Source organism: Streptomyces sp. NPDC088116 (assembly GCF_044741745.1).
Classification (GTDB): domain Bacteria; phylum Actinomycetota; class Actinomycetes; order Streptomycetales; family Streptomycetaceae; genus Streptomyces.
The window spans coordinates 205,125-613,675 of record NZ_JBIUTF010000007.1 but is presented as its reverse complement, the minus strand read 5'-3'; the positions used below and the strand labels follow the sequence as shown (position 1 = coordinate 613,675).

319 protein-coding genes, 4 tRNA genes, 10 pseudogenes and 1 riboswitch are annotated in these 408,551 nt (G+C 69.6%); of the genes and pseudogenes, 155 read left to right on the top strand and 178 right to left on the bottom strand.

Features of this window, described 5'->3' with window-relative positions; genetic code table 11:
- Positions 1-544 precede the first annotated feature (544 nt).
- Positions 545-1,552 carry a stage II sporulation protein M gene (locus tag ACIOJD_RS28860; protein ID WP_401918810.1) on the bottom strand — a complete coding sequence of 336 codons (1,008 nt, stop codon included), beginning with the start codon at positions 1,550-1,552 and terminating at the stop codon, positions 545-547.
- 118 nt (positions 1,553-1,670) lie between these two features.
- Between ACIOJD_RS28860 and ACIOJD_RS28855 the strand changes: the two genes are divergently transcribed.
- Positions 1,671-2,618 (top strand): RDD family protein, encoded by a 948-nt coding sequence (locus ACIOJD_RS28855; protein WP_401918808.1) that lies wholly within the window; start codon positions 1,671-1,673, stop codon positions 2,616-2,618.
- Between the two features lie 4 nt (positions 2,619-2,622).
- Here ACIOJD_RS28855 and ACIOJD_RS28850 read toward each other — a convergent pair whose 3' ends face one another.
- The 9 genes from ACIOJD_RS28850 to ACIOJD_RS28810 all read right to left on the bottom strand — a co-directional run bounded on the left by ACIOJD_RS28850 (position 2,623) and on the right by ACIOJD_RS28810 (position 13,092).
- A complete protein-coding gene (locus tag ACIOJD_RS28850) occupies positions 2,623-3,237 on the bottom strand; it encodes a hypothetical protein (protein ID WP_401918806.1) in 615 nt (204 codons plus the stop codon).
- A 127-nt stretch (positions 3,238-3,364) separates the two neighbouring features.
- Positions 3,365-4,822, bottom strand: coding sequence for an adenosylhomocysteinase (ahcY, locus tag ACIOJD_RS28845; RefSeq protein WP_401918804.1), 1,458 nt, complete (start codon positions 4,820-4,822; stop codon positions 3,365-3,367).
- Positions 4,823-5,123: 301 nt separating this feature from the next.
- On the bottom strand, positions 5,124-6,101 hold the full coding sequence (locus tag ACIOJD_RS28840) for a cation diffusion facilitator family transporter (RefSeq protein ID WP_401918802.1): 978 nt from the start codon (positions 6,099-6,101) through the stop codon (positions 5,124-5,126).
- An 88-nt stretch (positions 6,102-6,189) separates the two neighbouring features.
- Entirely contained in the window at positions 6,190-7,353 is a 1,164-nt protein-coding gene (gene manA / locus ACIOJD_RS28835; protein ID WP_401918800.1) for a mannose-6-phosphate isomerase, class I, read from the bottom strand.
- Between the two features lie 112 nt (positions 7,354-7,465).
- Positions 7,466-8,605, bottom strand: a complete 1,140-nt coding sequence (locus ACIOJD_RS28830; protein WP_401918798.1) for an SIS domain-containing protein — start codon at positions 8,603-8,605, stop codon at positions 7,466-7,468.
- 82 nt (positions 8,606-8,687) lie between these two features.
- Entirely contained in the window at positions 8,688-8,870 is a 183-nt protein-coding gene (locus ACIOJD_RS28825; protein ID WP_401918796.1) for a Trm112 family protein, read from the bottom strand.
- Positions 8,871-9,388: 518 nt separating this feature from the next.
- Positions 9,389-10,747 (bottom strand): phosphomannomutase/phosphoglucomutase, encoded by a 1,359-nt coding sequence (locus tag ACIOJD_RS28820; protein WP_401918794.1) that lies wholly within the window; start codon positions 10,745-10,747, stop codon positions 9,389-9,391.
- Positions 10,748-10,877: 130 nt separating this feature from the next.
- On the bottom strand, positions 10,878-12,494 hold the full coding sequence (locus tag ACIOJD_RS28815) for an L-lactate permease (protein WP_401918792.1): 1,617 nt from the start codon (positions 12,492-12,494) through the stop codon (positions 10,878-10,880).
- 172 nt (positions 12,495-12,666) lie between these two features.
- Positions 12,667-13,092: a DUF3499 domain-containing protein gene (locus ACIOJD_RS28810; protein WP_401918790.1), complete on the bottom strand. Its 426-nt coding sequence runs from the start codon at positions 13,090-13,092 to the stop codon at positions 12,667-12,669.
- 274 nt (positions 13,093-13,366) lie between these two features.
- On the opposite strand from ACIOJD_RS28810, the gene ACIOJD_RS28805 reads away from it, so the two are divergent.
- On the top strand, positions 13,367-13,795 hold the full coding sequence (locus ACIOJD_RS28805; RefSeq protein ID WP_401918896.1) for a metallopeptidase family protein: 429 nt from the start codon (positions 13,367-13,369) through the stop codon (positions 13,793-13,795).
- A gap of 126 nt (positions 13,796-13,921) precedes the next feature.
- On the opposite strand, the gene ACIOJD_RS28800 is transcribed toward ACIOJD_RS28805, so the two are convergent.
- The 3 genes from ACIOJD_RS28800 to ACIOJD_RS28790 form a co-directional block, all read right to left on the bottom strand.
- Complete coding sequence (locus tag ACIOJD_RS28800) at positions 13,922-15,466, bottom strand: DUF5719 family protein (protein ID WP_401918788.1); 1,545 nt, start codon at positions 15,464-15,466, stop codon at positions 13,922-13,924.
- Positions 15,463-19,401 (bottom strand): glycosyltransferase, encoded by a 3,939-nt coding sequence (locus ACIOJD_RS28795; RefSeq protein WP_401918786.1) that lies wholly within the window; start codon positions 19,399-19,401, stop codon positions 15,463-15,465. Before ACIOJD_RS28795 ends, ACIOJD_RS28800 begins: the two co-directional genes overlap by 4 nt.
- Positions 19,402-19,712: 311 nt before the next feature.
- Positions 19,713-19,976 (bottom strand): WhiB family transcriptional regulator, encoded by a 264-nt coding sequence (locus ACIOJD_RS28790; RefSeq protein WP_014046372.1) that lies wholly within the window; start codon positions 19,974-19,976, stop codon positions 19,713-19,715.
- A 794-nt stretch (positions 19,977-20,770) separates the two neighbouring features.
- Between ACIOJD_RS28790 and ACIOJD_RS28785 the strand changes: the two genes are divergently transcribed.
- Genes ACIOJD_RS28785 through ACIOJD_RS28775 form a run of 3 tightly spaced genes read left to right on the top strand, consistent with a single transcriptional unit; the run spans position 20,771 to position 23,548 of the window.
- Entirely contained in the window at positions 20,771-21,271 is a 501-nt protein-coding gene (locus ACIOJD_RS28785; protein WP_401918784.1) for a cysteine dioxygenase, read from the top strand.
- Positions 21,272-21,284: 13 nt separating this feature from the next.
- Positions 21,285-22,241, top strand: a complete 957-nt coding sequence (gene cofD, locus ACIOJD_RS28780; RefSeq protein WP_401918782.1) for a 2-phospho-L-lactate transferase — start codon at positions 21,285-21,287, stop codon at positions 22,239-22,241.
- Positions 22,238-23,548 (top strand): coenzyme F420-0:L-glutamate ligase, encoded by a 1,311-nt coding sequence (locus ACIOJD_RS28775; protein WP_401918780.1) that lies wholly within the window; start codon positions 22,238-22,240, stop codon positions 23,546-23,548. Before cofD ends, ACIOJD_RS28775 begins: the two co-directional genes overlap by 4 nt.
- 134 nt (positions 23,549-23,682) lie before the next feature.
- On the opposite strand, the gene ACIOJD_RS28770 is transcribed toward ACIOJD_RS28775, so the two are convergent.
- Positions 23,683-24,669, bottom strand: coding sequence for a DNA-3-methyladenine glycosylase family protein (locus tag ACIOJD_RS28770; protein ID WP_401918778.1), 987 nt, complete (start codon positions 24,667-24,669; stop codon positions 23,683-23,685).
- A gap of 126 nt (positions 24,670-24,795) precedes the next feature.
- On the bottom strand, positions 24,796-25,368 hold the full coding sequence (locus ACIOJD_RS28765; RefSeq protein WP_401918776.1) for a serine hydrolase: 573 nt from the start codon (positions 25,366-25,368) through the stop codon (positions 24,796-24,798).
- A gap of 7 nt (positions 25,369-25,375) precedes the next feature.
- On the opposite strand from ACIOJD_RS28765, the pseudogene ACIOJD_RS28760 reads away from it, so the two are divergent.
- Positions 25,376-25,723, top strand: a pseudogene (locus ACIOJD_RS28760) (ATP-binding protein); the annotation flags it as partial.
- Positions 25,724-25,752: 29 nt separating this feature from the next.
- Here ACIOJD_RS28760 and ACIOJD_RS28755 read toward each other — a convergent pair.
- On the bottom strand, positions 25,753-26,877 hold the full coding sequence (locus ACIOJD_RS28755) for a sugar phosphate nucleotidyltransferase (RefSeq protein ID WP_401918774.1): 1,125 nt from the start codon (positions 26,875-26,877) through the stop codon (positions 25,753-25,755).
- A gap of 129 nt (positions 26,878-27,006) precedes the next feature.
- Positions 27,007-28,398 (bottom strand): peptidoglycan recognition protein, encoded by a 1,392-nt coding sequence (locus tag ACIOJD_RS28750; protein WP_401918773.1) that lies wholly within the window; start codon positions 28,396-28,398, stop codon positions 27,007-27,009.
- 126 nt (positions 28,399-28,524) lie between these two features.
- Here ACIOJD_RS28750 and ACIOJD_RS28745 point away from each other — a divergent pair, with 126 nt between their 5' ends.
- From ACIOJD_RS28745 to ACIOJD_RS28730, 4 genes are all read left to right on the top strand, one after another.
- Complete coding sequence (locus tag ACIOJD_RS28745) at positions 28,525-29,283, top strand: TIGR03089 family protein (RefSeq protein WP_401918771.1); 759 nt, start codon at positions 28,525-28,527, stop codon at positions 29,281-29,283.
- Between the two features lie 363 nt (positions 29,284-29,646).
- Positions 29,647-30,948, top strand: a complete 1,302-nt coding sequence (locus ACIOJD_RS28740; RefSeq protein WP_401918770.1) for an LCP family protein — start codon at positions 29,647-29,649, stop codon at positions 30,946-30,948.
- A 221-nt stretch (positions 30,949-31,169) separates the two neighbouring features.
- Complete coding sequence (locus ACIOJD_RS28735) at positions 31,170-32,993, top strand: LCP family protein (protein ID WP_401918769.1); 1,824 nt, start codon at positions 31,170-31,172, stop codon at positions 32,991-32,993.
- A 57-nt stretch (positions 32,994-33,050) separates the two neighbouring features.
- A complete protein-coding gene (locus ACIOJD_RS28730; protein WP_401918767.1) occupies positions 33,051-34,862 on the top strand; it encodes an LCP family protein in 1,812 nt (603 codons plus the stop codon).
- Between the two features lie 72 nt (positions 34,863-34,934).
- Here the strand turns inward: ACIOJD_RS28730 and ACIOJD_RS28725 are convergent, their stop codons facing one another.
- Positions 34,935-35,990 carry a glycosyltransferase family 2 protein gene (locus tag ACIOJD_RS28725; protein WP_401918766.1) on the bottom strand — a complete coding sequence of 352 codons (1,056 nt, stop codon included), beginning with the start codon at positions 35,988-35,990 and terminating at the stop codon, positions 34,935-34,937.
- 160 nt (positions 35,991-36,150) lie between these two features.
- On the opposite strand from ACIOJD_RS28725, the gene ACIOJD_RS28720 reads away from it, so the two are divergent.
- From ACIOJD_RS28720 to ACIOJD_RS28710, 3 genes are all read left to right on the top strand, one after another.
- On the top strand, positions 36,151-37,731 hold the full coding sequence (locus ACIOJD_RS28720; protein WP_401918765.1) for an LCP family protein: 1,581 nt from the start codon (positions 36,151-36,153) through the stop codon (positions 37,729-37,731).
- A gap of 150 nt (positions 37,732-37,881) precedes the next feature.
- Positions 37,882-38,961: a DUF1259 domain-containing protein gene (locus ACIOJD_RS28715; protein WP_401918763.1), complete on the top strand. Its 1,080-nt coding sequence runs from the start codon at positions 37,882-37,884 to the stop codon at positions 38,959-38,961.
- A 213-nt stretch (positions 38,962-39,174) separates the two neighbouring features.
- The gene (locus tag ACIOJD_RS28710) at positions 39,175-40,440 is read left to right on the top strand and encodes an LCP family protein (protein WP_401918761.1); all 1,266 of its coding nucleotides are present in this window, start codon (positions 39,175-39,177) and stop codon (positions 40,438-40,440) included.
- A 169-nt stretch (positions 40,441-40,609) separates the two neighbouring features.
- Here ACIOJD_RS28710 and ACIOJD_RS28705 read toward each other — a convergent pair whose 3' ends face one another.
- Positions 40,610-41,782, bottom strand: coding sequence for an acyl-CoA dehydrogenase (locus tag ACIOJD_RS28705; protein ID WP_401918759.1), 1,173 nt, complete (start codon positions 41,780-41,782; stop codon positions 40,610-40,612).
- Positions 41,783-42,023: 241 nt separating this feature from the next.
- Here ACIOJD_RS28705 and ACIOJD_RS28700 point away from each other — a divergent pair, with 241 nt between their 5' ends.
- Positions 42,024-43,370, top strand: coding sequence for a UDP-glucose dehydrogenase family protein (locus ACIOJD_RS28700; protein WP_401918757.1), 1,347 nt, complete (start codon positions 42,024-42,026; stop codon positions 43,368-43,370).
- A gap of 366 nt (positions 43,371-43,736) precedes the next feature.
- On the opposite strand, the gene ACIOJD_RS28695 is transcribed toward ACIOJD_RS28700, so the two are convergent.
- Positions 43,737-44,249 (bottom strand): CGNR zinc finger domain-containing protein, encoded by a 513-nt coding sequence (locus ACIOJD_RS28695; protein WP_401918755.1) that lies wholly within the window; start codon positions 44,247-44,249, stop codon positions 43,737-43,739.
- Positions 44,250-44,333: 84 nt separating this feature from the next.
- On the opposite strand from ACIOJD_RS28695, the gene ACIOJD_RS28690 reads away from it, so the two are divergent.
- The gene (locus ACIOJD_RS28690) at positions 44,334-44,696 is read left to right on the top strand and encodes a VOC family protein (protein ID WP_401918753.1); all 363 of its coding nucleotides are present in this window, start codon (positions 44,334-44,336) and stop codon (positions 44,694-44,696) included.
- 139 nt (positions 44,697-44,835) lie between these two features.
- Here ACIOJD_RS28690 and ACIOJD_RS28685 read toward each other — a convergent pair whose 3' ends face one another.
- The 3 genes from ACIOJD_RS28685 to ACIOJD_RS28675 are packed head-to-tail and all read right to left on the bottom strand — an operon-like array spanning position 44,836 to position 47,674.
- A complete protein-coding gene (locus tag ACIOJD_RS28685) occupies positions 44,836-46,017 on the bottom strand; it encodes a dipeptidase (RefSeq protein ID WP_401918752.1) in 1,182 nt (393 codons plus the stop codon).
- Positions 46,014-46,538 (bottom strand): 5-(carboxyamino)imidazole ribonucleotide mutase, encoded by a 525-nt coding sequence (gene purE, locus ACIOJD_RS28680; RefSeq protein ID WP_401918750.1) that lies wholly within the window; start codon positions 46,536-46,538, stop codon positions 46,014-46,016. The genes ACIOJD_RS28685 and purE overlap by 4 nt, the downstream gene beginning before the upstream one ends.
- Complete coding sequence (locus tag ACIOJD_RS28675) at positions 46,535-47,674, bottom strand: 5-(carboxyamino)imidazole ribonucleotide synthase (RefSeq protein ID WP_401918749.1); 1,140 nt, start codon at positions 47,672-47,674, stop codon at positions 46,535-46,537. The genes purE and ACIOJD_RS28675 overlap by 4 nt, the downstream gene beginning before the upstream one ends.
- A gap of 191 nt (positions 47,675-47,865) precedes the next feature.
- On the opposite strand from ACIOJD_RS28675, the gene ACIOJD_RS28670 reads away from it, so the two are divergent.
- On the top strand, positions 47,866-48,384 hold the full coding sequence (locus tag ACIOJD_RS28670; protein WP_401918894.1) for a GtrA family protein: 519 nt from the start codon (positions 47,866-47,868) through the stop codon (positions 48,382-48,384).
- Positions 48,385-48,409: 25 nt separating this feature from the next.
- Here the strand turns inward: ACIOJD_RS28670 and ACIOJD_RS28665 are convergent, their stop codons facing one another.
- Positions 48,410-49,675, bottom strand: a complete 1,266-nt coding sequence (locus tag ACIOJD_RS28665; RefSeq protein WP_401918747.1) for an ATP-binding protein — start codon at positions 49,673-49,675, stop codon at positions 48,410-48,412.
- A gap of 239 nt (positions 49,676-49,914) precedes the next feature.
- The gene (locus ACIOJD_RS28660) at positions 49,915-50,592 is read right to left on the bottom strand and encodes a response regulator transcription factor (protein ID WP_401918746.1); all 678 of its coding nucleotides are present in this window, start codon (positions 50,590-50,592) and stop codon (positions 49,915-49,917) included.
- Between the two features lie 367 nt (positions 50,593-50,959).
- Here ACIOJD_RS28660 and ACIOJD_RS28655 point away from each other — a divergent pair, with 367 nt between their 5' ends.
- Positions 50,960-52,483: a peptide MFS transporter gene (locus tag ACIOJD_RS28655; RefSeq protein ID WP_401918745.1), complete on the top strand. Its 1,524-nt coding sequence runs from the start codon at positions 50,960-50,962 to the stop codon at positions 52,481-52,483.
- Positions 52,484-52,665: 182 nt separating this feature from the next.
- On the opposite strand, the gene ACIOJD_RS28650 is transcribed toward ACIOJD_RS28655, so the two are convergent.
- Complete coding sequence (locus tag ACIOJD_RS28650; RefSeq protein ID WP_401918743.1) at positions 52,666-53,154, bottom strand: ATP-binding protein; 489 nt, start codon at positions 53,152-53,154, stop codon at positions 52,666-52,668.
- A gap of 181 nt (positions 53,155-53,335) precedes the next feature.
- Positions 53,336-53,704 carry an STAS domain-containing protein gene (locus ACIOJD_RS28645; protein WP_401918741.1) on the bottom strand — a complete coding sequence of 123 codons (369 nt, stop codon included), beginning with the start codon at positions 53,702-53,704 and terminating at the stop codon, positions 53,336-53,338.
- A gap of 306 nt (positions 53,705-54,010) precedes the next feature.
- Here ACIOJD_RS28645 and ACIOJD_RS28640 point away from each other — a divergent pair, with 306 nt between their 5' ends.
- The 3 genes from ACIOJD_RS28640 (at position 54,011) to ACIOJD_RS28630 (ending at position 58,633) form a co-directional block, all read left to right on the top strand.
- Complete coding sequence (locus ACIOJD_RS28640; protein ID WP_401888273.1) at positions 54,011-54,916, top strand: RNA polymerase sigma factor SigF; 906 nt, start codon at positions 54,011-54,013, stop codon at positions 54,914-54,916.
- Between the two features lie 191 nt (positions 54,917-55,107).
- On the top strand, positions 55,108-56,328 hold the full coding sequence (locus ACIOJD_RS28635; protein ID WP_401918893.1) for a DegT/DnrJ/EryC1/StrS family aminotransferase: 1,221 nt from the start codon (positions 55,108-55,110) through the stop codon (positions 56,326-56,328).
- The gene (locus ACIOJD_RS28630; RefSeq protein WP_401918739.1) at positions 56,321-58,633 is read left to right on the top strand and encodes a lipopolysaccharide biosynthesis protein; all 2,313 of its coding nucleotides are present in this window, start codon (positions 56,321-56,323) and stop codon (positions 58,631-58,633) included. Before ACIOJD_RS28635 ends, ACIOJD_RS28630 begins: the two co-directional genes overlap by 8 nt.
- Here the strand turns inward: ACIOJD_RS28630 and ACIOJD_RS28625 are convergent.
- From ACIOJD_RS28625 to ACIOJD_RS28600, 6 genes are all read right to left on the bottom strand, one after another.
- Positions 58,608-59,645 (bottom strand): glycoside hydrolase family 26 protein, encoded by a 1,038-nt coding sequence (locus ACIOJD_RS28625; RefSeq protein WP_401918891.1) that lies wholly within the window; start codon positions 59,643-59,645, stop codon positions 58,608-58,610. The genes ACIOJD_RS28630 and ACIOJD_RS28625 overlap by 26 nt on opposite strands.
- A gap of 167 nt (positions 59,646-59,812) precedes the next feature.
- A complete protein-coding gene (locus ACIOJD_RS28620; protein WP_401918737.1) occupies positions 59,813-60,304 on the bottom strand; it encodes a hypothetical protein in 492 nt (163 codons plus the stop codon).
- A gap of 20 nt (positions 60,305-60,324) precedes the next feature.
- A complete protein-coding gene (locus ACIOJD_RS28615; RefSeq protein ID WP_401918735.1) occupies positions 60,325-62,340 on the bottom strand; it encodes a hypothetical protein in 2,016 nt (671 codons plus the stop codon).
- 170 nt (positions 62,341-62,510) lie between these two features.
- The gene (locus ACIOJD_RS28610) at positions 62,511-63,356 is read right to left on the bottom strand and encodes a polysaccharide deacetylase family protein (protein WP_401918889.1); all 846 of its coding nucleotides are present in this window, start codon (positions 63,354-63,356) and stop codon (positions 62,511-62,513) included.
- A 56-nt stretch (positions 63,357-63,412) separates the two neighbouring features.
- Positions 63,413-64,774 (bottom strand): glycosyltransferase, encoded by a 1,362-nt coding sequence (locus ACIOJD_RS28605; protein WP_401918733.1) that lies wholly within the window; start codon positions 64,772-64,774, stop codon positions 63,413-63,415.
- Between the two features lie 158 nt (positions 64,775-64,932).
- A complete protein-coding gene (locus ACIOJD_RS28600) occupies positions 64,933-66,015 on the bottom strand; it encodes a GNAT family N-acetyltransferase (RefSeq protein ID WP_401918887.1) in 1,083 nt (360 codons plus the stop codon).
- 362 nt (positions 66,016-66,377) lie between these two features.
- Between ACIOJD_RS28600 and ACIOJD_RS28595 the strand changes: the two genes are divergently transcribed.
- The gene (locus ACIOJD_RS28595; RefSeq protein WP_401918886.1) at positions 66,378-67,805 is read left to right on the top strand and encodes a cytochrome P450; all 1,428 of its coding nucleotides are present in this window, start codon (positions 66,378-66,380) and stop codon (positions 67,803-67,805) included.
- A gap of 171 nt (positions 67,806-67,976) precedes the next feature.
- On the opposite strand, the gene ACIOJD_RS28590 is transcribed toward ACIOJD_RS28595, so the two are convergent.
- Positions 67,977-68,324, bottom strand: a complete 348-nt coding sequence (locus ACIOJD_RS28590) for a DUF6415 family natural product biosynthesis protein (RefSeq protein ID WP_401918732.1) — start codon at positions 68,322-68,324, stop codon at positions 67,977-67,979.
- 168 nt (positions 68,325-68,492) lie between these two features.
- On the opposite strand from ACIOJD_RS28590, the gene ACIOJD_RS28585 reads away from it, so the two are divergent.
- Complete coding sequence (locus ACIOJD_RS28585; RefSeq protein ID WP_401918730.1) at positions 68,493-69,926, top strand: hypothetical protein; 1,434 nt, start codon at positions 68,493-68,495, stop codon at positions 69,924-69,926.
- A 39-nt stretch (positions 69,927-69,965) separates the two neighbouring features.
- Here ACIOJD_RS28585 and hutI read toward each other — a convergent pair whose 3' ends face one another.
- The 4 genes from hutI to hutU form a co-directional block, all read right to left on the bottom strand.
- Positions 69,966-71,180 carry an imidazolonepropionase gene (gene hutI / locus ACIOJD_RS28580; protein ID WP_401918728.1) on the bottom strand — a complete coding sequence of 405 codons (1,215 nt, stop codon included), beginning with the start codon at positions 71,178-71,180 and terminating at the stop codon, positions 69,966-69,968.
- A gap of 77 nt (positions 71,181-71,257) precedes the next feature.
- A complete protein-coding gene (locus ACIOJD_RS28575; RefSeq protein WP_401918884.1) occupies positions 71,258-72,664 on the bottom strand; it encodes a formimidoylglutamate deiminase in 1,407 nt (468 codons plus the stop codon).
- A 182-nt stretch (positions 72,665-72,846) separates the two neighbouring features.
- On the bottom strand, positions 72,847-74,103 hold the full coding sequence (locus tag ACIOJD_RS28570; RefSeq protein ID WP_401918726.1) for an allantoate amidohydrolase: 1,257 nt from the start codon (positions 74,101-74,103) through the stop codon (positions 72,847-72,849).
- A gap of 239 nt (positions 74,104-74,342) precedes the next feature.
- The gene (gene hutU / locus ACIOJD_RS28565; RefSeq protein WP_401918724.1) at positions 74,343-76,001 is read right to left on the bottom strand and encodes a urocanate hydratase; all 1,659 of its coding nucleotides are present in this window, start codon (positions 75,999-76,001) and stop codon (positions 74,343-74,345) included.
- Between the two features lie 147 nt (positions 76,002-76,148).
- Between hutU and ACIOJD_RS28560 the strand changes: the two genes are divergently transcribed.
- The 6 genes and pseudogenes from ACIOJD_RS28560 to ACIOJD_RS28535 all read left to right on the top strand — a co-directional run bounded on the left by ACIOJD_RS28560 (position 76,149) and on the right by ACIOJD_RS28535 (position 80,567).
- The gene (locus ACIOJD_RS28560) at positions 76,149-77,600 is read left to right on the top strand and encodes a diaminopimelate decarboxylase (RefSeq protein ID WP_401918722.1); all 1,452 of its coding nucleotides are present in this window, start codon (positions 76,149-76,151) and stop codon (positions 77,598-77,600) included.
- Between the two features lie 302 nt (positions 77,601-77,902).
- A pseudogene (locus tag ACIOJD_RS28555) lies at positions 77,903-78,094 on the top strand (hypothetical protein); the annotation flags it as partial.
- A gap of 264 nt (positions 78,095-78,358) precedes the next feature.
- Positions 78,359-78,538: pseudogene (locus tag ACIOJD_RS28550) on the top strand (hypothetical protein); the annotation flags it as partial.
- A 212-nt stretch (positions 78,539-78,750) separates the two neighbouring features.
- Positions 78,751-79,494 (top strand): transcriptional regulator, encoded by a 744-nt coding sequence (locus tag ACIOJD_RS28545; protein WP_401918883.1) that lies wholly within the window; start codon positions 78,751-78,753, stop codon positions 79,492-79,494.
- An 83-nt stretch (positions 79,495-79,577) separates the two neighbouring features.
- Positions 79,578-79,970, top strand: coding sequence for a roadblock/LC7 domain-containing protein (locus ACIOJD_RS28540; RefSeq protein ID WP_401918721.1), 393 nt, complete (start codon positions 79,578-79,580; stop codon positions 79,968-79,970).
- 222 nt (positions 79,971-80,192) lie between these two features.
- Complete coding sequence (locus ACIOJD_RS28535) at positions 80,193-80,567, top strand: hypothetical protein (protein ID WP_401918720.1); 375 nt, start codon at positions 80,193-80,195, stop codon at positions 80,565-80,567.
- Between the two features lie 108 nt (positions 80,568-80,675).
- Here ACIOJD_RS28535 and ACIOJD_RS28530 read toward each other — a convergent pair whose 3' ends face one another.
- The 3 genes from ACIOJD_RS28530 to ACIOJD_RS28520 all read right to left on the bottom strand — a co-directional run bounded on the left by ACIOJD_RS28530 (position 80,676) and on the right by ACIOJD_RS28520 (position 84,450).
- Positions 80,676-81,242, bottom strand: a complete 567-nt coding sequence (locus tag ACIOJD_RS28530; protein WP_401918718.1) for a hypothetical protein — start codon at positions 81,240-81,242, stop codon at positions 80,676-80,678.
- A gap of 648 nt (positions 81,243-81,890) precedes the next feature.
- Positions 81,891-82,727: a MurR/RpiR family transcriptional regulator gene (locus tag ACIOJD_RS28525; protein ID WP_401918716.1), complete on the bottom strand. Its 837-nt coding sequence runs from the start codon at positions 82,725-82,727 to the stop codon at positions 81,891-81,893.
- Between the two features lie 73 nt (positions 82,728-82,800).
- Entirely contained in the window at positions 82,801-84,450 is a 1,650-nt protein-coding gene (locus ACIOJD_RS28520; protein ID WP_401918882.1) for an aromatic amino acid ammonia-lyase, read from the bottom strand.
- Between the two features lie 186 nt (positions 84,451-84,636).
- Between ACIOJD_RS28520 and ACIOJD_RS28515 the strand changes: the two genes are divergently transcribed.
- The 4 genes from ACIOJD_RS28515 to ACIOJD_RS28500 all read left to right on the top strand — a co-directional run bounded on the left by ACIOJD_RS28515 (position 84,637) and on the right by ACIOJD_RS28500 (position 88,247).
- Positions 84,637-85,887 (top strand): ABC transporter ATP-binding protein, encoded by a 1,251-nt coding sequence (locus ACIOJD_RS28515; RefSeq protein ID WP_401918881.1) that lies wholly within the window; start codon positions 84,637-84,639, stop codon positions 85,885-85,887.
- On the top strand, positions 85,884-86,543 hold the full coding sequence (locus ACIOJD_RS28510; protein ID WP_401918714.1) for an ABC transporter permease: 660 nt from the start codon (positions 85,884-85,886) through the stop codon (positions 86,541-86,543). Before ACIOJD_RS28515 ends, ACIOJD_RS28510 begins: the two co-directional genes overlap by 4 nt.
- Before the next feature lie 6 nt (positions 86,544-86,549).
- Positions 86,550-87,215, top strand: a complete 666-nt coding sequence (locus tag ACIOJD_RS28505) for an ABC transporter permease (RefSeq protein ID WP_401918713.1) — start codon at positions 86,550-86,552, stop codon at positions 87,213-87,215.
- Between the two features lie 96 nt (positions 87,216-87,311).
- On the top strand, positions 87,312-88,247 hold the full coding sequence (locus tag ACIOJD_RS28500; protein ID WP_401918880.1) for an ABC transporter substrate-binding protein: 936 nt from the start codon (positions 87,312-87,314) through the stop codon (positions 88,245-88,247).
- A 251-nt stretch (positions 88,248-88,498) separates the two neighbouring features.
- On the opposite strand, the gene ACIOJD_RS28495 is transcribed toward ACIOJD_RS28500, so the two are convergent.
- Positions 88,499-89,374 carry an NAD(P)-dependent oxidoreductase gene (locus tag ACIOJD_RS28495; protein WP_401918711.1) on the bottom strand — a complete coding sequence of 292 codons (876 nt, stop codon included), beginning with the start codon at positions 89,372-89,374 and terminating at the stop codon, positions 88,499-88,501.
- Positions 89,375-89,495: 121 nt separating this feature from the next.
- Here ACIOJD_RS28495 and ACIOJD_RS28490 point away from each other — a divergent pair, with 121 nt between their 5' ends.
- Together ACIOJD_RS28490 and ACIOJD_RS28485 are read left to right on the top strand one after the other, a co-directional pair.
- Positions 89,496-89,873, top strand: coding sequence for a winged helix-turn-helix transcriptional regulator (locus ACIOJD_RS28490; RefSeq protein WP_401918878.1), 378 nt, complete (start codon positions 89,496-89,498; stop codon positions 89,871-89,873).
- Positions 89,798-90,328 carry a hypothetical protein gene (locus ACIOJD_RS28485; RefSeq protein WP_401918709.1) on the top strand — a complete coding sequence of 177 codons (531 nt, stop codon included), beginning with the start codon at positions 89,798-89,800 and terminating at the stop codon, positions 90,326-90,328. The genes ACIOJD_RS28490 and ACIOJD_RS28485 overlap by 76 nt, the downstream gene beginning before the upstream one ends.
- A 4-nt stretch (positions 90,329-90,332) precedes the next feature.
- Here the strand turns inward: ACIOJD_RS28485 and ACIOJD_RS28480 are convergent, their stop codons facing one another.
- A complete protein-coding gene (locus ACIOJD_RS28480) occupies positions 90,333-91,583 on the bottom strand; it encodes a 4-hydroxybenzoate 3-monooxygenase (protein ID WP_401918707.1) in 1,251 nt (416 codons plus the stop codon).
- Between the two features lie 235 nt (positions 91,584-91,818).
- On the opposite strand from ACIOJD_RS28480, the gene ACIOJD_RS28475 reads away from it, so the two are divergent.
- Entirely contained in the window at positions 91,819-92,235 is a 417-nt protein-coding gene (locus tag ACIOJD_RS28475; protein WP_401918706.1) for a hypothetical protein, read from the top strand.
- A gap of 355 nt (positions 92,236-92,590) precedes the next feature.
- Here the strand turns inward: ACIOJD_RS28475 and ACIOJD_RS28470 are convergent, their stop codons facing one another.
- Positions 92,591-93,985, bottom strand: coding sequence for a cystathionine beta-synthase (locus ACIOJD_RS28470; protein WP_401918704.1), 1,395 nt, complete (start codon positions 93,983-93,985; stop codon positions 92,591-92,593).
- A gap of 226 nt (positions 93,986-94,211) precedes the next feature.
- Between ACIOJD_RS28470 and ACIOJD_RS28465 the strand changes: the two genes are divergently transcribed.
- The 3 genes from ACIOJD_RS28465 (at position 94,212) to ACIOJD_RS28455 (ending at position 97,961) form a co-directional block, all read left to right on the top strand.
- Positions 94,212-95,291: an SGNH/GDSL hydrolase family protein gene (locus ACIOJD_RS28465; protein WP_401918877.1), complete on the top strand. Its 1,080-nt coding sequence runs from the start codon at positions 94,212-94,214 to the stop codon at positions 95,289-95,291.
- Positions 95,292-95,427: 136 nt separating this feature from the next.
- Positions 95,428-96,648, top strand: coding sequence for an acetyl-CoA C-acetyltransferase (locus tag ACIOJD_RS28460; protein ID WP_401918702.1), 1,221 nt, complete (start codon positions 95,428-95,430; stop codon positions 96,646-96,648).
- Between the two features lie 389 nt (positions 96,649-97,037).
- Positions 97,038-97,961 (top strand): hypothetical protein, encoded by a 924-nt coding sequence (locus tag ACIOJD_RS28455; protein WP_401918875.1) that lies wholly within the window; start codon positions 97,038-97,040, stop codon positions 97,959-97,961.
- Positions 97,962-98,037: 76 nt separating this feature from the next.
- On the opposite strand, the gene ACIOJD_RS28450 is transcribed toward ACIOJD_RS28455, so the two are convergent.
- Positions 98,038-98,358: a hypothetical protein gene (locus tag ACIOJD_RS28450; RefSeq protein WP_401888198.1), complete on the bottom strand. Its 321-nt coding sequence runs from the start codon at positions 98,356-98,358 to the stop codon at positions 98,038-98,040.
- Positions 98,359-98,460: 102 nt separating this feature from the next.
- Here ACIOJD_RS28450 and ACIOJD_RS28445 point away from each other — a divergent pair, with 102 nt between their 5' ends.
- The gene (locus ACIOJD_RS28445) at positions 98,461-98,691 is read left to right on the top strand and encodes a DUF4287 domain-containing protein (protein ID WP_401918700.1); all 231 of its coding nucleotides are present in this window, start codon (positions 98,461-98,463) and stop codon (positions 98,689-98,691) included.
- Positions 98,692-98,890: 199 nt separating this feature from the next.
- On the opposite strand, the gene ACIOJD_RS28440 is transcribed toward ACIOJD_RS28445, so the two are convergent.
- Both ACIOJD_RS28440 and ACIOJD_RS28435 read right to left on the bottom strand, forming a co-directional pair.
- Positions 98,891-99,769 (bottom strand): Bax inhibitor-1/YccA family protein, encoded by an 879-nt coding sequence (locus ACIOJD_RS28440; RefSeq protein ID WP_401918698.1) that lies wholly within the window; start codon positions 99,767-99,769, stop codon positions 98,891-98,893.
- Positions 99,770-100,045: 276 nt separating this feature from the next.
- Positions 100,046-100,128: transfer RNA gene (locus ACIOJD_RS28435), tRNA-Leu, on the bottom strand.
- Between the two features lie 445 nt (positions 100,129-100,573).
- Between ACIOJD_RS28435 and ACIOJD_RS28430 the strand changes: the two genes are divergently transcribed.
- Both ACIOJD_RS28430 and ACIOJD_RS28425 read left to right on the top strand, forming a co-directional pair.
- Complete coding sequence (locus ACIOJD_RS28430; RefSeq protein ID WP_401888191.1) at positions 100,574-101,344, top strand: ABC transporter ATP-binding protein; 771 nt, start codon at positions 100,574-100,576, stop codon at positions 101,342-101,344.
- A gap of 319 nt (positions 101,345-101,663) precedes the next feature.
- On the top strand, positions 101,664-104,207 hold the full coding sequence (locus ACIOJD_RS28425) for an ABC transporter permease (RefSeq protein WP_401918696.1): 2,544 nt from the start codon (positions 101,664-101,666) through the stop codon (positions 104,205-104,207).
- Positions 104,208-104,313: 106 nt separating this feature from the next.
- On the opposite strand, the gene ACIOJD_RS28420 is transcribed toward ACIOJD_RS28425, so the two are convergent.
- From ACIOJD_RS28420 to ACIOJD_RS28390, 7 genes are all read right to left on the bottom strand, one after another.
- Positions 104,314-105,639 (bottom strand): class I SAM-dependent methyltransferase, encoded by a 1,326-nt coding sequence (locus ACIOJD_RS28420; protein ID WP_401918694.1) that lies wholly within the window; start codon positions 105,637-105,639, stop codon positions 104,314-104,316.
- Positions 105,640-106,013: 374 nt separating this feature from the next.
- Positions 106,014-107,402, bottom strand: a complete 1,389-nt coding sequence (locus tag ACIOJD_RS28415) for an NAD(P)/FAD-dependent oxidoreductase (protein WP_401918692.1) — start codon at positions 107,400-107,402, stop codon at positions 106,014-106,016.
- Between the two features lie 529 nt (positions 107,403-107,931).
- A complete protein-coding gene (locus ACIOJD_RS28410; RefSeq protein ID WP_401918690.1) occupies positions 107,932-108,924 on the bottom strand; it encodes a hypothetical protein in 993 nt (330 codons plus the stop codon).
- Positions 108,925-108,987: 63 nt separating this feature from the next.
- Positions 108,988-110,238: a hypothetical protein gene (locus tag ACIOJD_RS28405; protein ID WP_401918874.1), complete on the bottom strand. Its 1,251-nt coding sequence runs from the start codon at positions 110,236-110,238 to the stop codon at positions 108,988-108,990.
- A 43-nt stretch (positions 110,239-110,281) separates the two neighbouring features.
- Positions 110,282-110,599: a chaplin family protein gene (locus tag ACIOJD_RS28400; RefSeq protein WP_401918688.1), complete on the bottom strand. Its 318-nt coding sequence runs from the start codon at positions 110,597-110,599 to the stop codon at positions 110,282-110,284.
- Positions 110,600-110,758: 159 nt separating this feature from the next.
- Positions 110,759-111,010: a hypothetical protein gene (locus tag ACIOJD_RS28395; RefSeq protein WP_401918686.1), complete on the bottom strand. Its 252-nt coding sequence runs from the start codon at positions 111,008-111,010 to the stop codon at positions 110,759-110,761.
- A complete protein-coding gene (locus ACIOJD_RS28390; protein WP_401918684.1) occupies positions 111,000-111,191 on the bottom strand; it encodes a hypothetical protein in 192 nt (63 codons plus the stop codon). Before ACIOJD_RS28390 ends, ACIOJD_RS28395 begins: the two co-directional genes overlap by 11 nt.
- A gap of 180 nt (positions 111,192-111,371) precedes the next feature.
- Between ACIOJD_RS28390 and ACIOJD_RS28385 the strand changes: the two genes are divergently transcribed.
- The 4 genes from ACIOJD_RS28385 to ACIOJD_RS28370 all read left to right on the top strand — a co-directional run bounded on the left by ACIOJD_RS28385 (position 111,372) and on the right by ACIOJD_RS28370 (position 114,336).
- On the top strand, positions 111,372-112,205 hold the full coding sequence (locus ACIOJD_RS28385; RefSeq protein ID WP_401918682.1) for a helix-turn-helix domain-containing protein: 834 nt from the start codon (positions 111,372-111,374) through the stop codon (positions 112,203-112,205).
- Complete coding sequence (locus ACIOJD_RS28380) at positions 112,202-112,426, top strand: DUF397 domain-containing protein (protein ID WP_401918680.1); 225 nt, start codon at positions 112,202-112,204, stop codon at positions 112,424-112,426. The genes ACIOJD_RS28385 and ACIOJD_RS28380 overlap by 4 nt, the downstream gene beginning before the upstream one ends.
- Before the next feature lie 155 nt (positions 112,427-112,581).
- Positions 112,582-112,932, top strand: coding sequence for a DUF4333 domain-containing protein (locus ACIOJD_RS28375; RefSeq protein ID WP_401918678.1), 351 nt, complete (start codon positions 112,582-112,584; stop codon positions 112,930-112,932).
- A gap of 558 nt (positions 112,933-113,490) precedes the next feature.
- Positions 113,491-114,336, top strand: a complete 846-nt coding sequence (locus ACIOJD_RS28370) for a hypothetical protein (RefSeq protein WP_401918676.1) — start codon at positions 113,491-113,493, stop codon at positions 114,334-114,336.
- A gap of 178 nt (positions 114,337-114,514) precedes the next feature.
- Here ACIOJD_RS28370 and ACIOJD_RS28365 read toward each other — a convergent pair whose 3' ends face one another.
- Complete coding sequence (locus ACIOJD_RS28365) at positions 114,515-116,101, bottom strand: BCCT family transporter (protein WP_401918675.1); 1,587 nt, start codon at positions 116,099-116,101, stop codon at positions 114,515-114,517.
- Positions 116,102-116,674: 573 nt separating this feature from the next.
- On the opposite strand from ACIOJD_RS28365, the gene ACIOJD_RS28360 reads away from it, so the two are divergent.
- The 4 genes and pseudogenes from ACIOJD_RS28360 to ACIOJD_RS28345 form a co-directional block, all read left to right on the top strand.
- The gene (locus ACIOJD_RS28360; protein WP_401918673.1) at positions 116,675-117,091 is read left to right on the top strand and encodes a hypothetical protein; all 417 of its coding nucleotides are present in this window, start codon (positions 116,675-116,677) and stop codon (positions 117,089-117,091) included.
- Positions 117,084-118,943: a caspase domain-containing protein gene (locus ACIOJD_RS28355; RefSeq protein WP_401918671.1), complete on the top strand. Its 1,860-nt coding sequence runs from the start codon at positions 117,084-117,086 to the stop codon at positions 118,941-118,943. The genes ACIOJD_RS28360 and ACIOJD_RS28355 overlap by 8 nt, the downstream gene beginning before the upstream one ends.
- A gap of 139 nt (positions 118,944-119,082) precedes the next feature.
- Positions 119,083-119,403 (top strand): divalent-cation tolerance protein CutA, encoded by a 321-nt coding sequence (cutA, locus tag ACIOJD_RS28350; protein WP_401918670.1) that lies wholly within the window; start codon positions 119,083-119,085, stop codon positions 119,401-119,403.
- Between the two features lie 14 nt (positions 119,404-119,417).
- Positions 119,418-119,885, top strand: a pseudogene (locus ACIOJD_RS28345) (radical SAM protein); the annotation flags it as partial.
- A gap of 66 nt (positions 119,886-119,951) precedes the next feature.
- On the opposite strand, the gene ACIOJD_RS28340 reads toward ACIOJD_RS28345, so the two are convergent.
- From ACIOJD_RS28340 to ACIOJD_RS28300, 9 genes are all read right to left on the bottom strand, one after another.
- Positions 119,952-120,923: an exopolyphosphatase gene (locus tag ACIOJD_RS28340; protein ID WP_401918668.1), complete on the bottom strand. Its 972-nt coding sequence runs from the start codon at positions 120,921-120,923 to the stop codon at positions 119,952-119,954.
- Entirely contained in the window at positions 120,920-121,489 is a 570-nt protein-coding gene (locus ACIOJD_RS28335) for a DUF501 domain-containing protein (RefSeq protein WP_401918666.1), read from the bottom strand. Before ACIOJD_RS28335 ends, ACIOJD_RS28340 begins: the two co-directional genes overlap by 4 nt.
- 114 nt (positions 121,490-121,603) lie before the next feature.
- Complete coding sequence (locus ACIOJD_RS28330; RefSeq protein ID WP_401918664.1) at positions 121,604-122,077, bottom strand: septum formation initiator family protein; 474 nt, start codon at positions 122,075-122,077, stop codon at positions 121,604-121,606.
- 134 nt (positions 122,078-122,211) lie between these two features.
- On the bottom strand, positions 122,212-123,495 hold the full coding sequence (gene eno / locus ACIOJD_RS28325) for a phosphopyruvate hydratase (protein WP_401888146.1): 1,284 nt from the start codon (positions 123,493-123,495) through the stop codon (positions 122,212-122,214).
- A gap of 397 nt (positions 123,496-123,892) precedes the next feature.
- The gene (locus ACIOJD_RS28320) at positions 123,893-124,618 is read right to left on the bottom strand and encodes a transglycosylase family protein (protein WP_401918662.1); all 726 of its coding nucleotides are present in this window, start codon (positions 124,616-124,618) and stop codon (positions 123,893-123,895) included.
- Between the two features lie 3 nt (positions 124,619-124,621).
- Positions 124,622-124,819, bottom strand: a riboswitch (cyclic di-AMP (ydaO/yuaA leader).
- A gap of 372 nt (positions 124,820-125,191) precedes the next feature.
- Positions 125,192-125,977 (bottom strand): transglycosylase family protein, encoded by a 786-nt coding sequence (locus ACIOJD_RS28315; RefSeq protein ID WP_401918660.1) that lies wholly within the window; start codon positions 125,975-125,977, stop codon positions 125,192-125,194.
- Between the two features lie 185 nt (positions 125,978-126,162).
- A complete protein-coding gene (locus tag ACIOJD_RS28310) occupies positions 126,163-127,461 on the bottom strand; it encodes a cytochrome P450 (protein WP_401918658.1) in 1,299 nt (432 codons plus the stop codon).
- Between the two features lie 72 nt (positions 127,462-127,533).
- The gene (locus ACIOJD_RS28305) at positions 127,534-128,526 is read right to left on the bottom strand and encodes a nucleoside triphosphate pyrophosphohydrolase (RefSeq protein ID WP_401918656.1); all 993 of its coding nucleotides are present in this window, start codon (positions 128,524-128,526) and stop codon (positions 127,534-127,536) included.
- A gap of 94 nt (positions 128,527-128,620) precedes the next feature.
- Positions 128,621-129,277, bottom strand: a complete 657-nt coding sequence (locus ACIOJD_RS28300) for a SurA N-terminal domain-containing protein (protein ID WP_401918654.1) — start codon at positions 129,275-129,277, stop codon at positions 128,621-128,623.
- Positions 129,278-129,618: 341 nt separating this feature from the next.
- Here ACIOJD_RS28300 and ACIOJD_RS28295 point away from each other — a divergent pair, with 341 nt between their 5' ends.
- The gene (locus tag ACIOJD_RS28295; protein WP_401918652.1) at positions 129,619-130,773 is read left to right on the top strand and encodes an acyltransferase family protein; all 1,155 of its coding nucleotides are present in this window, start codon (positions 129,619-129,621) and stop codon (positions 130,771-130,773) included.
- On the opposite strand, the gene ACIOJD_RS28290 is transcribed toward ACIOJD_RS28295, so the two are convergent.
- From ACIOJD_RS28290 to ACIOJD_RS28260, 7 genes are all read right to left on the bottom strand, one after another.
- Positions 130,747-131,202 carry a GtrA family protein gene (locus ACIOJD_RS28290; RefSeq protein ID WP_401918650.1) on the bottom strand — a complete coding sequence of 152 codons (456 nt, stop codon included), beginning with the start codon at positions 131,200-131,202 and terminating at the stop codon, positions 130,747-130,749. The genes ACIOJD_RS28295 and ACIOJD_RS28290 overlap by 27 nt on opposite strands.
- 138 nt (positions 131,203-131,340) lie before the next feature.
- Complete coding sequence (locus tag ACIOJD_RS28285; RefSeq protein WP_401918648.1) at positions 131,341-132,897, bottom strand: protein kinase; 1,557 nt, start codon at positions 132,895-132,897, stop codon at positions 131,341-131,343.
- A complete protein-coding gene (locus ACIOJD_RS28280; protein ID WP_401918647.1) occupies positions 132,894-133,574 on the bottom strand; it encodes a hypothetical protein in 681 nt (226 codons plus the stop codon). Before ACIOJD_RS28280 ends, ACIOJD_RS28285 begins: the two co-directional genes overlap by 4 nt.
- A gap of 200 nt (positions 133,575-133,774) precedes the next feature.
- Positions 133,775-134,560, bottom strand: coding sequence for an HNH endonuclease family protein (locus ACIOJD_RS28275; RefSeq protein WP_401918646.1), 786 nt, complete (start codon positions 134,558-134,560; stop codon positions 133,775-133,777).
- A gap of 91 nt (positions 134,561-134,651) precedes the next feature.
- Positions 134,652-138,200: a transcription-repair coupling factor gene (gene mfd, locus ACIOJD_RS28270; protein ID WP_401918645.1), complete on the bottom strand. Its 3,549-nt coding sequence runs from the start codon at positions 138,198-138,200 to the stop codon at positions 134,652-134,654.
- 348 nt (positions 138,201-138,548) lie between these two features.
- A complete protein-coding gene (locus ACIOJD_RS28265; RefSeq protein ID WP_401918643.1) occupies positions 138,549-141,125 on the bottom strand; it encodes an ABC transporter permease in 2,577 nt (858 codons plus the stop codon).
- Complete coding sequence (locus ACIOJD_RS28260) at positions 141,122-141,910, bottom strand: ABC transporter ATP-binding protein (protein WP_401918641.1); 789 nt, start codon at positions 141,908-141,910, stop codon at positions 141,122-141,124. Before ACIOJD_RS28260 ends, ACIOJD_RS28265 begins: the two co-directional genes overlap by 4 nt.
- A 428-nt stretch (positions 141,911-142,338) precedes the next feature.
- Between ACIOJD_RS28260 and ACIOJD_RS28255 the strand changes: the two genes are divergently transcribed.
- Positions 142,339-144,195 (top strand): MFS transporter, encoded by a 1,857-nt coding sequence (locus ACIOJD_RS28255; protein WP_401918639.1) that lies wholly within the window; start codon positions 142,339-142,341, stop codon positions 144,193-144,195.
- Between the two features lie 416 nt (positions 144,196-144,611).
- Here ACIOJD_RS28255 and ACIOJD_RS28250 read toward each other — a convergent pair whose 3' ends face one another.
- The 3 genes from ACIOJD_RS28250 to ACIOJD_RS28240 form a co-directional block, all read right to left on the bottom strand.
- Positions 144,612-145,502 (bottom strand): cellulose-binding protein, encoded by an 891-nt coding sequence (locus ACIOJD_RS28250; protein ID WP_401918637.1) that lies wholly within the window; start codon positions 145,500-145,502, stop codon positions 144,612-144,614.
- A 256-nt stretch (positions 145,503-145,758) separates the two neighbouring features.
- Positions 145,759-148,410, bottom strand: a complete 2,652-nt coding sequence (locus ACIOJD_RS28245) for an SUKH-4 family immunity protein (RefSeq protein ID WP_401918636.1) — start codon at positions 148,408-148,410, stop codon at positions 145,759-145,761.
- Positions 148,411-148,415: 5 nt separating this feature from the next.
- On the bottom strand, positions 148,416-149,393 hold the full coding sequence (locus tag ACIOJD_RS28240; protein ID WP_401918634.1) for an SMI1/KNR4 family protein: 978 nt from the start codon (positions 149,391-149,393) through the stop codon (positions 148,416-148,418).
- Between the two features lie 605 nt (positions 149,394-149,998).
- On the opposite strand from ACIOJD_RS28240, the gene ACIOJD_RS28235 reads away from it, so the two are divergent.
- Positions 149,999-150,499 carry a YwqJ-related putative deaminase gene (locus ACIOJD_RS28235; RefSeq protein ID WP_401918632.1) on the top strand — a complete coding sequence of 167 codons (501 nt, stop codon included), beginning with the start codon at positions 149,999-150,001 and terminating at the stop codon, positions 150,497-150,499.
- Positions 150,500-150,501: 2 nt separating this feature from the next.
- Positions 150,502-150,990, top strand: a complete 489-nt coding sequence (locus tag ACIOJD_RS28230) for an SUKH-3 domain-containing protein (protein WP_401918630.1) — start codon at positions 150,502-150,504, stop codon at positions 150,988-150,990.
- Between the two features lie 79 nt (positions 150,991-151,069).
- Here ACIOJD_RS28230 and ACIOJD_RS28225 read toward each other — a convergent pair whose 3' ends face one another.
- Positions 151,070-152,413, bottom strand: coding sequence for a sensor histidine kinase (locus ACIOJD_RS28225; protein WP_401918628.1), 1,344 nt, complete (start codon positions 152,411-152,413; stop codon positions 151,070-151,072).
- A 156-nt stretch (positions 152,414-152,569) separates the two neighbouring features.
- Here ACIOJD_RS28225 and ACIOJD_RS28220 point away from each other — a divergent pair, with 156 nt between their 5' ends.
- From ACIOJD_RS28220 to ACIOJD_RS28190, 7 genes are all read left to right on the top strand, one after another.
- The gene (locus ACIOJD_RS28220; protein ID WP_401918626.1) at positions 152,570-153,442 is read left to right on the top strand and encodes a hypothetical protein; all 873 of its coding nucleotides are present in this window, start codon (positions 152,570-152,572) and stop codon (positions 153,440-153,442) included.
- Between the two features lie 11 nt (positions 153,443-153,453).
- Positions 153,454-153,524, top strand: a tRNA-Gln gene (locus ACIOJD_RS28215).
- 108 nt (positions 153,525-153,632) lie between these two features.
- On the top strand, positions 153,633-155,090 hold the full coding sequence (gene glmU / locus ACIOJD_RS28210; RefSeq protein ID WP_401918624.1) for a bifunctional UDP-N-acetylglucosamine diphosphorylase/glucosamine-1-phosphate N-acetyltransferase GlmU: 1,458 nt from the start codon (positions 153,633-153,635) through the stop codon (positions 155,088-155,090).
- A 110-nt stretch (positions 155,091-155,200) separates the two neighbouring features.
- Positions 155,201-156,178: a ribose-phosphate diphosphokinase gene (locus ACIOJD_RS28205; protein ID WP_401918622.1), complete on the top strand. Its 978-nt coding sequence runs from the start codon at positions 155,201-155,203 to the stop codon at positions 156,176-156,178.
- A gap of 346 nt (positions 156,179-156,524) precedes the next feature.
- Positions 156,525-157,112 (top strand): 50S ribosomal protein L25/general stress protein Ctc, encoded by a 588-nt coding sequence (locus ACIOJD_RS28200; protein WP_401918620.1) that lies wholly within the window; start codon positions 156,525-156,527, stop codon positions 157,110-157,112.
- 136 nt (positions 157,113-157,248) lie between these two features.
- Complete coding sequence (gene pth, locus ACIOJD_RS28195; RefSeq protein WP_401918619.1) at positions 157,249-157,845, top strand: aminoacyl-tRNA hydrolase; 597 nt, start codon at positions 157,249-157,251, stop codon at positions 157,843-157,845.
- A gap of 64 nt (positions 157,846-157,909) precedes the next feature.
- Positions 157,910-158,404 carry a hypothetical protein gene (locus ACIOJD_RS28190; RefSeq protein ID WP_401918617.1) on the top strand — a complete coding sequence of 165 codons (495 nt, stop codon included), beginning with the start codon at positions 157,910-157,912 and terminating at the stop codon, positions 158,402-158,404.
- 189 nt (positions 158,405-158,593) lie between these two features.
- Here ACIOJD_RS28190 and ppc read toward each other — a convergent pair whose 3' ends face one another.
- The gene (gene ppc / locus ACIOJD_RS28185; RefSeq protein ID WP_401918616.1) at positions 158,594-161,323 is read right to left on the bottom strand and encodes a phosphoenolpyruvate carboxylase; all 2,730 of its coding nucleotides are present in this window, start codon (positions 161,321-161,323) and stop codon (positions 158,594-158,596) included.
- Positions 161,324-161,562: 239 nt separating this feature from the next.
- Here ppc and ACIOJD_RS28180 point away from each other — a divergent pair, with 239 nt between their 5' ends.
- From ACIOJD_RS28180 to ACIOJD_RS28170, 3 genes and pseudogenes are all read left to right on the top strand, one after another.
- On the top strand, positions 161,563-162,555 hold the full coding sequence (locus ACIOJD_RS28180) for an acyl-CoA desaturase (protein ID WP_401918614.1): 993 nt from the start codon (positions 161,563-161,565) through the stop codon (positions 162,553-162,555).
- Entirely contained in the window at positions 162,555-163,250 is a 696-nt protein-coding gene (locus ACIOJD_RS28175; protein WP_401918872.1) for a TetR/AcrR family transcriptional regulator, read from the top strand. Before ACIOJD_RS28180 ends, ACIOJD_RS28175 begins: the two co-directional genes overlap by 1 nt.
- Before the next feature lie 73 nt (positions 163,251-163,323).
- Positions 163,324-163,563: pseudogene (locus tag ACIOJD_RS28170) on the top strand (Uma2 family endonuclease); the annotation flags it as partial.
- 45 nt (positions 163,564-163,608) lie between these two features.
- On the opposite strand, the gene ACIOJD_RS28165 reads toward ACIOJD_RS28170, so the two are convergent.
- Positions 163,609-164,442, bottom strand: coding sequence for a trans-aconitate 2-methyltransferase (locus ACIOJD_RS28165; RefSeq protein WP_401918612.1), 834 nt, complete (start codon positions 164,440-164,442; stop codon positions 163,609-163,611).
- A gap of 129 nt (positions 164,443-164,571) precedes the next feature.
- On the opposite strand from ACIOJD_RS28165, the gene tamR reads away from it, so the two are divergent.
- Entirely contained in the window at positions 164,572-165,072 is a 501-nt protein-coding gene (tamR, locus tag ACIOJD_RS28160; RefSeq protein ID WP_401918610.1) for a MarR family transcriptional regulator TamR, read from the top strand.
- Positions 165,073-165,101: 29 nt separating this feature from the next.
- Here tamR and ACIOJD_RS28155 read toward each other — a convergent pair whose 3' ends face one another.
- The 4 genes from ACIOJD_RS28155 to galT form a co-directional block, all read right to left on the bottom strand.
- Entirely contained in the window at positions 165,102-165,926 is an 825-nt protein-coding gene (locus ACIOJD_RS28155) for a LuxR C-terminal-related transcriptional regulator (RefSeq protein ID WP_401918608.1), read from the bottom strand.
- Between the two features lie 406 nt (positions 165,927-166,332).
- Positions 166,333-167,565 carry a galactokinase gene (gene galK / locus ACIOJD_RS28150; RefSeq protein WP_401918606.1) on the bottom strand — a complete coding sequence of 411 codons (1,233 nt, stop codon included), beginning with the start codon at positions 167,563-167,565 and terminating at the stop codon, positions 166,333-166,335.
- Between the two features lie 12 nt (positions 167,566-167,577).
- Positions 167,578-168,531 (bottom strand): UDP-glucose 4-epimerase GalE, encoded by a 954-nt coding sequence (galE, locus tag ACIOJD_RS28145; protein ID WP_401918605.1) that lies wholly within the window; start codon positions 168,529-168,531, stop codon positions 167,578-167,580.
- Positions 168,528-169,571 (bottom strand): galactose-1-phosphate uridylyltransferase, encoded by a 1,044-nt coding sequence (galT, locus tag ACIOJD_RS28140; protein ID WP_401918603.1) that lies wholly within the window; start codon positions 169,569-169,571, stop codon positions 168,528-168,530. Before galT ends, galE begins: the two co-directional genes overlap by 4 nt.
- A gap of 250 nt (positions 169,572-169,821) precedes the next feature.
- Here galT and ACIOJD_RS28135 point away from each other — a divergent pair, with 250 nt between their 5' ends.
- The gene (locus tag ACIOJD_RS28135; protein ID WP_401918601.1) at positions 169,822-171,492 is read left to right on the top strand and encodes a sodium:solute symporter family protein; all 1,671 of its coding nucleotides are present in this window, start codon (positions 169,822-169,824) and stop codon (positions 171,490-171,492) included.
- 25 nt (positions 171,493-171,517) lie between these two features.
- On the top strand, positions 171,518-171,817 hold the full coding sequence (locus tag ACIOJD_RS28130) for a hypothetical protein (protein ID WP_401918599.1): 300 nt from the start codon (positions 171,518-171,520) through the stop codon (positions 171,815-171,817).
- A 22-nt stretch (positions 171,818-171,839) separates the two neighbouring features.
- On the opposite strand, the gene ACIOJD_RS28125 is transcribed toward ACIOJD_RS28130, so the two are convergent.
- The 12 genes from ACIOJD_RS28125 to rsmI form a co-directional block, all read right to left on the bottom strand.
- Positions 171,840-172,583, bottom strand: coding sequence for a LuxR C-terminal-related transcriptional regulator (locus tag ACIOJD_RS28125; RefSeq protein WP_401918597.1), 744 nt, complete (start codon positions 172,581-172,583; stop codon positions 171,840-171,842).
- Positions 172,584-172,868: 285 nt separating this feature from the next.
- The gene (locus ACIOJD_RS28120) at positions 172,869-174,707 is read right to left on the bottom strand and encodes a PQQ-binding-like beta-propeller repeat protein (RefSeq protein ID WP_401918595.1); all 1,839 of its coding nucleotides are present in this window, start codon (positions 174,705-174,707) and stop codon (positions 172,869-172,871) included.
- 240 nt (positions 174,708-174,947) lie between these two features.
- Positions 174,948-176,732: a PQQ-binding-like beta-propeller repeat protein gene (locus ACIOJD_RS28115; protein ID WP_401918593.1), complete on the bottom strand. Its 1,785-nt coding sequence runs from the start codon at positions 176,730-176,732 to the stop codon at positions 174,948-174,950.
- 114 nt (positions 176,733-176,846) lie between these two features.
- Positions 176,847-178,601, bottom strand: coding sequence for a PQQ-binding-like beta-propeller repeat protein (locus ACIOJD_RS28110; RefSeq protein ID WP_401918591.1), 1,755 nt, complete (start codon positions 178,599-178,601; stop codon positions 176,847-176,849).
- 247 nt (positions 178,602-178,848) lie between these two features.
- The gene (locus tag ACIOJD_RS28105; protein ID WP_401918589.1) at positions 178,849-180,660 is read right to left on the bottom strand and encodes an ABC-F family ATP-binding cassette domain-containing protein; all 1,812 of its coding nucleotides are present in this window, start codon (positions 180,658-180,660) and stop codon (positions 178,849-178,851) included.
- A 193-nt stretch (positions 180,661-180,853) separates the two neighbouring features.
- The gene (locus ACIOJD_RS28100) at positions 180,854-181,219 is read right to left on the bottom strand and encodes a hypothetical protein (protein WP_401918587.1); all 366 of its coding nucleotides are present in this window, start codon (positions 181,217-181,219) and stop codon (positions 180,854-180,856) included.
- Between the two features lie 190 nt (positions 181,220-181,409).
- Positions 181,410-182,363, bottom strand: a complete 954-nt coding sequence (locus tag ACIOJD_RS28095) for a 4-(cytidine 5'-diphospho)-2-C-methyl-D-erythritol kinase (protein ID WP_401918585.1) — start codon at positions 182,361-182,363, stop codon at positions 181,410-181,412.
- Positions 182,360-183,202, bottom strand: coding sequence for a 16S rRNA (adenine(1518)-N(6)/adenine(1519)-N(6))-dimethyltransferase RsmA (gene rsmA / locus ACIOJD_RS28090; protein WP_401918871.1), 843 nt, complete (start codon positions 183,200-183,202; stop codon positions 182,360-182,362). The genes ACIOJD_RS28095 and rsmA overlap by 4 nt, the downstream gene beginning before the upstream one ends.
- A 77-nt stretch (positions 183,203-183,279) precedes the next feature.
- The gene (locus tag ACIOJD_RS28085) at positions 183,280-184,668 is read right to left on the bottom strand and encodes a ubiquitin-like domain-containing protein (protein WP_401918583.1); all 1,389 of its coding nucleotides are present in this window, start codon (positions 184,666-184,668) and stop codon (positions 183,280-183,282) included.
- 158 nt (positions 184,669-184,826) lie between these two features.
- Positions 184,827-185,696: a TatD family hydrolase gene (locus ACIOJD_RS28080; RefSeq protein WP_401918582.1), complete on the bottom strand. Its 870-nt coding sequence runs from the start codon at positions 185,694-185,696 to the stop codon at positions 184,827-184,829.
- Between the two features lie 100 nt (positions 185,697-185,796).
- On the bottom strand, positions 185,797-186,273 hold the full coding sequence (locus tag ACIOJD_RS28075; protein WP_401918580.1) for a hypothetical protein: 477 nt from the start codon (positions 186,271-186,273) through the stop codon (positions 185,797-185,799).
- Between the two features lie 129 nt (positions 186,274-186,402).
- Entirely contained in the window at positions 186,403-187,293 is an 891-nt protein-coding gene (gene rsmI, locus ACIOJD_RS28070) for a 16S rRNA (cytidine(1402)-2'-O)-methyltransferase (protein ID WP_401918578.1), read from the bottom strand.
- Positions 187,294-187,457: 164 nt separating this feature from the next.
- Between rsmI and ACIOJD_RS28065 the strand changes: the two genes are divergently transcribed.
- Both ACIOJD_RS28065 and ACIOJD_RS28060 read left to right on the top strand, forming a co-directional pair.
- A complete protein-coding gene (locus ACIOJD_RS28065; protein ID WP_401918576.1) occupies positions 187,458-189,179 on the top strand; it encodes a dolichyl-phosphate-mannose--protein mannosyltransferase in 1,722 nt (573 codons plus the stop codon).
- A 190-nt stretch (positions 189,180-189,369) separates the two neighbouring features.
- Positions 189,370-191,025 (top strand): penicillin-binding transpeptidase domain-containing protein, encoded by a 1,656-nt coding sequence (locus ACIOJD_RS28060; protein ID WP_401918574.1) that lies wholly within the window; start codon positions 189,370-189,372, stop codon positions 191,023-191,025.
- Positions 191,026-191,098: 73 nt separating this feature from the next.
- On the opposite strand, the gene ACIOJD_RS28055 is transcribed toward ACIOJD_RS28060, so the two are convergent.
- The 4 genes from ACIOJD_RS28055 to ACIOJD_RS28040 form a co-directional block, all read right to left on the bottom strand.
- On the bottom strand, positions 191,099-192,259 hold the full coding sequence (locus ACIOJD_RS28055) for a serine hydrolase domain-containing protein (RefSeq protein ID WP_401918869.1): 1,161 nt from the start codon (positions 192,257-192,259) through the stop codon (positions 191,099-191,101).
- A gap of 86 nt (positions 192,260-192,345) precedes the next feature.
- Positions 192,346-193,131, bottom strand: a complete 786-nt coding sequence (locus ACIOJD_RS28050; RefSeq protein ID WP_401918573.1) for an energy-coupling factor ABC transporter ATP-binding protein — start codon at positions 193,129-193,131, stop codon at positions 192,346-192,348.
- Positions 193,128-193,889 carry a cobalt ECF transporter T component CbiQ gene (cbiQ, locus tag ACIOJD_RS28045; protein ID WP_401918571.1) on the bottom strand — a complete coding sequence of 254 codons (762 nt, stop codon included), beginning with the start codon at positions 193,887-193,889 and terminating at the stop codon, positions 193,128-193,130. Before cbiQ ends, ACIOJD_RS28050 begins: the two co-directional genes overlap by 4 nt.
- A gap of 2 nt (positions 193,890-193,891) precedes the next feature.
- Positions 193,892-194,941, bottom strand: coding sequence for an energy-coupling factor ABC transporter permease (locus ACIOJD_RS28040; protein WP_401918569.1), 1,050 nt, complete (start codon positions 194,939-194,941; stop codon positions 193,892-193,894).
- Between the two features lie 226 nt (positions 194,942-195,167).
- Between ACIOJD_RS28040 and ACIOJD_RS28035 the strand changes: the two genes are divergently transcribed.
- Positions 195,168-195,584, top strand: coding sequence for an SsgA family sporulation/cell division regulator (locus ACIOJD_RS28035; RefSeq protein WP_401918567.1), 417 nt, complete (start codon positions 195,168-195,170; stop codon positions 195,582-195,584).
- A gap of 147 nt (positions 195,585-195,731) precedes the next feature.
- On the opposite strand, the gene ACIOJD_RS28030 is transcribed toward ACIOJD_RS28035, so the two are convergent.
- Positions 195,732-197,966, bottom strand: coding sequence for an MMPL family transporter (locus tag ACIOJD_RS28030; protein ID WP_401918566.1), 2,235 nt, complete (start codon positions 197,964-197,966; stop codon positions 195,732-195,734).
- A gap of 137 nt (positions 197,967-198,103) precedes the next feature.
- The gene (locus ACIOJD_RS28025) at positions 198,104-198,676 is read right to left on the bottom strand and encodes a TetR/AcrR family transcriptional regulator (protein WP_401918565.1); all 573 of its coding nucleotides are present in this window, start codon (positions 198,674-198,676) and stop codon (positions 198,104-198,106) included.
- Positions 198,677-199,109: 433 nt separating this feature from the next.
- On the opposite strand from ACIOJD_RS28025, the gene ACIOJD_RS28020 reads away from it, so the two are divergent.
- Positions 199,110-202,613 (top strand): S41 family peptidase, encoded by a 3,504-nt coding sequence (locus ACIOJD_RS28020; protein WP_401918563.1) that lies wholly within the window; start codon positions 199,110-199,112, stop codon positions 202,611-202,613.
- 147 nt (positions 202,614-202,760) lie between these two features.
- Here ACIOJD_RS28020 and ACIOJD_RS28015 read toward each other — a convergent pair whose 3' ends face one another.
- The 4 genes from ACIOJD_RS28015 to ACIOJD_RS28000 form a co-directional block, all read right to left on the bottom strand.
- Positions 202,761-203,018 carry a hypothetical protein gene (locus ACIOJD_RS28015; RefSeq protein ID WP_401918561.1) on the bottom strand — a complete coding sequence of 86 codons (258 nt, stop codon included), beginning with the start codon at positions 203,016-203,018 and terminating at the stop codon, positions 202,761-202,763.
- Positions 203,019-203,111: 93 nt separating this feature from the next.
- Entirely contained in the window at positions 203,112-203,993 is an 882-nt protein-coding gene (locus ACIOJD_RS28010) for an SDR family oxidoreductase (protein WP_401918867.1), read from the bottom strand.
- 65 nt (positions 203,994-204,058) lie between these two features.
- Positions 204,059-204,976 (bottom strand): alpha/beta fold hydrolase, encoded by a 918-nt coding sequence (locus tag ACIOJD_RS28005; protein ID WP_401918560.1) that lies wholly within the window; start codon positions 204,974-204,976, stop codon positions 204,059-204,061.
- The gene (locus ACIOJD_RS28000; protein ID WP_401918558.1) at positions 204,973-206,550 is read right to left on the bottom strand and encodes a flavin-containing monooxygenase; all 1,578 of its coding nucleotides are present in this window, start codon (positions 206,548-206,550) and stop codon (positions 204,973-204,975) included. The genes ACIOJD_RS28005 and ACIOJD_RS28000 overlap by 4 nt, the downstream gene beginning before the upstream one ends.
- A 118-nt stretch (positions 206,551-206,668) precedes the next feature.
- On the opposite strand from ACIOJD_RS28000, the gene ACIOJD_RS27995 reads away from it, so the two are divergent.
- On the top strand, positions 206,669-207,334 hold the full coding sequence (locus tag ACIOJD_RS27995) for a MerR family transcriptional regulator (RefSeq protein ID WP_401918556.1): 666 nt from the start codon (positions 206,669-206,671) through the stop codon (positions 207,332-207,334).
- A gap of 52 nt (positions 207,335-207,386) precedes the next feature.
- Here ACIOJD_RS27995 and ACIOJD_RS27990 read toward each other — a convergent pair whose 3' ends face one another.
- From ACIOJD_RS27990 to ACIOJD_RS27980, 3 genes are all read right to left on the bottom strand, one after another.
- Positions 207,387-208,184, bottom strand: a complete 798-nt coding sequence (locus ACIOJD_RS27990) for an exodeoxyribonuclease III (protein ID WP_401918555.1) — start codon at positions 208,182-208,184, stop codon at positions 207,387-207,389.
- A gap of 120 nt (positions 208,185-208,304) precedes the next feature.
- On the bottom strand, positions 208,305-208,712 hold the full coding sequence (locus tag ACIOJD_RS27985) for a rodlin (protein WP_401918554.1): 408 nt from the start codon (positions 208,710-208,712) through the stop codon (positions 208,305-208,307).
- Positions 208,713-208,879: 167 nt separating this feature from the next.
- Positions 208,880-209,290, bottom strand: coding sequence for a rodlin (locus tag ACIOJD_RS27980; protein WP_401918552.1), 411 nt, complete (start codon positions 209,288-209,290; stop codon positions 208,880-208,882).
- A 241-nt stretch (positions 209,291-209,531) separates the two neighbouring features.
- On the opposite strand from ACIOJD_RS27980, the gene ACIOJD_RS27975 reads away from it, so the two are divergent.
- The 3 genes from ACIOJD_RS27975 (at position 209,532) to ACIOJD_RS27965 (ending at position 211,632) form a co-directional block, all read left to right on the top strand.
- Positions 209,532-209,942 (top strand): rodlin, encoded by a 411-nt coding sequence (locus ACIOJD_RS27975; RefSeq protein WP_401918866.1) that lies wholly within the window; start codon positions 209,532-209,534, stop codon positions 209,940-209,942.
- A 334-nt stretch (positions 209,943-210,276) separates the two neighbouring features.
- The gene (locus tag ACIOJD_RS27970; protein ID WP_401918550.1) at positions 210,277-210,510 is read left to right on the top strand and encodes a chaplin; all 234 of its coding nucleotides are present in this window, start codon (positions 210,277-210,279) and stop codon (positions 210,508-210,510) included.
- Between the two features lie 150 nt (positions 210,511-210,660).
- Positions 210,661-211,632 (top strand): chaplin, encoded by a 972-nt coding sequence (locus ACIOJD_RS27965; RefSeq protein WP_401918548.1) that lies wholly within the window; start codon positions 210,661-210,663, stop codon positions 211,630-211,632.
- A gap of 68 nt (positions 211,633-211,700) precedes the next feature.
- On the opposite strand, the gene ACIOJD_RS27960 is transcribed toward ACIOJD_RS27965, so the two are convergent.
- Positions 211,701-213,053, bottom strand: a complete 1,353-nt coding sequence (locus tag ACIOJD_RS27960) for an FAD-dependent oxidoreductase (RefSeq protein ID WP_401918547.1) — start codon at positions 213,051-213,053, stop codon at positions 211,701-211,703.
- A 95-nt stretch (positions 213,054-213,148) separates the two neighbouring features.
- Positions 213,149-214,537: an ATP-grasp domain-containing protein gene (locus tag ACIOJD_RS27955; protein ID WP_401918545.1), complete on the bottom strand. Its 1,389-nt coding sequence runs from the start codon at positions 214,535-214,537 to the stop codon at positions 213,149-213,151.
- Positions 214,538-214,698: 161 nt separating this feature from the next.
- Here ACIOJD_RS27955 and ACIOJD_RS27950 point away from each other — a divergent pair, with 161 nt between their 5' ends.
- Positions 214,699-215,907 carry a glycoside hydrolase family 26 protein gene (locus ACIOJD_RS27950; protein WP_401918543.1) on the top strand — a complete coding sequence of 403 codons (1,209 nt, stop codon included), beginning with the start codon at positions 214,699-214,701 and terminating at the stop codon, positions 215,905-215,907.
- 24 nt (positions 215,908-215,931) lie between these two features.
- Here the strand turns inward: ACIOJD_RS27950 and ACIOJD_RS27945 are convergent, their stop codons facing one another.
- The 8 genes from ACIOJD_RS27945 to ACIOJD_RS27910 all read right to left on the bottom strand — a co-directional run bounded on the left by ACIOJD_RS27945 (position 215,932) and on the right by ACIOJD_RS27910 (position 226,237).
- Positions 215,932-217,173 carry a GNAT family N-acetyltransferase gene (locus ACIOJD_RS27945; RefSeq protein WP_401918541.1) on the bottom strand — a complete coding sequence of 414 codons (1,242 nt, stop codon included), beginning with the start codon at positions 217,171-217,173 and terminating at the stop codon, positions 215,932-215,934.
- Entirely contained in the window at positions 217,173-217,874 is a 702-nt protein-coding gene (locus ACIOJD_RS27940; RefSeq protein WP_401918539.1) for a lipopolysaccharide biosynthesis protein, read from the bottom strand. Before ACIOJD_RS27940 ends, ACIOJD_RS27945 begins: the two co-directional genes overlap by 1 nt.
- Positions 217,871-219,052, bottom strand: a complete 1,182-nt coding sequence (locus ACIOJD_RS27935; RefSeq protein WP_401918537.1) for a glycosyltransferase — start codon at positions 219,050-219,052, stop codon at positions 217,871-217,873. Before ACIOJD_RS27935 ends, ACIOJD_RS27940 begins: the two co-directional genes overlap by 4 nt.
- Positions 219,049-219,855, bottom strand: a complete 807-nt coding sequence (locus tag ACIOJD_RS27930) for a polysaccharide deacetylase family protein (RefSeq protein WP_401918864.1) — start codon at positions 219,853-219,855, stop codon at positions 219,049-219,051. Before ACIOJD_RS27930 ends, ACIOJD_RS27935 begins: the two co-directional genes overlap by 4 nt.
- Position 219,856: 1 nt before the next feature.
- On the bottom strand, positions 219,857-221,776 hold the full coding sequence (gene murJ / locus ACIOJD_RS27925) for a murein biosynthesis integral membrane protein MurJ (RefSeq protein WP_401918863.1): 1,920 nt from the start codon (positions 221,774-221,776) through the stop codon (positions 219,857-219,859).
- Positions 221,777-221,817: 41 nt separating this feature from the next.
- Positions 221,818-223,311, bottom strand: coding sequence for an O-antigen ligase family protein (locus ACIOJD_RS27920; RefSeq protein WP_401918536.1), 1,494 nt, complete (start codon positions 223,309-223,311; stop codon positions 221,818-221,820).
- Positions 223,311-224,891 carry a sugar transferase gene (locus ACIOJD_RS27915; protein WP_401918534.1) on the bottom strand — a complete coding sequence of 527 codons (1,581 nt, stop codon included), beginning with the start codon at positions 224,889-224,891 and terminating at the stop codon, positions 223,311-223,313. Before ACIOJD_RS27915 ends, ACIOJD_RS27920 begins: the two co-directional genes overlap by 1 nt.
- 119 nt (positions 224,892-225,010) lie before the next feature.
- Entirely contained in the window at positions 225,011-226,237 is a 1,227-nt protein-coding gene (locus ACIOJD_RS27910; RefSeq protein ID WP_401918532.1) for a glycosyltransferase, read from the bottom strand.
- Positions 226,238-226,639: 402 nt separating this feature from the next.
- On the opposite strand from ACIOJD_RS27910, the gene ACIOJD_RS27905 reads away from it, so the two are divergent.
- Both ACIOJD_RS27905 and ACIOJD_RS27900 read left to right on the top strand, forming a co-directional pair.
- Complete coding sequence (locus ACIOJD_RS27905) at positions 226,640-226,879, top strand: chaplin (protein ID WP_401918530.1); 240 nt, start codon at positions 226,640-226,642, stop codon at positions 226,877-226,879.
- A gap of 351 nt (positions 226,880-227,230) precedes the next feature.
- Complete coding sequence (locus ACIOJD_RS27900) at positions 227,231-227,617, top strand: hypothetical protein (RefSeq protein WP_401918528.1); 387 nt, start codon at positions 227,231-227,233, stop codon at positions 227,615-227,617.
- Between the two features lie 120 nt (positions 227,618-227,737).
- Here the strand turns inward: ACIOJD_RS27900 and ACIOJD_RS27895 are convergent, their stop codons facing one another.
- Together ACIOJD_RS27895 and ACIOJD_RS27890 are read right to left on the bottom strand one after the other, a co-directional pair.
- Positions 227,738-228,373, bottom strand: coding sequence for a vitamin K epoxide reductase family protein (locus ACIOJD_RS27895; protein ID WP_401918526.1), 636 nt, complete (start codon positions 228,371-228,373; stop codon positions 227,738-227,740).
- Between the two features lie 31 nt (positions 228,374-228,404).
- Positions 228,405-228,911, bottom strand: coding sequence for a DUF5949 family protein (locus ACIOJD_RS27890; protein WP_401918524.1), 507 nt, complete (start codon positions 228,909-228,911; stop codon positions 228,405-228,407).
- A gap of 246 nt (positions 228,912-229,157) precedes the next feature.
- Between ACIOJD_RS27890 and ACIOJD_RS27885 the strand changes: the two genes are divergently transcribed.
- From ACIOJD_RS27885 to ACIOJD_RS27865, 5 genes are all read left to right on the top strand, one after another.
- Complete coding sequence (locus ACIOJD_RS27885; RefSeq protein WP_401918522.1) at positions 229,158-230,447, top strand: cytochrome P450; 1,290 nt, start codon at positions 229,158-229,160, stop codon at positions 230,445-230,447.
- A gap of 280 nt (positions 230,448-230,727) precedes the next feature.
- On the top strand, positions 230,728-231,171 hold the full coding sequence (locus ACIOJD_RS27880; protein ID WP_401918520.1) for a hypothetical protein: 444 nt from the start codon (positions 230,728-230,730) through the stop codon (positions 231,169-231,171).
- A gap of 23 nt (positions 231,172-231,194) precedes the next feature.
- Positions 231,195-233,474, top strand: a complete 2,280-nt coding sequence (locus ACIOJD_RS27875) for a DUF6571 family protein (protein ID WP_401918518.1) — start codon at positions 231,195-231,197, stop codon at positions 233,472-233,474.
- Positions 233,475-233,476: 2 nt separating this feature from the next.
- Positions 233,477-234,091 carry a hypothetical protein gene (locus tag ACIOJD_RS27870; protein WP_401918516.1) on the top strand — a complete coding sequence of 205 codons (615 nt, stop codon included), beginning with the start codon at positions 233,477-233,479 and terminating at the stop codon, positions 234,089-234,091.
- Between the two features lie 21 nt (positions 234,092-234,112).
- Entirely contained in the window at positions 234,113-234,685 is a 573-nt protein-coding gene (locus tag ACIOJD_RS27865) for a hypothetical protein (protein WP_401918515.1), read from the top strand.
- A gap of 46 nt (positions 234,686-234,731) precedes the next feature.
- Here the strand turns inward: ACIOJD_RS27865 and ACIOJD_RS27860 are convergent, their stop codons facing one another.
- Complete coding sequence (locus ACIOJD_RS27860) at positions 234,732-237,137, bottom strand: polyprenyl synthetase family protein (protein WP_401918513.1); 2,406 nt, start codon at positions 237,135-237,137, stop codon at positions 234,732-234,734.
- A gap of 170 nt (positions 237,138-237,307) precedes the next feature.
- Here ACIOJD_RS27860 and ACIOJD_RS27855 point away from each other — a divergent pair, with 170 nt between their 5' ends.
- Positions 237,308-237,919 (top strand): ATP-binding cassette domain-containing protein, encoded by a 612-nt coding sequence (locus ACIOJD_RS27855; protein ID WP_401918511.1) that lies wholly within the window; start codon positions 237,308-237,310, stop codon positions 237,917-237,919.
- Entirely contained in the window at positions 237,916-238,740 is an 825-nt protein-coding gene (locus tag ACIOJD_RS27850) for an ABC transporter permease (RefSeq protein ID WP_401918509.1), read from the top strand. Before ACIOJD_RS27855 ends, ACIOJD_RS27850 begins: the two co-directional genes overlap by 4 nt.
- A gap of 58 nt (positions 238,741-238,798) precedes the next feature.
- On the opposite strand, the gene ACIOJD_RS27845 is transcribed toward ACIOJD_RS27850, so the two are convergent.
- From ACIOJD_RS27845 to galU, 7 genes are all read right to left on the bottom strand, one after another.
- Positions 238,799-238,872: transfer RNA gene (locus ACIOJD_RS27845), tRNA-Ala, on the bottom strand.
- A gap of 93 nt (positions 238,873-238,965) precedes the next feature.
- Positions 238,966-240,093 (bottom strand): gephyrin-like molybdotransferase receptor GlpR, encoded by a 1,128-nt coding sequence (gene glpR, locus ACIOJD_RS27840; RefSeq protein WP_401918508.1) that lies wholly within the window; start codon positions 240,091-240,093, stop codon positions 238,966-238,968.
- A gap of 142 nt (positions 240,094-240,235) precedes the next feature.
- Positions 240,236-240,859: a GNAT family N-acetyltransferase gene (locus ACIOJD_RS27835; RefSeq protein WP_401918506.1), complete on the bottom strand. Its 624-nt coding sequence runs from the start codon at positions 240,857-240,859 to the stop codon at positions 240,236-240,238.
- Positions 240,856-241,377 (bottom strand): molybdenum cofactor biosynthesis protein B, encoded by a 522-nt coding sequence (locus ACIOJD_RS27830; protein WP_401918862.1) that lies wholly within the window; start codon positions 241,375-241,377, stop codon positions 240,856-240,858. The genes ACIOJD_RS27835 and ACIOJD_RS27830 overlap by 4 nt, the downstream gene beginning before the upstream one ends.
- A gap of 155 nt (positions 241,378-241,532) precedes the next feature.
- Positions 241,533-242,093: a cyclic pyranopterin monophosphate synthase MoaC gene (moaC, locus tag ACIOJD_RS27825; protein ID WP_401918504.1), complete on the bottom strand. Its 561-nt coding sequence runs from the start codon at positions 242,091-242,093 to the stop codon at positions 241,533-241,535.
- 71 nt (positions 242,094-242,164) lie between these two features.
- The gene (glp, locus tag ACIOJD_RS27820; protein WP_401918502.1) at positions 242,165-243,505 is read right to left on the bottom strand and encodes a gephyrin-like molybdotransferase Glp; all 1,341 of its coding nucleotides are present in this window, start codon (positions 243,503-243,505) and stop codon (positions 242,165-242,167) included.
- 3 nt (positions 243,506-243,508) lie between these two features.
- Positions 243,509-244,411, bottom strand: coding sequence for a UTP--glucose-1-phosphate uridylyltransferase GalU (gene galU, locus ACIOJD_RS27815; protein WP_401918500.1), 903 nt, complete (start codon positions 244,409-244,411; stop codon positions 243,509-243,511).
- Between the two features lie 94 nt (positions 244,412-244,505).
- On the opposite strand from galU, the gene ACIOJD_RS27810 reads away from it, so the two are divergent.
- Complete coding sequence (locus tag ACIOJD_RS27810) at positions 244,506-245,114, top strand: 5-formyltetrahydrofolate cyclo-ligase (RefSeq protein WP_401918498.1); 609 nt, start codon at positions 244,506-244,508, stop codon at positions 245,112-245,114.
- A 97-nt stretch (positions 245,115-245,211) separates the two neighbouring features.
- On the opposite strand, the gene ACIOJD_RS27805 is transcribed toward ACIOJD_RS27810, so the two are convergent.
- Entirely contained in the window at positions 245,212-248,076 is a 2,865-nt protein-coding gene (locus tag ACIOJD_RS27805; protein ID WP_401918497.1) for a penicillin acylase family protein, read from the bottom strand.
- Positions 248,077-248,391: 315 nt separating this feature from the next.
- Here ACIOJD_RS27805 and ACIOJD_RS27800 point away from each other — a divergent pair, with 315 nt between their 5' ends.
- The 6 genes from ACIOJD_RS27800 to mscL all read left to right on the top strand — a co-directional run bounded on the left by ACIOJD_RS27800 (position 248,392) and on the right by mscL (position 255,051).
- The gene (locus tag ACIOJD_RS27800; RefSeq protein ID WP_401918495.1) at positions 248,392-250,113 is read left to right on the top strand and encodes a potassium/proton antiporter; all 1,722 of its coding nucleotides are present in this window, start codon (positions 248,392-248,394) and stop codon (positions 250,111-250,113) included.
- Between the two features lie 410 nt (positions 250,114-250,523).
- On the top strand, positions 250,524-251,954 hold the full coding sequence (locus ACIOJD_RS27795; RefSeq protein ID WP_401918493.1) for an MFS transporter: 1,431 nt from the start codon (positions 250,524-250,526) through the stop codon (positions 251,952-251,954).
- 66 nt (positions 251,955-252,020) lie between these two features.
- On the top strand, positions 252,021-252,404 hold the full coding sequence (locus ACIOJD_RS27790) for an FmdB family zinc ribbon protein (RefSeq protein ID WP_401918491.1): 384 nt from the start codon (positions 252,021-252,023) through the stop codon (positions 252,402-252,404).
- A 113-nt stretch (positions 252,405-252,517) separates the two neighbouring features.
- Positions 252,518-253,351 carry an S-methyl-5'-thioadenosine phosphorylase gene (locus ACIOJD_RS27785; protein WP_401918489.1) on the top strand — a complete coding sequence of 278 codons (834 nt, stop codon included), beginning with the start codon at positions 252,518-252,520 and terminating at the stop codon, positions 253,349-253,351.
- 431 nt (positions 253,352-253,782) lie between these two features.
- Positions 253,783-254,325, top strand: a complete 543-nt coding sequence (locus ACIOJD_RS27780; RefSeq protein ID WP_401918487.1) for an RcpC/CpaB family pilus assembly protein — start codon at positions 253,783-253,785, stop codon at positions 254,323-254,325.
- Positions 254,326-254,553: 228 nt separating this feature from the next.
- The gene (gene mscL, locus ACIOJD_RS27775) at positions 254,554-255,051 is read left to right on the top strand and encodes a large conductance mechanosensitive channel protein MscL (RefSeq protein ID WP_401918485.1); all 498 of its coding nucleotides are present in this window, start codon (positions 254,554-254,556) and stop codon (positions 255,049-255,051) included.
- Between the two features lie 52 nt (positions 255,052-255,103).
- On the opposite strand, the gene ACIOJD_RS27770 is transcribed toward mscL, so the two are convergent.
- The gene (locus tag ACIOJD_RS27770; RefSeq protein WP_401918483.1) at positions 255,104-255,346 is read right to left on the bottom strand and encodes a hypothetical protein; all 243 of its coding nucleotides are present in this window, start codon (positions 255,344-255,346) and stop codon (positions 255,104-255,106) included.
- A gap of 176 nt (positions 255,347-255,522) precedes the next feature.
- Here ACIOJD_RS27770 and ACIOJD_RS27765 point away from each other — a divergent pair, with 176 nt between their 5' ends.
- From ACIOJD_RS27765 to ACIOJD_RS27755, 3 genes are all read left to right on the top strand, one after another.
- On the top strand, positions 255,523-256,749 hold the full coding sequence (locus ACIOJD_RS27765; RefSeq protein WP_401918481.1) for a low temperature requirement protein A: 1,227 nt from the start codon (positions 255,523-255,525) through the stop codon (positions 256,747-256,749).
- Positions 256,736-257,776: a P1 family peptidase gene (locus tag ACIOJD_RS27760; protein ID WP_401918480.1), complete on the top strand. Its 1,041-nt coding sequence runs from the start codon at positions 256,736-256,738 to the stop codon at positions 257,774-257,776. Before ACIOJD_RS27765 ends, ACIOJD_RS27760 begins: the two co-directional genes overlap by 14 nt.
- Before the next feature lie 138 nt (positions 257,777-257,914).
- The gene (locus ACIOJD_RS27755; RefSeq protein WP_401918478.1) at positions 257,915-258,748 is read left to right on the top strand and encodes a DUF6227 family protein; all 834 of its coding nucleotides are present in this window, start codon (positions 257,915-257,917) and stop codon (positions 258,746-258,748) included.
- 284 nt (positions 258,749-259,032) lie between these two features.
- Here the strand turns inward: ACIOJD_RS27755 and ACIOJD_RS27750 are convergent, their stop codons facing one another.
- The 5 genes from ACIOJD_RS27750 to ACIOJD_RS27730 form a co-directional block, all read right to left on the bottom strand.
- Positions 259,033-261,138, bottom strand: coding sequence for a fructose-specific PTS transporter subunit EIIC (locus tag ACIOJD_RS27750; RefSeq protein WP_401918476.1), 2,106 nt, complete (start codon positions 261,136-261,138; stop codon positions 259,033-259,035).
- A 97-nt stretch (positions 261,139-261,235) separates the two neighbouring features.
- Positions 261,236-262,183, bottom strand: a complete 948-nt coding sequence (gene pfkB / locus ACIOJD_RS27745) for a 1-phosphofructokinase (protein ID WP_401918474.1) — start codon at positions 262,181-262,183, stop codon at positions 261,236-261,238.
- An 11-nt stretch (positions 262,184-262,194) separates the two neighbouring features.
- On the bottom strand, positions 262,195-262,956 hold the full coding sequence (locus ACIOJD_RS27740) for a DeoR/GlpR family DNA-binding transcription regulator (RefSeq protein WP_401918472.1): 762 nt from the start codon (positions 262,954-262,956) through the stop codon (positions 262,195-262,197).
- Between the two features lie 345 nt (positions 262,957-263,301).
- Positions 263,302-264,747 (bottom strand): S1 family peptidase, encoded by a 1,446-nt coding sequence (locus ACIOJD_RS27735; protein WP_401918471.1) that lies wholly within the window; start codon positions 264,745-264,747, stop codon positions 263,302-263,304.
- 89 nt (positions 264,748-264,836) lie between these two features.
- Complete coding sequence (locus ACIOJD_RS27730) at positions 264,837-266,378, bottom strand: MFS transporter (protein ID WP_401918860.1); 1,542 nt, start codon at positions 266,376-266,378, stop codon at positions 264,837-264,839.
- A gap of 312 nt (positions 266,379-266,690) precedes the next feature.
- On the opposite strand from ACIOJD_RS27730, the gene ACIOJD_RS27725 reads away from it, so the two are divergent.
- Positions 266,691-267,686: a helix-turn-helix transcriptional regulator gene (locus ACIOJD_RS27725; RefSeq protein ID WP_401918469.1), complete on the top strand. Its 996-nt coding sequence runs from the start codon at positions 266,691-266,693 to the stop codon at positions 267,684-267,686.
- A gap of 141 nt (positions 267,687-267,827) precedes the next feature.
- Here the strand turns inward: ACIOJD_RS27725 and ACIOJD_RS27720 are convergent, their stop codons facing one another.
- The gene (locus ACIOJD_RS27720) at positions 267,828-268,832 is read right to left on the bottom strand and encodes an RNA polymerase sigma factor RpoD/SigA (protein ID WP_401918467.1); all 1,005 of its coding nucleotides are present in this window, start codon (positions 268,830-268,832) and stop codon (positions 267,828-267,830) included.
- A 152-nt stretch (positions 268,833-268,984) separates the two neighbouring features.
- Here ACIOJD_RS27720 and ACIOJD_RS27715 point away from each other — a divergent pair, with 152 nt between their 5' ends.
- Complete coding sequence (locus ACIOJD_RS27715; RefSeq protein ID WP_401918465.1) at positions 268,985-269,506, top strand: GNAT family N-acetyltransferase; 522 nt, start codon at positions 268,985-268,987, stop codon at positions 269,504-269,506.
- 70 nt (positions 269,507-269,576) lie between these two features.
- On the opposite strand, the gene ACIOJD_RS27710 is transcribed toward ACIOJD_RS27715, so the two are convergent.
- Positions 269,577-270,359, bottom strand: coding sequence for a dioxygenase (locus ACIOJD_RS27710; RefSeq protein ID WP_401918463.1), 783 nt, complete (start codon positions 270,357-270,359; stop codon positions 269,577-269,579).
- Between the two features lie 127 nt (positions 270,360-270,486).
- Here ACIOJD_RS27710 and ACIOJD_RS27705 point away from each other — a divergent pair, with 127 nt between their 5' ends.
- Positions 270,487-271,020, top strand: coding sequence for a MarR family winged helix-turn-helix transcriptional regulator (locus tag ACIOJD_RS27705; RefSeq protein WP_401918859.1), 534 nt, complete (start codon positions 270,487-270,489; stop codon positions 271,018-271,020).
- A gap of 112 nt (positions 271,021-271,132) precedes the next feature.
- On the opposite strand, the gene ACIOJD_RS27700 is transcribed toward ACIOJD_RS27705, so the two are convergent.
- Both ACIOJD_RS27700 and ACIOJD_RS27695 read right to left on the bottom strand, forming a co-directional pair.
- A complete protein-coding gene (locus tag ACIOJD_RS27700; RefSeq protein WP_401918461.1) occupies positions 271,133-272,668 on the bottom strand; it encodes an MFS transporter in 1,536 nt (511 codons plus the stop codon).
- A 220-nt stretch (positions 272,669-272,888) separates the two neighbouring features.
- Positions 272,889-273,581 (bottom strand): TetR/AcrR family transcriptional regulator, encoded by a 693-nt coding sequence (locus ACIOJD_RS27695; protein ID WP_401918857.1) that lies wholly within the window; start codon positions 273,579-273,581, stop codon positions 272,889-272,891.
- A gap of 259 nt (positions 273,582-273,840) precedes the next feature.
- Between ACIOJD_RS27695 and ACIOJD_RS27690 the strand changes: the two genes are divergently transcribed.
- Entirely contained in the window at positions 273,841-275,244 is a 1,404-nt protein-coding gene (locus ACIOJD_RS27690) for a M6 family metalloprotease domain-containing protein (RefSeq protein ID WP_401918459.1), read from the top strand.
- A gap of 85 nt (positions 275,245-275,329) precedes the next feature.
- Here the strand turns inward: ACIOJD_RS27690 and ACIOJD_RS27685 are convergent, their stop codons facing one another.
- Positions 275,330-277,042 carry a class I adenylate-forming enzyme family protein gene (locus ACIOJD_RS27685; RefSeq protein ID WP_401918457.1) on the bottom strand — a complete coding sequence of 571 codons (1,713 nt, stop codon included), beginning with the start codon at positions 277,040-277,042 and terminating at the stop codon, positions 275,330-275,332.
- A gap of 259 nt (positions 277,043-277,301) precedes the next feature.
- On the opposite strand from ACIOJD_RS27685, the gene ACIOJD_RS27680 reads away from it, so the two are divergent.
- The 3 genes from ACIOJD_RS27680 (at position 277,302) to ACIOJD_RS27670 (ending at position 281,695) form a co-directional block, all read left to right on the top strand.
- Complete coding sequence (locus tag ACIOJD_RS27680) at positions 277,302-279,632, top strand: MMPL family transporter (RefSeq protein WP_401918455.1); 2,331 nt, start codon at positions 277,302-277,304, stop codon at positions 279,630-279,632.
- A gap of 168 nt (positions 279,633-279,800) precedes the next feature.
- Positions 279,801-281,033 (top strand): sensor histidine kinase, encoded by a 1,233-nt coding sequence (locus ACIOJD_RS27675; protein ID WP_401918453.1) that lies wholly within the window; start codon positions 279,801-279,803, stop codon positions 281,031-281,033.
- Positions 281,030-281,695 (top strand): response regulator, encoded by a 666-nt coding sequence (locus tag ACIOJD_RS27670; protein ID WP_401918451.1) that lies wholly within the window; start codon positions 281,030-281,032, stop codon positions 281,693-281,695. The genes ACIOJD_RS27675 and ACIOJD_RS27670 overlap by 4 nt, the downstream gene beginning before the upstream one ends.
- Before the next feature lie 31 nt (positions 281,696-281,726).
- Here ACIOJD_RS27670 and ACIOJD_RS27665 read toward each other — a convergent pair whose 3' ends face one another.
- A complete protein-coding gene (locus tag ACIOJD_RS27665) occupies positions 281,727-282,305 on the bottom strand; it encodes a DinB family protein (protein ID WP_401918449.1) in 579 nt (192 codons plus the stop codon).
- Between the two features lie 119 nt (positions 282,306-282,424).
- Here ACIOJD_RS27665 and ACIOJD_RS27660 point away from each other — a divergent pair, with 119 nt between their 5' ends.
- Both ACIOJD_RS27660 and ACIOJD_RS27655 read left to right on the top strand, forming a co-directional pair.
- Positions 282,425-283,489: a helix-turn-helix transcriptional regulator gene (locus ACIOJD_RS27660; protein WP_401918448.1), complete on the top strand. Its 1,065-nt coding sequence runs from the start codon at positions 282,425-282,427 to the stop codon at positions 283,487-283,489.
- Between the two features lie 71 nt (positions 283,490-283,560).
- A complete protein-coding gene (locus ACIOJD_RS27655; RefSeq protein ID WP_401918446.1) occupies positions 283,561-284,520 on the top strand; it encodes an alpha/beta hydrolase family protein in 960 nt (319 codons plus the stop codon).
- A 37-nt stretch (positions 284,521-284,557) separates the two neighbouring features.
- Here the strand turns inward: ACIOJD_RS27655 and ACIOJD_RS27650 are convergent, their stop codons facing one another.
- The gene (locus ACIOJD_RS27650; RefSeq protein ID WP_401918444.1) at positions 284,558-285,010 is read right to left on the bottom strand and encodes an Lrp/AsnC family transcriptional regulator; all 453 of its coding nucleotides are present in this window, start codon (positions 285,008-285,010) and stop codon (positions 284,558-284,560) included.
- Between the two features lie 114 nt (positions 285,011-285,124).
- Here ACIOJD_RS27650 and ACIOJD_RS27645 point away from each other — a divergent pair, with 114 nt between their 5' ends.
- From ACIOJD_RS27645 to ACIOJD_RS27630, 4 genes are all read left to right on the top strand, one after another.
- Entirely contained in the window at positions 285,125-286,033 is a 909-nt protein-coding gene (locus ACIOJD_RS27645) for a 2-dehydropantoate 2-reductase (RefSeq protein WP_401918442.1), read from the top strand.
- A complete protein-coding gene (locus tag ACIOJD_RS27640) occupies positions 286,030-287,229 on the top strand; it encodes a pyridoxal phosphate-dependent aminotransferase (protein WP_401918441.1) in 1,200 nt (399 codons plus the stop codon). The genes ACIOJD_RS27645 and ACIOJD_RS27640 overlap by 4 nt, the downstream gene beginning before the upstream one ends.
- A gap of 159 nt (positions 287,230-287,388) precedes the next feature.
- Positions 287,389-287,730 (top strand): AMP-binding protein, encoded by a 342-nt coding sequence (locus tag ACIOJD_RS27635; protein WP_401918439.1) that lies wholly within the window; start codon positions 287,389-287,391, stop codon positions 287,728-287,730.
- A 45-nt stretch (positions 287,731-287,775) separates the two neighbouring features.
- On the top strand, positions 287,776-288,879 hold the full coding sequence (locus tag ACIOJD_RS27630; RefSeq protein ID WP_401918855.1) for a class I adenylate-forming enzyme family protein: 1,104 nt from the start codon (positions 287,776-287,778) through the stop codon (positions 288,877-288,879).
- 89 nt (positions 288,880-288,968) lie between these two features.
- On the opposite strand, the gene ACIOJD_RS27625 is transcribed toward ACIOJD_RS27630, so the two are convergent.
- The 3 genes from ACIOJD_RS27625 to ACIOJD_RS27615 all read right to left on the bottom strand — a co-directional run bounded on the left by ACIOJD_RS27625 (position 288,969) and on the right by ACIOJD_RS27615 (position 291,957).
- A complete protein-coding gene (locus tag ACIOJD_RS27625; protein WP_401918437.1) occupies positions 288,969-290,552 on the bottom strand; it encodes a flavin-containing monooxygenase in 1,584 nt (527 codons plus the stop codon).
- Positions 290,549-291,019, bottom strand: coding sequence for a cupin domain-containing protein (locus ACIOJD_RS27620; protein ID WP_401918436.1), 471 nt, complete (start codon positions 291,017-291,019; stop codon positions 290,549-290,551). Before ACIOJD_RS27620 ends, ACIOJD_RS27625 begins: the two co-directional genes overlap by 4 nt.
- Before the next feature lie 170 nt (positions 291,020-291,189).
- Positions 291,190-291,957: an IclR family transcriptional regulator gene (locus ACIOJD_RS27615; RefSeq protein WP_401918434.1), complete on the bottom strand. Its 768-nt coding sequence runs from the start codon at positions 291,955-291,957 to the stop codon at positions 291,190-291,192.
- A gap of 100 nt (positions 291,958-292,057) precedes the next feature.
- Between ACIOJD_RS27615 and ACIOJD_RS27610 the strand changes: the two genes are divergently transcribed.
- From ACIOJD_RS27610 to dmpG, 7 genes are read left to right on the top strand one after another with little or no spacing between them, the layout of a single operon-like run.
- Entirely contained in the window at positions 292,058-292,858 is an 801-nt protein-coding gene (locus ACIOJD_RS27610; RefSeq protein ID WP_401918432.1) for an SDR family oxidoreductase, read from the top strand.
- Positions 292,858-293,361 (top strand): cupin domain-containing protein, encoded by a 504-nt coding sequence (locus ACIOJD_RS27605; RefSeq protein ID WP_401918431.1) that lies wholly within the window; start codon positions 292,858-292,860, stop codon positions 293,359-293,361. The genes ACIOJD_RS27610 and ACIOJD_RS27605 overlap by 1 nt, the downstream gene beginning before the upstream one ends.
- The gene (locus tag ACIOJD_RS27600; RefSeq protein ID WP_401918429.1) at positions 293,358-294,236 is read left to right on the top strand and encodes an alpha/beta fold hydrolase; all 879 of its coding nucleotides are present in this window, start codon (positions 293,358-293,360) and stop codon (positions 294,234-294,236) included. Before ACIOJD_RS27605 ends, ACIOJD_RS27600 begins: the two co-directional genes overlap by 4 nt.
- Positions 294,233-295,168 carry a 2,3-dihydroxyphenylpropionate 1,2-dioxygenase gene (locus ACIOJD_RS27595; protein WP_401918428.1) on the top strand — a complete coding sequence of 312 codons (936 nt, stop codon included), beginning with the start codon at positions 294,233-294,235 and terminating at the stop codon, positions 295,166-295,168. The genes ACIOJD_RS27600 and ACIOJD_RS27595 overlap by 4 nt, the downstream gene beginning before the upstream one ends.
- A 1-nt stretch (position 295,169) precedes the next feature.
- Entirely contained in the window at positions 295,170-295,985 is an 816-nt protein-coding gene (locus ACIOJD_RS27590) for a 2-keto-4-pentenoate hydratase (protein WP_401918426.1), read from the top strand.
- 59 nt (positions 295,986-296,044) lie between these two features.
- A complete protein-coding gene (locus tag ACIOJD_RS27585) occupies positions 296,045-296,929 on the top strand; it encodes an acetaldehyde dehydrogenase (acetylating) (RefSeq protein ID WP_401918853.1) in 885 nt (294 codons plus the stop codon).
- The gene (gene dmpG / locus ACIOJD_RS27580) at positions 296,926-297,960 is read left to right on the top strand and encodes a 4-hydroxy-2-oxovalerate aldolase (protein WP_401918425.1); all 1,035 of its coding nucleotides are present in this window, start codon (positions 296,926-296,928) and stop codon (positions 297,958-297,960) included. The genes ACIOJD_RS27585 and dmpG overlap by 4 nt, the downstream gene beginning before the upstream one ends.
- 1,461 nt (positions 297,961-299,421) lie before the next feature.
- Here the strand turns inward: dmpG and ACIOJD_RS27575 are convergent.
- The gene (locus ACIOJD_RS27575; protein WP_401918423.1) at positions 299,422-299,955 is read right to left on the bottom strand and encodes a VUT family protein; all 534 of its coding nucleotides are present in this window, start codon (positions 299,953-299,955) and stop codon (positions 299,422-299,424) included.
- 712 nt (positions 299,956-300,667) lie between these two features.
- On the opposite strand from ACIOJD_RS27575, the gene ACIOJD_RS27570 reads away from it, so the two are divergent.
- The 9 genes from ACIOJD_RS27570 (at position 300,668) to dpdD (ending at position 319,749) form a co-directional block, all read left to right on the top strand.
- Positions 300,668-300,832 carry a hypothetical protein gene (locus tag ACIOJD_RS27570; RefSeq protein WP_401918421.1) on the top strand — a complete coding sequence of 55 codons (165 nt, stop codon included), beginning with the start codon at positions 300,668-300,670 and terminating at the stop codon, positions 300,830-300,832.
- Positions 300,833-302,169: 1,337 nt separating this feature from the next.
- Positions 302,170-305,451 carry a protein DpdE gene (gene dpdE, locus ACIOJD_RS27565; RefSeq protein ID WP_401918419.1) on the top strand — a complete coding sequence of 1,094 codons (3,282 nt, stop codon included), beginning with the start codon at positions 302,170-302,172 and terminating at the stop codon, positions 305,449-305,451.
- Positions 305,444-308,047, top strand: a complete 2,604-nt coding sequence (gene dpdF, locus ACIOJD_RS27560) for a protein DpdF (RefSeq protein WP_401918417.1) — start codon at positions 305,444-305,446, stop codon at positions 308,045-308,047. The genes dpdE and dpdF overlap by 8 nt, the downstream gene beginning before the upstream one ends.
- A complete protein-coding gene (dpdG, locus tag ACIOJD_RS27555) occupies positions 308,047-308,958 on the top strand; it encodes a protein DpdG (RefSeq protein ID WP_401918415.1) in 912 nt (303 codons plus the stop codon). The genes dpdF and dpdG overlap by 1 nt, the downstream gene beginning before the upstream one ends.
- A complete protein-coding gene (dpdH, locus tag ACIOJD_RS27550) occupies positions 308,951-312,022 on the top strand; it encodes a protein DpdH (protein WP_401918413.1) in 3,072 nt (1,023 codons plus the stop codon). Before dpdG ends, dpdH begins: the two co-directional genes overlap by 8 nt.
- A 5-nt stretch (positions 312,023-312,027) precedes the next feature.
- Positions 312,028-312,708, top strand: coding sequence for a hypothetical protein (locus tag ACIOJD_RS27545; protein WP_401918411.1), 681 nt, complete (start codon positions 312,028-312,030; stop codon positions 312,706-312,708).
- On the top strand, positions 312,705-317,204 hold the full coding sequence (gene dpdJ / locus ACIOJD_RS27540; RefSeq protein WP_401918409.1) for a protein DpdJ: 4,500 nt from the start codon (positions 312,705-312,707) through the stop codon (positions 317,202-317,204). Before ACIOJD_RS27545 ends, dpdJ begins: the two co-directional genes overlap by 4 nt.
- A complete protein-coding gene (gene dpdK / locus ACIOJD_RS27535) occupies positions 317,201-317,722 on the top strand; it encodes a phospholipase D-like domain-containing protein DpdK (RefSeq protein WP_401918407.1) in 522 nt (173 codons plus the stop codon). The genes dpdJ and dpdK overlap by 4 nt, the downstream gene beginning before the upstream one ends.
- Positions 317,719-319,749, top strand: a complete 2,031-nt coding sequence (gene dpdD / locus ACIOJD_RS27530; RefSeq protein WP_401918405.1) for a protein DpdD — start codon at positions 317,719-317,721, stop codon at positions 319,747-319,749. Before dpdK ends, dpdD begins: the two co-directional genes overlap by 4 nt.
- A 60-nt stretch (positions 319,750-319,809) precedes the next feature.
- Here the strand turns inward: dpdD and dbpB (ACIOJD_RS27525) are convergent, their stop codons facing one another.
- Genes dbpB (ACIOJD_RS27525) through ACIOJD_RS27510 form a run of 4 tightly spaced genes read right to left on the bottom strand, consistent with a single transcriptional unit; the run spans position 319,810 to position 324,132 of the window.
- A complete protein-coding gene (gene dbpB / locus ACIOJD_RS27525) occupies positions 319,810-320,904 on the bottom strand; it encodes a DGQHR domain-containing protein DpdB (protein WP_401918403.1) in 1,095 nt (364 codons plus the stop codon).
- Between the two features lie 47 nt (positions 320,905-320,951).
- Positions 320,952-322,175, bottom strand: a complete 1,224-nt coding sequence (gene dpdA / locus ACIOJD_RS27520; RefSeq protein ID WP_401918401.1) for a tRNA-guanine transglycosylase DpdA — start codon at positions 322,173-322,175, stop codon at positions 320,952-320,954.
- Positions 322,172-323,314 carry a DGQHR domain-containing protein DpdB gene (dbpB, locus tag ACIOJD_RS27515; protein ID WP_401918399.1) on the bottom strand — a complete coding sequence of 381 codons (1,143 nt, stop codon included), beginning with the start codon at positions 323,312-323,314 and terminating at the stop codon, positions 322,172-322,174. Before dbpB (ACIOJD_RS27515) ends, dpdA begins: the two co-directional genes overlap by 4 nt.
- Positions 323,311-324,132 carry a hypothetical protein gene (locus ACIOJD_RS27510; RefSeq protein ID WP_401918397.1) on the bottom strand — a complete coding sequence of 274 codons (822 nt, stop codon included), beginning with the start codon at positions 324,130-324,132 and terminating at the stop codon, positions 323,311-323,313. Before ACIOJD_RS27510 ends, dbpB (ACIOJD_RS27515) begins: the two co-directional genes overlap by 4 nt.
- Before the next feature lie 202 nt (positions 324,133-324,334).
- Between ACIOJD_RS27510 and queC the strand changes: the two genes are divergently transcribed.
- The 5 genes and pseudogenes from queC to ACIOJD_RS27485 form a co-directional block, all read left to right on the top strand.
- Positions 324,335-325,030, top strand: coding sequence for a 7-cyano-7-deazaguanine synthase QueC (gene queC, locus ACIOJD_RS27505; protein WP_401918395.1), 696 nt, complete (start codon positions 324,335-324,337; stop codon positions 325,028-325,030).
- Between the two features lie 2 nt (positions 325,031-325,032).
- Positions 325,033-325,668 (top strand): 7-carboxy-7-deazaguanine synthase, encoded by a 636-nt coding sequence (gene queE, locus ACIOJD_RS27500; protein WP_401918393.1) that lies wholly within the window; start codon positions 325,033-325,035, stop codon positions 325,666-325,668.
- Entirely contained in the window at positions 325,669-326,025 is a 357-nt protein-coding gene (gene queD, locus ACIOJD_RS27495; protein ID WP_401918391.1) for a 6-carboxytetrahydropterin synthase QueD, read from the top strand.
- Positions 326,026-326,027: 2 nt separating this feature from the next.
- The gene (locus ACIOJD_RS27490; RefSeq protein ID WP_401918389.1) at positions 326,028-326,795 is read left to right on the top strand and encodes a GTP cyclohydrolase I FolE2; all 768 of its coding nucleotides are present in this window, start codon (positions 326,028-326,030) and stop codon (positions 326,793-326,795) included.
- A gap of 233 nt (positions 326,796-327,028) precedes the next feature.
- Positions 327,029-327,341, top strand: a pseudogene (locus ACIOJD_RS27485) (IS5/IS1182 family transposase); the annotation flags it as partial.
- Between the two features lie 439 nt (positions 327,342-327,780).
- Here ACIOJD_RS27485 and ACIOJD_RS27480 read toward each other — a convergent pair.
- The 6 genes and pseudogenes from ACIOJD_RS27480 to ACIOJD_RS27455 all read right to left on the bottom strand — a co-directional run bounded on the left by ACIOJD_RS27480 (position 327,781) and on the right by ACIOJD_RS27455 (position 331,842).
- Positions 327,781-328,632, bottom strand: coding sequence for an oxidoreductase (locus ACIOJD_RS27480; RefSeq protein ID WP_401918387.1), 852 nt, complete (start codon positions 328,630-328,632; stop codon positions 327,781-327,783).
- Between the two features lie 31 nt (positions 328,633-328,663).
- Positions 328,664-328,849, bottom strand: coding sequence for a hypothetical protein (locus ACIOJD_RS27475; RefSeq protein WP_401918851.1), 186 nt, complete (start codon positions 328,847-328,849; stop codon positions 328,664-328,666).
- 101 nt (positions 328,850-328,950) lie between these two features.
- Positions 328,951-329,004 (bottom strand): annotated as a pseudogene (locus tag ACIOJD_RS27470) (hypothetical protein); the annotation flags it as partial.
- A 104-nt stretch (positions 329,005-329,108) separates the two neighbouring features.
- Positions 329,109-329,276, bottom strand: a pseudogene (locus ACIOJD_RS27465) (aldo/keto reductase); the annotation flags it as partial.
- A 142-nt stretch (positions 329,277-329,418) separates the two neighbouring features.
- Positions 329,419-330,867 (bottom strand): aldehyde dehydrogenase, encoded by a 1,449-nt coding sequence (locus tag ACIOJD_RS27460; RefSeq protein ID WP_401918385.1) that lies wholly within the window; start codon positions 330,865-330,867, stop codon positions 329,419-329,421.
- Between the two features lie 69 nt (positions 330,868-330,936).
- Positions 330,937-331,842, bottom strand: coding sequence for an SDR family NAD(P)-dependent oxidoreductase (locus ACIOJD_RS27455; protein WP_401918383.1), 906 nt, complete (start codon positions 331,840-331,842; stop codon positions 330,937-330,939).
- A gap of 153 nt (positions 331,843-331,995) precedes the next feature.
- On the opposite strand from ACIOJD_RS27455, the gene ACIOJD_RS27450 reads away from it, so the two are divergent.
- The 3 genes from ACIOJD_RS27450 (at position 331,996) to ACIOJD_RS27440 (ending at position 337,586) form a co-directional block, all read left to right on the top strand.
- Complete coding sequence (locus ACIOJD_RS27450; protein ID WP_401918382.1) at positions 331,996-332,535, top strand: TetR/AcrR family transcriptional regulator; 540 nt, start codon at positions 331,996-331,998, stop codon at positions 332,533-332,535.
- Between the two features lie 718 nt (positions 332,536-333,253).
- Positions 333,254-333,326 (top strand) — tRNA-Arg (locus ACIOJD_RS27445).
- 279 nt (positions 333,327-333,605) lie between these two features.
- Positions 333,606-337,586 (top strand): CHAT domain-containing protein, encoded by a 3,981-nt coding sequence (locus ACIOJD_RS27440; RefSeq protein WP_401918380.1) that lies wholly within the window; start codon positions 333,606-333,608, stop codon positions 337,584-337,586.
- Between the two features lie 1,213 nt (positions 337,587-338,799).
- Here the strand turns inward: ACIOJD_RS27440 and xerC are convergent.
- Positions 338,800-340,310: pseudogene (gene xerC / locus ACIOJD_RS27435) on the bottom strand (tyrosine recombinase XerC).
- On the bottom strand, positions 340,307-340,993 hold the full coding sequence (locus ACIOJD_RS27430) for a transcriptional regulator (protein ID WP_401918379.1): 687 nt from the start codon (positions 340,991-340,993) through the stop codon (positions 340,307-340,309). Before ACIOJD_RS27430 ends, xerC begins: the two are co-directional and overlap by 4 nt.
- A gap of 94 nt (positions 340,994-341,087) precedes the next feature.
- Between ACIOJD_RS27430 and ACIOJD_RS27425 the strand changes: the two genes are divergently transcribed.
- The 5 genes from ACIOJD_RS27425 (at position 341,088) to ACIOJD_RS27405 (ending at position 346,171) form a co-directional block, all read left to right on the top strand.
- Positions 341,088-341,318 carry a hypothetical protein gene (locus ACIOJD_RS27425; protein ID WP_401918377.1) on the top strand — a complete coding sequence of 77 codons (231 nt, stop codon included), beginning with the start codon at positions 341,088-341,090 and terminating at the stop codon, positions 341,316-341,318.
- A gap of 234 nt (positions 341,319-341,552) precedes the next feature.
- Positions 341,553-342,773, top strand: coding sequence for a DUF3631 domain-containing protein (locus ACIOJD_RS27420; RefSeq protein WP_401918375.1), 1,221 nt, complete (start codon positions 341,553-341,555; stop codon positions 342,771-342,773).
- A gap of 200 nt (positions 342,774-342,973) precedes the next feature.
- Positions 342,974-343,795, top strand: a complete 822-nt coding sequence (locus ACIOJD_RS27415) for a DUF2637 domain-containing protein (RefSeq protein ID WP_401918373.1) — start codon at positions 342,974-342,976, stop codon at positions 343,793-343,795.
- Between the two features lie 34 nt (positions 343,796-343,829).
- Complete coding sequence (gene mobC / locus ACIOJD_RS27410; protein WP_401918371.1) at positions 343,830-344,477, top strand: plasmid mobilization relaxosome protein MobC; 648 nt, start codon at positions 343,830-343,832, stop codon at positions 344,475-344,477.
- Positions 344,474-346,171 carry a relaxase/mobilization nuclease domain-containing protein gene (locus ACIOJD_RS27405; RefSeq protein WP_401918369.1) on the top strand — a complete coding sequence of 566 codons (1,698 nt, stop codon included), beginning with the start codon at positions 344,474-344,476 and terminating at the stop codon, positions 346,169-346,171. Before mobC ends, ACIOJD_RS27405 begins: the two co-directional genes overlap by 4 nt.
- A gap of 108 nt (positions 346,172-346,279) precedes the next feature.
- Here the strand turns inward: ACIOJD_RS27405 and ACIOJD_RS27400 are convergent, their stop codons facing one another.
- The gene (locus ACIOJD_RS27400) at positions 346,280-347,809 is read right to left on the bottom strand and encodes an amino acid permease (protein WP_401918368.1); all 1,530 of its coding nucleotides are present in this window, start codon (positions 347,807-347,809) and stop codon (positions 346,280-346,282) included.
- A 60-nt stretch (positions 347,810-347,869) separates the two neighbouring features.
- Positions 347,870-348,799, bottom strand: coding sequence for a hypothetical protein (locus ACIOJD_RS27395; protein ID WP_401918367.1), 930 nt, complete (start codon positions 348,797-348,799; stop codon positions 347,870-347,872).
- Positions 348,800-349,263: 464 nt separating this feature from the next.
- On the opposite strand from ACIOJD_RS27395, the gene aspS reads away from it, so the two are divergent.
- Entirely contained in the window at positions 349,264-350,574 is a 1,311-nt protein-coding gene (gene aspS, locus ACIOJD_RS27390; RefSeq protein WP_401918366.1) for an aspartate--tRNA(Asn) ligase, read from the top strand.
- Positions 350,575-350,632: 58 nt separating this feature from the next.
- Here aspS and ACIOJD_RS27385 read toward each other — a convergent pair whose 3' ends face one another.
- The 7 genes from ACIOJD_RS27385 to ACIOJD_RS27355 all read right to left on the bottom strand — a co-directional run bounded on the left by ACIOJD_RS27385 (position 350,633) and on the right by ACIOJD_RS27355 (position 355,825).
- Entirely contained in the window at positions 350,633-351,403 is a 771-nt protein-coding gene (locus ACIOJD_RS27385) for a hypothetical protein (protein WP_401918365.1), read from the bottom strand.
- Positions 351,400-352,344 (bottom strand): radical SAM protein, encoded by a 945-nt coding sequence (locus ACIOJD_RS27380; RefSeq protein WP_401918363.1) that lies wholly within the window; start codon positions 352,342-352,344, stop codon positions 351,400-351,402. The genes ACIOJD_RS27385 and ACIOJD_RS27380 overlap by 4 nt, the downstream gene beginning before the upstream one ends.
- On the bottom strand, positions 352,341-353,642 hold the full coding sequence (locus ACIOJD_RS27375) for a radical SAM protein (protein ID WP_401918361.1): 1,302 nt from the start codon (positions 353,640-353,642) through the stop codon (positions 352,341-352,343). Before ACIOJD_RS27375 ends, ACIOJD_RS27380 begins: the two co-directional genes overlap by 4 nt.
- A 5-nt stretch (positions 353,643-353,647) precedes the next feature.
- The gene (locus tag ACIOJD_RS27370; protein WP_401918359.1) at positions 353,648-354,007 is read right to left on the bottom strand and encodes a hypothetical protein; all 360 of its coding nucleotides are present in this window, start codon (positions 354,005-354,007) and stop codon (positions 353,648-353,650) included.
- Positions 354,008-354,210: 203 nt separating this feature from the next.
- A complete protein-coding gene (locus ACIOJD_RS27365; RefSeq protein WP_401918357.1) occupies positions 354,211-354,504 on the bottom strand; it encodes a hypothetical protein in 294 nt (97 codons plus the stop codon).
- A gap of 245 nt (positions 354,505-354,749) precedes the next feature.
- Complete coding sequence (locus ACIOJD_RS27360) at positions 354,750-355,142, bottom strand: hypothetical protein (RefSeq protein ID WP_401918355.1); 393 nt, start codon at positions 355,140-355,142, stop codon at positions 354,750-354,752.
- Positions 355,143-355,222: 80 nt separating this feature from the next.
- Positions 355,223-355,825 (bottom strand): hypothetical protein, encoded by a 603-nt coding sequence (locus ACIOJD_RS27355; RefSeq protein ID WP_401918353.1) that lies wholly within the window; start codon positions 355,823-355,825, stop codon positions 355,223-355,225.
- A 137-nt stretch (positions 355,826-355,962) separates the two neighbouring features.
- Between ACIOJD_RS27355 and ACIOJD_RS27350 the strand changes: the two genes are divergently transcribed.
- Positions 355,963-357,927, top strand: a complete 1,965-nt coding sequence (locus ACIOJD_RS27350; RefSeq protein WP_401918351.1) for an NACHT domain-containing protein — start codon at positions 355,963-355,965, stop codon at positions 357,925-357,927.
- On the top strand, positions 357,878-358,456 hold the full coding sequence (locus tag ACIOJD_RS27345) for a hypothetical protein (protein WP_401918349.1): 579 nt from the start codon (positions 357,878-357,880) through the stop codon (positions 358,454-358,456). Before ACIOJD_RS27350 ends, ACIOJD_RS27345 begins: the two co-directional genes overlap by 50 nt.
- Before the next feature lie 284 nt (positions 358,457-358,740).
- Here the strand turns inward: ACIOJD_RS27345 and ACIOJD_RS27340 are convergent, their stop codons facing one another.
- From ACIOJD_RS27340 to ACIOJD_RS27330, 3 genes and pseudogenes are all read right to left on the bottom strand, one after another.
- Positions 358,741-359,610 carry a hypothetical protein gene (locus ACIOJD_RS27340; RefSeq protein ID WP_401918347.1) on the bottom strand — a complete coding sequence of 290 codons (870 nt, stop codon included), beginning with the start codon at positions 359,608-359,610 and terminating at the stop codon, positions 358,741-358,743.
- The gene (locus ACIOJD_RS27335; protein WP_401918343.1) at positions 359,607-364,838 is read right to left on the bottom strand and encodes a caspase family protein; all 5,232 of its coding nucleotides are present in this window, start codon (positions 364,836-364,838) and stop codon (positions 359,607-359,609) included. Before ACIOJD_RS27335 ends, ACIOJD_RS27340 begins: the two co-directional genes overlap by 4 nt.
- A gap of 189 nt (positions 364,839-365,027) precedes the next feature.
- Positions 365,028-365,276: pseudogene (locus tag ACIOJD_RS27330) on the bottom strand (LacI family transcriptional regulator); the annotation flags it as partial.
- A 170-nt stretch (positions 365,277-365,446) separates the two neighbouring features.
- Here ACIOJD_RS27330 and ACIOJD_RS27325 point away from each other — a divergent pair.
- The 3 genes from ACIOJD_RS27325 to ACIOJD_RS27315 are packed head-to-tail and all read left to right on the top strand — an operon-like array spanning position 365,447 to position 372,343.
- Positions 365,447-370,099, top strand: a complete 4,653-nt coding sequence (locus ACIOJD_RS27325; protein WP_401918341.1) for an AAA domain-containing protein — start codon at positions 365,447-365,449, stop codon at positions 370,097-370,099.
- The gene (locus ACIOJD_RS27320; RefSeq protein ID WP_401918339.1) at positions 370,096-370,935 is read left to right on the top strand and encodes a hypothetical protein; all 840 of its coding nucleotides are present in this window, start codon (positions 370,096-370,098) and stop codon (positions 370,933-370,935) included. The genes ACIOJD_RS27325 and ACIOJD_RS27320 overlap by 4 nt, the downstream gene beginning before the upstream one ends.
- A gap of 58 nt (positions 370,936-370,993) precedes the next feature.
- Complete coding sequence (locus ACIOJD_RS27315) at positions 370,994-372,343, top strand: hypothetical protein (protein ID WP_401918337.1); 1,350 nt, start codon at positions 370,994-370,996, stop codon at positions 372,341-372,343.
- A gap of 1,078 nt (positions 372,344-373,421) precedes the next feature.
- On the opposite strand, the gene ACIOJD_RS27310 is transcribed toward ACIOJD_RS27315, so the two are convergent.
- Complete coding sequence (locus ACIOJD_RS27310; protein ID WP_401918335.1) at positions 373,422-374,123, bottom strand: hypothetical protein; 702 nt, start codon at positions 374,121-374,123, stop codon at positions 373,422-373,424.
- A 1,091-nt stretch (positions 374,124-375,214) separates the two neighbouring features.
- Here ACIOJD_RS27310 and ACIOJD_RS27305 point away from each other — a divergent pair.
- Entirely contained in the window at positions 375,215-376,231 is a 1,017-nt protein-coding gene (locus tag ACIOJD_RS27305; protein ID WP_401918333.1) for a glycoside hydrolase family 11 protein, read from the top strand.
- A 33-nt stretch (positions 376,232-376,264) separates the two neighbouring features.
- A complete protein-coding gene (locus ACIOJD_RS27300) occupies positions 376,265-377,272 on the top strand; it encodes a polysaccharide deacetylase family protein (protein ID WP_401918331.1) in 1,008 nt (335 codons plus the stop codon).
- Between the two features lie 78 nt (positions 377,273-377,350).
- On the opposite strand, the gene ACIOJD_RS27295 is transcribed toward ACIOJD_RS27300, so the two are convergent.
- The 3 genes from ACIOJD_RS27295 to ACIOJD_RS27285 form a co-directional block, all read right to left on the bottom strand.
- Positions 377,351-378,172 carry an adhesin gene (locus ACIOJD_RS27295; protein ID WP_401918330.1) on the bottom strand — a complete coding sequence of 274 codons (822 nt, stop codon included), beginning with the start codon at positions 378,170-378,172 and terminating at the stop codon, positions 377,351-377,353.
- A gap of 386 nt (positions 378,173-378,558) precedes the next feature.
- Complete coding sequence (locus tag ACIOJD_RS27290; protein ID WP_401918328.1) at positions 378,559-380,412, bottom strand: MFS transporter; 1,854 nt, start codon at positions 380,410-380,412, stop codon at positions 378,559-378,561.
- Between the two features lie 231 nt (positions 380,413-380,643).
- Positions 380,644-382,659 (bottom strand): D-alanyl-D-alanine carboxypeptidase, encoded by a 2,016-nt coding sequence (locus ACIOJD_RS27285; protein ID WP_401918326.1) that lies wholly within the window; start codon positions 382,657-382,659, stop codon positions 380,644-380,646.
- A 749-nt stretch (positions 382,660-383,408) separates the two neighbouring features.
- On the opposite strand from ACIOJD_RS27285, the gene ACIOJD_RS27280 reads away from it, so the two are divergent.
- The gene (locus ACIOJD_RS27280) at positions 383,409-384,152 is read left to right on the top strand and encodes a GPP34 family phosphoprotein (protein WP_401884548.1); all 744 of its coding nucleotides are present in this window, start codon (positions 383,409-383,411) and stop codon (positions 384,150-384,152) included.
- Between the two features lie 597 nt (positions 384,153-384,749).
- The gene (locus tag ACIOJD_RS27275) at positions 384,750-385,607 is read left to right on the top strand and encodes a helix-turn-helix domain-containing protein (protein ID WP_401918325.1); all 858 of its coding nucleotides are present in this window, start codon (positions 384,750-384,752) and stop codon (positions 385,605-385,607) included.
- A gap of 126 nt (positions 385,608-385,733) precedes the next feature.
- On the opposite strand, the gene ACIOJD_RS27270 is transcribed toward ACIOJD_RS27275, so the two are convergent.
- Positions 385,734-386,489, bottom strand: a complete 756-nt coding sequence (locus tag ACIOJD_RS27270; protein ID WP_401918323.1) for a hypothetical protein — start codon at positions 386,487-386,489, stop codon at positions 385,734-385,736.
- Between the two features lie 634 nt (positions 386,490-387,123).
- Between ACIOJD_RS27270 and ACIOJD_RS27265 the strand changes: the two genes are divergently transcribed.
- The gene (locus ACIOJD_RS27265) at positions 387,124-387,333 is read left to right on the top strand and encodes a DUF397 domain-containing protein (protein ID WP_401918321.1); all 210 of its coding nucleotides are present in this window, start codon (positions 387,124-387,126) and stop codon (positions 387,331-387,333) included.
- 510 nt (positions 387,334-387,843) lie between these two features.
- Complete coding sequence (locus ACIOJD_RS27260; RefSeq protein WP_401918319.1) at positions 387,844-389,463, top strand: sodium:solute symporter family protein; 1,620 nt, start codon at positions 387,844-387,846, stop codon at positions 389,461-389,463.
- Positions 389,464-389,630: 167 nt separating this feature from the next.
- Here the strand turns inward: ACIOJD_RS27260 and ACIOJD_RS27255 are convergent, their stop codons facing one another.
- The 3 genes from ACIOJD_RS27255 to ACIOJD_RS27245 form a co-directional block, all read right to left on the bottom strand.
- Positions 389,631-390,746, bottom strand: a complete 1,116-nt coding sequence (locus ACIOJD_RS27255; RefSeq protein WP_401918317.1) for an ADP-ribosylglycohydrolase family protein — start codon at positions 390,744-390,746, stop codon at positions 389,631-389,633.
- Between the two features lie 578 nt (positions 390,747-391,324).
- Complete coding sequence (locus tag ACIOJD_RS27250) at positions 391,325-394,867, bottom strand: tetratricopeptide repeat protein (RefSeq protein WP_401918315.1); 3,543 nt, start codon at positions 394,865-394,867, stop codon at positions 391,325-391,327.
- Positions 394,868-395,342: 475 nt separating this feature from the next.
- Positions 395,343-397,946, bottom strand: a complete 2,604-nt coding sequence (locus ACIOJD_RS27245; protein WP_401918313.1) for a bifunctional FO biosynthesis protein CofGH — start codon at positions 397,944-397,946, stop codon at positions 395,343-395,345.
- A 453-nt stretch (positions 397,947-398,399) separates the two neighbouring features.
- Here ACIOJD_RS27245 and ACIOJD_RS27240 point away from each other — a divergent pair, with 453 nt between their 5' ends.
- Both ACIOJD_RS27240 and ACIOJD_RS27235 read left to right on the top strand, forming a co-directional pair.
- On the top strand, positions 398,400-399,323 hold the full coding sequence (locus ACIOJD_RS27240) for an FkbM family methyltransferase (RefSeq protein WP_401918311.1): 924 nt from the start codon (positions 398,400-398,402) through the stop codon (positions 399,321-399,323).
- Positions 399,324-399,784: 461 nt separating this feature from the next.
- Complete coding sequence (locus ACIOJD_RS27235; RefSeq protein ID WP_401918309.1) at positions 399,785-400,363, top strand: Scr1 family TA system antitoxin-like transcriptional regulator; 579 nt, start codon at positions 399,785-399,787, stop codon at positions 400,361-400,363.
- Positions 400,364-400,503: 140 nt separating this feature from the next.
- Here the strand turns inward: ACIOJD_RS27235 and ACIOJD_RS27230 are convergent, their stop codons facing one another.
- The gene (locus ACIOJD_RS27230) at positions 400,504-401,331 is read right to left on the bottom strand and encodes an LLM class F420-dependent oxidoreductase (protein ID WP_401918307.1); all 828 of its coding nucleotides are present in this window, start codon (positions 401,329-401,331) and stop codon (positions 400,504-400,506) included.
- 296 nt (positions 401,332-401,627) lie between these two features.
- Between ACIOJD_RS27230 and ACIOJD_RS27225 the strand changes: the two genes are divergently transcribed.
- From ACIOJD_RS27225 to ACIOJD_RS27210, 4 genes are all read left to right on the top strand, one after another.
- Entirely contained in the window at positions 401,628-403,124 is a 1,497-nt protein-coding gene (locus ACIOJD_RS27225) for a CehA/McbA family metallohydrolase (protein WP_401918850.1), read from the top strand.
- 486 nt (positions 403,125-403,610) lie between these two features.
- On the top strand, positions 403,611-404,336 hold the full coding sequence (locus tag ACIOJD_RS27220; RefSeq protein WP_401918305.1) for a dienelactone hydrolase family protein: 726 nt from the start codon (positions 403,611-403,613) through the stop codon (positions 404,334-404,336).
- Positions 404,315-404,458: a hypothetical protein gene (locus ACIOJD_RS27215; protein WP_401918304.1), complete on the top strand. Its 144-nt coding sequence runs from the start codon at positions 404,315-404,317 to the stop codon at positions 404,456-404,458. Before ACIOJD_RS27220 ends, ACIOJD_RS27215 begins: the two co-directional genes overlap by 22 nt.
- Positions 404,459-404,677, top strand: a complete 219-nt coding sequence (locus ACIOJD_RS27210; RefSeq protein ID WP_401918303.1) for a hypothetical protein — start codon at positions 404,459-404,461, stop codon at positions 404,675-404,677.
- Positions 404,678-404,746: 69 nt separating this feature from the next.
- Here the strand turns inward: ACIOJD_RS27210 and ACIOJD_RS27205 are convergent, their stop codons facing one another.
- The gene (locus tag ACIOJD_RS27205) at positions 404,747-404,950 is read right to left on the bottom strand and encodes a hypothetical protein (RefSeq protein ID WP_401918301.1); all 204 of its coding nucleotides are present in this window, start codon (positions 404,948-404,950) and stop codon (positions 404,747-404,749) included.
- 277 nt (positions 404,951-405,227) lie between these two features.
- Here ACIOJD_RS27205 and ACIOJD_RS27200 point away from each other — a divergent pair, with 277 nt between their 5' ends.
- Positions 405,228-408,284, top strand: coding sequence for an AfsR/SARP family transcriptional regulator (locus tag ACIOJD_RS27200; protein WP_401918299.1), 3,057 nt, complete (start codon positions 405,228-405,230; stop codon positions 408,282-408,284).
- Positions 408,285-408,551: the final 267 nt, after the last annotated feature.

Genomic DNA, 408,551 nt, shown 5'->3' with positions numbered 1-408,551 from the left:
TGGCGTTGACTTTTGGCACGCTGTTGAGTTCTCAAGGAACGGACGCTTCCTTTGTACTCACCCTCTCGGGCTTTCCTCCGGGCGCTTCCCTTCGGTCTTTCATTTTATTCTGTCTTGCGGTCTTGCGTTTCCGACTCTATCAGACTCTTTCGTGTCCGATTCCCCGTCGGAGCGGGGCTTGCTTTCCAGTTCTTCGCTTTCGCGTTTCCCTTTCCAGCGGTTCCGACTCTACCAGATTCACTCGGCGCTACTGTCTGCCTCAAGAATTCTGGCGGCCTTTGGATTAGCCTTTTGCCTTTCGGCTGACCCGACTTTATCAGAGGCAAACCGAAGTCGATTGCATCGACCTGTCGATCTGAATGTCGAATCGAAGGGCTCCACGGAAATGCGATTTCCGTCGGGAGCCACAGTAGATATTAACCACCGCGCTCGAAGTTTGTCCAGCTTCGAGGCAACCGTTCAAATCTACCTCCCCGCTCAGGCCGTGTCAACGGTCTTTGTGGGGCGAAGAGGAGACTAACAGGTCAGAGACACGATGCGCACATCAGGCGGCGATGGGGAGTTCGGCGCTCCGGTCCGCGGCTTCCACGTCTCCGTTCTCGCCCGCGCGGGCTGCTCGACCGCCAAGGATGTAGACGTAGGCGAGGAAGATCAGTTCAGCGGCGATACCGATGGCTATGCGGGCCCATGTGGGCAGGCCGGACGGGGTCACGAAGCCCTCGATCAGGCCCGATACGAAGAGGACCAGGGCCAGGCCGACGGCCATGCCCAGTGCGGCACGGCCCTGTTGGGCCATGGCTGTGCGACGGCTGTACGGCCCCGGGTCGATCAGTGTCCAGCCGAGGCGGAGTCCCGTACCGGCCGCGACGAAGACCGCTGTCAGCTCGAGCAGACCGTGCGGGAGGACCAGGCCGAGGAAGGTGTCCAGGCGGCCGGCCGAGGACATCAGCCCTATGCCGACTCCGAGGTTGAGGACATTGACGAAGAGGATCCAGATCACCGGGAGGCAGAGGAAGGCTCCGAGGACAAGGCACATGGCGGCGGCCTGAGCGTTGTTCGTCCAGACCTGGGCCGCGAAGGACGCTGCCGGGTGGCTTGAGTAGTACGTCTCGTACTCGCCACCCGGCCTGGTCATCCGGCGCAGCTCGTCAGGGGCGGCGATCGCGGACTGGACCTCGGGGTGGGCTCCTATCCACCAGCCGATGACGGCGGCGAGAAGAACGGAGAGAAGCGCGGTCGGGATCCACCAGCGCCGGGAGCGGTAGACGGCCGCGGGAAAACCGGCGGTCAGGAAGCGTGCGGCATCACGCCAGGTGGCGCGGCGGGCGCCGGTGACCGTGGCGCGGGCTCGGGCTACCAGCTGGGTGAGGCGGGTGGTGAGCATGGGGTCGGGCGCGCTGGACTGGATCAGGGAGAGATGGGTGGCCGTGCGTTGGTAGAGGGCGACGAGTTCGTCGGCCTCGGCACCGCTGAGGCGGCGACCGCGGCGCAGGAGATGGTCCAGTCGCTCCCACTCGGCGCGGTGGGCTGTCACGAAGACATCGAGATCCATGGTCGGCTGCTGCTCCAGGACTGAGTGCGTACGGTCCGTACTACTGCGGCGCGTTGCGGGCCAGCTTGGCAGACTGAGGATTCCAGGGGCAGGGAAGGGCGGCGAAGGGTGGGCACCGGTGAATGAGCTTGTGACGGGCGATGCGGTTGTACTGGGGCTGCGCCCGGCGAAGCTGCCCAGCCGGGCGTTGGCTCTCGCCATTGACCTCGTGGTGGCCTGGACCGCCTATCTCCTGGTGTCGGTCCTGATTTTCGTGGCGGCGGGTTCGCTGGACGACGCGGCGGTCGCGGCGGTGAGCGTCGCCACCTTCCTGCTGGTGCCGGTGGGCGGTCCGATCGCGGTGGAGACTCTCAGCCACGGACGCTCGCTGGGGAAGCTGGCCTGTGGGCTGCGGGTCGTACGGGACGACGGCGGGCCCATACGGTTCCGGCACGCGCTGGTGCGCGGGGCGGTCGGGGTCGTGGAGATCCTCATGTCGTTCGGGGTCATCGGCTGTATCGCGTCGCTGGTGTCGGCGCGGGGGCGGCGGATCGGGGATGTCTTCGCGGGGACCCTGGTCGTACGGGAGAGGGCCCCGGCGGCGCGCATGGCGATGGTTCCGCCGCCTCCCCCATGGCTCGTTGGGCGGTTCGCGGAGCTGGACCTGTCCGCCGTGCCGGACGATTTGTGGCTTGCCATACGTCAGTACTTGACCCGCATGCGGCAGCTCGACGCCGGGGTCGGCCAGGCGATGGCGGAGCGGCTCGCGGGCGATCTGGCGGAGCGTACGGGGACGCCGGCGCCTCAAGGGGTGCCCGCCGGTGCGTATTTGGCGGCCGTGGTCAACGAGCGGCAGGCGCGGGACGCACGGCGGGCCTTCGGCTCCTCCGCCGCCTCCCCCGTCACCGGCTCTGAGGCCTCAGCTCTTCCCGGCTCGGTTCCCTCTGCTCCTGCGCCCTCTGCCGACGCCGTGCCCCCGCCCGCCGCCTTCCCCGCGACTCCTGTGGCCCCAACTGCAGCCACGCCCGCGCCGGATGCCGGGCCTGCCGGAACACCGCCGACGACGGGTTTCGCCCCACCTGCCTAGGACGTCAGGACAGCGCCGAGGGCGGGGTTTCGAGGTCTTCGAGTTCGAGGCCGGGGGCTGAGAGCACCACGTCGCCGGCCAGGTGAACCGTGTGCTGTTCGCCGGTGTCCAGGGCGCTGACCTGGTACTCGTCCACGATCAGGGGCCCGTTGTCAGTGGCATGCGCTTCACTGTTCATCAGGGCCCAGGACTGATCGAGAGTACGGGGGGCGAGGACCGGATCCGTGAAGGCCACGAGGCGGACACGGGTCGCGGGAGATCCGGGGGTGAGGCGCAGGAGTCGGGCGGTCGCGACGAGAAACGCGGGGGAGGTTCCGGTGAAGGCGTGGGCGCGGACGTTGCCTTCGGTGGCATGGGTGCCGCTCGGGTCGGTACGGACCCAGGTGACGCCGTCGATGGCGGCGCCGCGGATCTGCCAGCTGGCGGCGTGGAGTTGAAGACGGATGGGGCGGCCGAGTTCGTCGAGGGCCAGATCGACGGAGCCGGCGTGGTCGCCGGAGGGAGTGGTGATCTGCGAGACATAGCGCCAGCCGGAGGGGCCGGGCGCGCAGTGGAAGTGTTCGTCACCGAGAGGGGTGTGATCGTGCGGATCGTGGAGCGAATAACGGCCGCGGGGCATGGGGTCTTCCGGGTCCTTCGAGTCCTCGGCGACTGACACACGGGACAGGCCCCCGACACGGGGGTGCGGGGGCCTGTCCGTACAACCGGTATGTGTTCCTGCGGGCCCGTGTGTGGGCCCGGTGGGATCAGTAGCGGTAGTGGTCGGGCTTGTACGGGCCCGCGACATCGACACCGATGTACGAGGCCTGCTCCGGGCGGAGCGTCGTGAGCTTCACACCGAGCGCGTCGAGGTGGAGGCGGGCGACCTTCTCGTCCAGGTGCTTGGGGAGCACGTAGACGTCGGTCGGGTAGTCCTCCGGCTTGGTGAAGAGCTCGATCTGGGCCAGGGTCTGGTCCGCGAACGAGTTGGACATCACGAAGGACGGGTGGCCGGTCGCGTTGCCCAGGTTCAGCAGGCGGCCCTCGGAGAGGACGATGAGCGTCTTCCCGTCGGGGAACGTCCAGGTGTGGACCTGCGGCTTGACCTCGTCCTTGACGATGCCGTCGATCTTCGCCAGGCCGGCCATGTCGATCTCGTTGTCGAAGTGGCCGATGTTGCCGACGATCGCCTGGTGCTTCATCTTGGCCATGTCCGCGGCCATGATGATGTCCTTGTTGCCCGTCGTGGTGACGAAGATGTCGGCGATGCCGACGACGTCGTCGAGCGTGGAGACCTGGTAGCCGTCCATCGCCGCCTGGAGCGCGCAGATCGGGTCGATCTCGGTGATGATCACGCGGGCGCCCTGGCCGCGCAGGGACTCCGCACAGCCCTTGCCGACGTCGCCGTAGCCGAAGACGACCGCGACCTTGCCGCCGATGAGGACGTCGGTGGCGCGGTTGATGCCGTCGATCAGGGAGTGGCGGCAGCCGTACTTGTTGTCGAACTTGGACTTGGTGACCGCGTCATTGACGTTGATCGCCGGGAAGAGGAGGAGGCCGTCGCGCTGCATCTCGTACAGGCGGTGGACACCGGTGGTGGTCTCTTCGGTGACACCGCGGATCTCGGACGCCAGGCGGGTCCACTTCTGCGGGTTCTCGGAGAGGGTGCGGTTCAGGAGCTGGAGGATGTAGCTGTACTCCTCGCTGTCCGCGGTGGCCGGGTCGGGGGCCGCGCCGGCCTTCTCGAACTCGACGCCCTTGTGGACCAGGAGGGTGGCGTCACCACCGTCGTCCAGGATCATGTTCGGGCCGCCGGTGGGCGTGTTCGGCCATGTCAGGGCCTGCTCCGTGCACCACCAGTACTCCTCCAGCGTCTCGCCCTTCCAGGCGAAGACCGGGATGCCCTGGGGGCTGTCCGGGGTGCCCTTGGGGCCTACGGCTACGGCGGCGGCCGCGTGGTCCTGGGTGGAGAAGATGTTGCAGGACGCCCAGCGGACGTCGGCGCCGAGGGCGGTCAGGGTCTCGATGAGGACCGCGGTCTGCACCGTCATGTGCAGCGAGCCGGTGACACGGGCGCCGGCCAGCGGCTGCGCGTCGGCGTATTCCTTGCGGATCGACATCAGGCCGGGCATCTCGTGCTCGGCGAGGGTGATCTCCTTGCGGCCGAACTCGGCGAGCGAGAGGTCGGCGACCTTGAAGTCCTGTCGGTTGGCGACAGTCGTCATAACGAGCTGCTCCTCGTGAATCGGGTCGAGGGTGGGTACGTCGGCTGGCTCTGCGGCGGCGGGCATACGAATGCCCGGGCACTCGCGGCGCAGTCCGTCGGTGGCCCTCTCTCCCTCGGCCGGTCCGCGCGAGCGTCCCGCCCGACCGCCATCAGCAGCGACGTCTGGCTCTGGTCACGAATCTACACCGATCGATGCGGCGGCAGACAAGTCGTTCCGGGAACGGATTGCGGGAAGCGGAGGTTCGAGCCGTCTCCGCTTCCCGTCTCCGTTGCGTTCTCCGGTCAGTTCTCCGGGCTTCTCAGTGGGCGGGGTCGGGAGTCGGACCGGCGGGGTTCGTGGCGGGGTTCGTGCCCGCCACGGCTGCCGACTCGCTGTAGATGTCCGGCTCCAGGTAGATCACCCGGGCGATCGGGACCGCCTCGCGGATCCGGGCCTCGGCTGCGTTGATCGCGTGGGCGACCTCGGTGGCGGTGTCGTCGTGCTCGACCGCGATCTTCGCGGCGACCAGCAGCTCCTCGGGGCCGAGGTGGAGCGTACGCATGTGGATGATGCCGGTCACCACATCGCCGTCGACGAGCGCGGCCTTGATCTTCTCGACGTCTTCCGTGCCCGCGGCCTCGCCGAGGAGCAGGGACTTCGTCTCGGCCGCCAGGACCACCGCGATCACGATGAGGAGGATGCCGATGCAGAGCGTGCCGATGCCGTCCCAGATGCCGTTGCCGGTGCCCAGGGCGAGGCCCACGCCGGCGAGGGCGAGGACGAGACCGACCAGCGCTCCGAGGTCCTCCAGGAGGACGACGGGGAGTTCGGGGGCCTTGGCCCGGCGGATGAAGTCCTTCCAGGACAGCGAGCCGCGTGTGGCGTTGGACTCCTTGATGGCCGTACGGAAGGAGATGGACTCCGCGATGATCGCGAAGACGAGCACACCGACCGGCCAGTACCAGGCCTCGATCTCGTGCGGGTGCTTGATCTTCTCGTAACCCTCGTAGACGGCGAACATGCCACCGACCGAGAACAGCACGATGGAGACGAGGAAGGCGTAGATATAGCGTTCACGGCCGTAGCCGAAGGGGTGTTGCGGGGTGGCCTCGCGCTGTGCCTTCTTGCCGCCGAGCAGGAGCAGCCCCTGGTTGCCCGAGTCGGCGAGGGAGTGCACGCTCTCCGCGAGCATCGACGACGAACCACTGAAGAGGAACGCCACGAACTTGGCTACTGCGATCGCGAGATTGGCGCCGAGCGCCGCCACGATCGCCTTGGTTCCGCCTGACGCGCTCATGGGTGCGTGAAGTCCCTTCCTTGGTGCTTGCGGCCCTGGCGCCGCGGTACGGCGGGACATTGTTGCAGCTGGCCGTGCGGCCGGTTGATCAGGCCACCACTGTCGCGCGGAAAACGGTTCCGGTACCGGACAGTTCGGTCTTCTCGCCCGCCGGGACGAACACCGAGCCGCCGGGAGCGAGGCCGAGTCCGTTCGCCTGGGGCGAGCCGTCCGTGCAGAGCAGGATCTGAGGCGTGGCGGCCGTGAGGTCGCGCGGTGCGGCGCCCGGTGCGAGGGCGTAGCGGGACAGCCTGAACTCGTCGATGGGGGTGTCGTACAGCTCCTCGCCCGACGGGGACGCCTCGGGGCGCAGGATTCCCGGTTCGGTCGCTTCGAACCGCACGATCCGGAGAAGTTCCGGGACGTCCACGTGTTTGGGGGTGAGACCGCAGCGCAGGACGTTGTCCGAGTTGGCCATGATCTCGACGCCGAGGCCGTTGAGATACGCGTGCGGAACGCCGGCGCCGAGGAAGAGCGCCTCGCCGGGCTGGAGTTGTACGTAGTTGAGCAGCATCGCGGCGATGACGCCCGGGTCGCCGGGGTAGTGGTGGGCGATCGACACGTACGGCGTGTAGTCGCCGCCGAGCCGGTTCGCGGCCGCCGCCGCCTCGGTGACGGTGGCCGCCATGTCGACCGGATCCGCGCCGAGGACCGCCGTCAGGACCTCGCGCAGCGCGGCCTCTTCCGGGTGGGCGTGGAGGAGATCGACGTACGGCTTGAGGGAGTCGACCTCCAGCCGCGCGAGCAGCTCGGCGGCCTCGTCCGGGGCGCGGAAGCCGCACAGTCCGTCGAAGGGGGTGAGCGCGCAGATCAGTTCGGGCTTGTGGTTCGCGTCTTTGTAGTTGCGGTGGGCGGCGTCGATCGGGACACCCCGGCGTTCCTCGTCCGCGTAACCCTCCCGCGCCTGGGCCAGGTTGGGGTGGACCTGGAGGGAGAGCGGCGAACCGGCGGCGAGGAGCTTCAGGAGGAACGGCAGGCGGGGGCCGAACTTCCGGACCGTGTCCGCGCCGAGTTCCGTCTCGGGGCCGGCGTCGATGACGGAGGAGAGCGCCTGCTCTCCCGCGCCCCGGTCGAGGCGGGACGGCGCCCCCGGATGGGCGCCCAACCACATTTCGGCCTGGGGCTCGCCAGTGGGTTCGGTGCCGAGAAGCTCCGGGATGGCTGTCGTGGAGCCCCAGGCGTAGGGGCGCACAGTGTTGGAAAGGCGGTCCATGGCGTGAGATTCCTCGTACGGGGTGACGTGACGGCGGCGTGCTGTGGCGGCGCGGGTGTTGTTGGCGTGGAGGTGTTGTGCGGGTGGAGATGTTGTGGGGGTGGCGGCGCGCTTATTCGGCGGCGTTCCCTGCGAGGGCCAGGTAGACCGTGGCGAAGTCGGTGACGGCGATCAGCTCGGCGAGAGCCTCCAGCTCGCTGCCGTCCTCCGGCTCCAGCTCGCTGATGGCCGTGTCGTGGCCGCCCGCGAGCTCGCGGGCGGCGGGGGCCGCGGTGAGGCCGCCGACCGGGCGGTCCCGGAGCAGGACGACGCGCGCCCTCAGCGCCTGGCTCTCCTCGACCCGGTCACGGAAGAAGTCCTCGGAGCCGGTGCCGCCCGCGAAGTCGCCGGCGAGCAGCGCGCCATGCGCCGGGAGGGCCTCGGGGAGCTCGGCGGCGAGGGCGGGGCGGCCGGTCAGCTCGGCCAGTACGGCGGCGAACCGGCGCCCGGCCGGGGCCGCGGCCGTACCCTCCGTCCAGATCAGCGGGAGGCTGTCCGCGATCTCGGCGGCGAGGGTCTTGGCCGGGTTGCTGTACGTCGCGATGGCCGGGCCGCAGCGTTCGGCGGTGCTGTCCAGCCGGTCGGCGACCAGCTGAAGCGTCTCGGTCGGCGCGGTGAGCAGGCCGACGCGGTCGAGGAGAGCGAGCAGCGGCACGAGCAGCGCCCACAGCGCGCCGGGGCCCGCCACCTGGGTCCGCTCCTCCTCGTACTGCTCGCTGGGCGTCATCGCCATCGGGACGATCAGACCGTGCGTACCGTCGACCGCCTCGCTCAGCGGCGACCGGGCGGGGGCGACGGCGACGACCGTGCAGCCACGTCGGTACGCCTGCTCGGCGAGGAGCGCGAGGCCCGGTTCGCTGCCCTCGGTCGTGGCGATCAGCAGCAGGTCCACGGGGCCGACCCAGCCGGGCAGCGCCCAGCGCAGCGCGCCCGCGGCGGGCGCGACGCCGGTCGGGCGGAGCCGGGTGACGGGTGCGGCTGCCCCGGCCAGGGCGCCGATCAGGTCGGCGACACCGGTCGCGGCGGCGCCGGAGCCCGCGATCAGTACGGCGCGGGGCCGTCCCTCCGGAGCGAGCCCGTCGATACCGGCCTCCGCGGTGTGCCGCAGGGCCGTACGCACCCGGGCCCCTGCCTCGGCGGCGCCGCGCAGCAGACCGAGGTGGTCGGCGCGGGCCAGCGCGTCGGGAGCGTCGAGCAGCGACTCGTCGAGCATGGGGACGGACCTCCGATCGCCAGCGCTGTGACGGCGCTGCGGTGGCGCTTGAGCGGGGCTTGAGCGGGGCCTGCGCGAGGGCTTACGCGGGGCGGCGGGCCTCGTCGACGAGGAGTACGGGGATGTCGTCCCGTACCGGGTAGGCCAGGCCGCAGTCCTCGCCGGTGCAGATCAGCTCGGGGGTGTCGGCGGCCGTACGGTCGCTGAGCGGCGCGCGGCAGGCCGGGCAGGCGAGGATCTCCAGGAGGCCGGCTTCGAGCGGCATGTGGATGGTGTCCCTTCGAACGGACGGATCGGGCCACGTCAGGGTACCGCCGGTCGCCGCCCGACGTAGCGCCGTCCGGCGGGGGCGGGTGCGGGTGCGTTGTGGTGCCGGTGCGTGGTTCGGTGCGGGTTGTTGCCGGGTGCCGCTCCGGGGTCATGTCCTGCACTGCATGATGTACGGCGCGTGCGGGTCTCGTAGTCGGCTGATGGCCGGTGTGCGCCACACATCACGCTCTACGTTCCGGACACGACCCCTGCGCGCCCCCCTTCGCCGCCCGTCACCAACTGCCCCTCCGGCGCCGGGGCGGCAGACAAGCGACCGGCGGGAGAGGGTCGGGGGTGCAGGAGGTGCGTGTCCGGACACTGAAGCGTGATGTGTGGCGCAAGCCGGCCCGGACCCGAACAACAAACCCGCACGCGCCGTACATCATGCCGTCCGGACATGTACCTCCGGAGGCCCCGGGCCCCGCACCCACCACACACCGCACCCGCACCCGCACCCCGCCGGACGGCGACGCGCTATCCCCGGATCAGCGACAGCGCCTCGTCCCTGATCCTTCTCATCGTCTCCTCGTCCCGCGCCTCCACATTCAGCCGCAGCAGCGGCTCCGTGTTGGACGGCCGGAGGTTGAACCACCAGTCCGCCGCCGTCACCGTCAGCCCGTCGAGCTCGTCGAGCGTGATGCCGTCGCGGGTCGCGAAGGTCTCGCGGACCAGGGCCGTACGGGCCCTCTGGTCGTCGACGGTGGAGTTGATCTCGCCGGAGCCCGCGTAGCGGTCGTACGAGGCGACCAGCTCGGACAGGGGGCCGTCCTGGCCGCCGAGGGCCGCCAGGACGTGGAGCGCGGCCAGCATGCCCGTGTCCGCGTTCCAGAAATCGCGGAAGTAGTAGTGCGCGGAGTGCTCGCCGCCGAAGATCGCTCCCGTACGGGCCATTTCCTGCTTGATGAAGGAGTGGCCGACCCGGGTGCGCACCGGGGTGCCGCCGTGTTCCTTGACGACCTCGGGGACCGACCAGGACGTGATCAGGTTGTGGATGACCGTGCCGCCCGGGTGCTTGGCGAGTTCGCGCGCCGCGACCAGCGCGGTGATCGCGGACGGGGAGACGCCTTCGCCCCGCTCGTCGACGACGAAACAGCGGTCGGCGTCGCCGTCGAAGGCGAGGCCCAGGTCGGCGCCCTCGGCCAGGACGCGGGCCCGGAGGTCGACGGTGTTCTTCGGGTCGAGCGGGTTGGCCTCGTGGTTCGGGAACGTACCGTCCAGCTCGAAGTACATCGGCACGACGTCCAGCGGCAGGTCGGCGAGCACCGTCGGGACCGTGTGCCCGCCCATGCCGTTGCCCGCGTCCACGACGACCTTCAGCGGGCGGATCGCTGACACGTCGACCAGGGACAGAAGATGCGCGGCGTAGTCGTTCAACGTGTCACGCTGCGCGAGCGTTCCCGGCTTGGTCACCGAGAGGGGCGCGCCCTCCTCCAGCCAGCCCTCGACGAGCGCGCGGATCTCGGCGAGGCCGGTGTCCCGGCCCACCGGAGCCGCGCCCGCCCGGCACATCTTGATGCCGTTGTACCGGGCGGGGTTGTGCGAGGCGGTGAACATCGCGCCGGGTACGTTCATGTTCCCCGACGCGTAGTACAGCTGGTCGGTGGAGCACAGCCCGATGATCGTGGCGTTCGCGCCGCGTGAGACCGCGCCCCGGGCGAAGGTGGACGCCAGGCCGGGCGAGGAGGGCCGCATGTCGTGGCCGACGACGATCGCGTCGGCGCCGGTGACCTCGACGAAGGCGGCGCCGAACAGCTCCGCGAGCCGGTCGTCCAGCTGATCGGGGTACACCCCGCGCACGTCGTACGCCTTCACGATCTGTGACACGTCAGCCACGGACAATCCTCCTGAAGTTCCTGTCACGGCGGTTCGTTGGGGGTGATCGCGGTACGGCCGGGGACGGGCCCCGGGCGGACCGCGATCACTTCAAACTACCCGTACGGGTATCAGCTCACCGTTACGGACGTCAGGGGAGCATCCAGCCCAGCACCACCGTGCTCTGCCCCACCACGATCAGGCACATCACCAGCAACAGCCCCAGGCTCCACGGCAGTACCTTGCGCAGCAGGTCCCCCTCCTTGCCCGCCAGCCCGACCGCCGCGCACGCGATCGTCAGGTTCTGCGGCGAGATCATCTTGCCCAGCACTCCTCCGGAGCTGTTCGCCGCGGCCAGCAGTTCCGGCGAGAGGCCGGATTCGCCGGCGGCCGTCACCTGGAGCGCGCCGAAGAGGGCGTTGGCCGAGGTGTCCGAGCCCGAGACCGCGACGCCGAACCACCCGAGGATCGGCGAGAGGAAGGCGAGTCCCGCGCCCGCCGCCGCGACGAAGTGGCCGATGGTGGCCGCCTGTCCGGACAGGTTCATCACGTACGCGAGCGCCAGCACCGAGGTGACGGTGAGGATCGCGTACCGCAGTTCGTACACGGTCGCCGCCCACTCCCGGGCCGCGTCACCCGCGCGTACGCCGAGCACCGCGGCGGTGACCAGGCCCGCGAGCAGGACAAGGGTGCCGCCGGTCGCGACGAGTGGCAGGGAGAAGACGTTGGCGCCGACCGGATTGCCTTCCGCGTCGGCGGCGTTGAGGAACGGCCAGTCGAAGACGCGGGTCGCCTTCGCCAGCAGTTCCTTGACCGGCGGGATCTGGGCGAGCGAGAAGATGGCCACGATCAGGACGTACGGGGCGTAGGCGCGCAGCACTTCGGGCCGCGGGTCGTCCTGGTCCAGGTCCTCGCTCCGTACGCCGGTGAGCACCGCCGCGCGCACCGGCTCCTCGGCGGGCCTGCGGGCCGAGGGGACCGCGACGAGCGCGGCCGCTCCCGCCAGCGCGGCGCCGATGTCGGCGAGTTGGGCGGAGAGGTAGTTGGCGGCGGCGAACTGCGCGGCCGCGAAGGCGACTCCGCACGCGAGCGCGGGCACCCAGGTCTCGCGCAGCCCGCGCCGCCCGTCCACGAGCCCGACCAGGACCAGCGGTACGACGAGTGCGAGCAGCGGCGTCTGCCGGCCGACGACGGAGGCGACCGTGTCCAGCGGCAGCCCGGTCACCTGGGCGAGTGTCACGACCGGCGTACCCATCGCGCCGAAGGCCACCGGCGCGGTGTTGGCGACGAGGGATACGACGGCGGCCTTGACCGGGTCGAAGCCGAGCGCCACGAGCATCACGGAGCAGATCGCGACCGGCGCCCCGAAACCGGCGAGCGCCTCGAGCAGCGCGCCGAAGCAGAAGGCGATGACGAGCGCCTGGATACGGGGATCGTCGGAGAGGCGTCCGAAGGAGCGGCGCAGGATGTCGAAGTGGTGGGTACGGACCGTCATCCGGTACACCCAGAGGGCGTTGACGACGATCCACATGATGGGGAAGAGCCCGAAGAGCACGCCCTGCGCACCTGCCGAGAGGGTCTGTCCCAGAGGCATGCCGAAGGTGAGCCAGCCGACCAGCACCGCGACGGCGAGGCCGGTGAGCCCCGCGCGGTGGGCCTTCATCCGGACGGCACCGAGCAGGATCAGCACGGCGGCCAGCGGCAGCGTGGCGACGAGGGCGGAGAGAGCGAGCGAGTCGGCGACAGGTTCCAGTTGCTGTACGAACACGACAGACCTCCGGATTCCGCGATACGGAAACTGATCTCTCACGAGTGGAGGAATCGTCGTGTCCGCGCCAAGCAGAGGTCAATGCGTCACGCAGGATCCGTACCGGAAAACCTGGGGGAGACCATTCGCGGCGCGGAGGCCGGCCGGAAGGCGCGGCCGGTCGAGCGCCGGGTCAGTTGTCGGGGGAGCGCAGCACCCGCAGGTGTCCGCGGCGCCCGACCTCCACCGGATCCGCCCCTCGCGCGCCCTTGCCGCCGCCTTCGACCGCGCGCTCCTGGGGGCGGGCGGCTTCCCGTACGGCGTTGGCCAGGGCCTCCAGATCATCACCGCTCGGGCGTGCCGGGGCCGAACCGTCCGTCAGGCGGACGACCTCCCAGCCGCGTGGAGCGGTCAGCCGCTCACTGTGCGGGGCACACAGGTCGTAGCAGTGAGGCTCGGCGTAGGTGGCGAGCGGGCCGAGGACCGCGGTCGAGTCGGCATAGACGTACGTCAGTGTCGCGACAGCAGGGCGGCCGCACGCGGTGCGCGAACAGCGACGTACAGGGCTCACGATGTTGGACGGTACCGCACTCTTGAGCGGGCCGCGACGACTCACCACCAGCTCACTCCCCCGTGTCGCGGCGTGACGCCGGGCCCGGCATGGCTGGAAGCAACTGGCCTGACCTGCACGGCAGGAGAAGTGACGAGTCGGCGACAGTCCGTAACACAGTCACTACTTGGGGCATATCCCGTCAATGACGGCAAGACCAGTGATCGTGTGGACGTATGGAAACGAGCCCAAGCTTGGCCGGAATGCTCATTTTGCGACATGCCGTCGGCGTGGGCGGCGGCCACGATCAGTGCGTCCCGGAGAGGGCTACCCTGCGTCAGTGATGGACAGTCCTGTACCGCCCCGCCCGATCGAGCCCCGGCCGCGTCGCCGCGACCGCCACGGCCGCGGTATGCGCGGGCCCGTCGCCCCGCCGCAGGTTCCGCTCTCGACCAGCCGCTCGGACTCCTTCCGTGATCTTGTGCGGGACTCCGTGGACCGGCTGGAGCGACGCTGGCCACAACTCGCCGACGTCGATTTCCTGATCATGGATGTACCCAGTCCCGAGGAGGACACCGTGCCGCTCGGCAGCTCGGTCCCCGCGGGCAAGGAGCAGCCCGCGCGGATCGTCGTCTACCGGCGGCCCGTCGAGATCCGCACCAAGAACCGCGACGACCGCGCCCTGCTGGTGCACGAGGTCGTGGTCGAGCAGGTCGCGGAGCTGCTGGGGCTGTCGCCCGAGTCCGTCGATCCCCGGTACGGCCAGGACTGACGGCGAAGGTGTCACTGGTCCCGGTTACGGTGAAGGCCGGACCGGGCGGGCCCGGTCCGGCCTTCAGAGCGTTCTCCGGCCCTCAGGGCAATCGGAGCGCTCGGAGTTCAGCAGGGCAGCACGGATTCAGCCCCGGCCGTCCAGGATCGACAGATCCTCCTCGGCCTTCGGTACGGACACCATCCCCCGGTCGTCCGGCAGCGTCTGCACCGTGAACATCGGGATACCGTCCTCCGGGAGCGCGAGCGTGCGCGCCGCGTGGACCGGACCGCCCGATTCCGGCTCGATCGTCAGGGCGTACGAGCCCTTCAGCCCGGCCGGTACCGGTGGGGTGAAGGCCAGGGTCGTGCCGCCCTTGACCGTGTACGTCTTCTGAGCCGGCTCACCCCCGCCGCTCCCGGCCGAGGCCGTGACCTTGACCTTCGCGGTCGCGCCCGGCGCGGTCAGGGAGAGCGTCGAGCCCTTGGCCCGGTTGTCGGCCACACTCGCCCGCGCCGAGACCGGGGCGGTCGCCGGGATGAACGCGACCTCCTTCTCGGCGCCCTTGCCCCGCACCACGCGCAGCGCCGCGACGACCGGCGTCGCGCGCCCGCTCTGTGCCGGAGTGAGCACCAGCGAACCCGCCTCGCCCTTGGTGACGTCTTTCAGGTCGAGTGCCGCGGTCATCTTCGACTTGACGTGCAGCGTGTCCCCGCCTGCCGGGGCGATCGTGCTGTCGGGGCCCGCCAGTTGGACCTTCAGGTCGGCGTCGTCGGCGCCGGGCGCGAACGCCACCAGCCGTACGTCGGTCGCGTCCGCCGGGATTCCGGGCAGCACCAGACTGCCCGCGGGGTCGGCGGCGGCGGAGAGCCAGTCGCTGCCGGTCCCGTCGTCGGCGGCGCGCACCGCGGCGCCGACCCGGCCGGTACGGGTGCTGACATGGACGGTCACGTTCTCGGCGTTCTCGCTGGTCAAGGTGGAGAGAAGCACGGGGACGCTGGAGCGGGCGGGCACCGGAATGCCCTCCCCCGCCTCCGACTTGAGGGGGCCGTCCTTCCCGTACAGCTCGATGTCCGCGACGGCCGCGGTGTCGTCGGGGTTGGTGAGATGGACGTAGTCCTGCCGCGTCCTCTCGGTGCTCGTTCCCGGGAACCAGAAGCTGGTGTCGGGCGCCGTGCAGGTCATACCGAGCAGTCCGCGCGCACCGCCCACGCCGACGGTGGTGGTCTGCTGGGCGGTCCAGCCGGGGGCGAACCGGCCGGTGGCGGTGCCGACAAGGGCCGGGGACTCGGCGCCGCTCTCCTCGGCGGAGACGGGCTTGCCGGGCTCCTTCAGCGCGATGAACGGCTTGTCCGACGCGGTGTCCTTCTTCGCGTCGTCGTCCTTCTTCCCGTCCTTCTTCTTGTCGTCCGCGGGGTCGGTGTCGGCCAACGCCACGGTGGACGACTTCAGTTCGGCCGATCCCGCGTCTGCACCGGCCGTCCCCGCCGGCGTAAAGGAGGTGTACGTCGTCTCCGCGATGTCCGACACGCTCGGTGCCGGGCAGAGCAGGCTGCTGCGCTCCACGGGCAGCCGCGCCGCGGCCTGGGCCGTCGCGGGGCCCTCGTCGTCCGGCGCGCTCAGCGAGGCGAATCCGGTGACGGCGGCGAGGGCGGTGGCGGCCGCGATGAGGGAGAGGGTCGTACGGTTCACTGGTTGCTGCTCCCGTCGGGGCGCTGACGCGGTTCGTTGTCGGGATCATCGGCGTAGGGCCGCTGTCCGTAGCCGTACGGGTCGTACTGCGCGGGGTCGTAGGACCCCTCCTGCTGGTACGAGCCGTCCGGGTACCGGCCCTGCGGATACTGCCCCTGCTGGAACTGGCCCTCCGGGTACTGGCCTTGCTGGTACTGGCCGTTCGCCGGGTACTGCCCGTCCGGGAACTGCTGATACGGCTGCTGGGACCCGCCCTCGGCGTACTGGCCCTCGGGGTGGGAGCCTTCGGCGAACTGCTGTCCCTCGCCGTACTGCCCGCCCTGGTACTGCTCGTTGGCGTAGGGGGCCTGCGGATATCCCGCGCCCGCGTACGCCTGGCCGTCCCACTCCCCGTACGCGGGCTGCTGGGGCACCGACGCGTACGGCTGCTCCTGCTGCTCGCCGGGTGCGCCGGGTGCGCCGGGTGCGCCGGGTGCGCCGGGTGCGCCGGGTGCGCCGGGTGCGCCGGGTGCGCCGGGTGCGCCGGGTGCGCCGGGCTGATCCTGCTGGGCCTGTCCGCCGTACGGATCGGTCACCACAGGCGCCTGCGGGGCGGGCGGCTCGGGCACGGCGCCCGCCGCCGGCCCGGACTCCGGCACCCGCTCGGCACCGGGCTCCAGTCCCTGAGCCTCGTTCTCCGCCGCCGCCCGCAGCCTGCGCGCCCGGCGGCCCTCGCCCTCCAGCGCCTGCGCGGGGATCTCCACGTCCTCCTCGGGCAGGTCGTCGTCGATCTCCCGGCGGCGCCCCGGCAGGGCGAGCACCAGCAGTACGACGGCGAGTACGCCCTGCGCCCAGATCCACGCGGTGTGCGTGACCGGGTCCTCGTACGCGAGCTCCAGCCGGCCGCCCTCGGCGGGCAGTTCGAAGCCCTGGGCCCAGCCGTCGACGGTCTTCTTCGGCAGCACCTCCCCGTCCAGCGTGGCCTGCCAGCCCTCGGCGGTCCGGTCCGCGATCCGCAGCACCCGCCCGGCGGCGCCCGCCGGGATCGTCGTGTGCGCCTCGACCGGCGAGGAGGCGACGGCCAGCGGCTCGCCCTTCCCCTTCCCGTCGACGATGACGGCGCGCGAGATCTGCCGGTCCACGCGCCACAGCGCGCTGCCGTCCAGCTGACTCAGCCGGGTCAGCCCCGGGGTGGCGTCGAGGACGCGGCTCGTCTGCCGCGGCACTCCGTCCCGTACGAGCACATAGCGGATCGCGAACCCGCTGAGCTGGTCGGTCTGGTCCGCGCCGGATCCGGCCACCAGATTCGCGACGACCTTGTCGAGACGCTGGTCGCCGCCGCTCGCCGCGGCCAGTTCGGCGTCGCCGAGCCGGCCGCCCGAGCCGCGTACCAGGGAGTACGAGACCTCGGCGGCGGACGTGCCGCCGAGGACCAGCGTGCGCGGCTGGTCGCGGGTGATGCTCTCCTCCGCGACGAACGCCGGGACCTGTACCGGGTCCCGGCGCTCCAGCGGGCCGGCCGCTCCGCTGATCATCCAGCCGAGGGCGGCCAGCAGCGGGCCGAGGCCCGCCGCGGCGGCGATGAGGACGGCGACGGGCTGACGCCAGCCGAAGCTCTCGCCGGCGACGCGTGTCCGGGCGCCGTCGGCGCCGAGCACGGCGGCCGCGATCAGCGCGAGGCCGTAGACGAGGGTGGCGGGTCCGGCCCAGCCGGAGTTGTTGGACAGGACGGCGAAGACCAGCGCGACGAACGCGACGGTCCAGGCCGTACGGATCGAGAACTGCCGCTCGCCGCGCAGCAGCGCCGCCAGCGCGGCCAGCACGATGCCGAGCAGCAGGACGCCGCCGGCGGCCTTGGGCCCGCCGGGGCTGATGCCGAGCAGGTCGAGCGCGGAGGCGGATCCCGTACCGAACCGCAGGCCCGCCTCGTGGAAGAACGCGGCGGGATCGGTCAGCAGCGAGAGCGACCAGGGCGCCAGCAGGAGGACCGGCGTGCCGAGCGCGGCCAGGACGCGCGGTCCGTACCCGCCGAGGTCGCGGCGGCGCAGCACCAATGCGCCGAGGCCGAACAGCACGGCCATCGGCCACACGACGGGAGTGAAGGCCATCGCGAAGGTCAGCAGGAAGGTGTACGCCCAGGTGGCCCGCCAGCTGCCACGGGCCTCGGCGCTCGCGCCGCCGCGCATCCCGTACGCGGCGACGGCCGCGCGGGCGATCAGCGGCAGCAGGACGGCCAGGACGGCCGTACCGAGCCGTCCGGTGGCCAGCGCACCGGCCGCGGCGGGCAGGAAGGCGTACGCGACGCTCGCCCAGGCGCGCAGCAGCCGGGACTGGACCAGGGGCCGCGAGGCGAAGTAGGCGGTGACTCCGGCCAGCGGTACCGAGCAGACGAGCAGCAGGGTCAGCGCGAAGCCGGTGGAACCGAGGAACAGCGCGGAGAGCGCGGAGAGTACGGCGAGGTACGGGGGCGCGGTCTCGATGTTGCCCGTGCCGACGGGATGCCAGCCGTCGGCGTACCGGGACCAGAGGTCGGAGACGTCGGCGGGCGCGGGCAGCAGCGCCCCGCCCACGAGCGCGCCGCCGCCGAGCAGTCCTCGGCAGGCGATGAGCGAGACGACCAGCAGGATCGCGAAGAGTACGGGCCCCGGCTTGTGCATGAGCTTCTTCAGCCGGGCGAACTGTTCGATCTCCAGGAAGTCGGCGTCGTCCCCGCCGGGTCCCGATTCGACGGCGCCGTGACGCGAACCGCCCGAGTCGGAGTCCGAGTCGGAGCCGAGGCTCGCGGCGATCTGCTCGACCGTGACCCGGACCGTCGCGCCGGACGGCGGGAACAGGGGGCGCAGTTCGGCCGCCTCGACCACGCCCTTGCCGCGCTGTTTGCGGGCGGCGAGGATCCGGCCCGGCCGCAGCAGGGTGCCGAAGAGTCCCATGACTTCGTCGACGGCCTGGCCGGGCGCCTTGCCCACCAGATAGGCGAGCGTGCGCAGCAGGGTGCCGAGGACGAGACGGAGCAGTACGTAAGGGAGGACGGCGGCCCGTGCGTTGACGAGCATGGTGTAGACGGCGCCGGCCTTGTCGACGCGGTGCGGGTTGACGACGGAGCGGCCCGCGCAGTCGACCGTACGGCGCTCACGCGCGGCGGCCTCGGCGTGCCGCAGGACGGCGTCGGGGGCGACGAGCACCCGGTGGCCCGCGGCGTGCGCGCGCCAGCACAGGTCGACGTCGTCGCGCATCAGCGGCAGCCGGCGGTCGAACCCGCCCAGTTCTTCCCAGACATCGCGCCTGATGAGCATGCCGGCGCTGGAGACGGAGAGGACGGTACGGACCTGGTCGTGCTGGCCCTGGTCCTGTTCGCGCCGGTCGAGCCCGGTCCAGCGGCGCCCGCTGTTGGCGATGGAGACGCCGACTTCGAGCAGCTGCTTGCGGTCGTACCAGCCGCGCAGCTTGGGGCCGACGATGGCCGCGTACTCGTCCGAGTCCGCGACGCGCAGCAGTTCGGCGAGCGCGTCGGGGGCGGGCGCGCAGTCGTCGTGGAGGAGCCACAGCCACTGCACCGGTTCGCCGTGCGGCAGTTCCGGCATGTCGTACGTCTCGTCGCGCCAGGTCCGCGTCACCGGGTCCCAGCCGCTGGGCCGCTTCAGATACGGCAGATCGTCGGGGGTGAGCACCCCGGCGGTGCTGACCGCCTCGTCGACGGCCGTACCGAAGCCGGAACGGCGCGCGAGATGCAGGACACGTTCGTCGCCGAGTGCCTCGGTGAGCAGCCGGGCGGATTCGTCGGCGCTGCCGGTGTCGGCTGCCATGACGTTCTGTACGGGTCGTTCCTGGCCCAGCAGCCCGGCGAGGGCGTCGGGCAGCCAGCGCGCACCGTCGTGGGAGACGAGCACCGCGGTCACTACGTGGCGCGGGAACTCGGGGGCGGTGGCGGGAACGAACGCGGCGGTGGTGGGGGACATTGAGGTAACGGGCCCTCCGGCCGGGGGGTCGCCCCGAAGGGGCGTCGGAGCGTCTCGGACGGGGCCCCACACTAACGGCTGGCAGCAGGACGGTCCGCCGCCCGCGGGGAAGGCGCGGGCGGCGGACCGTTCATTAGGTACGAGGTTGTGACGAATAATCATCGGGCCCGGTGGCCCCGGCGGTCGGCGGCCGGACCGCTGTGGGGTCCTGGCGGACCGGCTGCCAGGCTTCCACCGGACTTCCGCCGGACCACTGCCCGACTTCCGCCGGTCTCCTGCCTGACTCCAGCCAGACAGCCGTCAGTTCCCTGTCAGATCGCGGCTTTCTTCAGCCGGCGTCGTTCACGTTCGGACAGTCCGCCCCAGATCCCGAATCTCTCGTCATTGGCAAGGGCATATTCAAGGCATTCGGAGCGGACCTCACAGGCGAGGCAGACCTTCTTGGCCTCACGGGTGGAACCACCCTTCTCGGGGAAGAAGGACTCGGGATCGGTCTGGGCGCACAAAGCGCGCTCCTGCCAGCCGAGTTCCTCGTCCGCGTCCTCGACCAGCAGTTGCTGGAACAGCTCGGTCATGTGCGCCCCTCGTCTGTCTTTGGCGTCCCCGTGATGGTGGCCGCTGCCGATTTCGGCCGAACGACACGAGTGAAATTACAAGTGTGTGCTCTGGGCCGGTCAAGCCGAGATCTGCTATTGGCCCCGGTATTCACTCTGCGGAACCAAGGGTATGCGGAAAGTGTTCAAATCACCAAAAACCTGACACATGCCACTGGCCTGCCCACATCCGCCCTCCTCTCGACAAGAGAGACGTCACGAGATCCGGTCCTGTTGCCCTTCCGGCCACGGAAGCGATCCGGATCACAGTCGGATCGCGAGGGTGCGCCGGCGCTCGCGAACGCGGCCGCTGCCCCCATGTCTCCGCGGCCGCGCTCGCGAACGCGGCCGCTGCCCCCATGTCTCCGCGGCCAGGGACGAGCAAACCTTTCTCCAGGGGAGATAACCGGATGAGGTGAAACATTACCGCCATTTCGGTCATCAAGTTGACAGCGGCGACCGAATTCGTCACCTTTGGTGGCATGCCAGCGAACCCCGCGCAGACCGCGACCCACGTCCGTGGATTCCGCAGTGCTGTCCAGGCCCGCTGTTGCTGTTCCAGCTGTTGACGCCTCCGGGCTCCAGCCGCTCCCCTCGACCGTCCCGGTGACTCCGAAGAGTCCGATGACGCCGATCGAGGCGATCACCCGCTGATCCCCGCCCTTCGCGCTCCTTGCGCCCCCCGTGCGCGCGCGGCCCGCCGCGTTCCCGCGCCTGGGGCACCACCTTCCGCGACACCCCGCACCTTCCTTATCTGCCGAGGAACCACCGCACCCATGAACAGCGACAACGACCTTCAGATCGCCGGCGACCTGCTCGAGGTCCAGCACCTTCTCCAGCCCGCCCGGGAGCACCCGGTCACCGTGGCCGAGTTCGCCGGGCTCGCCCGCTCCCTCGCCGCCGACCGCGCGCAGTGGGAGCCGCTCGTCCAGTACGACGCCACCAGCCGCTGGTACCACCGGCTGCGCACCGGCCCCGGCTACGAGGTGTGGCTGCTCTCCTGGGTGCCCGGCCAGGGCAGCGAACGGCACGACCACGGCCGCTCCTCGGGCGTACTGACCGTGCTCGAAGGGGAACTGACGGAGCGTTCGGAGAGCGGAAGCCGCGCCCTCGCCCCGGGCGCGCAGCGGGTCTTCGCGCCCGGTTATGTCCACGAGGTCGCCAACGACGCGATCGAACCGGCCGTGAGCCTGCACATCTACTACCCGGGCCTGACCGAGATGCCGATGCATTCGGCCCGCTGCGCCCCGACCTCCCAGGATGTCGTACCGGCCTGAAATGATGCGCCGTATGCGCATTGTGGTTCTGGCCGGCGGTATCGGCGGCGCCCGCTTCCTCCGTGGCCTCAAGCAGGCCGCGCCCGACGCGGACGTCACGGTCATCGGCAACACCGGTGACGACATCCATCTGTTCGGGCTGAAGGTCTGTCCCGACCTCGACACGGTGATGTACACCCTGGGCGGTGGCATCGATGAAGAGCGGGGCTGGGGGCGTACGGACGAGACGTTCCTGGTCAAGGAGGAACTCGCGGCATACGGAGTGGGGCCCGGGTGGTTCGGGCTCGGCGACCGCGACTTCGCCACCCATATCGTCCGTACGCAGATGCTCGGCGCGGGCTATCCGCTCAGCGCCGTCACGGAGGCGCTCTGCGCCCGCTGGAAACCGGGGGTCCGGCTGCTGCCGATGTCCGACGACCGCGTCGAGACCCATGTGGCGGTCGACGCGGACGGCGAGCGCAAGGCCGTGCACTTCCAGGAGTACTGGGTGAAGATGCGGGCGTCCGTGGACGCCCAGGCGATCGTCCCGGTCGGCGCCGAGCAGGCCAAGCCGGCGCCGGGGGTGCTGGAGGCGATCGCCGCCGCCGACGTCATTCTCTTCCCCCCGTCCAACCCCGTGGTCAGCATCGGCACGATCCTGGCCGTCCCCGGCATCCGGGAGGCCATCGCCGACGCGGGCGTGCCGGTCGTCGGCCTCTCCCCCATCGTCGGTGACGCGCCGGTGCGCGGCATGGCCGACAAGGTGCTCGCCGCGATCGGCGTCGAGTCGACGGCCGCGGCGGTCGCCCTGCACTACGGCTCCGGGCTGCTCGACGGCTGGCTCGTCGACACCGTGGACGAGGCGGCGGTGCCCGCCATCGAGGAGGCGGGCATCCGCAGCCGGGCGATCCCCCTGATGATGACGGACCTGGACGCCACCGCCACGATGGCCCGTGAGGCCCTGACACTGGCCGAGGAGGTACGGGCATGACGTCGTACCGCGTCCGCGCCCTGCCCGGACTGCCCGAGATCAGACCCGGTGACGATCTCGCGAAGCTGATCGCCGCCGCCGGGGCGGGGCTGGCCGACGGGGACATCCTGCTCGTCACCTCGAAGATCGTCTCCAAGGCCGAGGGCCGGATCGTCGAGGCCACCGACCGCGAGGCGGCGATCGACGCCGAGACGGTGCGGGTCGTCGCGCGGCGCGGTCCGCTCCGTATCGTCGAGAACCGGCAGGGGCTGGTGATGGCGGCTGCCGGGGTGGATGCCTCCAACACCGCGCCCGGCACGGTGCTGTTGCTGCCGGAGGACTCCGACGCCTCGGCGCGGGCGATCCGGACCGGGCTGCGGGACACGCTCGGGGTGAATGTGGGCGTGATCGTCACGGACACCTTCGGGCGGCCCTGGCGCAACGGCCTCATGGATGTCGCGATCGGGGCCGCGGGGGTGCGGGTCCTGGACGATCTGCGCGGCGGGACGGACGCCCACGGCAATCCGCTGAGCGCGACCGTCACCGCCACCGCCGATGAGCTGGCCTCCGCGGGAGACCTGGTGAAGGGCAAGACCGAGGGGCTGCCGGTGGCGGTGGTCAGCGGTCTGCCCCATCTCGTCGCCGACGCCGACGCCCCTGCCACGGACGGCACGGACGCTCGGGCCCTGGTGCGGATCGCCGAGGACGACATGTTCCGGCTCGGCACGTCCGAGGCGGTACGGGAGGCGGTCACCCAGCGGCGTACGGTCCGGGAGTTCACGGACGAGCCCGTCGACCCGGGCGCGGTCCGCCGCGCGGTCGCGGCGGCGATCACGGCCCCGGCGCCGCACCACACGACTCCGTGGCGCTTCGTCCTCCTGGAGTCGGCCGCGTCCCGGCTGCGGCTCCTCGACGCCATGCGCGACGCCTGGATCGCGGACCTGCGCCGCGACGGCAAGTCCGAGGAGTCCGTCGCCCGGCGCGTACGGCGCGGGGACATCCTGCGCAAGGCGCCGTACCTGGTCGTGCCGTGCCTGGTGACGGACGGCGCGCACACCTACGGAGACCCCCGGCGCGACGGCGCGGAGCGCGAGATGTTCGTGGTCGCCACGGGCGCGGGCGTCCAGAACTTCCTGGTCGCCCTGGCGGGCGAGCGGCTCGGCTCGGCGTGGGTCTCCTCGACGATGTTCTGCCGGGACGTCGTACGGGACGCCCTGGACCTGCCGGAGAACTGGGACCCGATGGGCGCGGTGGCGGTCGGCCACGCGGCGGCCCCGCCGAAGGACCGGCCGGGACGGGAGCCGGAGGCGTTCATCGAGGTGCGGTAACCGCTGCGGGCGGGGAGACCGTGAAGCGCCGCTGCCGGGGGTGCCGCTCAGCCTCGGCGGAAGTCAGCTCCATGGCGTCAAGGATGGTCATGGCCGGTTTCATGACCAGCAGCCTAGGGGCGTGTCCGGTGGGCCTACAGCGCGGCGATGTTCCGGATCGCCATCCGGGGTGCGCGGCGGGCCGGGGTGTGGCCGCTGAGCAGGATCAGCCGGGTGGCGCGGTGACGCTGGCCCTCGTACGGGGCGAGGAGCTCCAGCATCGCCGCGTCGTCCGCGTCCCGGTCGCCCGCGAGCGCGTGGCCGACGATGCCGGGGAGGTGCAGGTCGCCGACGGTGACGGCGTCGGGGGCGCCGTTCGAACGCTGGATGACCTCGGCGGAGGTCCAGGGCCCGATGCCCGGAATCAGCTCCAGCCGCGCGACGGCCTGTTCCGCCTCCATCGCGGCGGCCTCCTCCATCCGGCGGGCCACGCGGACGGTACGCAGGATCGTCGAGGAACGCTTGGCGTCCACGCCCGCCTTGTGCCACTCCCAGGAGGGGATGAGCGCCCAGGTCCGCGCGTCGGGCATCACATACATCCGCTCGCCGCTGCCCAGGGCGGGACCGGGGGCCGGTTCGCCGTACCCGCGTACCAGCAGGCGCCAGGCGCGGTACGCCTCGACGGTGGTGACCTTCTGCTCCAGGATCGACGGAATCAGCGACTCCAGCACCAGTCCGGTACGGCACAGCCGCAGACCGGGACGGCGGCGCTGGGCCATGACGAGCAGGCGGTGACGCGGGACGAAGGCGTCGGGATCGTCCGCCGCGCCGAGAAGCTCGGGCAGCCGCTCCAGCTGCCACCCGGCACCGGCTCCCCACGCCTCGGCCTCCACGACACCGCCGCGCGGGATGAGGCGCAGCGCGCAGGGCCCGTCCGGGGTCCGGCAGGTCCGCCGTACGGAACCGTCGGGGAGCGCCCGGAAGGTCGGATCGCCCGGACCCCGGCGGAGCGGACCGAGCACGAGACCGAGGTCGTACGGACCGGGAGGAGGCGTCCACCGCCGAGTGGCATCGGCGCACCCCGGCTCGGCGCGGAGCGCGCCGGGCGCGGTACGGGGACGAGGGGCGAAGCGGCCTGCCACGGGTGGGTCCTCGGGGTCGGGGTCACCCCCGAGCGTAGACGGCTCCCCGGGCACGAGTGGCGCCGGGAGCGCCGGTGGCGGCCCCTGCGGACCGACACCGGCGCGGTCACCCGCCGCCGTAAGGGATCACTTGCAGACGGCGGTGTCCACCAGGTCCAGGACATGCTGGTGTGCCTCGGTCATCCCGGCCTCGTCGGTGGCCACCGCGCCGGGCAGCGCGGTGACCGCCACGCTCACCGCGCGGCCGTCCTCGGTGACGCCGCCGCGAGTCTCGTAGTCGTTGATGTCACCACCGTGGCCCCACAGCTCGCCGCCACAGGACAGCGGGGTCTTGAACAGGCCGAGCCCGTAACTTGAGTCGGGCAGGGAGCTGTCGGTCCTGACGGTGGTCTTCATCTCCTTCTGCTCGGCCGGGCGCAGCACCTCGCCGCCGAGCAGGGCGGAGAAGAAGCTGTTGAGGTCACGCGGGGAGGAGACGAGCTGCCCGGCGGCCCAGCCCCAGGACGGGTCCAGCCTGGTGATGTCGCGTCGACCATGAGGCGAGCCCCCGCCCGGCACTATCGAGGTGCGGGCAAGGGGCCCGTGACGTGCGGATCTTGTTGCCGGGTCAGCCGGACCGTACGGCCGAGGCGAAGTCGCCCCACGCGGCGGGCGCGAGGCGCAGGACCGGGCCGTCGGGACGCTTGGAGGCAGCGTCACCCTCGCCCGCCGCCGCGCCGGACGGCTCGTCGGCGAGTGGGGGTATCCCGAACTCGCCTGGTCCGTATCCCTCGTGGTCAGCGAACTCGCAACGAACGCCCTGCTGCACGGCTGTCTGCGCGACCGCCTCTTCCGGGTACGGCTCGCGCTGCGTGCCGACGCGAGCCGTACCGAGGTGAGCGACCCGCGCGGCGAGCGGCCGCCGTCACCGCGTCTCGCCGAGGACGACGAGTGCTTCGGCCGGGAGCTGGTCATCGTCCAGCAGCTCGTGGACCGTTGGGGCGTCGAGCCGTGGGGTGCCGGCAAGACCGTGTTCGCCGAGATCGACCTGCGTACGGGCCCACTCGCGCGATGACAGGCAGGGGCTCCGGCCCCGCCGCACGGCTACTCGTCCGACGAGAACCTCACCGCCCCCGCCGGCAACTCCACATCGCACCACACCCGGACTCCCTCGCGCAGTTCGTTGTCCGCCCCCACGACCGCGCCGTCCCCCACCACCGCCCCCGTCAGAACCGTTCGCGCCCCCACCCGCGCCCCCGCGCCGATCAGCGAGTCCGTGATCACGGCGCCCTGTTCCACGACCGCGCCGTCCAGCACCGTGCTGCCGTCGATCCGCGCGCCCTCGCCCACCCGCGCGCCCTCACCCACCACCGTCCCGCCGGTCAGCTTCGCGTCGGCCGCGATTCTCGCCGTGGGCAGGACCAGCCGGTCGCCGCAGCGGCCCGGGACCGCCGGGGACGGGGCGCGGCCCAGGACGAGGTCCGCCGAGCCGCGTACGAAGGCCTGAGGCGTTCCCAGGTCCAGCCAGTACGTGGAGTCGACCATGCCGTGCAGATGCGCGCCGGCGGCCAGCAGGTCGGGGAAGGTCTCCCGTTCCACCGAGACCGGTCTGCCCCGCGGGATGGTGTCGATGACCGAGCGCCGGAACACGTACGCGCCCGCGTTGATCTGGTCGGTGACGATCTCCTCCGGCGTCTGCGGCTTCTCCAGGAACGCCGTCACCCTGCCGTCCTCGTCCGTCGGCACCAGACCGAAGGCCCTCGGGTCGTCGACCCGCGTCAGGTGGAGCGAGACGTCCGCCCCGGACGCGGTGTGGGTGCCGACGAGGGCCCGTATGTCGAGGCCCGTCAGGATGTCACCGTTGAAGATCAGTACCGGGTCGTCGGGCCCGGAACGCAGCCGGGAGGCGACGTTCCGGATGGCGCCGCCCGTACCGAGCGGCTCGTGCTCGGTCACGTACTCCAGGTGCAGTCCGAGGGACGAGCCGTCTCCGAAGTACGGTTCGAAGACCTCGGCGAGGTACGACGTGGCGAGCACTATGTGCTCGACGCCCGCCGCCCTCGCCCTGGCCAGCTGATGGGTGAGAAACGGGACACCGGCCGCGGGCACCATCGGCTTGGGGGTGTGCACCGTGAGCGGACGCAGCCGGGTGCCCTTGCCGCCGACCAGGAGGATCGCTTCTGTCACCGTGTCGTCTCTGCTTCCTGCTGGGGTCGGCACTTCATACATGCGTACATTCGTACATGCATAGGTCGACCAGTGTGTGCAGCTTGTCCGGCGCGCCCCGCGTCCTCCCACCCGCGTCCCGCGTCGTACGCCCCGCGCCCCGCCTCGTACGCCCCGCGCCCGCGCCCCGCGTCAACGCCCCTGGTACCGGGCCGACGAGGTCCGCGTCGTGCCGAGCTTCCTGTAGAGACGGGTTCCTGGGCAGTCGGTGACGAATCCGTCCCGGTGCCCGGAGATGGCGTTGAGCCTGACCCGCGCCCCCTTCTTGTACTTGTTGCTCCCGCCGGACGTCAGCCTGACCTTCCCGCGCGGGTTGATGCCGTGAAGCCCGAGCTTCCACGCGGTGAGTCTGGCGATGGCCGTCGTGGCGGCGGCCCGCGGGTTCGTGCCGCTGTACGTCCCGAGGACGGCGATGCCCATGCTGTTCTTGTTGAAACCGAGCGTGTGGGCGCCCTGAACGGGCCTCGCCACGCCACCCGCACGCCCTTCGTAGATGTTTCCGCACTTGTCGATGGCGAAGTTGTAGCCGAGGTCCCGCCAGCCGCTGCTCTTCACGTGGTACCGGTAGATACCGCGCAGGACGGAGGGCGCCTGCCGGCACGAGTAGTTGTTGCCCGTTCCGCTGTGGTGGACGAAGGCCGCCTTGACGGTCTTCGTGTAGCCGAACTGCTTCTCGCGGAGCCGCTCGTCCGCTCCCCAGCCCTTGCGCGTGATGATGCGCGGGCGCGGTCCGATGTACGGCCTGCGGGCGGCGGACTGCTCGGATTCGGCCGCCTCGGCCAGGTCGGCCTCGGTCTCCGCCCTGGACTGGGCCGTGATCTCGCTGGCGCCGAGCTCCGCGAACTCCGCGTTGACGGCCGAGCTGGCCGCGTCCTCGGCGGTCATGGCGGCAGCCGGCACGCGCTCGCCCGCGTGCGGGCCGCCGACGGCGGGGCTCCCCGCGGTCGTGCCCGTGGGGAGCGGCGGCTCCTTCCCCGGGTCGACCAGTTCCAGGCGCAGCCCCTGGGGCAGCAGCGAGCGGGACGGTCCGGACTCGTCCGGCCCCTCCGTGGCCCGTACGCGGATCTCCACGCCGTCCGAGCCGCCGACCCAGAGCGGGTCGGTGGCGCCGCGTACGGTCCCCGAGTCGCGCTCCTTCGTACCGAGGTCGGCGCCGTGTTCCTGACGGTGCGTCTCCAGCCGCTGCCAGTCGGACCAGTCGTGTGTCCCCAGCTCGCGGGTACGGACCCGGACGGAGCCGTGGAGTTCGGCGTCGGCGTCGTCCCAGACGACGCCGAGCAGGGAGAACGGGCTGACGGCACGTCGGGCCAGCCCTCGATCCGGGGCGGCGCCGGGCGAGCGGCGCGAGGCCAGGCCGGACAGCGGGAGCGACTGGGTGGAGCCCGGCACGGCCGTGGTCTGCGAGGCCGTGGATCGCCAGGTCCCGGCCTGCGGGGCGGCGACCGCGCCCGACGGCAGCGACAGCGGGAGGACCAGGGCGGCGGTACACGCGACGCCGATCGAGGTTGCTAGGTAGGCACGCATGGTCCGAGCCTGGGGGCACCACTCCCGCGCCGCCCGCCGGAAAACTGACGGTCCGTCGGTCCGACCGGTGTACGCCGTCACCGGTACGGCGGCGGCCGTCCGGCCCCGCCCCGTACCCTTTCCCGCGTGAACGCCAGCGACCGTACCCCCGCCGACCTGCTGCGATCCGCTCTTGCCGCGGACCCGGCCCGCCCCTTGATCACTTTCTACGACGATGCCACCGGTGAACGGGTGGAATTGTCCGTGGCCACCTTCGCCAATTGGGTGTCCAAGACCGCCAATCTGCTCCAGGGAGATCTCGCCGCGGAGCCGGGCGACCGGCTCGCGCTGCTGCTGCCCGCGCACTGGCAGAGCGCGGTGTGGCTGCTCGCCTGTTCCTCGGTCGGCGTGAGTGTCGAGATCGGCGGCGATCCGGCGGCGGCCGACCTCGTCGTCAGCGGCCCCGATCCCGAGATGCTCGCCGCGGCGCGCGCGTGCGGCGGCGAGCGGATGGCGCTCGCGCTGCGCCCGCTGGGCGGCCGCTTCCCGCAGCCGCCGCAGGGCTTCATGGACTACGCCGTCGAGGTACCGGGCCAGGGCGACCGCTTCGCGCCGTACGCCCCGGTGGACCCGGACGGGCCCGCGCTCGCCGTCGGCGGTACGGAACTGACCTCGGGTCAGCTCGTCGCGCGGGCGCGCGCGGACGCGGGCGAGCGCGGCCTGACGCCCGGTTCACGGCTGCTGTCGGGGCTGGCGTACGACAGTTGGGAGGGGCTGTCGACCGGGCTGTACGCCCCGCTCGTGGCAGGCGGGTCCGTCGTGCTCTGCCGGAATCTCGACGGGCTGTCGGCGGAAGCGCTCGAACAGCGCGTCACGAGTGAGCGGGTCACCGACCGGGCGGTGTGACGGGCGGGTCGCGTGAGGGGCCAGCTGGCATGACGAGCGGATCGTATGACCGGTCAGGTGGCGTGACCGAACCGGACAGGCCGGTATCGGACGGGCCGACACCGGACAGGCCGACACCGAGCGGACCGACACCGGCAAGCCGGCACCGAACAAGCCGACACCCGGCACCCGGCACCCGGCACCCGGCAGGCCGACACCGCACGAAAACCAGCCAACCAGGACACGACTTCGGCGCCCCAGGTTTCGGTTTCGTCAACGTTGTCTTTGATCGGTAATACGTTCAACTCCCAGCACAACCAAGCACGGTGCTCGCCCGTCTACCCCAGCAACCGGCAGCCCAGCGCGCTGCCGACGCCTTGAAGGATGGACGTGGACGTGACCGAAAGTGCTGGGAGTGCGCCGGCCGAACCGGACGAGTCGTCCGAGGGCGGGGTCCGCGTCGAGGACAACGACGCCGGACCCGCCGGATCCCGCCCCCGCCGCACACGCCACTGGCTGCGCTGGACGGCGCTCGGCACCTCCGTCGTCGTCCTCGCCGTCGCCGGAACGGGCTGGTGGTTCTACCGGAAGCTCGACGGGAACATCACCACGGACAACGCCGCCGCGGCCGAGCTGCGGACGTACGAGAAGGACCGCCCCACCCCGGTCGCCCTGGACGCGCAGAACATCCTGCTCATCGGCTCGGACAGCCGCTCGGGCAAGGACAACGGCAAGTACGGCCGGGACGACGGCGGTTCGTCGCGGTCCGACACCACGATGCTGATGCACCTGGCGGCGGACCGGAAGAGCGCGACGGCGATATCCATACCGCGCGACCTGATGGTGGACATCCCCAGCTGCCGCGAGGCGGACGGCACCCGCAGCGGCGCCCAGTTCGCGCAGTTCAACTGGGCCTTCGAGTTCGGCGGCGCGGCCTGTACGGTCCGTACGATCGAGAAGCTCACCGGGATACGCGTCGACCACCACATGGTCATCGACTTCAGCGGCTTCAAGGACGTGGTGGACGCCGTCGACGGCGTCCAGGTCTGCCTCAAGGACCCGGTCGACGACCCACAGGCGCACCTCGAGCTCCCCGCCGGTACCCAGACGCTCGACGGCGAGCAGGCCCTCGGCTACGTACGCGCCCGTCACGGCATCGGCGACAGCAGTGACACGCAGCGCATGGAGCGGCAGCAACGTTTCCTCGGCGCCCTGTTCAAGAAGGTGCGGAGCAACGGGGTGCTGCTCAATCCGGCCCAGCTCTATCCGGTACTGGACGCGGCGACCAAGTCCCTCACCACCGACCCGGGCCTGGGCACCCTCGGCGACCTCTACGACCTGGCCAGTTCCATGCGGAGCGTGCCCACGGAGAAGGTGCAGTTCCTGACCGCGCCCCGGCAGCCGTACAGCCAGGACCCGAATCGCGACGAACTCGTCCAGCCCGACGCGGACAGGCTTTTCGAGCGGCTGCGCGACGACGCGCCCGTCACGGTCGAACCGGCCGACACGAACGACGGCACGGAAGACAGCGCGGACGACGGCACGAGCGGGAACGACAACAAGAGCGACAGCGAGAGCGACAGCGAGAGCAACCGTACGAAAGACCCCGCGATCGGCAGCGATCAGGGCACCGAACAGGAACCGACGTTCTCGGGGACAAACGCCGCCGTGGGGGTGTGCGAGTAAAACCATGGCCAAAGAGAGACCTTCAGTCTATGAAGATTGGGCAGATTGCCCGCTTGTAAGGGTCAAGGAATTTGTCACTCGCGTCACTGCACGCTGAACTGGGCGGATAGTGTGGCGCGATCCGGTGCATACGACCGCGACGGTCGCGCACAACTGGATCGAAAACCGAGCGCCTTCCGGGGGAAGGCGCCCGCGTGGCACCGACGGAGGATCAGACAACCGTGGATGCGCATAGCCGTGGACAGGCGGACGAGATCGACCCCGCCGACCAGTGGGTCCTCAACCCGCAGACCGGTAACTACGAGCTGCGACTGGACCACTCCACAGGGCAGCCGACCTCCTCGAGACCGCAGGACGCCAGGTCCGGCAGGGGCTCTCGCAGAAAAGACGCCCCGGAGGCCGGCGACGCTCCGCGGGACGACGCGCCGCGGAGCGGTTCCGCCTCGGCGGCCACCGGCCGTTCCGGCGGCCGCGGCAAGGGCACCGGCAACGACCCGGCGCCCCGCGCCGACGTGCCGGGCCAGCGCAGCCGCCGGGCGGGGAAGGGCCAGAGCGACCCCTCGGCCGCGGCCGGACGCCGCAAGCGCAAGGCCAGGAAGTCGGGCGGCAAGAAGGCGCTGGTGTGGACCGGCGGTGTGATGGCGTTCCTGCTCGTCGGCGGTGGCACCACCGGGTACTTCGTCTACCAGCACTTCAACGGGAACATCGACACGATCGATGTCGAGGGCGCGGGCAGCGGCGGCTTCAAGAAGGACCAGGCCGTCAACATCCTGGTGATCGGCACGGACAAGCGCACCGGCTCGGGCAACGAGGGCTACGGCGACAACGGCAGCGCCGGACACGCGGACACGAACATCCTGTTCCACGTCTCGAAGGACCGTACGAACGCGACGGCGCTGTCCATCCCGCGTGACCTGATCACCGACATTCCCGACTGCACGGCCAAGACGGAGGACGGCACGAAGGAAATCCCCGGTACGCCGCAGACACGGTTCAACGTCAGCCTCGGCCAGGACGAGCGGGACCCCGGCTGCACGATGCGTACGGTCAAGGAGCTCACCGGGCTCACGGTCGACCACTTCATGATGGCCGACTTCAACGCGGTCAAGGAGATCTCGACGGCGGTCGGCGGTGTCAACGTGTGCGTGGGCAAGGACGTCGACGACCCCAAGTCGGGACTCAAGCTCACCAAGGGCCCGCACCGCATCCAGGGCGAGCAGGCTCTCGCCTTCGTGCGTACGCGGCACGCGTTCGGCAACGAGAGCGACCTCACCCGGATCCAGACGCAGCAGCAGTTCCTCAGCTCGATGATCCGGCAGATACAATCCAGCCAGACCCTCACCAGCCCCAGCAAGCTGTGGAAGCTGGCCGAGGCGGCCACCAACGCGCTCACGGTCGACACCGGCATCGGCACCATCCAGAAGCTCAGTGACCTGGGCAAGGAACTCGCCTCGGTGAACCCGAAGAACATCACCTTCGCGACACTGCCGGTGGTCGACAACCCCAACGAGCCCGTTCCGGCCACGGTGGTCCTCAACGAGGCCCAGGCCAAGCCGCTGTTCTCGATGATGCAGAACGACGTCTCCCTCACCGAGGTGAAGAAGAAGGAGTCGGCGAAGGAGGCGGCCGCCAAGAAGAAGCAGGAGGCGCTCCTCAAGGGCACCAAGGCGGACCCTGCCGACGTACGGGTCGATGTGTTCAACGGCGGTGGCCCGCAGGGCTCCGCGCAGGAGACCCTGAGCTGGCTCCAGAACACCGAGGGCGTCCTGAAGTCCACCAACAAGGGCAACGCCCCGGCGGACGTGTCCAAGACGACCCTGGAGTACGCGCCGAACCAGGCCGACCAGGCACGCGCGCTCGCGGAGATGATGGGCCTGCCCGCGAGCGGAATGAAGCCGGGCACGGAGGACGCCGAGGGTCTTGAGGCGATGACCCTGACTCTCGGAAAGGACTTCAAGCAGGCCGGCGTACCCATCACCGGACCGGCGAAGGCGCCGGAGGGTGTGCAGAAGGTGGAAGCGGACAAGCAGGTCTGCTCCAAGTGACGCCGGAGTACCACCTCCGGCTCATACGGGCAGCCTGACGGGGGAGAACGAGAACGAATGCGTCAGGGCAGTGTGGGACGGGAGGGGGCTGAGGAAGACGCCCCACAAGCCCGCGAGTTGGGCTGGGACGACAGTCTGTACGACGGTGACGCGAAGTCGCCGGAGGACTCGGGAGCGGACTCGGGACCGGGACCGGGACCGGGACCGGACTCGGAGCCGGTCCCGGCCCTGGGCTCGGTCCCGGCGCCGGGCACAGGCCCCGAACCGGGCTCCGCACACACCGGCGATGCCGGCAAGGGCGGCAAGGGCGAGCCTCCCGCCGACGCCGCCGCCCAGCAGCCGGCGAAGGGCGGCCCCCGGCGGATGAGACGAATAATCCGCTGGGCCGCCGCCGTGCTGTCCCTGCTGATACTCGGGACGGCCGGCGCCGGATATCTGTACTACCAGCACCTCAACGGCAACATACGCAGCGGCGAGCGCAGCAACGGATCCAGCGGCGTGGACAAGCCCGGCGCGAACTCGGCCGGCCAGACCCCGCTGAACATCCTGCTGATCGGCTCCGACAGCCGCGCGAAGGCAGAGAACGTCAAGCTCGGCGGCAGCAGGGACACCGCGGACAACCCCCCGCTCGGCGATGTGCAGATGCTCGTCCACGTCTCCGCCGACCGGAAGAACGCCTCAGTCGTGAGCATCCCCCGGGACACCCGGGTCGAGATCCCGGAGTGCGAGGACGCCGGAACGGGCGAGGTCTTCCCCGCGACCGACACCATCATCAACGAGTCACTGGCACGCGGCGGACCCGGCTGCACTCTCGCCACCTGGGAGAAGCTGACCGGTGTCTACATCGACCACTGGATGACGATCGACTTCTCCGGTGTGGTGAAGATGGCCGACGCGATCGGCGACGTCAAGGTCTGCGTCAAGGACAACATCTGGGACCGGCCGCGCCCGGGGGTCCCCGGCGGCTCGGGGCTGAAGCTCACGGCGGGCGTGCACGACATCAAGGGCGAGCAGGCGCTCCAGTGGCTGCGTACCCGGCATGCCTTCTACAGCGACCTCGGCCGGGCCAAGGCCCAGCACATGTACCTGAACTCCATGATCCGCGAGCTCCAGTCGCAGAACGTCTTCACCGACGCTCCCCGGCTCACCGATCTGGCGGAGGCCGCCACGAAGTCGCTGGAGGTCTCCGAGGAGGTCGGTACGGTCAAGAAGCTCTTCGATCTGGGCATGCAACTGAAGGACGTACCGTCCGACCGCATCACCATGAGCACCATGCCCACCGTGGTGGACGCCCAGGACCCGAACCACCTGGTCCCCGACGAGGCCGACGCCGGCACGATGTGGGAGATGCTCCGCGACGACGTCGCCTTCGACCGCAACGGTTCCGCGTCCGAGGCCGCGAAGTCCGGGGGGTCCGGGAAGAAGACGGCCGATCCGGTCTCCGGGGACCCGGCGGCCGAGCCCGCCGAGACCGGCGTGACCGTACGCAACGGCACCGGTGGCGAGCAGGTCGCCGTACGGGGCCGGGCCGCCGACATCGCGGACGTGCTCGTCGGCAAGGGCTACGCGCTGGCCACGGCCGGCACCCAGCAGGTCCCGCAGGAGAAGACCACGGTGAGCTTCCCCACCGCGGATCTCGAGGGGGACGCGCAGGCGGTCGCCAAGGCCCTCGGGATTCCGCCGACTTCGGTGAAGCGGTCCACGGATGTCTCGGGTGTCACGGTGGTCGTGGGCGCCGACTGGCGCGACGGCTCCTCGTACCCGAAGGCGGCCCCGCCCAAGGCGGGCGCTGTCCCGGACTCGGCGGAAGCCATCAACGGGTCCGACAAGGACGCCTGTATGGACGTGTACGACAAGTACCGCTGGTAGGCAGGCGTAGGTACGGCCCCGGGGCCGCGGCCGGAGTGACCGGATCGCGGGCACGGGGCCGTACGCCCGGATTCAGGCCGTCGTGGTGTTGTTCTGGTCCTGGTCCTGCCGCGCGGCCGGGCGGCGGCTCGCGATGACCTTCCTCGCCAGCGAGCGCGGGCTGGTCAGGAAGCCGTAGCCCCACGACATGTGCATGGTGGCCAGCGCCACCGGGATCTGGAGCCGGGCTTTCAGCGGCAGGCCCTTGCCCGCCGGGACGGATCCCGCGGCGATCGCGGCGAGATAGCCGGCCGGGACGACGAAGGCCCAGGGCGTGAGGACCGCGCCGGCCACGATGCCCGCGGCGATGGCGCAGACGGCCGTCGGCGGCGCGAGGTAGCGCAGGTTGATCGAGCCCGAGTGGTAGCGGGCGACGACATGGCGCCAGCGGCCGTACTCCTTGTACTGCTTGGCGAGCGCCCTGACCGAGGGGCGCGGGCGGTACTGCACCCGCAGCTCGGGCGAGAACCAGATCGCGCCGCCGGACTCGCGGATACGGAAGTTCAGCTCCCAGTCCTGGGCGCGGATGAACTCCTCGTTGTAGCCGTCCTGCCGCTCCAGCGCCTCGCGCCGGAAGACACCCAGATACACGGTTTCGGCGGGCCCGGCCTGACCTCCGGTGTGGAAGGCCGCGTTGCCCACGCCGATCCTGGAGGTCATGGCGGCGGCGACCGCGTGCTCCCAGTCGTTCTCGCCCTCGGCGTGCATGATGCCGCCGACGTTCTGCGCGCCGGTCTCCTCCAGCAGCCGGACGGCGGTGGCGATGTAGTTCGGGGAGAGCATGCCGTGGCCGTCGACCCGTACCACGACGGGGTGCCTGGACGCCTTGATCGCGGCGTTCAGCGCGGCCGGGGTGCGGCCGGTCGGGTTGGGGACGGTCTGGACGCGGGCGCGTGCGTGGGACGCGGTCTCCCGTACCAGCTCCGCGGCGATCTCGTCCGTACGGTCCGTGGAGGGCCCGAGCGCGATGACCACCTCCATCTCGCCTTCGTACTCCTGCTCCAGGATGTGCCGGACGGAGTTCCTCAGATGACGTTCCTCATTGAGCACCGGCATGATCACGGAAACTGCGGGAGGCAGGGCAGGCATGTGGTCCTTCGGGGGTCCTTCGGGCCCGGGGCCGGTCTCGGCCAGGGGTGCGCACGGGCCGTGGCCGGCCTTCGGGAGACGGCGGTGAGACCGCCACGTTACCGCGAACGGGGGACAGCCACGCGCGCCGCCCGGGTTGCTGCCCAGTGGCGCTGATCGTATGGGCCTACCGTGCTCGCGATCCCCCCTGTCACCCGCGGAGGTGTACCCCGTGCCCACGCCGCCCCGCTCCTCCCGCCGCACCGCCCCGCCGCACCGGCCGGCCCGCCGGCCCCGGGCGGGGGCGGGCAGGGGGACGGGTCCGGGAGGCCGGGCCGGGAGGCCACGCTGGGGAACACGGGTGGCGACCACCCTGTCGGTCCTGATCCTGGGCGCCGGCGGGATCGGCCACGCGGTGGTGACCAGCCTCGACACCGGGATCGGCCGGGTCGACGCGTTCAAGGACATGAAGAACCGGCCCGACGCGGGCCACGGCCTGAACCTCCTGCTCGTCGGCACCGACGGCCGCGACAAGATCACGGAGTCCGAACGGCGGACGTACCGGCTCGGCGGCGCTCCCTGCCACTGCACCGACACGATCATGCTCGTCCATCTCTCGGAGGACGGGAAGCGCGCCAGCGTCGTGAGCGTGCCGCGCGACAGTTACGCGGAGCTGCCCGAGCACACCGACGGGACCACCGGCAAGCAGCACAAGCCGCACCCGGTGAAGATCAACGCGGCCTACGCGGAGGGCGGGCCGAATCTGACGGTCCGGACCGTGGAGCGTATGACGGGCGTGAAGATCAGCCACTATCTGGAGGTCGACTTCACGAGCTTCATGAAGACGGTGGACTCGCTGGGCGGGGTGGAGATCTGTACGCCCCGGTCGCTGAAGGACGCGAACACCGGACTCGATCTGGCACCGGGCACCCACCGGATGAACGGCGGCGAGGCGCTCCAGTACGTACGGTCCCGGCACATCGACAGCGACGCGGATCTCGGCAGGATGCAGCGCCAGCAGCGCTTGGTGGCCGCGCTGATCAGCCGGGCCGCCGACCGCGGTGTCCTGCTGAACCCGGTGAAGCTCCGGGACGTCACCTCGACGATGCTCAGCTCGGTCCGCGCGGACGCGGGCTTCGGTACGGAACAGATGCTCGCCGTCGGTGAGGCGATGCGGGGGCTGTCGCCGTCCTCCTCGGAGTTCACGTCCGTACCGGTCAGTGGCAAGGACATCTCGGTCCCGGGCATCGGAACGACCGTGAGGTGGGACCCGGTGAAGTCGAAGAGCCTCTTCCGCGCGCTGCGCGAGGACAAGCCGCTGACCCCGGCCCCGAGCGCGCGGGCGCCCCGGCCGAACGCGTCCCCGGCGTCGCCGCGGCCCGCCAAGGACGCCCGGCTGGTCGATGTGAAGCCCCAGGAGATCCGGGTGCAGGTCTACAACGGCACGCGAAGGGACGGACTGGGCAAGGAGGTCGACGACGCCCTGCGCGGCACGGGCTTCGCGACGACCCGCGCGCCACTGGGCTCCGACGGGCCCGAGGTGCGTCGGACGGTCGTGATGTACGACCCGCGCTGGGACCGGTCGGCGAAGTCCCTGGCGGCGGCGCTGCCCGGCAGCGAACTGCGCGCCGTACGGCAGCAGGGCTCCACGCTCAAGGTGATGGCGGGGACGGACTACAAGGCGGTGACGCCGGTCCGCGCGGAGGAGAAGCCCAAGGGCCAGTTCGAGGCGGTGACCGGGGACCAGGTCGTGTGTCCCTGAGCGCCGCCTTACGTGCCGGGCGCGGGCCGCGGTGGGCGGCGCGTCAGGACGCTCGCGCGGTCGCGGCCGTACCCGCTCCTCTCCCGTCTCCCTCCCCCCATCTCCCTCCCGCCATCTACACATCCGCCTATCTACGGAGGTGCTCACACGATGAGCGAAAACCGACAGCAGGACACGTCCGCTCGGGCCGTCACACCCCGGCGCCGGCTGCTGACCGCGGCCGCGCTGGTGCCGTTGCTGGCCGGGGCGGGGGCGAGCGCCGCCCACGCCGGGACATCGCGGCGAACCGCACCGCACCACCCGGGCCGCCGGGACCAACCCGGTCGCCAGGACGAGCCGCACCACCCCGGCCACCCGGACCCGGTAAGACCGGTGCCCACCACGGTGGCCGACTGGAGCGACGTGATGAAGGCGCTGGGCCTCCCCGGCAGCATGGTGCGCGACGAGTACATCCACGCGCGTGCCCCACGCAATGACCTGCACGTCGTCTCGTACGACGTCAAGGTCAGCTCAGGGCTCGCCCTGGGGTCGCATGTGGCCTTCGTCCGCTACGAGGACGGCTCCACGCTCGCCATGGGCGATGTGACCGTCACCGAGGGCGAGTTGCAGCAGGTGTCCGACACGCTCCAGTCGCACGGCATCGCGCAGACCGCGCTCCACAAGCATCTGCTGGCCCACAGCCCCGACGTCTGGTGGATCCATGTCCACGCGCACGGGCATGACCCGGTGGCGATCGCCCGCGGTCTGCGCGCGGCCCTCGACCGTACGGGGACGCCGCCCGTCAAACCCGGGCGCCCGCCGACGAAGCCGCTCGATCTGGACGCCCGGCAGCTCGACGCCGTGCTGGGCACGAAGGGGTCCAACGACGGCGGCCTCTACAAGGCCGTCTTCCACCGCCGCGAGACCGTCATCGACAACGGCATGCTGATGCCCAAGGGCCTGGGGGCGTCCACCGCCTTCAACTTCCAGCCGCTGGGCGGCGGCAAGGCGGCGCTCAACGGTGACTTCGTCATGGTCGCCGAGGAGGTCCAGAACGTCCTCAAGGCGCTGCGTCGCGGCGGGATCAGCCTTGTCGAACTGCACAATCACGGCCTGACGGAGGAGCCCCGGCTGTTCTTCACCCACTTCTGGGCCGTGGGCAACGCCGTCGAACTCGCCAAGGCCCTGCGCTCCGCTCTGGATGTGACCAACGTCGTTCCCGGCGGAGGCGGGGGCGGAGGGGACCTCTGACCGACCGACGGCACGAGAAGCGTGGCCGCTCCCGCACCCGGGGAGCGGCCACGTCCCGTCCCGCGAGCACGGTGCGGGAAGGCCCTGGAACGCCGGTCGGAGAGTGTCCGGCAGGTGACGTCCAGACCCGATGTGCATCAGATTGGCAACAGCCCCGCCCCGATTCGCTACTCCCCTGTATGGGACACAGACCCGCCCGGCACACTGGTCCGCATGAATGAATGGCCCGATGGACCGACCGGCGACCGCGGCGAGCGGCGCGACCGCTACGGGCGCGGCAGCGCGGGCTCACAGCCCGAGGGCGCGCGCGCGATGCCGCACGTACAGCCCAGAGGCGTACCCCCGCAGGCACCGGGGTACGGCCGGCCCGGAGCGGGCCCGGACCAGACGTACGACAGCGGATACAACACGGGCCAGGTCTACGGTGGCGGTGGCGGCCGGGGCGGCATTCCTCCGCAGGGCGGCGGCGGGTCCGGCCAGGGCGGTCCGCCGCGGCAGGCACCCGACTGGCGCCGCCGCATCAAGCTCGGCGCGCTGACGCTGGCCGTCGTGATCCTCGCCGTCTCCATCGGCACGTACTTCTGGGCCGACGGCAAGCTCAAGCGCGAAGTGGACCTCTCCAAGGTCATCGAGCGGCCGGAGGAGGGCGACGGCACGAACTACCTGATCGTCGGCTCGGACAGCCGTGAGGGCATGACCGCCGAGGACAAGAAGAAGCTCCACACGGGCTCCGCCGAGGGCAAGCGCACCGACTCGATGATGATCCTGCACGACGGATCGAACGGCCCGACGCTCATCTCCCTGCCGCGCGACTCCAATGTGACGATCCCGTCGTTCGTGGGCTCGGAGTCCGGCAAGACCTTCCCGAACACGGGACGGCAGACCAAGCTCAACGCGGCCTACGCCGAGGACGGCCCCGAGCTGCTAGTCCGTACCGTCGAGTACAACACCGGCCTGCACATCAACCACTACGTCGAGATCGGCTTCGCCGGCTTCGCCAACATCGTGGACGCGATCGGCGGGGTGGACATGAACATCCCGAAGGCGTTCAAGGACCAGAAGTCCGGCGCCGACTTCAAGGCGGGCGAGCAGACCCTGGACGGCGAGCAGGCCCTGGCCTTCGTACGGACGCGGTACGCCTTCGCCAACAGCGACCTGGACCGCACGAAGAACCAGCAGAAGTTCCTCGCGGCCCTGGCCTCGCAGACGGCCACGCCGGGCACGATCCTCAACCCGTTCAAGCTCTACCCGACGATGAGCGCGGGCCTGGACACCCTGATCGTGGACAAGGACATGTCGCTCTGGTCACTGGGCCAGATGTTCTTCGCGATGAAGGGCGTCACGGGCGGCGAGGGCAAGTCCATGAACATGCCGATCTCGGGCAGTTCCGGCGGCAATCTCGTCTGGGACAAGGCGAAGGTCAAGGAGCTGGTGAACCAGCTCAACAACGACGAGAAGGTCACCGTCTCCGACAACTGACGACGACGCGGAACGGGGCCATCGCCCACCGGCCCACCGGCCCACCGCCGTCCGCCACCACCCGTCACCGCCCGTCACACCGAAGCCCCGGCCGCCACGGCTCGTTCGATGTCCAGTGGCCGGGGCTTCGGCGTACGTACGGGCGGACGGACCGCTGTCCGTACGGGTGTTACGGGAGGTTGCGCGCCATCACGATGCGCTGGACCTGGTTCGTGCCCTCGTAGATCTGGGTGATCTTGGCGTCGCGCATCATCCGTTCCACCGGGTAGTCGCGCGTGTAGCCGTAGCCGCCGAGGAGTTGGACCGCGTCCGTGGTGATCTCCATGGCCGCGTCGGAGGCGTAGCACTTGGCCGCCGCGCCGAAGAAGGTCAGGTCCTCCTTGGCGCTGCCCGCCGAGACGCGTTCCGACCTGGCGGCCGCGGCGTAGGTGAGCTGGCGGGCGGCCTCCAGCTTCATGGCCATGTCGGCCAGCATGAACTGCACGCCCTGGAACTCCGCGATCGCCTTCCCGAACTGCTTGCGCTCCTGGACATAGCCCTTGGCGTAGTCGAGGGCGCCCTGTGCGATGCCGAGCGCCTGGGCGGCGATCGTGATGCGGGTGTGGTCGAGGGTCTTCATCGCGGTGGCGAAGCCCGTGCCCTCCTCGCCGATCAGACGGTCGGCGGGGATACGGACATTGTCCAGATAGACCTCGCGGGTCGGGGATCCCTTGATGCCCAGCTTCTTCTCCGGGGCGCCGAAGGAGACGCCCTCGTCCGCCTTCTCGACGACGAAGGCGCTGATGCCCTTGGTGCGCAGGTCCGGGTCGGTGACGGCCATCACCGTGTAGAAGTCGGAGACACCGGCGTTGGTGATCCAGCGCTTCACACCGTTGAGGACGTAGTGGTCGCCGTCCCGTACCGCCTTGGTCTTCATGCCGCCCGCGTCCGAGCCGGCGTCCGGCTCGGAGAGGCAGTACGAGAACATCCCGTCACCCGTGGCCAATTGGCCCAGGTACTTCTTCTTGAGGTCCTCGCCGCCGGAGAGGATCACGGGCAGCGAGCCGAGCTTGTTCACGGCGGGGATCAGGGACGACGACGCGCAGACCCGCGCGATCTCCTCGATCACGATCACCGTGGCGAGCGCGTCGGCGCCCGCGCCGCCGTACTCCTCCGGGACATGGATGGCGTGCAGATCGGAGCCGACCAGCGCGTCCAGCGCCTCCTGCGGGAAGCGGGCCTCCTCGTCCACCGCGGCGGCGAACGGCGCTATTTTCGCCTCGGCGAGCGCGCGGACGGTCTCACGGAGCATGTCGTGCTCGTCGGACGGGCGGTACAGGTCGAAATCAGCCGATCCAGCCACGGTCTCTCACTCCCCAACACGCTAACTACCGTTAAGTAACACCAGCTTAGATCGCCGAGCCGTCACAGGGATAGGTGAGTTTGCCGACAGCCGCACCCTCACGCGGAAGTGCCCCTTCAGGGCCGTGGGGCCACGCGGCTATGCTCGGGCCGCGCGGTCGCACCGCACGTCGTACGCATGTCGCACCGCACGGTGTACGGTGACCGCGCGGCAATCCGACCGCGTCTCCCTGGAGCATCACATGGCCCTCAAGATCACAGTGATCGGCACCGGTTACCTCGGCGCCACGCACGCCGCGGCCATGGCGGAGCTCGGATTCGAGGTCCTCGGTCTCGATGTGGTCCCCGAGAAGATCGAGATGCTGTCCGCGGGCCGGGTCCCGATGTACGAGCCCGGCCTGGAGGAACTGCTGCGCAGGCATGTCGCCGGGATCGAGGGGTCGACCGGCCGGCTGCGGTTCACGATGGACTGGGCGGAGGTCGCCGAATTCGGCGATGTGCACTTCGTCTGTGTGAACACCCCGCAGAAGCACGGCGAATACGCCTGCGACATGTCGTACGTCGACTCCGCGGTCGAGAGCCTCGCCAAGCACCTCGGCCGGCCCGCGCTGGTCGTCGGCAAGTCCACGGTGCCCGTGGGCAGCGCGGAGCGGCTCGCCGCCCGCATCGCCGAACTGGCCCCCGCCGGACGCGACGTGGAGCTGGCCTGGAACCCGGAGTTCCTGCGCGAGGGCTTCGCCGTACAGGACACCCTGCACCCCGACCGGATCGTGGTGGGCGTACGCGGCGAGCGCGCCGAGCGGCTGCTGCGCGAGGTGTACGCGACACCGGTCGGTGAGGGATCGCCGTTCGTCGTCACGGACTTCCCGACCTCCGAACTGGTCAAGACCTCCGCGAACTCGTTCCTCGCCACGAAGATCTCGTTCATCAACGCGATGGCCGAGGTCTGCGAGGCCGCCGGCGGCGACGTGGTGAGGCTGGCCGAGGCACTCGGGTACGACGAACGGATCGGCGCCAAGTTCCTGCGCGCCGGGATCGGCTTCGGCGGCGGCTGCCTGCCGAAGGACATCCGCGCGTTCATGGCGCGCGCGGGCGAACTGGGCGCGGACCAGGCCCTGACCTTCCTGCGCGAGGTCGACTCGATCAACATGCGGCGCCGCGGCCACATGGTGGAGCTGGCGCGCGAGGCGGTGGGCGGCGACTCGTCGTTCCTGGGGAAGCGGGTCGCGGTGCTCGGCGCGACGTTCAAGCCGGACTCCGACGACGTACGGGACTCCCCCGCGCTCAACGTCGCCGGCCAGATCCACCTCCAGGGCGGCCAGGTGACGGTGTACGACCCCAAGGGCATGGACAACGCGAAGCGGCTCTTCCCGACGCTGCGGTACGCGGACTCCGCGGTGGACGCGGTGCGCGGCGCGGATGTCGTCCTGCACCTGACGGAGTGGCGCGAGTTCCGCGAGCTGGACCCGGCGGTCCTGGGCGAGGCGACGGCCCGGCGGCTGATCCTGGACGGCCGCAACGCGCTGGACCCGGAGCGGTGGCGCGAGGCGGGCTGGACGTACCGCGCGATGGGGCGGCCGCGGGCCTGACGGGCCGGTCCGTCCCGGGGCCGGATCGTCTCGGGGCCGATTCGTCCCGGGGCCGGTTCATCTCGGGCCCGGTTCATCTCGGGGCCGGTTCATCTCGGGGCCGGTTCATCTCGGGGCCGATTCGTCCCGGGGCCGGTTCATCTCGGGGCCGGTTCATCTCGGGGCCGGTTCATCTCGGGCCCGGTTCATCTCGGGGCCGGTTCATCTCGGGGCCGGTTCATCTCGGGCCCGGTCCGTCCCGGGCCCGGTCCGTCCCGGGCCCGGTCCGTCCCGGGCCCGGTTCCCTCCGGGCGAGAGCCTGACGGGCCCGGCTGCCTCAGGGCCCGGCTGCCTCAGGGCGCGGTTCGCTCCGGACCTGACCGGCCCCTACCCCGCACGCCTCGCGCGGTACGTGCGCATCTTGGCGCGGGCTCCGCACACCGACATCGAGCACCAGCGGCCGCGGCCCGCCGGGCTCCGGTCGTAGTACACCCACTCGCAGTCCGTCGCCTCGCACGCCTTGAGACGGGGCCACGTACCGTCCGCGACCCCGGCCGCGATCGCCGCCGCGATACGGGACGCCAGCGCGTCCGGGGCGGTGACGGGACGGAGCGCGGCCCCGCCCCGCGCGTCGATGGCCAGCCGCAGCGGCGCCTCGGCCAGCAGGCGGTCCAGGACGGCCGTCGAGCGGCCCGGCGGGCGGTGGCCCGCGTGGGCCAGGCAGGCGGTGCGCAGGGCTTCGCGGAGTTCGCGGGCCGCGGGGACGGTCCGTTCGGTGAGGCCGAACACGGCACGGCCGTCCGCGGTGTCGAGCGCGTCGGCACCCGTCTCGATGTCGAGCGTGTTCACCAGGGCCTCGATCAGGGCCAGTTCTCCCGGGGCGGGCGGACGGTCATTCATGGTTGCGACGTTACCTCTTGTGCGGGAGTATGCGGTAACGGTTACCTATTGATGCGCTCAAGCAGTAACGCGAGGAGGAACGCCATGCCCATCGCCACGCTCGGCGCCGTCGTCCTGGACTGCCCCGACCCCGTCGCGCTCGCCGGTATCTACGCCCAGTTGCTGGGCGGTGAGATCGAGGACGACGGCGACGGCTGGGTCGACCTGGTGGGCGCCCCCGGCGCCCCACTCGCCTTCCAGGCCGCGCCCGGCTTCGTACCGCCCTCGTGGCCCTCGCCCGACGGCTCGCAGCAGTTCCATCTGGATCTGACGGTCGAGGACCTGGACGCGGCGGAGGAGCGGGTGCTCGCGCTCGGCGCGAAGGTCCTGGACGCGGCGGACCCGGCGCGGACCTGGCGGGTCTACGCGGACCCGGCGGGGCATCCGCTCTGTCTCTGCGCGAGCTGAGCCGTCCGGGCGGGGTGTGGGTGCGGTGCTGTTCGTGGGTGGTGCGGGGGCCGCGGCCTCCGGAGGCGCATGTCCGGACCGCATGATTTGTGCCGCACACGAATCACCGGACCCGCCGGACGGCGCCCCCAGGACCCCGTTACGGAAGCGTCGCCTGCGACGCGGGCCGTTGGGCCTGGAGCGAGCCAGCCACGTCCTGCGCCGCCCGCAGCACCCGTACCGCGTTGCGCCATGTCAGCTTCGACAGGTCCGCCCTCGACCACTTGCGCGACAGCAGTTCCGCGATCAGGTTCGGGTAGCCCGCCACGTCCTCCAGGCCCGCCGGTGTGAACGCCGTACCGTCGAAGTCCCCGCCGATGCCGACGTGGTCGATGCCCGCCGTCTCGCGCATGTGGTCCAGGTGGTCCGCGACCGTGGACGCCGTGGCGACCGGGCGCGGGTGGGAGGCCTCGAAGGTCTGGTGGAGCTTCATCGCCTCGGGCGTGGTGTCGAGGTGGTGCAGACCGTGCGCGCGCAGGTTCTCGTCCGCCGACTGCGTCCAGGCCACCGCTTCCGGGAGGATGAACTTCGGTACGAACGTGGCCATCGCGACCCCGCCGTTCCCGGGCAGCAGTTCCAGGACGTCGTCGGGGATGTTGCGCGGGTGGTCGCAGATGGCCCGCGCGGAGGAGTGGGAGAAGATCACCGGCGCCTCGGTCACGGCGAGCGCGTCGTGCATCGTCGTGGCGGCCACGTGGGAGAGGTCGACCAGCATGCCGGTCCGGTTCATCTCGCGGACCACCTCGCGGCCGAAGTCCGAGAGGCCGCCCACGCCCGGGACATCCGTCGCCGAGTCCGCCCAGGCGATGTTGTCGTTGTGGGTGAGCGTCATATAGCGGACGCCCAGGGTGTGCAGGGCGCGCAGGGTGGCGAGGGAGTTGTTGATGGAGTGGCCGCCCTCGGCGCCCATCAGGGAGGCGATCCTGCCCTCGCGGCGGGCGGTCTCCATGTCGTCGGCCGTCAGGGCGCGGGCCAGGTCCCCGGGGTAGCGGGCGAGCAGCCGGCCGACCACGTCGATCTGTTCCAGCGTGGCGCTGACCGCGTCGTCCCCGGCCACGTCGGACCGGACGTACACGGACCAGAACTGGCCTCCCACCCCGCCCTTGCGCAGCCGAGGGATGTCGGTGTGCAGGTGCGCGGAGAGGTCCTGCGCGATGTCCAGGCGGTCCAGGTCGTAGCGGACGTGTTCGCGCAGCGCCCAGGGCAGGTCGTTGTGGCCGTCGACGACGGGGAATTCGGCGAGGAGTTCGTGTGCCTGGTCCAGCAGGTCCACGGCGCTCACTTGCCGAATCCGAAGTGCTCCGAGCCCTCGACCTTCGCCCTCAGGCGCTTGCCCTTGGTCGTCGCCTGGTCGTTCAGGTCCTGCTGGAACTCGCGCATCCGTGTCTGGAGGTCCGGGTCGTGGGCCGCGAGGATACGGGCCGCGAGCAGGCCCGCGTTGCGCGCGCCGCCGACGGAGACCGTGGCGACCGGGACACCGGCCGGCATCTGGACGATGGACAGCAGGGAGTCCATGCCGTCGAGGTACTTCAGGGGTACGGGGACGCCGATCACCGGCAGCGGGGTCACCGAGGCGAGCATGCCCGGGAGGTGGGCGGCGCCGCCCGCGCCGGCGATGACGGCCTTGAGGCCGCGGCCGGCGGCGTGCTCGCCGTACGCGATCATCTCGTGCGGCATCCGGTGGGCGGAGACGACGTCGACCTCGTACGGGATCCCGAACTCGTGGAGGGCCTTCGCGGCGGCCTCCATGACGGGCCAGTCCGAGTCCGAGCCCATGACGACGCCGACGAGAGGAGAGCTCATTCTGTGATCGTTCCTCGCAGATAGCCGGCGGCGTGGCGGGCGCGCTCCAGCACGTCGTCCAGGTCGTCGCCGTAGGTGTTGACATGCCCCACCTTGCGGCCGGGCTTCACGTCCTTGCCGTACATATGGATCTTCAGCTGCGGGTCCCGGGCCATGCAGTGCAGGTAGGCCGCGTACATGTCGGGGTAGTCGCCGCCGAGGACGTTGCACATGACCGTCCAGGGCGCGCGCGGGCGCGGGTCGCCGAGCGGCAGGTCGAGCACCGCGCGCACATGGTTGGCGAACTGCGAGGTGATCGCGCCGTCCTGGGTCCAGTGCCCGGAGTTGTGCGGGCGCATCGCGAGTTCGTTGACGAGGATCCGGCCGTCGGTGGTCTCGAAGAGTTCGACGGCGAGGTGCCCGACGACGTCCAGTTCGGCGGCGATCCGCAGGGCGAGCCGCTGGGCTTCGCCGGACAGTTCTTCCGACAGTCCGGGCGCGGGCGCGATGACCGTGTCGCAGACGCCGTCGACCTGGCGCGACTCGACGACGGGGTAGGCCACGGCCTGGCCGTGCGGGGAGCGGACTATGTTCGCCGCCAGTTCGCGTACGAAGTCGACCTTCTCCTCGGCGAGGACGGGAACGCCGGCCCGGAAGGGCTCCTCGGCGTCCGCCTCGGACCGTACGAACCACACGCCCTTGCCGTCGTAGCCGCCGCGCACCGTCTTGAGGATGACGGGGAAGCCGCCCACCTCGGCGGCGAAGGCCACGGCGTCGGCCGGGTCGGCCACGATGCGGTGGCGCGGACAGGGGACGCCGAGGGCGGTGAGCCTGGCGCGCATGACGCCCTTGTCCTGGGCGTGCACGAGCGCGTCGGGGCCCGGTCTGACGGGGATACCGTCCGCCTCCAGGGCGCGCAGGTGCTCGATCGGCACATGCTCGTGATCGAACGTGATCACATCGCAGCCGTGCGCGAAGTCACGCAGCGTGTCCAGGTCGCGATAGTCGCCGATGACGACATCGTTGACCACCTGGGCCGCCGAGTCCTGCGGGGTGTCACTGAGGAGCTTGAATCTGAGGCCGAGGGGGATGCCCGCCTCGTGGGTCATACGGGCGAGCTGACCGCCGCCGACCATGCCGACTACCGGGAATGTCACGCCCCCAGGGTATCCGCCGCCCGGCACGACCGGTCCGGGAGCGGTCCCGGGCGCCCCCGGCGCGCTGCCTGTCGTCGTGCTATGTCACGCACGGTGACTTTCTGTGCGGGAGACCGTACTCGGGCAGTCGGGTGAGCCGCTGGTTAGCATGGCGGGGACTGACCATCGACCGGACGGGGCTGAACGGGCATATGAGCGAACGCGGCGCACTCCGTGTGCGACTGGACCGGCTCGTGCGCGAGGTGGCCAAGTTCGGGGCGGTGGGTGGCGCGGGTCTGCTGGTCAATCTGCTGGTCTTCAATCTCGTACGGCACACCACCGAGCTGCCCGTGGTGCGGGCCAGCATCCTGGCCACCGTCGTCGCGATCGCCTTCAACTACGTGGGCTTCCGCTATTTCACCTACCGGGACCGCGACAAGAGCCGCCGCACCAAGGAACTGACGCTGTTCCTGCTGTTCAGCGTGGTCGGCCTGGTGATCGAGAACGGGGTGCTGTACGCCGCGACGTACGGCTTCGGCTGGGACACCCCGCTCCAGAGCAACGTGTTCAAGTTCCTGGGCACCGGGATCGCGACGCTCTTCCGCTTCTGGTCGTACCGCACCTGGGTGTTCCGGACGCTGCCCGCCGAGGACGCGGGGACGTCGGGCGAATCGTTCCTGGCCTCCGATGTGGAAGGTCAGCTGCCGGCGCCCGGCCACGTCGCCCGCTGACCCGCGCCCCCTGGGCATTGGGGTGTCAGCGGACCGGGGGCTGCGGGGCCTTGCGGGGACGGGCCTCCCGGCTGAGGAAGAGCGCGAAGACCGCCGGCTGCTGCTGGAGCAGTTCCAGTCGGCCGCCGTCCGCCTCCGCGAGGTCGCGGGCCACGGCCAGTCCGATCCCGGTGGAGTTGCGGCCGCTGATGGTCCGCTCGAAGATCCGCGCGCCCAGGTCCGCCGGAACGCCTGGTCCCTCGTCGGTCACCTCGATGACGGCCTGGTTGCCGGTGACGCGGGTGCGCAGGGCGACCGTACCGCCGCCGTGCATGAGTGAGTTCTCGATCAGGGCGGCGAGCACCTGGGCGACCGCGCCCGGGGTGCCGACGGCCCTCATCCCGTGCCGGCCGGAGCAGACGATGGCGCGCCCCGCGCTGCGGTAGGCCGGGCGCCACTCCTCGATCTGCTGCTTGACGACCTCGTCGAGGTCGAAGGCGACGGCCGAGCCCGTACGCGGATCGCGGGCGTTGGTGAGCAGCCGCTCCACCACGTCGGTCAGCCGCTCCACCTGCGTCAGCGCGATCATCGCCTCCTCCTTCACGGTGTCCAGGTCGTCGGTGGCGGAGATCTCCTCCAGCCGCATGGACAGTGCGGTCAGGGGCGTACGGAGCTGGTGCGAGGCGTCCGCGGCGAGCCGGCGTTCGGCGGTGAGCATCCGCGCGATCCGTTCGGCGCTGGAGTCCAGGACGTCCGCGACCCGGTCCAGCTCGGGCACCGAGTAGCGCTTGTGCCGGGGGCGCGGGTCGCCGGAGCCGAGGCGCTCCGCGGTCTCGGCGAGGTCGGTGAGCGGCGAGGCGAGCCGGTTCGCCTGGCGGACGGCCAGCAGGACGGCGGCGACGACGGCGAGCAGCGCCACCATGCCGATGATCAGCAGGGTGCGGCCGACCTCGCGGGTCACGGAGGAGCGGGTCTCCTCGACGGTGACGGTCTCGCCCTCCTCGCCCTCGGCGGTGCCCCGGATGACGCTCCCGGAGGGAGGCTTGCCGATCTCGACCGTCTGCTGGCCGGGGATCTCGATCCGGGCGTACCGCTTCCGGTCGATCTGATGGGAGAGGATCTCGGAGGTGATGTGGTCACCGCCGATCAGCCGGCCGTCGACGATGCTCACCAGGCGCAGGGCCTCGGAGTCCACGCTCTCCTGGGCGCTGCTGCTGATCGTGCGGGTCTCGACGATGACGAGCGAGAACCCGAACACGGCGATGACGACGAGCACCACGGCGAGCGTGGAATTGATCAGACGACGGCGCAAGGTGCCCTCCGGGCGGGGGTGACGCGGTGACGCGGGGTGACGCGGTGGCGGGGTGCCGCGGTGGCGGGGTGCCGCTCCGAGCCTAAGCACCCGCGGTGACCCGGGAGCCACCGCAGCTCTGCGGTTCACCTCCGTCCGCCCGCGCTTCGCCTCCGTCCGCCCGTACGGAACCGGCGTACGGCACCGGCGTACGGCACCGGCGTACGGCACGCGACCGGCCCGGAGGCGCCCCGGAGTCGTCAGCTCTTCTCGAAGCGGAAGCCGACACCCCGGACCGTGGCGATGTAGCGCGGATTGGCGGCGTCGTCCCCGAGCTTCTTGCGCAGCCAGGAGATGTGCATGTCCAGGGTCTTGGTGGAGGACCACCAGGTGGTGTCCCAGACCTCGCGCATCAGCTGGTCGCGCGTGACGACCCGGCCCGCGTCGCGGACGAGGACCCGCAGCAGGTCGAACTCCTTGGCCGTCAGCTGGAGTTCCTCCTCGCCCATCCAGGCGCGGTGCGACTCGACGTCGATCCGTACGCCGTGGGTCGCGGGGGCCGGGGCGGGGTCCGCGGCGCCGCGTCGCAGCAGCGCCCGTACCCTCGCGAGCAGTTCGGCGAGCCGGAACGGCTTGGTCACGTAGTCGTCGGCGCCGGCGTCCAGGCCGACCACGGTGTCCACCTCGTCGGCGCGCGCGGTCAGCACCAGGATCGGGATGGCGTGCCCCTCGGCGCGCAGCCGGCGGGCCACTTCCAGGCCGTCCATCCCGGGCAGGCCCAGGTCGAGTACGACCAGGTCGATACCGCCCTGGAGTCCGGCGTCCAGCGCGGTCGGACCGTCCTCACGGACCTCGACCTCGTACCCCTCCCGTCGCAGGGCGCGGGCCAGCGGCTCCGAGATGGAAGCGTCGTCCTCGGCGAGCAGTACACGGGTCATGAGGTGATGGTAGACCGCGCGGAGCGTCCCTAGGGCAGCGCTCGGCAGCACCTGCGGGTCTGGCGTTTGATCCGATGAACTGCCTTCGAATGCAGGCGCTTGGTTCCAGGATTCCCTGTGATCCATCTCTCAAGTCATTCCATATCGTGCGCTGTCGTGCCGTATGGTGGCGAGACGTCTGTAGTAGTACTCGGAGACCTTTGGCCTGCTGAGCGCCAAAGGTCTCTTTTCTGCGCCGGGACCGGAACACCAGATTCCGGTTCCTCCCCCACACGGGCGCGGTATCGCCAAGGGCACGGCTCATGAGGCATGGCTCGTGAAGCACGGTCCGCGAAGCACCGCGTCCCGAGCAAGCAAGGATCGACCCATGGCGTCCAGCCTGACGAAGGACTCGCCCAGCGCCCCCGCCGGACCCGAGAAGACCTTCTTCGGCCACCCACGCGGACTGGCCACTCTCTTCATGACCGAGATGTGGGAGCGTTTCAGCTTCTACGGCATGAGAGCACTGCTCACGATCTACCTGATCTCCGGCGGCCCCGACGCCTCGAAGGGGCTTCAGGGCGGCGGTCTGGGGATGGACCTGGCCACGACCACGGCCATCTACTCCATCTATCTCTCCATGGTCTACCTGCTGGCGATGCCGGGCGGCTGGCTGGGAGACCGGGTCTGGGGCCCGCGCAAGACCGTCACGATCGGCGCCGGCACCATCATGGCGGGCCACCTCACCCTCGCCGTGCCGGGCACCGGGAGCTTCTTCGCCGGTCTGGGGCTGGTGGCGCTCGGCTCGGGGCTGCTGAAGGCCAACATCTCCACGATGGTCGGCCATCTCTACGACGGCCCGAACGACCCGCGCCGCGACGGCGGGTTCACCATCTTCTACATGGGCATCAACATCGGTGCCTTCTTCGCCCCGCTGATCATCGGCACCGTGGGCGAGACGTACAACTGGCACCTCGGCTTCGCCCTCGCCGCGGTCGGCATGGGCATCGGCCTGATCTGCTTCCTGGCCGGTACGAAGAACCTGAACCCGCAGAGCAGCCGCGTCCCCACCCCGCTGGACCGCGAGGAGCGCAACTCCTGGCTGCGCAAGGGCATCACGTGGCTGCTGGTCGCCACCGTCTTCTACGCGATCGTCGTCCTCAGCGGCCACTTCACCCTCAACTGGGCGATGGTCCCGCTGACGCTCGCGGGCCTGGTCATCCCGGCCGGTGTGCTGATCCGGATCAAGCGCGACAAGGAGCTGTCGGCGGCCGAGCAGACCAAGATGTCCGGGTACATCTGGTTCTTCGTCGCCGCGGCCGCCTTCTGGATGATCTACGACCAAGGCGGCTCCACGGTCCAGGCGTTCGGCACGACGAAGGCCGCCGGCGAGGTCTTCGGGCTGGGCTTCCCGTCCTCCTGGTACCAGTCGCTGAACCCGGTGTTCATCATGGCGCTGGCCCCGGTCGCCGCCTGGCTCTGGCTCTGGCTGAACCGGCGCGGCCAGGAGCCCGGCACGGTCGTGAAGTTCGCCGCCGGACTGGTCCTCATCGGCGTCTCGTTCTTCTTCTTCCTGATCCCGCTGGTCATGTCGGCGAGCGGCACGCTGGTCAGCCCGATGTGGCTGGTGGGCATCTACCTGATCCAGACCATCGGCGAGCTGTGCGTCTCGCCGGTGGGTCTGTCGGTGACCACGAAGATGGCGCCCGTGAAGTACGCGAGCCAGATGATGGGTGTCTGGTTCCTGGCGGTCACCGCCGGCGACTCCGTCACCGGCCTGCTCTCCATCGGCGGTGTCGATCTGAGCGGTGCGGGCGCGGTGGCCGTGGAAGCGGTGCTCGCCACCCTGGCCGGCTTCGCGGTCTTCATGTACCGCAGGAAGGTCAGCGCGCTGATGGGCGACATCCACTGACATTCGCCGACGTCCACCGACGTCGTCCGCGATACGGCGAAGGGCCCGGCGCCACCGAGGGACGGTGCGCCGGGCCCTTTCGCGCGGACTCGCCGGTGCGCACAGCGAAAGAGCACGCCGGTCCGGCGTGCTCTGGAACGTATGCGGTGGATTGATTTACGGGGCGGGCCCGGCGCGGTCGGCTACGCGGGCGCGGCCAGCTCCGCCCAGACCTTCTTGCCGGCCGATCCGGGTGTCCGTACGACGCCCCAGTCCAGGCAGAGCCGCTGGACGATGAACATGCCATGCCCGCCGGGCCGTCCCGCGCGGTGCGGGGTGCGTGGCGCCGGCTGGCCCGTACCGCGGTCCGTGACTTCCAGCCGCAGCACTTTGGCGCTGCACGAGACCCGGAGCCCCTCGGGCCCCTCGGCATGCAGGCAGGCGTTGGTGACCAGCTCGGAGACCACCAGCAGGACATCCTCGGCCGCCGCCCGCCGGTCCGCCGTCGCGGCGGGGAGCCAGCCCCAGTCGTACAGCGCCTGGCGGGTGAAGTCGCGCGCGAGCGGGACAACACCGCTGGCGCCGGACAGCGCGAGCGTCCGTACCCGCTGTTCGGACGTCACGGGGGCAGGTCCCGCGTCGTCCGACTCGGGGCCGAGGCCGCCCGGCTGCGGCTGCCGGGTGGTGCTCATCAGCGCTTCACCTCACCGATTCACCAATTTGCGAGTTCACCAATACAGAGAGTGCAGGATCCTGTGCGGCCTGCCGGGGGTCTTCTGCCCCTCCGAATCGTGACAACACCCACTTCAGCGCGCGGAAGTGGTGACGCGCGCAACACAAGGGGCGGACGGGCCGGTAAGTGGGGCTCCGGGCTCAGTCGGCCAGGGCTTGTTCAAGGGAGTCGTGGACGGTGAAAACCGCGTCCGCCCCGGTGATCTCGAAGACGCGCGCCACGACGGGCAGCATCCCGGCCAGGTGGACCCCGCCTCCGGCGGCATCCGCCTTGAGCCGGGCTCCGAGCAGCACATTGAGTCCGGTGGAATCACAGAACTCCAGCTGTGAGCAGTCGATCACCAGGCGTACCCGGCCCTGGTCGAGCGCGTCCTCAAGAGGGCCTCGCAACAGTTCGGCCGTGTGGTGATCCAACTCACCGGCCACTGCCACTACCTCGCTCAGGCCCTCGGTGCGAACCTCGACCCGAAGTCGGCCCCGGTTCGTGCTGCCGACCGTCTGGCGGTCCATGCCCGTCCCTCTTCGCCGTGTCGTACGCCGTATGTCAGATGGTGATTCAGGTGACGCCGCTGTGCGATGTCTCGACGTCATCACAGGTGGATGACGTCGTTCGAACATTACGCCCTCCGAACGCCCACCGGTAGCCAAAGTCCCCCACAATACAGACATGTAGCACAATTAACACTTGCAACTGTCCCTGCCGACCGGGTAGGGCTAGTAGGGACACAACCGACACGGCCGGCTCTGGAGGCGCGGCAAACCGTAGCAACGCGTATTGGCATCGGCAGCCACATGCCGAGAACGATGGAGGAGACCATGTCACCCCGGCTCGACGAAACGCGTACCCCCTACGCGCCGTCGACAACTCCGCCCGCGGATATCGAGACCGGCGTCACACTGCCGGCCGACACCGAGGGTCTGGAGGAACTGCCCGAGATCCCGCCCTACGACGAGGTGGGCGCGGTAGATGCGCGGGCCCTGTCGAAGACGCTCTTCGCTCGCCTGGAATCCCTCGAAGAGGGCACCCACGAGCACGCCTACGTACGCAACACCCTGGTCGAGTTGAATCTCGCGCTGGTGAAGTTCGCGGCCTCCCGGTTCCGCTCGCGCAGCGAGCCGATGGAGGACATAGTCCAGGTCGGCACCATCGGCCTGATCAAGGCCATCGACCGGTTCGAGCTCAGCCGGGGCGTCGAGTTCCCCACGTTCGCGATGCCGACCATCGTCGGCGAGATCAAGCGTTTCTTCCGCGACACGTCGTGGTCGGTGCGCGTCCCGCGCAGGCTCCAGGAACTCCGCCTCGACCTCGCCAAGGCCGGTGACGAACTGGCCCAGCAGTTCGACCGCGCCCCCACCATCGGCGAACTCGCCCACCGCCTCGGCATCACCAACGACGAAGTCGTCGAGGGCATGGCGGCGAGCAACGCGTACACCGCCAGCTCCCTGGACGCGCAGCCCGAGGAGGACGACTCCGAGGGCGCGCTCGCGGACCGGATCGGCTACGAGGACCACGGTCTTGAGGGCATCGAGTACGTCGAGTCGCTGAAGCCGCTGATCGCGAGCCTGCCGCCGCGGGACCGCCAGATCCTCTCGCTGCGTTTCGTCGCCAATATGACCCAGTCGGAGATCGGCGAGGAGCTCAACATCTCGCAGATGCACGTCTCCCGGCTGCTCTCCCGCACCCTGACCAGGCTCAGAAAGGGTCTGACGCTGGAGGAGTAGCAGTGACGTGGCGCCGGTTGCGACCGGCTTGCGCCCTCTCGTACCGGAATTCCCGCCTCATGGGAATTCCGGTACACGTCTTTGGGTAGGGAGGCGGGGGCAGGGGGAAGTTGGGGGAAGTTGGGATGGCTTTTGGGGAGAGCCGGCCGGCGGAGCACGAGCACACGGCGTACGCGGCGTTGGAGACGCTGATGCGCCATCGCCTCGGCAGGGAATGTCTGTACGTGCCGTCGTGCCGGCTCGGGCTGTACGTGGCGCTGCGCCACTGGTGTCCGCCCGGTGGGCGGGTCCTGATGTCGCCGGTCAACGACGACGTGATCTTCTTCGTGGTGCTCGCCGCCGGACTGCGCCCCGTACAGGCGCCGTTGGACGCGCGCGACGGGTCCATCGACCTGGCCGCCGTCCCTGAATCGGACTGGCGCGGGCTGTCGGCCGTGCTCACCACCAATCTGTACGGGAACCCCGACCCCGCGCCCGAACTGCGCGCGCGCTGCGACGCGTTGGGGATCGCGTTGATCGAGGACGCCGCGCACGCCATCGGCAGCGAGGTGGCGGGACGGCCCGTCGGCAGCTTCGGGGACGCGTCCGTGTTCAGCCTCTCCAAGCACGTGGGGGCCAAGACCGGTGGTTTCCTCACCATCGCGGACCCTGGTCTTCGGACGGCCCTGGCGAAGGCCCGCGACGAACTGCTCGAACCCTCCCGGCCGACCGCAGAACTGGCCTACGCGTTACGCCCGTACGCCGAGGCCGGGATCCGGGGACTACGGCTGGCCGGGGCCGCGCGGGCCGCGCTGCGGCTGCTCGGCCAGGAGGAGCGCGAGGAGATCAGAATGCCGCTGCGGGCCGGGGAGCTGAAGCGGGCGCTGGGTACGGCGCCGGGGCTCGGCGCGTTCCATCCCTGGGTCCGTGTCGACATGCACGACTACCGGATCCGGCCGGGCCGGACCCGGCTCAGACGTACGGAACGGCTGCTCTCGGGGCTGGACGAGCGGCTCGCGGCCCATCGGCGCGGTACGGAGGCGCTGTTGGCCACTGCCTGGGCGGCGCCCGGCGGCGAACGGCCGGCATCGGGTGCCGGGGGGCTCGGCGGTGAGGGGCTCGGCGGTGAGGGGCTCGGATCCCGGGCTCCCGTACAGCCGCTCTTCCGGGTGCCGTTGCTCGTCGAGGACCGTGACGCCGCCGTCGCCGCGCTCGCCCGGCACCGTGTCACCACCGGCTATCTCTACGATCCGCCGCTCGACACGTACGCGGGCGAGGCTTTCACCGATCCGTCGCCCGCTCCCGGACCGGCCGCCTGGTTCGCCCGGCACGCCCTGCCCGTCGACCCGCGCCTGGCCCGCCGGGTGATCGCCGTACTCACCGAACTGGGTGCCCGGCCCGCGCGGTTACCGGGGCACGGCAGCGGTGGGTGACGCCGTCCGGTTACGGGGAACCGCACCGGGCGACGGGGTGAAGGCCGGTGACGGGGATCGACCAGGGGCCGTGGCAAGGGCGGAGACCGGGGCCGCCGAAGTGGCCGACGGCGACTCGATGTTCCGTAACGCCTACGCCCTGATGCTCTCCACCGGCGTCTCCGCCGCCCTGGGCCTCGGTTTCTGGCTGGTCGCCGCGCGCTACTACACGGAGGAGGCGGTCGGGCAGGGCTCGGCCGCCATCGCCGCCATGCGGCTGCTGGCCTCGATCACCGCCACCACCATGATCGGCGCGGTGGTGCGCTACGTCCCCCGGGCCGGCCGGGCCACCGGACCGCTGGTGTGGCGGGCGTACGCCGTCAGTTCGCTCGTGGTGTGCGCCGCCTGCGTGGTGTTCCTGCTGACCCTCGACCTGTGGGGCCCCTCCTACGCGCCGCTCGGCGGGCTCACCACCGGACTCGTCTTCACCGCGTCCTGCGTCGCCTGGGCGCTGCTCACTCTCCAGGACGGGGTACTGACCGGGCTGCGGCGGGCCTTCTGGGTGCCCGTCGGCAACGCGGCGTTCTCACTCGGCAAACTGGTGCTGCTCATCGCGTTCGCCACGGCCATGCCGGTCCTGGGCGTCTTCGTCTCCTGGGCCGCTGCCATCGCCCTGTCCGTAGTGCCGCTCGGCTGGCTGATCTTCCGCAGGCTCATCCCCCGGCAGGCCTCGGCCGACCGCGACCGCGAGCCGCCGAGAATCGCCGACATCGGGCGGTTCCTCGCCGGGGACTCGGTCGGGGCGCTGTTCAGCCTGGCGATGATCAATCTGCTGCCGGTGATGGTCGCGGTCCGCTTCGACGCCGCGCACAACGCCTTCTTCTACACCGCCTACACCGTCGGCGGCACCATGGAGTTCATGGCCATCAACATGGCCTCCTCGCTCACCGCGCACGCCTCGCACAGCCCGGACCGGCTCGCCGAGGGCGTGCGCGGTGCGCTGCGCCGGATGACCGTCCTGCTGGTGCCGGTGGTCCTGGTGCTGGTGGTCTTCGCGCCGCAGATCCTCGCGCCGTTCGGCGACGACTACGCGCGGCACGGCACCACCGTGCTGCGGCTGCTGGCCGCCGCCGCGCTGCCCCGGGTCGTCGTGGAGCTGTACATAGGAGTGCTGCGCGTCCAGGGCCGTACGGGCATGCTCGCCGCCCTCCAGGGCGCCATGTGCGTGTCCGTACTGGGCAGCGCGCTGTTCCTGCTGGGACCCGCCGGGATCTCGGGCGCGGGACTGGCGATGCTGCTCTCCATGACGCTGGTGGCGCTGGTGGCGGCGCCCGGACTGCGCGCGGCTCTTCGCAGCGAACACCCTTCCGGACGCCTTCCTGAGGAGGCGAAGACCGGCCGTCCTCCTGAGGAAGCGGGCGATTCTGGGCATCCGGGGGACACCGAGGTGTACGGCACGGAGTGGGCGCGTGGGGCCGCCCGGCGCCGTGCGGAAGCGGCCGAGGAGATGTCGCGGTACGGGACGGCGCCCTGGGCGGGGCGGGCCGCGTATCTGGACGGCGCGCACGACACCCCGACGCTGGCCTTCGGCCTGCCCGTGCCCGCCCACGCACAGGGGCGCGGAACGGACGGCTCCGGCGGGGAGCACGCCGGGCCACCGGACGAGAGCCTGGCGATCAGTGTCCTGTGGCTGCTGCTCGGGCTCGCGGCGGGGCTCTTCTGGATCCCGCTGATCCGCGCCGCCGGCCTCGGCCGCGACCAGCTCACCGGCACCCAGCTCCTCGACGTGCTGCCCCCGCTCACCGTCGTCGCGGGCATCCTGCTGATCGTCGTGCAGTGCGCCGCCGTCTCCCTCGTACGACCGGGTCCCGTGCTGCTCGCGCTGGGGCCGCTGATGACCTTCGCCGCGCTGCACACCGCGCCGATGCTGCTGGGCGTACGGCCCGACCGCGCGTCAGGACCCTGGCACGCGCCGGTCGTCGGCTTCCTCACGGGGGTAGGCGGACCGGTGCCCCCGGAGGTGGTGCCGCGCGGTCTGCCCCTGCTGCTGCAACTGCTGTGTCTGGGGCTGGCCTTCGCCATCCTGCGGTCTCTGCGTACGGACACCCGCGTCCTGGCGAGCGTGGCGTGGGTGCTCGTGGTGGCCGGCTGGGCGGGGCAGCATCAGTTCGCGGCGGTCGCGCTGCCCGCGTCGGCGGCGGTCGCCGCAGCTCTGCTCGTGGTGCGCGCGGTGTCGGCCGTACGAGGTGCGCGACGCGCACGGGGTGGACGGGCCGCGCGGGGCAGGCGGCGCGACGCCGTCAGCGCGACGGAACCGGCTGATTGAAGTACTCGGCGCGGCCCGCCTCCCGGTAACCGTCCAGCGCCGGTCCCTTGTTGACCGTGAGATCGCAGTGCTCGCCGGGCACCGGGCGGTTCCAGTGCACCAGCGCCTTCACCTCCGGCAGCGTCGGCGCCACCTCCGGGATCTCCTCGTACCACTCGCGCTGCCGCTCCGGCCGCGCCGGATCGGGCGCCGTGCTGAACTCGGAGAGCATGAGGGGCTTCTTGTCGGAGATGTTCGCGCGCAGCCAGTCGTACGACGGCCGCTGGCTGTGCTCGAAGTCCAGCCACTTCGTGGAATCGTGGCAGCGGAAGTAGTTGTACTGGTCCATGCCGATCCAGTCCACGTACGCGTCGCCCGGATACAGCGACTTCATCAGGTCGGCGTTGCCGAGATAGCCGGAGACCGTCCACACCCACACCACGTTGTCCACACCGAGCCGCTCGAACCGGTCGTGGATGTGGCGGTAGGCGGCGATGAACTCCTCGGGCGTGCCCGCGTCCGGGGTGCGGAAGTCGGTCTCCTGGTCGAAGGAGAAGAAGACGCGCTTGCCGTACGCCTTGAGGCGCCGCGCCTGCGGGTCGATGATCTCCTCGTCGAACTTCCCGGCCGCCACGTTGCGCCAGCCGAGCTGGGTCTCGGTCCAGTTCTCGTGGTGCGGCTCGGTCCATACGGTGGACTCCCAGGCCAGCATCAGCATCCGGTCCCGGCCCAGTTCCTGCTCGTCGGGGGTGAGCAGGACGCCGTCCCGCTGAGTGTTGGACATGTCGTGGTAGTTGTAGACGAGGTCGAGCTTGCGGCCGATCTTCTTCTCGAATCCGTACACCGCGTCCGTGAGCGAGCCGTTCTCCGCGTACGGGACGTACGCGCCCCACCAGGCCCCGCAGCGGGGCTCCAGAGACACGCCCGGCGCGCACTTCCCGTGCGGTACCGGGCCCGACTCCGCGTTGTCGGGGAGCCCCTGGCCCGTGGCGCCGGTCCCCTTGTCCTCCTTCTCCGCCCGGATGATCCAGATTCCGAGCCCGGCGAGCAACGCGCCCACGGCGGCGAGGACGAGTGCCAGCCGGGTGCTCCGGCGGGCGGTCGCGCGGGCGCCCTGGGGCGCGCTCCGGCGGGCGTTCCGGGGCGCTTTCTGAGGCGCGTTCCGGGGCGCGTTCCGGGTGTGCCGTCTCCGGATTCCCGTCACAGGCCGGTCCCGGCGGCGGGTTTTCCGGCGGCGGGTTTTCCGGAGGCGAGTTTTCCGGAGGCGAGTTTTCCGGAGGCGGGTTTTCCGGAGGCCGGTTTCGCGCGTTCGGCCGCGCCACGGGTCGCCGCCGGGAGCGGTACGGCGGGCAGCGGCGCGACGACCGTGCAGAACGCGGCCAGGGACGCCAGGAACACCGTGGCCGAGAAGCCGTCCACCAGGAAGAGCGCGGTGGCGGCGAGCGTCGCGAGGGACAGGCTCAGCGGCGCGGCCAGCGCCACCACCTCGATCCTGGCGGCGGGTCCCAGCCTGGTTGTGCGGGGCAGCGGAAGGAGCAGCGCACATCCGGGGCCGAAGGTGACGAAGAGCAGCACGGGTATCCAGCGCAGGGGCCAGCCGTCGGGCAGGGCGGTCGCCGCGAGCGCCGGCCACCCGCAGAGCGCGAGCACGGCTCCGGGCCACCGCTGGATCCGTACCTCGGTACGTGGCATGCGACTGCCCTCCGTGTCGTTCATCGAGTGGCGGTGGTGGGTGGGGCGGGCACCTCCACGTGTTCCAGGACCAGGCCGTACGGACTCTCCTCCACCACCCGGAAGTGCGGTGAACGCTTCAGCGCCGCGCTCATCCGGGTGAAGCTTCCGGCCGGCAGATATCCCTCGCCGATGGTGGCCTTCTCCTGGGTCGGGGTGAGGATCACGTACGCCGGGCGCCCGTCCGGTACGCCCGCGTCGAGGTAACCGGCCGGGTCCTTGAGCATCTTCAGGTTCTCCGGCACTTCCTGTTCGGTGAAGAACCAGCGCTCGTAGTGGTCGTAGCGGTAGTAGGCGCCGGGGAACGAACCGGTGGTGGCCATGATCAGCGCGCCGTCCGGTGCCCGGTCGTAGGCCCGTTCGACCAGCGCGGTCTCCTGCGGGGGCGCGTACTGCATGCCCTCCTTGCCGTAGTACGAAGGCAGGAAGCCGGCCAGCAGGGCGGTCAGTGCCAGGGGCAGTCCGACCAGCGCGGTCCGGCGGGCGACGCGCCGCGCCCTTCCCGTACCGGCGGCGGCCGGGACGAGCGCGGCGGCGGCGAAGAACGCCGTGCCGGGCAGCCCGAACAGGTAGACGCGGAAGAGCATTTCGCCGCCGTAGTCGTTGACGGCGAACAGCGGTACGGGCGCGGCGGCGGCCAGCAGCAGGGGCAGCGCGCTGCGGGTGAGTCTGCGCCGGAGCAGTACGGCCGTGGCGGCCAGGCCGCCCAGGACCAGCACCATCAGGATGTTGGCGCCGCCGACCAACTCGGGTCCGGGGCCGGTCGGTTCGCCGGCGAATCCGGGGCGCGAGTTCCGCATCAGCTCGCCGGCCGAGTCGCGCAGCGTGCCGAGCGTGTCCAGGAAGAGGACCCGGCCCATCGTCAGGTCCCAGACGAGCATGATGACGCCGGTGACCACCAGCAGCCCGATGTTGCGGTAGCGGCGGGTGAGGCAGAGTGCCATCAGCGTCATGCAGAGCATGACGGGGGTCAGTTGGTGCGAGGCGTTGACGGCCGCGATGAGCGGGGCGAGGATCGCCACGCAGACCGCCCGCTGGCGCCGGGTGGTGGGCGGCGGCACATACGTCGCCGACGGGTCGAGGCGGGAGCGGTCGCGCAGCGAACCGGCGGTCCCCGGCCGGACGAAATGCCGTATGACCACCGCGAAGACGGTCAGGAACAGCAGGTAGGCGAAGCCCTGCGGGGAGAGGTAGTCCTGCCCCACCCAGTTGGCCAGCTGGAAGATCCAGACGGCGGTCCACACCAGCCGCCAGTCGTCGGTGAAGGTGCGGTAGATCAGCACCAGGACCGGCATCATCAGCAGGCCGAACGCGATCGGCGCCCAGTTGGTGTACACGGCGGCGCCCGTGACCCCGAAGGCCTTGATCAACGCCGCGTTGAGCGAGAAGAAGCCCGGCCACTGGTCGTACGCGGACATTCCGCCGGACAGTTCGAGATGGGGGTGTACGGTCCCCTCGGCCAGCAGCCGGGAGATGACCGCGTCGTGCTTGGACGCCCAGGCGTAGCGCACGGTGTCGTACAGGATGGCGGGCGGCGCCTTGAGCGCCAGCAGCATGGTGACGCAGTACGTCAGGGGCCACCAGGGGGCGGTGCCCGCGCGGCGCAGGCTGACCAGGAACCCGGCCGTGAGCACGGCGAGCGAGGCGTAGAAGGCGATCGGGAAACGGTCCAGGAGACCGAAGTCCCCGATGTCCCGGAACCCGATCCTCGGTAAGGACCAGGCCCAGAGGGCCGCCGCGACCGCCAACGGCAGCCAGGTCAGGAGGGGTTGGGGGCGGAAGGGGGCGATCGCCAGGGCGACGGCGGGGGCCGGTCTCCGGCGGCGGGGCGGGGCGGGCGCTTCAGGCATCTCGTGCGCCTCATGCGCCTCACGCGCTTCAGGCATCTCGTGCGTCTCACGCGCCTTATTCGTCTCGGCCTCGGCCTCGGAGCCGGTCTTCTCCACGGGGGGCAGCTCGCCGCTCCCCGTGACCGGCGTGGGCACACGTTGATGCACAGCGCGACTCCCCCCACAGACGTGGTCGCGGCCGTCACGCCGCTGTCCCTGAAGCGAAGTATAGGAACTCTCTTCGCCTTTGTGTTGCTCTCGTACACCCTTGATGCGCAAGGGCGTTGGATGCTGTACGCGCTGTACGCGCTGTACGCGCTGCATGCGCCGCATATTCGCTATCCGGCGAACTCGGGACCGCGCACGCGGGCGCGCGCGCCCCGGTACAACCGCCATCCCAGCGTGGGCAGCGAATCCGGGAAGGGGGCGACCTTGGTCCGCTCGCCCCTGGCCCCCTCACCCGCCATCCAGGCCTCGATGTCCGCCACGGTGTGGGTACGGCGCACGATCAGGCGGGCGATACGGTACGGCTCGTCCCGCTCCGAGCTGAGCGCGTGCCGTACGGCGACGGCGGAGGCGTACCCGGTGTCCGCAGCCGCCCGGCGCACGGCGCGGCTGTTGTAGCCGTGCGGGTAGGCGAGATGGGAGACCCGGTGCCCGAGGGTGTCCTCCAACGTGTCCTTGGCTTCGCGCAGTTCGCGGTGGAGGGCCGGGGCGGAGAGGGTGTCCAGCTGGGGGTGGGTGACGGTGTGCGCGCCCACATCCATGCCGTACTCCGCCAGTTCCGTCGCCTGCCTGAGCGTCATCATCGGTGCGGGCGGCAGCAGGCTGGTCCGGCCCGGGGTGATGGCCCCGGTGGTCAGATAGGCGGTGGCGGGCAGGTCGCGGACGGCGAGCGCCTCGGCCGTGGGTCCGGGGAGATCGGCGAAGCCGTCGTCGAAGGTGAGGACGACGGGCCGGTGCGGCAACGGCGCGCGGCGGTCGGCGCGATCACCAGGGGCGTGGCCGGTGGAGCGGTCGGTGGAGTGGCCGGTGGAGCCGTCGGTGGAGCCGTCGGCAAGGTGTTCGGCGAGCGTACTGACCGGGACCGGGACGCGCCCGCTGGCGACGATCGCGTCGAGATGCGCGGCGAAGTCCCTGGGTGTGACGGTGAATTCGGCGATCCAGGCGGGCGGGTCGGACATCACCGCGTGGTAGAGGAGGACGGGTATACGGGCAGGCCCCCGGGCGGGAACGTCGTTCACGGCTGCCCCCCGGTCCGCTGCCCACCGGCCCGCTGCCCACGTTCCGGCGTGCGCGCCTGCGCACGGACGCGCACGCGTGCCTTCGCGTAACCGAGTGGGCCGTACAGCATCCCCTTGCGCTCCAGTCGTGAGAGGGCGCGCGGCCACGGGTAGGACTGTGCGCCGTGCGCGCCCGGCGCTCCGGATGTCGCCTCGCCGCTGCCGTCCGTCCGGTGCGCCGTGATCGCGCGGGCGTGCGCCAGCCCGCGTGGCAGCTTCGCCAGCAGGGAGGGCAGCAGCGCGGGCCGTCGGATCAGTACGGCGGTGAGGTACGCGGTGAGGCCGGCGCCGTATCCGTACGCCTGGTTCCGCAGGTCCTGCCAGGTTTCGCGGTGGTGGTGCCAGACGAGCGCCTCCGGCGTGTAGCGAAGCCGGTGCCCGGCGGACAGGATCCGTACGAAGGCGTAGAGGTCGTCGCCGCCCCTGGCCGGGGTGCCGGTGCCGGTGGCGGGGTCGAAACCGCCCACGGACCGCAGGGCCCCGGCGCGGAACGCCATATTGGCGCCGGAGCCGAAACTGCCCGCCGTGAACGGGAAGAGCGGTTCGTCGGCGGGCGGCCGGGCCGGATCGTACATCCGGGGCGCGAAGCCCTTGGCGAAGCCGCCGTGGCTCTCCAGCAGGATCTGCGCGGGGGTGGTCAGCCGGGCCGGGAGGATCAGGCCGGTGACACACCCGAGTCCGGGGTCCGTCGCGAAGGGTGTGGTCAGGGCGGTGAGCCAGTGCGGGTCGGCGACGACGTCGTCGTCCGTGAAGGCGATGACCGTGCCGTCGGCGGCCGTGACACCACGGTTGTGTGCGTTGGCCAGTCCGGGTCTCGGCTCTTGTACGTAGTCGACTCGGCCGGCGTAGCGGGAGGCGACGAGGTCGCGGGTGGCGGTGGTGCGGGGCACGTTCTCGACGACGAGGACCCGGAAGTCCGGGTGGTCCTGGGCCAGGAGCGAGTCGAGGGCCGGGGCGAGCTGTCCGCCACGGTCGCGGGTGGCGACGACGACGGTGGTACGGGGCGGGGTGACGGGGTTCTCGGGCGCGGACGGCTCGTACCGCCCCTTCGCGCCCGTCTGCGCGCGGAAGGCGGCAGCGAGTGTCCCGGCCAGGTCCTCGCCCGCCCGTATCTGGCAGAGCACCGTACCGACGGGCCGGCCCCGGAACCGTACGAGAGCGTGGACACTGCCTTCTTTAGGAGGCGGCCCGCCCGGCGCCGGCCTGAGGGAGAGCACCTTGCCGTCGAAGCCGTCGAGATCGAGTTGGGCGACGGCGATGGGCGGCAGGTCGGGTAAGTGCGGTCGTGGTCTGTGTGACGTGTGTGTTGTGTGCGTCATCGCCTGCCCCGCTGGTCGTGGTTCTCGTGTGTGCGTGCTCGCTCGGTGCGAGTGGTCTTCGCGTGTACGTGACCTTCGCGTGTACGTGGTCTTCGCGTGTACGTGCTCGCTCGGTGCGCGTGATCTCTTCGTGCTCCCCCACGGGTGAGCGCACGGCGTCACTTGTCCCGCAGCCGCCCCACCCGGTTCAGCGTCCGCTGCGCGTACCGGGCCAGTCGCGGTCGGCTCCGCACGAAGCTGTGCGCCCGGCGGGACGGCTCCCGGCTCAGCCAGTACAGCGCCGCCCGTGCCCCCGGCCGCGCCGAGGAGCCCTCGTACACCCGTAGCGCGCCGGTCTTGAGCGCGTCCTTGTACTCGGCCGTCCCGCGCCCCAGGTCGAGCATGCGGATGCCCGTGGCGGCGGCGGCCTCGGCCATCCGCAGGTGCAGGATCAGGCCCGGCGAGTACTTGGCGAACTCGGGGTCGTACGCCGGGAACCAGCAGGACAGCACCGTGCGCGAGCGCAGCCCGAAGTGCGCGGCGACGGGCCGCCCGGCCACGTACAGCACGGACAGGACACCCGAACAGCCCGGCGTGCGGGTGGTGGCGAGCTGCCGTACCAGTGCGCTGATCCAGTCCTGGGCGAAGCGGTCGCGGCGGCCGGTCCTGCGGTACTGCGCGGACTTCCACTCCATGAGCGTGCGCAGCGCGGCCGGGTCGCGTTCGTCGAAGACGAAGCGGACCTCGCCCGCCTGGCGGCCGAGCTTGCGCTCCTTCGCCGTCGTCGTCCTGAAGAACTTGGGCGACCGGGCGCGCAGGATCGTCTCGTACGCCTCGTACCCCTCCCCGATGTCGATCACCGGGGACTCGAACTCCTCGGCGGCGTCCGGCACGAACAGCCCCTGGCCCGCTTCCAGATTGTCGAACTCCCAGGCCGAGAGGGCGCAGGCGCTGAGCAGTTCGGGCGCCGACAGCCGCAGCCCGGAGCGCAGCACCGCGCCCTGCGCGTCGGAGACCCCGAGGCCGATGGCCCTGCCGCGCCCCAGCGGGCCGGTTTCGTACGGGAAGAATCCGATGGGCTCGCCGCGCGGGTCACCGGCCTCCCGTACGACGGCGATACGGGCGCCGGGCCGCACGCGGCCGACGGCGCGGGTGAACTCCGGTTCCATGAACGGGTTGGCGGGCGCCCCGGATGTGACGCGCAGCGCGCGCCAGGCCTCGGCTTCCGACTCGTTCAGTTCCCCCGGAGTGACCACACGGATGCGTGCGGCACCACGTACATCGTTCAACTCGACCCCCCGGTCGCGTCCCCCCGCGAGCCGGTGTCCCCCACGGCTCACGCTCGAATGGACGGTACCGGTCCCGAATCGTTCCGGAACAGTGCCAGTCGCCCCATCCGGTGACGAATCAGGGGATGTGGTGCGGCGGGTGGGGATCGGGGAGCCTCAGGGGACGGAAGGGGCGGACGTGGCTTTGGCCAATGCGTCCGGAACCACCACTGTCCGAAGGCTCCCGACCGCTCATAGGATCGGCACTGCCGCGCGCCGGGAGGGAGGTTCCTTTGACCGAGTCATATTCCGCGCCCCGCCCGGCGCCTTCCGCGCCCCGCCCCGCGCCGCCCCGGATGGACCTGCCACGCGGCTGTCCGCACGCCGCCAACGCGGCCCTGCTGGCCGAGGGAACCGTGGCTGAGGTCGTACTTCCCGACGACGTACCGGGCATGGCGGTTCTCGGGCACGAGGCGCTGAAGGAACTCATCGGGCACCCGGATGTCGCGAAGGACGCCCGGCACTTCACCGCGCTGCGCGAGGGGCGAATTCCGGACGGTTGGCCGCTGCGGACCTTCGCGACCGTGGCGGGCATGGTCACGTCGGACGGCGAGGACCACCGGCGGCTGCGGTCGCTGACGGGCAAGGCGTTCACGGCCCGCCGGGTGGAGGCGCTGCGTCCGGGGGTCGAGCGGCTGACCAGCGACCTGCTGGACGGCGTGGAGCGGGTGGCAGCGGCGACGGACGACGGCGTCGTGGACCTGCGACAGCACTTCGCGCTGCCGCTGCCGCTGAGTGTCATCGGCGAACTGCTCGGGGTGGACGAGGAGTTCCGGGACCGGCTGCATGTGCTGTCGAACCAGGTGGTGAGTACGGACCTCGGGCCCGAGGAGGTGCTGGCCGCCAACCGGGAGATGGTCGAGGTGCTGGGCGCTGTGGCGGCCTCTCGTGCGCGACGGCCGGGCGACGACCTGACCAGTGCGCTGATCGCGGCGCGGGACGAGGAGCCGGACGCCGATGGAAGCGGCGGCGGTAACGGCGTCGACGGCGATGGTGACAGCGATAACGGTCTCGACAGTGACGGTGACAGCGGTAACAGCGTCGGCAGAGACGGTGACAGCGGTAACGGCGATGAGGGCGGTAACGGCGGTGACGGCCGCGAGCGCCATGATGACGACCGTGAGGGCGTCGCGGACCGGCTCAGCGAGTCGGAGCTGATCGGCACGATGCTCGTGATGATCGTCGCGGGGCACGAGACCACCCTGAATCTGATCACCAACGCGGTCCGCGCCCTGCTCGCCCACCCGGACCAGCTGGACATGATCCGCTCCGGCGAGGCCGACTGGGCGGACGCGGTCGAGGAGACCCTGCGCTGGGACAGCCCGGTCAGCTTCTTCCCGTTCCGCTACCCGACCCGTGATGTGACGGTGGACGGCACGCTGATCCCGCGGGGCACCCCGGTGCTGGCGGGATTCTCGGCGGCGGGTCGCGACCCGGCGGCGTACGGCCCGGACGCGGACCGCTTCGACGTCACCCGGGCGCGCCGGGACGTCCGGGCAGGCAGAGGCGGCCGGGGCCGCTTCACGACCCGCCATCTCTCCCTGGGCCATGGCACGCACTACTGCCTGGGCGCACCCCTGGCGAGGATGGAGACGGCGATCGCGCTGAGGCAGCTGTTCACCCGGTTTCCCGGCCTGTCGCTCGCCGTCCCGGAGGATGAACTTCCGTACAACCCGAGCTTCGTGAGCAACAGCGTGCGGGAACTGCCGGTACGACTGCGGTAGTCGGCGCCGCGCGAGTAGGGACGGCAGCGCGGTTCAGGCGGTGGCCGTGCCCGTAACACCGCCCGTGGCGCCCCGGACGTGGTCATAGGCGCAGCCCCACGACCAGGGCGAGGGTCAGCCCCAGCGCGCAGACCGAGACCACGAACCACGCCTGTTGCTTGGCCTCGGGCGTCATGGCCGGCGGCGCCCTTCTCGTTCGTGCAGAAAATCCATGAACGTCCTGCACATGCGGGCCAGGGCGCGCATGTGCACCCAGTTCGCCATGGCTCCGGCCCCGGGGCCGCTGCCGGTCAGGTCGTACCAGTCCTTCAGCGCGCCCGTCGCCCGGACCGAGTGCTCGGCCTCGGGCACCTGCTTGACGACATCGACGAGCCGCGCTCCATGGCCGATGAGCCGGTCGGTGAGATCGGCGATCTCCTGGGGCGGCGGCATCATACGGTGTGGAGCCAGAGCTCTGTCGGCATCCAGGCCGATGACATCAAAGGCGATAGCGTCATATGCCAATGCCTTCGAATGCACGTTTTCCTCTGTGCCTCCGGCTCTATGGTCTGTCACTGTGGTCACCTTGGCCCCCGCTCTCCGTGTGTTCGACGCATACGTAGAGAAAACCGCGTCATTACCCTCCGCGGGTACCGTGGAGGGCAGGTCTGAGAATGAAAGCCATGAACGCTTGGGGGAGTTAAAAGCATGGCGAGTAACTCACGTAACTCACGCACACCCAATACCGGGTTGGCGTGTCTGCTTGACCAGGCCAAATGGTCTCGCTCCCAGTTCGCACAGATCATCAATCGCATAGGCGCGGAAGCCGGCCTCGAGCTGCGCTACGACCAGTCCGCGGTCTCTCACTGGGTAGCGGGAACCACACCGAAGGAGCAGGTCAGGCCACTGATCGTAGAAGCGTTCTCACGAAAGCTGAGGCGTCAGGTAACGCATGCGGAAGCAGGGCTCCCGGTTTCGGCTCCCGCATACGCCACTTCCATCCCGGGCGCCTCCGAGGGCTCCCCGCGCACTCTTGGCGCTCTTGGTTCTTCCGGATCTCCCGGCTCTTCTGGTGTCAACACCTTCGAAGAACTGGTCGACATGGGAAGGGCCGATATGGACCCGTCGCGTCGTAGCTTGATCGCCGCAGGGCTGTTCTCCGCCGCCATTGTGGTACCGCTGTTTCCGGATCTGGCACAGGCTGCCACTCCGTTGACCGCTCCACCGGGGAAGCGGACGGTCCGGATCGGCGCGCCGCAAGTACAGGCCGTACGCACGATGACGGACCGAATAGCGGACATCCTTGATGAACTCGGCGGCGGTCACGCGCGCCCTATGGCCGCGGCATTCCTCGTGAACACGGTCATGCCGTGGCTGAAGGCCGAGGCGGAGGACGGCGTACGTGCCGACATGCTGTCCGCGGCGTCCGACCTGGTCTATCTGACCGGGTGGATGGCGATGTACGAACGTGCGCACGGCCTCGGCCAGCAGTACTACCTCAGGGCGCTGGAGTTGGCGGGCGCCGCCGAGGATCACGTCACGTACTGCCGGACGCTGCGCGGGATGTCCCTCCAGGCATCGAATCTCGGCTACGGGAAGCGGGCGCTGGAGCTTGCCGACTCGGCCGCCGAGGCCTCTCCGAAGGCCGGGCCGCGCCTTCGGGCCTTCCTGTCCGGGCAGCAGGCCCACTCGGCGGCGATGGTCGGCGACAAACGCCAGGCGTTCACCCGGCTCCGTGAGACCGAGACGGCGCTGACGAAGGCGGACAACCGGCGTGAGTCGGTCGGCGGCTACGACCAGACGGCGTATCTGTTCCACATGTCGCATGTGCTGTACGAGTTCAAGGACCTGCCGGGCTCGATCTCCGCGCTCCAGCAGTCCCTGAAGGCGCAGCAGAAGAACGAGCGCCAGGGCCGGGTCCACTTCCTCGCCGTGCTGGCGCAACGCCAGCTGGAACTGGGCCATCTGGAGGCGGCCTGCGGGAGCTGGTGGCAGTTCCTGGACGACTACGAACATGTGTCGTCGGCGCGTGGGGACGAGCACTTCGAGACGATGCGGCGGCGGTTGAAGCCGTACATGAAGACGCTGGCGGTGCGGAAGCTGCGGCCGAAGATCGACGAGGTCGCCGTGCTGAAGGGGTGAGGCGGTACTGAAGGGGCGAAGTCGCTCCGGACTCGTTGCTCAGCGGACTCGGTTGCCGCGTTGCCAGACCGAGGAGACGAGAGGGACCCCCGGGCGGTAGGCGAGGTGGACATGGCTCGGGGCGTCGAGGAGCGCGAGGTCGGCGCGGGCGCCGGGGGTGATGCGGCCCACGTCCGAGCGGCGCAGGGCGGTGGCGCCGCCGGCCGTGGCCGACCAGATCGCCTCGTCCGGGGTCATGCCCATGTCCCGTACGGCCAGGGCGATGCAGAACGGCATCGATGAGGTGAAGGACGAGCCCGGGTTGCAGTCCGTGGAGAGCGCGACGGTCGCGCCCGCGTCGAGGAGGCGGCGGGCGTCCGGCCACGCGGCGCGGGTGGAGAACTCCGCGCCGGGCAGCAGGGTGGCCACCGTTTCGCTGTTGGCGAGGGCGTCGACGTCCGCGTCGGTCAGATGGGTGCAGTGGTCGGCGGACGCGGCGTCGAGTTCGACGGCCAGCCGCACCCCTGGACCGTACGACAGCTGATTGGCGTGGACACGGGGGTGCAGGCCCTTCGCGCGGCCGGCGGTGAGGATCGCGCGGGCCTGGTCGCCGTCGAAGGCGCCCTTCTCGCAGAAGACGTCGACCCAACGGGCGTACGGGGCGCAGGCGTCGAGCATCTCGCCGGTGACGAGGGCGACGTAGGCGGCGGGGTCGTCGGCGTACTCGGGCGGGACGATGTGCGCGCCGAGGTAGGTGACTTCGTCGGTGTGCTCGCGGGCGATCCGAAGGGCGCGGGCCTCGTCCTCGGCGGTGAGGCCGTAGCCGGACTTGGTCTCCAGGGTGGTCGTGCCCTGGTGGAGCGCCTCGGCGAGGTAGCGGGCGACGTTGGCGCCGAGTTCGGCGTCGGTCGCGGCACGGGTCGCGGCGACGGTGGTGCGGATGCCGCCGGCGGAGTAGGCGCGGCCGGACATCCGGGCGTTGAACTCCTGGGTGCGGTCGCCCGCGAAGACCAGGTGGGAGTGGGAGTCCACGAAGCCCGGGACGACGGCCCGGCCACCGGCGTCGACGGCGTTGTCAGTGGCGGGTGCTTTGCTTGATTCACCGACCCAGGAGACGCGGTCGCCGTCGATGACGACGGCCGCGTCCTGGATCAGACCGATGGGGGTTCCGTCACCGAGGGAGGGGTCGTTGGTGACCAGACTGGCGATGTTGGTGATGACGGTGGTGGCAGAGGTTCCGTCAGGAGCGGTGGCGGCGGGGGTGGTCGTGGTCATCGCGGGGATGGTCTCCTTCGGCGGCTTCAACGGCGTTGTCGGCGGGGGTGGTTCCGGTGCCGGCCTCCTCAACCACGTCAGCCGCGCAGAGCCTCGATGGACTCGGCGAGGGACGCGGGCACGTCCGGGATCAGGGCATGGGCTCCGTCGCGTACGAGATGACGGCCGCCCACGACGGTGTGGCGAACATCCGCCGCGGAGGCGGCGAATACGGCGGTCTCCGCGCCGAGTCGTGGCAGTGTGCCCGCGGTCCTGACCGAGTCCAGGGCGATCGTGACGAGGTCGGCGAGCGCGCCGCGCTCGATGCGGCCCGCGTCGGGCCGGCCGAGCGCCGCGTGGCCGTCGGCGGTGGCGGCATGGAGGAGCGCGGCGGCCGTCCAGTGCCCCCGGCTGCGGGAGCGCAGCCGTTCGTCGAGCTCCATCGCGCGGGCCTCTTCGAGGAGGTCGATCACGGCGTGGCTGTCGCTGCCGAGCGACAGCGGCGATCCCGCGCGCTGGAGGCGGGTCGCCGGGCCGATGCCGTCGGCCAGGTCCCGTTCGGTGGTGGGGCACATGCAGGTGCCGGTGTGGGAGGCGCCCAGCAGGGCGATGTCCTCGTCGGTGAGGTGGGTGTTGTGGACGCCGGTGGTGCGGGCGCCCAGGACGCCGTGGTCGGCGAGCAGACGGGCGGGGGTGCGGCCGTGGACGGCGAGGCAGGCCTCGTTCTCGGCGGTCTGTTCCGAGAGATGGACATGGAGGGGGGCATGGCGTGCCTCGGCCCATTCGGCGACGGTGGCGAGCTGTTCGGCGGGCACGGCGCGTACGGAATGGATCGCCGCCCCGATGCGTACGTGGTCGCTGTCCTTGAGCCCCGACGCCCGCTCGGCCCAGGCGTCGGCGGTGCCGTCGGAGAAGCGGAGCTGCTGGCGTTCCGGGGGCGCCCCGCCGCGCCGCTTCGTGATCCCGGAGGCGAGATAGGCGGTGTCGAGGAGCGTGATCCGGATCCCGGCCTCGCTCGCGGCGGCGATCAGGGCCTCGCCCATGGCGTTCGGGTTGTCGTAGGGCGTGCCGCCGGGCGCGTGATGGAGGTAGTGGAACTCACCGACGGAGGTGATGCCGGCCAGCGCCATCTCGGCGTACACGGCGCGGGCGAGTGTGTAGTACGAGTCCGGGGTGAGCCGGGTGGCGATCCCGTACATGATCTCGCGCCAGGTCCAGAAGGTGCCGGAGCCGACCTGGACGGTGCCCCGCAGAGCACGGTGGAAGGCATGGGAGTGGGCGTTGGCCAGGCCGGGGAGGGTCAGGCCGCGCAGGACCGTGGCTCCGGGGGGCGGGGTCTCGACGTGGAGACGGATGTCGGCGATCCGGCCGCCGGTGACGCCGACGGCCACGTGTGGCTCGACATGATTGTCGAGCCAGGCGTGTTCCAGCCAGTACGTGATGTCGTACGTGCCCGGGGCGGCCGGTCCGGCTGCCCCGGCCGGCTCTTCCTGTCCCTGGCGCATGTCCCTCGCTTCGCGCGCGCCCGGCGGCATGTCGGTGACCTGCGTCCGCCGCGACGCGACGGGCTGCTGCGACGCGGGCGTCGACTGCGATCCGGCGGTTGGCCGCGATACGGCGGGCGGCGGCTGCGATCCGGCTGTCGGCTGCGAGGCAACGGGCGGCTGCGATGCGGCGGTTGGCTGCGTCATGTGCACGCGAGTCCTTCCAGTACGTCTGCGAGCGCCAGGATCCCGGCCACGCAGTCGTCCTCGGCCGCGAACTCGGCCGGCGAGTGCGAGACGCCGGTGGGGTTCCGTACGAACAGCATGGCGGTAGGGATGGAGCCGGACAAAATACCCGCGTCGTGTCCGGCGCCGGTGCCGAGGACGGGGACGGAGGTGGAAGTGGAAGTCGAGGTGGATGTGGAGGTGGAAGTGGAAGTGGACGTGGACGTGGGCTGCCGTCCACCGAGGATCGCGGCGAGTTCGTCGCGCAGGGCGTGCTCGAAGTCGACCACGGGGGTGAAGGACTCCCGGACGACCCGCAGGTCGATACCGGCCCGGTCGGCGGATGCGCGGGCGGCCGTCTCGATCGCGGCGACCACGGTGTCCAGGGCGGACTGGTCGGCGGCGCGGGAGTCCAGCCAGCCACGGACGAGGGAGGGGATGGCGTTGACGCCGTTGGGCTCGACGGCGATCTTGCCGAAGGTGGCGAGGGCTCCGGCGAGTTCGGCTTCGCGGCGGGCCGCGAGGACGGTCTCGGCGTAGCTGAGCATCGGGTCGCGGCGGTCGGCGAGGCGGGTGGTGCCCGCGTGGTTGGCCTCGCCGTGGAAGTCGAACCGCCAGCGGCCGTGCGGCCAGATCGCGGACGCGATGCCGACGGGGTCACCGGACAGGTCGAGGGCGCGGCCCTGTTCGACATGCAGCTCGATGAACGCGCCGATCCGCGCGAGGCGTTCGGGGTCGGGTCCGAGGGTGGACGGGTCGTGGCCGGCGGCCTCCATGGCCTTGGGCAGCAGGATGCCCTCGCCGTCGCACAGTTCGTGCGCCTTCTCGACGGTGAGCTGTCCGGCGGTGAGCCGGGAGCCGACGCAGGCGAGACCGAAGCGGGCGCCCTCTTCGTCGCCGAAGTTGGTGATGGCCAAGGGGCGGGTGAACCGCGCTCCCCTGGCCCGGAGTTCATCGAGTGCGGCGAAGGAGGAGACGACACCGAGCGGACCGTCGAAGGCGCCGCCGTCGGGTACGGAGTCCAGGTGGGAGCCCGTCACGACGGCGTTCCCGGCGAGCGGGTCGCCGAGCCAGGCCCACTGGTTGCCGTTGCGGTCGAGTTCGTAGGTCAGCCCACGGGTCTCGGCCTGCGCGCGGAACCACGCGCGGCAGTCGGCGTCGGCGGCGGTCCAGGCGTAGCGGCGGTAGCCACGGGTGCCGGGGTCGCGGCCGAGGGAGGCGAGGTCCCGCCACATCTCCTGGAAGGAGGCCCGGGGCCGCGTGTTCTGCCCTTGCCCGGCACCCGGGTCGGGCCTTTCGCCGGACCCTCGGCCGGCCCTTCCGTCGGCCCCCTCGCCGGTCCCGTCACTGAGCCCGTGGCCGGCCCCTTTATCAGCCCTACCGTCAGCCCTTCCGTCGGCCCTTCCGTCGGCCCTACCGTCAGCCCTTCCGTCGGCCCTACCGTCGGCACCCTCGTCGACCCCGTCGTGGCGCGTCACGCGTCCTCCCGCATCGGGATGCGGACGTCGCGGTCCTCGGCGACCGACTCCGCGATGTCGTAGCCCGCGTCGACATGGCGGATGACGCCCATGCCCGGGTCGTTCGTCAGCACGCGGCGGATCTTCTCGCCCGCGAGCTTCGTGCCGTCGGCGACGGAGACCTGGCCGGCGTGGATGGAGCGGCCCATGCCGACACCGCCGCCGTGGTGGAGGGAGACCCAGGAGGCGCCGGAGGCGACGTTGACCATGGCGTTGAGGAGGGGCCAGTCGGCGATGGCATCGGAGCCGTCGAGCATCGCCTCGGTCTCGCGGTACGGGGAGGCGACCGAGCCGCAGTCCAGGTGGTCACGGCCGATGACCAGCGGGGCGGCGAGTTCGCCGGAGGCGACCATGTCGTTGAAGCGCTCGCCCGCCTTGTCGCGCTCGCCGTAGCCGAGCCAGCAGATCCGGGCCGGCAGGCCCTGGAAGTGGACGCGTTCGCCCGCCATCCTGATCCAGCGGTGGAGGGACTCGTTCTCCGGGAAGAGGTCGAGGATCGCCTTGTCCGTCTTGTGGATGTCGGACGCCTCGCCGGACAGGGCCGCCCAGCGGAACGGGCCCTTGCCTTCGCAGAACAGTGGCCGGATATAGGCAGGCACGAAGCCGGGGAAGGCGAAAGCCCGCTCGTATCCGGCCAGTTGGGCCTCGCCCCGGATCGAGTTGCCGTAGTCGAAGACCTCGGCGCCCGCGTCCATGAAGCCGACCATCGCCTCGACGTGCCGCGCCATCGACTCCCGGGCGCGCAGGGTGAAGTCGGCGGGCTTCTCGGTGGCGTACGAGGCCATGTCGTCGAAGTCGACGCCCAGCGGCAGGTACGCCAGCGGGTCGTGCGCGGAGGTCTGGTCCGTGACGATGTCGACGGGGGCGCCCTCGGCGAGCATGCGCGGGAGCAGTTCCGCCGCGTTGCCCAGCAGGCCGATGGAGAGCGGCCGGCGCGCGTCGCGGGCCTCGGTTGCCAGTTGGAGCGCGTGCTCCAGGCTGTCGGCCTTCACATCGAGGTAGCGGTGTTCGATCCGGCGCTCGATGGCGCGCGGGTCGCAGTCGATACAGATCGCGACCCCGTCGTTCATGGTCACGGCGAGCGGCTGGGCGCCGCCCATGCCGCCCAGCCCGGCGGTGAGGGTGATCGTCCCGGCCAGGGTGCCGTTGAACTTCTTCGCGGCGACGGCGGCGAACGTCTCGTACGTGCCCTGGAGGATGCCCTGCGTGCCGATGTAGATCCACGACCCGGCCGTCATCTGCCCGTACATGGTGAGCCCGAGGGCCTCCAGGCGCCGGAACTCCTCCCAGTTCGCCCAGTCGCCGACCAGGTTGGAGTTGGCGAGCAGGACGCGCGGCGCCCACTCGTGGGTCTGCATCACGCCCACCGGGCGGCCGGACTGGACGAGCATCGTCTCGTCCTGCTTGAGGGTGCGCAGCGTACGGACCATGGCGTCGAAGGAGCGCCAGTCGCGGGCGGCCTTGCCGGTGCCGCCGTAGACGACGAGTTTGTCGGGGTGTTCGGCGACCTCGGGGTCGAGGTTGTTCTGGAGCATGCGCAGGGCGGCCTCCTGCTGCCATCCCAGGGCGCTCAGTTCCGTACCGCGCGGAGCCCGTACGGGCCGGGGTCCTGACATGGCGGTGCCTCCTCCGTGGTGTGCCTGCTGGGCGTACCCGTTGCGTGCCTGTCGCGTGCCTGTTGGCCTTTCTATTCACATCCTTACGTGATGAATAGATGTAGTCAACAGCTGCGTGGTCGCCCGCCGGATGATTGGCTGACGTTCATGGCTTCGCTTCAGCACAACAGTCAGAGCGGGGAACACGGCGCACGACACGGCGGGGAGCGGGACCCGGAGCAGGGCGCGGACCGTCCCGCCGGGGATCCCACCGCCTCGGCGGTCCGTCGCGACCTGGCCGTGCGCGCCCGCGACCTGGCCGTGCGCGCCGCCGTGGAACAGGGGCTGATCTCCGAGACCGAGCCCGTCGTCGCCCTCCTCGACGTGGCCGGAATCCGAGCCTCCGCCGCCGCGCTCCGTACCGCCTTCGAGGAAATCACCGCGCCCGGCACCCCCGTCCTGCACGCCTTCGCCGTGAAGGCCGCGCCTCTCGTGCCGCTGCTGCGCCTGCTCGACGCGCAGGGCATCGGCGCCGAGGTCGCCAGCCCGGGGGAGCTGGCGCTCGCCCGTGCGGCGGGCGTACCGGCCGACCGCACCGTCCTGGACTCCCCCGCCAAGACCACCGCCGAGCTGCGCGAGGCCCTGGCGCTCGGGATCGCCGTCAACGCCGACAATCCGCAGGAGCTGGACCGGATCGATTCCCTGGTGGGGTCGGGACCGATGCGTTCGCCCGTCGGGCTGCGGATCAACGCGCAGATCGGCGGGGGTTCGATCGGCGCCCTGTCCACCGCGACCACCACCTCCAAGTTCGGTGTCGCCCTGCGCGACGAGGGCGCCCGCGCCTGGGTCGTACAGGCATACCTGGACCGCCCCTGGCTGACCCGGCTGCACACCCACTCCGGCTCGCAGGGCGTCCCGCTCGAACTCATGGCGCGGGGCGTGCGGACCGTTTACGAACTCGCCGAGGAGATCAACGCGGCCGCCGGCCGCCGGCAGATCGACACCCTCGACATCGGCGGCGGCCTCCCGGTCAACTTCGCCTCCGACGAGGAGACTCCGACGTACGCCGCGTACGCGCGACTCCTGAAGGACACCGTCCCCGAACTGCTGGACGGCCGCTACGGACTGGTGACGGAATTCGGCCGTTCTCTGCTCGCCAAGCACGGCCTGGTGCTCGCGCGCGTCGAGTACGTCAAGTCCGCCGGGGGCCGCCCCATCGCGGTGACCCACGCGGGCGCGCAGGTCGCCACCCGTACCGTCTACGACCCGGTCTCCTGGCCGCTGCGCATCGCCGCGTACGACACCGAAGGGCGCCCCAGGACGGGCCCCGCCGTGGCGCAGGACATCGCGGGCCCGGCCTGTTTCGCGGGCGACCTGCTCGCCGAGAACCGGCCGGTGCAGCGGCTGGAGCAGGGCGATCTCGTCGCCGCCCTTGACACCGGCGCCTATTACTTCACCAACCACTACGCCTACAACAGCCTGGCCCGGCCCGGCGTCCACGGCTTCACGGAGACGTCCGGTGGCGAGGTGCGCTTCGCGACCGTACGGGCACCACAGCGCGTCGAGGAGATCGTCGCCGAGTCGGGCGGGGCGTACGCGGACGCACTGCTGGACGGCTGACCCGAGGTCCGACGGGGACGGGCAGCGGACCGGGGGACCGGGAGAGGACCGGCGCGGACCGGCCGTGCGCGCGAGCGGGAGAGGACCGTCGGCTGAGGCTGCGAGCGCCCAAGCATGTGGTACGTGGACAAGACCTCCATTGAGCGGTCAAGTCCGGCCATTTTCCTGCCTGTTGCCCTCGACGGAGGTCATGTTCGGCTGGAAAATGCCAGAACCCCTGTTCCTCGCGCGGACGTTGCGTAACCTCACGGTCACAGCCGCACAACAGTGCGCCCGTACGCCCTGCTGGGAGGGGAGTCCGTGTGCCCGGAATCGATGCATGCCTGAAAGAGGCCATGAGCCTGCCAGGAGCGCGCGGTGCGGCGATCGTCGACTGGACGAGCGGACTCGCGCTGGGTACGGCGGGGGAATCCCCGAACGGTGACCATGAGGCCACGGCCGCCGAAACGGCCGAACTGGCCAGGGCGGCGGCGGAGTACACGGCGTTCGCCCCGGTCGCCACCGTGAGAACCACGACCATGGCGGCGGCAGTCACGACGACAGCCGCCGGGGCCGCGAAGGCGCAAAGACCCGTCGGCGGCGACACGGGCGGAACCGGCGACACCAGTGGTACGAGCACCTCGGGCACCCCAGGTTCCTCCGCCATGACAAGAACCTCGGGCACTCCAGGCACTCCAGGCACCACAGCCGCCTCAGGCACCACAGCCGCCTCAGCCGCCTCAGCCGCCCAAGGCACCGACTCCGCCGGCCGTGACAAGGGCCCGCCCGTCGAGGACCTGATCGTCACCACCCGCACCGGCTACCACATATTGAGCTTCGTGGAGACGACGTTCGACAGCAGCGTCTTCCTGCATCTGTGGCTCGACCGCGACACCGGAAACCTCGCACTGGCCCGATTACGGCTGGGACAGCTCGCCGAACGGCTGGTGCTCGGATGACCGCCCAGGCCTCCCGATCCTCACAGGAGTCCCAGGCCTTACAGGCATCGCAGGCGTCCCAGGCCTCTCACGCCCAGCAGACCCCCCAGGACTCGCAGCCCCCTCAGGCGGCCCAGTTGCCCCAGGGCTCCCCAACACCCCAGGGATCACCGGCCGCCGAGGCTCCGCACCCGGCACCCGTTCCGGACCCCCTCCAGTCCACCGTCTCCCCGATGCTCGTACGGCTGGCCGGCGAACGCGCCACCGGAGCCCTCCTTCGCGACCACGGCACGCTCTATCTGACCGACGGCCGCGTCGTACACGCCGAGAGCCCCGCGGCCCCCGGCATCGACGTCCTGCTCACCGTCGGCGGCCGACTGCCGCGCGCGGGCTGGGAAGAGGCGATCAACCGGGCCGGCACCCGCCGCCAGGTCGGCCGGTTCCTCGTCGACAGCGGCCGTCTCCAAAGCGGTGAGCTGGAGATATGCCATCTGGGCGCGCTGTTCGACGCCGCCTTCTTCGTACTCTCCCAGGGCAGTGGCCCGACCCGGTTCCGCTACGGCGTGGCGCACTGGATCGGTCCCGTACGGCCCGTGTCCACGACGGCCGTCGAGCGCGAGACGCTGCGCCGGCGCGAACTCCTCGACCAGGTCTGGCCGTACGCGGCCGTCGACACCGCGCCCGTCGTGACACGAAAACCCGCGCCCGGCCAGGCGGTGACGCGCAGACAGCGCGCCCTGCTGGAACTGGCGGACGGCGTACGCACCCCCGTGGCCATCGCCTGGGCCCTGGGCCGGCCCGCGTTCCACACCCTGCTCGATGTCCGGCGGCTGGCCGCCGCGGGACTGGTCGAGACACCCGACGAACCGGTGGCGGCCACGCCCGCGACGGTTCCCTCCTGGGTCGCGACGGTTTCGGCCGACCCGGACATCGCCCTGTTGCGCCGGCTCCGTGACGCCCTGGAGGCAAGCCTGTGACTCTGACTCCCCGCGACCCCCCGGGCCCTCGCAGAACCGTCATGAGGCGCGCTCTGCGGCAGCGTGCCGAGAGGAGACTGCTGATGACCGCGGAACCCGATGTACTCGGTGAACTCAGGCGCCTGCGGGCCTGCCTCCCCCAGCTGACCGGGGCGCTCGCGGCCAGTGCCGACGGTCTGGTGCTGGCCCAGGACATGGCCGATGTCGAGGCCGAAGGGGTGGCCGCGCTCACCGCCGCCGCGCTGGGTGTCTCCCTCCGGCTGACGGACACCACCGGCCAGGGCGGTTTCCGGGAACTGCTGATCCGGGGCGAGCTGGGCTATGTCGCCACCTACGCGGCGGGATCGGCGGCCGTCCTGACGCTCCTGGCCGAACCCCGCATCAACGTGGGACGGCTGCATCTGGAGGCCCGGCGGTCCAGCGCCCGGATCGGTGAACTGGTCGACGGCGCCCTCGAACGGCTGGAGAACGCCTGAGCCATGGCCCCTCCCCCGCCCCCGAAGCCCCCGCCCTCGAAGCCACCGTCCCCGAAGCTCCCGTCCCCGAGGCTCCCGCCCCCGAAGCTCGCGGAATCCCCGACTCCACCAGCATCTTCTCCCGCTCCTCCCCGTACACCCCGTACGCCGCGGACACCACGCACCACCCGGGCGTCCGGAACTCGCCGGACCCCCACCAGATCGAAAGGAAGTGCGACATCCATGGCCAACACCGAAGCCGCTCTCAAGGAAGCGACCACTCTCATCGAGGGTGCCCTGGGGGCCGCCCTCGTGGACTACTCCAGCGGCATGGCCTTAGGCACGGTCGGCGGGAGCAAGGATCTCGACCTGGCGGTGGCCGCGGCGGGCAACACCGATGTGGTCCGGGCGAAGGTCCGCACGATGGAACTGCTCGGCCTCAAGGACGAGATCGAGGACATCCTGATCACACTCGGCAGTCAGTACCACTTGATCCGGCTGCTCAAGGGGCGGGGGAACAGTGGCCTGTTCCTCTATCTGGCCCTGGACAAGCGTCGGGCGAACCTGGCGATGGCCCGCCATCAGCTGATGAAGATCGAGGCCGCGCTGGAGGTCTGAGCGGGCGAGGCACGTCGCGGCGGTACGGTCCCGAGCGGGCCTAGGATCCCGAGCCGGACCGGCAGGGCCAACTCCCCGTCAACCACTGCCGGTTCAGCACCCCGTGGTTCAGCGGCGGCGCCGTGCCCCGCCCGGCACGGCGTCACCGGCCCCGAGGCCCGTGGTCCGGTAGCCCTTCACCCGCTTGCCGACGGGCTGCCCGGATCCGGCCCAGTCGGTACGTACCCACAGCAGCGCCTCGTCCCGGCGCTCCCGGCGGCCCAGCCACGCCGACTTGAGCCACAGCCCGACGCCTGCGCCCGCCAGGGCCGGGCCTCCGGCGGCGGGCAGCGCGAACGAACTTCCCACGGCGACAAGGAACCCGGCCAGCAGCCACCACCGGTGGGCCCGCCGCCAGTTCCGCAGGGTCACAGCACGATCCTGGAGGAAGTCGAACTTCCCCGCCCGCGTGGCACCGTCCGCCCACGCGCTGTATCTACGGCGCCGTACGAGCGCGACGACGGCGGCACACACCACGAAGAGCGCCGCCCCGGTCCAGACGCCGATCCCGCGGCCGGTCAGTCCGGACGGCAGGACCCCGATACCGGTGGCGAGAACCCCGAGCCACCACAAGGGGACCGCTCCGGCCCGTACGACCACCGCCACCCGTGCCAGAGACTGCCCGCCGCGACCCACTACCTGCCTCCTCAGCCGTCGAAGCCGTTTCGCGGCGAAGGGTAATGGCGTTCTCTGAGGGTTCCCTTAAGTATCGGGAAGTATCAGGCGGAAAGGGCCCGGTAGTTGACGGCGTTGACGAACGTCTGCCAGGAGGCCGGTGATTCCCGCGGGTCCCTCCGGCGCCGCCTGCGGGGAGTCCCCACACGCAGGAGTGAATCGCGGTCCGATCGCCCGCGCCGGATCAAGAGTCCGGACCATGATTCGAACCCTGTCGGCCGAGGGAGTTCTGAGATGGCATGGATCTGCCCGGGGTGCGGTAGGCCTGACGCGATCGCCTACATCGAGAACGAGGACGGTCTGCACCCGTTCCCCTGCCTCTTCTGCAATCACTCGGTCTCGAACGGCGGGGGTCGTTCCGCGGTGTGGGCATCTCGTCCGTGCGGAACGATGGAGTGCCCGGGAGTGGTCAGGGACTTGTATACCTACTCGCCACGCGCAGGGCTGACGCAGGTGGCGCGATTGCCGTGCTGTGAGTGCGAATCACCCAGGAAACGCAAGGCGTCGCCCTTTGCCTCAGGGCCGCGAGAACACTTCCTGCCCGACCCCCGGCTTTAGGGCCTGTCCGGCGGCTCCCGAGCACAGACATCTGGAAACCAGCGAAAGCCCCTACTCCACGAACAGCCCCCGTGCCGCCGCCCGCGCGTCGAACTCCTCCAGTCGTACCTGTGCGTCCGGCAGCCCGTCGCACATGGCCTCCAGCAGCACCCGCCCCAGCAGCATCGGCGAGCACGCCGTGTCGAAGGCGAGGCCCGTGCCCACCGCCGCCGGGATCAGCAGATCGCTGTGCGCGGCGACCGGCGCGAACGCCGAGTCGGCGACCGTCACCACCGTCAGCCCGGCCGATCGCGCGTAGGCCAGCGCCTCCACGACCTCCTTGGGATGGCGCGGCAGCGCGAAACAGAGCAGCGCGCTCGCGCCCGCGTTCCTGGCCGTGTCGATCCGGTCGAGGAGCATCGTGCCGCCCTCGTCCAGCAGCCGTACGTCCGGATGGACCTTGGCCGCGAAGTACGCGAAGCCGCGCGCCTGCGCGGACGCGGCGCGCAGCCCCAGGACCGGCAGCGTCCGGGAGGCGGCGAGCAGCCGCCCGGCCCGTTCGACGGGAGCGGGGTCCGCGAGCAGTTCGGCGAGCTGCCGCAGGTTCTCGATCTCGCCCTGTACGGCCTGCTGGTACTCGTTGTACGCGGACTCCCCCGCCGCCGGCTCGGCCGGTGCGACCTCCCGGAGGTGCTTACGGAGCGCCGGGTAACCGTCGAAGCCGAGGGCGACCGCGAAGCGGGTGACGGACGGCTGGCTGACTCCGGCCAGCTCCGCCAGCTCGACGCTCGACAGGAACGGCGCGTCGGCGGCCTGCCGCACCATGCTGTGCGCGATGCGCCGTTGGGTGGGGGTGAGCCGGTGGCCCTCGAAGAGCTGCTGAAGCCGGGCGGCGGGGCTGTCGCTCATGCGCTCCCCCTGGCCGGTTCGGTCGTCACATCGGTGGTCACATCGGTGGTCACGTCACTCGCCGCATCAATCGTCATCGCTCGTCACGTCGGTTGTCATCGGTCGTCACATCGGCCATCGGATCTTCGTCGTACGCGCCACCGTCCATCACCTCGGTGAACCGGTCGAGCAGCGCGGCAGCCGCCGTCACATCATCGGTCAACGGCCGGTCGATGACCTCCTCGTCCAGTACGGTCTCGGCCAGCGCGAAGGCCCGGCCGACCGGAAGACCCGGCTCCGGCCGCAGTCCGCGCTGCCTCAACGCCCGTACGGCGGCGACGAGTTCACAGCCGACGACCAGACGGTACGCGCTCGCCACGCGCAGCGTCTGGCGCGCGGCCAGCGAGGCGAAGCTGGCCTGCTCCTCGACGCCCCGGGAGAGGACCGCGTGCCCGAGGGAGGCGGGGGCGGAGTACGCCCGCAGATCGCCGAGGGCCGCTCCGGCCGCGTACTCCAGGATCATCACGCCCGAGCTGGCGGGCTCGGCATCGGCGAGGAAGGGCCGCAGCCGGGTCAAGCCGGGCTCGTTCAGGGCGGAGAGCCGGGAGGTGGACAGCCGGGCGGTCTGTACGAGCGAGAGCCTGAAGTGGTCGAGCGCCAGGGCTATTTGGGCCAGGTAGAAGCCGCCGTGGTGGTACGCGGCGGGGATCGGGTCCAGCTCCGTACCGGGGCGGATCAGCGGGTTCTCGGCGGCGGCGTTGATCTCGACGGCGAGGGCGCTCTCCAGCGTGTCGGCGGCGTCGCGCGCGGGGCCGTGGATCTGCGGGACGCAGCGGAACGCGTACGGGTCCTGGATCCGGCCGAGCGGCGGTCCCGGCCGCTCGGGGGCGCCGAGGATCGCGCGCATGCCGGCGGCGACGGCGTACGAACCGGTGTGCCGGCGGGCGGCGTGCACGGGTTCCGCGAACGCCTCGTACGAGCCGTCGACGGCCAACAGCGAAAGGGCGGCGACCACTTCGGTGGCGGAGACGAGCCGGCGCAGTTCGTGCAGGGCGAGCGCGGCCTGGCCCAGGGTGAGGGCGTTGCTGCTGATCAGGGCGAGGGCGTCGTTGTTGTCGAGGGGCTGCGGCGCGGGGGCGCGCCCGCCGTGCCCGCCCTGACTGCCGTGCCCGCCCTGCCCGTCACGCCCGTCGCGTCCGTCGTGACCGCCCCGCCAGGGGTGTTCACCGGCGAGGGCGAGGCCCATCTGGGAGAGGGCCGCGATGTCGCCCGTACCGACCGAGCCGAATTCGTGCACCAGCGGGTACGCGCCGCACTCCAGCGCCTCGCAGAGCGCGGTGACGACGGTCGGCCGCAGCCCTGCCCCGCCGGCCAGCAGTTGGTTGGCCCGTACGGCGAGCATGGCGCGGACCTCGCGGGCGGGCAGCGGCTCGCCGATGGCCCCGGCGTGGCTGCGCAGCAGGCGCAGTCCGTGGTCGGCGGCGGCCTCGGTGGGGACGGCCTCGGTACGGTTGGCGCCGACGCCGGTGGAGCGCCCGTACACCCGGCCCGACGCGGCCAGCTCGCGCGCGACGTGCCAGGACTGTTCGACGCGCTTCATGGCCTCGGTGCCGGGTACCGGACGGGCGGTACCGTCGGCCAGCCGTACGACATCGGCGACCGGGAGGCTCTGTCCGTCCAGCACGACGACCGCGACGCCGGTGCCGGTACTCGCACTCGCACCGGCGCCGATACTCGGATCCATGACCGCCGACGGGTCCACCATGCGGGACGACATCATGCGCGAACGCCTCCTTATCGGACGCTACGTCTTGCCCTGCGGCCATCCGTAACCAGTGATTTACCCCGGGGCATTGACAATCTATTCAGCCACCAAGAACTCTGCATGACTATATGCAGCCAGGCAAGGGACGCGGGCAAGGGACGACTGATGATCACATTCGACGCGGTGAACAAACGCTTCCCCAACGGCACCACAGCGGTCCACGACCTCACGCTGGAGATGCCCGAGGGCGGCATCACCGTCCTGGTCGGCTCCTCCGGATGCGGTAAGACGACCACGCTCCGCATGATCAACCGCATGGTCGACCCGACCTCAGGCACCATCCGCCTCGGCGGCCGGGACATCCTGGAACAGGACGCCGCCGAACTGCGGCGCGGTATCGGCTACGTCATCCAGCAGTCGGGCCTCTTCCCGCACCGGACGGTCCTCGACAACATCGCGACCGTCCCGCTGCTGCTGGGCTGGGGCCGCAAGAAGGCCCGCGCGAGGGCGGCCGAGCTGCTGGAGACGGTGGGGCTAGCGGCGGACGCCGGCAAGCGCTACCCGCACCAGCTCTCCGGCGGCCAGCAGCAGCGCGTGGGCGTGGCGAGGGCACTGGCCGCCGATCCGCCGGTGCTGCTGATGGACGAGCCGTTCGGCGCGGTCGACCCGGTGGTACGGACCCAGCTCCAGGACGAACTGCTGCGCCTCCAGAAGGAGTTGAACAAGACCATCGCCTTCGTCACCCATGACATCGACGAGGCGGTACGGCTCGGTGACCGGATAGCCGTGTTCCGTACGGGGGGCCATCTGGTGCAGTGCGCCGCGCCCGCCGAACTGCTGGCCCGCCCGGCGGACGCGTTCGTCGCGGACTTCCTCGGCGCGGAGCGCGAGCTGAAGCTGCTGTCGCTGACGACGCTGGCGGAGGTTCCGGCCCAGCGGGCGACGACGGTACGGGAGGACGAGCCGGCCCCGGTGCGGGACCACGGCCCGCACCTGGTCGTTTCGGCCCGGGACGAACCGCTCGGCTGGCGCGACCGGGACACCCCGCCCGGCGGCCCGCTGACTCCCGTACGCCCACTGCGTGACACGGACTCGCTGCTCGCGGCGCTGAACGAGTCGATCGCGTCCCCGGCGGGCCTGATAGCCCGGGTCGACGCCGACGGCGTACTGACCGGGGTCACGTCACGCGAGGCGATCCACGAGCACGCGGGCCGCAGGCACCAGGAAGCGGCGCGGGCGGACGAGGCGGCGCGGGCGGGCGGTTCAGGGCGGGCGGACGAGGCACAGGCAGACCCGGCAGCACCGACCGCGCGCCTCTCGAAGTCCTCAGCCCCCTCGAAGTCCTCAGCCCCCTCCAAGTCCGAAGGCCCTTCGACGTCCGAGGATCTCCCCAAGCCCGAAGGCGCGGCCTCATGACCGTCCAATGGTCGTGGATATCCGACCACGCGGGCGATCTCGCCACCCTCACCCTCTCCCACCTCCAGGCCGCCCTGACCGCCGTACTCCTCGGGCTGCTGATCTCCCTGCCCCTGGCCGTCCTCGCCCACCGGGTCCGCCCTCTGCGCGGCTTCCTCCTCGGGCTGTCCAACGTCCTGTTCACGATCCCGTCGATCGCGGTCTTCGTCCTCCTGCTGCCGGTCTCCGGACTGACCAGGACCACCACCGTCATCGGCCTGACGATCTACACGCTCGTCGTCCTGCTGCGGAACACCGTCGAAGGACTCGACTCCGTACCGGCCAAGGCGCGCGAGGCGGCCGTGGCCATGGGCACGCGCCCTCTTCGTACGCTCCTCACGGTCGAACTGCCCCTCGCGCTCCCCGTGATCATGGCGGGCGTACGGATCGCCACCGTCATGTCGATCTCGCTGGTCAGCGTCGCCACGTACATCGGTGACGGCGGCCTCGGCCAGCTCTTCACCGATGGCTTCCAGCGCAACTTCCCCACCCCGGTGGTGGCCGGTGTCGTACTGACCCTGCTGCTCGCTCTGGTCGCGGACGCGCTGCTCGTCGCCGTGCAGTACGCGCTGACCCCCTGGACGCGGCGGCGGCATTCACAGCGTGGGAAGGCCTGAGCCGACATGTACGAACTCTTCAAGGACCTCGGCGCCTGGCTGGTGGCCGGCGATCAGTGGACCGGCCCCGACGGCATCGGCCACCGGCTCGCCGAGCACCTCCAGTACTCCCTGCTCGCGACCCTCATCGCGGCCGTGATCGCGCTGCCGCTCGGCCTGTTGATCGGGCACACCGGACGCGGCGCGTTCATCGCCATCAACCTGGCCTCCTTCGGCCGGGCCCTGCCCACGGTCGGCCTGGTCGTCCTGGTCTTTCTGGCCAGCGGCCTGTCCATGACCCCGGTGTACGTCGCGCTGGTCGCGCTCGCGATCCCGTCGATCGTGACGAACACGTACGCGGGGATGACGGCCGTCGACCCGGAGGTGAAGGACGCGGCCCGGGGCCAGGGCATGCGCGGCCATCAGGTGCTGCTCCAGGTCGAGATCCCGCTCGCGCTCCCCCTGATCATGACCGGGCTGCGGCTCGCGCTGATCCAGGTGGTGGCGACGGCGACGATCGCCGCGTACGTCAGTTTCGGCGGGCTGGGACGGTACGTCTTCGACGGCCTGGCGCAGCGTGACCTCGTCCAGGTGCTGGGCGGGGCGGTGCTGGTCGCGGTCGTCGCCGTCGTCCTGGACCTGGCACTGGCCGGGCTCCAGCGCATCCTGTTCCGCCACCGCACCGCCGCCTAGGGAGACCCCGCGATGAACTCACCCACGCACGCGTCCACGAACGCGGCGACGCACCCACCCACAGGTCCGTCCGCCAACTCCCGTGCCAAGCCACCGCTGAACCGGCGCACGCTGCTCGGCGGCCTGTTCGCCGCGGCCTCCGTACCCGCACTCGCCGCGTGCGGCGGTGGCATCACCAGCCTCAAGGGAGACGCCGACGGCGGCGGGGGCGGCGGCTCCAGCACGGGCGGCGTCATCATCGGCACCGCCAACTTCACCGAGAACCAGGTCCTCGGATACCTCTACGCGGCCGTCCTCACCGCCGCCGGTGTGAAGGCGACCGTCCGCCCCAACCTCGGCACCCGCGAGATCCTCATCCCCGCGCTCAGGGGCGGCGACATCGACCTGCTCCCCGAATACCAGGGCGCGCTGCTGCACTACCTCTCCCCGAAGGCCACCGCCACGGAGGAGGGCGACATGCAGAACGCCCTCGCCATCGCGCTCCCCGCGGGCCTCCAGGTCCTCCCGTACGGCAGGGCCGAGGACTCCGACGCCTTCGCCGTCACCCGCGAGACCGCCGAAACGTACGGCCTGCGGACCCTGGCCGACCTGAGGAAGCAGAACGGCAAGCTGGTCATCGGCGCGGCGCCGGAAGTGAAGAAGCGGGTCGTGGGCGTGGTCGGCCTCAAGGAGGTGTACGGCGTGGAGTTCAAGGAGTTCAAGTCGCTGGACTCCTCGGGCCCCCTGGTCAAGGGCGCGCTGAAGAAGGGCGATGTGGATGTCGCCAACCTCTTCACGACGGACACGGACATAGCCGCCGAGGACTGGGTCGTACTGACCGACCCCAAGAACCTCGTCCCGGGCCAGCACGTCGTCCCCCTGATAGCCGACCGCAAGGCCGACTCGACGGTCCGCAAGGCCCTGGCCCGGCTGGGCGGCACGCTCACGACGGAGCACCTGACCGAGTTGAACCGCGAGGTCGACAAGGACAAGAAGGACCCGGAGGACGTCGCGAACTCCTGGGCGGCCGGCCACGGCCTCGCGAAGAACTGACGGGTCAGGCCCCCCCGCGAGTCACCCAGGGCCTTCACCCGGGCACATCACTGAGAGCTCGCGCAGACAGGCGCGAAGATCACCCCTGGCAGTAGAGCAGGCAGAGGATTTGGTGATCATGGAGTTGCGACGCTCTGTGACCACTGGGGAGACCTGTGCCTGCACTGCCATCTTGGCCGGCCGATCCGCTGTGAGAACAATGCGGGGCACTGCTGCCACAGCGCACGGCCCACGCCCGTCCGCGCGAGTTCTCAGCCCGGTTGCTTGATGCTCTCGATGATTCGGGCGAAGCCTTCCTCCCCGTGGCCTGCATCAATCTGGCGTTGGATGAGCCGCTGGACCATGGTGACCACTTCGGTGCTGATGCCCTGGTCGGAACTGGCGGCCAGGAGGTCACCGAGGTTGGAGAACTGGAGACTCTGCTGCCCCTCGACGGTGTAGTCCCCGCCGTCGATGACTGCGGCGAATCCTTGGAAGGCGCCGGTCATGGCGGTCAGCCAAGGTGTGGCCTCGGCAGCGAACTCGCCCGCCGTCACTCCGGCCGGCGCAACCATGGCGGCGCCGTGCATGAATCCGGCGAACATGACGTACATGCCCGCGAGCAGGGCGAGATCGTACAGGGACGCCAGCCCGGCATCCTCACCGAAGTAGGTACTGGTTCCCCATAGGTCGAGCAGCGGCCTGTACTGATTGAAGACTTCGGCCGATCCGCTGTAGAGGATCGACGCCCCGGGCCGGCCGATCATCTGCGGTACGGCCATGATGCCGCCGTCCAGATACGCGACCCCGGCTCGGGCGGCCCAGTCGGCCAGCTCTCGTGACTGAGCGGGTGATGTCGTGGTCACGTTGACCAGGGTTCGTCCGGCCAGCTCATCGGAGAGCGGAACGAGCACCTCATGGACCGACGCGTGGTCCAGCAGGCATGCGATCACCAATCGGCCGGCCCGGACCGCGTCTCCGGCCGTGTCGGCGGCCTTGGCGCCCTGCGCAACGAGGTCGTCCGCCTTCCCCGGTGAGCGGTTCCAGCATGTGGTCGCGTGTCCGGCCCTCACCAGGGCGCCCGCGAGAGCGCTTCCCATCGCCCCCAGCCCGAGAACACTCACCTGGACGCTGTTGTCCGTTGTCATTTTCGGCGCTCCCCCTCGTGTTTGTCCTTCGGCTCGATCCTCTCCGCAGCCAGTAGAGTTGACCAGTACGGACAAATTAGTCAGGTACTCACCTGTGAGTAAGTACCTCTTGGGGGGGCGGATGGCGACTTCAGCGCGGCGGGGTCCCTATTTCTGTGGCATCGACGCGGCGATGGATGTGGTCGCCGGCAAGTGGAAGTCGCTCATCCTCTGGGAACTGCACCACCACGGGACCCGCCGGTTCGCCGAGCTCCGACGTGGTCTGCCTGGTGTCAGCGAGAAGATGCTGATTCAGCATCTGAGGGAGATGGAAGAAGACGGGCTCGTGCATCGTGAGGTGTACCGCCAGGTACCGCCGAAGGTCGAGTACTCCTTGACGGAGCACGGCGTCTCACTCAACGCGGCCCTGGCCTCCTTGGGAGAATGGGGCACCGAACGCATGCGACGGATTGGGGCCGAAAAGGTCTCCGGCGACGTTGCCGCGACAGCTCGGCGATAGAAGCGGATGGTTCACCGGGCAAGTGCGCACCCAGGCAGCGCACAGATGTCGAGCTGCACCGCGACGTACTGCGCCCCGGCCAGACCCCACGAACCAGTACGACATCCCTCTCCCCCTGGGCCGTCGCCGGTGCCGAACCGGCCCTGGACTTCCACATCGGCCTGACGGTCCCGGGCGCCTGGTACTCCTGGGACACCGAAGCGGACGGCGCTCACACCAGGCTCTGGCTGGCCGACGACGCGGCCACCAGCTGGGCGAGCGTCGATTACGACGGCCTCCGGAGCCGGACCTTCCACGTCGCTCAGCACGGCCCGCGCCGTCTCTGGGACGAGGTCACCGCCGCCCGCCGGCAGTGGCTGCGTGCGGGCCGGCCGACGATCGACCGCTACGGACTGACCGTCACCCCCGACACGCGAACGGCCTGGCTGGACCGGCCGGACAACACGCTGGCGTAAGCGCTCAGGCGTTGGTGTACCGGCCCGTGTACAGCTCGGCGAAGGCCGTGGCCGCGGTCCTGGAGCTGAACAGGCGGCGCAGCCGGGAGGTGGCGTTCCGTGCACGGAACCGGTCCGTCACCACGCCTGTTCCGCCGGGGCCGGGCGCTGCTCCGGGGCCGGCGGGCTCGTCGGCCTCGCCCGTCGTCTGCCCGTGGTAGACCTCGGCCAGCCACTGGGAGAACTCCTGGTACTCCCAGGCCTGCGCCAGGCAGGTGTCCGAATAGGCGGCGAGCGGCCCGTCGTCGCCGTCGCGGTAGTGCGCGCCGTAGGCGCGGGCGAGGTGCAGGGCGTCGTGCAGCGCGAGGTTCATGCCCTTGGCGCCGATCGGCGCGATCATGTGCGCCGCGTCACCGGCCAGGTGCAGCCTGCCCAACGCCATCGGCTCGACCATGTAGTTGTGCATGTCCAGGACGCGCTTCTCGATCAGCCGTCCCTCCCTGAGCACGCCGTCCGGCACGTCCAGCCGGGCGTGCAGTTCCGCCCAGGCTCGCTCGTCGCTCCAGTCGGACGCGGTGTCGCCCTTGCGGCACTGGAGGTAGAACCGGGTCACGTCGACACCGCGCGGCATATGGGCGGCGAAGCCGCGCGGGTGGATACCGAGGATGACCCGGTCCTGCGACGGCGGCGTCTCGGCGAGCAGCGTCAGCCATCCCACGCCGTAGTCGTGCCGCGCGACCCGCGCGCCCGCCGTCGTCAGCCGCTGCCGGCTCACCCCGCGGGCTCCGTCGCACCCGGCGACGAAGTCGCAGTCGAGCCGCCGCGCGGTGCCGTCGACGGGGTCGGTCCAGGTGACCGAGGGGTGGTCGGTTCCGGTGTCGTGCAACTCGACGTCCCGGACCTCGAAACGGGCGTCCCCGCCCGCGTCGACGTACCGCGTGACCAGATCGGTGACCAGTATCTGCTGCGGATAGGCGATGTGGTGATGGCCGGTCAGTTCCGTGTACGGGAAGAGATGCCGGGCCCCGTCGAAGCGGAACTCGACGGCGCTGTGCCGCGGCGCGGCCGCGAGCGGCCGGCCCGCGAGACCGTGCCGGTCCAGCGCGCGGGCCGCCCACTCCTCCAGGAACCCCGCGCGCGGGGTGCGTTCTATGACGGTGCGGCTCTGGGTCTCCAGCACCACACAGCCGATGCCCTGCCGCCGCAGCAGATTGGCCAGGGCGAGCCCGGCGGGTCCGGCGCCTATGACGGCGACCTGGGTACGGCTGGACTCCATGGCAGGCCCCGCCCCTTCACTCAACTTGGCGTAATTCCGGTCGACTTCGCACGACAATTGGTCGACTTCACTCAATGAGCCATGCTGCTCCGGCCGGTGATGATACGACAGCGAGCGTCGAGAACCGGACACCGCTGTCCTTCCAAGGCCCGGAGGCCTCCCTGCGGCGGTCCTCAGGGAAAGACGGGGGTTATCCCCACTCCCCCGCGCCACCCCCGCTTCGTACCGTTGGCCCATGGAAGCCCGCGACCCTGAGCTCAAGAAGGAACTCCACGCCACCCTTCAGGCACGCAACGAGCTGGGCGCGGACTACGAGCCCGCGCTCATCGAGTCGTTCCTGGAGAAGGTCGAGCAGCGTATGGACGGCACATCCGACCGTGAGACCCGGCGGAAGCTCGCGGAGCAGCGGATGGCCGTGGCCCGCGGCGCGCGTACGCCCGAGGCGCCGGAGGGGTTCGGCGAGCGGTTCGGGTTCGGCATCATCTCGCTGGTCGCCGCCGTGCCGCTGACCGCGATCGCCGTCGGGCAGGCGGGACTTGAGGGGCTGATCGTCTGCTGGCTCGGCATCGTCGCGATCAACGCGATCCACGCGTCCCGGAGCCGGGGCAGGCTGCCTCGCAAGCGGCGGCAGTCGTCCGACTGGGAAGGCTGAGCGCACCCGGGACAAGGGACGTGAGACGTGGGACGTGGGCGGCCCGAGAGGCATGAACCCCTCCGTGGCCGGAAAAGATAGTCGCGGGGACCGCCGCACCCCCGTTACCGGGGGGCGGGACGACGACGGTCCCCGCGAGGGACACGCTCCGGGTCAGGGCCGGGGCACGTGTCCGGGCGTCTGTGGAGTCCGGGAGCCGCTCCGGAGTTCCTTGACGCCGACAACCACTAATGTGCCGGACGCGTGTTAAGCGGGTGCTGCGTGGACGTGTCGCGCTCGTACCAGTTTCGCGAATCCGCGCCGTGGCCCGCCTCCGACCGCGAAATGCGGCCGCTCTCCTCCCGCCCGGCAAGGCTCATTTCAGGCCCAGCGAGAGGTACGAGAGCAGATCCTGCCTGCTCACGACGCCCGTCGGCTTGCCCTCCACCAGCACAATCGCGGCGTCGGCGCCGTTGTTGCCGCTCAGCGCCGCCATCAGGTCCGCCACCGGTTCGCCCGAGCCGACCTGCGGCAGCGGGGACGACATGTGCTTCTCCAGCGGGTCGCCGAGCGAGGCGCGCTGGGTGAAGAGCGCGTCCAGCAGCTCCCGCTCCACCACCGAGCCGATGACCTCCGCGGCCATCACGTCCGGGTGCCCCGCGCCCGGCTTCACGATCGGCATCTGGGAGACGCCGTACTCCCGCAGGACCTCGATGGCGTCGCCGACCGTCTCCTCCGGGTGCATATGGACGAGAGTCGGGATGGCGCCCTCCTTGTGCCGCAGGACATCACCGACGCTCGCCGCGTCCCCGCCCTGCTCCAGGAAGCCGTAGTCGTTCATCCACTCGTCGTTGAAGATCTTGCTGAGGTAGCCGCGGCCGCTGTCCGGCAGCAGGACGACCACGACATCGTCCGGACCGAGCCCCTCGGCGACCTTCAGCGCGGCCATCACGGCCATCCCGCAGGAGCCGCCGACCAGCAGGCCCTCCTCCTTGGCGAGGCGCCGGGTCATCTGGAAGGAGTCCTTGTCGGACACGGCCACGATCTCGTCCGTCACCGTACGGTCGTACGCCGTCGGCCAGAAGTCCTCGCCCACGCCCTCGACCAGGTAGGGCCGCCCGGAGCCACCGGAGTAGACCGACCCCTCGGGGTCGGCGCCCACGACCCGCACGTTCCCGTCGCTGACCTCCTTGAGATAGCGGCCGGTGCCGGAGATGGTGCCGCCCGTGCCGACACCCGCCACGAAGTGGGTGATCTTCCCGTCCGTCTGTTCCCACAGCTCGGGACCGGTCGTCTCGTAGTGCGAACGCGGGTTGTTCGGGTTGCTGTACTGGTCCGGCTTCCAGGCGCCCGGCGTCTCACGTACCAGCCGGTCGGAGACGTTGTAGTACGAGTCGGGGTGATCGGGGTCGACCGCCGTCGGGCAGACGACGACCTCGGCGCCGTACGCCCGCAGCACATTGATCTTGTCCGTGGAGACCTTGTCCGGGCAGACGAACACGCACTTGTAGCCCTTTCGCTGGGCCACGATGGCGAGGCCGACGCCGGTGTTGCCGCTCGTCGGTTCGACGATCGTGCCGCCGGGCTCGAGCTCCCCGCTCTGCTCGGCCGCCTCGATCATGCGCAGGGCGATCCGGTCCTTCACCGAACCGCCGGGGTTGAAGTATTCGACCTTGGCCAGGACTGTCGCCTGAATGCCTGCGGTCACGCTGGTCAGCTTCAGCAGCGGGGTATTGCCGACCAGGCTGATCATCGAGTCGTGGAATTGCACCGTTGTCTCCGGGGTCTCCGTGATGGTCCGGCCAGCGTATGCGTACGCGGTGAGATTGGGCGCCTCCCCTTACGGGGCAGTTAGCTGGTGTACGTACTCGCACGGACGGCTTTTACGATCTGTACGGCTTTCGCGGGTGCGTACCGCTCATGCGTACGGCCCGTGCGCGCGGCAGTCGCGTGCGTATGGCCAGGAGGAGGTGGCTGGGACTGTGTCGAGGGCGAGGGTGGCGCGACGGATCGCCGCGGGCGCGGCCTATGGCGGCGGGAGCATCGGCCTGCTGGGAGCGGCGGGCGTCGGGGTGCTGCTGGCGGAGGTCCAGCTGGCGAAGCGGTCGGTGGGCGGCGGGGTCGCGCCCGTACCGCCGAGTGGTGACGGTTGGTACGGACTGGCCTTCGGGCATACGACACCGCTGCGCATGGGCATGCTCGGCGATTCCACGGCCGCGGGGCAGGGCGTACGGCGGGCGGGGCAGACCCCGGGGGCGCTGCTCGCCTCGGGGCTCGCGGCGGTCGCCGAACGGCCCGTGGACCTGTGGAACGTGGCGCTGCCCGGCGCCAAGTCGGACGACCTGGACCGCCAGGTGACGCTGCTGCTGTCGGACCCGACCCGGCTGCCCGACGTCTGCGTGATCATGATCGGCGCGAACGACGTCACGCACCGGATGGCGGCGACGCGGTCGGTGCGCTATCTCGCGGCGGCGGTACGGCGGCTGCGGACGGCCGGAGCGGAGGTGGTCGTCGGCACGTGCCCGGATCTCGGCACGATCGAGCCGGTGTACCAGCCGCTGCGCTTCCTGGCCCGCCGGGTGAGCCGGCAGCTGGCGGCGGCGCAGACCATCGTGGCGGTCGAACAGGGCGCCCGTACGGTCTCGTTGGGCGACCTGCTGGGCCCGGAGTTCGCGGCGAACCCCCGGGAGCTGTTCGGCCCGGACAACTACCACCCCTCGGCGGAGGGGTACGCGACCGCGGCGATGGCGGTCCTGCCCACGCTGTGCGCCGTGCTCAACCTGTGGCCGGAGACGGACCACCTGGACGTGTCCCGCGACGAGGACGTGCTTCCGGTGGCGAAGGCGGCCTCGGCGGCGGCGTCCCGGGCCGGTACGGAGGTCACCGGCGTCCGCGCCCCCTGGGCCCTCCTCAAGCACCGCCGCCGCCACCGCCTCCCGACGCCCACGGAAGCGACCCCGGCGCAGGCCGCGACGGAGGCCGGGGCCGAGGCGGGGGCCGGAGCCGAGGAGGCGACCGGGCCGGGGACGGGCACGGGGACGGAGACCGGCAGCCAGCAGGCGACAGGCACCAACTGAGCAAGCGCTTAGAAAAGAGGCCCGCATCACACGTCCGGCCCGGTGACCCGAGCACTACGTACAGGTAACTTCGCCTTCAGTCCTGTCCCCCTCACCCTTTCCCCCCTCGCCCGCCCCTCGCCTTCATGGAGCCGTGATGCCCGAAGCCGTGATCGTCTCTGCCGCCCGCTCCCCCATCGGCCGGGCCTTCAAGGGCTCGCTCAAGGAACTGCGGCCAGACGACCTGACCGCCACGATCATCGAGGCCGCGCTCGCGAAGGTCCCCGGGCTCGACCCCCGCGACATCGACGACCTGATGCTCGGCTGCGGCCTGCCCGGCGGGGAGCAGGGCCACAACCTCGGCCGCATCGTCGCCGTACAGATGGGGATGGACCACCTCCCCGGCTGCACCATCACCCGCTACTGCTCCTCGTCCCTCCAGACCTCCCGGATGGCGCTGCACGCCATCCGGGCCGGCGAGGGCGACGTGTTCATCTCGGCCGGCGTGGAGATGGTGTCGCGCCAGGTCAACGGCACCTCGGACGGCATGCCCGGCACCCACAACCCGCTCTTCGAGGACGCGGAGGCCCGGACCGCCGCCGTGGCGCAGAGCGAGGGCGCGAGCTGGCACGACCCCCGCGAGGACGGCCTGGTCCCGGACGCGTACATCGCGATGGGCCAGACCGCCGAGAACCTGGCCCGCCTCAAGGGCGTCACCCGCCAGGACATGGACGAGTTCGGCGTACGGTCGCAGAACCTCGCCGAGGAGGCCCTCAAGAACGGCTTCTGGGAGCGCGAGATCACGCCCGTGACGACCCCGGACGGCACGGTCGTCGCCAAGGACGACGGCCCGCGCGCCGGCGTCACCCTGGAGGGCGTCCAGGGCCTCAAGCCCGCCTTCCGCCCGGACGGCATGATCACGGCGGGCAACTGCTGCCCGCTCAACGACGGCGCCGCCGCGCTCGTGATCATGTCCGACACCAAGGCGCGCGAGCTGGGCCTGACCCCGCTGGCCCGGATCGTCTCCACCGGCGTCACCGGCCTCTCGCCGGAGATCATGGGTTACGGCCCGGTCGAGGCGTCCCGGCAGGCGCTCTCCCGCGCCGGGCTGACCATCGGCGACATCGACCTGGTGGAGATCAACGAGGCGTTCGCCGCCCAGGTCATCCCCTCCTACCGGGACCTGGGCGTTCCGCTGGAGAAGCTGAACGTCAACGGCGGCGCCATCGCCGTCGGCCACCCCTTCGGCATGACCGGCGCCCGGATCACCGGCACGCTGATCAACAGCCTCCAGTTCCACGACAAGCAGTTCGGCCTGGAGACCATGTGCGTGGGCGGGGGCCAGGGCATGGCCATGGTCATCGAGCGACTGAGCTGACCCCGCGCAAGAGGCCGTGACGCACAACGGTCCGGACTGAGCCATCCGAAGATCCGGATCGGGTCCGGACGGAGCCCGTCGGCCCCGTCCGGACCCGACCGTGCCGAACCGGGGCGAACCGGACCCCCGGTGACGGAGGGTAGCCGGGCCGTACGGAAAAGCGCAGGTCAAGCCCGCCGATCCCCAGTCGTGACTGAATCTCCCCCAGGATGTGACCTATCTCCGGGGGAGTTTTATTTGCCCAGGTCAGAGCCGTGCGGGCGGAATATCTAAGGCCCAAAGACCTGTCCATTTCATGACGTAATGCACTGACGGCGGGATCCCGCCCAGGACAAGCTGAGGTAGGAAGTCGGGGGTATCGATTGGAACGGGAGTAGTCAGTGAGCGCCATGTCTCTTGCCCTGCTGCTGACCACGGCCGCCGCCACGGCCGTGGGCGTCGCTGCTCTGCACGCCGCTCACGGGCTGCGTCAGCAGGTCAGCGCCCTGCGCGGCGAACTGGCGGCGACCCCGGGCGGGCTCACCGCCGCCGTCCCTCAGGCCAGAAGCGCCGACCACACCGACGACATACGTACCGCCGTCGCCGAGGCGCTCGCCGAGGAACGCGAGCGCGAGCTGGCCGAGGCGCGGGCCTTCTGGGCCGCCCAGGAGGCGCGGGACGCCGCCGACGCCCCGTCGATGCTGGGCGGGCTGGCCGGACTCGGCACCGAGGAAGGACCGTTCTTCGTGCCCCGCCAGGCGGACTTCATCGGCATGGAGTCGCTGGAGCCACTGGAGTCGCTGGAATCCCTGGAGTCACTGGACCTCGACGCCACCGATGCGCTCGACGACTTCGCCGGCCACCCGGGCCTCACCGGGGTCACCGAGGCCGGCGGACCACACGCCGGGAGCGAGACCGGCGAGTTCGCCGAGGACTCCCCCGAACTGGCCGCCGCCCGCCGCCGGCACCCCTCGCACCCGGACTTCGTACCGGTGCGGACGCCGGTGGTCACCGACCACGAGCGGACCGTGGCGCGGCTGGAAGAGCTCGCCGAGACCCGCACGGCACTGGCCGACGTGCGGCCGGGGCCGCTGGGCACGCTCGACGTCTATGTCTTCGCCGACGGTACGACGCTCTGCATGACGCCGGGTCACCGTGAGACCGCCGAACGGCTCGCCGACGCGCTGCGCGAGGGCGAGGCCCCGTTCCTGCTGGGCGGATCCGGCGTCTCCGGCGCGTACGCCCTGACCTTCTCGTGCGGCGACGCCGACGGACCCGACGAGGGCGCGGAGCACGTCTACATCCTCGCGGACCGCGTCATCTCGTCGATGTGACCGGCTCGGCGCCGTCGTCAGCACGTCGCCGTAATCGGCACGTCGCTGTAATCGCCGCCATGGCCGCGGCGCCGCCTCACAGCGCCGCTTCTGCGGCCACCCGCTCGACCGAACTCACGGCCTCGTCCAGCTCCGCGGCGGACGGGGCCGCCTTCAATGCCTCGGCCAGGTCCCCGGCCGCGACCGTGAGCTGGTCCGCGACCACGAACACCCCCGCGTCCGGCATGATCCGCGGCTCCTCACCGGGGGCGTCGAGCCGCTGGGCCCGTACGGAAAGCTCCCTGGCCAGAGCGAGCGCCCGCGCCGCGGCTCCACGTTGGAGGCGGCTCTGCGGGGCGGCCCGCAGCCGGTCGGCGAATCGGTCCACGGCGGCCGTCAACGGCGTTGTGTCGAGCACCCCGCCGACCCTACGCGGCCACGCGGGACTGTTGCCAACACGCCCGCGCTGGGGCACGGTGGGCTGAAGGACCAAGTACGCGCACAGCGTCCGGAGGCGCCGATGTCCCTTGTCTTCTCCGAAGAGACCCATCGCAATCTGCTCTCCCGTATCCCCCAGTGCACCGGCCGTGAGATCTCCGACTGGCTCCGTACCGTCGAGGAAGGACCGTCCCTCTTCCGCTTCGAGGAGAAGGTCAGCTGGCTGCGGAGCGAGCACGACCTGGCGTACGGGCACGCGAAAGCGATCATCCACGAGTACGACCTGAGGCGGGCGGCCCGCCGCCTGCTCTGACCGGACCGCATCCGACCGACCCCCGGCGGAGACCGGTTCGCGGCGAACACCGGTTCCGGTCCGCGACGGAGACCCACACCAGAACCCCCGACCGAACACAACAGAAGGGGTCCGCGGGCATCAGCCCGCGGACCCCTTCTCACTGCGCCGTTCGACGGCGTCAGCCCTGCGCGTCAGTCACGCGCGTCAGTCACGCGCGTCAGTCGTTGCCTTGCAGGATCGAGAGAAGCCGCAGCATCTCCAGGTAGATCCAGACCAGCGTCAGGGTGAGACCGAACGCCGCGAGCCACGACTCCTCGCGCGGGGCGCCGTACGCGACGCCGTCCTCGACCTGCTTGAAGTCGAGCGCCAGGAAGCACGCGCCGAGGACGATCCCGACGATGCCGAAGACGATGCCCAGACCACCGCTGCGGAAGCCGAGGCCGTCACCGCCGCCGAAGACACTGAACAGCAGGTTGGCGACCATCAGGAGCACGAAGCCCATGGCGGCGGCCATCACGAAGCCGTAGAAGCGCCGCGTCACACGGATCCAGCGCATCTTGTACGCGAACAGCACGCCGGCGAAGACCGCCATCGTGCCCATCACGGCCTGGATCACCACGCCCTGCGCGATGTAGGTGCTCACCGCGCTGCTGATCACTCCGAGGAAGACACCCTCGAAGGCGGCGTACGCCAGGATCAGCGCCGGGGTCGGCTTGCGCTTGAAGGACTGGATCAGCGAGAGAACCATCGCGACCAGCGCGGCACCGATCGCGATGCCGTACGACTTGCCGAGATTCGCCTCGTCGACCGGCAGCAGCACCCACGAGAGGACCGCGGTGAGCACGACCGTGCCGAGCGTCATGCCGGTACGGGTCACGACGTCGTCGATCGTCATGACGTCGGTCCGCGCGGGCGCCTGCGGGCCGCCGGGCTGGGCGCCCTGCTGGGGCGCATAGGGGTTGGTGGCGTACGGGTTGGTCGCGTACGGGTTCGTTCCTACAGCGGGGCCCCCGGCCTGCGGCGCCGCGTTGAAGCCCGCGTGGCCGTTGTCGCGGCTGAAGCCCCGTCGCGAGAAGACCGGGTTACTGCTCCTCATCTCACTCCTCCATGGCCACCCTGCGCGGCCTTGCGACAAGAGTAATGGGGTAGCAAAGCGTATGCCCTAGTGCTCGGGGAGGATCTTTCCAGGATCGTGACGTCCTCGCGTGCCGCTCGTCACATAGACAAGGGAGCATGAATGCCGGGCCTGTCCGAGGGAAGGTCACCGGAAGGAGTCGAAAGGAACTCAGGAGCACCGGCCTGACCCGGACTCCGTACGGACACCCCGCGCGCCCCCGCACGCGCGATCCACCACCGACGCTGGCCGCTGATGTGCCCGGAGCCGGACTTGAACCGGCACGCCCCCGAGGGGCAGCGAGGTTTAAGCTCGCCGTGTCTGCATTCCACCATCCGGGCAAGGCACGCGACGCCGCGTTGGCATCTGAGCCTATCGGGACACACCACTCGAACAGCCGAGCAACAACCCGATGTTGTCTTATTTTATTGACGTCTGAGGGTGCGTCAGCACACGTAGCTGGCCATCGGCACATGCCGGGCGCGGTTGGGCATCTCGTACTGAGGCGCGCAGGAATGACGAAAAGTCGCCGTCCGGTCACTCATTTGGCACCATCGCGAGGGCATCGCCGCGCTCCGCGGGTGCGGACGCCGGCTCAGGTCCGAGCCGACGCAGACTCAGGTCGGAGACGTCTCGGGGTCGGTCTCATCCCGGAGGAGGAGAGGGCCACGCCGCGGTGCGACCCAAGAGGGTCCTCCGAACGGGTACGAGGAGGGACGACCCCCGGGTCCAACGGACACGAGGATGGAGTGGTTCCCACAGCGCATCCGACAGGAGTGTTTCCCCGTGACCACCACCCCGTTCGCCGAACGCGTCACCACCGTGGCCGCCCGCGCCTCCGATCTCTCGAAGGTCTACGGAGTGGGCGAGACCCAGGTGGTCGCCCTCGATCATGTCAGTGTGGACTTCCGCCAGGGGGAGTTCACCGCGATCATGGGCCCCTCGGGCTCCGGCAAGTCGACACTGATGCACTGCGTGGCCGGCCTGGACAGCTTCAGCAGCGGCTCCGTACGGATCGGGGAGACCGAGCTGTCTACGCTCAAGGACAAGCAGCTCACCAAGTTGCGCCGGGACAAGATCGGCTTCATCTTCCAGGCCTTCAACCTGCTGCCGACGCTGACAGCCCTGGAGAACATCACGCTCCCCATGGACATAGCGGGCCGGAAGCCCGACAAGCAGTGGCTGGACCAGGTCATCAACATGATCGGGCTGGCCGACCGGCTCGGCCACCGGCCCACCCAGCTCTCCGGCGGTCAGCAGCAGCGGGTCGCCGTCGCCCGCGCGCTGGCCTCCCAGCCCGAGATCATCTTCGGTGACGAGCCGACCGGAAACCTGGACTCGCGCTCCGGTGCCGAGGTGCTGGGCTTCCTTCGCAACTCCGTACGAGAGCTGGGCCAGACCGTCGTCATGGTGACGCACGACCCCTCGGCGGCCTCCTACGCGGACCGCGTGATCTTCCTCGCCGACGGCCGGATCGTCGACGAGATGCTGAGCCCGACCGCCGACGGCGTGCTGGACCGGATGAAGGCCTTCGACGCCAAGGGCCGCACCAGCTGACGCACGCTCAGTCCGAAGCGGTCCGAAACACGCGCGGTCCGAGCGATCGGTACGCACGGGATCAGCCGCACTGGATCAACCGCACGGAACCATCCGTACGGGAGGACCCACGGATGACGTACGGGATGACAGAGCCCCGTACACGCCGAAACGACCCGCACGGGCTGAGTGGTCCGTCCGCGCCGGCGCGGACCCGGACGAGCCCCTCGGGCCGCCGTACGCGCTGACGCCCCCTCAGCCAGCAGCCTCGCCTGCCCTGCTCCGCCCTTCCGGCCTGGGCCCGATCACCGCCCGGCCCACCCTCACCAGGACTTCCATCATGTTCCGTACCGCCCTGCGCACTGTGCTCGCGCACAAGGCCAGGCTGCTGATGACTGTGCTCGCCGTGATGCTCGGCGTGGCCTTCGTCTCCGGCACCCTGGTCTTCACCGACACCCTCGGCAACGCCTTCCAGAATCAATCGTCGAAGAGCTACAAGGACGTCGCCGTCGGCGTCACCTCCTCCGACGCCCGTGAATCCGACAACCCGGCCGAACGCAAGCTCGGCCCCGGCATCAGCGAGCGGACCCTCGACAAGATGAAGGCCGTCGACGGTGTCGACGGCGTCACCGCCCGGGTCAGCGGATTCGCCGGGGTCGCCGATCCCGACGGCAAGCTGATCGGCGACGGCTGGTCCAACAAGGGGGGCAACTTCTCGCCCGGCGAGAACGGCCGGGACTCCTCCTACACGTTCACCGACGGCTCGGGACCCACGCGCGACAACCAGATCGCGCTCGACAAGGTCTCGGCGGCCAAGGGCGAGTACAAGGTCGGCGACACGGTCCGCGTCGCCACCAACGGACCGGTGCAGGAGTTCACCCTCGCGGGTGTGTTCACCACCGAGGACGGCGAGGTCAACGCGGGCGGCAGCCTGGTGCTCTTCGACACGGCCACCGCCCAGAAGCTGTTCCTGGAGCCCGGTTACTTCACCGACGCCACCGTCACCGCCGCGCCGGGCGCCTCCCAGGACAAGATCCTCAGCGAGATGAAGACCCTGCTGCCGGCGAACACCCACGCGCAGACGGGCAAGGAACTCGCCGCCGATCAGGCGAAGATGATCGAGGACAGTCTCAGCGCGCTCAACCAGATGCTGCTCGCCTTCGCGGCCATCGCACTGTTCGTCGGGATCTTCCTGATCTCCAACACCTTCACCATGCTGGTCGCCCAGCGCACCAAGGAGCTGGCGCTGCTGCGTGCCGTCGGCGCGTCCCGCCGTCAGGTCAAGCGCACGGTGCTGGCCGAGGCCGCCGTCGTCGGTGTGATCGCCTCCGCGGTCGGCTTCGTGCTCGGTATCGGGCTGGCGATCGGGCTGCGGTCCCTGATGGGCTCGTTCGGTGCGAAGGTGCCCGCGGGCGCGCTGGTGGTCTCGCCGACCGCGGTCGGCGCGGCCTTCGGTGTCGGGGTGCTGATCACCCTGCTCGCCGCCTGGCTGCCCGCCCGCCGGGCCGCGAAGATCCCGCCGGTGGCCGCGATGAGCAGTGTGCACGGTGTGGCCACCACCAAGTCCCTCGTCGTCCGCAATTCCATCGGCGCCCTCATCACGCTGGCAGGCGCAGGCGCGATCGTCTCGGGCGCGAACACCGGCTCCGACGGCCGGCTGACCATCGGCGTCGGTGCGTTCTTCGCGATGATCGGTGTCATCGTGCTGATCCCGCTGCTGTCGCGTCCGGTCATCGCGCTGGTACGGCCGTTGCTGGTGGGCGTCTTCGGGGTGTCCGGCAAGCTGGCCGGTCTGAACGCGGTCCGCAACCCGCGCCGTACCGGGGCCACCGCCTCCGCGCTGGCCATCGGGCTCACGCTGGTCACCGGGCTCACGGTGATCGGTGTCACGGTCGGCCAGGCCGTGGACAAGATGACCACGGACAACATCAAGGCCGACTACATGGTGTCCATGGCGGGCGGCGGCACGCTGGACAAGTCGGCGGTGAATGCCCTGGAGAAGGCGCCGGGTGTGGGCGCGATCTCCCCGCAGCAGGCCAGTTCGCTGGAGGTGGACGGCCGCTTCCACGCCGCTTCCGCCGTCACCCCCGGAGACATCGAGAAGGTCATCAACGTCGACGTGCTCGACGGTTCGATGGACACGCTCGGCAAGGGCGGGATAGCGGTCGACGACAAGGCCGCGAAGGCCAACGGCTGGAAGGTCGGCGACTCTCTCCCCGTCACCTACACCGACGGAAAGCCGGGCAAGCTGACGCTCGGCGCCACCTTCAAGGGGAACGATTTCCTCTCGCCGGTCCTGATGTCCACGGACCTGGCCGACGCGCACGACGCCAAGCCGGTCGTCCGTGAGGTGTGGGTGAAGACGGACGGCGGTGCGAGCACCGCGCACGAGCAGGCCCTGGTGGACGCGCTGGGCAAGAACCCGGCCATCACGGTCATGGACCAGGAGGACATCAGGAACACCTTCGGCGGCTTCATCAACACCGCGCTGAACATCATGTACGGCCTGCTGGCGATGGCCCTGATCATCGCGATCCTCGGTGTCGTCAACACCCTGGCCATGTCCGTCTTCGAGCGTCAGCAGGAGATCGGCATGCTGCGCGCGATCGGCCTGGACCGCCGCAAGGTCAAGCGGATGATCCGCCTGGAGGCCGTGGTGATCTCGCTCTTCGGCGCGGTCATCGGTGTGGGGCTCGGAACGTTCCTGGCCTGGGCGATCGGCGAGACCATCAAGTCCGGGATCCCCGGCTTCGCCCTGGTCATCCCGTGGGACCGGATCGGCATCTTCCTGGGGCTGGCCGCGCTGGTGGGTGTGCTGGCCGCCCTGTGGCCGGCGCGCAGCGCAGCGCGGCTGAACATGCTGACGGCGATCAAGACCGAGTAACCGCGCGGCGGTGAAGTGACGCGTGAGGGCCGGACCCCGGGCAGACTGACGGGGTCCGGCCCTCACTCATGGCGCGGGCGAGGTCGACGGCCGTGCCGGGGATCGCTCATCCACTCCATACGCGGGCGCGCGCCGGCATCCCCGACGCACCGCTCGCCGGGGTCTTCACCGCGAGGATCTGGTTGACGCCGATCTTGTTCCGTTCGAAGGAGAGAGCGGACGCCGCCATGTAGAGCCGCCAGACCCGGGCGCGGCCCGGCGATGTGGCCCGTACCGCCTCGTCCCAGTGCGCTTCCAGGTTCGCCACCCAGCGGCGCAGCGTCAGCGCGTAGTGCTCCCGGATCGACTCGACGTCGCGGACCTCGAAGCCGGATTCCTCCAGCGTGCCGACGGTCCGGCCGAGCGGCGCCAGTTCCCCGTCCGGGAAGACGTACGCGTCGATGAACTCGTCGATCCGGTAGCTGCCCTCGTCCTTCTCCGGGCGCCGCGCGATCTGGTGGTTCAGCAGCCGCCCGCCCGGCTTGAGGAGGGCGTGCAGGTCGTCGGCGTACTGGCCGTACTGCACCGAGCCGACGTGTTCGGCCATCCCGATGGAGGAGATCGCGTCGTACGGTCCGTCCCTGACGTCCCGGTAGTCCTGGACACGGATCTCGATACGGTCGGTCAGCCCCTCCTCCGCGATGCGCTTGCGCGCGAAGGCGGCCTGCTCGCGGGAGAGCGTCACCCCGGTGACCCGGGCGCCGTACTCTCGCGCGGCGTGGATGGCCATCGAGCCCCAGCCGCAGCCGACGTCGAGGAGCCGGTCGTCCTCCTTGAGCGCGAGCTTGCGGCAGATCAGATCGAGCTTGTCGCGCTGCGCGTCCTCGAGACTGAACCCGGGTCTGCTCGCGGCGCCGGGGCCGGCGGAGGCGTTGTCCCAGTAGGCGCACGAATAGACCATGGACGGGCCGAGCATGAGTGCGTAGAAGTCGTTGCCCACGTCGTAGTGATGGCTGATCGCCTCCTTGTCGCGGCGCTTGGTGTGCAGCGCGCCGTGCCGGCGCCGGATCTCCTCGGCGGGCGGTACGGGCGGCGGCCAGGGTCCGGCGACCTGGACGAGCCCGCGGGCCGCGGCCCGCATCCGGGGGTCGCGTACGGGATGGACCGTGTCCTTGGCGTCGGCTCCGCGCTCCCAGATGAGTCCGGCGAGATGTCCGAGAAGGTCGTAGAGATCGCCTTCCACATCCAGCTCACCGGCCACCCAGGCCCGTGCGAGCCCCAACTCGCCGGGCTTCCACAGAAGTCTGCGCAGGGCCCGACGGTTACGGATGATCAAGGTCGGGGTGTCCGGGGGACCCGATTCGCTCCCGTCCCAGGCACGGATACGGACCGGGAGCGGGGCCCCCAGCAGTTCCTCGGCAAGTGTGGTCAGCCGCAGCGCGGCGCTGGCCATGGCGTACACCTCCGTAAGGGTGGAAACCGAACATGCTCAACACCACGTAAACACCGGTCGAGTACGGATGCAGTCCCGCCCGCAGGCAACGAGAAGGCAAAATACCTGCATCCACCATGTACTTCCCGGTGGGTCGTGCCCTTTCTTCCGGGGGCTTCTGGAGAGTGGTACCCAACACGGAGCCCGGACACCGGTCCTGGCGGGCGGGGAGGCCCGGACAGCGGGCGGCGGGGCGCTGAGCCGAGAGAGCTATCGGGCGCCACCTCGGGGTCCGGCTCAGGTGACACCGCCGGACGCACCCGGGCACGCCGAAGGGCCGCCCGCACCACGGATGGCGGACGGCCCTTTTCGAGGTTGTGCGTTGTGCTACCCGGTCAGGAGGCCTTGGCCTTCTCGGCGGGGGACGCCGCGGCAGCGGCGGCGGCCGGAGCCGGCTTCGCGGCCTCGTAGAACTCCTCGCGCGGCGTCTCCATGGCACCGAGCGAGACGACCTCGCGCTTGAGGAACATCGCGAGCGTCCAGTCGGCGAAGACGCGGATCTTGCGGTTCCAGGTCGGCATGGCCATGCCGTGGTAGCCACGGTGCATGTACCAGGCCAGCCGGCCACGGAGCTTGATCTTCATCTTGCCCATGACGATCATCGCGACGCCCTTGTGCAGGCCGAGACCGGCGACCGCACCCTTGTTGGCGTGGCTGTACTCCTTCTGCGGGAAGCCCCGCATACCGGAGACCACATTGTCGCCGAGGACCTTCGCCTGGCGCAGCGCGTGCTGGGCGTTCGGCGGGCACCAGGCGTTCTCGACACCGGCGCGACGGGAGGCCATGTCCGGAACCTGGGCGTTGTCGCCCGCGGCCCAGATGTAGTCCGTGCCCTGCACCTGGAGTTGCTCGCTGGTGTCCACGTGGCCACGGGGGCCGAGCGGCAGACCGTAACGGCCCAGCGCCGGGTTCGGCTTGACCCCGGCCGTCCACACGATGGTGTTGGAGTCGATCTCGAGGCCGTTGTTGAGCACCACATGGCCGTCCACGCAGGAGTCCATGCCGGTCTTGAGGTAGACCTCGACGCCGCGGCCCTCGAGGTGCTCCTTGCCCCAGGTGCCCAGCTTCGGGCCGACCTCGGGAAGGATCTTGTCGGCGACGTCCACGAGGAGGAAGCGCATGTCCTCGCGCTTCACGTTCGTGTAGTACTTGGCGGCGTCGCGCGCCAGGTCCTCGACCTCACCCACGGTCTCCGCACCGGCGAAGCCGCCGCCCACGAAGACGAAGGTCAGCGCCTTGCGGCGGACCTCCTCGTCGGTTGTCGAGTCGGCCTTGTCGAGCTGTTCGAGGACATGGTTGCGCAGGCCGATGGCCTCCTCGATGCCCTTCATGCCGATGCCCTGCTCGGCCAGACCGGGGATCGGGAAGGTACGGGAGACGGCGCCGAGCGCGACGACCAGGTAGTCGAACGGCAGCTCGTAGGCCTCGCCGACGAGCGGCGCGACCGTGGCGACCTTGCGGTCCTGGTCAATGGTCGTGACCCGGCCGGTGAGCACTTCAGCCTTGGGCAGCACGCGTCGCAGCGGGACGACGACATGCCGAGGCGAGATGCTGCCGGCGGCAGCTTCGGGGAGGAAGGGTTGGTACGTCATGTACGAGCGAGGGTCGACAACCGTGACGGTCGCCTCCCCGTAGCGCATCTTCTTCAGAATGCGACGAGCTGCGTACAGGCCTACGTACCCACCGCCTACAACGAGGATCCTGGGACGCTCCGTGGTGCTCATGCCATCGAGTATCCACCCCCCTCGGAGGGGGTGCTCGTGAGCCCCTTCACAAGGAGTGGGGCCCCTTGTGCTACACTGCGCGGCCCGCTTGGCCGAAACACCGGCCACACAGGGGTTCCGGCAGGACCGACCGACCCTTGCCGGCCGTTTGTCCACCCCTCGTGAGCTGGACCTCCACCCTCCGGTACGGGGTGCACCCGCCGCCCGGTTCGTACCGGCGCGATGCCGCCGGGAACCGTACGGAATCAGAGCCCGGCGCCCCCGCGATAGGGCCGGATGGTCCCCAGGAACCGCCAGTGAGCCCTGGCGGGTCGATTTCCTTGTGAAGAACTTCACGAAGTTCTTCGCGAAGGCGTTCCGGGTCGAGGTGAAACGGCCCCCGGAGGGCGCTCAGTGGATGAGCGGGGCCATCGGATGAGCAGGTCAGCCACCCGCTCAGCCGCCCCCGTGGCACCGCCACGGCACTCCTGTCGCGCGCTCCGCGCCGGGCTGGGCGCTGGGCGACAGGCCGTCAGGTCCCCGTACGGAATCAGAAGTTCCGGGCCTGCGCCCGCGCCTTGGCCTGCGTCAGGAGGTCGCCGTGGTGCCGGCTGAGCAGGCGTTCGTGTCCGGGGGTGAAGTACGCGCGCCACGCGCCCACCGCTAGCTCGTCGTCATCCTCACGGGCGCGCGTGGCCTGTTCCGGCAGAGCCATGGCCGGGGTACCGGGGTCGGGGTGTCCGGTGGCGGACCGCAGCCGGGCCAGGGCACGCTCGCGGGCTTCGGCGCTGCCTCCGTGGGCCGGGCCGGCGAGTTCCTCGTGCGTGATCACGCACACCGCCGGGTGGTGTGCCAGCCACCGGCAGCTCCGGGCCTCGTGCATCCCGGGAAAGCCGGGGTCGGTCAGCGCCAGCGTGATTCTGTCGTCCATGGTCGGCAGGGCCCTGAGGATGTCCCGGTAGATCAGCTCCTCCGGCAGGGTTCCGACGCCGTCGGGCCGCGAGAGCGTAAGGATCCGGTCGACGATCCTGTCCCGTACATCGCGGTGGTGAAAGACGACCGGCGGGTTGCCCGTGGCCTGCCAGGCGCGCAGGAAACCTCCGTCGGCCCGCTGGAGGTCGAGGCTGTTGACGTACCAGCAGCCACGGCCCGGCAGCAGTCCCGGCAGCTCGCCGTCCGGTACGCGCGCCAGCCGCGCTTCGAGTCCGGGGTCGACCGGTGAGGCGAGGGCGACCGGCTGCCCCAGGCGCGTCCACCACACCCGCCACAGAGCGCTGACCGCTTCCTGGAAGGCCGCCTCCAGCTGTTCCCACTCGCCGCCCTGTCTGCGCAGCAGAAGAGCGGCCCGCTCCGGCCCGTACGCGGCGGCCAGCAGCGGATAGACCTCCCCGGGGCCCGGCTGTTCACCGCCGCCGTCACCGGGAGGCCGGGCGGCGCTCATCGTGCCGTACGGGGTGTAGCCGAGCGCGGTGGTGGCGTCGGCGAGCAGTGGCGTACCGCTGCCGCGCAGCGAGACCACGATCACTTGCGGCGATACAGCCATGGATGCGTCTCCCGGAGAGAGATAAGGAGTAAGGGGACGGGCTCCTCGAACAGGCGGGCGTACTCAGCGCGGAGCGGATGAAGTGACGGGAGCCGTCCGGGGAGCGAGGAGGAGGTCTTCGTAGATGTGATGGCGGCGGGTGGCGATGCGGTGGTCCAGCAGGTCGGCCGCGCGGGTGTGCTCGCCGGTGTCGATCAGGGCGCGGGCGAGGGTGTCCTGGACGATCTCGCGCTCCACCCGTACCCCGCCGATGCGTTCCACCGTTCCGCCCAGCCCGGTCAGCAGGTCCACCGCCCGCTGGGGCCGGCCCGCGGTGATCTCCGCGAGCGCCCGGACGACGGGAGCGAGTACCTGGTGGTAGTCGGGCCGCTCGTCGTGGGCCGCCCGCCGGGCCAGGGCGTACAGATCGTCGGTGGCGGCCTCGACGGCCAGGGCCAGTGCCAGGTTGAAGGTGTGGAAGACCTCCGCCATCCCGCGCGGGTGCGCCAGCAACTCCCGTACGTGAGCCGGGTCGGAGCGGCGGGCCGGGGTCTGCCCGGCCAGCAGCAGACGCCAGTTCGTCGCCGACCGCATGCCCACGTCCTCGCGGTCCAGCACGTCGTCCGCCCGCCGGCGCGCGTCGGCGAAGTCGCCGCAGGCCAGCGACTGCAAGGCGGCATGCCAGTTCAGGTGCTTGAACTGCACCGCCTGGGGGTCGGCCGCCAGCCACCGGTCCAGGAAGGCCGTGGAGGCTGGGCCGGCTCCCAGCTCCTGCTCGGCGTGCGCGCGGGCGTGCGCGGCCACCCCCGAGCGCGGGTACAGCGCCAGCGCGCGCCCGGCCAGTTCGTACGCCTCCTCCACGCGGCCCTGTTCGACCCGTGTCCAGGCCATCCGGCTCGCCCATGTCCAGCTGTCCGGGCCCACCAGCGTGTACTGCCGCTCGGTGAGCGCGTCACCCCGCGCGCGGTAGGCGGCGTCCCCGCAGGCGTGGAAGGCGTCCAGCAGCAGCCCCGCCACCTCGTCCCCGGGCCACCGCGCGAAGTGCGTGACCAGGTGATCGGCCGTCAGCCAGTACTGCCGGTGGGTGTAGAGGAACACGCCGTAGACCAGACTGACGGACCGTGCGTCGGCGGCGTGCGCGTCCTCGTACGCGGCGGACAGCTCTTGCCGCAGTTCCTGGTCGCTCAAGGCGTCGCTGGTCGCCAGCACCAGCAGCGCCCGCGCCACCCCGAGCCGCGGGTGTTCGGCCACCCACTCCCACAGCAACGGCACCCCGCGCCCGCTCAGGGCAGCCAACTCCCGTACCGCGGCGTCCTCCACCGACACACCCATCACGCGCAGCAACCTCCGCAGCCTCGCCCGCCTCGGTCGACCCGGATCAGACGCTGGCCCTGATCAGCACGTGGCAGACGATGCCGCTGTTCCCGCAATCGTTGCGGGGCAGGCTCAACGGCAGGCTCGCGATATTGCCGCTCGCCGCCCCGCTCCCCGCGACGGTCCCGGCGGCCGCCTGCGCGCCTCCCTGGTTGACGCAGGTGTTGCCGAACACCGCGTTCCCGATCCCGACGACATTGGCGTGCGCGGCCCCGGCGGGGACCAACGCGGCCCCCAGCACCGCACCGACGGCCGCCGCCCGCTTACCCACATTCCGGGCGCCCTCGGCCGCCGGGTTCCGCTCATCCATGTTCACGCTCACGGCACTCCGTCCTTGTGACGGCTCCCGGCCCCGGCCGGCACCCGCACGGATGACGCCCGGTGACGAAGCCGGGCTACTGAGCCGATCAACGACGAACCGCCCGTCCAGGTACGCAACCCCTCGTGCTCGTTCACCCGTGCTCGCCCCCACCCGGGCGTGTCACACACCGCCTCTGCTGCTGCGCTTGTTGCGCTCCGCGAGACGCGCGCTGAGATCGTCGCCGGACGAGGCGGAGGGCTCGAAGCCGGGGCACTTGGGGCTGCCGCACTGGCAGGCGGGCCACTTGAGAGCGTCACCGGGAGCGAGGTCAGCCCCGTCACCGCCGGGGTCCTTCCACACGATGAGTACGCCGTCCACCCCGAACACGTCGGAAAGCCGGGACAGAAACCGGCGCGCCTCGCTACTCGCCATCGGACAACCGCCGCCTCAGACCGGCCTCGACGTCCCTCAGCAGAGCGGGCGTTGGCCACGCGTATCCGTCACGCGGCACCCAGTCGGGTGCGAGCCGCCAGAATCCGCCCACGGTGAGCGGCACGGTCAAGTCGTCGGCACCGGCGGCCGGTCGGGGAGCCGGGTGGGATAGGGGGTCCATGAGCCCTCCTTTTACGATTAGTTACGAACCGTGTTCAGAGTGCGATGGCCGGCGCTACCGTGGGAAGTGCTTCACCGTCCAACCTGCATGTTGGGCATTTCGGTATGGCTTCGAGTGCCTGAGCTGCATGGATACGGCGAGTGGCACCGGTTCCCAGGGCAGTGGTCAAGGGGGTTTCGTGTGACAGAACGACACGGTGTTTACGGCGCGGCGGGCGATCCGCGCGAGAAATTCGGCGATGCGTTGCGTGACGCCCGCAAGACCCGAAAGGCGGGCCGGATCTCACAGACGGATCTGGGCAGGCTGTCGCGTACATCGAAGTCCACGATCAGCCGCATCGAAGGCGGAGTGCCGCCGATCGCCGGCAACTTGCCCGCACTGTTCGATCAGATCTTTGAGACGGACGGCCAGTTCAAGCGACTGTACGAGGACGTGGTCGACCAGTCGTACCCAGCCCAGTACCGACGCCGCATGACTCTGGAGCGGCAGGCCACGGCCATCCTGGAGTGGTCACCCACCCTCATCCCCGGCCTCTTCCAGACCGCCGAGTACGCCCGCGCACTGTTCCGGTGCGGCTACCGACGGGCGACCGAAGAGAACATCGCCAAAATGGTGCGGGCGCGGCTCGCACGGCAGGAGGTTCTACGGAGCGAAGCTCCCCCGACTGTTCGCGTAGTGGTCTGTGAATCCGTGATTCGGCGCCGAATCGGGAGCCACGACATGATGCGCGAACAACTGGCGGTGCTCCTGGGCCATGGCGAACGGCCGACCACACGCGTACAAGTAATGCCGCTCGACGCGGAACCTCATCCGCTCACAGATGGGGCGATCACGCTCCTGACGGCGCCAAACCATGCGACGACGCTCTGCGTCGAGGCTTACCGTACGGCGAACATCAGCGACGATCCCGACAACGTCCGGGCAGCGGTACGCGCCTACGACGACCTGAGCAGCGAGGCGCTATCGGCACGGGAGAGCGCCGCCCTCATCAGAAAGCAGATGGAGACACTATGAACCTCAACCCCGCTCCCACTGTGTGGGTCAAGTCGAGCTACACCAGCCACGAAGGCGGCAACTGCGTCGAGTGGTCCCCCACCTACGCCCACGACTACGGCGTCGTCCCGGTCCGCGACAGCAAGGCCCCCCAGCGCCGGTCCCTCACCTTCACCCCCGCCGCCTGGTCCGGCTTCGTAACCTTCGCCGCCGGCCTTCAGTCGGCGAGGACGACTCCGTAACCTCCCGCCACACTCACGAACGACTCCTCCAACTCACGACATAGGACTCCACGGTCAGGATCCAGGTCCAGCGGTCCGCCGCCTCCGGGGTGAGAGGCGACTTCCTGTCACCACACGGGTTGTATGAGCACGGACAACCGGATAGGACTGTCCGCGTGACTGATCAACGCAGCTTCGCCCGTACCGTCATCGCGCTCTCCCTGGCCGTGATCGCCTGTTGTGTGCTCACTTTCACCATCATGCTGTTGGCCGGGAGTCCCGCCGTGCAGCCGCAGCGCGTTCTGGATCAGGAAGCGCTGGCGCGGGCCGTGCTCAACCACGCCGAATCCGACAGCTCCTTCGCCAAGCCCCCGACCATCGACGATGTCAGCTGCCCCGCTTCCATCCCCGTCGAGGCGGGCCGGGAGTTTGAATGCAACGTCGGCGTCGGCACCGGCAACACCGGCGGCCGCGCCTGGGTCAAGGTGAAGATCAAGGACGATCAGGGCGACCTGTCAATGGACTGAGGAACGGCAGAGCGCGTACACCAGCGGCCCGGACGGGAACTCCGGGGGCATCGCCCGCCACTTGATGCCGTACCGAGGCCGGTGCCCCGGCCACTCGGTATCCGCGAGCCGCCAAGAGGCCCTTTCTTCACGCCTCCGCACCAACCAACTCACCCGATTCGGCACGCCGTTCGAGGCAGATCGATCACGCGCACGGATAGAGAACAGCAGTTACTCGGTAATTCCCCCAAGAGGAGCCACACCGGCCCCGATTACCCGTTGAACAGATCCATGGGACCAGATTCTCACCCGTCCCATATCGGCGTGGCTGTGAGAGTGGCGTGCCGTGGTGTGCGTAACTCTGAGCCATGGATCGCGAGGAGCGCGGACCATTGAGGCCGTTCCTGCTGGAGGTAAAGGGTGTCACGTCAGCGACAAAGGCTGGGAGTACTCGCCGTCGCGGCTCTGGTTCTGTTGGGTCCTTCGATCGCACCGGCGGCTTCGGTCACTCCGCCCGCTGCGGCAACCTCTTGGTCGGTCGGTAAGACCGTCCAAGGGCAGACCGTTCGAGCGAGTCTGTTGGCCGACGAGGACCCTGGCTATCTCAAGAGGCGCCAGGAATCGCAGGCCAAGGGATTCATCGACTCCGACGGCAGGGTCCCGGGAAGTCAGCGCGAGGGAATCCGGGCGTGGCCACGCGATGACACGGGATACCGTGTCCAGCCTCGGGACCTGGCCTTCCTCGGGCTGACGTGGCAACAGGTCGACTGGTGGCGGCGCTACCAGGCACCGTTGGGTACGACTCCCCGGCAGTTCAAGGACATGTCGTCGTCTCTGTTCAAGGCCCTGTGCTCCGGCTGTGAGCGTCCCAAGGACTACGACGTGCGACTCCATGGTTCATGGGCGTTCTTCTTCTCTGGCGGCCACAAGAACTTCCCGACCGAACGGGAGTTGGCAGGGCAGCCTCGGGCGCTGGAGAAGCTCCGGGAGTGGATGGGCTCCACACCTGCCGGCGAGCGCCCGGCACGCCGTCCGTTCGACACATTGCACAAACTGGGGGCGCTCGATGAGAACGGGATGGCGGTCGCGCCCAGCGACGGCGATATTCACATCTCATCCGATGTGATGGTGACAGCGGCCCGGAAGAAGTGGGATGAGCTGAAGGACTCGGGAAAGCTCACCGATGAAGAAGTCCGAAAGGGCTTCATTCACCAGAAGTACAGTTTCATCAACCGGACCGCGGTCCGTGAGGCATTCCCGAAGCTTGCCAAGTGGGCGGCCATGTGGAAAGAACGATTGGGGCGTGCTGTCGCGCCTTCACTGTTCCCCAGCTCCGGACCTCCCAACAAGTCTCAGGTGGGGAATGGAGTGTCCACTCATTTCCGGGACTCCGACTGGGTGGTAGCACTTCCGCCGAAGCACTGATCGCGTTGCGGGCCGGGTGGTACGTGGGGCATCCGCGACAGTGAGCCGGTGGCGCCCGGCAGTTGGACGCCGTGGGCGTGTACGTGTCGTCACTCCGATACGTACACGCCCACAGCGTCGTCCCGGTCCGCGACAGCAAGGCCCTCGGTTCAAGGTCTCGACCGCGCCCCGCCCCACCTCACGCCCGTGGCTCTCCCTCGTCCGCCGCCCGCCCACGTCGGCTCTCCTGCCGCACCGCGAGCGCGACCGGATAGTCCTTGCGGAAGGACCTGAGCGTGGCGACGCACATGCCGATCATCACCACGCTGAACGGCAGGGCGATGATGATCGCGACCGTCTTCAGTGTGTCGAGCGAGGCCGTGTCGCTCTCGGAGTCGGAGGCCATCAGCAGCGCTATGGCCACGGCTCCCTCCATCAGGGCCCACAGGGCCCGGCCCCAGACCGGTGGGGTGGGGTTGCCTCCGGAGGCGAGCATGACGACCACGTACGAGCCGGAGTCGGACGAGGTCACGAAGAACAGCACGCCCAGCAGGATCGCCACACCGACGACGAACGTGCCGCCGGGCAGCGTCTGGAGCAGTTGGAAGAGGGCGTTGTCCTCGTTGACCTTGTCGCCCGCGCCGACGATGTCGCCCTGGCCGAACAGCTCGTTGTGGAGGGCCGAGCCGCCGAAGACGGCGAACCAGACGATGTTCAGCAGCGTCGGGACCAGCAGCACACCGCAGACGAACTCCCGTACGGTGCGCCCGCGTGAGATGCGGGCGATGAAGACGCCGACGAAGGGCGCCCAGGATATCCACCAGCCCCAGTAGAAGACGGTCCACCGGTTGACCCAGTCGGTGCCCGCCACGCCGTGCGAGGCTCCCGTGTCGAAGCTCAGGCGGGCCATGTTCTGGAGGTAGCCGCCGAGGTCCTGCACCAGGCCGTTGAAGATGAACAGCGTCGGTCCGGCGACGAGTACGAACAGCGCGACGGCCGCCGCCAGGCCCATGTTGACGTTCGACAGCCACTTGATGCCCCGGCCGATGCCCGACACCACGGAGAGGGTGGTGATCCCGGTGATGACGATGATGAGGACGACCAGCACCGGCTTGCCCGGGTCGTGGACCGCGTCGATGAAGTCCAGGCCGCTGGCGACCTGCATCACCCCGAGGCCGAGCGACGTGGCCACGCCGAAGAGGGTGCCGACGATGGCGACGACGTCGATGGCGTCGCCCCACGCGCCCTTCACCCGGTCGCCGAAGACCGGCTCCAGTGCCCAGCGGATCGATATCGAACGGCCCTTGCGGTGGACGGAGTTGGCCACGGCCAGACCGACGACGACGTAGATGGCCCACGGGTGGATCCCCCAGTGCAGGAACGTCTGCACCATGGCGGCCTCGGACCTGGCCGCTTCGCCTCCGGCCACTCCGGGCCTCGGGTCCTCGGCGAAGAAGGTCAGCGGCTCGGCGACGCCCCAGAAGACGAGGCCGATCCCCATGCCGGCCGTGAAGAGCATCGTGAGCCAGGCGCCGACGCTGAACTCGGGCTTCTCGTCGTCCTTCGCGAGCCTGATGGATCCGAACCGGCCCAGGCACATCCAGAGCGCGAAGACGACGAACAGCGACACCAGGGCCACGTAGTACCAGCTCAGCTTGGAGGCCAACTCCCGCTGTACGTACTGGACCTGACGGGCCGCGTCGTCCTGGCCGATCACGGCGTAGAGGACAAACCCGATGACGACCGCGATGGCGGGCCAGAACACGCGCGGCGCGACAGACGACATACGCGCGCCCGTCCCACGCGGAAGTCCCCGCAGAAGCCCTCGCGGCAGCCAAGCCGGCAATCCTCGGAGCAGTCCGCGCGATATCGCCCGCGGCTTTCCTCGCGCCGCACCCCGCAGTTTCCCCCGTAACGCCCCCCGTAGCTTCCCCCGCTTACCCCGCTTGTCCCGCTTGTCCCGTGCCTGCGGAGTTCGCTGCCCATCCGGTCTCACCGTTGTGTGCGCAGCCACGCGCTTTCCGTTCTGTACTTGTCTGTGCCGGAATCCACCAATGGGAATCCCACCAGCGGTTGACGGCTGGTCAGACCCGCCAACCGGCCCCGTGCGACGAACGGCCGTTCCATGACACACGGCCCGACGGGCTGCTCCTGCCCAGAATCCCCGACTTCATTATGGCCATCGCATCGCCAATAGTGATGGCATATGCGCGGGGCGTGTGCGCTGGGGGTGGTGCTGTGCCGATAACGGCCATTACCTGGAGGCGGACACCAACCCCCGTCATGATGAAGGGGGTTGACCTGGACGAAGAAGGCCGGCCCGGTGACAGCCACGATTCCGTCCAAGGGGGATATTTGAATGAGCCGGACAGCGCAGGTACGCATCACGGCGTGGAACGCGCGTTTCGACGAGGGCGACGACCGCGTCCTGCGGCAGCGGGACGAACTCTTCGGTGAACTGCACCGGGACACGGGCAGCCTGGTCCAGCGGCAGGTCCCGGGCCCACCCGGCGCGAAGGGCGCGACGGTGGACATGCTGCTGATGCTCGCCAGCCCCGCCGTCGTCGCGGGCGCGGTGTCCGTCACCAAGGCGTGGCTGGGCCGGGACCGGGACCGCAGGGTGCGGGTCGACTGGGAGGCCGCCGACGGACAGCTCCGTTCGGTGGTCGTCGACGGGAACGCGGTCGACTCCGAGACGATGCGCGTGGCCCTGGAACAGGCACTCGGTGACCAGCGGCGGACGCTTGAGGGCCAGCAGGCCGACGGCAATGGGTGAACCGGAATACCGCGCCCTGCTGATCGGCAACGCCACGTTCCCGCAGGAGCCCGAGCACCTCCCCGACCTCAAGGGGCCGCGCACCGACGTCGACGAACTGCACCGGGTCCTGGTGGACCGGGAGGTGGGACTGTACGAGCTGGGGTCGGTCGAGACCGCCCTCGACGAGACCAACCAGGAGCTCAAGACCCGGCTCGTACGGTTCTTCGGGCGGGCCCGTCCCGACGAACAGCTCCTCCTCTACTACAGCGGCCACGGCCGCCTGGACACCGCCAGCCGCCTTCACCTGTGCGCCAGGGACACCACGCTCGAACTGCTGCGTACCCATTCCCTCCAGCACCAGCTCATCAACGAGCTGATCGACGACTGTCCCGCGCGGGCCATCGTCGTCCTGCTGGACTGCTGCTTCAGCGGCGTCGCCGCCGTCAAGGGCCTTGATGTGGCGCAGCAGTTGGCCGGTCAGGGGCGGTACGTCCTGGCCAGCTCCAGCCACGCGGACTACTCCCGCGACGCGGCGACGGACGGCGAACTCAGCCCGTTCACCCATGCCTTGGTGCAGGGGCTGGAGAGCGGGGTGGCCGGGCACGACGGCTACGTCATGTTCCAGGACCTGTACTCCTACATGCAGCAGAGCCTCGCCACCGCGGGTCCGGTCCCGCACATGAAGGCGGCGGGCGGCGCGGGCCAGCTCCCGATGGCACGCCGCCGCGACAGCGCCCCCGGCCGGCGGGCCCGGCCCCTGGTGGGACCGGGCAGCGACGTCAACCCCACGGCGGCCGACCTCTCCCCGGAGTTCCTGGACAGCCGAGGTAACGGTTCCTCACTGCCGGTGTGCAGCGACGCCCGAGGGGTCCTCTACGCCCGCCTGCCGGACAACCGGACGGCCTTCGGTGTCACCAGGGACGACCTCGTCGCGGCCGGACGCGGCGAGATCGTCGACGCGTACCTCTACGACGAGGCCGACGCCACGTCCATCGGCAAGAACGTGGACATCACCTACTCCGAGCGCCGCGCCGTCCGCTCCATCTCGGAGGACGGCTCGGTGTACTTCGGGCTGCCCAGCAGACAGGTCATCACCTGGAACCGGCGACAGGTGGCCACCTTCACCCACGCCAAGGAGATGGACTACTGGCCACGGATCCGTCCCTGGCGAAGACGTGGCGAGGACCGCTGGACCGACGCGCAGGACCCGGCCTTCGACAGCCTCGCCGCCGCGCCCAAACGGCTGGTCGCACTGGTGGGAGCCTGTATCGGGGTCCTCACGCTGACGCTCGTCCTGTACGACCTGACGCGGGACGGCCGGATGGCCGACCAGGACGTTCCGGCGGCGGTCCAGACCCTGGCGTTCGTGCACCTGACGGCGGCCTTCCTGGGCGTCATCGGCTGTGTCGCCGGCTGTCTCGGCACGAGCAGGAAGCTGTGGGCCCTGGCCAAGATCCGCCAGGTGCGCGGCGATCCGGCGGCGAACGTCACGGCCATGGTCATGGTGCACAAGGTGAAACGGGTCCGGCTGTACAGCATGGCGGGCGGGGTCGAGGACTCGTGGGAGGCCTGGGCCTTCCTCTGGCCCAAGGAGCAGCGGCACGTCAAGGGCGTGTCCCCGCAGCTGTCGGTCCCGCTCCTCGACTCGTACCTCCGCACCCATCAGTACGTCCTGCAGAACGTACTCAGCCGCGATGGCTCGACGGTCGCCGAGGGCGAGGACTGGCAGATAGTCGAGGTGATCGGCGACCCACGGCCGGGAGAATGGGTGCTGCTGCGGACGGCCCAGGGCACGATCTGGCCGAAGGGGTCCGCCGTGGACTCGATGCCCTGGGAGACGATGAGGTCCACGTCGCCCGGCCCGACGTGACGCGCCGGATCAACCGCGACGTCCTCGCCTGGAACGCAACCGATCCGCCCCGAGCAGCACGGCGCTCCAGAGACCGGGGCGGTCCGCCTTGATCCGTCCTGCGATACGGTCACCGCACACTCGAGCCGAGAGGGGAATCGTGGCCGACTACCTCGCTGTCCTCACCACGACCGATTCCGGAGGCAAGGCACAGAGCCTCGCCGCGACAGCGGTCGAAAAACACCTCGCCGCCTGCGCCCAGATCGACGGACCAGTGACGAGCGTCTATCGGTGGGAGGGAAAGATCGAGACCGACACCGAGTGGCGCGTGCTCTACAAGACGACCGCCGCGCGGTACGACGAACTCGCCGCGCACATCAAGGCGGTACACGACTACGACACACCCGAAATCATCGCGACCCCCATCACGAAGGGCAGCGACGAGTACCTCGCATGGCTGGACTCGGAGACGAGCGCGTAAGGCTCCTAACAGAGATCAGGGTTGCTCGGCGTCTGGGACTCACGGTCGGACTCACCTCGAACGGGGAGAACGGCGCCGCGGTCCTGCCCGCCGCCGCCGAGGCCGGTCTCGACCGCATCAACCTGTCCGTGTTCGGCACCACACCCGACGAACTGGCCGCAGTGCAGGCCCCGCGCCTCGCCTCCCCGAAACTCGCCGAGCGCAAGCTCGCCGCCCTCGACGCCACGATCGAGGCCGCGACCGCCCACGGGGTCAAGGTGTCCGCGACCATCGTCATTCCCGACCGCGACCACGTCGAGCGCGTTCTGCGTATCATCGAGCGGCACGGCCGCGCCGTCGTGGTCCGGATGCTCGTGTCACTGGAGGACGGGGGTGCCTCCCTCGATGCCATGCGGGCGGTCGTCGACCACCTTGGCGCCGTGCCACTCCGCCGCATCATCACTGCCGGCGCATCCGATCAGCGCGTGCGGTACCGGCTGCCTGCCCCGGAACGAGTAACGCCCCCGGGGAGATCCCTCCCCGGGGGCGCTCTGCCGCATCACCGCAGGTCAGTACCGCTCCGGCGCGTCCTTCGCGTCCCGCTCCGCGTCCTCCGCCGCCTGCCACGCGATGCCGTCCAGGATGTCGTGTTCGCTCACGACGACCTCCCGGGCCCCGGTCCGCTCCATGATCGCGAGCAGGACGAGGGAGCCCGCGCCGATGACGTCCGTCCGGCCCTCGTGCATGACGGGGATCGCGGCGCGCTCGTCGTGCGTGGCCGTGAGCAGGTGGTCGGTGATCTCCTTGACCCGCTCGTAGGGGATCCGGGAGTGGTGGATCGCGGCCGAGTCGTATCCGCTCAGGCCGAGCGCGACGCCCGCCACCGTGGTCACCGAACCGGCCAGCCCGACCAGGGTCCTGGGCTCCCGCAGCGGGACGGTCTTCTCGGCCAGGTCGAGGGCCGCCTCGATGTCGGCGCGGACCGCCTCGATGTCGGCCGTCTCGTACGGGTCGCTGACGACTCCGTCGCGTACGAGATGGCGCTCGGTGAGCCGTACGCAGCCGATGTCCACGGACCGGGCCGCCCGCACCCGGTCGTCACCGACGACGAACTCGGTCGAGCCCCCGCCGATGTCCACGACCAGGTAACTGTCCTGGCCCGGCAACTCCTTGGTGGCGCCGGTGAAGGAGAACTCCGCCTCCTGGTCGCCGGTGATCACCTCGGGCTCCACGCCCAGGATGTCCCGGACACCTCGGACGAACTCGTCGCGGTTCTCGGCGTCGCGCGAGGCGGACGTGGCGACGAAGCGGATCCGCTCGGCGCCGTGCTTCTCGATGACGGCGGCGTACTCCCGGCAGGCGGCGAAGGTACGCTCCAGCGCCTCGGGGGCGAGCCGGCCGGTGCGGTCCACGCCCTGGCCGAGCCGGACAATCGTCATCCGCCGGTCCAGATCGACCAGTTCGCCGGTGCCGGGGTGGGCGTCGGCGACGAGCAGGCGGATGGAGTTCGTACCGCAGTCGATGGCGGCGACCCTGGTCATGCGCCGTCCCCGTCCGTCGCGCGGGCATCCGTGCCGGTCGCGTGCGCCTCCGCGCACGGCGTGACGCACGGGCCCTTCGCCCACCACTCGGGCAGCATCGCGATCGCCTCGTCACCCAGCGGGTTCACCCCGGGGCCGGCCGCCAGCGAGTGGCCCACCAGTACGTGCAGGCACTTCACCCGGTCCGGCATACCGCCGGCGCTGGGGAAGCCCTCCAGTACGTCGATGGCGTCACGGCGCGCGATGTAGTCCTCGTGGGCCTCGCGGTACGCGGCGGCCAGTTCGGGGTCGGCCGCGAGGCGCTCGGTCATCTCCTTCATGACGCCGTTCGCCTCCAGCGTGCCGATGGCCGAGGCCGCGCGCGGGCAGGTCAGGTAGTACGTCGTCGGGAAGGGCGTGCCGTCGGGGAGCCGCGGGGCGGTCTCGACCACGTCCGGCTGTCCGCAGGGGCAGCGGTGCGCGATGGCCCGCAGTCCGCGCGGCGGGCGGCCGAGCTGTTCCTGGAAAGCGGCGACGTCCGCCTCGGTGGGCTCGGTGCGTGCGGTCTGCGGAGGGGGCGTGTCCATGCCTGCCTAGTTCTACGTTCTTGTGTTCTGCGTGAATTCGTTGACGTACGGAGTATCCGGTGCGTCCGGCAGCTCCACCGTATGCCCGGAGCGCGGATCGCGGACCGTCGCCGCCTACCGGTTCGGGCGGTCCGCGTTGTCCACGCCTTCCAGGACGTTCGAGTACCAGGGGCGCTCCTCCGCTCCCCGCTCCTCGCGTTCCCGCTTCTTCGCGTCCGGGTCGATCACGGTGTAGCCGGTCTCCCCGGGCTTCAGGTAGTGGAGGTGCTCGCGGGCGAGGCGCTCGATGTACGCGTCGTCCTGGAGCCGTTCCTTCTCGTCGCGCAACTCCTCGACCCGCTGCTTCGCCTCGCGGGCCAGCCGCTCCTGGTCGGCGATCTCGTTCCGCTGCGACACGTACTGCCGCATCGGATACGCCAGTGCCACGACCAGCGTGCAGACGACCAGAGCGAGGAAGGCCGCCCGGCCGGTGAGCCGGGAGCGGCGGTCCTGCCGGCGGGTCTGCGAGCGGTAGACCCGGGCGGCGGTCTGCGCGCCGAGCACCCGCAGCCTGGTCGCGGTGGAGAACCGGTCCCGGTTCCCGGCCATGGCCGCCTCCCCTGTTTACGTGCGTACGTCCCCGGACACGGTACGGGACCGCGGCCGGGGACGTACGGACGACGGGCGGGTCAGCCCTCGCGCACGCCGATCACGGCGACGAAGCCGCTGACGCGGAGAGCCGCTTACGCGGAGCGGAACCGGGGGAACGCGCTGCGGCCCGCGTACACCGCCGCGTCGTCGAGGATCTCCTCGATGCGCAGCAGCTGGTTGTACTTGGCTACGCGCTCGGAGCGGGCCGGGGCGCCGGTCTTGATCTGGCCGCAGTTGGTGGCGACGGCGAGGTCCGCGATGGTGACGTCCTCGGTCTCACCGGAACGGTGCGACATCATGCACTTGAAGCCGTTGCGCTGGGCCAGCTCGACGGCGTCCAGGGTCTCGGTCAGCGAACCGATCTGGTTGACCTTGACGAGCAGCGCGTTGGCGGCGCCGTCCTCGATGCCGCGGGCCAGGCGCTCCGGGTTGGTGACGAACAGGTCGTCGCCGACGATCTGGACCTTGGTGCCGAGCTTGTCCGTGAGGGCCTTCCAGCCGGCCCAGTCGTCCTCGAACAGCGGGTCCTCGATGGAGACGAGCGGGTACGAGGCGACGAGCTCCTCGTAGTACTCGGTCATCTCGGCGGCCGAGCGGGACTTGCCCTCGAACTCGTAGCTGCCGTCCTTGTAGAACTCGGAGGCGGCCACGTCGAGCGCGAGCGCGATGTCGCGGCCCGGGACGTAACCGGCTTCCTTCACGGCCTCCAGGATCAGGTCCAGCGCGGCGCGGTTCGACTCCAGGTTCGGCGCGAAGCCGCCCTCGTCGCCGAGGCCGGTGGAGAGCCCCTTCTCCTTCAGGACCTTCTTGAGGGTGTGGTAGATCTCGGCACCCCAGCGCAGGGCCTCGGAGAAGGACTCCGCGCCGATCGGGGCGATCATGAACTCCTGGATGTCCACGTTGGAGTCGGCGTGCGAGCCGCCGTTCAGGATGTTCATCATCGGAACGGGCAGCAGGTGCGCGTTCGGGCCGCCCAGGTAGCGGAAGAGCGGGAGGTCGGAGGCCTCGGAGGCGGCGTGCGCGACGGCGAGGGAGACGCCGAGGATGGCGTTGGCGCCGAGCGACGACTTGTCCGGGGTGGCGTCCAGGTCGAACATCGCCTGGTCGATCAGGCGCTGCTCGGTGGCGTCGTACCCGACGAGCTCCGGGCCGATCTGCTCGATGACGGCGAGAACCGCCTTCTCGACGCCCTTGCCCTGGTAGCGGTTCTGGTCACCGTCACGGAGTTCAAGGGCCTCGAACGCACCGGTGGACGCACCGGAGGGGACAGCAGCACGACCCGTGCTGCCGTCGTCGAGGCCGACCTCGACCTCGACCGTGGGGTTACCTCGCGAGTCAAGGATTTCCCGGGCTACGACGACGTCGATGGACGGCACGAGCATCTCCTTCTGGGATGTGGCGCTGGAAGTGCAGGGTCTCTTTGGCCTTGCGACATGAGCCTAACCGCCTCGCGGCCTTCGACCGGCGGGCGGCCGCCTCTAAGAATCCGCCCAGGACGAGAAAGAGGCCTGTTTCCGCGCCGGACGAGGGAAGGACAGGGTCGCGAATCCGCTGCGTGACGGGCCGATGACGGACCGGTGACAGGCCGGGTGACAGATCGGGGGACGAGCCCGTGACAGCGCGAACCCCGGACCGGCGCGTACGGGGGTGAACGCGCCGGGCCGGGGCGGCCTGTGGGGGGCGCCGCCCCGCAGGGCGGCCCGAGGGGGGATCAGCTCGGCTGGAGCTGATCCCCTTCGGATCTCCGGATCTCCGGATCTACGGACCTCCGGATCAGCTCAGGTGGAGCTGCTGGCCCGGGTAGATCACATCGGCGCTGTTGACGATGTCCTTGTTCAGCTCGAAGACCTTCTTCCAGCCGCCCTTGACCTTCTTGGCGTCGGCGATCTTCGAGAGGGTGTCGCCGGACTTGACCTTGTACTCGCCGTCACCCTTCTTGATCGTGACCGGACGGCTCTCGCTGCGCGAGGCGGGCTGCTCGGCATCGCGGGTGGACTGCTTCGGCTGCGCCTGCTGCTCGGGGGCGGCCTGCTGCCGGGACTGCTGCGGCTGCTCCTGCGTACCGGAGCCGGAGTCCGACGAGCCCGAACCGGAGTCGGACGAGCCGGAGCCGGAGCCCGAGCCGGAGGCGCCGGACAGGCTCACGCCGCAGCTCGGCCAGGCGCCCTTGCCCTGGCTGGCCAGGACCTTCTCGGCGACCGAGATCTGCTGCGACTTGGATGCCTGGTCGGCGCTGGAGGCGTAGGAGGTGCCGCCGTACGCCGCCCAGGTGGACGACGAGAACTGGAGGCCACCGAAGTAACCGTTACCGGTGTTGATGGACCAGTTGCCGCCGGACTCGCACTGGGCGACCTGGTCCCACTCGGACGAGGACGCGGCCGACGCGGACGTGGCGCCGATCAGCGGGGCCGCGACGGCGGCACCGGTGATCCCGGCCAGCGTGGCGTAGCGAGCGGCCCTGGACGGGCGGCGGTGCTTGGCCTTACCGGAAAACAGCATGGATCATCCCCTCACCGACGCCTACGAGGTCAGCTGTCGGGTTCGGGCCAAGTGAGTTGCCCGGCCGCGTGTTCGCACACGCGGCTTCACCCCAAGCCGGTCCCCGCCGTATCGCGGGACGCTGTTGGGCGTCCCTCTCCACGGCCGGGCCCGGCGCTAAAACCTTGGGTCCCCCGCTCCTGCCTTCGGCGCTTGACGCGACGACTGTTCCCCCCGACCGACGGCAGGATTCGGCGTTTCGGTCGACGGGGCCCGCGGTGCGAGCGGTTCAGACCGTAATCACAGGCCCCCCGGTTGTTCAAAGGAGCACAACCCGGGTAAATCGCCCTTACCTCCCCTGTCGTTGATCACGTTTCCGCTGGTGAGGGGCGAATCCGACCAACTACCGGAGCAATGGGCATCACTTGTGGCAAAGAGACCCTTGTCTCAGTTGCCCATACGTGGACATAGACCCCCGTAACACCCCTCGAACTGCCCTTGCCCCGCGCCGAGATCAGGGCGCTGATCAGGGGCGGACCGTCGAATCCGGGGCCCACGACGGCCCGTTCAACGCGCGCCCGCCCGCCGGCCGGCTCACACCCACCCGCCGGACACCTTCTGCTCGGCACCGACGAGCCAGACGGGGTCGCCGACGCCGTGCTGGCCGTCCGGAATGTACGGACCCTGCACCCCGCCGTCCGTGGCGTCCGTGAGACCGCCCGCGTCCCGTGCCGGTCCGTCACTTCGCGAGGCACGGCCGTCCGATGCGCGCTCGTCCGCGCCGCCCGAGGCGGATTCCTCCGGCGCCGCGCTCCCCCGGTGCTTGCCGGTGGCCGGCCCGGTACTCGCGCCCGCTCTGTCCTCGTCGGAGCCGTCGCCGGAACTGGAGGCTCCGGGCGAGGGCGTCTCCGCGGAGCCGGAAGGGGTCGAGCCGTCCTTCTTCTCGCCGTCGTCGGAGGCGGAGGGCGTGGCGCTCGGGTCGGCCGAGGAGCCGTCCGTCGGTCCGGTGCTCCCGTCCGTGGGGCCGGACGGCTCGGAGGTGGACTCCGAGGTGTCGCCGTCGCCGGTCAGGATGCCGGTCAGCCCGGCGATCGTGGCGCAGCTGAGCCAGGGCGTGATCCCCTGGGCCTTGAGCACCTTCTCCGCCACCGCTATCTGCTGGGTGCGGCTGGCGAGGTCGGGGCGGGACGCGTACTCGCCGCCACCGAATTTGTCCCAGGTCGCCTGGGACATCTGCAGTCCGCCGTAGAAGCCGTTACCGAGGTCCGCGCTCCATGTGCCGCCGCTCTCGCACTCGGCCACGCGGTCCCACGAAGACGATTCCGCCGCGCTGGCGCTGGTGGCACCGAGCAGCGGAATGGCGATTGCCGATCCTGTCACCCCCGCGGCGACGATCAGAGCAGGGGCCTGGCGAGGTCGACGGTGTCGGCCGTTCCCGGAGCGCATGCGGTTGCCTTCCGTGTGAATGTCAGTTCGACTACAGCGTGTGTCTGCTGTGAATGTTCGTGAACGTAGCGGTACTCGAACGTCTGTCACAAGCCGATGCAGGGAAGATCACGCGAATATCACAGTCTTGACGTACCGTCAGGAAGTCGCTGGTCGGACATTGCCGTGAACCGCACCGGAAGCGTGCGCAATCCCCGCATGATGAGCCCTCCCCGCCAGCGCAAATCAGCAGGATCCTCCGCAAGCCGCACATCCGGAAGCCGGGTCAGCAGCGTCGCGAGCGCGGCCTGGCCCTCCAGGCGCGCGAGGGGCGCACCGAGGCAGTAGTGGATGCCGTGCCCGTAGCCGAGGTGCTGGTTGTCACGGCGCGCGAGATCGAGCGTGTCCGGTTCGGCGAAGCGCTCCGGGTCCCGGTCGGCGGCGGCCAGTACGACCAGTACGGGCTCCCCCGTCGCGATCCGCTGCCCGCCGAGCGTCAGCGGCTCGGTGGCGTACCGCCACGTCGCCAGCTCCACCGGGCCGTCGTAGCGCAGCAGCTCCTCGACGGCCGTAGCGAGCAGATCCGTCTCCCCCGCGTCCAGCGAGGCCTGGAGCCGGGCGCGCTGCTCCGGGTGCCGCATTAGCGTGTACATGCCATTGCCGATGAGGTTGACCGTCGTCTCGAACCCGGCGAACAGGATGATGAAGGCCATCGCGGCGGCCTCGTTCTCGGAGAGGTGCTCGCCGTGATCGCCGGCGCGGATCAGCCCGGAGATCAGGTCGTCGCCCGGGTTCTCCCTTTTACGGTGGATGAGTTCGGCCAGATAGCCACGGATCTTCTTGACCGAGCGCGCGACGCCACCGCGCGGCCCGCCACCGTGACGGATCATCATGCCCGCCCAGTCACGGAAGTCGTCCTGGTCCTCGCGCGGCACACCGAGCAGGTCGCAGATCGCGTAGATGGGGAGCGGGAAAGCGAACTCGTGGATCAGATCCGCCTCGCCCCCGGCCGCGAACCCGTCGATCAGATGGTCCGTCAATTCCTGTACGCGAGGCGCGAATTCGGCGACCCGGCGTGGAGTGAACGCCTTGGAGACCAGCCGGCGCAGCCGGGTGTGGTCGGGCGGATCGATGTTCAGCAGATGCGTCATCAGATCCGCGTTGCGCTCCCCCGGGATCCCGGTCTTGCCCCGGGCGTGCGCCGGGCCCGCGTGATGCACGGGGTTCTTCGAGAGCCGCGCGTCGGCGAGCGCCTGCTTGGCGTCCCCGTACCGCGTCACCAGCCAGGCCTCGACCCCGCTCGGCAGCGTGGCCCGGTGCACGGGGGCGTGCTCGCGGAGCCAGGCGTACGCGGGGTACGGATCGGTGGCGAATTCCCATGTGAAGAGCGTGGGCATGGGGGACGGGGAGCCCGGTTCGACGGACGGCTGGGCGTGCATATGTCCAAAAGTAACCGCCGCCCGCACCCGGGTTCCGGGCCGGGCACGTGCCCGGCGGAGACGTGGTTACGCTCAGTGCCCCTCGGCCGCGCGGATCGCGTCCCTATATGCACGGGCCGCCGCGCGCAGCGCCGTCTCCGGGTCGATCCCGTCCTCCTCCGCCCGTACCGCCAGCGCGAGCAGCTCGTACCCGATGCCCTCGCCGGCCGGGAGGGGGACCTCCAGTCCGGCGGTACGGGTACGGCCCGCGAGCTTGGAGGCGAGGGCGAGACCGGGCTGGCCCAGCGGGACGCCGTCGGTGACCGAGTCTCGCTGCTTCTCGATCGCTTTCGTACGCAGCCAGTGCGCCTTGACCTCCTCGGCGGTCTCGGCCGTCTCGTCGCCGAATACATGGGGATGGCGGTGGATCAGCTTCTCCACGATCGTGCCCGCGACGTCGTCGATCGAGAACGGCTCGATGCCCTCTTCCACGTCCAGGCCGTCCTGCGCGATACGGGCGTGGAAGACGACCTGGAGGAGTACGTCCCCGAGTTCCTCGCGCAGTTCGTCGCCGTCGCCGTCCTCGATCGCCTCGACCAGTTCGTACGCCTCCTCGATGGCGTACTTGGCGAGCCCCTTGTGGGTCTTGGCGGACGTCCAGGGGCACTCGGTACGGATCCGGTCCATGACCTGGACGAGATCGAGGAGCCGGGCGCCCGGCAGGTCGTACGAGCCGGGGAGCAGCTCCAGGTCCGGCATCGGGACCCGGCCCGACCCGGCGAGCCGGGCGAGTCCGTCGGTGAGCGCGCTGTCCGTACCGTCTCCGTCGGCGGACGGGACGACCACGACCGTACGGCCGCCGGCGCAGGCGTCCACCAGCTCCCGCGCGTCGGCCACGGTGCGCTCGACGGTGATGCCCGCCTCACGCAGATACGGCAACTGCGGATGGCCGGCGTCGGCGCACAGCACCCGGTCGGCTTCGCGCAGCGTCTGCCAGGCGGGCCAGGACAGCAGTCCGGGCGCGACCCGGTGGCTGGCGGTCAGCAGGACGATACGGCCGGTGGCTGCGGGAGCTTCGTCTGTCACGCCTCGAACCTACCTCCGGCCGCCGGCGGACCCGCCCCCGGCCACCTGCCACCGGCCGTCGGCTGCCCGCCCGGCTGCCGGGCCGCGTCGGGTCTCAGGCGCCCGTCGGCTCCTGCTGCGGCGCCTCGCGGGTGACCTGGGTGATCCACGGCGTCCTGCTCTCGCCGAGCCGGACCTGCTTGTCGTCCCAGCTGCCGTACCGGGGATTGACGTCGACCCCGAGCTTCTCGGACGTGGCGGTCAGCCGGGCGAGGACCTTGGCCTGCCCCTGGGGCGTCGTGGTGTTGGCCCCGACGGCCCGCGCCAGCTTGGTCAGCAGGACCTCGCGGCGGATCGCGCCGTCGATCTGGCCCGAGGACAGGGCGCCCTGCTGGAGCAGCAGCGCGGCGAACTGCTTCTCGCCGCCCGACTGCGCGGCGGCCTGCTGCCGGGCGCTCTGGATCTCCTTGCGGCTGACCTTCACCCCGGCGTCGGCGGCGGACCGCTCCAGGACCCGGTCGAAGATCATGGTGTTCAGCTTGGCCTGGCCGAGCTGCGCCGTGTTCTTGATGAGCTGCGCGGACTGCGGCGAACCGTCCTGCGCGTCCCGGACATCCCGTACCTGGGCCTGGAGCGTGGACACCTCGATCCGCTGCCCCCCGACGACCGCGGCGGCTCCCGGGTGGGCGTCATTGCCGCAGGCGGTGAGGAGAGGAGCCGCGGCGAGAAGCGCGACAAAGACGGAGAGCGCGGTGCGACGGCGGCGGTGCAAAGGGGCCTCCCGGCGTGATTGTGCGGCGATGCACAAGACCTTGCGGTGATCGATGGTAGGCAGTCGGCGTGACCTCGGCCACTGGTTCGACCAACGATTCACCAGGAGATTGAGGTACGCGGCGAGGCAGCGGCCGATCCGCGCGTGGTTCACCCGGCGGACACCTGGCCCGGGATCCTGTTCACCCCACGGATATCGCCCCGTTCACCTGACGCCTCCTAGGGTCCTTTGGCTGGAGAGCTACGCCTTGCCGCGCATTGCCGCGCGTTGGCGAATTCCCGCGCCTTGGCGAAGCCGAAGGCGGAACCGAAGCCGAAGCGGACACGAACGGAACCCACGGAATGACTCAAGCGACACTGGCTCGGGTACCGGACCCGGCATCCGAGCCAGGGACACCGCCGGCAACCTCGGCGGCGCCCGCCCCACGGCACAACCGGATGCGCGCCCTGGACGGGCTGCGCATCCTGGCCGCGCTCATGGTGTGCGTCTACCACTACGCGGGCCGGGGCGGCGAGGTCGGCGACGCCTGGGGCAGGTCGCCCAACGAGCTGTTCCCCGATCTGTCGCCGCTCGCCGCCTACGGCTGCCTCGGCGTGCAGATCTTCTTCGTGATCAGTGGCTTCGTCATCTGCATGAGCAGCTGGGGACGTTCGCTCGGGGACTTCTTCCGCTCCCGTGTGTCCCGGCTCTACCCGGCGTACTGGGCGGCGATCGTCCTCGTCACCGCCGCGTGCGTCGTACTCCCCTCGGTCAGCGAGCCGCTGCGCGTCAACGAGGTGCTGGTCAACCTGACCATGCTGCAACAGCCCATGGGCGCGGACCGGGTGCTCGGAGTCTGCTGGACGCTCTGGGTCGAGGCGCGCTTCTATCTGCTCTTCGCGCTCTTCGTGGTGTGGAAGGGCGTCACCTACCGCCGCGTGGTGATCTTCTGCTGCCTGTGGACCGTGGCCACCGTGCTCGCCGTCGTCGCCGACCAGCCGATCATCGACGAGATCGTGATGCAGGAGTACGCGCCGTTCTTCATCGGCGGCCTCGCGCTCTACCTGATCCACCGGTACGGCAGCGATCTGCTCCTCTGGGGCATCGTCGCCACCAGCTGGCTGCTCGGCCAGCGCTTCGCGACCACCGCGCTGTGGAACCCCGACGCCACCAGTGTCTTCGTGGAGCGTTCGCCGCATGTGATCCTGCTGATCGTCACCTTCGCCTTCGCGTCGGTGGCCGCCGTCGCCCTGGGGTGGCTGCGCTGGGCGGACTGGCGCTGGCTGACCTTCGCCGGGACCCTCACGTACCCCTTCTACCTGGTCCACGAGCACCTCGGCTGGTTCGCGATCGCCGTCCTGCACAAGCGCTTCGGCCTGGCGGCGTGGCTGACGCTCATCGCCACGGTCGTCTTGATGCTCGTGGTGGCCTGGCTCCTGCACCGGCTGGTGGAGAAGCCGTTCGGGCCGCGCCTCAAGCGGGCGATGAAGCTACAGGCCGGCCGAATGCGGGCGTAGCCCGGAGTCCCGCTTCTCCTGATCGTCCGCCGTGTCCTCGTCCCGCTCCCCGCCACCGCGATCGGGGCGGGTCAGGATCGTGCGGGAGACCACGAAGGTGATCGGGACAGCCGCTGCCGCCGTGATCAGGGGCGCGTAGCGGCTGCTGAAGTGCAGGACGTCCACCAGCAGGTAGACACCGGTCGTGGTGATCACGAAGTTCGCGGCGTTGGTGAGCGGGAAGAGCAGGAACTTCCGCCAGGTCGGCCGGATCCGGTAGGTGAACCGGCTGTTCAGGAAGAACGAGCCCGTCATGCTCAGCAGAAAAGCGAGCACGTGCGAGACGACGTACGGCAGCCGGTTCAGCAGAAACAGATAACAGGCGTAGTACGTCCCGGTGTTGATGACGCCGACCAAGGCGAACCTGACCATCTGGACCCGGACCGTCATCTGCGTACGTGCACTCCCTCTTCCTTCTCGGTGCCCGCTCGCCACGCTCACACAGGCCACGGCCACGGACCACGGCCACGCCCCCCGGCCACCAAGGAGTGTGGCACAGCGGGTTCACGGCGCCCGGGGCGCCGGGGCTCACCGGCCTCTGAACTGCTGCTGCCGGTCGAGCGCGCGGCGCAGTTCGGCCGGGAGCGGGTGGTACGGGCCGTAGACCCGCTCGGTGTCCCACAGCAGGTTCCGCAACTGCTGCTGCGCGCCGGTGTGATCGCCCAGGGCGAGCAGCAGATGCCCGATGCGGTGCCGGATGTCGAAGGCGCGCGCGGGGTCGGGCTGCTGCCCTCCCTCGTGGTACGGGAGGAGCGCGCGGTACTCGCTCAGGGCCGCGGCCGGCTTGCCGAGCTGTTCCAGGCACTGCGCGGTGTCGTAGCGGAACTCCAGCGTCTGCGGGTCGCCGGGGCCGGCCGTCGCCATCCGGTCGTCCACGAGGCGGCGCAACTCCGGCAGCGCCCGGCGGTATTGGCCGTCGTCCATCAGCGTCGACGCGTACTGCTTGCGCAGGATGCGGACGACCGGGGAGTGCTCGCCGTGCTCGGCGGCGGCGGCCGGGAGGACTCGCCCGAGGATGTCCACGGCCTGCGTGATGCTTCCCTCGCCGAGCAGCCGCTTGACCTCGTCGACGGCGGCCGCGACATCCAGCCGCTCCGCCGGGACCGGGGTGGGCGCGCTCGCGAGCCCCGGCACCGGCACCGACGCGGGCACGGATACGGGCACGGGCGGCGTGGACCCGTCGGGCCAGGGCGCGTGCGGGCGCAGGAAGGGACGGGTCGGGTCGAGCGGTCCGGCCACGGAACCGCCGCGCGCGGGCAGCAGCGGGGCGAGCTGCTCGTACACCTCCAGCGCACCGGCCGGGCGGTGCTGCGGGTCCTTGGCGAGCAGCCGCAGGACGAGCGCCTCCAGCGGCTCGGGCACCTCGGGCCGGTGCCGGCGGACCGGTTCGGGAGCCTCGTACAGATGGCGGTGCAGCACCCCGAGGGCGGTGGATCCGGCGAACGGGACGTCCCCGCTGAGCAGTTCGTGGAGGACCACACCGAGGGCGTAGAGATCGGTGTACGGGCCGACCGCGCCGCCCATCGCCTGCTCCGGGGCCATATAGGCGGGGCTGCCTATGGGGGTGCCGGTGTGGGTGAGGCGGGTGGTGTCGGTGTCGATGACGGAGGCGACACCGAGGTCGAGGACGGTGAGCGTGCCGTCGGGCTTGACCATCACGTTCCGCGGCTTGAGGTCGCGGTGGACGATGGGCACCGCGTGCACGGCGGCGAGCGCGGCGCACAGCTGCGCGGCGACCGAGACGGCCCACGGCCAGGGGTACGGGTCGTGGGCGGCGGTGTGTTCGGCGAGGTCGGCGCCCTCGACGTACTGCATGACGAGGAAGAGGTCGTCGCCGTCGCCGCCCGCGTCGTGCACGGTGACCAGACCGGGGTGGTCGACCTGGGCGGTGACCCGGCACTCGCGCACGAACCGGCGGCGCAGCTCCTCGGCCCCGGAGGCCGCCGCCATCCGGTCGGGGCGCAGCAGCTTCACGGCGACGCGGCGGTCGAGGCGCTGGTCGTACGCCGTCCAGACCTGGCCCATGCCGCCCTGACCGATGAGGGCGGACAGCTCGTAACGCCCGGCGACGACCCGCCCGTTCACTCGCCGTCCCGGCCTTCCCTGGTCGTCCGGTCTTCGTGACCTGCCTGGTCCGCCTGGCCGTCCCGGCTCGCCCGGTCCTTGCGCAGGAGGTCACTGAGCTCGTCCAACTCGGCACGGACCTGGTCGATACGGGGAGGCTTGTACGACGCGGAGGACGGCTGGGAGTGTGGCGGCTGCTGAGGCTGCTGGGGCAACTGGACGGGCTGCGAGAGCGGCTGGGACGTAGGCCGCGTCTGCGCTGTCTGCGCGGTGGACTGCCCCGGGTAGCCGAACCCGTACGGCTGCTGCGGCGGTTGGTGCCCCGGCCCGTACGCGACCGCCGGGGGCTGGTCGTACTGGGCGTAGTGCCTGATGTCGACGGCCAGGAAGTACGGCGAGATCACGATCGACGCCAGGAAGTTCAGGCCCATGAGGAGCACGTCCACGTCCCGGGCCTCCGACGACTCGCCCGATCCGATGACCACCAGGCTGCCGACGGCCAGTACGGCCGAGACACCGAACAGCAGCCAGTCGGCCGTACGGCGGCGCGCCGCCGCGATCCGCAGCATGGCGACCCAGCCGAGGAACCCGACGCTCACCATGGTGAGCGTCACGATCACCACCCGCGCGATGATGAGCCCGGCGGGGTTCGGTCGCCGCCGGGTCGTCGGCTGGAAGCCGGGGCCGGGGCCGTACATGGCTGCTCCTGGATGCCTGGTGGACGACGCGCGCGCGTCCGCGCGCACGGTATGGGGCACGCGGACGGGCGGACGCGCATCCGGGACGGATACAGACCGAGCGTATACACCACCGCCGACACCTGGACCGGCGATACGCCCAAGAGTTGTGGAGATGATCGCGTCAGGTGTCTCCCGCCGCGTGGGTGATCGGTGAGCGGTCAGCCGCCGCACTGGGCCAGCATGGCCTTCTTGTCCGGTACCGTCACCGGCAGTTCGTACTTGAGGGACACCTGCGCGAACCGCACCGCGTACGAGCAGCGGATCTTCTTGCTCGGGGGCAGCCAGGACGCCGGACCGGAATCCCGCTTGGCGTTGTTGGCCGGGCCGTCCACCGGGACGAGGTTGAGCGGGTCATTGGCTATCTGTTCGCGTTTGGCCTCGTTCCACCGCGCGGCGCCCATCTGCCAGTCGTACGACAGCGGCATCACATGGTCGATCTGCACGGTCGTCGCGGACTTCTTCCGCCACTCGATGTCCTTGCCCGTGTAGGGGTCGTGCAGGGTCATCGAGACGACGACGCAGTCGGAACCGGAGCGGTACCGCACCTTCCGGCCATCCCTGGCGAGGAGGTCGTTCCTGGTGTCGCAGCCGTTGCGGGCCAGCGGGACCCCGTCCGCCGTGTCCATCCAGGCGTAGCCGAACTTGTCCCGGTCGTAGCCGGTCCTGGGCCCGCGCCCGGCGGTGCGCACGGTGTCGATGAGCTTGCGCGCGGCCAACTTGTCGGCCTCGGAGGTGAGGGGCGCGAGCCCCGGCTTCGTACCGTCGGCGTTGCCGAGCGGCCCGGCCCCGTAGCCGCCCTCCGCGGCCTCGTCCGCTCCGGACCCGTCCGCTCCGGACCCGTCCGCTCCCGCCGATCGCGACGGCGCGGGATCCGCGCCCAACTGCCCCTCGCACCCGGTCAGTACGGCCACGGAGAGGACAAGCGCCCCTCCGCCAAGACACATTCGCGATATTCGATTCCCAAGTGTGCGCACATCCGCACCCTACGTCTCGTGCCGGACGAGCCCTGGGTCCGGCACGGGACACCGCGCGCGTTCAGCTCAGGATCGTCGTCAGGAACTCACCCGTCCACGACAGCAACTCCCGCCCCACCACCGGCTTTCCGCCGATCTTGCCCGCCGTCGGGCGCGGCACCAGGATCTGGTGGGCGGCCGGCTTGATGACCGTACGGGGATGCAGCCGCTTCAGGCGCAGCTCCTGCGACTCCCGCAGCTCCACCGGCGCGAAGCGGATGTTCGGCCCCTGGAGCACGATCTCCCCGACGCCGCAGGCCCGCGCGAGCATCCGCAGGCCCGCCACCAGCAGCAGGTTCTCCACCGGCTCGGGGAGCTTGCCGTAGCGGTCGGTCAGCTCCTCGCGGACCGCCGCGATGTCCGCCTCCGCCGTGGCGGAGGCGATCGCACGGTACGCCTGGAGCCGCAGCCGCTCGCCCGGCGCGTAGTCGTGCGGGACATGCGCGTCGACCGGCAGCTCGATCTTGACCTCCAGCGGCGGCTCCTCCTCCACGCCGCCCTCCAGCGAGGCGCGGTAGTCGGCGACCGCCTCGCCCACCATCCGTACGTACAGGTCGAAGCCGACGCCCGCGATGTGCCCCGACTGCTCGCCGCCGAGGAGATTGCCCGCGCCCCGGATCTCCAGGTCCTTCATCGCGACGTACATGCCCGCGCCCATCTCCGTGTGCTGGGCGATCGTCGCGAGACGCTCGTGCGCGGTCTCGGTCAGCGGCTTCTCCGGCGGGTAGAGGAAGTACGAATAGCCGCGCTCGCGCCCTCGTCCGACCCGGCCGCGCAGCTGATGCAGCTGCGAGAGACCGAAGTTGTCGCCGCGCTCCACGATCAGGGTGTTGGCGTTGGAGATGTCGATACCGGACTCGACGATGGTCGTGGAGACCAGCACGTCGAACTTCTTCTCCCAGAAGTCGACCACGACCTGCTCCAGCGCGCCCTCCGTCATCTGGCCGTGCGCGGTGGCGATCCGCGCCTCGGGGACGATCTCGCGCAGCTTGGCCGCCGCCCGGTCGATCGACTCCACGCGGTTGTGGATGTAGAAGACCTGGCCCTCGCGCAGCAGTTCACGCCGGACGGCCGCGCCGATCTGCTTCTGCTCGTACGGGCCGACGAAGGTCAGCACCGGGTGCCGCTCCTCCGGCGGGGTGGTGATCGTCGACATCTCGCGGATGCCGGTGACGGCCATCTCCAACGTACGGGGGATGGGCGTCGCGGACATGGTCAGGACGTCGACATTGGCGCGGAGCTTCTTCAGCTGCTCCTTGTGCTCCACGCCGAAACGCTGCTCCTCGTCCACGATGACCAGGCCCAGGTCCTTGAACTTGGTCTCGGACGAGAACAGCCGGTGCGTACCGATGACGATGTCGACCGCGCCCTCCCGCAGCCCCTGGAGAGTCGCCTTCGCCTCCGTGTCCGACTGGAAGCGGGACAGCGCCTTCACGGCGACCGGGAACTGCGCGTACCGCTCGGAGAACGTGCCGAAGTGCTGCTGCACCAGCAGCGTCGTGGGCACGAGGACCGCGACCTGCTTGCCGTCCTGGACCGCCTTGAAGGCCGCCCGTACGGCGATCTCCGTCTTGCCGTAGCCCACGTCGCCACAGACCAGCCGGTCCATCGGGACCGTCTTCTCCATGTCCTCCTTGACCTCGGCGATGGTGGAGAGCTGGTCGGGCGTCTCCACGTACGGGAAGGCGTCCTCCAGCTCCCGCTGCCAGGGGGTGTCCGGGCCGAAGGCGTGGCCGGGGGCGGCCATCCGCGCCGAGTAGAGCTTGATCAGGTCGGCGGCGATCTCCTTGACCGCCTTCTTGGCGCGCGCCTTGGTCTTCGTCCAGTCCGCGCCGCCGAGGCGGTGCAGCGTCGGGGCCTCGCCGCCGACGTACTTGGTGACCTGCTCCAGCTGGTCGGTGGGGATGTACAGCCGGTCGCCGGGCTGGCCGCGCTTGGCCGGGGCGTACTCGACCAGCAGGTACTCGCGCGTCGCGCCCTGGACCGTGCGCTGCACCATCTCCACGTAGCGGCCCACGCCGTGCTGCTCGTGGACGATGTAGTCGCCCGCCTCCAGCGTGAGCGGGTCGATGGTCTTGCGGCGCTTGGCGGGCATCCGCGCGCCGTCCTTGCCCGCCGCCTTCTGGCCGGACAGGTCGGTCTCGGTGAGCACCGCCAGCTTGAGGTCCGGGTCGACGAAGCCGTAGTCGATCGAGCCGCAGGCGACGTGGACGAGGGACGGGGTGAGGTCGGCGAGGCCCCGGGCGCTGCGCGCGCCGGGGGTGTCGAGCCGGGCGGGGACGCCCTCGCCGCCGAGCACCTCGACCGTACGGGACGCCGTGCCGTGGCCCTCCGTGACGAACACCGTCCGCCAGCCGTCCGCCAGCCAGCCCTTGGTGTCGGCGAGCGCGCGGGCGGTGTCGCCCCGGTACGACTCGGGGGCCCGCATGCCCAGCGTGATGGAGTCGTCCGAGAGGTCTTCGTCCAGCGCGAACGGGGAGACCGACCACCACATCATGTCCAGCTCGCGCGCCCGGTCCCGGACGTCCGCGATGCCCCACAGGGAGGCCGCGCCGACATCGATCGGGGCCTGACCGCCGCCGGCGGTGGCCGCCCAGGACGCCTGGAGGAACTCCTGGCTCGTCGCCACCAGGTCCGCCGCCCGGGTCCGCACCCGCTCCGGGTCGCAGACCAGCGCCATCGAACCGGCCGGCAGCACGTCCAGCAGCAGCTCCATGTCGTCCACGAGGACCGGTGCCAGGGACTCCATGCCCTCGACCGCGATCCCCTCCGCGATCTTGCCGAGCAGCTCGCCCAGCTCCGGGTGGGCCTCGGCGAGGGCCGCGGCCCGCTCCCGTACCTGCGCGGTCAGCAGCAGCTCGCGGCAGGGCGGCGCCCACAGTCCGTGCTCGGCGACCTCCAGGGAGCGCTGGTCGGCGACCTTGAAATACCGGATCTCCTCGATGTCGTCGCCCCAGAACTCCACCCGCAGGGGGTGCTCCTCGGTGGGCGGGAAGACATCGAGGATGCCGCCGCGGACAGCGAACTCGCCGCGCTTCTCGACCAGCTCGACACGGGCGTACGCGGCGGCCGCCAGGGCTTCCGTGACCTCGTTCAGATCGGCGCTCCGCCCGCTGCGCAGTGCGACGGGCTCCAGGTCGCCGAGGCCCTTGACCTGCGGCTGGAGCACGGACCGTACGGGCGCGACCACCACGCTGACCGGCCCGGCCGTCGGGTCGTCGGCGACCGGATGCGCCAGGCGCCGCAGCACCGCGAGCCGCCGCCCCACGGTGTCGGAGCGGGGCGAGAGCCGCTCGTGCGGCAGGGTCTCCCAGGACGGGTACTCGACCACGGTGTCCGGATCCAGCAAGGACCGCAGCGCCGCCGCCAGGTCCTCGGCCTCCCGTCCCGTGGCGGTCACGGCCAGCACCGGCCGCCCGGCCTCCCGCGCCAGCGCGGCCACCGCGAAGGGCCGCGCGGCGGGCGGCCCGACCAGGTCGACATGCGAGCGGCGGCCGTCGGCGGCGGCCTTCACCGCTTCGGCGAGCGCCGGGTCCTTGGTGACGGCGTCGAGCAGACCGTGCAGGCTCATGGAGGGTTCCGTCCGGGTCCTGAGGTGGAGTGGCTGGCTACGCGAGCGGCGGCCGGGGTGAGCGGCCGACCACGCGAAGGGCCCGACACGTCTCACGGGCCGGGGGTCTCCCAGCGTACGACGCCGGTGTGACACCCGGGGCCGGAGCGGCGGCTGCCGCCCGCCGCACACCCGCCGCCCGGCACGCCCCGGCCCCTGCTCCCGTAGGTCCCCGGCTCCCGTACCGGAATTCCCGTGACGCGGGAATCCCGGTACGGGACATCCGCCCACGACGCGCTCACCACGCGATCCGGCCCCGGTGAGCGTTGGAGGACGCTCACCGGGGCCGGAGGGCCCTTACCGTACGCCCTACTCCGTGGCGATCGCGTTCAGGACATTCATCCGGCCCGCCCGGAACGCCGGGACCAGGGCGGCGAAGAGTCCGACGAAGGCCGAGGCCACGAAGACCCCCACGATCGTCGGCCACGGTATCTCCAGGACACCGAGGCCCTCCAGGGCCAGCAGCTTCTGGGCCGCCGTGCCCCAGCCCATGCCCAGACCGAGGCCGAGCAGCGCGCCGAAGAGGGCGATGACCACCGACTCCAGCCGGATCATGCGGCGCAGCTGGCGGCGGGAGAGGCCGATCGCCCGCAGCAGACCGATCTCGCGGGTACGCTCCACCACCGACAGCGCCAGGGTGTTCACCACGCCCAGCACCGCGACGATGATCGCGAGGGCCAGCAGGCCGTAGACGATGTTGAGCAGCTGGCCTATCTGGTCCTTGAGATCCTGCTTGTAGTCGGTCTGGTTCTGCACCTTGTACTGCGGGTACGCGGCGAGGGATTCCTTGAGGCCTTCGTACGCCTCCTTCTCCTTGCCGTCCTCGGCCGCCGCGAACAGGAACATGTTCTTGGGCATCTTGTCGGCGGGGACGTACCGGGCGACGGTCGCGATGTCGGTGTACATCGCGCCCCTGTCGACATTCACGTCGTCCGAGGTGATCGCCGCGACCTTCAGCTCGGCGGTCCTGCCACCCGTGAAGGCGACCGTCATCTGGTCGCCGACCTTGACGCCGTGTTCGGTGGCGTAGTCACTGCCGACCGACATGGCGTTCTTCCCGTACGCCGCGGACAGTTCGCCCTCGACGGTCTCGCGGCGCAGATCCCGCGTATAGCTGGGGTCGGCGGCGATGATCCCGTCCGACTCGGTCCGGCCGTCGGGGGCGGTCAGCTCCGCGTCGACCCACTTGTATTCGGTGACGTGCGCCAGGTCGGGCGCCTTCTCCAGCGCCGCCTGCGCCTGCGGCATGATCGGCTGGCCGTTGCCGGACTGGACGATGAAGTCCGCGCCCACCGTCCGGTCGAGCTCGTCGGTGGCCGAGGCGACCATCGAGGAGCCGACCACCGACAGGCAGGCCACCAGCGCGAGCCCGATCATCAGGGCGGCGCCGGTCGCTCCCGTACGCCGCGGGTTGCGCAGCGCGTTGCGCTCGGCCAGCCTGCCCACGGGGCCGAACATCCGCAGCAGGACCGCGCCGAGCGCCCGTACCAGACCGCCCGCGAGCAGCGGCCCGATCACGACGAACCCGATGAGTGTGCAGACCACGCCCACCCCGAGGAACAGCGAGCCCTCGGCCGCCTCGTCGGCCCGCGTCGCGATGAGGAGCGCGGCGCCTCCGGCGCCCGTCAGGAGGAGCCCGACGATCGCCCTGATCCATCCGGCCCGTCCGTCGGCGGGCGTGCCCGCGTCGCGCAGCGCGGCCATCGGGGAGATCCTCCCGGCCCGCCGGGCCGGAACGTACGCGGCGAGGACGGTGACCACGACGCCCAGCACCAGACCGAGCGCCGGTGTCGTCCACTTGACCGTCAGATCCTGGGTGGACAGCTCCATGCCTATCGAGGACATGATGTTCATCAGCCCGATCGCGAGCCCCACCCCGGCGGCGACCCCGGCCACCGAGCCGAAGATCCCCAGCAGCACGGCCTCCACCAGCACCGAACCGTTGACCTGCCGGCGGCTGGAGCCGAGCGCCCGCATCAGTCCGATTTCCCGGGTCCGCTGGGCGACCAGCATCGAGAAGGTGTTGACGATCAGGAAGATGCCGACGAGGAAGGCGATCCCGGCGAAGCCGAGCATCGCGTACTTCAGCACGTCGAGGAACGAGCCGACGTCCGAGCGGTCCGCGTCCGCGGCTTCCTGCCGCGTCTGGAGCTTGTACGCGCCGCCACCGAGCGCGGTGGCCACGTCCCGCTTGAGCCGCGTGTCGCTGACGCCCTCGTCGGCCGTGACATTGAGCTGGGTGAACCTGCCCGTGCCGCCGAGCAGTTCACGCTGCGCCGTCGGGGTGTCGAGGAAGACGACGGCCGCGCCGGGGTTGGTGACGGTGAACGCGGCGATACCGGAGATCTTCGCCGTGAAGTCGCCCGTGACCGCGATGGTGCGCAACTCGTCGCCGATCGAGAGGTGATGCTTCTCGGCGGTGTCGGCGTCGACCATCACCTCGGTGGGGCCGCGCGGCGCGTGGCCGGAGGCGATCTCCATCGAACGGAGGTCGTTACGCGTCCAGTTGCCCGCGATCGTCGGGGCGCCGTTGATCCCGCCCATGTCCTTGTTGTCGGCGTTGACGACGGTCACGCTCATACTGCTGACCCCGCCCTCGACGGACTTCACACCGTCCGCCTTGCGCACCGTCTCGACGACGGAGGCGGGCAGCGTCTCGGGCTTGCCGGTCTGCGAGGTCTCGCCGCCGTCCTCGGCCGCCTTCGGCGCGACCGTGACATCGGCGGAGGTCGCGGCGAAGAGCTTGTCGAACGTCGTGTTCATCGTGTCGGTGAACACGAGCGTCCCGCAGACGAAGGCCACCGAGAGCAGGACCGCGACGGCGGAGAGCGCCATCCGCCCCTTGTGCGCGAGGAAGTTGCGCATCGAGGTCTTGAGCACGGTCACGAGGTCCGCCCCCGCGCGTCGAAGTCCTTCATCCGGTCGAGCACGGCTTCCGCGGTGGGCCGGACCATCTCGTCCACGATCCTGCCGTCCGCGAGATACAGCACACGGTCCGCGTAGGAGGCGGCGACCGGGTCGTGCGTGACCATCACGATCGTCTGGCCCAGCTCGTCGACGGACCGGCGAAGGAAGCTCAGCACCTCGGCGCCCGCGCGCGAGTCCAGGTTCCCGGTCGGCTCGTCACCGAAGATGATCTCGGGCCGGGCGGCGAGCGCCCTGGCCACCGCGACGCGCTGCTGCTGGCCGCCCGACAGCTGCGTCGGCCGGTGCTTCAGCCGGTCGGCGAGGCCCACCGTCTCCACCACCCGCCGCAGCCACGGACCGTCCGGCTTGCGGCCGGCGATGTCCATGGGAAGCGTGATGTTCTCCAGGGCGCTGAGCGTCGGCAGCAGGTTGAACGCCTGGAAGACAAAACCGATCCGGTCCCGGCGCAGCTGGGTGAGGCGCTTGTCCTTGAGCTTCGTCATCTCCGTCTCGTCGAGGTGGATCTCACCCGAGGTCACGGTGTCCAGCCCCGCGAGGCAGTGCATCAGCGTCGACTTGCCCGAACCGGACGGCCCCATGATCGCGGTGAACCGCCCCCGGTCGATGTCCACATCGACATGGTCGAGCGCGACGACCCGGGTCTCCCCCGAGCCGTACGCCTTGACGACCTGCCGCGCTCGCGCCGCGACGGCCGCACGCCCTCCAGTACCCCCGTGCCTGGGGATGGTTACAGCCGTTGTCACGGTATGTCTCCTAAGCCGGTCAACAGATAGGCAGGACCGACCGCCGGTGAGGTCGGTTCACCGGTGTCATGTGATGCCGTCGGATGCGCCCCGAATCCGGGCGCGCTCTGAGTCTGCGGGATCCGGGAGGCCCGGCGCGCTGGTGCACAGCGCAGTCTTCGCCTGGGGTTTCCCCCACCCCCGTGATGCGGCATTCCCCCGTCCCGGGCCCCCGGATCCCTGAGACCAACTTAGGGAACGGCGGCTGCCGTCACGTCCTCCACCGGGACGAACGTCCCCTGCACAGAAGTAGGGAGAACCCCCTAAGGGGTCTCCGCCCCCAGGGGGAGCCCACAGCCGCGGCAACCGGCCCGGCCTGCGCCCTCCCGTCGCGACGGGTGTCGGTGAGAGGGTGTCCCCGGCAGATACGTGCATAGGGAAGGGATCCCGTGAGCAGCCCCGGCGGCAGTGGCGAGGACACCGGACGTACCGAAGCGATACCCGAGGCCCCGGAGACGGCGCGGAAGCCGTTGCCGGGGCCGGGGCCGGAGCCGTCGCGGCCTCCAGGGCCGGGGCGCAGACCGGGGGCGTCGCGGCCCCCGGGGCCGGGCGAGTCCGGGGGCGGCGACAGCCGCGGGCCCGGGGGCGGCCACGGCCGCGAGCGCGAGGGCGGGCGTGGGAACAGCCGCGAGTCCGAGGGCGGGAACGGCCGCGAGCGCGGGCGCGGCCCGGTCGTCGCCGCGCTGATGCTCGGCATGGCGCTCGCCGCACTGGACGGCACCATCGTCTCCACGGCCGTCCCCCAGATCGTCGGCGACCTCGGCGGATTCTCCGTCTTCTCCTGGCTGTTCTCCGGCTACCTGCTCGCCGTGACCGTCACCCTCCCCGTGTACGGGAAGCTCTCCGACACCTTCGGCCGCAAGCCCGTCCTGATCGCCGGCATCATCCTCTTCCTCATCGGCTCGCTGCTCTGCGCGACCGCCTGGAACATGTCCTCCCTGATCGCCTTCCGCGTCGTCCAGGGCCTGGGCGGCGGCGCGCTCCAGGGCACCGTGCAGGTCATCGCCGCCGACCTCTACCCCCTCAAGGAACGCCCCAAGATCCAGGCCAAGTTGTCGACGGTCTGGGCCACCTCGTCCGTCGCGGGCCCCGCCCTCGGCGGCCTGCTGGCGGGATACGCGGACTGGCGCTGGATCTTCCTGATCAACCTGCCGGTGGGCCTGATCGCACTGTGGCTGGTGGTCAAATACCTCCGCGACCCGGGCCGTACGGCGCGGATGCCGCGCGACGGCAGCGGTACGGCACGTGCGCCGCGCGACAGCAGCCGTACGGCGCGAACGGCACGGACGTCCCACGACAGCGCCGACCGTACGGTCCGGGCGCCCCGTCCCCGTATCGACTGGGCGGGCGCGCTCGCCGTGTTCGCCACCGGCACGCTCCTGCTCACCGCCCTCGTCCAGGGCGGCGTCGCCTGGCCCTGGCTGTCCGCACCCTCCTTCGCCTTCCTCGGCGCGAGCGCGGTCCTGGCCGCCGTCACCGTCGTCATCGAACGACGAGCGGCGGAGCCGATCATTCCGGGCTGGGTCTGGCGCCGCCGTACGATCGCCGCCGTCAACCTCGCACTCGGCGCGCTCGGTCTGCTGATGGTCGCCCCGACCGTCTTCCTCCCGACGTACGCCCAGTCCGTGCTCGGCCTCGGCCCGATCGCCGCCGGCTTCGTCCTCTCCGCGATGACACTGACCTGGCCGGTCAGCGCGGCCTTCTCCAACCGCGTCTACAACCGCATCGGCTTCCGCCGTACCGCGATCACCGGCATCTCCCTCGCGCTGGTGGTCCTGCTCGCCTTCCCTCTGCTCCCGTACCCGGGACAGGCCTGGCAACCGGCACTGATCATGCTGCTGCTCGGCGGTGCGCTCGGGCTCTTCCAACTCCCCCTGATCATCGGGGTCCAGTCGACCGTCGGATGGTCGGAACGGGGCACGGCGACAGCTTCCATACTCTTCTGCCGTCAGGTCGGACAGAGCATAGGAGCCGCGGTGTTCGGCGCGATCGCCAACGGAATCATCGCCGCACGACTGGCCGACCCACCGACCCCGGGACTCCCCGACGACCTGGACTCGGTCTCCCGCGCCCTGGAGAACCCGACCGCCCTCAGCGCGGAGGCGACGGACTACCTGCGCCGCGCGGTGGACGCGGCGGTGGACCACGTCTACCTGGGCGCGGCATGCGCGGCGGGCCTCGCGCTGCTGGTGCTCATCTTCGTAGCGCCGCGCCGGTTCCCGGTGCTCCCGGAGAAGAACGACTAGTCGGGGGGCGGTGCGGTGTGTGGTGGGTGCGGGTGCCGGGGCCTCCGGAGGTACATGTCCGGACGGCATGATTTACGGCGCGTGCGGGTCTCGTACCTGGGTGCGGCCCGGCTTGCGCCACACATCACGCTTAAGTGTCCGGACACGCACCTCCTGCACCCCCGACCCTCTCCCGCCGGTTTCCCGTCCCCGGCCCGGTGGGGTGGTCTGTGGCGTGCGGTGAGGGGGGGCGCGCAGGGGTCGTGTCCGGAACGTAAAGCGTGATGTGTGGCGCTCGCCGGCCTGTCAGCCGACTACCGGACCCGCATGCGCCGTAAATCGTGCAGTGCAGGACATGACCCCGGAGCGGCACCCGGCAACAACCCGCACCGATCCACGCACCGGCAGCACACCGCACCCCGCCGGACGGCGAAGCGTCACCCCTCCGCCGCCGCCCGCCCCGTCAGGGCCACCAGGCTGTTCTGCACCCGCGTCATGTGTGCCTGCATCTCCTCCCGGGCCTCCAGGTGTTCACCCAGCAACCGCTCCGTCTCCCGCGCCAGCCCCTCCGCCCGCGCCCGCGCCCGCTCGCCCAGTTCGGCCGCCTTCGTCTGCGCGTCCTCCTGGCAGCGCCGCGCCTGCTCGCCCGCCTCGGAGAAGGCTCGCTGCGCTTCGACCAGCCGCGCCTCCGCGTACGCGGCGAGTTCGGCCTGCTCGACCTCCAACGCGGCTTCGCGGTCGGCGAATTCGCGGTTCATCGCGGCCAGGCGTTCGGCCTGCTGCTGCTCCAGGTCGTCGATCACATCCTGGGTGCGCCGTCGCACTTCCTTGAGTACGACAAGCTCCTCCCCGCGCCGCTCCTTGATTCCGCGCCGCGCCTCGATCCGCTGCTCCTCGGCCGCGCCGCGCGCCGCGTCCAGGACCTCCTGGGCGTGCGCCTCCGCCTCCGCCCGTACGGCGTCGGCCTGTTCACCCGCCGCCTCATGCACTCTGCGGGCCGCCTCCTCCGCCGCGTCGAGCAGCGCCTGGCACTCCGCGCGCGCCCCGGCCCGTACCGCCTCGTCCTCCTCCACCGTGATGGCCAGGATCCGCTGGGCGCGCGGGCCCAGCGTCGCGTACGTCTGCGGTACGAGAGCCGCCACCTGCTCCCGGAGCCGTTCCGCCTCGCCCTCCATCTGCTTGGCCAGAACGGTGAGTCGCGCCGCGCGTTCCCAGAGGTCGTCGCGCTGGCGGCACAGCACGGAGACCCGCAGGTCGACCTGTTCGGGACGGTAGCCACGACCTCGTACGGACACAAAGCCATGAGCCGACAACGGTTCAGCACCCATCCTTGAAGCCCCTCTCCGACACATAACGCCATTCGACGCAATCCTGATGGATCGAAGCGAAATGCCCATAACACGACACTCCGCCCAACCCTGCCGGTCAAGAATGCGTCACGGAACGTAAGTAGCCGGAACTTTCCGCAGGAAAGAGGCAGGATGGCGGTACGGAAATGACCGAGGCGCCCACCGCGTCTCGCGGGGGCGCCTCGTCATCCGTACATACCGCCGAGCGGCGTTCAGCCGTTCAAGAGGCCGTGGTTCACAGCAGGCCGTCCCACATCTGCTCCAGCAGCACCGACCACCAGCTCTCCGGCGACGACAGCGCCGCCGGGTCGAGCGCGGCCAGTTGCGCCTGGAAGTCGACGGTCCAACGGCCCGCCTGCTCCGGAGTGAGACCGAAGCGCAACCGCCACATCCGGCCCAGCAGCGCCAGCGAACGCGTGAACTCCGGCAGCCCGGTGTTCACGAACTGCGGCGGCACCGACTGCCCGCCGGGACCCGCCTCCACCGATACGGCCATGATGTGCGCCGTACCGTACTGGACACAGATCGCCCGGCCGAAGTCACTGCCCATCACCAGATACGAGCCCGCGTCGGCGGCCGGGCGCACCTGCCGCTGCGCCGCCAGTTCGGCCAGCGTCGGCACCACCGGCTGGGCGGGCTGCGCCCAGAAGAAGGGGCCGAAGTCGGCCGGCAGGCCCGCCCACACCAGCGTGCGCGCCACCAGCTCCGGCACACCCTGACGGGACACCGCCCGCTGGTCGAACCGGCAAATGCCCTGCGGTCCGAACGCCCCGGTCAGCTCGTGCGCGATCCCCTCCGGAGGTATCGGCGGCGCGGGCGCCAGCTGCGGCAACGCCGCACGGACCGGCGCGGGCCGCGCGGGCCCGTCCGCGACCTGGTGCAACTCGCCCTGATGGGTGAGCAGATGCTGCATACCCTGCTGCCGGCTGGCATGGTCCTGACCGTACGGGGCCACGCTGGTGATCCGTACCTGCGGCCAGGTCTCCCGGATCATCCGCGCGCAGTAACCGCCGGGCAGTTCGCACGACTCCAGCTCCGTGTGCAGTTCGAGCACCTGCTGCGGCGGCACATTCATCGCGCGCAACTCGTGCAGGATCTGCCACTCGGGGTGCGGAGTCCCGGGCGCGGAGCGGCGGATGAGCTGGGCCTCGGAGCCGTCGGGCGCACGGTAACGCAACACGGCCTGGTAGCCGGGGCCGACGGTCGGCAGACCGGACGGCTGCTGCGGATAGCCGTACGCCTGCGGCTGAGGCGGCGGCGTGTGCGGTACGGGGCCGGGGGCGCCCGGCGGCATCCCGGGCGGACCGGGAGGCTGCGGGGCCAACGGCGGCATCGGCCCGACGGCCGGACCGGCCAGCATGGTCGCGGCATGGTGCACCCCACCCGGAGGCGTACCTTGCGGCGCGCCGGGCGGGCCCGGAGGACCGGGAGGCTGCGGCACACCAGGCGCACCAGGGGGACCGGGCGGACCGGGAGGCTGCGGCGCACCCGGCGGCATGCCCGGCGGACCCGGCGGCTGCGGAGGGCGGCCGAGCTGACCCGGATCCGCGAACATCGTCGCCGCCTGATGCACCCCGCCCGGAGGCGTGCCCTGCGGCGCGCCGGGCGGGCCCGGAGGACCGGGAGGCTGCGGCACACCAGGCGCACCAGGCGCACCAGGAGGCTGGGGTGGGCCAGGAGGCCCCGGCGGACCGGACGGCTGGGACGCCTCGGGGCCGAGCTGCGAGGCCAGTTGCGTCGGCATGTATCCGCCCGCCGGGGCACCGGGCGTACCCGGCCCCGACGGCGGCGGAGTCGCGCCTTCCGGCCGCGCGCCCGGAACACCGGGCGGGCTGGGCGGCGGCGGAGTCGTCGAACCAGTCGGCGACATCGGCGCCTTGCCGGTCTCGGCATCGGCGATGTCAGCGGCGGAACCGGGGCCCGCACCGGAACCGGAATCGGAACCGGGCTGCTTCCCGTCCAGGGCCGGAGCGAACGCCGTACGCGGCAACTGGCTCCCACCCGACATCAGCGCGGTCGGCGCGTCGGCGCCGACGGCCGGCGGCGGGGTGTCCTCGTCGTCCGCCCCGGAGAGCGGCGGCGCGAAGACCGTCGCCGGCAGGGGTACGGAACCGTCCTCCGCCGAGGCGGACGGGGCGTTCGTGTCGGTCCCGGCCCAGGGCGTGGCCCCGATCGGCGTCCCGGCCGGTGTGCTCGAACTCGACGCGGGCACACCGTCGTTGGCGGTGGGATCGTATTCCCGGTCAGCACCGCCGGCTCCCGGACCGGGCCAGGCGGAGCCGCCCTGCGACGCGCCGCCGCCAGCCCCCGCACCCGCGTCGGCACTCGCGCCGGGCCCCGCGCCGAGGCCGTAACCGCCCGAAGACGGACCACCCGTGGCCGGACCGGCCGTGGACGAACCGGCCGTGGACGAACCGGCCGACGCGGACGCGTCAGCACCGCCCGGAGACGAAGCCTCCGAAGACGCCGCCGACGAAGCCGGGGCCCCAGGCGTCTCCGGCGTCCGACGGTCCGGGATGCCTATCTTGTCCGCCGCCTCCTGGAGCCACTCCGGCGGCGTCAACAGGAACGACGTCTGATTCAGATCGATCCGCTCCGGCGGCTCCGGCGCGGACGGCGCCGCTTCGGGCGCCCCGTAATCCTCCTCGTACCGCCGGATCACCTCGCCCACCGGCAGCCCCGGCCACAAAGTGGCCTCACCGCTGTCCCTCGCGATCACCAGCCGCTGACGGCCGCCGTCCGACGTGGGACCGCCCTCACGGTCCTCCGCCCACGCCACGAAGCCCAGCTCGAACTCCCGCACCCGCACCTCACGATGCTGGTAGCCGGGCAGATCGCCGTTGACCCACTCTTCCGCGCGCTCCTGCGCCTGTGCGAAGGTCACCATCGCGCTCACCCCTCCACCGGGACGGCGCGCGCGAAGCCGCCGTCCACCATCAGGTTCGCCACGGTCTCCAACTCCGGCGGACTGCCCGCCAGCCGCAGCAGAAAAGCGTCGAAGTCGTCACCGCAGGGCAGCAACAGCCGTTCCACGCGCTCCCGCACGCTCCACCCGTCCTGATCCCTGGCATCGTCGTACGCGCAGAACCAGACCGACCCGATCCGCTCACCCCTGACCTTGACCGCGACAATGCCGCCCTGGGCGAAGCCGACGGCCAGATAGTCCTTGGTCAGGTGGTCCCGCAGACACTTGTTGACGTACACGAGGTCATTGACCGCGGCCTCGTCCCGCACCGTGAAGAACGGCTGATCCACCAGCAGACCCAGCTGGGCGTCGAGCGCCGCGCCCACCGGCGCGCAGCCGCCCGCCGCCTTCAGGAACGAGCGGTACGCGCCGGGCAGCCGGTAACCGAGATCCTCCTCGACTCCCAGCACCTGCTCCTCGGTGACCGATATCGCGCCCTTCGGCAGCCCGAAGTGCACCGGCCGGGTCTCCTGGAGCGGACGCGTGCCCCGCTTGCCGTGGTCCACCGGCGTCGTCGCCAGACCGCCGTGATGCCGCAACAGCGCCTTCACCTCGACCGGCACCAGCACCATCCGGCGCGAAGCCGGCAGATGGTGCCAGGTCCAGCCGTGCGGTGTGGTCACCGGGGGAATCGTGTCCCACAACTCGTGGCCCGCGGCGTGCAGCGCGGCATTGGCCGACACGTAGTCCGTGAGCCGCAACTCGTCCACGCCGAACCCCTCGGGGGGCTCCGCGATCTCCGCGGCGGCACGCGCGTACGGCGCGAAGTCCGGATAGCCGTCAGCGTCCACCCGTACACCTCTGGGGTGACGGGCGGCCCGGACCGGATCCGGGAAATGCACGACCTGCCCGGCATAGGCCGCGTTCGGTGGCGCGGCTTGCTGCCCGAGCCGACCTGTCGTCATGGCGTTTGCCCCCTGCTGCTTCCGGCTGGTTCCACAGCCCTGGTTCAGCACAGCCTATGCGGTGGCGCAAGAGAGGAACGGACGCTCCTCCCCCTTACCGTCCGACACATCCGCTACCGTCCGGCACATCCGCCCCACCCCCGTCCGCTCCACCCACACCGTCCCGGTACCGTCCCCGTACGGCACCTCCACCGGCACCCGCGAAGGCACCTGAGCCGACGCTTCCCGGAGACCTCCATCGGCGCCTCCGGGACACCTCCACCGGCGCCTCCGGGACACCTCCACGGGCGGCTCCAACCGGCGCCCCCAACCGGCCAACCGGGCTCACTCCCCCCGCACGCCGGTCATGTGCTCCCACACACGCCCCCAACCTCACCGGCACCGCGCGACCCCACCCGTCCGCGCCACATCCCCACCACGCCTTGCCGTGACCAACGGTCACACCCGCGTGACCCAGCGCCGACGCCACGCCACGATCCAAGCCCCAGCTTCCCCACGGCCCGTCACATTTGGCAGGCTGTCCACCCAAACACGGGGCGTGGCGCCAGCCACGGGGGCATGAACCAGCGGCCGCCCGCCGCAGGCATGGGGAGGGGACAGCACACATGCAGACCGCACCGACCGACGCTTCCGGCGACCCGCGCCTGAGGTGGAGCAGCACCGAGACACACCGCCCGCCCGCGCTCCACCGGCGCCGCGACGGCATCCTGCCCGCCGTCGCCGCCGCACTCTCCGTACGCGGCCAGAACCTCACCTGCACCGCGGGCAAGGCCGACCAGCCGCCCGCCCTCCACCCCCTCGTACAGGACTTCCTGGACACCCTCACCAGCGGTCAGCGCGAACGTTTCACCGGCCGCTGCCCCGAAGTGATCCTGATCTCCCGCCACCTCACCGCCGCCGACACCGCCCGCTCCAAACGGGCCAGACGAAAACCCATGACCCACGGCGAAGCCCGCCGCTCCCTCAAACAGTCCAAACTGACCGCCCGCCGCATCCGCGAGGACGGCGACCCCCTGCACGGCAGCTACGCCCCGCCCTGCCGCTCCTGTACGGCACTGCTCGCCCACTTCGGCGTACGCCCCGTCGACCCCACCGAGAACGGCTGAGCATGCCCGACCACCACTCCACCCGGTTCCCCGCCCCCGTCGACACCGCCCTGCGCGAGGCCGGCTGGCAACCCGGACGCTGGGTCATAAGCCAGGCCGAGGAGTGGGCCGACACCCTGCGCGCGCACACCACCCCCGCCGGCCACCGGCTCACGGTCTGCGCCGCCGCCGTCGAAGCCTGGGCGGAATTCGGCGGACTGCGCATCACCGCACCCGGCCCCGGCCGGCAGATCGCCCCCGCCACCCTGCGGATCGACCCGACAGCCGGCATCCACCTCGCCCGTACGCTCGCGGACCTCGGCCGGTCCCTGGACACCGAGATCAGCCCCCTCGGCGAGGAAGGCGACGGCCAGGCGGTCCTCGCGATGGACACCACAGGACGCGTCTTCAGCATCGACCACACCGGCGACTGGTACCTGGGACCCGACATCGACCAGGCACTAGGCACCCTGATCACAGGCATGGAACCGGCACGCCTCACCTCGGCCTGAGAGCCGACGCCTAGGGCCTGTCGACCCGCGCCACGCACCACTCACAACCGACGGCCCGGCGACTCCCGCCGAACCCGCGTCAAGCAGCACCGCGATCCGGCAGCACCGCCGACACCCGGAAACCCCCCGCGTCCGTCTCACCCGAGACGAACACCCCGCCCAGCGCCGTCACCCGCTCCCGCATCCCCACCAGACCGTTGCCCCCACTCGGCAACCCCGCGTCCTGCGCACCACCGTCCGAAGGCCCGTTCTCCACCTGCATCGCGACCTCCGCCTCACGATGCGCCAGCCGCACCATCACCTTCGCGCCCGCCGCATGCTTCAGGACATTGGTCAGCGCCTCCTGCACCACGCGGTACGCCGTCTGCTCCACCTCCGGCGGATACGCGCGCGACGCCCCCTGCACCGACAGCTCCACCACCATCCCGGTGTCCCGGGACTCACCCACCAACGCCTCGATGTCCTCCATGCCCGGCCCGTCCTCGGCCGCCGCAGCCGCAGCAGCCGCAGCCGCCACCCCCACAGCCGCCAGCGGTACGGCCACGGGAACCGAACCCGCCCCGCCACCGCCCACCGCCTTACGCGCCGCCACCTGCTCACCGGCCCGCAGCACCCCGAGCATCTCCCGCAACTCGGTCAGCGCCTGCCGCCCCAGCTCACCCACCAACGCCGCGTTCCGCACCGCCTTCGGCGGATCCTTCAACGCCACCGCCTGCAACGCCGCCGCGTGCACCACCATCAGACTCACCCGGTGCGCCACCACGTCATGCATCTCACGGGCGATCCGCGTCCGCTCCTCCGTACGCGCCCACTCCGCACGCTGCTCCGCCCGGTCCGCGAGGAGCGACAACTCCTGCTCCAGGCTGTCCGCGCGCTCCCGCAAGCTCTCCATCAACCGGCGCCTGGCCCCCACATAGAGCCCCAGCAACACCGGCGGCGCCGTCAGCCCCACCGACATCAGAATCGCGACGAGAGGTACGTACCAACGCCCCGAGTCGATCCCCGTGTCGAGCACGTTCTGATGCGTCCGTACGAACGTCACGATCAGCGTCCCGACGAGCGACATCCCGGCCAGCCCGCCGATGATCCGGCGCGGCGCCTCCGAGGCGGCGAGCGTGTACAGCCCGACCAGCCCCAGCAGATACCCCATCTCCGCCGGGGTGATGGCGATCGAAACGAGCACCACGGCGAACGGCCACCGCCGCCGCACCAGCAGCACCGCACCCGCCAGCAGCCCGAAAACCACCCCCACCGGCACGAAGAACCCGGCGGAATCGGCGAACTGGCTCCCCTCCAGCCCGCACTCCAGAGCCGACATGAGTGCCAGCCCCACATCCAGCACGGCACTACGCCGTCGTCCCCACCACCACCAGCCACGGGCGGTCGTGCCCGCAGCGTCCTGGTCGGCCCCCGTTGTGGTCATGTCTCCCAGCCTAAGGGCGCTCGCGACTCATTTTCCGGCGCCCGCCACAGCACGAAACGCGACAGAACACGCCGGGAACAAGAGTCGATACGTCGAACTGATGAATCGCCCATACATCCGAGGCGACCACCCGCAATACGGACGACGATCTCCCACATGACATCAATCCACAGTAAATACGCAGACTTCGAACACCTCCAGGCACAGGCCGTCGCGCTGCGCCGGGAGGGCTTGAGTCTGCGACAGATCCGCGACCGCCTGAAGATCCACAACAACGACATCCTCGGCCGCCTGGTCCAGGGCGAACCACCCCCGGAATGGACCAAACGCCCGAACGCCAAGGACGACCTGCGGGAGCAGGCGCGCGAGCTGCGCCTGAAGGGCCTCACGTACGACCAGATCCAGGTGGAGCTGGGCTGCTCGAAGAGTTCGATCTCACTCTGGGTACGGGACCTGCCGAAGCCGGACCGGCGCGACTCGAAGGAACAGGCGAAGCTCGCGGCCCGGAAGCGATGGGATCACGAACTGGCCATTCGCGACGGAGCCCGCCAGGAAACGAAGGCTGCCGCCGCGCGGGAGATCGGCTTCATGTCCGAGCGCGAACTGTTCCTGCTCGGCGTGGGCCTCTACTGGTCCGAGGGAGCCAAGGCCAAACCTCACAACCCGCAGGAGCGTGTGAGCTTCATCAACAGCGATCCGCACATGGTCGGGCTCTTCCTCGCCTGGCTCGACCTGTTAGGCGTCGCCCGGTCCAGACTGCGCCATCAGGTACACATCCATGAGAATGCGAACGTGCCGAGCGCCGAGCAGTTCTGGGCAGGCATCGTCGGGGTCGACGTCGGGGCACTGGGCAAGACCGTCCTCAAGAGGCACAACCCGAAGACCAACCGCAAGAACGTGGGCGACGGCTATCACGGTTGCCTCAATGTCCGCGTGCTGCAAAGCGCGGACCTCTACCGTCGCATCGAAGGCTGGTGGTACGGCATAGTAGGGGCTGCACTTATGCCCGACCCGCAGAGTCGGACATAAGAGACAGACTATCCCGGGTCGTCTAAAGGCAGGACAAATGGTTTTGGTCCATTGAATGAGGGTTCGATTCCTTCCCCGGGAGCCTTCAGTTCGGGTCCCGACCTCTCCGGTCGGGACCCGCCTTCGTTTCCTCTCCGAAACCCCCCGGTATCCTGCGGTTGTCCACCACCCGAAGCCGAAGGGCATTCCCGTGAGCGCCAACCGCCCGGCAGCCGTCGTCGTCCTCGCAGCGGGTGAAGGAACCCGCATGAAGTCGAAGACCCCCAAGGTTCTGCACCAGGTCTGCGGGCGCTCGCTCGTAGGACACGTCGTGTCCGCTGCCAGTGAACTCGATCCCGAGCAGCTCGTCGTGGTCGTCGGCCACGCCCGCGAGCAGGTCGAGGGCCATCTCGCCGCCTCGTACGACGGCGTACGCACCGTCTATCAGTCCGTGCAGCACGGCACCGGGCATGCCGTCCGGATCGCGATCGAGGAGCTGGGGAGCGCGCCCGACGGGACCGTGGTCGTCGTCTGCGGGGACACTCCGCTGCTCTCCGGCGAGACGCTGAGGACGCTCGCCGAGACCCATGCCGGCGACGGTAACGCGGTGACCGTGCTGACCGCCGAGGTCCCGGACTCGACCGGGTACGGGCGGATCGTCCGGGACGGGGCGAGTGGCGCGGTGACGGCGATCGTGGAGCACAAGGACGCGACGGACGCGCAGCGGGCGATCCGGGAGATCAACTCGGGTGTCTTCGCGTTCGACGGGCGGCTGCTCGCGGACGCGCTGGGCAAGGTGCGCCGGGACAACAGTCAGGGCGAGGAGTACCTCACCGATGTGCTGGGCATCCTTCGGGAGGCCGGGCATCGGGTGGGGGCGTGCGTTTCGGGCGACCATCGCGAGATCCTGGGTATCAACAACCGCGTACAGCTGGCGGAGGCCACCCGTCTGCTGAACGAGCGGCTGCTGGAGCGGGCCATGCTGGCCGGTGTGACGGTCGTCGACCCGGCGTCGGTGCTGATCGATGTGACGGTCACGTTCGAGCCGGACGCGGTGGTGCATCCGGGTACACAGTTGCTGGGGGCCACGCATCTGGGCGAGGGTGCCGAGGTGGGGCCGAATTCGCGGCTGAAGGACACGTCGGTCGGGGCGGGCGCGCGGGTGGACAACACGGTGGCGGACGGCGCGGAGGTGGGCGAGTCGGCGTCGGTCGGTCCGTACGCCTATCTGCGGCCGGGTACGCGGCTCGGCGTGAAGGCGAAGGCCGGCACGTATGTCGAGATGAAGAACGCGACGATCGGTGAGGGCACGAAGGTGCCGCATCTGTCGTATGTCGGTGACGCGACGATCGGTGAGTACACGAACATCGGTGCGGCGAGTGTCTTCGTGAACTACGACGGCGAGGCGAAGCACCACACGACGGTCGGCTCACACTGCAAGACGGGTTCGGACAACATGTTTGTGGCACCTGTCACGGTGGGGGACGGCGCTTACACCGCGGCCGGTTCGGTCATCACGAAGGATGTACCGGCCGGTTCGCTGGCCGTGGCCCGGGGCCAGCAGCGGAATATCGAGGGTTGGGTGGCCCGGAAGCGTCCGGGCAGCGCCGCCGCTCAGGCGGCGCAGGCGGCTCGGCCGGCGCCGGGGAGGGCCGGGAACGAAAGCTGACCGGAAACAGGTGCGCTGATCTCGGCGTACCGTGATATCTGCACGAATTCGGCTGACTCGCAGGGATGCGCGGGTGCAGCGGCCGTCAACACGTCTGAGGAGACAGTGCTGTGACCGGGATCAAGACGACCGGCGAGAAGAAGTTGATGCTCTTCTCCGGCCGCGCCCACCCCGAGCTGGCCGAGGAGGTAGCGGAGCAACTTGGCGTCGGGATAGTCCCGACCAAGGCTTTTGATTTCGCCAACGGTGAGATCTATGTGCGTTACCAGGAGTCGGCACGTGGCGCGGACTGCTTTCTGATTCAGAGCCACACCGCTCCGATCAATAAGTGGATCATGGAGCAGTTGATCATGATCGATGCTCTGAAACGGGCCTCGGCCCGGAGCATCACCGTGATCGTGCCGTTCTACGGCTATGCCAGGCAGGACAAGAAGCACCGAGGGCGGGAGCCAATTTCGGCCAGGCTGGTGGCCGACCTGATGAAGACGGCGGGTGCCGACCGGATTCTGACGGTGGATCTGCACACGGACCAGATCCAGGGCTTCTTCGACGGTCCGGTGGACCATCTCTTCGCGCTGCCGGTGCTGGCGGACTACGTGAGGGACAAGGTGGACCGGTCGAAGCTGACGGTCGTGTCCCCGGACGCGGGCCGGGTGCGGGTCGCCGACCGCTGGTGCGACCGTCTCGGGGCGCCGCTGGCGATCGTGCACAAGCGCCGTGACAAGGACGTCGCGAACCAGGTGACGGTCCACGAGGTCGTGGGCAATGTGTCCGGCCGGGTGTGTGTGCTGGTCGACGACATGATCGACACGGGTGGCACGATCTGTGCGGCGGCGGACGCGCTGTTCGCGCACGGCGCGGAGGACGTCATCGTGACGGCGACGCACGGTGTGCTGTCGGGGCCGGCCGCGGATCGTCTGAAGAACTCGAAGGTCAGTGAGTTCGTTTTTACGAACACGCTGCCGGACCCGGGCAATCTGGACCTCGACAAGATCACGGTGCTGTCGATCGCGCCGACGATCGCGCGCGCGGTGCGTGAGGTCTTCGAGGACGGCTCGGTGACCAGCCTCTTCGAGGAGCAGGAGTAGTCGTCCTCGTCGAGGAGCGGGCGTGGCCGTAGGCGTGCGCTCTGTTTCTTCGCGCCCTGAGACGCCGGCCTGAGACGCCACCCTGAGGCGCTGGCCGGCGGCCGGTCGGACGCGCCCCGGACGGTGCCCGGGACAGCCGGGCCGGTGCCTGCTTCCGGCGTCCGTTTCCGGGTGTGGAAGATCGATTTCTGAGGCGGCCTCCCCGCCGGGTAGACTCACCAAGTTGCTCGGCGAGGGAGGCCGCACTTTTCGGTGCGGCGGTCCGTTATCGACGCGCTCTTCGTAGCAGGCCTGTCGTGGCCGGGTGACGGCCGATTTCTTGTCACCTTCTACGAGGAGTGCCGCCATGGCTGAAGTGAAGATCAGCGCCGAGGTCCGTACCGAGTTCGGCAAGGGCGCCGCCCGCCGTACCCGTCGTGCCAGCAAGGTTCCCGCCGTCGTCTACGGCCACGGCGCCGACACCGTTCACGTGACCCTGCCGTCGCACGCCCTGATGATGGCGCTGAAGACGGCCAACGTGCTGATCGCGCTGGACATCGACGGCCGCAACGAGCTGGTCATCCCGAAGGCCGTGCAGCGCGACCCGCTGAAGGGCTTCATCGAGCACGTCGACCTGCTCGCGGTGAAGCGCGGCGAGAAGGTCACCGTCGAGGTGGCCGTGCACACCGAGGGCGACCTGGCCCCGGGTGCCAACCTGCTGGAGCACGTGCTCAACACGCTGAGCGTCGAGACCGAGGCCACGCACATCCCGGAGTCCGTGACGGTCTCCGTCGCGGGCCTGGACGCCGGCGACTCGATCCTGGCGAAGAACGTCCCGCTGCCGAAGGGCACCACGCTGGTCACCGACGAGGACGCGGTTGTCCTCCAGGTCCTGGCCGCGCAGGCCGAGGAGCCGGCGGACACCGCCGAGGCGGCCGAGGGTTCCGAGGCCTGAGCCTCGCACGGTGACGGACGGGGTGGCAGGCCGACGGGCCTGCCACCCCGTCTGTCGGTGGCCCGCCTGTCCCTGACGACCGGCGGGTACGGACAGATGTAACGGCAGCAGTGGTACGCGAGGAGACGCAGCGCGGATGACGACGGATGCCAACGCCCCCTGGCTGGTCGTGGGGCTGGGGAACCCGGGTCCTGGGTACGCGGCCAACCGGCACAATGTCGGGTTCATGGTGGCCGATCTGCTGGCGGAACGTATCGGCGGCTCCTTCAAGCGGGCGCAGAAGGCGCAGGCGCATGTGATCGAGGGCCGTATCGGCGCCCCGGGTCCGGCGAACCGCCGTCTCGTGCTGGCCAAGCCGACGTCGTACATGAATCTCTCCGGCGGTCCGGTCGTGGGGCTGCGGGACTTCTACAAGGTGCCGACGGCGAACATCGTCGCGATCCATGACGAGCTGGACATCGATTACGGCGTGCTGCGGCTGAAGCTGGGCGGCGGGGACAACGGGCACAACGGTCTGAAGTCGATGACGAAGGCGATGGGGCCGGAGTATCACCGGGTGCGGTTCGGGATCGGCCGTCCGCCGGGCCGGATGCAGGTGGCGGATTTCGTCCTGAAGGATTTCTCGTCGGTGGAACGCAAGGAGCTGGCGTATTTCGTCGACCGTGCGGCGGATGCGGTGGAGGCTCTGGTGACGGAGGGGCTGGAGCGCGCGCAGAGCGCGTACAACTCCTGACAAGCCCCCGCATACGTGGGCCACGGGTTGACCGAGTGCGTACGCATGGCCAAGGATCCCGCCCATGAAGCGGAAGAAGCGGGTGAAGCAGGAGCAGGGATCATCCCACCGCGTACTGTCGTTCGGCCGCTGGGCCGTGATGGGCGGTGTCGCCGTGCTGCTCCTTGTCGCGGGTGTCTGGTCGTCCTGGGGCGCCGCGCAGCATGTGATGCTCGCCAAGGGCCGTGAGCACGGCACGTTCACCGTCACCGGCTGCGCGGACGGGATCTGCGCCGGGCGGTACGAGTCGGAGGGCCCGGCCGCTCCGCGCGGCGGGATGAGTATCGAGCAGTCGGTCGCCGTGAAGAAGGGCGAGCGGTTCCGGGTCGTGGTGAAGCCGGGTACGAACGAGTTGGTGCGTACGGGCACGGCGGGGCTGTTGTACGCCTGGGTGCCGCTCGGCGGGGCGCTGCTGCTGGCCTCCGCGGTCATCGGCGGGGGTCTGCGTCTGACGCGGGTGGCGTGGGGTGCGGCGCTGGCGGGCGGGGCGCTGCTCCTGGCCGTGTTCTTCGCTCTCTGAAGCCTCCCGGAAGCCTCTTGGAAGCCTCCCGAGCTTCCGGCGCGTTTCCGGGGCTTCTCCTGGGCGCCTCGGAAGCGCGCCCTGCTCCCGCACGTACACGTGTACCGGGCATACGGCTGCCCCCGCTCCCGGAATCCGGGAGCGGGGGCAGTCCCGTACCAGCGCCGCGGGCCGGCGCTCGCCCGGGGATCAGCCGGTGTTGCGCAGTCCGGCGGCGACCCCGTTGACGGTCAGCAGCAGTGCCCGTGCCAGCAGCGGGTCCGGGGCCTTGTCCTGCTCGGCCGCCGCGCGCTGGCGGGCCAGCAGCGAGACCTGGAGGTAGGAGATCGGGTCCAGGTAGGCGTCGCGGATGGCGAAGGTCTGCTGGAGGGCGGGGTTGGAGTCGAGGAGCTTCTCCCCGCCTGTGATCCGCAGGACTTCCCGCACGGTGAGCTCGTGCTCGGCCTCGATGGTGTCGAAGACGTGCTTCAGGTCGTCCGGCACCAGTGTGTCCACGTAGTGGCGGGCTATCCGCAGGTCGGTCTTGGCCAGGGTCATCTCGACGTTCGAGAGGAAGTTCTGGAAGAAGTGCCAGTGCTCGTACATCTCGTCGAGCGCCGTGTCGGGTCCGGCCTCGCGCAGTGCCTTGAGCCCGGAGCCGACTCCGAACCAGCCGGGCACGATCTGCCGTGACTGCGTCCAGCCGAAGACCCAGGGGATGGCGCGCAGTCCGTCCAGCCCCGCGCCCGAGTCGGGGCGCCGGGAGGGGCGGGAGCCCAGGTGCAGGTCGGCGAGCTGGTCGACGGGGGTGGCGGCGAAGAAGTACGCGGGCAGGTCGGGGTCGTCGACCAGGGTGCGGTACGCGGCGTGGGCGGCGTCCGAGACGGTGTCCATCGCCGAGTCCCAGCGGGCGAGTGCCTCGTCGGACTGGCGCGGTGCGGTGTGCAGCGCGGAGGCCTGGAGGGTGGCGGCGACGGTCAGTTCCAGGTTTTCCCTGGCGAGGGACGGGATCAGGTACTTGTCGGAGATGACCTCGCCCTGTTCGGTCACCTTGATCTCGCCCTCGAGTGTGCCCCAGGGCTGGGCGAGGATCGCGTCGTGCGAGGGGCCGCCGCCGCGGCCGACGGTGCCGCCGCGGCCGTGGAAGAGGCGGAGTCGTACGCCGTGCCGGTGGGCGACGTCGCGCAGTCGGCGCTGTGCGCGGTGGATCTCCCACTGGGAGGTGGTGATGCCGCCGAACTTCGAGGAGTCGGAGTAGCCGAGCATGACCTCCTGGACGTCGCCGCGCAGGGAGACGAGCCGGCGGTAGGAGGGGTCGGCGAGCATCTCGTCGAGGATGACGTCGGCGGCGCGCAGCTCGTCGGTGGTCTCCAGGAGCGGCACGATGCCGATCTTGGCCCAGCCGCCGTGCAGGTCGAGGAGTCCGGCCTCGCGGGCGAGGACGGCTGCCGCGAAGACGTCGTCGGCGCCCTGGCACATGGAGATGATGTACGACTCGATGACCTCGGGTCCGAACCGTTCGAAGGCCTGGTGGATGGTGTGGAAGACCCCGAGGGTCTTCTCTCCGGCGGCGTCGAGCGGCGCGGGGGTGGGGGCCAGCGGGCGGCGTGAGCGGAGTTCCTTGGCGAGGAGCTTCTGCCGGTAGTCGCGTGGCATGTCGGTGTAGCGCCAGGATTCCTCGCCGAGCCGGTCGAAGAGCTGTCCGAGCGCGTGGTGGTGGGCGTCGGCGTGTTCCCGTACGTCCATGGTGGCGAGCTGGAGGCCGAAGGCGGCGAGGGTGCGGATGGTGCGGTCCATGCGGCCGTCGGCGAAGAGTCCGCCGCGGTATTCGCGCAGGGAGGTCTGGATGAGGGTGAGGTCGTCGAGCAGCTCGGCGGTGCCGAGGTAGTCGCGGCCGGCGGCGTGCGGGGTGCCCTTGGCGAGGCGCTCGCGGGTGTTGACGAGCTTCTGGCGGATGCAGGTCGCCTTGAGGCGGTAGGGCTCTTCTGCGTTGAGCCGCTTGTAGCGGGGGCTGATCTCGGGGAGCCGTACGAGGTCGTTCTGGAGGGAGTCGAGGAGTTCGTCGGTGGCGCCGGTGTAGCGGATGGAGTTGGAGAGCAGTCCGCGCAGGTAGTCGACGAGTTCGAGGGCGTCGGTGATGCCGTGCTCGTGCTGGAGTATCAGCACTTCGCGGGTGACTTCGGGGGTCACGTTCGGGTTGCCGTCGCGGTCGCCGCCGATCCAGGTGCCGAAGCTGAGGGGGCGGGTGCCGGGGGGCAGCTCGACGCCGACGCGTTCCAGTTCGGCGACGAGGTCCTCCAGGACGTCGCCGACGGCGCCGACGTGGAGTTCGTCCAGGTAGTAGATGGCGTTGCGGGCCTCGTCGGCGGGCTCGGGCCGGACGACGCGGAGTTCGTCGGTCTGCCAGATGAGGTCGATGGATTCGGCGAGGCGCAGGTCGTGGCGGCGCCGGTCGGAGGCGATGACCGGTGCTTCGAGCAGCTCGGCGATGCGGCGGAGCTTGTTCAGTACGGAGCGTCGTGCGGCTTCCGTGGGGTGGGCGGTGAACACGGGCCGTACGTTCAGGTTCTTGACGGTTTCGCGCAGGTGCTCGGGGTCGGCGTCCTTGAGCCGGTCCGCGGTGCGTGCGAGCAGTCCGCCCTCGGCGGCGCGCCGTTCCCGCATTTCGCGGCCTCGGTGCACCTGTTCGGTGACGTTGGCCAGGTGGAAGTAGGTGGAGAAGGCGCGGACCAGCTTGGCCGCGGTCTCCAGGTCCGTGTCTCCGAGGAGCTCGGCGGCGGCTTCGCCGTCCTCGCGCGTGAGCGCGCATACCCGCTCGACGAGTTCGAGGAGTTCGGGGCCTTCCTGCCGTACGAGGGTCTCCCCGAGCAGGTCACCTAGGCGGCGGATGTCGGAGCGGAGCTCCGCGCTGGCTGATGGGGTCTGGTCGGCACTGCTCACAGGTGCGGCTCCTTGCAGTGTTTGAGCACGTCTGGAGATTTCTGGAGACTTTCAGGCCATCCGTCGGATTCCGGACGGCCTGGCGGACCGCGCTGTCCGACGTCACCAGGATAGGTGCCCTTCGCCAGACGTTATCCACAGGCTTGTTGTCGCGGCGTTCTGCGCTGCCATACTTACGATGCCGTAGGTTACGCACCCGTATCCAGACATCTGCCCCATAACTCACCGCAGGGGATCCCATGCCCACACCCCCCGATGTGATCGACGATTCCTCCTCTCCGTCACCGAATGAATCCGGCTCGACACCCTCCGCCACGCTGGGCGGGGACAGCAAGGGTTCCGTCGAGCAGTTCGCGCTGCTCCTCTTCATCGTCGTGCCCTTCCTCGCGGTGCTCGCGGCTGTGCCGCTGGCCTGGCGTTGGGGGGGTGTGAGCTGGCTCGATCTGGGTCTGATGGTGTCGATGTACTACATCGGCTGCCATGGGGTCACGATCGGTTACCACCGCTATTTCACCCATGGCGCTTTCAAGGCGAAGCGTCCGCTGCGGATCGCGCTCGCGGTGGCGGGGTCGCTCGCCGTGGAGGGTCCGCTGGTCCGCTGGGTGGCGGATCACCGCCGGCATCACAAGTTCTCGGACGCGGAGGGCGACCCGCACTCCCCGTGGCGGTTCGGCGAGACGCTTCCGGCTCTGCTGAAGGGGTTGTGGTGGGCGCACATCGGCTGGCTGTTCGACGAGGAGCAGACGTCGCAGCAGAAGTACGCCCCGGATCTGGTCAAGGATCCGGTGATCCGTGCGGTCTCGCGCCAGTTCGCGATGTGGACGCTCGTCTCGCTGTTGATTCCGCCGCTGGTCGGCGGTCTGGTGACGATGTCCTGGTGGGGCGCTTTCACGGCGTTCTTCTGGGGGTCGCTGGTCCGGGTGGCGCTGCTGCACCATGTCACGTGGTCGATCAATTCGATCTGTCACGCGGTCGGCAGGCGGCCGTTCAAGTCGCGTGACCGCTCGGGCAATGTGTGGTGGCTGGCGGTGCTGTCCTGCGGCGAGTCGTGGCACAACCTGCACCACGCGGACCCGACGAGCGCGCGGCACGGCGTGCTCAGGGGTCAGCTCGATTCGAGCGCCCGGCTGATCCGCTGGTTCGAGCTGCTGGGCTGGGCGTCGGACGTCCGCTGGCCGACCGCGTCACGTCTTGACTCCCGGCGGCAGGAAGCCCCCTCCCAGGCGGCATGATGGGCACTGTGGCGATAGACGGCAGTACGAGCAGCAAGAGCAGCCCCGACAAGAGCCGGTCCACGGGCGGCAGGCGCGCCCGCCGGGTCCGGATGACCGGCGCGGAGCGCCGTGAGCAGCTGCTGGACATCGGTCGTACCGCTTTCGCCGAGAAGGGCTTCGAAGCCACGTCGGTCGAGGAGATCGCTTCGAAGGCCGGGGTCTCCAAGCCGGTCGTCTACGAGCACTTCGGCGGCAAGGAGGGGCTGTACGCGGTGGTCGTGGACCGCGAGATGCGCCAGCTGCTGGACATGGTGACGAGCGCGCTGACCGCAGGTCACCCCCGTGAGCTGCTGGAGCAGGCGGCGTTCGCGCTCCTCGACTACATCGAGACGTATACGGACGGCTTCCGCATCCTGGTCCGTGACTCCCCTGTCGCGCAGTCCACGGGCACGTTCGCCTCGCTGATCAGCGATATCGCGACCCAGGTCGAGGACATCCTGGGCATGGAGTTCAAGGCCCGCGGCTTCGATCCGAAGCTGGCGCCGCTGTATGCGCAGGCACTGGTGGGGATGGTGGCACTGACCGGCCAGTGGTGGGTGGACGCGCGGCGGCCGAAGAAGTCGGAGGTGGCGGCTCATCTGGTGAATCTGGCCTGGCACGGCCTGGAGAACCTGGAGCCGAAGCCGCGCCTGATAGGCCACCGGAAGGTCTGAGCGGGGGGAGTGGGAGCCGCGGTCACTTGTCATGGTGACCGTGACTTCTTCCGGCTCTGCTGGTGGCCTCCTGATGGTCGATCCGCTGGTGGCCGGTCTGCGCGGCACCCGGCCGCCGGGTCTGTCGGTCGAGCGGCAGATGACGGTGGTCCTGGAGGGGTGTAACGCCCCCGAACCCGACGTATCGGTTGTCCGCGCGGAAGCGGTCACCGGTCTGGACCAGACCAGTTTCCCGGTTGCCGATGTCCTGCCGGCCGTGGAGGTCGTCTCACCGGAGTCCGAAGCCCGCGACAAGGGCAGGCTTTCCCACCGCTCGGGAATCCGTATCGATCACCGGAACGGGTGACCGCGAAACCGCTCACGCCGTCTTGTGGGCGACGGCGAAGATCCGGCGGAACGGGAAGACCGTGCCGTGCGGGCCGGGTGGGTATGCCTCGTGGAGCAGGGCGCGGTACTGGGCGGTGAATTCCGCCATCGCCTCCTCGTCGCCGTCCAGTGCGGTGAGTACGGGCCGTAGGGCCGTGCCTTTCACCCAGTCGAGGACGGGGTCCTCGCCGGTGAGGAGCTGGAGGTATGTGGTCTCCCAGACGTCCGCGGCGCAGCCGAGGCCGGTGAGGCGCGCGAGGTAGTCCGCGGGTTCCAGGACTGCGGCGGCGCCCCTGTCCGCGCCGCTCAGGCGGTCGCGCCAGGGTGGGGTGGCGCGGAGTTCGGCGAGCAGGGTGTGGCTGGGCGCGGTGAAGTTGCCGGGGACCTGGAAGGCGAAGGTGCCGCCGGGGGCGAGGGTGTCGATCCAGCGGGCGAAGGAGTCGGCGTGGCCGGGGATCCACTGGAGGACCGCGTTGGAGACGATCAGGTCGTACGGTTCGCCGGGCGTCCAGTGCGCGGCATCGGCGGACCGGAAGTCCATGGTGCCGCCGCCGGGGGTCGGGCCCGCGTGGTCCTTCGTCGCGAGGGCGAGCATCTCGGGCGAGTTGTCGAGGCCGGTGATGCGGGCGGTGGGCCAGCGGTCGGCGAGGAGCGCGGTGACATTGCCGGGGCCGCAGCCGATGTCGGCGATGGCGGCGACGCCGTCGGGGCCGGTGGGAAGCTCGGGGATGCGGGCCAGCAGGTCCAGGAACGGGCGACCGCGGTGGCCGGCGTGCCGGAGGTACTGCTTCGGGTCCCAGGTCGGACGTGGGGTGGCTGAAGACATGGCGGATCCCTGTCGCTCGTGGCTGACGGGCCGTGGTCCGGGCGTTGATCCACGGCTCGTCCAGCCTGCACCCAGGCATATCTTGACGTCAAGAGACTTCATGTCGACAGACCCTCTACACTGATCGTCATGGAGGACGAGGTCGACCGACTGGTCGCAGCATGGCGCCGAGAGCGCCCCGACCTCGACGTGGAACCGCTCGAGGTGCTCAGCCGGGTCAGCAGGCTGGCCCGTCATCTCGACCGCGCACGTCGTATCGCGTTCTCCGAACACAGTCTGGAGCCTTGGGAGTTCGACGTCCTCACCTCGCTGCGGCGTGCCGGGGACCCGTATCAGCTCTCCCCCGGCCAGCTGCTGACCCAGACCCTGGTCACCTCGGGCACGATGACGAACCGGATCGACCGGCTGGCCAAGAAGGGCCTGGTCGAGCGGCTGCCCGACCCCAGTGACCGGCGCGGGGTGCTGGTCAGGCTCACCGCCGAGGGGCGTGACCGCGCGGATCAGGCGCTCGCCGGGCTGCTGGCCCAGGAGCGCGCGATCCTCGCCGAACTGTCCCGGGCGCAGCGGGGCGAACTGGCCGACCTGCTACGGCAGTTGACCGCCCCGTTCGACAACACCACCCCTGGCTGAGGGCGGTCACGAACGTCCCGTCCGGCCCGTCATCCCGTCGAGGTGATCTGCCGCGGCACCAGGTCGACCGGGCCGACTCCGGCCCGGCGGGCCAGGGCGACGGCGGCCAGCGTGGAGTGCACGCCGAGCTTTCCCAGCACGTTCTGCATGTGCGTACGGACGGTGTGCGGGGAGAGGAAGAGCCGCTCGGCGACGGCTTTGCGCCCGAGGCCCGCGACCATGCAGCGCAGCACCTCGCGTTCGCGCGGGGTGAGCGACTCGACCAGCCGCTCGCTCTCCGTACGGTGTTTGCGCGCGGCCGTCAGCTCCCGCAGGACGCCCGTGAGCAGGGCGGCCGGCAGATGGGTCTCGTCCCGCAGGACGCCCCGCATCACGGAGAGCAGCCGCTGGAGCGAGCAGTCCTTGGCGACCCAGCCGGAGGCGCCTGCCTGGAGTGCCAGTGCGGCCCGGCTCGGGTCGTCCTTCTCGGCGAGTACGACCGTACGGACGGACGGCTGGCCCGAACGGACCCCGGCGACCAGCGAGATGCCGTCGGCGAAGGCCGCGTCGGCTCCCTCCGGCACTGCGCGGGGGGCCGGGACATGGACCGGCCCGGAGGACAGTGCCGAAGACGGGCCCGGCGGCGGGCCGGACAGCGGGCCGGGGGCCGGGCCCGCGACCGCGCCCAGATCGGCGTCGACCAGCATCACGTCGAACCTGCGCCCCTCGGCCGCCGCCCGGTCGAGACAGCGCAGCGCGGCGGGACCGCTGCCGGCGGCCGCGACGTCCACGTCGGGCTCGGCCGCGAGCGCGGCGGCGAGAGACTCGGCGAAAATGCGATGGTCGTCCACCACCAGAACCCGGATACGTACCAAAGGACACCCCCTGAAGGCGGGGAGCGGACTGCGCGGGTACGGCGCCCGGTGCGGTGGAACGTCAGTGTCACGGCCGCCGCCGTGTGATGACCGTTACCCCACCCGGGCGTCGTACCCGACTTGTCTCCACCCCTGAAACAGCACCGGCCCCCACCGGTGCTGAGCATCAGCGTACGGGCGCGGGCCCGGAGCGGAAGGAAATTCGCGGAACTCGTCGGCCTGGCTGTTCGGGGTGTGACAGGTGTTCGGTACGGAGACAGAAGTAGACAAGAATTGACACTCTTTGCTTGGCAAGTGACCGGGGATGACCAATGTGAGGGCCGGGGTACACCCCGGCTTCACCTCCGCCGACGGTGGTGCACCCCGTTTCAGCACCGTCGGCCGAGGTGCGACGGTCCCCGCCGTGTCATGACACCCGGTGCGCGCCCCTCGACGGGATCGCCGGGAAGACGCGCGGCTCCGTGCAGCCCTGCGCCGCGAAGGCCTCGGCGACCGCCTTCGCGATCGCGTCCGCGTCGGCCGCCTCGACCAGCACGATCGCCGAGCCGCCGAAACCGCCGCCCGTCATCCTGGCTCCCAGTGCGCCGGCCGCGGTGGCGGCGGTGACCACCAGGTCCAGTTCGGGGCAGGAGACCCGCAGGTCGTCACGGAGTGAGGCATGGCCCTCGGTCAGGATCGGGCCCACGGCGCGGACATCGCCCGCGTCCAGGAGTCCGATGACCCGCTCGACCCGGTGGTCCTCGCTCACGACATGGCGTACGAAGGCGCGGACGTCGTCGCTCTGTCCGGCCAACCGGCCCAGCGCCGCGGGCAGTTCGTCGTACGGGACATCGCGCAGCGCGCGGACCCCGAGCGCCCGCGCGCCCGCCTCGCATCCCGCGCGCCGTTCGGCGTACGCCCCGTCGCCGAGCGCGTGCTTCACGCGGGTGTCGACGACGAGCAGCCGGAGCCCGTGGGCGGCCAGGTCGAAGGGGACCTGGCGCTGGGTGAGGTCGCGGGTGTCCAGGTGGAGCGCGTGACCGTCGGCGCAGCACGCGGAGGCCATCTGGTCCATGACCCCGCACGGGACGCCCACGAAGGCGTTCTCGGCGCGCTGGGCGAGGACCGCCAGCTCGGGGCGGTCCAGGCCGAGCGCGTACAGGTCGTTCAGGGCGAGCGCGGTGACGACCTCCAGCGCGGCCGAGGACGAGAGCCCCGCGCCCGTGGGGACGGTCGAGGAGAGATGGATGTCCGCGCCCGTTATCCCGTGCCCCGCCTGGCGCAGCGCCCAGACGACGCCCGCCGGGTAGGCGGCCCAGCCGGTGCTGTCGCAGAGCGGGACCAGGTCGGCGGTGCCGAGCTGGACCACGCCCTGCGAGACGTCGGCGGAGTGCAGCCGCAGCTGCCCGTCCGTGCGGCGGGACACCGCGGCGACCGCGGTGTGCGGCAGCGCCAGCGGCATCACGAACCCCTCGTTGAGGTCGGTGTACTCGCCGATCAGGTTCACCCGGCCGGGGGCCGCCCAGACGCCCTCCGGTTCGGCGCCGTACAGCCGCCGGAACTCCTCGGCGACCCGGTCGGCGACCGGCGCGGCGGCCCGGTCGGCGGTTCCCTCGGCGACCTGTCCGGTGGCCCGCTCCACGCCGGCTCTCTCACTCACCCTTGGCTCTCCTCAACGGCATGCGAACGCCCACGCGTCCGCGACGATGCCCGCCAGATCGGCGCGGCTCGGGGTCCAGCCGAGGCGGCTGTGGGCCGCTTCGGCGGAAGCGACCAGGACGGCGGGGTCGCCGTCGCGGCGTGCGGCCATGACCTCCGGGACGGGGTGCCCGGTGACCTTGCGTACGGTCTCGATGACCTCGCGGACCGAGAATCCGTTGCCGTTGCCGAGGTTGCAGATCAGGTGCTCGCCGCCGACGGCCGCGTCCAGTGCGCGCAGGTGGGCCTCGGCGAGGTCCGCGACATGGATGTAGTCGCGGACGCAGGTGCCGTCCGGCGTCGGGTAGTCCTCGCCGTAGACGGAGATGGACTCGCGGCGTCCGAGCGCGACCTGGAGGACGAGCGGGATGAGGTGCGACTCGGGGTCGTGGCGCTCGCCGCAGCTTCCGTACGCGCCCGCGACGTTGAAGTACCGCAGCGAGACGGCCGCGAGACCGTGTGCCGCGCACTCCCCGCCGATCATGTGGTCGACCGCGAGCTTCGTCGCTCCGTACGGGCTGGTGGGGGCGGTCGGGTCGCTCTCCGTGATCGGCGTGGAGACCGGCTCGCCGTAGGTCGCCGCGGTGGACGAGAAGACCAGCTTGCGCACTCCGGCGGCGCGCATCGCGTCGAGCAGCGCCATGGAGCCGCCGACGTTGTTGTCCCAGTACTTCTCGGGCCGGGCGACGGATTCGCCGACCTGGGAGGACGCGGCGAAGTGCAGCACCGCGTCGTACGACGGGTCCACCCACTTGGCCGCGTCCTGGACGCGGCCCTCGATGAACTCGGCGCCCTCCGGGACCCCCTCGCGGAAGCCGGTGGAGAGGTCGTCCAGCACCGTCACCTGGTGTCCGGCCTCCAGCAGATGGGCGGCGACCACGCTGCCGACATATCCCGCACCGCCCGTGACCAGGTACTTGTTGCTCACTCGCTCGCTACCTCTCGCAGTCGCTCGGCCGCGGCCTCCGGCGGCACGTCGTTGATGAACACACTCATGCCGGATTCGGAACCCGCGAGAAACTTCAGCTTGCCGGAAGTGCGGCGGATGGTGAAAAGCTCAAGGTGGAGCGCGAACTCGTCGCGCCCCTCGGCGCGGAACGGCGCCTGGTGCCAGGCGGCGACGTACGGCGTGGGCGGTTCACCTTCGCCGAAGATCCGGTCGAAGCGCTTCAAGAGTTCCAGATAGATCTGTGGGAACTCTGTGCGCGCCGCGTCGTCCAGTCCCCGCAGGTCGCGGACGCGGCGCTTGGGGTAGAGGTGCACTTCGTACGGCCAGTGCGCGGCGTACGGCACGAACGCCACCCAGTGCTCGCCCTCCAGCACCACCCGGGTGCCCTCGGTGCGCTCGCGCTCGACGATGTCGTCGAAGAGGTTGCGGCCGGTGCCGGCCCGGTGGTCGCGGGCGGAGCGGAGCATCAGGGCCGCGCGCGGCGTGGCGAAGGGGTACGCGTAGATCTGACCGTGCGGGTGGCCGAGGGTCACACCGATCTCGGCGCCGCGGTTCTCGAACGGGAAGACCTGCTCGACCTGCGGCAGCTCGGCCAGTTCGGCGGTCCGGTCGGTCCACACCTCCAGCACCATCCCGGCCTGCTCCTCGCCGATCCGGGAGAACGAGGTGTCGTGGTCGGAGGTGAAGCAGACGACCTCGCAGCGCCCGGCGTCCCCGGCGAGGGAGGGGAAGCGGTTCTCGAACACGACGACGTCGTAGTCCGGCTCGGGGATCTCGCTGAGCCGGCCGTCCCGGGAGGGGCAGAGCGGGCACTCGTCGGCGGGCGGGTGGTACGTACGGTCCTGGCGGTGCGAGGCGATGGCGATCGAGTCGCCGAGCAGTACGTCGTGGCGGATCTCGGAGGTGGTCGCGACCGGGCCGAGGGGCCTGTGGTCCACCGCGTCGCGTACGGCGTCGTCCCGGGAGTCGTAATAGACCAGCTCGCGGCCGTCGGCGAGCCTCGTGACCGTCTTCTTCATCGGTTGCTGCCTCCAGGACCACACCGCTCACACCACTCAACATAAGCAAACACAAGAAATCACAATCCAACAGCCGAGTCAACGGCACGGGAGCGGAGACCGGCACACGCGCGACCGAACACTCACATCCAACCGACCCGTGGATTCGATCACGATTAAACAAAGAACATCATCACAAGTGTTCATTTCCTGAACGTGGAGGCGTAGGTTCCGGCGGAGTCAATTTCTTGCGACGAAGCGAGTACCCCCCATGCAGACTCTGGCCGAAGGGCTCCGACTCCCCACCAACGGACTCGACTACACCATCCTGGCGATCTACTTCGCCGTGGTTCTCGGCATCGGCTTCGCGGCCCGTGCCAGCGTGAGGACCAGCCTCGACTTCTTTCTCTCCGGGCGCTCACTGCCCGCCTGGGTGACGGGCCTCGCGTTCGTCGCCGCCAACCTCGGCGCCACCGAGATCCTGGGCATGGCCGCCAACGGCGCGCAGTACGGCGCCTACACCGTGCACTGGTACTGGATCGGCGCCATCCCCGCCATGGTCTTCCTCGGCCTGGTGATGATGCCCTTCTACTACGGCTCGAAGGTACGCTCCGTACCGGAGTTCCTGCTGCACCGCTTCGGCCCCTCCTCGCACCTGCTCTCCTCGGTCATCTTCGCCGTGTCGTCGGTGCTGATCGCGGGCGTCAACCTCTACGCCATGGCGATCGTGCTGGAGGCCCTGCTGGGCTGGCCCGAGTGGGTCGCGATCGTCGTCGCCGGTTTCTTCGTCCTCGCGTACATCACCATCGGCGGACTCTCCTCGGCGATCTACAACGAGGTGCTCCAGTTCTTCGTGATCCTCGCGGCGCTGATACCCCTGACCGTCGTCGGTCTCAAGCGGGTCGGCGGCTGGGGCGGGCTGACCGACTCCCTCACCGGCTCGCACGGCGGCGAGTTCCTGACCGCCTGGGAGGGCACCGGCGTCGGCTCGGCCAACCCGCTCGGCGCGAACTGGCTGACGATCGTCCTCGGCCTCGGCTTCGTGATGAGCTTCGGCTACTGGACCACCAACTTCGCCGAGGTGCAGCGCGCGCTGTCCGCGAAGAACCTCTCCGCCGCCAAGCGCACCCCGCTGATCGCGGCCTTCCCCAAGATATTCATACCGATGGTCGTGATCGTCCCCGGCCTGATCGCGCTCGTCATGGAGCCGGCCCTGGGCAAGGCGGACAGCGGCCTCCAGTACAACGACGCGATCCCGGTCCTGATGCGCGACCTGCTGCCGAACGGTGTGCTGGGCATCGCCGTGACGGGCCTGCTCGCCGCCTTCATGGCCGGTATGGCGGCCAACGTCTCCTCGTTCAACACCGTGTTCACGAACGACATCTGGGGCGCGTACCTCAAGAAGGACCGCGAGGACGCGTACTACCTGAAGACCGGACGGGTCGTCACGGCGGTCGGCGTGCTGATCGGCATGGGGACGGCGTTCATCGCGTCCAGCTTCAGCAACATCATGAACTACCTCCAGACACTGTTCTCGTTCTTCAACGTCCCGCTGTTCGTCGTCTTCATCATCGGCATGTTCTGGAAGCGGACCACCCCGGCCGCCGGGTTCTGGGGCCTGCTCACCGGCACCGCCGCCGCGATGATCAACTACTTCTGGCTCTACAAGGGCGGGGTCATCGAGATCCCCAGCGACCAGGGCGCGAACTTCGTCTCGTCCATCGTCGCGTTCGTCGTCGGCGCGGTCGTGATGATCGTGGTCTCGTACGTGAGCGAGCCCAAGCCGGTCGAGAAGCTCGCCGGACTCGTGTACGGGACGCGCTCGCCCGGGATGGACGACGTGGCCGCCGAGGGGGACGACGCCTGGTACCGCAGGCCGGCGCTGCTGGGCTGGGGCGCGATCGTCCTGGCCGCCGTCTGCTACGTGCCGTTCTCCTTCTGACCGGGGCCGAGAGGAACACATCACCATGAGCGACTACCAGAAGGACGTCGAGGAACTGGAGGCCAAGTCCGCCACGGCGGCACGGCTCTTCGACATCCGCACCATCATCGGCGGCCTCTTCGTGGTCTACGGGATCATCGTGACCATCGCCGGGATCACCGCGTCCGACGCCGACCTGAAGAAGGCGCAGGACATCAACATCAATCTGTGGACGGGCCTGGGCATGCTGGCCCTCGGCCTGTTCTTCCTGGTCTGGCTGAAGCTGCGCCCGACGGTGCCGCCCACCCCGGCACAGAACTCGGCCGAGGACCCTCCGGCCGGGTAACTCCCTTTCAGGAGGCCGGACTTCACTCCCGGAGGTCCGGCCTCCTCGTCGTGCTGCCGGGCGCCGTGCCCGCCGTCGCGCTTCCGGGCGTCGCGCCCGCGCTCCTCGCGGCCCGGTCGAGCAGCCCCGTACGCGCCGCCAGCGCCGCCGCCTCCAGCCGCGAGCCCACTCCCAGCTTCATCAGCACCCGCTGCACATGCGTCCTGGCCGTGCTGGGCGCGATGCCCATCCCGGCCGCGATCAGCCGGGTGTCCTCGCCCTCCGCGACCCGGACGAGCACCTCGACCTCGCGCGGTGTGAGCATCCGCAGCAGCCGCTGCCCCTCGTCGTCCGGCTGCGCCGCCGGGTTGAGCAGTTCGGTGAAGGCGCCCTGGAGCAGCTGCGGCGCCACCGCCGCCTCCCCCGCGCGCGCCTTGACCATGGCCCGCTCGACGCCCTCTATGCGCTCGTCGTGACGTACGTAACCGGAGGCACCGGCCGCGAAGGCCGCGGCGATCCCGCGCGGGCTGGGCACGGGCCCGAGGACCACCACCGCCACCTGCGGGCGCTCGCGCTTGATCCGTACGATCGGGTCGAAGACCCCCGGCTCCGCGGGCGTCGCCGTCCCCATCAGGCACACCTCCGGCGCCCTGCTCACCACCAGTTCGGCGACGCCCGCCGTGGGCGCCGCCGCGGCGAGCACCCGGTGCCCGCGTAATTTCAGCGCCGAGGCGAGTGCCTCGGCGAGCAACCTGTGATCGTCGACCACCATGAGCCGCACGCCCATCGAGCAACTCCCCATCCCCGCTGGACCATGGCCCCCCTGGCCTCCTGACCCGGCAAGCTACACGCTTGTTCGACGTCGCGCGCCCCCAACCGGCGAGAAGCCCCCCGGATTGCCGAATTCCCCGGCATTCAGGACTAGTTGCCGACCTGAAGCGGATATGGGCGAGATCTTCTCGGGTCACGAAGCGGGCCCCGGCCCGTGGTGTCACCCACGGGCCGGGGCCCCGTACCGCTCGTACCGTGCTCCTACCGCTCGTACCGTGCTCCTACCGCGCGGTCCCTCGCGCTACTTGGTCGTGTACGAGACAGCGAGATACGCCTTCTCGTCCAGCGCCGACGACGACGGCTCGCTCACCGTGCTCTCGGAGATGAACATCCGGCCGTCCCCGTAGAGGATTTCCGCGTAGTCCGCGGAGAAGCTGCTCTCCGCCTCGCGGATCGATTCCTCGCTCGGGTTCTCCAGCAGCAACGTCTCCTTGAACGTGCTGCCGTTGATGGAGACGATCCGGCCGCCCTTGTCGTACGGAGGCATCTTGTACGCGATGACGTTGCCGCCGTCCATGCGCAGCGGGAACATCGTGTAGCCGTCGCCCGCGTCGGCGCGGTCCGAGGTGGACTTGCCGGTGGCGAGGTCGAAGGAGACGATCTCGTTGGTGCTGTCCGAGCCCGTGCTGTCGTCGTGGTCCTCGGTCGGCAGATAGAGCCTGTCGTTGCCCACCGCGACCTGCTGGCACTTCTCGACCTCGGTGGAACCGCACTGCGCCGCGTACTTGTCGGCGGCGGCGGGGATCTTGGCGCGCAGCTTGCCGGTCTTCGAGTCGATCGAGAAGAAGTCCGAGATGCTGCTGCCGTCGCCCGCGGTCTCGCCGACATCGGCGGCCACGACCAGCGGCTTCGTGGAGACGATGCCCGCGTACTCGACACCGGCGGGCATCTTGAACGAGGAGACCGGGGCGCCGGTGAGCGGGTTCAGAGTCTCGATGCTGACCTGCGGGTCGTCGTACGAACCGCACTTGCGGGCCGCCACCAGCCCCGCGCCGCCGCCGTAGCCCATGTCGTAGCAGCCCTCGGCGCTGACCTCGGGCTTCCAGCGGACCGTGCCGTCGGCGAGGTCGAAGGCCGCGCCGCCGTCCGTGCCTCCGGCGGCGATCGTCGTACCGCTGAGGGTGACCTCCGAGAAACGGACCGTCTCGTCACCGGCGTTGGAGCCCTGGATGGACTTGCTCCACAGCAGCTTTCCGGCCGTCAGGTCGATCGCACCGACCTGGGTGCACGCCTGGTAGTCCTTCGCGCTGGTGCGCTTCTCGGCCTCGAAGGCGATCGCGGTCCTGTTGTCCTTGGAGACGTGCTTCGTCGCCGCGCAGACCTGGCCGGGCAGCGGAATCGTCCAGAGCTGGTCGCCCGTGCTCAGGTCGTACCCGACGATCTGGTTGACGCCCGTCTTCACATAGGCCTTGTCGGTGATCCAGGAGCCGACGACGTCGGTGTAGTCCGCGACCTTCGGAGCCGGCAGCTGGAAGCCCACCTTGGCCTTGTTGTTGTCCGGCGCCGTCTCCTTGCCGGCGCCGTCCGCGGCCTGCTCACCGCCCTGGGAGGTCCCGGCCGAGCCGCCCTTGGCCTCGCTGTCCGAGTCGTCGCCGCCCGAGGAGGCGAACCAGACACCGCCGCCGATGATCAGCACCACGGCGACGGCCGCGGCGATGATGATCTGCATCTGCGTGGTCAGCTTCTTACCGCCGCCGCCGACGCCACCGGCCTGCTGGTACGGCTGCTGGTACTGCTGTTGCGGGTACTGCTGTTGCGGGTACTGCGGCTGCGTCGGATAGCCGTATCCGGGCTGCTGGCCCGGCTGGCCCGGCTGACCGGGGTATCCGTATCCCGGCGGGCCCTGCGGGGGCGTCTGCGGATAGCCGTACGGAACGTTCTGCGGCGGCCCCGGCGGCTGCGCGGGCGGCGGCGGAGGCGTGCCCGGAGCACCGAAACCACCGGACGGCGGATCCTGCGGGGCACCGAAACCACCGGACGGCGGATCCTGCGGGGCACCGAAACCACCGGCCGGGGGCTCCTGCGGTGCGCCGAATCCTCCCTGCGGAGGCTCGTTGGGTGGCTGGGGCGGCTGCGTCATGGCGTACGTACCTCGGAGAAGACTCGGAAGAAGCTCGGAAGAAGAAGCCCAAGAAGCTCGGGAGAAGAAGCTCGGAAGGGAAGAAGCTCGGAAGGGGCGTGAGGAGTGGGACGGAAGAAACGGCCGGGCCCGGTCGGCCGCCGGTCAGCCGCCGGCCGGGCCCGGTCGGCCGCCGGTCAGCCGCCGGCCGGGCCCGATCGGTCGCCGGTCAGCCGCCGGCCGGGCCCGATCGGTCGCCGGTCAGCCGCCGAAAGCAATCATGGTGTTCGTCTTCGACTCCTTTTCGTCACTGGCCGCGCTGACCCGCCCGCTCGCCACGAAGAAACGGCCGTCCGCGTAGACGTACGTCGGCGAGTAGAAGGAGTTCTCGATCTCGGCCGTCGACGCCGGGTGCTGCTGGATCACCTTGGGAGCACCGCCGGTCGGCGCCACGGTCGCGACCGCGCCCCCCACGTCGTACGAGGCGTCCACGTAGGCCAGGACGTTGCCGCCCTCCATGCGCAGCGGCTTCATGGTCCGTCCGGCGGGCGCCTTGGAGCGCCACTTGGACTTTCCGGTGTCGAGGTTGAAAGCGATGATCTCGTTGGTGTCCGCCGTGCCGCTCTGGTCCGGCTCGGTCGACATGTAGAAGGTGTTCGCGTCGGCGGCGACGCCGACACAACCCTCCAGCACCGCGCCGAAGACGATGAACCCGCCGCCGCAGTCCGGCGCGAACTTGTCCTTGCCGCCCTCGATCTGCGAGCGCGTGCTGCCGTCCGCGTTGAGCGCGACCACGCTCCAGCTCTTCTTGTCGCTGTTCTTCACGGAGATGACCAGCGGATTGACCGAGTAGACCTTGTCCACTTCCCAGTTGTCGGCCAGCTTGTACGTCCACTTGGCCTTGCCCGTGGCCGGGTCGAGTTCCTGCACCTGGTTCTTCGTGGTGTCGACGCCGCCGGTCGGGCAGCTCTCGGCGGCGATCAGCTTGGGGCCGCCGGCGAAGGCGAACGGCTGGCACTCCCCCGCGATCTTGTCGAAGAGGTCCTTGCCGTCGCTCACCCGGTAGGCGTTGGAGTTGCCGGTACGGGCGGCGGTGACCGTATCCCCGCTGATCGTCAGGGAGATGTCGGTCATGATGTCGAAGTTGCCCTGCTTGGCGACCTCCTTCTTCCAGCCGCCCTTGCCGGTCGCGAGGTCCACCATCTGCATCTGGTTGCAGATGCTCTTGTCGGTGGAGCCGTTCTTGACCCCGAAGACCATCTTGCCGTCGTCGGTGGGCGCGTTGGCCGCCGCGCACACCTCGGCGGGCAGATCGAGCGTCCACTTCTTCTTGCCGTCGGCGGCGGAGTAGCCCACGATCTGCCGGTACATGGCCTTGACGACGGTGTCGCCGAAAACCCACGGGCCGTACACGTCCGCGCCGCTGCGCGGCAGGTCCACGTCGTTGGTCTGGAGCCAGGCCACCTTGGACTCGCCGTCCTTGCGACCGGCGTTCAGGTCGTCCTGGGTCTCGCGCCCGGAGCCGCTGTCGTCACCCTGGCCGACCGTGGCGGAGCCGCTCGGCTCGGTGCCCCCGGACGGGCCCGCGGTCGGCTTGGCCTCGTCGTCGCCACCGCTGAGGGCGAACCACGTACCGCCGCCTATGACCAGCAACCCGGCGACGGCCGCCGCGACGACGACGCCGGGCTTGCCCTTGAAGAAGCCACCGCCGGAAGGCGGGGTGGGGCCACCGGGGAACTGCTGGGGCGGATAGCCCCCGCCGTACGGGCCCGGCTGCTGGTTGTACGGGCCGGGCTGCTGACCGTACGGACCCGGCTGCTGACCGTACGGTCCGGGCTGGCCGTACGGACCGGGCTGCTGGTTGTACGGACCCGGCTGCTGACCCAGGGCCTGCGGATAGCCGTACCCGGGCTGTGCGGGCGGCTGCGCGGGCGGATACGCGTAACCAGGCTGCGCGGGCGGCTGGGCCGGTGGCTGCGCGGGCGGCTGAGCCGGCTGCTTCGGGGGCTCGTTGGGCTGTTGGGGCGGCTGGGGCGGCTGCGTCATGGCGTACGTACCTCGGAGAAGACTAGGGAGCGGAGTGCGAAGTGCGGAGTGCGAAGGGCGAAGGGCGAAGTGGGGGTACGGAGGATCGGGACGGAAGAAGCGGTCGGGCTTCGGTCACTCACCGAAGACGATCATGGTCTTCAGCTTCTTTTCCGCTGTGTCGTCGCTCGCGCCGACCGAGCCGGCGGACACATAGAAACGGCCGTCCACATAGGCGTACTTCTGCGAGAAGACGTACGTCTCGATCTTGGCCGTCGACGCCGGGTGCCGGAGCAGGGTCCTGGGCGCGCCGCCGGTCGGCGCGATGGTCACGACCCCACCGGCCTTGTCGTTCCAGGGAGCGAGGTAGGCCAGGAGGTTCCCGCCCTCCATGCGCACCGGCGTCATCATGCGGTCGTCGGGCGACGTGGCCCGCCACTTGAGTTTTCCGGTGGCCAGGTCGAAGGCGACGATCGCGTTGGCGTGGGAGTCGCTTCCCTCTTCGTACGAGGTCGACATGTAGAGGGTGCTCGCGCCGGCGACGACACCGATACAGCCCTCCTGGGTGGGCTGGCCGCCGGGGACGACGCCCTCGGCGCTGTCGTCGCAGTCCATCCGGAACTGGTCGTCGCTGCCGGAGGGCTGTGAACGCTCGGTGCCGTCCGCGTTGAGCACGAAGACACCCCGGCCCCCGTCCTCCTGGTGTTTGACGGAGAAGACCAGCGGGTCGACCGAGTAGATCTTGTCGATCACCAGGTCCTTCTTGACCCGGTGCGTCCACTTGACCTTGCCGGTGGCCGGGTCCAGCTCCTGCAACTGATGCAGTTGCTTGCCGGCTCGGCCGCTCGGGCAGTCCTCGGCGGCGATCAGCTTGGCGCCACCGGCGAAGGCGTACGGGAAGCAGTCACCCGGCGGCCTGCCGAAGAGCTTCTTGCCGTCGCTCACCCGGTAGCCGGTGTGGCCGGCGGTGACGGTGTTTCCGCTGATGGCCATGGTGACGTCGAGGATCGAGTACGCGCCGGGCGCCTCGGGGATCTCCTTGCGCCAGCCGCCCTGACCGGTCGTGAGATCGATCATCTGCATCTGGTCGCAGGCGGCCGACTCCGACGCGCCGCCCTTGAACCCGATGACGATCTTGCCGTCGGGGGTGGGAGCGGCAGGCGCGACGCAGGCCTCCGCGGGCAGCGGAAACGTCCATTTCTTCGTGCCGTCGGTGGTGGAGTAGCCCACGACCTGCCGGTAGGTGGCCTTGACGACGGTGTCACCGGCGAACCACGGCCCGTACGAGTCCGCGCCGACGCCCGGCAGGTCCATGTCGTTGGTGTGAAGCCACTCGACCGTGGCCTCGCCGTCCTTGCGCACGGCGTTGAAGCCGTCGGCTTCCTTCCGGGAGTCCTGGGAGTCACCGGCGGCCGGCGACCCACTCGGTGCGGCGGGGCCACTGCTGCTGACCTTCGGCTTCGCCTCACGGCCTGCCCGGTCGCCGTCGTCACCGTCGCCGCTCAGCGCGAACCACGTACCGCCGCCGAGCACCAACAGCCCGGCCACGACGGCGGCGAGGGTGGCGCGGGGCTTGCCCTTGAAGGGGTTCCTGCCACCACCGGCACCGCTGCCGCCACTGCCGCTGCCCGTGCTGCCGTACGAAACGGTCGGGGCGTTGTGCGGTCCGGGCACCGGCGTGCCGTACGGGCCGGGCGGGCTGTTGTACGGACCGGGCTGCGGACTGCCGTACGGACCGGGCTGCGCGCCGCCGTACGGGCCCGGTCGGCCGCTGTACGGGCCGGGCTGCGGCCCCCACTGCTGCGGGCCCCACGGCTGCTGCCCCTGCGGTGGTTCCTGAGGAGGGCCGAATCCCTCCTGCGGTGGTTCCCGGCCGGGTGGATGGGTCATCGGCGCTTTCCCCCTGTGAGTACGCTCCGCGCCCGGTCGGACTCCCCCGCGATTCCGGCGGTCGGCCATCGGCCACCGGAATGGAGCGAATCGGGCGTGGATCCCGCATCGCTGTATCAGCCGAGCGGGCCTACTTTGTATCACCCGAACTGCTGTACAGGACGGGCCGGTCCGCCCCTGTTCCCAAGGGTGGACCGGCCCGTGATGCGCTCGTTATGCGCTCTGCACGCCGTCTCTACAAGCTTCGCTACGCGTCCTCGGCGAGCTCCAGCCAGCGCATTTCCAACTCGTCACGCTCGCCGGTGAGTTCACGCAGTTCCGTGTCCAGTTCGGCCACTTTCCCGAAGTCCGTGGCGTTATCGGCGATCTGCCGATGGAGGGTGGTCTCACGGTCCGAGAGCTTGGTGAGCTGCCGCTCGATCTTCTGGAGTTCCTTCTTCGCCGCGCGGCCGTCCTTGGCCGACGCGGATGCGGCGGAACGCTCCGCGGCGGGCGCCTGCGCGGGCGCCGGGACCGTCGACCGGGCGAGCGTCCGGCGGCGTTCCAGGTACTCGTCGATCCCGCGCGGCAGCATCCGCAGCGTCGAGTCGCCGAGCAGTGCCATCACCTTGTCGGTGGTCCGCTCGATGAAGAACCGGTCGTGGGAGATGACGACCATCGACCCCGGCCAGCCGTCGAGCAGGTCCTCCAGCTGGTTGAGCGTCTCGATGTCGAGGTCGTTGGTGGGCTCGTCGAGGAAGAGGACGTTCGGCTCGTCCATCAGCAGCCGCAGCAGCTGGAGACGGCGCCGCTCACCGCCGGAGAGGTCGCCGACGGGCGTCCACTGCTTGTCCTTGGTGAAGCCGAACTGCTCGCACAGCTGGCCGGCCGTCATCTCCCGGCCCTTGCCGAGGTCGACCCGGTCCCGTACCTGCTGGACCGCTTCCAGCACCCGCAGCGACGGCTTGAGTTCGGTGACCTCCTGGGAGAGGTACGCGAGCTTGACGGTCCTGCCGACGACGACCTTCCCGGCCTCGGGCTGGATGTCGCCCTGCGAGCGGGCGGCGTCGGCGAGCGCGCGCAGCAGCGAGGTCTTGCCCGCGCCGTTCACCCCGACGAGCCCGATCCGGTCGCCGGGGCCGAGCTGCCAGGTGAGGTGTGTGAGGAGGACCTTCGGGCCCGCCTGGACCGTCACGTCCTCCAGGTCGAAGACGGTCTTGCCGAGCCGGGCGTTGGCGAACTTCATCAGCTCGGAGGTGTCGCGCGGCGGCGGTACGTCCGCGATCAGTTCGTTCGCCGCCTCGACGCGGAAGCGCGGCTTGGACGTACGGGCGGGGGCGCCGCGTCGCAGCCAGGCCAGCTCCTTGCGGACCAGGTTCTTCCGCTTGGCCTCCTCCGTCGCGGCGATGCGCTCACGCTCGGCGCGGGCGAACACGTAGTCGGAGTAGCCGCCCTCGTACTCGTGGACGGTGCCGCCCTGGACGTCCCACATCCGCGTACAGACCTGGTCGAGGAACCACCGGTCGTGGGTGACGCAGACGAGCGCGGACCGGCGGGCGCGCAGATGCTCCGCGAGCCAGGCGATGCCCTCGACGTCGAGGTGGTTGGTCGGCTCGTCGAGCACGATCAGGTCCGGCTCGCCGATGAGCAGCTTGGCGAGCGCGATCCTGCGCCGCTCGCCACCGGAGAGCGGCGCGATGACGGTGTCGAGCCCCTGCGGGAAACCGGGCAGGTCGAGCCCGCCGAAGAGGCCGGTGAGGACGTCGCGGATCTTGGCGTTGCCCGCCCACTCGTGGTCGGCGAGGTCACCGATGACCTCGTGCCTGACGGTGGCCTCGGGATCGAGTGAGTCGTGCTGCGTCAGCACACCGAGTCGCAGTCCACCACTGTGGGTGACGCGCCCGGTGTCGGCCTCCTCCAGCTTGCTCAGCATCCTGATGAGGGTCGTCTTGCCGTCTCCGTTGCGGCCCACGACGCCGATCCGGTCTCCCTCGGAGACACCGAGAGAGACACCGTCGAGCAGCGCACGGGTGCCGTACACCTTGGTGACTGTCTCGACATTGACCAGATTGACGGCCATTTCACTCCTGTACGGGGACGACGGATCGACGTCCAGCGTAGTCGCCAGGAAGGACGGCTCGTTGCCCCGGACCGATGAGCGGACAGCACGAGGCGCGAGGCTGGTCCTGTCCGGCCGATCTTCGCCGGGCCCGGAACCCCGCAGCGACATCGGCCGCCACCGCGGCGGGCGCCACCTCGCGGACCTAGGCCACCTAGGCCATCGCGGGCTCCGGCTCGGCGGCCTCGGCCTCCGCCTTGGTCTTCGCCTGGCGGCCGGCCGGGACGCTCGCCGCGGGCTCCGCCGCCGCCTCCGGCTCCCCGGCAGCGTTCGCGTCACCCTGGACCAGGTCGAGGTAGCCGCGGATCGTCTCGATCGACAGCCCCAGCTCCTCGGAGGCGCTCCGCTCGTCCCCGAAGACCTCGACCGCTTCCGCCACGGCCTCGGCCAGCTCAGCCTCGGCCTTCCGCAGCTTGGCCTCGGCCTTGTCGATGGTGTCGACGACCGCCAGCTGGCGCCGCTGCTTCTCCTGGAGCTTCTGCTTGCGGGAGGGGCTCTTCTCGGGGGTTTGCGAAGTCATGGCCAAGATCATATGCCGACCTTCGGCCCTGTCCGAAATCCCCAACTGCCATTCGAAGAACGCCCGTTCCCCCACACAGCCGGGCCCCCGCCGGGTGCGGATGTCCCGTACCGGAATGCCCGCGAGACGGGAATTCCGGTACGGGACATCCACCCTCGGAGAGTCATACGGGACATCCGCCCTCGGGGAGTCAGGCGTCGCGCCGTACCACCGTCGCGCCCTGCGCCGGGGACGCCGCCACCCGGGCCGTACGGCAGGTGCCCGAGGCGAGGAGTGCCCGCGCCACCCGGGCCGCCGTGTCCGTGTCCTCGGTGAGGAACGCGGTCGTCGGGCCCGAGCCCGAGACCAGGGCGGCCAGGGCGCCCGCCGCCGTACCCGCCGCGAGCGTGTCCGCCAGGGACGGGCGCAGCGAGAGGGCCGCGGGCTGGAGGTCGTTGGCCAGGGCGCCGGCGAGGGCGGTGACGTCGCCCGTACGCAGGGCGTCGAGCAGCGCGGGGTCGGCGGCCGGAGCGGGGACGTCGGTACCTTCGGTGAGCCGGTCGAACTCGCGGAACACCGTCGGCGTGGACAGTCCGCCCTCGGCGACCGCGAACACCCAGTGGAAGTCGCCGCCGACGTCGAGCGGGGTGAGCTGTTCGCCCCGGCCCGTGCCCAGCGCCGCCCCGCCGATCAGGCTGAACGGCACATCGCTGCCCAACTCGGCGCAGATGGCGAGGAGTTCGTCCCGGGAGGAGCCCAGCGACCAGAGGGTGTCGCAGGCCAGCAGGGCGCCCGCGCCGTCCGCGCTGCCGCCCGCCATGCCACCCGCGACGGGGATGTCCTTGGCGATGTGGATATGGACGTGCGGGTCGATGCCGTGCCGCTCGGCCAGTGCGATCGCCGCGCGGGCGGCGAGGTTCGTGGCGTCCAGCGGGACCTGGCCGGCGTCGGGGCCCGAGCAGGTGACGCGCAGTTCAGCGGCGGGCGTGACCGTGATCTCGTCGTAGAGGCCGACGGCGAGGAAGACGTTCGCCAGGTCGTGGAAGCCGTCGGGGCGGGCCGCTCCGACGGCGAGCTGTGCGTTGACCTTGGCCGGTACGCGCACCCGTACCTCCGCGGCTGTCTTTGACGACGCCTGCCTCTGCGCCTGTTCCCCGACGCTCACGCGCCCGCCCCCTTCGACTCCGCGATCCGCGCGAACTCCTCCACCGTCAGTGCCTCACCGCGCGCCTGCGGCGAGATCCCCGCCGCCACCAGCGCCGCCTCCGCCGCCGGGGCCGATCCGGCCCATCCGGCGAGGGCCGCCCGCAGTGTCTTGCGGCGCTGCGCGAAGGCCGCGTCGACCACCGCGAAGACCTCGGTCCGGGAGGCCGTCGTCTTCACCGGCTCGGACCTGCGGACGAGCGAGACCAGGCCGGAGTCCACGTTGGGCGCGGGCCAGAAGACGGTGCGGCCGATGGATCCGGCCCGCTTGACGTCCGTGTACCAGTTGGCCTTCACGGACGGCACCCCGTACACCTTGTTGCCCGGCCGTGCGGCGAGCCGGTCGGCGACCTCGGCCTGGACCATGATCAAGGTCCGTTCGATCGTCGGGAAGTGCTCCAGCATGTGGAGCAGGACCGGCACGGCCACGTTGTACGGGAGGTTCGCGACGAGCGCGGTCGGCGCCGGGCCGGGCAGCTCCCGTACCCGCATCGCGTCGGAGTGCACCAGCGCGAAGTGCCCGGCGCGCGCGGGCATCCGGGCCTCGACCGTCGCGGGCAGCGCCCCGGCCAGGATGTCGTCGATCTCCACCGCCGTCACCCGGTCCGCCGCCTCCAGCAGCGCCAGCGTCAGCGAGCCGAGCCCGGGGCCGATCTCCACGACGACGTCGTCCGGCCGCACCTCGGCGGTGCGGACGATCCTGCGGACGGTGTTGGCGTCGATGACGAAGTTCTGCCCGCGCTGCTTCGTGGGGCGTACGCCCAGAGCGGCGGCCAGCTCGCGGATCTCGGCGGGCCCCAGGAGGGCGTCGGAGGCGCCAGGGGCGTCGGGGACGTCGGGTTCGCCGGGGACGTCAGGGGCGTCGGGCTCAGTGGTGCTCACCCGCTCAGCCTACGGCCGCAGTGCGGCCACGGACTCGCCCCCCGCTGCACGTAGAGCTTCTTCGCGCGGAACGTCTGCTCCGCGGCCGGGGCGTTCTGCGGGCGTCCACTGCCGCCGAGGGCGTGCCAGGTGCCGGTGTCGAACTGGTAGAGCCCGCCGTAGTTCCCCGACGCGTCGACCGCACCGGGCCGCCCGCCCGATTCGCAGGCGGCGAGCGCGGCCCAGTTCAGCCCGTCCGCGCCGGCCACGGACGAGGGCATCGCCCGCGTACCGACCCTGATCAGCTGGGTGACCGAGCGGCGCACCACTTCCTCGTGGATCCTGCGCGGCTTCTGCTTGACTCCGTTGACGGTGCGCAGCGCGTAGGTGACCCGCCGGGCGCCCGGCCGGCCCTGGCGGTCGACGACCTCGGTTCCGGTGAACAGGGCCGGGTCCCGGGTCTTGACCGTGTCGTACGGGATGGGCTCCTCGCGCACCTGTTCATGGGCCGTGATGCGCATGACGGTGATGGTCTGGCCGTCGCGCGGAAAGCTGTCGGGCGGTACGGATGTGGTGTCCTGCCCGTGTGTCGCGATGCCCGCCTCGCGCAGCGCTTCGGCGACGGTCGCGGCGTTGGTACGGATGGTGCGCTCACGGCCGTCGGCCATGAAGGTCACGGTCCGTTCGGTCCGTACGTGCAGCTCCAGCCCGCCGCGGGAGATCGCGGAGGAGCGTGAGACGGAGAGGAACGCGCCCTGCGCGCGCACCCCGAGCTGGCGCAGCGCGCCGTCGACGGTGCGGGCGGTCGTCCACACCTGGCGGCGCTGTCCGTCGAGGGTGAGGAGGACGGGCCGGCCGCGGCGGACGATCACCTCGTCCCCGCTGGTGAGTTGGTCGCCGGGCGCGGGGGCGACGATGTCGTGCGCGCCGACGGCCACGCCTTCGTCCGCGAGCAGTTCCTCCACGTCACCGGCGAAGGTGTGCAGGGTGCGCGGTTCGCCGTCGACGCTGAGCTTGACGGCCTTGTCGTGGACGACGAACGCCGAGGTGCCGCCGGCCAGGAACGCGACGACCAGGGCCTGCGGGACGAGCCGGCGCAGGGCCTCGGGGGACGGGGGAGCTTTGCGGCGGCGCCCGCCGGGGAGGCGCCGGGAGCGGGGACGGCGGCCGGGAGCGGGGTCGGGGTCGGTCGCGTCGGACGGTTCGGGTGCGGGCTGCGCGGGGTCGTCCTGCTGCTCGTACGGTGGCTGCTGCTCGTACCGCTCCCGCTGCTCGTACGGTGGTTCCTGCTCGTACCGCTCCCGCTGCTCGTACGGTGGCCGCTGCTCGTACCGCTCCCGCTCCGCGGTCCTGGCGGCGCGGCGCCCGCCGCGTGCGGCCCGGTGACTGCCCTGCGCATTGCTCACGACGCTCCACAAGATCCGGTCCGCCCTGCCGGGAAGGAAGACGGGGCGGGCCCGGACACTAGCGGAGCTTGTGTCACTCTCCAAAGTGGCTCGACCACGCAGCGTCGCGCAGCCAGTCTGCACCACCCCGCCGTGAACGCCCCTCACACCGCCGGGCGTCAGTAACCGAACGCACGCGCAGTGTTGTGCGAAATCGCCCCGGCCATGGCGTCTTCGCCGATGCCCCGCACCTGGGCCATGGCACGCAGGGTGACCGGAATGAGATACGGCGCATTGGGCCGGCCACGGTAGGGCGCGGGCGTAAGGAAAGGCGCGTCCGTCTCGACGAGAACAAGTTCCAGCGGCACTATTGTGAGCGCATCCCGCAACGGTTGAGCGTTTTTAAAGGTGACATTGCCTGCAAAAGACATGTAATAACCGGCAGCGGCACACACTTCCGCCATTTCGGCATCACCGGAATAACAATGGAAGACGGTGCGTTCCGGGGCGCCTTCCTCGGCGAGGATTCGCAGCACATCGGCATGCGCCTCGCGGTCATGGATGACGAGCGCCTTGCCGTGGCGTTTGGCGATCTCGATATGGGCGCGGAAGGAGCGCTCCTGGGCGGCCATGCCCTCGGGCCCGGTCCTGAAGTAGTCGAGTCCCGTCTCGCCGACGGCCCGTACCCGCGGCAGCGCGGCGAGCCGGTCGATCTCGGTGAGCGCGTCGTCCAGCGCCGTGTCGCCGCCGCCCTCGCGCGCGCCCTGCCGCGACCAGCCGTCGGGGTCGCCGTGCACGATGCGCGGCGCCTCGTTGGGGTGCAGCGCGACGGCCGCGTGCACGTTCTCGTACGCCGCGGCCGTCTCGGCGGCCCAGCGGGAGCCTTTGAGGTCGCACCCCACCTGGACCACCGTCGTGACACCGACCGAGGCGGCCCTGGCCAGGCCCTCCTCGACGGTGCCGTCCTGCATGTCCAGATGGGTGTGCGAATCCGCGACCGGCACCCGGAGGGGCTCGGGCAGCGGCGGCGGAGCCTGCTTCGAACTCATGGGCGCGATCCTACGAGGACCACGCCCATGAGTTCACCTGCGGTTCTCCCGTGCGCTTCGCACCTGCGGCGCACGGCCCGCACCCGGTGCCGGGACGGGCCTACTTGCGGTGGTGGAACGGGTGCAGGAGATCGGAGAGGTGCCAGTGGTGGTGCCCCGCCTCCGAGTCCTCGCCCTCGCTCGCGCGCCCGTCCCCGCTCGGTCCGTGCCCGTCGGCGCCGGCGGATATCTCCCCGCCCGGCTGCGCCGGAACCCCCTCGACCCCCGTCTTCCCCACCTCGGCGGCGGCGTCGCGCCCGCGCTTCGCCGGGTGGTGCCGCTCCGTCATCAGCGCGTGTACGGACGAGACCTGCCCGGACCGCATGATCCGTACGACATGCCCGCCGCAGTTGACGCAGGTCGGGCTCGACAGCGGGGAGGGCACCCGTATGCCCTCCGACTTGTAGACGACGACATTCTTGCCCGAGCCGTCGACATAGTGCTCTATGTCGTAAGCCTGCTCCCAGCCGTGTCCACAACGCATACAGCAGAACGCATATGCCTCATGAGCTGTTGCTGTGCCGGTGATCTCACTCATGCCAGCTCCTCTCCACCTGACCCAGTGGACGCCTTTACCGGCGGGAGCGCATCAGCCTGTGTCGATTAATGGCGGGGTCTTAACCTTCCCATGCCCAAATGGACCGGCACCCGGTCTGCTCTTTGCTTTTCACGAGGGTCCTTTACCGTCCATAGGGGCTGCGCGCTCCGCGTTCTTTGCCGCGACGACGGCATCGAACACCTCGCGCTTGGGCACCCCGGCCTCGGCGGCGACGGCGGCGATCGCCTCCTTGCGCCGCTCCCCCGCCTCCTCCCTCACCCGTACCCGCCGCACCAGTTCGGCCGGGTCCAGGTCCCCGGGCCCGGCCTCCGGCGCGCCCTCGACCACCACGGTGATCTCGCCCCGTACCCCCTCGGCCGCCCAGGCCGCCAGCTCGCCGAGGCCGCCGCGCTTCACCTCTTCGTACGTCTTGGTCAGCTCCCGGCAGACGGCGGCCCTGCGGTCGGCGCCGAAGACCTCGGCCATCGCGGCGAGCGAGTCGTCGAGCCGGTGCGGTGCCTCGAAGTAGACGAGCGTGCGCCGCTCGCCCGCCGCGTCCCGCAGCCTGCTGAGCCGCTCGCCCGCCTTGCGCGGCAGGAAGCCCTCGAAGCAGAAGCGGTCGACGGGCAGTCCGGAGAGCGCCAGCGCGGTCAGCACGGCGGAGGGGCCGGGCACGGCCGTCACCCTGATGTCCTGCTCGACGGCCGCCGCCACCAGCCGGTATCCGGGGTCGGAGACGGACGGCATGCCCGCGTCCGTGACGAGCAGCACCCGCGCCCCGCCCGTCAGCGCGTCGACCAGCTCGGGGGTCCTGGCGGACTCGTTGCCCTCGAAGTACGACACGACCCTGCCGCGGGTCTGGACGCCGAGCGCCTGGGTCAGCCGGCGCAGCCTCCGGGTGTCCTCGGCGGCGATCACGTCGGCGGTCTCCAGCTCGGCGGCGAGCCGGGGCGGCGCGTCCGCGACATCGCCGATCGGTGTCCCCGCGAGCACCAGCGTCCCCGGCCCGGATCCGGACACCGAACCGGCTCTCGGTCCGGACGCCGGTCCAGCGGCCGACCGGGGCGTTGACGCGGTTGATTCGGGGGTGGATCCGGGCGTTGTTCCAGGCGTCGCGTTCACATCCGCCATCCTCGCAGGGCGCGACGCGCCCCTCGCACAGCGGCGTTCCCTACGATGGCGCGGTGACCAGTACTGCGCCAGAAGCCCTCCAGGGGCACGACGCCGGCGACAAGCCGCCCTCTTGGCCTCAGCGGCTGCGCCGATTCGGCCATGTGCCCCGGCCGGTGACGGGCCTGCGCGAGCGGCTGGTACCGCCGTACACCCGGCCCTCCGAGCGGCTGTGGGCGGTGCTCGCGGTGCCCGCCCCCCTCGCGCAGCGGCTGATCCGCTGGTCGGCGTGGGGCGGGCCACTGCTCGTGGCCCTCGTCGCTGGCGTGCTCCGGTTCTGGAACCTGGGCAACCCCAAGGCGGTGATATTCGACGAGACGTATTACGCCAAGGACGCCTGGGCGCTCGTCAACCAGGGGTACGAGGGCAACTGGCCCAAGGACATCGACGTGCGGATCCTCAAGGACCCGTCCTCGGTGCCCATCCCGACCGAGCCCGGTTACGTCGTCCACCCGCCGGTCGGCAAGTGGGTCATCGGCCTCGGCGAGCAGCTCTTCGGGTTCACGCCCTTCGGCTGGCGTTTCATGGTCGCGGTGCTCGGCACGCTCTCGGTGCTGATGCTGTGCCGGATCGGGCGCCGGCTGTTCCGTTCCACGTTCCTGGGATGCCTGGCGGGCGCGCTGCTCGCCGTCGACGGACTGCACTTCGTGATGAGCCGTACGGCTCTCCTCGACCTGGTGCTGATGTTCTTCGTGCTGGCCTCCTTCGGCTGTCTGCTGATCGACCGCGACTGGGCACGGCGGAAGCTGGCGGCGGCGCTCCCCGTGGACGAGGAGGGCGTCCTGCGCCCGGACGCCCCGGTCGCCGGGACCCTGCGGCTCGGGTGGCGGCCCTGGCGGCTCGCGGCCGGGGTGATGCTGGGCCTGGCCTTCGCCACGAAGTGGAACGGCCTCTACATCCTGGCCGCCTTCGCGATCATGGCCGTGCTGTGGGACGTGGGCGCGCGCCGCACGGCGGGCGCGGTCCGGCCGTACGTGGCGGTGCTCAAGCGGGACATCGTGCCCGCCTTCTTCTCTACGGTGCCGGTCGCGGTCGTGACGTACGTCGCCTCCTGGACCGGCTGGATCGTCACGGACAAGGGCTACTTCAGGAACTGGGCGGAGACCGCGGGCAAGGGCGGCAGCTGGACCTGGCTGCCGGACTGGCTGCGCAGCCTCTGGCACTACGAGAACGAGGTCTACAGCTTCCACGTCAACCTCACCTCGGGCCACACCTACCAGTCGAACCCGTGGAGCTGGATCGTCCTGGGCCGCCCGGTCTCGTACTTCTACGAGGATCCGGCGGCCGGCAAGGACGGCTGCCCGGCCGTGACGAAGGGTGAGTGCGCCCGCGAGGTACTGGCGATCGGCACCCCGCTGCTGTGGTGGGCGGCGGGCTTCGCGCTCTGTTACGTCCTGTGGCGCTGGTTCTTCCGCCGCGACTGGCGCGCGGGCGCGATCGCCTGCGCGGTGGCGGCCGGCTGGGGCCCCTGGTTCCTGTACCAGGAGCGGACGATCTTCCTCTTCTACGCGGTCGTCTTCGTGCCGTACCTCTGTCTCGCGGTGGCGATGATGATCGGCGCGATGGTGGGTCCGGCGGGCTCCGACGAGAGACGAAGGACGATCGGCGCGGTCGGTGCGGGCGTGCTGGTACTGCTGGTCGTCTGGAACTTCATCTACTTCTGGCCGCTGTACACGGGGACGTCGATCCCGATCGACGCGTGGCGCAGCAGGATGTGGTTCGACACCTGGGTCTGATGACGGGGGGTCAGGCGGCCGTGGCGTCTGACCCGGCCGCCGGAATACCGGCTCCCAGGGCTCATGGCCACCCGGTTCCGCCGAGGTCGTCGCAGTCCGATAACGCTTGTCCGCGGCCCGACAGCCGCCTGTCCCGGGTGACATACACGTCCCGTAGAGTCGGCTGGACTTCTGGGGAGGGGCCGCACTCATGCGCAGTGGAGCGAAGACCGCCGTAATCGGCGGGGTGTTCATCGTGTTCGCCGGTGGAGTGGGGTACGGCGCGTACAGCCTCTACGGCGGGCAGGCCGGCGGCGACGGTGCCACCACCAGGAGCGCGGAGGTCAGGACCGGCCCGCTGAGCGCGGCCGAGATCGACAAGGCGGCGAAGGACTTCCTGACCGGCTGGGCGGACGGGACGGACGCGGCCGATGTCGCCCAGCTGACCAACGACGCCACCGCCGCCGAGCCGGCCATCAGCGGCTACCGCGACCAGGCCCATGTCACCAAAGCGGTGATCACACCGGGCACGGCGGCCGGCGCGAAGGTGCCGTTCACCGTCAAGGCCACGGTCGCGTTCAAGGGGCAGAGCAAGCCCTGGTCGTACAGCTCGGAACTGACCGTGGTGCGCGGCAGGACCACCGGGCGCCCGCTGGTCGACTGGGCGCCGTCCGTGATCCATCCGAAGCTGACGGACTCCACGCTCCTGGTCACGGGCGAGGCATCGACCCCGCCGATCAAGGCCGTTGACCGCGACGGCACGGAGCTGACGAAGGAGAAGTACCCGTCGCTGGGGGCCGTTCTGGACCAGCTGCGGACCAAGTACGGCGAGGAAGCGGGCGGTTCGGCGGGCATCGAACTGATGCTGAGGGCCGGCGGCGAGAACGGCAGCGGCACCACGGCGGACGCGAAGGCCCCCGCCGACCAGTCGCTGCTGACGCTCTCCAAGGGGAAGCCGGGCGAGCTGACGACGACGCTGGACGCGAGCGTCCAGGCAGCGGCCGAGCAGTCGGTGAAGAAGTACAGCGAGGCGTCGGTGGTGGCTCTCCAGCCCAGTACGGGCGAGATCCTGGCCGTGGCCAACAACCGTAAGGACGGCTGGAACGCGGCGATGCTCGGCCAGCAGGCGCCCGGCTCCACGATGAAGATCATGACGGCGGCGCTGTTGCTGGAGAAGGGCCTGGTCGCCGCCGACAAGCCGGCCGAGTGCCCGAAGAACGCGATATACCAGGGCCGTAAGTTCCAGAACCTGGACGAGTTCTCGATCCCGAACGGCACCTTCGCGCAGAGCTTCGCCCGTTCCTGCAACACCGCCTTCATCAAGCTGATCGACGACACCAAGGACGACGGCGCGCTGGCGAAGGAGGCCCAGGAGGTCTTCGGTATCGGCCTGAACTGGCAGACCGGCATCCCGTCGTTCGACGGCAGCGTCCCGGCCGGGACCGGGAGCGAGGCGGCGGCGCAGTACATCGGCCAGGGCACGGTCCAGATGAACGTCCTCAACATGGCGTCCGTCACCGCCACCGCCAAGAACGGCGCGTTCAAGCAGCCGGTCATCGTGCCGAGCGACCTGGACGACCGGAAGATGGCGACCGCCGCGCGCTCGCTGTCGCCGGGCACGGCGGACCAACTGCGCTCCATGATGCGCCTGACGGCCACCAGCGGCACCGGCGCCAAGGCGATGGCCGGGCTCGGCGGGGACAAGGGCGCGAAGACCGGTTCGGCGGAGGTCGACGGCCAGACCACGTCCAACAGCTGGTTCACGGGGTACGAGAACGATCTCGCCGCCGCGGCGGTCGTCCAGGCCGGCGGGCACGGCGGTGACGCGGCGGGCCCGGTGGTGGCCTCGGTGCTGTCGGCCGGCTGACCGGCCTCGGTGCTGATCGGCCGGCTGACCGGCCGATCAGTCCCCGTACCCCGCGGAACGTCTCACCGGCCGCTCACGTCGCCGACCGCACCGCCCGTACCAGGGCCTGGGCGCGCGGGTCGGCCGTGACTCCCTTGCGCATGCCATTGGTCACGTACCCGAACGCGATTCCCGACTCGGGGTCCGCGAAGCCCAGCGAGCCGCCGCGTCCCGGGTGTCCGAAGGAGCCGGGCGCCAGCAGCGGCGCGGACGGGCCGTGCAGCATGAAGCCGAGGCCGAAGCGGGTGGCGACGACCAGGACCCGGTCCGGGCCCGCTGATTCCTCCGTACGGGCCAGGGTGAGGGTGGCGGGCGCGAACAGCCGGTGGCCGTCGACGGGGCCGATCATCGCCGCGTAGACGCGGGCCAGCGCGCGGGCGGTCGAGATGCCGCCGGAGGCCGGGAGTTCGGCGGCGCGGTACGCCGGGTCGTTCTCGTCCGGCAGTGGATCGATCACCCCGAACGCGCGCCGGGTGAGCGACTCCGGGTTCTGGTAGGCCTCCGTGACCGACCTCTTGGGCCGCAGCTTGAGCTCGCCCCCGCCCGCCGACGGCAGTTCCTCGACGGGGCCGATCCGCCCCACCCGGTGCGCCTCCTCCTCGGGCAGACCCACCCAGAAGTCCAGGCCGAGCGGCCGAGCGATCTCCTCCGCGATCCACCGGCCGATGCTGCGCCCGGTGACCCGTCTGACCAGCTCGGCGATCAGCCAGCTGTAGGTGTGGGCGTGATAGCCGTGGTCCGTTCCGGGCTCCCAGACGGGCCGTTGGGCGGCCAGCGCGAGAGCGCCCGACTCGCCGTCGACGGCCTGGGCCCGGGTCAGCGGCCGGTCCAGTACGGGCACACCCGCGCGGTGTGAGAGAAGATGCCGTACGAGCACCCGCTCCTTGCCCGCGGCCTTGAACTCCGGCCAGTAGGTGCCGACGGGCGCGTCGAGATCGATCTGCCCGCGCTGGTGGAGCAGCAGGGGTACGGCGGCGGCCACACCCTTCGTCGCCGACCGGACGACCTGCGCGGTGTCCAGCGCCCAGGGCTCCGGGCCGTCCACATCGCGCGTACCCGCCCACAGGTCCACGACCTTCCGCCCGTCCCGGTACACGGCGACCGCCGCGCCGTGTTCACCGAGCCGATCGAAATTCCGTACGAAAGCGTCCCTGACCGGCTCGAAGCCCGCCTCCACCGTGCCCTGGACGTCCACGCCCGCACTCCCGCCCGGCCGTACCGCGCGCGTCCGCTCGCCGTACCGCTCGTCCGTCACCTCACGCCCCGGTGGCGCGACCCCCTCTATGGTGCAACGTGGCGCGGCGACACGGAACGCGGGTCAAAACCGAACGGCAGCTCCAGCCGGTGCGCCGCCATCAACTCCTCGTCGCCGAGAAGTCCCTGGGTAGGGCCGTCCGCCACGATCACGCCGTCGCTGAGGACGACCGCGCGGGGGCAGAGTTCGAGGGCGTACGGCAGGTCGTGTGTGACCATCAGCACGGTGATGTCCAACGACCGCAGGATGTCGGCGAGTTCACGCCGGGACGCCGGATCCAGGTTTGACGAGGGCTCGTCCAGGACGAGGATCTCCGGCTCCATCGCCAGCACGGTCGCCACGGCCACCCGCCGCCGCTGCCCGAAGGACAGATGGTGCGGCGGCCGGTCCGCGTACCGCGCCATCCCGACCCGGCCGAGCGCGTCCCGCACCCGGGCCTCCAGTCCGGGCCCGCGCAGTCCGGCGGCGGCCGGTCCGAACGCCACGTCCTCGCGCACGGTCGGCATGAACAGCTGGTCGTCCGGGTCCTGGAAGACGATGCCGACCCGGCGCCGGATCTCCGCCAGATTCCGCTTCGCCACCGGCAGCCCGGCGACCTCGACCGAGCCGGCCCCGGGGTTGAGGATGCCGTTGAGATGCAGGACGAGTGTGGTCTTGCCGGCCCCGTTGGGTCCGAGCAGCGCCACCCGCTCCCCGCGCCCGACGGTCAGGTCGACGCCGAAGAGGGCCTGATGGCCGTCGGGGTAGGCGTACGCGAGCCCGCTGACCTCAAGAGACGGCGGTACGGCGGGAGAAGACACGGGAGAAGTCACAGGAACCAGCCAAACAGGCAGACAGTGAGGGCCGACAGCGGGAGCGCGGCGGCGTACGTCCACTGCGCCCCGCTCGCGCTCACCTTGTCGATGACCGGCATGGTGCCCGCGTACCCCCGGCTCACCATGGCCAGGTGCACGCGTTCCCCGCGCTCGTACGAGCGGATGAAGAGCGCCCCGGCGGACTTCGCCAGAACTCCCCAGTGGCGTACGCCCCGTGCCTCGAAGCCGCGCGAGCGGCGGGCGATCGACATCCGGCGCATCTCGTCGGTGATGACATCGCCGTAGCGGATCATGAAGGACGCGATCTGCACCAGCATCGGTGGCAGGCGCAGCTGTTGGAGGCCGAGCAGCAGGGAGCGCAGTTCGGTGGTGGACGCGAGGATCACGGACGCGGCGACGCCCAGGGTGCCCTTGGCGAGTACGTTCCAGGCGCCCCAGAGGCCGGGAACGCTCAACGACAGCCCCAGGAACCGCACATGATCGCCCGGCACCACGAACGGCATCAGGACCGCGAACGCCACGAACGGCACCTCGATCAGCATCCGCCGCAGCAGGAACCCGGCAGGGATACGGGCCACCACGGCGACCGCCGCGAGCAGCACCGCGTACAGGCCGAATGCCCAGATCGCCTCGCGCGGGGTGGAGACGACCACGACGACGAAGCAGAAGACGGCGGCGAGCTTGCAGTGCGGCGGCAGCGCGTGGACCGGCGAGTGCCCGTGCCGGTAGAGCTTGTGGGCATGGCCCGCGCCCACTGTCAGACCCGCCCGTCGGCCGACCGGGATGCCGCCGCCGTGGCCGTACGGCGGCGGCTCACCGCCCAGAAGACACCGCTGCCCACGGCGACCGTGGCGGCCACCCCGATCGCCCCCGCGAGGCCGCCGGAGACCCGGGCGTCGGAGATGTCCTCGACGCCGTAGTCGGCGAGCGGGGAGCCGGCGCTGTGGTGCGGCTCGGTCTTCTTGTCGATGCCCTGGTCCGCGGCGACCTTCTCCAGGCCGTCGGGGGCGGCGGAGGCGTAGAAGGAGACGAACCCGGCCAGGACGAGCGCGGTGACCAGGCCGGTCGCCCAGACCCTGCGGGGGGAACGGGCCGCCACGGGTGAGGACTCGGGCGCCGCGTCGACCAGCTCCCCGCCGACCCGCAGCTTCAGCGGCGCGGACAGCCCCCGGGCGCCGTACACCAGATCGGGCCGCACGGCGATGACCGCGCCGACCGTCAGGGCGGTGATCGTGGCCTCGCCGATGCCGATCAGCACATGCACCCCGACCATCCCGGTCAGCACCTTGCCGATCGGGATGTCGGTGGTCCCGCCGACCGCGTAGAAGAAGGTGAAGGCGAGAGCGGCGGCCGGTACGGAGACCAGCGCGGCGGCGAAGGAGGACACGGTCACCGAGCGGCGCGTCCGGGGCAGGATCCTCACCAGCCCGCGGAAGAGCGCGTACGAGATCACGGTCGTCACCACGGCCATGTCGGTGATGTTCACGCCGAGCGCGGTGAGCCCGCCGTCCGCGAAGAGGATGCCCTGCATCAGCAGCACCACGGAGATACAGAGCACACCGGTGTACGGACCGACGAGTATCGCCGCCAGGGCTCCGCCCAGCAGATGACCGCTCGTCCCGGCCGCGACGGGGAAGTTGAGCATCTGCACGGCGAAGATGAAGGCGGCGACCAGTCCGGCGAGCGGCGCGGTGCGCTCGTCCAGCTCCCGGCGCGCGCCGCGCAGGCTGACCGCCACGGCGCCCACGGCCACGGCGCCGGTGGCGGCCGAGACCGGCAGGTTGATGAATCCGTCGGGGACATGCATGGCGGGACTCCGCTTCCTGCGGGGACGGCGGGGGTACTGAGCGTGCCGATGATAGTGCCCTATTGCAACCAATGCGCAAGAGCAGATGACATGCGAGATGGCACCCGGAAGATGTCCCCACCGACTATCGGATGTGACATCACCTCGACCGTGAGTTAATTGACTGAGTTTTGTAGGATTAGTACGAAATGCCTGCTATTCGGGGAGAGCTCAAAGGAGCCAGTCGATGCCTCCCATCGTCGAGCAGCCCGCCACAGCCCGTCTCATCACGGACGCTCCCCACCCCAGGACCGTCACCGTCACCCTCCGCTACGACAGCGCCGATCCGCTCGCCATGCGCGTCGTCTTCCCGCCCGAGGTCTCCCTCGACCAGGAGGGGGAGGTGATCTGGGCCTTCGCCCGCGATCTGCTCGACGCGGGCCTGCGGCTGCCCTCGGGCACCGGCGATGTACAGGTATGGCCCTGCGGACGGGCCCAGACCGTACTGGAATTCCACTCGCCGGACGGGGTCGCGGTGGTGCAGTTCGACTCCGCGCCGCTGCGCCGGTTCCTGGACGACTCGTACGCGCTGGTCCCGGCCGGCGAGGAGCGGCACGACATCCAGGTGGAGAACGAACTGGGCCGCCTGCTCCACAGGACCTGAAAAACCGACACAGCGGCCCGGCCGCACGCCCCTCAAGGGCGTACGACCGGGCCGTGTGCACCGCTCCGGCTCCGTCCCCACAGCGCCGGCGCGTCCCGGACCCTCGCTCCGCTCAAACGGCGGCCCGGAGTGGGAGAGAGCCGAAGCTCAGGTGCGCGCCAGCTCACGCTCCGAGCCGGGGCCGCCGTCCGGACCACCGGGCGCGTCGGCGAGCTGCCTGTGCAGGGCCTCGCCCTCGACGTCCACGTTCGGCAGCGCCCGGTCCAGCCAGCGCGGCAGCCACCACGCCTTGTTCCCGAGCAGCGCGAGCACGGCCGGCACGATCGCCATCCGCACCACGAACGCGTCGAAGAACACGGCGATGGCGAGCCCGAAGCCGATCATCTTGATCATCGACTCGCTGGAGCCGATGAAGCCCGCGAAGACGGCGATCATGATCACGGCAGCGGCCGTGACCACCCGCGCACCGTGCCGGAAACCGGTGACGATCGCCTCGTCGGCCCGCTCCCCGTGGACGAACGCCTCCCTCATCCGGGTGACCAGGAAGACCTCGTAGTCCATCGCGAGGCCGAACACCACGCCCACCATGAAGATCGGCATCATCGACATCACCGGACCGGTCTGCTCGACACCGATCAGGCTTCCGAGCCAGCCCCACTGGAACACCGCGACGACCGCGCCGAGTGCGGCGACCACGGAGAGCAGGAATCCGAGGGCCGCCTTGAGCGGCACCAGCACCGACCGGAAGACCAGCATCAGCAGCAGGAACGCCAGGCCGACGACGAGCGCGAGATACGGGATCAGCGCGTCGTTCATCTTCTGCGAGAAGTCGGCGTTCATCGCCGTGGCACCGCTGACCAGGACATCGGCCCCACGCTGCGCCTCGATCTCGTCACCCGTGTCACGGATGGAGTGGACCAGGTCCTCGGTCTCGACCGAGGACGGGCGGTCCTTGGGAATCACCGTGATGGTCGCGGTGTCGCCCGTCTTGTTGAGCGTGGACGGGGTGACGGCCACGACGCCGTCCATCTTCTTCACCTTGTCGGAGACCTCGGTGGCCGTCTCCTTGGCGTTGTTGTTGGCCTTGCCGTCGATCACGAGCATCAGCGGCCCGTTGAAGCCGGGTCCGAAGCCGTCGGAGAGCAGGTCGTACGCCTTGCGCTGGGTGGTGCTGGTCGGCTGCGACCCGTCGTCGGGCAGCCCCATCTCCAGCGAGGAGGCCGGGACCGCGATGACCCCGAGCCCGACCACGGCGGTGACCAGGACGGCGACCGGACGACGCAGCACGAAGCGCGCCCAGCGGGTGCCCATGTTGGCCTTCTCCTCGGCGCCCTCGCCCGCCTCACGGTTCTCGATGGCCCGACGGTCCTTGCGGCCGTGCACCCGCTTGCCCACGAAGCCGAGCCCCGCCGGAATGAGGGTGAGCGCGATGAGGACGGCGATCACGACCGTACCGGCGGCGGCGAAGCCCATCTTGCTGAGCATCGGGATATTGACGACGGCGAGCCCGACCAGCGCGATCACGACGGTGAGACCGGCGAAGACCACGGCGGACCCGGCGGTACCGACGGCCCGTCCGGCCGCCTCCTCGCGTTCCCGGCCCTCGGCCAGTTCGGCGCGGTAGCGGGAGACGATGAACAGCGCGTAGTCGATCCCGACCGCGAGGCCGATCATCATCGCGAGAGTCGAGGTGGTGGAGCCCAGGTCGAGCACGGTGGCGAGCGCGGTGATCGTGGAGACCCCGACGCCGACCCCGATGAGCGCGGTGAGCAGCGGCAGCCCCGCCGCGACCAGGGATCCGAAGGTGATCACCAGCACCACGGCGGCGACAGCCACCCCGATGATCTCCGTGGATCCCGTCTCCGGCGTGACCTGGAGCGCGTCCCCGCCGATCTCCACGGTCATGCCCTGGGTCCGCGCGTCGGCCCCGGCCTCTTCGAGCGCCGTACGGGTCGTCTCGGTCATCTCCATCGAGTTGACCTTGTACGAAACCTGGATGTACGCCGTCGAACCGTCCTGCGAGACGGCTTTCGCGTCGTACGGGTCGGTCACCGACGCGATCTGGTCCGAACCGTCCGACAACTCGCCGACGATCTCACGGACCTCCGCCTTGTGCGCGGCGTCGGTCATCTTCTCGTTCGCCGGAGCCTTGAAGACGATACGGGCGGTCGCACCGTCGGCACTGGCCCCGGGGAAACGCTGTTCAAGCAGGTCGAAGGCCTTCTGGGCCTCCGTTCCCGGTATGGAGAAGGAGCTGGATGTGGGGGCGGACGCGGTCGCCGCGCCTACTCCGGCGAGCGCGAGCAGTGCCACCCAGACAAGGGCGACAAGGCGTCGGCGCCGGAAGGCGAGCCGTCCGAGCTTGTAGAGAAACGTGGCCACGAGGGCGTACTCCCGGATCTATGGGTCGAAAACAGGGCATGGGGAGCCGGCCCGACGACGGGAGCGGAACGCGTCAGGTGGTTCAGTCGGTTCATGCGGGTGCAACGCTCAGGACCGGCGGGGGCCGGTGCGGGCGGTCAGACGCCGAGGGCGGGGAGGACCACGGCATCGATATAGGCGGCGAGGAATGCCCGGTCGATCGGCCGGTTCTCGACAAGCTGCCGGGCCGCGAAGGCACCGATCAGCATGTGGGAGACATAGGCCAATGCCGGGTTGTCCGCGGCGAGCTCACCGCGCTCCACGCCACGTCTCAACATCTCGTCGAGCCCGTTCAACTCGGGATCGATGAGCAGCTCACGCAACGCCTCAAGAAGTTCTGGATTGTCGTGTACGGCATGGAACAGGCCCCGCATCAGCGCGGAGTCCTTCTCCACCTGGCAGTCGTCGGTACGGGCCACCATCATCTCGAAGTCGCCACGCACCGAACCGGTGTCGATCTGTCCGATACTCACCGGCTTGTTGTGTCGCATCGCACGGGCGACCAGCTCGGGCTTGCTCCCCCACTGGCGGTAGAGGGTGGCCTTGCTGGAATGGGTACGGGCGGCGATGGCGTCCATGGTGAGGGCGTCATAGCCGACTTCCCGCAGCAGGTCGAGCACGGCGGCATACAGCTCGGCCTCACGTTCAGGCGTGAGTCTGCTGCGTGCCATGACCGACCTCCGACGTAGCGAACGAAACGGTTTCGTACAGTACGAAGATAACCCCGCCCCCGAACGAAACGAAACCGTTTCGCTTGTGGCCTGCGCCACTGTGCTTTCTGGACAGAACAGAACGCCCCCGCACCGCCACCCACCGGCCCGCAGACGGGGAATCGACGGGAGGGGGCCGGGGTCGCAGGAGGTGACGTGTCCGGACGTAAGGCGTGATGTGTGCCGCACACCGGCCCGAACCCGACCACGAGACCCGCACGCGGCGTAAATCATGCAGTCCGGACATGCGCCTCCGGAGCCCCCGGCCCCCGCACCCACAACGGCGACACGGCCCCCGCAACGCACCGCGCACCGCGCACCGCCTGACGGCTCCCCCACGGCGAAATACGTCGTCCCGGAGGCGCGCCCCGCCCCCAAAGGGCAGCATTGGGGGGTGAGTGACGACGTCGCGTATCTCCGCTTCCCGCACCTGCACGACGACTTGCTGTGCTTCGCCGCCGAGGACGACCTCTGGGTCGCCCCCCTCGCACCGGCCGGGCACCGCCCCGAACGCGCCTGGCGGTTGACCGTCGACCGCACCAGAATCGGTCACCCCCGTTTCTCCCCCGACGGCCGCCACATCGCCTACACGACCTGGCGCAGCCTCGACCCGGAAATCCAGCTGGCGCCCGTGGACGGCGGCCCGTCCCGCCGTCTCACCTACTGGGGCGCCACCGACACCCGTATCTGCGGCTGGACGCCCCCCGACAAGGACGGCGACGCCCAGATCCTCGCGGTCTCCTCGCACGGCCAGCCCTTCTCGTACTTCGCCTGGGCCTACAGCCTCCCCACCGACGGCTCCCCCGGCAGCAAGCTGCCCTGGGGCCCGGTGAGCGACATCGCCGTCGCGGACATCGACGGCGAGCGCCGTACGCTCCTGCTCACCGGCAAGCCGCCGCACGAGCCCGCCGCCTGGAAGCGGTACCGGGGCGGCGCGATGGGCCGGCTCTGGCTGCACGGCGAACGGCTGCTCGCGGACATCGGCGGCCATCTGGACTGCCCGATGTTCGTCGGCGGGCGCATCGCGTTCCTCTCCGACCACGAGGGCGTCGGCAATCTCTACTCCTGCCTGCCCGACGGCACCGGTCTGCGCCGCCACACCGACCATGACGCCTTCTACGCCCGCCATGCCTCGTCGGACGGGCACCGGGTCGTCTACCAGTGCGCGGGCGACCTCTGGCTGGTCGACGCGCTGACCACCGACTCGGTGCCGCGCAAGCTGGACGTACGGCTCGGTGGACCGCGTGTGGGGCGGCGCGGCTATCAGGTCCCGGCGGCCAGCCACGTCGACGGAATCTCCGTGGACGCGACGGGCCGGGCGAGCGCCGTGAACGTACGGGGCAGCCTGTACTGGCTGACCCACCGCGACGGCCCGGCCCGCACCATCGCGGACACGCCCGGCGTCCGGGTCCGGTTCGCCGAGATGCTCGGCAGCGGCGGCCAGGTCGCGTACGTCACCGACGCGGAGGGCGAGGACGCGATCGAGATCGCGTATCTGCCGAGGGCGAGCGGCGACCGTGAGCCCAGGCGGCTGGCTTCCGGGCAGCTGGGCCGCGTGAAGGAGATGGTCGCGGACCCGGACGGGGAACGGATCGCGATCGCGACGCACGACGGCAGGCTGCTGCTCATAGACACGGCGGAGGAGGCGACCGAACAGCCGGAACCACCGGAGCAGGCGGACGGTCCCGAACCACCCACCGAGCAACCGGCCGAGCCGTCCCCCGCCACGGAACCAACCACCACGGAACCGACCAGCACAACCCCACCGCCCACTACCGAACCCACCACCCCACCACCCACCACAACACCCACACCCCCAACCACAACAGCCCCGCCCCCAACCCCACCCCCCGTCACGGAACTGATCCGCTCCATCAACGGCCCCGTCACCGACATGGCCTTCTCCCCCGACGGCGAGTGGCTCACCTGGTCGCACCCCGGCGTGGGCCGTTCCCTCCGCCAGATCAAGCTGGCCAAGATCGCCGGAAGTTTCGCCCGTACGATCGTCGACGTCACCAACGGCCGCTTCGAGGACGAGAATCCGGTCTTCACCAGCGACGGCCGCTATCTCGCGTTCCTGTCCTGGCGCGGCTTCGACCCGGTGTACGACGTGCACACCGGCGACCTCTCCTTCCCGCTGGGCTGCCGCCCCTATCTCGTACCGCTGTCCTCCGCGACCCCGTCGCCGTTCGCGCTGTCCCCCGACGGCCGCCCCGCCGCCGGCGGACTCGACCCGGCCGTCAGTGAATCCGAGGGCGGTGCCTCGCCTGCGGCGCCCTCCGGGCAGGGCACGGTGATCGTCGAGGTCGAGGGCCTGGCGGACCGGGTCACTCCGTTCCCCGTCACCGCGTCCAAGTACTCGGCGCTGCACCCCGTCAGCGGTGGCGGCCTGGTCTGGCTGCGCTGGCCGATCTCCGGGGCGCTCGGCGAGACCTTCGCCAACCCCGCCGACATGTCGGGCCGTCCCACTCTCGAGCACTTCGACATCGCCAAGGCCCGCAAGAGCGAACTCGTGGGCCACCTCGACTGGTTCGCGCCGAGCGGCGACGGTTCGCGGCTGGTGGTCGTGGACGACGGCGAGTTGCGCGCCGTACCCGCGACCGAGCCCGGTGACAGCGATTCCACGGTCTTCCTCGATCTGCGCCGGATCCTGCACGACGTCGACCCGGCCGCCGAGTGGCGCCACGCGTACGAGGAGGCGGGGCGGCTCATCCGCGCCTACTTCTGGGAGCCGGGGATGTGCGGCATCGACTGGGACGGTGTCCTCGACCAGTACCGCCCGCTGGTCGAACGCGTCGCCTCCCCCGACGAGTTCGCGGATCTCCTGCGCGAGGTACTCGGCGAACTGGGCACCTCCCACGCGTATGTCTCCCCGGCCCGCCGCGACGAGGGCCCGCCCCACTACCAGCGCCCGATCGGCCTGCTCGGCGCCAATCTGGTGCTCCGGGACGGCGAGTGGATGATCAAGCGCATCCTGCCCGGCGACTCGTCCGACTCCAAGGCCCGCTCGCCGCTCGCCGGTACGGGCATCCGCGAGGGCGCGATCCTGACCCATGTCGACGGGCGGCCCGTCGACCCGGTGGCCGGTCCCTTCCCGCTGCTGGCCGCCGCCGGTGGCACGACGGTCGAGCTGACCTTCCGCCCCGCCGAACGCAAAGGCGCCTCCCGCCGCGTGGCGGTCGTCCCGCTCATCGACGAACGGCCGCTGCGCTACCAGGACTGGGTGGCCAAACGCCGTGAGGTCGTACGGGAGATCAGCGGCGGCAAGTGCGGTTATCTGCACATCCCCGACATGGGCGGCTCCGGCTGGGCGCAGTTCAACCGCGATCTGCGGCTGGAGGTCTCGCGGCCCGCGCTGATCGTGGATGTACGGGGCAACGCGGGCGGCCACATCAGCGAGCTGGTCGTGGAGAAGCTCACCCGTCGCATCATCGGCTGGGACCTGACGCGCGACGCCCAGCCCGTCTCGTACGCCTCGAACGCACCGCGCGGCCCGGTCGTGGCGCTCGCCGACGAGGCGACCTCCTCCGACGGCGACATGATCACCGCCGCGTTCCGGCTGCTGAATCTGGGACCGGTGGTCGGGCAGCGCACCTGGGGCGGGGTGGTCGGTATCACGGGACGCCACCGTCTCGGCGACGGCACGGTGATCACGGTGCCGATGAACGCGGCCTGGTTCGACGCGTACGGCTGGTCCGTCGAGAACCACGGCGTCGCGCCGGACGTCGAGGCCCTGCGTACGCCGCTGGACTGGGCGGAGGGCCGGCACGCCCAGCTCGACGACGCGGTGTGGGTGGCGCTGGATCTGCTGGCCGCGCACCCGGCGTCGACCCCGCCGGGGTACGGAGCGGTCCCGGACCTGCGCCGCCCGGACCTGCCACCACGCAAGAACGAGTAGCGAAAGACCCTGGCCCGGAGAACGAGTTCAGGCAGCAAGAGGCGCACCCGGCGAACCGGGTGCGCCTCTTGTACATGTCGGACGTGTCGGATGTGTCGGATGCGTCGCACGCGTCGGGCCGTCAACTCAGGTGTACGCGGACACCGTTCAGGCGTCGACGCTGTCGTCGAACTCGTCATGGACGTCCCGCGACTGCTGCCGCGCCTGGTCCTGCGCGCCGTGCCCGGCCTGACCGGGCCGCTGCGGCTGCCCGCTCCGACCCGGCTGCTGCGACTGCCCGCCCTGACCGGGCTGACCGGGCTGCTGCGGCTGCCCCGCCTGCTGGTCCTTCGCCTCGTTCGCCCTCGACTTCGCCCGGTCTTCGAGTTCCCGCGCCTTGTCCCTGAACTGGTCGGAAATGCCCATGGAAATTCACTCCTGGAAGGGTGTGGGGGTTACCCGGGGGGGGGGGTGGGATCTCGACCAGCCTTACATGCCCCGACATTCCATGCATTTCGATCACTTACGCTGCGTACGGCCCTTCTCGTCCGCCGCCCCGCCCGCGCCCACCAGCCCCCTCCGCACCCCGGCGAGCCGAGGCTCGAAGCGCCGCATCTCGCGCTGCCCGACCGACGCGATGAGCCCCGGCAGGAATCCCCTTACGGGCTGCATGCCGCGCAGCCACCCCTGCGCGTACACATGCGCGGAGCGCCGCTCGATCCCGGCGACGAGGCGGTCCACGGCGGGGCCCAGCGGATACGTACGGTTCGCCGGCCACGGCAGCCGCCCGCGCAGCTCCCGCATCGCGTCGTCCTCGTCCGCGCCCCGCACCATGTCGGTGTCCGTCCACGACAGATAGCCGACGCCGACCCCGACGCCCAGGTGGCCGACCTCGGCGCGCAGGCTGTGCGCGAAGGCCTCGACGCCGGACTTGGACGCGCAGTACGCGCTCATCATCGGCGCCGGACTGATCGCGGCGAGGGACGCGATCTGGAGGAAGTAGCCGCGGCTCTCCTTCAGGGCGGGCAGGAACGCCCTCGCGGTCACCGCGCCGCCGATCAGATTGACCTCGATGACCCGCCGCCACACGTCCGGGTCCGACTCCGCGAACGGACCGCCGCTCGCCACGCCCGCGTTGGCGACGACGATGTCCACCCTCCCGAACCGGCGCCCGGCCTCCCGCGCGACCCGCGCCATCGCCACATGGTCGGTGACATCCGCGTGCCAGTGGCCGCATTCCGTGCGCAGCCGGTCCGCGACCCGTTTCAGCTCGTCCGCCTCCAGGCCGACGAGCGCCACCTTCGCGCCACGCGCCGAGAGTTCGCGCGCCAGCAGCTCGCCGACACCGCGCGCAGCGCCGGTGACGACCGCGACCTTCCCCTCAAGCCGCCCTGCACGCACCCCCGTACCGCCCGCGCTCCTCGTACCCCTCGTACCGCCCGCGCCCCTCGTACCACTCGTACCGCTCATGCCACGTCCTCCTTCGCGGTCAGGTACGTGGTGACCAGCTCCCGGATCGCGGCGGTGACGGCTTCCGGGGCCTCCACCGGAGTCATGTGTCCCATCCCCGTGAGTTCGGTGAACGCGACGCAGTCGGGCAGCGCGGCGACCAGTGCCCGCGCCTGCACCGGCGGGGTCAGCCGGTCGGCGGTCCCCACGATCACGGCGGTGGGCACGCTCAACTCCCGTACGCCCGCGTCGAGATCCAGCGCGGCGAGGACGTGCGCCCAGCCCACCCGGCTGAGCCTCGGACAGGCGTGCACGAGCCCGGCGCACTGAGTCACGCGCTCCGGCGCGGAACCGGGCCCCATCGTCCCGTAGCGCAGAATCCGCTTCGACAGCGGCGTCACCGGCCCCAGCGGGGCGCGCGCGCCGAGGATCATCCGGGTGAGCCGCGTCCGTACGCGCCCGGGGCGCAACGGCACCACCAGGCTCTCCTCCACCAGCCGCGAACTGCCCGTGCTGCACAGCAACACGGCCCCCGCGTGCTCCCGGAAGGCGGGCCGCCGGACCGCGGCCATCAGTGTCATGCCGCCCATGGAGTGCCCGGCGAACACGGCCTTCTCCCCCGGCTCCAGGGTGGCGGCCAGCACCGCCTCCAGGTCGTCGGCGAGGGCGTCGGTGGAGTAGCCGTCCCGCCCCGGTACGGGCGAACGGCCGTGCCCGCGCTGGTCGTAGACGATCACCCGGTGGTCGACGGCGAGGTCCGCGATCTGCGCCGCCCAGAAGCGGGTCGAACAGGTCCAGCCATGGGCCAGGACGACGGCGGGACGGCGCGCGGCACCCCCGGCACCGGCCCGCACCGGTCCATGGACCTCCACATGGATACGGGAGCCGTCGGCGGAGACGGCGGTCAGTTCACGCCCCTGCGGCACTGCGCTCATCGGACGACTTCCTTCCCATCGGGCACTTGATCCCCGCCGGCCGGCTCCTCAACCACCCTCAAGTGCCGCCCGGAACGGATCACTTCGTACTCCGAGAGGTCGACCTCGCGCGTGGCCCGCCGGAATTCGGCGGTCGTCCCCGGCCAGACGGTGGTGTTACGGCCGCTCTCGTCCAGGTACCAGCTGGTGCAGCCACCGGTGTTCCACACGGTCCGCTCCATCCGTGCCTGCACCCGCCGGTTCCAGGCGCTCACGGCCGAGGGCCGGGGCACCAACGCCACGCGCGCGCCCGTCTCCCCGGATCCGCCCGGCCCTCCCCGCCCGCCGAGGCCGTCCAACTGCCGCAGGTAGTCGGCCAGGTAGTTCAGCTGCGACTCGATCATCAGGATCATCGAGGAGTTCCCCAGCCCGGTGTTGGGCCCGATGATCGTCATCCAGTTGGGGAAGCCCACCGCCGTCGCCCCGCGCAGCGAGCGCATCCCGTCCTTCCACGCCTCCGCGAGCCTGATCCCGTCGGCGCCCACCACCCGCTCGGCGATCGGCATGTCCGTCACATGGAAGCCGGTCCCGAAGACGATCGCGTCGGCCTCGGCCTCCGTACCGTCCACCGCGACCAGCGTGGAGCCGCGCACCTCCGCCAGCCCCGAGGCGACGACCTCCACATTGGGCCGGGCGAGCGCCGGGTAGTAGGTGCTCGACAGCAGGATGCGCTTGCAGCCGATGCGGTACGAGGGCGTCAGCTCGGCCCGCAGCGCCGGGTCCTTGACCGACTTCGCGATATTGGCCTTGGCGAGGGACTCGACGAGCCCGAGTTCGTTCGGCCGCTTGGTGAAGGCGTGGACCTGCAACTCCCTGATGCCCCAGAGGAGTTTGCGCCGCAGGGCGCCGGTGAGCGGCAGCGCCCGGTGCAGCCGCCGCTCGGGTGCCGAGATCCTCCGGTCGAAGCGCGGCAGCACCCACGCCGGTGTCCGCTGGAAGAGCGTCAGCCGCCCCACCTCGGGCTGTATCGCCGGCACGATCTGGATCGCGGACGCGCCCGTACCGATCACGGCGACGCGCTTGCCGCGCAGATCGTAGCTGTGGTCCCAGCGCGCCGAGTGGAACACCTTCCCCGGGAACCGCGCCAGCCCCGGTATCTCCGGAGTCCTGGGATCCGACAGCGGCCCGGTCGCGGAGACGACCACCTCGGCGGTGAACGTCCCCCGCGAGGTCTCGATCTCCCAGCGCAGCGCGTCGCCGTCCCAGCGCATCAACAGCATGTCGTGGTCCAGCCGCAGGTGGGGCCGGAGCCCGAAGGTGTCCGCGACATGCTCCAGGTACGCCCTGATGTGCCGCTGCCCGGAGAAGGAACGCGGCCAGTCGGGGTTGGGCGCGAACGAGAACGAGTAGAGATGCGAGGGGATGTCACACGCGCATCCCGGATAACTGTTGTCCCGCCAGGCCCCGCCGACCGAACCGGCCCGCTCCAGGACGACGAAGTCGGTGATCCCCTCCCGGCGCAGCCGGACCGCCGCCCCCAGTCCACCGAACCCGGACCCGATCACCGCCACACGTACGTGCTCGTGCTGACCCATGTCCCCTCCAGACCACGCCAGTAATCACTGGCACGATCTGGAGAGTAGAGCAGCTCCGTACTGGTGGGTAGGGGTTGGACACAAACAAGTTACCGGGAGTACGACATACGCTCCCGGTATGGCACAAGGTCACCAGCCCCGCGAGTACCGCATGGAGGAACTGGCCCGCGAGGCGGGCATCACGGTGCGCACCCTGCGCTTCTACCGCGAGCGCGGCCTGATCCAGCCACCCCGGCGCGAGGGCCGGATCGCCTGGTACGGCGACCGCCACCTGGCCAAACTCCGTACGATCGCGGCCCTGTTGGAACGCGGCCACACCCTCAACGGCATCGCCGACCTGGCCGCCGTCTTCGACAGCGGCCGGGACGTCAGCGAGGTCCTGGGGCTGGGCGAACCCACCGAGGAGACCCCGGTCCGGCTCTCCCCCGAGGAACTGGCCGACTACTTCGAGGGCGAGGTCACCGCCGAGAATCTCGCGGCGGCCCTCGACCTCGGCTATCTGGCCACGGACGGCGAGGAGTTGGTCCACATCAGCCGCCGCCTGCTGGAGGTGTCGGCGGCCCTGGTCCGCGAGGGCGTCCCCCTGGCCGCGATCCTCGAAGCCGGCCGCCGCGTCCGCGTCCACACGGAGGCCCTGGCCGAACTCTTCGCCACCACGCTCCGGACCCACACCGCCGCCGACACCGCCACGGACCCGGCCAAACTGCGCCCGCTGGCGCAGAGCGTGGTGGAAGCGGAACTCTCCATGGCCCTGGACCGCCACCTGCGCACCGCACAGGACTGACCGGCCCCGGAGCCGGACCCCGGCCCCAGGCCCAGCCCCAACTCCGTTCCCGCTACGCCCCGTAGACCACCGTCACCGGCGCGTGGTCGCTCCAGCGCTCCGCGTGCGTCGCCGCGCGCTCGACCCAGGCCTTCACCGCGCGCCCGGCCAGCCCCTCCGTCGCCACGTGGTAGTCGATGCGCCAGCCCGCGTCGTTGTCGAAGGCGCGCCCCCGGTACGACCACCACGAGTACGGCCCCTCCTGATCGGGGTGGTGCGCACGGACCACGTCCACGTACCCCGTCTCCTCGAAGACGCGGGTCAGCCAGGCCCGCTCCTCGGGAAGGAACCCGGACGACTTGCGATTGCCGCGCCAGTTCTTCAGGTCGGCTTCCTGGTGGGCGATGTTCCAGTCGCCGCAGACCACCACCTCACGGCCGTCGGCCGCCGCGCGCTTCTTCAGCTGTTCCAGGTACGGGAGGAACTCGTCCATGAAGCGCAGCTTCTCGTCCTGCCGCTCCGTGCCGACCTCGCCCGACGGCAGATAGAGGCTGGCGACCGTGACCCCGGGGAGGTCGATCTCGGCGTACCGGCCACTGGCGTCGAACTCCGCGCTGCCGAAGCCGATCTGCGTACGCTCCGGCTCCCGGCGCGAGAACAGGGCGACGCCCGCCCGCCCCTTGGCCGCCGCCGGCGCGAAGAGGGCATGCCATCCGGCAGGTTCCCGTACGTCCTCGGTGAGCTGCGGGGGCTCGGCCCGTACCTCCTGGAGGCAGACCACATCGGCGGAGGTATCCGCCAGCCACTCCACGAACCCCTTCTTGGCGGCGGCGCGGAGGCCATTCACATTCACACTTGTCACGGTGGGCATTCCGGCACACTACCGACCCCACGCCACACCCCGGTCATGGACCACCGTGGCACCGGACATGGCACCGGACATGCCAGAGGCCCGGCCCGGCGTGATGCCGGACCGGGCCTCTGGAGGTCATCAGCGGTTGCCGACACCGTTCCCGGACAGGACCGGGATGTCGTCCAGGATGTGCGACAGCGGCTCGTCGCCCTTCGCCTGCGTCGAGTTCTCGACACACTGCTGGTTCTGCGGGGAGGACAGGATGTTGACGTCCTGGACCGCGATCGGGATGGCCCCGACGAGGGAAGCGAGGTTCGCCTTCACCGGCAGACCGACACAGGGCTTGTTGAGCGAACCCTGGACCAGGCCCAGCTGAGGACTGAATTCGCCCCTGGTCGCCTGGTTGCCGAAGGCCTGCTCCGCACCGTTGCCGCTGAACGAGGTGGTACCGCCGTCGTCAGCGATGGCGAACGCCGGCGACGCGGCAGCGGCGGTGGCTCCGACGATCGACGCGGCTACAGCAGCGGTTGCCCACAGCTTCTTCATTTAAATACCTTTCCGGAAAGTCGGACCCCACCGGTGGAGTCCGCCTTGCTCAACTCGCCCATGCGGGGATTAGTTTCGGAGGGTCCCCCGAATGGCCTAACGTGAAAGCCGATAAAAAGGCCGAACCACCACGCTCTTCAGCGGCGGTCCGGCCTTCGACCGAATTATCAGTCGTTGGCCGCGCCATTCCCGGACAGAATCGGAATGTTGTCCAGGATGTGCGACAGCGCCTCGTCGCCCTTCGCCTGCGTCGAGTTCTCGACACACTGCTGGTTCTGCGGGGAGGACAGGATGTTGAGGTCCTGGATACCGATCGGGATGACTCCGATGAGGGAACCGAGGTTCGCCTTGGCCGGAAGCGCGATGCAGGGCTTGTTGAACGAGCCCTGGATGAGCGCGATCTGCGGGCTCCAGTTGCCGTGGGTCGCCATGTTGCCGTAGCTCTGGGTGGCGAAGTTTCCGCTGGCGGACGTGGTGCCGCCGTCGTTGCCGATGGCGAGCGCGCTGGGCGCAGCGGCGGCGGAGGCGCCGACCACGGAGGCGGCGATGGTCGCGCCGGCCATGACCTTCTTGATCACGATGAGTCCCCTTCTGAAGGATGCCCCAATGTTCCGGGGGCTCACTGAGCAACTTCCCGCCGCTCGTTTGGTTCCGGCCGTTCACTCCAACGGCGTATTACCGGCGTTCTACGTCCCTTGTCGCGCCCGACAAGGGACGTACCGCCCGCAAGCCGATCGAGTGAAGCAGCGGAACTAAACAGCTGGGGCACGGTTGTTCAGGTCGCTCCACTTGAATTCTTGAGAAAAGGAACACACCGTGATCAAGAAGATTATGGCCGGCGCGGCCGTCGCCGTCTCCGTGGTCGGCGTTTCCGCCGCGGCGGCACCCTCGGCGCTCGCCATCGCCAACGACGGCGGTACGACCTCGTTCAGCGGCAACGGCGCCAAAGAGGCCTTCGGCAACCAGGCGACCAGGGGTAACTACAGCCCCCAGCTGGAGCTGATCCAGGGTTCGCTGAACAAGCTGTGCGTCGGCGCTCCGATCAAGGCCAACGTCGGTGCGCTCGTCGGCGTCCTCGCCGCGGTCGGCGTCCAGGACGTCAACGTCCTGTCCTCCCCGCAGAACCAGCAGTGCGCGGAGAACTCCACCCAGGCCAAGGGCGACGAGCCGCTGTCGCACGTCCTGGACGACATCCCGGTGCTCTCGGGCAACGGCGCGGGCAACAGCTGATCCACGGCTGACCGCGGCTGATCCGCAACTGATCACCAGTTCGCGTCGCGCGACTCTCCGGACGGCGATCCGGACCGACGGGCCGACAGGGGCAATGGCGCCCCTGTCGGCCCGTTTTCGATTTCCGGCAGAATTCGTGAGCCCGCCGTCGACGCAGAAACGAATACCTTGACGCGGCAATCGGGTGAACCAAAAGAGCGGTAAAACGGGGCAGTTTCCTTGCCACTGCTCACTCGTTGGAGTTCCAGCAGCGGACGTGAGAGCCAAGAACCAAAGACGCTCGCGTGCCACGAAAGTCGTGCGGACGTATTCGCCGCTGCGGAAAGGGCTCAAGATGAAGTACACGAAGACCGTAACGGCCGCCGCAGGCCTGATCATGGCCATGGGTGGCGCGGCCCCCGCCATGGCCGACGCGGGTGCCGAGGCCGCTGCCATCGGTTCCCCCGGCGTTCTGTCGGGCAATGTCATCCAGTTGCCCATCCACATTCCGGTGAATGTGTGTGGTAACACCATCAACGTCGTCGGTCTGCTGAACCCCGCGTTCGGAAACACCTGCATCAACTCGTGACGTTTCACTGACGTCGCTAAGGCACCCCGCGGGGTGTTCCCGGCCGGTCCCGAAGCGCGAACGGTATGCGCTTCGGGACCGGCCTCAGTTGGCACCGAATTATCACCAGACACAACTGCTTGCCGAATCTGCCAGCAGGAGGAGACCCATATGCGAGACCTCATCAGCAAAGGACTGCTCACCGCCGCCGCGGCGTCGAGTGTGCTGTCCATGAGCGGCGGTTACGCCACCGCCGTGGAGGCCGACGGAGCGGCCGTCGGATCACCGGGGGTGCTGTCGGGGAACACCGTTCAGGTACCCGTGGAGGTCCCGGTCAACCTCTGCGGGAACACCGTGGACCCCATCGGGGTACTCAACCCCGCCTTCGGCAACGTCTGTGCCAATACGTCCAGCACGCCGAAGCATTCGTCACACGCATCCCACCCGGCGCCTCAAGCACACCCGGCGCCTCAGGCGCACCCGGCTCCCCCGGCGCACTCGACGCGCCCGGCTCCGCAGGCGGACGCCCCCGGCACCTCGCCCGGCCAGACCGTCAGTCACCACCCTGACGCGCCCGCGCCCCACGCCCCCAAGTCTCACGCGTCACGGGCCGACGGCGGGTACGGCTCGGACGAGGGACTCGGGTCGCACGCGGCGCCCGCGACCCAGGGCGCCGACGCCACCGCCGCCCTGGTGAACTCGCCGGGTGTCCTCTCGGGCAACGGTCTCCAGGCCCCCCTCGACATCCCGCTGAACCTCTGCGGCAACTCCGTGGACGTGGTGGGCGTCCTCAACCCGGTGTTCGGCAACTTCTGTGCGAACGGCGAAACGCCCGAAACGCCGCACGAGACCCCCCGCACCCCCGAGAACCCCCGTGTCCCCGAGATCTCCACGCCACCCGGCGACCGGAGCGTGGTCCCGCCTGTCCGCTCGGTGGACTCGCACAGCCCGGCCGGTCCGAGCAGGGTCACCCCCGTCTCCGAGGCTCCCCCTCACGTATCCCAGCTGGAACTGGCCTCCACCGGCAGTGACCCCCATCTCCTCACGACAGCCGCGATGAGTGCGGGTCTGCTGCTCGGCGGCGGCATTCTGTACCGGCGCAGCACCTCGCACCGGCGCAACACCGCGGCGGCGCGCGTCTGATCCGCGCCATCGCCCCGGCCGGGAGAATCGCACCGGATTCTCCCGGCTGACCATGACCGGCCGGGAGATCAGCGGCCGGCCGGGAGATCCGCCGCCGGGGCCGACGGCTGAGGGACGGGTGGCTGAGGGACAGGTGGCTGGGAGGCGGACGGCTGACGCGTGGACGGCTGAGGCATCGGCACCTGCGTCCGCTGCCTCTGCCGGACCGTACGGAGCGCCCCGCCCCGGGACCCGAGCCGTCGCCGGACCCCCGCCACCAGCCGCTCGGCCGTGTAGGTCGACCCGTACACGAAGCGCATCGACGGGCCGAACGACGGAGCGCTCAGCAGCCCGGCGAGGAACAGTCCCGGGTACGAGGACTCGAAGACCGGGCTCGCCTCGGGGGCGCTGCTCGGCCCCACGGTCCGCAGCCGGCCGCGCAGTTCGCTGTCGAGCAGGCCGAGCCGTTCGACCCCCGGGGTGAATCCGGTGGCGGCGATGACATGGTCCGTCTCCACGGTCTCCATCCGGCCCGTGGTGGCGACCAGCTCCAGTCGTACGCGCCCGTCCACCGCGGTCGCGCCCGCCACGCTCTCGCCCAGCCTGACCGCCACCGCCGGCTCGAAGCGCTCCCGCAGCCACCAGGCGCCCGCCGGACCCAGCGCGGAGGTGAAGACGCGGGCCCGGGTCGACGCGGGCAGCCGCCGGAAGAGGCCCGGTGTCTCCGCGTAGAGCCAGTTCTTCCATCCGACGCCCAGACCGGTGTGGGGGCTGCGCGCGGACTCCAGGAGGGGCCGTTCCCTCGGCAGCGGGACGGTGTTCCAGTTCAGCCGGTCCGAGCGGGCCACCACCCGTACGGCGGTGCCCTGTTCGGCCAGCAGCGCGGCGGTCTCCAGGGCCGCCTGGCCCGCCCCGATGACCGTCACGTCCCGGCCCTCGAAGGACCTCAGATCCGCGTGGTGGCTGCTGTGCGACACCTGCTCGGGAGACAGTCCGCGCAGCGGGGTGGGGATGTCGGTGAAGGGCATCACGCCGACCGCGAGCGCCACCGTACGGGCGAGAACACTGTCGCCGTCTCCGATGGAGAGCCGGAATCCGCCGGGGCAGGGCTCGACGGCCGTGATCGTACGGTCGTCGACCGGCGGGGCCGCCCGCTCCGCGAACCACAGTCCGTAGGAGGCGAAGAAGCCGACCGGCAGCGGCACGCCGTGCCGGACCTCCACTCCCCGCGTGGCGGCGTACGCATCGAGGCTGAAGGCGCCCTTCGGGTCGGAGAGATTCGATGCCCACGGTTCCGATTTCAGGTACATCCCGGGCGGCATGTTGTCCCGCCAGGAGGCCATCGGCCTGCCGAACACCCGCAGATCGAGGCCGGCGGCCGCGGCGTGCGCGGCGATGGAGAGGCCGTAGGGGCCTGCGCCCACCACTACAAGGTCGTACATCCTGAATCCCACTCTCTGTACCAGGGGCGTCGGTTGTTCTTCGGGGTCGTTGAGTTCGTCGGGCGGGCCGGTCGAGTTCGCCGGCTTCGTCGCGGTCATCGGGGCCGGGGCGACGACACGGGCCTCGTGGGGGGCGTGTGAGGTGCTTGGGGTGCGTGGGGTACAGCGGCCGGGGGCGACCGCCGGTCGCGCCGTGTGCGCCTGAGGCGGCGCCAGCCCTGTCCCCGGGCCCGGCGCCAAGCTCTCCTTACCGCGTGCAGGAACCAGGCGACGGCCATGGCGCACGCCGGCAGCGGATCGTCCAGCGCGAACCACGCGGTCTCCACGGACCGGTGCCGTGCCCCGGGGGCCCGCTCCCCAGGAGCCTCCTCCGCACTGTCCTTCTCCGCACGGCCCCGCTCCGCACGCGCGCGCCAGGAAGAGGGCCCGGAGGACAGGCAGGACAGCAGCGCGTAGTTCTCCACCACGAACGACCGGCCGTGCGCGGCCGGTTGAGCCGTCACCTCCCGGCCGGTGAGATCCAGGTGGAGCGCGCGTACGACGTCGGTGCCCGCCCCGTCGGTGAACAGCCGGAACTGCGCGCCGGCCCGGGGATTGAAGTCCAGCAGGTGGTACGCGCCGGTGGCGGCGTCCAGCCGGAAGTCGAGGTCGAGGATCCCCCGGTAGCCGAGCGACGAGACGATCTGACGGGCCATCCGCTCCACGTCCGGATTGGGCAGCCAGCGGCCCACGGCGGTGAGCCCGGCCCCCACCGGCCAGGACCGCTCCTTGCGTCCGGTCGCCCCGACGAGACACTCGCCGCCGCTGCCGCTGTAGCCGTGGAAGAACCAGTCGAGGTCCCGGCCGGGCGGCAGGAACTCCTGGAGCAGCAGACGGCTGCCCGCCTCGTCGCTGCGCCCGTACAGGTCGCGGGCCTCCTTCGGGGAGCGTACGACCAGGGTGCTGCGCAGCCCGGCCCCCTCGGGAAGGAGCCACGGCCTGCTCCACTTCGCGACCACGGGCAGCCCGAGCGACCAGGCGGCCGTCGCCGCCTCCTCCGCGCCGGTGGGGATCACCGTCCTCGGATGGGGGATGCCCAGCGCACCGCAGATCTCCACCAGTTCCGCCTTGTCGGCGACACGCTCCGGCAGTCCTGACGGCTGCTCAGGCAGCAGATAACGACCTGCCAGGCGCTGCTGGAGACGCCCCACGGCGATCGCGCTCTCATCGTCCAGCGCGATGAGCACTGCCGGGGTGGCGAGCCCGTCCGCGATCCCGGACAGCAGCCGCTGAATGTCCGACAGATCCGTGCCCGGGTCGGGCCGCAGATGCGCCCGGCGCAGATAGCGGGAGCGCCCGACGGGGCTGCGCGCGGCCTCGATCACCGCGTGCACCTCGATACCGGCCCGGCCCAGAGACCGGACGGCGCCCAGCGTGCCGTGGTGGAACGGGTTCCGGTCGAGCCTCATGAGTACGGCCGGGACGCGGGTGTCAAAGCTCGGCACGGTGGTGCCCTTCATTTCGATGACCCATGCGGGGGATGAAAATCACGAACGGTCTACTGGAACACCGGACCGGGTTCCCATTCGGCTTATTAGAAATACTTTCGAGGAGTGTGACCACGGTTTCGCGGCCACGGAAAAAGGCCCAACTCGCAAGGAGTTACATGTCCCGTCGACGTCTACGGCCGGCCATCACCGGGATCGGTGTGGCCATGGCCGGTCTCCTTGTCTCAGGTGCGGCACTGCCCGCTTCGAGTCCAGCGACCGACCGGAAAGAGGCGCGGGGACCGGAGGAAGCGCGAGCACCGGAAGAAGTGGGGGGACCGGAAGGATCGAGAGGATCCGAGGAAAGGGGCAGGCCGAAACCCCCGCCGACCGCCTCGCCCGCGATGGGCGCGTATCTCGACTACGGCCCGGAAGGCGTCCAGCGCATCGCCCGGATGCAGAAATGGCTCGGCGGTACGGAGTTGCGGGTCGGGCACAGCTATCTGCCCGGAGATCTGTGGTCGAACATCGAGGGAAGCCCGGGATTCCTGGAGGCCTGGGCCACCTGGCGAAAGGCGCGGGCCGACCGGATCTTCGCCCTCAACGTCCCCATGCTGGAAAACACCGAACGTCGGACCACCGACAGTGGTGTACGCCGTGAGCTGCGCAAAGGTGCGCAGGGCGACTACGACGGCCATTTCCGGACTCTCGCGGAACGGCTGGTCCGGCTCGGTGTCCCCGACACGGTGATCGTGCTCGGCTGGGAGATGAACGGAGTCACGTACGCCCATCGTTGCGGCCCCGATCCGGGGGCGTGGAAGAAATACTGGAACCGCATCGTCACCGCCATGCGTGCCGTGCCCGGACAGAAGTTCCGTTTCGACTTCGCTCCGAACCGTGGACGGGACGATGTCCCGTGGACCGAGTGCTATCCGGGCGACGATGTCGTGGACATCATCGGCATGGATTCCTACGACCAGTCGGCGGGCCAGAAATTCGCTGATCAGGTCAATGAACCCTACGGGCTCCAACAACATGTGGACTTCGCGGCCGCGCACGGAAAGGTTATCTCCTATCCGGAGTGGGGCCTCTTCAGTAACGGCGACAATCCCGAATATGTGCGGGGAATGCTCCAGTGGATGGACACGTACAAGCCGCTGTACAACACCATCACGGACTACTGCCCGCACGGCGTATGGATGTGCGAAAAGAATCCCAAGGCGTCGAGGGTGTTCCGCTCCATGCTGTACGGCCGTACGCCCGCGCCCGCCCCGGCGCCGGAGTGCACCCCGCTGAATCTCGGTAGCTGGGTGGAGAGCTGGCTGGGAGGCAAGGTCTGCCTCCCCTTCCACCAGTTGAAGCACCAGCGCGAGCTACGACGGTCCTGACGCCGGGCCCCCGGGGCGGCAAGGTCATCCCTTGCCGCCGCTTCGCCGCAGCCGTTTGACGAGGGCGGCGGCCCGGTCCCGGCCCGCCGCCCTCGCGACGAGCAGCCGCAGGAACGGTGCCAGCGGGGGCCGGGCGAGCAGAAGCCGCTGGTTGCGGACGGTCTCGGGGCGCCAGTGGTACTTGTACGGCTCGGTGCCGCGCAGCATGCTCAGCGTGGTGCGGCCGCTCGTACTGATGTGCCGCGCTCCGTTGCGCAGCAGCATGAGGGCCACATCCACCTTCTTGGTGCGCAGCTCCGGGTCGGCCCCGTACAGATAGCCGCCCTCCAACTGGCCGGACATCAGCGTGAGATCCACCGCCCGCACCGTCCCGGCCAGCAGGTACTCGGTCATCCGCGCGTCGCCGTGCTCGACCATGGCCGTGACGGAGCGGGCCAGGTGCTCCGAGAACCGCGCGCTGAGATGCTCGGGGGTGACCTTGCGGCCCTGCCACTGGAGCCGGTGCAGCTCCAGCAGCCGTCCGACGGCGGCCGGGATCTCCGCCTGAGGCACCACACGCTCGACGATGTCGTGCGAGTCGAGCTTGCGCACTTTCGCGCGGGCGCGCTGGGAGCGGGAGGAGGAGAGTCTGCGGAGCAGTTCGTCCAGGGGGACGGCCGGCAGTTCGAGGCAGACCGAGTCCGCCAGTTGGCGGCGAGGCCCCTGCCAGTGGGCGCAGACGCGTTCCACCGCGGCTCCGGGCCGTACTTCACGCAGGTCGATCACCGCCGTACGGGCGGCGTCCGCGAGGGCCTTCACCAGCGCGGCGGTCACATCGTCGGCGCGGGGCTCGGCTCCGGGACCGGCGTCGGCTTGTGTGTGCCTGTCGTCGACGAGGACGTCGAAGAAGTCGGAGATGCCGGCGCCGAGCGGGACGAGGACGGGGAAGGGGCGGCGGACGAGCATCAGCGGGGCCGCCGCGACCAGTTCCCCGTCCCGGTGTACGAGCACGATCCGCAGGCGGCCGGGCGTCCCGTACGACAGCCACCAGGAGTGCAGCCAGGCGTGGCTCTGGAAGGGGGTGGCCGTACGGGAGCGGCGGTACAGCGCGTGCCACGCCGGGGCGAGTGCGGCGAAGCGGTCGGGGTCGCGGCACAGCTCCGTGGTGAACACGGGGCCGGAGCCGGACGGGGCGGGAGGGGTGACGGGGGCGGTGGGGGTGACGGGGGCGGTGGGGGCCGCGCCGGCCACGGTCGTGGGAGTCCGCAGGCTCGATTCGGGGGTCATCACACTGTTTCCGGCTGCGGCTGCTGCTGCGAAGCGGACGAGGTCGCCGGGCCCGGGACGGACGCGTGGACCTCGCTGATCCGCCGCTTCGGACGGATCAGCAGCCCCAGCCCGCCGAGCAGACCGCCCGCACAACCGCCGACCAGGGCCGCCAGCCACACCGTGGGAGAGGTCGGGCTCGTCGGCTTGACGGCGCGGGAGAACTGGAGCACCCGTACGTTCGTACTGCCCTGCATGTGGGAGCCGTTGAGGACCAGGGAGCGCGCGACACCGTCCGCCATGCTCACCGCGGTCGACGCACGGGTCGCGGTCGCTGTCACGGAGATCATCGGCGCGTCCGGCGACGTGGCCGTCTGGACATCGGTCTTCAGACTCTCCGCCGGTACCCCCGCCCAGACCTGCGCGTCACCGATCACGGCAACCTGGGAGGCGACCCGCCCGTACGCCGTCGCGAAGCCCATCGCGGCGGCCGGATCGGACTTGTTCGTCGGGACGATGAGGACATGGCTGGTGGCGGTGTACTGGGGGGTGTGGAGCGTCCCGTACGCCGCGCCGGCCAGCGCCCCGATCAGGACCGCGACCGGTACCAACCACCGGACGGACAGCCTCTTCAGGCGCGACAGCGACCGGGCGGGCCAGGAGGTCAGGCGCCGCGTCAGACGCCGTGGCAGGCTCCGCAGGGGACTCGGCTGGGTGCTCATGAGCAACTCACTTCTCGGTTGGGGACCGGACCGCGCACGGCGTTCTCGTAGACGGTCATCAGCTGTTCGGCACTGTGGGAGATGTCGTAGTGGAGTACGGCCGGGGGTACGGGCAGCCGGCGCGGCCCGGCCCCGCCGAAGCTCTCCTGGACTCGCCGCAGGTCGGCGACCAGTCCGGTCACCGAGCCGCTGATCCGCCGCGCCCCCGGCGCCGCCTCGGGGGGCAGGTCGTGCAGGGCGGGACAGGTGACGTGGAGGACGGGGAGCCCGGCCGCGAGGGCTTCGACGACGGCGAGTCCGAACGACTCGTCGGGGGACGTGGAGACGAAGACGTCCATGGCCGCGAGCAGCGCGGGCAGATCGGGCCCGCCCTCGGACGGCGGGAACGACGGGTCCAGGGGAACCGGCGGTGGGTCCTGGCACGCGCCGTGCAGGACGGTCCGGTCGGCCGCTCCCAGCTCCCCGGCCAGCCGCCGCAGCGCCGCGCGCTCCGGACCGTCACCGATCAGGAGGAGACGGGCACCGGGCAGTTCGGCGACGGCCCGGACGAGCGTGTCGTAGCGCTTGCCCGCGGTGACCCGGCCGACACCGCCCACCACGAAGGCGTCCCCCGGCAGCCCGAGACGGCGGCGGGCGGCGCGGCGGGCGGCCGCGTCGAAGGCGAACCGCCCGGCCTCGATGCCGTTCGGGACGACATGGATGCGGTCGCGCCGTACGCCCCAGTGTTCGAGGCGGCGCGCGACGGTGGCGGAGACGGCGACCGTCGCGGTGCCCAGGCGCTCCCCGGCGAGATAGAGGGCGCGGGCGCCGCTGGACAGCGGCCGGCCCTCGATCTGCACGGCGCCGAGGGAGTGTTCGGTGGCCACGATGGGGCGTACGCCCGCGAGGCGGGCCGCGAACCGCCCGTACAGGCAGGCGCGGTAGAGGTGCGTGTGCACCAGGTCGTACCGCCCCTGCCGGACGAGCCTGGTCAGCCGGGGCAGCGCCCCGACGTCGAGGTTCCCGGCCATGGCGAGGTCGGTGACGCGTCCGCCGTCGGCGGTGATGCCCTCGGCGACCGCGCCCGGATTGGTGAGGGTGATGACGTCGCTGTCGGTCGGCAGGTGCCGCAGCAGGAGCCGCAACTGCTGTTCGGCGCCGCCGATGCCCAGACCGGTGATGATGTGCAGCACTCTCACGGTCCGGTCCTCCGGCCGCCGGTCACCGCGGGCGTCGGATACGCGTCGGCCGGGACGGGCTCGCGGCGCCAGGGGTGCAGCCCCCACTTGAGCCGCAGCCGCGGGCCGGTGTCCTTCTCCCCGACATGGATGCGGGGCAGGGCGAACACGCCGGTGAGCGGCCCCGGGTCGATGGCGCAGGCGTACGAGTAGCCCGCCGCGCGTACGGCCTCGACGGCGCGCGTGTCGACCGTGCCGTACGGGTAGCAGAAGCCGGGCACCTCACCGGCGCCGAGATCCTGGAGGAGTTCGCGGCTGCGCCGGGTCTCGGCGGCGAGCAGCGCGTCGTCCGCCTCGGTGAGATCGGTGTGCCGCAGCCCGTGGGAGCCGATCTCCATACCGGCCTCGGCGGCGGCCCGGATGCCGTCCTGGGTGAGGAGGGGCTTACGGGGGCCGAGGCTGTCCCATTCGTTGGTGCCGCCGAGGCGGCCGGGCAGCACGAAGACGGTGGCGGTGAACTCGTACCGGTGAAGCAGCGGAACGGCCCGCTCCACGAAGTCGGCGTAACCGTCGTCGAAGGTGAGGCCGACCAGGCCCGCGCCACGCCCTTCGGCGCGGGCGCGCAGCAGCCGGTCCATGCTGACGCCGGTCAGCCCCCTGCGGCGCAGCCAGCGCAGCTGCTGGTCGAGGCGGCCGGGCGAGACCGTCACCTGGTAGGGGTCGTCGGCACAGTCGGCGACCGAGTGGTACATGACGGCCCACAAGGGGGCACCGGATGTGCGCCGCGGCCCGCGCGATGCGGAGTGAGGGCCGTCGGACACCATGTCAGCGGGCATGCGCGAGCTTTCGTGAGACGGGACGGAGGAGGGTGTCGATCTCGGGGGCCCGCAGGGCGCGGGCGGTGACGAGGAAGACCGCGGCGACCGCGACACAGGCCGCCGCCACGCCCAGGACGGGCGAGCGGACGAGGTCCGCGCAGAACCAGCCGGCGCCGGTGGATGCGGCAGCGGCGGCGCAGAGTCTGACCAGTCCCCCGGTGGTCCGGCGGGTGCGGATGGGCACGCTGTGGCGGGCGAGTCCGTGCAGCATCAGGGCGGCGGTGACGCTGATGCCGAGGGCGTTGGCGGCGGCGATGCCGAGCACGCCCCAGACGTTCACCAGCAGGGCGCCGGCGCCGGTGGTCAGGGCGAGCCCGGTGAGCATGGCGAGCGCCGGGAACCAGAGCGGGCGGGCGGCGGAGAAGTAGCAGCGGACGAGCGCGCCGACCAGGGTGTGGCCCAGCAGCCCGAGCGCGTACACCCGCATCACGTCGGCGGTGGCCGCCGTGTCCGCGGGGTCGAACGCACCGCGCTGGAAGAGCACTTCGATGATCTGCGGCGCGCAGGCGATGACCGTGGCGGCCCCCACCAGCACCATGATCCCGGCGAGCGCGAGATCGCGCTCCACGCGCCCCCGCGCCCGGTCGGTGTCCCCCGCCGCCATGGCGCGGGCGACGACCGGGAAGGTGACGGTGCACAGCATGAGGGAGAGGACCATCGGCATCTGCGCGACCTTCTGCGCGTAGTTCAGATGCGAGATGGCACCGGGCGGCAGGGGCGCGGCCAGGAACCGTTCGATGAGGACCTGCGACTGGCGGCTGAGCGCGAACGCGATGACGGGAGCGAGCAGGCCGAGGGCGACGGGGGACACGCCGGGGGTGGCTTTTGCTTGTTCCGGTGCTTGTACGGGGGCGGGCGCCGGTGCCGGTGCTTGTACGAGGGCGGGAACGGGCGCCGGTGCCTGTACGGGGTCGGGAGCGGGCGCCGGTGCCGGTGCCGGTGCCGGTGCCGGTGCCGGTGCCGGTGCCGGCAGCGAGCTGGATTCCGTCGCCGGTCGGCGCTCTCTGAGCCTGTGCCACAGGACCGGCGTCTGGATGAGGATCATCAGTACGCCGCCGAGGGCCACCCCGGCGGCAGCGGCCCGTACCCCCCACCGGTCGCCGACCACCAGCATCGTCGTGATGATGCCGATGTTGTACGCCACGTAGATCCCGGCGGGCGCCACGAAGCTGCCGTGCGCCCGCAGCGCGGCGCTGAGGTAACCGGCCATGCCGAAGGTGAAGGCGCAGGTGGCGGTCAGCCTGGTGCAGTCGACGGCCAGGCGCGGCTCGGGCAGCCCCGGCGCCAGCACGGCCACCACCCAGGGCGCGGCGGCCACCAGCAGGGCCGCGCAGGCGCTGAGCGCGAGGAACAGCCGGGGCAGAGTCGTCCGCATGAGGTGCCGTACGGGATCCGGCCCCAGGTCCGGCCCCGGGGCGGACCGCGCGGCACGACGGGCCAGCGCCAGGCTGAACGCCGGTACGAGGATCAGTGCCATCGCGTCCTCGATGAGGATCGTGGAGGCCATCTCGGGCACCGTCCAGGCGACGAGGAAGGCGTCCGTGTCCGGGCCCGCTCCGTAAAGATGCGCGATGGTCTGGTCACGTACCAGGCCGAGCAGCGAACCGACAGCGGTCATCAGGGCGGTGAGGAACGCGGCTCGCGCCAGGAACCGGCCGGAGAAGAAGGAGCCGCGCCCGCCTCCCGTGTCCGCCGGTCCGTCTCCGACGCCCGCGGCCCCGGTGCCCACCGATCCGCCCTCGGTGCCCGCGGGCCCGGTGTCCGCAAGCCCACTTCCGGTGCCCTCCCCAGGAGACGGCGCCGATTGAGCGGGAACCGCGGAAGCGGGCGGCGGAACCGCGGGAAGAGACCGCCTCGTACCGCTCATATCACTCACGTCGCTCACGTCGCTCACGTCGCTCAAGTCGCTCACGCCGAGGCAGCCCCTTCGGTCACCCGGCGGCCCGGGTCCGGCGAACGGCCCGGGTCCGGCGGACGCGTCTGGTCCCGCGCGCCGTCCCGGCCCGCCCCCAGCGCCCACCACGCCACCAGGCCGAGCATCACGGCCGTCAGTACGGTCGAAGGGCCGCCGATGTCCCCGTAACTGAAGCTCACCAACTGCCAGACCAGCAGCCCGATGACGACAAGGCCGCAGTCGGCGCCCCGGCGGGAGCGGCGCGCGCCGGGCAGTCGGCGCAGCGCGCACACGAGGAGCGCGGCCCAGCTGCCCGCCAGGGCGGTCAGCCCCAGCAGCCCCTGCTCGCTGAGCACGAGCAGATACATGTTGTGCGGGGAGAGCAGCGGCTGACGCTGGAACGCCTGTCCGGCTCCGGCGGTGTCGCTGGCCGAGGAGAGCGCCAGCGAGGCGTGGCTGTCGCGGTAGGCGGGGAAGCCCTTCAGCCCCACCCCGGTGAGCGGCCGCTCCCGCCACATGCCGGTGGCCGCCGCCCACATGGTGTACCGGTCGGTGACGGACCGGTCGGGCGCGTCGGTGACCCGGGTGATGCTGTCGAGGCGTTCGGTGACCATCTGCGAGCCGATGCCGAGACCGCCGACGAGCACCACACCCAGCGCCCCGGCGGCGAGCGCGATCCGGGCGGCCCGGCGCGGTCCGGAGAGTGCCAGTTGCAGCACGACCGCCGCGACCGTGGCGATCCACGCGCCACGGCTGAAGGACAGCACGAGCGGTACGGACAGCAGAGCGGCGCAGACGAGGGCGACGACACGCTGTGCGCGGGGCGCGGCGCCGCGGTCACCGTCCAGACCGAGCGCGAACCCGGTCGCGATGATCAGCCCGAACGCGACGACCGTGGCCATGCCCATCACATCGCTGGGCCCGAACGTGCCGACCGCGCGGATGTTCTCGCCCATGTACGAGGCGCCGGTGGCGGTCAGGTACTGCACGACGCCGACCGAGCCCTGCACCAGCGCGAGGGCGACGACGGCCCCGGCGACGAACCGGAAGTCCGCGCGGTCGCGCAGGAGCAGCAGCAGCGCGGCCGGCACCAGCACGAAGATCTGGAGGTAACGCGCCACCCCCGGCAGGCTGGACGCCGGATCGTGCGAGGTGATCGCCGCGACGGTCACGCCCAGCACCGGCAGTCCGAGCACCAGCGCGGCGGTACGGGTCAAGGGGCGGGCCCGCTCCCGCAGTACGCGTACGAGACAGTGCAGGACGAGCAGCGCGGACGCCAGGTCCGCCACGCTCCCCGACCCGGCGGAGCCGTCGCCGGCCGGAGTCGCGGGTACGGCGAGCAGCGCGACGACGGCGATCGCGGGCAGCAGGGGCGCAGCCCGGCGCAGAACGGCGCGCGTCCGCAGGGCCGTACGGGCCGTGTGCGCCGCGCTGCCCGTGCCGGCCTTGCTCCTCACGCCCGGCTGGCGTCCGGCCGGGAACAGGGCGCCGGCGGCGTCGGCGGCCATCAGCTGCCCGCCGGACGGACCAGGGAGACGGCGGTGCGCAGAAGGATGCATACGTCGTGCCACAGCGACCAGTGGTCGATGTAGTGGTTGTCGAACCGGGACCGCTCCTCGATCGACGTGTCACCGCGCAGCCCGTGGACCTGCGCCAGCCCGGTGATACCGACGGGCATCCGGTGCCGGGCGGCGTAGCCGGGGTGGGTCTTGCTGAAGTTGGCGACGAAGAAGGGACGTTCCGGCCGGGGGCCGACCAGGCTCATGTCGCCGCGCAGTACGTTCCACAGCTGCGGCAGTTCGTCCAGGGAGGTACGGCGCAGGAAGTTGCCCACCGGGCTCATCCGCAGGTCGTCGGCGATGTTCCAGCGGGTGGCGGACTCGTGGTCGTCGGCCGGCCGCAGGGTGCGGAACTTCAGCAGGGTGAAGTAACGCCCGTTCTGGCCGACGCGTTCCTGACGGAACAGCACACCGGGGCCGTCACAGAGCCGGACGGCGAGGGCGCAGCTCAGCAGGACCGGCGAGACCGCGAGCAGGATCGGCCCCGCGATCAGTACGTCCAGCAGCCGCTTGGCCGCCGTACCGCCCCGGCGACGGCGTACGGCCGGGGGCACGACGCGACGCCAGGTGTACCCCCACAGGTGGTGCGCCATGCCGCCCGGCGGGGCGGTCGTGTCCCACGGCCCCGATCCGATGAACGAGACGGCGCAGCCGTATTCGTGGAACAGCGTGCTGAGGGCAGCCCGGTCCATCCCGCCACCGGCCCCACCACCACCTGAGCCGACAGCCCCGGTCCCGATACCTCCCGGACCGACACCCGACGAGGTGATACCCGCCCGTTCGACGCCCGCGGCTTCGAGGGCTCCCGAGCCGATGCCACCGGTCCCGATGAACAGCACTTCCTGGACGCCGGTCTGGATGACCGCGCGCTGAACCTCGGCGGCCGTGGTGAGCACCGGCACGGCGTGGACGCCCGTACCGCCGCTGTCCCGGCTGCCGTCCCCCTCCCGGCTCCCGTCGCCGCCCCCTTCCCCGGTTCCGTCCTCGCTCCGCCCGCCGGACCCGCCGTCCTCGTGGGCGGGGGCGACGATCCCGACGGGCCGCAGGCCGTACTCCGGGTGCCGGACGAGCAGCGCTGTCAGCCGCCGTGCCGCCGGTCCCGTACCGACGACCAGCGCGGACCGCAGCCGGTTGCGTACCACCGCACGCCGCCAGGTGTGGATGAGCGAGCGGCAGCCGCCCGCGACGACGAGTTGCGTGGCCCCGCCGGCCAGCATCACCGCGAAGCCGAGGACACGCGCCGGGAAGAGCGCGGCGAGCACGGCCGCGACAACGCACCACGACACCGCGATACGGGCGGCGAGCACGGGAAGCTGGTCGAGTCCCGACAGGACGACACCGGGGCGGTACAGCCCGGCGATCGCGTTCAGTACGGTCACACACGCCACGAGCCCGACGGCCAGAGCCGGGTCACGCTGCTCGTCGTCGAGGACGAAGGTGGACACCAGGACCGCGAGCACGTCCGCCACGAACAGCGGCAGGCCGAAGCGGAGCGGTGCGCCCGCCGGGCGGCGGGGCGGCTTCGTCACGCGGTCGGGGGTGGCGGCACGGGGCGAGGCGATCGCGACTCGCGCCGCGGTCCGTCCCGTGAGCTGGTCTGTCGTCCGCGCGGGCCCGGACGGTGGGGGGACGCTGGTGCTTTCCGTGGTCACTGGGGAATCGGCTCTCTGCGTTCGGGGCGGGGCACGGCGACGACCTCGCGGTACACGTCCGCGACGGCACGCGCGGTTCGGCGGACGTCGTAGGTGCTGAGTACGTGCTGATGGCCTTGGCGGCCGATGGCTTCGCGCAGCGGCCCGTCGCGGAGCAGGGCGCTCACGGCTGCCGCCAGCGCGGGCGGGTCCTCGGGCGGGGTGAGACAGGCCGCCTCCCGTCCCGGCGGCAGGCTCTCGCGCGCGCCGTCCACATCGCTGAGGACGACGGGCCTGCCACTCGCCATGGCCTCCAGAGGGGCCACGGCCATGCCCTCCCAGCGGGAGGGCTGGACAACCAGATCGGCCGCCCGGTACCAGGGCGCGGTGTCCTGTACGGCTCCGGCGAAGAGCACCGACGGCGGCGCCGTGCCACGCAGTTCGTCGGCGTCGGGCCCGTCACCGACGAGCACCAGCCGCGCCTGGGGCAGCTGCCGTACGACCGTTTGCCAGGCCCGCAGCAGGATGTCCTGGCCCTTCTGCCGGCACAGCCGGCCGACGCACACGACCACAGGGGTGGCCGGCTCCAGCTCGGCGAGCAGCGGCAGAGAGGCACGCGCGGCGAGGGCGCCGGAGACAGCGGCCGACGGGGCGGTGGCCGGCAGCGGGGCCGCCGGCCCAGAGTCCGTCGGTGCGAAGTGCCCGACGTCGACCCCGTTGTGGACGACGGAACAAGCGGCGACGATCCCGGCCCGCTCCCCGGTACGCCGTTCGGCTTCGCTGACGCAGATGACGCGGTCGGTCCACCGGACGGCCCACCGCTCCCACTGCCGCGCCAGCAGCTCGGTCACTCCGCCGACCGCCTCGAACGACCAGGCATGCGGCTGGAATACGGTCGGCACCCGGCCCCGGACCGCCAGCCGCCCGGCGAAACCGGCCTTCGCGCTGTGGGCATGGATCAGGTCCGGGCGGATCAGCTCCACGAGCCGGGCGACCCTCTTGACCTCGTCGAACAGACCGAGCCGCGGGTCGCGCGTCGCCCGCCAGACATGGACCTCGGCCCCCTGGCGGGCCGCCGCCCCGGCGAGCGGTCCGTGATCGGGACAGGCGACGACGGAGCGGACACCGGACTCCACCTGTGCCGCGACCAGGCCCGTGACCACCCGGGCCACACCGCCGTCCACCGGCTGGACCAGGTGAAGCACCGTGAAGCCGGTCCCGGAAAGGCGCCGTTGAGGCTGCACGCGCAACTCTTTCCACTCGTGGGCAACAGGAAAGCGGAATCGAAGGCTGATCCGAACGTCACCATCAGCCGCTGCACCTCACAGCGCGAGCAACGAAATTCCGCCTACGGCATCTCCGTGTCGAGAGACCGAAACAAGAAGGGACCTTTACAGAGCCCGGACTGAAAATCACGTCAGACGCGCGGAAAGTCGTTGACCTTACAAAATGACTTCTATGCCCGGTCGCACACACGGATGGCGGGCCCCCAATTCCCGGGCCCGAACGCCCTCCGGGCAGGTCCGGCCCCCAGCGTCACTCATTCGGGGGCGCAACCGATGAGTGTCTCCGGCGTTGATGCATAAGCCGGGGCAAACTCTCCCGGCACTTACTTCGCCCCACTCACATCCGAGGAGCCCTTCTCCATGTCGCGTATCGCCAAGGCCGTTGTTCTCTCCACCGCGGCCGCCGCCGCTGTCGCCGGTACCTCCGGTGTCGCCTTCGCCGACGCCGGAGCGAAGGCCGCGGCCGTCGGCTCCCCGGGTGTCCTGTCCGGCAACATCATTCAGGTCCCCCTCCACGTGCCGATCAACCTGTGCGGCAACACCATCGACGTCATCGGTCTGCTGAACCCGGCCTTCGGCAACGTCTGCGTCAACAGCTGACGGATTCGCTGTCGTCGACGTCGCCATGACGGAGCCGCTCTCCCCTTCGGGGCAGGGCGGCTTTTCCGCTGCGTCCCGGGAGCACCTCCCCGGCTTTCCCACCTCCCGGCAGTCGGCAGCCGGCCGCTCGTACGCCAACTCGCGTGCGCCAACGACACGAAAGCGTGTTGGACACGAGGAGAAGGTGAGTCCCCTTCATTCGGGTGGCCGGCCCAGAATTCCTTCTGTACGGAGTTTCCGCCATGCCCGGGAATCGTTACTGATGACGAGGCCGCACACAGGAAATCTCCAAGAGGCCTGTGCGAAACGAGAGTTGCCCCGCACAGACATCGCTGAAAGAAGGATCCAACAATGAAGTCCATGAAGGTCGCCGCGATCATCGCCGGTTCCGTGATGGTTCTGGGTGCCGCCGGCCCCGCTGCCGCCGCGGGTGAAGGCCTGAACCTGAACAACGGCCTCGACACCGTGGCCAGCCAGGGTCTGCGCGACCCCAAGCCGCTGAACACCAACGCCCTGGACACCGAGAACCCCGGCTCCGTCCTCAACGCGGTGAAGGGTGTCACGGACGGGCTGAACAAGAAGAAGGACACCAAGGGCGCCAAGAAGAAGATCAGCGTCAAGAAGAAGACCGGCAAGGACGGCAAGGGCAAGAGCAGCAAGGTCGGCAAGAGCAACAAGGGGACCGGCAAGGGCGGTCTGCTCGGCGGGCTCTCGCTCGACAAGGTGCTCTCCCGTTAAGAGCGCTCCCCTGCTGGTCTCGCACCCGGGACGGTTCTGGCGGCTGTACGGAGTTGGGGCTCCGTACAGCCGCTCTGTCGTAGCTCCGGTCGCTCCGGTCAGCGGATTCGGCTGACCGGGTCAGTTGGTCCAGAAGTCCCACCAACGGGTCAGGATCAGCATCCCGATGATCCCGATGTGCAGCACCGGAAGCACCCAGGTGAACTCGTCCAGGAAACCGCGCAGCCAGCCCGGCGCGGGCAGCATCCCGTGACGGACGTTGTGCGAGGTGACGTACCAGAACATCAGAATCGTCGCGGCCCAGGCCAGACAGCACCACAAGCACAGCGAACCGATGCTGTACAGCGACTGGTACTGCAGCCAGGTACAGAACCCGACCCCGAACAACGTCCCCGCGTTCAGCCCCAGCCAGAACCACCGACGGTAACGCGCCCCCGCCATCAGCCCCATACCGACACCGACCACCACCGCATACGCCACCAGCCCCAGCATCGGATTCGGAAAACCGAACACCGAAGCCTGCTCACTCTTCATGATGTTCCCGCAGGACACCACCGGATTCAGACTGCACCCCGGAGTAAAACCCGGATCCTCCAGCAGCTTGAACTTGTCAAGAGTGATCACCCACGCCGCCAGCAGCCCAGCCGCACCCGTGATCACCAGCAGCAGCGCGAACGCCCGCCCACCGCCCACCGCATCACGGGCGCGGTCCGCTTCTTCGCCGGCCGATGTGTTCTCGTCCAATGCCGTTGCCATGACGTCCGCTCCACGCTTCCGGTTCGTCGACTCAGCTGCGCAGGCCGCTGACCGGCAGCAGACAGTGCGCGGCGCTGGAGAGCATCTCCAGGTCTCCGGCGAATCCGCGCAACTGCTCCTCGCTGACCGGCTTTCCGGGCGTCGCCTCGGCCCACGGCCGGGTGGCGACGATGAAATAGACCTTTCCGCTGTCCAGCGCGTCCCGCTCCCACTCCGGAGGCACCGGGCACTGCGCGTTCAGATACGGCATCGTCAGCACGGCCCGCCCGGCCTGCACGAGCAGCTTGATCGGCACATTGGTCGTCAGGGAGGCATCGATGAGATCGCCGCCGGGAATCAGCCCGACCTCCTCAAGAACCGTACGCATGGTCTCCTCACCGGCCTCCGGCCCGTCCCGGCCGTCACCGAGCGAATAGGCGAGCAGAAAAGGCGTATTGCGTTCGGTCTCGGAGAGATCGGTGGTCCAGGCAATCACCGAGAGGGTGCCCAGTCGGGGTGCATGCTGAACGCTGTTTGAAGCGGTGTTGGTCGAGGTCATACTTCGGGACAGTAGTGGCCTGTGGGGAATTTCCGTGAGCCGGTGTCACCCAAGTGGGGGAATGCCATGGCTACTTCAGGCCAGCCATGTCTCTCCGTATCCGCGCCGGTCCGCGCCTTTCGCTCCCCAGTGCCACTACCAGTCATATGACCCTGGCCAGCCGCACGTTACGGGCACCTGTTCCATGGCAAGCTCCTTGATCACGCGTTTTCCGCGCCATTCCCGCGCATCCGAGGAAGGAATGACATGACAGCCCTGGTTCAGCCGCCCCCGGCCCCGGCCGGAAGTGAACACCCGGAGAGACCGGATCTCGCGGATCCTTCTTTCTGGCAACTCCCACATTCGGAACGCGTACAGGCATTCGCTCTGCTCCGCCGGCTGGGCGAACCCCAGTACTTCGTCGAGCGCCCGAAAAGCCGGTGGCGACCTGAGCGGGGATTCCACGCCCTCGTCACACACGCCGACGTGATCGAGGCGAGCCGAAATCCTCAGGTGTTCGCGAGCGCGCCGGGCGCCACGACACCGGAGCCGGCGCGGTGGGTGCGCGCCCTGTTCGGTGACTCCATGGTCAATCTGGACGCTCCGCACCACACACAACTGCGCCGGATCGTCTCGCGTGCCTTCACACCGCGCATTCTCAGCCGCACGGAGGCGGACATCGAGGCCGTGGCGACCCGCGTCGTGGACGACGTACTCGCGCTGAGGCCGGACGACTTCGTCACGGCGGTGGCCTCCCGGATGCCGTTCGAGGTCATCTGCAACCTGATGGGAATCCCGGAGAAGGAACGCCCCGCGATCCTCGCCCAGGTGAACCGCGCCTCGGGCGACATCGGCGTCTCGCGTACGGGCCGCAGCCGCCTCCGGGTGCCGGGCAAGGGGCTGCGCGCGCTGGCCAGGATGCAGGGCATGATCGCGGACCTCGGCCACGAGCGCCGCAAGAACCCCACGGACGACCTCATCTCGGCGCTGGTCACCGCCGACATCGACGGCGAGGCGCTGACCGGGCGCCAACTGGGCGCGTTCTTCTCCCTGCTGATGGTCGCCGGTGTGGAGACCACCCGGAACGCGATCGCCCACGGCCTGGACCTGCTGACCCGGCACCCCGAGCAACGCGCGCTGCTGGTGGGCGACTTCGACCGCTACGAGGACGGGGCGGTGGAGGAGATCGTGCGCCACTCGACGCCGATCATCCAGTTCCGCCGTACGGTCACCCGGGATCACCGCATGAACGGCCACGATTTCCACCAAGGGGACAAGGTCGTGCTGTTCTACGCCTCGGCCAACCGCGACGAGACCGTCTTCCCCGCCCCGGACGCCTTCGACATCACCCGCACCCCGAACCCCCACGTCGGCTACGGCGGCGGCGGCCCGCACTACTGCCTGGGCACATATCTGGCCAAACAGGAAATGAAGGCCCTGTTCCGCGAACTCCTGACCCGGGCCCCCGGCCTGCACACGACGGACGCCCCGGTACTGGTCCCGTCGAACTTCGACAACAGGGTCCGCTCCATGCCGTGCGCGTACGCCGTGCCGTAGCAGCGATCCCGGTCACCACAAGACCGGCCAGGTCACCCCCGTACACCAGGCGAAGATCCCGTCCGATCGAACCGACCGGACGGGATCCCGCATTTCTGAACCATTGCGAACATGAAGACATCGTGCGCGGATGGCGAAAACACTGGAGCGGCCGGCCCCATTCTCCGGGACGGACCCTGGCCGGGCGAATCACGGCTCCCGCGGCTACGATCACAACGACCCCTCAAATGAGACCAGTTGCTGGGGCAAATGCGTGAAGTTCGTCCATATGGGGGTATGCGTGACGTTCGACGAGGAGTGGGCCGCCGCGCGGTCCGCCGCGGTGGAGCAGCAGGAGACGCGTATGCGGCTCAACCAGGCTCCGGCCAACGGCGGGGGTGGATCGGGGAAGCGCCTCCATGTGGACTCGGCCGAGCTGCGGGGACGGGCCGGCAAGGCAGACACCGTCCGCACGGACTTCGTCAAGACCGACAACGCCGCGCGCAAGGAGACCGGAGAGGTCGGGGCCGGGCTGAAGGGCTTCCGCTCGGCGCCCGCGTTCAAGACCTTCTCCACCCGCTGGGACAAGCAGATGAAGTACGTGGAAGGGCTGTTGCAGAACGCCGTGGCAGGAGGACTCCGGGAATCCGCCGCCGAGTTCGACGCCCGCGAGCGGACCGAGAAGGCCCGGCACAGCAAGGACGACGGCAAGGCCGGCAACAACTCCGACCGTAATCTCGCCTGAGCGATCGAGGGGAACCAGCATCCATGCTTGACTACAAGACCCTCATCGCCGCCGACGTCGCACCGCTCTCCGAGGCGGTCGCGAAGTGGGCGAAGCTCCCCGAGGAGTTCGGCAAGGTCTCCAAGCTCTACGACAACACGGTCGAGAAGGGCCTTGCCGAGTCCGACTGGAAGGGCGAGGCGGCAGAGGCGGCGATGGACAACGTCTCGCTGGTCGGCAAACAGATCCGCACAGCCAAGGACGAGGCCGCGGATGTGCACCGCCTGCTGAGCGACGCGTACGACGTCTTCTCCCAGGCGCAGTCGAAGCTGAAGACGATCAAGAGCGACATCGAGAAGGACAAGTATCTCTCGATCAAACCGGACGGCGAGGTCTGGTTCGACCCGCCGGAGGACACGCCGACCGAGCACCTGGCATCCCTGAACAAGGGCTACCAGGAGTCGATCCAGTCGTACCGGACCAGCATCCGCAACCAGGTCACGGCGGCCGAGGAGGCCGACGACATCCTGTACTGGGCGCTGAGCCAGGACTACAACGGGCACGGCAAGGGCTTCGACTCGAACACGTACGACAGCCTCAAGGGCGCGAAGGCAGGCAAGGAGCGGGCCGACAAGGACCGTGACGCCCTCATCGAACTGGCCGGGCTCAAGCGTCCGTACACCCTGGACGAGGTCAAGCAGATCAACGGCTTCCTCTCGAAGCACGAGGGCGATCCGTACTTCGCCGAGCGGTTCGCCACCGGTCTCGGGCCGAAGAAGACACTGGAGTTCTGGACCAGGATCGCCGACCGTAGGCAGGACGGCCAGGAATTGACGAAGGAATCGGCGAAGATCCAGAAGAGCCTCGGCTTCACTCTTGCCACCGCCTCGCACTCGACCAGCCCCGCGATGGAGAGCTGGAAGAAGGAGATGATCGAGCTCGGCGGCAAGCGGGTCGAGATGGTCGACATGAACATGGGGACCGTGACCAAGGGGCCGTACGGCTACCAGGTCATGAGCAGCCTCATACGGAACGGTGAGTACGAGAAGGACTTCCTCGGCGGCTACGGCAAGAGTTTGATCGACTTCGAGAAGTCCCACAAGGGGACGGACCCGAAGGAACTCTGGCAGCCGGACGGCTACGAGACGTATCTGAACTTCGGGGCGGGGACGGACCACGGGCTGGATCCCATGGCGGGGTACATGGAGGCTCTGGGCCACAACCCGGATGCGGCGAAGGAGCTTTTCAGTTCCAAGGACTGGGATTCCTCGGGCAAGCAGCTCGAGGCGATGGATCCGGAGCTCAAGTACCTGCTCAAGGACCGCGAGTGGCCCGACATGCCCAACAACACGAAGGACAGCGAGGACTTCGACGAGCTCGGACACGCCATCGAGGCGGCCACGTTGGGTGTCCCGTACGACCAGCCGGAACTGGGGTTGCGTCGCGACGACACGACGGCGAACGTCACCGAGCAGGTCATGAAGTACGTGGGAAGCGAGCCCAAGTATCTGGACGACCACAAGGGCATGGGAGACAGCCTGGCCAAGATGGGCGCGGGCTACATCGACGACCTCAACTGGGCCTCGTCGAACTTCGGCAACGCCTACACGGGTCAGGACCTGCGAGATGCCGCCTTTGACCACAAAGGGCCCGGACGCATCGAAATGCTGGACACGACGGCGGCGTCGTTCCTCGCCGTGGTGGGCGGCGACGAGAACGGCCACAAGATTCTGTCGATTGCTCAGCAGGAGTACGCCGCCAGCGCCCTGAGGGCACACCCCGAGCCGAATGGGGAGGTCACTCAGATCATCCAGACGGGCGCGAAGATGCAGGGCATGTTCGACCAAGCGCGAGCCAACGATATCCACGCGCAGTACGGAGAGGAAACCAAGGCGGCGGAGCGGAAGCTCGCCGAGGCCTCCGAGTGGAAGAAGTTCGGCGTCGCGACCGGCGTGGCTGTGGGAGTTGGTGCGGTAGCACTTCCGTTCGCGGCCCCCGCCGCCGCCGGCGGCGCCGCCGTGGCCGCGTTCGCGGTGCCCCAGGTGGCGGGAGCGGTCGCGGGCGCCGGTATGACGCAGTTCGGCATCGAGCTCAATCGCGAGTTGGAGAAGAACGGCCCGGACTTCTCGCAGAAGGAGCACATGACATTGGGTGCCTACAGAGGGATGGGCGAGGCCCGGGCGGTGACTCCGATGGACGCGTACATCAAGGTCAACGGCCTCAACGGCACGGAGTGGGCTCTGAAGACTCACAGTGGCCTAGAGGGCAAGTACAACGATGGCGCCGATGCGGTCACCGGGATCACCCCGGATCCGAGGGGATGAGGATGAAGCGGAGGGTGTGGCAGGTCCAGAGTGGTCTGGCGCTGGTGTTGACGCTCGTGGCGTGTGGGGGCGGCGGCGAGGAGCAGGAGTCGGCGCCGAAGAAGACGGTGCCGGCGACGGAGGTGTGCGGGGGGCTGTCACCGAAGGCGGGGCAGGCGCTGGAGCGGATCTCGGAGACGAAGCAGTTCGAGGACCGCTGGTACGAGACGGCAGACAGACTGAAGAGGCTCCTGCACGACCCCGACCTCGACGGCGGTGGGGAACAGACGGACTGCGTGATCTTGCCGGACGTGGCTGACCCCGATGAGAGCCCGTCGAAGATAACCGTGCTGTACGAGGAGATCGAAACGCTCCCGGCGCCGCAGCCGCCGGGGGTCGCCCTGCTGAACCTGCCAGTGGGCCTGCGGGCGGAGGGCGGAGACGCGACTGCCGACCTGTGGTTCGCCTGTGAGGTGCCGGGTGTCGGAAAGCCGATCGTCCACGCGAGGCTGCTCTACGGACCGCGACCGCGAGAGGGAAGCGCCAAGGAAGCGAACATCAGGGTCCTCCAGGACCTCTCTCGGCGGCACGCCCTCGCGATGGGCTGCCCCGACGCCGGAGGTATCCCCAGTGTGTGACGTGAGTCGGGCGGCCCTGACATGACCGGTGTCATCGTCACCCTCTTCGTCTGCGCGGCTCTCATGACCGCCTTCGGCCTTGCCGATCAGCGCCGCCTCCACCGGCGGGTCACGTCCTGGCGCCACGAGGGCTCGGCGGCCAACGAGCCCTCGGACACGGTTCTCGGGGTCAGTCGTGTCATGACGTTCGTCTTTGCCGGATTCCTCGCTTTCTCGGGGTGCCGGGCCATGGACTTCGCGGACGAATCCTCCTGGGATCTCGGCGAGGTGCGATCGGTCGCGGTGGCGACGGCATCCGCCCTGGGAGAGGGGTCGTCCGCAGACCGCGAGTTGACGCGGTTCGCCATCGAGGAGGAGGTGCACGATGCGGCCGAAGGGATCGGCCCCTTCTGGGAAATCGAGGTGACGCCCTCCGGCGAGGACAGCTTTCAACTGGCCACTGTCCAGGGCGAGTACCCGTTCTGCCTCGTCGTGACGTCGTCGCGATCCGGCGGCTTCGCGGTGCCGGGAGCGGACGGTTCGAGTACCGTCCTGCCGGAGTACGGTCGCGAGGTCACCGTCGAACCCGGTGAGTGCCAGGGCGTGTCGGAGTGATTGCCGCGCTCGCCTGACCACTCCCGGCCGGGGTGCTACCAGCGGGTCACCGGTGCTGGTTCCGTGGCGGGGTCGGGGCGGTGGCGGGGTCGCTCTGCCGCTGGGCCGCGTACCAGCCCAAGGCTCGGATGGTGGCTTTGTGCTGGCTGGGCGGGAGGAGTTCCTGGAGGGGTTGCCATGCCTGGTCGACCAGTGTCCGGCTGTCGTGCAGCGATGCGTGCAGGGCGCCGCTGCGGGTGAGGAGGTCGGCGGCGTGTGCCGCGGCTTCGGGGGTGCCCTGGTAGAGGCTGTCGCGCAGGCGGTGGCGGTCGGCCGGATCGAGGAGGCCGGTGGCGTGGGCGACGGGGTAGGTGATGCGGCTGTTGATGAGGTCTTCGGCGGGCGTCTTGGAGGTACGGCCCTGAGCACGGTCCGCGGCGCTGGTGACGCCGTCCAGATTGGCGACGTCGTCACTGATCTGGTAGCTGGTGCCGACGGCTTCGAAGTACCGGCCCACAGCACCGATCTGTTCCTCCGTCGCGCCGGCCAGCACCGCGGCGGCTTCGGCCATGCACCGGACGGGAACGCCCGTCTTCAGCCGAAGAGCCGTGCGGACCTGATCGAGGAGATCGTGGTGGTCGCCGGTGGCCACCGCGCGTTCGAAGGCCGTACGGGGGCCGGTCAGGTCGAGGGCCTGCCCCGCGTGCCCGGTGCGCAGGGCACGTAAGCACAGGCGGTGTACACGCAGCATGGTGGCGGCGTCGTGCTGCGGGATGCGGTCCAGGAGCGGATCGAAGGTGAGGTAGGTGAGGGTGCCGGCGTTGATGGTGGTCGGGGTGCCGAAGAGGGCGTGGACGGCGGGGCGTCCACGGCGCAGCAGGGAGGCGTCCTCGATGTCGTCGATGACGACGGAGGCCGTGTGCAGGAGTTCGGAGATGGCGGTCAGTGGCCGGTAGGGCTCGGGGTCGACGCCGAGAAGGCAGAAGACGGAGGCGCTGATGTAGGGGCGCCAGGAGCGGCCGGGATTGTCCAGGATGTGGCGCAGCGGGGCGATGAGGGACTGGTGGAGGCGGTCGAGGGTGTCACCGTCGAAGGCGGGACTGCTGTCGGCGCCGGTGAGCAGATGGAGGGCGGTGGCGTCCGTCTCCGCTCCTGCGGGGTAGACCGCGGTGGCCTCGGTGAGCGAGATCCGGGAGATGCGGCGCATGTAGCGTTCCACGTCGCCGACCGTGGAGCTCGGCACGGTCTCCAGGAAGGCGGTTCCGGACACCGGCGTGCCGGTAGGAACCGGTGTCCCCGTCGGCACCGGTGTGTCCGTCGGCACCCCGGTCGCGGTCGGCACCGGCGTCCCGGTCGGCACCGGTGTGCCGGTCATCGTGCCGTACACGGAGGAATCGGCTTCCCAGAGGGAGCGGCCCGCCATGATGGTGCGGTTCTCGGAGCCGGCGATGCGCCCGGTGACGTCGACGTCCAGGCCGAGGCTCGGGACGCTCACCCTCACCGTGGTGGGGTAGGTCTCCAGGGTGGCGAGGGAGGTCCAGTCGCGGGTGACCTGCCATGTGAGGTCGTCGTGGTAGCTGACGGTGCCGTCCGGGCGGACGGCGGTCGCCCGGGTGAGGACGGGGAGGCGTTCCTCGGTGACCGGGTCGGTGTGCTCGGCCCGGATGGCGGTGATGTCCCACCCGTTGTCGAGTCGCATACCCGTCCACTGCCAGGTGTGGTCGGTGGTGCCCCGCGCCCGGTTGGTGAAGTACAGGTGCCCGCCCCAGTCGTGCTCGAACCAGGAGGTGCCTTCCACCCGCTGGTGGGTGCCGTCCCGCAGGCGGAGCCGGCCCTGGGCGTGCAGCCGGGGGATGAAGACCGAGGTGAACGCGTCGCTGCCGTCGGGCAGCCGCCCCGGGAAGTGGCCGCGGGCGTCGTACTGCGGCACCGTCGGCCTCTCCGGGATCAGGCGCAGCTCCAGCTCCACCTCGTTGCGGACGGTCAGTGTGAAGCTGCCGTCGTTCTCCCGGCGCAGTACGGCCCGGTCACCCAGGACGAGGTCCAGCGATTCCGTGCCCGCGGTCACCTCGCCCTCCAGCGGCCGGTCCGGCAGGGGCACACCTTCGGCGAGGACATCCCCGAGAGCGGTGCGGACCCTGGGGTCCATGGCCTCGTCCCCGCAGAAGGAGGTGCGCAGCGCCCGCAGCAGAGCGGGAGTGATCCAGCTTCCGTGGGACGCCCCTTCCGGACCGGTGTGGGTGAACAGCAGCCCGTAGCCGGGCGTGTCCGGGTCGTGCGGGTTCTCGTGCCGGAAGACGCACAGCACCCAGACGTGCTCCGTCCCGTTCTCGGCGCGCAGGCGGCCGTTGAGGCACCAGGCCTCCGAACCTGCCTGGGGGTGAGGGGTGCCGCAGTGCTCCGCGGCCGACTCGCTGCGGGGCGTGGGCAGTTGTGGCGACGGCGCTGTCGCTGAGGGGGTCTCATGGGTCACCGCTGCAACCTAGGGCGGCCCGCGGGCCGGCTCCTCCCTCATGCCCCGGGTCTCACCGCATCGGGTGTTTTGCCGCGCGGGCTCCTGCCGAAACCGTGTCCTCGCAGCACGATGGACTGTTGAGCATCCAGTCCGTAAGTAATGACATCGTTTCGAAAGGGGGGACACGGGTGGAAGTCAACGGCGTGCATCACGCCTACCGTCGTCAACGTCCGGTCCTGCGCGGGGTGGACCTGCGGCTGCGCGAGGGGGTACTGGCCGGGGTCGTCGGGGAGAACGGGGCGGGCAAGACCACCCTGCTGAAGATTCTCTCCGGTGAGCTGCGGGCGGACCGCGGCAGCGTCCGCCACGGCGGCAGGTTCGGCTACTGCCCGCAGGCCGCCGTCCTCAACGACGCCCTCACCGTCCGCCAGCACCTGGAGTTCTTCCAAACCGCGTACGACCTCCCGGATCTGCACCGCGCCGAGGAGGCCATGGACCAGTTGCACTTCCGTGAGTACGACCAGCAGCGCGCCGGAACACTCAGCGGCGGCACCCGCCAGAAACTCAACCTCACCCTGGCCCTGATGCACGACCCGCAGGTGCTGCTGCTGGACGAGCCCTACCAGGGCTTCGACTGGGAGACCTACCAGCGCTTTTGGGACCTGGCCGCACTGCTGCGCCGGCAAGGCCGCTCCGTCCTGGTCGTCTCCCACCTCGCGTACGACACCGAGCGGCTGGACGAACTGTGGCGCCTGGAAGGCGGCCTGCTCCACCCCGCACAGGAGGTATCGGCCGCATGACGGGTCACCGCCATGCGCGGCTCTTCGTCACGGCCACGCGGTACGCGCTGACCGAGCACCTGCGCAACCGGTTCGCGATGGCCCTCGTCGTCGGCTTCATCCCGCTGTGGACCGCACTGGCCTACGCGGCGATACCCGACCAGAGGATCCGGTTCGAGCTGCGGGCCACCGGGGACATCCTGAACCCGCACGGCAACGAGCTGACCGAGATCACCGGCGCCCTCAACGCCGTCACGCTCATCATCGGCTTCATGATGTTCGCCTCCGCCTTCTCCGGCGGTACGTTCGACCGTCGTCTGGCGCTGGCCGGCTACCCCCGTACCCACCTGCTCCTCGCCAAGATCACCGCGCTCACCCTCGCCTCGGGTGCCGTCGCCGCCTACGCCACTGCCGTCAGCCGTCTCCTGTGGACGCCCCGCCAGCCGTTCCTCCTCGCCGCGGCTCTCTTCTGCGCCGCGATGACCTACGGCGCCCTCGGCGTCGCTCTCGGCTCGCTGCTGCGCAAAGAGGTCGAGGGCATGTTCACCATCGTCATGATCTCCGTGGTCGACCTCGCCCTCCAGAACCCCATCGCCAGCTCCGGCTCCGACAGCCCCGTCGTACGCCTTCTGCCGTCCTACGGCGCCATGCAGGCCAGCAGCGCCGCGGGATTCTCCACCACTGCCCTGCCCGGCCACCTCGGCATCCAGATGCTCTGGTTCCTGTCCGCCGCCCTCGTGAGCCTCGCCGCGTTCCAGCACCGGACCCGCAACACTCTCCCCCGCGCCGTCACCCGGCCCCGGCCGGTCCGGAAACGACGAAATCCCGTCCGATCGGAATGATCGGACGGGATTTCGTGAACCCTCTGCGAGTCAACTCGCCGAGAGTCTTGCTGCGTTGTGGACCTGAGGGGATTTGAACCCCTGACCCCCTCGATGCGAACGAGGTGCGCTACCAGTCTGCGCCACAGGCCCTTGCAACGAGTGAAACTTTAGCACTCCCCCGGCCGTGCTCGGAAATCCGTCAGCGGCTGGTCACGGGCGGGCGGGGCCGGCGGCGGGTGTGGGTCACTCGTTGGCCGCGCGGGGGCGGTCGTCGTCTTCGTCGTACTGGTCGAAGAGCGGGGTCCGGCCATGGTCGCGGCTCCGGCGCGGGGCCGGGGTGCGCGGGGGTGGTGCGGTGTCGGTGGCCGGCTCGGCGGTGGAGGAGCGGGCCGCGCTCCAGGTCTCCGGGTCCGCGACCTCGACGCCGCTGGGCGCGCGGGGGGCGACCGGGGCGGTGACGTAGGTCGGCAGCGGGACCGGGACCGGTTCCCAGCTGTCGCCCTGGGCCGGGCCGCGTTCCCGCTGCTGGTCCACCCACTCCGCGTGGTCGGTCTGCTCGACCAGGGCGCGACGGCCCGCCTCCTGGGGAGAGACGGTGGCGGCCGGCTCCGGTTCGGGGCAGGGTTCGGGCTCCTCGTCGCCCTCGCCGACCGGGGCCGCCGAGGGCTGGTGGCGGCGGGAGCGGTTCTCGCGGAGTCGCTGTGCCGCCGCCTCCGCCCTGCGCCGGTCCATGGTGAAGGCGAAGCGCCGTCGCTCCTGGCCGCGCAGGTGCACGATGTACGTGCTGAGGAGGACGGCCGGGACGGCCGGGGCCCAGAGGAAGCCGAGGCCGCCGACCGCCGCGACGACCGCACCGAGCGTGAAGGCCAGGAAGAGGATCACGGTGGTGCGCCGTCGGCGCGCGAGGACCTGGTTGCGCTGTGCGCGCCGGGCGCGTTCGGCCGCGGCGCCCGGGGGCTGCGCGGCGCGTTCGGGCGCGGGAGGTTCGGGCTCGGGGCGTGCGGGGGCTGGACGGGGCGCGGAACGGGACGACATGGGTCTGGCCGGTGCCGGCACGTCGACCCGGATGTCCATCCGGGCTTCGGTAAGGGCCGGAGGCGCGGCGAAGGCCCGGACGTCGACGGAGCTCATCGACTCCGTGCGGCTGTCCGGTTCCACGTCGGGCCCCGCCTCCTCCGCGGCGCGTTCCTGAAGCTCCTTGGCGTAACGACGCTCCATGGCCGCCCTTCCGGACAGCAGCCGGATGGCGGTGCTGAAGCGTTCCGTCGGACGTGCCTCATTGAGCTCGTCCTGCCTGCGGAGCCACATCGGCACCAAGTAGGCGGCCCAGGCCCCGACGATGACTGCGTAGATGAGGCCGCTGCTGCTCACGGTTCACACCGTAGAGGGGTTCGCACGGGGGCATCCGCCAATTGAGCCGGTGTGTCGCACGATCTGGCTGATATCACGGACTTTTTTTGTGATTGTTCAGATCAGGTGATGCTCATACCGCGATCAATATCGAACACTTATTTTATTTTTTGGTCGTTCCGGGTCGCGCCCGGCGCCAGCGGTTGAGCAGTCCCTCCGGCACCTCCTCCGCCGTGAGCACGAAGACGAGATGGTCCCGCCAGGCTCCGTCGATGTGGAGATAGCGCGGACGCAGCCCCTCCTCACGGAATCCGAGTTTCTCGACGACCCGGCGGCTGGGCCCGTTCTCCGGGCGGATACAGATCTCGACGCGGTGCAGTCCGACCATCCGGAAGCAGTGGTCGACGGCGAGGGCGACCGCGGTCGGCATGACACCGCGGCCCGCGACCGCGCGGTCCACCCAGTAGCCGACATGTCCCGAGCACATCGAGCCCCAGGTGATCCCGGCGACCGTCAACTGGCCCACGAGCTGCCCCTGGTACTCGATGACGAAGGGAAGCATCCGGCCGGCGTTGGCCTCGGTGCGCAGATGGCGGACCATCTGGCGGTACGTGGGGCGCTGGGCCCCCGGGCCGCCCGGGGGCGGCGGCGGGATCGTCGCCTCCCACGGACGCAGCCAGTCACGGTTGCGCCGGTTCACCTCACGCCAGGCCCGCTGATCGCGCAGTCTTATGGGGCGCAGGACGACATCGCCGTCCACCAGCATCGCCGGCCAGGCCGGGTTCATCCGTGGGTACGGGGGGACGTGCGGGCATGATCCCCGCCGTGGATCTGGTCCACCGCGTGGACGAGCAGCCGGTCGAGCACGGCGAGACCGTCGCGTACACCGCCGGTCGAGCCCGGCAGGTTCACGATCAGGGTCCGCCCGGCCACCCCCGCCAGGCCCCGGGAGAGCGCGGCGGTGGGCACCTTCCCGGCGCTCTCGGCACGGATCGCCTCCGGGATACCCGGGATCTCGCGGTCGAGAAGGCGCCGGGTGGCCTCCGGGGTGCGGTCCGTGGGCGAGATGCCGGTGCCGCCGGTGGTCAGGATGACGTCGTACGCGGCGGCGACACCCTCGCGCAGGGCCTGTTCGACCGGATCGCCGTCGGGGACGACCCGCGGTCCGTCGACCAGGAAGCCGAGCGCGGTCAGGCCCCCCGCGAGGAGCGGGCCGCCCCGGTCGGCGTAGACACCGGCGGCGGCGCGGTTGGACGCGGTGATCACCAGGGCGCGGTACGGGTACGGCCCCGACTCGCCGTCCATGGAACCGCCGTCCCCGGAACCGTTCGTGACGGGGCCTCCGGCGACAGGATCGCCGTCGGCGGGACCGGTACCGCCGCTCCCCGGGGCGCCGTTGCCGAGCCCGGCTCCGTTGCTCCCGGAGTCGTCGGCGCCGGGGCCGCCTCTCGCGGACGGGGTCATGCCACGCCCCCGTCCGCCTCTGCGGAAGCTGCTGCGGGAGCGGCCCCGGAGCGAGTCCAGTCGCCCGACTTCCCGCCCGTCTTCTCCTCGACCCGTACGTCCGTGATCACGGCGCCCTTGTCGACCGCCTTCACCATGTCCACGACAGTCAGTGCGGCCACCGAGACGGCGGTCAGGGCCTCCATCTCGACACCCGTACGGTCCGTGGTCTTCACCGTCGCGAGGATCTCCACGGCGTCGTCCGCGACCGAGAGGTCGAGGGTGACGCCCGAGACGGCGAGCGGATGACAGAGCGGAATCAGCTCGGGCGTCCGCTTGGCGCCCATGATGCCCGCGATACGGGCGGTGGCGAGGGCGTCTCCCTTGGGCACTCCCCCGCCCCGGAGCAACTCGACGACACGCGGCGAGACCAGCACCCGGCCACTGGCGCGTGCGACGCGCGCCGTGACCTCCTTCGCCGAGACGTCGACCATGCGGGCCGCACCCGACTCGTCGATATGCGTCAGGCTGCCCTGTTGAGGGGTTCCGGGGGTCTCCCCCCGGGAAAACACGGTCATTGCTGCGGCGCTCCCGGTCCGGGCCCGACAGGGCCTGTGTGGGCAGACACGGTACCGCCACCGGGCGGTGATCAGCCGATCAGGACCACGTCGACCTCCGTGCCGGGCTGGACCGATACGGAGTCCTCGGGAACGACGATCAGCGCGTCGGCGTGGGCGAGAGCGGCGACGAGATGGGAGCCGGCGCCGCCGACCGGGGTGATCGTGGCCGCCTCGGCGTCGTACGTGGCGCGCAGGTACTGGCGGCGTCCCGACGGGGAGGACAGCGGCTTGTCAGTGGCCAGCGTGGCGCGGACCATCGGGCGGTGCACGTCCTTCAGGCCCATCAGAGCGCGGATCGCGGGTCTGACGAACAGTTCGAAGGAGACGTACGACGACACCGGGTTGCCGGGGAGCGCGAGCAGGGGGGTGTGGTCCCGGCCGATCGAGCCGAAGCCCTGCGGCTTGCCGGGCTGCATGGCGAGCGTACGGAAGTCGATGCCGCTGCCCGCCTCGTCCTCGTCGCCGACGGAGGAGAGCGCCTCCTTGACGACGTCGTACGCGCCGACGCTGACGCCGCCCGTGGTGACGACCATGTCGGCGCGGATCAGCTGGTCCTCGATGGTGGCGCGGAGCGTCTGAGCGTCGTCGGTGACGGCTCCGACCCGGTAGGCGATGGCGCCCGCGTCCCGGGCGGCGGCGGTGAGCGCGAAGCTGTTGGAGTCGTAGATCTGCCCCGCGCCCAGCTGCTCGCCGGGCTGGACGAGCTCGCTGCCGGTGGACAGCACGACCACGCGCGGGCGGGGGCGCACCCGGACGCGGTCGCGGCCGATGGCGGCCAGCAGGCCGATCTGCGGCGGGCCGAGGACCGTACCGGCCTCCAGGGCGAGGTCACCGGCCCGTACATCGCTGCCGCGGGAGCGGACATGGGCGCGGGCCTGGGCCGAGCGGTACACCCGCACCTCACCGCTCGCGCCGCCCGGACCGCCGCCGGCCGCCGGGCGCATGGAGGTGACCGCGCCACCGCCCGCGCCGCCGTCGGTCCACTCCACCGGGACGACGGCCTCGGCGCCGGGCGGCAGCGGGGCGCCGGTCATGATCCGGGCGGTCTGGCCGGGGCCGACCTCGGGCAGCGAGCCGCTGCCCGCCGCCACATCGCCGATGACGGTCAGCACGGCCGGGAACTCCTCGGTGGCGCCCGAGACATCGGCCGTGCGGACCGCGTATCCGTCCATGGAGCTGTTGTCGAACGGCGGCAGCGCCACCGGCACCGTGACGTCCTCCACGAGGACGCAGCCCTGGGCGTCGGGCAGTTGCAGCTCGATGGGGTCGAGCGGACGGACGGCCGCGAGGATGTCCGCGAGATGGTCGTCCACCGACCAGAGTTGCGTGTGGTGGCCGGGGGCCGGTGCCGGTGCCGCCGTGTCGCTCAAGTGCTACATCTCCTCGCTGACGTAACTGCGCAGCCAGGCACGGAAGTCCGGGCCCAGGTCCTCACGTTCGCACGCGAGTCTGACAATGGCACGCAGGAAGTCGGCGCGGTCGCCGGTGTCATAGCGGCGGCCCTTGAAGACGACGCCGTGGACCGGTCCGCCGACGTCCTCGTTCGCCGACAGCTGCTGAAGGGCGTCGGTGAGCTGGATCTCACCTCCGCGGCCGGGGGCGGTCTGCCGCAGTATCCCGAAGACGGCGGGGTCGAGTACGTAGCGGCCGATGATCGCGTAGCTGCTGGGGGCGTCGGCGGGGTCGGGCTTCTCGACGAGGTCGTGCACCTTGACCACGTCGGCGTCGCGGGTGGGCTCCACGGCGGCACAGCCGTAGAGATGGATCTGCGCCGGGTCGACCTCCATCAGCGCGATGACGCTGCCGCCCTCGCGCTCCTGGACCTCGACCATGCGGGCCAGCAGGGGGTCGCGCGGGTCGATGAGGTCGTCGCCCAGCAGGACGGCGAAGGGCTGGTCGCCTACGTGCGGGGCGGCGCACAGCACGGCGTGGCCGAGACCCCTGGGGTCGCCCTGGCGCACGTAGTGCATGGTGGCGAGGTCGCTGGATTCCTGGACCTTCGCGAGGCGCTTGGTGTCTCCCTTGCGGGTGAGCGCCTCTTCCAGCTCGTAGTTCCGGTCGAAATGGTCTTCAAGAGGGCGCTTGTTCCGGCCGGTGACCATGAGAACGTCGGAGAGTCCGGCGGCGACCGCTTCCTCGACCACGTACTGGATCGCGGGCTTGTCGACGACCGGCAGCATTTCCTTCGGGGTGGCCTTGGTGGCGGGCAGGAACCGGGTGCCAAGGCCCGCGGCTGGGATGACAGCCTTGCTGATCCTGGGGGGCGAGTTCGTCATGCGAGGGAGCCTATCCGGTGCGTATAGGCGGAAGATGATGCTTCGGTTAACTTTCGCCTCATACAAATACTTACGAGAGGTTTGCGGTGTCCTGGTGAGTGATGACATGTCCGGTAAGGCCGCCGTACGACGTGAACTCCTCGCGGCGAGAAAGCTGCTGTCCGGTGAAGACGCGCACGAGGCCGCGGTGATGCTCGCGCGGCGGGCGCTGGACCTGCCCGAACTGGCTCGTGCCCGTACCGTCGCCGCCTATGTCTCGGTGGGCCGCGAGCCGGGCACGCGCGCGTTGCTCGACACCCTGCGCGCGCGGGGGGCACGGGTCCTGCTCCCGGTACTGATGGCGGACGACGACCTCGACTGGGCGGCGTACGCGGGCGCCGGGCATCTGGTGCGCGCGGGGCGGGGGCTGCTGGAGCCGGACGGTACGCGGCTGGGGCCGGACGCCGTCCTGGAGGCGGACGTCGTGCTGCTGCCCGGACTCGCGGTGGACGGCCGCGGGATGCGGCTGGGGCGGGGCGGCGGCTCGTACGACCGGGTCCTCGCCCGGCTGGCGCTGGCGGGCGCCGAGCCCGCGCTGGCCGTGCTGCTGTACGACAACGAGGTGGTCGCGCGGGTCCCGGAGGAGCCGCACGACCACCCCGTACAGGCAGTGGTGACGCCGGGGGGCGTCAGGCGCTTCGGTGCCGAGGCACCCGGGGTCTGAGGGCGCGGGAGCGGACAGCACGGCCCCGGAGGGCGTCAGCACGAGGGCTGACGCCTTTCCGGGGCCGGGACCTATGCCGTGCACGTCCGCGCCCCGCCTACGGCGTCAGCTTCAGTGTGTCGCCCGTACCGCGCTCCACCGCGTCGGCGGAGTACGGCCAGTCGATCAGCTCGCCCTTGGCCCACTTGTCCGTCTGATCGGTGTAGTGCGCGCTGTAGGCGTGCCCCGAGGCGCCCGTCAGGTTGATCCACTGGGACTTGTCCCAGTCACCGACGTTGACCACCATCCGCATGGACGGGACCCAGATGACCTCGTAACCGCCCGCCGCGTTCCAGCCCGTCGCGTTGACCGCGGCCTCGCCGCCGCCGACGTTCCAGGGTCCGCGGTTGAGCACCTCTTTGAGAAGGCCGGGGCCACTGGTCCCGAGGGTCTGGTTCTTCAGCGTCAGCTGGTGCAGCCGGCCCCAACTCCAGGAGGACACGTCCTTGCCGAGCTTGGCGGTCAGCTCCCAGCGGGCGTCCTTCATGGCGCGGTCGAGCAACTCGTCACGGGTGTCGGCGGCCTTGTCCTTGCGCTTGGCGGGAGTGCTCCACCAGGCGTTGCCCTCGTCCTTGATGATGTTGCGCACCACCTCGTACCAGCGGTCCCCGCCGTCCGGCTGGGCCGACTCCGGGGCGCGCTGGCCGCACTCCCGTACCAGCTGGTCGAGATCGTCCACCGGCCCCGAGCCCTCGGTGGGACGGACGTTGATGCAGTCGCCCTTGGCACGCACTTCCTTAGGAAGCTTGTTGCCGAAGGCGAGCTTGAGGACATTGCGCCAGACCGCGTTGAAGTAGGCGGCCGCCGCGGAGTCGGGCTCCTGGGTGTAGTCCCATCCTTCGAGGAGCTTCTGCGCCTCGCGGACGGACGGGTCCGAGACATCGATCTTGAGCAGGTAGGGCATCAGCACCTTGGCGATCTCGCTGCTGTTGTCCATCTGCATGGTCTGCATGTCTTCGGTCGAGATCTTCCCGCCGTCCTTGATCTTCGACTCGATCAGGTCGTTGATCCGCTGGCTGCGGGCGCCGTATCCCCAGTCCTCGGTGAGCGGGTACGGGTACTTCTCGGAGTCGACGACGGCCTGGTTGGCGGTGACGATGTAGCCGCGCTCCGGGTTGTACTCGTACGGCAGCTCGTCGTAGGGGATGTATCCCTTCCACCGGTACTTCGGGTCCCAGCCGGGGGCCGGCATCCTGCCGTCGAAGCCGTCGGAGCGGACCGGGATCCTCCCCGGTGCCTGGTAGCCGATGTTGCCCTTGGTGTCGGCGTAGATGAGGTTCTGCGAGGGGACCTCGAAGTCCTGGGCGGCCTTGCGGAACTGGCCGAAGTCCTTGGCCTTGTCGAGCGCGAAGACCGCGTCCATGGACTTGCCCGGCTGGAGCGCGGTCCACTGCAGCGAGACCGCGTAGCCGTCGCCGCGGTCGGGGGCGACATCGCCGACCGGGGCCTTCTCGCCGACCTTCGCCAGCTCGCTGTTGCGGTCGGAGACCACCGGGCCGTGGTCGGTGGAGCGGACGGTGATCTTCCGGCTCTCGCCGCCCGCGACCTTGATCGTCTCTTCGCGGGTCCGGAAGGGCTTCTTCTCGTCGCCGTACTGGTACGAGTCGCCGTCGACCTTCTCCAGATAGAGGTCGGTCACATCGGCGCCCAGGTTGGTGAAGCCCCAGGCGACGTTCTGGTTATGGCCGATTATCACTCCGGGCATGCCGGCGAATGTGTACCCGGCGACGTCGTACTGACAGCTCGCGGAAACGCTCCGGCAGTGCAGGCCCATCTGGTACCAGAGCGAAGGCAGCTGAGGCGCGAGGTGCGGGTCGTTGGCGAGCAGGGGCTTGTCGGTGGTCGTGTACCGGCCGGAGACGACCCAGGAGTTGGAGCCGATGCCGCTGCCGCTCGGGCCGAGGAGCGCGGGGATCTCGTCGAGGGTGCCGGAGAGGGCGTCCATCTGCGAGTTGAAACCGTCGGTGGCGGCGGACGCGCTGCTGTTCACGACGGTGCCTGTGCCCGTGCCGGTGCCTGTACCCGTGCCGGTGCTCGTACCCGTGCCGGTACCCGTCCCCGCCGCGCCTGTGCCGGTGCCCGTGCCCAGCCCCGTGCCTGTGCCTGTGCCTGTGCCGGTTCCCGTACCGCTGCCCGTCTCGGCGCTGGGCTCGGCCTCGGGGTCGTACTTTCCGGTGATCGGATCGATGCCGCCCTCGCTGACGATGGGCTTGTTCCGGTCGGCCGGATAGGCCGGATACAGCTCGTCGATCTGCTTCTCGCTCAGCCGGCTGGACAGCATCGAGCGGTCGATCTCGTCGTTCATGTTGCCGCGCAGGTCCCAGGCCATCGCCTTGAGCCAGGCCACCGAGTCGACGGGGGTCCACTTCGCGGGCTTGTAGTCGTTGGTGAGGTTCAACGCGGCGTACTCGACCGAGAGCTCCTTGCCGCCGCGGCCCTTGAGATAGGCGTTGACACCGTCCGCGTACGACTGGAGGTTCTTCTTGGTCTCCGCCGAAAGCTTGGTGTCGTACTCCCGCTGCGCCACCCCGTGCCAGTCGAGGGTGCGCAGGAAGGTGTCGGTCTTCACCTGCTTCGGACCGAACATCTCGGAGAGCCGGCCGGAGGTCATATGACGCCGGACGTCCATCTCCCAGAAGCGGTCCTGTGCCTGGACGAATCCCTGGGCGCGGAAGAGGTCCTGGTCACTGTCCGCGTAGATCTGCGGGACGCCGTAGCTGTCGCGCCTGACGTCCACGGAACCCGAGAGGCCGTCGAGCTTGACCGTCCCCGTGGTCTGGGGAAGGGAGGCACGGACCGTACTCACGCCCCAGTACGCGCCGTACCCGACACCCGCGACAAGCGCCAGCACCAGGACGATCACGATCAGACGGGCGCGTCGCCCCTTCTTTTTGACGGAAGGGGGGGCTGTGTTGGCGGGCATCGCTGTCCTTCGAGGGGCAGGGTGGTCCTGGAATGCTGGAGCAACCATAGGCGCAGCGCGTCGCCGTCCCCGACGCGGTGTCATTTAGTGCGACTCATCGGACGGTCACACAGGGATGCACCGAGGGACATGGGCCGGCATCCGCCGTTATTCGCATGGAGTTTCGTATGGGATGTACACGGGATTCGCGTGGGATATACGCCGCGATCGCGACAGACGCCACATCAGCACTCGTACTGACGATCGAAAGCGTCAAGAAAACGTTAAAGATTAGGTAAGGTAACGAAGTACCGGCTGCCGGAGGAACGATCCGGCATGCGCGAGGGGAAGGATCGGCCGCTGACTGTCCACCAGCTCAATCAACTCCTGCTCATCAGCTCGCTCGTGCTGCTGATCGCGGTCGCGGCCGTACGGATCTCGTCCCGCAGCGGCCTCCCCAGCCTGCTGCTGTACCTCGGCATCGGCGTCGTCATAGGGCAGGACGGTCTCTTCCACGTCAAGTTCGACAGCGCCGCACTGACACAGGTGATCGGTTATGCCGCGCTTGTGGTGATCCTTGCCGAGGGCGGCCTGGGCACGAAGTGGAAGGAAGTCAAACCGGCGCTGCCCATAGCCGCCGCGCTCTCGACCGTGGGAGTCGCGGTGAGCGTGGGTGTGACCGCGGCCGCCGCCCACTATCTGGTCGGCCTGGAGTGGCGGCAGGCGCTGATCATCGGAGCGGTCGTCTCCTCGACGGACGCCGCGGCGGTCTTCTCCGTACTGCGCAGGGTGCCGTTGCCGACCCGGGTGACCGGGGCGCTGGAGGCCGAGTCGGGCTTCAACGACGCGCCTGTGGTGATCATCGTGGTCGCTCTCTCGGCGGCGGGTCCGGTGGAGCACTGGTATCTGCTGGTCGGCGAGATCACGCTGGAACTGGCGATCGGCGCGTGCGTCGGACTCGCGGTGGGCTGGGCCGGTGCCTTCGGGCTGCGGCATGTGGCGCTGCCCGCCTCCGGGCTCTATCCGATCGCCGTGATGGCCATCGCGGTCTCCGCGTACGCGATCGGCGCCACGGCGCACGGCAGCGGTTTCCTCGCCGTCTACCTCGCCTCGATGGTCCTCGGGAACTCGAAACTGCCGCACGCCCCGGCGAACCGCGGCTTCGCGGAAGGACTCGGCTGGATCGCGCAGATCGGCATGTTCGTCCTGCTCGGGCTGCTGGTGACACCGCACGAACTGGGCGACGACGTCCTGCCCGCGCTGATCGTCGGACTGGTGCTGACCGCGGTGGCACGGCCGCTGTCCGTCCTGATCAGCCTGCTGCCGTTCCGTATCCCGTGGCAGGAACAGGCGCTGATGTCCTGGGCGGGGCTGCGCGGCGCGGTGCCCATCATCCTGGCGACCATCCCGATGGTGACGGACATCGAGGGCAGCCTGCGGATCTTCAACATCGTCTTCATCCTGGTCGTCGTCTACACGCTGGTCCAGGGGCCGACGCTGCCCTGGCTGGCGAAGGCGCTACGGCTCGGCGACTCCTCCGAGGCCGCCGACCTGGGCATCGAATCGGCACCGCTGGAGCGGCTGCGCGGCCATCTCCTCTCGGTGGCGATCCCCGAGCACTCGAAGATGCACGGCGTGGAGGTCGCGGAACTGCGGCTGCCCGCGGGGTCCGCGGTGACGCTGGTCGTACGGGACGACAAGAGCTTCGTACCGCAGCCGGCGACGGTGCTGCGCCGTGGTGACGAGTTGCTGGTGGTGGCGACGGATCCGGTGCGGGACGCGGCGGAGCGGCGGCTGCGGGCCGTCGGACAGGGCGGAAAACTGGCCGGATGGCTGGGCACGGGCAATGGCGCGAGCACACGCGAGGGGGCCGGATCCCGTCCGGGGGGCGGTGCCCGTAAGGGGGCCGGCGTCCGGAAGGGGACGAACCTCGGCAAGACCACGGGCGGCGGCAAGACCACGGGCTCGGCTGCCGGTGGGGGCGCTGGTACGGGTACGAGTAGGGGGACGGGGGCCGGGAAGGACGCGGGCGCGAAGGCGGGGCCGAGGTCCGGCTGATCAGCTGATGGGTTGATGGGTTGACGGGCCTGGTTGGCTTGGCTGATCGGCTTGGTTTGCTTGGTTTGCTTGGCTGATCGGATCGGCTGATCTGCTGATCGGCTCGGCTTACGGCGGATCCCCTACGGGCGGGGGACTGTCCGGCGCCGCCCTCGCCTCTCACAATCGCAGGCGTACGGGGGCGGAGTTCGGCCGTTCCCAGGCGGTGGGCGGTTCGTACCTGTACGATGCAGGCATATCTGTCTGATCGACCAACTCTGCCTGACGCAGTGCTGGCGCGACCGTATGGCGGCCGTGGCGTTTCCCGTAGTGGGGCCTGGTATCTACCGCAGTTCCGCGCAATGAGGACAGCTCTCGGCCGCGCCCGTACATCCGGGGGCGCGCTACCAGGCGGCGGAAAGGCAAGGACCGTGTCCGACAACACGGTCGATGGCGTCGCGGGCGCTACGGGCGCTACGGGCGCTACGGGCGCTACGGGCATTGAAGACGGCGCTCGCGGGGCCTCGGGCGACGAGCGGGGCGCGGCGCCGGCCCGGCCCGGTTACGGACGACTGCTGCGCACGCCCCGCGCCTGGACGTTTCTGCTCCCCGGCTTCGCGGCACGGCAGCCCTTCGCGATGCTGACGATCGGCATCGTCCTGCTGGTCCAGCACACCACCGGCTCGTACGGCAACGCGGGCGCCGTCGCCGCGGTGACCGGCGTCTCCATGGCACTCTTCGCACCGCAGGGCGGCAAGCTCGCGGACCGCTTCGGGCAGCGTGCGGTACTGGTACCGGGCGTACTGGTGCACGCGGCGTCCGTGGCGGTGCTGATCGCGCTCGCCCTGGCCGACGCTCCCCTGTGGGCGCTGTTCGTCGCGGCCGTCCCGACCGGCGCGTCCATTCCGCAGATCGGCCCCATGGTGCGCTCGCGCTGGGCCGCCGTGCTGGGCAGCCACGGTTCGGGTGTGGGCGCGGGCGCCAAGGCCGGGTCCGGGGCTGGGGCCGGTGGGGCCGCGTCGCTGCTGCCGACGGCAGCGGCCTTCGAATCCGTGACGGACGAGTTCACCTTCGTCATCGGGCCGGTGCTGGCGACCGCCCTCTGCACGGGTATCCACCCGGCGGCCGGTCTGATCGCCGAAGCCGCGCTGACGCTGGCCGGCGGACTGCTCTTCGCCGCCCAGCGGGCGACACAGCCACGGACCGGCCGGCACGGTGCGGGCGCCTCGGACGAGACTCGTACGTCCGCGCTGTCCGTGTCCGGGGTGCGGGTCCTGGCCGTGGCCCTCCTCGGGATCGGTTCGGTCTTCGGCGGAATGCAGGTCTCGCTCACCGCGTTCGCCGAGGAGATCGGCTCCCCCGGTGTGAACGGTCTGCTGTACGGGATCTTCGCGGCCGGCAACATGATCGCCGGGATCGTGTGCGGCGCCGTGGCCTGGAAGATCGGGCCGCGCCGCAGGCTCCTGTCCGGATACGCGGGGCTGACGCTGGGCGCCTCCCTGCTCTGGGCGGTGCACTCGGTGGCCCTGCTGGCCGGGCTCGGACTGCTGGTCGGCCTCTGCATCGCGCCCGCCCTGATCACGGCCTACACCCTGGTCGATTCGCTGGTGCCCGCATCGGCCCGCACCGAGGCCTTCACCTGGCTGACCGGCGCGGTCGCGCTCGGGCAGGCCGCCGCTGTCACCGTCGCCGGACAGTTGGCGGACGCGTACGGCGCGAGCACCGGATTTGTCGTACCGCTCGTGGGTACGGCGCTGGCTCTGGTCACCTTGGTGGCGCTGCGATCGAGGCTGGTTCCGAAGGCCTCGGGATACGTCGCCGCGCGTGGGATGAGTCACCGCGTGCCGGTGACAGTGGACTGATCGCGCGGAATACGTCACTATGGAGCGTCGTTAGCACTCATTGAGTGAGAGTGCCAGGAGGAGCAAGTGCCGACCTATCAGTACCAGTGCACCGCGTGCGGCGAGGGCCTTGAGGCGGTGCAGAAGTTCACCGACGATGCCCTCACTGAGTGCCCCGATTGCCAGGGACGCCTGAAGAAGGTGTTCTCAGCGGTCGGCATTGTCTTCAAGGGCTCCGGGTTCTACCGCAATGACAGCCGCGGCTCGTCCTCGAGCAGCGCGCCGGCCGCGGCGGGCTCTTCGGGCGCCAAGTCGTCGTCGGAGTCCAAGGCGGAGTCCAAGACCGCCTCGTCGGCCTCTTCCTCAAGCTCGGGCTCGGGCTCGGGTTCCAGCTCCGGCTCCGGCTCCGGTTCGTCCTCGGGTTCCGGATCCGGCTCGTCGAGCAGCTCCAGCAGCTCCTCGGCCGCCTGACCAGGGCCTGACTCTTCTTCTCCGGTCTTCCAAGGACCCCGCCATCGCGTATGGCGGGGTCCTTGGCATGGGCCCCCACCGAACGGGATCATGCGTCCCGCTACTGTGATGAAATGGCGAACGTAGAGATCGGCGTGATCGGCGGCTCGGGCTTCTACTCCTTCCTGGAGGATGTGACCGAGGTTCAGGTGGAGACTCCCTACGGACCACCCAGTGACTCACTCTTCCTCGGCGAAATCGCCGGACGGCAGGTCGCGTTCCTGCCCCGGCACGGGCGCTCCCACGACATCGCGCCGCATCGCATCAACTACCGCGCCAACCTCTGGGCGTTGCGCTCGGTCGGGGTGAAGCAGGTCCTGGGCCCGTGCGCGGTGGGCGGACTGCGGCCGGAGTACGGTCCCGGCACCCTGCTCGTACCCGATCAGCTGGTGGACCGTACGAAGGCACGCACGCAGACCTATTACGACGGGGTGCGACTGCCGGACGGAAGCAAGTCGAAGGTCGTGCACATCTCGCTGGCCGACCCGTACTGCCCCGAGGGCCGCGCGGCGGCGCTCGTGGCGGCGCGCGGACACGGCTGGGAGCCGGTGGACGGCGGGACGCTCGTCGTCGTCGAGGGGCCTCGGTTCTCGACGCGGGCGGAATCGAAGTGGCATGCGGCACAGGGCTGGTCGGTGGTCGGGATGACCGGGCACCCCGAGGCTGTACTCGCACGTGAACTGGGCCTCTGCTACACGTCGATGACGCTCGTGACGGACCTGGACGCGGGGGCAGAGACGGGCGAGGGAGTCTCTCACGACGAAGTCTTCAGGGTGTTCTCCTCCAATGTCGACCGGCTGCGCACGGTGCTGTTCGACGCGGTAAAGGGATTGCAGGCGAGCGAGACACGGGACTGCCTGTGCGCGCACGCGCTGGACGGGGTCGACACCGGACTCGAACTGCCCTGACCACGGGCGGTTGTTCACCGGCGGTTGGTCGCCGACGGTCGTCACGGGTGGTTGGTCACGAGTAGTTGGTCACCAGTGGTTTCTCACCTGCGCCCGACCGTCGGTTGCTCCGGTCACAAGCTGCCCACGCCCCCGTGAACCATGCGCGGGGGCAGTGGGATCGGCCCGGCAGAAGCCGGAACCACTCGTGCGGGTGAGGGAGTTGTCCACAATCGCTCGCTGATCCACAGGCTTCAGCGGGCTGTTGCCGGATCGTGGATCGTGAGGAGCGATCGCAGAACTCCTCACGTCAGGCGGTGCTCGCCATGTCCGGTTCCTTCACGCATGCCCCGTCCCCCTCCCCTCGTCCCCGTCCTCGTTCTCCTCTTTCACCTCCCTGCACCCGCTTTCCCACGCCACCACCGGGTTCCCAGACGCCGACGCGGCGTGGTGTGCCACCGTTCGATCCGCTGCGAGTGCGTGGCTCCCGGCAGCGACTGCGCCGGGCGCTGCTTCGGCACCGGCGTGCGACGGCGGCCGGTCTGGCCGTGACGGCGGCCGCGCTGGCTGCCACGGGAGCGGGTGGCGCGCTCGGTGGTGTCGGAGCCGGGGCTGTTTCCGACTCCTCTGCGGAAGCTTCGACCGGCGCGACGGCCGCGTCGGCGTCATCGGGACGGGACCCCGCTCAGCCGCCCGCACGGATGGTGTCCGCGCCGGTGCGTATCGCCGATGCGGCGACGGTCCGACTGCTGCGCCGGGGAGACCGGGTCGATGTGATCGCGGCCGCCCCGTCCCCGTTGGGATCGGCCGGGGTGCCGCAGCGGGAGTCCGAGGCGCGGGTGGTGGCCAGGGGAGCCCGGGTGACGGAGATCCCGGGGGAGCGCGAGACCTCGTCGGACCGCGGAGCGCTGGTGGTGCTGTCCGTGCCGCGCGCCACGGCGGCGGCGCTGGCCGGAGCGAGTGCCACGTCACAGTTGGCGGTGACGCTGTGCTGAGACGCGGAGTGGCGGGCCGTGTGCTGCTGGGCCTTGTGGTGCCGGGCCACGTGCTGTCGGGCCATGGGGTCCTGGGTCTGACCGGTCTGTGTCGTGTGGCGCGCGGTCGCACGGGCACGCTGTGGGGTCGCCTGATCGCGTGGACGGATTGGACAGCGTGGGCACGCGCTGCCGTAGGTTGCGGGGCAGCTTGTCATCCGTACGGTCCATGTGAAGAAAGGCTCACTCGTGAGCGAGGAGAAGGAGAGCGTGCTGGCGGGCTTCAAGGCCTTCCTGATGCGCGGCAATGTGATCGACCTGGCGGTCGCGGTCGTCATCGGGGCCGCATTCACCAACGTGGTGAACTCGGTCGTCAAGGGGCTCATCAATCCGGTGGTCGGAGCGTTCGGCACACAGGATCTGAACCAGTACAGCTCGTGCCTCAAGTCTCCGTGCGAGACCAACGCCGCGGGCGAGGTCACCTCGGGCATCCCCATCATGTGGGGAACAGTGCTCAGTGCCGTTCTGACCTTCTTGATCACAGCGGCCGTCGTGTACTTCCTGATGGTCCTGCCGATGTCCAAGTACCTCGCCAGGCGGGCCAAGCAGCAGGCCGCCAAGGAAGAGGTCCAGGAAGTCCTGGAGGTCAGCGAGCTGGAGGTGCTCAAGGAGATCAGGGACGCCCTGCTGGCGCAGCGCGGCCAGGGCTCCGGACCCGGGTCCGGTCCCGGCCTCGACAAGCCGTAGCGGCGGACCCGACGAGCGCCGTTGAGGCGCTTGGGACGCCCAGGGGCGTTCCTCAGATGTGGTGGGGCGGCTTCTCGTCCAAGAAGCGTGCGAGGTCGGCGGCGCTGTCGCCGCTCCCCGCGGCCCGGTCTCCCCAGCCCCGGTCGGTGTCGTCGCAGGACTGCTGGTCCAGCGGATCGTCGAAGATCAACGCCGGATTCGGGCGCGGTGGCCGGGACGGCCCGGACGGACCGGACGGTGCTGTCGACCCGGCCCGCTGGTCGGCACGCGGCTCGGGGGTGGGGGCGGCGCTCATACGTCCAGAGTACGGGGGTGTCAGGCACACCCGGGGCCCTTGCGGGACGAGGACGGCCGACGGGCATGAGGCCTCCCGCGCGGACACGCTCCCGTGGTCCGTAGGGTCCACAGGTCGGCGAGAACGCGGCGCGCGCCTCACCGGGCCGGCACCGGTTCCTCTGCTGTGCTGGCCCCATGATGTCGAGCAGCGCGGCAGGGACCGCGGGGCCCCTGCGCCGCATGACCGCTCGCAGGCGGGACGAGGCGCACCGCGCGGCGACGCCTCTGGAGCTCTTCTTCGACCTGTGCTTCGTCGTGGCGGTCGCCCAGGCCGGGGCGCAGCTCGTGCACGCGCTGGCGGAGGGGCGTACGAGCGCGGGGATCGTCGGGTACCTGTTCATTTTCTGGGGGGTGTGGTGGGCCTGGATGAACTTCACCTGGTTCGCTTCGGCATACGACTGCGACGACGTGCCGTACCGCATCGCGACCCTGGTGCAGATCTGCGGGGTGCTGATCTACGCGGCGGGTGTGCCGCGCGCCTTCGCCGACAACGACTGGACCATCGCTGTCATCGGCTATCTCGTGATGCGGGTGGCGCTGACCGCACAGTGGCTGCGGGCGGGCTTGTCCGAGTCCCGGGGGCCGGCCCGGCGCACCGATCTGCGGTATGCCGTCGGTCTGGTGATTTGCCAGGCCGCGTGGGTGGCGCTGCTGGCCGCGCCGGACCATATGAAGCACCCGCTGTTCCTGGTGGTCGTGGTCGCCGAGTTGCTGGTGCCGCCCTTGGCGGAGCGGGACCACCAGACGGCCTGGCATCCGCATCACATCGTGGAGCGCTACGGGCTGTTCACCCTGATCGTGCTCGGCGAGACGATGTCTGCCGCGACCGTCGCGGTGCAGTCGGCGCTGGACGAACAGGAAGCGGTCGGGGAGCTGCTGCCCATCGCGGCCGGTGGCCTCCTCCTCGTCTTCGCCGCCTGGTGGATCTATTTCGCGGTCCCCGCGCACCAGCGGCTGACCGGCAACAGGCAGGCCATCCCGTGGGGTTACGGCCATTTCGTCATCTTCGGGTCGGCGGCCGCTATCGGCGCGGGGCTGGAGGTGGCGGTGGAGCACTCGGTGGGCAAGGCGCATATCTCGGCGGTCGCCGCCTCCGCCGCCGTCACGGTCCCGGCCGCGGTCTTCTCGCTCACGGTCTGGCTGCTGCACGCGCGTCACTTCAAAACCGGGGCGGCCCAGCAGCTCGTCCTGCCGGTCTCGGCGGCCGCGGTGGCGGCCTGTACGTTCGCGGGGGCCTGGGCGGTGCTCGCCGCGGGGTTGGTGGCGGCGGTGACCGTGGCGGTCGGAGTGACTCTCTCCGAACGGCCAACACCCCTCTCTTCTCGTGCGCGTGGTACGGATGGGGGTCATGGCAACCAATGACGCTCTGACCGATGTGGCCGGGCTGCGGGTAGGGCATGCGCGGGTCGCCGGAGTCCGGGCCCTCACCGGCGCCACGGTCGTCCTCGCTCCGGAGGGCGGGGTGGTCGCCGCCGTCGACGTACGGGGCGGCGGGCCGGCCACCCGGGAGACGGACGCCCTGGACCCGCGTAATCTCGTCCAGCGCATCGATGCCGTCGTGCTGACCGGCGGCAGTGCGTACGGGCTCGATGCGGCGTCCGGCGTGGTGGCGTGGTTGGAGGAACACGGTCGCGGCGTCCGCGTCGGCCCTGATCCGGCGCAGGTGGTGCCGGTCGTCCCGGCCGCGGGCATATTCGACCTGGGGCGCGGTGGGGACTGGGGGATCCGGCCGGACGCGGCCACGGGCCGTGCGGCGGTGGAGGCGGCGGCCGGGACGGAGAGCGGGGCACCGGTCGAGGAAGGCGGAGTGGGCGCGGGGACGGGCGCAGTCGTCGGGCAGCTCAAGGGCGGGGTCGGTACGGCGAGCACGGTCCTGGACTCCGGGATCACCGTGGCCGCCCTGGTCGTGGCCAACGCGGCGGGCTCGGCGGTGGATCCGTTGACGGGCGTGCTGTACGGGCGCTACATCAACGGACGTACGGAATACCCGGCGCCCGAAGTCCACGAGGCGGCGCTGCGACGGCTGGCCGAGCTGCGTGAGCGGAACGGTCCGGCGCCGCTCAACACCACACTTGCCGTGGTCGCCACCGATGCCGAACTCTCCCGCGCACAGGCGCAGAAGCTCGCGGGGACGGCGCACGACGGCATCGCGCGCGCCGTCCGCCCTGTTCATCTGCTCAACGACGGGGATACTGTTTTCGCGCTCGCTACCGGCGGTCTGGCCCTGCCGGGAGCGGATCCGTTCGCGCTGAACGAGGTTCTGGCGGTCGGCGCGGATGTCGTGACCAGGGCAGTCGTGCGGGCCATAGGCGCGGCGGAGAGTGTGGAAGGACCCGGTGGGACGTTCCCGTCGTACCGGGAGCTGTACGGGCCCGACGGAGGGGCGTAGTCGACGAGTTGGCGGGGGGCGCGCAGGAACTTCACGTACGCCCCCTTCGTTTTCCCAAACGTGGGACGCGATGTCAGCCCTAGGCGCTACGTTATGCAATCACCAAGTGACATGTGGCAACGGCCTGGAGAACCCATCTTGAACGATCCCTACGAGACAACCGAGACGCACCTCGAGCGACTCCTGGGTCGGGCACTCAACTCCTTCGACCTGCCCGACGCAATGGTCGAGCGGCTCGACCGTGCGCTGGCGCACGCCAGTTCGCTGTGTTCCGCGCACCACAGTGCGGGGCTGCACCGCGAGACGTACCGACACACCTATCTGCTGCCCGACGGCAGCGCGCTCACCCTCTGGGAGCTGGTGCACAACACCGGCCGGGACGGCGCGCGGCTGCACGAGCTGTACGGAGACGAATCCGAGGTGCGGCTCGCCGCCGCCCGGCTGTGCCGGCCCGGCAGTCCGGAGGCTCCTCGGCTCTCCACCACGGAGCCGGGCGCACCGCGCTCCGCCGACGATCCGCCCATGGACGATGTCGCGGCCGGACTGCTCGCGGAGCTGGAGTCCGAGCGTACGGCCGAGATCGACGCCCATCTGGCCCTGCTCCGGGGGCTGCGGGCCCTGCCACCGATCCCGCGGCACCGGATGTACTCCTCGGACAACTCCCCCGACCACGCCCGCAGAGTGCTGCGGCGGGCGGAGAACGCCGACCGGCCGGGAGAGGCGACCGCGCAGCTGTTGCGTACGGCGTTCGCTCATCACATCACCCAGGTCTTCGGCCGGCAGTACGAGGTCGAGGGAAAGGACGCGGGCTTCACGCTCTACGAGCACGCGTTCCTGCTGATGGACGGCAGTGAGACGAGCCTCTGGGAGGTGGAGCACACGGCGACTCCGGACGGCCGCCACATGTGCGAGGTCTATCCGTCGGAAAGCACCGCGCGCGAAGCCATGGAGCTCCGTGCGCAGGTGAGATGAGCCCAGGTGCGATGATCGGACGTGAGGTGATCGGACGTGAGGCGGGCCCGCCCGGCCCGGCCGCGCGAGGTGGGTCCGCACAGCCTGGTCGAGCGGATCAGGTGCCGCACAACCTGGTCCCGTACAACCTGGTCCCGTACAGCTCGGTCTCATGACGCAGGCTCCCGTACACCCGTACAGCTGTGGACTTGTCCGGGGGCTGACCGTGCGACCGGTCGGGGGCGGCCGGGTGTACGGCCGCCCCCGACCGGGGCGCGCGGTCACCGCCCGGAGGCGGTACGGGGTCAGGCGGACACCGGCACCTTGGCTTCCGTGCCGGCTCCCCCGTCCGCGGCCGGCCCGGCGGTTGCGCCCTGTTCCGCGGCGGCGGGCGTCTTCCGTGCGCTCTTGAGGAGGATGACCAGTCCGGCGCTCACTCCGGTGCCCGCTGCGATGGCGAGCAGGTAGAGGAACGGGTTACCGATCAGCGGGATCACGAAGATGCCGCCGTGAGGCGCCCGCAGGGTGCACTCGAAGACCATGGACAGCGCGCCGGTGACCGCGCCGCCGGCCATCGCCGACGGGATCACCCGCAGCGGGTCCGCGGCGGCGAAGGGGATCGCGCCCTCGGTGATGAAGGAGGCGCCGAGTACCCACGCGGCCTTGCCGTTCTCCCGTTCGGTACGGGTGAACAGCTTGCCCCGTACGGTCGTGGCCAGCGCCATCGCGAGCGGCGGGACCATGCCCGCGGCCATCACGGCGGCCATGACCTTGAGGCTGCCCTCGTTGGGGTTGGCGAGGCCGCCGACCGCGAAGCCGTAGGCCACCTTGTTCAGCGGACCGCCCAGGTCGAAGCACATCATCAGGCCGAGAATGACGCCCAGGATGATCGCGTTGGCGCCGGAGAGGCCGGAGAGCCAGTCGGTCAGCGCCTTCTGGAGTTCGGCGATGGGCTTGCCGACCACCAGGAACATCAGGAAGCCGACGATCGCCGAGGAGATCAGCGGGATCACGACGACCGGCATGATGCCGCGCAGTGTGGCGGGCACGTTCACCCGCTGGATGGCCATCACCGTGCCACCGGCGATCAGACCGGCGGCCAGGCCGCCGAGGAAGCCCGCGTTGATGGTGAGGGCGATGGAGCCGCCGACGAAGCCGGGCACCAGGCCAGGGCGGTCGGCCATTCCGTACGCGATGTAGCCCGCGAGGACGGGCACCAGGAAGCTGAACGCCACGCCGCCGATCTGGAACAGCAGCGCCGCCCAGCTGGTCTGGTCGGTCCAGACGAAGTGCTCGGCGACGGAGGGCGCCTTGTCGACGGTGTAGCCGCCGATGGCGAAGCCGAGGGCGATGAGGAGACCGCCGGCCGCCACGAAGGGGACCATGTAACTCACGCCGGACATCAGCCACTTGCGCAGCTTGGTGCCGTAGCCCTCGCCGGGCTCGCCGGCGGCGTCCACGGGGGTGGCGTGCGCGGCGGCGGTGACCTCGCCGCGTTCGGCCTTGCCGCGTACCTCGGCGATCAGCTCGGCGGGCCGGTTGATGCCGGCCTTGACGCCGACGTCGACGGTGGGCTTCCCGGCGAACCGTTCCTTCTCCCGTACGGGCACGTCGTGCGCGAAGATCACGCCGTCGGCGGCGGCGATGACGGCGGGGTCGACCCGGTGGAATCCGGAGGAACCCTGCGGCTCGACGACCAGTTCGATGCCCGCGTCATGCCCGGCCTGTTCCAGGGCCTCGGCGGCCATGTAGGTGTGCGCGATGCCGGTGGGACAGGAGGTGACGGCGACGATCCGGAAGACATGGTCGGCGGCGGCGGAATCAGGGGAAGGGGGCGCGGAAGGGTTCGCGGAAGCGGGGGCGGTGGGGCTGCCGGTGGCAGCGGCCGGTGCGGCGGCGGCCTCGGGGGTGGTCGGCGTGCTGGGAGCCTCCACAGCCGCGGTCCCGGTCTCCGCCTCGGCCGCCGCAGGCTCCTCGCCGCGGATCAGGGACGCGACGGCGACCGCGTCCGTCGCCGAGCGCAGGGCCGTCGTGAACTCCTCGTTCATCAGGCGGCGGGCCAGGGCAGAGAGGATCGTCAGGTGGGCGTCGTCCGCACCGGCCGGAGCCGCGATCAGGAAGATCAGATCCGCCGGCCCGTCCGGGGCGCCGAAGTCGATGCCCCGCGGCGAGCGGCCGAAGGCGAGCGTCGGTTCGCCGACATGCGCGCTGCGGCAGTGCGGGATGCCGATACCGCCGTCGAGGCCGGTCGGCATCTGGGCCTCGCGCGCGGCCACGTCGGCCAGGAAGCCGTCCAGGTCGGTGACCCGGCCCAGGCTCACCATCCGTTCGGCCAGCGAGCGGGCCGCGGCTTCCTTCGTCTCGGCGGCCAGGTCGAGGTCGACCAGGTCCGCGGTGATCATGTCTGTCATCGCGGGCTCCTTTGCTCGCATATCGCGCGGGTCAGGTACATGGACTGAGGGGCGGGCGGGGAATCGGGGGATCCGGCGGGATCGCGGGAGGGAAGGCTCATGGGGCGGGCTCCGTAAGGGGACGGTCCAGCGGAATGTCCTCGGTCACCGTGACCGCCGACGGGTCCAGATCCGCCGGTGACGGCATCACGCTTCCCGGCAGCTGAACGGCTGCCGCGCCGTGCGCGACAGCCGAGGCCAGCGCCTGAGGGCCGTCGCCACCCGCCGCGAGGAAACCGGCCAGCGACGAATCGCCCGCACCGACGTTACTGCGTACGGTGGCGACCGCGGCGAATCCGAAGTACGTCCCGGCCTCCGAGACCAGCAGCTGGCCGTCGGCTCCCAGGCTGGCCAGGACGGCACCGGCGCCGTACGTCCGCAGCTCTTCCGCCGCCTTGACCGCGTCACCCACCGTGGTGAGGGGGCGGCCGACGGCCTGGGCCAGCTCTTCGGCGTTCGGCTTGACGACGTCCGGCCGTTCCCGGAGGGCGGCCAGGAGCGAGGGCCCCGAGGTGTCCAGCGCGATCCTGGCCCCGGCGTGGTGCGCGCGGGCGACCAGCTCGGCGTACCAGGTGGCGTCGAGCCCGCGCGGCAGGCTGCCGCAGCAGGCGATCCAGGAAGCGGCACCGGCGTGCGCGCGGATCGTGGCGAGCAGTGCCTCCGATTCGGCGGCGGTCAGCTCGGGCCCCGGCGCGTTGATCTTCGTCAGGGTGCCGTCGGGCTCGGCGAGCGCGATGTTGGAACGGGTCGCCCCCGCCACCGGCACCGGCGCGACCTCGATGCCCTGGCCCGCGAGCAGTTCGGCGACGAGCGCCCCGGGCGCCCCGCCCAGCGGCAGCACGGCGACCGTACTGCGGCCGTCCGCGGCGACGGCCCGCGAGACGTTGACGCCCTTGCCCCCGGGGTCCATGCGCTCGGCCGTGGCCCGCAGCACTTCGCCTCGGTCGAGGGCCGGGATCTCGTACGTACGGTCCAGGCTCGGGTTCGGGGTGACGGTGAGGATCATGCGGAGCTCTCCTAAACACACAGCACTTCGGTGCCCGCGGCCTCGACCGCCGCGACATCCGAAGGGCTGAGCCCGCTGTCGGTGATGAGCAGATCGACATCGGCGAGAGAGCCGAAGCAGGCGAAATGCTCTTGGTCGTACTTGGCCGAATCGGCGAGCAGCACCACGCGCCGGGCCGCGGCGACGACCGCGCGCTTGACGGCGGCCTCGGCGAGGTCCGGGGTGGTGAGACCGGCGTCCGGCGCGAAACCGTTGGTGCCGAGGAAGACGATATCGGCGCGGATCTCCCCGTACGCCCGCAGCGCCCAGGCGTCCACGGCCGCGCGGGTACGGTGCCGTACCCGCCCGCCGACCAGATGGAGGGCGATGCCCGGATGGTCGGCGAGACGGGCGGCGACCGGCAGCCCGTGGGTGACGACGGTCAGCTCGCACTCCGGCGGAAGCGCCGCCGCGAGCCGCGCCACGGTCGAGCCGGCATCGAGAATCACACTGCCGTCCCGCGGCAGCTCGGCGAGCGCCGCGTGCGCGATGCGGTCCTTCTCGTCGGCGGCGGTCGATTCGCGCTCGGCGAGGTCGGGCTCGAAGACGAGCCGCCCGGCCGGTATGGCCCCGCCATGCACACGCCGTACGAGCCCGGCCCTGTCCAGGGCCTTGAGGTCACGCCGTACGGTCTCGGCGGTGACCTGGAACTCCTCGGCCAGCGAGAGCACATCCACACGACCGCCCTCACGGGCGAGGCGCAGAATCTCCTGCTGCCGCTCTGGTGCGTACATGTGGATTTACGTCCGTTCCGTGCCCGAACCTGTGGTTTCGGCGACACGCTACGCTCAGATTTCCGGAAAGTAAACAGATTCGGGCGCGGAACAGACATGGTCGGGCGCGAGTGGTCACAGAAGGACGCGGAGCGCGGCGCCGTGATCGCTCCGGACCATGTCCGGGCGGTCGGGGGGCTCCGGCCGGGAACGGCAAAGACCTCCGGCGGGCGGAGTCCGAAGCTCCACCCGCCGGAGGTCTTTGCCGTGATCCACGCGTTCCGGTGATCAATGTGATCGCGGTCAGCGTGATCGCGGTCCGTGAGTACCGGCACACCTCATGAGCGACGCACTCAGGACCTGGCGTCAGCGGTTCTCGACGACACCGCTGCCGTTGTCATCGGCGCTGCCGTTGCCGTTGCCGTTTCCGTTGGCGTTGCCATTCCCGGCAGCGCCTTCGCCGTTACCAGCGGCTCCGCCGTCAGCGTCCCCCGCGGCTCCGCCGTCAACACCCGCGTCCGCGCCACCGTCGATACCGCCGTCAGCACCGGCGTCCGCACCACCATCGGCACCAGCGTCGGCTCCGCCGACCACACCGCCGTCGGCACCCGCGTCGGCGCCACCATCGGCACCCGCGTCGGCGCCGCCGTCCGCGCCCGCGTCGGCGCCGCCGTCGGCCTCTCCGCCTCCGGCACCTCCGGCACCTCCGGCACCGATGGTGGCTCCGACCGCCTCCAGCGCGGTCGTCACCGGCTGGAAGAAGGTCTCTCCGCCGGCGGTGCAGTCACCGCTGCCACCGGAGGTGAGACCGATCGCGCTGCCGTCCGCGGTGAAGAGGGGGCCGCCGCTGTCGCCCGGCTCCGCGCAGACGTCGGTCTGGATCAGCCCGGTGACCGTGCCCTCCGCGTAGTTGACCGTGGCGTCCAGGCCGGTGACCGCGCCGTCGTTCAGTCCGGTGGTGCTGCCCATACGGATGACGTCCTGGCCCACCGTGGCCTCGGCCGCCGCGGTGATCTCCACGACCTGTCCGTCACCGGTGTTGACCGTGCTCGTGGCTTCGGTGGCCGCGTCGTCGTAGGTGGCGAGCGCGAAGTCACCGGCCCCCGGGAACGTCGCGTCCTGCACCGTGGCGACCGGCTCGCCGTCCTGGGCGTCCGACCAAGCCTCGGCTGCGACACCGCAGTGGCCGGCCGTGAGGAAGCCGGGAGCACCGTCCGCCGTGGTCACGTTGAAGCCGAGAGAACAGCGCGCACCGCCGCCGAAGATGGCGTCACCGCCTTCGACGAACGGCTTGAACTCCCCCGGGGACTTCTTGATACGGGCCACGTCCGTGCCGAGCGACTTGACGGTGGACTGGATCTGGTCCCAGTTCTCGCCGGTCACCGTGCTATCGGCCGTGACCTGGATCTGGTTGGTCTTGGGGTCGACGGCCCAGGCGGTACCCGGGATGGTGGCCTGCTGCTTCAACGTCTGTGAAGCCGACTTCAGTTGAGCCGTGCTGTTCTTGACGTTTCTCACGACGGCCCCGGCCTTTTTGACCTCGAGGTTCACATCGCCGCTGTTACCGACGACATTGATAACCAGCTGTTGGTTGCCCTTGTCGTAGTACGAGCCGGCGAATGCCTCACCCAATTGAGAGGCGAGTTGCGAGGCGAGATCCCCTGCGGAGGCCGCGTTCAGCGTTTTGGGCTGTGGATCGGGTGTGTCCTGCGATGCGTTCGCGTTCGGCAGCAGAATCGCCGCCGCCGCGACGGCGGCGGCGCCGCCCCCGGCGAATATGATCTTTCGCTTGGGTATGCGCTTGTGGCTCAACTCAATACCTCCTGTGGGGGACGGAGTCCGCTCGCCGGCAGCAGACGAAAACGCTTCGGCCCTTCATACGCAGGGGGCGTGAGTTGTGTTCAGTGTGACTTTCCATCAACACGCTTTGTGGCGTTTCGACTTGTCACGGCGGCCGCCACCTCGGCCACCGTCCCGGCCGCCACCTCGGCCGCCGCCTCAGCCGCCCCCTCGGCCACCGTCCCGGCCGCCGGTGCGGGCTCCTCCGTCTGCCGCTTCGGCCGGGCCGGCAGCGCGAACATCACCGCGAAGATCACGATGAGCACCGCGACCACCCACCACAGCGCGTTCCGGAATCCGTCGGCGAAGGCCGCCCCCGCCGCCCGCATCGCTCCCGGCCCGGCCTCGGCCATCCGGTCGTCGACCACCCCGAAGAACACCACCGACACCAGCCCGAGCCCCAGCGCGGTACCCATCTGCTGCGTGGTGCTGATGAGGCCGGACGCCGAGCCCGAGTGCTCGCGCGGGACATCCGACAGCACCGCGTCCGTCAGCGGCGCCACGATCAGGCCCATCCCGAGGCCCATGACCACCAGCGGCAGCGCCATCTGCCACGGCTGGATCTCCAGCCCGTACCGTCCGGCCTCCCAGATGTAGAGCAGCAGCCCGGCGGCCATCGTGAGCGCGCCCGTCTGGAGCACCTTCCGGCCGAAGCGCGGCACCAGCTTCTGTACGGACAGCCCGGCCGCCAGCGACACCGCGACCGAGAACGGCACTCCCGTCAGCCCTGCCCGCAGCGGATCCCAGCCGAGCCCGAGCTGCATGTACAGCGTCCAGACCAGGAAGAAGACGCCCATCGCGACACCGAAGATCAGTTGTACGGCGATGCCCGCCGCGAAGCTCCGCACCGTGAACAGCGACAGCTCGACCAGCGGCGACCCGTCCTTGCGCGTCTTCCTCTTCTCGTACGCCACGAAGCCCGCCAGCACGCCCACGCTGCCGGCCATGCACACGCTGCCCCAGAGCGGCCAGCCCAGCTCACGGCCGCGTGTCAGCGGATAGATCAGCATCAGCAGCGCCGCCGTGACCAGCCCCACGCCCACCAGATCGAGGCGGAGCGCCTTCGGCGCCCTGGACTCGGTGATGAACTTCCGGCCGAGCAGCACACCGGCGAGCCCGACGGGGAGGTTGATCAGGAAGATCGGCCGCCATTCGAGGCCGGCGATGTTCCACTGTGTGAGCAGCGCCCCGAGCAGTGGTCCGGTGACGGCACCGAGACCGATGATCGCGCCGAACATCCCGAAGACCCTGCCGCGTTCGTGCGCCGGGAAGGTGACATGGATGATCGCCAGCACCTGAGGCACCATCATCGCGGCCATCGCGCCCTGGAGCAGCCGGGATCCGACCAGCATCTCCGGGCTCGCGGCGAAACCGCAGAGCGCGGAGGCGATCGTAAAACCGGTGATACCGATCAGGAAGAGCCGCTTGCGGCCGTATATGTCACCGAGCCGGCCGCCTGTGATCAGTCCGGCGGCGAAGGCGAGAGCGTATCCGGCGGTGATCCACTGGATCGCGCCGAAGGAGGCCCCCAGATCCCGCTCGATGCTCGGGATGGCGATGTTGACGATGGTGACGTCGACCAGGTCCATGAAGGCGGCCGTCATGACGACGGCGAGCGCCAGCCAGCGACGACGGTCACCGGAGGCGGCCTCGGAAACGGACGGCTCCGGTACGGACTCTGAAGGGACGGACTCGGAAGGGACGGACTCGGTCTTCGGTACGGACTCGGTCTCCGGTACGGACTCGGAGGGAACGGACTCGGAAGGGGCGGGCGGTGCGGACGGTACGGCGGAGGATTCGGAAGGTACGGCAGCCGAAGCAGCCGTACCGGGTACGGCCGGGGAAGTACTCATGCGGGACAAGCTAGGAGCCATCTAGGACAGAACATGTCCTGGATGGCGCGCACCATGGTCCCCATGACCGATACCCCGGGACGACTCCTCAGTCTGCTCTCGCTCCTCCAGACTCCGCGCGAGTGGCCTGGCCGGGAGCTGGCCGAGCGGCTCGGCGTCAGTCCGCGCACCATCCGCCGCGACATCGACCGGCTGCGCGACCTCGGCTACCCCGTGGAGGCCACCATGGGCGCGGTCGGCGGCTACCGTCTGGTCGCCGGCGCCGCCATGCCTCCGCTGGTCCTGGACGACGAGGAGGCCGTCGCCATCGCGGTCGGACTGCGGGCCGGCGCGGGCCATGTCATCGAGGGCGTCGAGGAGGCCTCCGTACGGGCGCTGACGAAGCTGGAGCAGGTCCTGCCGTCCCGGCTGCGGCACCGGGTCGCCACCCTCCAGGCCGCGACCATTCCGCTCACGCGCGGCGACGGCGCGACGGTCGATCCGCGCACCCTGACGGTGATGGCCGCCGCCGTCACCGGCACCGAGCGGCTGCGCTTCGACTACCGCTCCGGCGACGGTACGGAGACGAAGCGGCAGGTCGAGCCGTACCGCCTGGTCTCCACCGGCTGGCGCTGGTATCTGGTGGCGTACGACCTGGGGCGCGAGGACTGGCGTACGTTCCGCGTGGACCGGGTCGGCGAGCCGTTCGCCACGGGTGCCCGGTTCACCCCGCGCGCCCTGCCGACCGGGGACGCGGCGGAGTTCCTGAGCCGGTCCATGTCCCGGATGAAGCCCCGGGTGGAGGTGGAGGTGAGCTTCGCGGCGCCCGCCGAGTTCGTGGCGGCGCGGCTGCCCGCCTCGCTCGGAGCGCCGGTCCCGACCGGGCCCCGCTCCTGTCGCCTGAGCGCCACGATGAGTGACTCGCTGGAGTGGGTGGCGCTCCGACTGGCGCTGGTGGACTGCGAGTTCACCGTCCACCAGCCGGCCCAGCTGACGCGGTACCTGCACGACCTGGGAGCCAGACTCACCCGCGCGGCCACCGCCACCGCCCCACCGCCGACCGGCGCCGGACAGGGGTGAGCCCCGGCACCTGGGGGGGGTTGGTGCCGGGGCTCGTCTTGGGGGGCCGCCGGATCGGCCGGTTCGTACGAAGAGAGAGTACGAGTAAGGGGGACACTACGGCCAGTGGACGGCGACGTCACGCCGCCGCGTCGACAAACGTCACGCCGCCGCGTCGAACCCGGTATCGCGCGCCATCTTCTTCAGCTCCAGGAGAGCGTGCTTCTCGATCTGCCTGATCCGCTCGCGCGTGAGGCCGTGCTGCTTGCCGACCTCGGTCAGCGTCCGCTCACGGCCGTCGTCGATGCCGTACCGCATCTTGATGATCGAGGCCGTGCGCTGGTCGAGCTTGCCGATCAGATCCTCCAGCTCCTCGCTGCGCAGCAGCGTGAGGACGGACTGCTCGGGCGACACGGCCGAGGTGTCCTCCAGCAGGTCACCGAACTGCGTGTCCCCGTCGTCGTCCACCGACATGTTCAGACTGACCGGGTCGCGGGCCCAGTCGAGCACGTCGTTGATCCGCGCCGGATTCGAACCCAGCTCGGCGGCGACCTCGGTGGGCTCGGGGTCACGGCCGTGCTCACGGTTGAACTCGCGCTGCACACGGCGGATCCTGCCCAGCTCCTCCACCAGGTGGACGGGCAGCCGGATCGTACGGGACTGGTCCGCTATGGAGCGCGTGATGGCCTGCCGGATCCACCACGTCGCGTACGTGGAGAACTTGAAGCCCTTGGCATAGTCGAACTTCTCGACCGCGCGCACCAGGCCGGCGTTGCCCTCCTGTATCAGGTCCAGCAGCGGCAGGCCGCTGCGCGGGTAGCGCCGCGCCACCGCCACCACCAGGCGGAGGTTCGAGCGGATGAAGACGTCCTTCGCGCGCTCGGCCTCGGCGAAGAGCGCTTCGAGCTCCTCGGCCGAAGCCCCGGCACCCTCGCTCTCCACCCCTCCGTCGAGGATCTGCCGGGCGTACACACCGGCCTCGATGGTCTGGGACAGCTCGACTTCCTTGGCGGCGTCGAGCAGCGGTGTACGCGCGATCTCGTCGAGGTACATGCCGACCAGGTCGCGGTCGGCGATCTCCCCGCCTACGGCGCGAACACTGCTTGCCGCTTTCGTCCCGCCGGAGGCGCCGGGGGCGGTACGACGGGCGACGGCACGGGTTGCCATGCGAGCTCCCTTACTGAACTGAGTAGGTCGCGACACCCTCCCGGGTGCCCTGCATCCGTTGGAAACAACGACTGGAATCCGGACAGAATTCCCATGCCGTACATGGATTTTCTGATCATGCAGTACCCTGTGCCGCCAACCGGGGAGGGCGAATGTCGCAGCGACAGACAGAAGTGCAGGTCAGGGCGGGGCTGGAGGCCGATCTCGGCCGACTCACGGACATCTACAACCACTACGTCCATGAGACGGCCATCACGTTCGACACCATCGCCTTCACCCCCGAGGAACGCCTGCCCTGGCTGCGTTCTCATCCTGTAGACGGCCCGTACAGACTTTTGGTTGCTGAGGATGTCCCGTCTGCCCGGATTCTGGGCTACGTAACCAGCAGCCCCTTCCGGCCGAAGCCCGCGTACTCGACGTCGGTCGAGGTGACCGTCTACTGCGCACCGGACGCCGTGGGGCGCGGCGTCGGCACCCTGCTCTACGAGGCGCTCTTCGAGGCCCTGAAGGGCGAGGACCTGCACCGCGCGTACGCGGGCATCGCCCAGCCGAACGAGGCCTCGACCCGGCTGCACACCCGCCTCGGATTCCGTCACATCGGGACGTACGAGGAGGTCGGCCGGAAATTCGGGCGCTACTGGGACGTGGCCTGGTACGAGAGGGAGCTGGACTAGAAGGAGCCCGGCCAGGGGCAGCCGGGCGAGAGCCCTTGGGCCGGGAGGAGCCGGCCGCGAGAGGTGCCGCTCAGCCGAACTGCACCGACCTCTTCGCCAGCCCCAGCCAGAAGCCGTCGATGACACTGCGGCCACTGCCCAGCTCGCCCTCCGCGGCCCCCAGCGTCACGAACAGCGGAGCGAAGTGCTCGGTACGGGGGTGGGCCAGGCGGCCGGCCGGGGACTTCTCCTCGAAGTCGAGCAGCGCGTCGATGTCCTGCGCCAGCAGCGCCCGCGCGCCCCAGTCGTCGAACTCGGCCGACCAGCCGGGCACGCCCCCGCCCGGGTGCCGCAGCGCGGCCAGGTTGTGGGTGAAGAAACCACTGCCGACGATCAGTACGCCCTCGTCCCGCAGCGGCGCCAGCCTGCGGCCGATCTCCAGCAGCTTGCGCGGTTCGAGCGTGGGCAGGGAGATCTGGAGTACCGGAACGTCGGCCCGCGGGAACATCTCCACCAGCGGCACATACGCCCCGTGGTCGAGCCCGCGGTCCGGGACGTCCTGCACGGGCATGCCGGGGGCCCGCAGCAACTTGACTACGGACGCGGCGAGTTCCGGCGCGCCCGGGGCGGCGTACCGTACGTCGTAGTAGTGCTCGGGAAAGCCCCAGAAGTCGTACACAAGCGGTACGGTGCGGGTCGCCCCGAGCGCGAGCGGAGCCTCTTCCCAATGCGCGGAGACCACCAGGATCGCCGTGGGGCGCGGCAGCGTCGCCGACCAGGCGGCCAGCTCGCCGGGCCAGACCGGATCGTCGGCCAGCGGCGGGGCACCGTGGGAGAGGTAGAGGGCGGGCATGCGCTCCGCGACGGCATTCATGGCGACTCCCGGTCTGTGCGTACTCGGACGCCCGCTCGGCGTCCACCCCGAGCCTGAACTTGAACTATCAAGCATTCAGTTCTTACAAGAGTAACCACACCTAGTTTAACTTTCAAGAATGGGTACAGTGGAATATATGAATACGGCATCCACCGGCAGCGCCGCCGGTACGGGCGAGGAGCCGCGCTGGCTCAGCAGCGGTGAGCAGGACGTCTGGCAGGCCTACCTTCAGGCCACCACCCTCCTGGAAGACCATCTCGACCGGCAGTTGCAGCGCGATGCCGGGATGCCGCACATCTACTACGCCCTCCTCGTCCACCTCGCGCAGGCCCCCCGGCGGCGTTTGCGGATGACTCAGCTGGCCAAGGACGCCAAGATCACGCGATCGAGGCTCTCCCACGCGATCGCCCGGCTCGAAGAGCACGGCTGGGTACAGCGCGAGGACTGCCCCTCCGACAGGCGCGGGCAGAACGCGTTCCTGACGGACCTCGGCAACGATGTGCTGAAGCGGTCAGCGCCGGGGCATGTCGCCGCCGTACGCCAGGCGATCTTCGACCGGCTCAGCCCGGAGCAGGTGGACCAGCTCGGGGAGATCATGCGGGTGATGGCCGAGGGGCTCCAGCCGGAGGGTACGGGCGCGGACCTGCCCTGGCGGCGCTGAGGAACTGTCCGGGCGGCGCTGAGGAACTGCCCGGTCCGGCATCCGGCGGCCGGGCGCGCGGCAGGGGCTCCAACCTCCCACGGGTCGAAGCCCCTGCCACAGGTGCGGCCCCTCAGTGCATCGCGACCGGCACCTTCACCTCGTTCCCGGCGCCCTCCGTACCGGCACCCGGCGAGGCACCGGGGCGGCCCGTGTTGATGAAGGTCACCGCGATCGTGGCGGCGACGGCCAGGATGCCGACCGCCCACCAGATGGCGCTGGAGAAGCCCGCCACCATCGCCCGCAGCTCCAGCAGCCGGCTGTCGCCGGTGGTCGCCGCGTGCGCCGTGACGTACGCCGTCGTGGCCGAGGCCGCGATGGTGTTCAGCAGCGCCGTACCGATCGCGCCGCCCACCTGCTGCGAGGTGTTCACCATCGCCGAGGCGACGCCCGCGTCCCTCGGCTCGATGCCGTGTGTGGCGAGCGACATGGCCGGCATGAACGCCGTACCCATACCGAGGCCCAGCAGCAGCTGACCCGGCAGGATCAGGCCCGTGTACGAGGAATCGATCTCCAGCTGCGTCAGCAGCAGCATGCCGAGCGCGGCGACCAGGAAGCCGGGGCCCATCAGCAGCCTCGGCGGCACCCGCGTCATCAGCCGGGCGCCGATCTGGGTCGAGCCCGTGATCATGCCCGCGATCATCGGGAGGAAGGCGAAGCCGGTCCTGACCGGTGAGTAGCCCTTCACGACCTGGAGGTAGTACGTCAGGAAGAGGAAGAGGCCGAACATCGCGATGATGGCGAGCCCCAGGGAGAGGTAGACACCACCGCGGTTGCGGTCGGCCACCACACGCAGCGGCAGCAGCGGGTGCGCGACCCGCGACTCGACGACGACGAACGAGAACAGCAGGACGGCGGCGCCGACGAAGAGCGAGATCGTCATCGTGTCGGACCAGCCGTCGGTCTCGGCGCGGGTGAAGCCGTACACCAGCGACACCAGCCCCAGCGTGGACAGCACGACACCGGGGATGTCCAGCGGGGACCTGTTGCGGCCGTCCGCCGGCTCGCCGATCACGAAGTACGCGCCCAGCGCGGCGACGATCGCGAAGGGGATGTTGACGAAGAACGTCCAGCGCCAGTCCAGGTACTCGGTGAGGAACCCGCCGAGGATCAGGCCCACGGCGCCACCGCCACCGGCGATCGCCCCGTAGATGCCGAAGGCCTTGGCCCGCTCCTTGGCGTCGGTGAACATCACCGCGAGCAGCGACAGCGCGGCCGGCGCGAGCAGCGCGCCGAAGGCGCCCTGGAGCGCCCGGGAGCCGAGCAGCATCGCCTCACCGGTGGCGGCGCCCCCGACGGCGGAGGCCGCGGCGAAGCCGAGCAGACCGACGACGAAGGTGCGCTTGCGCCCCCAGAGGTCCGCGATACGTCCGCCGAACAGCAGCAGTCCGCCGAAGGCGAGGGCGTAGGCGGTGATGACCCACTGCTTGTTGCCGTCCGATATGCCCAGGTCCCGCTGGGCGGAGGGCAACGCGATGTTCACGATGGTCGCGTCGAGGACGACCATCAGCTGCGCCAGGGCGATGAACACCAGCGCTTTCCAGCGGTTGGGGTCGGCGAGCGCGGCGCCCGCCGGGTCGGGGAGCCGCTTGTCGGCTGTTTTTGACATGGAGGAATCCACCTAGGGGTGCGGAAAGGCCAGAACGGATGTGTTGACGCCCAGAGGGACACGCCACACTGCGCGTCCTGCGAGGTCATGGAGTCGCCGGGGTCACCTGATGACCGAGCGGCGAAATGAAAGGAAGTGAAGTAAGTGAAGGAAGCGAGGGAGACGAGGGCGGGGCCGACGGGTTACCGGGGCCGCCCGGTGGTTCATGGTTCAGGGCGCGTCACGGAGCGGCGCGGCGCAGATCCTCCAGGGTCGCGGCCGAGCCGGTCAGGGCGGACCGGGCCGGAGCCTCCAGGCCGTCCAGGAACAGCTGGAGGTGCCGGTGGACGAATCGGTCCATGTTCACACAGCCGGTGCCGGGCAGCGGGCGGGTGAGCTGGGACAGCGCGACCATCAGATCGCCGACGGCGACATCCGTACGCAACCGTCCCGCCTGCCGCGCCCGCTCCATCAGCCCCTCGACGGCCTCTTCGAGACGGCCGCGCTCGGCGTCCAGGTCGGGGCGGTCCTTGTCGAACGTGCCGGAAAGCAGCGGACACAGGGCCCCGATCCGCTGGTCCGCGGCCGTGTGGACGAAGCGGCGCAGCGCGTCGAACGCGTCGGTCTCCTCGCCCCTTTCGGCTTTTCCGGCTTCCTCGGCGGCGATCCCCTCCGCCTCGTCGGCCGCGCGGACCATGACGGAGAGCACGACAGCGTGGGCGAGGGCGTGCCGGTCGGGGAAGTGCCGGTAGAGCGTGGCGTTGCCGATGCCGGCCCGGCGTGCGATCTCGTCGAGCGGGGCCTCGACCCCGTACTCCACGAACATCTCGCGGGCCGCCGTCACGATCCGCTCCCGGTTGCGCAGGGCATCCGCGCGCGGGCGAGGCACACGGCGCGCCACGGACGCCACCGATACGGCGGCGGTGGCGGCAATGGCGGCGGTGGCAGCGGCGGTCACATCAGGCCCTTCCTCAAGCGGGGATCAGCTCCCCGTTTCCAGTGACACACGTGCAAACGGGGAAGTCGTCCCCGGTTATTTCGCGCACTCGTGTGACCTGGGACACGTACGCACTACCGGAGCAAGAACCCACGATCGGCGCACCCAGCGAGCGCCGACACGCCGACGGACGGAGGGTGATCGAACGGAGAGCAGTCTGGACGGCCGACTGCCGGTGGACCCGAAGGGCGACCACATGCAGCAGAGGCGTCGGATAGGCATAACCGGCGGTGGTGCCGGTGGTGCGGGAGGCGACGGAACCGCCGGCGACAAGGGAAACGCCCAGGTCGGCGAAGGCAGCGGCGGGACGAAGAGCGGCAGGGTCCGCGGCGACGCCGGCTACCACACCGGCTCCCTGCGGCTCGGCGCGCTCGCCGGTCTCGCCGCCCTCACCCTCGCCGCCCTGACCACCGCGAGTTCCACCCTCTCCGCTCCCACCCACGCCTCCGCCGGGTCGGTGGCCACCACCGGGGAGTCCTCCCTCGTCCCGTGCCGCATCGCGAGCACCTCGGTCGTACAGATGTCGGAGGGACTGCCCACCCCGTCCGGCTACTCCCGCTCCACCGGCAGGGTCCGCGCCCTCAACCTCATGATCGACTTCCCTGACGCGGTGGGCCCCGGCCAGGCGCTCGACCGGCTCGCGGAGTTCTTCCCGAAGACGTCGGAGTGGTTCAGGACCAGTTCGTACGGGCGGCTCGACTACCACCCCGAGGCCCCGCTGACGAACTGGCTGCGGATGCCGCTGCCGTTCAAGGAGTACGGGATAGACCGCGGGGCTCCGTACGAACCGGGCTACCGGCAGCTGGTCGAGGACATCGTGACCGCCGCCGACCCGAAGGTGGACTTCAGCGCGTACGACCTGGTCAACATCCTGGTCACGCCGAACGCCGGACCCTCGGCGCTGGACACCGTCCTGTCCGTCACCTTCTCCGGCAACACGGACGCCCCGCAGGCCGACGGCGTCCCGCTCGCCAACACGTCCTTCGTCTACAGCCGCCAGGACGACGGCTCGGGATCGTACGCCGACACCGGTTACCGCGTGCTGCCGCACGAGAACGGCCATGTCTTCGGCCTCCCCGACCTCTACACGCCGGACGGCGGCGGCACGGTCGGGCACTGGGACATCATGTCCGAGGACTGGGGCGCCAACAACGATCTGCTGGGCTGGCACAAGTGGAAGCTCGGCTGGCTGGACGACGAGCAGATCAGCTGTGCGTCGGCGCCGGGGATCAGCGAGCACCTGCTGGGTCCGCTGGCGATATCGGGCGGGCCGAAGCTGGCCTTCGTACCGGTCTCCAAGGAGTCCGGTTACGCGGTGGAGGTCCGGACGCGGGCGGGCAACGACGAGGCGGTGTGCGAGCCGGGCGTCCTGATCTACCGGGTGGACTCCGGCGTCGACACCGGGCGCGGCCCGGTCACGGTCGCGGACAGCAGGAAGAACAGCGGTGGCTGCTCCCGGCGTCCCAATGTGCACGCGGAACTGTCGGACGCGCCGTACCTGCCGGGGCAGTCCTTCGTGGACGAGGACAACGGCATCCGGATCTCGGTGGTGTCGCGGGAGCCGGACGGGAATTTCAAGGTGCGGGTGACACGCTCCTGAGGGGCTTGTGCGGGAGTCTCGCACGGGAGGTCTCGCACGGGAGGTCTCGCACGGGAGGTCTCGTACGGGAGGCGGCGCTCGCGCCTCAGCCGTCGCCGTCGCTGTCCGTGTGGATGAACTCCCGTACCAGTTCACGCAGTTCACGCTTGAGGATCTTGCCGACCGGGTTACGGGGCAGAGGCTCCTCCCGTACGAGCACATGGGCCGGCACCTTGAACGCGGCCAGCCGGCCGGCGACATACGCGCGCAGTTCCCCGGTGTCCGTCCGGGCTCCCGGCCGCAGCCGCACCACCGCCGCGACCTCCTCGCCCAGCACCGGGTGCGGGACGCCGAGCACGGCGGCGTCGGTGACGTCCGGATGGTCGTGGAGCACGGCTTCGACCTCCACGCAGTACACGTTCTCACCGCCGCGGACGATCATGTCCTTGATCCGGTCCACGATGCTGACACGCCCGTCGTGGACGGTCGCGAGGTCGCCGGTCCTGAACCAGCCGTCGGGTGAGAAGGCCTCGGCGGTGGCCGCTTCGTCGCGCCAGTAGCCGCGTACGAGTGACTGGCCGCGCAGCCACAGTTCGCCGACCTCGCCCGTCCCGCCCGCGACGCCCGTCCCGCTCACGACGATCCGCACTTCGGTGACGGGCGTCGGCCGTCCCACGCTGCCGGGGAACCGCCGGTACTGCGCACCGAAGTTGGCGAGCACACCGCCGGATGTCTCCGTCAGGCCGTAGCCGTTGCGGGGCTCCACACGTTCGCCGTAGCGGGCGGTGAGCCGGCCGACGAGGTCGGGCGGGGCGGCGGCTCCGCCGGTGTTGAGCTTGGTGAGGGTACGCAGCGGGTCGGCGCCGGGCGTCGAAGCCTCCTCCCGCGCAGCCGCGTCGAGGAATTGGAGCGCGGTGGCGGGGACGCCCGCGTAGTGCGTCACCCGGTGGAGCCGGACCAGTTCCAGGGCCTGCCGCGCGTCCCACTTGTGCATCAGGACGAGGGTGCCGCCGACGGCCATCGTCGCGTAGAGGCTGGTGAAGGCCGCCACATGGAAGAAGGGGAAGGTCATCAGCGTGACGGGCGTGGGCCCCTGGCCGGGAATCTGCCCGAGCCCGAGGGCGGAGGCGGCGGCCTGGAACCGGGGGTTCATGGCCGCCCCGGCCTGGGCGAGGTGCGTGGCGACGGCGCCCTTGGGCCGCCCCGTCGTCCCGGACGTGTAGAAGATGGTGGCGTCGTCCTCGGCCCGTACCTCGACATCGGGCGGCGCGACGGCCGGGCCGGGCGCGGGCAGGTCCTCGTACCGCTCGGTCCGGTCACCGACCTCGCCGTCGTGATGGAAGACGACGGTCCGCACCCGCTCGCGCCCGGCCCAGCGCGCGACGCGCGGCAGCCGCTCACCGTCCACGAGCAGCACCCGCGGGGCGCAGCCGTCGAGTGCGTACGTGAACTCCTCCTCGGTCCACCAGGCGTTGAGCGGTACGGCGATCAGCCCGGCCAACTGGGCCGCCCAGAAGGCGATCTGCCACTCGGGGTGGTTGCGCATGGCGATGACGGCGCGGTCGCCGGGGCGCAGTCCGTACGTATCGACGAAGCGGTTGGCCAGGGCGGACGCGGCGGCGAAGAACTCCCCGTAGGTCACGGTCCGTTCCCCGGCGATCAGGAACGGCCGGTCGCCGTACGCCCAGGTGACCTCGACGAACTCGCGCAGGGTGCGCGGGCCGTCGGCGTACATGAGCGAACCGTTCTCGGCCCGTACGACGGCGAAGGGCGCCCCTGGCCCGGTCAGGGCCGCCTCGGCGGGGTCGGTCTGCGGCACGGGCACCTCTCCAAGCGCTTGCTCAGTACGCTGCGACGCTACTCCGCCGACGCGCTCCGGTCGACCTCGCCCGTACGCGTACGGACCGGGGCCGATGCTCCCGCACGGCGGGGGCGAGTCATACCCACGGAGGACATGGGCACGGGTGCCTACTGCGCTTTCGGCAGCGCAAAGAGTCAGCAGGCGCACGACGCCAGGCAGGGGGCGGACAAGCCAGCCTTGAGTCCTACCCAAGATCAGATCTGGAGACTCCTGACTCGTGGCTACCATCCTCCATCGCCTGGGCCGGCTGGCGTTCCGGCGCCGCCGGCCCGTCGTACTGCTGTGGGCGGCCGTTCTCGCCGCCGTCGGTGCCGGCGCCCTCATGGCGCCCGCCGCCACCGAAGAGGGATCCTTCATGCCCGGGATCGAGGCGCAGAAGGCCTTCGATCTGATGGAGGAGCGCTTCCCGGGATCGGAATCCGACGCGGCGAGCGCCCGGATCGTCTTCGTCGCTCCCGACGGCCGCAAGGTCACCGGAGCCGGTGAACGGGCGGCCATCGAAGCGTTCGTGGCCGAGGCCGGCGCCGGGCCGCAGGTCGCCGGTGCCGTGAACCCCTTCCGGGCCAGGGCGGTGAGCGAGGACGCCTCGACCGCGTACGCGACCGTCACGTACAAGGTGAAGGCCGCCGATCTCACCGACGCCGGCAAGAAGGCGCTCCAGAGCGCCGTCGACGTCGCGCGGAAGGCGGGGCTCACGGTCGACGCCGGCGGAAGCGCCCTGACAGCCCAGCCGGCCGCGGGCGGCGTGGCCGAGGTCGTGGGTGTCCTCCTGGCTGCGGTCGTGCTGCTGATCACGTTCGGCTCGCCGGCGGCGGCCGGGCTGCCGCTGCTCACCGCGGTCGTCGGGGTCGGCATCAGCGTGGCCTCGATCCTGGCCCTGGGCAGCACCTTCGGTCTGTCCATGACCACCGGCACGCTGGCCTCCATGCTCGGCCTGGCGGTCGGTATCGACTACGCGCTGTTCGTGGTCTCCCGCTATCGCGAGGAGCGCGCCAAGGGACACACGCCCCAGGAGGCGGCGGCTCTCGCCGCGGGCACCGCCGGTTCCGCGGTCGTCTTCGCCGGCCTGACCGTCGTCATAGCCCTGGCCGGCCTCTCGGTGGTCGGTGTTCCCATGCTGACCAAGATGGGCCTCGCGGCGGCGGGTGCGGTCGTGGTCGCCGTCCTCATCGCGCTGACCCTGGTCCCGGCGCTGCTGGGGTTCTGGCCGGACGCCGTCCTCTCGCGTGCGGCGCGCGGGAGCGGCAGGCGTACGGACAAGGGCGGGCACGGCGGTGGCGTGCCGCAGAACACGAACGGCGCGCCCGAGCACAACGGCGGCACTCGCTGGGCACGGTTCGTGCTGCGCCGGCCCGTTCCGGTGCTGCTGGCCGGTGTCGCGGGGCTGGGAGTCCTCGCGCTGCCGGTGACGGATCTGCGGATGGGGATGCCGGGCGACGAGGCCAAGCCCACGTCGACCAGCGAACGCCGTGCCTACGACGCCCTCGCCGACGGCTTCGGCGCCGGTTTCAACGGGCCGCTGACCGTCGTGGTGGACGCCAAGGGCACCGCCGACCCGAAGGCCGCGGTCGCGAGCATCGCCAAGGAGGTCGGCGCCACCGAAGGGGTCGTCTCCGTCTCCCCCGCCCAGTTCAATCCGGCGGGCGATACCGCGGTCTTCTCCGCCGTGCCCGCCACCGGACCGAACGAGGAAGCCACCAAGGATCTCGTCCAGACCATCCGGGGCGAACGCTCCGCCACCGAGTCGGCCACCGGTGCGACGTTCGAGGTGACGGGCAGTACGGCCATGAACATCGACATCGCCGAGGCGTTGCAGGACGCGCTGGTGCCCTACCTCACGGTCATCGTGGGCCTGGCCTTCGTACTCCTGCTGCTGGTCTTCCGGTCCGTACTCGTCCCCGTCAAGGCGGCTCTCGGGTTTCTGCTGTCGGTCCTGGCCGCCCTCGGCTCGGTCGTGGCCGTCTTCCAGTGGGGCTGGGGCGCCGGCCTGCTCGGCGTGGAGCAGACCGGACCGATCATGAGCCTGATGCCGATATTCCTGGTGGGCATAGTCTTCGGACTCGCGATGGACTACGAGGTCTTCCTCGTGGCCCGGATGCGGGAGGCGTACGTCCACGGCGACCGGCCCGCCCAGGCGGTCGTCACCGGTTTCCGCCACAGCGCCCGCGTCGTCTTCGCTGCCGCTCTCATCATGATCGCTGTCTTCTCCGGGTTCGTCGCCTCTCCCGATTCGATGATCAAGACGATCGGATTCGGGCTCGCGATCGCCGTGCTGTTCGACGCGTTCGTCGTGCGGATGGCGCTCGTACCCGCCGTGCTCGCCCTGCTCGGCGAACGGGCATGGTGGTTGCCGCGCCGGCTCGACAGGGCGCTGCCGAACGTCGATGTGGAGGGCGAGGCACTTCAGTCGCGGCCCACCACCGATATGCGGCACGCTGACGCGGACACCTGCTCGGGTTCGGGTTCGGGTTCCGGCTCCGGCTCGGGCTCTGGTTCGGGTTCCGGCTCCGGCTCCGGCTCCGGCGTCAGGGAGCCGGCCCGTTCCTGACCGGGGCCGGGGCCCGCAGGGCCGGGCCCCGGGGGCCGTCCGCGACGACAGCGGGCGGCCCCGCGCACGATGTCCGAGGGGTGCGCACCATGTCCCGTGTCTGCCGATGAGCCGGCAGTCGGGCGGAGCCGACAACAGACAGAAGGAAAGAAGGAAGGAGGAGACTCGATGGACACCCTCTGGCAGCCTCGCCCGCAGTGGCATCCCCGCAGTGCGGACGCCGCGTTGGCCTTGTCGCTGTTCGCGTTCTCCGTGGGCGGCAGTGTGGTCAGCAGCCAGGTGTTCGGAGAGTCGATCGCGGTGTGGCCTGCGGTGCTGCTGTCGGCGATCTCCTGCGCCGCGCTTTTCTGGCGACGCACCCATCCCCGTACCGTCGTGGCACTGGCCGTCCTGTGCGCCGTGGGTGAGAGCTGGCTGGGGTTCTTCCTCACCCCTCTGTTGCAGGCCTCGCTCATGGCCGCGCTCTACTCGTTGGGCCTGCGCACCGACCGCAGGAACACCCGTACCTGCGCCTTCCTGACCCTCGCGGCGCTGATCGCCACGGCCCTCATCGCCGGCCCGTTCAGCCACAATCTCCTGCTCACGACCGTCAACCCGGTCGCCTGGGTGTTCCTGCCCGCGGTCCTGGGCAGCGCCGTCCAGCTGCGCCGCGATTATCTGTCGGCGGTACACGCCCGCGCCGAGCACGCCGAACGCACCCGGGAGGAGGAAGCCCGCCACCGGGTGGCTCAGGAGCGTATGCGCATCGCGCGTGAACTGCACGACGTCGTGGCCCACCACCTGGCCCTGGCCAACGCGCAGGCCGGCACGGCGGCACACCTCTCACGGACCCATCCGGACCAGGCACGCGACATGCTCGACAACCTGGCGGAGACGACTGCCTCGGCGCTGCGCGAACTCAAGGCGACCGTCGGGCTCCTGCGCCAGGACAACGACTCCGACTCGCCGCTGGACCCGTCCCCCGGACTCGCCCTGCTCAAGGACCTGACCGCTGCTTTCGGTTCGGCGGGCCTGGACGTGTCCGTCACGTACGAAGGCGAACCACGGTCCCTGTCAGCGGGGTTGGACCTCACCGCTTTCCGGATCGTGCAGGAGGCACTCACCAATGTGGCCAAGCATGCCTCCACGAAAGCGGCGTACGTACGGCTCGCCTACTCGGCCGATCTGCTGACGGTCACGATCACCAATGAGGACGCGGCCTCTTCGGACATGTCCCCTTCGGGCATGTCCCCTTCGGCCGTGTCCGCTCCCGGGCAGGGCTTCGGCCTCATAGGCATGCGGGAACGCGCCCACTCCGTCGGCGGCGCCCTCCACGCCGGCCCCCGCCCGGAAGGCGGCTTCGAAGTCACCTGCACACTGCCGCTGCCCCGGCGGCAGCGAGAAGAAAGCCACGCCACATGACCATCCGCGTCCTGCTCGCCGACGACCAGGCCCTCCTCAGAGCGACCTTCCGGATCCTCATCGAATCCGTCTCCGACACGACCGTCGTCGCCGAGGCCGCCGACGGGAGCGAAGCCGTCGACCTCGCACGCGCCCACCACCCGGACATCGTCCTGATGGACATCCGGATGCCCGGCACCGACGGACTGGCCGCGACGGCCACCATCTGCGCCGATCCCGGCCTGTCCGGCACGCGGGTGCTCATCCTCACCACCTTCGAGAACGACGAGTACGTCGCCCAGGCCCTGCGCGCCGGGGCGAGCGGCTTCCTGGGCAAGGACGTCAGCACGGAGGTGCTGCTCGGCGGCATCCGCACCGTGGCCGCGGGAGACGCACTTCTCTCGCCCGTGGCGACCCGCGCGCTCATCACGCGCTTCCTGGCCGCGCCCGAACCGGAGACGCGGCTGGTACCCGCCGAGCGTCTGAGCGCTCTCACCGTCCGCGAGCGGGAAGTGATGGCGCTGGCCGCGCTCGGACGGTCCAACACCGAGATCGCCGATGAACTCGTCGTCAGCCCGCTGACCGTACGCAGCCACATCCAGCGCGCCATGACGAAGCTCAGCGCACGTGACCGCGCGCAGCTCGTCGTCATCGCGTATCAGAGCGGCCTTGTAGAGCCTTGACCTCCAGATCCTGTCCCTCTCTGCGTCACCGTCAGGTCGCCGTCCGGCCGTCGAGCGTCTCGCGCAGGATGTCCGCGTGCCCGGCGTGCTGCGCGGTCTCGGCGATGAGGTGTGTCAGCACCCGGCGCACGCTGTACACCGCTCCCGGCTCGTACCAGGGCGCCTTCGGCAGTGGGTGGGACGCCGACAGGTCGGGTACGGAGGCGACGATCTCCTCGGTCCGGGCGGCGACCCGCTCGTAGCGCGCGACGATCCCGGCCGTCGTCTCGCCGGGCAGCATCCGGAAGTTGTTCCGGTGGTCGATCGCCCACTGCGGGAACTCGCGTGCGGTACCGGCCCAGAACTCGTCCCAGGTCACACCGTCCGGCAGGTCGAAGTTCATCGCCGACGGGCCGTCGACGGCGAAACGCATCCATCCCTCCTCGATGGCCGCGACGTGTTTGATCAGCCCGCCCAGGCACAGCGCGCTGACCGTCGGATGCTCACCGACCTGCTCGTCGCTGAGTCCGCGCACCGTGTCGATCAGGACGGATCGTACGGTCGCGAGTTCGGCGAGCAGGTCGGCCCGCTCGGCGTCGAGGGGCGAGGGTGTCGTGGTCGAGGTGGTCACGGTGATCGGTCCTTCCGGTCGTTCCTGTCTGTTGTCCGGCTCGCTGGCGTCCGGCACAAGACGACCCTCTCAGGAGAAGCGGTCAGAAGGTGGCCGCTTCTCCGGTGCACCATGGAGTCATGCCGAAGACCTCAGCGCGGCTGCTGTCGCTGCTCTCGCTGCTCCAGACACGCCGGGACTGGCCCGGGGCGCTCCTCGCCGAACGGCTGGAGATCAGCCCGCGTACCGTGCGCCGTGATGTCGACCGCCTGCGCGAACTCGGCTATCCCGTAGTGGCCTTCAAGGGGCCCGACGGCGGATACCGGCTCGACGCGGGCGCGGAGCTGCCCCCGCTGCTGTTCGACGACGAGCAGGCCGTCGCCCTCGCCGTCGCACTCCAGATCGCCACCGCAACCGGCGCGGGCGCCGGCATCGAGGAGGCGGCGGCACGCGCGCTGAACACTGTCCGGCAGGTCATGCCCGCACGGCTGCGCCACCGTATCGACACTCTCCGGATCACCGCCGTCGAGCGGCCCGCGAACCGGCCGGATCCGCAGGCCGACAGCAGCGTGCTCATGGCGCTCAGCGCCGCCGTCCACGCCCGCGAGGTGCTGCGCTTCGACCACACCCGCGCCTTCCCGTCGAAGGCGGCCGACGGCGACCGCGCCGAATCCCCTCCCCCTCCGCGCCGGGTACAGCCGCACCACCTGGTCACCTGGGGCGGGCGCTGGTACCTCGTCGCCTGGGACCTCGACCGTGACGACTGGCGCATCTTCCGTGCGGACCGGATCACCCCCCATACCCCTACGGGTCCCCGCTTCACCCCGCGCGAACTGCCCGGAGGCGACGTGGCCGCCTTCGTGACCGCCAGGTTCCGGGGCTCCGACGGCTCCGGCGACTGGCCCTGCCGCGGCGAGGTGATCCTCGATCTGCCCGCCGCCGTCGTGTCCCCCTACTCCCGCGACGGGGTCGTCGAGGAACTCGGCCCGAACCGCTGCCGGCTCAGCCTGGGTTCATGGTCGTGGCCCGGCCTGGCCGCGACCCTCGGCATGTTCGACGCCGACATCGAGATCGTCGGCCCGGCGGAACTCAAGGACGCCTTCGCGCACCTGGCCCGCCGTTACGCCAACGCCGCGGCCCCCGCGCGCGAGGCACCCGAGACGCCCGCCAAGGGCAGCACACCCTCCTCCGGTGGCTGCCGTTGACAAAGCGGAACAGCGCTCCGTATCTTAATCGGAACAAGGTTCCGCTTTAGATTCAAACGGAAGTGCGCATCATGAGTGAAGCGGCTCACGAGGCCGGCACCTTCGGCTCACCCGCTCCGGTCCTCTCCGTCAGCCCGGTGGTGCTGCCCGCTCCCGGCCGGGCCGTGGACCTGGAGGTACGGGTCTCGGTGCCCATGACCGGGAGCGACCTGCCGGTCATCCTGCTCTCGCACGGTCAGGGCCACTCGAACAACCTCTCCTCGCTGAACGGTTACGCCCCCCTCGCCAACTTCTGGGCGGCGCACGGCTTTGCCGTGATCCAGCCCACCCACCTGAGCTCGACGACACTGAGCCTGGACCCCGGCACCCCCGGGGCGCCCCTGTACTGGCGATCGCGGGCCGAGGACATGACGCGCGTCCTCGACCAGCTCGACGTGATCGAGGCCGCGGTCCCGCGGCTCCGCGGGCGCCTGGACCACAGCAAGGTCGCCGTGGCGGGGCACTCGATGGGCGGGCACACCGCGAGCCTGCTGCTGGGCGCCCGGCTCACCGATCCGGACGACGGAACGGTGGTGAGCCTGGCCGAGCCCCGGATCAAAGCGGGTGTGCTGCTCGCCGCGCCCGGCAGAGGCGGCGACGCCGTCACCGAATCCGTGACCGCGAACTGGCCCTTCCTCTCGACCCCGGACTTCTCCGGGATGACCACGCCCACGCTCGTGGTCGCCGGCGACAAGGACGACTCCGCCCACCTGACGGTTTCGGGCCCTGACTGGCACGCCGATCCGTACACCCTCTCCCCCGGCCCCAAGTCGCTGCTCACCCTGTTCGGCGCGGGGCACGGGCTCGGCGGCATCTCCGGATACGACGTCGCCGAGACCACGGACGAGAACCCCGAGCGGGTGTCCGTGGTCCAGCGGCTCACCTGGGCCTACCTCCGCACCGAACTCCACCCCGGGGATCCCGCCTGGCAGACGGCGCGGGACGCGCTGACGGCCGACCCCCACGCGCTGGGACGCGTCGAGTCCAAGTAAGTGACCGCGCGCCCCAGAACGCGAGACGGCACAACGGCTAGGCAGGCAGCGGACGGTCGTTGACCACATGCTTCATGACGAGGGTGGAGGTCAGGCGCTGGACGCCCGGGAGCGTGGCCAACCGCTGGTCGTAGAGCTGCTGGAAGGCCGCCAGGTCGGCGGCCACCACACGCAGCAGATAGTCGGGCTCACCGAACAGGCGCTGGGCCTGCATCACATGCGGGACAGCTGCCACGGCCTCCTCGAAGGCGGCGACGGTGTCGCGGTCCTCCCAGCGCAGGGTGGCGAAGACCAGGGCCTCGAAGTCCAGGCCGACAGCGGCCGGGTCCACGACGGCGCGGTAGCCGCGGATCGCACCCGCGCGTTCGAGGTCGCGCACACGCCGGTGGCAGGGCGACACGCTCAGCTTCACACGTGCGGCCAGCTCGGTCACCGTCAGACGGCCGTCCTGCTGTAGCTCGGCAAGAATCTTCCGGTCCAGGTCATCCATGGAGAAGATTGTCCCTCATAGATCCAGGATCTGAAGAAAAAATGGAAACACCTTCGTCTGTAAAGCGCCTAGCCTTCCCTCGATAAGGAAGTACGGAAGAGGGATCGTTTCAGCATGGACACTCAGCACGAGCGCCCGGTAGCGGTCATCGGTGCGGGCGCGATCGGCCTCTCGCTGGCCTCCGCGCTGGCCCGAGCCGGCCGGTCGATCACGGTCTGCGGCGGGCGCGAACCCGTCGATCGCATCGGGATCACCGAGGACGGCGTACGGGAGACCTGGCCGGTCCGTCATGTGACCGACCCTGCCGGCATCGCGGGGCACACCACCGCCATCGTGGCCGTGAAAGCGCATCACACCACGGCGGTCGCGCACTGGCTGCGCGCGCTCGCGCGCCCCGACGCGAGGGTGCTCGTCGCGCAGAACGGCGTCGAACAGCACGAACGCGTCGCGCCCCACGTCGGACCGGCCCGCATCGTGCCGAGCGTCGTCTACCTCAACGTCGAGCGCACCGCCCCCGGACACGCGCGCCTCCGGCGGGTCGGCGCACTCGACATCGCACTGCCCGACGACGCCTCCGGCGCCGCCCTCGCCGCCGAACTGGAGGCCGGCGGGATGCGTACCTCCACCGAGGCCGACCTGAGAACCGTCGCGTGGACGAAGCTGCTCACCAACATCACCGCGAATCCCCTGACCGCCCTGACCGGTCGGCGAGCGGACGTCATGCGCGATCCCGGCATCGAACGCATCGCCCGGCGCCTCATGGCCGAGGCGGTCGAGGCCGGCCGGGCCGACGGCGCGGCGCTGACCGACGAGCACGTCGAACGCGCCCTGCACTGGCTCCAGCACGTCCCCGAGGGCAGCACCACCTCGATGCGGGAAGACCGCCTCGCCGGGCGCCCCCTCGAATACGACGCCCTCACCGGAGCCGTGGTCCGGGCCGCCGAACGCCACGGCGTCGACGTCCCGGTCAACCGGTCCGTCCTCGCACTCCTGGCAGCGATCGAACCGGAGGTCATGGCATGAGGATCTCGCAACGCGCCCAGTCCGTCGCCCCGTTCTACGCGATGGAGTTCGGCAAGCAGGCCGCGACGCTGGAGGCCCAGGGGCACCACGTCGTCAAACTCAGCATCGGCGAACCGGACTTCGGCGCGCCCCCGGCCGTTCTGAACGCGATGCGGGAGGTGATGGACGGCAGGCCCATGACCTATACGGCGTCACTCGGGCTTCCCGCGTTGAGGCAGGCGATCGCGCGGTTCTACGGGGACCGGCACGGCGTCGAGGTCGCCCCTTCCCGGGTCGTGGTGACCGCGGGAGCCTCGGCCGCCCTGGTGCTGGCCGCCGCCGCACTCGTCGACCCCGGTGACGAGGTGGTCATCGCGGACCCGTCATATCCCTGCAACCGGCAGATCGTCGAGAGCTTCGGCGCCCGCGTCACTCTCGTACCCACCACTGCCGGGACCCGCTTTCAGCTGGACGCGGCATCGGTACGGTCGAGCTGGACGGACCGGACCCGCGGGATCATGATCGCCACCCCGTCGAACCCGACGGGCACCTCGGTTCCGGCCGACGAACTGGCGGCGATCTGCCGCCTCGCACGCAAGCGCGAGGCGTGGCGCGTCGTCGATGAGATCTACCTGGACCTGAGCGACCACGGCGACGGCAAGGACGGTGACCAGCACGGCCAGGGCCGGCCGCCGCGCAGCGCGCTGTCGTTCGACCCCGACGCCATCGTCGTCAACAGCTTCTCGAAATACTTCGGCATGACCGGCTGGCGACTCGGCTGGTGCGTCGTTCCGGAGTCCCTCGTACCGGCGATGGAGCGCCTGGCCCAGAACTACTTCCTCTGTGCCTCCGCCCCCGCGCAGCATGCGGCCCTGGCCTGCTTCACTCCCGAGTCCCTCGCGGTCTGCGAAGACCGCCGCACCGAGTTCGCCCGGCGGCGCGCGCTCGTTCTCGACGGTCTGGAACGGATCGGGCTGCCGGTACCCGTCCCGCCCGACGGCGCCTTCTACGTCTACTTCGACGTGAGCCGCACCGGACTCACGTCCTGGGAGTTCTGCGAGCGAGCGCTCCGGCAGGCACACGTCGCCCTCACTCCGGGCAAGGACTTCGGCGACCACACGGCACAGACCCATGTCCGGCTCTCGTACGCCGCGTCGACGGACGAGCTGCGTGAAGGGCTCACCCGGCTCGGCGAGTTCGTGGCCACGCTCGGGTGAAAGGGGCAGGCCGGTTGCAAGGGGCGGCCGGCCGACATACCCGAACTCCTTTTCCGTAAAGCGTCGTTGAGGTATCACCGGCGCTCACGCACTGGTATTTTGCGCGCGGTCGTGGGCGGCACCATGCGGAAGAGGCCGGTAAAGGAGATGTCCGTGGGTATGTCGGAGAACATCACGCAGCACCTGGCCGAGCGCGCCCGTGAGCAGGGGTGGAGCGACCGTGTCGCCTTTCTGGCCGACGACCGCGCCTGGACGTTCAACCAGGTTTTCGACGGTGCGGCGCGGGTCGCCGGCGGGTACCGGGCCGCGGGGTTGCACCGTGGTGACCGGGTCGTGCTCGCCCTGCCCGACAGCGTGGAGATGGTCTGGTGCTTACTCGGGGCCTGGCAGGCAGGTCTTGTCGCCGTGCCGGTCAACGTCCAGATGAGCCGGGAGGACCTGACGCGGGACGTGGCGACGGCGGAGCCCGCGCTGATCGTGATCGACCCGGACACCGCCTGATGGCTCGACACCGCGGGGCCGGTCCCGACCACCCGGGTCGAACCGCTGGTCGCGGCAGCGCCGGACACCCGATTCGCCGACGGCGGGGAGGAGCCGGCGCTCGCCCTCTTCACGTCCGGCACCACGGGCGCGCCGAAGCTGTGCTTCTTCCTCCACGGCAACTTCGTCGGCGGGCGCGCGCCGTACAAGGTCGCCGAACCCGGGGCCGTCGGGCTGTCGGTGTCGCGGATGTATTTCCTGGGCGGGCTGAGTGCCACGCTGTTCACCACGCTCGAAACCGGGCAGATCGCCGTGCTCTCGCGTCCGCGTGCGACCCCGGCGGCCGCGGTCGAGCTCATGCGCCGCCACCAGGTCACGACCCTGTTCGCGCAGCCGAGCTTCCTGGCGCGGCTGCTGCTGGAGCCCGGTCACACCGAGGTGCTCGGCCGGCTCCGGCTGGCGGTGTGCGCCGGGGAGGTGCTCTCGGCCCGGCTGCGCGAGCGGTTGGTGCCGGTCCTCGGGGACCGGCTGATCAACGGTTACGGCGCGACCGAGATCGGCAGCATCGCCGCCGGCCGGCCGGCCGCGTACAGCCTGCCCTCGGCGGTCGGGCCGGCCTTCGAGGGCAGGCCGGTGCGCGTTGTCGACGCCGACGGGCACGTCCTGCCTGTGGGGCGGCGGGGGGAGTTGCACATACGGGTGCCCTTCGCCACGCGCGGCGTCGCCCGGGGGAGCGGCCCCGTCCCCCGGCAGCTGACCGACACCTGGTGGCCGACCGGGGATTTGGCGTCGGTCGACGAGGACGCGGTCGTGCACGTGCACGGCCGGCTCGACGACGTCGAGGTGATCGGCGGGCAGAACGTGGTGCCGGGCGAGGTCGAACGGCTCCTGGAAAGTCACCCGCGCGTGCTTGAGGCGGCGGTCAGCGCCGTGCGGCGTCCGGCCGGGGACACGAGTCTGCGCGCGTACGTGGTGGCCGCGCCCGGAACCGGGGCCGGTGAAGGCACGGACAGCGATGCCCTGGCCGCCGAGCTGATCGGCCTCGCCCGATCCCGGCTGTCCTGGTACAAGGTCCCGCACGACGTCGTATGGCTGGACGCGTTGCCCCGGAACGGGAACGGCAAGATCCTGCGCAGGCAACTCCGGGCGGACGGCGGCCAGTTCGTCTGAGAGTTCCGGTCATGGTGTGGGACGGGCCGGTGGGGGAGTCCACGATCTGCCGCGGATGCGCCGACGCCCCCGGCCGGCGGAGAGATCCGTCATCGTGGGTCGAGAGGTACTTCTTCCTTTCCGGAGAAACTGTCCACAGGCGTCGGACCGTTGGATCCGGGCTCAGGTCGCGGCCCGCCCGGTGTCAGCCGCCGCAGCAGCGACGGGGTCACCCGCCGATAGGCGGCGGGATCGACCGCGCCCAGCCAGTGCGAGGCCCGGACCGTGGCGCCGATGTTCAGATCAAGGTCGCCGAGTACCTCGTCGACGTTGTGCATCGAGAACGGGATGATCTTGGTGCCTCGGCAGTGATGCGTGTCCGTGGCCTCGTCCATGAACGCCAGCTGCTCGACGACGGCCCGGCGCATGGCCTCGGGGCCGGGCAGCGCCACCGCCTCCGCGAGGTCGGCCGCGATCCAGAGGGCCGCCATCTCGGCGTTGAGCGGGCTGAAGAACGAGGAGTTGTAGCCGTTGAAGTAGAGCCCGGGAACACCGAGGGGCAGGATCTGCCGGTAGAGCATGAAGTTCCCACGCTCGTCGAACAGTCGTCGCCGGGTCTCCTGGGGCAGGAACGGCACGCCCTGGGTGAAGCCGGTGGCACAGAGCACCAGGTCGGCGCGGTGCCTGCTGCCGTCGTTCAACTCGGCCACAGGGCCGTCGTGCCCGGCGAGAAGCCGCGTGATGGTCCGGTCGCGGTGGACGGTGATGCTCCCGTCCGCGACGCCCTCGAAGAAGCCCTCGCTCGCCAGCCCGATGGCTCCGCGGACGATGTCCTCCATACGTCCGGCCGGAACCAGGCCGAGCTTCGCGAGGCCGAACTGCCGTACCGAGACCGAGCCGACGAAGTTGATCATCCGGCGGCGCAGGCCATCGCCCGGACCGTGCAGGAACTTCTCGAAACCGCGCAGTCGCAGGTAGCGGAAGAGTCCTTCGCCCAGCCGGGTGAGCAGCAGCAGCTTGAAGTTGACGATCCCGCCGATCTTGCGCGGTACCTTCCACAGCAGCTGACGGGCGATCACATCGGTACCGGCGGCGACGCCGCTGACCGCCACCGCGACGTCGCACGCCGACTTGCCGTACCCGACGACGAGGACGTGCTTGCCGCGGGCCTCCTCGGCGTCATGGAACTCTGTGGCCGCGCGCAGCCGCCCACCCGCCGCGGTGAACTCCTCAAGGCCGGCGAACGCCGGGACCAGGGGTTCGCAGAACACTCCGTTCGCGACGACGAGCCGGTCGAATTCCTCGACGGACTCCGCTCCCTCCACGGACTCCGCTCCCCCGGCGTCGCGGGTCTCCAGCATCCAGCGGCCGTCGCCGACCGGGCGCGCCGCCGTCACCTCGGTGCGCAGGCGCAGGGCGGATTCGAGGCCGAACTCGGCGACGTACGCGGCGAGGTAGGCCTGGACCTGGGCGCCGCTGGGCCATTGCGGGTAGCTCTTGGGCATGGGGAAGTCCGAGAGCGAATACTGCGCCTTCGGGCTCTGCGTCGTCACGCCCGGGTAGCGCCGGGTCCGGCTCCACACACCGCCGACGTCCGGGGACCTGTCGAACACCCGCACCTCGTGGCCGGCCTGGGTCAGCACCTTCGCGGTGGCGAGACCGGCGAAGCCGGCTCCTATGATCGCGATCCTCATGACTGGGCGACCTCGGGCGGCAGCTGGAGCTCGATACCGAAGTCGGCCATGATCTTCTTCATCAGTGAGATGTCCTTGGGTCCGGGCGGCATGTCCGCCAGCGCCTGGTAGTAGCGCTCCAGCCCGGCGGGCGAGACCACGGAGATCACCCGCGACTCCTCCTTGTACGGGTTGCGGAAGGCGTGCACCACGTCCCGCGGCAGGTACAGGTAGTCGCCGTGTTCGAGGACGAAGTCCTCGCCGCCGAGGTGGACGTCGAGGCGCCCGGCCAGGCAGATGAAGGACTCGTCCTCGCGGGTGTGCACATGCGGGGGCGGCCCGTCGGTCTCAGGGGGGACCGTGTACTCGAACATCGAGTACGCGTCACGGGTCGAACTGCCGTCGGTCTTCGTCGTGATGCCGAGCCCGATCGCCGCGATCGCCTGTCCCTCGCGCGAGGGCAGCATGTAGCCGCCGCCTAGAGTCATCAACGTCTCCTTGAGGTCGCCGCACCGGCGAGCCGTCGGTGTGTCAGCGCTGACAGCGTGCGGGCCGCGCGGCCTGATCGGCAATCAGAAGTCCCACTCAGCGGGACTCCGCATCGCGCCTGTGATCACGTCCGGCTGGTCCGCGGCGGCTCGGTGACAGTCGGCGACGGTCACCGGCGCGAGCAGTAGGCCCGGGACGCTGCCGCCGCGGCCAGGCGCACGGCGGGGCCGATCGTCTGTGCCCGGATCAGGCCGGAGGGGCCGGTGACGGACAGTGCGGCCGCCACCTCGCCGAGCGGGCCGAAGACCGGGGCGGCCACGCAGCTGACCCCGATGTTGCCCTCCTCGCGTTCGACCGCCCAGCCGCGCGGCGGGATCGCGGTCAGCTCACGCAGGACGGCCACCGGATCGGTCAGCGTGCGCGGCGTCCTGCGCTCGAGGCCGGCGGCCAGCACCGCGTCGATGGTCTCGGTGTCGCTGTAGGCGAGGATCGCGCGGCCCAGCGCGGAGCAGTGCGCCGGGATGATCCCGCCGACCTGGGAAAGCATCGGCATCGGCCGATGGCCGGTGATCTTCTCGACGAGCAGGACCTGTGCGCCGTCGAGCACCCCGAGCTGCACGGTGACCTTGGTCGCGCTGTGCAGGTCCTGCAAGAAGGGCAGCACCGCCTCGCGCAGCTGGAGCCGGATGGGGGCCAGGCTCGCGATCTCGAACAGGCGATTGCCGATCCGGTACCGGTCCTTCGGCTTGTCGAGCCAGCCGAGCCGGATCATCCGGTCGGCGGTGCGGTGGGCGGTGGAGCGCGGCAGTCCGCTGCGGGCGACGAGGGCGGCGAGGGTCAGGGCGCGGTGCGTCGCGTCGAAGGCGCCGAAGATCGCCGCGGCGCGATCGAGGCCGCCCGCGGCCGGAGCGTCGCCGTCCCGCTCAGCGGGACTCAACGTTGGTTCCCGGGTTCATGCGGGCCACGATAGACCCGCCGCGACCGGTGACCCGGTCGGGAACCCCAGCACCCGCGAACCCCGGCCCACGGAATCAGCGGTGCCCGAAAACCAGGAGGCTGCCATCAACGCTCGCAACGCCCTCGTCGGCGGGGGCAGCGCCGGAATCGGGTACGCCGTCGCCGAACAGCTCCTGCGCTCGGGCCACCGCGTCGTCATCACCGGGCGGCGTGCCGACCAGCTGGAGTCCGCGGCCCTGCGACTCGGCAGGGACACCGGCGGCAGCGTCCACGCGCTGGTCAACGACGTGTCGGAGCCGAAGTCCGCGGCGGCGGCCCTCGACGGGACGGAGAGCCGGTACGGCGCGCTCGACGTCCTCGTGCTCAACGCCGGCGGACCCCCGCCGGGCCGCATCCTCGAGGTCGACGACGAACGCTGGCAGCAGGCCTTCGAACTGCTGCTGCTCGGCCCGCTGCGACTGGCGCGGCTCGCCCTGCCGCGCATGGCCGCGCGGGGCTTCGGCCGGGTCGTCCTGGTGACCTCCGCGGCGGTGCGCCGGCCCCAGCCGGACCTCGCGACGTCCGTGGTCCTGCGGTCCGCACTCACCGCGGCCGCCAAGCTGCTCTCCCGGGAGTTCGCGGCCGAAGGGGTCACGGTCAACTGCGTGGCGCCGGGCGCCACGGCGACCGAGCGCCGCCGCGAGATTCTGGACGCTCGCGCCCGAACCGCCGCGGCCTCGTTCGAGGACCTCGACGCGGCGGACGCGGCGGGCATCCCGGCCGGACGGGCCGGACGGCCCGAGGAGATCGGGGCGGCCGTGACCTTCCTGGCCTCGGCGGCCGCGGGCTACATCAACGGGACCGTACTCACGGTCGACGGCGGAAGGACGGAAACAATCTGATGGCCCAGTCAGGAGACGGATTCGCGCTGGCCGACTTCCTCGGCGCGATCTCCGATACCGTGCGGCCCGGCGCCGCCCGCCCGGTCGTCGTACGCGCGGCGCAGCTGGAGACGCTCCCGGCCGACCAGGTGCACAACCCGACCACACTCTCGATCGCCGGGAAGCTGCCGACCACCACCTTCGAGATCTTCCGGCAGAGCATCCCGCCGGGGCTGAGCTCGGACATGCAGCGGCACCACCACGAGACGGTGCACTTCGTCATCAGCGGCGAGGGGCACAGCGAGGTCGAGGACGAGACCGAGACCTGGTCGGCCGGCGACTTCGTCTACACCCCGCCGTGGACCTGGCACCGCCACTACAACGACTCGGCCGCCGAGCCGGTCGAGTTCCTGACCATCGAGAACTCCCGGCTGCTCGGCATGCTGGGCGTCGGACGGCGGCAGAGCGCGGGCCTGGTCACCGTCGCCGAGGCCCGTGCCCGCTTCGGAGAGGATTCACGATGAGCACGCTGCCCGAACACATAAGCCTCTGGGGCGAGTTGGCCGATGTCGACCACGAACTCCGCCATGTCGACGTGGGCGGCGTGCGTACCCGGGTGCTGCGGGCGGGGTCGGGCCCCGACCTGATCCTGCTGCACGGCACCGGCGGGCACCTGGAGGCCTACGCCCGCGACATCGCGGGACTGGCCGCGGACTTCCGCGTCACGGCCTACGACATGGTCGGCCACGGCTGGTCCGACCTGCCGGACAAGCCGTACACCATCGATGTCCTGTCCGACCACCTGCTCGGGCTGATGGACGCCCTGGGCATCGGCTCGGCGCACCTGTCCGGCGAGTCGCTCGGCGGCTGGGTGGTCGCCTGGACGGCCGCGCACCACCCGGACCGCGTCGAGCGGCTCGTTCTCAACACTCCCGGCAACATCGCCGACAAGCCGGAGGTGATGGTCCGGATGCGCGAGAGCACGCTGGCCGCCGTCCGGGATCCGAGCGACGAGACGGTACGCCGCCGGGTGGAGTTCCTGTTCCACCACAAGGAGATGGTGACCGACGAGCTGGTGAACCTCCGCCGGGCGGTCTACGGCCGTACCGGCTTCCTCCAGGCGATCACCAACACTCTCGTCCTGCAAGACCCCGAGGTGCGCAAGGACTTCGCCTGGCGCCCGGCCTGGGTCGGCCGGATCACCGCGCCGACGCTGCTGCTGTGGACCGACCACGATCCCACCGGCGGGCTCGACGAGGCCGAACTGCTGCTGCGCTGGCTGCCCGACGCCCGCCTGCACGTGATCACGGACGCGGGCCACTGGCCGCAGTGGGAGAAGCCGGACGAGTTCCTGCGCGCGCACCGCCATTTCCTCATCCGCGGCAAGGATCCCGTATGAGCGAGATCATCGGCCTGGTCGGCATCTCGCACTCGCCGTTCGCCACCATGACGCCGCCGGGCGGGCCCTCGGAGCCCGGCGGCAGGTTCCTCGCCGACGCCGCCCGGGTGGCCGAGGCGGTGGCCCGGTCGGCTCCCGACGCCGTCGTCGTCATCGGTCCCGACCACTTCCACGCCAACTTCTACGACCAGATGCCACCGTTCGTCCTCGGTGTCGAACAGGCCGTGGGATTCGGCGACTTCGGCAGCCGGTCCGGGCCGCTGCCGGTCGCCGCACAGCTGGCCTGGTCGGTGCGCGATGCGCTCGCGGGGGCCGGATTCGACCTGTCGCTGTCCTACTCGCTCACCGTCGACCACGGTGTGACGCAGGGCTACGACATGGTCTGCGGCGGGCGTCCGGTCCCGCTCGTACCGCTGATCGTCAACACGGCCGCCCCGCCGCTGCCGAGCATGCCGCGCTGCGTGCGGCTCGGCAGAGCCCTCGGCGAGGCCCTCCGCGGCGCCGACTTCCCCGGGCGCGTCCTCGTCGTCGCCAGCGGCGGGCTCTCACACTGGCTTCCGCCCAACGATCCGCGCGACCCCGCGGTGGCCGGCGAGCGGCGGGAGGCGGTCATCCACGGGCGCGCGAACCTCCAGGCCTTCGCCGCGGCACGCGAACCCCGGGTCCGGGCCATGGGCGGCGATCCGCACGCGCACGTCAACTCCACCTGGGACGGCTGGTTCCTGGAACAGCTGACCGCCGCGGACCTCACGCCCATCACCGCTCTGGGGGACGAGGGCCTCGAAGAGCGGGCCGGGAGCGGCGGGCACGAGATACGTACCTGGCTCATCGGGCAGGCCGCCGTGGACAAGCCGTTCGTATGGACGAGCTACGAGCCGGTCCCCCAGTGGATCACCGGCATGGGCATCGGCACGACCTTCGAGGTGAACTGATATGCCCGTCCCCCCTCTTTCCACACTCGACACCGGCGCCGCCGAGGCGCTGAACCGGCTCAGCGAGGCCCGCAGCGCCCGCCGCCCCTGCGCCCCGGTACGCGACCTGCTGCCCGCGGGCGATCTGGACGCCGCGTACGTCGTCCAGTCCGCCTGGGCCGCGCGGCAGGTGACGGCAGGGGCCAGGATCGTGGGACGCAAGGTCGGGCTCACCAACCCCGTCGTGCAGAAGCAACTGGGCGTCGATCAGCCCGACTTCGGCGTCCTCCTCGACACCATGGCGTGCCCGGCCGACGTGCCGGTCGACATCGCACGCACCCTGCAACCCAGGATCGAGGGCGAGATCGCCTTCGTACTGGCGCACGACCTGACCGCTCCGGTGATCGAACCCGCCGACGTGGCCGCCGCCACCGCGTACGTCGTCGCCGCACTGGAGATCGTGGACAGCCGGATCGCCGCCTGGGACATCGACATCGTGGACACGGTCGCGGACAACGCCTCCTCGGGCCTGTTCGCGCTGGGCGACCGGCGCGTCGGGCTCGGTGATCTCGACCTGCCCGGCTGCCTCATGAGTCTGTGGCGCGACGACGAAGTGGTCTCGACAGGCTCGGGATCCGCCTGCCTCGGGGATCCGCTCGTCGCCGTCGCGTGGCTGGCCACGACCGCGCGGGACCACGGCCGGCCGCTGCGGGCCGGGGAGATCATCCTGTCCGGCGCGCTGGGCCCCATGGTTCGGGTCGGGCCCGGCGACAGTTTCCACCTGCGGATCAGCGGCCTCGGCGAGGTCCGTGCGAGCTTCACCGGAGGCGCCTCGTGAACGACGGACCAGCTCTGAAGGCGGCCGTCATCGGCTCGGGCAACATCGGCACCGACCTCATGATCAAGATGCTGCGATCCGGCCGGGTCCTGGAGATCGCGGCGATGGCCGGCATCGACCCCGCCTCGGACGGCCTCGCGCGTGCCCGTCGACTCGGCGTGCCGACGACCGCGACGGGCGTCGAGGGCCTGATCGCGCTACCCGGCTTCGAGGAGATCCGGATCGTGTTCGACGCGACCTCGGCCGGGGCCCACGCGGCCAACGCCCGTGCGCTCACCCCGTACCGCAAGCAGTTGATAGACCTGACTCCGGCGGCGCTCGGCCCCTTCGTGGTCCCCGCGGTCAACCTCGAAGAACACATGGACGCGGCCGACCTCAACATGGTCACCTGCGGCGGTCAGGCCACCATTCCCGTCGTGGCGGCGGTCGCGCGGACGGCTCCGGTGCGCTACGCCGAGATCGTCGCCTCGATCGCCTCCCGGTCGGCCGGACCCGGCACCCGTGCCAACATCGACGAGTTCACGCGGACCACCGCGACCGCGATCGAATCCGTCGGCGGCGCCGAGCGCGGCAAGGCGGTGATCGTACTCAACCCGGCAGAACCCGCCCTGATCATGCGCGACACCGTGTTCTGCCTGGTGGACGCCCCCGAGCCGCGGGTCCGCAGACGGATCGCGGAGGCCGTCGAGCAGATGGTCGCGGACGTGTCCGCCTACGTTCCCGGCTATCGGCTCAAGCAGCCGGTGCAGATCACGGCCGTGGACGGCTCCACGCGCACGCTCGTCGGCGAGCGTCCGGTCACCCACCAGGTCACCGTGCTGCTCGAAGTCGAGGGAGCCGGGGACTATCTGCCGGCCTATGCCGGGAACCTGGACATCATGACCTCGGCGGCCCTGCGGGTCGGCGAACTGATCGCGGCCCGAACCCCGCAGGAGGCGCGATGAGCACCCGGCTGTTCCTCCAGGACGTCACCCTCCGGGACGGCATGCACGCCACCCGGCACCGTATCCACCCCGAGCAGGCCGCACGGATCGCGGCCGCGCTCGACGCGGCGGGCGTCGACGGCATCGAAGTCGCCCACGGCGACGGACTCGCCGGCACGAGCCTCAACTACGGGCCGGGCAGCCACACCGACCCGGAGTGGATCGAGGCGGTGGCGCAGAGCCTGACCACGGCCCGGCTGACCACCCTCCTGCTCCCGGGCATCGGCACCGTCGAGGACCTCAAGCGGGCGTTCGGGCTCGGCGTGCGCTCGGTCCGGATCGCCACACACTGCACCGAGGCCGACATCTCGGCGCAGCACATCGGCACGGCGCGCGAACTCGGCATGGACGTCTCGGGGTTCCTGATGATGAGCCACATGGCGCCGCCCGCGGACCTGGCGCGCCAGGCCGCCCTGATGGAGTCCTACGGCGCGCAGTGCGTGTACGTGACCGACTCCGGCGGCCACCTGACGATGAACGCGGTGCGCGAGCGGGTCCGCGCCTACCGCGACGTACTCGATCCGGGCACCGAGATCGGCATCCACGCGCACGAGAACCTCTCACTGTCGGTCGCCAACTCACTGGCCGCGGTCGAGGAGGGCGCCACCCGCGTCGACGCCTCGCTGGCCGGGCACGGCGCCGGGGCGGGCAACTGCCCGATCGAGGCGTTCGTCGCCGTCGCGGACCTGGAGGGCTGGCAGCACGGCTGCGACCCGCTCGCCCTCCAGGACGCCGCCGACGATCTGGTCCGCCCGCTCCAGGACCGCCCCGTGCGTGTCGACCGCGAGACGCTCACGCTCGGCTACGCCGGGGTCTACTCCAGCTTCCTGCGCCACGCGGAGACCGCGTCCGACAGGTACGGCGTGAACGTCCGCACCCTGCTCCTCGAAGCCGGCAAGCGAGGCCTGGTCGGCGGCCAGGAGGACATGCTCGTCGACATCGCACTGGGGATGGCGTCTTCGCACGGTGGGGGGACGGAAACGAGCAAGTGACATCCGCGGAGGAGGGGCCGTGACCTGCAGATCGCCTTCCTGTCGGTGATCCATATCAGCAACAGCATCGTTGACGGTGAGCAGTTCGGTCAGTCTTCGCCGGCCAAGGTCATGCCCGTTCTGGACGAACTCGCGGAGACAGGCACGGACTCTGCGAAGGCCTCCGCAACAACCGGAGCGCCGATCATCTGCCTGGGGGTACGTGGGCGGAAGTCGACCGTGTCACCGGACGGCCCAGGCCCCCGGCCGTCCAGCCCGGCACCGTGTTCCAACTGCGATGGCGGCCGCATGGACGTGCTGGACACATGAGGGCAGCTCGCTGAACTGCGGGCCCGCACGGACGAGGTCTGGGACCGGGCGGTGATCAACGCCCGACTGCCCGCAGTGAGCCCTGGACACCGTGGATCCGTCTGATGTCCCCAAGCGGCTTTGCCCGGCAACTCGCCTTGGGGCCCTTGAGCTCCCTCGTCGCCTCGATGCGCTTGGCGCGTGCCCACAAGTACGTGCTGCTCCTCAAACTGGTCCGGCGCCCCCATCAAGCTGGGCGGGCAGGGGGCTGACCGGTGGGTGGAACCCTGGGTGCGCGACTGGCCTTTGGCCCGCATACGCCGACCGACAGGACTGCGATCCTGGACGAGGTGGTCAAGGACGTGACGGCCATATGCTTTCGCTGGAGACGGGGGAATGCTTCCAGGACGCCGGGTATCCGATTGAGAATGCGCGTGCAGAGAATGCGTCACATCCAGGCTCGTGCGGCACCGCCCAAGGTGAAGCTGCCAACAGCGCCACAGGAGTCGGAGGCCGGTGGCGGCGAGCAGGAGGTTTGACCTGACGGCGGTCAGTTCTGCCCAGACAGGGCGTAGTGCTTTCCGCTTTCACCAACTGAATCTCCACGGTGAAGTCCTCGCTGGTGGGGCTGTCGATATACGTCTCCCGCTCGACGTCTGACTGGCCTGTCTCGGAGTCGCGGACGTCCGCGTCCTGGTTCTGCTGCGTGATCTCGTACTGAGCCAGAGCCTTGCTGTCCGGCTCTACTCCGGTTTCTGTCACGGCCGCAGCGTGCGGTTTCACGTCCTTGCCGCCACGCAGCACCTTGAACGTGATCGTTGTAGTCCTCGGCGTCGTCGGAGTCGTTGTACGCCGTCACTGAGATGTGGGGTGTGTAGGTGCGGTCGCCGTAGTTCGAGATGTTCGACGATCCCTTTGTCGACGGATTGGTAGGCGACCTCGATGCGGCCGCCGTCGGCGGGGATCGTCGTCTGCTCGGTGGAGGTGAGAGCACGGTCCCAGGTGCTGGTGGAGTTCCCCCTTGGACACTAGCCACCAGCCACCCGAGGCCAGTTCGGCGGCGCACACCGCGCCGACGCTGACGATCAGCTTCTTGTTCTGCAACCTGCCCACGCCCCCATGATCTTTTGGCCAAAGGGTAACGAACCGTCCGCAGTTGTCGATCTTGCTGCCCTATGACCGGGTCAGGGCTTCCGCGGTGGCGTGCTTCCGGCGGCGCAGAAGAGCGAGGACCGCGACTGCGCCGAGAGTCATCCAGGCCTTTCCGAGGATCTGGCCCGGCAGATAGTCGAAGGAGCCGAAGGCCATCTTGAGGAAGATCAAACTGTCCGCGAGGAGGCCTACTGCATTCGAGGCGAGCATGGCTACGAGGAGGCCTCGCGTGCGGAGCGGCTCGTAGACAGCGAAGTCCATGGTCTCGGCGACGGCGAACGCCGTGGCCGAGGCGAAAGCCAGAGCCGGGTCGGCCAGGAAGTAGGAGACGACGGTGCCGACGACTGTCGCCACGAGGATTGCCTTGCGGCCTGCTGCCTCCCGGGCAAGGTCTCGGAGCACGAGAGCCAGGCCCACCATGTAGACGCCGGCGGGTGCAGCGTAGCCGAAGCCGATTGACACGGCTCCGACATGAGTGACAAGCAGGTTGGCGGCTGGGATGGTGGCGATGTAAGCGACAAGCGTGGCTACGCCAGCTGGAGCGGGGACGTTCACGATATTCTTCCTGTCTCGGCGCGGCAGGGCCCTGCCCAGACCTGCGTTGAGCAGAATGGAGGCGACAGGGCGCCCAGACAGTACAGCTCGACGACACTGACAACAACGGGTCGTCCGAGCTTCACGACCCTGGCTGGAAGGTGCCCCACGCCCAAGGCTGATCGAGAAGATCCAGGTGAGCACCTGCCCCGACTCCGTCCCAGACTTGGGCGGGTGTTCCAGGGATCTCGAAGATCAGGCCCATGCGAGATGAACGCGGAGGCGTCCATGCTGAGCATGATCGTCGAGTTCGGCCGCGATCTCGGCGTCGCTTGGACCGTGATTCTGGATCACTTTAGTGCCAGAGCCACAGAGGGGCACCGAAACCCGCGATCATGAACGACTGTGAGTGATGTCTCCCTTGAGGACCCAGGGGTTCACTAGGTTGATGACGAGCGGATTGAAAATGCAGTGGTGGAAGGTGAGTTGGTGGCCGTGCGGGCTCGGGCTACGGCGGAGCGGGCCGGGTTTTCCTGCTGCGGGGTGAGGTCCGCGCGTGCACAGCCGATATGTACGCCGTCTTGCGGACAGCGCGGTTCGGGCGTCGCCGGGCAGTGAACGAGTTTATAGGTCCGTCGGTTCCGCTGCGGTAAGGAAGCGTGTCCGCAGAAGACTTTCGCCGAGCAGGTCAGCGGGCTGACCTTCCGATACGGCTGTCGGGCTGCAGGTGGTTTTGCAGAAGCTGGCCCTGATGCTGGCCTGCCGGGCGGGGCCCAACTGGTGGACGTACTCGCGGTTCGGGCAAGTCGCTCCACGCTGCTGCGCCATAGAGGCCCTGCCCGAACCGACAGCGCACACGCCGAGAGTGCTCGGCGTGGACGAGTTCGCGCTGTGCTAGGGACATGTCTACGCCGCCGTCCTGATCAACGTCGAGACCAGGCACCCGGTGGATCTGCTGCCCGACCGGAAGGTGTCGACGGTGGCGAATTGGCTGACCGATCACCCCGGTGTCGAGGTGATCTGCCGCGACCGTTCCCCTCGCCTTTGCCGAGGCCGTGGAGAAAACCGTCATCCGCCACCATGCCCCTGCTGCGCCAAGCGCAGGAGGGCAGTTCCCAGACTGTCGCAGTCCCGCACATGGCAGAGCTGGCACCGGACACTCCGCCCCCGGGCCGCGACAATCCGGCCGCCTCTCGGACCCGGTCCGGAATCAGCACGCGGCCGTCCACGACTTGATCGGCCAGGGCATCGGACTGCGCGACATCGCACGGCAGTTGGGCCTGGCCCACAACACGGTCCGCCACTTCGCGCACGCACCGACCGCGGATGAATTCCTCATCGGACGGTGGACGGGCCGCACAAGCATCCTCGATGCCTACAAGCCTTACCTGCACCAAACGATGGAGCGAGGGCCGCACCACGGCCCGCCGCCTGTTCGAGGAACTCCACGAGCGTGGATATGAAGGCGGCGAGAGCGTCGTCAAGGCGTACGTGCGCAAGCTCCGCGAAACCTTCCCCCACGACGATCCGGCCCACAAGAATCCCTCAGTGCGGGAGGTGACCAACTGGTCACCTGGCACCACGACCGCCTCAACGGCGACCAGGCTCAGCAGCTCCAAGCCGCCCTGGCCCGCTGGTCGGAACTGGAGCAGGCCGCCGAACACATCTGCATGTTCACGGATTTGATGAACAATCGGCAAGGCCAGTGGATCGACCGCGTGCCCGCCCTGCGCGGCTTCGTCAGCGGTCTCAGCCAGGGCCTCGAGCCGTCGTCGCCGGCCTCAGCCTGCGCTACAACTCCAGTGCGGTCGAAGTCCACAACAACAAGCTCAAAATGCTGAAGCGTCAGATGTCCGGCCGCGCCAACTTCAACCTCCTGCGCAAGCGAGCCTTCTTGCGGCGTGAGGCCGTTCGTGATCGCGGTTTCGGCGACCCTCCGTCGCCCCGGCACTGGAAGGGATCCAGAACCCGCGTTCAGACGTCCCCGACACGCGAGACGTGTGGTTGGTTTCGGCCATCGTCACGCATCAGCGCATGGCCACTGTGGACTCCAGCGATCCAATTACAAGTACATTGGGCCGTTATGCCGGGTACGGGGTGAGGGTCCAGTCGGGCACCCTCGGCCATTATCGAATGCGCATACGAATACATATGAAGCATCTTTGACGTTGTTGTCAGTGCCTCGGTTTAGGCTCATCAGAGTTGACATACGAGCAGGTGGGGGCGAGAAGAAGGATGTCTTCGGAATTCACGGTCGGACACCTCGTCGAGTTCACGGGGGCTCCCGGCATCGGCCGGGTCGGGGCTATCGACGGCGACACGCTGCGCATCGACTTCTTCGAATCAATAGCGGAGGAGGTCGTACACGCGCAGCATGTGCCGGCCGAGAGTTGCTGGCGCGCCCGGCTTGACCCCGAGACACGGGTCTACTGGCGCCAACCGAGCACCGGAGACTGGCTCACGGGACGAGTCACGGGAGAACGCCTCCCCGAATATTTCATCCAGGTTCCCAACGAGAAGTGGAACGAACTGGCGAGTGAGCGCGACCTCAGGGTGCGTTGGGACCGCCCCGTCCACAACCCCCGTCAAGTCCTCACGAGCGGTGGCAACGAGTCCGGGTACTTTCGCGATGCTCGGCTGCCCTTCCTGCGCAATCTCGTAGCTCAACGAGCTGCCTGCGCGAACATGGCGGCGCTGCTTTCCTCGGCCGCCGAGATCTTTCCGCACCAGGTCCGTGCGGCAATGACGGTGCTCTCCGATCCGGTACAGCGATACCTCATCGCCGATGAGGTCGGCCTCGGAAAGACCATCGAGGCCGGCTTCATCATCCGTCAGACCCTTCTCGATGATCCGCAGGCGCAGGTCACCGTCGTTACCCCCGAACCGCTTCGGCGCCAGTGGGACAAGGAACTCCGCGCTAAGTTCTTCATCGACGACTTTCCTTCAGCGCAGATCGTGATCACGTCGCACGAAACGCCGGAGAAGTGGTCCGCCTACCATGACAGTGCCCTCGCCGTCGTGGACGAGGCTCATATGCTGGTCCAAGAGAGCGGTGAGAACCTCACTCCCTACCGCGAACTGGCCGCCTTGGCACATGCTGCCCCGAAGCTTCTACTGCTTTCCGCGACTCCTGTGACCTCTCGCTACACCACTCACCTTGGGCTGCTCCACCTGCTCGACCCCAACCTCTACAGCTGGGACGACCGCGAAAGCTTCGAGCACCGCTACGCGCTGCGCGCCGAATTGGCAGACAGCGTCTACGCCCTGGACGCCACCTTCACCTTCCTGCTGAGGTCAACGCTCAATGACATCCGGCAACTCCTCCCTCATGACCCCGGCTTCGAGAATCTTGCGGGTCAGATCACCGAGTTCCTCACCGAGGACGATGACCTCCGTGACGGAGTGCAACCCGACGATCTCTCTCTTCGTGTAGAGGAGTTGCGAGGGCACATCAGTGAGACGTACCGCCTGCATCGCCGGGTGATCCGGCACCGGCGCGACCAAGTGGTGCTTCCAGACGACGAAGACGAAGAGAGCGAGCCCTACACCGTCCGCGGCCGGGAACGCCCGCAAGTTCTCACCCAGCCCCCCACCTTCGACGCCGTCGAAACCGCCCTCGCTGAGTGGCGCACCGGCGTCTCAGACCACTTGCTCGATGCCGGACTCGAAGGCGAGGTCACCGCCTACGGAAGCATCCTCAGTATCCTTGTCTCCCGAGCAGGCGGGCCCTTCGATGACTTCGCCGACACTTTGCGCTGGCGGGTAAATGGAGACGCTCAAACGGCACAACGAGCCGGTCTCAGCCCACAAGAACAAGCCCTGCTCGCCGCCCCCGCCCTCATCCCTGCAGAGGGGCAAGCACTCATGGAACTTGAGAGGCAACTCAAAGAGACAGAAGGACACCAGCAGGTGAAGGCGACGATCAGCGCCCTCATCCCGACCCTGAATCGCGGTGGGCGGATCGTCGTCTTCTGTGGTCCCGGGGCACTGGCGCACCAACTCGCGGCGCGGCTAACCGGCTTGTCCCGGACCGCGCAGGTTACGGAGCACACCCGCCGGATCGGCGCCAAGGGTTCCGAGGACGCGGTCGCAAAATGGCGCATAGCGGGGGGCACGTCGGTCCTCGTCGTCGACGACACCGCCGAAGACGGACTGAACCTTCAGGTCGCAGACGCCGTCGTCCATGTGCGTCTGCCGTGGAACCCAAACCAGCTTGAGCAACGAATCGGACGCGTAGACCGCTATCGCAACACCGAATCCGTCGGGCAATCTGATGCCGCCAGCCAGTACGTGTTCAGCACAAGCGCCGAGCACGAAGCCCTCGGCACAGCGTGGCTGGACCTGCTGCTCGACGGTTACAACATCTTCTCGAAGTCGGCGTCGACACTGCAGGACGCCATCGCGGAAGGCCTCGACGCAGTCTGGACCGACGCGCTACGGGACGGCCCTGCAGGGCTCGCATCTGCGCAGCAGCGCGTAAAGGTTCAACTCCTCGAAGCGCGGCAGCAGATCGAGAAGATGGACATGCTTGAGGCCATCTACCTTGACGCCGATGGCCGGGACAACACAGCCAAGGCCCTCAGAGACCTGGAAGTGAACTGGAAGGACATCCAGCGCGCTGCCTTCCAGTACACGAGCGAAGGATCTGGCGGCATCAACATCCGATGCTCCGATCACATCGTTGGTGAAACCATCTTCGACCTCGTGGAGTCCCGGCCGCATGTGCCACCACGCCTGTACCGGGCACAGACTGCCGCGCTGACTCCAGCCATGACGCGGGGGACGTTCAACCGGTCAAAGGCTCTGCGCTCCCCGGGTACCCGGGTGTTTCGCATCGGCACCCCCTTCATCGACATGCTCTCCTCGCTGAGCGCGATCGACGAACGTGGTCAGGCAACTGCCTTCCAGCGCATTGACCCCAGCCACACGGGGGATCCGGAACCCTACTTCGGCTTCGACTTCCTTGTTGAGGCCGACATTTCTGCAGCAGCAGAGACAATGACCCACCCGGTAGAGGTGAGCCGGGCGTTGCAGCGACAGGCTGACCTTCTTCTTCCACCGTTCACTCGCAGAGTGTGGGTGCGGGCAGGGAGCGCCGAGGCGTTGACCCTCGCGACGGCACTCGAGTGGCTCAACAAACCTTACGACAACCGGAAGTGCCGGAACTTCAACAACCAGCGGGTTCGTGAGCTTGTCGGCGTCTTCGGCGGCTGGTCGGAGTTCCAGCATTCTGCTGAAGCTGCCGAGAAGGTCGCACGAAACGAACTTTTCCGCGTCACCGACCTGGAGGTGCTCTGCACCGAAGCCCAGGAACAAGCTCGCCGGCGACTTGCCGTGACCCGGGCACAGGCAGAGGCGCGCAGGGCTGCCGGACGACTCTTGCGCGATACCGAGAGCCAACTGGCCGACGTGAACACCGCCAGTCTGCTCATCGACGGGCTCACGCAGCCGAACGTACGGCTCATGTCCGCTACATGCGTTGTCCGCGAGGGAAAAGGAGCCCAGCGCCATGCGTGACAGTTGGACCGGGGCTCAAGAACTTTTTGACACCTGGCCGTTGATTCCCCCGACGCCCGAGGACACGGAGTACCGCGGAACTCTGCGACGGCTCAAGGACACCATCGAAGGGCTGATGGAACGCCGGTCTTCATGGCGTGACGTGGCAGCACTGACACGACAAGTCCTTCTTGAAGCCCAAGCCCACGGAAACAACTCTGGCCTCGAAGTCCCGCTCGGCGCACCGTTGCCCACCCGGCTTCAGTGGGAACAACTCCACTGCCACGCCCTCCCAGCTGGTCGTCGCGTCTTGGTCACAGCCCGGCCTTGGCACCCTGACGTATCAGATCAGAAGTCCACCGAGGCCGCTCAGCACGACTTTCACCAGATTCACCTCGGAGAGAGCCTCCAACAGCATCTTGCATTGGAGCCCTGTCCAGCCGACCCCTTCTGGATCCAGGCACTCGGCGAGGACTACGCCGACTACAAGTCGATCGGCCAGCGCCAAGCAGCACGTGCCGTAGCACTCGCAGAACCAGGCAGCACTGTGATCGCCTGCCTGCCGACCGGCCACGGAAAGACTGCACTCGTGCAGGCTCCCGCGCTCCTCTCAAGTAAGCGCAGCGGCGTGACCCTGGTCGTCGTGCCAACAGTTGTGCTCGCCCTGGACATGGAACGCCGCGCCCAAGAGCTGCTGAGCGCCCGCGGTCGGCAAAGCCCTACTGGTCGATATGCCTACATCGGCAACCTGGACGAGAATCTCAAGCAGCAGTTGCGCGAGGACATCCGATCTGGCAGTCAGCGGCTGATCTTTACGAACCCTGAATCGCTTGTGTCCGGCCTCAAGTCCGCTCTCGAAGACGCTGCCGAGGCAGGCCACCTCCAGTACTTTGTCGTCGACGAAGCGCATCTGGTCGAGCAGTGGGGCGAGGGCTTTCGACCTGAGTTCCAAACCATGTCCGTCCACCGTCGTACCTGGTTGAGCACCGCCCCTGCAGGGCGTGAACCCGTCACCGTCTGTATGAGCGCGACACTGACCGAACAGCAAGTGACCACGCTCGAGAAACTCTTCGCAGGGTCCAAGCCCGCTGAGATCGTCTGGGGCGCCCAACTGCGCCACGAGCCTAGCTACTACATCGACGACTTCGCGGAAGAAGAGGAACGCACGGAGGCAGTCCTTCGTGCAGTCGACCGTCTGCCGAAGCCACTGGCTCTGTACGTGACAGAGCGGAAAGATGCCCGCGCATGGGCAAACCGCCTACGCACAGCTGGCTACAGACGAGTCGCCGATGTCGCCGGCTATTCAAGTCCCGACGAGCGTCGACAAACCGTAGAAGGATGGGGCGGCCTCTCCGCCTTGGGCCCTGTCCCCACTCAATACGACATCGTCGTAGGAACCTCAGCCTTCGGCCTGGGTCTCGACCTCCCAGACGTCCGCAGCGTGGTGCACGCATGTCTGCCGGAAACCGTCGACCGCTATTACCAAGAGGTAGGACGGACCGGCCGGGACGGATGCCCGTCCGTGGCCTACCTGGCATCGGTCCCCCGAGACCTGCCCGTCGCAGAGGGCATCAACCGGCAGGCGATCATTAGGGCCGACACTGCCTGGTCAAGATGGCGGTGGATGTGGGACGTCCGGGATAAGACGTATGCGCGTCCGCGGCACTACCTCATCAGCCTCGACTCGATCCCGGACAACGTCCATGACATCTCCGAGGCCAACCGGGACTGGAACATTCGCACCCTGAACCTCATGCTGCGCGCAGGGCTTATCGAACTCCATGTCCCTGAACCACCCCAGCGGAACGAAAGCGAACCGCGTGCTGTCTTCCAGGAACGTCTCAATCAGTTCTACGAGTTGGCGTCCACACATGTCGACGTCTCCATCGCGGACACGCAAACCAACGACGAGGAACACTTCCAGGCTCTCTTCGAAACTGAGCGCCAGCGCTCGATTACTGCTCAGAGGACCGCACTTACTGATCTCCGAACGTTGCTGCGTGGCGATCGGTGCACCGGCGAGGTACTCAGCACCTACTACCGGGTACAACGAGGCGCAGCCCCGCTGCTGTCGGGTATCAACTGCCGAGGCTGCCCTAGCTGTAGATCGACAGGTCTTCCTGCAGACAACGGCTTTTACAGGCTGGCGGGAGACCCTCATCCGCTGGTTGCTGCCCCGCCGAGGGCCAATCGCGACCCCCTCGGAACCTTGCGCGGCACCGCTTCATGCCTCAGCTTGTGGTGGGGGACCGATGCCGAACGCCAGGTTAATGTGCCCCGGCTTCTGGAAATGTTGGCCCTTCGCGGTATGAACGTGATCGGCGGACCAGGGATCACCTCCCGCCTAGTCGAGACCCTCCAGGAGGATGTGGCGCCCCGCCCGATCATCTGTGACACCGACGCAGATCTGCTGCGCTTTTACGACGGCCCCATCGTGTGGGTTGTGGACGATGATCCGTCATCCGTCGACAGCGTGCTCAGGTCACGCCTTGGTTCACCAGACGTGACGTACCTGATCCACCCACGGGGCATGCCGCATCCAGAGCGGCCCGACCTGCTCTTCACCGCTCTTCATCCTCAAAACTTCCCCGTCCGGAATGCGTTGGAGTCGTTCTGATGGCCCTGATCAACGTGGACGCTTCGCGCCCTGACCCCATGTGGGCAGTCGTCCGTCTACTGGCCCACTCGAAGAAGCCTGTATCGCTCAACAGCGCACGCGCCCTCTTGAGTCCGCCCACGCTAGCTTCCCGAGAGAAGGACGACGCGTCGGAGATGTTCAGCAAGGCCATCAAGACGCTGCGGGAACTCGGGTTGCTTAACGTTCACGACTCCACCAGTGAGCTGAAGCTTGTCGGACCCGCAGCATCTCTCGACGGCCGCGACTGGGATGCCTTCTCCGCTGCTCTGCGCACCGCCGTGCTCGCGCCTGAACGCAACAGTCGTTTGGGAGACAACGAGGAGCAGAAGGAATCCCGCGACCTCACTCGGGCCCTGGCCTGGTTTCTTACCCTGGACCCTATGGAGGCTCCGGTGGCTTGGGAGCAAGCTCAGAAGCTCAGGCAGAACGCTTTGAAGCCGGAGGCCGGCCCCGCCATCGTCAATGCTGAGCGTTGGCGGCCGTTCGGAGACTGGGCTCCCGCGTTGGGGCTCGCTGCCCGCCCACTCCTCTCCGGGGAAGGCAGTAGTCCATTGACTCCAGACTGCACCGCCGCTGTCAGGTACGTCGCTCAGAGCCTGTGGGAGCCTGGCCAGCAGATTAACGCCGTGGCAGCCGTCCGAAGCGTCCGTGAGCACTTGCCAGTGCTGCCGGGCGGCGAATACTCGCGGACTCTTCAACTCGACAACCCCGGCGACCGTGTGGCCGGCGCTGCCCTCTCCTTTGCACTGCTGCGTGGAAGCGACGAGAAGTGGCTGTGTCTGGAACTCGATTCCGATGCCCCTCTAGTACTCCAGGTAGCCGACCCAGAGCAGCCTTCAAGCCCGCGCTACGTAAGCGACATCACTATGCAGGAGGTCCCAAGTGCCTGACTTCCGTGGGCAGGTCTGTTGGGACCCCGCGACTGCTGCTAACACCATCGGCGTCGAGGCCATCTCCCCTTCTCCTGCCGTCTTTCGGGCCACGCATGCTCCCCTGAGGATCCGGCGAGCGCGGCTCGACGGCCGCCAACTTGTGCTCGAGGGGCAGCCGGTCGATGAGCGGGCGGTCCTTCATGACTTCCTGAATCATGAGTCCAACACCGGCACTCTGCTTATGCCCATCGTGGGTGAGTCTGGTTCTGGAAAGTCGCACCTCGTCCGGTGGGTGCGCGAGCACCTTGATCTGGTCGGCGATCAGTCTGAGTCTCGTGAGGTCATCTACCTTGAGAAGCACAGGACGAGCCTGAAGGCCGTAGTTCAAAGCCTGATCGCCCAGGCTGACAACGATGAACTGAAGCAGTTGAAGGCGCAGATCGACAAGTTCGCCGCTGACATCGACGCACCAGTGCTTGCTCGGCGCCTTATCCATTCACTCAACGAAACCCTTGTCGCCGAGACAGGGCGCGGAGTTTCGGGGCCGGCTCGGCAGCTCTTCGGCTCTCAGGGACTTGGAGCACTCCTTGACGATCCGCACGTCAGTGAATTCATGCTCAGGCCGGAGAAGTTTGTTCCACAGCTGGCCACCTACCTCCTGCGGGACCGTACCAAGGGAGAAGGAGATCGCCCTCCGAAGTTCACCGTTCATGATCTCCCGTTGGACATCACCGGCGTCAGCAAAGCATCAGCCCTGGCCAAGAAGTGGGTTCAGGTCCTCAGTTCCAAGGCCGAGCTTCAGGAGATCGCGATCGACCTCCTGAACGAGCACTTGGAGACTGCGATCAACAGGAGCTTCAACCTGGGCATGGGGCGCCTGCTAGAAGCTATGACCCTTGTGCGGGAGGAGTACCACCGGCAGGGAAAAGAGATCATTCTTCTCATCGAAGACTTTGCCCTCATCCAGGGCGTTCAAAAGGACCTGCTCGACGCCATCGTCGAAGCGGCCCACCGCGAAGGCTCCACCCGCCTGGCCCCTATCCGCACTCTTATGGCGGTAACTACTGGTTACTTCCGTGACTTGCCGGAAACGGCTCTCACACGCGTACGCGCGAATCTTGGCTACGCCTATGACCTGGACGTGCCGTTCAGCCAGGAAGACACCGGCGAAGAGGCGATCGCCGCATTCGTGGGCCGCTACCTCAACGCCGCGCGTGTCGGCAAGGATCGACTGGAGCAAGCGGGCGATGCAGAGCCGGCAAACGCATGCGACGAGTGCCCGCTACACGCTCGTTGCCACGATGCGTTCGGGGCATCCGCTGACGGCTACGGTCTGTACCCCTTCAACAGGTCTGCCCTGACCCGCGCGGTCCACTCGACTGCTTCGAAGGCCGAGCCGTGGGCGTTCGTTCCTCGAACCGTTCTGGGAAGCGTGGTACGACCAGTCCTTATTCAGCACGCCAGCTCGCTGCGGAAGGGAGAATTCCCGGACGTTTCCTTCTCCGAGGCATTCCCCACCGCTGAGATCGATCAGCCCCTCAGCACAGCCGTGCAGCAACTCGTCGAGCGTAGCGATCCTGTTGCCGCCGACCGACGCAAGCGGGTACTTGAGTTCTGGGAAGATGCAGCCGCTCAGGGCATTGAAGACGACCCCACGGTGCTGGAGGCGTTCGCCCTCAGCCCCATGACGGCCGAGTCTCCGGTCCTCCCTGAGCAGCCGCGACGAGCCGCAGAGCCCTCCCGGCGATCCGGCACGTCGTCGAGCACCGCCAAGACGGAAGACAAGACCTATCCACCGTCGGTGCAGCGGAGCCTTCGGAACATCGAGGAGTGGGTGACCCGCGGCGAGGATCTCCAGCAGGATTACGCTCGGACCATCCGCACAGTCGTTGCCACCGCTGTGTCCCAGCGGTACCGGTGGAATGCACCGCTCATGCAGGCGCAAGCCAGTGTGAAGGACAAGGGCTGGCCGAACAATGCCACCGTCGTCAGCGTCGAAGGCTCCGCGGTCGCAGGCATCAACGGTGCAGACAGCGCCCCCATCCAGTTCAAGCGGAGCGCGACGAACAGTAGATTCTTCCAAAGCTTGATCCGCGCGCAGTACGGCCTGGATCAGGTCCGTGGGGAGGACGTCCGGAGGCTGGCTACCGTCGCCGAAGAGCACTCCCGTGCGTTGGCAACCAGAGTTCAACGCACCTTGGAGGTCACAGATGACGACCTCGTGCTCGGCCTGCGCGCATCCCTTCTGGGAGCAGTTCTTGCAGGTCGCGCCTGGCCTGGCATGACCATCGAGGAGTTGCTGGCAGCTGCGGTCGACGACGGCGAGAGCTGGAAGGGCGCCGGCACTATGTCGAGGCCTGAGCGGTGGACCCTCGCGCTCAACCAACACCTCGCTGTGCGCAGCGCCCTGGTTAAGCGCATCCGTACCGGGTTCGGCATCTCGCAAGGCAGCAGAGGAGCCGTGGGCATGATCGATGCTGCCCGGGCAGTCCCTCTGCTGGAGCAGGCAGCCACCAACTGGTCATGGGAGACACCAGTGAGCACCGTCCCGGAATGGATCAAGCCGGCAGTCAAACCGTTCGTGTCATGGTCCGCCCTGATCGACGGACAGATCACGATGCTCGACGATCTGCTCCGCGACATCCGTCTGCGGCAACCGCGCAGTACCCCGGGAAAGAACACCCTCGCCAGCATCAAGTCTGCCGTTGACCGGGCCAGGGAAGTCAGCTTGTCGCTGTCTACTCAGCGAGCACGCGATCTTGATTCGCTCCTTGAGCAGGCGAGCGCCGTGGAGTGGTCCACGATCTCCGCGCTGGAGGATGAGTTGGGGCGTTGCCACGAAGACGACCGTCCAGAGGCAACCCTTCTCACTGCACGAATCCGCACAGCCGCCCAGGACCGCGGATCCTCCATCGGCGTCGTTCGGAACCTGCTGTATGTAGCTGACGAGTGGCTCGACGAAGCGCTGAAGGGTGCTGAGATGCGGGCAAGTTCTTCGGCCGCCAAGAGCGCAGCCGCTGGCGTGCAGGAACTCGTTGCCGAATGGCGCTCTCTGGTAGCCGATGGGGCTGATGTCCAATGACCCAGATGTCCGTGTACGAGAAGGCAAAGCTGCTAGAAGATCATGCCTCCCGCATCGCGGATGGCGAAGAGTCGCAGCGTCAGGCCACCCGGGTTTCAACTCGGTTGATGGAGCTTCGGTCCCAGCTCAACCAACTACGCTTCCAGTTGGCCGTCACTCAAGCTCTGCAGGCCCGTGGCGCGGGCCTCGACATCGACATGTGGAGCATCGATGACGGGAGAGCGGGCTTTGAGCGCAGCTTGGGGCCCAGTGGCTTGCCCTCCAATCAGGTGTTCAACACGGCGAAGAAGAAAGCACAGTCAGTTGCTAATCGTCTTGGTGAAGCGAATCAAGCCGCTTGGTCCGTGTGGACGGGACAGCTACTCAAGGAGTTGCCCGTAGCGCGGATCTCGATGCTTCTCGATCCACGGGCCGAGAAGCAGGCATCCGCCCGCCATGCCGAGCTTGAACGTGTGGCAAAGGGAAAAGCGTCCCAGGACTCCATCACTAACTTCGCCATCACGCATGCGGGCTTGGCTGAACTACTTAAGGACGCTCAAGACCCGCCGCAGGCACTATCCCTTCTGCTGGATCGACTGCGCGAGCAGTCCGGTCTCACGCTCCACGACGTCACCGACGAAGAGATCGCGCTCATCCGTGAATACGGGATGGATGCCCACATCAGCCTGAAGAGGAAGGGCTCGTGAACGAGCGCATCATGGACCAGGATTTCACCAACGAACTCCTCAACCGCTTGGAAGACCTCGAACTACCACTGCTCTCATGGGGCGTGACGGAGGGTGCCCTCTCTGAAGGCGACGTGGTCGAATGTATCGAGTCTGTTCTCAGAGACCATCCGAAAACCCCGGAGAACGTCTCACCTCATTACGTACTCCAGGAAATGCGCAGCCTCGCTCTGATCTGGAAGGTGCCCTGGCCGAATGACGGGCCAGCGCGCTATCGCACGCGATTCGCCGAGTCACTCCGCCTCACGGCCGGACTTCGCCAGCTTTTCCGGCCTAGGGGCGACTGGGCAGACGAGACACCGAATGGATGGTGGCGTCAAGGAAGTCGCCTTGTGGCCGACTACCGGCTTCACACGCGGCATCGGCGCTACCCCAAGCGTGACATCTCTGCCTCATCGGCGCTCGAGCAGTTGGGCACTTCGCCTAGCTGGGGAAACCTCCAGGACCGCGTCGCAAAGGCCTACTTGGGTGGAAAGACTCTGGCGCCTTTCCAGTTGGAAACGACCCAAACTGTCTTTGAATGGCTGGCCCACCAGAACAAGTCCAACGGAATCATTGTCGGGGCCGGCACGGGTAGTGGCAAGACACTCTCGTTCTACCTGCCCGCCTTCGCGGCAATCGCTGCGCAAGCTCCGGGCAAAGTCCACACTCTGGCCCTGTACCCGCGTACCGAGTTGTTGCGCGACCAACTCAAGGATGCCCTCACGGAGGCCAGCAAGGTTGAACAGGCACTCGCGCAACAGGGCAGGCGCTTTCTGCGCATCGGCGCGCTCTATGGAGGAACCCCAACCAAGTCCACCGATTGGCGGCTGACCGAAGGCAGGGGTTCGGGGCGTTGGAAACGGTTCCAAGACGGATTCATCTGTCCCTTCCTTCCTTGCCCCAACGACGAATGCCAGAACGGGGAGTTGGTGTGGTCCGATGCGGACCGCGCGGCCGATATCGAGCGCCTCGTGTGCTGGCGCTGCCGGTATGAGGTACCCAAAGGGCGCCTTGCCCTTACGCGTAGTTCCCTGCGGAGCAGCCCACCCGATCTGTTGTTCACGACGACCGAGATGCTGAACAACTGCAGTGCGGACGGCAACCTCGACGGCCTTCTGGGTTGGCGCGGCGGGCAGGTTCCTTCGCTGATGCTCCTCGACGAGGTCCACACCTATTCCGGCGTGCATGGCGCCCAAGTCGCCTACCTCCTTCGAAGGTGGCGCGAGGCAGCCCGCAAACCGGTCACATTCGTTGGCCTGAGTGCCACGCTTCGCGACGCCAAGGAGTTCTTCGCACAACTAGTCGGTCTACGTGACAGCGACATCGACCCCATCGCTCCGTCCGAGGACAGCATGGTGGAGGAGGGCCGCGAGTACGCGCTGGCCCTGCGCGGCGATCCCGTGGCAGGGGCCAGCCTGCTGTCGACATCTATCCAGACAGCGATGCTCTTCGGCCGAGTGCTCGACCCAAGTGACGAGAGCTTTCTGTACGGATCCACCGGATTCCTGTTCACCGACGACCTTGACGTCACCAATCGCTTCTACAAGTACCTACGCGACGCGGAAGGCGACCAAGACCACCGCGGTGTCAGGAGCCGAAATGGCGACGTGCTTGCCGGACTGCGCTCACGCGCACGGCCTGAGCCCGAGGCCCGGTACTACGACGGCCAGTCGTGGGATCTTGTCGAGAAGATCGGCAACGAACTCGCTCGTGATCTGCGCATGCACCACTTGGTCATTGGTCGCACTTCTTCGCAGGATGCTGGTGTTAACCACAACGCCAGGCTGACTGTCGCCACCGCCTCCCTGGAGGTGGGCTTCAACGACCCCCGTGTTGGCTTCGTGCTTCAGCACAAGGCACCTCGCAATGCTGCCTCCTTCATCCAGCGTCGCGGGCGTGCTGGTCGTGCCCGGGGTACGCGGCCGATGACCGTCGTGACTCTCTCTGACTACGGTCGTGATCGTCTTGCTTACCAGGGCTACGAGACGCTCTTCGCACCAGAGGTTGAGGCGATCAAGCTGCCTCTACGGAATCGCTATGTCCTCAAGATCCAAGGGGCCCAGGCCCTTCTTGATTGGGCAGGGCGCCGCTTGCGCAGCAAGGGCTTCCGCTATGCAGACCCACGCAAGCTCCTGAAAGCGCCGAAGTCGGGAGCTGTGGACCCCCGCTTTGAACGCGAGCACAAGGCGCTCATCCAGGTACTGGATGAGTTGCTGAACGACGACCGTGTCCAGGACCAGTTCGCAAAGCACCTCACCAGGGCCCTGCAAATCTCTGCCGACGAAGTACAGGCCGTGTTGTGGGAACAGCCGCGATCTCTGCTCCTAGCCGTGGCACCCACCGCACTACGACGGCTCAACTCCGGTTGGAAGCCGCTGGTGGCTGACGCCGGCGCCGTGAACGACGCCGTGCTCCCCGAGTACATCACTCGAGCTCTCTTTGAGCCCTTGAATCTTCCAGAGGTTGATCTGGAGCTCCCATTTGACGACGGAGACGGAGCCGTCGAGCCGACGCCGATCGGGAGAGCCCTCACGGAGGCGGTACCTGGCCGAGTCAGTCGACGCTTCGGGTACTTGAACGATGACCATCGCACGTGGCTTCCTCTACCTGCCGAAGGCAGCGGCGTCCTGACTCTCACGCAGTTCGTCAGGGATGGCATGCCCGAGGGCCCTTGGCGGCCTCACGAGCACGGCGGGACCGAATTCGAGGTCGTCAGACCGAAGCGGATAGGGCTGGTCGAGCCAGACGGCGACATCATTGACCAGTCGCAGGGCGTCCCGGTGTGGGGCACACAGGTTGTTGCCCCTGACGATATCCGCTTCGACGAAGGGATGGTGCCAAAACCGTCCCCATGGCAGAGGCGAATCGACGCCGTCAGCTTCGCGACACACGCGGCTGGCAACCCTGTCGAGGTGCGACGCATGACGATCGGCGCCGAATGCACGGTCCGCCGTGAACGCCATGACAGCGAAAAGCAGTCCGTCCGCTACGAATTCCGCGGAAAGCCCGCTGCCCTCGGATTCCGCCTCGGTGTCGACGCAGCCTGTTTCAAGGTGCGCCCCTTGAATGTTGCGGACCCGGCGGTCAACCGGTACCTGAACTCGCCACAATGGCGTGCTCTCGCGTTCTCACACGCAGTCCAAGAAGATTCGACACTGGCCTATATTTCGAACATCTTCCAGCGCGAGCGACTCGCTCAGATCTACCTGACGGCATTCGCGCTGGCTGGTCTGGCTGCCGAGCGCACGAACGCGGAGATCCGCACGCTCCTCTCGAATGGGGGATGGAGCAGAGATCTGGCAAGGATCTTCCAGGTGCTCTATCGGGATGCCGACTTGTCCGAGGAGCACCTGGAAAACGACCGCCTCGTTTCTGAACTGACAACACTGGTCACCCAGGGCACCGTCGTCGAGGCCCTCAACCGAGCAGCCGGGCTCCTCGTTATCGAGGACGTGTCCGCAGACACGGCTGACTTGGCGCAGCGTGCCTACCGAGACACCATGGCCGCCGGGATCCGTACTGCCGCCCAGCGCGCATGCCCGAACGCGCAAGACGGCGACCTCATCATCGATGTCCTACCCGCCGACAAAGCGGATGGACTGACGACCATCTGGCTCAGCGAGACCTCCGTCGGAGGCCTCGGCGTGATCGAGCAGTTGATCGACTACTACTCGGCGGATCCCCGAAAGTTCTGGGGACTTGTGACGAGCAGCCTCGCACCCAGCGAATTTGAGTATGTGGATGCCACTTTGACGCGTCTCCTCGAGCACGTCACGGAGGAACCGGGGGGTGCCGCTGCACGCGCCATGGCGACGCTTCGCGCTAACGCGCCAGCGCAGCATGCCCAAGACGCACTCGGCGATCTACGGGAGGCATGGGCTCGATTGGACGGTCCACCTCGGCATGCGGCAGTCGCGGCGTTGTCCACACGCTTGCTGCGCCCGGGCTCCGGGCCCGACATCGACGCCGCGGCTCTCGCTCTTGTAAGAGCCTGGACTGCGCTCGAAGAGCGTCTGGGAATTGAAGTCGACGCACGCGTCGTGGCCTACGCCGTGGGATCGAAGCAACTCGAACTGCCCGGAATCCGTTCGCTCAGCGCCGACCAGGTCTTCAGCCTCCTGTGGCCTCGGGGTCACCAGGCTCGTACCCAGGACCTGAAGCATTACCAGCCGTACGCCGAAGCACCTGTACTGGAACGGCTTCTGGTTCAGGCAGCTCACGACGACCGGCTGCCCGAAGTCGATGTGACGCAGGCTGCCTGGGTTGAGTCGTACTGCAAGCACCTCTCAGCGACCTCCGCCGTCGATCTCTTTTGTCCCGCCGGCAAGGAGGATTCAATGGCACAAGCCTTGAAGCAGATTCCTGTCACCCACATTGACCGGGACGTTCTGCGCGTCTACGGAGAGGTTTGCGGAGTTCTCCGTCAGCAGAACGAACTCCGGGTCCGTGTCGAGCTGCGGGAGGCAGCCCAGTGAGGTCCCAGGAGCGCACAATCCGTACTGGGCTACACACGACGATGCGCGTCAACACCATGCTGACTTCGGCGCTGATCGCGGAGTTCATTGCGCCCAGCGATCACTTGTGGCTGGTGTCACCCTGGATCACCGATGTCCAGATCCTCGACAACAGGCACGGTGCGTACGATGCGCTGTTCGGCGATGTTCCACCCCAAAGCTGTCGCATATCCGATGCCATCGCCCGCATCGCTCACGGTGGTGCGAAGATCCACGTCGTTACACGCCCCGACGCGCACAACGACGACTTCCTGCGTCGTCTCATGAAGGCAGCAGCACCGGAGCGTATCCACTCGGTGCAGGATCCGAACATCCACGAGAAGACCTTGTGCGGCAACGACTGGATGCTCAGCGGCTCGATGAACTTCACTATTCGCGGCATGGCGAAGAACGACGAGAGAGTGACCTACACGGCAGGTAGTGACGCCGCTGCCCAGGCACGCCTGGACCTGGCCGAGCGGTGGGGAGATGCCGCGTGACTCAGGCCAAACACTGGACGCCGGAACGTATCCAGACCTTCCTCAGAGCATTCTTTGGAGCGGGCAACGACGCTTGGCCCGACATGCGCCCGGGCTACGCTCACAAGGAGCGCACCGAGCCCTTCGTCAAGGTTCTGCTGAGCGGCGGCGATGCGCCTATCGTCCTGCCGCGGTGGGATGCCGACAGCCAACAATTCGCCATGTACGCCATCGCACGCGACCGGGCTGACGTGACGAAGACAGCTGAGTTGATCGAAGCCTTCGCAGGGCCGACGTATATCTACTGCGACATGGAGCGTGGCGGCCTGCGCCCAGCCCGGCTCAATCCGAATGACCCAGTAGAACGCGCAATCTTGGACTTCGCCGGCGAGCGCGTGACCTTCAGGCTGACAACCGCGCAGCCCTCGCGTTACCGACAGAGCCTCACCGACGCGTTGCTCTTGATGCAGAAGACCTATACAAGCCGACCGCCCCGTCTGTGGCGTGCAGTCAAGCCCATCGGTCGGCTCATCGCGGAGTTCGATGCTGCTCTCGCGGCGGGCGGTGAAGCAGCTTCCCAAGATCTACTGGAGCAGTTGGCGGCGGCGGGTGGACTCACCGCCACGAACCTGGCGCACCTCAGACTCAAGCGCCTGGATCGCCTCGGCGTGAGTAACAAGGTTCTCGCTTTTCCGAACCTGCCGGACATCGTGCACCAGGATCCACCCGCTGCGGTGAAGGCCGCCATTCTCAACGCTGTTTACACAGTGGCCCTCGAGAAACCTCTCGCTACGCGAGACCTCGATGCGGCTAAAGAAGGCCTCATCGCCCACGGCAGGGTGGTCCCTGAACTGCTTGTCGGCGACCCTCGGTCGTATGGTCCTCAGGCGATGACCGTTATCTTGCTTGCTGCCGTAATTCTCGATGATGTGACAGTTGCTCGTCGGGCATTGGCGGCCATTGAGGAACTGGATCAGGCGACCCAGGTCGCGGCACTCGTTCTGAGCGAGGCTGAGCGTCTAGCGGCTAAGCCGGTGCCTGATGCGGTGGACGAAGCATCCTCGGAGGCATCCCCTGGCGCTGGTGCAAGCGTGCCCGTCGAGTCTTGGCCAAAGTTGTTCTCTGCGCTTGCTGATGGAAGCCCCGCTGGCAAACAGGCCGTCGAAGACGAAGTTTGGGCGTTGTGGCCCTCCCCGGCACAGAACGATGACGTTCTGGCGGAGTTCTTGGACGGATTGAGCGATGGCCAGGCAGGTGAACTGTGGCGTGCTGTCGGATCGTTCCTCGATGCCGTGGGCTACGACGAGCCGGCGCCGAAGAGCGCGCATGCCTTCATCCGCAACGCCGTGGCCTTCGGCCGCTACGGCCCGGGTGACCTGGCTGTGCTGCAAGCTCTGATGGACATCGCTCTTCGGGCCTCGCCCGCCGCCGACACCTACGGAGAGATCCTCAAGGACGTTAGCTCGGAATGCAGTCGGTGGATCGCTCCCGAACGAGCCTCAGCCGCCTTGGACTTCGTTGACCGCCTATTTCTTGCTGCGTGTCCTGACGTAGACGCCCGTGAGAGATTGTGTGTCGATCTCCTCGCACCGTTGTCCATTCACCGGCACCGCCTTGCGGAAGCTGATCTGGCCTTCGCACACCGGCTCACTCGTGAACTTGGCCTGGACGGTCTCGATTGGGCCGTTCCCGCAGAGGAGGGTGTCCAGGATGACCCCCTGGCGTCGATGCCACCCTCGACGCTGCTCCTGTACTCCCTGGACGAGGCGGTGCTCACCAGGTGCCGGGAGGAGTTGCAGAAGATCGCTCCTGCGGTGAAGGTCTCGACTGCCTATGACCACGTTGGCACGCCGCAGTTGCGAGAGAAGGCGCGCAGGTCGGACGTGGTCGTTCTAGCGACGCGTTGCGCCAAGCACGCCGCCACCGGTTTCATCACTCAGCACACTGGCAATGACGTGCCAATCGAGTACGCGAATGGCAGCGGCTCGGCGTCTCTCCTGCGCGCAGCAGAGCGAGGTCTACGGCGCACGATCGCCGTGGGCCCCTGACGCGCTGGTGGTCTCCCCGAGCTAATCGAGGAGACCACCAGATGATGCCGCAGAGTTTGACTACTTGCTGACTAGGGCCTGCAGGTGGGTGCTGAGCAGCCGCACGTCGTTGGCCGTGTTCTGGAGACCGTTCCAGCTACGTTCCTGGCCATCCGAGAACTTCCACTTGCCCGAGGTCCAGGCAACGTGGTCTTCCAGCCCTCGCAAGGTGATGCGGACCTTGTCCCAGTCGACCTTGTCGAAGGGGATGTCCGCTGTGAGTCGGTCCATGACGAAGCCCATGGCCTGGATGCCCACACCATGGGTCAACCTCGATTCCTTGGGCGACTTGCCCCACGCGTCCTCGAACATACTCGCCACTGGCGTCCAGAAGGCCAGGATATGCGCCAGCATTGCCTCCTCGTCCCCGGTACCGTCCTCAGCGTTCCGGTACTGGTACAAGGCGCCTTCGTAGATGCTGTGCTCCAGCATCCTCAAAACGCTGTTGTCCTTGATGTTGCCGGTAGGCGATGTGGGGCTGCTGATCCTGCCGCAGAAGGGACCGTCCCCCATATTCAGAAGGACCATGATCTTCGCAGCGAGTTGACGGCGCGCGTACGAGCGCGGCAACTGGCCGGTGGTATCAGGCAAGAGTTCGTACACGAGACCCTTGGGGAGTGGTTTGGTCGAGTTGACCAAGATGAACTGCGACCGCTGCTCTTGCTGAGACGCGATGAAGCCCACAGCCGCGACGGGGAACTCTGCAAGGTCAGCGTCCCTGATGGCCGCACTACGCTGCTGTCCATCCACGAGCCAGGCCGGCTTCTCGTGCTCGTCGAGTGACTCGTCGACGGGGATGATCAACTCGCCGGGGACTGCATAGTCGATGCCCTTGGAAGGGCTGCCCGGAACGAACTCCACCCGCTCATCGAAGGCAAGGACCAAGGCGTTTGGCAGCATCGCCCCTTCGGACTCCAGGTAGCGGCGGATTGCCCGGATATGACTGAGGGCCTCCGGTCGCTGGTACCCCTGCAACTGCTTCTCGTCATCGCGGCGAATTCGCGAGACGGCAGTGAAGTCGTGCAACTTCTTGCCATCGACCGCGAAGCAATAGATTTGTTTGTCGCCTTGACTTACTCGAAGGGCAGGGAGTCGCAACGTGTATCGGTCGGCCACTTCATCTCCTAGCTGGGCAGTTCGTAAAAACTCTGCGGTTCAGGTTTTCATGTGAAGTTGAGTTGACTCATCTTCGCTTGAAGGACAGTCATATTGTGGAACCCCCGGCGCTTGTTTCGTTCCGTGCCGCGGAAGATCACGATCTCGACGCCAAGGTCCTTGCAGAGGAGGCAGGAGCAGTGCTTCCAAGGCCGGTCGGCCAGGGTTTTCTCGTAGTCCTTGTGGTACTTGTCCCACTTCTTCTCATCGACGAGACGCAAGTAGGTCTCCAATGCTTCCATGGCCTCGCGCAGCTCTAGCCGCTTTTCGCCGTATTCACGAAGAGCCTGGAGGCATTCCCGTTCGGCCTTGATAGCGGCCGCCTGAGAGATCACCCCCGCCAGGATCTGCCTCTTGAGCGTGGGGTTCCCGTCTACCTGGGGTACCCGAACCGCCGGGTAAGTGCGCTCAGCGGTGTGGAAGTTGTTGCGCTCGTCCATGAAGGCTTGCCGGAACGCGGACGTGCTGTCGAAGCTGGCCACTCCGCGCTTGGAGAACTCCTCCATGCTGCCGATGCGTGTGATCCCCAGCAGATGCAGCTTGGTGTTTTCCTTGTCGCGGACTTCTTCGATCTTGTCTAGGCACGCCATGATCTCGTGCGTCTTGAGGGGGACCATGCCGCCGAGCGCGATGCGCTTGTACCCCATCCTCTGGAGTTGGGCCACGCTGTCGGCGTAACTGGCCGGGCTCCAACCCTGAGCCGCCCCGAAGGGAATGACGTTACTCTTGCGGGCCTCGATGCCGACAAGGAAGTCCTCGGCGAGCTTGAGCGAGATGCGGCGACGCTCGGCCCATGCTGGATCAACCTCGGAATCGGTGGCCGCCGGCTTGTAGCCGAAGATCACATGGTCGATGCTGACGCCCTCGTCGAACTGACACCCTTCATAAAAATCGAGAACCTCTTCAATTGAATACGGAGGAATCTTTTCGTCAATATAGTTGAACGCGCCACAATCCCCAAGACTGTCCATCCCCTCGGGCAGTCTGAAGAAGTTTCGGACGCCGAGGCGGTAAAGCCGCTGCCTCTGAGGGGCATTGTACTTGCCAGCACCCCTGACGGAGCCATCAACGATAGCCTTACTAACCAGTATTCCCTTATAGGGGGCAGGGGTGACTACCTGGTGCGCATAGCGGTCATCTCGCTGCCGGATGCGAAAATCGGAGTATTCGTCATTAAGGAAGTCGTAGCTCGGGCTGACTTGATCCTGACTGTCCGGAAAATAGAACTTCACGACGCGCTATTCCTCGACTGGAAGTAGATACGAATCAAAAGGTTCGAAAGGGTGCTGATATGCCGCGGCGTGTTCTGGAGCTCATCCCACGGGGTGTTGAGTTCAGGCCAGCGCCCCTTGGTCCATCGACAGTACGGGGCGATAAACTCCAGTTCGGCCTTGGCCCTCTCGTAGGCCTCCTGTGAACCTGGTTCCGCGACAGCCAACACCCGGTCCATGACTCGATCCATCAGGCGCCCCATCGACCGGATGCCAACGCCGTGCATGAGGCGACTCTTGGTCGGCGACACGCCCCAGGCGTCGGGGAAAGTGTCCCGCACCGCACTCCAGTAGGTGACGAGAATGCTGCGAATCGTGATGGTGTCGATCGTCCCGTTTGAGAGGTTCTTGTACGGGAACAGGGCGCCCGACGGCTTCAGAGATTCCTCGATAGCCGAGATCAGACTGTTGTCCTTCACCACGGCATTGGATCGCTTGTCCGAGGTGGTTGAGGCTTGCTTGATCAATCCCTTGAAGGGCGAATCGGCGTCCTGATTCAGAGCGTTCACCAAGACGGAAGGCAACTTCTTCGCGGAGAGCTTCGTCGGAAGTTTGGTGTGCACCTCTGGGAGCAGTTCGGTCACCAGATTGCCGGGCAGGGGCGAAACAGTATTGACGCGCAGGAACTGGTCACGCTGCACTTCGATGTCCTCGGCCACAAAGCCGGCCACCGTGACAGGCAGCTTGGACCTTCGGGTACGCGCGAGTGCGAGACTCCGCTGCTGCCCGTCCACGATGAAGGCGGGCCTGGCCGCAGTTGGTGACTCCGGCAGGGGAATCTCCAGCGTCCCGATCGTTGAGAGGCCATCTGTGCTGTTCGGCCCGCGGCTCCCCCTGAACCGCACCGAGGAGGGCAGGGCAAGGATCAAGCCGTTGGGGAAGAGCACATTTTCGCCGTCGAGGTACTCCAGGATCTGCTTGACGTGCTGCTTCTTTTCCGGCCGCTGGTATCCGAACAGTCTGCCCGCCTCGTCCCGAGAGATCCGTGCCACATCAGCCACGCGGTCGATCTCTCCTGCTTCGAGCGCAAACACATACAGTGGGATGCCCGGATTCTGCTCGATCCGCAGCGCTCTGCGTTTGATGACGTCTTCTGTCACCGCTCCCCCATGGTCCTCTTGTACAGATTGGCGAACCTGCTCTGCTCGCATGCTTTGCCGCCGTCACGCAAGGCCCGCAGCAGCCGCGTGCGGGAGATCCCCGGCGCCTTCGCTGCCTCACGCCTGATGAAGACGATCACGTCCTCATCCGACATGGGCTCACGGTTGTACTGCTCCGGCTTCATAGTGGCTGCCGCCCACTCATTCCATGCTTTCTGAGTGGCCGGCGAGGTGAGCGAGCCCACTCTCGAGTGCTCGAGCCACGACGCAGCCATGCGCACATTCAGGCTCGTCAACGTGCCCCCCAGAGCGTGACGCAGCCCAGCATCGGACCGGACTCGGTGGACTCCAGGGACTTCACGCAAACCGCCGATGAGCAGCGCCTCACCCTCGAGAGCCCCAAGGGCCAGGAGTTCCTCCTCCATGGCACTCGCGTAGACCTCGGACAGAGCCATGAGTACCGACCCCCGCTGGCCGAGTTCCTGAAGCGTGGCTCGGCCGGTTCCCGCTTGAAGGTGACTCCACCACTGGGCGTTCTCCACTGCAGAAGTCGCGACGGAGTCCGCATGCTGCCTGCTGAACGTTGCCGCATAGGCAGGTGCAGTTTCCGTCTCCGGCTCCACCGGCTGCAGGCCCAACCCGGCCGACGCCACCCATAGTTGAGTCTTGTAGCCCGCGTCCGAGGCCGCCGCCGTCAGCCGACGGGACCGAGTCCAGTGATCACCGCGGTAGAGATCCGTGAGCGCAGGCAGGGAGGAGCCGCCGCGCGCGGTTGCGGTGTGGATGCGCTGCTGCCAGTTACTGGAGCGTTCCTTCACGCTGCCCTTAGGTAGATTCCTGGCACACAGATCTGCGTCCGGCCTATCGACCTTGCGGTCAGTGCACGTAACCACCAGCGATAGTTGCCTCACGCAGATCGACTCCTGACAGCGATAACTAGTACTTGACTGCGGTTACTTTACCTGCCACTTATCACGCTAGGCTGCACGCGTACACAAAGGGCTAACTAGGGAGCAAGGCATGGAACGTCCGGCGATCGTTTTGCTGAGCGGCGGCCTGGACTCGACCACAGTTCTGGCCATCGCGAAGGATCAGGGCTACACGCCGTACGCCCTCAGCTTCCGGTACGGGCAGCGCCACAGCGTGGAGCTTGAGGCCGCGAAGCGCGTGGTCGAGGCCCAGGGGGCTGCCCGGCATGTCATTGCTGACATTGACCTGCGCGTTTTCGGTGGCTCTGCACTGACCTCTGACATTGACGTGCCCAAGCACGACTCCCTGGACGACACCGAGGAGGGCGGCGTGCCGATCACCTACGTGCCTGCGCGTAACACGATCTTCCTCTCGTTCGCTCTGGCGTACGCCGAAACTGTCAACGCGAGTGACATCTTCACCGGTGTAACTGCCGTCGACTACAGCGGTTACCCGGACTGCCGTCCCGAGTACATCGAGGCGTACGCGAAGATGGCCAACCTGGCAACCCGCGCCGGTGTCGAGGGAATGCAGAAGCTCAAGATCCATTCCCCGCTCATGGAGATGTCGAAGGCGGACATCGTGCGCGAGGGTCTGCGCCTGGGTGTGGACTACTCCATCACCTCCAGCTGCTACGACCCTGACGAGCAGGGGCGTGCCTGCGGTCACTGCGAGACGTGCCTGCTGCGTCTGAAGGGCTTCGCCGAGGCAGGTTCCACCGATCCCGTGCAGTACCAGGGCGCGTGAGAATGACCTATCTGGTCAAGGAGATCTTCTACACGCTCCAAGGCGAGGGCAGCCATGCAGGCCGCCCGGCGGTCTTCTGCCGCTTCTCACGCTGCAACCTGTGGACGGGGCTTGAGAGGGACCGCCAGCGCGCCATCTGCCAGTTCTGCGACACCGACTTCGTGGGCACCGACGGCGTGGGCGGAGGCAGGTTCGCCACGCCCGGAGACCTTGCTAAAGCCGTTGAAGACGCTTGGCCGTCCGAAGCTGCCGATCACCGCTTCGTCGTGTGCACGGGAGGCGAGCCGCTCCTTCAACTCGACGAAGCAGCCATCGAGGCCCTTCATGCCAGGGGCTTCGAGGTCGCTGTCGAGACGAACGGCACGCGCGTGCCGCCGTCGGGCATCGACTGGCTGTGCGTGAGCCCCAAGATCGGCTCCGAACTCGTGGTCACCAAGGGAGACGAGTTGAAACTGGTCTACCCGCAACCGGATGGCGACCCTGCCCAGTTTGAGAACTTGGACTTTAGCTTCTTCCGTCTCCAACCGATGGACGGCCCCGACACTGAGGCCAACACTCGTGCAGTGGTCGACTACTGCATGAAGAACCCGCGCTGGATCCTCTCTCTCCAGACGCACAAGTATCTGGGAATTCAGTAAATGGAAATCTTTCGCGAGTTCAAGTTCGAAGCGGCGCACCGCCTGCCGAAGGTACCGGAGGGCCACAAGTGCTCCCGACTGCACGGTCACTCCTACAAGGTGATCGTTCACGTCGAAGCACCCGTTGATCCCGAGGCGGGCTGGGTCATGGACTTCGGTGACCTCAAGCGGGCGTTCAAGCCGATCGAAGCGCGTCTCGACCACTACTACCTGAACGACATCGAGGGCCTGGAGAACCCGACCAGCGAGGTCCTGGCTCGTTGGATCTGGGAGCGGCTCCAGCCCAACCTGTCAGGGCTCTCTGCTCTGACGGTTCGGGAAACGTGCACGTCGGGCTGTACTTACCGGGGCGAGTGAACATGCACGACATCCAGAACGAGGACGACTCGCGCGGGATCGAGATCGACAAGGTCGGTATCGACGGTCTCCGTTACCCCGTGAGCTTCGAGGACGGCTACCTCCGCCAGGAAGGCATCGCCGACTTCGAGGTGACCGTACGGCTCCAGCACGACCGGCGCGGCACGCACATGAGCCGCATGGTTGCCCTCGTGCACGAACACTTGCAGCGATTCGATCCCCGGCAGTTGCCGACCGTCCTCAAGACCGGTGCAGATCTTCTGGATGTTCCCGCCATCACGGTGGCGATGGCGATGCCCGTCAGTACGACGGTGGTTGCCCCGGCGAGTAACCGTGAATCGAAGCAGGTTCACGACGTGCGTATCGAAGGGCATTGGGACAACGGCGACGTGACGGTGAAGACAGCCGTCACTGCGGAGGTGACAAGCCTCTGCCCGTGCTCGAAGGCCGTCTCTGACTATGGCGCGCACAATCAGCGCAGCCAGGTCACACTCACCGTGACCGGCCATGGTGACTCGCCGTATCCTCTGCCGGTTCAGAACGCCCTGCGGTTGCTGTCGTCCTCTGCTTCGGCGCCAGTAGTGCCGTTGGTGAAGCGCACCGATGAGCGTGTCCTGACTATGCAGGCGTTCGACAACCCGGTGTTCGTTGAGGACATGGCCCGCACAGTCAGCGCCTCCTGCAGGGATCGGAGTCTTCGGCATGCGGTGAGCATCCGCAACCTGGAGAGCATCCACAGCCACGACGCCATCGCCTACATCGCTGGCTAGCCTCCTCGGCTCGCATGAGGTCGATCCTCCTGGATCTCTGGCCCGCCTTCTGAATCGATCCATTGATCCGTCCGCTAAGAGGCAGCGATTCCATCGCACTGAACACCTGCGGGAGGTCGCACCAGATACTCCCGCTGGCAAGCGCTTCAAAGCGTTCCGGCCGGACAGCGAATCACACAATTTCCCGGTTCGATCAGGCCTATCCTCATAAGCGCGTTCCCGCATACGGGGCCCGTCCATGGAGCCTGCCGTTGGAGGACCGTGGCCGTCTGGTCGCCACGTACCGGCGGACGAACCTGACGCTGAGACAGCTCACCCTTCAGTCTCACAAGCGGTTCCGTAATGGCACCGTCCTGATCGTGGACGGAACACACCGGTCCCCACTCGCGACCATGCGGTCGCCGAGAGGTCCAAGAACTGCAGATACTCGACCAACCACCAGGTCCTCATCAATGCCGACACCCACTCGTCGTTCCCCTCGGCCGACCAGCTCCCGGCAACCACAACAACTGCACGGCGCGAGAGCTATCCGGCTGGCGAGCGGCTTCGCACAGTTGGAGGTCAGGTGCCGCGCCAATCGTGCGGACCCGGAAGCTAGTGCGGCAGTCCGACCCGGAGATCTACAAGGTCCACGTACAGAAGCATCGCGCGGGACGAATTCGTCCAGACCGTCATCCCCACGGTGGAGGACGAGGTCAACGAGCCGGACCCGGAAGACACCCAGCACGAGGAGGGCACTCGGCACACCATCTACCACGGCACCCTGCGACTGGCGCCCTGTCGGCTCCAGGTGGTTCGACCCCACCGACCCTGGCCGCTGGTCCATCGTGGGTCAATGGACACTGTGCCTTCGGTAAGCCCGTCCTGCTCGGCTTCAACGCCGGCCGCACCGTCCATGACCACGCCCACCTCGCCGACCGACAAGTCCTCGACAGCGCGCGCGATGGACGCTCTGCGCCGTATGCACGCCTGATCGTTGCTTCCCTTACTCCTTGTCGGGTGAGGGGAAATCGATGGACCGGCTGATGGCGGCCCACTTCTCGGCCTCCGTGTTGCGCTCGGCACCTGACTGCAGCGCGATTCCCAACGCGTCCGAGCCGAGCAGCAGCCGCCGCGGCGGCTCTTCGGCGTCGACGATCTCCGCGAGAACCTCCGCCGCCCTGGTCGGATCACCGGGTTCGTTGCCGGTGTAGGAAGTGAACCTGCGCGTCCATTGGCCGACGGTCTGCTCGTAGTCCTCGCCGACCGGAACGGGGTTCGTGGCCGCGCCGGCCACCCAGTTGGTACGCAGCCCGCCGGGCTCGACGATGATCACCTCGATGCCGAAGGGCGCCACCTCGTTGGCGAGTACCTCCGAGAACCCCTCCACCGCGAACTTCGCGGTCTGGTAGGCGCCCAGGCCAGGGGTGCCGCCCACCCGCCCGCCGATCGACGAGATCTGGATGATGTGCCCGGAACGCTGCCGCCGCATGACGGGAAGCACCGCCTTCGTCACGTTGACCACGCCGAACAGATTGGTTTCCAGCTGTGCCCGGAACTCGGCATCCGGGATGTCCTCGATCCCCGCGCTGGTGGCGTAGCCGGCGTTGTTCACCACGACATCCAGGGTGCCGAAGCGCTCGGTGGCCGCCGCTGTCACCGAGCGGGCGTCGTCGGGATCACCGACGTCGAGCGCCACGGCGAGCAGCCGGCCGCGGTGCTCTCGTGTGAGGTCGTCGAGGCGTTCCGGCCGGCGCGAGGTCGCCACCACTCGGTCTCCTCGGTTCAGCGCGGCGACCACGAGCGCGCGTCCCAGCCCGGCGGACGCACCGGTGATGAGCCAGGTCTTGGCAGTCATTGTTGTCTTCCTTACCGATCGTGGGGCTGGGTCAGCGGGTACGGATGTCGAGGTGCCCGTATTGCTCACCGCGGACCCGGTCCGGGGCGAACATCTCGTTCAGGACGGCGATGTCATCAGCGCTCAGCGGCACTGACGACGCCGCGGCGTTCTCGCGTGCGTAGACAGCACGCTTGGTGCCCGGAATCGGGGCGACGGCGTACGGCTGGGCGAGCAGCCAGGCCAGTGCGACCTGGCCCGCGGTGTGCCCGCGCTGGTCGCCATCGCGCCGACGGTCTCCTCGATCGGCACCGCGGGGTCCGGCCGGTGCTGGCAGTAGAGATCGATGTGATCCGTCCCCAGCCTCCGCAGGCTCGCCTCGCATGCCTGCACGACGTATTCCGGGCGCCCGTCGAATTCGACGCCCTGGCGGGCGCGGGGCGGGTACCGAACTTGGTCGCGATCACCACCTCGTGGCGGCGCCCGCTGACGGCCCGGCCGATCAGCTCCTCGTTGTGCCCGAACCCTGCCGAGGCCTGTCCGGTGGCCGCGCCCGCGGCGCCGTAGATGTCGGAGGTGTCGAGAAAGTCGATGCCGGCGTCGATGGCCGCGTGAATGGTCGCGACGGATTCGTCCGGATCAGCGGTGCCGTAGTACTGCGACATTCCCATGCACCCGAGACCGATGGGGAAGACGCCGATGTCCGAATGGCCCAGGGCGAGGCGTGCACGCGGCTGAGCCGGAGCCTGCCGCGGGGCAGCTTTCGCTGGCGTCATGAGCTTCCTTCCGTACTGGCCGCGGGGGTCGTCAGGCCGGGACCGTGATCGTCTTGTGCTCGACGTACTCGGCCAGGCCGACGGCTCCGTACTCGCGCCCGGTGCCGCTCGTCTTGTAGCCGCCGAACGGGCCGTCGAAGCCGATGGGCGCGCCGTTGACGGTGAAAGTGCCGGTCCGGATCCGGCGGGCGAACTCCAGGCCGTGCTCCACGTCGGCCGTCCACACGCCGCCGCTGAGGCCGTACTCGGAGTCGTTGGCGATGCGCACGGCGTCGGCCTCGTCCTCGAACGGGATCACCACCAGGACGGGGCCGAAGATCTCCTCGCGCGCGATCCGCATGCTGTTGTCGACATCGGCGAACAGGGTCGGCTTGACGTAGTTGCCCCGCTCCAGCCCGGCCGGCGACTCGGGCCCTCCGGTAACCAGCCGGGCGCCCTCCTCGATGCCGAGCCGGATGTAGGACCGCACGCGCTCCTGCTGATCGGCGCGGACCAGCGGACCGATGAAGGTGTCCTCCTCGGACGGATCGCCGACTTTCAGCCCGTCGAGCAGGTCCTTGAGGGCGGTCACCACTTCTTCGTACCGGCTCCGCGGCGCCAGCACCCGGGTCTGCGCGACGCACGCCTCGCCGTTGTTCGCCAGCGAGGAGAACCGAAGCGCGGGCACGGCCTCGTTCAGGTCCGCGTCGGGCAGGATGACCGCCGCGGACTTGCCGCCCAGCTCCAGGCCGACCCGCTTGAGCTGCCGGCCCGCGACGGCCGCGATGGAGCGGCCCGCGCCGGTCGAACCGGTGAAGGCCACCTTGTCGACGCCGGGATGCGCGACCAGGTACTCGCTGGTCTCCCGGCCGGCCGGGAGAATGCTGACCACGCCCTCGGGCAGCCCCAGTTCGCCGAAGAGGTCGGCCAGCAGCAGCATGCTCAGGGAGTTCTCCGGCGAGGCCTTCAGGACCACGGTGTTGCCCGCGAGCAGTGCCGGGATCATCTTCGCCAGCGCCGCGGAGAACGGCGAGTTCCATGGAATGACGGCGGCCACGACTCCGATTGCCTCGCGGCGTACGACGCTGCGGAAGGCGGCGTCGGGGACGGAAGAGCCGAGCGTCTCCTCCCAGCCGAACTCGCGGGCACCCTTGAGGTAGCCGAGCGCCTGCCGGGTCAGTCCGCCCTGGCCCGCCCTGTTGAACCACAGCGGATTGCCGCGCTCACTGGTGATCAGCCTCGCGATCTCCTCGGCGCGCGCCTCGCGCAGGTCGTTGAGGCGCACGACGAGATCCTGGCGTTGCTCGGGGGTCGTCTGCCGCCACGGTCCTTCGTCGAAGGCTGTCCGTGCCGCCGCGACCGCGCGGTCGACGTCGGCCGGCAGGGTCTGCACGGACCGGCCGACGAGCGACCGGTCGTGAGGGGAACGGATGTCGAGCAGGGTCGTGTCGCTCGGTTCGGTCCACAGACCGCCGATGTAGAGCCTGTCGCGCACGATCATGATGGTGTCCTGTCCTTGTGTGTATACGGGGGCTGTGGCCGGCTGTGTGTATACGGGGGCTGTGGCCGGTCATGGCTGGTCGGGGCAGACCATGCGGGCGACCTCCGTGCCCGCGAAGTCGGGCAGCCCGTCGTGGTCCGTGGACAGACTCAGGTCGTGCCAGGTGGCGTCCTCGGCCGCTCGTGCCGCCGCGATCCGCGGTGCCAGCCACACCGCGTCCGAGCCGAGCAGCAGCCGGGCCGGCGGGTTGGGCGCGGCAGTCAGGCGCAGGACGGCTTCGGCGATCTTCGCCGGGTCACCGCGCCGCACATCCGGGTTGCGCTGGTAGGTCCGGGCGAAGCGCCCGACGGTCGGCTCGTACTCCTCCTGCCAGCCCTCGGTCGGCAGCGCCCTCTCCGCCCGTGCCGTCCGGACACCTCCCGGCTCCAGCACGGTCGCGTGAATCCCGATCGGAGCGAGTTCGCGGGCGAGGATCTCGAAGAACCCGCCGACCGCCCAGGCCGCTGTCTGGTACGCGGCCAGCCCCGGCTGCGCCCGTCGGCCCCCGATCGTGGAGATCTGTACGAGGTGTCCGGAGCGGCGCGGACGAAGAACCGGCAATGCGGCGCGGACCAGGTGGATGGTGCCGTACAGGTTGGTCTCGATCGTGCGGCGCCACTCCTCGTCGCGCATGTCCTCGGCCGATCCGACACCGCGGTACCCGGCACTGTTGATCACCACGTCGAGCCCGCCGAAGGCGGTGACGGCTTGCCGCACCGCCCGGTCGACGGTGCGGCGGTCGGTCAGGTCTAGCTCCGTGGTGACCAGGCGGCCGGTGGATGTGGAGCCGCCGGTGAGCGCGGCCGCGGTCAGCCCGGAGAGTCCGTCGGTATCGATGTCGGCGGCCAGGACGTCATGCCCGGCCACCAAGGCGGTGCCGACCAGGTGCCGTCCGAGACCTCCGGCGGCGCCAGCGATGAACCATGTCTTCCTCACGCCATAAACGCTACGTCGATGTGACACTTGATGCAACAAGCGCAATGCTAGTGTGACGCCACAGAGGACGCGCGGGCGACCGACGGCCTTCTCCGTAGATGCCTCGGACAGCACGTCCGAGGCATGCCGGAACAACGGAAGGTGCTCGCTGACATGAGAGCCGACGCGGCCCGCAATCTGGACGCGGCCCTGCTGACGGGGGCACGGCTGCTCGCGCGTGACCCGGCGACGACCATGGCCGCGATCGCCGCGGCGGCCGGAGTCGACCGGCGCACGGTCTATCGCCGGTTCGCGAGCAGGGAAGCGCTTCTGTCCGCCGTCTACACGGCGAAGCTCGACGCCTCCGAGGCGGTCCTGGACGCGGCACGCCTGACGGAAGCTCCCGTCGCGATCGCACTGCACGGATACGTCGAGTCGATCATCCCGGTCAGTCGGCGCTGGCCGCTGGATATCCGGCGGATGATGAAGGAGGATCCCGAGGCCGAACAGCGAGCCGAGGCGCAGCGCGGGCGGCTGGAGGCGTTTCTCCGGCGAGCGGCCGACGAGCGGTTGATCCGGCGGGACCTGCCCCCCGGATGGGCGATGGCACTGCTGGGCAGCTTGGTCGACAACATGGCCCACGTGTTCGTCGACATCGAGCCAGGTCCGGCTGCCGACCTCGTGGTGACCTCGTTCCTTCACGGTGTCGGATAGGACGCTCATCCCGGCTCACGCCCAGGGTCTTTCGTTTGGATCAGGCCGGATCAGGGAGCGGGGTCTGGTGCCGTGGATCGCAAGGCGGAGGAGTGAGGCGACGCGGCGGGGGCACCTCCCACGCCCTTGAGGCAGTGGGGGAGTCGTGGAGTGACGACAACGCGGCGAGGCGCGGTGCCAGGGCACGCGAGCCCGGCAAGATCCAGCTTGGCGCTCAGACCCGCATCCCGTCGGATCTCGCGGAGCCGGGGTGCCGGGGTGCCGGGGTGCCGGGGTGCCGGGGTGCCGGGGTGCCGGGGTGCCGGGGTGCCGGGGTGCCGGGGTGCCGGTAAGAATGCTGCCACCAGCCGCAAACGGTGATGATCAGAACAGGTCGCGGGCGTGACGTACCTGCTCCTCCGTCATCGCCGGCGGGCGGCCGAGCCGGGCGCCGCGGGCGCGAGCGGCGTCATCCTGCGTCGCCGACGCCGCTCTCCTCATTTACATCGGATACGCCTGAGTGAACAACTCCACCACCCGCGCGCTCCGCCACCGCAAGCCCTGACCACGCGGCACTGGCTGCCAGGCTGTGGCAGCTCCCACCGCAGAGCTGCCACAGCCCGCGCTCCAGGCCCGCACAGAACGACGACCGGATCCGGTCAACCGCCCAGCGAGCCGTGCCCTGATCCCTACCCGCTACACTGTCTGCGGTGTCGCAGCCCTTGCTGCGCCTTCGTCCGCCTTCGTAGCTCAGGGGATAGAGCACCGCTCTCCTAAAGCGGGTGTCGCAGGTTCGAATCCTGCCGGGGGCACAATGCGTTACCGCTCTGACCTGGGGTTTACCCCTCAGGGAGGGGCTCTATTCGGCCTCGGACTGCTCGTCCGGGGCCGTTTGCGTGAGCGGTGCGTGAGCGGACGGGCCGCCAGGCTCCGATATTTCTCCCGCCTGATCAGCATCAGTCGGCACAGACTCCACCGTCGTATCGGACGAGTGCTGCCGGCAGCCCACTAACCCCCGGCGATCCGCAGCGAGGTTGCTCCAGCTCGACTAGTCTTCTCTCGTTGCCGGAGCGGTACGGGGAGGGGCAGCAGTGGCGCAAGTGGGGCGTGAACATTTCGTCGCCGTCGTGGAAGAGCTCACGGCACGGTGGCTTCTGGACAGCGAGCGAGAACTGCCCGTCCGCACACGTGCGGAACTGATCGGAGAACGGGCCCTCGACTCATACGAGAGCACGGCGCCCGAGGGCGCTCTCCCCGACGCCCTCGCGGCGCTCGGTGCAGCTGGCGCCCTCGGCTCCAACCTTCCGGCCGCCCTGCGGCAGCGGCTGGGTCACCTCTCCGACGCGGTCGGGTATGTCCGGCCCCAAAATACAAAGCTCCAGGACCGCTCCGAACCGGATGCGACCCGGTTTGACGAGCTGCGCGGCCTACTTCGCGTACAGGCCAGCGAGAGCCGAACCGCCTACCGGGCACTCCGGCCCAGCCTGGAAACCGCCCGCGGCTATGAAAGCGAAGCCCCCGGTTTCGCCCTGCTGGTCTACACCTGCCAGCTACGCGACACACTCGACGCGCACGTGGAAGAGGTCGGAAACACCCCGCCCACCGAGCACATTCAGCTCTCCCCTAATGACCGCGCTCGCCTCCTCCAGTGCGTCCGCACCCGAGCCGCTGACGCACTGAACCAAGCGGTCGACGGGTTGCAGACTGCCGTCGCCAGAGCCGACGACGGGCATCCTCGGGGACAGAGCTTCACGCGCGGCGATCTGGCTCAAGCCCTGCTGCTGCGCTACGAGGCCCTCAAACGACCCTCGGACCTCGAACATGCCGTGAACAATGCCAGGGCGGCGGCGCGGCTGGCACGGAGCGTCGACGATCGAGACTTGTCCCTAATGTGGACGGGTGTGCTCGGGGTTGCGCTACGAATGCGGCACGATGCCGACGGTGACAGCGAAGATCTGAAAGCTGCCGCCGACGCACTATGGAAGACCAAAGACCTGAACTCGCTGGCCATCGAACAGGGCGCGCTGAACGGGTGGTTGCGAGCCGTGGGGGCTGTACAGCGGTATTACTACGCCATCTCGCATGAAGTTTCCTATCTGGAAAAAGCGTTCGAGACCCATCTCGGACTCTTGCAAGCACACGCATCGCTCGATCCACGCGATGCCCGTGGCACCTCCTCATCTGCGGTGTACGCCAGTTTCGGCTACAGCTGCCTCACCATGTATGAGCGCTCAGCCGAGCCGGACCTGCTTGGCAGAGCCGCGCATGCCCTGGACAACGCCTTGGACCGGGCAGGTTCCGAGGAACGCGGCCCGGTCGAATGGACGGAGTGGACAGGCGCTCTCGCCACAGCTCTGCGACTCATCTTCGAACAGCAGGGCGACTCCACCTCCCTAGAGCGGCTGGTCACCGTCCTCACCCTCGGCCTGAAGTCCCCAGCCCTACCGGAGTTGAGCCCAGACCGTAAGAAGTGGCGTAACAAGCTCGGTGAGGCATTGCTGCGGCGCTATGAACTCACCGGCGCCGCCACGGACTTGCGTACCGCTCGCGGCCTCCTGAGCCATGCCCACTCAGACGCCCTACTCGCCGCTGCACACTACGCCGAATATCTACGCGCCAGCGACCTGCGTGCTCTGGACAGCGCAGTCCTGACCGCCGTCGCAGCGGTTCAAACTGTTGTAGGGCCAGAAGGTGCACACCTTCCGGCAGCCTTCCAGCTCGCTCAGTGCCTGCTCGCCCGCGCAGACGTGCTGCGTGCGCCAGACGACGCAAGGGGCGCAGCCGATCTGCTTAAGCACTGCCTGGAGTGGCCCGACCAGCCAGCCGAACAGCTAGCACTGCAGACCGTCGAGTACGGACACGCACTACTGACACTCTATGAGGTACGGACGTCCCCCGTATTGGGCCACGAAGGGGGCGACCCCCCGGATATCGGCACCCTTGAAACCGCAGCTGTGACTCTCACGGAGGTGCTCGTTAATCCCGGCCCTCGGGAGAGGGTCAAAGCACGGGCTGCGAGCCTTCTGGAGCGAGCCGTGTCACTGGACAGGGAGCGCCGCGAGCGTTCCCATCGACGGGCTGAGGACGACTACGACAGTCACCTTGACGCCCACGCGTGGCGGCAAGCTCACACTGTCCTGGAGGAGCGGGCCACGGAAGGCAGGCGGCCTCATCGACCACGAGCGACGGACGACCTCCGCGGCGACCTCGAAGCGATCCGGGACGAGCTTCACCATCGTGTCGTCGATGTGGTGATGGAACACCCCGACGCCGGGCCAGTCGTGCAGGCCCGGTTGGTTACGGCCAAGGCCGACGTTCTTGCTCGTTGGTGTCTGGAGGCCGGTGAGATCCACGCCGCCCTCGAAGTCACGGAGTCGGGTCGGGCTGTGCTGGCGGCAGCGGCCGCAGGAGCAGACGTGATCGGTGACCGGATCGCCCTGCGGGCGCTTTCCTCCCTACGGGAGCAGGGTATGGAAACCCGGGTCGCGATCGATGCCCCGGAAGTCGGCCAGCTGGCCAACGCCCCACGCCATGCCCTACCCGAGGCCGTCTCCGGGCGCGGTCTCCTTCCCCTACCAGAGAGCATGCGGGAGTCTGTACGTGCTGCCCTTCGTGACGTCACCCCCGCACCCACGGCGCATGACATCGCGGAGTGGTGTGGTTCGCTGGGCATCGATGCCGTGGTGCATCTCTTCGCCGGACGGCACTGTGGCTGGGCTCTCATCACCCTCTGGGACGGGCGCATCGCCTCCCTGCGGCTCCCCCTCCTTCGACTGCACGCACCTGAGTTGGTTCATTTCACGACAGCGCACGACAGACAGCTACGTGTTCAGGGCACCGGGAACTCGCCAGACGATCCCTCCCGGCGGACGGCTATGCGCAATGTCTGCGACTGGGCCTGGAAGGCCGCGATCGGGGCACTGCACGAATATCTCGCCGCCGTAGGGATCGAAGGTATACCGCGCGTCGCCGTTATTCCGGCCGGGCCCCTGGGCCTCGTACCCTGGCACGCGGCTCGGCACCGTGTGAAGGAACCCGGCGGGTGGGGACACAGCTTCGCGATCGAGTCGATGGCTTTCACCTACGCGCCGTCAGCACAAGCTCTGTCCTGGTACGCCTTCCGCGCCCTCCTGCCACTCACGGGAAGTGGCGTGGTTGTCGTCGACCCAACCCGGGACCTACCGCATGCCCGCCAGGAGGGCGAGGACGTTTACCGCTGGTATTACTCCAAGGGCCGACGGTTCAGCGGATCCGGCGAGCCCGGCTCGGTGCCCGCTACTCCGCGAGCAGTGCTGTCCGCACTGAGTGACACGTTCGACGATCTTTCACCCGCATACCCGGTGGCCCATTTCGCCTGCCATGCGCGCAGTCTGGCACTCGCCAACGAGTCGCACCTGGTGCTGGCGAACGAGCAACGGCTCAGCGTCGCCACGGTTCTCGACCGGCTCCGATGGGATAGCCAAAGGCCGGGACTAGCACCGCTAGTCGTGCTGTCCGCCTGTGCCACGGCCGTACCGGGAGCGCACTATGACAGCGCCTTGAGTCTGGCCACAGCATTCGGGGCGGCAGGCGCGGCGGCCGTAGTGGGGTCGTTGTGGGCGGTGGACGACGCCACGACCGCTGCTCTGATGCGGGACTTTCACACGCTACTCAATCTGGAGGGGCTGCCTCCCGCCGAGGCACTGCGCACGGCGCAACTGCGTGCTCTGCGGGAGGCCCGGGCCCGAGCACGAGGGAAGAAGACCAAAGCCAAGGCCCTGGCTGGAGACCCTTCGTCCTGGGCCGCATTCGTCCATCAGGGTCTCGGAAACGCATCGGCCGCTCAGGGCTCGGTCGTCTCCTCCGCTGTCGCCAGCCTCCCAGAAAGTGAGGGCTCCAACGCGGACTCGGCGCCCGGTAGCCCGGGGCTTCGTCTGCCGATCTTCGCAAGCCTCCCCGGGCCAGATCCATCCGCCATCGTATGGAAGTGTCCGTTGGACGACTGCACCCAGCAGGCCGACGGCGACATGGACTCCCCGTTCGACGCCGACTGCTGCCCGAGCCACCCCGACAACGCGTTCATTCTGGCTTAGGGGCAGAGTTGGGCGGCCTGGTCAAAGGACTCCTCGAACCCATCGCGAAGCGGTGGAGTGCGGTCATGGGTGGCCCCCTGCTTCTGTTCTGGCTGGCGGGTGCATTGGCCGTGGTGTGGCGGCGGGGTTCAGGCAAGGACCTATGTCGCCTGCCTGACCGCCACACCGACGTGCTGTGCACGATCGCTGCGCAGAGGCCGTTGGGGCCAATCCTTTGGGCTGCGGCGGCGACCGCGGTCATCGTGATGTCGGCGTGGGCGCTGTCGGCGTCGGCAGGGTTCGCACTCGAGATACTCGCCGGCCGTTGGGGTACTTCAAAGATCGCTCTCGCGTATACCCGGCACCGCATAGCCCGGCACCGCGCCCGCCGCAGTGACCTCGCCACCTGGCGTCAGGCGCCACCCGTCGGCCTAAACGGCGAAAACCTTGATGCCTGGCACAGTCAGAACGGGTGGCGCGCCACTCGAAGGCGGGCCGCGTATGCGCGCTACCCACGGATGACCGACTCCCACCACCTGCTCCCTACGTCTGTGGGCAATGCCCTCGTTTCGATGTCGGCCGAAGCACGCCGCACATACGGACTCGACCTCGCCGTCTGCTGGGACCCGTTCGTAAAGGCCCTAGAAGCGCCCGTACGAGGCGAACTCACCGCCGCCGCGACCCGCGTCTTTGCCCGGGTGCAAGGGCTTGTGTGCGCGGCGGGCGCCGCTCTCTGGGCGGTGGTGATACCGGGGGTGCTACCACGGCTGCTATGGGTGGCGACATGCATACTGCTCGTCTGGGGCGCGCACCGCTCAATTCGGGCTGGCGTCGACGCATACTGCCGTCACGTGGCCAGTCTCTTCGCAATTCACCGTGTGCGACTCTACCGGGCGTTGGGATTCATTCCGCCAGCAACCGCACAGGCTGAAGCGGAGTGCGGCGCAATCCTAAGTGCAGTACTGTCCCGTAGCCTTCCCACCGGCGCAGCCCCAGTGCCGTATGAATGGGCCTCGCCAGACGATTCGGCCGCATAGCAGAACGGATTCAGCACACAAAGGAACGGGAGCCCGTCGCGAGTACGCGAGTCCTATATCGAAGGGATCTCCCGGCAAGCCTAACCATTCCCGCACTCCTCATTCGGGCCTGCGTGAGCGGACGCCGGTCCCCCGAGTGTCTACCAGCGCATCAGCACCATTCGGCATAGCACCTCTCGCCTCGCCGAACCGAGGATCTAGGCTTCGGGGGCGGCATGTGCTCGTGGTACGAGCCGAGCCGCAGCCTCGGCGATCGCCCGATCGGCCTCGGGGAGCAGGCTGGTGTACGTATCCGACGTGATGGTGATCGAGGAGTGGCCGAGCATCTCCTGGATGTCCTTGAGGCCGGCACCGGCCGCGTGAGCCAGGGTGGCGGCACCGTGACGGAGGTCGTGAAGGCGAATCGGCGGGAGGTCTATTTCCTCGCACAGCTCGATGAATCGACGGGTGACGTTGGCGGGGTGGAGCAGTTCTCCGTTCTCGCGGGTGAAGACACGTCCGGTCTCCACCCAAGCGCTCCCCCATTCTTCGCGGTCCTTGTCCTGTTGGGCGCGATGCCGCTTCAGGGCTTGGGCCGTGTCGGAGTCCAGGGCGATGGTGCGTGCGCCGGCATCGGTCTTGGGGTCGTCCTCGTATACCTCCCAGCCGTTCACCACGAGCTGCTTGGCGACCGTGATGAGCCCGGCGTCCAGACGGGTGTCGGTCCACCTCTGACCGCATGCCTCGCCGCGCCGCAGCCCACGGAATGCGACCAAGTGGAACAGCGCGTACAGGCGGTCCTCCGCGACATGGTCGAGGAAACGGCCGGTGTGCTCCGGCGTCCAGACCATCACTGGCGAAGGCTTCTCGCCGGTGCGCTTCCAGTGGAGGATGCGCTCCTCGGTCCACACAAGTGCCTTGGGGCGATTACCCGCCTCCAACTCAACATGGGCGGCGGGGTTGAAGGTGATCAGCTGCTGTGCGATCGCCGCGTTCAGCGCGGCCCGCAGCGTGGAGCGGACGCGCTGGCGCGTCGCCGGACCGACGATGCGCCGATAGGGCTCCATCTCGGTGATGGCGGCCTTCATCGCCTTCCGACGGGCACGGGGCTCGTGCCCCTTCCAAGGGATCTGCGCGAGATCCTGGACCGCCTTGCGTCGCGCGGCGTTTCCCTCGGCGATTTCGACGTTGGCCTCGGCTATGGCCTCGAATGCCTCCGACAGTTGGGCGACTCGAAGGCGGTCCAGCCGCAGGTGCCCGATGCGCGGCTTGAGGTGCACCCGGATGTTGCTCTCGTCGCGGCTGATCGCGCTCTGCCGCCCCCTCTTGCCCGCGAGCCAGGTATCCAGCCATTCCCCGACCGTGATGCGGCTGGTGAGGTCCAAGCCGTGGCTCAGCCGTCGGCGGTCGACTCGATGTCCGGCAGCGGGGCCTTCTCGTCCGCCACCTTCTCCAGCAACTCGGCAATCTGATCCAGACCTTCGGAGTCGTCGGCGTCGGCGAGGCCGAGAAGCGCGCGTATGTGGTCGAGATCGGCCTGGGCGACCTTGAGGCTGTCGTAGCCGGCGCGGCTGAAGGAGCGGCGAGTGCCGTCGGCGCGGGGCGGGAGTTCCTGGCGCACGGAGTAGGAGCCGTGCTTGCGGCTGGCGAGCTTGGGGCACTTCTTGCCGAGCGGCTTGCCGGACTTGAGGTCGCGGCAGTAGCAGCGGCGGTGTGTGGAGCCCTTCAAAAGCTTTCCTCCGTGGTGGTGTTGGCGTCCGTATCGGATTCGGGTAGATCGACGTCGCCAAGTGCGGGTGGCAGGTCAGGCGGCGTAGCTCCGTCGTCGCGGAGGTCCCTGCGGAGATAGCGGAGGTTGTACTTGGCGGAGATGGCCCGGTCGGCGTAGGCGGTCCGCTTGCGCTCTGCTTCTTCCTTCTGGGCTCGGCTGGTTGCTGTCTTGGCCGCGAACCGTGCTTGCTCTTCTTCTTCGAGTGCGGCCAGGGCGGTGCGTACGAGGCTGACGTGAGCCTCGAAGTCGGGGACCAGGCCGGCGTCGTACCCGGGTACTTCCTGTTCTCCAGTGAAGCGGCGCAGGGCGTCCCAGGTGGGTACGAGGTCCTGGAACGGGAGTTCCTGGGTCTGGTCGACATAGCCGACCGGGAAGATCAGGCAGGCCGGGTACGTCTCCAGGGCGGCGGCCAGGACCAGAACGTCCACCAGCGGGAGGCTGGCCCGGCGTCCGGACTCCATGTTGGCGATCACGTTGCGCGGGATGGGGTGCCCGAGCTGTTCGCACTGGTCGGCCAGATCCTGTGCGCTCCATCCCATCTCCTTCCTTCTCCGCCGGACTTCACCGGCGACGTTGGCCTTGACCCGGTCCTCCCACTCGGGGAAGTCGTCCTCTTCATCACCCAAACCGCGTTGTGTCATAGAGGCACATTAGCTTGAGGATTCTGGTTGGTAGATGCCTGGAGCCGGACGTGATGGCCACGTTCGCCGAGGGCTGCACCGAAAGGGATGCCGTATGCGTGAAAACACCGCAGGAGGCCCCGCGAAGGGGATGAGTCGGGAGGATCTTCTGGCCCTTCCGGTGGCCGTTGACCTGGAAACCAGCAACCGGGCCCTGGGGCTTGGCCGGAGCAAGGGATATGAGCTGGCGAAGCGGGGCGCGTACCCGTGCAAGGTCCTGCGGCTCGGCAACGCCTACCGGGTCGTGACCGCAGATCTGCTGGATCTGCTCGGGCTGGCGGCGTGAAAGGGCGGCAGCGTAGCAGGCATTTCTGCGTTGAGCTGACACAGAACCGCTGGACTGTCGGCGGGTGTGGACGTACGGTCCGTGTTCCCTCGCGATGGTCTGACGCCCGCGAGACGGGAACGGGCCCCCGGCGACGCAACGCCGGAGGCCCCAGCAACCCCGAAACGTCCCGTGATGAACCAACCCGGCGGCAAGGGCACGCAAGCCCGCCACCGCCAGACGAGGAGCTGCCCTGTGGAACACACCGGAGCCGATCCCCATTCCACCCCCGACAAGCCTTCCTGGTCGCCGGTCGCCATACCCGGTCAGCCGTCCGATCCTGGACCGTCCTTGGACAGCACCGACAACTCCTCAGCCTCCGAGGGTGAGCGGGTTCTGACGGAGCTGCGGGAGCAGATCCGCCGGTACGTCGTGCTGCCCGACGAGGAAGCCTTCACGGCGGTGACCCTGTGGGTCGCGGCGACGCATCTGCAGACGGCGTGGCAGCACGCTCCGCGGCTGGCCGTGGTCGGACCGGCGAAAAGGTGTGGCAAGTCGCGGCTGCTGGACGTGATCACCGAGAGCGTCCACGATCCGCTGATCACGGTCAACGCCTCGGCCGCCGCGGTGTTCCGGTCGATCACCGACACCCCGCCCACCCTGCTGGTCGACGAGGCCGACACCCTCTTCGGATCCGCGAAGGTCGCGGAGAAGAACGAAGAGATGCGCGGCCTGCTCAACGCGGGACACCAGCGCAACCGCCCCACCCTCCGAGTCTCCGGACCCAACCACGAGGTCGCGAAGTTCCCCACCTTCGCCATGGCAGCCCTCGCGGGCATCGGCGACCTTCCCGACACGATCATGGACCGGTCGGTCGTCATCCGGATGCGCCGACGCAGGCCGGGCGAGAAGGTCGAGGAATTCCGCACCTACCGTGACACCCCGGCCCTCCACGCGCTACGCGACCGGTTCGTCGCATGGCTGGCCCCGCTCCACACCGACGCGATGGAGCTGACGCCGACCATGCCGGTCGAGGACCGCGCGGCCGACACCTGGCAGCCGCTGGTCTCCGTCGCCGACCTCGCCGGCGGACCGTGGCCCCACCTCGCCCGCACCGCCTGCCGGGCCATGACGAAACACGAGGCCGAACAGGACCAGGACAGCAGCAGCCTGGGCATCCGCCTCCTGGCCGACATCCGCCGCGCCTTCACCACCGAAGGCAACCCACCGGCACTCCGCACCAGCCGTCTCCTCGACATCCTCAACCAGGACGACGAGACACCCTGGCCGCAGTACACCGCCAACGGCCTCACCCCTCGCGGCCTGCAACTCCTCCTCAGGGAGTACGGCATCAGCTCGGCCACCCGCCGCTTCCACGGCAACGCCCAGGCCAAGGGCTTCGCCCGCCTGCAGTTCACCGACTCCTGGGCACGCTACTGCCCCGAGCCAGTGCCGCAATCCACAACCGGCACCTGACCCGGCACGACTCGTCACGACTCGTCACGACTCGTCCCCGCGCAGGTCAACGCGGGGACGAGTCGCAGACCGGTGACGAGTCGACTCGACATCACCGCCGCACCCGTACCTGCGCTGACCAGGCACGCGACGAGACGCGACGAGTCTTCCCCACCCCCCACGGCCGCATCAGCCACCCGCATCCCTGGAGCACTCCCCCCTTGCCTTCGCCCACCACCGCCACAGCCCCGTCCACCGCCCCGGCACCACTGGCCGCCGCGATCCGCACGGGTGTGGCTGTGCTGGCCGTGGCCGCCTTCGCGCTCTCCTACGACGCCCTGCGCCAGATGGCCGCCGCCAGCCACATCCAACGGGCACTGACCTACGCCTTCCCACTCGTCATCGACGGGTTCATCGCCATCGGGATCGGCGCCCTGCTCATCCTGCGGACCGCGCCGCTCTCCGCCCGCCTCTACGTATCGGCGCTGGTCGGCATCGCCACCGCCACCAGCATCTGGGCCAACGTCCTGCACGCCGTCCGCCTCAACCAGCAAGCCCGCCACACCGGCCTCACCCTCGACGACATCACCGTCGGCGTCATCTCCGCCATCGCCCCACTCGCCCTCGCCGGAGCCGTCCACTTCTACCTCCTCGTCGCCCGACGCCCGACCGGCCCCAGCCGCCACAACAACGACGGCCACAACACCAACGACCGCCACAACCTCGCTGAGGGACACAAGGTCAGCCCTCCGGCACTGGCGCCCGCCGCCAAGGCCGACGACGCGGCGGAACGGGCCACGAAGCAAGTGGCGGAGACCGCACACCAGCCCGGTAAGCCTGGGGGCAACCAGCCGAGCATTTCCCTGGAGCAGGCCATCGACATCGGTCGCACAGCCCTCCCCGGCCGGGCCGGCCGCGTCTCACGCCGCAACATCGAGAAGGCCATCCGGGACAAGGGATTCGGCATCTCCCGAAGTCGTCTGGACGAGGTCAAGAACCTGCTGCAAGCAGAACTCGACGAGACCACCCCAAGCACCGGCTGAACCCCACAGCCCGCCACCACTCGCAGGAGCCCCCATGCATGACCCCGACCACGAACTGCCGTCCACGCAGCAGCAGATGACCACCACCCCAACCACAGGCGGAGCAAGGTATCCCGTTGGACCGTCCAACGGCCGGTCCAACGGGGAAGCCTCCGCCCCGGGGGTGGCAGAGGGGCTCGGGCACCAGGGGGTGCCCGAGGAGGAGCAGCTCGTCGTCGCGGAGCCGCAGTTCCCGCGTGCCGCCGACGAAGCCGCGCTGCACCGCGTCGCCCGCCGCCGCGACCGTATGGAGAGCCAGCGCAAAGAGCGCGTCGATGTGCGCTACAGCCTCGACGAGAAGACCGGCATCCTCGCCATGGCCCGGTCGCTGAACATCGCCGCCGCCCACTACGTCGGCGCCGTCGTCATGGCCCACGTCAACGGAGACCTCGCCCTGCCCGGCCAGCGCACACCCGTCGATGACCTCATCGACGAACTCAACGCCCTGCGCACCCAGGTCGCGAAGATCGGCAGCAATGTCAACCAGATCGCCCGCGTCCTCAACTCCGGCGGCCATCCACACCCCGAGGACGCCCTCATCCTCACCCAGGCGGAACGAACCCTGAATGCCGTCGGCGCCACCGTCACCGCCATCGATGTCACCTCGAACCACGCGGCGTCCACGAAGAAGGCCGCTGAATGATCGCCAAAATCACCAGCGGCAAGAACACCGCCAAACTGATCAGCTACCTCTACGGCCCAGGGCGGGCCAACGAACACACCGACCCACACCTGGTCGCCTCCTGGGACGGCTTCGCACCCGACCCCGGCCGCACCAACAACTTCAAGGCGGCCAAGCAGCGCCTCGCCAACGCCCTGGACCTACGGGTGAAGCAGGCCGGCGACCGCGCCCCGGAACAGCACGTGTGGCACTGCTCGGTCCGCGCCGCACCCGAGGACCGCACCCTGAACGACGACGAATGGGCGCACATCGCCCAACGTGTTGTGGCCGCCACCGGCATCGCACCCGACGGCGACCCCGACAGCTGCCGCTGGATCGCCGTACGCCACGCCCCCGACCACATCCACATCGCCGCCACCAAAGTACGAGGCGACCTCCGCACCGCCCGCCACTGGAACGACTACCTCACCGCCGACCGCGAACTCGCCGTCATCGAAAAGGAATACGGACTGCGCCAAGTCGCACGCGGCGACCGCACCGCCGCCCAACGCCCCACCCGCGCCGAACAGGAGAAAGCCCACCGCGCGGGGAAGCGGCACACGGCCCGAGAACGCCTGCGGACCACCGTCCGCACCTCGGTCGCAGCCGCGGCCAGCACCGAGGAGTTCCTCGGCATCCTCTCCGCCACCGAGGGCGTGCTCGCCGAAGTACAGCATTTCCCCTCCGGCGACGTACGCGGCTACAAAGTCGCCCTCGAAGGCGACATCAACACGGCTGGCCAGCCCGTCTGGTTCTCCGGCTCCAAGCTCGCCCCCGACCTGTCCCTCCCCAAGATCCAAGAACGGCTGGCCGCCACCGAAGCCGTTCCCGTGACCCAGGAACAGCGGCAGCGCAAGCCCGACCCCTGGCACCAGGCCACCGCAGCTGCTGAACGCATCCCCCACCACCTCGACCAGGCCGACGCCGAAGCCGCGCAGGCCCACCTCGCAGCCTTCGGCGAAGCTCTCAACGCCCTCCCCCTCATAGCGCCCGCTGATCTCAGGCCCCAGCTCCTCCAGGCGGCAACCGAGTTCGAGCGGGCCAGCCGCTCCCGGATTCGGGCCGATCACCAGCATGCCCGTGCCCTGCGCGGCGCTGTACGGGCCGTGCTCCGCGAACCCGCGCCCAAGGACGGGGGTGCCCTGGCGATGTTCCTCGACGCGGCCCTCCTCGTCGTCATCGCTGCCGCCCGCTGGCACGACGCACGCCGCCATGAACAGCAGGTCGTCGCAGCCCGGCAGACCCTGCTGCACCTTCAGGCCGCGTACGACCGGACCGCCACCGCACCCCTGGCCGCTCTCGCCAGTCGCAAGTCACCACAGCAGGCGGTGGCCCGGTACATCCGCCACCTACACCAGGCCGTGCCCACACGCGCGGAACAGATCCTCGACGACACCGCCTGGGACAGCCTCACGGCCGCCCTCACCGAGGCCGAGGCAGCGGGCCACGACCCCGCGCGGCTCCTGCGACAAGCCGCCGACCAACGGGCCATGGACGATGCCCGGTCCCCCGCACGAACCCTCGCTTGGCGCGTCAACCGCCTCGCCGAGAGGCCGGCACCCAGCGCCCGAGCTCGCGCGGCACAAGCCCGCAGCACCGCGCAGCGCCATACGCCTCCAGTCCCCACGGCATCGACGGCCCCGCTCCCGCAGGCGTCACCAGCACGGCGACGGTGATCATGACCGCGCGGACGACTTGGGCGTGAGCCGTGCTCAGTGCCGCGTGCACGGCTGGGGCCGCGGGCCCTCAGCCGTGCCTCGTCGGGACCTCGACGGCGTCGCGCCTTATGGGCGAGCGGCTTTCTGCCCGTGGACAGGTTCGCGGCCCGGCCTGGAGTTACGGGGGTGGGCGGGGTTGAGGAACCACTTGCGGGCCGAGGTGAGCCACCAGATGCCGCAGGACGCGACCACGACGCCGACCGCGATCGGGGCGTAGTTGAAGGTCTTCGCCGTGACCGGTGCGCTCTGCGGCAACATGAACAGCACCGTGATCACCAAGACCCACATGACGGCGATCGTGCCGACGATGGTGGACCAGGAGCCGAGGTGCCAGGGGCCGCGCTCGAACCGCTCCCCCTGGCGCAGCCGGAGGAACGTGGGAATCACGTACGCGATGTAGAGGCCGATGGTCGCGATAGAGGTGACGGCCGCGTAGGCGGTGCTGTTCCACAGGTAGGGCAGGCCGAGGGCGAAGGCGCCGCCCGTGGCGAGCCAGACGGCGTTGGTAGGGGTACGCGTGGCGGGGTTGAGCTTGTGCCACGTCGTCGAGAAGGGCAGAGCGCCGTCACGGGAGAACGCGTAGATCATGCGGGAGTTGGCGGTCACGGACGCCATCCCGCAGAAGAGCTGAGCAACGATGATCACGAGCAGCAGCCACTTGCCGGCCGCCACGCCGAGGGTGTCCATGAGGATCTGCGCCGGGGGCACGCCCGTGCCCGATTCGAGGGCTCCCTCGTAGGACTGGATGGCGTACGTGAATCCGAAGAGGAGGACGAACCCGGCTACGAGGGAGACAAGGATCGAGCGGACAATGCCCTGGGGGCCGGCGGTGGAGGCGTCGATGGTCTCTTCCGTCATGTGGGCCGAGGCGTCGTAGCCGGTGAAGGTGTACTGCGCCATCAGCAGCCCGATCAGCACCACGTAGACGCTGGACGAGAAGCCGGTGTTGTTGACGAACTCGCCGAACACGAAGCGCGTCGACTGGTGGTGATCCGGGACCAGGACCAGGGCGCCGCAGATGACGACGACGCCGAGGATGTGCCACCAGATGGACACCTCGTTGAGGAAGGCGACGATATGCACGCCGAAGGTGTTCAGGACGCCGTGCAGGACGAGGATGATCCCGAACAGCGTGATCGTGTGACCGGGCGTGACGGCAAAGCCGAATTGGAGTTCGAGAAGGGCGTTGAGGAAGTTCGCGGCACCGAAGTCGATGCCCGCGGTGACCGCTATCTGCCCGAGCGTGTTGAACCAGCCGGTGAACCACGCCCAGGCAGCCGCCGTGCGCTGGGGGGCCATTCGGTGCGCCCAGAAGTACAGGCCCGCGCTGGTGGGGTACGAGGAGCAGACCTCAGCCATCGACAGGCCCACGAACAGCGTCATCAGGCCGACGAACAGCCAGCCCCACATGATCACCGCGGGCCCGCCGGTGTTCATGCCGTAGCCGTAGAGGGTCATGCAGCCGGACAGGATCGAGATGATCGTGAAACTGACGCCGAAGTTGGCGCGGCCGGACATGGAGCGGGAGAGCGTCTGCTGGTAGCCGAGTTGCTTGAGGCGTTCCTCGTCGGAGACGCGGGAGACGTCAAGAGGCATAGGGGTGCCGTCCTTCGCACGTGAGAGGGGTGGTGCCGGGCACTCAGTGGTGCCGGCTAGTCAGCGGTGTCGGCGCCGCGGCGGGCTGTAGGCCCAGGCGCGGTGCCGCAGGAACAGTTCGTGGGCCTGGCCGCAGTAGGACCAGGGGACCCGCGTGGCGTAGAGGCCGATCGCGTCGAAGACCTCCAGGGCCTCGCTGTGGCGGTTCGCGAACGACAGCGCGTGGGCGAGGTAGTTGGCGTCGTCGGCGAAGCAGGCGTGCGGGTGCGGTGCGCGGTAGCGCCACCAGCGCTCCAGGACGCCGTCGATCTGCGGACACTCGAGCCACGGGTGGATCGTCAGGCCATACGCCTTACGGTCCTGTTCTTGACGGGACCGGTGTGCTTCCGCGAGGACAACGAGGGGCAGGACCGCGAGGGGCAGCCCTCTGGGGGCAATGGATACCTGTTCTTCAGCCCACCAGGCCGCCTCGCCCTGCGCACCGTGGTGCCCGGAGAGCAGGTAGGTGACCACCTCGTGGTGCGCCTCCCGGTTCCAGGGGTCGCGCTGCTTGATCTCCTCCCACACGCGGCCGAGCGTGTTCCGGTCGGGGGCGTGCGTGCGCAGCAGCGCGAGCATGACGACCAGAGGAGCGACGTCCTGCGGCCACACGTTCAGCGCGGCGCGGCACGTAGCCCAGGCGTCCTCCATCAGCGTCCGGCCGCTGTCACGTCCGGCGATCATGGCGCGCAGTGCCTGTACGTTCGCGAGCAGTGCGAGGGCGTGCGGGGAGCGGGGTTCGGCTTTCGCCCAGGTGTCGGCGCACCTGAGCCGGGCTCCGGCTTCGGCGAGGACCTGGAGACGGAAGATCCGGCGATCCCAGTCCGGCCCGGTTGAGGTCAGCAGGTCGCGCGGGCCTTCCCAGCGGCCCATGGCGGCGTCTTCGAGTGCTCGCCGCAGGGGCTCGTCGCCCCTCGCCGGGTGAGTGTCAAGAAGCTGTCTGGCTCTCACCCCTTCTCACCCCCTTGTCCGTTCTTGACCATGTGACCGCCGTGCCACCGGGCGGCGTACTCGTGCCCTTCCGGCCTTGCGATCCGACATTCGGATGGACCTGCTGATTCACGGCTTCTGGGGGCAAGCACGCGACAGTCGCTGCGCGTTGTTTGATTGCGGACATGGCCGCGGTGTCCGTATCCTTCCGGGCAACGCGCTGACGGAGATGAGTAGCCAGGGATCACGCGAGCAGAGAGAACCGCCGGAAGCTGGGAAGGCGGTCTCGCGCCCCGAGGTGAAGACCCTCCTGAGCGCGGGGAGGAACGGCCCCATCTGGTGGTCCAATGCCCCGCCGGCCAGCCCCCGTCACCGGGCTTGAATGAGGCCGCCACTCTGTGGCGGCGAAAGTGCGGTGGTACCGCGAGTTGCCCTTCTCGCCCGCACTCCCAAGGGATCATGACGACGTCCTCCGGAGGACCGAAATGATCCACAGCCGCGTACACGTCTCCGACCTGCGAGAACACGTGGGCCGTACCGTCTCCGTCTGCGGGTGGGTGAACACACTCCGCCTGCAACGCAAGATGCAGTTCGTCATCGTCCGGGACAGCACCGGCCTGGTGCAGGTGACCCACAAGCGTGACGACGGGCCGCTGGAAGCCCAGCTCGAAGCTCTCACGACCGAGTCCGCCGTCCGTATCACCGGCCGCGTCGTCGACGCCGCGCAGGTCAACCTCGGCGGCTTGGAGATCGTCCCCGAAACGGTCGAGATCCTGAACCTGGCCGCCTCCCCGTTGCCGATCGACGAGCACACCGGCCTGGAGCAGCGCTTGGACTGGCGGTTCCTGGACGTGCGCCGCCGTCCCGCGACCCAGCTGATGTTCGCCGTGCAGACCACCCTGGAGCAGGGGATGCGCGAGTACGCCTACGCGCAGGGCGCCACGGAGATGCACACCCCCAAGCTCATGGGCACCGCCTCGGAGTCCGGCGCGGAGGTCTTCGAGCTCGGTTACTTCGACCGCAGTGCCTACCTGGCGCAATCGCCACAGTTCTACAAGCAGATGGCGATCTCGTCGGGGATCGACAAGGTTTTCGAGATCGGACCGGTCTTCCGGGCCGAGCCGTCGTTCACCTCCCGGCACGCCACCGAGTTCACCGGCGTCGACGTCGAGCTGGCCTGGATCGACGGCGTCGAGGACGTGATGGCGTTCGAGGAGCAGATGCTCGCCCACGCGATCGCCAAGGTCGCTGACGCGCACGGCGAGGCGATCGCTGAGCTCTTTGGCGTCGAGGTCACCGTCCCCGCGACGCCTTTCCCGCGCATCACGATGGCCGAGGCGCACGAGATCCTGCGCAAAGGCGGCTGGGACCCGGAGGGGGTCAAGGAGGACCTGGACCCGGAGGGTGAGCGGAGCGTCTCGGCCCACATCAAGGAGGCCACCGGACATGACTTCGTGTTCATCACGCACTACCCGGTTGGTATCCGGCCCTTCTACCACATGCGGTCGGCCCACGACCCGGGCGTGACCCTGAGCTTCGACCTGCTGTGGAAGGGGCTGGAGGTCACCACTGGCGCGCAGCGTGAGCACCGGTACGACGTGCTGCTGAAGCAGGCTTCCGAGAAGGGCATGAGCCCCGAGCCGATGCAGGACTACTTCAACGCGTTCCGGTACGGATGCCCGCCGCACGGCGGGCTCGGCATGGGCCTCGGGCGAGTGCTGATGGTGCTGCTCGACCTGGACTCCATCCGCGAGGCCACCTTCCTCTTCCGCGGCCCGAACCGGCTCACCCCGTAGCCGGTCGTGGGTTGCGTCCCACGACACGGGCCAGTGCCTCGTGTCGTGGGACGCGGTCTCAGTAACGGACGTTGCGCAGATCATGCGTCCACGCCTCGTTCGGGTTCTTGTCCCAGTAGGCCCGTAGCGCCAACTCCCTCTCGGAGAAGCGGCCCTGGTGGCACAATCCGCCGTGCGACAGGGTGACGCTCGTCGCGAGCGTCGACTCGGTGGTGACCCAGTGCGGCGTCAGCCCGTGGCTCCAGAGCTGGTCTCCAGGCCGCATGGTGACGGACTGACGGTCGGCCGCATCGTGATCAGGCGGATTCTCGCCGGTGGTCTCACTGATGACAGCTGCTTCGGCCGGCAGATACTTGTCCGGGGCCAGATAGCTGTGAAAGGTCTTGATGCCATGGACCTGCCAGACCATGCCGTGGGAGTTGTCGTTGTGGTACGTCGATGCCGCGCCCTCTGTGGACAGGAACAGGATGGGTGCCAGGCGCTGCCAGGTGAATCCCCGGGCGGACAGGTGGGCGCGCCAGGGCATCATGACCTCTTCCTGGAAGCCGTCCAGGAGGTTGTCGTAGAAGCGGCTGAGGTTGAAGTGCACCAGCCGGAACGGCCAGGTGACGATCTCCTCCATCGGCGCGGTGCGAAAGGCGGCGGTGCGATCCATACGCACCTGCCAGTCCTCGTCGCCAAGGATCGTGAACCGGACTTGCTCGTCTTTCCGGATGAGGTCGAGGACGTCGACGGCGGGTAGAAACGTGTGATCGAAGCCAACGTCGATCGGAAAGTTCGGCGGCTGCCGCCACCAATCGGTGAAGTCGTCGGGCGTTGTGATCGTCATAGGGCGGTCCATGGAGTCGTGGGGTCGTGCCGCCCTCGCGTCGGCGCCGCGCACGACGCACTCTGGTCGTCGGACGTGGCCGGGGAGCGGCAGATGGCCGCGCAGTCCGGGGTCACCCGGTCCTGCGGCGGAGCGGTCAGGAACTGTTTGATCGCGGCACGGGGCGCATGGACGCTGACCGACGCCTGGCCGTAGGGGCAACGCCGTAACTCTCCATCGGCGGACACGTACGCGGTCGCCGAGCGGCACGGCCACCGCTCGCCCCCGGCGGCGGGGAGTTGCAGATCCCGCAGCTCCCCGAGATACATCCGGTACCGGTCGGAGAGATTGAAGTGTCTGCCTAGCACGTTGGCGTCGAGGCGCTGCTGCGCCAGATAGTCCCGCACCGACTTGCCGTCCCTGTGCAGGGAGCGCTCGTCGAGGACGAGAGGGCTGAACTGGGCCTCCACCCCTGCCTCGGAGACGAGGTCGGCCAGGTCCTGGCACTCCGCCTCTCCCAGACGCCAGCAGGTAACGTGCAGGATCTTCATCTCGGCGCTGATGGCCCGCAAGGTCGCGATGCCCGATGCCGCTGTGCGATTGGTGCGTCCCAGCAGCATCGCGCCCTGTGAGTCGGCGGAGACGCTGACATTGGCCAGCAAGGGCGCCACCTCGAAGAGGTTGATGACCTCGGTCACTGTGCGAGCTGAGGTCACCATCGACACCGACATGCCGAACTGACGGGCCAGCCGAACGAGCTGCCTGAGCTGCGGATGGTGGGTCGGCTCCCCGCCGGTCAGGCAGATCCCTTCCACACCCGTCTCCTTCAGCCGCGACAGAGTACGGGTGTAGGTCGCTGTACTGAGGAAGCCATGGGCGCGGTCAGCCCGGAAGCAGAACCCACAGGCCACCTTGCAGTGGCCGGCCGTGGAGATCAGCGCCGTACGGACAGGGGCGTTCATTGCACCCCCGTGTGGTCCCACACCGCGATCTCCACGGTGCTCGCGTAGAAGGCGCACATCTCAGGATCCGGTGTACTGCCACCGATGAGGGCTTGCTCGTTGCGCGCCGGCCCGCCGCAGATCGCGAGGGCCGGGCAGTCCCCGCACTCGGGAATGGGCGCGACCTTCTTCGCCACACCGGCCAACAGGCCGGGATCGCCTCGTAACTCGTCGAGGGTGTGCAGGAACGACGGCTCGGTGAAGTTGATGTCGCACAGGCTGACCCGGTTGCCGGGAAGCAGGGCGGCGTTCAGGCTGCGGTCGCCTTGCATGTGGTCGAAGAGCATCGGGCGCCGGGTGTCGAGAGCCTGGAAGGCGCGGTCGAGTACGGAGAACAGCATCCCGCCCCGTCCCAGTGCGGCCGTACGGGCTTCGTACAGCTCATGGGCCAGGTCAACACCTTTGACCTGCCATCGGCCCGAGGTCGGTATGGGCGTGTTGACGTAGATGAACCTCAGACCGAGATCATCGATGATCCACCGGACGGTCTCGGCGAGGCGGCCGATGTTCGCAGCCGTCGGGGTGAGATTGCAGCCCACGTGTAGGCCCTCGGCCTCCGTGAACCGGGCGACGTTTCGGCGAATCCGGTCGTCTGCGGGCTGTCCACCGAGCAGAAGGCGGTGGGCGGAGTTGATGCCCGGGGGACCGTCGATGGAGATGCCGACGCCATACTCGTACGCGACGAAGTGGTCGAGGGCCTCGTCCGTCAGGCGGGCGCCGTTGGTGACCACCGTGCGGCGCACCCTCGCCACGTCATAGCGGTCGGCGAGGATGTCGGCGAGCTGGTCGCCGTACTGCATGAGGTCAAAGCGGATGGTCGGCTCACCGCCGAACCACTGTATGGACACCTCTTCCTGCCCGGCGTTCTGCTCGAACAGGAACTCCAGCCCCTCATTGAGCTCTTCCTCCGTCAGGTCCGGCTCGCCGGTGTTCGTATCGACGAAGCAGTAGGTGCAGGCCATGTTGCAGCGGTTGGTGAGGACCACGCGCAGACCGCTGATGCGGCTGGGAGTGTGGTCGAGACCGAGGAGTTGAAGACGGTTACGGAGTGCTTCGCGCCGGTCGGCCACGGGGCCGCCAGGGGTGAAGCCGAGCCCTGCGAGGGCTTCATGAGTCGCGGTCGGGGGGACCCCGGCGAGGTCGTGGGCCTCGCCGGGGTCGATGAACACACTGTCCAGCGCAACCGGGTCGAGGAGTACCGCTTCCCCATCCCGTTCGTACTGGAAGTACTTCCCCCACAGCATCCGGGGGACGGCCATGGTGGTCAGGCCGCCGTTTCCTCTTCGTCGATCCCGAGTTCGCTCATGACCTCGCGGACCTTCTCCTCGGCGGCGGCCTGGAGCTTCGCGGAGGTGGCCGGGGATCCACCGTCGGCGAGGACAATCACACCGGGCAGTGTGGGGTTCGGCGCGATGACTGTGATCCCGGCCGGGTCGCTGCCTATGACCATGATCGCGTCCTTCAGCTCGACCCAGTCGGTCCCCTCCTTGAGCGCCTCGACGATGCGGCCCTGCTGCTCCTGGAAGGGGGCGCGCTCGCCCATCCACACGCCCGCCTTGGACTTGGAGTCCACGACGTCCGCGTAGATCAAGTGGTCATTCTTCTCTCGCCTGGCTTGGGGCATGGCTGATCCTCTCTGTGTGCTGGATGTTCTGGATGTTCTGGATGTGCTGGATGTTCTGGAACGCCCCCTGAATCCGCCGGGGCCAGGGGGGACCACTCCACTCGGGGAGTTCTGGGTGGGAGCCGCGTTCAGTTGCCCTGCGGCAACCGAGCACGGTGGTCCGGCACCGGGATCGGCGGGGGCTCCGGGCCGCAGGGCGAGTTCTAGAGGGGGCCTTCGCGCTCTCTGCGCGCCTTGACCAGGGAACGGTGCAGCCCATCGGGCGGGTTGAGGACGCGGGGCCCGGCCGGCAGCCGGTACCAGTACAGGCCGGGGCCTGTGACGCGGTCCGCTTGCGGAACCACTACGTGACAGGTCAGCCCCAGCGCGACCGTTCCCGGTTCGTCCCACCGCACCGCGGTGCCGAGTGGCGTCAGGAAGTACATCCGTGGCTCACGGCCGCCGTCGTCGAGGATGACCGGCCCAACAGGCAGTCCTTGTTCCTCGATAAGCGCCACGGCCCGGCGCCCTACTTGTTCAGGCGCACGGATGGCATCCCACCACGTGCTGGCAGGACACAGCTCCGGCTCCCTGCCTGCGGGCATCCATCTCGGCATCCGTGCGGCCGGGATCGCGTCCGGCATAGGAAAGGCCCCCTCACAACTGGGTGTGAGAGGACCATTCCACTCTCAAGACAGGTGTGCGCGGACAAACTGTCCGCACCCGAATTGAGTCAACTGCACTTCTGTAGGCGCAGGTTGTGCTACGCGACGCCTGCCCAGGCACCGAACGCGGACAGCTCCGCGGACGGGTGAGCATCCATACGCAGCAGCGAGCCCGTCGTTTCACGCACGGATGGGTGGAATCGAGTGTGGTTGGGAGCAATCTTCCTTGCCTGCTTCAGCTCGACAAACGCGCCGCCGCGGTCGCCCTCCGCAAGACGCGCGGACGCGACATCGATGTGATGGTGGCTGGATCGTTCGCCCACCGTCGCAGCCGGCGGCGCCCACTCGGCTCCGCCTTCGCCCCATTCGGCGAGCCGAGCCAGGGCCTGCTCGCTGTCACCGGTGTCGATCAGCGCGTGCACCGTGTGAATCTTGATGTTCGTCGGCCCGAAGCTCATCTCGTAGGCGAGGCTGTCCCGGTTACCCGCCATGCGCGCAACCTGCGTCGCCTCCCTCAGGAGCTCCTCCGCCCTGTCGGAGTTGTTCTCCCGAGCTTCGACCACCGCGAGCTTCAGCAGGAGAGCCCCGTCGACCGACAGCGCGTCGTCGGTGTACGAACGCTCCGCTGGAGCCGCTCCAGCTCCCCGCGCAGCGCCTTGAGCTTGTGGCGGGCCGACTCGGTCGCGCCCTGGCGCAGCATCGCCCCCGCCACCAGGAAGGCAGCCGTGACCTGCATGAGCGGATCGCCGCTTCGGTCAGCGGCCCACCGCACCCGCTCCAACGCGGTGTTGCCCAGGTCATGGTGACCCATCTTGTGGGCCAGACTGTTGACCGCGCGGTAGGCGCGGGCCAAGTGCCAAAACGCCTTCTGCTGGTCGCCGCCGCGTGCACCGAGAGCCACGTGGGACAACTCAGTGATCACCGCGGGCAGCAACGGTCCCATCGGCACATACCGGGCGTCACGCCGGAGAGCGGCGATCTGGTCAACCTCGGAGGCCAGAACCGGCAGGGCGCGCGGGCGAGTCTCCAACTCGTCGGGCGTATCAAAGCACAGCAGGATGCGCCGCAGTTCCGGGATGACGGCGTGCACCCCGTCCTCGGCCTCGGGGCTCCCGTAGTACGGCTGACCGGTCAGCACCTCTTGGCCGAAGTGCAGTGCGCGCGCCAGAGCCAATATCAGGCTCGGCGTCGCCTTTCGGGCACCTGACTCCAGCTTCTGGATCAGGCTGGCGGAGACCGCGACCCGCTCTCCTGATCACCTCCCGGCCGCTTCCTCAGGAGGAGCTGACGCCCTTCCGGGACCTGCCGTCCATGGGCTTCTACACAGTCACGGGTTTCGACTCCGCGCAGCAGCTGGCCTTCGCCGAGCGCTGGTTCGCCGCTCAGGGAGTCGATGACCCTGCGGCCAAGGCCCAGGCTTTCCTGGAGGAGGTCGGGCACTCCGGTCTCGGCGAGGTGCTTCAGGTACCGCTGCTGACGACCATCGCCGCCGCCCACAGCAGTCGGAACCCCGGCGCTCCGCTGCCGCGTGGGCGGGTCGCGCTCTACGAGCAGTTCCTCGCCGATGTCGCCACCGCTCGGGAGAGTGCGAGCGAGGTTGACAGGGGGTTCCTGTCCCGCTGGGAGCGGCGTGGGCGAGGACGACTCGCCCAGTGGCTACTCGACCACCGGAATCGCCTGGTCACCCATCTGGCGCGGATTCGGACCACGAGGGCCTCCGCCCCTTTACTGGACGCCGCCGTGCGGTGGCTGGCCACGACCCTGCCTGCGGACCTGGCCTGGCCGGACGGGGCCCGCGATGAACTGGGCCAGTTCCTCATGCAGAGCGGCGCCCTCGTCCACGACCACGGTGAGCTGTTCTTCCTCCATCTTTCGTTCGCGGAGTTCCTGGCCGCGAGGGACGAGGCCGCTCGCATCCCGGCAGACTTCCCGGGCCTCGACGAATGGGCAGTCGAGATCCGCAGCCCCTCCTCCCGGAACCAGGTGCTGTTCACCTTCGCCCTGTGGGCTCAGCGCCCGGGCCACGACGTGACCCTGATAGTGCGCCATCTGTTGGCCGGCGACCTCGATCACCGGATCATGGCGCTGCGACTGATCACCTCCGGGGTGCGGCTGGGGGAGGCACTGGAGGAGGCAGTGATCGAGCGAGTGGTAGACCTCAGTCACGACTCGGACGGCCTTGACCGGTATCACGGCCGTGGCCGCCAGGTGCTGCGGGAGCTGTCCCAGCTCCGGGGCAACCGTCGCCTCGCGGCCACACTGCGGAGGATCGCGGAGACCAACGGACTCGACGCCTCCTTGCGGATCGGTGCGGCTGCGGCGTACGCGGAGGTCGCCTCCCTTCCCGAGGGGGTCGCCCTGCTCCAGGACTTCGGACAGCGACTCTCGGTGGACGGCACCTTGGAGTGCTGCCGGGAACTGGCCGCGCTCGCCCCGGCCGACACCGGTTTCCGGGTGCGGCTGCTGTCGGACGTACTCGCCGCACCGACAGCTTCTTCCTGGAGCCGCCTGACGGCCGCGGAGGAACTTGCCGCACTGGGGTGGACGGATGGATTGGCTGAGTTCGCGTGCTCTCTCCTGGCAGGCAGTGAGGAGAATGGAGGAGCCCTAAAGCGCGCCGGGCAATTGTGGTTCGAGTTGGAGGGACCATCGGCCGCGCCACGCGTCAGGGCGGCGGTGGCCGGGCGCGCCTTTGCCAGGGACTGGGCCAAGGCCGCACTGGCGCACGTGCTGCTCCTCTTCGGGCTGGTCGATGAGGCCCTCCCGCTCTTGGCATACACCATCGAGAACGGCACGGACGACGAGTCGATCGACGACGTGGTGCACAGCTGGCTCGACCAAGAGGGAGAGAAGGCCGCCAACGGCTTGGTCGAGCTGTTGCGGGGGTACGAGGTGTGGAACTCGGACGGCCGTCCGAGCATCGCCATCGACCTCGCGGGGGCCGGGTACCGTCGACAGGCGGCGGAAGTGATCCGGCTCAGCCTCCACGATCCCGACCCCGACACTCGGCATAACCTCGCGCTGGAAGCCATGGCACTCATCCGGGCCCTCGGCCCGGAGAGCGCGGAGGAGGTTCTCCGGCTGGCTGGATCGAAACCGGGCGACGACGGGCTCCTACGCCACCGCGCTGCGGGACTTGACGGAGGCTGGCGCCAACGCGGGGGACCTGCTGCCGCTGGCACGGCGCCTGCTCTGTCATCCGGGTTGTACACACGGCGAGTTCACCTTGGCTGCCCGTGTTCTGTTCCGGTTCGCCCCCGAGGCCGCCTGCGATGAGGTGCTCGCCGCCCTGCGTGGCCGCCCGTACGGCGGACCCGCTCTACGCGCGGCGCTTCTGCCGCTGCTTGCCGAGCACGGCGAGGCAACGGCTGTACGGACGCTGGGCAAGGAGCTTCTGGCGGACCCCGGTCTGGTCGGCCGCGAACTGGAAACCGTGGTCATGGCCTGGCTGACCGTAGATGGCCGGGAGGCGGCGACCGTTGTCATGGAGCAGGTCCGGGCCGCAGTGCGTCTGACGGCCAACCAGAGCGTATCCCTCGCCACCCTGTTGACCGCCGAGGGGTTGCCGGACACTGCGGCTACCCTTTGGTGCCAGGTGGCCACGGCTCCTGAGGCCAGTGCCGAGAGCCGCTGGCGGGCCGTTCAGATGCTGCTCGCCTCTGGCGCAGCCGTGCATGCCGAACAGGCCCTGCGTACCGCGCTGGTGGCCCAGCACGACGCGGATGAGGCTCTGCTGCTGCGTCGCCTGCTGGCCTGGGTTCGCCCACCGGCCGAACGGGTCCAGACCGGCACGGCTGAGTGGTGAGTGCACCCTGGCAAGGATTAACGGTTGTCGTCGCCCGCACCGCCGCTACGGCCAGCGTGCTGAGCGTTCCCCGCTGACGTCGCTATCAGTTGTGCCCGTATCTGTCACTCAGCCCTACTCGTCCTCGAACGGCGTCTCGAACTGGGCAGCTCAGCTGCGCAGCCGCCCTACATCGGGGGCTCCCCTCGTCTGAATCTCGTTATCCTCAGCCATTGCTCACACCGGGCAATACGTTGAAGGTGCCCGACAGGGAAACCGTTCGGGGACCTTCAACGTTGTCCGTCTCAGTTCTGATCTGCGGCACCTAAACACAGCGCCTCGGCAACGGCCTGGCCAGTTTCTCGGGCCGTGAGATATGGACGCACGTCGTGTGCCTTGGCACCGTTGTGAATCGGAAGATCACGGACACGTTCTCCGAACAAAGACGCCAGTTCCTTCGCCAACGCGACGACGTCGCCCCTGTCTGCGATATTGGTCCACCGTTTCACGGGTGCTGGCCAGCGGGCGTGACCGTTGACGGGTCGGGGGATGAGGCGCTCAAAGATGAGGTTGCGTACGGCCAAGGGGGAGCCCAGCGTCACCAGCGTCAGATCCGGGCAGCCAGGGAGGGCGTGCAACGCCTCGTACGCGGCGACCGTCCCAAGTGAGTGGGCGACGATCACCTCGGTCTCACGCGTGACGCGTCGGGCGATCCTGTCCTGGATGCCGGTACGTACATCGGGCTCGGTGAAGTAGCGGCGTACCTGCCGGGCACTCGAAATCATCATGCGTTCGCTGAGCCCGGCAAAGAAGGACGAATGGCTAAGTGCGTCCAGGGCCCGCTGAACGAGGTGGGGGGTACGCAGCCGGGCCGAGGCGCCCAGGCCCGCGACGCACGTCTCCTGCTCTGACGCGGATTCCCACCATTGGAGCAGCAGTTCGCGCTCAAGACCGTCCCGAACATCGGAAGCATCCAGCTCCGGGGGGCCAAGTCCTCGGTGGCCGACGGGGCGAAAGAGGTCACCGTAGAAAGCCATGGAGACCTCGTCTCGCGCCACATGTGTGTCCCCCGCCAGGGCGAGGCCGTCACTCAGCGCGGGATACCAGTCGGCGAGCAGCGTCTCTGGGCCTTTGACTTCCTGGGCGATGCCGTGAACGAAGACGATACGGGTCACAGGACACCCCGCTCCTTCGCGAGTCGAGAGAGGCTGAGGCGAAGCGCGACCACTCCCATGTCGGTCGCCACGCAGACCCGTCCCTCACCATCGAGTGCGATGCCGTTGATGCCACTGCCGATGTCGAGTTCAGCTGTCCATAAAGAGGAGTTCATTTCCCAGACGCGCATCAGCCCGTAGCGGTCGGCTGCGACCGTGGTGAGTGTGCCGTCAACGTCTGCGGCTCGGATCGCCCGTACCGCCGAGGGGAAGGGCGCGAGTTCCACTCCGGCGTCCTGCCCATCGGCTATGTCCCAGAACCGCAGGCGTCCGTCGCCCGCTCCGGAGATGATGACGTCCCGGCCGTCCAAGTGCGCGATCTCCAAACCGAACGCACCCATCTCATGACCGCCGAGAGGCTCAGCGAACAGGCTGCCCGTGCCTATGTCCCACAGCCGTACTGTCCCGTCACGGGAGGCGCTCACCACGACCGGGATACCGTCGACTACTGTCGACCGTAGAGTCATCACATCGGCGGTGTGACCGGTCATCGGGGGACATACAGGGGCTTGTGTGTGCAGATCCCAGGCGTGGAGCGTGTAATCAGCCGCTACCGACACCACGACGGCACTGCCGTCCATCGTCTGTAGGCAAGCCCGCCAGGAAGTACCCGACCGATTACCGAGACGCCTTCGGGACCCGAGACTCCACACTTCCGCCTCTTTCCAACTGCTGCGCACCACCACGCTGTCACCATTCAGCCGAACGGTCGTCGAGTCGGTGATCTGCTGTGCCGCCGAGGTGAGGTGGGCCGCCACCTGACGTCCGTCGTCGAGATCATGTGTGCGCACAACGCCGTTGGTGGCCCCTGTGACGACAACCGCCCTGCCGTCGGACGGCCGAAGGATGTCGACCGACACCAGGCTCTGATCCTCGCCGCAGAGCGGCTCTCCGAAGGGACGCATGGCGGCCGCATCCCAGATCCGCACATCGCGTGAAGTGGCGATCAGCATCACCGACGCCCCGTCGACCTGAGCGAACAACGGCGCCGCAAGCGTCCCACTTGAGCCCCCGGTGAAGCCTTCCAACGGCGACCCCAGTGGTGCGGCTGTCTCCAGATCCCAGATCCGGACGGTGTTGTCGTAGGCCATGGTCGCCACGACCGCGTTCCTGCCAAGCCGGCCAAGAGCCCCCACCATCACCGATTCCGTGTGCCCGAGAAACGGACCACCGACGGCGGAGCGATTCACGACGTCGTGCACATAAACGTTGTTGCCCTCAAGCATGGACAGCACCACCGGCCGTGTCCCATTAAATGCCACGCCAACGGCCAACGCGGAGGGGGTGAGGTCTTCCACGTTGAAATGCGCATGGGGTCCAGTCGGCCAGCGGGCTCCACGGCTGGTCACTTGCCATACGTACGCATGGTCCGACGAGGTCGCGAGAACGATCTCCATTCCCCGGCCCGCACGGCGTACGGCAAGGTGGGAGATCCCTCCTGTGTGCCCCACTAGTGGAGAGCCGATCGCATCTCCGGAGGCGGCGTCCCAGATCCGAACGGTGCCGTCCTCACCACCGCTGACGACGACCGGCTCACCGTCCAACTCGCCGAGCGCCGCACAGCGCACCGCGTTGGTGTGTCCCATCAGAGGGAGGCCCAGGGCCGCTCCCCGAAAGGGGTCCCAGAGCCGGACCGTGGTGTCGGACCCGCCCGTCGCGACCACCGCCCGCCCCCCTATGACGCCAAAAGCCACGGCGGACACCTCACCAGAGTGCCCCTCCATAGGACTACCGACCGGCGTACGGGTCCGCAGGTCCCACAGCCGTGCAGTGGCGTCCCTTCCGCCGGTAACGACCATCGGGCGACTCTGGATATCGCAGAACGCCATGGAACATACCGGGCGCGTGTGGCCCTTGTCGGGTTGATCCGCCGTCAGATCCCATATGCGCGCGGTGCGATCGTCGCTGACCGTGACCGCTAAAGCGGCATCTCCGCGATTGGTGAGAGCTGCCGCAGTAATGCGCTCGACATGACCACGCAAGGGATGTCCGAGTGGCTGAAGAGTACGTAGATCCCACAGACGTGCTTCGTGACGCCCACTGCTCAGCGCCACTGGACGACCGTCGGACTCTCCCAACATGGCAGAGGCGACTCCGCTACCGGCCCAGTAGACGTGGGCCGTGACCGGTTCACCGATCTGGCGGCGGTCGGCCAAGTCCCACCGGCTGAGCATTCCCGCCCTGTCGCCGACGAGTGCCACGGCCCTCCCGTCGAGTCGTGCCACGCACACCGCAGTAACCGCTTCCGCCGGGCCGATGAGCGGGCTGCCGTCGATGCACGCGTCACCGCCGTCGAAAATCTCGCTCAGATCCCAGATATAGACGGCCTTGTCATCACCGCCGGTGACCGCGATGGGACGTCCGTCGAGCACGCCCAGATCAGCGTCCCAAACCGTCCGTTTGTGCGCGCTCAGATCACAGCCGAGTTGTTGCCTGCTGACGAGATCCCAGATACGTGCCGTGCCGTCCGAGCTCGCCGTCAGCACCACCGGGCGCCCGTGGACAGCTCCCACCACGATGCTCTCGACCCGGTTCGTATGCCCCATCAGTGCTCGGCCGTACTCCTGGCCCGCGGACAGGTCCCAGATCTTCACGGTGCCGTCCTCCGCGCCGGTGAGGGCGACGGTGTAGTCGCCCAGATCCCCGATGGCGATGGCGCTCACCGCGATACCCACGGACAGCGGATCGCCAATCTGCCGCTGCGAGGTGAGGTCCCACACCAACGCTGTCCCGTCCGCGCTTCCCGTCACCGCGATGGGACGCCCGTCAAGACTCCCGACCGCGACACAGCCAACCGTCTTGCTGTGGCCGTTGAGCAGCCTGTGCACCCCGCTGGACGACCACCACGCCCAGCGCGCGGACCATGGAAGTGAGACGCCCAGTTCGCCGATGCGATCCGCCAGCTGATCGGCCTCACATCGGCGGGCCGACAGTTGCAAATCAGCGGCCCTCTCCCCCATCGCACGGTCGCTTGTCAGCCGGTGCGCGACCTGCTCGTACGAGCCGCGGATCCGTCTCGGCTCCTCGCCCTCGATCGACGCGAACGCCCCCAACAAGGCGAGGCGTTCGCTGGCGAGCAGGAATCCCGGATCCTCAACAAGGTCGGCAAGCACGCCCGCCGCCGCGTGTGTGGCCATGTGCTGACGCACGTACGGAACAGCCACGAACCAGTCGGGACGTCCCTCAGACGATTCCGGGACAAGGGAGTTGAGCGCTTCGACGACCGACCGCTGGATCTCTTCCGGCGGACGGTCAGCGGTCGCGCGCAAGTGCTCGGCCAACGCCTTGTGGTATAGCCGATAGGCAGAACGCCGATCGTCGTCGATGACTTCGGCGATGTACGCCTCGGCAACATCCAGGACCCAGGAAACGTCCTCCTCCGTCGACCGGATGCCCGAGATCTCCGAACTCAGCGATGTCCAGACCCGCCCCCGAGGAAGGCCCTTGCCCTCGGAAAAGGCGAGGGCGAGCAACATACGGCGCACACGTGACTCGTCAGGGCCGAAGCGGGCCAGGTAGTCGTCGAACGCCTCACCGATCTCACTCGGTAATGCCTCCGCCCAGCCAGGCCGGCAGATGTCCACCGGAGTCTCATCCGACCGCAGGGTGCGTGCGGTCGTCCTCGCATAGAGATAGACACCTGCGGCCTTCTCCGCAACGCTTTTCGCGACGGTCCTGGCCAGGTCTCGCTGACCGCGATACGGAGTGCGTACGTCGGGCTCCTCCGTAGCGAGAAGCACTCGGATGACGTACCCGGCCACATCTCCCTCGCCTGCACGGTATTCGGGCCGGTCCAGATCCATACAGAGGAAGGTGGGGCCGAGAGGCGCGACCAGTTCGTGGCGGGTTCCCACGAGAAGCCGTACGCCCTGGATCTCCGACATGGGACGCAGCAGTTCCCGAGTGATCCTGCGCGGCTCGCCATGGCCACCCGCGTCCGCAGCGGTGTCCGACCCGGCCTCGTCCACGGCATCCACGACAATGATCAGCGGCGGTCCCTGGCGGCCTCGCCTGGTGAGCTCCTGGAGTAGCGCGGCAGCTCCGTCCGCCTCCACGTCGAGGGCGGTGGCGAGCCGTTCCACAACCTCTTCCAGCCGCTTGTGACGGGCATGCACAGCCGCTGTTACACATCCAGGCGGCACTACGGTCCAAGGGTCGACACCTCCAAGGTCGAGCCGCGCGCGATACCGACTGTCCGACAACGCGACGATCCTGCCGAGAACTGCGGACTTCCCACAGCCCGGACTGCCGGTGACGACCCGTCCCCGACCGTCCCCGGCCTCCGCAGTCAGCCAGGCCACCAACTCGGACAACACGCGCACACGTCCGCTGAAGTACAAGCCCTGCTCCGACTCGAACTCCACACCGCGCGAGCGTGGTCCGAAGTGCTCAGTGAGGTCCCGCGCGACCACCCGACGCTGCACTTCGAGGTCGGTACCGAGGGGTGGCAGTTCTTCCTCGTATCCGGTATTCGGCAGGAAGGGCGCCAGTCCTGTGACAAGACCGCTGGCCAACTCGGCTCGCTGACCGCGCCCGTCGCCCTCGAAGCGCTCGTTGACCGCCTTCACCAGTTCGGTGAGGTCGAGGTACTGCTGCCGCTGGCCGGTACGCCCCGTCGTCGTCTCCACCGCCTCGCCCAGGGCAGCTACGAACGCACCGTCCTCGGCAATGTCCTTGCGGCGGGCAGAAGCGAGGAACCACAGCCCTGTCGAGTCGGCGTGCGCATTGCGGTACGCGATCGTCCGCAGCGCGACCGCAGACGCCTCCGCGCCGCCCGCGCTGCCAGCGCACGTGTCGAGAATCAGCAGAAGATGCCGCAGGTTGCCCCTGCACAGGATGCGCACCAAGTCCTCGGTGGCCAGTCCTGTAGTCGCGAGGTCCCCGTCGCGCGAATCCCAGCAAAGCAGATAGTGCCGATCGCGCTCCTCCACCGAGCCGTGGCCCGCAAAGTACACAACCACCACGTCATCACTGGTCAGGGCGGTATCCTCCGACCAGTGGGACAGCTTCTGGCGGATTTGCTCAGCCCCGTCGTACTCCCCGAGCCCGGACAGCACTGACTCGTACCCGAAGGTAGCGAAGAGCTCCGTCGTCGCGCGAACGTCGTTGGGCACGGATCGCAGTTGTTCGTCCTCGGGAAGATGACGGTATCGACCGCTCCCCAGCGCTATGAAAAATCGCCGCCCCACTCTACCGCCCTACTGCTAAGTGTCACCGAACCTGCGAAGACTGTAGCGACACGATCACTTACTGCACCCTGTGAGCCGAAGATTGGTGGGGTGCAGCGACTCTACGCAGTCAAGCAATGTCCATGCTGGTGCCGATTGCCATAGCCCTTCGCCACTGCGTGCGCGGTCTCAGTTCTGGTCTCATTCATGGTCGAGTTCGTGCAGTTGCCTCTCGACACGCGGAGCCGGGACGAGCGAACTCGGTTTCCCGACCGCCGATTTCGCCCCGCGCATTCCCGTGTAGCCCGGAGGACGATGGCGACGAACTCGTCGTCGCGGCCAGACAGCAGGGCGGCGCGTTCGACGGTCAGCTGGATGCCGAACGGATCGGCGACCGCCTTCTCAGATCCCCCGGTCCCGAGAGCGGCCGGCGCGCTTGCCTCGCCCGCGTCCTCTGGCTCCGAGTAGCCTCCGAAGGCCCCGAAAAGGCACTCGAAAGCCGGAAAACAGTTACGCCGAGCATATCAAGCCTACACAGCGCGCATATCACGCCATTTTCCCGAGATGCGTTGTCCCTCCTGCCCGGCAACCTCATTCTGGACGGTTCGCCACCATTCGAAGGGGGACAGGTGAACGTGCCACGCCGTGCCGCAAACGATCCTGACGTCATTGGGCAGACCACTGGACTGATCGGTTTCCTCAAAGAGGTCGTGCAGAGCAGCCACAACCGTCTACGTGATGACCGCCGTACACGGGAGCGCCTATGGCTGGCTGACCTTCCGACCTCCGTGCGCCGTCCGTCGGACCGGGTCGACGGACTGCTGCTCACGCTCGACCATGTACCGCAAACGGCGCCACCTCCCTTGCCTGAAGTGTTGGAGGAGTGGGTGTCCGCTGAGCAGTGCCAGGACCCGGATGGCGGTGATCCGACACTCGCTGGCGAGGGGCCGCCGGGGCAGGAACTTGCACGGTCGACGGACAGCCCTCAGCAGTGGAAGGAAGAAGCGGAGGATCACACCGTCCGCCGGGAGGAAGCAGCTGACGTTCTCCGGGCCTATGGGCCTTGGCTCACGCGCTGGCGACACTGGGCGGAGCGGGAGCGTGCGGAACGGGCTCTCCGAGAGCTCTACGAACAGGTCTACCACTGGCACCAGAAGCTGGCACAGCAAGATGATCAGCTCGAACTTGTCCTGACCACTGGCCTCTTGACGTGGAGCGACCCGCGCGGTGACGCGGTGCACCGCCACATACTTACCCACCGGGTGGAGACGTCAGTCGACCGCAAGACTGCCCAGCTCGTGGTCCGGCTGACAGCCGAGGGAGCCGTGCGGCTTGAGGACCAAGCATTCCTCGACACCGATGACGGCTGGGCCCCCGAGCGTTCGGCCGCGCTCGCGGAAGAGATCGCCTCCCAGTCACTGCACCTACTGGGCCAAGAGGTTCTTGAGCAGCTGGCCCAGTGGCAGGACCGGGCTCTGCAGCGCCCGGTCTCGTTCAGTGCCGAGTGGCAGCCGCCACGTGAGCCCGAGGCAGGCGCGCGGCTCACCTATGCTCCGGCGCTCGTACTGCGTCCACGGGACCGCAACGCCCTGTTGAGCTTCTACGACCGGATCGCGGACAACGTGGCCTCCGAAGGGCATGCCCCCTTGGGGCTGGCTCAGCTGGTGCTGCCCCTGAACTCCGAGGAACGATCCCACTGGGACGTTCGCGAGATCCCGCCGCTGTTCGGAGATGACCCACTCTTTCCTGGAAAGACAAACGAGCGACAGCGGAGTGTGCTGCAGCGGCTGGAACACGATACGGGCGTGGTGGTGCAGGGGCCGCCGGGCACCGGGAAGACGCACACGATCGCCAACCTGGTCTCAGCCCTGCTCGCCCAGGGGCAAAGGGTCCTGGTGACCAGCGCCCGCGACCAAGCCTTGACGGTACTGCGGGACAAACTGCCACCTGCAGTGAGGGACTTGTGTGTCCTCTTGCTCAGCTCGGCGCGGCAGGACGGGGCAGACGAACTGGAACGCACGATCAACTCCCTGACCGACCAGGTCGCAACCAGCGACCCCGATCAGCTGCGGGACGAGATTCGTCGGCTCTCCGCACGCCGGGAAGAGGTGCGGGGAAGGATCAGCTCGCTCACCGAGCAGGTGATCGCGGTTCGGGAAGCAGAGATCTATCGCCATCCGGAAATCGCCCCTGGATACGCCGGCACCCTCGCGGCCATCGTCCAACGCGTCATCGACGGCACCGAGCACTACTCCTGGATCGGCCTGATTCCGGACCAAGGGCAGGCCGCCTCTGTTCCGCCGCTGTCTCCCGCACAGGCGGGGGAACTGCTCAGTCTGCTGCGCGACGGTGCCGCCGAGCTGCGCGTAGAGGGCACTCTGCCTGAACCGGGCTCTCTCCCCTCCCCGGAAGACCTGGCCGACGCACTCGCGGCCAGTTGCATCACCGATGACGGACTGTCAGCCGAGGAGACCGTCATCCGCGACGACCTCGCCCGGCTCGACGCCTCCGTCACCGACGAACTCGCCTCGCTCGCGGGTAGCTGCCGCACGGCTCTTCATCACCTCGGCCTGCCACCGTCAGCCAAGCAGTGGGATACGGACAAATGGATCACCAAGGCCCTTTCCGACAGGCTCTCCCGCGACGGCCTCGCGCTATGGCAGAGAGTCTCCGACGCGGAAGCTCAGCTCGACGCCATCACACGGCAGGTGGACGGGCAGGGCATGAAGCGCGTCCACCTGCCTGAGCGCCTCCCCGCCGACCGAGCCGATGAGATGCTTGCAAGAGGAATCGCTTTGCGCGAGCATCTCGCCTCGGGCGGCAAGCTGCGCGCTCGCGGAAGCTTCCGCGCTGCTAAGGCGCAGAAATCCGCTCAGGATCTTCTGGACACATGCACCGTCAGCGGCCACTCACCCGAAACACTGCAGGACGTCGAGGCCGTTCTCGCCCACCTGCGCGCCCACTCCACGGTTGCCGCGCTTGCCGAACGTTGGGCCCAGGCCGGAGCTCCCCTTCCCGAAGGGAAGCTTGAACTCCGCCTGGCCGCACTGGCCGAGGCCCACGCCCGCCTGGCGCACGTCGATGCGTTCGGCGCGTCCCGTGAGCACATCGACGAACTGCTCGTGCGTCATGGTCTGCACATTGCTCTCACATCACGTAAGACATGGCAGGAGTTCACCAACGCGCTATCCGCCCTCTCCAGCCGCCGGACCGCGGACGAGGCCGCCGGCCGCCTTGCCGCTTGGGAGGAGCAACTCCGTACCCCGCTTGATGGCTCTCGACCCGGCGCAGAAGCACTCGCCGTCGCCCAGGCTGTCCGGGAGCAGGACACTGACCGCTACGCAAAGGAACTCGACGCACTGCGGGAGGCGCATCGGCGTGAGCATCGACAGCGCCGGTGCGGCGTCCTTCTGGAAGGCGTTCGTACGGCGCACCCTCTGCTCGCCGACCATCTGACGCGGCACCCCGACGATCCGGCATGGGAGGCTCGACTGGACTCACTGGCCGAGGCATGGGCCTGGGGAGCGGCTTCCGCCTTCGTACGCCGCCAGCGATCGCAGGGGCGCGAACGTCAGCTTGAAGGCGAACTGTCTCAGTGTGAGAGGAGCCTCGAGTCGCTGACCGGCGAACTTGCCGCTGCCTGGGGCCGGTTGCATTGCCTTGAGCGTATGACTCAGGAGCAGCGGTCCGCCCTTCAGGCTTACCGCAACCACATGGCCTCGTACGGCAAGGGAAAAGGCCGCAACGCGGGCCGCTACCGCGCTGCTGCGCACGACGCCATGCGGACGGCGCAGGGGGCGGTACCCGCGTGGGTCATGCCCATCTCGCAAGTCGCCGAGACAGTACTGCCCCAGCGGGACGCGTTCGATGTGGTCATCGTCGACGAGGCCAGTCAGGCGGGAATGGATGCTCTGTTCCTGCTTTGGCTCGCCCCGCGCGTGATCGTCGTCGGAGACGACAAGCAGTGCGCGCCCCCGGTCAGTGGCATGGGCCGCACCCAGGCGATCCATGACCGACTTGTCTCCCACCTGCCAGACATGCCGCCGATGCTGCGCACGCTCTACGGCCCCGCCACAAATCTCTACCAGTTGTTGTCCACCTTCTTCCCGAAGGTGATCCGGCTGGAGGAGCACTTTCGGTGCATGCCCGAGATCATCGGCTGGTCCTCGCAGACCTTCTACAACAACAAACTTCAGCCGTTGCGCCAGTACGGCGGTGAGCGCCTCAGACCCCTCGTGACGCACTTCGTCGAAGGAGCCGTGGCCCAGGGACGCGACAGTCGGCTCCGCAACCTGAAGGAAGCCGAGGCCATCGTCGACTGTCTGGCCCAGCTCGTGGAAGACCCTGCCTACCGGGACAAGACCATGGGGGTCATCACCCTCCAAGGACCGATCGGGCAGGTCAAGCTCCTGGAACAGATGATCAATGCACGTATTCCGGCACCAGTCCGCGAGCGCCACAAGATCCGTATAGGCAACCCGGCGTCGTTCCAGGGAGACGAGCGGCACATCATTCTGCTGTCGATGGTCGCCAGCGATCCACCGCGTATTGCCGGCGGTGCGCGCAGTGAGCGGCAGGCTTACAACGTCGCTGCGTCCCGGGCCCAGGACCAGATGCGGCTCTTCTACTCGGTTCCGCCGGACCGCCTCAAGCAAGGAGACCTGCGCCTCAACCTCCTTGCCTACATGGAAAACCCGCCGGCCGCACTTGCCGCCTCCGACGATATCGGGGAGGTGTCCACCGAGGTCCCGCAGAAGCCGTTCGAGTCGCTCTTCGAGCAGCACGTCTACTTGCGCCTGAAGGCTCGCGGATATCACGTCATCCCGCAGTGCCCGGCTGGAAGCAAACGCATCGACCTCGTCGTCATAGGCACTCGCGGACGTCTGGCCGTGGAGTGTGACGGCGACCGGTACCACACGACACCCGAACAGATCCGGCACGACGAACAGCGTGATCGTGAACTTCAGCGGGTGGGCTGGACGTTCTGGCGCCTTCCCGAGAGCGAGTTCCGCTTCGACCCAGACCAGGCCCTGTCCGGCCTGTGGGAGGAGCTGAACCGGCTGGGCATCCATCCGGCTACTTTCCGTGGCACCGATGACGGGTCCCGGTCGGCCCCTGCAGCCTCCGGCACGCAATGGACCCCGCTCGACCTCTCCTCCGACGAAGGGCTGGCCGAGGATCCGGCGGAGTCCCCCGACCATCCCGACACGACCGATCCCGTCACCGCCCTCGACACGACAGAAGTCGACGAGACCAACGACACCATGGAAGGCACAGCATGATCCAGCAGTCCCCCATCGGCATCCTGGACGGCAACACCCTTGAGGAACTGGCCCGCGTCATCTGCGGCGACGAGCACCTGTATTACCGCAAGGGCTTCGAGATCGCGCGCTTCCTGGAACACGCCGGCTGGCAGAGGGTTCCGGAGTACGACGGCGAGTATCGCAAGGAGTGGACGCTTGCCCGGCTCACCGAGCGTCGGGAGGACCCGACCGACCTGGAAAAGGTTCTGCTCCGACTCGCCGACCCGCGCGAATACTTCGACGAGCCCGAACAGCTGCCCTCTGTGGTCGCCGCCGTCAATGCCTTCCTCGTCCACGAAGGAGCCCGTCTGGAGAACCCCGGCGGCCGACCTCGTCTCGTCGCTTGCGACCCCTCACTCAACTACCCGGGCAACCAGGGGCCGGTCGAACTCAGAGCAGCCATGACCGATCTCATCAACAACAAGGACATGGCGACACTCCTCCAGCACCGCTTGGACGAGGCCCGCACGTGCTACGCCAACGGCGCTCACGTAGCCGCCATCATCATGCTTGGCAGCCTCCTCGAAGGCGTCCTCGTCCATGTGGTCCAGGAACGCGACGCCTCGCTGCTCGGCCGGACGTCTCCGGACAAGGTAAGCCTGGACACCCTGATCAAGACCTGCCACGACGCGGGCTGGATCGGCGCCGACGTCGAGCGCTTCTGCCACGAGCTTCGCAGGTATCGCAACTTCGTCCATCCCCGCGCTGAAATCCGCGAGGCTCATGCCCCCGACCGGGACACGCTGAACATGTGCTGGCCCGTGGTCAATGCGGTCCTCAACGACCTTGCCGAATCACAGCCTGAAACAGCTTAGCCCTGCTCGGCTGCGCCTTTGTCCTGCAGCACGCACGTGATCCGGTCAAGGAGACAAGTTGAAGAAGGCAGCAGACGTACTGACAGAACTTTCGCAGCCGTCGAACGTCGCGACTCACTCCAGCATGGCGCTCGTCGGCAGTGTGGACACGGCGGGCGCCGATGAGGACAAGAGGAGGAAGGAGAAAGAACTCGACGCGCTACGCCGCAAGCCGAGGCTCCAGGCCATCCCCACAAGGGAAATCGGCTCCTTCCAGCTGGCCCCCTGGGATGTGCTCCACACGCTGGCACGAGCGGCGGCTCTCGCCAGGCGAGGAGCGGGCCGCGGACTCGCCGAGCACTGGGGAAGCCTGAAGTACAGCCAAGCGCTGACCGGGAGCTCGGACGTCTACATGAAGCTCTCAGCCGAAGGCCGCGAGAACGCGGACTACTACAAGGCGCTCCAGTCGGACGAACTTGGGATCGGCTTGGGTCTTGCGTTGGCCAAGCAAGTCTTGACCCGCCGCTATCCGCAGCACATAGTGTCGATCATCCCGGCCGACACAGCCCTGCGCGCAGGCTGGGCCTTGACCAGCAGGGACAAGGGCCCCCGAGCTGGTTATCGGTATCGTCCACGGTTCTTCGCCGAGATCTGGAAGCCCGGTGAGCCGTCGCGTGTCTTCCCGATCGAGTCCAAGGGGAACCACAGCAACGCTGCGACGTCTCACGAGCAGCTCGCCTCTGCCTCCGCGCACGTGGAGGCAGTGCACATCGGCTCATGGAACGAAACTCCGAGCCTGGTAATCAGCACGGAGCTCCCCGCTGAGGGCCCTCTCACCGTCCACGCTCTGCATGCCGCCGGAAGAGACGGACGACTGAACCACTCGGCGGAGAGTACCGGGAGGAACATTGACCATTTCACCGAAGACGAGAACTTCTTTCCTGGCATCCAGCCGCTCACCGAAGGCGACAGGGCTCCGCAGAAGGAGCCCGGCTTCCACGTCACGCCGGAGCGCCGCCAGTGGTTCGGCAACGTCCTGGCACGCACAGCAGCTGCCGGGCTGACCGCCTTCGCCGGAGACGGCGAGGCGACCGTCCAATATCTGACCAAGCGGCAGGGCAACCGCCACTTCGCCGGCTTCGCACACGCCGCCACAGGGAGTGTTCAAGACGCGCGTGCGGAACTCCTCGGTATGCAGTTCGTCGGCACAGACCACGTTTTCCGACTGAACAGAACACGCGTCGAAGCGTTCTCCGGGGTGGCGAAAGACCTCTTCCGCCACCTCGAAGGAGGCAGGGTGGAACAGTATCGCCGCGAGGTCTACGCCCGACGAGACACCTGGCCTGTCGCCACATGGGACAGCAAGTGGCAGGGACCCGTCTCGATGAGCCCTGACGGATCCGTGTTTGCCATGAGAGTGCTGACCTGAGTCATGTCGGAGCCAACGCGCCTTCCGAGGCCATCGCGGCACCGCAGCTCACGGACCAATACCAACCAGTCGACCTGACAGACGCTTGCGTGAGCGATGCGTGAGCGGACGGGGTAGCACGAACCGCTCGTGCAAGGACCACGGCTCGTACCGCCCCATGCTGACCAGGCAGAACACCACCACTCACCACAACCGAGCACCCTCCGGCAAGGATTCGATCCCACTCCTAAAGCGGGTGTCGCAGGTTCGAATCCTGCCGGGGGCACAGAGGAATACCAGGTCAGGAGCCCTCCCGTCCGGCGGACGGGAGGGCTCCTGCGCTTGCGGCACATAGACTGGAGCCCAGTCGGTAGCGGGTGGCGCTCGGACCGAGACGCGAGCTCCGGTGATCACCACAGTTCCCGGCACAGCCGCTATATCCCCGACGGATCCTTAAGCGACCTGCGAACGGCGGCGGGCTCGGGCCTCGCGCCAGCATACGACGGCGGCGGCCTCGTACCGGCAGCAATGTCACCGCCTGACTCGCCCCTGTAGGGCCTCGGCTGGGCTGTGGTCACCCACGCCGCCGCCTACCTACCGCGCATGGCTGCACGCCCAGGCACCATCGCCAGGGACGTTGACTTCTGGCGCGTGGGCGGACCGGAGGCCGCCGGCGCGAAAGGTGATGAGCAAGGCGGTAGTCGGGAAGCTCCAGGCAGCGGAGGAGCCGCCCGTTCTCGCGGTGAAGGCCCGCCCGGTTCAAGCGGTCCTCAGTCGGCAGGTCCAACGCTCCGAAATACCTTCTCGATCACCGTGCTTCTTCATGGCCTCCTGGTCATCTCGACCAGTTCGTCCCTCGTGCCTGCCTGTTGGCGTTCGGTCCGGTGTAGGGATGTCGTGCGCGGGGTGTAATTGGAACCGCGTCCCCGGCGCAGCATGACTCTGACGCGCCATCTCGTTGAGCGTCGCTCCGCTCAGGGCGCTGTCAGTGACTCGGCTCATGCGACTCCCACATGTTCCGCATCTGCTCACGGGCCTGATCGGGAGCGGGGACTCGTTCAAAGGCACCCGGGGCAACCCGATGAATGACGTCGATCCCCTAATGGTGCAGAAGATGGCGTTCCTTGGGCTCGAGCGGTTGAGGGAAGAGCGCTGCGAGGCGACCGACCGCACTGGGAGCGTATCGCGCGTAGTCGAGCAGTTGAGCCAATGCCTCACGTACGTAACTACGCTCGACGCGTGACTTCGCCTCGATGATTTCGCTTCCCTCTGGACCGTTCAAATAGATGTCACAGATGCCCGCCACACTGGCGAAACGTGTTGCTGTCGTGTCGGTGAGAGTTCCGCAGAATTTGTTGACCAACGCCGATTCGTCCCGGTTGAAGAGAACCTGTTGTGCAGCCCGCTCGACCGTCGTGGAGCGGGTGTGCTGTCGCTCCACCGGCAACTCGCGGACTGTGCCGGACGGCGCCACAGCGCCGGCGTCCTCCAGAGCCGTCCCGGTTGTGATGAGAAGACCGTCGATTCCTGCGCGGGCCCGCTCACCTGTCAGCACCAACTGCCCTGGGTACTGGAAGTTCGACTTGTAGCCGAGGAGAGCGCTCAACGTGACGTACGGAATCTCCGCCGGCCCGAACTGGCACAGGCTGTAGACCGTGTGCCAGCTCTCGCCACCTTGCTTCGGCGGCCACATCGCGTCGGCGAAGGAGCTGTTCCGGAAGATGGCCCCGATCTCGCCGATGGCACGTACGTGGTTCTTCCCGGTGAAAAGCACTACGTCACCTGTGGAGACTTCCGCCATCCTGCCGTCGTGGGCTTGACGTGGCACCCCAGAAGCGGGCCCGCCCGCCCGGGTGGAATTCCTTTAGAGGCCCCAGCTGATCGTCCCTCAGCCTCTCGGCGTACTTGGGCTCAGTGAACGGCACGGGCTGGTCCAGAGTGTCCATCCAGTATTGGCGCGACTCGGCACGGCCGAACGCAGGGGAGACCAACAGACGTGTCACGAAGCCTGAGTCGACGGGGCCCTTCCCTGCCTGGGGTCACTCGATCTGGAAGCCAGGTACTTGACGAGGAACACCTCCCCGCCGCAGTCGTCATACTCCGCCAGTGTTTGCAATACAGCGTCACGGGTGACGTCAGCGATTCCCACGATCAGATCATATGACCATTAGTTGACGCGGAGATGGTCGGCATCAGCATCCTTTGAGCCGAAGGCCGCTCCCTCAGCGCACGGACCGCAGCGCCGAGTTGAACGGCCTGACGCCAAAGCGAGCTGCGTGGAAGCGAGTCGAGCTGTGTGTTGACGCTCGAGCACAACCGGCCCTGGGAGAGGCCAAGTGTGCGGGAAGGGACGGGAGCGCGCGTGGGTAGGGTGCGGCGTCCATACCGGACGAGGACGGATCACGTACCGGGGACGTCATGCGGATCCTCCACCACGCCCCGCACCGCTCATTCGACCGGAAGAGGCTCCGAAACTTTCGATGGACTGCCTCACATTTTTGATCTTACGCATGGGGCTCCATCCATCAACTCCGTTCATCTCAGCCGTACCTGACCATTGAACTGGCCTAATATCGTCCGGAGGGATCTCCGACCCAGGAGAATGTTTCGCGGCACTCGCCGAAACTGTTGACAGTCAACGAGGCCAGACCAACACTGTTCGCCGTCGACAGACCTCAATCACTGTCGATCCGGGTCGCCCTCGCGACGCCCGTGCGCGAAGCCGAAGCGGTCGCCCTCATCGCCTGCTCACCGACAACGAACCAGATCCGACAACCGCCCGGCACCACCACCCGCCCAGCACCGCCACCCGCCCAGCACCGCCACCCGCCCGGATCCGTGTCTCACTTCCTGGCCCCCCACCGGCCTCATGAGGACGAGGAGGAAACACACATGCACAACGCACCCGCCCACCCGACGAGTCACAGACACAACCGATCAGGGCCGCTCAGCCGCTTCAGGCTGCTCATCAGCAGCGCCTGCACCATGCTGCTGGTCGCCTTGGCCGCGATGACGCTGCCCGGCACCGCCTACGCCGACACGGTCATCACCACGAACCAGACCGGCACCAACAACGGCTACTACTACTCGTTCTGGACCGACAGGCCCGGCACGGTCTCCATGAACCTGGGCTCCGGCGGCAGTTACGGAACCTCGTGGAGCAACACCGGGAATTTCGTGGCCGGCAAGGGCTGGAGCACCGGCGGACGCAGGAGTGTGACCTACTCCGGCACCTTCAACCCGTCCGGCAACGCCTACCTGGCGCTCTACGGGTGGACCTCGAACCCGCTCGTGGAGTACTACGTCGTCGACAACTGGGGCACCTACCGGCCCACGGGTACGTACAAGGGCACCGTCACCAGCGACGGCGGTACGTACGACATCTACAAGACGACGCGCTACAACGCACCGTCCGTCGAAGGCACGCGCACCTTCGACCAGTACTGGAGCGTCCGGCAGTCGAAGAGGACCGGTGGAACCATCACCACCGGCAACCACTTCGACGCATGGGCCCGCGCCGGAATGCCCCTGGGCAGTTTCAGCTACTACATGATCCTGGCGACCGAGGGATACCAGAGCAGCGGGAACTCCAGCATCACGGTGAACGGGGCCGGTTCGGGTGGTGGCGGAGGCGGTGGGAACAGCGGTTGCGCCGCGGCCCTGTCCGCCGGAGAGCAGTGGAGCGACCGCTACAACCTCAACGTCTCGGTCTCCGGTTCCAGCAACTGGACCGTGACCATGAACGTGCCCTCCCCGGCGAAGGTCCTCTCCACCTGGAACATCACCGCCGGCTATCCCAGCGCACAAGTACTGACCGCCAAACCCAACGGCAACGGCAACACCTGGGGCGCCACCATCCAGCACAACGGCAACCGGACCTGGCCAACGGTCTCCTGCAGTGCGACCTGACCTCTCGATCCCCCAGGCTGGAGGACCACTCTCATGCACGCCAGAGCACCTCTCCCCCTGCGCTCCCCGCTCACGAGGCTGGCCGTCGTCGCGATGACCGTAATGACCGCGGCGAGCGCCCTCACTCTCAGCGCCGCCGCCCCGGCGCGGGCCACCACCCCGGCACGGGCCGCCGCCTGCAACGGGTACGTCGGGCTCACCTTCGACGACGGTCCGTCCGGCAACACATCGAGCCTGCTCAACGCGCTCAAGCAGAACGGACTGCGGGCCACGATGTTCAACCAGGGGCAGTACGCCGCCGCCTCCCCGTCCCAGGTCCGGGCCCAGATCGACGCGGGCATGTGGGTCGCCAACCACAGCTACACCCACCCGCACCTGACCCAGCAGAGCCAGTCGACGATCGACTCGGAGATCTCCCGGACCCAGCAGGCCATCGCCAACGCGGGCGGCGGCACGCCGAAGCTGTTCCGTCCGCCGTACGGCGAGACCAACTCGACGGTGAAATCGGTCGCGAGCAAATACGGCCTGACCGAGATCATCTGGGACGTCGACTCGCAGGACTGGAACAACGCGAGCGTCGACGCGATCGTCCAGGCCAACGCCCGGCTCACCAACGGTCAGATCATTCTCATGCACGACTGGCCCGCCAACACGCTCGCCGCGATCCCGCGCATCGCGCAGGGGCTGGCCGCCCGCGGCCTGTGCGCCGGCATGATCTCCCCGCAGACCGGCCGCGCCGTGGCCCCCGACGGCGGCGGAGGCGGAGGGCCGGGCGGCAGTTGCGCCGCGGCCCTCTCCGCCGGCCAGCAGTGGAGCGACCGCTACAACCTCAACGTCTCGGTCTCCGGCTCCGACAACTGGACCGTGACCATGAACGTACCGTCCCCGGCAAAGGTCCTCTCCACCTGGAACATCACCGCCGGCTACCCCAGCCCCCAGACACTCACCGCCCGACCCAACGGCAACGGCAACAACTTCGGCGTCACCATCCAGCACAACGGCAACTGGACCTGGCCAACCGTCTCCTGCAGCCCGAACTGACCCCTGAGGGAAGGGTTTCCCAGGGGCCCAGCCCCGCGCAACGAGTCCGGGACGCCCGGGAACCCCTTCCCTCTCACCTCACCTGCAATCCACCTTCATCTGCGCCGCCGCATGATGCGCCCCCACCAGGTCCTCGCTCCCCCAGTCCTGACCCCGGTCGAACATCCGCACCGAGAACGACGTGCCTTTCACCTGGTAGCTGCCCACCTTCACCAGGCTGCCGCGATGCACGGTCTGCCGTACGCCGAAGGTCGCGTACGCGGTGTCGCCGTCCTTCGGGTCCGCCAGCACGCGGTAGACGGACGGGTTGCCGGCCACGTCGCGGTTCCGGTCGCTGTCCGGTACGTGGATGGCGAGGGCGCACCTCGTATACCTCTTGCCGAGCTTCCAGGTCCAGGTCGCGGTGGAGCCCGTGTCCTTGTCCGGGATGCCCGACATCGGGACGGCGGAGAACCGGCCGTCGCACGAATCGTCCTTGTGGCCGCCGGATGTGACGGTGTACCAGGCGGCGTCACCGTTCTCGACACGGCCCTTCTCGGTGTAGCGGCCGGTCGCACAGCCGGGGCCCGCCCACGCCGAGAATCCGGGGCCGGGGTCCAGGTCCCCGTCCCTGCCGCCGCCCGGCGTCCGGCCCGGGTCCGGTTCCGGCGATGTTCCGGGGGTCTTGCCCGAGGGGCCCGTCGAAGCACTCGGGCCGTCGCTCGCGCCGTTACTCGCGCCGCCGTTCCCGCTCGGTGAGCCTCCCCCGCCGAAGCCCGGCAGCTGCGGCGGTCCGACCCCGACCCCGCTCGGCACAGGGCGGGACTCGGCCGCGACGCCGGCACCTCCGTCGCCGGACGCGGCGACCATGGCCACGGTCGCTCCCACGCAGCCGAGCGCGAGCAGCGCCGCTGTGGCCACCCACCGCTTCCGTGGCCGTAAACCGCCGTCGCCCTGGTCGGAGGCCGGGCCGGAACGGTCCCTGGGGCGGACCCAGGTCTGTCCAGCGGCGGCGTCGCACCCAGGACAGTCCATGCCCGGCCGCCGATCACGCCGGTCATCACCGCACCGTTCGCACCTCATGCCGCCTCACTATGGGGGATCACGCCATCACCCGGCAGCAGAAGTACTCGATTGGTATGCGACCGCTTCATCACGTGCCCTCATAAGCGCCTGACCTTGACTTATGGTCAGTTCGATTCGTCCGTCCCGGCCGGAAAAGGGCGCTCGCGGAACGGCCTCGGAAGCGTCACCGGCTCGGCGCCTGCCACTGTGCCGGCGCCAGCAAGAGCGAGCAGCGTCGGCGCCTAACGCAGCTCCTCCGGGCACCCCGTCCCACGCGGCAGCTGGTACGGCGCGGCCAGCCGGTACACACCGGGGCGCGGCGCCAGCAGTTCCGTCCACTCGTCGCCCTCCGCGTTCTCCTCGGCCTTCAGCAGGCAGCCGTTGGGGTTCGTGAAGACCTTGGGGCCGTCCCCGTCGGCCCGGGACTCCACCGTCTCCTGCGGCGGCAGTACGCTCTTGCCCTCCTCGTCCACCAGCCCGAGCCACGGTGAGTACGGGATCCGGATCAGCACCCGCCCGGCCGTCTTCACATGGATCGTCAGCTCGCCCGCGCCCGCCCGGTCCACGGTCGCCGGCGGTTCGGCCAGCGGCCTCGGGTCCTTTACGGCGAAGAGCTGCCAGTTGGCGTCGCTCCAGAGGCGCTTCAGATAGGGCTGGCCCTTCTGGACGAGTTCGGTCTCCAGCCCGGCGCCCTTGTCCGGCTCGCCCTTGGGGAGTACGACGTAGTGGACGGCCCAGCGGTCCAGCCAGCCCCGGTAACTCTCGGACGTCAGTGTGTCGTCGTAGAAGAGCGGGTTGCGTTCCATGTCCGCCTGCCGGTTCCAGCCGCGGGCGAGATTGACGTACGGAGCAAGAGCGGACGCCTCGCGATGGCTGCTGGCCGGGACCACCTCGACCCGTCCCTTCTCCGCGCCCGCCCGCTGCAACTGGTGCACCAGCGGCGCCAGTTCACGGGTCCAGGACGCGGTCGGCGCCGTACGCACCATGTCGTCCACGCCCTTGAAACCGATCCAGAAGTTGAGCCCGGCGAAGGCGACCACGAGGGCGTACCAGCGGCGGGTGCGCGGTGCGGTGTACGGCAGGGCGGCGAGCAGCACCACACCCGCGATGACCATGGCGAACCGGGAGACGTTGGACCCGATCTGCGAATCGATCACGTACGTCAGCAGCACCCCGACGCCGTAGACCGCCGCGGCGACCCGGACCGTACGCCAGCCCTTGGGCACGAGGACGAACACGAACAGCGCGTACAGGAAAGGCAGCGAGGCCCCGCCCACCGACAGCGGCTGCGTGCCGGAGAAGGGGAACAGCCAGGAGGAGAGCGCCACGACGGCGGCGGGCGCCAGACCGAGCGCGTACGCTCCGGGGCGCCGCTTGTTGAGGAAGAGCGCGGCGGCGACCACCCCGAGGAAGAGACCGGCCACGGGACTCGCGGCGGTCGCGAGCGCGGCGAGCGGCGCCGCGGCGACGGCCTTGGCCCACCGTTTCGTACGCCACCGGTACGGCCAGCAGAACACCGCGGCGACGGCACCGAGCGCGAACATCATGCCGAGGCCGAACGTCACGCGCCCCGACAACGCGTTGCACAGGAACGCGAACACCCCGGCGAGCGAACACGCCACCGGGTTACGGACGGTCCGGACCCGGACCAGGATCAGCGCGGTCAGGGCGGCGGACGCGGTCCCGACGAGCATCATCGTCGTACGGACACCGAGGACGGACATCAGATACGGCGAGACGACGCTGTACGAGACGGGGTGCATGCCCCCGTACCAGGCGAGGTTGTACGCGGAGTCGGGATGCCGCCCGACGAACTCGGCCCAGGCGTCCTGCGCCGCGATGTCCCCGCCGCTGTTCGCGAAGAGGACGAACCAGACGACATGCGCCACGGCGGCGACGACGGTGGTGAACAGGACGGGGTGACTCCCCACCCAGCTCCGGAAGCGCGACGGGGAGCCGGGACCGGCCTCGGGCCCCTCCCCACGCCGCTGCCCAGGCAGGTCTATTCGCGGCCCGGTGGGGCCCCTCGTCCCGGTGAGGCCCTTCGCGGGGACCGCGGTGTTCTCGTCCGCGCGTGTCGGCTCAGCGGTGGTCACTACGGCTCTCCACGTCTTCCGTCTCACCGTCCGTCTGCCCGGTGTGCCGACTCCCCCGACATGTCCTAGGACGCCGTCCCCGCGTCCCGCAGTTGCTCCGGACGCCCGCCGAGCGGTTGGGCGGGCTCGTCAGATGTCCGTTTCGGGACGCTAGCACGCGACCGCGGCCGGGGAGGGCACCATTGTTCGGTGCCCTCCCCGGCCGCGGTGTCGGACGGTCCGGCCCAGCGGTCAGCCGACGCGGGTCAGCTTCGCGCCGAAGCCGGGCTCGGCCAGGTCCTTCTGGAGGGCGACCGGGGCGGAGACCTCGCCCGGTCCGGACCCGACGGTCAGCTCTCCGACGACATCGCCCGTGGAGCCCGTGTGCGGGATCGTCTTGCCACCGTCCGCGATCTTGACGGAGATCTTCAGGCTTGGCCAGCCGGCCGCCGTCAGGTCCTTGGTGGCGACTACGGGAGTCTGACCACCCAGACCGTCATCGACGTAACCGACGACGTCACCCTTCTTCACGACGGTTCGCGACACGAGGATGTCCTGCGTCGCGAGCATCACCTTCTTGCTCTCCGCGTTGACCGTGTCGATGATCGAGCCCGAGTACTGGCCGAGGATGGCCCCCACGAGGTACTGCTCCTCCGTACCACCGACGTCCTTCTTCGCGGCGAAGAGGAGGTTGCCACCGGCCTTGGTGGTGGTGCCGGTCTTGATACCGAGCGCTCCGTCGTACGGAACCAGGGTGTTCCAGTTGCGCCAGGCCTTACCCGACGGGTCGGTCCACGACGGCAGCTTGGTGATGTCCATCAGCGCCGGGAGCTTCACCAGTTCCAGGCCCAGCTTCACCTGGTCCGCCGCGGTGGAGACCGTCGTCGCGTCCAGCCCCGACGGGTCGGTGTACTTGGTGTTGGTCATCCCGAGCTGCTTGGCCGTGCTGTTCATCTTCTTGACGAACGCTTCCTGCGAACCGGCGTCCCAGCGCGCGAGCAGCCTCGCCACGTTGTTCGCGGACGGGATCATGAGCGCGCTGAGGGCGTCCTTCTGGGAGAGCTTGTCCCCCGCCTTGATCGTGTCCAGCGTCGACTCGTTGCCGGATTCGTTGTAGCCACCCTCTTTTTCGGCCGTGGCGTCGACGGGGATCTCCGCGCCGTCCTGTCCCGGCTTCATCGGGTGGTCCCGCATGATGATGTACGCCGTCATCGACTTGGTCACGCTGGCGATCGGGACCGGCTTCTCCTCACCGAAGGCGTCCACAGCCCCCAGCCCGGCCACCGACATCGCCCCTTGCCCCTCATCGGGCCAGGGCAGTGAGGGCTTGGCGCCTTCGAAGGTGAACTCGGTCTCGGCGGTGGCCGCGAGCGTCGGGTCGGGCAATGGGCGTACGGCCTGGGCGATCGCGAAGATGACCAGCAGGAGCAGGGCGAGCGGCGTCCAGATCTTGACGCGCCGGACGGCTGTGCGGACCGGGGTCTCCGGCGGGGCCGGCTTGTTCGTCAGCTCGGCGAGAAGGTCCAGCGGCGGCCGGGGCGGCATCGGCTGCTGCCGGGTCCGCTCGGCCTCGGGGATCGCGGAGGTCTCGGCGGCGGCGGCGGGGGTGGCGGCGGCCGGGGGCTGCGGGGTGGACGGGGACGCTTCGGGCTGGGGAGACGCCGTCTTGAGGGACATCGTCCTGGGAGACGTCGGCTTGGAGGCCGTGGACGGTACGTCGTCCCTGCGCAGCGGTACGAACGTACTGGTGCGCTCGGCCGGAGCCTCGTCCGTCTTGGCCTTCGCGTCGGACCCGGGCTTCTCGTCCGCCCCGGCCTTCACACCCTTCTCGGGCGTCTCGCTCTTCGCGCTCTTCTCACCCTCGGACGGTCGGGGCATCTTGAGCGCGGTGGTGGGCGAATCGACGGCGGGCCGGGGCAAGGCCTTGAAGACGGCGGTCGCTCGATCGACGCGCGGCTCCGCGTCATCGTCATCATCGCTCTTGGCGATGTCCTTGGCGCCGTCCGTCTTGTTCTCGGCCTTGTCCTTGTCCTTGTCCTTGTCCTTGTCCTCGGTCTTGTCCTTGTTCTCGGCCTTGTCCTCGTCCGAGGCAGCGCCCTTGGCACCCTTAGCAGTATCCGCGGCGTCGCCGTCGCCGGACCTGGCCCAGGAAGGGGTCGTGCCGGCCTTCCCCGCCTTGTCTTCCTCCTCGGACTTCCCCAACTTCTCGGCTGCCGGGGCGTCTTCGCCCTCGCGCTTCCCGCCGGGCTCCGTGTCGGATGTCGACACGGAGCCGGAGTCGGAGTCGGAATCCGGGCCCGAGCCGGAATCCGAGTCAGAATCCGAGCGCAAGTCGGAATCCGAATCTGACTCTGCGTCCGTGTCCGCGTCTGCTTCCGACCTGGAATCCGAGCCGGAGTCGCCCTTCGGCGCGCTCTCGCTCTCCGAACTCTCCGCACCCGGCGCTATCGACCCGTCGCCCGACCCCGCGGACTTCTCGGGCTTCGCGTCAGGCTTCGCGGCGTTCGCTGAATCCCCGGCCTCCTCGGAGCCCTCGGAGTCCTCTCCCGAATCTTCCCCGGAGCCCTTCCGCGAGCCCTCCGCACCATCGGTGCGATTTGCAGTTGCGACCTTCGTCGCCACCGCCGAGCGGGACTCCGAACCAGACTCAGAACCAGACCCGGAACCGGACTGAGAACCGGATTCCGAACCGGATTCCGGCACTGCCTCCTCGGCCGCCGATTCACGGAACACCGCGAGCCGCGGGTCCCTTTCGCCGGGAGCCGTCTCCCCCGACGACTTCTGCTGCTCCGACTTGTCGGGGGACTCGCCCGCCACCGTGTCTCCTTCATGTCTCATCCGACGTACCGCCGTACCGCACTGTCCGAACCATCTATCAGTGTCCTGCTCTGGGACCTTGACCGAGCTACTAGACGAGAACGACATACATAACGGTTCCCGCACAAAGCACCCAGGCGCTCTCGACAGACCAATGTGAGAGGGGTCACCCTGTCATTCATCCACGCGGGGAGGCATGGATGGGCAGGAGCCGCAGAACAATTCCGGAGGAGCTTCTGCTGCTCGCTCTGGACCCGACCACGGGTACCACAGCGCAGCCGCAGTCGCTCGACCTCGGCCTGGCCGGAGCACAGCTAGTGGAGCTGGCTCTGGCAGGACGGATAGCCCCTGACGGGGATCGTATCGCCGTGGTGATGCCACGGCCGACCGGAGATCCGACTCTGGACTCCGCACTGGAGCTGTTGCGCAGACGCGGCAGCCCGGTTCGGGCCGTCCACTGGATCGGCGGGCCCCGACTGGGGCTGCGCCAGACGTATCTCTCGCATCTGGAGCGATGCGGCATGGTTCATGCCGTCGAGGGCCAGATGTGCGGGGTGCTGCCGACAACGCGCTACCAGGCGACGGAGTCGGCGATCAGCCGGGAAATCAGGTCCCGGCTGGACAGTGCGATCCGCACCGGCGTACCGCCGGACCCGCGGACCGCGGCGCTCGCCGCACTGGCCCATGCGGTCGGACTCGGCAAGCACCTCTACCCCGGTAACGAGGGGCGTTCGTCACGCTCCCGGCTCCGGGACCTGATCAGGCACGACCCGATGGGCGGTCTCGTGGCGCACGCCGTCATGGACGTCCAGAACGGTGTGGGCGCACAACCGCGTCGTAACGCCGCCCAGAGCGCCCCCGGCGCTCCCGCGGGCGGTGGCAGGGCGCCGGGCGTGCCCATGCAGCCGCAGCGCGGCGGCATGGCGCGTGTCGCGGCGCACTGAACGGCCTGATCAGCCTGAAGGACCTGAAGGACCCGCACGGTCCGAATGACTTGGCTCGTGCGGTCCGAGGGACGTGTGCGGGCCGCAGCACTCACCCGGCCCGGGGCTTACGCACCACCCGAGGGACTCGCACGACCGGCAGGACCCGTACCACCAGCACGGCCGGTACCACCAGCACCACCACACAGATCCGCCGCACCGACGTCCCCAGAGCCGGTTCGGGAGCCGCACAAAGACGCGCGGGGCAGCCAGGGCTTCATCGGCTGCCCCGCGCGCCGCGTGGGCGCCCGGCCCGCCCGGCGTCCCGCGGTCCCGGATCCGTACCGGGAAGACGCCCGGAAGGCCGCCAGGGGCCCAGAGCCACCCCACGCCGTCCCCGGGCCCCCGGACACCCGAACGCCCCGGGGCACACCCCGGCGCCCGGCCTGGCGCTCAATCCGGCGTACGGCGCGTGCACCGGCGCGCGGCGGGGCCGCGAAGGGGCTTACGTACCAGCGCATTCGCTTCTGTCGCCATTTCCCAGCGCAGCCGGGACTTTTGGTGGCAGTCTGCTGAGCAGTAGATACGTACAGCTACGCAGCCGGAGGTGCAGTTTCCGTGGCGTCCAACGTCAACCCCACCGTCAGGCGACGCAGATTGGGCCAGGAGTTGCGCCGGCTTCGCGAACTCAAAGGCATGACGGCGGAGGAGGTGGCTGAACGGCTGCTGGTCTCGCAGTCGAAGATCAGCCGCTTGGAGAACGGCCGCCGTTCCATCAGCCAGCGCGACGTCCGCGACCTCTGCGGGGTGTACGAAGTCGAGGATCAGCGCATCGTCGACTCGCTGATGCAAATGGCCAAGGACTCCCGTCAGCAGGGCTGGTGGCACGCCTTCGGCGACATCCCGTACAGCGTCTACATCGGGCTGGAGACGGACGCGGCCTCACTGCGTGTGTACGAGCCTCAGGTCGTCCCCGGCCTGCTCCAGACGAAGCCGTACGCCGAGGCACTGATCAACGGCGCGCTGCCCGAATCCCCCGTGCTCGACGTCGAGAAGCGGGTCGGGGTACGGATGCGCCGCCAGGACCGCATCACCGCCCCCGAGGACCCGCTCCGGCTGTGGGCCGTGGTGGACGAGGCGGCGCTGCGCAGGGTCGTCGGCGACCGGCAGTTGATGCGGGAGCAGTTGGAGCACCTCGTGGAACAGTCCCAGCTCCCGCATGTGACCGTGCAGGTGCTGCCCTTCGACATGGGCGCGCATCCCGGGATCACCGGGCATTACGCGATTCTGGAGTTCCCGGATGCCGCGGACTCCAGCGTCGTCTACATCGAGGGCGTGACGAGCGACCTCTATCTGGAGAAGTCCAACGACGTGCAGCGCTACAGCGTGATGTACGAACACCTGCGCGCGCAGGCCCTGAACGCCGATCAGACGCGCCAGTACATCTCGGACATCGCCAAGGAATACGCCCGTTGAGACTCGCGTCCTGACCGAGGACGCCCATCGGGTCGCGTTGTCGCACGACCCGGTGGGCGACCCGTGTGGACCAGCCATGAACTGAGGCCGACCGGCAATGAGGCCGGCCGGCGATGGGTGGGCGGTCTAACCACAAGGCGCCATGAGCCCCTTGAGGATTTCGCAGACGATCGCCTTGAGCGTGTCGTAGTCCGGCGGATCCCCCGGTTCTCCCTTGTCCCCCTTCTCACCTCTCGGACCCTGCGGCCCCCGTGCGCCGGGCGGACCCGGTGGGCCCGGCCGGCCGGGCAGTCCGTCCTGGCCGTCTCTGCCGTCCCGGCCGTCCTGGCCGTTCCTGCCGTCCTTGCCCGGAAGGCCGTCCACGCCGCCCTCGCCCGGTTCTCCCTGCGGGCCTTCCGCGCCCTCCGGGCCTGGCGCCCCCTCCTGGCCCTGGAGGCCCTGTGTGCCCTGAAGGCCTCGCGGACCGGGCGGACCTTCCGCACCCTGCGGGCCCTGTGCCCCCGGCGGCCCCTGCGGGCCCTGCTCGCCGGGGTCGCCCTGAGGGCCCTCGGGGCCGGGTTCGCCGGTGAGGGGCTCCCTGATCGTGATCGGCACCTCCTCGATCACGGTGCTGGGACCGACGTACTTCGTGACGGTCAGCATGCTCATACCGAGCGGCGCGTCCGGGCCGACCTCGAAATCACCCGCCCAGTAGGTGTCGCCGACCTGAGTCAGGGGATACGTGCGCTCCGCCCCTCCGGGGCAGACGACGGAGCTGTATTCCGCGCTCCACGCACACCCGGGGAGGGGCCAGTAAATAATCACGTTGGTTTTCATACCGGGGGCGAGCGGGTGCGCGAAGAAAACGACGAGCGAGCAATTCGATTCAACCGGTGTGGCCATAACGCCTCCATGGACAAGTCACTCGGAGGCATGGCATTGGCGGCGCCTGTCACACCGTCCGATCTCGCCATGAGGAAGCAGACACCCATGACGGCAGCGGCAATCGCGAGCCGGCCGTCCGGCTATCCAGCCATCCGGCCCGGCACCGACGAAAACCAATCCATTCCGCCGAGAAATATCTAGCATCGAATACAACGCCGGCGCTCACGTCGGGCCGGCAGACCAGCGTCGTCCTGCGTTCCGTTCATACCCGAATATTCGTCAGGTACATGACGAGCGACAGGCTTTACCCGATGGAGTGAATGGTGAACTGGTGCGATAATCGCCGCACGCCAGGCCAATTCTGGACACCGAGCAGACATCACCGCGACGTCACCGCGACACCGCCGCGGGAGCCGAACCCTCTTCCGCGGTTCCACCTCCATTGGCCTGAAATGTCAGGAATAACTCTGTTCAGCCCTGGAGCGGGGAGGCATTATGCACCCCGAGCACCTGAACAGAGAAGGACCTCACGGAATATCTCATCCGAATGAGTGAACGCCCGTCCCGCCCATCGAGTGAGGCTAGTAGCGTCGATCATGCCAACAAAAGAGTTGGCGTGATTTTATCCCTCACTTGCTGAACCGGAGCGAACATGGCAATTCTTCAGGGCGCTACGGACTCGTGGACCAAGTCCTCGTACTCCGGCGGAAACGGCGCATGCGTAGAGGTCAAGTCCCCCGTCGTCCAGTCCATTGCCGTTCGGGACTCGAAGGCGCCCGAAGGTCCTTCGATCTCCTTCATTCCCACCTCATGGAATGCCTTCGTGCAGGAAATGAACAAGGGCGCCTTCGACCTCGGCTGAGGTCGGCCGACGCCCTGCACCCGCACCACGCACAGAGCCCTCTCGACCGGTTCGCCGCCCTGGCCGAGGGGGCTCACCCGTGCCGGAACAACCGGAACCCGGAACCCAGGACAACAGAACCCGGGACAACGGAACCCGGGACAACCGGAACCCGGGACAACCGGAACACGGGCCCACCCACCTTTCCACCGCCCGGGACCCGCATCCCGCGCGGCCATTGCCGTACGACCCGGCCGCGGCCACGACCGGAGCTTGACGAAGCGCTGACTCATCGTGTGGCCGCCGTTACGCGCACGACAACGCTCCGGCAGGTCAAGAGCGGGCAAAATGGTTCTGCTTTCTGACCTGAGTTCACACCCATGACCAGTGACCCTCTTGACCCACCTCGACGCCAGGCGGTTCAATCCCCGAAGTCCCCGCTCCCGTACGGGGTACCGCTACCCGGACGTACCGACGAAGAGCCTGACGGAGCACTTCGACGTTCACAAGGCGGACCCCTGGAGGGGGCACATGAACAGCCTCGACTGGATCGTGCTCATCGCGTACTTCGGTGTGATGGTCGGGATCGGCCTCTGGTCGCACAAGCGCGTGGACAATGTCAGCGACTTCTTCACCGCCGGCGGCAAGATGCCCTGGTGGCTATCGGGCATCTCGCACCACATGTCCGGCTACAGCGCGGTGATGTTCACGGGGTACGCGGGCATCGCCTATACCTACGGTGTCACCTCGTTCGTGACCTGGTCCCTCCCGATCGCCATCGGGATCGGGATCGGCTCCAAGCTCTTCGCGCCCCGGCTCAACCGGCTGCGCTCGCGGTTACACGTCGCGTCCCCGCTCGAATACCTCAAGAACCGCTACGACTTGAGGACGCAGCAGGCCCTCGCCTGGTCGGGCCTGCTGCTCAAGATCGTGGACGTGGGCGCCAAATGGGCCGCCATCGCCACCCTGCTCTCCGTCTTCACCGGCATCTCCCTCAACCAGGGAATCCTCATCACCGGTGTCATCACGGGTATTTACTGCACGGTCGGCGGCCTGTGGGCCGATGCCCTCACGGAACTGGGGCAGTTCATCATCCAGCTCTTCGCCGGGATCGCGATGCTCGTCGCCGTCATGGCCAAGCTCGGCGGCTTCAGCGCGCTGTGGACGGTCTGGGACAAGCTCCCCAGCGGTCACGCCGACGCGACGGCCGGCCCGTACACGGTGACGTTCCTGCTGGCCTTCCTCTTCATCAAGATGTTCGAGTACAACGGCGGCATGTGGAACCAGGCCCAGCGTTACATGGCGACCGCCAACGCCCGCGAGGCCACCCGCTCGGCCCGGCTGTCGGCCGTCCTCTGGCTCGTCTGGCCGCTGGTCCTGTTCTTCCCGATGTGGTGCGCGCCGCTGCTGGTCAAGGCGCAGAAGCCAGACGCCTCCGACTCGTACGCCCTGATGACCGAGCAGCTGCTGCCGCACGGGCTGCTGGGGCTGGTCATCGTCGGCTTCTTCTCGCACACCATGGCGATGTGCTCCTCCGACGCCAACGCCATCGCGGCGGTCTTCACCCGGGACATCGCGCCCACGCTGTCCAAGGCGGCACGCGGCTGGTCCGAGCGGGCCGGGCTGCTGGCGGCGCGGCTGTCGACGATCTCCTTCCTGGCGCTGTCGATGGCGATCGCCACGCAGGTCAACTCGCCGACGTTCAAGGACATCATCACGGTCGTCATCAAGTGGGTGGCGGGTCTGATGGGACCGATCGCGATCCCGTTCATGCTCGGTCTGCTCAAGCCGTTCCGCAGGTCGGGCCCGACCGCCGCGCTCACCAGTTGGGCGCTGGGGCTGCTGGCCTTCTGGCTGGTCAACTACCCGGTCAACTGGAACATCGACGGTGGGGTGCCACTCCAGTACCAGGTCTCGGTCCCGCTCGCGGTGTCACTGGTGCTGTACATCGTGATCGGCTTCCTGAAGCCGGAGGACGGCCCGGGGCGCGATGTGCTGCTGGCCCGTATCAACGGGGAGGGCGACGGGGACGGTTCCGGACTGACGGCGGCGTCCCTGAAGGTGCCCGCGCAGGCGCAGCCGGGCGGCGACGGAAGGCTGCCGGGCGACCGGGAGGACACGGGGTCCGGGTCGGGACCGGTGTCGGGGTAGGGCTCGGGGTAGCGGTCGGGGTCGGTGTCGGGGTCGCGGGATCGCCGTCCGGCTCGGGTCGGGGGCCGGCTCGGGTCGGAGGCCGACCCGGGACGCCTCGTACCGCACGGCCCGGACCGAGCCCCCGGACCGCGCGGCAGTACGCCGTACCCAGCCGTACGCATGGGTCAGCCACGCGGATAGCGGTCCAGCCAGCCCGATGTGGTGACCGCCGGGCTGTGCAGGGCCGGGCCCTGGGTCATCTCCATCGCGAAGTCGTCGGCGATCTCCAACAGGGTGGGCCGGCCTTCCAGTTCGGCCAGCCAGGCGGGCGGCAGCGCCGTCTCGCCGTACAGCGCGCCGAGCAGTGCCCCGCAGAGCGTTCCCGTGGCCCCTGACGGGCCGTCGTGGTTGACGGCGAGGCTCAGGCCCTGGCGGATGTCCTCGGCGACCAGCGCGCAGTAGACGGCGACGGCGAGCGCGTCCTCCGCCGCGCGGCCGTCGCCCAGGGCGGCGATTCGGTCCGGGCCGGGAATCCCCTGCCGTACGGCACCGAGCGCCTGTTGGAGGGCGTCCGTCACGGGCTGATGCCCGGGACGCGGGGCGAGCAGCGCGAGGGCGCGCTGCACGCCGGCGTCCAGGGGCTCGCCGCGCGCCAGCGCATGCACGATCACCGCGAACGCGCCCGCCGAGAGATACGCCGTCGGGTGGCCGTGCGTCTGGGTGGCGCACTCGACCGCGAGCTGGCAGACCAGCTGCGGCTCCCACCCGACGAGCAGCCCGAACGGCGCGGACCGTACGAGGGCGCCCGCGTCGCGCGCGGTGGGGTTCTTGGGCCGGTCGAGCGTGCCCATGGTCGCGTCGCCGAAGCCGGTGAGCGAGGAGATGGTCGGGTCGCGCCGGACGTACAGCCACTCCTCCTGGGCGAGCCAGCCGTTGTCCTTGCGGCGCAGGTCGGGCCCCCAGTCGCGCTGGGTCGTCGCCCAGCGCAGATGGGCGCGGTGCACGTCGGTGGGCGGATGCCAGGCGCCGGTGTCCCGGCGGACCTGGGCACGGATCAGCCCGTCAACGGTGAACAGGGTCAGCTGGGTTGACGCGGTGACGGCGCCCCGGCGGCCGTACGCGGGTACGTAGTCGCTGACGCCGCCCGCACCGTGCGCGGCCCGGATGTCGTCGAGCGTGAGCGTGGAGACCCCCGCGCCGAGCGCGTCGCCGACGGCACCACCGAGCAGACAGCCCCGCACCCTGCTGCGGAAATCCTGCTGCTCGCTACGGCCCCAGACGGTCCCCGACGGTGTGCTCACGCGTCCCTTCCTCCCCAGGAGCCTCGCAGCTGAATCGCGGCGAATTCGCAGCTGCGCAGCACTGTAATCGAACGGGAACAGGGGGTTGGGAGCGCACTTAGGCAGCCCTAAGCATCGCGGGGCCGGGATGAGGTCGGCAGGGGGGTCGGTATGGGCGGCCGTCGCCCGGCAGATCGGATTTGAGCGCACGCCGGGCGCATCGCTCATGGCGCACCGCGGATGTGGCGGCGCGGAGCCGGACGGAGTCCCGGCGCACTACGCACAGGGCGCGCGCATGGTTCACGGCGCGCTACGGGCATGGCGGCGCGGAGCCGGACGGAGTCCCGGCGCGCAGGGGGCGCGCCGGGCGCCCGTCCCGCCCTGCACCACCACCCGCGTACGCAGCCACGCCCGCTTTGCCGTCGCTCGCGTACGCAGTCGTGCCCGCCCGCCGTCGCCCGCGTACGCAGCCACCCACGTACGCAGCCGTGCCCGCCCGCCGTCGCTCGCGGGTGCCCCACCCGCGTACGCCGTCACTCGCGGGCGCGCCGTCACCCCGCGTACGCCGGGAGAAGTACGCCGGCGGGAGAAGTACGCCCCTACGCCCAGTGCGCGGCGATCTCGTCCCGCGCCGCCACCAGGCGCGCGATCCTCGGGCGCAGGCGGGCCGTGTCGACTCCCGGCGCCGACAGCAACTCCTCCAGATAGCAGACCAGTTCCGCGATCTCGTCCCAGCGGTACTCCGTCATCAGCACGGCGTCGAGCACGTCGTCCAGCCGGGACCAGTCGGCCAGGGCGGCGGTGCTCACCACGGTCCGGTACGTACGTTCCTCGTCCGGCAGCTCCGTGTCCTGTGCCCATCCGCGCTCCAGCCGCCGCCACACCGGCCACCCCGCGTCGGCGCCCTCCGTCAGGGTCACCGTCATCGCCCGCGCCTGGGCGCCCTTCAGCGGATCGGCGGCGCTCAGCCGGTCGGCCGCCGCACGCGCCGCGTCCCAGCGTCCCGTACGGCGCAGCGCGTGGCACCGCATCACGAGATCGTCGCCCTCGGTGGACGGCAGCGCGTCCAGCGACCGCAGGGCCTCTTCGGGGCGGCCCTGGAACAGGCGCACCTCCGCGACCGTACGGCGGGCGTGGTCCACGTCCCCGCCGTGGACGAGGCACCGGTCGAGGTCGGCGTGCGCGCGGTCGAGGCGGCCCATGGCAAGCTCCGTCAGGGCTCGCCAGTAATGCGCCCAGGCGTACCGCGGATCAAGCTCGACGGCCCGGTCCAGGTCCGCGAGCGCGTCCCGGAAGCGGTGCGGTCCGTGCGCGGCCATGCCGCGCTGGGCGAGGGCCCAGGCGTCGTCGGGCGTCCCGTCCAGCACGGCGGTGAAGTCGGCGATCGCGTCCTCGTGCCGCCCCGCGAGCAGCCGGGCGGCGCCCCGTTCGCGCCTGACCCACGCGCTGTCGGGCAGCAGTTCCACGGCCCGGTCCAGATCGGCCATCGCCCCGGGCCCGTCGCCCGCCGCCCGCCGCACCGAGGCGCGGTGCACCATCGCCCAGGCGTAGTCGGGCACCAGCGCGATGGCACGGTCGAGATCGGCCAGCGCCTCGGTGTGCCGCCCCAGTTCGTGGCGGGCCACCCCGCGGCCGGCGAGGGCCGAGGCGTGGTCGGGCTTGAGCGCCAGGGCGCGGGTGAGTTCGCGGTCCGCGTCCTCGTACCGCTCGGCGAGACGGTAGGCGTCGCCCCGCACGGAGGCGATCCAGGCGCTGTCGGGCCCGATCTCCGCGGCCCGGTCCAGATCGGCGAACGACCGGTCCGCCTCGCCCGTCGCCCGTAGCAGCTCGGACCTGCGGACCAGCGCCCACAGATACTCCCCGTCCAGTTCCAGGGCCCGGTCGAAATCGGCGAGCGCCTCCTCGTACCGCCCCAGTCGGTGCCGGACGACACCCCGGCTCGCCAGGAAACGCGCCACCGCCGGGTCGAGCGCGACCGCCCGGTCCAGGGCGGCGGCGGACTCCTCCAGCCGGCCGCTGTGCCGCAGCGCGTCCCCGTACTCGCGCAGGACCCACGGCGTGTCCGGGGCGAGTTCGTCGGCGCGGCTCAGGTCGGCGAGCGCGGCCGTGAGGTCGCCGCTCATCCGGTACGCGATGCCACGCCCGAAGTACGCCCGGTACCGGTCCGGATCGAGCGCGAGGGAGCGGCCGTACTCGGCGAGCGCCCGCTCGTACTCGCCCAGGTTGCGCAACTGCCGCCCGCGCACTTCGTGCGCCAGCGCACGCCCCACCGTGTCCAGTCCGGTCCGGTCCAGGAGCAGCCCCAGGGCGGTGCGTACGCCTCCGTCGTCGTCACCGAGCGCGGCCCCCAGCCGTCGGCCCCAGTCCCTCAACTCCCCCTCGTCGGTGTCCTCGCCCGCCTCGGCCAGCACCAGTGCCGCCCGCCGGGCCGCCGCCGGGCTCTCCTGGCAGCCCTCGGCGACGTCCCGCAGCGCCCCCGCGAGCGCGGCGCGCGGACCGGCGCACAGCGCGTGGTACGTCTCCTCGAACCGCAGCGCGCGCCAGTCCGCGCTCGCCCACGTCTCGTCGGCGCGCAGGTCGGCCTCCACCTCCGCGCGCCAGTCCGCGAAGCACCGCGCCAGCGCCGCGTGCCGCTCGCTCCAGCCGCGCGGCGAACGGGTGCGCTGGAGGCGCAGCATCGGGTCACGCACCACATCGTGATAGCGGACCCCGGCGTCCTTCCGGGTGGCGAAGGGCAGAGCGCACAGCCAGTCGTACAGGCCCCCGGCGCGCGCCGATTGCGCCGGAGCGTCCGAACCCGCCGCCGCGGGATCCGCCGCGTCCTGCGGGACCACGGCCGGTACGACAGCGGATACGACGGCCCGGAACACGTCCTCGTCCAGCCGGCGCGGCAGGGCGCAGGCGAGGGCCGTGGCCCGCCGCAGCGGGTCCTGCTCCCACTTGAGGAAGCGTTCGACGGCGGTGGCGCTGGGATCGCCGACGTCGTCGGGGTCGGTCGGCTGGTTCTCGGCGAGGGTGGAGACGAGGACGGGCAGCCCGCCGGAGAGCCGCAGCACCTCCTCCACGACGGATTCGTCCGTGACGTCCTTCGCCGCGAGCAGCTGCCGCGCCTCCGGTTCCGTGAACGGCTCCAGCCGTATGTCGGCCATGAAGTCCGCGAAGCCGCCCCAGCGCGCCGTGTCGAACGGCCGCTGCCCGGCGAGGGTCACCACGGCCTGGGCGGGCAGCGCTCCGTACCGCTCCGTGGTCATCAGATCGCGCAACCAGGCGTCGAGGAAGGGCCCGGTCCGCTCGTACGTGTCGAAGAAGAGGACGATCCAGGGGACGTCGCGCGCGGCCTCGGCCAGCTCGGTGACGAGTACGGGGGTGAGCACCCGGTCCGGCGCCAGGACCAGCTGTACGTCCTCCTGGTTGCGGAACCGCGCGCTCAGCGTGGCCCGCAGCCTGTCGCCGCCCGCCGCGAGCCGCTGGGTGTCGAGCGCACCGGCGAACGCCCCGACGACGGGGATCATGCCGAGACCGATCACACCGGCGGTGGCCAGGGCGGTGCTCCCGGCCGACGGCTGCGCGGCCAATTGTTGCCCTGCCGACGGTTGTCCGTACGAGGGTTGTCCGTACGAGGGTTGTCCGTACGAGGGTTGTACGTACGAGGATGGTCCGGCGCCCGGATGCCCGGACCCCGAGGACAAGGGCCCGGAAGGCGAGGGACCCGCGAGCCCCCGCATTCCGCCGCCCTCCGCCGGATCGGCGAGCGATGCCGACACGGACACCGACGCGGATTCCGCTTCGTGCCGACGCTGCCGGTACGTCGCGAGCAGCCGGTCCAGCTGCTTCAGCGGCCGCCCCTGCCGGGCGAACTGCTCGCCGATCGCCGCCAGCACCTCGGGGACACTGCTCACCGACTCGTCGACGTACGCCGTCAGCGCGCCCCGCTCCCGCGCCGCCTGCTCCAGCTCCCGGACGAGGAACGTCTTGCCCACGCCCGCGTTCCCGTGGACATGGAACAGGAAGCGGTGCCGCTCGTCGTCCGGTGGAAAGTCGAAGTTGGCCCGGAACGCGCCGAGTTCATCGCGACGTCCGATGAATCCCGTCCTCCGGCGCCGCTGGATCAGTTCGGCCATGGACAGTCGTGCCCGCGCCATGAATCCCTCCCCCACGGCGGGACCCGTCCCCTCGTTGGCCCCTTCGCCCGCCTGTTCCCCAGTCTGGCACCTCACCGAACTCGGCGCGAGAGACAGGCCGTTCACCGGCCACAGCGGATGAACGGCCCCACGGCATCAGCGGAATCAGAGATCGACGCCGGCCCCCAGGAAGGCGATGTCCCGGTCCGCGACCGCAGGAGCGCCGGAAGGCGGCGGTCGCGGCGGCGCTGGCCGAGCGGTTCGGACAGAGCTTGATCTGGTCGGTCGCGGCGTCGTGGACGACCGCCGGCCGGTCGGCCCGGTCCGGCCGGACGGTCTGCTGCCCGTCGCGAAAGGTCTTCGGTACTTCCCGTACTTCCGCATGGCCATCTGTTCCCTCCCCTGGGCGGCCCGCCGAACGTGGCGGGCCGCAGGAGATTAACAACGGCCACTGACACAACCGACTGATTTTCGGGGGCGGTTGACGGAAGACCCGTCAGCCTTCGCTGCCCAGCACCGGCAGCAGCTCCGGCAGATGCCCGTCGGACGCGGCAGCCGCCCGTACCCGCTCCTCCGGGACTTCCCCGTACAGCGTCGTGCGCGGCTTCGCCGGGCGACCGGCCGCGTCGGCGATGGCGACGAGGTCCTTGACCGAGCGGTACGAACCGTAACTCGATCCCGCCATACGGGAGATGGTCTCCTCCATCAGCGTGCCGCCCAGGTCGTTCGCACCGGAGCGGAGCATCTCCGCCGCGCCCTCCGTGCCCAGCTTCACCCAGCTCGTCTGGATGTTGGGGATGTGGGGGTGCAGCAGCAGCCTGGCCATCGCGATCACCGCGCGGTTGTCGCGGTCCGTCGGGCCGGGGCGGGCGATGCCGGCCAGGTAGACGGGGGCGTTGGTGTGGATGAAGGGGAGCGTGACGAACTCGGTGAAGCCGCCCGTCTCCTGCTGGATCCGGGCCAGCGTACGGAAGTGGCCCAGCCAGTGGCGGGGCTGGTCGACATGGCCGTACATCATCGTGGAGCTGGACCGGATGCCCAGTTCGTGGGCGGTCCTGACGACCTCGATCCAGGTCGCCGTCGGCAGCTTTCCCTTGGTGAGGATCCAGCGCACCTCGTCGTCCAGGATCTCCGCCGCCGTACCCGGGATCGAGTCGAGCCCGGCCTCCTTGGCCGCCGTCAGCCACTCGCGGATCGACAGGCCGGTGCGCGAGGCGCCGTTGACGACCTCCATGGGGGAGAAGGCGTGGACGTGCATGCCGGGGACGCGTTCCTTCACGGCGCGCGCGATGTCGAAGTACGCGGTGCCGGGCAGGTCGGGATGGATACCGCCCTGCATGCAGACCTCGGTGGCCCCGACGTCCCACGCCTGCGCGGCCCGGTCCGCGACCTGGTCCAGGGAGAGGGTGTAGGCGTCGGCGTCCGTGCGGCGCTGGGCGAAGGCGCAGAAACGGCAGCCGGTGTAGCAGACGTTGGTGAAGTTGATGTTGCGCGTGACGATGTACGTCACGTCGTCGCCGACCACGTCGCGGCGCAGCTCGTCGGCGATCCGGGTCAGCGCGTCCAGCGCGGGCCCGTCCGCGTGCAGGAGGGCGAGGGCCTGGTCGTCGCCGAGCTTCGTCGGGTCGTCGGCGGCCTGCGCGAGGGCCTGCCGTACGTCGGTGTCGATCCGCTGCGCGACCATGCCGGGGGCGGCTGCCTCCCGCAGCGCCTCCCAGTCGCCGTACACCGCGTCGAAGTCGTCACGCCGGTCCGAGGTGCGGCCCTCGGTGTCGATCGTGCGGTGCAGGTCCGTACGTCCACTGGCCGTGAAGCCCTCGTCCGGTTCCTGCCACGCCAGCCCCACCGGTTTCACGTCCTCGCGCGCGAGGCCCGTCTCCGGGTCGGCCAGCGCCCGTACGTGCGGCAGCAGGCGCGGGTCCAGCCAGGGCTCGCCGCGCTCGATGAACTCCGGGTAGATGGTGAGCCGTTCGCGCAGCTCGAAGCCGGACTCGGCCGTCTTCGCGGCCAGTTCGCCGATGTGCGGCCAGGGCCGCTCGGGGTTCACATGGTCGGGAGTGAGCGGCGAGACTCCGCCCCAGTCGTCGATGCCCGCGCCGATGAGCAGCGCGTACTCGGCGTCCACGAGGTTGGGCGGGGCCTGGATACGGGCCGACGGGCCGAGGATGTGCCGGGTCACGGCGATGGCCGCCGCCAGCTCCTCCAGCTCGGCGTCCGGCATTCCGCGCATCGCGGTGTCCGGCTTGGCCCGGAAGTTCTGGACGATGACTTCCTGGATGCCGTGGTACGCCCGCTGGATGCGCCGGAGTTCGAAGAGGGCGTCGGCGCGCTCCTCGTACGACTCCCCGATCCCGATCAGTACGCCGGTGGTGAACGGGACGTTGGAGCGCCCCGCGTCCTCCAGCACCCGCAGCCGTACGGCGGGTTCCTTGTCCGGCGAACCGTGGTGCGGGCCACCGGGCTCGGACCAGAGCCGGGTCGCGGTGGTCTCCAGCATCATGCCCATGCTCGGCGCGACCGGCTTGAGCCGCTGGAGGTCGGTCCACGCCATCACCCCGGGGTTGAGATGCGGCAGCAGCCCGGTCTCCTCCAACACCCGGACGGCCATGGCCCGGACGTACGCGAGGGTGTCGTCGTACCCCTCGGCCTCCAGCCACTCCCGGGCCTCGGGCCACCGGTCCTCGGGCCGGTCGCCGAGCGTGAACAGGGCCTCCTTGCAGCCCATCGCCGCGCCCTGCCGGGCGATCTCCAGCACCTCGTCGGGCGACAGGAACATCCCGTGCCCGGCCCGGCGCAGCTTGCCGGGCACGGTCACGAAGGTGCAGTAGTGGCACTTGTCCCGGCACAGCCGTGTCAGCGGGATGAAGACCTTGCGGGAGTACGTGATGACCCCGGGCCGCCCGGCGGCCGCGAGCCCCGCGTCCCGCACGCGGGCGGCGGACGCGGCGAGGTCGGTGAGCTCGTCGCCACGCGCCTGGAGCAACACGGCGGCCTCGGCGGCATCGAGGGCGACGCCGTCCCGGGCGCGCTTGAGGGCGCGGCGCATGGAATTGGCGGTGGGTGGCTGTGCAGCGGTGGATGGCTGCGGCGCGGGCGGCACGGGCTGTGCGGCCGATGCGGCCGGTACTGCCCCCGGAAGCGGAACGGGTGCGCTCGGTGCACCGGCCGGGCGGCCAGTCGGTTCGGTCGTCGGTCGTCCGGACCCGGGTTCCTTCGGCAGGCGCGTCGTCATCCTCTGAGGATACGTTCGACGGCACGCTCGGCCGGGGGGACGGGCAGCGGAGCCCCAGGTCACCGCTGCTCGGGCCGGGTACGGGCGGATGCCACCGTCACGCCAGGCCTCGGCGCCGTCCTCAGGGCGCCGTCCTCGGCGCTCCGTACTCGCGTCTCGTACCGGAATTCCCGTAACGCGGGAATTCCGGTACGAGAGACGGGCTTCGGGGCCGTGCGAGGATGGCGCACCCGTCGTCGCCCACGGCACCTCCCGTTGCCCACAGCACCTGGGTACGCATGGGGTTCAGGGGATTCGGCGGATTCAGCGGAGAGGGAATCGATGGGCAGCCACAGCTCGGACACTCTGGACACCCTTGGCCGTGGTTACGTGCGTGACGCTCCCGGCTCGTTCGGGAAGGGGTGGCTCGCCGCGAGGTACGTGAATCCCCGGCTGGCGGAGCGTCCGCGACGGCGTGTCGTACAGACCCGGTTCGGCGCCCGGTTCGCCGTCGACACGCAGGACGTCATCCAGCGGTACCTGTACATCTTCGGAATCTGGGAGCCGCACATCACGCGGTGGCTGCGGAACCGGCTCCGGCCCGGGGACACGTTCATCGACGTCGGCGCGAACATCGGGTACTACAGCGTTCTCGCGTCCGGCCTGGTCGGGGGCGAAGGCCGGGTCGTGGCCATCGAGGCGTCGCCGGTCTTCCATGAGCGGGTGGCGCGGCATGTACGGCTCAACGGCTGCCGCAACGTGCGAGCGGTCAACGCCGCCGTCTCCGACAGCCGGAAGAAGCTGACCTTCGTGCTGGCCAGTTCGGCGAACCTGGGGGCGAACAGCATCGTGCCGTACGACGGGCCGGCCGAATCGTCCTTCGAGATCGAGGCCGTTCCGCTGACGTACCTGCTCGAACCCGACGAGATCGCCGGCGCGCGGGTCATCAAGATCGATGTCGAGGGCGCCGAGGGGTCCGTCGTACGGGGCATGGTGCCGCTGTTCGACAAGCTGCGGCCGGATGTGGAGATCGCGGTCGAGGTGGCCCCCGACCGTATGGCGCAACTCGGCGACTCCATCGAGGAGTTGATGACGACGATGCGCGAGCACGGCTTCAACGCCTACCGGATCGACAACGACTACCGGCCCGACAGCTACCCCCTGGCGATCCGCAGTACGTCGGTCGTTCCCGAGCGATGGCGTGGACCGGTCTTCGAGCAGTGCGACCTGATCTTTTCCCGGGTGGACGCCGAGACGCTGGGCTGACGCGCCCCCGGGCTGACGCTGTGCGGCGGCCCGGGAGGACCTGCCTGCGGTCATGCCGCACCGGGCCCCGGATGCCTCGGCTCTCACCGCTCGTACACGCACTCCGCCCAGAGCAACTTCCCGCCGCCACCGAGGCGACACCGACACCACGGAGCTGTTGGCGAGCGAGCTGGTCACCAATGCGTACCAGCACTCCGAGGGGCCGTACACCCTGCGTATCCGCGGGTTCGGGCCGTATCGGCTCCGCGTCGGGGTCTGGGACGGCAACCCCGAGATTCCGCCGCCGTTCAACGGCGCCGCGCCCGCCCCGACCGAGAGCGGGGGCCTTTCCGAGAGTGGGCGGGGGTTACAGCTCGTAACGGTTGTGCGCGGACGACTGGGACGCGGGAATTCGAGAAATTACGTCCCGTTTCCCTCGTGTGAGTGACAACGCCGGCTGAACGAAGACCAGGAGGAGTTGCATGACCGCGAGGCCTTCCCCCACAGCCCGGCGCATCCGCCTCGCAGCCGAGTTGCGGAAACTGCGTGAGCGGGCCGGGATGACAGCAAGCGCGGCAGCAAGCCTGCTGGGCACCAGTTCGGGACAGCTGAGCAATGTCGAGACAGGCCGGTTCGGAGTGAGCGCCGACCGCATCCGGGCCATGGCCCGCGCATACGACTGCCAGGACCAGGCGTACGTCGAAGCCCTCACGCTCATGACAGGCGACCGGTCACGTGGCTGGTGGGAGCAGTACCTAGATGTCCTCCCGGTCGGGCTGCTGGACCTCGCCGAACTGGAACACCACGCTGTCGCGCCGCGCACCGCGTACACGGCCCATATGCCGGGGCTGCTTCAGACCGCCGACCACGCTCGGGTGGTGTTCCAGCAGGTGGTTCCCGAGCTTTCACCACCCGAGATCGAGCACCGCGTTTCCCACCGCGTGAAACGGCAGGACGTCATCTACCGGGTGAAGTGGGACGCGTTCGTGAAGGGCGTCATGGCGGGCGAGTTCGACCACTTCGCCGAACTCGGCGAAAGAAAGGGCCCCGCCGGTCCCTGAGCCGGGATCGGCCTCGGCCACCGTTTCCAGGGAGAGCACATTGCCCGTACAGCACAACATCGACCACGAGCGCGAGCTCTGGGACACCTACGCCCGAAGCACCAAGGGCAAGTTGTCCGACTCCGACCCCCGGCCGTTGGTCAGAGATACCGCGCGTACTCGTCCAGCGCCCGCAGTACCTCCCCCTCTCCCGCCGGCGGCAGCGTGAGGACGACCTCCTCGATGCCCAACTCCGCGTAGTACGCCAGCTTGCCGGGGCTCGGCTGGACCGCGTACGGCACGATCTGGAGGGCGTCCGGCTCACGGCCCGCCGCCTCCCACGCCGTACGGAGCACCGGCAGCGTCTCCGTGAGGCCCCCGCCGCCGACCGGCAGCCAGCCGTCCGCGTACGCGGCGATCTGCGCGAAGAGCTTCGGGCCGGCAGCGCCGCCCACCAGGATGCGCGGCTTGCCCCGTACCGGCTTCGGGTATGCGTGGCTGGGCCGTAGCGAGCCGAACTCGCCCTTGTGCGCCGTCGGCTCGTCCGCCCACAGCGCTTGCATCAGCGCGACCCGGTCCTGGGTCAGCTCGCGCCGTGAGGTCCACTCGACCCCGTGGTCGGCGGCCTCCTCCTTGTTCCAGCCGAAGCCGATGCCGAGCGTGAAACGGCCGCCCGAGAGGTGGTCCAGGGTCGCGATCTGCTTGGCGAGATCGATCGGGTCGTGCTGTGCGACGAGCGTGATGCCGGTGCCGAGCGCGAGCCGCTCGGTCACCGCGGCGGCCTGGCCGAGAGCGACGAAGGGGTCGAGCGTACGGCCGTACTCGCGCGGCAGTTCGCCCCCGGGCGGAAACGGTGTCGACCGCTCGGCGGGGATGTGCGTGTGCTCGGGCAGGTACAGACCGGCGAAGCCCCGCTGCTCCAGCTCCCGTGCGAGCCGCACGGGCCTGATCGTCTCGTCGGTGAGGAAGATCGTGGTCGCGATCCGCATGCGTGTGGCCTCCAGGACCGTGGGAAGCGGAGTGGCGGGCCCAAGGTATGCCGTGCGGGACGCGATGTCTTGGCCTCTTCTCAGCCACCCGCCGATCCCCTTCCCTTGCACCCAGGTTCACGGCTCAATACGAGAGTTCGGATGCACGACGCGTATGACCACTTGTGTCCCTCTCGCCCCCCCTGGGAGCCGCCGGCATGTGCAAGCAGCACGCGAATCACGCAGACGATCACGCAGACCGCGCGGACCGCGCGGCCGACCGCGCCGAAGAAGGCGTCCGCGGCGAGGACACCGGGATGGGCAGGCGGGGCCTACTGATGACGGGAGCCGCCGCCGCGCTTACGTTGACTACCGTGAGCTTCACCAACGCCGTACCCGCCGACGCCGCCGACGGCCGTACCAGAACCGTCCGCGGCACGCTGCCGCCCGGCTCCCCCGACTTCGTCTACCTGCCCGTCGAGATACCGCGCGGCGTCAACGAGATCCATGTCGCCTACTCGTACGAGCGACCCACCGTCCCCACCGGTACCCAGGGCAACGCCCTCGACATCGGCATCTTCGACGAACGCGGTACGGACCTGGGCGGCCACGGCTTCCGCGGCTGGTCCGGCGGCGCCCGCACCGAGTTCTTCCTGCGCGCCGACGCGGCCACCCCCGGCTACATCGCGGGCCCCGTCCGCCCCGGCACGTGGAACATCGCGCTCGGCCCGTACACCGTCGCCCCGCAGGGCCTGGCGTACGAGGTGACCATCACGCTGCGGTTCGGCGCACCGGGCAAGACCCCCGCGCCGGTGTACCCGCCCGAGCGTGCCAAGGGGCGCGGCCGGGCCTGGTACCGGGGCGACTGCCACATCCACTCCGTGCACTCCGACGGCGGGCGCACCCCCGCCGAGATAGCCGCGCTCGCCCGCGCGGCCGGTCTCGACTTCATCAACTCCAGTGACCACAACACGTACTCCGCGCACAGCGCCTGGGACGGGCTGTGGGGTGACGACCTGCTGATCCTCACGGGCGAGGAGGTCACCACCCGTAACGGCCATGTGGTGGCCCTGGGCATGGACGGCGGTACGTTCGTCGACTGGCGCTACCGCGCCCGCGACAACCGCTTCGGCCACTACGCCCGCGAGGTGAAGCGCGCCGGCGGCCTGGTCGTCCCGGCCCACCCGCACGGGACCTGCATCGGCTGCAACTGGAAGTTCGGCTTCGCGGACGCCGACGCGGTGGAGGTGTGGAACGGCGCGTACACCCCGGACGACGAGGTCTCCCTCGCCGAATGGGACAACATCCTTGTCTCCTCCACCCGTTCGGGCCGGGCGTGGACCCCGGCGATGGGCAACAGCGACTCCCACCGCGCGCCCGACCCGGTCGGCACCCCGCAGACGGTGGTCCTGGCGGACGACCTCACCCGCGAGGCGATCCTGGCGGGTATCCGCGCGGGCCGCAGTTACGTCGCCGAGTCGGCGAAGGTCTCCCTGACGTTCGGCGCCGCGAGCGGCGGGGGCAGGCACGCGGGCATCGGTGACCGCCTGTCCGCCGCGGCGGACGACCCGGTGACGGTACGCCTGGAAGTCAGCGGCGCCCCGGGCTGCACGGCCCACTTCGTCACCGACCAGGGCACGCTCCACACCACCGCGCTCCCGGAGTCGGGCGCGGGCACGGTGGAGTGGCGCACGACGCCCTCGTACGCCGCCTACGTACGCGCGGAGATCCGGCACGCACCGAAGACGACGGGACTGCCGGGGGCACTGGCGGCGTTCACGAACCCGGTGTTCCTCGGGGACGCGAAGGGATAGGGCGGTAGCGCGCCCGGATGTTCCGGAGGTCGGGGCGCCGGGCCGGGGGCGCCCGCCCGGGGCGGTGCCGGGCTTGGGATGCCAGGCTGAAGAGGTGGCAGGCCGTGTGGCAGGATCCGGCGTCACGTGACCGGAACACGAAACGGGAGGAGGCGCCCACAATGGACAGATTCACCCGGCGGGCGCGCGGGACATCCCGGACCCGGAATGGATCTCCCACGGGCCTCGACCAGGGATGGGTACCGTTGTCGAAGGACGGCGATCGACTGCACGTGACCATGACGGCAGAAGTGACACCTGGCGCCCCTCCCCCGGCGCAGGACCCGGCAGGTCCACCTCCAGCACCGTGCCCATAGCGCTGCTGCGGGAGCGGGGTTTGTGACGGATCTTGTGAGCCATCGCCGCATTTCAGAGGCGCTCCCGCGCTGTTCTGCCGGCGGAGAACACCGGCCCGGCCGGGCTCGACGATCACTACGGTCCAGTCTCATGACGACGATGACAACGCGCACGGTCGAGTACCCGGCCGACGGCCTGACGATGATCGGGCACCTCGCGCTCCCGGCCGGCGTCGACCGCCGGCCCGCGGTGCTGCTCGGACCAGAGGGCATGGGGCTCAGCGACGTCGAGCGCCGCCGGGCCGATGCGCTCGCCGAACTGGGATACGTAGCGCTGGCCTTCGACGTCCACGGTGGGCGCTATTTGGGCGACCCGGACGAGATGCTGGCCCGTTGCATGCCGCTGCTCGCCGACCCCGACCGGATGCGGGGCATCGGCCACGCGGCGCTCGACGTGTTGCGCGCCGAACCGCGGACCGACCCCGACCGGATCGCCGCCGTCGGCTATGGCACCGGCGGCGCCATCGGGCTGGAACTCGGGCGCGACGGCGTCAACCTACGCGCGATCGGCACAGTCAACGCACTGACCACGGGCCGACCGGGCGAGACGGCGCGCATCCGCTGCCCGGTGTGGGCCGGGGTCGGGTCGGAAGACCCGGTCATGCCACCCGCGCAACGGGACGCGTTCACCGCCGAGATGCAGGCCGCGGGCGTCGACTGGCGCCTCGTGGTCTACGGCGGCGCCTTGCACGCCTTCCACCACCCGCCGGTCGACCACCCCGTGGTCCCCGGCGTCGGCTACCACCCACAGCACGCGCAGCGCGCCTGGCACGACGTCATCGACCTGCTCACCGAGTGCCTGCCCGTAACGGAGTGATCGCGGAGTTCCACCGCGTGCCGGCTCCGGGCGGCCATCTGCTGGTTGCCTTCAAGGCCGGTGACAGGTTCCGGCACCTGGTGCCTGCCTACGGGCACGAGCTCTCCCTCGACGTCTACTGAGTGTCTCCCGGCCGCATCGCTGAGCTGCTGAGCCGGACCGGGCTCGTGGTGGACGCCCGGCTGATCCGCGAGCCCAACGAGCAGGAGAAGCCCCGGCAAGGCCGGCACCTCGTGGCTCGAAAGCCAGGGAAGTCGGTCGGAGATCTGGAAACGCGGGCAGCCGGCAACGTCTCCTGGGACGAAAGCGCCGATCCGATCCCCGGCGACAACATCAAGTGAGACCGGCCGCCGGGCCGGTCTGGCCACTGATTGCATCTGCCCAGGTCAGGGACTACCCACCGGCAATGATCAATTGAGACGGGACAGGACGGGACAGGGAGCCTTGCGGCGAGGGCCAGGCCGGACGCCCGGCAGAGGCCAACCGGCCTCCAGCACGGCGTGCATGATCCCGAAACCGGCGCGACGGACCCGGCCCATGCCACCCTCGCCGGGCCGGCCCAGCACGCCGTACCCCGCCACCCGGCGCGGATCCCGCGCGTCCAGTGACTTCATCGGCCATCCCCCGAACATGTTTCCGCCGCGGGCGGACGTGGACAGGCCGCGAACAGACCGTTATCGCGGTCCGTGAATCTCACGCTCCGGCATGCCGCCCGCACAAGGGGGTACGAGACGGTCCGGCCCGGTCGAGGCCGCCCGGCGCCCGGCCGGTGGGTGGGGGCACCGATCCTGTCGAGGGCTTGTGCAGACCCTCACTCACTGCTGACGCACCAGCCTCCGACAAGGCAGACTGTCGACGGCGATACCGGCAGCAGCGGGGGCAGGGGGAGCTATGGACCCAGACGGCGGGCCACGCGTACCGGAGCAGAGGGTTTCGGCCAACGCGGGCACCGTGCCGGGCACCATGCTGCCCGGCACGCACGACAGCAGGCTGGATGGCGGCAGGCCGCACGACGACAACATGGCGCAGGACGGCACGGGTGGCAACATGCCCGGTGCCACCGACGAGTTGCGCTTCAGCGTGCTCGGTCCCGTACGGGCCTGGCGCGGCGGCAAGGCGCTGCCGCCCGGGTCGCCGCAGCAACGCGCCCTGCTGACCGCCCTGCTGCTGCGCGAGGGACGCACCGCCACCGCCGGCGAACTCATCGACGCCCTCTGGGGCGACGACCCGCCGTCCCAGGCGCTCGCCGCCGTCCGGACGTACGCCTCCCGTCTGCGCAAGGTGCTCACCGCCGGCGTTCTGGTCAGCGAGTCCGGCGGCTACGCCCTGCGGACCAGGCCGGACGCCCTCGATCTGAGCGTGGCGCAGGAACTGGCCTCCGACGCCGAGAAGTCACGCGCCGCCGGGAACCGCTCGCAGGCCCGCTCCCTGATCAACAAGTCGCTGGGCCTGTGGGACGGCGAGGCGCTGGCCTCCGTACCCGGTCCGTACGCCGACACCCAGCGCGCCCGCCTCGACGAGTGGCGCCTCCAACTCACCGAGACCCGGCTGGACCTGGACCTGGAGCTGGGCTGCCACGCCGAGTCCGTGTCCGAACTCACCGCCCTGACCGCCGCGCATCCGCTGCGCGAGCGGCTGCGCGAACTGCTGATGCTGGCCCTGTACCGCAGCGGGCGCCAGGCGGAGGCCCTCGCCGTGTACGCCGACACGCGCCGGCTGCTCGCCGAGGAACTGGGCGTCGACCCGCGCCCCGAGCTGGCACAGCTCCAGCAGCGCATTCTTCAGGCGGACGCGGAGCTGGCGCGCCCGGTGGAGGATTCGGCCCCCGCCTCCTCCATCCGGCGGCCCGCGCAACTCCCGGCGACCGTGCCGGACTTCACCGGCCGGCTCTCCTTCGTACGGGAACTGGGCTGGCGGCTGGCGGGCGCCAAGGACTCCGTCATGGTGGTCTCCGCGCTCGCCGGGATCGGCGGCGTCGGCAAGACGACGCTCGCGGTGCACGTGGCGCACGAGGCGCGACCGCACTTCCCCGACGGGCAGTTGTACGTGGACCTCCAGGGCACCGGCGGCCGGGCGGCGGAGCCGGAGACGGTACTGGGCTCGTTCCTGCGGGCGCTGGGCATACCGGACTCCGCGATACCCGACTCGCTGGACGACCGCTCCGCGCTCTACCGCTCGACGCTCGACGGCCGCCGCATCCTCGTACTGCTGGACAACGCGCGTGACGCCGCGCAGATCAGGCCGCTGCTGCCCGGTATGGAGGGGTGCGCGGCGCTGGTCACCAGCCGGGTGCGGATGGTCGACCTGGCGGGCGCGCATCTGATCGACCTCGACGTGATGTCACCGGAGGAGGCGCTGCGGCTCTTCACCCGTATCGTCGGCGAGGAGCGGGTCACCTCGGAGCGCGAGGCGGCGCTGGACGTCGTCGCGGCGTGCGGTTTCCTGCCGCTGGCGATCCGTATCGCCGCCTCGCGCCTGGCGGCCCGCCCGACCTGGACGGTCTCGGTCCTCGCGGCGAAGCTCGCGGACGAGTGGCGCCGGCTGGACGAACTCCAGGCGGGCGACCTCGCGGTGAAGGCGACCTTCGAACTGGGCTACGGCGCGCTGGAACCGGCCCAGGCCCGCGCCTTCCGCCTGCTGGGCCTGGCCGACGGGCCCGACCTGTCCCTGGCGGCGGCCGCCGCGATCCTCGATCTGCCGCTCCACGACACGGAGGACGTGCTGGAGTCGCTGGTCGACACGTCCCTGCTGGAATCGGCGGCACCGGGCCGCTACCGCTACCACGACCTGGTGCGGCTCTACGCGCGTTCGTGCACGGAACGTGACGAACCGTTCCCGTCGGAGCGGGGGTCGGCGCTTTCGCGGCTGCTGGACTTCTATCTGGCGACGACGGCCCGGGTGTACGCGATCGAGCGGCCCTGCGACAGCCTGGTGGACCACCTGGAGCCGACGTCGTACGAGGGCCTGTCGTTCGCCGACCGGCAGAGCGCGCTGGACTGGCTCTACACCGAGGCGAACTGCCTGCTGGCCTGCGCACAGCAGGCATCGGGCTCCGGGCAGCTCCGCCGCGCCGTGGACCTGCTGTGGGCCGCGAAGGACCTCGCGGAGTCGGGCGCCAACTCCAAGCAGTACGAATCGGCGGCGCTGTCCGCGCTGGAGGCCGCCCGCGCGGAGGGTGACCAGCGTGCCGAGGGACGTGCCCGGACGACGCTCACCAACGTCTATCTGGTGGCGGGCCGTTACCGCGAGGCGGACGAACAGGCACGCCACGCCACACTGCTGGCGCAGGCGGCCGAGGACCCGACCCCGATCCCCTGGGCCGACAACGATCGCGGAATCATCGCGCTGATCCAAGGCCGGTACCAGGAAGGCGAGTCGTATCTGCTCCGGGCGATCGAAGCCTCCCGCGCGGACGGGAACCTCGCCCGTGAGGCGAGCGCCCTGTGCAACCTCTCCCGCCATCAGCTCCTGCTCGGGAAAACGGACCGGGCCATCGCCCTCGCCGAACACTGCATCGACATCTACGAGCGCATAGGGCTGCCCCTGCGCCTCGCGAGCGCCCAGTACGCCCTGGGAGTGGCGCTCACCCACGCGAAGCGTCACGAAGAGGCCCTGGACCAGCTCGACAAGGCGTTCCTCACCTTCGGCAAGAACCGGCAGCGTCTCTGGGAAGGGACGTCCCTCTTCCGGATGGCCGAGGCGTACCTCTCCGCCGAGCGGCCCGCCCTCGCCGCCCAGCACGCCGAGCGGGCCCTCGCGTTCGGCTGTATCGGCGGTGACCGTATCCGTGCCGGTGTTCTGACCGTGCTGGGCAGGTCGCTGGAGGACCTGGACCAGACCGACCGCGCCCGGGTCTGCTGGCACGAGGCGCTGGTGCTGTACGAGGAGTGCGGTGCCCCGGAGGCGGCTCAAGTGCGCGGGCTCCTCAGCCCTCTCAACACCGCGTGATACGGCGCACCGGGGCGTTCATCGATTGTTTATGCCCATAAGACATGCTCAGTGCACGATCCGCCGAGTCGGGGGGCAAGCGGATCGACGGGGGATACCTCAGGTGAAGTGAGCCTCCCGATCCCTGCCCGGCGACACCCGGGGGAGCCGCCGGGCGGGGATCCCAGAGCCAAAGAGCACAACCAACGGGAGACGAGCCATGACCACCGAGCAGAACGAAACGATCAGGACGATGGACAACCAGATCCCCGCACCGCCCGCGAAGGG

What these genes read in the sequence shown, in the direction of transcription:
- ACIOJD_RS28860 (WP_401918810.1), bottom strand. Translation starts at nt 1,552, where the DNA reads ATGGATCTCGATGTCTTCGTGACAGCCCACCGCGCCGAGTGGGAGCGA.
- ACIOJD_RS28850 (WP_401918806.1), bottom strand. Translation starts at nt 3,237, where the DNA reads ATGCCCCGCGGCCGTTATTCGCTCCACGATCCGCACGATCACACCCCT.
- ahcY (WP_401918804.1), bottom strand. Translation starts at nt 4,822, where the DNA reads ATGACGACTGTCGCCAACCGACAGGACTTCAAGGTCGCCGACCTCTCG.
- ACIOJD_RS28840 (WP_401918802.1), bottom strand. Translation starts at nt 6,101, where the DNA reads ATGAGCGCGTCAGGCGGAACCAAGGCGATCGTGGCGGCGCTCGGCGCC.
- manA (WP_401918800.1), bottom strand. Translation starts at nt 7,353, where the DNA reads ATGGACCGCCTTTCCAACACTGTGCGCCCCTACGCCTGGGGCTCCACG.
- ACIOJD_RS28830 (WP_401918798.1), bottom strand. Translation starts at nt 8,605, where the DNA reads ATGCTCGACGAGTCGCTGCTCGACGCTCCCGACGCGCTGGCCCGCGCC.
- ACIOJD_RS28825 (WP_401918796.1), bottom strand. Translation starts at nt 8,870, where the DNA reads ATGCCGCTCGAAGCCGGCCTCCTGGAGATCCTCGCCTGCCCGGCCTGC.
- ACIOJD_RS28805 (WP_401918896.1), top strand. Translation starts at nt 13,367, where the DNA reads ATGGACAGTCCTGTACCGCCCCGCCCGATCGAGCCCCGGCCGCGTCGC.
- ACIOJD_RS28795 (WP_401918786.1), bottom strand. Translation starts at nt 19,401, where the DNA reads ATGTCCCCCACCACCGCCGCGTTCGTTCCCGCCACCGCCCCCGAGTTC.
- ACIOJD_RS28790 (WP_014046372.1), bottom strand. Translation starts at nt 19,976, where the DNA reads ATGACCGAGCTGTTCCAGCAACTGCTGGTCGAGGACGCGGACGAGGAA.
- ACIOJD_RS28785 (WP_401918784.1), top strand. Translation starts at nt 20,771, where the DNA reads ATGAACAGCGACAACGACCTTCAGATCGCCGGCGACCTGCTCGAGGTC.
- cofD (WP_401918782.1), top strand. Translation starts at nt 21,285, where the DNA reads ATGCGCATTGTGGTTCTGGCCGGCGGTATCGGCGGCGCCCGCTTCCTC.
- ACIOJD_RS28775 (WP_401918780.1), top strand. Translation starts at nt 22,238, where the DNA reads ATGACGTCGTACCGCGTCCGCGCCCTGCCCGGACTGCCCGAGATCAGA.
- ACIOJD_RS28755 (WP_401918774.1), bottom strand. Translation starts at nt 26,877, where the DNA reads ATGTATGAAGTGCCGACCCCAGCAGGAAGCAGAGACGACACGGTGACA.
- ACIOJD_RS28750 (WP_401918773.1), bottom strand. Translation starts at nt 28,398, where the DNA reads ATGCGTGCCTACCTAGCAACCTCGATCGGCGTCGCGTGTACCGCCGCC.
- ACIOJD_RS28740 (WP_401918770.1), top strand. Translation starts at nt 29,647, where the DNA reads ATGGACGTGGACGTGACCGAAAGTGCTGGGAGTGCGCCGGCCGAACCG.
- ACIOJD_RS28730 (WP_401918767.1), top strand. Translation starts at nt 33,051, where the DNA reads ATGCGTCAGGGCAGTGTGGGACGGGAGGGGGCTGAGGAAGACGCCCCA.
- ACIOJD_RS28725 (WP_401918766.1), bottom strand. Translation starts at nt 35,990, where the DNA reads ATGCCTGCCCTGCCTCCCGCAGTTTCCGTGATCATGCCGGTGCTCAAT.
- ACIOJD_RS28720 (WP_401918765.1), top strand. Translation starts at nt 36,151, where the DNA reads ATGGGCCTACCGTGCTCGCGATCCCCCCTGTCACCCGCGGAGGTGTAC.
- ACIOJD_RS28715 (WP_401918763.1), top strand. Translation starts at nt 37,882, where the DNA reads ATGAGCGAAAACCGACAGCAGGACACGTCCGCTCGGGCCGTCACACCC.
- ACIOJD_RS28710 (WP_401918761.1), top strand. Translation starts at nt 39,175, where the DNA reads ATGAATGAATGGCCCGATGGACCGACCGGCGACCGCGGCGAGCGGCGC.
- ACIOJD_RS28700 (WP_401918757.1), top strand. Translation starts at nt 42,024, where the DNA reads ATGGCCCTCAAGATCACAGTGATCGGCACCGGTTACCTCGGCGCCACG.
- ACIOJD_RS28695 (WP_401918755.1), bottom strand. Translation starts at nt 44,249, where the DNA reads ATGAATGACCGTCCGCCCGCCCCGGGAGAACTGGCCCTGATCGAGGCC.
- ACIOJD_RS28690 (WP_401918753.1), top strand. Translation starts at nt 44,334, where the DNA reads ATGCCCATCGCCACGCTCGGCGCCGTCGTCCTGGACTGCCCCGACCCC.
- purE (WP_401918750.1), bottom strand. Translation starts at nt 46,538, where the DNA reads ATGAGCTCTCCTCTCGTCGGCGTCGTCATGGGCTCGGACTCGGACTGG.
- ACIOJD_RS28670 (WP_401918894.1), top strand. Translation starts at nt 47,866, where the DNA reads ATGAGCGAACGCGGCGCACTCCGTGTGCGACTGGACCGGCTCGTGCGC.
- ACIOJD_RS28660 (WP_401918746.1), bottom strand. Translation starts at nt 50,592, where the DNA reads ATGACCCGTGTACTGCTCGCCGAGGACGACGCTTCCATCTCGGAGCCG.
- ACIOJD_RS28655 (WP_401918745.1), top strand. Translation starts at nt 50,960, where the DNA reads ATGGCGTCCAGCCTGACGAAGGACTCGCCCAGCGCCCCCGCCGGACCC.
- ACIOJD_RS28650 (WP_401918743.1), bottom strand. Translation starts at nt 53,154, where the DNA reads ATGAGCACCACCCGGCAGCCGCAGCCGGGCGGCCTCGGCCCCGAGTCG.
- ACIOJD_RS28645 (WP_401918741.1), bottom strand. Translation starts at nt 53,704, where the DNA reads ATGGACCGCCAGACGGTCGGCAGCACGAACCGGGGCCGACTTCGGGTC.
- ACIOJD_RS28640 (WP_401888273.1), top strand. Translation starts at nt 54,011, where the DNA reads ATGTCACCCCGGCTCGACGAAACGCGTACCCCCTACGCGCCGTCGACA.
- ACIOJD_RS28635 (WP_401918893.1), top strand. Translation starts at nt 55,108, where the DNA reads ATGCGCCATCGCCTCGGCAGGGAATGTCTGTACGTGCCGTCGTGCCGG.
- ACIOJD_RS28620 (WP_401918737.1), bottom strand. Translation starts at nt 60,304, where the DNA reads ATGCCACGTACCGAGGTACGGATCCAGCGGTGGCCCGGAGCCGTGCTC.
- ACIOJD_RS28610 (WP_401918889.1), bottom strand. Translation starts at nt 63,356, where the DNA reads ATGTCCGACCCGCCCGCCTGGATCGCCGAATTCACCGTCACACCCAGG.
- ACIOJD_RS28605 (WP_401918733.1), bottom strand. Translation starts at nt 64,774, where the DNA reads ATGACGCACACAACACACACGTCACACAGACCACGACCGCACTTACCC.
- ACIOJD_RS28595 (WP_401918886.1), top strand. Translation starts at nt 66,378, where the DNA reads ATGGACCTGCCACGCGGCTGTCCGCACGCCGCCAACGCGGCCCTGCTG.
- ACIOJD_RS28585 (WP_401918730.1), top strand. Translation starts at nt 68,493, where the DNA reads ATGGCGAGTAACTCACGTAACTCACGCACACCCAATACCGGGTTGGCG.
- hutI (WP_401918728.1), bottom strand. Translation starts at nt 71,180, where the DNA reads ATGACCACGACCACCCCCGCCGCCACCGCTCCTGACGGAACCTCTGCC.
- ACIOJD_RS28575 (WP_401918884.1), bottom strand. Translation starts at nt 72,664, where the DNA reads ATGCGCCAGGGACAGGAAGAGCCGGCCGGGGCAGCCGGACCGGCCGCC.
- ACIOJD_RS28570 (WP_401918726.1), bottom strand. Translation starts at nt 74,103, where the DNA reads ATGTGGCGGGACCTCGCCTCCCTCGGCCGCGACCCCGGCACCCGTGGC.
- hutU (WP_401918724.1), bottom strand. Translation starts at nt 76,001, where the DNA reads ATGTCAGGACCCCGGCCCGTACGGGCTCCGCGCGGTACGGAACTGAGC.
- ACIOJD_RS28560 (WP_401918722.1), top strand. Translation starts at nt 76,149, where the DNA reads ATGGCTTCGCTTCAGCACAACAGTCAGAGCGGGGAACACGGCGCACGA.
- ACIOJD_RS28545 (WP_401918883.1), top strand. Translation starts at nt 78,751, where the DNA reads ATGCTCGTACGGCTGGCCGGCGAACGCGCCACCGGAGCCCTCCTTCGC.
- ACIOJD_RS28540 (WP_401918721.1), top strand. Translation starts at nt 79,578, where the DNA reads ATGACCGCGGAACCCGATGTACTCGGTGAACTCAGGCGCCTGCGGGCC.
- ACIOJD_RS28535 (WP_401918720.1), top strand. Translation starts at nt 80,193, where the DNA reads ATGGCCAACACCGAAGCCGCTCTCAAGGAAGCGACCACTCTCATCGAG.
- ACIOJD_RS28525 (WP_401918716.1), bottom strand. Translation starts at nt 82,727, where the DNA reads ATGAGCGACAGCCCCGCCGCCCGGCTTCAGCAGCTCTTCGAGGGCCAC.
- ACIOJD_RS28520 (WP_401918882.1), bottom strand. Translation starts at nt 84,450, where the DNA reads ATGGATCCGAGTATCGGCGCCGGTGCGAGTGCGAGTACCGGCACCGGC.
- ACIOJD_RS28515 (WP_401918881.1), top strand. Translation starts at nt 84,637, where the DNA reads ATGATCACATTCGACGCGGTGAACAAACGCTTCCCCAACGGCACCACA.
- ACIOJD_RS28510 (WP_401918714.1), top strand. Translation starts at nt 85,884, where the DNA reads ATGACCGTCCAATGGTCGTGGATATCCGACCACGCGGGCGATCTCGCC.
- ACIOJD_RS28505 (WP_401918713.1), top strand. Translation starts at nt 86,550, where the DNA reads ATGTACGAACTCTTCAAGGACCTCGGCGCCTGGCTGGTGGCCGGCGAT.
- ACIOJD_RS28495 (WP_401918711.1), bottom strand. Translation starts at nt 89,374, where the DNA reads ATGACAACGGACAACAGCGTCCAGGTGAGTGTTCTCGGGCTGGGGGCG.
- ACIOJD_RS28490 (WP_401918878.1), top strand. Translation starts at nt 89,496, where the DNA reads ATGGCGACTTCAGCGCGGCGGGGTCCCTATTTCTGTGGCATCGACGCG.
- ACIOJD_RS28485 (WP_401918709.1), top strand. Translation starts at nt 89,798, where the DNA reads ATGGGGCACCGAACGCATGCGACGGATTGGGGCCGAAAAGGTCTCCGG.
- ACIOJD_RS28480 (WP_401918707.1), bottom strand. Translation starts at nt 91,583, where the DNA reads ATGGAGTCCAGCCGTACCCAGGTCGCCGTCATAGGCGCCGGACCCGCC.
- ACIOJD_RS28475 (WP_401918706.1), top strand. Translation starts at nt 91,819, where the DNA reads ATGGAAGCCCGCGACCCTGAGCTCAAGAAGGAACTCCACGCCACCCTT.
- ACIOJD_RS28460 (WP_401918702.1), top strand. Translation starts at nt 95,428, where the DNA reads ATGCCCGAAGCCGTGATCGTCTCTGCCGCCCGCTCCCCCATCGGCCGG.
- ACIOJD_RS28455 (WP_401918875.1), top strand. Translation starts at nt 97,038, where the DNA reads ATGTCTCTTGCCCTGCTGCTGACCACGGCCGCCGCCACGGCCGTGGGC.
- ACIOJD_RS28445 (WP_401918700.1), top strand. Translation starts at nt 98,461, where the DNA reads ATGTCCCTTGTCTTCTCCGAAGAGACCCATCGCAATCTGCTCTCCCGT.
- ACIOJD_RS28440 (WP_401918698.1), bottom strand. Translation starts at nt 99,769, where the DNA reads ATGAGGAGCAGTAACCCGGTCTTCTCGCGACGGGGCTTCAGCCGCGAC.
- ACIOJD_RS28425 (WP_401918696.1), top strand. Translation starts at nt 101,664, where the DNA reads ATGTTCCGTACCGCCCTGCGCACTGTGCTCGCGCACAAGGCCAGGCTG.
- ACIOJD_RS28420 (WP_401918694.1), bottom strand. Translation starts at nt 105,639, where the DNA reads ATGGCCAGCGCCGCGCTGCGGCTGACCACACTTGCCGAGGAACTGCTG.
- ACIOJD_RS28415 (WP_401918692.1), bottom strand. Translation starts at nt 107,402, where the DNA reads ATGAGCACCACGGAGCGTCCCAGGATCCTCGTTGTAGGCGGTGGGTAC.
- ACIOJD_RS28410 (WP_401918690.1), bottom strand. Translation starts at nt 108,924, where the DNA reads ATGGCTGTATCGCCGCAAGTGATCGTGGTCTCGCTGCGCGGCAGCGGT.
- ACIOJD_RS28395 (WP_401918686.1), bottom strand. Translation starts at nt 111,010, where the DNA reads ATGGCGAGTAGCGAGGCGCGCCGGTTTCTGTCCCGGCTTTCCGACGTG.
- ACIOJD_RS28390 (WP_401918684.1), bottom strand. Translation starts at nt 111,191, where the DNA reads ATGGACCCCCTATCCCACCCGGCTCCCCGACCGGCCGCCGGTGCCGAC.
- ACIOJD_RS28380 (WP_401918680.1), top strand. Translation starts at nt 112,202, where the DNA reads ATGAACCTCAACCCCGCTCCCACTGTGTGGGTCAAGTCGAGCTACACC.
- ACIOJD_RS28365 (WP_401918675.1), bottom strand. Translation starts at nt 116,101, where the DNA reads ATGTCGTCTGTCGCGCCGCGCGTGTTCTGGCCCGCCATCGCGGTCGTC.
- ACIOJD_RS28360 (WP_401918673.1), top strand. Translation starts at nt 116,675, where the DNA reads ATGAGCCGGACAGCGCAGGTACGCATCACGGCGTGGAACGCGCGTTTC.
- ACIOJD_RS28355 (WP_401918671.1), top strand. Translation starts at nt 117,084, where the DNA reads ATGGGTGAACCGGAATACCGCGCCCTGCTGATCGGCAACGCCACGTTC.
- ACIOJD_RS28340 (WP_401918668.1), bottom strand. Translation starts at nt 120,923, where the DNA reads ATGACCAGGGTCGCCGCCATCGACTGCGGTACGAACTCCATCCGCCTG.
- ACIOJD_RS28335 (WP_401918666.1), bottom strand. Translation starts at nt 121,489, where the DNA reads ATGGACACGCCCCCTCCGCAGACCGCACGCACCGAGCCCACCGAGGCG.
- ACIOJD_RS28330 (WP_401918664.1), bottom strand. Translation starts at nt 122,077, where the DNA reads ATGGCCGGGAACCGGGACCGGTTCTCCACCGCGACCAGGCTGCGGGTG.
- ACIOJD_RS28320 (WP_401918662.1), bottom strand. Translation starts at nt 124,618, where the DNA reads ATGCTGTTTTCCGGTAAGGCCAAGCACCGCCGCCCGTCCAGGGCCGCT.
- ACIOJD_RS28310 (WP_401918658.1), bottom strand. Translation starts at nt 127,461, where the DNA reads ATGCACGCCCAGCCGTCCGTCGAACCGGGCTCCCCGTCCCCCATGCCC.
- ACIOJD_RS28295 (WP_401918652.1), top strand. Translation starts at nt 129,619, where the DNA reads ATGACTCAAGCGACACTGGCTCGGGTACCGGACCCGGCATCCGAGCCA.
- ACIOJD_RS28290 (WP_401918650.1), bottom strand. Translation starts at nt 131,202, where the DNA reads ATGACGGTCCGGGTCCAGATGGTCAGGTTCGCCTTGGTCGGCGTCATC.
- ACIOJD_RS28280 (WP_401918647.1), bottom strand. Translation starts at nt 133,574, where the DNA reads ATGTACGGCCCCGGCCCCGGCTTCCAGCCGACGACCCGGCGGCGACCG.
- ACIOJD_RS28275 (WP_401918646.1), bottom strand. Translation starts at nt 134,560, where the DNA reads ATGTGTCTTGGCGGAGGGGCGCTTGTCCTCTCCGTGGCCGTACTGACC.
- mfd (WP_401918645.1), bottom strand. Translation starts at nt 138,200, where the DNA reads ATGAGCCTGCACGGTCTGCTCGACGCCGTCACCAAGGACCCGGCGCTC.
- ACIOJD_RS28250 (WP_401918637.1), bottom strand. Translation starts at nt 145,502, where the DNA reads ATGGGTGCTGAACCGTTGTCGGCTCATGGCTTTGTGTCCGTACGAGGT.
- ACIOJD_RS28245 (WP_401918636.1), bottom strand. Translation starts at nt 148,410, where the DNA reads ATGGTGACCTTCGCACAGGCGCAGGAGCGCGCGGAAGAGTGGGTCAAC.
- ACIOJD_RS28240 (WP_401918634.1), bottom strand. Translation starts at nt 149,393, where the DNA reads ATGACGACAGGTCGGCTCGGGCAGCAAGCCGCGCCACCGAACGCGGCC.
- ACIOJD_RS28235 (WP_401918632.1), top strand. Translation starts at nt 149,999, where the DNA reads ATGCAGACCGCACCGACCGACGCTTCCGGCGACCCGCGCCTGAGGTGG.
- ACIOJD_RS28230 (WP_401918630.1), top strand. Translation starts at nt 150,502, where the DNA reads ATGCCCGACCACCACTCCACCCGGTTCCCCGCCCCCGTCGACACCGCC.
- ACIOJD_RS28225 (WP_401918628.1), bottom strand. Translation starts at nt 152,413, where the DNA reads ATGACCACAACGGGGGCCGACCAGGACGCTGCGGGCACGACCGCCCGT.
- ACIOJD_RS28220 (WP_401918626.1), top strand. Translation starts at nt 152,570, where the DNA reads ATGACATCAATCCACAGTAAATACGCAGACTTCGAACACCTCCAGGCA.
- ACIOJD_RS28200 (WP_401918620.1), top strand. Translation starts at nt 156,525, where the DNA reads ATGGCTGAAGTGAAGATCAGCGCCGAGGTCCGTACCGAGTTCGGCAAG.
- pth (WP_401918619.1), top strand. Translation starts at nt 157,249, where the DNA reads ATGACGACGGATGCCAACGCCCCCTGGCTGGTCGTGGGGCTGGGGAAC.
- ACIOJD_RS28190 (WP_401918617.1), top strand. Translation starts at nt 157,910, where the DNA reads ATGAAGCGGAAGAAGCGGGTGAAGCAGGAGCAGGGATCATCCCACCGC.
- ACIOJD_RS28180 (WP_401918614.1), top strand. Translation starts at nt 161,563, where the DNA reads ATGCCCACACCCCCCGATGTGATCGACGATTCCTCCTCTCCGTCACCG.
- ACIOJD_RS28175 (WP_401918872.1), top strand. Translation starts at nt 162,555, where the DNA reads ATGGGCACTGTGGCGATAGACGGCAGTACGAGCAGCAAGAGCAGCCCC.
- ACIOJD_RS28165 (WP_401918612.1), bottom strand. Translation starts at nt 164,442, where the DNA reads ATGTCTTCAGCCACCCCACGTCCGACCTGGGACCCGAAGCAGTACCTC.
- tamR (WP_401918610.1), top strand. Translation starts at nt 164,572, where the DNA reads ATGGAGGACGAGGTCGACCGACTGGTCGCAGCATGGCGCCGAGAGCGC.
- galT (WP_401918603.1), bottom strand. Translation starts at nt 169,571, where the DNA reads ATGAAGAAGACGGTCACGAGGCTCGCCGACGGCCGCGAGCTGGTCTAT.
- ACIOJD_RS28135 (WP_401918601.1), top strand. Translation starts at nt 169,822, where the DNA reads ATGCAGACTCTGGCCGAAGGGCTCCGACTCCCCACCAACGGACTCGAC.
- ACIOJD_RS28130 (WP_401918599.1), top strand. Translation starts at nt 171,518, where the DNA reads ATGAGCGACTACCAGAAGGACGTCGAGGAACTGGAGGCCAAGTCCGCC.
- ACIOJD_RS28125 (WP_401918597.1), bottom strand. Translation starts at nt 172,583, where the DNA reads ATGGGCGTGCGGCTCATGGTGGTCGACGATCACAGGTTGCTCGCCGAG.
- ACIOJD_RS28120 (WP_401918595.1), bottom strand. Translation starts at nt 174,707, where the DNA reads ATGACGCAGCCGCCCCAGCCACCCAACGAGCCTCCGCAGGGAGGATTC.
- ACIOJD_RS28115 (WP_401918593.1), bottom strand. Translation starts at nt 176,732, where the DNA reads ATGACGCAGCCGCCCCAGCCGCCCCAACAGCCCAACGAGCCCCCGAAG.
- ACIOJD_RS28110 (WP_401918591.1), bottom strand. Translation starts at nt 178,601, where the DNA reads ATGACCCATCCACCCGGCCGGGAACCACCGCAGGAGGGATTCGGCCCT.
- ACIOJD_RS28105 (WP_401918589.1), bottom strand. Translation starts at nt 180,660, where the DNA reads ATGGCCGTCAATCTGGTCAATGTCGAGACAGTCACCAAGGTGTACGGC.
- ACIOJD_RS28100 (WP_401918587.1), bottom strand. Translation starts at nt 181,219, where the DNA reads ATGACTTCGCAAACCCCCGAGAAGAGCCCCTCCCGCAAGCAGAAGCTC.
- ACIOJD_RS28080 (WP_401918582.1), bottom strand. Translation starts at nt 185,696, where the DNA reads ATGAGTTCGAAGCAGGCTCCGCCGCCGCTGCCCGAGCCCCTCCGGGTG.
- ACIOJD_RS28075 (WP_401918580.1), bottom strand. Translation starts at nt 186,273, where the DNA reads ATGAGTGAGATCACCGGCACAGCAACAGCTCATGAGGCATATGCGTTC.
- ACIOJD_RS28060 (WP_401918574.1), top strand. Translation starts at nt 189,370, where the DNA reads ATGCGCAGTGGAGCGAAGACCGCCGTAATCGGCGGGGTGTTCATCGTG.
- ACIOJD_RS28040 (WP_401918569.1), bottom strand. Translation starts at nt 194,941, where the DNA reads ATGCATGTCCCCGACGGATTCATCAACCTGCCGGTCTCGGCCGCCACC.
- ACIOJD_RS28035 (WP_401918567.1), top strand. Translation starts at nt 195,168, where the DNA reads ATGCCTCCCATCGTCGAGCAGCCCGCCACAGCCCGTCTCATCACGGAC.
- ACIOJD_RS28025 (WP_401918565.1), bottom strand. Translation starts at nt 198,676, where the DNA reads ATGGCACGCAGCAGACTCACGCCTGAACGTGAGGCCGAGCTGTATGCC.
- ACIOJD_RS28015 (WP_401918561.1), bottom strand. Translation starts at nt 203,018, where the DNA reads ATGGGCATTTCCGACCAGTTCAGGGACAAGGCGCGGGAACTCGAAGAC.
- ACIOJD_RS28005 (WP_401918560.1), bottom strand. Translation starts at nt 204,976, where the DNA reads ATGAGCGCAGTGCCGCAGGGGCGTGAACTGACCGCCGTCTCCGCCGAC.
- ACIOJD_RS28000 (WP_401918558.1), bottom strand. Translation starts at nt 206,550, where the DNA reads ATGGGTCAGCACGAGCACGTACGTGTGGCGGTGATCGGGTCCGGGTTC.
- ACIOJD_RS27995 (WP_401918556.1), top strand. Translation starts at nt 206,669, where the DNA reads ATGGCACAAGGTCACCAGCCCCGCGAGTACCGCATGGAGGAACTGGCC.
- ACIOJD_RS27990 (WP_401918555.1), bottom strand. Translation starts at nt 208,184, where the DNA reads ATGCCCACCGTGACAAGTGTGAATGTGAATGGCCTCCGCGCCGCCGCC.
- ACIOJD_RS27985 (WP_401918554.1), bottom strand. Translation starts at nt 208,712, where the DNA reads ATGAAGAAGCTGTGGGCAACCGCTGCTGTAGCCGCGTCGATCGTCGGA.
- ACIOJD_RS27970 (WP_401918550.1), top strand. Translation starts at nt 210,277, where the DNA reads ATGAAGTACACGAAGACCGTAACGGCCGCCGCAGGCCTGATCATGGCC.
- ACIOJD_RS27965 (WP_401918548.1), top strand. Translation starts at nt 210,661, where the DNA reads ATGCGAGACCTCATCAGCAAAGGACTGCTCACCGCCGCCGCGGCGTCG.
- ACIOJD_RS27960 (WP_401918547.1), bottom strand. Translation starts at nt 213,053, where the DNA reads ATGTACGACCTTGTAGTGGTGGGCGCAGGCCCCTACGGCCTCTCCATC.
- ACIOJD_RS27950 (WP_401918543.1), top strand. Translation starts at nt 214,699, where the DNA reads ATGTCCCGTCGACGTCTACGGCCGGCCATCACCGGGATCGGTGTGGCC.
- ACIOJD_RS27945 (WP_401918541.1), bottom strand. Translation starts at nt 217,173, where the DNA reads ATGACCCCCGAATCGAGCCTGCGGACTCCCACGACCGTGGCCGGCGCG.
- ACIOJD_RS27940 (WP_401918539.1), bottom strand. Translation starts at nt 217,874, where the DNA reads ATGAGCACCCAGCCGAGTCCCCTGCGGAGCCTGCCACGGCGTCTGACG.
- ACIOJD_RS27930 (WP_401918864.1), bottom strand. Translation starts at nt 219,855, where the DNA reads ATGGTGTCCGACGGCCCTCACTCCGCATCGCGCGGGCCGCGGCGCACA.
- murJ (WP_401918863.1), bottom strand. Translation starts at nt 221,776, where the DNA reads ATGAGCGGTACGAGGCGGTCTCTTCCCGCGGTTCCGCCGCCCGCTTCC.
- ACIOJD_RS27920 (WP_401918536.1), bottom strand. Translation starts at nt 223,311, where the DNA reads ATGGCCGCCGACGCCGCCGGCGCCCTGTTCCCGGCCGGACGCCAGCCG.
- ACIOJD_RS27905 (WP_401918530.1), top strand. Translation starts at nt 226,640, where the DNA reads ATGTCGCGTATCGCCAAGGCCGTTGTTCTCTCCACCGCGGCCGCCGCC.
- ACIOJD_RS27900 (WP_401918528.1), top strand. Translation starts at nt 227,231, where the DNA reads ATGAAGTCCATGAAGGTCGCCGCGATCATCGCCGGTTCCGTGATGGTT.
- ACIOJD_RS27895 (WP_401918526.1), bottom strand. Translation starts at nt 228,373, where the DNA reads ATGGCAACGGCATTGGACGAGAACACATCGGCCGGCGAAGAAGCGGAC.
- ACIOJD_RS27890 (WP_401918524.1), bottom strand. Translation starts at nt 228,911, where the DNA reads ATGACCTCGACCAACACCGCTTCAAACAGCGTTCAGCATGCACCCCGA.
- ACIOJD_RS27885 (WP_401918522.1), top strand. Translation starts at nt 229,158, where the DNA reads ATGACAGCCCTGGTTCAGCCGCCCCCGGCCCCGGCCGGAAGTGAACAC.
- ACIOJD_RS27875 (WP_401918518.1), top strand. Translation starts at nt 231,195, where the DNA reads ATGCTTGACTACAAGACCCTCATCGCCGCCGACGTCGCACCGCTCTCC.
- ACIOJD_RS27870 (WP_401918516.1), top strand. Translation starts at nt 233,477, where the DNA reads ATGAAGCGGAGGGTGTGGCAGGTCCAGAGTGGTCTGGCGCTGGTGTTG.
- ACIOJD_RS27865 (WP_401918515.1), top strand. Translation starts at nt 234,113, where the DNA reads ATGACCGGTGTCATCGTCACCCTCTTCGTCTGCGCGGCTCTCATGACC.
- ACIOJD_RS27850 (WP_401918509.1), top strand. Translation starts at nt 237,916, where the DNA reads ATGACGGGTCACCGCCATGCGCGGCTCTTCGTCACGGCCACGCGGTAC.
- ACIOJD_RS27835 (WP_401918506.1), bottom strand. Translation starts at nt 240,859, where the DNA reads ATGAACCCGGCCTGGCCGGCGATGCTGGTGGACGGCGATGTCGTCCTG.
- ACIOJD_RS27830 (WP_401918862.1), bottom strand. Translation starts at nt 241,377, where the DNA reads ATGGACGGCGAGTCGGGGCCGTACCCGTACCGCGCCCTGGTGATCACC.
- moaC (WP_401918504.1), bottom strand. Translation starts at nt 242,093, where the DNA reads ATGACCGTGTTTTCCCGGGGGGAGACCCCCGGAACCCCTCAACAGGGC.
- galU (WP_401918500.1), bottom strand. Translation starts at nt 244,411, where the DNA reads ATGACGAACTCGCCCCCCAGGATCAGCAAGGCTGTCATCCCAGCCGCG.
- ACIOJD_RS27805 (WP_401918497.1), bottom strand. Translation starts at nt 248,076, where the DNA reads ATGCCCGCCAACACAGCCCCCCCTTCCGTCAAAAAGAAGGGGCGACGC.
- ACIOJD_RS27800 (WP_401918495.1), top strand. Translation starts at nt 248,392, where the DNA reads ATGCGCGAGGGGAAGGATCGGCCGCTGACTGTCCACCAGCTCAATCAA.
- ACIOJD_RS27785 (WP_401918489.1), top strand. Translation starts at nt 252,518, where the DNA reads ATGGCGAACGTAGAGATCGGCGTGATCGGCGGCTCGGGCTTCTACTCC.
- ACIOJD_RS27770 (WP_401918483.1), bottom strand. Translation starts at nt 255,346, where the DNA reads ATGAGCGCCGCCCCCACCCCCGAGCCGCGTGCCGACCAGCGGGCCGGG.
- ACIOJD_RS27765 (WP_401918481.1), top strand. Translation starts at nt 255,523, where the DNA reads ATGATGTCGAGCAGCGCGGCAGGGACCGCGGGGCCCCTGCGCCGCATG.
- ACIOJD_RS27760 (WP_401918480.1), top strand. Translation starts at nt 256,736, where the DNA reads ATGGCAACCAATGACGCTCTGACCGATGTGGCCGGGCTGCGGGTAGGG.
- ACIOJD_RS27750 (WP_401918476.1), bottom strand. Translation starts at nt 261,138, where the DNA reads ATGACAGACATGATCACCGCGGACCTGGTCGACCTCGACCTGGCCGCC.
- pfkB (WP_401918474.1), bottom strand. Translation starts at nt 262,183, where the DNA reads ATGATCCTCACCGTCACCCCGAACCCGAGCCTGGACCGTACGTACGAG.
- ACIOJD_RS27740 (WP_401918472.1), bottom strand. Translation starts at nt 262,956, where the DNA reads ATGTACGCACCAGAGCGGCAGCAGGAGATTCTGCGCCTCGCCCGTGAG.
- ACIOJD_RS27730 (WP_401918860.1), bottom strand. Translation starts at nt 266,378, where the DNA reads ATGACGGCCGCCTTCATGGACCTGGTCGACGTCACCATCGTCAACATC.
- ACIOJD_RS27725 (WP_401918469.1), top strand. Translation starts at nt 266,691, where the DNA reads ATGACCGATACCCCGGGACGACTCCTCAGTCTGCTCTCGCTCCTCCAG.
- ACIOJD_RS27720 (WP_401918467.1), bottom strand. Translation starts at nt 268,832, where the DNA reads ATGGCAACCCGTGCCGTCGCCCGTCGTACCGCCCCCGGCGCCTCCGGC.
- ACIOJD_RS27715 (WP_401918465.1), top strand. Translation starts at nt 268,985, where the DNA reads ATGTCGCAGCGACAGACAGAAGTGCAGGTCAGGGCGGGGCTGGAGGCC.
- ACIOJD_RS27710 (WP_401918463.1), bottom strand. Translation starts at nt 270,359, where the DNA reads ATGAATGCCGTCGCGGAGCGCATGCCCGCCCTCTACCTCTCCCACGGT.
- ACIOJD_RS27700 (WP_401918461.1), bottom strand. Translation starts at nt 272,668, where the DNA reads ATGTCAAAAACAGCCGACAAGCGGCTCCCCGACCCGGCGGGCGCCGCG.
- ACIOJD_RS27690 (WP_401918459.1), top strand. Translation starts at nt 273,841, where the DNA reads ATGCAGCAGAGGCGTCGGATAGGCATAACCGGCGGTGGTGCCGGTGGT.
- ACIOJD_RS27675 (WP_401918453.1), top strand. Translation starts at nt 279,801, where the DNA reads ATGGACACCCTCTGGCAGCCTCGCCCGCAGTGGCATCCCCGCAGTGCG.
- ACIOJD_RS27670 (WP_401918451.1), top strand. Translation starts at nt 281,030, where the DNA reads ATGACCATCCGCGTCCTGCTCGCCGACGACCAGGCCCTCCTCAGAGCG.
- ACIOJD_RS27660 (WP_401918448.1), top strand. Translation starts at nt 282,425, where the DNA reads ATGCCGAAGACCTCAGCGCGGCTGCTGTCGCTGCTCTCGCTGCTCCAG.
- ACIOJD_RS27655 (WP_401918446.1), top strand. Translation starts at nt 283,561, where the DNA reads ATGAGTGAAGCGGCTCACGAGGCCGGCACCTTCGGCTCACCCGCTCCG.
- ACIOJD_RS27650 (WP_401918444.1), bottom strand. Translation starts at nt 285,010, where the DNA reads ATGGATGACCTGGACCGGAAGATTCTTGCCGAGCTACAGCAGGACGGC.
- ACIOJD_RS27645 (WP_401918442.1), top strand. Translation starts at nt 285,125, where the DNA reads ATGGACACTCAGCACGAGCGCCCGGTAGCGGTCATCGGTGCGGGCGCG.
- ACIOJD_RS27640 (WP_401918441.1), top strand. Translation starts at nt 286,030, where the DNA reads ATGAGGATCTCGCAACGCGCCCAGTCCGTCGCCCCGTTCTACGCGATG.
- ACIOJD_RS27635 (WP_401918439.1), top strand. Translation starts at nt 287,389, where the DNA reads ATGTCGGAGAACATCACGCAGCACCTGGCCGAGCGCGCCCGTGAGCAG.
- ACIOJD_RS27625 (WP_401918437.1), bottom strand. Translation starts at nt 290,552, where the DNA reads ATGAGGATCGCGATCATAGGAGCCGGCTTCGCCGGTCTCGCCACCGCG.
- ACIOJD_RS27620 (WP_401918436.1), bottom strand. Translation starts at nt 291,019, where the DNA reads ATGACTCTAGGCGGCGGCTACATGCTGCCCTCGCGCGAGGGACAGGCG.
- ACIOJD_RS27605 (WP_401918431.1), top strand. Translation starts at nt 292,858, where the DNA reads ATGGCCCAGTCAGGAGACGGATTCGCGCTGGCCGACTTCCTCGGCGCG.
- ACIOJD_RS27600 (WP_401918429.1), top strand. Translation starts at nt 293,358, where the DNA reads ATGAGCACGCTGCCCGAACACATAAGCCTCTGGGGCGAGTTGGCCGAT.
- ACIOJD_RS27595 (WP_401918428.1), top strand. Translation starts at nt 294,233, where the DNA reads ATGAGCGAGATCATCGGCCTGGTCGGCATCTCGCACTCGCCGTTCGCC.
- ACIOJD_RS27590 (WP_401918426.1), top strand. Translation starts at nt 295,170, where the DNA reads ATGCCCGTCCCCCCTCTTTCCACACTCGACACCGGCGCCGCCGAGGCG.
- ACIOJD_RS27585 (WP_401918853.1), top strand. Translation starts at nt 296,045, where the DNA reads ATGATCAAGATGCTGCGATCCGGCCGGGTCCTGGAGATCGCGGCGATG.
- dmpG (WP_401918425.1), top strand. Translation starts at nt 296,926, where the DNA reads ATGAGCACCCGGCTGTTCCTCCAGGACGTCACCCTCCGGGACGGCATG.
- dpdE (WP_401918419.1), top strand. Translation starts at nt 302,170, where the DNA reads ATGTCTTCGGAATTCACGGTCGGACACCTCGTCGAGTTCACGGGGGCT.
- dpdF (WP_401918417.1), top strand. Translation starts at nt 305,444, where the DNA reads ATGCGTGACAGTTGGACCGGGGCTCAAGAACTTTTTGACACCTGGCCG.
- dpdG (WP_401918415.1), top strand. Translation starts at nt 308,047, where the DNA reads ATGGCCCTGATCAACGTGGACGCTTCGCGCCCTGACCCCATGTGGGCA.
- ACIOJD_RS27545 (WP_401918411.1), top strand. Translation starts at nt 312,028, where the DNA reads ATGTCCGTGTACGAGAAGGCAAAGCTGCTAGAAGATCATGCCTCCCGC.
- queC (WP_401918395.1), top strand. Translation starts at nt 324,335, where the DNA reads ATGGAACGTCCGGCGATCGTTTTGCTGAGCGGCGGCCTGGACTCGACC.
- queE (WP_401918393.1), top strand. Translation starts at nt 325,033, where the DNA reads ATGACCTATCTGGTCAAGGAGATCTTCTACACGCTCCAAGGCGAGGGC.
- queD (WP_401918391.1), top strand. Translation starts at nt 325,669, where the DNA reads ATGGAAATCTTTCGCGAGTTCAAGTTCGAAGCGGCGCACCGCCTGCCG.
- ACIOJD_RS27490 (WP_401918389.1), top strand. Translation starts at nt 326,028, where the DNA reads ATGCACGACATCCAGAACGAGGACGACTCGCGCGGGATCGAGATCGAC.
- ACIOJD_RS27480 (WP_401918387.1), bottom strand. Translation starts at nt 328,632, where the DNA reads ATGACTGCCAAGACCTGGCTCATCACCGGTGCGTCCGCCGGGCTGGGA.
- ACIOJD_RS27460 (WP_401918385.1), bottom strand. Translation starts at nt 330,867, where the DNA reads ATGATCGTGCGCGACAGGCTCTACATCGGCGGTCTGTGGACCGAACCG.
- ACIOJD_RS27450 (WP_401918382.1), top strand. Translation starts at nt 331,996, where the DNA reads ATGAGAGCCGACGCGGCCCGCAATCTGGACGCGGCCCTGCTGACGGGG.
- ACIOJD_RS27430 (WP_401918379.1), bottom strand. Translation starts at nt 340,993, where the DNA reads ATGACACAACGCGGTTTGGGTGATGAAGAGGACGACTTCCCCGAGTGG.
- ACIOJD_RS27425 (WP_401918377.1), top strand. Translation starts at nt 341,088, where the DNA reads ATGCGTGAAAACACCGCAGGAGGCCCCGCGAAGGGGATGAGTCGGGAG.
- mobC (WP_401918371.1), top strand. Translation starts at nt 343,830, where the DNA reads ATGCATGACCCCGACCACGAACTGCCGTCCACGCAGCAGCAGATGACC.
- ACIOJD_RS27405 (WP_401918369.1), top strand. Translation starts at nt 344,474, where the DNA reads ATGATCGCCAAAATCACCAGCGGCAAGAACACCGCCAAACTGATCAGC.
- ACIOJD_RS27400 (WP_401918368.1), bottom strand. Translation starts at nt 347,809, where the DNA reads ATGCCTCTTGACGTCTCCCGCGTCTCCGACGAGGAACGCCTCAAGCAA.
- aspS (WP_401918366.1), top strand. Translation starts at nt 349,264, where the DNA reads ATGATCCACAGCCGCGTACACGTCTCCGACCTGCGAGAACACGTGGGC.
- ACIOJD_RS27385 (WP_401918365.1), bottom strand. Translation starts at nt 351,403, where the DNA reads ATGACGATCACAACGCCCGACGACTTCACCGATTGGTGGCGGCAGCCG.
- ACIOJD_RS27380 (WP_401918363.1), bottom strand. Translation starts at nt 352,344, where the DNA reads ATGAACGCCCCTGTCCGTACGGCGCTGATCTCCACGGCCGGCCACTGC.
- ACIOJD_RS27375 (WP_401918361.1), bottom strand. Translation starts at nt 353,642, where the DNA reads ATGGCCGTCCCCCGGATGCTGTGGGGGAAGTACTTCCAGTACGAACGG.
- ACIOJD_RS27370 (WP_401918359.1), bottom strand. Translation starts at nt 354,007, where the DNA reads ATGCCCCAAGCCAGGCGAGAGAAGAATGACCACTTGATCTACGCGGAC.
- ACIOJD_RS27360 (WP_401918355.1), bottom strand. Translation starts at nt 355,142, where the DNA reads ATGGCGGGTAACCGGGACAGCCTCGCCTACGAGATGAGCTTCGGGCCG.
- ACIOJD_RS27350 (WP_401918351.1), top strand. Translation starts at nt 355,963, where the DNA reads ATGGGCTTCTACACAGTCACGGGTTTCGACTCCGCGCAGCAGCTGGCC.
- ACIOJD_RS27320 (WP_401918339.1), top strand. Translation starts at nt 370,096, where the DNA reads ATGATCCAGCAGTCCCCCATCGGCATCCTGGACGGCAACACCCTTGAG.
- ACIOJD_RS27310 (WP_401918335.1), bottom strand. Translation starts at nt 374,123, where the DNA reads ATGGCGGAAGTCTCCACAGGTGACGTAGTGCTTTTCACCGGGAAGAAC.
- ACIOJD_RS27305 (WP_401918333.1), top strand. Translation starts at nt 375,215, where the DNA reads ATGCACAACGCACCCGCCCACCCGACGAGTCACAGACACAACCGATCA.
- ACIOJD_RS27300 (WP_401918331.1), top strand. Translation starts at nt 376,265, where the DNA reads ATGCACGCCAGAGCACCTCTCCCCCTGCGCTCCCCGCTCACGAGGCTG.
- ACIOJD_RS27280 (WP_401884548.1), top strand. Translation starts at nt 383,409, where the DNA reads ATGGGCAGGAGCCGCAGAACAATTCCGGAGGAGCTTCTGCTGCTCGCT.
- ACIOJD_RS27270 (WP_401918323.1), bottom strand. Translation starts at nt 386,489, where the DNA reads ATGGCCACACCGGTTGAATCGAATTGCTCGCTCGTCGTTTTCTTCGCG.
- ACIOJD_RS27265 (WP_401918321.1), top strand. Translation starts at nt 387,124, where the DNA reads ATGGCAATTCTTCAGGGCGCTACGGACTCGTGGACCAAGTCCTCGTAC.
- ACIOJD_RS27260 (WP_401918319.1), top strand. Translation starts at nt 387,844, where the DNA reads ATGAACAGCCTCGACTGGATCGTGCTCATCGCGTACTTCGGTGTGATG.
- ACIOJD_RS27250 (WP_401918315.1), bottom strand. Translation starts at nt 394,867, where the DNA reads ATGGCGCGGGCACGACTGTCCATGGCCGAACTGATCCAGCGGCGCCGG.
- ACIOJD_RS27240 (WP_401918311.1), top strand. Translation starts at nt 398,400, where the DNA reads ATGGGCAGCCACAGCTCGGACACTCTGGACACCCTTGGCCGTGGTTAC.
- ACIOJD_RS27235 (WP_401918309.1), top strand. Translation starts at nt 399,785, where the DNA reads ATGACCGCGAGGCCTTCCCCCACAGCCCGGCGCATCCGCCTCGCAGCC.
- ACIOJD_RS27230 (WP_401918307.1), bottom strand. Translation starts at nt 401,331, where the DNA reads ATGCGGATCGCGACCACGATCTTCCTCACCGACGAGACGATCAGGCCC.
- ACIOJD_RS27225 (WP_401918850.1), top strand. Translation starts at nt 401,628, where the DNA reads ATGGGCAGGCGGGGCCTACTGATGACGGGAGCCGCCGCCGCGCTTACG.
- ACIOJD_RS27220 (WP_401918305.1), top strand. Translation starts at nt 403,611, where the DNA reads ATGACGACGATGACAACGCGCACGGTCGAGTACCCGGCCGACGGCCTG.
- ACIOJD_RS27205 (WP_401918301.1), bottom strand. Translation starts at nt 404,950, where the DNA reads ATGAAGTCACTGGACGCGCGGGATCCGCGCCGGGTGGCGGGGTACGGC.
- ACIOJD_RS27200 (WP_401918299.1), top strand. Translation starts at nt 405,228, where the DNA reads ATGGACCCAGACGGCGGGCCACGCGTACCGGAGCAGAGGGTTTCGGCC.